General features: G+C 60.7%; 390 protein-coding genes, 3 tRNA genes and 1 other RNA gene (2 of these 394 only partly in view). 215 read left to right on the forward strand and 179 right to left on the reverse strand.

Going from position 1 to position 461,373, the window contains the following annotated elements; translation table 11 throughout:
- The 4 genes from MOP44_RS07920 to MOP44_RS07935 form a co-directional block, all read left to right on the forward strand.
- On the forward strand, nucleotides 1-341 hold the final stretch of the coding sequence (locus MOP44_RS07920; RefSeq protein WP_260795465.1) for a hypothetical protein. Its footprint begins 2,521 nt before the window's first position; 341 of the gene's 2,862 nt are visible here — the last part of the coding sequence; the start codon falls outside the window, past its left edge; its stop codon occupies nucleotides 339-341.
- 41 nt (nucleotides 342-382) lie between these two features.
- The gene (locus MOP44_RS07925; protein ID WP_260795466.1) at nucleotides 383-1,978 is read left to right on the forward strand and encodes a GH39 family glycosyl hydrolase; all 1,596 of its coding nucleotides are present in this window, start codon (nucleotides 383-385) and stop codon (nucleotides 1,976-1,978) included.
- Between the two features lie 121 nt (nucleotides 1,979-2,099).
- Nucleotides 2,100-4,133, forward strand: coding sequence for a beta-galactosidase (locus MOP44_RS07930; protein WP_260795467.1), 2,034 nt, complete (start codon nucleotides 2,100-2,102; stop codon nucleotides 4,131-4,133).
- 57 nt (nucleotides 4,134-4,190) lie between these two features.
- On the forward strand, nucleotides 4,191-5,768 hold the full coding sequence (locus tag MOP44_RS07935; RefSeq protein WP_260795469.1) for an alpha-L-fucosidase: 1,578 nt from the start codon (nucleotides 4,191-4,193) through the stop codon (nucleotides 5,766-5,768).
- Between the two features lie 58 nt (nucleotides 5,769-5,826).
- Here the strand turns inward: MOP44_RS07935 and MOP44_RS07940 are convergent, their stop codons facing one another.
- The 8 genes from MOP44_RS07940 to MOP44_RS07975 all read right to left on the reverse strand — a co-directional run bounded on the left by MOP44_RS07940 (nucleotide 5,827) and on the right by MOP44_RS07975 (nucleotide 12,634).
- A complete protein-coding gene (locus tag MOP44_RS07940; RefSeq protein ID WP_260795471.1) occupies nucleotides 5,827-7,245 on the reverse strand; it encodes a flavin monoamine oxidase family protein in 1,419 nt (472 codons plus the stop codon).
- Between the two features lie 116 nt (nucleotides 7,246-7,361).
- Nucleotides 7,362-8,858: a polyamine aminopropyltransferase gene (locus MOP44_RS07945; RefSeq protein WP_260795472.1), complete on the reverse strand. Its 1,497-nt coding sequence runs from the start codon at nucleotides 8,856-8,858 to the stop codon at nucleotides 7,362-7,364.
- Between the two features lies 1 nt (nucleotide 8,859).
- On the reverse strand, nucleotides 8,860-9,069 hold the full coding sequence (locus MOP44_RS07950) for a DUF350 domain-containing protein (RefSeq protein WP_260795474.1): 210 nt from the start codon (nucleotides 9,067-9,069) through the stop codon (nucleotides 8,860-8,862).
- The gene (locus tag MOP44_RS07955) at nucleotides 9,069-9,254 is read right to left on the reverse strand and encodes a hypothetical protein (protein WP_260795475.1); all 186 of its coding nucleotides are present in this window, start codon (nucleotides 9,252-9,254) and stop codon (nucleotides 9,069-9,071) included. Before MOP44_RS07955 ends, MOP44_RS07950 begins: the two co-directional genes overlap by 1 nt.
- Nucleotides 9,251-10,615, reverse strand: a complete 1,365-nt coding sequence (locus tag MOP44_RS07960; RefSeq protein WP_260795476.1) for a DUF4178 domain-containing protein — start codon at nucleotides 10,613-10,615, stop codon at nucleotides 9,251-9,253. Before MOP44_RS07960 ends, MOP44_RS07955 begins: the two co-directional genes overlap by 4 nt.
- Complete coding sequence (locus MOP44_RS07965; RefSeq protein ID WP_260795477.1) at nucleotides 10,612-11,241, reverse strand: DUF4178 domain-containing protein; 630 nt, start codon at nucleotides 11,239-11,241, stop codon at nucleotides 10,612-10,614. Before MOP44_RS07965 ends, MOP44_RS07960 begins: the two co-directional genes overlap by 4 nt.
- A complete protein-coding gene (locus MOP44_RS07970; protein WP_313901055.1) occupies nucleotides 11,238-11,663 on the reverse strand; it encodes an S-adenosylmethionine decarboxylase family protein in 426 nt (141 codons plus the stop codon). The genes MOP44_RS07965 and MOP44_RS07970 overlap by 4 nt, the downstream gene beginning before the upstream one ends.
- Nucleotides 11,642-12,634 carry an SPFH domain-containing protein gene (locus tag MOP44_RS07975; protein ID WP_260795479.1) on the reverse strand — a complete coding sequence of 331 codons (993 nt, stop codon included), beginning with the start codon at nucleotides 12,632-12,634 and terminating at the stop codon, nucleotides 11,642-11,644. The genes MOP44_RS07970 and MOP44_RS07975 overlap by 22 nt, the downstream gene beginning before the upstream one ends.
- A gap of 313 nt (nucleotides 12,635-12,947) precedes the next feature.
- Here MOP44_RS07975 and MOP44_RS07980 point away from each other — a divergent pair, with 313 nt between their 5' ends.
- The 7 genes from MOP44_RS07980 (at nucleotide 12,948) to MOP44_RS08010 (ending at nucleotide 21,946) form a co-directional block, all read left to right on the forward strand.
- Complete coding sequence (locus MOP44_RS07980) at nucleotides 12,948-15,131, forward strand: beta-galactosidase (protein WP_260795481.1); 2,184 nt, start codon at nucleotides 12,948-12,950, stop codon at nucleotides 15,129-15,131.
- Nucleotides 15,132-15,289: 158 nt separating this feature from the next.
- Nucleotides 15,290-16,750, forward strand: coding sequence for a circularly permuted type 2 ATP-grasp protein (locus tag MOP44_RS07985; RefSeq protein WP_260795482.1), 1,461 nt, complete (start codon nucleotides 15,290-15,292; stop codon nucleotides 16,748-16,750).
- A gap of 19 nt (nucleotides 16,751-16,769) precedes the next feature.
- Nucleotides 16,770-17,732, forward strand: coding sequence for an alpha-E domain-containing protein (locus MOP44_RS07990; protein ID WP_260795484.1), 963 nt, complete (start codon nucleotides 16,770-16,772; stop codon nucleotides 17,730-17,732).
- The gene (locus MOP44_RS07995) at nucleotides 17,729-18,742 is read left to right on the forward strand and encodes a transglutaminase family protein (protein WP_260795485.1); all 1,014 of its coding nucleotides are present in this window, start codon (nucleotides 17,729-17,731) and stop codon (nucleotides 18,740-18,742) included. Before MOP44_RS07990 ends, MOP44_RS07995 begins: the two co-directional genes overlap by 4 nt.
- A 194-nt stretch (nucleotides 18,743-18,936) precedes the next feature.
- Entirely contained in the window at nucleotides 18,937-19,188 is a 252-nt protein-coding gene (locus MOP44_RS08000; protein ID WP_260795486.1) for a hypothetical protein, read from the forward strand.
- Between the two features lie 181 nt (nucleotides 19,189-19,369).
- Nucleotides 19,370-20,632, forward strand: coding sequence for an ATP-dependent 6-phosphofructokinase (locus tag MOP44_RS08005; protein WP_260795487.1), 1,263 nt, complete (start codon nucleotides 19,370-19,372; stop codon nucleotides 20,630-20,632).
- A 183-nt stretch (nucleotides 20,633-20,815) separates the two neighbouring features.
- Entirely contained in the window at nucleotides 20,816-21,946 is a 1,131-nt protein-coding gene (locus MOP44_RS08010; protein WP_260795488.1) for a glycosyltransferase, read from the forward strand.
- 5 nt (nucleotides 21,947-21,951) lie between these two features.
- Here the strand turns inward: MOP44_RS08010 and MOP44_RS08015 are convergent, their stop codons facing one another.
- Entirely contained in the window at nucleotides 21,952-23,490 is a 1,539-nt protein-coding gene (locus tag MOP44_RS08015) for a hypothetical protein (protein ID WP_260795489.1), read from the reverse strand.
- A 125-nt stretch (nucleotides 23,491-23,615) separates the two neighbouring features.
- Here MOP44_RS08015 and MOP44_RS08020 point away from each other — a divergent pair, with 125 nt between their 5' ends.
- On the forward strand, nucleotides 23,616-24,608 hold the full coding sequence (locus MOP44_RS08020; RefSeq protein ID WP_260795490.1) for a cytochrome D1 domain-containing protein: 993 nt from the start codon (nucleotides 23,616-23,618) through the stop codon (nucleotides 24,606-24,608).
- A gap of 19 nt (nucleotides 24,609-24,627) precedes the next feature.
- Here MOP44_RS08020 and sucB read toward each other — a convergent pair whose 3' ends face one another.
- Nucleotides 24,628-26,262, reverse strand: a complete 1,635-nt coding sequence (gene sucB / locus MOP44_RS08025; protein WP_260795491.1) for a 2-oxoglutarate dehydrogenase, E2 component, dihydrolipoamide succinyltransferase — start codon at nucleotides 26,260-26,262, stop codon at nucleotides 24,628-24,630.
- Nucleotides 26,263-26,377: 115 nt separating this feature from the next.
- Nucleotides 26,378-27,193 carry a lipoyl(octanoyl) transferase LipB gene (gene lipB, locus MOP44_RS08030; RefSeq protein WP_260795493.1) on the reverse strand — a complete coding sequence of 272 codons (816 nt, stop codon included), beginning with the start codon at nucleotides 27,191-27,193 and terminating at the stop codon, nucleotides 26,378-26,380.
- Between the two features lie 108 nt (nucleotides 27,194-27,301).
- On the opposite strand from lipB, the gene MOP44_RS08035 reads away from it, so the two are divergent.
- Nucleotides 27,302-29,098: a multiheme c-type cytochrome gene (locus tag MOP44_RS08035; RefSeq protein WP_260795495.1), complete on the forward strand. Its 1,797-nt coding sequence runs from the start codon at nucleotides 27,302-27,304 to the stop codon at nucleotides 29,096-29,098.
- A gap of 21 nt (nucleotides 29,099-29,119) precedes the next feature.
- Here MOP44_RS08035 and MOP44_RS08040 read toward each other — a convergent pair whose 3' ends face one another.
- Nucleotides 29,120-29,506 (reverse strand): DoxX family membrane protein, encoded by a 387-nt coding sequence (locus MOP44_RS08040; RefSeq protein WP_260795496.1) that lies wholly within the window; start codon nucleotides 29,504-29,506, stop codon nucleotides 29,120-29,122.
- Between the two features lie 134 nt (nucleotides 29,507-29,640).
- On the opposite strand from MOP44_RS08040, the gene rnpB reads away from it, so the two are divergent.
- Nucleotides 29,641-30,134: RNase P RNA component class A (gene rnpB, locus MOP44_RS08045), an RNA gene on the forward strand.
- A 67-nt stretch (nucleotides 30,135-30,201) separates the two neighbouring features.
- On the opposite strand, the gene MOP44_RS08050 is transcribed toward rnpB, so the two are convergent.
- A complete protein-coding gene (locus MOP44_RS08050) occupies nucleotides 30,202-30,963 on the reverse strand; it encodes a bestrophin-like domain (protein WP_260795497.1) in 762 nt (253 codons plus the stop codon).
- Nucleotides 30,964-31,115: 152 nt separating this feature from the next.
- Here MOP44_RS08050 and MOP44_RS08055 point away from each other — a divergent pair, with 152 nt between their 5' ends.
- The 3 genes from MOP44_RS08055 to MOP44_RS08065 all read left to right on the forward strand — a co-directional run bounded on the left by MOP44_RS08055 (nucleotide 31,116) and on the right by MOP44_RS08065 (nucleotide 33,005).
- Nucleotides 31,116-31,550 (forward strand): dUTP diphosphatase, encoded by a 435-nt coding sequence (locus tag MOP44_RS08055; protein WP_260795498.1) that lies wholly within the window; start codon nucleotides 31,116-31,118, stop codon nucleotides 31,548-31,550.
- 72 nt (nucleotides 31,551-31,622) lie between these two features.
- Complete coding sequence (locus tag MOP44_RS08060; RefSeq protein WP_260795499.1) at nucleotides 31,623-32,051, forward strand: DUF3291 domain-containing protein; 429 nt, start codon at nucleotides 31,623-31,625, stop codon at nucleotides 32,049-32,051.
- A 21-nt stretch (nucleotides 32,052-32,072) separates the two neighbouring features.
- Nucleotides 32,073-33,005 carry an NAD-dependent epimerase/dehydratase family protein gene (locus MOP44_RS08065; protein WP_260795500.1) on the forward strand — a complete coding sequence of 311 codons (933 nt, stop codon included), beginning with the start codon at nucleotides 32,073-32,075 and terminating at the stop codon, nucleotides 33,003-33,005.
- A 2-nt stretch (nucleotides 33,006-33,007) separates the two neighbouring features.
- Here the strand turns inward: MOP44_RS08065 and MOP44_RS08070 are convergent, their stop codons facing one another.
- The 3 genes from MOP44_RS08070 to mnmE form a co-directional block, all read right to left on the reverse strand.
- Nucleotides 33,008-34,330, reverse strand: coding sequence for a type II toxin-antitoxin system HipA family toxin (locus MOP44_RS08070; RefSeq protein WP_260795501.1), 1,323 nt, complete (start codon nucleotides 34,328-34,330; stop codon nucleotides 33,008-33,010).
- Entirely contained in the window at nucleotides 34,330-34,578 is a 249-nt protein-coding gene (locus MOP44_RS08075) for a helix-turn-helix domain-containing protein (protein WP_260795502.1), read from the reverse strand. Before MOP44_RS08075 ends, MOP44_RS08070 begins: the two co-directional genes overlap by 1 nt.
- A gap of 138 nt (nucleotides 34,579-34,716) precedes the next feature.
- Complete coding sequence (gene mnmE, locus MOP44_RS08080) at nucleotides 34,717-36,117, reverse strand: tRNA uridine-5-carboxymethylaminomethyl(34) synthesis GTPase MnmE (RefSeq protein WP_260795504.1); 1,401 nt, start codon at nucleotides 36,115-36,117, stop codon at nucleotides 34,717-34,719.
- A 300-nt stretch (nucleotides 36,118-36,417) separates the two neighbouring features.
- Between mnmE and MOP44_RS08085 the strand changes: the two genes are divergently transcribed.
- The 3 genes from MOP44_RS08085 to MOP44_RS08095 all read left to right on the forward strand — a co-directional run bounded on the left by MOP44_RS08085 (nucleotide 36,418) and on the right by MOP44_RS08095 (nucleotide 42,921).
- Nucleotides 36,418-39,822: a TonB-dependent receptor gene (locus MOP44_RS08085; protein WP_260795505.1), complete on the forward strand. Its 3,405-nt coding sequence runs from the start codon at nucleotides 36,418-36,420 to the stop codon at nucleotides 39,820-39,822.
- 329 nt (nucleotides 39,823-40,151) lie between these two features.
- A complete protein-coding gene (locus MOP44_RS08090) occupies nucleotides 40,152-41,483 on the forward strand; it encodes a serine hydrolase domain-containing protein (protein WP_260795506.1) in 1,332 nt (443 codons plus the stop codon).
- Between the two features lie 247 nt (nucleotides 41,484-41,730).
- Nucleotides 41,731-42,921 (forward strand): esterase, encoded by a 1,191-nt coding sequence (locus tag MOP44_RS08095; RefSeq protein WP_260795507.1) that lies wholly within the window; start codon nucleotides 41,731-41,733, stop codon nucleotides 42,919-42,921.
- A 323-nt stretch (nucleotides 42,922-43,244) separates the two neighbouring features.
- Here the strand turns inward: MOP44_RS08095 and MOP44_RS08100 are convergent, their stop codons facing one another.
- The 3 genes from MOP44_RS08100 to MOP44_RS08110 form a co-directional block, all read right to left on the reverse strand.
- Nucleotides 43,245-43,430 (reverse strand): hypothetical protein, encoded by a 186-nt coding sequence (locus MOP44_RS08100; RefSeq protein WP_260795508.1) that lies wholly within the window; start codon nucleotides 43,428-43,430, stop codon nucleotides 43,245-43,247.
- The gene (locus MOP44_RS08105; protein ID WP_260795509.1) at nucleotides 43,430-44,413 is read right to left on the reverse strand and encodes a hypothetical protein; all 984 of its coding nucleotides are present in this window, start codon (nucleotides 44,411-44,413) and stop codon (nucleotides 43,430-43,432) included. Before MOP44_RS08105 ends, MOP44_RS08100 begins: the two co-directional genes overlap by 1 nt.
- Nucleotides 44,414-44,903: 490 nt before the next feature.
- Nucleotides 44,904-46,241, reverse strand: a complete 1,338-nt coding sequence (locus MOP44_RS08110) for a M20 metallopeptidase family protein (RefSeq protein WP_260795510.1) — start codon at nucleotides 46,239-46,241, stop codon at nucleotides 44,904-44,906.
- Between the two features lie 143 nt (nucleotides 46,242-46,384).
- On the opposite strand from MOP44_RS08110, the gene MOP44_RS08115 reads away from it, so the two are divergent.
- The 3 genes from MOP44_RS08115 to MOP44_RS08125 all read left to right on the forward strand — a co-directional run bounded on the left by MOP44_RS08115 (nucleotide 46,385) and on the right by MOP44_RS08125 (nucleotide 50,218).
- Nucleotides 46,385-46,726, forward strand: coding sequence for a PadR family transcriptional regulator (locus MOP44_RS08115; RefSeq protein WP_260795511.1), 342 nt, complete (start codon nucleotides 46,385-46,387; stop codon nucleotides 46,724-46,726).
- A gap of 11 nt (nucleotides 46,727-46,737) precedes the next feature.
- Nucleotides 46,738-49,395, forward strand: a complete 2,658-nt coding sequence (locus MOP44_RS08120; protein ID WP_260795513.1) for an ABC transporter permease — start codon at nucleotides 46,738-46,740, stop codon at nucleotides 49,393-49,395.
- 88 nt (nucleotides 49,396-49,483) lie between these two features.
- Entirely contained in the window at nucleotides 49,484-50,218 is a 735-nt protein-coding gene (locus tag MOP44_RS08125; RefSeq protein WP_260795515.1) for a methyltransferase family protein, read from the forward strand.
- Here MOP44_RS08125 and MOP44_RS08130 read toward each other — a convergent pair.
- The 3 genes from MOP44_RS08130 to MOP44_RS08140 all read right to left on the reverse strand — a co-directional run bounded on the left by MOP44_RS08130 (nucleotide 50,202) and on the right by MOP44_RS08140 (nucleotide 52,107).
- Nucleotides 50,202-50,630 (reverse strand): DUF4260 domain-containing protein, encoded by a 429-nt coding sequence (locus tag MOP44_RS08130; protein ID WP_260795516.1) that lies wholly within the window; start codon nucleotides 50,628-50,630, stop codon nucleotides 50,202-50,204. The genes MOP44_RS08125 and MOP44_RS08130 overlap by 17 nt on opposite strands.
- Before the next feature lie 103 nt (nucleotides 50,631-50,733).
- Nucleotides 50,734-51,030 (reverse strand): HU family DNA-binding protein, encoded by a 297-nt coding sequence (locus MOP44_RS08135; protein ID WP_260795518.1) that lies wholly within the window; start codon nucleotides 51,028-51,030, stop codon nucleotides 50,734-50,736.
- 306 nt (nucleotides 51,031-51,336) lie between these two features.
- On the reverse strand, nucleotides 51,337-52,107 hold the full coding sequence (locus MOP44_RS08140; protein ID WP_260795520.1) for a DUF2461 domain-containing protein: 771 nt from the start codon (nucleotides 52,105-52,107) through the stop codon (nucleotides 51,337-51,339).
- A gap of 156 nt (nucleotides 52,108-52,263) precedes the next feature.
- Here MOP44_RS08140 and MOP44_RS08145 point away from each other — a divergent pair, with 156 nt between their 5' ends.
- Nucleotides 52,264-53,340 (forward strand): LssY C-terminal domain-containing protein, encoded by a 1,077-nt coding sequence (locus tag MOP44_RS08145; RefSeq protein WP_260795521.1) that lies wholly within the window; start codon nucleotides 52,264-52,266, stop codon nucleotides 53,338-53,340.
- Between the two features lie 23 nt (nucleotides 53,341-53,363).
- Here the strand turns inward: MOP44_RS08145 and MOP44_RS08150 are convergent, their stop codons facing one another.
- Genes MOP44_RS08150 through MOP44_RS08160 form a run of 3 tightly spaced genes read right to left on the reverse strand, consistent with a single transcriptional unit; the run spans nucleotide 53,364 to nucleotide 56,244 of the window.
- A complete protein-coding gene (locus MOP44_RS08150) occupies nucleotides 53,364-54,422 on the reverse strand; it encodes a phytanoyl-CoA dioxygenase family protein (protein ID WP_260795522.1) in 1,059 nt (352 codons plus the stop codon).
- A gap of 13 nt (nucleotides 54,423-54,435) precedes the next feature.
- Nucleotides 54,436-55,026 (reverse strand): Holliday junction branch migration protein RuvA, encoded by a 591-nt coding sequence (gene ruvA, locus MOP44_RS08155; RefSeq protein ID WP_260795523.1) that lies wholly within the window; start codon nucleotides 55,024-55,026, stop codon nucleotides 54,436-54,438.
- Nucleotides 55,027-55,032: 6 nt separating this feature from the next.
- Entirely contained in the window at nucleotides 55,033-56,244 is a 1,212-nt protein-coding gene (locus tag MOP44_RS08160; protein WP_260795524.1) for a glycine C-acetyltransferase, read from the reverse strand.
- Between the two features lie 695 nt (nucleotides 56,245-56,939).
- Here MOP44_RS08160 and MOP44_RS08165 point away from each other — a divergent pair.
- The 8 genes from MOP44_RS08165 to pabB all read left to right on the forward strand — a co-directional run bounded on the left by MOP44_RS08165 (nucleotide 56,940) and on the right by pabB (nucleotide 73,751).
- Nucleotides 56,940-57,266, forward strand: a complete 327-nt coding sequence (locus MOP44_RS08165) for a PadR family transcriptional regulator (RefSeq protein ID WP_260795525.1) — start codon at nucleotides 56,940-56,942, stop codon at nucleotides 57,264-57,266.
- A gap of 61 nt (nucleotides 57,267-57,327) precedes the next feature.
- Entirely contained in the window at nucleotides 57,328-59,967 is a 2,640-nt protein-coding gene (locus MOP44_RS08170) for an ABC transporter permease (RefSeq protein WP_260795526.1), read from the forward strand.
- 11 nt (nucleotides 59,968-59,978) lie between these two features.
- Nucleotides 59,979-62,609, forward strand: coding sequence for an ABC transporter permease (locus MOP44_RS08175; protein ID WP_260795527.1), 2,631 nt, complete (start codon nucleotides 59,979-59,981; stop codon nucleotides 62,607-62,609).
- Between the two features lie 11 nt (nucleotides 62,610-62,620).
- Complete coding sequence (locus MOP44_RS08180) at nucleotides 62,621-65,317, forward strand: ABC transporter permease (protein WP_260795528.1); 2,697 nt, start codon at nucleotides 62,621-62,623, stop codon at nucleotides 65,315-65,317.
- A 55-nt stretch (nucleotides 65,318-65,372) separates the two neighbouring features.
- Nucleotides 65,373-68,000, forward strand: a complete 2,628-nt coding sequence (locus MOP44_RS08185; RefSeq protein ID WP_260795529.1) for an ABC transporter permease — start codon at nucleotides 65,373-65,375, stop codon at nucleotides 67,998-68,000.
- Nucleotides 68,001-68,063: 63 nt separating this feature from the next.
- Complete coding sequence (locus tag MOP44_RS08190) at nucleotides 68,064-70,730, forward strand: ABC transporter permease (protein ID WP_260795531.1); 2,667 nt, start codon at nucleotides 68,064-68,066, stop codon at nucleotides 70,728-70,730.
- A 159-nt stretch (nucleotides 70,731-70,889) separates the two neighbouring features.
- The gene (locus tag MOP44_RS08195) at nucleotides 70,890-71,855 is read left to right on the forward strand and encodes an Ig-like domain-containing protein (protein WP_260795532.1); all 966 of its coding nucleotides are present in this window, start codon (nucleotides 70,890-70,892) and stop codon (nucleotides 71,853-71,855) included.
- A gap of 192 nt (nucleotides 71,856-72,047) precedes the next feature.
- On the forward strand, nucleotides 72,048-73,751 hold the full coding sequence (gene pabB / locus MOP44_RS08200; protein ID WP_260795534.1) for an aminodeoxychorismate synthase component I: 1,704 nt from the start codon (nucleotides 72,048-72,050) through the stop codon (nucleotides 73,749-73,751).
- Nucleotides 73,752-73,769: 18 nt separating this feature from the next.
- Here the strand turns inward: pabB and MOP44_RS08205 are convergent, their stop codons facing one another.
- Nucleotides 73,770-74,861 (reverse strand): hypothetical protein, encoded by a 1,092-nt coding sequence (locus MOP44_RS08205; RefSeq protein ID WP_260795535.1) that lies wholly within the window; start codon nucleotides 74,859-74,861, stop codon nucleotides 73,770-73,772.
- Nucleotides 74,862-75,055: 194 nt separating this feature from the next.
- Between MOP44_RS08205 and MOP44_RS08210 the strand changes: the two genes are divergently transcribed.
- The 3 genes from MOP44_RS08210 (at nucleotide 75,056) to MOP44_RS08220 (ending at nucleotide 77,378) form a co-directional block, all read left to right on the forward strand.
- Entirely contained in the window at nucleotides 75,056-75,583 is a 528-nt protein-coding gene (locus tag MOP44_RS08210) for a TlpA family protein disulfide reductase (protein WP_260795536.1), read from the forward strand.
- Between the two features lie 110 nt (nucleotides 75,584-75,693).
- On the forward strand, nucleotides 75,694-76,809 hold the full coding sequence (locus MOP44_RS08215) for a DegT/DnrJ/EryC1/StrS family aminotransferase (protein WP_260795537.1): 1,116 nt from the start codon (nucleotides 75,694-75,696) through the stop codon (nucleotides 76,807-76,809).
- Between the two features lie 2 nt (nucleotides 76,810-76,811).
- Entirely contained in the window at nucleotides 76,812-77,378 is a 567-nt protein-coding gene (locus MOP44_RS08220; protein WP_260795538.1) for a DUF1697 domain-containing protein, read from the forward strand.
- Nucleotides 77,379-77,523: 145 nt separating this feature from the next.
- Here MOP44_RS08220 and MOP44_RS08225 read toward each other — a convergent pair whose 3' ends face one another.
- On the reverse strand, nucleotides 77,524-78,786 hold the full coding sequence (locus tag MOP44_RS08225) for a sugar MFS transporter (protein WP_260795539.1): 1,263 nt from the start codon (nucleotides 78,784-78,786) through the stop codon (nucleotides 77,524-77,526).
- A 396-nt stretch (nucleotides 78,787-79,182) separates the two neighbouring features.
- On the opposite strand from MOP44_RS08225, the gene MOP44_RS08230 reads away from it, so the two are divergent.
- Nucleotides 79,183-80,394 (forward strand): VIT1/CCC1 transporter family protein, encoded by a 1,212-nt coding sequence (locus MOP44_RS08230; protein ID WP_260795540.1) that lies wholly within the window; start codon nucleotides 79,183-79,185, stop codon nucleotides 80,392-80,394.
- Nucleotides 80,395-80,487: 93 nt separating this feature from the next.
- Nucleotides 80,488-82,608 carry an alpha-galactosidase gene (locus MOP44_RS08235; protein WP_260795541.1) on the forward strand — a complete coding sequence of 707 codons (2,121 nt, stop codon included), beginning with the start codon at nucleotides 80,488-80,490 and terminating at the stop codon, nucleotides 82,606-82,608.
- Nucleotides 82,609-82,643: 35 nt separating this feature from the next.
- Here the strand turns inward: MOP44_RS08235 and MOP44_RS08240 are convergent, their stop codons facing one another.
- The 3 genes from MOP44_RS08240 to MOP44_RS08250 form a co-directional block, all read right to left on the reverse strand.
- Nucleotides 82,644-84,332, reverse strand: coding sequence for a patatin-like phospholipase family protein (locus MOP44_RS08240; protein WP_260795542.1), 1,689 nt, complete (start codon nucleotides 84,330-84,332; stop codon nucleotides 82,644-82,646).
- Between the two features lie 182 nt (nucleotides 84,333-84,514).
- The gene (gene hemG, locus MOP44_RS08245) at nucleotides 84,515-86,074 is read right to left on the reverse strand and encodes a protoporphyrinogen oxidase (RefSeq protein ID WP_260795544.1); all 1,560 of its coding nucleotides are present in this window, start codon (nucleotides 86,072-86,074) and stop codon (nucleotides 84,515-84,517) included.
- A 95-nt stretch (nucleotides 86,075-86,169) separates the two neighbouring features.
- Nucleotides 86,170-87,303 (reverse strand): MFS transporter, encoded by a 1,134-nt coding sequence (locus MOP44_RS08250; RefSeq protein WP_260795546.1) that lies wholly within the window; start codon nucleotides 87,301-87,303, stop codon nucleotides 86,170-86,172.
- Between the two features lie 138 nt (nucleotides 87,304-87,441).
- On the opposite strand from MOP44_RS08250, the gene MOP44_RS08255 reads away from it, so the two are divergent.
- The gene (locus MOP44_RS08255) at nucleotides 87,442-88,518 is read left to right on the forward strand and encodes a fibronectin type III domain-containing protein (RefSeq protein WP_260795547.1); all 1,077 of its coding nucleotides are present in this window, start codon (nucleotides 87,442-87,444) and stop codon (nucleotides 88,516-88,518) included.
- Nucleotide 88,519: 1 nt separating this feature from the next.
- On the opposite strand, the gene MOP44_RS08260 is transcribed toward MOP44_RS08255, so the two are convergent.
- Nucleotides 88,520-88,912, reverse strand: a complete 393-nt coding sequence (locus tag MOP44_RS08260; RefSeq protein ID WP_260795549.1) for a putative quinol monooxygenase — start codon at nucleotides 88,910-88,912, stop codon at nucleotides 88,520-88,522.
- 90 nt (nucleotides 88,913-89,002) lie between these two features.
- Between MOP44_RS08260 and MOP44_RS08265 the strand changes: the two genes are divergently transcribed.
- From MOP44_RS08265 to MOP44_RS08305, 9 genes are all read left to right on the forward strand, one after another.
- The gene (locus MOP44_RS08265) at nucleotides 89,003-89,839 is read left to right on the forward strand and encodes a fumarylacetoacetate hydrolase family protein (RefSeq protein ID WP_260795550.1); all 837 of its coding nucleotides are present in this window, start codon (nucleotides 89,003-89,005) and stop codon (nucleotides 89,837-89,839) included.
- A 110-nt stretch (nucleotides 89,840-89,949) separates the two neighbouring features.
- Complete coding sequence (locus tag MOP44_RS08270; protein ID WP_260795551.1) at nucleotides 89,950-90,951, forward strand: transaldolase; 1,002 nt, start codon at nucleotides 89,950-89,952, stop codon at nucleotides 90,949-90,951.
- Nucleotides 90,952-91,178: 227 nt separating this feature from the next.
- Nucleotides 91,179-91,715, forward strand: a complete 537-nt coding sequence (locus MOP44_RS08275; RefSeq protein WP_260795552.1) for a hypothetical protein — start codon at nucleotides 91,179-91,181, stop codon at nucleotides 91,713-91,715.
- Between the two features lie 241 nt (nucleotides 91,716-91,956).
- Nucleotides 91,957-92,625 carry a hypothetical protein gene (locus MOP44_RS08280; protein ID WP_260795554.1) on the forward strand — a complete coding sequence of 223 codons (669 nt, stop codon included), beginning with the start codon at nucleotides 91,957-91,959 and terminating at the stop codon, nucleotides 92,623-92,625.
- A 154-nt stretch (nucleotides 92,626-92,779) separates the two neighbouring features.
- A complete protein-coding gene (locus MOP44_RS08285) occupies nucleotides 92,780-94,531 on the forward strand; it encodes a thiamine pyrophosphate-dependent enzyme (protein ID WP_260795555.1) in 1,752 nt (583 codons plus the stop codon).
- Nucleotides 94,532-94,812: 281 nt separating this feature from the next.
- On the forward strand, nucleotides 94,813-95,289 hold the full coding sequence (locus tag MOP44_RS08290) for a cytochrome c3 family protein (protein ID WP_260795556.1): 477 nt from the start codon (nucleotides 94,813-94,815) through the stop codon (nucleotides 95,287-95,289).
- Nucleotides 95,286-96,017, forward strand: a complete 732-nt coding sequence (locus tag MOP44_RS08295) for a 4Fe-4S dicluster domain-containing protein (protein WP_260795557.1) — start codon at nucleotides 95,286-95,288, stop codon at nucleotides 96,015-96,017. The genes MOP44_RS08290 and MOP44_RS08295 overlap by 4 nt, the downstream gene beginning before the upstream one ends.
- Nucleotides 96,018-96,103: 86 nt before the next feature.
- Nucleotides 96,104-97,306 (forward strand): NrfD/PsrC family molybdoenzyme membrane anchor subunit, encoded by a 1,203-nt coding sequence (nrfD, locus tag MOP44_RS08300; RefSeq protein WP_260795558.1) that lies wholly within the window; start codon nucleotides 96,104-96,106, stop codon nucleotides 97,304-97,306.
- A 40-nt stretch (nucleotides 97,307-97,346) separates the two neighbouring features.
- Nucleotides 97,347-99,050, forward strand: a complete 1,704-nt coding sequence (locus MOP44_RS08305; protein WP_260795559.1) for a hypothetical protein — start codon at nucleotides 97,347-97,349, stop codon at nucleotides 99,048-99,050.
- A gap of 28 nt (nucleotides 99,051-99,078) precedes the next feature.
- Here MOP44_RS08305 and MOP44_RS08310 read toward each other — a convergent pair whose 3' ends face one another.
- On the reverse strand, nucleotides 99,079-99,441 hold the full coding sequence (locus tag MOP44_RS08310; RefSeq protein WP_260795560.1) for a VOC family protein: 363 nt from the start codon (nucleotides 99,439-99,441) through the stop codon (nucleotides 99,079-99,081).
- 390 nt (nucleotides 99,442-99,831) lie between these two features.
- On the opposite strand from MOP44_RS08310, the gene MOP44_RS08315 reads away from it, so the two are divergent.
- Nucleotides 99,832-101,133 carry a phospholipase D-like domain-containing protein gene (locus MOP44_RS08315; protein ID WP_260795561.1) on the forward strand — a complete coding sequence of 434 codons (1,302 nt, stop codon included), beginning with the start codon at nucleotides 99,832-99,834 and terminating at the stop codon, nucleotides 101,131-101,133.
- The gene (locus tag MOP44_RS08320) at nucleotides 101,130-101,915 is read left to right on the forward strand and encodes an endonuclease/exonuclease/phosphatase family protein (protein ID WP_260795563.1); all 786 of its coding nucleotides are present in this window, start codon (nucleotides 101,130-101,132) and stop codon (nucleotides 101,913-101,915) included. The genes MOP44_RS08315 and MOP44_RS08320 overlap by 4 nt, the downstream gene beginning before the upstream one ends.
- A 31-nt stretch (nucleotides 101,916-101,946) precedes the next feature.
- On the opposite strand, the gene MOP44_RS08325 is transcribed toward MOP44_RS08320, so the two are convergent.
- The 6 genes from MOP44_RS08325 to MOP44_RS08350 form a co-directional block, all read right to left on the reverse strand.
- Complete coding sequence (locus tag MOP44_RS08325; protein ID WP_260795565.1) at nucleotides 101,947-103,800, reverse strand: TonB-dependent receptor plug domain-containing protein; 1,854 nt, start codon at nucleotides 103,798-103,800, stop codon at nucleotides 101,947-101,949.
- Between the two features lie 103 nt (nucleotides 103,801-103,903).
- A complete protein-coding gene (locus MOP44_RS08330; RefSeq protein ID WP_260795566.1) occupies nucleotides 103,904-105,544 on the reverse strand; it encodes a DUF4097 family beta strand repeat-containing protein in 1,641 nt (546 codons plus the stop codon).
- Nucleotides 105,541-105,888 (reverse strand): LiaI-LiaF-like domain-containing protein, encoded by a 348-nt coding sequence (locus MOP44_RS08335; protein ID WP_260795567.1) that lies wholly within the window; start codon nucleotides 105,886-105,888, stop codon nucleotides 105,541-105,543. The genes MOP44_RS08330 and MOP44_RS08335 overlap by 4 nt, the downstream gene beginning before the upstream one ends.
- A complete protein-coding gene (locus tag MOP44_RS08340; protein WP_260795568.1) occupies nucleotides 105,885-106,802 on the reverse strand; it encodes a B-box zinc finger protein in 918 nt (305 codons plus the stop codon). The genes MOP44_RS08335 and MOP44_RS08340 overlap by 4 nt, the downstream gene beginning before the upstream one ends.
- Nucleotides 106,790-107,680, reverse strand: coding sequence for an anti-sigma factor family protein (locus MOP44_RS08345; RefSeq protein ID WP_260795569.1), 891 nt, complete (start codon nucleotides 107,678-107,680; stop codon nucleotides 106,790-106,792). Before MOP44_RS08345 ends, MOP44_RS08340 begins: the two co-directional genes overlap by 13 nt.
- On the reverse strand, nucleotides 107,681-108,271 hold the full coding sequence (locus MOP44_RS08350) for an RNA polymerase sigma factor (protein WP_260795570.1): 591 nt from the start codon (nucleotides 108,269-108,271) through the stop codon (nucleotides 107,681-107,683).
- Nucleotides 108,272-108,775: 504 nt separating this feature from the next.
- Between MOP44_RS08350 and MOP44_RS08355 the strand changes: the two genes are divergently transcribed.
- The gene (locus tag MOP44_RS08355; protein WP_260795571.1) at nucleotides 108,776-109,300 is read left to right on the forward strand and encodes a hypothetical protein; all 525 of its coding nucleotides are present in this window, start codon (nucleotides 108,776-108,778) and stop codon (nucleotides 109,298-109,300) included.
- 28 nt (nucleotides 109,301-109,328) lie between these two features.
- Here MOP44_RS08355 and MOP44_RS08360 read toward each other — a convergent pair whose 3' ends face one another.
- Nucleotides 109,329-109,598, reverse strand: coding sequence for a hypothetical protein (locus MOP44_RS08360; RefSeq protein WP_260795572.1), 270 nt, complete (start codon nucleotides 109,596-109,598; stop codon nucleotides 109,329-109,331).
- A 164-nt stretch (nucleotides 109,599-109,762) separates the two neighbouring features.
- On the opposite strand from MOP44_RS08360, the gene msrA (MOP44_RS08365) reads away from it, so the two are divergent.
- The gene (gene msrA / locus MOP44_RS08365) at nucleotides 109,763-110,449 is read left to right on the forward strand and encodes a peptide-methionine (S)-S-oxide reductase MsrA (protein ID WP_260795573.1); all 687 of its coding nucleotides are present in this window, start codon (nucleotides 109,763-109,765) and stop codon (nucleotides 110,447-110,449) included.
- A 348-nt stretch (nucleotides 110,450-110,797) separates the two neighbouring features.
- Here msrA (MOP44_RS08365) and msrB read toward each other — a convergent pair whose 3' ends face one another.
- From msrB to MOP44_RS08405, 8 genes are all read right to left on the reverse strand, one after another.
- Complete coding sequence (gene msrB, locus MOP44_RS08370) at nucleotides 110,798-111,418, reverse strand: peptide-methionine (R)-S-oxide reductase MsrB (protein WP_260795574.1); 621 nt, start codon at nucleotides 111,416-111,418, stop codon at nucleotides 110,798-110,800.
- A 96-nt stretch (nucleotides 111,419-111,514) separates the two neighbouring features.
- Nucleotides 111,515-112,768 carry a glucose-1-phosphate adenylyltransferase gene (gene glgC / locus MOP44_RS08375; protein ID WP_260795575.1) on the reverse strand — a complete coding sequence of 418 codons (1,254 nt, stop codon included), beginning with the start codon at nucleotides 112,766-112,768 and terminating at the stop codon, nucleotides 111,515-111,517.
- 312 nt (nucleotides 112,769-113,080) lie between these two features.
- A complete protein-coding gene (locus tag MOP44_RS08380) occupies nucleotides 113,081-113,860 on the reverse strand; it encodes a hypothetical protein (RefSeq protein WP_260795577.1) in 780 nt (259 codons plus the stop codon).
- Between the two features lie 88 nt (nucleotides 113,861-113,948).
- The gene (locus tag MOP44_RS08385) at nucleotides 113,949-114,593 is read right to left on the reverse strand and encodes a YdcF family protein (RefSeq protein ID WP_260795578.1); all 645 of its coding nucleotides are present in this window, start codon (nucleotides 114,591-114,593) and stop codon (nucleotides 113,949-113,951) included.
- Between the two features lie 164 nt (nucleotides 114,594-114,757).
- The gene (locus MOP44_RS08390; protein ID WP_260795579.1) at nucleotides 114,758-115,378 is read right to left on the reverse strand and encodes a nitroreductase family protein; all 621 of its coding nucleotides are present in this window, start codon (nucleotides 115,376-115,378) and stop codon (nucleotides 114,758-114,760) included.
- Nucleotides 115,379-115,470: 92 nt separating this feature from the next.
- Entirely contained in the window at nucleotides 115,471-115,983 is a 513-nt protein-coding gene (locus tag MOP44_RS08395; protein WP_260795580.1) for a hypothetical protein, read from the reverse strand.
- A complete protein-coding gene (locus MOP44_RS08400; RefSeq protein ID WP_260795581.1) occupies nucleotides 115,980-116,576 on the reverse strand; it encodes an RNA polymerase sigma factor in 597 nt (198 codons plus the stop codon). The genes MOP44_RS08395 and MOP44_RS08400 overlap by 4 nt, the downstream gene beginning before the upstream one ends.
- 36 nt (nucleotides 116,577-116,612) lie before the next feature.
- Nucleotides 116,613-117,566: a hypothetical protein gene (locus MOP44_RS08405; protein ID WP_260795582.1), complete on the reverse strand. Its 954-nt coding sequence runs from the start codon at nucleotides 117,564-117,566 to the stop codon at nucleotides 116,613-116,615.
- A gap of 183 nt (nucleotides 117,567-117,749) precedes the next feature.
- Here MOP44_RS08405 and MOP44_RS08410 point away from each other — a divergent pair, with 183 nt between their 5' ends.
- The 6 genes from MOP44_RS08410 to MOP44_RS08435 all read left to right on the forward strand — a co-directional run bounded on the left by MOP44_RS08410 (nucleotide 117,750) and on the right by MOP44_RS08435 (nucleotide 123,460).
- Nucleotides 117,750-119,066 carry an adenylosuccinate synthase gene (locus MOP44_RS08410; protein ID WP_260795583.1) on the forward strand — a complete coding sequence of 439 codons (1,317 nt, stop codon included), beginning with the start codon at nucleotides 117,750-117,752 and terminating at the stop codon, nucleotides 119,064-119,066.
- A gap of 53 nt (nucleotides 119,067-119,119) precedes the next feature.
- Nucleotides 119,120-119,407: a putative quinol monooxygenase gene (locus MOP44_RS08415; protein WP_260795584.1), complete on the forward strand. Its 288-nt coding sequence runs from the start codon at nucleotides 119,120-119,122 to the stop codon at nucleotides 119,405-119,407.
- A 175-nt stretch (nucleotides 119,408-119,582) separates the two neighbouring features.
- Nucleotides 119,583-120,044: a nuclear transport factor 2 family protein gene (locus MOP44_RS08420; RefSeq protein ID WP_260795585.1), complete on the forward strand. Its 462-nt coding sequence runs from the start codon at nucleotides 119,583-119,585 to the stop codon at nucleotides 120,042-120,044.
- Between the two features lie 366 nt (nucleotides 120,045-120,410).
- Nucleotides 120,411-120,608 carry a hypothetical protein gene (locus tag MOP44_RS08425; RefSeq protein WP_260795586.1) on the forward strand — a complete coding sequence of 66 codons (198 nt, stop codon included), beginning with the start codon at nucleotides 120,411-120,413 and terminating at the stop codon, nucleotides 120,606-120,608.
- 30 nt (nucleotides 120,609-120,638) lie between these two features.
- Nucleotides 120,639-121,463 (forward strand): bifunctional DNA-formamidopyrimidine glycosylase/DNA-(apurinic or apyrimidinic site) lyase, encoded by an 825-nt coding sequence (gene mutM / locus MOP44_RS08430; protein ID WP_260795587.1) that lies wholly within the window; start codon nucleotides 120,639-120,641, stop codon nucleotides 121,461-121,463.
- Nucleotides 121,464-122,536: 1,073 nt separating this feature from the next.
- Nucleotides 122,537-123,460, forward strand: coding sequence for a response regulator (locus MOP44_RS08435; protein ID WP_260795588.1), 924 nt, complete (start codon nucleotides 122,537-122,539; stop codon nucleotides 123,458-123,460).
- Nucleotides 123,461-123,558: 98 nt separating this feature from the next.
- Here the strand turns inward: MOP44_RS08435 and MOP44_RS08440 are convergent, their stop codons facing one another.
- Nucleotides 123,559-123,897, reverse strand: coding sequence for a histidine triad nucleotide-binding protein (locus MOP44_RS08440; protein WP_260795589.1), 339 nt, complete (start codon nucleotides 123,895-123,897; stop codon nucleotides 123,559-123,561).
- Between the two features lie 24 nt (nucleotides 123,898-123,921).
- On the reverse strand, nucleotides 123,922-125,259 hold the full coding sequence (locus tag MOP44_RS08445) for an AGE family epimerase/isomerase (protein WP_260795590.1): 1,338 nt from the start codon (nucleotides 125,257-125,259) through the stop codon (nucleotides 123,922-123,924).
- 166 nt (nucleotides 125,260-125,425) lie between these two features.
- Between MOP44_RS08445 and MOP44_RS08450 the strand changes: the two genes are divergently transcribed.
- Nucleotides 125,426-127,987, forward strand: coding sequence for a glycoside hydrolase family 9 protein (locus tag MOP44_RS08450; RefSeq protein WP_260795591.1), 2,562 nt, complete (start codon nucleotides 125,426-125,428; stop codon nucleotides 127,985-127,987).
- A 68-nt stretch (nucleotides 127,988-128,055) separates the two neighbouring features.
- Here MOP44_RS08450 and MOP44_RS08455 read toward each other — a convergent pair whose 3' ends face one another.
- Both MOP44_RS08455 and MOP44_RS08460 read right to left on the reverse strand, forming a co-directional pair.
- Nucleotides 128,056-129,201: an FUSC family protein gene (locus MOP44_RS08455; RefSeq protein WP_260795592.1), complete on the reverse strand. Its 1,146-nt coding sequence runs from the start codon at nucleotides 129,199-129,201 to the stop codon at nucleotides 128,056-128,058.
- Nucleotides 129,202-129,264: 63 nt separating this feature from the next.
- Nucleotides 129,265-129,738, reverse strand: coding sequence for a YybH family protein (locus MOP44_RS08460; protein WP_260795593.1), 474 nt, complete (start codon nucleotides 129,736-129,738; stop codon nucleotides 129,265-129,267).
- A gap of 48 nt (nucleotides 129,739-129,786) precedes the next feature.
- Here MOP44_RS08460 and MOP44_RS08465 point away from each other — a divergent pair, with 48 nt between their 5' ends.
- Genes MOP44_RS08465 through MOP44_RS08475 form a run of 3 tightly spaced genes read left to right on the forward strand, consistent with a single transcriptional unit; the run spans nucleotide 129,787 to nucleotide 132,983 of the window.
- On the forward strand, nucleotides 129,787-131,982 hold the full coding sequence (locus MOP44_RS08465) for a molybdopterin-containing oxidoreductase family protein (RefSeq protein ID WP_260795594.1): 2,196 nt from the start codon (nucleotides 129,787-129,789) through the stop codon (nucleotides 131,980-131,982).
- 54 nt (nucleotides 131,983-132,036) lie between these two features.
- Nucleotides 132,037-132,402, forward strand: a complete 366-nt coding sequence (locus tag MOP44_RS08470) for a rhodanese-like domain-containing protein (RefSeq protein WP_260795595.1) — start codon at nucleotides 132,037-132,039, stop codon at nucleotides 132,400-132,402.
- Nucleotides 132,399-132,983 carry a GNAT family N-acetyltransferase gene (locus MOP44_RS08475; RefSeq protein WP_260795596.1) on the forward strand — a complete coding sequence of 195 codons (585 nt, stop codon included), beginning with the start codon at nucleotides 132,399-132,401 and terminating at the stop codon, nucleotides 132,981-132,983. Before MOP44_RS08470 ends, MOP44_RS08475 begins: the two co-directional genes overlap by 4 nt.
- Nucleotides 132,984-132,991: 8 nt before the next feature.
- Here the strand turns inward: MOP44_RS08475 and MOP44_RS08480 are convergent, their stop codons facing one another.
- From MOP44_RS08480 to MOP44_RS08495, 4 genes are all read right to left on the reverse strand, one after another.
- Nucleotides 132,992-134,317, reverse strand: coding sequence for a M24 family metallopeptidase (locus MOP44_RS08480; protein ID WP_260795597.1), 1,326 nt, complete (start codon nucleotides 134,315-134,317; stop codon nucleotides 132,992-132,994).
- 160 nt (nucleotides 134,318-134,477) lie between these two features.
- Nucleotides 134,478-137,000 carry an alpha-glucuronidase family glycosyl hydrolase gene (locus tag MOP44_RS08485; protein WP_260795598.1) on the reverse strand — a complete coding sequence of 841 codons (2,523 nt, stop codon included), beginning with the start codon at nucleotides 136,998-137,000 and terminating at the stop codon, nucleotides 134,478-134,480.
- A gap of 59 nt (nucleotides 137,001-137,059) precedes the next feature.
- On the reverse strand, nucleotides 137,060-138,091 hold the full coding sequence (gene tdh / locus MOP44_RS08490; RefSeq protein ID WP_260795599.1) for an L-threonine 3-dehydrogenase: 1,032 nt from the start codon (nucleotides 138,089-138,091) through the stop codon (nucleotides 137,060-137,062).
- 818 nt (nucleotides 138,092-138,909) lie between these two features.
- A complete protein-coding gene (locus tag MOP44_RS08495) occupies nucleotides 138,910-139,659 on the reverse strand; it encodes a hypothetical protein (protein ID WP_260795600.1) in 750 nt (249 codons plus the stop codon).
- A gap of 611 nt (nucleotides 139,660-140,270) precedes the next feature.
- On the opposite strand from MOP44_RS08495, the gene MOP44_RS08500 reads away from it, so the two are divergent.
- The 3 genes from MOP44_RS08500 (at nucleotide 140,271) to MOP44_RS08510 (ending at nucleotide 143,393) form a co-directional block, all read left to right on the forward strand.
- Complete coding sequence (locus MOP44_RS08500) at nucleotides 140,271-141,254, forward strand: hypothetical protein (RefSeq protein ID WP_260795601.1); 984 nt, start codon at nucleotides 140,271-140,273, stop codon at nucleotides 141,252-141,254.
- 354 nt (nucleotides 141,255-141,608) lie between these two features.
- Nucleotides 141,609-142,772, forward strand: coding sequence for a DUF262 domain-containing protein (locus MOP44_RS08505; protein WP_260795602.1), 1,164 nt, complete (start codon nucleotides 141,609-141,611; stop codon nucleotides 142,770-142,772).
- A gap of 3 nt (nucleotides 142,773-142,775) precedes the next feature.
- Nucleotides 142,776-143,393 (forward strand): hypothetical protein, encoded by a 618-nt coding sequence (locus MOP44_RS08510; RefSeq protein WP_260795603.1) that lies wholly within the window; start codon nucleotides 142,776-142,778, stop codon nucleotides 143,391-143,393.
- A 158-nt stretch (nucleotides 143,394-143,551) separates the two neighbouring features.
- On the opposite strand, the gene asnS is transcribed toward MOP44_RS08510, so the two are convergent.
- Nucleotides 143,552-144,973, reverse strand: a complete 1,422-nt coding sequence (asnS, locus tag MOP44_RS08515) for an asparagine--tRNA ligase (RefSeq protein WP_260795604.1) — start codon at nucleotides 144,971-144,973, stop codon at nucleotides 143,552-143,554.
- 283 nt (nucleotides 144,974-145,256) lie between these two features.
- On the opposite strand from asnS, the gene MOP44_RS08520 reads away from it, so the two are divergent.
- The 7 genes from MOP44_RS08520 to MOP44_RS08550 all read left to right on the forward strand — a co-directional run bounded on the left by MOP44_RS08520 (nucleotide 145,257) and on the right by MOP44_RS08550 (nucleotide 151,908).
- Nucleotides 145,257-146,003, forward strand: coding sequence for an acyltransferase (locus tag MOP44_RS08520; protein ID WP_260795605.1), 747 nt, complete (start codon nucleotides 145,257-145,259; stop codon nucleotides 146,001-146,003).
- Nucleotides 146,004-146,122: 119 nt separating this feature from the next.
- The gene (locus tag MOP44_RS08525) at nucleotides 146,123-146,854 is read left to right on the forward strand and encodes a site-2 protease family protein (protein WP_260795606.1); all 732 of its coding nucleotides are present in this window, start codon (nucleotides 146,123-146,125) and stop codon (nucleotides 146,852-146,854) included.
- A gap of 221 nt (nucleotides 146,855-147,075) precedes the next feature.
- A complete protein-coding gene (gene trpS, locus MOP44_RS08530; protein WP_260795607.1) occupies nucleotides 147,076-148,089 on the forward strand; it encodes a tryptophan--tRNA ligase in 1,014 nt (337 codons plus the stop codon).
- A gap of 74 nt (nucleotides 148,090-148,163) precedes the next feature.
- Nucleotides 148,164-149,327: a segregation and condensation protein A gene (locus tag MOP44_RS08535; protein ID WP_313901056.1), complete on the forward strand. Its 1,164-nt coding sequence runs from the start codon at nucleotides 148,164-148,166 to the stop codon at nucleotides 149,325-149,327.
- Between the two features lie 42 nt (nucleotides 149,328-149,369).
- A complete protein-coding gene (locus MOP44_RS08540; protein ID WP_260795608.1) occupies nucleotides 149,370-149,597 on the forward strand; it encodes an AbrB/MazE/SpoVT family DNA-binding domain-containing protein in 228 nt (75 codons plus the stop codon).
- A 4-nt stretch (nucleotides 149,598-149,601) separates the two neighbouring features.
- On the forward strand, nucleotides 149,602-149,994 hold the full coding sequence (locus MOP44_RS08545; protein ID WP_260795610.1) for a type II toxin-antitoxin system death-on-curing family toxin: 393 nt from the start codon (nucleotides 149,602-149,604) through the stop codon (nucleotides 149,992-149,994).
- A 294-nt stretch (nucleotides 149,995-150,288) separates the two neighbouring features.
- Entirely contained in the window at nucleotides 150,289-151,908 is a 1,620-nt protein-coding gene (locus MOP44_RS08550; protein WP_260795611.1) for an inorganic phosphate transporter, read from the forward strand.
- Nucleotides 151,909-151,970: 62 nt separating this feature from the next.
- Here the strand turns inward: MOP44_RS08550 and MOP44_RS08555 are convergent, their stop codons facing one another.
- On the reverse strand, nucleotides 151,971-152,360 hold the full coding sequence (locus tag MOP44_RS08555) for a hypothetical protein (RefSeq protein ID WP_260795613.1): 390 nt from the start codon (nucleotides 152,358-152,360) through the stop codon (nucleotides 151,971-151,973).
- An 81-nt stretch (nucleotides 152,361-152,441) separates the two neighbouring features.
- Nucleotides 152,442-153,116: a PDDEXK-like family protein gene (locus MOP44_RS08560; protein ID WP_260795614.1), complete on the reverse strand. Its 675-nt coding sequence runs from the start codon at nucleotides 153,114-153,116 to the stop codon at nucleotides 152,442-152,444.
- 411 nt (nucleotides 153,117-153,527) lie between these two features.
- Here MOP44_RS08560 and scpB point away from each other — a divergent pair, with 411 nt between their 5' ends.
- The 4 genes from scpB to msrA (MOP44_RS08580) all read left to right on the forward strand — a co-directional run bounded on the left by scpB (nucleotide 153,528) and on the right by msrA (MOP44_RS08580) (nucleotide 159,098).
- Nucleotides 153,528-154,871, forward strand: a complete 1,344-nt coding sequence (gene scpB / locus MOP44_RS08565) for an SMC-Scp complex subunit ScpB (protein ID WP_260795616.1) — start codon at nucleotides 153,528-153,530, stop codon at nucleotides 154,869-154,871.
- Nucleotides 154,837-157,464, forward strand: a complete 2,628-nt coding sequence (locus tag MOP44_RS08570) for a pseudouridine synthase (protein ID WP_260795618.1) — start codon at nucleotides 154,837-154,839, stop codon at nucleotides 157,462-157,464. The genes scpB and MOP44_RS08570 overlap by 35 nt, the downstream gene beginning before the upstream one ends.
- 211 nt (nucleotides 157,465-157,675) lie before the next feature.
- Nucleotides 157,676-158,545, forward strand: a complete 870-nt coding sequence (locus MOP44_RS08575; RefSeq protein ID WP_260795620.1) for an SDR family oxidoreductase — start codon at nucleotides 157,676-157,678, stop codon at nucleotides 158,543-158,545.
- A 79-nt stretch (nucleotides 158,546-158,624) separates the two neighbouring features.
- Entirely contained in the window at nucleotides 158,625-159,098 is a 474-nt protein-coding gene (gene msrA / locus MOP44_RS08580) for a peptide-methionine (S)-S-oxide reductase MsrA (RefSeq protein ID WP_260795621.1), read from the forward strand.
- Nucleotides 159,099-159,159: 61 nt separating this feature from the next.
- Here msrA (MOP44_RS08580) and MOP44_RS08585 read toward each other — a convergent pair whose 3' ends face one another.
- Nucleotides 159,160-160,371 carry an MSCRAMM family protein gene (locus MOP44_RS08585; protein ID WP_260795623.1) on the reverse strand — a complete coding sequence of 404 codons (1,212 nt, stop codon included), beginning with the start codon at nucleotides 160,369-160,371 and terminating at the stop codon, nucleotides 159,160-159,162.
- A 131-nt stretch (nucleotides 160,372-160,502) separates the two neighbouring features.
- On the opposite strand from MOP44_RS08585, the gene hpnI reads away from it, so the two are divergent.
- Entirely contained in the window at nucleotides 160,503-161,690 is a 1,188-nt protein-coding gene (gene hpnI / locus MOP44_RS08590; RefSeq protein WP_260795624.1) for a bacteriohopanetetrol glucosamine biosynthesis glycosyltransferase HpnI, read from the forward strand.
- A gap of 201 nt (nucleotides 161,691-161,891) precedes the next feature.
- Here the strand turns inward: hpnI and MOP44_RS08595 are convergent, their stop codons facing one another.
- Together MOP44_RS08595 and MOP44_RS08600 are read right to left on the reverse strand one after the other, a co-directional pair.
- Complete coding sequence (locus tag MOP44_RS08595) at nucleotides 161,892-162,665, reverse strand: phosphatase PAP2 family protein (protein WP_260795626.1); 774 nt, start codon at nucleotides 162,663-162,665, stop codon at nucleotides 161,892-161,894.
- Nucleotides 162,666-162,770: 105 nt separating this feature from the next.
- A complete protein-coding gene (locus tag MOP44_RS08600) occupies nucleotides 162,771-163,385 on the reverse strand; it encodes a TetR/AcrR family transcriptional regulator (protein ID WP_260795627.1) in 615 nt (204 codons plus the stop codon).
- A 211-nt stretch (nucleotides 163,386-163,596) separates the two neighbouring features.
- On the opposite strand from MOP44_RS08600, the gene MOP44_RS08605 reads away from it, so the two are divergent.
- Together MOP44_RS08605 and MOP44_RS08610 are read left to right on the forward strand one after the other, a co-directional pair.
- Nucleotides 163,597-163,734, forward strand: a complete 138-nt coding sequence (locus MOP44_RS08605) for a hypothetical protein (protein ID WP_260795628.1) — start codon at nucleotides 163,597-163,599, stop codon at nucleotides 163,732-163,734.
- A gap of 153 nt (nucleotides 163,735-163,887) precedes the next feature.
- Nucleotides 163,888-165,360, forward strand: coding sequence for a hypothetical protein (locus MOP44_RS08610; RefSeq protein ID WP_260795629.1), 1,473 nt, complete (start codon nucleotides 163,888-163,890; stop codon nucleotides 165,358-165,360).
- 18 nt (nucleotides 165,361-165,378) lie between these two features.
- Here the strand turns inward: MOP44_RS08610 and MOP44_RS08615 are convergent, their stop codons facing one another.
- On the reverse strand, nucleotides 165,379-165,936 hold the full coding sequence (locus tag MOP44_RS08615; protein WP_260795630.1) for a gamma carbonic anhydrase family protein: 558 nt from the start codon (nucleotides 165,934-165,936) through the stop codon (nucleotides 165,379-165,381).
- A gap of 304 nt (nucleotides 165,937-166,240) precedes the next feature.
- On the opposite strand from MOP44_RS08615, the gene rpsU reads away from it, so the two are divergent.
- Nucleotides 166,241-166,438: a 30S ribosomal protein S21 gene (gene rpsU / locus MOP44_RS08620; RefSeq protein ID WP_105487551.1), complete on the forward strand. Its 198-nt coding sequence runs from the start codon at nucleotides 166,241-166,243 to the stop codon at nucleotides 166,436-166,438.
- A 139-nt stretch (nucleotides 166,439-166,577) separates the two neighbouring features.
- Here the strand turns inward: rpsU and MOP44_RS08625 are convergent, their stop codons facing one another.
- On the reverse strand, nucleotides 166,578-166,853 hold the full coding sequence (locus MOP44_RS08625; RefSeq protein WP_260796730.1) for a hypothetical protein: 276 nt from the start codon (nucleotides 166,851-166,853) through the stop codon (nucleotides 166,578-166,580).
- On the opposite strand from MOP44_RS08625, the gene MOP44_RS08630 reads away from it, so the two are divergent.
- Nucleotides 166,770-167,081 (forward strand): zinc-ribbon domain containing protein, encoded by a 312-nt coding sequence (locus MOP44_RS08630; RefSeq protein WP_260795631.1) that lies wholly within the window; start codon nucleotides 166,770-166,772, stop codon nucleotides 167,079-167,081. The genes MOP44_RS08625 and MOP44_RS08630 overlap by 84 nt on opposite strands.
- Nucleotides 167,082-167,118: 37 nt before the next feature.
- On the opposite strand, the gene purD is transcribed toward MOP44_RS08630, so the two are convergent.
- Complete coding sequence (purD, locus tag MOP44_RS08635) at nucleotides 167,119-168,396, reverse strand: phosphoribosylamine--glycine ligase (RefSeq protein WP_260795632.1); 1,278 nt, start codon at nucleotides 168,394-168,396, stop codon at nucleotides 167,119-167,121.
- A gap of 153 nt (nucleotides 168,397-168,549) precedes the next feature.
- On the opposite strand from purD, the gene MOP44_RS08640 reads away from it, so the two are divergent.
- The 3 genes from MOP44_RS08640 to lpdA all read left to right on the forward strand — a co-directional run bounded on the left by MOP44_RS08640 (nucleotide 168,550) and on the right by lpdA (nucleotide 171,419).
- Nucleotides 168,550-168,738, forward strand: a complete 189-nt coding sequence (locus MOP44_RS08640; RefSeq protein WP_260795633.1) for a hypothetical protein — start codon at nucleotides 168,550-168,552, stop codon at nucleotides 168,736-168,738.
- Nucleotides 168,739-168,740: 2 nt separating this feature from the next.
- Nucleotides 168,741-169,892 carry a tRNA (adenosine(37)-N6)-dimethylallyltransferase MiaA gene (gene miaA / locus MOP44_RS08645; RefSeq protein WP_260795634.1) on the forward strand — a complete coding sequence of 384 codons (1,152 nt, stop codon included), beginning with the start codon at nucleotides 168,741-168,743 and terminating at the stop codon, nucleotides 169,890-169,892.
- Between the two features lie 96 nt (nucleotides 169,893-169,988).
- Complete coding sequence (lpdA, locus tag MOP44_RS08650) at nucleotides 169,989-171,419, forward strand: dihydrolipoyl dehydrogenase (protein ID WP_260795636.1); 1,431 nt, start codon at nucleotides 169,989-169,991, stop codon at nucleotides 171,417-171,419.
- Nucleotides 171,420-171,452: 33 nt separating this feature from the next.
- Here the strand turns inward: lpdA and MOP44_RS08655 are convergent, their stop codons facing one another.
- Both MOP44_RS08655 and MOP44_RS08660 read right to left on the reverse strand, forming a co-directional pair.
- The gene (locus tag MOP44_RS08655) at nucleotides 171,453-171,647 is read right to left on the reverse strand and encodes a Flp family type IVb pilin (protein WP_260795637.1); all 195 of its coding nucleotides are present in this window, start codon (nucleotides 171,645-171,647) and stop codon (nucleotides 171,453-171,455) included.
- Nucleotides 171,648-171,863: 216 nt separating this feature from the next.
- Complete coding sequence (locus MOP44_RS08660; protein ID WP_260795638.1) at nucleotides 171,864-174,779, reverse strand: DUF3857 domain-containing transglutaminase family protein; 2,916 nt, start codon at nucleotides 174,777-174,779, stop codon at nucleotides 171,864-171,866.
- A gap of 236 nt (nucleotides 174,780-175,015) precedes the next feature.
- On the opposite strand from MOP44_RS08660, the gene MOP44_RS08665 reads away from it, so the two are divergent.
- Nucleotides 175,016-175,843, forward strand: a complete 828-nt coding sequence (locus tag MOP44_RS08665) for a sugar phosphate isomerase/epimerase family protein (RefSeq protein WP_260795639.1) — start codon at nucleotides 175,016-175,018, stop codon at nucleotides 175,841-175,843.
- 38 nt (nucleotides 175,844-175,881) lie between these two features.
- Here the strand turns inward: MOP44_RS08665 and MOP44_RS08670 are convergent, their stop codons facing one another.
- From MOP44_RS08670 to MOP44_RS08685, 4 genes are all read right to left on the reverse strand, one after another.
- Nucleotides 175,882-177,504 carry a sulfatase-like hydrolase/transferase gene (locus tag MOP44_RS08670; RefSeq protein WP_260795640.1) on the reverse strand — a complete coding sequence of 541 codons (1,623 nt, stop codon included), beginning with the start codon at nucleotides 177,502-177,504 and terminating at the stop codon, nucleotides 175,882-175,884.
- A complete protein-coding gene (locus MOP44_RS08675) occupies nucleotides 177,501-178,880 on the reverse strand; it encodes a class I SAM-dependent methyltransferase (RefSeq protein WP_260795641.1) in 1,380 nt (459 codons plus the stop codon). Before MOP44_RS08675 ends, MOP44_RS08670 begins: the two co-directional genes overlap by 4 nt.
- 7 nt (nucleotides 178,881-178,887) lie before the next feature.
- Entirely contained in the window at nucleotides 178,888-179,139 is a 252-nt protein-coding gene (locus MOP44_RS08680) for a hypothetical protein (protein WP_260795642.1), read from the reverse strand.
- 371 nt (nucleotides 179,140-179,510) lie between these two features.
- On the reverse strand, nucleotides 179,511-179,960 hold the full coding sequence (locus tag MOP44_RS08685) for a DUF2059 domain-containing protein (RefSeq protein WP_260795643.1): 450 nt from the start codon (nucleotides 179,958-179,960) through the stop codon (nucleotides 179,511-179,513).
- Nucleotides 179,961-180,249: 289 nt separating this feature from the next.
- Between MOP44_RS08685 and MOP44_RS08690 the strand changes: the two genes are divergently transcribed.
- The 5 genes from MOP44_RS08690 (at nucleotide 180,250) to MOP44_RS08710 (ending at nucleotide 187,014) form a co-directional block, all read left to right on the forward strand.
- A complete protein-coding gene (locus tag MOP44_RS08690; protein ID WP_260795644.1) occupies nucleotides 180,250-181,038 on the forward strand; it encodes a CPBP family intramembrane glutamic endopeptidase in 789 nt (262 codons plus the stop codon).
- A 149-nt stretch (nucleotides 181,039-181,187) separates the two neighbouring features.
- Nucleotides 181,188-181,745, forward strand: a complete 558-nt coding sequence (locus tag MOP44_RS08695; protein WP_260795646.1) for a YceI family protein — start codon at nucleotides 181,188-181,190, stop codon at nucleotides 181,743-181,745.
- A gap of 564 nt (nucleotides 181,746-182,309) precedes the next feature.
- Nucleotides 182,310-183,575 carry a phosphoserine phosphatase SerB gene (serB, locus tag MOP44_RS08700; protein ID WP_260795647.1) on the forward strand — a complete coding sequence of 422 codons (1,266 nt, stop codon included), beginning with the start codon at nucleotides 182,310-182,312 and terminating at the stop codon, nucleotides 183,573-183,575.
- 293 nt (nucleotides 183,576-183,868) lie between these two features.
- Entirely contained in the window at nucleotides 183,869-185,512 is a 1,644-nt protein-coding gene (locus MOP44_RS08705; protein WP_260795648.1) for an HD-GYP domain-containing protein, read from the forward strand.
- Between the two features lie 74 nt (nucleotides 185,513-185,586).
- Nucleotides 185,587-187,014: an APC family permease gene (locus MOP44_RS08710; RefSeq protein WP_260795649.1), complete on the forward strand. Its 1,428-nt coding sequence runs from the start codon at nucleotides 185,587-185,589 to the stop codon at nucleotides 187,012-187,014.
- A 429-nt stretch (nucleotides 187,015-187,443) separates the two neighbouring features.
- On the opposite strand, the gene MOP44_RS08715 is transcribed toward MOP44_RS08710, so the two are convergent.
- The 3 genes from MOP44_RS08715 to MOP44_RS08725 form a co-directional block, all read right to left on the reverse strand.
- Complete coding sequence (locus tag MOP44_RS08715) at nucleotides 187,444-187,716, reverse strand: DUF4242 domain-containing protein (protein ID WP_260795650.1); 273 nt, start codon at nucleotides 187,714-187,716, stop codon at nucleotides 187,444-187,446.
- 154 nt (nucleotides 187,717-187,870) lie between these two features.
- Nucleotides 187,871-188,404, reverse strand: a complete 534-nt coding sequence (locus tag MOP44_RS08720; RefSeq protein ID WP_260795651.1) for a hypothetical protein — start codon at nucleotides 188,402-188,404, stop codon at nucleotides 187,871-187,873.
- 70 nt (nucleotides 188,405-188,474) lie between these two features.
- Nucleotides 188,475-188,843, reverse strand: coding sequence for a hypothetical protein (locus MOP44_RS08725; RefSeq protein ID WP_260795652.1), 369 nt, complete (start codon nucleotides 188,841-188,843; stop codon nucleotides 188,475-188,477).
- 633 nt (nucleotides 188,844-189,476) lie between these two features.
- Here MOP44_RS08725 and MOP44_RS08730 point away from each other — a divergent pair.
- Nucleotides 189,477-189,815: a GIY-YIG nuclease family protein gene (locus MOP44_RS08730; RefSeq protein ID WP_260795653.1), complete on the forward strand. Its 339-nt coding sequence runs from the start codon at nucleotides 189,477-189,479 to the stop codon at nucleotides 189,813-189,815.
- 932 nt (nucleotides 189,816-190,747) lie between these two features.
- Here MOP44_RS08730 and MOP44_RS08735 read toward each other — a convergent pair.
- Nucleotides 190,748-192,739 carry an ATP-binding protein gene (locus MOP44_RS08735; RefSeq protein WP_260795654.1) on the reverse strand — a complete coding sequence of 664 codons (1,992 nt, stop codon included), beginning with the start codon at nucleotides 192,737-192,739 and terminating at the stop codon, nucleotides 190,748-190,750.
- An 82-nt stretch (nucleotides 192,740-192,821) separates the two neighbouring features.
- Here MOP44_RS08735 and MOP44_RS08740 point away from each other — a divergent pair, with 82 nt between their 5' ends.
- Nucleotides 192,822-193,850, forward strand: a complete 1,029-nt coding sequence (locus MOP44_RS08740; RefSeq protein WP_260795655.1) for a radical SAM protein — start codon at nucleotides 192,822-192,824, stop codon at nucleotides 193,848-193,850.
- A gap of 93 nt (nucleotides 193,851-193,943) precedes the next feature.
- On the opposite strand, the gene MOP44_RS08745 is transcribed toward MOP44_RS08740, so the two are convergent.
- From MOP44_RS08745 to typA, 3 genes are all read right to left on the reverse strand, one after another.
- The gene (locus MOP44_RS08745; RefSeq protein ID WP_260795656.1) at nucleotides 193,944-194,942 is read right to left on the reverse strand and encodes a hypothetical protein; all 999 of its coding nucleotides are present in this window, start codon (nucleotides 194,940-194,942) and stop codon (nucleotides 193,944-193,946) included.
- Nucleotides 194,943-195,038: 96 nt separating this feature from the next.
- Nucleotides 195,039-195,683, reverse strand: a complete 645-nt coding sequence (locus MOP44_RS08750; protein ID WP_260795657.1) for a hypothetical protein — start codon at nucleotides 195,681-195,683, stop codon at nucleotides 195,039-195,041.
- Between the two features lie 212 nt (nucleotides 195,684-195,895).
- Entirely contained in the window at nucleotides 195,896-197,713 is a 1,818-nt protein-coding gene (gene typA / locus MOP44_RS08755) for a translational GTPase TypA (RefSeq protein WP_260795658.1), read from the reverse strand.
- A 233-nt stretch (nucleotides 197,714-197,946) separates the two neighbouring features.
- On the opposite strand from typA, the gene MOP44_RS08760 reads away from it, so the two are divergent.
- The 3 genes from MOP44_RS08760 to MOP44_RS08770 all read left to right on the forward strand — a co-directional run bounded on the left by MOP44_RS08760 (nucleotide 197,947) and on the right by MOP44_RS08770 (nucleotide 199,539).
- Nucleotides 197,947-198,741 carry a hypothetical protein gene (locus MOP44_RS08760; RefSeq protein WP_260795659.1) on the forward strand — a complete coding sequence of 265 codons (795 nt, stop codon included), beginning with the start codon at nucleotides 197,947-197,949 and terminating at the stop codon, nucleotides 198,739-198,741.
- Between the two features lie 130 nt (nucleotides 198,742-198,871).
- On the forward strand, nucleotides 198,872-199,123 hold the full coding sequence (locus MOP44_RS08765) for an antitoxin (protein ID WP_260795660.1): 252 nt from the start codon (nucleotides 198,872-198,874) through the stop codon (nucleotides 199,121-199,123).
- Complete coding sequence (locus MOP44_RS08770) at nucleotides 199,123-199,539, forward strand: type II toxin-antitoxin system VapC family toxin (protein WP_260795661.1); 417 nt, start codon at nucleotides 199,123-199,125, stop codon at nucleotides 199,537-199,539. The genes MOP44_RS08765 and MOP44_RS08770 overlap by 1 nt, the downstream gene beginning before the upstream one ends.
- Before the next feature lie 224 nt (nucleotides 199,540-199,763).
- On the opposite strand, the gene MOP44_RS08775 is transcribed toward MOP44_RS08770, so the two are convergent.
- A complete protein-coding gene (locus MOP44_RS08775) occupies nucleotides 199,764-200,807 on the reverse strand; it encodes a YsnF/AvaK domain-containing protein (protein ID WP_260795662.1) in 1,044 nt (347 codons plus the stop codon).
- Between the two features lie 324 nt (nucleotides 200,808-201,131).
- Between MOP44_RS08775 and MOP44_RS08780 the strand changes: the two genes are divergently transcribed.
- The 4 genes from MOP44_RS08780 (at nucleotide 201,132) to MOP44_RS08795 (ending at nucleotide 206,350) form a co-directional block, all read left to right on the forward strand.
- Nucleotides 201,132-203,471 (forward strand): carbohydrate binding family 9 domain-containing protein, encoded by a 2,340-nt coding sequence (locus MOP44_RS08780; protein WP_260795663.1) that lies wholly within the window; start codon nucleotides 201,132-201,134, stop codon nucleotides 203,469-203,471.
- A 197-nt stretch (nucleotides 203,472-203,668) separates the two neighbouring features.
- A complete protein-coding gene (locus tag MOP44_RS08785; protein WP_260795664.1) occupies nucleotides 203,669-204,727 on the forward strand; it encodes a ComEC/Rec2 family competence protein in 1,059 nt (352 codons plus the stop codon).
- A 114-nt stretch (nucleotides 204,728-204,841) separates the two neighbouring features.
- Nucleotides 204,842-205,810, forward strand: a complete 969-nt coding sequence (locus tag MOP44_RS08790; protein WP_260795665.1) for a sugar phosphate isomerase/epimerase family protein — start codon at nucleotides 204,842-204,844, stop codon at nucleotides 205,808-205,810.
- A 312-nt stretch (nucleotides 205,811-206,122) separates the two neighbouring features.
- Nucleotides 206,123-206,350, forward strand: coding sequence for a cupin domain-containing protein (locus MOP44_RS08795; protein ID WP_260796627.1), 228 nt, complete (start codon nucleotides 206,123-206,125; stop codon nucleotides 206,348-206,350).
- 39 nt (nucleotides 206,351-206,389) lie between these two features.
- Here the strand turns inward: MOP44_RS08795 and MOP44_RS08800 are convergent, their stop codons facing one another.
- From MOP44_RS08800 to MOP44_RS08810, 3 genes are all read right to left on the reverse strand, one after another.
- Nucleotides 206,390-207,052, reverse strand: coding sequence for a DUF4142 domain-containing protein (locus MOP44_RS08800; RefSeq protein ID WP_260795666.1), 663 nt, complete (start codon nucleotides 207,050-207,052; stop codon nucleotides 206,390-206,392).
- A 187-nt stretch (nucleotides 207,053-207,239) separates the two neighbouring features.
- Nucleotides 207,240-208,211, reverse strand: coding sequence for a hypothetical protein (locus MOP44_RS08805; protein WP_260795667.1), 972 nt, complete (start codon nucleotides 208,209-208,211; stop codon nucleotides 207,240-207,242).
- 4 nt (nucleotides 208,212-208,215) lie between these two features.
- Nucleotides 208,216-209,493, reverse strand: coding sequence for a glycosyltransferase (locus tag MOP44_RS08810; protein WP_260795668.1), 1,278 nt, complete (start codon nucleotides 209,491-209,493; stop codon nucleotides 208,216-208,218).
- Nucleotides 209,494-209,607: 114 nt separating this feature from the next.
- Here MOP44_RS08810 and MOP44_RS08815 point away from each other — a divergent pair, with 114 nt between their 5' ends.
- Nucleotides 209,608-211,119, forward strand: a complete 1,512-nt coding sequence (locus tag MOP44_RS08815) for a PA14 domain-containing protein (protein WP_260795669.1) — start codon at nucleotides 209,608-209,610, stop codon at nucleotides 211,117-211,119.
- Here the strand turns inward: MOP44_RS08815 and MOP44_RS08820 are convergent.
- The gene (locus tag MOP44_RS08820; RefSeq protein ID WP_260795670.1) at nucleotides 211,103-211,873 is read right to left on the reverse strand and encodes an alpha/beta hydrolase; all 771 of its coding nucleotides are present in this window, start codon (nucleotides 211,871-211,873) and stop codon (nucleotides 211,103-211,105) included. The two genes, MOP44_RS08815 and MOP44_RS08820, sit on opposite strands and share 17 nt — an antisense overlap.
- A 56-nt stretch (nucleotides 211,874-211,929) precedes the next feature.
- Nucleotides 211,930-212,892 carry a hypothetical protein gene (locus MOP44_RS08825; protein ID WP_260795671.1) on the reverse strand — a complete coding sequence of 321 codons (963 nt, stop codon included), beginning with the start codon at nucleotides 212,890-212,892 and terminating at the stop codon, nucleotides 211,930-211,932.
- 141 nt (nucleotides 212,893-213,033) lie between these two features.
- Between MOP44_RS08825 and MOP44_RS08830 the strand changes: the two genes are divergently transcribed.
- The 3 genes from MOP44_RS08830 to MOP44_RS08840 all read left to right on the forward strand — a co-directional run bounded on the left by MOP44_RS08830 (nucleotide 213,034) and on the right by MOP44_RS08840 (nucleotide 215,106).
- Nucleotides 213,034-214,065 carry a YncE family protein gene (locus MOP44_RS08830; RefSeq protein ID WP_260795672.1) on the forward strand — a complete coding sequence of 344 codons (1,032 nt, stop codon included), beginning with the start codon at nucleotides 213,034-213,036 and terminating at the stop codon, nucleotides 214,063-214,065.
- A 121-nt stretch (nucleotides 214,066-214,186) separates the two neighbouring features.
- On the forward strand, nucleotides 214,187-214,315 hold the full coding sequence (locus MOP44_RS08835; RefSeq protein ID WP_260795673.1) for a hypothetical protein: 129 nt from the start codon (nucleotides 214,187-214,189) through the stop codon (nucleotides 214,313-214,315).
- Nucleotides 214,316-214,398: 83 nt separating this feature from the next.
- Nucleotides 214,399-215,106, forward strand: coding sequence for a DsbA family protein (locus MOP44_RS08840; RefSeq protein WP_260795674.1), 708 nt, complete (start codon nucleotides 214,399-214,401; stop codon nucleotides 215,104-215,106).
- 94 nt (nucleotides 215,107-215,200) lie between these two features.
- On the opposite strand, the gene purK is transcribed toward MOP44_RS08840, so the two are convergent.
- From purK to MOP44_RS08925, 17 genes are all read right to left on the reverse strand, one after another.
- Complete coding sequence (purK, locus tag MOP44_RS08845) at nucleotides 215,201-216,367, reverse strand: 5-(carboxyamino)imidazole ribonucleotide synthase (protein WP_260795675.1); 1,167 nt, start codon at nucleotides 216,365-216,367, stop codon at nucleotides 215,201-215,203.
- Complete coding sequence (gene purE, locus MOP44_RS08850) at nucleotides 216,364-216,855, reverse strand: 5-(carboxyamino)imidazole ribonucleotide mutase (RefSeq protein ID WP_260795676.1); 492 nt, start codon at nucleotides 216,853-216,855, stop codon at nucleotides 216,364-216,366. The genes purK and purE overlap by 4 nt, the downstream gene beginning before the upstream one ends.
- A gap of 24 nt (nucleotides 216,856-216,879) precedes the next feature.
- Nucleotides 216,880-217,107: a hypothetical protein gene (locus tag MOP44_RS08855; protein ID WP_260795677.1), complete on the reverse strand. Its 228-nt coding sequence runs from the start codon at nucleotides 217,105-217,107 to the stop codon at nucleotides 216,880-216,882.
- Between the two features lie 97 nt (nucleotides 217,108-217,204).
- Nucleotides 217,205-219,517 carry a hypothetical protein gene (locus MOP44_RS08860; protein ID WP_260795678.1) on the reverse strand — a complete coding sequence of 771 codons (2,313 nt, stop codon included), beginning with the start codon at nucleotides 219,515-219,517 and terminating at the stop codon, nucleotides 217,205-217,207.
- A 72-nt stretch (nucleotides 219,518-219,589) separates the two neighbouring features.
- On the reverse strand, nucleotides 219,590-220,576 hold the full coding sequence (locus MOP44_RS08865) for a hypothetical protein (protein WP_260795679.1): 987 nt from the start codon (nucleotides 220,574-220,576) through the stop codon (nucleotides 219,590-219,592).
- Between the two features lies 1 nt (nucleotide 220,577).
- Nucleotides 220,578-221,063 (reverse strand): hypothetical protein, encoded by a 486-nt coding sequence (locus MOP44_RS08870; RefSeq protein WP_260795680.1) that lies wholly within the window; start codon nucleotides 221,061-221,063, stop codon nucleotides 220,578-220,580.
- A 108-nt stretch (nucleotides 221,064-221,171) separates the two neighbouring features.
- Nucleotides 221,172-221,606: a hypothetical protein gene (locus MOP44_RS08875; RefSeq protein ID WP_260795681.1), complete on the reverse strand. Its 435-nt coding sequence runs from the start codon at nucleotides 221,604-221,606 to the stop codon at nucleotides 221,172-221,174.
- A 4-nt stretch (nucleotides 221,607-221,610) separates the two neighbouring features.
- Nucleotides 221,611-222,234, reverse strand: coding sequence for a hypothetical protein (locus MOP44_RS08880; protein WP_260795682.1), 624 nt, complete (start codon nucleotides 222,232-222,234; stop codon nucleotides 221,611-221,613).
- A 143-nt stretch (nucleotides 222,235-222,377) separates the two neighbouring features.
- Complete coding sequence (locus MOP44_RS08885; protein WP_260795683.1) at nucleotides 222,378-223,352, reverse strand: hypothetical protein; 975 nt, start codon at nucleotides 223,350-223,352, stop codon at nucleotides 222,378-222,380.
- A 202-nt stretch (nucleotides 223,353-223,554) separates the two neighbouring features.
- Nucleotides 223,555-223,971, reverse strand: coding sequence for a hypothetical protein (locus tag MOP44_RS08890; protein ID WP_260795684.1), 417 nt, complete (start codon nucleotides 223,969-223,971; stop codon nucleotides 223,555-223,557).
- 115 nt (nucleotides 223,972-224,086) lie between these two features.
- A complete protein-coding gene (locus MOP44_RS08895) occupies nucleotides 224,087-224,608 on the reverse strand; it encodes a hypothetical protein (protein ID WP_260795685.1) in 522 nt (173 codons plus the stop codon).
- A 126-nt stretch (nucleotides 224,609-224,734) separates the two neighbouring features.
- Nucleotides 224,735-225,949: a phage portal protein gene (locus tag MOP44_RS08900; protein ID WP_260795686.1), complete on the reverse strand. Its 1,215-nt coding sequence runs from the start codon at nucleotides 225,947-225,949 to the stop codon at nucleotides 224,735-224,737.
- Between the two features lie 152 nt (nucleotides 225,950-226,101).
- A complete protein-coding gene (locus tag MOP44_RS08905; RefSeq protein ID WP_260795687.1) occupies nucleotides 226,102-226,953 on the reverse strand; it encodes a DUF3037 domain-containing protein in 852 nt (283 codons plus the stop codon).
- A gap of 74 nt (nucleotides 226,954-227,027) precedes the next feature.
- Nucleotides 227,028-227,900: a HipA family kinase gene (locus MOP44_RS08910; protein WP_260795688.1), complete on the reverse strand. Its 873-nt coding sequence runs from the start codon at nucleotides 227,898-227,900 to the stop codon at nucleotides 227,028-227,030.
- 28 nt (nucleotides 227,901-227,928) lie between these two features.
- Nucleotides 227,929-229,494 carry a terminase gene (locus MOP44_RS08915; protein WP_260795689.1) on the reverse strand — a complete coding sequence of 522 codons (1,566 nt, stop codon included), beginning with the start codon at nucleotides 229,492-229,494 and terminating at the stop codon, nucleotides 227,929-227,931.
- Between the two features lie 54 nt (nucleotides 229,495-229,548).
- Nucleotides 229,549-236,736 carry a hypothetical protein gene (locus MOP44_RS08920; RefSeq protein WP_260795690.1) on the reverse strand — a complete coding sequence of 2,396 codons (7,188 nt, stop codon included), beginning with the start codon at nucleotides 236,734-236,736 and terminating at the stop codon, nucleotides 229,549-229,551.
- A gap of 659 nt (nucleotides 236,737-237,395) precedes the next feature.
- Nucleotides 237,396-238,088: a hypothetical protein gene (locus MOP44_RS08925; RefSeq protein ID WP_260795691.1), complete on the reverse strand. Its 693-nt coding sequence runs from the start codon at nucleotides 238,086-238,088 to the stop codon at nucleotides 237,396-237,398.
- Between the two features lie 269 nt (nucleotides 238,089-238,357).
- Between MOP44_RS08925 and MOP44_RS08930 the strand changes: the two genes are divergently transcribed.
- Both MOP44_RS08930 and MOP44_RS08935 read left to right on the forward strand, forming a co-directional pair.
- On the forward strand, nucleotides 238,358-239,329 hold the full coding sequence (locus MOP44_RS08930) for an isoaspartyl peptidase/L-asparaginase (RefSeq protein WP_260795692.1): 972 nt from the start codon (nucleotides 238,358-238,360) through the stop codon (nucleotides 239,327-239,329).
- A gap of 280 nt (nucleotides 239,330-239,609) precedes the next feature.
- Nucleotides 239,610-240,116, forward strand: coding sequence for a cupin domain-containing protein (locus MOP44_RS08935; RefSeq protein ID WP_260795693.1), 507 nt, complete (start codon nucleotides 239,610-239,612; stop codon nucleotides 240,114-240,116).
- Nucleotides 240,117-240,136: 20 nt separating this feature from the next.
- Here the strand turns inward: MOP44_RS08935 and MOP44_RS08940 are convergent, their stop codons facing one another.
- Entirely contained in the window at nucleotides 240,137-241,594 is a 1,458-nt protein-coding gene (locus MOP44_RS08940) for a lipase maturation factor family protein (RefSeq protein WP_260795694.1), read from the reverse strand.
- Between the two features lie 150 nt (nucleotides 241,595-241,744).
- Between MOP44_RS08940 and MOP44_RS08945 the strand changes: the two genes are divergently transcribed.
- From MOP44_RS08945 to MOP44_RS08960, 4 genes are all read left to right on the forward strand, one after another.
- Nucleotides 241,745-241,996: a 4Fe-4S dicluster domain-containing protein gene (locus MOP44_RS08945; protein ID WP_260795695.1), complete on the forward strand. Its 252-nt coding sequence runs from the start codon at nucleotides 241,745-241,747 to the stop codon at nucleotides 241,994-241,996.
- 137 nt (nucleotides 241,997-242,133) lie between these two features.
- Entirely contained in the window at nucleotides 242,134-242,997 is an 864-nt protein-coding gene (locus MOP44_RS08950) for a prephenate dehydrogenase (protein ID WP_260795696.1), read from the forward strand.
- A 33-nt stretch (nucleotides 242,998-243,030) separates the two neighbouring features.
- A complete protein-coding gene (locus tag MOP44_RS08955; RefSeq protein WP_260795697.1) occupies nucleotides 243,031-243,264 on the forward strand; it encodes a type II toxin-antitoxin system RelE/ParE family toxin in 234 nt (77 codons plus the stop codon).
- A gap of 94 nt (nucleotides 243,265-243,358) precedes the next feature.
- On the forward strand, nucleotides 243,359-243,658 hold the full coding sequence (locus MOP44_RS08960) for a helix-turn-helix domain-containing transcriptional regulator (RefSeq protein ID WP_260795698.1): 300 nt from the start codon (nucleotides 243,359-243,361) through the stop codon (nucleotides 243,656-243,658).
- A 32-nt stretch (nucleotides 243,659-243,690) separates the two neighbouring features.
- Here the strand turns inward: MOP44_RS08960 and MOP44_RS08965 are convergent, their stop codons facing one another.
- Both MOP44_RS08965 and MOP44_RS08970 read right to left on the reverse strand, forming a co-directional pair.
- Entirely contained in the window at nucleotides 243,691-244,170 is a 480-nt protein-coding gene (locus MOP44_RS08965; protein ID WP_260795699.1) for a type II toxin-antitoxin system VapC family toxin, read from the reverse strand.
- A complete protein-coding gene (locus tag MOP44_RS08970; protein WP_260795700.1) occupies nucleotides 244,167-244,889 on the reverse strand; it encodes a hypothetical protein in 723 nt (240 codons plus the stop codon). The genes MOP44_RS08965 and MOP44_RS08970 overlap by 4 nt, the downstream gene beginning before the upstream one ends.
- Before the next feature lie 406 nt (nucleotides 244,890-245,295).
- Here MOP44_RS08970 and MOP44_RS08975 point away from each other — a divergent pair, with 406 nt between their 5' ends.
- Nucleotides 245,296-247,872, forward strand: a complete 2,577-nt coding sequence (locus MOP44_RS08975; RefSeq protein ID WP_260795701.1) for a hypothetical protein — start codon at nucleotides 245,296-245,298, stop codon at nucleotides 247,870-247,872.
- A gap of 522 nt (nucleotides 247,873-248,394) precedes the next feature.
- Here MOP44_RS08975 and MOP44_RS08980 read toward each other — a convergent pair.
- The 11 genes from MOP44_RS08980 to MOP44_RS09030 form a co-directional block, all read right to left on the reverse strand.
- The gene (locus MOP44_RS08980; protein ID WP_260795702.1) at nucleotides 248,395-250,563 is read right to left on the reverse strand and encodes a sensor histidine kinase; all 2,169 of its coding nucleotides are present in this window, start codon (nucleotides 250,561-250,563) and stop codon (nucleotides 248,395-248,397) included.
- A 290-nt stretch (nucleotides 250,564-250,853) separates the two neighbouring features.
- Nucleotides 250,854-251,870 carry a 3-deoxy-7-phosphoheptulonate synthase gene (gene aroF / locus MOP44_RS08985; protein WP_260795703.1) on the reverse strand — a complete coding sequence of 339 codons (1,017 nt, stop codon included), beginning with the start codon at nucleotides 251,868-251,870 and terminating at the stop codon, nucleotides 250,854-250,856.
- A complete protein-coding gene (locus MOP44_RS08990; protein ID WP_260795704.1) occupies nucleotides 251,867-252,211 on the reverse strand; it encodes a chorismate mutase in 345 nt (114 codons plus the stop codon). Before MOP44_RS08990 ends, aroF begins: the two co-directional genes overlap by 4 nt.
- Before the next feature lie 142 nt (nucleotides 252,212-252,353).
- Nucleotides 252,354-253,136, reverse strand: coding sequence for a tryptophan synthase subunit alpha (gene trpA, locus MOP44_RS08995; protein ID WP_260795705.1), 783 nt, complete (start codon nucleotides 253,134-253,136; stop codon nucleotides 252,354-252,356).
- A gap of 105 nt (nucleotides 253,137-253,241) precedes the next feature.
- Nucleotides 253,242-254,474 (reverse strand): tryptophan synthase subunit beta, encoded by a 1,233-nt coding sequence (gene trpB, locus MOP44_RS09000; RefSeq protein ID WP_260795706.1) that lies wholly within the window; start codon nucleotides 254,472-254,474, stop codon nucleotides 253,242-253,244.
- Between the two features lie 54 nt (nucleotides 254,475-254,528).
- Nucleotides 254,529-255,092 (reverse strand): ATP/GTP-binding protein, encoded by a 564-nt coding sequence (locus MOP44_RS09005; protein WP_260795707.1) that lies wholly within the window; start codon nucleotides 255,090-255,092, stop codon nucleotides 254,529-254,531.
- Nucleotides 255,079-255,642, reverse strand: a complete 564-nt coding sequence (locus tag MOP44_RS09010) for a carboxymuconolactone decarboxylase family protein (protein WP_260795708.1) — start codon at nucleotides 255,640-255,642, stop codon at nucleotides 255,079-255,081. The genes MOP44_RS09005 and MOP44_RS09010 overlap by 14 nt, the downstream gene beginning before the upstream one ends.
- 492 nt (nucleotides 255,643-256,134) lie before the next feature.
- Nucleotides 256,135-256,791, reverse strand: coding sequence for a phosphoribosylanthranilate isomerase (locus tag MOP44_RS09015; RefSeq protein WP_260795709.1), 657 nt, complete (start codon nucleotides 256,789-256,791; stop codon nucleotides 256,135-256,137).
- The gene (trpC, locus tag MOP44_RS09020) at nucleotides 256,788-257,600 is read right to left on the reverse strand and encodes an indole-3-glycerol phosphate synthase TrpC (protein ID WP_260795710.1); all 813 of its coding nucleotides are present in this window, start codon (nucleotides 257,598-257,600) and stop codon (nucleotides 256,788-256,790) included. The genes MOP44_RS09015 and trpC overlap by 4 nt, the downstream gene beginning before the upstream one ends.
- Before the next feature lie 124 nt (nucleotides 257,601-257,724).
- Nucleotides 257,725-257,800, reverse strand: a tRNA-Ile gene (locus tag MOP44_RS09025).
- A gap of 117 nt (nucleotides 257,801-257,917) precedes the next feature.
- Nucleotides 257,918-258,871 carry a transporter gene (locus tag MOP44_RS09030; RefSeq protein ID WP_260795711.1) on the reverse strand — a complete coding sequence of 318 codons (954 nt, stop codon included), beginning with the start codon at nucleotides 258,869-258,871 and terminating at the stop codon, nucleotides 257,918-257,920.
- Between the two features lie 373 nt (nucleotides 258,872-259,244).
- Between MOP44_RS09030 and MOP44_RS09035 the strand changes: the two genes are divergently transcribed.
- On the forward strand, nucleotides 259,245-260,759 hold the full coding sequence (locus tag MOP44_RS09035; protein WP_260795712.1) for an alpha-amylase family glycosyl hydrolase: 1,515 nt from the start codon (nucleotides 259,245-259,247) through the stop codon (nucleotides 260,757-260,759).
- 60 nt (nucleotides 260,760-260,819) lie between these two features.
- Nucleotides 260,820-263,648 carry an MGH1-like glycoside hydrolase domain-containing protein gene (locus tag MOP44_RS09040; RefSeq protein ID WP_260795713.1) on the forward strand — a complete coding sequence of 943 codons (2,829 nt, stop codon included), beginning with the start codon at nucleotides 260,820-260,822 and terminating at the stop codon, nucleotides 263,646-263,648.
- A 61-nt stretch (nucleotides 263,649-263,709) separates the two neighbouring features.
- Here the strand turns inward: MOP44_RS09040 and MOP44_RS09045 are convergent, their stop codons facing one another.
- Both MOP44_RS09045 and MOP44_RS09050 read right to left on the reverse strand, forming a co-directional pair.
- On the reverse strand, nucleotides 263,710-264,915 hold the full coding sequence (locus MOP44_RS09045) for an acetate/propionate family kinase (protein WP_260795714.1): 1,206 nt from the start codon (nucleotides 264,913-264,915) through the stop codon (nucleotides 263,710-263,712).
- Nucleotides 264,908-266,311, reverse strand: coding sequence for a bifunctional enoyl-CoA hydratase/phosphate acetyltransferase (locus MOP44_RS09050; RefSeq protein ID WP_260795715.1), 1,404 nt, complete (start codon nucleotides 266,309-266,311; stop codon nucleotides 264,908-264,910). The genes MOP44_RS09045 and MOP44_RS09050 overlap by 8 nt, the downstream gene beginning before the upstream one ends.
- A 302-nt stretch (nucleotides 266,312-266,613) precedes the next feature.
- Between MOP44_RS09050 and MOP44_RS09055 the strand changes: the two genes are divergently transcribed.
- Nucleotides 266,614-267,609, forward strand: a complete 996-nt coding sequence (locus MOP44_RS09055; RefSeq protein WP_260795716.1) for an ATP-binding response regulator — start codon at nucleotides 266,614-266,616, stop codon at nucleotides 267,607-267,609.
- 28 nt (nucleotides 267,610-267,637) lie between these two features.
- Here MOP44_RS09055 and MOP44_RS09060 read toward each other — a convergent pair whose 3' ends face one another.
- Entirely contained in the window at nucleotides 267,638-268,279 is a 642-nt protein-coding gene (locus tag MOP44_RS09060; protein ID WP_260795717.1) for a response regulator, read from the reverse strand.
- Between the two features lie 306 nt (nucleotides 268,280-268,585).
- Between MOP44_RS09060 and MOP44_RS09065 the strand changes: the two genes are divergently transcribed.
- Nucleotides 268,586-270,190, forward strand: a complete 1,605-nt coding sequence (locus MOP44_RS09065) for a mechanosensitive ion channel family protein (RefSeq protein ID WP_260795718.1) — start codon at nucleotides 268,586-268,588, stop codon at nucleotides 270,188-270,190.
- A gap of 33 nt (nucleotides 270,191-270,223) precedes the next feature.
- Here MOP44_RS09065 and MOP44_RS09070 read toward each other — a convergent pair whose 3' ends face one another.
- Complete coding sequence (locus MOP44_RS09070) at nucleotides 270,224-272,584, reverse strand: patatin-like phospholipase family protein (protein WP_260795719.1); 2,361 nt, start codon at nucleotides 272,582-272,584, stop codon at nucleotides 270,224-270,226.
- A gap of 97 nt (nucleotides 272,585-272,681) precedes the next feature.
- Between MOP44_RS09070 and MOP44_RS09075 the strand changes: the two genes are divergently transcribed.
- The 9 genes from MOP44_RS09075 (at nucleotide 272,682) to MOP44_RS09115 (ending at nucleotide 284,100) form a co-directional block, all read left to right on the forward strand.
- Nucleotides 272,682-273,908, forward strand: coding sequence for an efflux RND transporter periplasmic adaptor subunit (locus MOP44_RS09075; protein WP_260795720.1), 1,227 nt, complete (start codon nucleotides 272,682-272,684; stop codon nucleotides 273,906-273,908).
- A 3-nt stretch (nucleotides 273,909-273,911) separates the two neighbouring features.
- On the forward strand, nucleotides 273,912-277,076 hold the full coding sequence (locus tag MOP44_RS09080; protein ID WP_260795721.1) for an efflux RND transporter permease subunit: 3,165 nt from the start codon (nucleotides 273,912-273,914) through the stop codon (nucleotides 277,074-277,076).
- 1 nt (nucleotide 277,077) lies between these two features.
- The gene (locus tag MOP44_RS09085) at nucleotides 277,078-278,472 is read left to right on the forward strand and encodes an efflux transporter outer membrane subunit (RefSeq protein WP_260795722.1); all 1,395 of its coding nucleotides are present in this window, start codon (nucleotides 277,078-277,080) and stop codon (nucleotides 278,470-278,472) included.
- Between the two features lie 302 nt (nucleotides 278,473-278,774).
- A complete protein-coding gene (locus MOP44_RS09090) occupies nucleotides 278,775-279,344 on the forward strand; it encodes a DUF4136 domain-containing protein (RefSeq protein ID WP_260795723.1) in 570 nt (189 codons plus the stop codon).
- Nucleotides 279,345-279,553: 209 nt separating this feature from the next.
- Nucleotides 279,554-280,561 carry a PAS domain-containing sensor histidine kinase gene (locus tag MOP44_RS09095; RefSeq protein WP_260795724.1) on the forward strand — a complete coding sequence of 336 codons (1,008 nt, stop codon included), beginning with the start codon at nucleotides 279,554-279,556 and terminating at the stop codon, nucleotides 280,559-280,561.
- Between the two features lie 172 nt (nucleotides 280,562-280,733).
- Nucleotides 280,734-281,150, forward strand: coding sequence for a response regulator (locus tag MOP44_RS09100; RefSeq protein WP_260795725.1), 417 nt, complete (start codon nucleotides 280,734-280,736; stop codon nucleotides 281,148-281,150).
- Between the two features lie 253 nt (nucleotides 281,151-281,403).
- On the forward strand, nucleotides 281,404-281,967 hold the full coding sequence (locus MOP44_RS09105) for a class D sortase (RefSeq protein WP_260795726.1): 564 nt from the start codon (nucleotides 281,404-281,406) through the stop codon (nucleotides 281,965-281,967).
- Nucleotides 281,968-282,070: 103 nt separating this feature from the next.
- On the forward strand, nucleotides 282,071-282,832 hold the full coding sequence (locus MOP44_RS09110) for an LPXTG cell wall anchor domain-containing protein (RefSeq protein WP_260795727.1): 762 nt from the start codon (nucleotides 282,071-282,073) through the stop codon (nucleotides 282,830-282,832).
- Between the two features lie 347 nt (nucleotides 282,833-283,179).
- Nucleotides 283,180-284,100 (forward strand): BON domain-containing protein, encoded by a 921-nt coding sequence (locus tag MOP44_RS09115; protein ID WP_260795728.1) that lies wholly within the window; start codon nucleotides 283,180-283,182, stop codon nucleotides 284,098-284,100.
- 159 nt (nucleotides 284,101-284,259) lie between these two features.
- Here MOP44_RS09115 and MOP44_RS09120 read toward each other — a convergent pair whose 3' ends face one another.
- Nucleotides 284,260-284,901 (reverse strand): response regulator, encoded by a 642-nt coding sequence (locus MOP44_RS09120; protein ID WP_260795729.1) that lies wholly within the window; start codon nucleotides 284,899-284,901, stop codon nucleotides 284,260-284,262.
- A gap of 483 nt (nucleotides 284,902-285,384) precedes the next feature.
- Between MOP44_RS09120 and MOP44_RS09125 the strand changes: the two genes are divergently transcribed.
- On the forward strand, nucleotides 285,385-286,482 hold the full coding sequence (locus MOP44_RS09125; protein ID WP_260795730.1) for a lactonase family protein: 1,098 nt from the start codon (nucleotides 285,385-285,387) through the stop codon (nucleotides 286,480-286,482).
- An 87-nt stretch (nucleotides 286,483-286,569) separates the two neighbouring features.
- Here the strand turns inward: MOP44_RS09125 and MOP44_RS09130 are convergent, their stop codons facing one another.
- Nucleotides 286,570-287,991, reverse strand: a complete 1,422-nt coding sequence (locus tag MOP44_RS09130) for a UDP-glucose dehydrogenase family protein (protein WP_260795731.1) — start codon at nucleotides 287,989-287,991, stop codon at nucleotides 286,570-286,572.
- Nucleotides 287,992-288,662: 671 nt separating this feature from the next.
- On the opposite strand from MOP44_RS09130, the gene metH reads away from it, so the two are divergent.
- Nucleotides 288,663-292,493 carry a methionine synthase gene (metH, locus tag MOP44_RS09135; RefSeq protein ID WP_260795732.1) on the forward strand — a complete coding sequence of 1,277 codons (3,831 nt, stop codon included), beginning with the start codon at nucleotides 288,663-288,665 and terminating at the stop codon, nucleotides 292,491-292,493.
- Nucleotides 292,494-292,565: 72 nt separating this feature from the next.
- On the forward strand, nucleotides 292,566-293,483 hold the full coding sequence (locus tag MOP44_RS09140; RefSeq protein ID WP_260795733.1) for a PfkB family carbohydrate kinase: 918 nt from the start codon (nucleotides 292,566-292,568) through the stop codon (nucleotides 293,481-293,483).
- Nucleotides 293,484-293,578: 95 nt separating this feature from the next.
- On the opposite strand, the gene MOP44_RS09145 is transcribed toward MOP44_RS09140, so the two are convergent.
- Nucleotides 293,579-294,295: an energy transducer TonB gene (locus tag MOP44_RS09145; RefSeq protein ID WP_260795734.1), complete on the reverse strand. Its 717-nt coding sequence runs from the start codon at nucleotides 294,293-294,295 to the stop codon at nucleotides 293,579-293,581.
- Between the two features lie 271 nt (nucleotides 294,296-294,566).
- Here MOP44_RS09145 and MOP44_RS09150 point away from each other — a divergent pair, with 271 nt between their 5' ends.
- The 5 genes from MOP44_RS09150 to MOP44_RS09170 all read left to right on the forward strand — a co-directional run bounded on the left by MOP44_RS09150 (nucleotide 294,567) and on the right by MOP44_RS09170 (nucleotide 303,847).
- Nucleotides 294,567-296,243, forward strand: a complete 1,677-nt coding sequence (locus MOP44_RS09150; RefSeq protein WP_260795735.1) for an alpha,alpha-trehalase — start codon at nucleotides 294,567-294,569, stop codon at nucleotides 296,241-296,243.
- A 53-nt stretch (nucleotides 296,244-296,296) separates the two neighbouring features.
- Entirely contained in the window at nucleotides 296,297-298,531 is a 2,235-nt protein-coding gene (locus MOP44_RS09155) for a GH92 family glycosyl hydrolase (RefSeq protein ID WP_390905477.1), read from the forward strand.
- Between the two features lie 107 nt (nucleotides 298,532-298,638).
- Complete coding sequence (locus MOP44_RS09160) at nucleotides 298,639-299,538, forward strand: hypothetical protein (protein ID WP_260795737.1); 900 nt, start codon at nucleotides 298,639-298,641, stop codon at nucleotides 299,536-299,538.
- Nucleotides 299,539-300,128: 590 nt separating this feature from the next.
- Nucleotides 300,129-302,597, forward strand: coding sequence for an ABC transporter permease (locus MOP44_RS09165; RefSeq protein WP_260795738.1), 2,469 nt, complete (start codon nucleotides 300,129-300,131; stop codon nucleotides 302,595-302,597).
- Nucleotides 302,598-302,887: 290 nt separating this feature from the next.
- Nucleotides 302,888-303,847 (forward strand): IS110 family RNA-guided transposase, encoded by a 960-nt coding sequence (locus tag MOP44_RS09170; protein ID WP_260794022.1) that lies wholly within the window; start codon nucleotides 302,888-302,890, stop codon nucleotides 303,845-303,847.
- Between the two features lie 397 nt (nucleotides 303,848-304,244).
- Here MOP44_RS09170 and MOP44_RS09175 read toward each other — a convergent pair whose 3' ends face one another.
- The 4 genes from MOP44_RS09175 to MOP44_RS09190 all read right to left on the reverse strand — a co-directional run bounded on the left by MOP44_RS09175 (nucleotide 304,245) and on the right by MOP44_RS09190 (nucleotide 309,322).
- The gene (locus tag MOP44_RS09175; protein ID WP_260795739.1) at nucleotides 304,245-304,664 is read right to left on the reverse strand and encodes an ester cyclase; all 420 of its coding nucleotides are present in this window, start codon (nucleotides 304,662-304,664) and stop codon (nucleotides 304,245-304,247) included.
- A gap of 76 nt (nucleotides 304,665-304,740) precedes the next feature.
- Nucleotides 304,741-306,105 (reverse strand): S41 family peptidase, encoded by a 1,365-nt coding sequence (locus MOP44_RS09180; RefSeq protein ID WP_260795740.1) that lies wholly within the window; start codon nucleotides 306,103-306,105, stop codon nucleotides 304,741-304,743.
- 204 nt (nucleotides 306,106-306,309) lie between these two features.
- Nucleotides 306,310-308,949 (reverse strand): glycoside hydrolase family 3 C-terminal domain-containing protein, encoded by a 2,640-nt coding sequence (locus tag MOP44_RS09185; RefSeq protein ID WP_260795741.1) that lies wholly within the window; start codon nucleotides 308,947-308,949, stop codon nucleotides 306,310-306,312.
- 160 nt (nucleotides 308,950-309,109) lie between these two features.
- Complete coding sequence (locus MOP44_RS09190; protein ID WP_260795742.1) at nucleotides 309,110-309,322, reverse strand: superinfection immunity protein; 213 nt, start codon at nucleotides 309,320-309,322, stop codon at nucleotides 309,110-309,112.
- A 105-nt stretch (nucleotides 309,323-309,427) separates the two neighbouring features.
- Between MOP44_RS09190 and MOP44_RS09195 the strand changes: the two genes are divergently transcribed.
- Genes MOP44_RS09195 through MOP44_RS09205 form a run of 3 tightly spaced genes read left to right on the forward strand, consistent with a single transcriptional unit; the run spans nucleotide 309,428 to nucleotide 310,799 of the window.
- Nucleotides 309,428-310,018, forward strand: a complete 591-nt coding sequence (locus tag MOP44_RS09195; RefSeq protein ID WP_260795743.1) for an RNA polymerase sigma factor — start codon at nucleotides 309,428-309,430, stop codon at nucleotides 310,016-310,018.
- Nucleotides 310,015-310,299 carry a hypothetical protein gene (locus tag MOP44_RS09200; RefSeq protein ID WP_260795744.1) on the forward strand — a complete coding sequence of 95 codons (285 nt, stop codon included), beginning with the start codon at nucleotides 310,015-310,017 and terminating at the stop codon, nucleotides 310,297-310,299. Before MOP44_RS09195 ends, MOP44_RS09200 begins: the two co-directional genes overlap by 4 nt.
- Before the next feature lie 53 nt (nucleotides 310,300-310,352).
- Complete coding sequence (locus tag MOP44_RS09205) at nucleotides 310,353-310,799, forward strand: hypothetical protein (protein WP_260795745.1); 447 nt, start codon at nucleotides 310,353-310,355, stop codon at nucleotides 310,797-310,799.
- 11 nt (nucleotides 310,800-310,810) lie between these two features.
- Here MOP44_RS09205 and MOP44_RS09210 read toward each other — a convergent pair whose 3' ends face one another.
- Together MOP44_RS09210 and MOP44_RS09215 are read right to left on the reverse strand one after the other, a co-directional pair.
- The gene (locus tag MOP44_RS09210) at nucleotides 310,811-311,995 is read right to left on the reverse strand and encodes a Gfo/Idh/MocA family protein (RefSeq protein WP_260795746.1); all 1,185 of its coding nucleotides are present in this window, start codon (nucleotides 311,993-311,995) and stop codon (nucleotides 310,811-310,813) included.
- A gap of 14 nt (nucleotides 311,996-312,009) precedes the next feature.
- On the reverse strand, nucleotides 312,010-312,234 hold the full coding sequence (locus tag MOP44_RS09215; protein WP_260795747.1) for a hypothetical protein: 225 nt from the start codon (nucleotides 312,232-312,234) through the stop codon (nucleotides 312,010-312,012).
- Between the two features lie 98 nt (nucleotides 312,235-312,332).
- Here MOP44_RS09215 and folK point away from each other — a divergent pair, with 98 nt between their 5' ends.
- From folK to tgt, 4 genes are all read left to right on the forward strand, one after another.
- The gene (gene folK / locus MOP44_RS09220; RefSeq protein WP_260795748.1) at nucleotides 312,333-312,908 is read left to right on the forward strand and encodes a 2-amino-4-hydroxy-6-hydroxymethyldihydropteridine diphosphokinase; all 576 of its coding nucleotides are present in this window, start codon (nucleotides 312,333-312,335) and stop codon (nucleotides 312,906-312,908) included.
- Nucleotides 312,817-315,102, forward strand: coding sequence for a TonB-dependent receptor (locus tag MOP44_RS09225; protein ID WP_260795749.1), 2,286 nt, complete (start codon nucleotides 312,817-312,819; stop codon nucleotides 315,100-315,102). Before folK ends, MOP44_RS09225 begins: the two co-directional genes overlap by 92 nt.
- 108 nt (nucleotides 315,103-315,210) lie before the next feature.
- Entirely contained in the window at nucleotides 315,211-315,531 is a 321-nt protein-coding gene (locus MOP44_RS09230) for a hypothetical protein (protein ID WP_260795750.1), read from the forward strand.
- A 62-nt stretch (nucleotides 315,532-315,593) separates the two neighbouring features.
- The gene (gene tgt / locus MOP44_RS09235; RefSeq protein ID WP_260795751.1) at nucleotides 315,594-316,703 is read left to right on the forward strand and encodes a tRNA guanosine(34) transglycosylase Tgt; all 1,110 of its coding nucleotides are present in this window, start codon (nucleotides 315,594-315,596) and stop codon (nucleotides 316,701-316,703) included.
- A gap of 74 nt (nucleotides 316,704-316,777) precedes the next feature.
- On the opposite strand, the gene MOP44_RS09240 is transcribed toward tgt, so the two are convergent.
- Nucleotides 316,778-317,650, reverse strand: a complete 873-nt coding sequence (locus MOP44_RS09240) for a hypothetical protein (protein ID WP_260795752.1) — start codon at nucleotides 317,648-317,650, stop codon at nucleotides 316,778-316,780.
- A 331-nt stretch (nucleotides 317,651-317,981) separates the two neighbouring features.
- On the opposite strand from MOP44_RS09240, the gene MOP44_RS09245 reads away from it, so the two are divergent.
- Nucleotides 317,982-320,045, forward strand: coding sequence for a M13 family metallopeptidase (locus tag MOP44_RS09245; RefSeq protein ID WP_260795753.1), 2,064 nt, complete (start codon nucleotides 317,982-317,984; stop codon nucleotides 320,043-320,045).
- A 102-nt stretch (nucleotides 320,046-320,147) separates the two neighbouring features.
- Here the strand turns inward: MOP44_RS09245 and MOP44_RS09250 are convergent, their stop codons facing one another.
- Nucleotides 320,148-321,230, reverse strand: a complete 1,083-nt coding sequence (locus MOP44_RS09250) for an alpha/beta hydrolase (RefSeq protein ID WP_260795754.1) — start codon at nucleotides 321,228-321,230, stop codon at nucleotides 320,148-320,150.
- 179 nt (nucleotides 321,231-321,409) lie between these two features.
- Between MOP44_RS09250 and namA the strand changes: the two genes are divergently transcribed.
- Entirely contained in the window at nucleotides 321,410-322,528 is a 1,119-nt protein-coding gene (namA, locus tag MOP44_RS09255) for an NADPH dehydrogenase NamA (protein WP_260795755.1), read from the forward strand.
- Between the two features lie 140 nt (nucleotides 322,529-322,668).
- The gene (locus tag MOP44_RS09260; protein WP_260795756.1) at nucleotides 322,669-323,166 is read left to right on the forward strand and encodes a MerR family transcriptional regulator; all 498 of its coding nucleotides are present in this window, start codon (nucleotides 322,669-322,671) and stop codon (nucleotides 323,164-323,166) included.
- A 14-nt stretch (nucleotides 323,167-323,180) separates the two neighbouring features.
- Here MOP44_RS09260 and MOP44_RS09265 read toward each other — a convergent pair whose 3' ends face one another.
- The 5 genes from MOP44_RS09265 to MOP44_RS09285 all read right to left on the reverse strand — a co-directional run bounded on the left by MOP44_RS09265 (nucleotide 323,181) and on the right by MOP44_RS09285 (nucleotide 326,486).
- Entirely contained in the window at nucleotides 323,181-324,302 is a 1,122-nt protein-coding gene (locus tag MOP44_RS09265; RefSeq protein ID WP_260795757.1) for an aromatic ring-hydroxylating oxygenase subunit alpha, read from the reverse strand.
- Nucleotides 324,303-324,371: 69 nt separating this feature from the next.
- Nucleotides 324,372-324,854: a GNAT family N-acetyltransferase gene (locus tag MOP44_RS09270; protein ID WP_260795758.1), complete on the reverse strand. Its 483-nt coding sequence runs from the start codon at nucleotides 324,852-324,854 to the stop codon at nucleotides 324,372-324,374.
- Between the two features lie 52 nt (nucleotides 324,855-324,906).
- Complete coding sequence (locus MOP44_RS09275) at nucleotides 324,907-325,446, reverse strand: phage tail protein (protein WP_260795759.1); 540 nt, start codon at nucleotides 325,444-325,446, stop codon at nucleotides 324,907-324,909.
- Between the two features lie 18 nt (nucleotides 325,447-325,464).
- Nucleotides 325,465-325,965 carry a phage tail protein gene (locus MOP44_RS09280; RefSeq protein ID WP_260795760.1) on the reverse strand — a complete coding sequence of 167 codons (501 nt, stop codon included), beginning with the start codon at nucleotides 325,963-325,965 and terminating at the stop codon, nucleotides 325,465-325,467.
- Nucleotides 325,966-325,988: 23 nt separating this feature from the next.
- Nucleotides 325,989-326,486 (reverse strand): phage tail protein, encoded by a 498-nt coding sequence (locus tag MOP44_RS09285; RefSeq protein ID WP_260795761.1) that lies wholly within the window; start codon nucleotides 326,484-326,486, stop codon nucleotides 325,989-325,991.
- A 390-nt stretch (nucleotides 326,487-326,876) separates the two neighbouring features.
- Between MOP44_RS09285 and MOP44_RS09290 the strand changes: the two genes are divergently transcribed.
- The 26 genes from MOP44_RS09290 to MOP44_RS09415 all read left to right on the forward strand — a co-directional run bounded on the left by MOP44_RS09290 (nucleotide 326,877) and on the right by MOP44_RS09415 (nucleotide 364,525).
- Nucleotides 326,877-336,917: a beta strand repeat-containing protein gene (locus MOP44_RS09290; RefSeq protein WP_260795762.1), complete on the forward strand. Its 10,041-nt coding sequence runs from the start codon at nucleotides 326,877-326,879 to the stop codon at nucleotides 336,915-336,917.
- Between the two features lie 697 nt (nucleotides 336,918-337,614).
- Nucleotides 337,615-338,142, forward strand: coding sequence for a UpxY family transcription antiterminator (locus MOP44_RS09295; protein WP_260795763.1), 528 nt, complete (start codon nucleotides 337,615-337,617; stop codon nucleotides 338,140-338,142).
- Nucleotides 338,143-338,294: 152 nt separating this feature from the next.
- Nucleotides 338,295-340,541, forward strand: a complete 2,247-nt coding sequence (locus MOP44_RS09300; protein ID WP_260795764.1) for a GumC family protein — start codon at nucleotides 338,295-338,297, stop codon at nucleotides 340,539-340,541.
- Between the two features lie 19 nt (nucleotides 340,542-340,560).
- Nucleotides 340,561-341,421: a polysaccharide biosynthesis/export family protein gene (locus MOP44_RS09305; protein WP_260795765.1), complete on the forward strand. Its 861-nt coding sequence runs from the start codon at nucleotides 340,561-340,563 to the stop codon at nucleotides 341,419-341,421.
- 224 nt (nucleotides 341,422-341,645) lie between these two features.
- Entirely contained in the window at nucleotides 341,646-342,614 is a 969-nt protein-coding gene (locus MOP44_RS09310; RefSeq protein WP_260795766.1) for an NAD-dependent epimerase/dehydratase family protein, read from the forward strand.
- Nucleotides 342,615-342,726: 112 nt separating this feature from the next.
- Nucleotides 342,727-343,536: a WecB/TagA/CpsF family glycosyltransferase gene (locus MOP44_RS09315; protein WP_260795767.1), complete on the forward strand. Its 810-nt coding sequence runs from the start codon at nucleotides 342,727-342,729 to the stop codon at nucleotides 343,534-343,536.
- Between the two features lie 114 nt (nucleotides 343,537-343,650).
- Complete coding sequence (locus MOP44_RS09320; RefSeq protein WP_260795768.1) at nucleotides 343,651-344,697, forward strand: Gfo/Idh/MocA family protein; 1,047 nt, start codon at nucleotides 343,651-343,653, stop codon at nucleotides 344,695-344,697.
- A 74-nt stretch (nucleotides 344,698-344,771) separates the two neighbouring features.
- Nucleotides 344,772-345,668 (forward strand): hypothetical protein, encoded by an 897-nt coding sequence (locus MOP44_RS09325; RefSeq protein ID WP_260795769.1) that lies wholly within the window; start codon nucleotides 344,772-344,774, stop codon nucleotides 345,666-345,668.
- A gap of 146 nt (nucleotides 345,669-345,814) precedes the next feature.
- Nucleotides 345,815-346,576 (forward strand): 6-hydroxymethylpterin diphosphokinase MptE-like protein, encoded by a 762-nt coding sequence (locus tag MOP44_RS09330; protein ID WP_260795770.1) that lies wholly within the window; start codon nucleotides 345,815-345,817, stop codon nucleotides 346,574-346,576.
- A gap of 80 nt (nucleotides 346,577-346,656) precedes the next feature.
- Nucleotides 346,657-347,700: a Gfo/Idh/MocA family protein gene (locus MOP44_RS09335; protein ID WP_260795771.1), complete on the forward strand. Its 1,044-nt coding sequence runs from the start codon at nucleotides 346,657-346,659 to the stop codon at nucleotides 347,698-347,700.
- Between the two features lie 123 nt (nucleotides 347,701-347,823).
- Nucleotides 347,824-348,411 carry a D-sedoheptulose-7-phosphate isomerase gene (locus MOP44_RS09340; RefSeq protein WP_260795772.1) on the forward strand — a complete coding sequence of 196 codons (588 nt, stop codon included), beginning with the start codon at nucleotides 347,824-347,826 and terminating at the stop codon, nucleotides 348,409-348,411.
- A gap of 9 nt (nucleotides 348,412-348,420) precedes the next feature.
- The gene (locus MOP44_RS09345; RefSeq protein ID WP_260795773.1) at nucleotides 348,421-349,206 is read left to right on the forward strand and encodes a hypothetical protein; all 786 of its coding nucleotides are present in this window, start codon (nucleotides 348,421-348,423) and stop codon (nucleotides 349,204-349,206) included.
- Entirely contained in the window at nucleotides 349,203-349,982 is a 780-nt protein-coding gene (locus MOP44_RS09350; RefSeq protein ID WP_260795774.1) for an inositol monophosphatase family protein, read from the forward strand. The genes MOP44_RS09345 and MOP44_RS09350 overlap by 4 nt, the downstream gene beginning before the upstream one ends.
- A 6-nt stretch (nucleotides 349,983-349,988) precedes the next feature.
- The gene (locus MOP44_RS09355; protein ID WP_260795775.1) at nucleotides 349,989-350,678 is read left to right on the forward strand and encodes an acylneuraminate cytidylyltransferase family protein; all 690 of its coding nucleotides are present in this window, start codon (nucleotides 349,989-349,991) and stop codon (nucleotides 350,676-350,678) included.
- Entirely contained in the window at nucleotides 350,675-351,622 is a 948-nt protein-coding gene (locus tag MOP44_RS09360; protein ID WP_260795776.1) for a phosphoglycerate dehydrogenase, read from the forward strand. Before MOP44_RS09355 ends, MOP44_RS09360 begins: the two co-directional genes overlap by 4 nt.
- A 76-nt stretch (nucleotides 351,623-351,698) precedes the next feature.
- Complete coding sequence (locus tag MOP44_RS09365; protein ID WP_260795777.1) at nucleotides 351,699-352,832, forward strand: glycosyltransferase; 1,134 nt, start codon at nucleotides 351,699-351,701, stop codon at nucleotides 352,830-352,832.
- 69 nt (nucleotides 352,833-352,901) lie between these two features.
- A complete protein-coding gene (locus MOP44_RS09370; RefSeq protein ID WP_260795778.1) occupies nucleotides 352,902-353,927 on the forward strand; it encodes a glycosyltransferase family 2 protein in 1,026 nt (341 codons plus the stop codon).
- Nucleotides 353,924-354,700 (forward strand): glucose-1-phosphate cytidylyltransferase, encoded by a 777-nt coding sequence (gene rfbF, locus MOP44_RS09375; protein WP_260795779.1) that lies wholly within the window; start codon nucleotides 353,924-353,926, stop codon nucleotides 354,698-354,700. Before MOP44_RS09370 ends, rfbF begins: the two co-directional genes overlap by 4 nt.
- Nucleotides 354,682-355,767, forward strand: a complete 1,086-nt coding sequence (gene rfbG / locus MOP44_RS09380; protein ID WP_260795780.1) for a CDP-glucose 4,6-dehydratase — start codon at nucleotides 354,682-354,684, stop codon at nucleotides 355,765-355,767. Before rfbF ends, rfbG begins: the two co-directional genes overlap by 19 nt.
- Entirely contained in the window at nucleotides 355,764-356,330 is a 567-nt protein-coding gene (gene rfbC / locus MOP44_RS09385) for a dTDP-4-dehydrorhamnose 3,5-epimerase (RefSeq protein ID WP_260795781.1), read from the forward strand. The genes rfbG and rfbC overlap by 4 nt, the downstream gene beginning before the upstream one ends.
- A complete protein-coding gene (locus MOP44_RS09390; RefSeq protein WP_260795782.1) occupies nucleotides 356,331-357,239 on the forward strand; it encodes an NAD-dependent epimerase/dehydratase family protein in 909 nt (302 codons plus the stop codon).
- Between the two features lie 154 nt (nucleotides 357,240-357,393).
- The gene (locus MOP44_RS09395) at nucleotides 357,394-358,926 is read left to right on the forward strand and encodes an oligosaccharide flippase family protein (RefSeq protein WP_260795783.1); all 1,533 of its coding nucleotides are present in this window, start codon (nucleotides 357,394-357,396) and stop codon (nucleotides 358,924-358,926) included.
- 204 nt (nucleotides 358,927-359,130) lie between these two features.
- Nucleotides 359,131-359,733 carry an acyltransferase gene (locus tag MOP44_RS09400; protein WP_260795784.1) on the forward strand — a complete coding sequence of 201 codons (603 nt, stop codon included), beginning with the start codon at nucleotides 359,131-359,133 and terminating at the stop codon, nucleotides 359,731-359,733.
- A gap of 31 nt (nucleotides 359,734-359,764) precedes the next feature.
- Entirely contained in the window at nucleotides 359,765-360,874 is a 1,110-nt protein-coding gene (locus MOP44_RS09405) for an acyltransferase family protein (protein WP_260795785.1), read from the forward strand.
- Between the two features lie 167 nt (nucleotides 360,875-361,041).
- Nucleotides 361,042-362,328 (forward strand): O-antigen ligase family protein, encoded by a 1,287-nt coding sequence (locus MOP44_RS09410; RefSeq protein ID WP_260795786.1) that lies wholly within the window; start codon nucleotides 361,042-361,044, stop codon nucleotides 362,326-362,328.
- Between the two features lie 217 nt (nucleotides 362,329-362,545).
- Nucleotides 362,546-364,525 carry an acyltransferase family protein gene (locus MOP44_RS09415; protein ID WP_260795787.1) on the forward strand — a complete coding sequence of 660 codons (1,980 nt, stop codon included), beginning with the start codon at nucleotides 362,546-362,548 and terminating at the stop codon, nucleotides 364,523-364,525.
- 302 nt (nucleotides 364,526-364,827) lie between these two features.
- On the opposite strand, the gene MOP44_RS09420 is transcribed toward MOP44_RS09415, so the two are convergent.
- The 3 genes from MOP44_RS09420 to MOP44_RS09430 all read right to left on the reverse strand — a co-directional run bounded on the left by MOP44_RS09420 (nucleotide 364,828) and on the right by MOP44_RS09430 (nucleotide 367,352).
- Nucleotides 364,828-366,768: a hypothetical protein gene (locus MOP44_RS09420; protein WP_260795788.1), complete on the reverse strand. Its 1,941-nt coding sequence runs from the start codon at nucleotides 366,766-366,768 to the stop codon at nucleotides 364,828-364,830.
- Between the two features lie 87 nt (nucleotides 366,769-366,855).
- Nucleotides 366,856-366,932: transfer RNA gene (locus MOP44_RS09425), tRNA-Pro, on the reverse strand.
- A gap of 147 nt (nucleotides 366,933-367,079) precedes the next feature.
- Complete coding sequence (locus MOP44_RS09430; RefSeq protein WP_260795789.1) at nucleotides 367,080-367,352, reverse strand: oxidative damage protection protein; 273 nt, start codon at nucleotides 367,350-367,352, stop codon at nucleotides 367,080-367,082.
- A gap of 120 nt (nucleotides 367,353-367,472) precedes the next feature.
- On the opposite strand from MOP44_RS09430, the gene MOP44_RS09435 reads away from it, so the two are divergent.
- The gene (locus MOP44_RS09435; protein WP_260795790.1) at nucleotides 367,473-370,052 is read left to right on the forward strand and encodes a ribonuclease R family protein; all 2,580 of its coding nucleotides are present in this window, start codon (nucleotides 367,473-367,475) and stop codon (nucleotides 370,050-370,052) included.
- 27 nt (nucleotides 370,053-370,079) lie between these two features.
- Here MOP44_RS09435 and MOP44_RS09440 read toward each other — a convergent pair whose 3' ends face one another.
- A complete protein-coding gene (locus MOP44_RS09440) occupies nucleotides 370,080-370,463 on the reverse strand; it encodes a DUF4870 domain-containing protein (protein ID WP_260795791.1) in 384 nt (127 codons plus the stop codon).
- Nucleotides 370,464-370,707: 244 nt separating this feature from the next.
- Between MOP44_RS09440 and MOP44_RS09445 the strand changes: the two genes are divergently transcribed.
- Nucleotides 370,708-371,004, forward strand: coding sequence for a nuclear transport factor 2 family protein (locus tag MOP44_RS09445; RefSeq protein ID WP_260795792.1), 297 nt, complete (start codon nucleotides 370,708-370,710; stop codon nucleotides 371,002-371,004).
- A complete protein-coding gene (locus MOP44_RS09450) occupies nucleotides 370,974-371,222 on the forward strand; it encodes a YybH family protein (protein ID WP_260795793.1) in 249 nt (82 codons plus the stop codon). The genes MOP44_RS09445 and MOP44_RS09450 overlap by 31 nt, the downstream gene beginning before the upstream one ends.
- On the opposite strand, the gene thiL is transcribed toward MOP44_RS09450, so the two are convergent.
- The gene (gene thiL / locus MOP44_RS09455) at nucleotides 371,219-372,223 is read right to left on the reverse strand and encodes a thiamine-phosphate kinase (RefSeq protein WP_260795794.1); all 1,005 of its coding nucleotides are present in this window, start codon (nucleotides 372,221-372,223) and stop codon (nucleotides 371,219-371,221) included. The two genes, MOP44_RS09450 and thiL, sit on opposite strands and share 4 nt — an antisense overlap.
- A gap of 337 nt (nucleotides 372,224-372,560) precedes the next feature.
- On the opposite strand from thiL, the gene MOP44_RS09460 reads away from it, so the two are divergent.
- From MOP44_RS09460 to MOP44_RS09470, 3 genes are all read left to right on the forward strand, one after another.
- Entirely contained in the window at nucleotides 372,561-373,541 is a 981-nt protein-coding gene (locus MOP44_RS09460) for a M23 family metallopeptidase (protein ID WP_260795795.1), read from the forward strand.
- A 139-nt stretch (nucleotides 373,542-373,680) separates the two neighbouring features.
- Nucleotides 373,681-374,817 (forward strand): glycoside hydrolase family 5 protein, encoded by a 1,137-nt coding sequence (locus MOP44_RS09465; RefSeq protein ID WP_260795796.1) that lies wholly within the window; start codon nucleotides 373,681-373,683, stop codon nucleotides 374,815-374,817.
- Between the two features lie 8 nt (nucleotides 374,818-374,825).
- Nucleotides 374,826-375,083: a DUF2007 domain-containing protein gene (locus tag MOP44_RS09470; RefSeq protein ID WP_260795797.1), complete on the forward strand. Its 258-nt coding sequence runs from the start codon at nucleotides 374,826-374,828 to the stop codon at nucleotides 375,081-375,083.
- Here MOP44_RS09470 and MOP44_RS09475 read toward each other — a convergent pair.
- From MOP44_RS09475 to MOP44_RS09495, 5 genes are all read right to left on the reverse strand, one after another.
- Nucleotides 375,066-376,418, reverse strand: coding sequence for a D-arabinono-1,4-lactone oxidase (locus tag MOP44_RS09475; RefSeq protein WP_260795798.1), 1,353 nt, complete (start codon nucleotides 376,416-376,418; stop codon nucleotides 375,066-375,068). The genes MOP44_RS09470 and MOP44_RS09475 overlap by 18 nt on opposite strands.
- 121 nt (nucleotides 376,419-376,539) lie before the next feature.
- Nucleotides 376,540-377,838 (reverse strand): dihydroorotase, encoded by a 1,299-nt coding sequence (locus MOP44_RS09480; RefSeq protein WP_260795799.1) that lies wholly within the window; start codon nucleotides 377,836-377,838, stop codon nucleotides 376,540-376,542.
- A complete protein-coding gene (locus MOP44_RS09485) occupies nucleotides 377,835-378,860 on the reverse strand; it encodes an aspartate carbamoyltransferase catalytic subunit (RefSeq protein ID WP_260795800.1) in 1,026 nt (341 codons plus the stop codon). The genes MOP44_RS09480 and MOP44_RS09485 overlap by 4 nt, the downstream gene beginning before the upstream one ends.
- A 145-nt stretch (nucleotides 378,861-379,005) precedes the next feature.
- Nucleotides 379,006-379,575: a bifunctional pyr operon transcriptional regulator/uracil phosphoribosyltransferase PyrR gene (gene pyrR, locus MOP44_RS09490; protein WP_313901057.1), complete on the reverse strand. Its 570-nt coding sequence runs from the start codon at nucleotides 379,573-379,575 to the stop codon at nucleotides 379,006-379,008.
- Between the two features lie 71 nt (nucleotides 379,576-379,646).
- Nucleotides 379,647-380,069, reverse strand: coding sequence for a polysaccharide biosynthesis C-terminal domain-containing protein (locus tag MOP44_RS09495; protein WP_260795801.1), 423 nt, complete (start codon nucleotides 380,067-380,069; stop codon nucleotides 379,647-379,649).
- 16 nt (nucleotides 380,070-380,085) lie between these two features.
- On the opposite strand from MOP44_RS09495, the gene MOP44_RS09500 reads away from it, so the two are divergent.
- On the forward strand, nucleotides 380,086-380,376 hold the full coding sequence (locus MOP44_RS09500) for a hypothetical protein (RefSeq protein WP_260795802.1): 291 nt from the start codon (nucleotides 380,086-380,088) through the stop codon (nucleotides 380,374-380,376).
- Between the two features lie 127 nt (nucleotides 380,377-380,503).
- On the opposite strand, the gene MOP44_RS09505 is transcribed toward MOP44_RS09500, so the two are convergent.
- From MOP44_RS09505 to mutL, 4 genes are all read right to left on the reverse strand, one after another.
- A complete protein-coding gene (locus tag MOP44_RS09505) occupies nucleotides 380,504-381,175 on the reverse strand; it encodes a zinc ribbon domain-containing protein (RefSeq protein WP_260795803.1) in 672 nt (223 codons plus the stop codon).
- Nucleotides 381,176-381,715: 540 nt separating this feature from the next.
- Complete coding sequence (gene cmk / locus MOP44_RS09510) at nucleotides 381,716-382,441, reverse strand: (d)CMP kinase (protein WP_260795804.1); 726 nt, start codon at nucleotides 382,439-382,441, stop codon at nucleotides 381,716-381,718.
- A complete protein-coding gene (locus tag MOP44_RS09515; protein WP_260795805.1) occupies nucleotides 382,438-383,844 on the reverse strand; it encodes a hypothetical protein in 1,407 nt (468 codons plus the stop codon). Before MOP44_RS09515 ends, cmk begins: the two co-directional genes overlap by 4 nt.
- A 290-nt stretch (nucleotides 383,845-384,134) precedes the next feature.
- Nucleotides 384,135-386,195: a DNA mismatch repair endonuclease MutL gene (gene mutL, locus MOP44_RS09520; protein WP_260795806.1), complete on the reverse strand. Its 2,061-nt coding sequence runs from the start codon at nucleotides 386,193-386,195 to the stop codon at nucleotides 384,135-384,137.
- Between the two features lie 114 nt (nucleotides 386,196-386,309).
- Here mutL and tsaA point away from each other — a divergent pair, with 114 nt between their 5' ends.
- Nucleotides 386,310-386,759 carry a tRNA (N6-threonylcarbamoyladenosine(37)-N6)-methyltransferase TrmO gene (tsaA, locus tag MOP44_RS09525; RefSeq protein ID WP_260795807.1) on the forward strand — a complete coding sequence of 150 codons (450 nt, stop codon included), beginning with the start codon at nucleotides 386,310-386,312 and terminating at the stop codon, nucleotides 386,757-386,759.
- Nucleotides 386,760-386,812: 53 nt separating this feature from the next.
- On the opposite strand, the gene MOP44_RS09530 is transcribed toward tsaA, so the two are convergent.
- The 3 genes from MOP44_RS09530 to MOP44_RS09540 all read right to left on the reverse strand — a co-directional run bounded on the left by MOP44_RS09530 (nucleotide 386,813) and on the right by MOP44_RS09540 (nucleotide 388,702).
- Nucleotides 386,813-387,034, reverse strand: coding sequence for a hypothetical protein (locus MOP44_RS09530; RefSeq protein ID WP_260795808.1), 222 nt, complete (start codon nucleotides 387,032-387,034; stop codon nucleotides 386,813-386,815).
- 81 nt (nucleotides 387,035-387,115) lie between these two features.
- Complete coding sequence (gene add, locus MOP44_RS09535; protein ID WP_260795809.1) at nucleotides 387,116-388,132, reverse strand: adenosine deaminase; 1,017 nt, start codon at nucleotides 388,130-388,132, stop codon at nucleotides 387,116-387,118.
- 9 nt (nucleotides 388,133-388,141) lie between these two features.
- Complete coding sequence (locus MOP44_RS09540; RefSeq protein WP_260795810.1) at nucleotides 388,142-388,702, reverse strand: TetR/AcrR family transcriptional regulator; 561 nt, start codon at nucleotides 388,700-388,702, stop codon at nucleotides 388,142-388,144.
- 155 nt (nucleotides 388,703-388,857) lie between these two features.
- On the opposite strand from MOP44_RS09540, the gene MOP44_RS09545 reads away from it, so the two are divergent.
- Nucleotides 388,858-389,775: an oxidoreductase gene (locus MOP44_RS09545; protein WP_260795811.1), complete on the forward strand. Its 918-nt coding sequence runs from the start codon at nucleotides 388,858-388,860 to the stop codon at nucleotides 389,773-389,775.
- A gap of 12 nt (nucleotides 389,776-389,787) precedes the next feature.
- Here the strand turns inward: MOP44_RS09545 and MOP44_RS09550 are convergent, their stop codons facing one another.
- The gene (locus MOP44_RS09550; RefSeq protein WP_260795812.1) at nucleotides 389,788-392,361 is read right to left on the reverse strand and encodes a penicillin-binding protein 1A; all 2,574 of its coding nucleotides are present in this window, start codon (nucleotides 392,359-392,361) and stop codon (nucleotides 389,788-389,790) included.
- Between the two features lie 200 nt (nucleotides 392,362-392,561).
- On the reverse strand, nucleotides 392,562-393,749 hold the full coding sequence (locus tag MOP44_RS09555) for a S41 family peptidase (RefSeq protein WP_260795813.1): 1,188 nt from the start codon (nucleotides 393,747-393,749) through the stop codon (nucleotides 392,562-392,564).
- Nucleotides 393,750-393,961: 212 nt separating this feature from the next.
- On the opposite strand from MOP44_RS09555, the gene MOP44_RS09560 reads away from it, so the two are divergent.
- On the forward strand, nucleotides 393,962-395,914 hold the full coding sequence (locus MOP44_RS09560) for an EAL domain-containing protein (RefSeq protein WP_260795814.1): 1,953 nt from the start codon (nucleotides 393,962-393,964) through the stop codon (nucleotides 395,912-395,914).
- 313 nt (nucleotides 395,915-396,227) lie between these two features.
- On the opposite strand, the gene MOP44_RS09565 is transcribed toward MOP44_RS09560, so the two are convergent.
- Nucleotides 396,228-396,304: transfer RNA gene (locus tag MOP44_RS09565), tRNA-Met, on the reverse strand.
- A gap of 197 nt (nucleotides 396,305-396,501) precedes the next feature.
- On the opposite strand from MOP44_RS09565, the gene MOP44_RS09570 reads away from it, so the two are divergent.
- Complete coding sequence (locus tag MOP44_RS09570; protein ID WP_260795815.1) at nucleotides 396,502-397,116, forward strand: hypothetical protein; 615 nt, start codon at nucleotides 396,502-396,504, stop codon at nucleotides 397,114-397,116.
- Between the two features lie 158 nt (nucleotides 397,117-397,274).
- Here MOP44_RS09570 and kdsB read toward each other — a convergent pair whose 3' ends face one another.
- Nucleotides 397,275-398,135: a 3-deoxy-manno-octulosonate cytidylyltransferase gene (kdsB, locus tag MOP44_RS09575; RefSeq protein ID WP_313901058.1), complete on the reverse strand. Its 861-nt coding sequence runs from the start codon at nucleotides 398,133-398,135 to the stop codon at nucleotides 397,275-397,277.
- Between the two features lie 463 nt (nucleotides 398,136-398,598).
- Here kdsB and MOP44_RS27845 point away from each other — a divergent pair, with 463 nt between their 5' ends.
- The 3 genes from MOP44_RS27845 (at nucleotide 398,599) to MOP44_RS09595 (ending at nucleotide 400,150) form a co-directional block, all read left to right on the forward strand.
- Entirely contained in the window at nucleotides 398,599-399,669 is a 1,071-nt protein-coding gene (locus MOP44_RS27845; protein WP_313901059.1) for a bifunctional transcriptional activator/DNA repair enzyme AdaA, read from the forward strand.
- Between the two features lie 96 nt (nucleotides 399,670-399,765).
- Complete coding sequence (locus MOP44_RS09590) at nucleotides 399,766-399,906, forward strand: hypothetical protein (RefSeq protein ID WP_260795816.1); 141 nt, start codon at nucleotides 399,766-399,768, stop codon at nucleotides 399,904-399,906.
- A 37-nt stretch (nucleotides 399,907-399,943) separates the two neighbouring features.
- Nucleotides 399,944-400,150, forward strand: coding sequence for a hypothetical protein (locus MOP44_RS09595; RefSeq protein WP_260795817.1), 207 nt, complete (start codon nucleotides 399,944-399,946; stop codon nucleotides 400,148-400,150).
- 66 nt (nucleotides 400,151-400,216) lie between these two features.
- Here MOP44_RS09595 and MOP44_RS09600 read toward each other — a convergent pair whose 3' ends face one another.
- The 5 genes from MOP44_RS09600 to MOP44_RS09620 all read right to left on the reverse strand — a co-directional run bounded on the left by MOP44_RS09600 (nucleotide 400,217) and on the right by MOP44_RS09620 (nucleotide 403,803).
- Nucleotides 400,217-400,966 (reverse strand): SDR family NAD(P)-dependent oxidoreductase, encoded by a 750-nt coding sequence (locus tag MOP44_RS09600; protein ID WP_260795818.1) that lies wholly within the window; start codon nucleotides 400,964-400,966, stop codon nucleotides 400,217-400,219.
- Nucleotides 400,967-401,123: 157 nt separating this feature from the next.
- Entirely contained in the window at nucleotides 401,124-401,477 is a 354-nt protein-coding gene (locus MOP44_RS09605) for an ArsR/SmtB family transcription factor (protein WP_260795819.1), read from the reverse strand.
- A gap of 59 nt (nucleotides 401,478-401,536) precedes the next feature.
- Nucleotides 401,537-401,920 (reverse strand): multicopper oxidase domain-containing protein, encoded by a 384-nt coding sequence (locus MOP44_RS09610; RefSeq protein WP_260795820.1) that lies wholly within the window; start codon nucleotides 401,918-401,920, stop codon nucleotides 401,537-401,539.
- Nucleotides 401,917-402,684: a multicopper oxidase domain-containing protein gene (locus tag MOP44_RS09615; protein WP_260795821.1), complete on the reverse strand. Its 768-nt coding sequence runs from the start codon at nucleotides 402,682-402,684 to the stop codon at nucleotides 401,917-401,919. The genes MOP44_RS09610 and MOP44_RS09615 overlap by 4 nt, the downstream gene beginning before the upstream one ends.
- A 189-nt stretch (nucleotides 402,685-402,873) precedes the next feature.
- Nucleotides 402,874-403,803 carry an ArsR/SmtB family transcription factor gene (locus MOP44_RS09620; RefSeq protein WP_260795822.1) on the reverse strand — a complete coding sequence of 310 codons (930 nt, stop codon included), beginning with the start codon at nucleotides 403,801-403,803 and terminating at the stop codon, nucleotides 402,874-402,876.
- Nucleotides 403,804-403,917: 114 nt separating this feature from the next.
- Between MOP44_RS09620 and ahcY the strand changes: the two genes are divergently transcribed.
- From ahcY to metF, 3 genes are all read left to right on the forward strand, one after another.
- On the forward strand, nucleotides 403,918-405,345 hold the full coding sequence (gene ahcY, locus MOP44_RS09625) for an adenosylhomocysteinase (protein WP_260795823.1): 1,428 nt from the start codon (nucleotides 403,918-403,920) through the stop codon (nucleotides 405,343-405,345).
- An 86-nt stretch (nucleotides 405,346-405,431) separates the two neighbouring features.
- Nucleotides 405,432-405,854: a DUF7832 domain-containing protein gene (locus MOP44_RS09630; RefSeq protein WP_260795824.1), complete on the forward strand. Its 423-nt coding sequence runs from the start codon at nucleotides 405,432-405,434 to the stop codon at nucleotides 405,852-405,854.
- Nucleotides 405,851-406,708 (forward strand): methylenetetrahydrofolate reductase [NAD(P)H], encoded by an 858-nt coding sequence (gene metF, locus MOP44_RS09635; RefSeq protein ID WP_260795825.1) that lies wholly within the window; start codon nucleotides 405,851-405,853, stop codon nucleotides 406,706-406,708. Before MOP44_RS09630 ends, metF begins: the two co-directional genes overlap by 4 nt.
- On the opposite strand, the gene MOP44_RS09640 is transcribed toward metF, so the two are convergent.
- The 9 genes from MOP44_RS09640 to MOP44_RS09680 form a co-directional block, all read right to left on the reverse strand.
- Nucleotides 406,705-407,316, reverse strand: a complete 612-nt coding sequence (locus tag MOP44_RS09640; RefSeq protein ID WP_260795826.1) for a hypothetical protein — start codon at nucleotides 407,314-407,316, stop codon at nucleotides 406,705-406,707. The genes metF and MOP44_RS09640 overlap by 4 nt on opposite strands.
- A 144-nt stretch (nucleotides 407,317-407,460) precedes the next feature.
- Nucleotides 407,461-408,237 (reverse strand): glutaminyl-peptide cyclotransferase, encoded by a 777-nt coding sequence (locus MOP44_RS09645; RefSeq protein ID WP_260795827.1) that lies wholly within the window; start codon nucleotides 408,235-408,237, stop codon nucleotides 407,461-407,463.
- Nucleotides 408,238-408,297: 60 nt separating this feature from the next.
- Nucleotides 408,298-409,035 (reverse strand): DUF4397 domain-containing protein, encoded by a 738-nt coding sequence (locus MOP44_RS09650; protein ID WP_260795828.1) that lies wholly within the window; start codon nucleotides 409,033-409,035, stop codon nucleotides 408,298-408,300.
- Between the two features lie 147 nt (nucleotides 409,036-409,182).
- A complete protein-coding gene (locus MOP44_RS09655; protein ID WP_260795829.1) occupies nucleotides 409,183-410,490 on the reverse strand; it encodes an NCS2 family permease in 1,308 nt (435 codons plus the stop codon).
- A 65-nt stretch (nucleotides 410,491-410,555) separates the two neighbouring features.
- Nucleotides 410,556-411,794 (reverse strand): cation:proton antiporter, encoded by a 1,239-nt coding sequence (locus MOP44_RS09660; protein WP_260795830.1) that lies wholly within the window; start codon nucleotides 411,792-411,794, stop codon nucleotides 410,556-410,558.
- 127 nt (nucleotides 411,795-411,921) lie between these two features.
- On the reverse strand, nucleotides 411,922-413,616 hold the full coding sequence (locus tag MOP44_RS09665) for a GH39 family glycosyl hydrolase (RefSeq protein ID WP_260795831.1): 1,695 nt from the start codon (nucleotides 413,614-413,616) through the stop codon (nucleotides 411,922-411,924).
- A 48-nt stretch (nucleotides 413,617-413,664) separates the two neighbouring features.
- Nucleotides 413,665-414,651: a porphobilinogen synthase gene (hemB, locus tag MOP44_RS09670; RefSeq protein ID WP_260795832.1), complete on the reverse strand. Its 987-nt coding sequence runs from the start codon at nucleotides 414,649-414,651 to the stop codon at nucleotides 413,665-413,667.
- A gap of 134 nt (nucleotides 414,652-414,785) precedes the next feature.
- Nucleotides 414,786-415,265, reverse strand: a complete 480-nt coding sequence (locus MOP44_RS09675; RefSeq protein WP_260795833.1) for a hypothetical protein — start codon at nucleotides 415,263-415,265, stop codon at nucleotides 414,786-414,788.
- A gap of 56 nt (nucleotides 415,266-415,321) precedes the next feature.
- Nucleotides 415,322-416,491 (reverse strand): carboxylesterase family protein, encoded by a 1,170-nt coding sequence (locus tag MOP44_RS09680; protein WP_260795834.1) that lies wholly within the window; start codon nucleotides 416,489-416,491, stop codon nucleotides 415,322-415,324.
- Nucleotides 416,492-416,611: 120 nt separating this feature from the next.
- Between MOP44_RS09680 and MOP44_RS09685 the strand changes: the two genes are divergently transcribed.
- Nucleotides 416,612-417,580 carry a serine/threonine protein kinase gene (locus MOP44_RS09685; RefSeq protein ID WP_260795835.1) on the forward strand — a complete coding sequence of 323 codons (969 nt, stop codon included), beginning with the start codon at nucleotides 416,612-416,614 and terminating at the stop codon, nucleotides 417,578-417,580.
- Nucleotides 417,581-417,645: 65 nt separating this feature from the next.
- Here MOP44_RS09685 and MOP44_RS09690 read toward each other — a convergent pair whose 3' ends face one another.
- Together MOP44_RS09690 and MOP44_RS09695 are read right to left on the reverse strand one after the other, a co-directional pair.
- Complete coding sequence (locus MOP44_RS09690; protein WP_260795836.1) at nucleotides 417,646-418,383, reverse strand: tetratricopeptide repeat protein; 738 nt, start codon at nucleotides 418,381-418,383, stop codon at nucleotides 417,646-417,648.
- A 57-nt stretch (nucleotides 418,384-418,440) separates the two neighbouring features.
- The gene (locus tag MOP44_RS09695; RefSeq protein WP_260795837.1) at nucleotides 418,441-419,655 is read right to left on the reverse strand and encodes an MSCRAMM family protein; all 1,215 of its coding nucleotides are present in this window, start codon (nucleotides 419,653-419,655) and stop codon (nucleotides 418,441-418,443) included.
- A gap of 215 nt (nucleotides 419,656-419,870) precedes the next feature.
- On the opposite strand from MOP44_RS09695, the gene MOP44_RS09700 reads away from it, so the two are divergent.
- Complete coding sequence (locus MOP44_RS09700) at nucleotides 419,871-420,410, forward strand: hypothetical protein (RefSeq protein ID WP_260795838.1); 540 nt, start codon at nucleotides 419,871-419,873, stop codon at nucleotides 420,408-420,410.
- Between the two features lie 86 nt (nucleotides 420,411-420,496).
- On the opposite strand, the gene MOP44_RS09705 is transcribed toward MOP44_RS09700, so the two are convergent.
- Nucleotides 420,497-421,774, reverse strand: a complete 1,278-nt coding sequence (locus MOP44_RS09705; RefSeq protein WP_260795839.1) for an ammonium transporter — start codon at nucleotides 421,772-421,774, stop codon at nucleotides 420,497-420,499.
- The gene (locus tag MOP44_RS09710) at nucleotides 421,771-421,983 is read right to left on the reverse strand and encodes a hypothetical protein (RefSeq protein WP_260795840.1); all 213 of its coding nucleotides are present in this window, start codon (nucleotides 421,981-421,983) and stop codon (nucleotides 421,771-421,773) included. The genes MOP44_RS09705 and MOP44_RS09710 overlap by 4 nt, the downstream gene beginning before the upstream one ends.
- A 194-nt stretch (nucleotides 421,984-422,177) precedes the next feature.
- On the opposite strand from MOP44_RS09710, the gene MOP44_RS09715 reads away from it, so the two are divergent.
- On the forward strand, nucleotides 422,178-422,546 hold the full coding sequence (locus tag MOP44_RS09715) for a hypothetical protein (RefSeq protein ID WP_260795841.1): 369 nt from the start codon (nucleotides 422,178-422,180) through the stop codon (nucleotides 422,544-422,546).
- 164 nt (nucleotides 422,547-422,710) lie between these two features.
- Here the strand turns inward: MOP44_RS09715 and MOP44_RS09720 are convergent, their stop codons facing one another.
- On the reverse strand, nucleotides 422,711-423,388 hold the full coding sequence (locus MOP44_RS09720) for a hypothetical protein (protein WP_260795842.1): 678 nt from the start codon (nucleotides 423,386-423,388) through the stop codon (nucleotides 422,711-422,713).
- A gap of 164 nt (nucleotides 423,389-423,552) precedes the next feature.
- Here MOP44_RS09720 and MOP44_RS09725 point away from each other — a divergent pair, with 164 nt between their 5' ends.
- The 13 genes from MOP44_RS09725 to MOP44_RS09785 all read left to right on the forward strand — a co-directional run bounded on the left by MOP44_RS09725 (nucleotide 423,553) and on the right by MOP44_RS09785 (nucleotide 438,855).
- Entirely contained in the window at nucleotides 423,553-423,951 is a 399-nt protein-coding gene (locus tag MOP44_RS09725) for a hypothetical protein (protein ID WP_260795843.1), read from the forward strand.
- Between the two features lie 848 nt (nucleotides 423,952-424,799).
- Nucleotides 424,800-425,672, forward strand: a complete 873-nt coding sequence (locus MOP44_RS09730; RefSeq protein ID WP_260795844.1) for a cytochrome c3 family protein — start codon at nucleotides 424,800-424,802, stop codon at nucleotides 425,670-425,672.
- Between the two features lie 44 nt (nucleotides 425,673-425,716).
- The gene (locus MOP44_RS09735) at nucleotides 425,717-428,983 is read left to right on the forward strand and encodes a TAT-variant-translocated molybdopterin oxidoreductase (RefSeq protein WP_260795845.1); all 3,267 of its coding nucleotides are present in this window, start codon (nucleotides 425,717-425,719) and stop codon (nucleotides 428,981-428,983) included.
- A gap of 152 nt (nucleotides 428,984-429,135) precedes the next feature.
- Entirely contained in the window at nucleotides 429,136-430,566 is a 1,431-nt protein-coding gene (gene nrfD, locus MOP44_RS09740) for an NrfD/PsrC family molybdoenzyme membrane anchor subunit (RefSeq protein ID WP_260795846.1), read from the forward strand.
- 2 nt (nucleotides 430,567-430,568) lie between these two features.
- Nucleotides 430,569-431,111, forward strand: a complete 543-nt coding sequence (locus MOP44_RS09745; RefSeq protein WP_260795847.1) for a DUF3341 domain-containing protein — start codon at nucleotides 430,569-430,571, stop codon at nucleotides 431,109-431,111.
- Complete coding sequence (locus MOP44_RS09750; protein WP_260795848.1) at nucleotides 431,111-431,968, forward strand: c-type cytochrome; 858 nt, start codon at nucleotides 431,111-431,113, stop codon at nucleotides 431,966-431,968. Before MOP44_RS09745 ends, MOP44_RS09750 begins: the two co-directional genes overlap by 1 nt.
- Before the next feature lie 24 nt (nucleotides 431,969-431,992).
- Entirely contained in the window at nucleotides 431,993-433,294 is a 1,302-nt protein-coding gene (locus MOP44_RS09755) for a hypothetical protein (protein ID WP_260795849.1), read from the forward strand.
- Nucleotides 433,281-433,937, forward strand: a complete 657-nt coding sequence (locus tag MOP44_RS09760; RefSeq protein WP_260795850.1) for a hypothetical protein — start codon at nucleotides 433,281-433,283, stop codon at nucleotides 433,935-433,937. The genes MOP44_RS09755 and MOP44_RS09760 overlap by 14 nt, the downstream gene beginning before the upstream one ends.
- Before the next feature lie 32 nt (nucleotides 433,938-433,969).
- Nucleotides 433,970-434,908 (forward strand): SCO family protein, encoded by a 939-nt coding sequence (locus tag MOP44_RS09765; RefSeq protein WP_260795851.1) that lies wholly within the window; start codon nucleotides 433,970-433,972, stop codon nucleotides 434,906-434,908.
- A gap of 4 nt (nucleotides 434,909-434,912) precedes the next feature.
- On the forward strand, nucleotides 434,913-436,028 hold the full coding sequence (coxB, locus tag MOP44_RS09770; RefSeq protein ID WP_260795852.1) for a cytochrome c oxidase subunit II: 1,116 nt from the start codon (nucleotides 434,913-434,915) through the stop codon (nucleotides 436,026-436,028).
- The gene (locus MOP44_RS09775; RefSeq protein ID WP_260795853.1) at nucleotides 436,025-437,689 is read left to right on the forward strand and encodes a cytochrome c oxidase subunit I; all 1,665 of its coding nucleotides are present in this window, start codon (nucleotides 436,025-436,027) and stop codon (nucleotides 437,687-437,689) included. Before coxB ends, MOP44_RS09775 begins: the two co-directional genes overlap by 4 nt.
- Nucleotides 437,679-438,431 carry a cytochrome c oxidase subunit 3 family protein gene (locus MOP44_RS09780; RefSeq protein ID WP_260795854.1) on the forward strand — a complete coding sequence of 251 codons (753 nt, stop codon included), beginning with the start codon at nucleotides 437,679-437,681 and terminating at the stop codon, nucleotides 438,429-438,431. Before MOP44_RS09775 ends, MOP44_RS09780 begins: the two co-directional genes overlap by 11 nt.
- Nucleotides 438,432-438,483: 52 nt before the next feature.
- Nucleotides 438,484-438,855: a cytochrome C oxidase subunit IV family protein gene (locus tag MOP44_RS09785; RefSeq protein WP_260795855.1), complete on the forward strand. Its 372-nt coding sequence runs from the start codon at nucleotides 438,484-438,486 to the stop codon at nucleotides 438,853-438,855.
- Between the two features lie 96 nt (nucleotides 438,856-438,951).
- Here the strand turns inward: MOP44_RS09785 and MOP44_RS09790 are convergent, their stop codons facing one another.
- On the reverse strand, nucleotides 438,952-439,188 hold the full coding sequence (locus tag MOP44_RS09790) for a hypothetical protein (protein WP_260795856.1): 237 nt from the start codon (nucleotides 439,186-439,188) through the stop codon (nucleotides 438,952-438,954).
- A gap of 253 nt (nucleotides 439,189-439,441) precedes the next feature.
- Between MOP44_RS09790 and MOP44_RS09795 the strand changes: the two genes are divergently transcribed.
- The gene (locus MOP44_RS09795) at nucleotides 439,442-439,939 is read left to right on the forward strand and encodes a hypothetical protein (protein WP_260795857.1); all 498 of its coding nucleotides are present in this window, start codon (nucleotides 439,442-439,444) and stop codon (nucleotides 439,937-439,939) included.
- A gap of 79 nt (nucleotides 439,940-440,018) precedes the next feature.
- Here MOP44_RS09795 and MOP44_RS09800 read toward each other — a convergent pair whose 3' ends face one another.
- Together MOP44_RS09800 and MOP44_RS09805 are read right to left on the reverse strand one after the other, a co-directional pair.
- The gene (locus MOP44_RS09800; protein WP_260795858.1) at nucleotides 440,019-440,510 is read right to left on the reverse strand and encodes a hypothetical protein; all 492 of its coding nucleotides are present in this window, start codon (nucleotides 440,508-440,510) and stop codon (nucleotides 440,019-440,021) included.
- 472 nt (nucleotides 440,511-440,982) lie between these two features.
- Nucleotides 440,983-441,378 (reverse strand): DUF302 domain-containing protein, encoded by a 396-nt coding sequence (locus tag MOP44_RS09805; RefSeq protein ID WP_260795859.1) that lies wholly within the window; start codon nucleotides 441,376-441,378, stop codon nucleotides 440,983-440,985.
- 66 nt (nucleotides 441,379-441,444) lie between these two features.
- Here MOP44_RS09805 and MOP44_RS09810 point away from each other — a divergent pair, with 66 nt between their 5' ends.
- On the forward strand, nucleotides 441,445-442,848 hold the full coding sequence (locus tag MOP44_RS09810) for a deoxyribodipyrimidine photo-lyase (protein WP_260795860.1): 1,404 nt from the start codon (nucleotides 441,445-441,447) through the stop codon (nucleotides 442,846-442,848).
- A gap of 15 nt (nucleotides 442,849-442,863) precedes the next feature.
- Here the strand turns inward: MOP44_RS09810 and MOP44_RS09815 are convergent, their stop codons facing one another.
- Nucleotides 442,864-443,199 (reverse strand): hypothetical protein, encoded by a 336-nt coding sequence (locus MOP44_RS09815; RefSeq protein WP_260795861.1) that lies wholly within the window; start codon nucleotides 443,197-443,199, stop codon nucleotides 442,864-442,866.
- A gap of 499 nt (nucleotides 443,200-443,698) precedes the next feature.
- Between MOP44_RS09815 and MOP44_RS09820 the strand changes: the two genes are divergently transcribed.
- The 14 genes from MOP44_RS09820 (at nucleotide 443,699) to MOP44_RS09885 (ending at nucleotide 460,592) form a co-directional block, all read left to right on the forward strand.
- The gene (locus MOP44_RS09820; RefSeq protein ID WP_260795862.1) at nucleotides 443,699-448,858 is read left to right on the forward strand and encodes a choice-of-anchor D domain-containing protein; all 5,160 of its coding nucleotides are present in this window, start codon (nucleotides 443,699-443,701) and stop codon (nucleotides 448,856-448,858) included.
- Nucleotides 448,859-448,983: 125 nt separating this feature from the next.
- A complete protein-coding gene (gatC, locus tag MOP44_RS09825; protein ID WP_260795863.1) occupies nucleotides 448,984-449,295 on the forward strand; it encodes an Asp-tRNA(Asn)/Glu-tRNA(Gln) amidotransferase subunit GatC in 312 nt (103 codons plus the stop codon).
- Nucleotides 449,296-449,335: 40 nt separating this feature from the next.
- Nucleotides 449,336-450,790 (forward strand): Asp-tRNA(Asn)/Glu-tRNA(Gln) amidotransferase subunit GatA, encoded by a 1,455-nt coding sequence (gatA, locus tag MOP44_RS09830; RefSeq protein WP_260795864.1) that lies wholly within the window; start codon nucleotides 449,336-449,338, stop codon nucleotides 450,788-450,790.
- A gap of 103 nt (nucleotides 450,791-450,893) precedes the next feature.
- Nucleotides 450,894-451,610, forward strand: coding sequence for a hypothetical protein (locus MOP44_RS09835; protein WP_260795865.1), 717 nt, complete (start codon nucleotides 450,894-450,896; stop codon nucleotides 451,608-451,610).
- Nucleotides 451,611-452,438: 828 nt separating this feature from the next.
- Nucleotides 452,439-452,771, forward strand: coding sequence for a preprotein translocase subunit YajC (gene yajC / locus MOP44_RS09840; RefSeq protein WP_260795866.1), 333 nt, complete (start codon nucleotides 452,439-452,441; stop codon nucleotides 452,769-452,771).
- A 74-nt stretch (nucleotides 452,772-452,845) separates the two neighbouring features.
- A complete protein-coding gene (gene secD / locus MOP44_RS09845) occupies nucleotides 452,846-454,456 on the forward strand; it encodes a protein translocase subunit SecD (RefSeq protein ID WP_260795867.1) in 1,611 nt (536 codons plus the stop codon).
- Between the two features lie 57 nt (nucleotides 454,457-454,513).
- The gene (gene secF, locus MOP44_RS09850) at nucleotides 454,514-455,488 is read left to right on the forward strand and encodes a protein translocase subunit SecF (RefSeq protein WP_260795868.1); all 975 of its coding nucleotides are present in this window, start codon (nucleotides 454,514-454,516) and stop codon (nucleotides 455,486-455,488) included.
- A 166-nt stretch (nucleotides 455,489-455,654) separates the two neighbouring features.
- Nucleotides 455,655-456,380: an energy transducer TonB gene (locus MOP44_RS09855; protein ID WP_260795869.1), complete on the forward strand. Its 726-nt coding sequence runs from the start codon at nucleotides 455,655-455,657 to the stop codon at nucleotides 456,378-456,380.
- Nucleotides 456,381-456,625: 245 nt separating this feature from the next.
- A complete protein-coding gene (locus MOP44_RS09860) occupies nucleotides 456,626-457,372 on the forward strand; it encodes a MotA/TolQ/ExbB proton channel family protein (RefSeq protein ID WP_260795870.1) in 747 nt (248 codons plus the stop codon).
- A gap of 148 nt (nucleotides 457,373-457,520) precedes the next feature.
- Nucleotides 457,521-457,964 carry an ExbD/TolR family protein gene (locus MOP44_RS09865; protein ID WP_260795871.1) on the forward strand — a complete coding sequence of 148 codons (444 nt, stop codon included), beginning with the start codon at nucleotides 457,521-457,523 and terminating at the stop codon, nucleotides 457,962-457,964.
- Nucleotides 457,965-458,013: 49 nt separating this feature from the next.
- On the forward strand, nucleotides 458,014-458,451 hold the full coding sequence (locus MOP44_RS09870; protein WP_260795872.1) for an ExbD/TolR family protein: 438 nt from the start codon (nucleotides 458,014-458,016) through the stop codon (nucleotides 458,449-458,451).
- A gap of 54 nt (nucleotides 458,452-458,505) precedes the next feature.
- The gene (locus MOP44_RS09875) at nucleotides 458,506-458,934 is read left to right on the forward strand and encodes an ExbD/TolR family protein (RefSeq protein WP_260795873.1); all 429 of its coding nucleotides are present in this window, start codon (nucleotides 458,506-458,508) and stop codon (nucleotides 458,932-458,934) included.
- A 211-nt stretch (nucleotides 458,935-459,145) separates the two neighbouring features.
- Nucleotides 459,146-459,985 (forward strand): tetratricopeptide repeat protein, encoded by an 840-nt coding sequence (locus MOP44_RS09880; RefSeq protein ID WP_260795874.1) that lies wholly within the window; start codon nucleotides 459,146-459,148, stop codon nucleotides 459,983-459,985.
- A 103-nt stretch (nucleotides 459,986-460,088) separates the two neighbouring features.
- Nucleotides 460,089-460,592 carry an HPP family protein gene (locus tag MOP44_RS09885; RefSeq protein WP_260795875.1) on the forward strand — a complete coding sequence of 168 codons (504 nt, stop codon included), beginning with the start codon at nucleotides 460,089-460,091 and terminating at the stop codon, nucleotides 460,590-460,592.
- 21 nt (nucleotides 460,593-460,613) lie between these two features.
- Here the strand turns inward: MOP44_RS09885 and MOP44_RS09890 are convergent, their stop codons facing one another.
- Nucleotides 460,614-461,373 carry the 3' portion of a SurA N-terminal domain-containing protein gene (locus MOP44_RS09890; RefSeq protein ID WP_260795876.1) on the reverse strand. The gene runs 314 nt beyond the window's last position, so only the last 760 of its 1,074 coding nucleotides appear in the window; its start codon lies off the right edge, out of view; its stop codon occupies nucleotides 460,614-460,616.

Raw genomic sequence — 461,373 nt, forward strand, 5'->3', positions numbered from 1 at the left:
GGCTCACGGCTGGCGGAAACGGCAGTGGACTTTACGCCAACACCGGCTCCGCTACATCGCCCCAGATGACCATCGTATCCGGCGTTCAGAAATCGACCTCTCTGGGCTACGGAAAGGCCGCACCCGGCTCGTCGAAACTGACTCTTTTCCTCGCCGGCACCATCAGCGGACAGTGGGGGCTCTACCGCTCCACCGATGGCGGCGCTTCGTGGATCAGGATCAATGACGATGCTCATCAGTACGGCGGCATCGGCACGGTCACCGGAGACATGCGAACCTTTGGGACCGTCTACTTCAGCGGAAGCGGCAGAGGCATTCTCTGGGGAACCAGTAAGAATTAGAGTGGAGCGTTACAAATCCTTGAAGGAATTCTCGAGACTCAATGGCTAGTTCAATGTTGCGGCAAATCTCAATCCTGGTTCTAAGCTCAGTTACAGTTTGTTGCGCGGCGCGGTCCGCGGATAAGCAGCAACCCACCCCCTCGCGCGTCATTAACGTAGATGTGACGCAGGAGACTGGACCAATCGATCGCTTCTTCGACCTTTCCGTGGGTTCCGATTTTCCTGGCACGTTGATTCGCGATGACAGCCAGGCGCAGCTCAAAACAGTCACCGACGAACTCGGCTTCCGCTACATTCGTTTTCACGCGATCTTCCACGACGTGCTGGGAACTGTGAAGATCGAAGATGGCAAGACTGTCTACAACTGGACGAAGATCGACCAGCTCTATGACGACTTGCTCTCGCGGCATATCAAGCCGTTCGTCGAGCTCGGCTTTACTCCGCAGGCACTGGCTACATCGAAGAACAGCATCTTCTATTGGCAGGGCAACACGTCGCATCCGAAGCCAGAGGGATGGCGCGATCTCATCGATGCATTCACCCGTCACATCGAAGCGCGCTACGGGAAAGACGAGGTGCGCTCGTGGTTCTTCGAGGTGTGGAATGAGCCCAACCTCTCCGGCTTCTTCGAAGGCGCCGATCAGAAAGCCTATTTCGAGCTCTACGATCTCTCCGCAAAGACAATCAAGGCTGTTGATGCAGACCTGAAGGTTGGAGGCCCAAGCACAGCCGGTGCTGCATGGGTTCCCGAGTTCCTGGCACACGTGAAACAGAGTGGCGCGCCTGTCGATTTCGTCACCACCCACACCTATGGCGTATTGGGCGGGTTCCTGGACGAATACGGACAGGGCGACACCAAGCTCGATCCATCTCCCGACGCGATCCTGGCAGATGTGCGGCATGTGCGCGAGCAAATTTCGGCTTCATCTTTTCCAGCGATCCCGCTGTACTTCACCGAGTGGAGCACCAGTTACACGCCACGCGACTCCGTGCATGACTCCTACATCAGCGCGCCTTACATCCTCACCAAGCTCAAGGGCGCACAGGGCATGGTGCAGGGCATGAGTTACTGGACATACACCGATCTCTTTGAAGAGCCTGGCCCGCCGACGGCTCCATTCCAGGGCGGCTTCGGCCTGATCAACCCACAGGGCATTCGCAAGCCGGCGTACTTCGCCTACAAATATCTCCACGCATTGCAGGGGCAAAGCCTGAAGACGAGCGATACCCAGGCAATGTTCTCGACGAAAGACGGAAGCTTCACCGGAGTGATCTGGGACTTCGAGCAGCCGGATCAGAAGGTGAGCAACCGGCCCTTCTACACCAAGCCTGTCCTCGCGCATCCGGCCGCACCTGTGAAACTGCAGGTGAACCGGCTTGTACCCAACGCCGCCTATCAGCTCAAGGTGTACCGAACCGGCTACCACGCGAACGATGCATACACGGCTTATCTTGAGATGGGCTCACCCAAACAGCTGACGCCTGAACAGGTGACCAGGTTGAACGATCTGACGCGCGATCTGCCGGAGACGGACAAGGCTGTGAAGAGCGACCCGCAAGGAACAGTCGAAGTCGCTCTCCCGATGAATTCCAACGATGTCGTGCTGATCAAGCTCGTGCATTCGAGCCGGAATTAGTCCGCCAACTAGTGTTTCAGCCCTGCAACGCCGGCACAGTTTGTCAGGAATGAAAACGTCTCGCTCCCCCGTGAGCTAAACTGAGCGGCACTGTTGGAATCAGGAAAGGTTGGCTTTACTCTTGAAGCTTCTCGTTGTCATATTCCTCGGCCTGTCACTTTCGCTTGCCGCCGCACAGGACGCGGCGAACCATCCCAAATGGCCAGGACCAGGCCAGCTCTTTGTAGGCGCCTGCTATCAGCCAATCGACCGTTCGCCCGAGGAGATTGATCGGGACATCGCAATCATGAAGCGTGCGGGCTTCAACGTGGTCCGCATGGGCGATCTGTCGTGGGATTCATTCGAGCCGGCACAGGGGCGATTCGAATTCGACTGGTTCGACAAAATCCTGGACAAGATGCAGGCCGCCGGCATCCGAGTGGTTCTCGATATTCCAGGAGCGCCCGCCCCAATCTGGCTGCATCGCGCATATCCCGGAGTCGACATCACAGCGCAGAACGGCACGCGCCTCCCTCCCGCTGAGCGCTACATGGACAACATCAGCGATCCGAATTATGTGCGTGAGCTCGGAATCCTGGGCGAGACGATGATGAAGCGTTATGCGCACAATCCGGCCATCATCGCTGTCGGCTACAACAACGAGATCGGCAACGGCTTCATGTCGTATTCAGAAGCCGACCGGCAGCGGTTCATCGCATGGCTCAAGCAGAAGTACGGGACCATCGACGAACTCAACAAGATCTGGGCAACGCAGCGCTGGTCGCGCCGCTTGAACAGCTTCGAAGACGTGGACCTGCCGCTCGCCGATGGTCCCGGTCCGTCGGAGCGATACCTGGACCTGCATCGCTACTGGTCTGACGTGACGATCGCGCGGCTGCAGCAGCTCGATGCGATCCGACAACGATACATGCCCGATCTGCCTTCGATCTCTAATCTCTGGGACAACGCGCCGCGCCGCGGCTTCGACTATCTCAGCACATATCGGTCGTACGTCTCATTTGGCGCAGAGGGCTTCTACCCGGGCGACCCGATCAGCGGCGCGTTCGGCGCGCTCATGATCAAAGGCGCATTACCAACGCCGATCTGGTTCAATGAGTTCACCGCAGGCGGCGGCGGCTTCTACGGAACGCCGGGCCGCAGCCGCATGTACGCCTACCTCGGCCTCGCTCTCGGCGCCCAGGGAATTCTCGCGTGGACTTTCAACAGCCATCGCGGCGGAGAAGAACAGGCGCTGTTCGGATTGGTAGATCACGACGGCACTCCTTCATGGAAGGTGGATGAATTTGCGCGCATCGCGTCAGAGTTCAAGCTGCTTCAAAAGTACGGTTTTCCGCGATACACGCACCCCCAGGTAGCGATCGCCTATTCGTTTGACTCGGCGATCGCATCCCACCCGAACGGCCCATCCAACACCACGCTGCAGTACTTCAAGACGGGATACTCGGAACAGGTGCAGAACGCCTTTGAGCCGCTGTTTCGCGCCAACATAGACACGGCCATTATCAACGTAGGCCACGAGGACCTCTCTACTTACAAACTGGTGGTGGTTCCAGCCGACTACGTCATGGATGAAGCGAGTGCGAAGAATCTTCGCACCTATGTGAGCAATGGCGGCACAGTGCTGATGACCGCCTACTCAGCCAAGGAAGATGAGCATGCGCTGTGGTTCGACTCTCCGCTCCCTGGGCGGTTGAGCGACGTCTTCGGACTGAAGACCAACGCGTTCTATGACGTGGGTGCACTCAACTTCGAACTGAACGGCAAGGCAATCGAGACCACCGCACGTCGCTACGAAGTGCTCGAGCCTTCTACGGCAACAGTGTTGGCGCGATTTACGAACGTCCCTGACCACGTTCCCGCCCTGACTCTCAATAAATTTGGAAAGGGCAACGCCGCTTATCTCGCGACAGAGTCGATCCCATCCGCCATGAGTCCCGTGCTGGAGTACCTTTGCAATCAAGCGGGCGTTCAGCGCGGACCGCAGACGCCTGAGGGCGTCTATGCACGCGCGGTCGACGGCCGCACGCTTTATGTCAACACAACTGGCGAGGAGAAGACGATTCCGATCGCTGCGACTAAGAAGGGCATCATCTCAGGTCGTGTCTATGACAATGCCATTATCTTGCGCGGCATGGATGCAGACCTGGTCCAGTAGAGAACCCCAGAAATTCGCTCCCCTTCGGCTGAAGCTACCAAAAGAAAGGCATCACGGATGAAGATCGATCGTCGAAGAGCCCTCTCACTAATCGGAGGTGCGCCGGCACTTCTCTTATCTAAGAAAACAGTCGCGCAGGCGATCGCAGGTGCGGTTCAGAATCCCAACCTCGAAATCGTCCCCGGCCCTTTCAAAGGAACGCGCGAATCGCTCCGCGAGTGGCAGATTCCCGATTGGTATCGCGACGCCAAGTTCGGCATTTGGGCGCACTGGGGACCGCAGTCCGCAATTGAATATGGCGACTGGTATGCCCGGAACATGTATGTCCAGGGCAGCAAGCAGTACGAGTATCACGCCAAAACATATGGCCACCCAACCAAGGTTGGATACAAGGACGTGATCCCCACCTGGAAGGCGGACAAGTTTGACCCCGACCACCTGCTTGGCCTCTATAAGAAAGCGGGTGCGAAATACTTCTGCAGCATGGGCGTTCATCACGACGGCTTCGATCTTTGGGACTCGAAATATCAGCCGCGCTGGAACGCCGTTAACATGGGACCGAAACGCGACATTGTAGGAGCATTTCGAAAGGCCGCTGACAAGCATGGCCTGCGGTTTGCCCTCAGCGAGCACCTCGCTCCCAGCTATCATTGGTTCGCTACTTCGCATATGAGCGATAAGACGGGGCCCCTTGCCGGTGTGCCTTACGATGGCGCGGACCCGGCCAATGCCGATCTTTATCACGAGCTGCCGAAGTACTACCCCTACAGCTACAACTACTGGCTCGTCAATGATCGACAAGCGCCCGAAGCCTGGAAGCAGCATTACTTCAATCGCATCAAGGATCTGATCGACAAATACCAGCCGGATTTGCTGTATTGCGATGGCGACATCTTCTTTGAGGAGTACGGCCTCGCGCTGGTAGCAAACCTCTACAACGTGAGCGCGAATCGGCATGGCGGACGCTGCGAGGCGGTATACACCAGCAAGCTGCCCAGCGACTGCGAGACAGGCACCTGCATACTTGATTGGGAACGGGGTGTCGCAGCCGGCATCCCCGCCAATCCCTGGCAAACCGACACCTGCATCGGCGAGTGGCACTATAACCGCGAGGCGCAGTACAAATCGCCCAAGTACGTCATCGACCTGCTGGTTGACATCGTCAGCCGCAACGGAAACCTGATGCTGAACTTTCCCCTGCCGAACAGCGGAGAGCTCGATTATGAAGAGCTCGTCGTTCTCGATGAAATCACAAAGTGGATGGCCATCAACAGCGAGGGAATCTACGGTACTCGCCCCTGGAAGATCTTCGGCGACGGCCCGGTAGCAAATGCGCCAGCCACAAGCGGTGGAACGCGCTTCAATGAATCGGGGCGCAAAGATCTCACCGCAGAGGAAGCACGCTTCACAACAAAGGGAGACACTCTCTACGCATTCGTCATGGGTTGGCCCGACAAGTTGGTTTTGATCAAGCCCCTCGCGACCTCAAGCCACCTTTCGCCTCCGAAGGTGAGGAACGTGGAACTTCTGGGCTACAACGGCAAGGTGACTTGGATCCAGGACGAACAGGGCCTCACGGTTGTGATGCCGGAACACAAGCCCTGCGAACATGCAATCGCATTGAAGATTTCGTAGACGGCAACCGCCAGCGCTTAGCGTGCCAGATTTTCGACTGGCAGTTACGCGCTGGCGGTCATTGCTTTCTTCGCGGCTGGGCAGTCCCGCCAATCGTCTTCAGAACCGTCTCGGCTGCAAAGACGCCGCGGTATTGCGCCTCTTCGAAGATCGAGAAGCCGCTAAGATCGGAATTAACGAACAGGATACGTCCCTGCGGCTTCGTTAAAGCGCGCCGCTCCTGCGAAAAGATCGCGCCAACCTTCGGCCGAGCCATCGCGTGCCCATTGCGCATAATGTCGATGCGGGACACGCACTGACGGATATCGGGATGCACGCGCTCAAGGTCATGGAGGATAGCTTCCTTCCAGTGCATCCAGTCGGAGCTTAGAAGCTGCATCCTGTTTTGTGAAGGCGGCCCATCGGCCAGTGCCCAATAAAAGGTCCACACGGTTCGGTCCACATGCGTGCGCAGCGTCTGATGCATTGCATCCACATAGCCCAGAGTCGGCGAATCCATTACGACGTTGTCCCAGGTTAGATCGCTTCCATACGTGCCGGGGAGACGATCAAGCGTCAAATTCGCCGTCAGCCAGGGCGAGTATTCGAAATCGTGCAGAGGCTTCATGCCTTCGATCAGATATGGCCCCAAAAACGAGGGCGCCCCGAAGATAACGAACTCCGCCTGATATTCGACGTCACCCGCAAAAACGCTCAGCCGCGATTTCGACGGCACAATCCGATGCACCATGGCGCCGGTGCGCACGAATTTGCCCACGCGCTCCAGAAGACGCCGCACAATCCAGCCGTTTCCTTCCGGCCACGTGAGCGGACCCTTTTCGTCCGGCTCGCGAGACGCGAAGTATTGAATGCCCGCCCACGCGGAAGTCTGATCCGTGGTCGCTCCATAGTCATCGCGGCAGCAGTAGTTCATATACCAGTTCAGGATTCGAGAATCCATGCGCTGGTCACGCAGCCAATCGGCGAAGGATATCCTGTCGAGATAGGACGTCGACTCGGAAAACCCGACCTCCAAGGGCACGGTGAAGCTGCCGGTGGAGCGAAACCTCACGATCTGTTCTTCAAGCCGCTTGAATTGTTCGCGCTCCTTTTCGCTCAGACCGATTGCCGGCTCAATTCCCTCCTGCCACCTTCCGTAGAGGAAGAGCCGCTCCTGCGGCGAAAAGCAAAGGTAGCGCTCCTCCCATCGCCCATCCTTCAGCACGCCCAGTTCCTCGAACAATTCGCGAACATAGACAGCCTTCGGGCCGGGCACCGGCACATAGTGTGCCGCCCAGGGATAAGCAGTGATCTCGTTCTCGCCCCAGCGGGAATTTCCACCGGCCTGGTCGTTCATCTCAAGCAGCACGAAATCATGGAAGCCGCGCTTCTGAAGACGCCATGCGGCGCTCAGCCCGGCGATGCCTCCGCCAACAATGACGACCGGGACCCTCTCAGTGCGCTTGGGCGTTGGGAACGCCGCCCGGTCTCGCAACATGTGTCCCTGCTGGAATGATTCATTGACGAACGAACCTTCCACCTTGCGTTCACTCTTCGTAGAAAGCCCAATGAGTGAAAAGCTGGCCGATTGCAGAAAGGTACGGCGTGAGACGGTCAATGGCTGATGTCCTTCCAATCTTGGTCATACAACCGGATCAGCACCTGATCGTTCAAGCGGTTCGGCGGCATCGACATCGGAGCCATGTCGGGCGGGAACTGGAATAGTGTCGACAGACCATTGACTGAGACGAATCGCAGGCCCGGCGGCACGGCGGTGGGATAGTGGTACTCATGCGTTCCCGCGAGCACGAATCCCCACTCACCAAACGAAGGCACGTAGACATGATAGGGATACGTCTGCAGCCCGGCCTGCTTGATCGTTTCGGCGATGCACCAGTAAGAGTCGCGCGCAAACATCGGCGAGGTGCTCTGAACCACCATCAGTCCTTGCGCGCTAAGATGTCGCGCGACCGCCCTGTAGAATGCAGTGGTGTAGAGCTTGCCGAGTGAGTAACTCGTGGGGTCGGGAAAATCAATCACAATGAAATCGAAGCTGTCGGTGTTCGAGTCGATCCACGGGAATGCGTCCGCATTGATGACTTTCAACCTCGGAGAAAGAAACGACTTCTGATTCAACGCCGTAAGCATCGGATTCGTAGTGAAGATGCGGGTCATCTCCGGATCGAGATCGACAAGCGTAACACTCTCCACTTGCGGATACCTCAAAATCTCGCGCACTGCGAGCCCATCGCCCCCGCCAAGTACCAGGACATGACGAGGCGCCGGGACCGCAGACAGTCCCGGATGAATCAGCGTTTCGTGATAGCGGTATTCATCGCGTGAACTGAACTGCAGGTGACTGTTCAGGAAGAGTCGGATGTCATCTTTGAACCGCGTCAGCACAATGTGCTGATACTTCGTATCGCGAGCGAAGATAATCTCGTCCGCATAAATGTTGTCTTCCGCCGCAGTGGTAATGTGCCGCGCCTCAGCCATGCCCACTGCGAGTGCGCCAAGAATGACAACCCCAAAGATGCGCAGCGAACGGACTCTCTGTATCTGGTTGGCAAACAGGAATGTGCTCCAAAGCGCCACGCCCGCATTGAGCAGTCCAAACAGCATGGCGGAGCGGACCAGGCCCAACCTGGGCACCAGAAGAATAGGGAACAGTAGCGATGCGCCCAGCGCACCCAGATAGTCAAACGTCAAGACGTGCGCTACGACGTCGCGAAAATGATAGCGGTCGCGGATGATTCGCATCAGCAGCGGAATCTCCAGCCCCACCAGCACGCCGATGACGATCACCAGTGCATACATCAGCAACTGAAATCCCTGCGTATAGGCAAAAGCGAGGAAAAGCAGCGCCGACGAAGACCCGCCAATGACTCCGAGCAACAGCTCGATCCATACAAATCGATATGCCAGCCCGCGATGAATGAAGCGCGACAGTGCGCTTCCGATTCCCATAGCGAACAGGTAGCAGCCAATGATAGTCGAGAACTGAAGTACGCTGTCGCCCAGCAGGTAGCTGGCCAACGTGCCCGCAATGAGCTCATAAATGAGCCCACACGCACTAATCAGCAGAACAGTGATGAAGAGAAGAATACCCACGCTAGTGAACGGCCGCCGCAATGATCACGCAAATCCCCAAAGACATCGCTCCCAGTAGGATGGCGAGCGCAACGTTGTGTTCCTGCACGATCTCTTTCCAGAGGTTGTAAGGAGTAGCCTTGTCGAGCACCAGGAACGACAAGGCAAAGATCACGATTCCGATGGCCGCGTACACAATCGCGTTAACCACGTTGCTTACCTGGAACCCCATCACTTGCCTCCTGTGTAGTGGTGGTAATAGCCGTAGACGGAACGATACGAGCCAGGATTATCGCGAACCGATTTAGGTACATTAGGGATCTGGTCGACGCGGTTAAGACTCCATCCGCGATACTCGGCAAATCCCAGCACCGCCAGGACCGCGATCCCGTAAACGAAGAACAATTGTCGAATCATTCGCCGCCTCCAGAGTTCTTCAGCGAGTCAGCCATACTTCCAATTGCGCTCACCATCGAGCCGTCGTCCGGAGGCTTGCCATAGTCGCTCTCAGACCACCGCAGATGCTCGAAGCTCATCGCCCGCCACGTGAGAAATGCCGCCGGAAGAAGCAACGCAGCCAGCGCAATTCCAAAGAGGCTGATTTGCGGCACATCGCGCCGAATCGTAACGGTGTACCGGATGCTTCCGTGATAAGGGTCGCTCTCAGGTTCAATGCGCAGGTAGTAAAGACCGGCGGGAACACTGGGCACAATGACGCGATTCTTTGTGCTTCCTTCCGTCCATGATCCGTCGGAATCGTGACCGTGGTAATAGCTGACCTCTCGCCCAAAGTCATAAGCATGGCCGGTGTCATCGTTGATCAGCGCGTAGTTCACATAGATCCAGTTATTATCGACGTCGGCGCTCGTGGTCAGCTCTACGTCAGAGGTGCGCCCGTCCAGCTTGAATGTGTTTGAGACGAATGAGGCCTCGCCGCCGGCGCTCGTGTCGAACACATAACTCTGTTGGAATACCTCCCTGTCCTCCGCTGTTGTGAAGAAATAGATAAACAACGCCAGCATCAGCCCGACGAACACACCGACCATCTTCCATATACCTTTGACGTTCGCGCTTGGTGGCGACGGCTGGTTTTCATAGACGCCAATCGGCGCCGGCGGCTCTCCCTCGAGGTTGAATGCCTTCCAGAGATCGCGCCCTGCCATGTACTCGCCCATCGACCAGGTGATTTCGTTCCCAGTACCTTCGCTCGATATCACACGGGGCGGCGAAACATAATCCGACACTCTGACCGATTCGCCAACGCGGACCTGCCAGGGAAACTCACCCAAAACGAATGTTGTGTTTGCCTGCGCCGTCTGGAAGTGATTGTAAGTTTCACCCAGGTAAGTCAACGAGCTTTTGCCCGGCGCAGTGGCAGGCAGCGCGCGAAGTGGGGCGAGGTCGTTCCAGTGCCCCTCATACTCCGTCAGATAGCGGAACCCCTTCATCGGGTTGAAGAGCACATACTCGTGCCAGCTATACGAGATGCCTTCTACCTTGATGGTGCGCCGCTGAAACCCGATCACTTCATAGAGCACGCCGCGAATCTTCCCGCGTGTTCCAAGCGGAATCAGCGGCGGATCCTCATTCGTCTTGGTACGGAACTGCTGCAGAATTCTCAGCTTCGGATCCCGTGCATCGAGAATGGAGTGGCAGCTGTCGCACACAATGGTCACGGCATTGCCGAGCGAGCGCACCGTCAGGCCCGCGCCGCAACCAGGACAGTTGAGCGACGCGACCTGCGGCTTGCCGCCAGGCGTCGGCCCTGTCGCGCTCACGACCATCCCTCAAACGTGCGCAGATTTGTTAGCTTCAGGCCTTCGAAGTCGACCAGCTCACCGAGAAATAGGAGCGGCGGTTGCTCGCTGTAATCGACAGTGCCAAACCTATTCGAGTGCGACCTAAGATCTGCGAACAACACATCGGACTTATCCCAATACTTGAACGGCAGCTCTCCTTCAATTCCGGAGTAATGTGCCTTGGTCACGCTGCTGACCGTGTAATCCTGTCCGTTCCAGCGGTATTGCTGGCCCACCTTGCAGCTCTCGGGTAGTGCCTGTCCGGTCGCGGCAAAGCTGACGGCATATTCTAGTTGCGCATCGGACAGCCAGCCGCTCGTGCTGTCATTCATCACCACGTGCCATTCGTTCCAGTTGCCCTGGTCGTACTCGTACATGATTCGCCCGATCACCACGAACGTGTGCTTTCCATAAACGCCCTCCGTTCCAATCTGGATCGGAGAATTGTTTGAAGGAAACGCTGCAATCTGCCCGATCTTTTCGAGATCGAGATCGGTCCGAACCAGAACAGACTTGCAGTACTCGCACACAGTCTGCACGCTTCCTGACCAGCGGAAGGTGATCGCGGCGCCGCAATTTGGGCAATTCGCGGGTGGCTGCGTCATCGAACCTCTCGGAGTGTGCCAGTCGCCATCAACTGCTCTACCGCAGAATATTCGCGGCTGAGTTCGCGAACCTGAACTGATTGCGCCGAGAAGCGTCGCGCGAGTTCCGCCTCAAAGTCCCACCGAGCGCGCGGCACGCAACAAAAGAGATTTAGGCAGATCGATCCGAATTCCGGAAACGTATGACAGGCCAGGTGCGACTCAGATAGTAGGCATAATCCGGTGATACCACCGGTCCCGGGAAACAGATGCCAGCGCGTCTCACCCAGTGGCCGCAGATCGAGATCCGCGACAATCCGAGCAAACAGCGCCTTCAGCTCATCGAGATTTCGAAGCGAGTGCGCACTACAACCCTGCGCATCGACAATCCATTCGGTCCCATTCATAGACTGTCCACGTGCTACTGCTGTGCGTGCCCGCATTCCGGGCAAAACTTGCTGACTTTCGGAATCGATTTGCCGCAGTTCAGGCAGAACTTGGTTTCGGCGGCGGCTGAAGCGGAGGGCGCTGCAGAGGCGCCACCGCTAGTCCCAGCGCCCTTCAGGGCATCCATCATGGCTTGGCCCATAGCCACGCCCGCTCCAAGCCCCGCGCCTATGCTCGCCGTCCCCGCGCCTTCATTAGCGGCTGCAATGGGGATAGACTGCGCCACCTCGAACTGCGTGTACCGGCCCATGTCCCCAACCATGTTCATGCTGATCCGCTGGTCCAGCACCTTCTGTAATTCATCCGGCAGCGAGAGGTTCTCAACCACAAAGCCGTCCAGCGCGACCCCCAGGTCGGCAAATCCCTGCTTGAGCTGTCCCGCGATCTTATCCGCCAGTGCAACCTGATTCGCGGCCATATCCAGGAATGGCACCTGACTGTTCGCGAACGTGTCGGTCATCCGCCCGATGATCGTGTTGCGCAGTTGTCCCTCGAGGTCGGGCACCGTGTAAACGTCCCGCGTGCCGCTCACCTTCGTATAGAAGACCTTCGGATCGGCGATATGCCACGTGTAAATGCCGAATGCCCTCACGCGCACCGCGCCGAATTCCTTATCGCGAATTGTGATCGGGTTCGGCGTCCCCCACCGCTGGTTCGTCTGCAACCGCGTGGAGAAAAAATACACGTCAGACTTGAACGGCGACTGGAACGCCTTATCCCAGTTCATCAGGTAAGTGAGGATCGGCAGGGTCCGCGTGTTAAGCGTGTAGAGCCCGGGCCCGAACACATCGGCCACCCGCCCCTCGTTAACGAAGACGGCCATCTGCGAATCGCGAACCGTCAGCTTGCCGCCGTTCTGGATCTCGCGATCCTGCATGGGATAGCGGTAGGCGAGGATCCCATCTTCCGGCTCCACCCACTCGATGACATCAATGAACTGTTTCGATAAGAAATCGCGAAGGCTCATGTCACACCTGTGGCGCAGGGAAGCACTTGCTGATGAAGGTTGCGCGCTTGATCGGCATCCTACGGGCTGAAAACTCTTCTGTCAAACATTCTTTGAAAGCCTGTAACTGACGGATAATATTGCAGATTGCGAAGTTCCGCTACGGTGTGACGCCCTAGCGCTGGACCGGCTTGAAAGCATGGCATTAGGATGCTGTGAGACCTCAAATTCACGCCGGTTTGCGTTCTGAGGGAGCAGCGTCTCCGTCGCCCCTTGTCTGGCTTGAATGAAGCGGCCTGTCAATCCATGCCAAAAACTCCAGGAGGAAGAACCGATGTATCGAGAGCAGAAAACGCAGCTGAGAAAACGATTTCTTGGAGTGAGTGCTGGCCTCGCCTTGCTCACATTCTCTCTAACGGCGCAGACATCCGGCACCGCCCCCGCTCGTCAGCCCGACATCGACTTCCCCACCGTTCTCTACGGTGCCGCCTATTACAACGAGTACATGCCCGGAGACCAGAACGAGCGCCTCGAAAAAGATATCGCCCTGATGAAGGCCGCCGGCCTCAACGTCGTTCGCATGGGCGAGTCCACCTGGAGCCTCTGGGAGCCCGAGGACGGAAAATTCGAATACGCGTGGATGGACCACATCGTCGATGCCATGGGAAAGGCCGGCATCAAGGTGATCCTGGGTACGCCGACTTACTCCGTGCCCGCATGGATGGCGCATCAGCATCCCGAGATTCTCGCCGACCGCATCCCGCCGGGGCAGTTTGGTGGCAAGGCCGTTCCCGCCACCTACGGAATGCGTCAGAACATGGACACCGATTCTCCCGCCTACCGCTTCTACGCAGAACGGATGATCCGCCACATCGTTGCGCACTACAAAGACAATCCGACCGTGATCGGCTGGCAAATCGACAACGAGACAGCAAGCTACGACGCTGCGAATCCTGACGTCTTCATCGGATTCCAGCATCATCTCGAAAAGAAATTCGGCACGCCTGAAAACCTGAGCAAGGCGTGGTTCTTGAATTATTGGGGCGAGAACATCCACACATGGGAAGATCTGCCCACGCGTGAAGGCGCTCAGAGCACCGGGTACAAACTCGAGTGGTCGCGCTGGAGCCAGATGCGCGTCACGGACTTTCTGCACTGGCAGGCGGCCTTGGTCCGCGAGTGCGCAGGATCGCGGCAATTCATCACAACCGACTACGGCGGCATGATGAAGCGCGACGTGAACGAGAATGCCGTTGCCGACGGACTCGATATCGTCGCTGACAACATCTACCACTTCGTCCCACAGGATCGGTTCGACGGCGCAACGCAGTCCATTCAAGGCGACTTCTCTCGCTCGCTGAAGCATGCCAATTACCTGGTGACCGAAACCAATGCACAATCCACAGACTGGACCTCTTCGTATCAATATCCTCCCTACGATGGCCAGTTGCGACAGAACGTCTATACGCACCTTTCGAACGGCGCCAGCATGGTCGAATACTGGCACTGGGCTTCCATCCACGGCAACCAGGAGACCTACTGGAAAGGCATTCTCTCGCACGACCTCGAACCCAATCGCGTCTACGCCGAGATGAGCAAGACGGCGCACGAACTCCAGAAGATTGGGTCGGAAATTGTTGGCCTGAAGATCAAGAATGACGTGGCAATCTTGTGGAGCCGCGACTCCGATAACGCCATCAGCTTCATGCCCTTCACATCTTCCGGGCCGCAGTGGAGCTTCGCCGGACCGACCGCAGATTATCGCTCGCTGGTCGAGCAGATTCACCGCTCGCTCTACGACATGAACGTCGGCTCTGATTTTGTGTTCCCTGACACGCACGACTTCTCGCAGTACAAGGTGCTCATTATCCCGGCCCTTTACATTGCCGATGACGCGCTGCTGCAGAAGATCTCGGACTACGTCAAGAATGGCGGCCACGTGGTGATGACCTTCAAGAGCGGATTCGCGAACGAGAACTCCGCCGTCCGTTGGGTCCGCGCCCCGGGGCCACTGCGGGAAGCCGCCGGCTTCAGCTATCAGGAATTTTCTAATCTAGCCCAGCCTCTGGCCCTGAAGGATGATCCGTATCACGCGGGTACCGAGAACAAAGTGAGCTATTGGGCGGAGTTCCTGATGCCGGAACATGCGAAGGCTCTGGCGACATACGACCATCCGTTCTTCGGCAAATGGCCCGCCATTACTGAGAACGAGTTCGGCAAGGGCACTCTGCTCTACGAGGGGACGTATCTTTCAGATACGCTGCAGTCGGCAGTGCTGAAAGACGCGCTCGCGAAAGCCGGAGTCAAGGGTGACTATGCTCCTGCGAAGATCCACGTGCAGCATGGCGTAAACCGCTCGGGAAAGAAGATCCATTACTACTTCAACTACTCCGCCGCCGAGCAGACAGCGAATTACCCGTATGGCGCCGGAACAAATCTGCTCGACGGCAAAACCGTAGACCACGGCACCGCGTTGAAGCTGGGTCCCTGGGACGTAGCCATCGTGGAGGAGCAGTAGCCGACCGCCCCACAAGGGCATTCTTATGGTGTCTTTATGGCGCGTCTGTTACAACCAGGAGTACTGACCATGCTTTGTCCTTTTCGACCGAACGGCTGACCGTCGCTCCTCCTGAGCTCGTTGTCAGCAGTTCCGCTACCCGGAATTCTGAGCGAGCGATGTGCGCCACAACCCCATCGGGAATTGACAATCTCCTCGGAGACTACACGCTCGACCACGCGTTCGATGAAATGCGCGAACCCGACGGCAGCGTGCGGTCCCACTATCGCGCGCTCGCTGAAGTGCTCGCGCAACTCCCCATCGAAGAATTGCGGCGGCGCAAACAATCCGCAGATTTGTCATTCCTGACTCAGGGCATAACCTTCACCGTCTATGGCCGCGACGAAGGGACCGAACGAATCTTCCCCTACGATCTGCTCCCGAGGCTCATTACCGGCCAGGAATGGCAACACATCGAGCGCGGACTCATACAGCGCATCACAGCGCTCAACGAGTTCCTGCGCGATATCTACTCCGACGCGAAAATCCTCGCGGATAAAACGATCCCAGGCGAACTGGTCTACAGTTGCAGGCAATACCGCCGCCAGATGCGTGGCCTCCAGGTCCCGCGGAATGTCTACATCGCCGTCGTCGGGTCCGACCTGCTGCGCCTTAGCAACGGCGAGTTCGTCGTACTGGAAGACAACCTGCGCGTCCCATCGGGCGTGAGTTACATGCTCACCAACCGCAGAGTAATGAAGCGGACGTTCCCGTGGCTGTTTCATCGTTACGGCGTCCGGCCCATTGAGCATTACCCGCAACTTCTTCTCGCCACGCTGCGCTCGCTCGCTCCGGAAGGGTGCGTAGACCCGAACATCGTCCTTCTCACGCCCGGCGTTTTCAATTCTGCCTACTTCGAACATACGTTTCTCGCGCGTCAGATGGGAATCGAGCTGGTCGAAGGCCGCGATCTTGTTACGCACGACAACGTCGTGTACATGCGCACCACCGATGGCCTGAAGCGCGTCGACGTCATCTACCGCCGCGTCGACGACGACTTCACCGACCCCCTCGTCTTTCGCTCCGACTCCATTCTCGGATGCGCCGGCCTGCTCAATGCGTACCGTGCAGGCAATGTCACCATCACCAACGCGTTCGGTACCGGGCTCGCCGACGACAAAGCGCTCTACGCGTATGTGCCCAAGATCATTCGCTACTACCTCGGCGAAGATCCCATCCTGAATAACGTAGAGACCTTCCTGATGACCGACGACACAGAGCGCCAACACGTTCTCGCCAATCTCGACAAACTCGTCGTAAAGGCAGTGGGCGAGAGTGGCGGCTACGGCATGCTCATCGGTCCGCATTCCACGGCAGAGCAGAGAAGCGAGTTCGCCCGCAGAATTGAAGCCAATCCGCGCAACTACATCGCCCAGCCCACGCTTTCGTTCTCGCGCGCTCCATGCATGATCGGTGATCGGCTGGAGCCGCGCCACGTCGATCTCCGCCCCTACATCCTCTTCGGAGAAAAGATCAATGTGGTGCCCGGTGGCCTGACTCGCGTCGCCTTGGAAAAAGGCTCTCTCGTCGTCAACTCATCACAAGGCGGCGGAAGCAAAGACACTTGGGTTCTGCAGTGAGTGCACAGAAAGGGTCGCGATGCTGAGCCGCGTAGCCGACAGCCTTTACTGGATGAGCCGTTATCTCGAACGCGCAGAGAACACGCTGCGCCAGCTCGACGTAACAATGAACCTCATGCTCGATCCTGGCGAAGCGAGTGCGGAGACGCGGTGGTCGCGTCTCGTAGCGGCACTCGGGAACCCCGCTGGCCTCGAGTGGAACGGCAACCTTGAGAACATGGCCCGCGAGGTCGTGTTCAATCGAGCCAATCCCGCATCCGTGATCTCCTGCGTGAGCGCCGCCCGCGAAAACGCGCGCCAGGTTCGCGACGAAATCTCGACCGAACAATGGCAGAGGCTGAACCGGCTGTTTCATCACATTCAATCACCCGAAGCCGCGGAGCAGTTCGAGCGAGACACAAGCGAGTTACTCAGTCTCTTCGTCGACGGCATCCATCTCTTCAAGGGCGTGACCGACACCACGATGATCCATGGCCAAGGGTGGCAGTTCATCCGCCTCGGCCGCTATCTCGAACGGGTCTACGCCACAGCCACGCTGCTCGAAGTCTTTCAGGCTCATCTCGGCACAGCTCCGGAAGGCGAAAGCACCGGCTACTTCTATCTTGAGCAGGTCGGCCTCCTGCGCTGCTGCACCGCCTTCGAAGCCTACTGCCAGGTGCATACAGCCGACATCGCCACGGAGAAGATCCTCTCGTTCCTCTTGCTGAACCGGCACTTCCCCCACGCCATCCGCTACTCGGTCGAGAGCCTCTCCCAATCCATTCAGGCAATCGGGGCCAGCGGCAGCCGCCGTTCGCCTGACGAACTTCTTGTCTCAGTCGGCAGGCTCAGCGCGATGCTTAACTACACGACCATCTCTGAAGTCCTGCGCGGCGGCGCGGCATCTTTCCTGCGCTCCATCCGGCAGCAAAGCATGCAGATTCACGATCTCATCTACCATCACTACGTGCACTATTCGATCCAATCCGCACTTTTAGCATGACGAACTTCCCCGGCAGCGGAGCAGGCATGAACTTCTTTTCCATACGGCACCTCACGCGCTATCGCTACTCCGATCCCATCAGCGAGAGCATCATGGAGACGCGCTTGCACCCGCGCTCCGATGCGCATCAGCACTGCCTCTCATTCACGCTGTCAGTCAGCCCCCGCTGTCGCGTATTCACCTATCGCGACCATCTCGGAAACAACGTGCACCACTTCGACATCCCGGGCGATCATTCGCAGCTCGTAATCATCGCCGAGTCGGTGGTGGAACACCAGGAATCTCCCGATGTTCCGGACTCTTTAGCGCCCGACGCATGGGAGGCCCTCGACGAAATCGTGCGCTCCGGAGACTACTCTGAGATGCTGCTGCCCAGCACGTTCGCCGTCGAAACGCCCGCTCTCATCGGGCTCGCAGCTACGCTCGATGTCCGCCGCAGAGACGACCCCCTGACGCTGGTGCATGAGGTCAACCAGAGACTCTTTGAGCACTTCGAGTACGTGCCGCGGCATACGCGGGTGGATTCTCCCATCGACGAGGCAATCATCAGCCGCAAGGGCGTATGCCAGGATTTCGCGCACACCATGATCGCGTTGTTGCGTCATGTCGGCATCCCCGCCAGATACGTGTCCGGCTACCTTTACCGCGGTCGCGAAGATCACGACCGCTCTACGCCGGATGCCTCTCATGCGTGGGTCGATGCATTTCTTCCCAACCTGGGCTGGGTTGGATTTGACCCAACCAACAACCTCGTGGCCTCGCGCCGGCACATCCGTACTGCACTCGGTCGCGATTATGCCGACGTGCCGCCCACCCACGGCGTCTTTCGCGGCGCCACCCAGAGCGAACTTTACGTCGCCGTGCACGTCTCAGCCTCAGATTCACCCCCGGAGCTGGATCGCAACCTGCCTGTGCCGGAAGATTGGTCGGTCCTGGTGGAGAAGGCCCAAATGCCGCCAGCACGCCCCGCCAACCTCATCGCCCTCGAACAAATGCAGCAGCAACAGTAGGGCCTCCTCCGATCTCAAGAATCGCCACCTCCCCTATCCGGCATTTCCTCGGCGTACCAGGCTGCCGCTGGCATAATCGCCAGTTGATTCCCGTTTCGGTAGTGCTAAAAATGGGCTAATTCGAGCAGTTCCCGCGGCGGCTGGCGCTTTTCGGCGCCGGTGAAAACGTTCCCAGATCAACACCGGGGAGAGCAATGTACACAGGCTTTTATCGGAGTGGTCAACACATTCACGGAAGCGAGGGATACACCCGCTACTTCCTCGAAGGTGACTTCATCTTCGGGCCGAAGGGGAACACGAATTTCTACGTCAGCAACGGCCACGTCTTCGGTCCAAAAGGCTATACCCACTATTTCTTCTCCGATGACCACCTCTGTGGTCCATCAAAGAACTTGCCCTGGATTTCCCGCGCTCCAAACGGCCGGCCAGGGGTGCGCACCCTCTAGTTCGTGCTCCGATTTTGCATGACTGATAAAAGTGCTAGTGGCACTCGGTGAACCGTTCCCCCAGCCTAGAAAAGCAGCTCTTAACAGAACATTGCAGCGGTTGAGACACAGATCTCCATGTTCCTGCGCCTTCACGGCCACCGGACTTTCTGGATCAGTCGCCTGCGGTCGCGAAGCCAACATGAACATCACCAGTCTCGGTACAGCTCAATACCCTTCGCGCCTCAAGCGTTGCGTCGACGACCGCCAGTCCGTCCCAGCTGGCATCCTCCGGGGCGCTAAAGCGCAGCCCGGCGATGACATCCTGTTCGAACTGGCCGGCGCGCGCGAGCAGTTGTTCTTCGACCCCTCGGCGGCGCGTGCCGGCATTGTCACCTGCGGCGGTTTGTGCCCCGGACTGAACGACGTCATCCGCTCCGTCTTTTTCGAATTGCGTTACGCCTATGGCGTGCAGGAAGTCCTGGGCTTTCGCTGGGGATATCAAGGCCTCGACCCCGAACGTGGCTCCGCTCCCGTCGTCCTGACGCACGAAGCAGTCGACCGGATCCACCTGCAGGGTGGCACCATCCTTGGAACCTCGCGAGGGCCCGTCGACAAGGCGCGCGCTGTCGACAATCTCATCCGCCTCGGCGTCAACATCCTCTTCACCATCGGCGGCGATGGCACGCAACGCGGTGCCCGCGACCTGTTCCTAGAGGCGCAACGCCGCGCCTATCCGCTCGCCGTGGTGGGCATCCCAAAAACCATCGACAGCGACATTCCCTTCGTCTCGCGCTCGTTCGGATTTCTGACCGCCGTGCAGGAGGCGGCCAGGGTCCTCGATCGTGCGCACACTGAAGTTCGCAGCGTCCAGAACGGCATCGCCGTGGTCAAGCTGATGGGGCGGCACGCGGGATTCCTCACCGCTGCCGCCACAGTAGCCAGCCAGGATGTCAATTTCGCCCTCATCCCGGAAGTGCCGTTCAACCTCGAAGGAGATCGCGGATTCATGTCTGAACTGGAGCGGCGCATCGTCGCCCGCGGCCACGCCGTCATTGCCATTGCCGAAGGCGCCGGTCAGGAACTGCTTGGAGAGCCAGGAGAAGCTCGCGACGCTTCAGGAAACGTGAAGCTCAAGGACATCGGCCAGTTTCTCGTCGGCAAGATCGATCAACATTTCCGCGGGCGCAACGTTCCTTTCGTCATGCGCTATTTCGATCCCAGCTACATCGTGCGCAGCAGCCCGGCGAACACCGAAGACTCAATCCTCTGCGACCAGTTCGCGCGCCACGCGGTCCATGCTGCCATGGCCGGCAAAACCGGGTTGGTCATTGGATATCTTCACGACTGCTACATCCACGTGCCTATCGAGCTTCTCGCCACCCAGCAAAAACGGCTCGATCCCAGCAGCCCGATCTGGAGCGCAGTCCTCTCCGCCACAGGCCAGCCCCACCGGTTCGAATAGCCGCCAGAGGAGTTTCGGAGAGGTGAAATTTCACAACTTGCTGGAAAATCATCCTGTAGGCCATGTGAAAGGGCACGACTTGAGTCGTGCCGATAAACTACCAAAAATCAGCGGGGCTTTAGCCCCTGAGGGAAGCGATTCAGAAGGATCGCGGCACCTATCATCTACGATCAAGTTTCAGCAATGATCACGATCCTCTCCGCCCTCTCTCTCGCCGCCTGGCTCTACCTGCTCCTGTTCCGTGGATACTTCTGGCGATCGGGCCCCGAACTCCAGCCTGCAAAGCCCTCCGGAAGATCGAAGGTCGCAGTCGTCGTCCCCGCGCGCGATGAAGCCGCGAGCATTTGCGAGAGTCTCACTTCCCTCCTTACCCAGGAATATCCAGGAAATCTCTCCATCATCCTGGTAGACGACAACAGCACCGATGGAACCGGCCGCATCGCAGCTTCGTTAGGCAACGATAATCGCCTCACCATCGTCAACGGAGCACCGCTCGCACCCGGATGGAGCGGCAAACTCTGGGCCGTGCAGCAGGGCCTCGACCAGCCGCAGGCGCAGGCCGCGAATTATGTACTACTGACCGACGCCGACATCGTTCATCCTCGCGATCACATCTCAACCCTTGTAGCCAAAGCAGAAACGGACCGGCTCGACTTGGTTTCTGAAATGGTTCATCTCCGATGCGAAACCGTTGCGGAGCGCGCCTTTATTCCCGCATTCGTCTTCTTCTTCCAGATGCTCTACCCGTTCTCCTGGGTAGCCAATCCACGCCGCCGCACCGCCGGCGCTGCGGGAGGCACCATGCTCGTGAGCCGCGCCGCCCTTGCTCGCATCGGCGGCGCCTCCCAAATCCGCAATCGGCTCATCGACGATTGCGCTCTCGCGAAACAAGTTAAGTCGACCGGCGGCACCATCTGGCTCGGACACACCTCGCGCACTCGCTCGCTTCGGGTCTACTCCAACTTTGCAGATATCTGGAACATGATTGCCCGAACAGCATACGAGCAACTCAATTATTCGCCGCTCGTGCTCGCAGGCTGCGTGCTGGCCATGGCCCTGGTCTATTCCGCGCCGCCGCTGCTGCTGTTTGCCCGCGGTCTTCCTGGCGGACTCGGCCTGATCACCTGGCTCCTGATGGCGATCTCATTCCAGCCCACGCTCCGCCGCTATCGCCGCTCGCCCCTCTGGGGACTCGCCTTGCCCGCCATCGGCGCTTTCTATCTCTGCGCAACGGTCGCTTCCGCGGTCCGTCATCACACCGGCCGAGGCGGCGGCTGGAAGAACCGCGTCTACCCACCCGCCTCCGCCGAATGAGCGAATCAGCCGATCGTCACGCGCACTCCCGACGCATGCGGAACGGCAATCGTGTACTTCCCATCATTCAGACGCCCTGCTTGGTTCCCGCGCACAATGTGCGCTTCGCGACTATCGATCGCAGCGGCCTGCAGCGTCTCGGTCTTGACGGCGCCATTACGCGCACCGGCAACATCCAAGGTGACGCTGACGTCCTTCTCCAGATCCTTGTTGAGGATGATCGCCGACACAGCTCCACCCGCCCTCTTCACCGCATAGGCCGTCGCATTCACGCCCGCCGCCTGCAGCTTCGCAGTCAGATCGCTCCGCACAAACGTCCCACCCGCAAACGCCCCCGCGAACTTCAACCCATGCGCCACAGGTTCCAGCGCGTACTTGTCACCGAAAGTGCCAATGGGCGTATAGAACGGATGCGGATGCGTCGCGATCTCCTCCGCCGTCTTGCCCTGATCCTTCAGCATCACGTCCCCCGGTAAAAATCCGCCCACAGAGTTTGCGACTGACTTCCCCGTTCCTCCATGCAGGTTCACGCCGGAGTAGCCGTTCCACGCCAGCAGCAACGCATAATCCGCCGCCCACAACGCCGCCGCAAATACGTCGGATACCCCCGGCTTGCCTCCCCGATAGCACGTGTTCCCTTCGGTCATCCGAACGCCCACGCCCATCTTCTTCGCGGCGCCGGCGGCCATATCGGCGTCCTTCTGCACCCGCGCCATCGTCGCGGGCTTCAGCAGATTCGGAATATTCACATTCGGATTCGTCGCAGGCCCGCCGAAGTAGTAGTGATGCGTCAACCGCGTCACCCGCGGCGGGTTCTGAATCGACGGCCACGCCTCCGCAATCTGCGGCAGCCAGTCCACTGAAGCCGCAACATCCGGCATTCCGAACTTCGCATTCGGCACCTTCGCCGCCACTGCGCGCGCAAGCGCCAGCCACTCCTCCAGGTACGCCTTCACTCCCCACGTGTTCGGATCGCGGAGATGATTCCGGAACAGGTCGGCTTCATTACCAATCTGGAAATACTGCAGGCCAGCGCCCAGCGTCTTCGCCACAAACTCCGCTTCGGCAGCCGCGCGCTCCGGCGTGTTCGTTCCCATTCCAATGCCGTACAGGCACGACCACCCCGTCGCCTTCAGAAACTCCGCCAGGTTGCGAATCGCCTCCGGAGTCACCGCATAGTACTGCGCCTTCGGCTCGCCCTCCACCTCCCGCGTGTGCGGATGCTCCGGCTCCTGCGATTCCGGAGTAGCCTTGAACCAGCCAAACTCGCTGGTGTTGCCACCAAGCCGCAGCACCCCATGCGTTGCCAGTGCCTTGCATTGCTCAATCAGCCCCGTGTTCGCCGGTGAAAAGAACGCCACATCCGTGAGCTGCTGCACTTCATAGGACAGGCCCACAAAGTCCTCAGGCATGTGCGCCCCATTCGCTTCGGCGGGAATGTCCAGCGTGGCCTGTGCAGCGTTGTTGGTCTGTGCTCGAAGTGTGCCGGCTGCAACAGCCAGCGCTGCATTCGCAACGAATCGGCGTCGGGTTATCGTAGTCATCGCAACCAATGTACACCGCGCGCACCAGTAGCTCTTGTGATCCCGCGTAGGCCTTAATTTGATGGCCAACCCGCTGCCGCGCTGGTTATTCTTGGTTGGCGTTCGCAACTTCCCCGGAGATCAACATGAACAAATCCTGCGGTGTCGCATTACTCCTCGCCACATTTGCCCCCGCCGCCTTCTCACAGCAGGCGCGCCTCCTCGTCGCGCAAAAAGGCGAGTCCAGCCTCGGCATCATCGATCCCTCCGCGGGAAAACTGATCGCATCCGTTCCTGAAGGCGGCGTCACCGGCCACGAGGTCATCGCCTCACCCGACGGCCGCTTCGCCTACGTGCCCATCTACGGCAACTCCGGAGTGGGCAAGCCCGGCACCGACGGAACAAAGCTCGTCGTCATCGACATTGCCTCGCAAAAAATCGCCGGCACCGTCGACTTCGGACATGGCATCCGCCCCCACATGCCGATCTTCGGCCCCAAGGACGGCCTGCTCTACGTCACCACCGAACTCGACCAGACCGTAACGCAAATCGATCCAAAGACGCTGAAGATCGTCGGCACCATCCCCACCGGCCAGCCCGAGAGCCACATGCTCGCGCTCTCCCACAATGGCCGCCGCGGCTACACCGCCAACGTCGGCCCCGGCACCGTCTCGGTCCTCGACATCGCCGCGCGCAAGACCCTCACCGTCATTCCCATCTCGAAGACCACGCAGCGCATCTCCATCACGCCCGACGACAAGTGGGTCATCACCGCCGACCAGATCAAGCCGCAACTCGCCGTCATCGACACCGCCATCAACAAGATCGCCCACTGGGTTCCGATTGACGGAATCGCCTACGGCACCGCGCCCACGCTCGACGGCCGCTATCTCATCGCGACGATCCCGTTGAAGAATGAAGTTGCCATCGTCGACCTGAAAACCATGCAGGTCGCGCGCAACGTGCCCACGCCACCCGATCCGCAGGAAGTTCTCATGCGCCCCGATCACAAAGTTGCTTATGTAAGCTGTGTAGGTTCGCACCAGGTCGCCGAAATCGACCTCGCAACCTGGAAGGTCACCCGCACCATCCAGGATGGCAACAACTCCGACGGCATCGCCTGGGCTGCGGTCAAATAGGAGGGTCTGCAGGGCGAGATCAGCCGATCTCGCCCGACCACTTCTCCAGCGCATCGCGGAACGCCATCATAAACCGCCCCGCATCCGCCCCATCAATAAGCCGGTGATCGAAGCCCAGGCAGAATTGCTGCATCGAGCGGATCGCAATCGTATCGTTGCCCTCCGCATCGCTCAGCACCACCGGCTCCTTCCGCAGCGCGCCAATCGCCAGAATCGCCGACTCGCCAGGATTGATAATCGGCGTCCCGAAGTCCCCGCCGAAGACGCCGAAGTTCGTCAGCGTAAACGTCGACCCCGAAGCCTCCTCCGGCTTCAGCTTCTTGGTCCGCGCACGCTCCGCCAGGTCGGCCATTGTCGCTGCCATCTCTGGAAACCCTCTGCGCTCGGCCTCGCGCACCACCGGCACAATCAGCCCCCATTCCAGAGCCACCGCAATGCCAAGCTGCACATGATCGTGATAGCGAATCGAACTGCCCTCGATCTTCGCATTCACAATGGGATACTTCCGGATCGCCTCAGTCACCGCCGCAGCGATGAACGGCATGTACGTAAGCTTCACGCCGTGCCGTTTTTCAAATTCCGCGCGCTCGCGTTCCCGCACCCGCGCGACGCGCGTCATGTCGATCTTGTACATCATGTACGCGTGCGGAATGGTCTGCGCGCTCTCCACCATGCGCTGCGCAATGATCGACCGCATCCGGCTCATCGGCTCGAGCCTGCCCTCAAGCGGCTCCTGCGGTGCGGCCACTCTCTCACTGCCTGGCGCAACCACAGCAGCCGGCGTAACGGTCGCGGGCGCAGCGGGAATCTTCGCCGCCGTCGGCGCAGTCCCAGCGCCGTCCTTCAAATACGCGAGTACATCTTCTTTCGTGATGCGTCCGTTCGTTCCCGTACCGCGAATGCGCCGCAAATCCAAATTGTGTTCGCGCGCCATCCGCCGCACCAGCGGAGACGACCGCACAGATTCACTCAGCAACTCGGGCTCCGGCGTTGCATCCGCGGCCGGGCCACGCATGGCCGCCGGAGAAGGCGCTGCCTCAGCCCGCGCTTCCAACTGCGCATTCGCGGCCCGCGCAGGCGCCCCATCCGGCTGCGCTACAGCAGCAGTTCCGCCGATCACCGCGACCACCGTGTTCACCACAACCGTCTCGCCCTCAGCCACGCGAATCTCGCGCAGCACCCCGGAGACGGGCGCGGCAATCTCAGCATCCACCTTGTCGGTTGAGATCTCGAACAGCGGTTCGTCCTTCTGCACCATTTCGCCGGCCTTCTTCCGCCACTTCGTAATGGTGCCCTCAAAAATGGACTCGCCCATCTGCGGCATCACAACATCTGTTCCGCCCCCCGATAACTCTGCCGCCTCGTGCTGCACAGCAGCCTCGGGCGACGCAGGCGCAGTTGGCCGCACCGCAGGTGCATCGCCGCCAATCACCGCCACCACTTTGTTGACCTCGACAGTCTCGCCTTCTTGAGCTCTGATCTCGCTCAGCACCCCGCTTACCGGCGCAGGAATCTCCGCATCCACCTTATCCGTCGAAATCTCGAAAAGCGGCTCGTCTTTCTGCACCGCGTCGCCCGGCTTCTTCAGCCACTTCGTAATGGTGCCCTCAAAGATCGATTCCCCCATCTGGGGCATGACGACGTCGGTTGGCATCTATCGTTTTCTCCGCAATTTGAGCGCCGGTTTCGTGTTTCTGGGGAAGTGCCGACTCCAGCCGGATTATAAATCTCCGCATGTTGAGCATGCGGAGAGCAGCCACATGGTTCTGCTACGCGCGCACCGGACGTTCAGCATCGCCCCGCAATCGCTCGACCTCAACCGGAACCTGCAGAGGCGTGTCTTCGGCAGGAAACTCCTGCTTCGAACGCGATTCAGCATTCCGCCGCAACGCCTCGATACTCCGCACCTCCACCATCTCCTGCCGGAACACGATCCCGAACTGCCGCGCAGCCTCCTGCGCAACAACGTCCAGCCCGGGCAATTCTGCAGTCGCCTCCCGCTCCAGGCTCGTCACCGGCTTATCCGTAATCCCGCACGGGTTGATCAACTGAAAATCGCGCAGATCGGTTGTCACATTGAATGCGAACCCATGCGACGTGATGCCGCGTGAGACGTGAATCCCGATCGCACCAATCTTTCGCGCATGCTTCTCATCAGCGCCGATCCACACACCCGTCAGCCCCGCGACCCGCCCCGCCCGCACTCCGTACGTGCCGCATACTCCAATCAGCGCTTCTTCCATCAGCCTCACAAAATCGACAGGCCCCATGCGTCCGCCGCTCTCGCGCTCCAGGCTGCGCAAATCAAAGATCGGATAGCCCACAAGCTGCCCCGGCCCGTGATACGTCACGTCACCGCCGCGGCTGATCTGGTGCAGAGTCACTCCGCGCGCCGCAAGCAACTCATCCGATGCGAGCACATTCGCGCGATTGGCATGCCGTCCCAGCGTGAGCACCGGCGGATGCTCCAGCAGCAGGAGCACATTGCCAACGCGATCTGCGCGCCGCATTTCCACTAGCTCTTCCTGCAGCCGCAGTGCTTCGTCATAACCAGTGCGTCCGAGATACAGATATTGAATTGCCATCACACTCCAATTCTAGGCTTCCTGACTCGCGTCAAGAATTTGTCAATTCTATTGTGAATCCGAAATGCGCCAGTAACTTTGCATCCGTGTGTTCCGTCTATTGGTCGAATGAACGTTCCGCGAACATGCAGGCGGGCGTCGATCGCTTCCTCTTCCCTTCTTTGCGTACTCATAGTCATTCTGGCCACAGTGAGTTACATGCGCTCGTGGTCTGTTCATGCGGAGACGAAGCCCAATCGATCCACTCCAGCGGCGGCACCCGACACGGTGCCGGCTGCCGCGGAGAGCTATGTAGGCGCAGCCGCATGCGCGCCGTGCCACCAACAGATCTACTCGACCTTCGAGCGCACCCGCATGGGCCGCTCCATGACACTTGTCACGCCCGCGTTGCTCAAAACTCTTTCGCTTCCCGGGTCCTTCTATAGCCAAACTCTCGATCGGCACTTCGAAGTCTTCGCGCGCAACGGCAAACTTTACCAGAGCGAATACGCCGTCGGCCCTGACGCCAAAGAAATATTCCGCAACACAAAACAAATCGACTGGATCATCGGCGCCGGCGCCAATGGCATCGGCGGCCTCACCATAGAAGGCAATGCACTCTTTGAGGCGCCTCTGTCCTTCTACCCGCGCACTAATCAGTGGGAGCTCTCGCCGGGCTACGAGATGAACGATCTCGGCTTCCATCGTCCTGTGCTGCCCGGCTGCATCGCCTGCCACACCGGCCGATCGAACCTCGTCGACCAGACCACCAGCCGTTTCACGGTCAAACCATTCGACCAGCCGTCCATCGGCTGCGAGAACTGTCACGGCCCCGGCGAGGCGCATGTGCGCGCCGAGACCACGCATCAAGGCCTCGATGCCGGTTCGCACATCGTGAACCCCGGCCGCCTCAGTGCCGATCTCGAAAACAACATCTGCATGTCGTGTCACGAAGCAGGCGACAGCCGCGTTCCCCGCCCCGGCAAGAACTACCAGGATTTTCGGCCCGGCGAGCCGCTCGACAAGGCCGTCTCCGTATTCATGGTGCCCCTCAAGAAGAGCGATCCCGATACCCACGATCACGTGCAGCACTTCTTTGAGATGTCGATGAGCAAGTGCTACCGCGCCACTGCTGGACAGCTTCGCTGCGCCACGTGCCACAATCCGCATTTCGAGCCTGCACCTGAAAAAGCATCCGCGTACTTCAACCAGAAGTGCATGGCGTGCCACGCCGATCGCCAGTGCACTCTCCCGCAAGCTGATCGCGCCAAAACTTCTCCTGCCGACAACTGCATCGGCTGCCACATGCCGCACCGCGATGCACCAGAGACCGCTCACACCAGTCTCACCAATCACCGCATCCTGAAACGGCCGGGCGAGCCTTGGCCCAACGAAGCATTCAAGCAAACCACCCCCGCGCTCCCCGATCTCGTGCACATCGATGCGGTGCCGCGGCAGTCAGACCAAATTCCTGCAGCCACTCTCGTCGAAGCCTACCGCGAAATCGCCAGCCGCAGGCCTGAATACCAGGAGAAGTACGAGCAAACGCTCGCTCAGGCTCAGACAGCCCTTCCCGGCGACGCTGCCGTGCAACTCGATCTCGGACGCATCAGCCTCGCCCGCGATCAGCCAGCCGAGGCGGTCACCTATCTGCAGCGCGCCGCCACGCTGAGCCCTAACGATCCAGCAGCCTTCGGCTACCTCTCTCAGGCGCTCTCGCGCGTGGGCCGCGTTCATGAAGCCATCGCCGCCAGCCGCAAAGCCGTCGAGCTCGACCCCTTCGAGCCCCTCTGGCGCAAAGGCCTCATCGATCAGTACATCACCGCGCAGCAATACAGCGACGCTACGCTAGCCATGAAGCAATACCTCGATCAGTTCCCTGAAGACGGCTCCATGCGCAAGATATATGAGTTCGCAACCCACTGAGGCGTCAGCCCACCCGCATTCTTATGGAAGCACGGGCCGTGCTTTGAAGATTCCTGCAAACGATGCGCGATAGCGCCAGAAGATCACCAGCCACAAGATGGTCACAATGAATCCGGCCGGCAGGCCCATGGGAGCGATCAAGAACCCCGCCAGCAGAATATTAAAGATGACCGGACCCAGAATCGCGAGCGCCAGTGGCACAAACAAATTGACCAACAGCAGAATCCCCGGAATCACCTCGCACAAACCAACCACAAACATCCAATGCGAAGCGGTCATAGCGTGCGTGAATTCCTGGGCAATTCCCGTCTGTGTGGGATTCGGCATCCATGTCACTAAGTGATTGGAGCCGAACACCACCAGGACCAACCCCAGCAAATAACGGCATACAGTCGCTGCTTGCTTCAAAAAAGCCTCCTGAACATTCCCATAGTCCCGACCGATCCGGAACCGCGACTGCACGCGGAGCGGCGATTCGTAAAGGATGTTTTCCCATCCTAGCCCGATTCACCAATGTCAATCCGGGATAAAATCAATCATGGCAGGAGGACCGGGCGGTCGCTGCCGGATGCTCGAGCGCAAGCGAGAGCGGCCGGGGGAGGAAAGTCCGAACTCCGCAGGGCAGTGTGCCGGATAACGTCCGGGACGCGGGCGTTAAGGCCCGTGGACGGCCAGTGCCACAGAGAACATACCGCCTCGGCTACCCCGTCTTTTGGCGGGACTCCCCGGGCCGGTCCGCCTCAATTGAGTTGGCGGCCGGCCCGGTGCCGGGGTAAGGGTGAAAAGGTGCGGTAAGAGCGCACCGCTGCGACGGTAACGGCGCAGGCATGGTAAACCCCACACGGAGCAAGACCAAATAGGGAGGGAAGCCGCGGGCAAGGAGCGATGCCCGTGCTCGGTGCCGGCCCGGCGCCGAAAGCCCGCTCCATGCAATGGCGAAACCTCCGGGTAGGTCGCTGATGAGCGCGAGCGGTAACGCTCCGCCTAGAGGAATGACCGCACACGACAGAATTCGGCTTACAGGTCCTTTTGCCGAATCATCACCAAACATGCCGAAACCCGCTGACCAAGCGGGTTTCGACACCAGAACTGACCACTGTCTTCTACTTCGGCTTCAGCGAGTCAGCCAGCGTCATCATGTTCTGCGGCGCAATCCGTATCAGCCCGCCCTGCGGGCTGTCCACGTCAGCGATCAGCAGGAACGACGCCGCAATCGCCAGCGGCACCACCAGCAGCGTGAACGCCTGGGCCCTCTTCTCCCCGTAGCCAATCAGGAAATTGCTGAACAACGCAATCACAATCATGAGCGCCCACGCCGGCAGAGGGATGCGCTTCCACCGCGCCGCCTGCGTGTATCCCTGCCGATTGATCACATCGTTCATCCCAGTAACCACGACCGCCGAAATCGGATCCCGCTGCGCAACGGCGGCTTTGCTTACCGTACTCCACATCTCGTTTTGAAGCTGCGCAGTCTTGTTCGCGAGATCCGTAACGTCCACGGAGGCATGCGCCTGGTAGCGCTGGATTCGCAAATCGAGATACCGCACAAGCTGCGCTTGCACCACCGCCTTCGCCGCGTCCGGCATCAGGTCGGCCCGCTGATACTCGGTCCCGATCGCATTTGCCTCTTCTTCTTCGTAGTCCTTCCGCTGATCGTAGCGGCTGATTGCCATCGAAAAGCTGAACCCAATCAGCAGTCCAAGCAGCGTGAGCGTCGCACCCAGAACCACGGTGTACTCGTCCTTCTCCAGGTCCTCGTCGCCCTTGCGTCTCCTGCGAACCGCCGATCCAAGCCACGCAAAACCGGACAGCAACACCAAAGTCAAAACAGACAGAATCACGGGATAGTTCATAATCTGGCTCATCCGAGCACTCTCTTTCGTGCCACAGCCGCCACTACACAGTCACTGCGCGGATGTTATGAAGAGAGGCTATCGGGCACCATACTCTCATTTAACTGGTAGAAGTGCCAGCGCATAGCGAGCGTCTGCATTGCCGACTCCGATACCATTGGCCTATGCTCCGCGTGAAACTGCTGGACCCCAGCGCACTGCCGCCTATCGTGGCTCACCCGGGTGAAGACCTCGGCTACGACGTCTTCGGACTCGACTCTGTAATGCTGGCATCGCGCCAGACCGTTCGCCTACGCACCGGCATCGCCGTCGAGGCACGCCATCCCCAAACCGGCGCCCCGCTCGGCCTCCTGGTTCGCGATCGCTCGTCCATGGCCGCCCGCGGCCTGGCCTGCACCGGCGGCGTTATCGACGCCGGATACCGCGGTGAGATCCTCATCGTCATGACCAACCTCGGCGACGCCCCCATCGAACTCAAAGCCGGCGAGAAAATCGCCCAGATGGTTCCCGTCCCCGTCCTCACTGGCGCCGTCGAGCAGGTCGAAAACCTCGAAGACTCCGCCCGCGCCGAAAAAGGTTTCGGAAGTTCGGGCAGATAGCGCGCCTTCCGCACCAGAAAAACAAATCGCAACACGCAACCGGGTTACCTTTAGAGAACGGAGAGGGAGCTTATGCCTTTGATCTCGGTCACCCGCCTGCGCGTACGTTCCTGGCGATATCTTCCGGCCTTCCTGTTTGACGCAGTGAGAACCGCTCGTCAGGCCGCTCGCAGCGAAGGCAATCTCGCCGTCAAGGTGCTGCGCGATGCGAAGAACACCTGGTGGACCAGTACCTGCTGGGACTCCGAAGCCTCCATGCGCAAATTCATGCTGATGAAACCGCACGGCCCCGCCATGCGTAAATTGCTGGAGTGGTGCGATGAAGCCGCACTCGTCCATTGGTCGCAGCCCGAATCCGCGCTGCCGTCTTGGACAGAAGCGCACCGCCGCATGCAGTCGGAAGGCCGGATCTCCAAAGTGCTGCATCCCTCTCCGGATCACGTGGCTTTCCGGATTGCACCACCCACCGCGAGTGGTCGCGGCGAAGTGCGAATCAAGTAATCCAGCGAGGTAAGACACGCGATGATCACGATTCTCGGCGCAGGCGGCCCCATCAGCAACGAACTGGCCGCGCGGCTCGCGGCCGCAAATCTTCCCTTTCGCCTCGTCGGCCGAAAACCATCCCCGCGCCCCGGCGCAACCGAAGTGGTTGCCGCCGATCTCACGCAGATCGATCAGACCCTCAACGCGGTTACCGGCTCAGACATCGTCTTCCTGCTCGTCGGCCTCAAATACGACCGCAAGATATGGGCGGAACAGTGGCCCCGCATCATGGCCAACACCGTCGAAGCCTGCAAGCGCGCCGGCGCGCGTCTCGTCTTCTTCGACAATGTCTACATGTACGGCCGTGTCAGCGGCCCCATGACCGAGCAAACACCCTACCACCCCACCAGCCGCAAAGGCGAGATTCGCTCCCGCATCGCCGACTCCCTCATCGACGAATGGAAATCCGGCAAGCTCACCGCCATGATTGCCCGGGCAGCCGACTTCTACGGCCCCGGAGCCGAGCACGGCATCCCCAACACGCTCGTCTTCGATCCCCTCAGCAAGGGCAGCTCTGCCATGTGCCTGGCCGCCGACAACCTCCCGCACTCCTACACCTACACGCCCGACGCAGCCGATGCACTAATGAAGCTTGCCCAAAGCAACTCCGCCTGGAACCAGACCTGGCATCTGCCCACCACGCCCAACCCACCCACCGGCCGCGAATTCATTGAAGCCGCCGCCCAGGCGCTCGGAGTCCAGCCCAAATACCGCATGCTCGGCTCAGCCATGCTCGGCATCGCAGGCTTCTTCAAGCCTGAGATTCGCGAAGTCCGCGAGATGCTCTACCAGAACAACGCGCCGTATCTCTTCGACTCCTCGAAATACGCCCGCGCCTTCGGTTTCCCAGGCACACTCTACGCAGACGCCATCCGCGCCACAGCGGCCTCCTACAAGCAACCTGAGGCCTGATCTCACGAGGATTTCTTCTCCACGCCCTCTTCCAGGATCCGCAATCGCCGCCTGATTCCGTTCGAAATTGAATCGGCAACTGCGACGGGAAAGTTCTGGGGAAGATCTGCGTTCACGCGATCGATTTCTCTCTCCGCCTCGGCGCGCAGTTCCTCAATGATCGACGGCACAACTTCCTTTCCCATGCCGGCCTCGTCCGCCGTCTGGAAGAAATGGCGCGGGGCTATTTGTCTCATTTTGTAATGAGGTTTGGTTCCGAACGACATCGCCAGACTGAAGTTCTTCCAGAGAAGCTGTTTGGAATCGACGCTCGGTTGAGCCGAAATCACATCGTATAGCGGCGTTAACCGGAAGCGACCACCTGGTCGGAGAAACACACTGAAGTTTTTCGCGTGTCCGTCCGTCGCTCCCATGAGCCAGAAGATGATGTTTGCCTTCAAAAATGCGCGCTGATCGGCTGGCGCATCATCGCTGCCGCGAAGCAGCTGAAGGATCTGCACAATACCCGGCCCACCATGTGCCTGGTATTTGCGGGTAGGAGAAATGGAAAGCGCTTGGCAGCAATCCTCCTGGGGCAATCTCAGGAGTCTTTCATCTGCGGTCCATCTTCGGTCGAATCGCTCCACGACCAGTACCGTTCTCTTCCCGAAAGTCATAATCTGCGGCTGTGCTGCTTCAATCCCAAGCGCCGCAACCACCTTCAGGCAGAAATACTCATTTTCAACACTGCTTGTAAGGTCCATTCCGTTTGGGAGCATGCCGATGGACGGCTTGAAGATGTGAGTCGTTGCCGTCGTGCCCCGTGGCTTGTACCACTTCCGATCGCGATACAGAAACGCAGTCTTCTCTTGAGCACCGGCAATCGAAATTCTGAAACTTTCATCTTCTGAGATGCCAAGCGGTGCTGCGGCCAGGTTTTCGATGATCAGAGCGATTTCGTCGTTACTGACGGGATCTCCTTGAACGGAGCCTGCCGGCAGCGGTTCTATGTTCTGCGGCAGAAACTGGAGGGCACCGACGCAATCGTGTCCGATCGCTCCTAAAAGGCTGTAGGCATCGGTGCCTTCGGCGTGCGTGCGCGCGGCAATCTGACGCCGGAGATCGTCATTATCGGGCAGCAGGTTATCAAAGACCGCGATTACAGGGGCGCCGCTGTATGTCTGTGCGCGCAGAGGAAGGGAGAGCGAGACCGGCATGACGAATTCCCACTCCAGCCACGACTGGTCGTACTTGAACGAGATGGCCCCGGAAACGTCACGGCGCAATTGGCCAACCAAACGGCTGTTGAGAAATACATTAAGCGGCTCGTAACGCGTCCGCGGCATCAGAAGATCGCCTCGATGTCATCGGCCGAGCTTTTGGTTCGCGGACGGATCACGAGTTCGAGGTCGAGCGCGCCAAGCGCTCTCAGCAATGTATCGAGCCTTCCGGCACCAGCGTTTTCGATATCGGAAACGGTTTTTTGGCGCACGCCCACTTTGGCGGCAAGTTGTTCCTGGGTCCAACGCAGCTTTCGCCGGCTTTCACGAATGGCGTTTCCGAGTTGAAGGGGAGTGCGGGCAATCGTGTCCATGTCTTCCGCCTCGCTGGTCAATCTAGGCGCTTTTCAGCCTAAACCGATTTTAAGCGCTTTTCCGCCTATTGTCCATTGAGGCGCTTTTTCGCCTAAAGTCCGGGGCACGCTCACTGACCGAACGAAGTCCAAGGCAAATCACTTCCCGATGCAGAACGTAGAGAAAATCAGCTGCAGAATGTCATCCGCCGTAGTCTGCCCCGTCAATGAGTCCAGCGCCCACAACCCCCTGTAGAGATCAAGCAGAATCATCTCGTGCGGAATCGAGCTCTCGTTCGCCCTCTTCGCGTCCGCCAGCGCTTCCAGCGCGGTCGTAACCGCCTGGTGCTGCCGCAAATTCGTCAGCATGCCGCTTTCGCTTGCCGCACCGCCCGATGCGAGCGCCACAATACGGCTTCGCAGCTCGGCTACTCCCTCGCCGGTCAACGCAGACGTCGCAATCACCGGAACGCCGTCCAGAGCCGCGGATTCCTCGCTACGCGCTTCGGCTAGATCCCGCTTGTTCATCGCCACCAGCGCGGGACGTCCTTGGACCGCACGCAGCAAATCACGCTCTTCCTCGTTCAGTGGCTGCGTCGCGTCCAGCACAATTAGCACCAGAGCCGCATCGGCAAGCGCCTCCCGGCTTCGCGCGATGCCAAGCTGCTCGGCAACGTCATGCGCCTCACGCAACCCGGCCGTGTCCACCAACTCCAGCGGGATCCCATCAAGCGAAATGCGCTCACTCACCGTATCGCGCGTCGTTCCCGGACTCGGCGTAACAATTGCGCGTTCACGCTCCACCAGCCGATTAAAAAGCGAGCTCTTGCCCGCATTCGGCCGACCCACAATCGCCAGCGTCAACCCATCGTGCACAATGCGCCCGCGCGAGAACGACGCTTCCAGCGCGGACAGTGGAACAGCCAGTTCGTCGATGCGCCGCGCAATCTCCTGCTGCGGAGTCACGTCGACATCATCCTCCGCAAAGTCAATCCCCGCTTCCAGCAGCGCGATGAGTTCAACAAGGTCCTGCTTCACCGGCGCAGCCCGCCGGCTGAGCGCGCCTCCCATCTGGCTCGCCGCCTGCCTCGCCTGCGTCAGCGTCTGCGCGTCAATGAGATCGCGCACAGCCTCAGCCTGCGTCAGATCGATGCGGCCCGCCAGAAATGCCCGCTGCGTAAACTCCCCCGGTTCCGCCAGCCGCGCTCCCAGCCCAATCGCGCGCCGCAGCAGCAGATCCAGCACCACCGGCGATCCGTGCGCAGCAATCTCCACCAGGTCATCCGCAGTATAGGAATTGGGCGCAGCGAAATACGTCACCACAGCTTCATCGATTCGCTCCGCCGTCTCTCCCTCGGCATCCAGCACATCGGCCAGCCGCGCGCGCCCGTGTTCAAGCGGCCGCTGCAGCCTCACCAGTTGTGCAGCCATCGACGCGGCCTCAGGTCCGCTCAAGCGAACAATGCCGATGCCTCCGCGTCCCGGCGGAGTAGAAATTGCCGCAATCGTCTCCAACACTGGAGCCATTTTCGGGTCGGAGTTTTGGGGTGTATCGGCCATCTGCTCGTTCCATTGTAAGAAACAGCTCCACCCCTCAAGCGAATCGATTTTCCAGGGGCCCGGAGTTCCCTCTCATACCGTCCGGCTTCATCCACAGCGGAACCGGTTCGCAATCCAAGTCCAGCAAATCCCTCTACATAAACGTTTTAGCAAATCAGGACGTATTATAATGTGGAACGAGAATCACTCCGGTTTCGTAGTCGTTTCTATCACTCCCTCTCAAGGTTGATCTGTATGCTCACGGTATCCGCAAAGCGTCTGTCCAGCAGTCTCACGATCCGGGCTCCAAAGCTGTTTCTAATGCGTTTTGGTCTGCTCCTCTTGATAGTTCTCTTCTCCTGCGGCTATGTTCTCGCCCAGGGAGCCGCCCCGCAGTTCGCGTGGAGCGGCCGCGTGCACAACGCAGCCGGAGCGCCCATCCCCGGCGCCAAAATTCAGCTTACCGCTTCCGCATCCTCCGCCAGCACTGTCAGCGGAGATGACGGCGCATTCCGCGTTGAAAGCCTGACGCTAGGTCACTACAAGCTCACCATCGAGACGAACGGAAAATCGAGCGAATACGCCCAGGGCGTCGATGTCGGGCCCGGCTCCCCCGCCGCGATCATCGAGATCTCCGACCGCGGAGACATCTCCATCTCTGCAGCCAAGGAGCGCGCCGCAGGCACCGGCGGAGAAGACCTCTCCGGCCAGGCCGTCAGCTCACTCCCGCTGAACAAGCGCGACTTCAGCCAGCTTCTCCTCCTCGCCGCCGGCACCATGACCGACTCCAACGGCGCCACCAACTTCACGCAGCAGTTCGCCATCAACGGACAGCGCGGCGTAGAAGCCACCTTCGCCATGGACGGCGCCGACATCAGCGACCCCGAAATGGGCGGTTCCACGTTCTCCAACTACAACGTCGATGCCGTCGAAGGCATCAATTCCAGCTCCGGTTGGATGCCCGCCGAAATCGGCCGCGGCGCTGCCGGCTTCACCAACATCGTCACGCGTTCCGGCGCCAGCGGATTCCACGGCTCCTTCTTCGAATTCATCCGCAACTCCGCTCTCGACGCGCGCAACTACTTCGATCACCCCACGCCCGCTTATCCCGGCCGCATCCCGCCCTTCCGCCGCAACGAGTTCGGCTTCACCAACGGCGGCCCCGTCTACATTCCTCACCTCTACGACGGCCGCGGCCGCACGTTCTACTTCGGGCAATATCAGGGCTTCCGCCAGGTGCTAGGCACCACGCAGGTCATGCCGGTACCGAACGACGCTGACCGCGCCGGCATCGACGTCGTGAAATACCCTGACGGCTCCACCGACACCCTGAATGTCCCCATCGATCCCGCTATCGCGGCCATCATGGCGCGCTATCCTCACCCCAACGATCCCACCGGTCCCTATCAGACCCGCACCTACGCGACGCCGTCCAAGGTCGATACCAACGCCAACCAGTTCTCCATCCGCATCGATCACAAGTTCTCTGATAAGGATCAGTTCTTCGCCCGCTTCAACTACAACAACCTGACCGGCCCCACCACCAATCCCGACCAGACCGCCATTGACCCCTCCTTCGGCGTGCAGTACGTCGATCGCCAGCGCAACGTCGTCGGCACGTGGACGCGCACCGCCTCGCCGCGTCTCACGTTTGAGTCTTCCATCAGCATCACGCGCTCCACTCCCGGATTCCCCACTACCAACTACGCCGATCCGGCAGTCAAATTCGCCGACGGCCTCTTTGAAGCATTCAACTCCGCAGCGGGCTCCGTCATGCAGGCCTACGGCAATCTCTTCCAGGGCCGCGAGAACGTGACTTACACGCGCGGCACCCACGCTCTCAAGATGGGCGTTGAAGCCCGCATCAATCGCGACACCACCTACTTCGGCACCAGCCCCAACGGCGAATACAACTTCGGCGGCGGCACCTCTTATGCCATTGAGGCCATCCCCTCTGAGAGCGGCACGCACAACATCAAGCCCGGCGACCCGCTGCCCGACACGCTCTCTTCATTCCTCTCGGGAAGCTCCTTCATCTACACCGTCGCACTCGCCGCGCCCTTCTCCTCGGGTGGCGAGCACATGGGTCCTGCCGCCATTAATCGCGAGAACTACGGCGCCTACTTCCAGGACACCTGGAAGGTCACCCCGCGCTTCACCCTCGATTACGGTCTCCGCTGGGAGGTCTATACCCCCATCAGCGAGCGCGCCCACCGCACCGGCAGCTTCCGCGAAATCAACGGCACCCAGCAGTACGTCATCAATCCCCAGCCTGGATACCGCACCAATTGGAAAGGCTTCATGCCCCGCATCCAGGGCACCGTCCAGATCGACAAGAACACCACTGCGCATGCCGGCGGCTCCATCATGACCATCCCGCCCAACATCTGGCAGGACAACTTCCTCACCGGCTCCACCCCGTTCGCTGTCTACCCGCGCGTTGTCGCCACCTCCAAAGCTCCCGTTCCCTACGGCTTCCAGATCACCTCCGACCAGCTCCCCACCGTCTACACCATCGATGGCAAGCCGATGTTCACAACCGATAACCCCAAGGACCTGCCCTCCAACCAGATCATGGATGTCGAGCGCTACCAGCACGATCTCGCCGCCATCACCCCCGGCGGCGTCTTCAGCGCTCTCAACCTCTCCGGCATCGACGCCAAGTTCAGCGATGCCTGGCTCTACACCTGGACCCTCGGCGTCGAACACAAATTCGGTAACCTGGTCGGCGACCTCGCTTATGTTGGCACTTCGGCCTCGCACCTGCCGCGCTACAGCTTCCCCAATGCTTATCCCGGAGCCTCGCCCGGCTTCGCGCCGCACACCAAGTTCGACGCTGACGGCAATGTCATCGGCGGGTTCGGAGTCGAAAACGTCATCACCAACGACGCGCACTCCAGCTACAACGCCATGCAGAGCTCGTTGTCCGGAACCGTGCCGCACGGCGGCCCCGGCATCTCCGCCAGCTACACCTGGGGCAAATCGCTCGATGACACCAGCCTCGTCCTCGGCGGCACCGGATCCACCGGCGCCGTTACTTCGGGCTTCTCGCAAGACCCCTACAACACCCATCCTGAAAAAGGCCCGTCGAACTTCGACGCCTCGCACTCCTTCAACCTGAGCGTGGCCCAGGACCTGCATCTCGAAAAGGCTGCATGGTTCAGCGCGGTCAGCCGCAAAGTCACCTACGGCTGGGAACTGCTCTCCATCTCCAGCATCAGCTCCGGCGCGCCGTTCACCGTCTACTCTGGCATCCAGCAAACCGGCTACGGCTCCAACGGCGTCGATCGTCCCGACCAGATCGCCAAGCCCCATCTGTCCACCGCGCGCAAAGAGCGCCAGGACTACTTCGGCCACGGCGGCAGCAACGGCCCTGACTTCTTCTCCATTCCGATTCACCTTCCCGATGGCAGCGGCCCCAACTCCGGCCGCTTTGGCACTCTCGGCCGTAACACCTTCCGCGGCCCCGCCTATTACGACTACGACTTCGCCATGATCAAGGACACGCCCTTCGGCCGACGCGCCAGCGGAGCCGAGCGCATGGACCTCCAGTTCCGCGCCGAGTTCTTCAACCTCTTCAACATCGTCAACATGGGCCTGCCCTCCAACGTCCTCCAGGTCAACAGCCACACCGGCCAGATCCTCGAAGACACGGGCTTCGGCCAGATCAGCAAGACCGCCGGCAACTCCCGCCAGATCCAGTTCTCGCTGAAACTCATCTACTGATCGTCAGGGTGCCCCATCCAAGCTCTGCTTGGGTGGGAGACCACGAACCCGCCCGCTGGGTACCCGCGAAGCCTCCCTACCCCGAACCTCCCGTGCCCCATCCTTTCGCGATTTTTGCGAAAGGGTGGGAAACCACAGAATCCACCCGAGCCACTCGCAGTTCCGCCTACATCCCTCGCGACTTCTCTCTGTCGCGAGGACCGGAACCACAGCCCCACCCCAGCCGAGAATGGCGCCGCAGGCGCAGTTGGCCGCACCGCAGGTGCCGCAGTGGCCGCACCGCAGGTGCCTGGTGCTATAAAGGTCCCGACCCACGGAGACCGCCCCCAATGCCCTCTCGCTTCATCCGAGCCGCAGCGCTCGCACCCGTCCTCTTTGCAGCCTCTTTCACCTCCGCACAAAAACCGGCCGGCGCTCCCCGCCACAACCTCGACATGACCCTCGCGAAGCCCGAGTCCGTCGGCTTCGATTCACAGCGTCTCGAGCGCCTCCACGCCGTCATGCAGAAAGCCGTCGACGACAAGAAGCTCGCCGGCGTCGTCACCATCCTCGCCCGCCACGGCAAAGTCGCCGACTACCGCACCTACGGCACCCGCGACATGGCCAGCAACACGCCCATGACCAAAGACACCATCTTCCGCGACTACTCCATGACGAAGCCGGTCACCGCCGTCGCCATGATGGTCCTCTTTGAAGAAGGCAAGTGGCTGCCCAACGACCCCATCGCCAAATACATTCCCGAGTTCGCGCACCTCAAGGTCTACGCCGGCAAAAACGACGACGGCACCCCCAAACTCGTCGACCCCGACCACCAGCCGACCATGGCTGAGCTCATGTCGCACACCGCCGGCTTCACCTACGGCCTCTTCGGCAACACCCCCGTCGACAAGATGGTCCGCGATGCCAAGCTCTTCGAATCGAAAAACCTCCAGGAGTTCATCGACAAAACGGCCACACTCCCCCTCCTCTATCAGCCCGGCAAAGGCTGGACCTACTCCATCTCCATGGATATCGAGGGCTACATCGTCGAAAAGCTCTCCGGCCAGTCACTGCCCGACTTCTACCGCGACCACATCTACCAGCCCCTCGGGATGAAAGACGCCGGCTTCTACGTCCCCAAGGAGAAATGGCAGCGCTTCGCCACCGTCTACTACCACGATCCCAAAACGGGCGGCCTCACCACCGAATCCAACGGCGGCGTCAACTTCCGCCCCTTCAACGAGCAGCCCCCCATGCCCTCCGGTGGTGGCGGCATGGTCTCGACGGCTGAAGACTACTACCGCTTCGCCCAGATGCTCGGCGACCAGGGCGAACTCAATGGCCACCGCATCCTCGCCCCCGCCACCGTCAAGCTCATGACCACCAACCACGTACCCGAGCCGCTCATGACCATGGGCTTCGGCATCGGCTCCCAGCAGATCCGCCCCGGATTCGGCTACGGCTACAACGGCGCAGTCGAATACGACCCGCACCTCGCAAACCTGCCCGACGGCAAAGGCACCTACCTCTGGGACGGCGCCGCCGGCACCTGGTTCTGGGTCGACCCCACCAACGACATCGTCTTCGTCGGCATGATCCAGCGCATCGGTGGCGGCGAGCCCAACGTCCAGTACCTAAGCCGCTCCCTCGTCTACCAGGCCCTCACCGACCCCTCCAAATGAGCTGGCTCAAAAACAAGCCGAGGCCAAAATGCTTTGTCATTCTGAGCCGAAGGCGAAGAACCTGCTTTTCAAGAACCGTCGCGAAAGCACAGAGCCGGGTGCCCCATCCAAGCTCCGCTTGGGTGGGAGACCACGAATCTCAACGGCACCGCCCTCAGGGCTGACTTGCTGACTTGCTCGCTGCGAAGCAGCGCTGACTTACTGCTTCTCTAGAAACAACGGCCACCCGTTCTAGGAGAAAGGCACCATGCTGCTCTTATCCAAACTCGTCTCGCTCTCCATCCTCCTCACCGCTACCGCCCTCTCCGCCCAGCAACCCACACCCCCTCCCATCCAGAGGCCCGCCCCCACCCCCAACGACACCCTCAAATCCGTCGAAGTCCAGCCCGACCGCCACGTCCGCTTCCGCATCTGGGCGCCCAATGCCACTGAAGTGAAGCTCCAGGCCGAAGGCCCCGAAGCCACGCCCGACATCACCCCCGCCGAGGCCTACAAGAACATGGGCGGCGTCCCCCTAACCAAAGGCGACCAGGGCATCTGGGACGTGACCATCGGCCCCATCACGCCCGGTATCTACCGCTACAACTTCGTCGTCGACGGCGTCGCCACCACCGACCCCCGTAACCCCCTCACGTCGCAGTCCCTCACCAGCTCCCGCAGCATGTATGAAGTCCCCGGCGCCGATTTCATGGAGTACAAAGCGGGAGTCCCCCATGGCGCCATCGCCACCGTTTACTACGACTCGACGGCCACCAACAACCAGCGCCGTATGCACATCTACACCCCGCCCGGCTATGAAGCCGGAACCACCCGCCTCCCTGTCCTCTATCTCCTTCACGGCGGCGGCGACTCCGACGACTCCTGGTCCACCGTCGGCCGCGCCGGAGCCATCCTCGACAACCTCATCGGCCAAGGCAAAGCCCTGCCCATGATCATCGTCATGCCCGCCGGCCACACCTCCACCGAGTTCCGCCTCACTCCCGGCGTCCGCATGGGCCACGACGCCTTCAACGACGACCTCGTCAAAGTCGTCCTCCCCTACGTCGACACCCACTACCGCTCCGTCGCCGATCGCGACCACCGTGCCCTCGCCGGCCTCTCCATGGGTGGCGCCCAGGCCCTCAACATCGCTCTCGACGACTCCGCCGACTTCGCCTGGATCGGCATCTTCAGCTCCGGCTGGTTCCCCAACACCCTCAAGGAAGAGGAAGATACCGACATCGCCAAATTCCGCTCCTCCGGCAAGCCCTTCAAGCTCTTCTGGGTCAACGCCGGCAAATACGACATCGCCCTTCAGAACAGCCATGCCACCGTCGCCCTGCTCAAAAAAGCGGGCATCCAGGTCGACGAGCACCAGAGCGAAGGCTTCCACGCCTGGAACAACTGGCGCGACTACCTCCGCGACTTCACCCCTCTCCTCTTCCGAACAGCCAAGTAGCATTCACCCGCATCGGGTCAAACGAGAGCCGTGTCATCCTGAGAGCACGGGGCCCCAAACGCCTTCTTCAGTATGGGGGTGGTAAGCGAAGGATCTGCAGGTTGCCGGTCGCCACACTGAGGGCTCCTTGACTCCAGCACGACAGAGAGTGCCCCATCCTTTCGCGTCTCTTGCGAAAGGGTGGGAGACCACCGAACCCCACCCAGTCGTTCGCGCGTTCCACCCAATTCCCTCGCGAGTTCCTTCTGTCGCGAGGATCGGGGCCACAACCACACTCCAGCCGAGAATGGGCGCCGAAGGCGCAGTGGCCGCACCGCAGGTGCTTATTGCCACGGCAACGGCAGCGGCTGCACCGCCAATCCCAGCGGCTTGTTCACTGTATACGTCGCCACCCAACTCCAGCTTGTCGGTGTCACGGTAAACACCGCCAGCTTGTTCGAGCTGTTTCCAATCGCATACAGGTGGTTGTTGTTATCCCACCGCAAGTCGTCCATCTCGCTGGTCGACATCAGCCCGTATACGCCGTCACTGGATACGCGCCATTGAAATGGAACACCTGCAGCCCCGCCGTTCCTGCCACAGCCAGCAGCTTGCCTGAAGGAGACATGCTGACCGCCCTCACGCCCCCCACAGCCACCTTCGGCATGTTCGCGTAAGTGTTGCTGGTGCTCAGCGCCCCGGTGCTCGTGTTCACTGTGTACGAAGCCAGTTGATACGGCCCCACCGGGTCGCCGTAGCCCGCATAAGGCTGCATAGGAATCGCCAGGTGATTCGTGGGATCGGCCGCCGCCAGGTACGGGCACCACCCCTGTCCTGAAGCAGCCTTCGGCATCACCTGCGCCAGGCTCAATTGCGTAAGAGACCCGTTACTGTTGCGCTTGAATCCCGAAATCATCGGCTGGAAGTGGTAGCAGCTCGAGGTGTACGCAAAAACATTGTTGCCGATGAAGCTTGGCAATCCCGCGATCTCCTGGCTGGTTCCCGCAGTGCCGTCGTACGTCAGGGCGCCGCTCGACTTGGTGATGTTCCACGCCTGGTACGCATTGTTCGAGCAGGTCATGTCGCCCCATTCGTACAGGTCGTACAGGGTCGCTCCGGTGTGGTCCAGAGTCACAAAGAACGGCGCGCTGTTGGAGCACTTATTCGGCCCGGCAGCGTTCACGGTCGCCGCATAGGTCAAAGAGCCATTGGACTGAATGCGATAGGTATCGATCATCGTGCCAGTGGCAGGGGCGCCAAACAGGTAAACCCCGTTGACCGCCATGCCGTCCAGATCGGCAGGAAAGGGAGAGCCGGAGATTGGTGTGAGCTTGCCGCTGGAGCCCGCGACGAAACCGTAAACATCCGTCTTCTGCGTCGTTCCAATCAAGCTTGATACGTATACCCAGGCCGAAGGCCCGGAGCTGGTTTGGGAGTCAAGGCGAGCCGGGGTCAGGGCCGCAACCGTGCATAGCGCCGCACCCAGGCAAACGGGGAATAGTTTGCGCAACATGGGTACTCCTAGAGGGGGCGGGGCTTTGTCCGCGCTATTGATCAATACTTGATTTATCCGGCGTTCTTTGAATGGGCGGAGAGCCCTGCCTTCTGCCGAGGTAAGATGCCGGATCGCCGCCTCGCCGCAGCTCTGCGGGAAAGAATGTGACGAAGCGCGGCTGTACCGTGATGACCATCACAGACCGGCCCCCTACCACGCGCTATCTTGCTTCCAGACGGCGATGGTGTCTCTCAGCCTCTCTCAATAAACAGGAATCAACGGGTGTTTACTAGAAAATTAGCTACCCCTCCCCCTGTTTTTACTTCTCCTTGTATTCGCTTTTTCGGCGACGTTTTTCGATAAACTCTTGAATAATTTCAACTTAACAAGATACGAAAAACAGTAGCTCTCATGGTGACTTTGTATCGCAAAGCCATCAAGGAGTTACTAGAATGTAAACAGCGAGATCGGCGAGCCACGTTTCAGCGCTGCGCCCTAAAGCTGGGTTCTACTTGAGCAGATCCAGAGCCATCGCCGTCATCGCCGTCACGCCCGTCTCGATCGTCGGCGCATAATCCGGCGCAAACAGCGGCGAGTGCATCGCCGGCAGCGGCACGCCGACCTCCTTCGCGTGCGCCAGCTTCCCCGGCTCTGCAGCTCCCAGCCAGAACATCATCCCCGGAATCTTCCCATCCAGCGTGAACAGCCCCACGTCCTCTGACCCCATCACAGGCGCTGGCGTCTCCACATGCTCCGCTCCCAGCGCAGTCTCGGCCGCCTTGCGCATCCGCTCCGCCAGCGCTGTGTCATTGATCGTCGCCGGCGCAATCTCCGTCTTGCTCACCGTCACAGTCGGCATGCGATCCTGCGGCACTCCGTAGCCAGTCGCGACGCCATCCGCGGTCCTCTTCACCGCCTCTATGATCTGGTCCCGCACCTTGTCGGAATAAGTGCGCAGCGTCAGCCCCATCGTCACGTCTTCGCCGATGATGTTGCGCTTCGTGCCGCCATGAATCGTGCCCACCGTCAACACCGCCGGCTGCTGCGGATCCACCTGCCGCGCCACGATGCCCTGCGCCAGCACCACGAACTCCGCCGCCATCAGCACCGGATCCTTACTGTTCTGCGGCTGCGACCCATGCGCGCCCACGCCCCGCATCGTCACGTCGATACTCGTAGAACTCGCCAGCAGCGGCCCGCCTTTGATGGCGATGCTGCCCGCCGCAAACCCCGAGTTATCGTGCTCCGCCAGAACGAAATCCGGCTTCCCGAACCGGTCGTACATCCCATCAGCCAGCATGGCGCGCGCGCCGTCAATCGTCTCCTCTGAAGGCTGCCCGATCAGCATCAGCGTTCCGTGCCACTGCGCCTTGCGCGCCGCCATCTCCTTTGCCGTCCCCAGCAGCACAGTCACATGTATGTCGTGCCCGCATGCGTGCATCACGCCCACATCCTGGCCCGCATCGTTCTTCGTCCGCACCGTCGAGGCGTAGTCCAGCCCCGTCTTCTCTTCCACCGGCAGCGCGTCCATGTCGGCCCGGATCAGCAGCCGCGGTCCCGCGCCGTTCTTGAGCACGGCGACAACGCCGTAGGCCTGCTTCCCGTCCTCGTATTTGCCCACGTGCTCGGTGACCTCGTAACCCATCTTGCGCAACTCGCCCGCCAGCAGCGCCGATGTCTTCTCCTCATGGTGCGAGAGCTCAGGATTGCGGTGCAGGTGCGTGTAGGTCTCGGTCAGCGCGGGAAGCTGCGCTTTGACGGAGCCCTTGAGATCAGCGGAACTCTGCGCCGCAAGCGGCAGGGCCAAACCAGCGACGGACAACACAACGGGAAGACGTAAGTTCATTGAGAGAATCCCTCGCGCAGGCAGGATGAACGTTGCGCCAAGCCTAACAGAGCCTGCCCGCAACGCGGAAAACCGATTCCTATTGCCAAACCATAGGAATGCGGGTACATTCGCACTATTGGAAACCCATAGGAGGCCGACAGATGGGCGGGAAGACTGATGTATGGCAGGGCACGCTGGCGCTGATGGTGTTGCGCACGCTTGAAACCATGGGCCCGCAGCACGGCTATGGCCTCGCACGACGCATCGAGCAAACCAGCGGCGATGCGCTCGAGCTGAATTACGGCACGCTCTACCCCGCGCTTCTCAAACTCGAGCAGGAAGGCTACATCCGCTCGCGCTGGGGTACCTCAGAGAACAAGCGCAAAGCCAAGTTCTACGAACTCACCAAGGCCGGCCTCCGCCAGCTCCGCAAAGCTGCTGCCGAATGGGAACTGACCACCGAGATACTGGAGCGCTTTTTGAAAGCCGCCCCGCAGAGCTGAAGGAGCCCTCCATGCGCCAACTGCGAGCATTTCTCATTCGTTGTGCTGCCGCGCTGACCGGCCGTCGCCGCCGCGACGATGCTGAAGCCGAACTCGCCTCCCATCTCGAGTTCCACATCGAAGACGGCATACGGTCGGGGCTCAACTATGAAGAGGCGCGCCGCCGTGCCCTCATCCGCCTCGGCGGGTTCGAACAGACTCGCCAAGCCGTCCGCGAGCGCCAGGGCCTGCCCTGGATAGAGAACCTCGTCCGCGATTTTCGTTATAGCCTTCGCACTCTGATGCGCCACAAGGCCGTGACCACCATCGCCATCGTCTCCATCGGACTTGGAATCGGCGCAAACGCCACAATCTTTTCCCTTGTCAGTCGATTCGTGCTGCGGCCCGCGCCGGTCGGCGATCCCGCAACACTCCTCAACATTCTGGGCACTCACATCGGCGACCGCTGCTGCAACAACCTGCCCTGGCCGGTCTACAACGATCTGCGCTCCGATGCGAAATCATTTTCCGACTTCGCCGCATATTACTTCCCAGTTCCAGCCTCCGTTGGCGGCCAGGGCGAGCCCGAACGCGCGTGGGGCGAGGCTGTCAGCTCGAACTTCTTCGATGTAACGCAGATTCGGATGGTCGCGGGCCGCGGCTTCACCCCCAGCGAAGATACGCAACCCATGATCATCCTCGGCGAGCGGCTCTGGCGGCGCCGCTTCAATGGCGATCCCTCTCTCATCGGCAAATCAGTCGATCTCTCCGGTCGCCGGTTCACGGTAGTCGGCATCGCACCGGCAGCCTTCCATAGCATCGACCAGATTCTCGACACGCAGTTCTGGGTGCCGCTTGGTACCGCCGCCGATCTCGTTCCGAATCTCCCCAGGAGATCTGCGCGCGACTACCACTGGTTGATGGTCGTCGGCAGGCTAAAGCCCGGCGTCTCCCGCGCCCAAGCCGATGCGGAGCTGGCGAACCTGGCTGCGCGCTATGCCGCAAGCTATCCCGCCACCGACAAGGACAATGGCTTCCGAACCGAAATGGCGGGAAGCCTGCCTGACTTCTTCAAGGGAACAGTAGTCATCTTTCTTGCGGCCTTGTTCATCATTGTCCTGCTGGTGCTGGCCATCGCCTGCGCCAACGTCGCCAACCTGCTGTTTGCGCAGGCGGTCGCGCGGCAACGCGAAATGGCGGTCCGTGTCGCCCTTGGTGCTACGCGCGCCCGGCTCCGGCGGCAGGTGCTCATGGAGAGTGTTCTGCTTTCGCTCGGCGGCGGAGCGTTCGGGGTTCTCTTCTCCCTGCGCGCCACGCAGTTGCTCTCGTCGGTGCGCCTGCCATCTCCCGTGCCGCTCGACCTCACGGTCGATATGGACGGGCGCGTTCTGTTCTTCACGTTCCTCCTGAGTCTTGTCAGCGGACTGCTCCTCGGGATCGCGCCGGCGTGGGCCGCGTCGCGTCCCATGCTTACCAACGCCCTCAAGGGAGAAGACGCGCTCGCCCGTCCGGGCCGGCGATGGTCGCTTAGAAACGTGCTGATTGTCGGCCAGATCGCTATGTCGGTGGTGCTGCTCTCCGCTACCATTCTGTTCCTGCGCAACCTTGAGAGCGCGGCCAGGATCGATGTCGGATTCCAATCGCGCGGCATGCTCCTACTCTCCATCGATCCGCGCGTTCACGGCTACTCCACCGAACGCACCAACACTCTTCTTGAGCACCTTCGTCTCCGCGCCTCCGGGCTTCCCGGCGTCATCTCTGCCACCTGCACCGATCAGCCTCCACTCAGCGGAGGCCACCGGAGCGACGGATTCACGATTGCCGGCCGCGAGGACTACAAGGCGGTACCCTCGGCCGAACTCTACATGGCCTCATCGGGCTACTTTGAGACGATGGGTATCCCACTCCTCGCTGGGCGTGGCTTTCGCAACGAAAGAGCTGATGGTCCCCGGGTCGCGATCGTGAACAAGGCATTCGCAGAACGCTTGTTCGGCAACGCCAACCCCATAGGACAACACGTCCACGGCGGTAGTTGGGACTACGAGATCATTGGCGTCGCCGGCAATACTAAGTCCCGTTCGCTCGGCGAGGATACGCGCCCGGTTCTCTACCGCTCGCTGGCACAGAGCATTGGCGAAGACGCGTCCCTGATGGGCTACACGCTGGTGGTTCGCACCGTTGGCGATCCGGCAGCGCTGAGTGAGGCCGTGCGTCGTCAGGTGTACGCGCTCGATTCGGCCATGGCCATCTACAACGAGGAGACGATGGATGAGCACCTGCGCACCGCGTATTTTCTGCCGCGGCTGGCGGCGGAATTATTCGGAGTTTTCGGTGGCATTGGCCTTGTCCTCGCCGCCATCGGCCTCTACGGCGTGATGAGTTACGCAGTCTCGCGGCGCACGCGCGAAATCGGCATCCGCATGGCAATGGGCGCGCGGCGTGGAGAGGTGCAACGATTCGTTCTACGTCAGGGGCTGCTGCTCACCGCGATTGCCCTGGCGATCGGCTGGCCCGCGGCCTGGATGCTCACTCGCCTTGCGGCCAGCTTCCTGTATGGAATCGCGCCGCACGATGCCTGGACATTCATCACTGCCCCCGTCTTTCTCTGCCTCATTGCACTGATTGCATGTTGGGTGCCGGCCCGCCGCGCCGCTTCCGTCCACCCCATGGAAGCGCTACGCACGGAGTAGCTGTGGCCCCTGCGTCCGTTTCCGCAATAAGGAACCGCCCGCTCCCACTGCCGGTAATCTGTAGAAAGGTATCCAGGGAGAACAGGAGATGGGGGCAACAGCACTTGAGTTTCGTCTGCGCATGGTGGTCAATGTGGCGATCATCGTGCTTGGCGTGTGGGCGCCCTGGGTCCCCGTGGAGAGGCGCCAATACATCCTTGAGTGGCTTCCGCGCGAAGTAACGCGAGCTGGCCTGATGCCGTTTTCTACTGCAGTCACAACCACGCTCATCATTGCAGGCCTGCTCGCTGCACTGGGAGCAATCCTCCGAGTATGGGGAACAGCATCGCTAGGTCCGGCCACCGTCACGTCCCTCGATATGAAATCCGGTCCAGTAGTTGCGAGTGGCCCCTATCGCTACGTGCGCAATCCGCTCTATTTAGGTCTGTGGTTCATGGTGGCCGCTATCGCGCTGCTCATGCAGCCTTCTGGAGCCGCGTTAGCGATGCCGCTGCTGACTCTCTTCGTGCTGCGGCTCACCTTGGGCGAAGAGGCATTTCTCTCGGGCCGCCTTGGCGAGCCCTATCGCGCCTACCTGCGTGCCGTTCCAAGATTCCTCCCGCGGCTCCGCAACAATCTCCCTCCGAGCGAATCTACGTCGCAATGGGGAACAGCGTTTCTCTCCGAACTGACGCCGATAGGGGTTCTTGTTGGCATCGTAGTGTTCGCGTCGACCTACAATTCAGGCGTGATGGCTCGCATCATCCTCATCGGATGGGGCGCCTCATTGATCGCTCGCGCCTTCCTGCCCCGCCCTCAGTCCGAATCTACGTCGTCGGCTTAGTCTCGCGGCCGACCGCGCCGAGATGGGTCCATCCGAACTTCGATGGGTACTTGAGTCCGTATCCCAGAACCCGATCGACCGCGATGTGATTCGCCCAGATCAGCGCAAACGGAATCAGAGTGTCATTCCGCACAAGCAGCGCGCAGAGCGCTAGCGTCGCCGGCAGCGTATATGCGTGGACCGCGTTGTAGATGCGCGAACCCCAGTAGGGCCCCGCGAAGTAGCCCAGCATCGAGAGATCGGGCACAAGCCACAGCACCACGAAGATCCACCAGCTTGCCCCAGTTCGCGAGTAGAGAATCGCCGTAAGCGCGGCGGTAGCCAGCCCCTCGCTGCGGAGAATGTAGAGAACCGATGCAGGCAGTCTGGTGTAGGCGCGCGGTGCAGCATCCTGGCAAGGAGATTGGCTCATAAGCAATCGATGGGCGAATCAGACGAAAGAGTCACAAAATCCATTTCAAATGAGAAAAGGGGAGAAGCCCTTTGGGCCCTCCCCTCTTCACCAGTCCGGAATGCTACTTCTTTGCGGGAGCGATGACGTCCTTCGCAGCCTTGGCCACGCGGAACTTCACAACGGTTTTGGCCTTGATCTTGATGGCCTGACCGGTCTGTGGGTTGCGGCCGATGCGGGCCTTGCGCTCAGCCTTCACGAGGCGGCCGATGCCCGGGATGATGAAGACACCGTTCTTCTTCGTTTCCTTGATGGCGGTCTCAGCTAGAAGGTCGAGGAATGCCCCAGCCTGCTTATTGGTCAGTTCCAGCTTCTCGGCCAGCTGCCGCGTAAGGGCGGTCTTGGTAAGTCCAGTTGCCATGCTTTTTGCTCTCCTTGTGGGCATGCCTTGAGGGCAGCCGATTGTTGCCTCGGTTTCCACCGGAATTCTTCACTGCGAAGAGCACTTTGAGGTGCCGCATGGCGGGCGCTGCTTTGAGGCAACCGTGTGCGAATCGCCTGTATCCATGCGGGTCCGGAGAACCCTGTCGTTGAAAACAATGCGGCTTGGGGCCGGTCCAAGTCAAGGTGAAAAGGCCGATTTCCACAGGTTTTCTTAGGTTTTTGTCGGAAATAAGCCGAAAATGCCCGTTTTTGACGATTTTTTCGGGCAAACGAGCTCGCGAAGTTACCTGGTTGGCTGCTCGCCCCTCCATGAATGCAGCCCGAATAAGACCTTCTTCTTTGGCTTCAGCGCTGCAGCGATCGGCGTGTTGAGCGCATCCACAATGGGCGCTACGAGCTGAAAATGCTTGACCACCGTCGCAGCGAGCCTCGGATCGAGCGCCGATTCCGAAGGCAAGGTCGCGCTCAGTCCCCATTGGCGGTTGCGGACCAGGTCCATTGCGGGGTGCTCTGCAGGAAATCCCTTGGGTGGTCTCGTTAACGCGTTTCCTTCAAATTCCGTGAAGGCCTTGCGCAGGGCGGGCCGCGCCAGCAGCTTGCGGAACGCAGCGTGATTGTCGAGCAGCCAGTAACGAATGGCAGCGAGCTGTTCCTTTTCGGGCATGTAGGCGCCTGCGGCAATCACGAGTTCCTTGGGGCTCACGTGGAAGTAGTAGCCGGCGCCGGAGGTCTTCTCCAGGCCTTGGTGCGACCACCACGCTGCGACGTGTGTCTTGTACGGGCGCTTGTCGTTTGAAAAGCGCGTGTCGCGATAGATGCGAAACAGAGATTTCTCTGCCGGTCGAACGTGGTCCGGAGCGAAGTCGAGCATCGCATCGGTGATCTTCCGGACCACGGCCAGCATGGGCTGTCGCAACAACTCCTCGAATTCAGACTTGCGGGGGGTGAACCACTCCCGATCGTTGTGGCGTGCCAGGTTGCGGAGGAACTTCAGAGCTTCAGGACGGAAGTAGGGATCAGCCGCTGCTAATGCAGGTTTTTTCTGGATAGCCATCGCAGAGTAGAGTTTACCGCGAGGATCTTCGAACCCTCACGCGCGCTGGAATGCGTGTCGGCTTCAAGTTTTGACAGACACTACGCAGGCCTAACGCGGGCGCAAACTGATTAGAGGCGGAGTATGGCGGGGCAACCACAGGAGCATCCGAAAAGGATGAGAACGATCTCGACAATTCTCGTAATGATTACGATGGCGCTGCTGACGCTGCTGATTGGCGCTCAGACCCACGAACTCGATCTCAAACCGGCGGACGGGTGGGTCGATACGAAAATCGACCTCGTCGCTGGAGATTCACTGCACATCACGGCGTCCGGCCATCTGCAGTACTCGACAGCTAAGCAGCCCAACGGGCCGGAAGGACTGCCACGCGGATACTGGGACCTGATCCGCCTGATGCCGTTCAATGACGGCGGTCGAGGAGCGCTGATCGGACGCATCGGGGATAGCGATGCGGCACGGCCATTTCTGATCGGGCCGGAGTTGACCATGCGGTCTCCTGTTGCCGGCCGTCTCTTTGTCGGTATCAATCAGCCGGCAAACGATTCCGTGACGGGCTCCTACGGCCTGAAGATTTCGTGCACGGCAGCTGCGAAAGCCGAAGCTCGCGCGGAGGTTACTGTAGCCGCGTTCACGCAGGAACTGATCGACTCGATTCCGCGCCGAGTGAGTGACGCGAGCGGCAACCTGGGCGACAGAGTGAACTTCGTGCTGATCGGATCGTCGGAACAGGTAAAGGCCGCGCTCAAGGCTGCGGGCTGGGTGGTGGTGGACCGCACCAGGAATGACGCGGTGCTGAGCGCTATCGTAGCTTCCGTCTCGAAACAGGGCTATGTCACGCTACCCATGAGCGAGTTGCTTCTTTTCGACCGCGTTCAGGACTATGGCTACGCCCAAGCTGATCCATTCCAGGTGGTTGCGTCGCGCCATCACTTCCGCATCTGGAAGGCGCCATTCCAGCTGAGTGGGCAGGAAGTGTGGGCAGGAGCCGGAATGCACGATGTCGGCTTCGACCGCGACCAGCGGACCAACGGCGTTACGCACAAAATCGATCCCGATAGCGACAAGGAGCGCGACTACATTCGCGACAGCCTGCTGCAAAGCGGCATGGTGATCAAGACCGACTACATCACGCCCACGGATCCGGTACTGAATGCAACGACCGCAACCGGAAGTGCCTACACGTCCGATGGGCGCACGCTGCTGGTGTATCTTGGCGAAGCCCAGCAGTAGTGCTTCCCCGATTCATCGCGTCTCTACGCCCACTCCGCTGTGTACTCCCAACGCGTAGACCGCAACGCAATGTATTGCGCCACCCGCGGTAGACTGCCCCGGTTGGGGGAGCTCCCATGCGGCAGCAGATGGTGCCAGATGATCAGGTCGCCGGCTTTGCCCGCGATAGGCACAAAGCCGGGCTCGCGCCTGATGGCGACGCGCGGGTCGGTACCCGCGGGCAGCATGCCCAGCCACTCATCCAGCCGCCGATGAAAACCGGGAATGCAACTGAAGGCGCCCTGTTCCGCAGGCGTGTCTGTGAGATACAGAATGCCTTGCACGCCAAACCGATGCGGGGGCGCAATTGTCGCGTCCCAATGCACATGCGGGCCGGGAAACTTCCAGTCGCCACGCTCAGGCGGATTAAGGCCACCCTGGTCGACGATTGCCCATAGGTCTTCGCGCCCCCAGAGCTGCGAAAACGCCTTGATGAGCCGTGGGGAGCGGCGATTTGCCAGAAATGCCGAATGCCGAAGCAGAGGCACCCAAATGGACACGCCGAACTTGCGTCCGTACCAGCTATTAGGGTTGGTAGGCGAGGCGTGGAGAAAGTCATAGATAGCCGCAGCGGCCTCATCGCGGTGGGCAGGTTCGACGGCGTCGTGCACAACTACGTAGCCTTTGTCGTCCCAGAAGGCCAGTTCCTCTGACGTCAGGCCTTCCACGCCATCGAGGCTGCCGATCGCAGAGCCGACGGTGTTGCCGGCGAGCGCGGCGCGCAACCGTGCGAGTTCGGCATCGTCCATTGCACCGCCATTGGTGGCGATGATCCAATCTTCGAACGCTTCGAAGCTTGGCCGCTTGATGGGATTGAAGAAGCGTGCGGTCTCCAGGACGTTCAGGTTCAGTCCCGCGAGCAATGTGCAGTCAAGATCGCGGTCGCCGCTAACTTCGCTCGGTCCTGTGCCCGCCGCATTTTTGCGCTGCCAGTAGCGGAAAAGATAGGGAATGCCGAGACGCCCAATCTTTTCCTCCGGCAGTGCGGCTGGGGAAGCAGAGGTCGATGCAGTGTCACTTTCGCTTGTGCTTGGGGATGTCACGGCATTCGAGTTCTCAGCGGATGACTTTGAGTGCAGCACGGAACAGCCCGTCAAAGTCGCCGGCCAGCGCCTTGTCTTTGCCGACGGCTTGTTCAATTGCCTTCTCCGATGCGGGACGCTGGTAGCCTAGATTGACGAGTGCTGAGAGAACATCGTCTACCGCAGCCCCCTGCACGGCCGAAGGCGATGGCGCAACGGCGAAGTCGTCCAGCTTGTCTTTGAGCTCGACTACGAGCCGCTCGGCAAGCTTCTTGCCCACACCGGGAATGCGCACGAGTTGAGCGTGATCCTGCGCGCGAATGGCCTGCACGGTGCGCTCGCTCGAGAGTCCGCTGAGGATTTTGATGGCGAGCTTCGGCCCCACGCCGCTCACCGTGATCAGCCGCTCAAACAGGCGCTTTTCTTCACGGTCGATGAAGCCGAAGAGCGCAATGGCGTCGTCGCTGACCTGTGTATGGATGTGCAGCGAGGCCTCTGCTGCTGCAGACGGAAGTGCCGTAAATGTGGGCACCGAGATGGTCACGTCATAGCCGACGCCGGCGCATTCGACGATGGCCTGGCCCGGCTCCTTATGAATGAGCTTCCCGCGGAGATGAGCGATCATTGGATGCTATTGTAGGATGCCCATGCGCTTTGCGACCCGCTCCAGTGTATCGAGAGCCTGATCGAGGTTCGCCCTTGTGTGCTCGCTGGTGACAATGAGTCGGATGCGGGCCTTGCCTTCCGGGACTGTGGGGAACGCGATGCCTGTGCCCATGACTCCTTCGTCGAACAGTGCGCGTGAGAAGTCCATGGTAAGGCGGCCTTCCCCGAGGATGACGGGCGTGATGGGCGTTTCGGTTGCCGGAGTGTTCACACCGCCGACGTTGAAACCGGCGCGGCGCAATTCACGCTGGAAGTAACGGGTGTTCTCCCACAGGCGGTCGATGCGCTCAGGTTCCTGTTCGAGGATGTCGAACGCGGCGATGCAGGTGGCGGCCACCGACGGCGGATGCGATGTGGAGAACAGGAAGGGACGCGCGCGGTGGTAGAGATAGTCGATGAGATCGCGGGAGCCGCAGACGTAACCTCCTAAAGCGCCGATAGCTTTCGAGAGGGTTCCCACTTGTACATCGACGCGGCCGTGCATGCCGAAGTGATCGATGCTGCCGCGTCCGTTGCGGCCCAGCACGCCGGAGGCGTGGGCATCGTCGACCATCATAATGGCGCCGTACTTCTCGGCGAGCGCGCCGAGCTTATCGACGGGGCCGATGTCTCCATCCATGGAGAAGACTCCGTCGGTGATTACGAGCTTGCGGCCGGGCTCGTTGGCGACCTCTTGGAGGAGTTCCTCGCAGTGGGCTACGTCTTTGTGGCGGAAGACCTTGATCTTGGCGCGGGAGAGACGGGCACCGTCGATGATGCTGGCGTGGTTCAGCTCGTCCGAGAGGATGAAGTCTTCTTTGCCAAGGATGGCGCTCACGGTGCCGGCGTTAGCGGCGAATCCGCTTTGGAAAACCACGCAGGCTTCGACGTTCTTGAAGCGCGCGATCTTCTCCTCCAGGTCCATATGAATCTTCATGGTGCCGGCGATGGTCCGGACGGCGCCGGAGCCCACGCCGAGCTCGCGTGTGGCTTTGAGGGCGGCTTCAATGAGCTCGGGATGGTTGGCCAGGCCGAGGTAGTTGTTGCTGGCCAGGTTGATGACCTGCTTGCCGTCGTAATGGCAGACGGGGGCCTGCTGGTCCTCGAGGACGCGGAGACGGAAGTGAGTTCCCTTCTGCTTGAGTTCGTTGAGGGCGTCTGTCAGGTAGGCGAGCTGGGGGCGGTCGGCGGAAGACATGGTGGCAACCTCACGATACAGGGTACAGGCACGGGGGGCGGGGGGCTCATGCGGACACGGCGCGGGTTAACTACTTGACTAACAGAGACGCAAACGTGGCCCGGGGTATCCGCTGATTTTATCGAATTTGGACTTGCAAAGTCCGACTGTTATTTGTCAATGCTTTAGCCGTCGAGAGGGGGGAGGGGGTGGCGGTGGGTCTTGGCGTCGGGCAGAGGGTGGGGAGGGGTGGGGTATTAACGATAGGGTAAACGCGAGTGTCGTAGTCCGGAGGAGCGGCACAGCGACGAAGCGGCAGAGCTGTGGACGGCCAACGCGAGTCGGAGGGGGAGGGGGGGTGGGGGGGTGGCATGGATCCTCGCGGAGCGAGGGATCGCGACGACGGACCGGGGACGGGATGGGCGGTTTTCGGGCACAAAACTCCCTTCCGCTGTGGTGGAGCGGCAGACACAAAGTATGCGCGGTTTCGGACGAGCGGGCTGTGATCGTGGTCACGATCAAAAGCTCTCGGTGTTCTTTGGTCGCGCACCGCTCCTGAGAGGCGGCGGTCTATACAAACGCTGCGCTTCGCGCAGGTAGGGGTGGGGGGGTGGGTAGGAGCGGAACCGAAGTTGGGCGCTCGGCGTATCTGCATTGTTGACATGCCTAGCGATCTAGGGGTAGAGTGCGTATACCTAGATATCGAGAGGTAACGAATGGCAACGAAGGACCTTCAAGGAACGCTGGAACTGCTTGTGCTCAGGACGCTGGCGGCGACCGGGGCAATGCATGGGTATGGGATTGTGCAGCATATCCAGCGGGCGTCCGAGGACCTGCTCCGGGTGGAAGAGGGGTCGCTGTACCCGGCTCTGCACCGGATGGAGCAGAACGGCTGGATCGAGTCGGAGTGGGCGCTGACGGACAGCAAGCGCCGGGCGAAGTATTACACGCTGACGGCGCAGGGACAGCGGCAGCTCAAGCAGGCCGAGGAGAGCTTCGATGAGCTGGTGAAGGGGGTAAGGGCCGTTCTGCGCTACGCGTAAGACGGCAGGGACCAGGCACCAGGCACCAGGCACCAGAGAGCAAGGCTCCGAGGGGGGTGAGATGGCTTCATTGCGGCGAGTTGCGAATCTGTTTCGGCGGTCGCGGCTGGATCGAGATATCTCAGAGGAACTGCGGGCGCATATTGAAATGCGCATCGAGGACAACGTCGCGCGTGGCCTGTCGCCGGAGGAGGCGAGGCGCGAAGCGTTGGTGCGGTTCGGGAATCACGCGGCGACGAAGGAGCGCGTGGTGGCGTCCGACGCGAGCCTTGGCCTGGCGGAGTGGGGCCGCGATATACGGTATGCCGCGCGGCATTTGCGGCGGTCTCCGGGGTTTGCGCTGACCGCGATTGCGACGCTGATGGTGGGGATTGGCGCGTGCGTGGTGGTGTTCGGAGTGCTGAATGCGCTGGTGCTGCGGCCGCTGAACTTGGCTGGGGCGGATCGGCTGGTGCAGGTGGTGAACAAGCAGCCGGGAGACGATTCGCAATCCTATCCGGACTATCTTGATTTGCGCGCGCGGAACAGCACGTTTGCCGATATGGTGGCCTACCGGGTTGACCAGGCAGGGATGAGCGTCGGCAGTTCAGCACAGAAGTCATGGGTTTACGAGGTATCCGGGAACTACTTCGAGATGCTTGGAGTGACGCCGCAGGTGGGGCGGATGATCGCGCCGAGCGATGAGCACGGGCCGAATTCAGCGCCCTATATGGTGCTGAGCGATGGGTTCTGGCGCTCGCGCTTCGAGGGCGATCCGCGCGTGGTAGGCATGACGGTGCAGTTGAACAAGCATCCGTTCACGATTATCGGAGTGGCGCCGAAGACGTTTCACGGAACGGAGCTCTTCCTGTGGCCTGACTTCTGGATTCCGATGGTGAACGAAGAACAGGTTCAGGGGTACAGCTTCCTGGAGAAGCGATACAACCACGGGATCTACGTGCTGGGATCTGTGAAGCCGGGTGTGACCGTGGTGCAGGCGACGGATAATCTGCGGGCCGTGGGGAAGGGTCTGGCGAAGGAGCACCCGGTTGAGGATGGCGGGATGGAACCCAGACTGGTGCGGCCGGGACTGTTCGCGGATACGGTGGGCGACCCCATGCGTGCCTTCACGGTGGCGATCATGGGGCTGGCGGTGCTGGTTCTGTTGGCGGCGTGTGCGAACCTGGCGGGCATCTTCACGGCGCGTTTTGCGGATCGGACGCGGGAACTGGCGATTCGCATCTCGATCGGCTCGGGAAGATGGCGGATTCTGCGGCAACTGCTGACGGAGGCGCTGCTGGTGTGCGCGGCGGGAGGAGCGGCGGGAACGGCGGCGGCCGCAGCGATGTTGAATGTGCTGAGCCGGTGGCAGCCGATTCCGGAGTTCCCGATCCATGTGACGGCAGTCCCGGATCTCAAAGTGTATGCGGTGGCGATCGGGCTGTCGCTGGCTAGCGGAATATTGCCGGGGCTGGTTCCCGCGCGACAGATCTGGCGGATGGACGCGATGCAGGCGATCAAGAGCGGCGCCGTTACGGCGGGGCTGCTGCGCAGGCTGACGCTGCGCGATGTGCTGCTGGGCGTGCAGATTGCGCTATGCGCGCTGCTGATCACGTCGTCGCTGGTGGCTGTGCGCGGCATGCAGCGGGCACTGAAGGCACCGATCGGATTTAAGCCAGAGGGCGTGGCGCTGGCTTCGATGGACATGCACATGAGCGGCTACGCCGACAAGACGGCGCTGCCGGTCCAACGACGGATGATCGATGCAGCATCGCACATACCTGGCGTGACCGCGGCGGGGACCATTGATAGCATGCCACTCGGCACCGGAGGCAGCAACGAGCCGGTGTTCCGTGATGGCACGACGGATTTCCGTCCGAAGAACACGGTTACGGTGGCCAAGTACTACGCGATCTCTCCGGGGTATCTGCATGCGGCGAAGACCCGGCTGCTTGCGGGGCGCGACTTCACCTGGTCCGACGATGACAAGACACGGCGGGTGGCGGTGGTGAACGAGACGTTTGCGCGCCGGATGTTCGGCAGCACATCGGCGGTGGGCCAGCATTACGTGGAGCCGGGCAACACGCGGATCGAGATTGTGGGCGTGGTGGAAGACGGCAAGTACGACACGATCACCGAGGATGCGACGGCTGCGGCGTTTTATCCGCTCGGCCAATACACCGCTTCGAGCACAGTGCTGGTGGTGCGGTCAGAGAGGCCGGTAGCGGAGACGATGTCTGCGTTGCGCGGGGCGCTTGCCGCAATCGACTCGAGCCTACCCTTCACGCTGCAGACATGGCCGGATGCGCTCACGCTGGCGATGTTTCCGGCGCGCATTGCGACGGCGGTTTTGATGGTGCTGGGCGTGCTGGCCGCGATGCTGGCGGTGACAGGCATCTTCGGGATGGCGGCGTATTCGGTGTCGAAGAGGCTGCGGGAGCTCGGTATCCGGGTGGCGGTGGGGGCGCGGCGCACGCAGGTGTTGCGGGCAGCGCTGTCGAGACCCACGAAAGTGCTGGTGGTTGGGTCGGCCGCGGGTCTGGTGCTGGGCGTGCTGGCGAGCAGGCTGCTGGCGGTGGTGGTGTACCAGGCGAGTCCGAAGGATCCGCTGGTGCTGAGCGGCGCGCTGGTGTTGATGGTGCTGGTGGGACTGGCGGCTTCGTGGATTCCGGCACAGAGAGCAATGCGGGTGAATCCGGCACAGTTGCTGCGCGAAGACTGAGGGGGGATGGCATGGCATTGTTCCGGCGAATTGCGAATTTGTTTCGGCGGGCGCGCCTGGATGGGGAGATTTCCGAGGAGCTGCGGGCGCATATCGAAATGCGCATTGAGGACAACATCGCGCGGGGCATGACTCCCCAGCAAGCGAGGCGCGAAGCGCTGGTGCGCTTCGGCAACACCAGTTCGATGAAAGAGCGTGTAGCGGCGGCGGATATGCCGCTGCTGCTGAACAGCGTGTACTCGGACATCCGGTACGCGTTTCGCCAATTGGTGAGGAACCCGGGATTCGCAGGCACGGCCATTGTGGTGCTGGCGCTGGGAATTGGAGCGAGTACAGCAATCTTTGCATTCGTAGATGCAGTGCTGATTAAGCCGCTCACCTATAGGGATCCCGCGCAACTGGTCGGGCTGTTCGAGAGCAATCCGCTGGGATCACGGTTTCATCTCTCGTATCCCGATTATCTCGATTGGAAGAGCTTGAATCATGGTTTTAGTTCGATGGAGGCGTTCGACAACGTTCACTTCGCGCTGAAGACGCCGGAGGGCGTGGAGAGCGTGGATGGCGCTGCAGTGGGCGCGGGATTCTTCAGGATGCTTGGAGTCACACCCGTGCTGGGACGCGACTTCAGACAGGGAGAAGATACTCTGGGCGCGCCGCATACGGTGATGTTGAGTTATCCCGCATGGCAGAAGCGGTTCGGTGGGCGAGAAGACGTGCTGGGCACGGCGATAACGCTGGACGGAACGGCGTACACCATCGCAGGTGTCCTTCCGCGGAGTTTCAACTTCGGCCCGGCCGGCGCGGCGGAGTTCTGGACGGCGATGCAGGCCAGCGCTACGCCGGAGGATCGCGGCGAGCACGGCATCCTGGCGTTCGCCCGACTCCATGATGGCGTCTCTCTCGAGGCCGCCGCAGCGGAGATGAGCGGGATTGCGAGCCGGCTGGCGAAAGAGTATCCGGATGCAGATGAAGGCCGCGGGGCTACGGTGGTGCGGCTGACCGAGCTGGTAGTGGGCAATCTGCGGCCTACGCTATTGCTGCTGCTGAGCGGAGCAGCGTTGCTGCTTCTGATGGCTTGCACGAACGTTTCGGGACTTTTGCTGGTACGCGCGCAGAGCCGGCAGCGCGAAGTTGCCGTGCGCGGCGCACTGGGTGCGACACGGCCACGCCTGGTACGGCAATTCGCAACTGAAGCAGTGGTGCTGACCGCAGCGGGCGGTGCGCTGAGCATGGCCGTTGCTTACACGGCGGTCCGGCTGCTGAGGAAGCTGGTTCCGTCTGCCAGTCTGGATGCAATGCCCTATCTGAGGGACCTCGGGCTGAATGCTCACGTAATCCTGTTCATCGCGGCCATAGCGGGGGGTTGTGCTGTGCTGCTCTCTTTGATTGCGATTGCACGCGCACCGTTTGCGAACCCCGGGCAAGGGCTGGCAGGGACCGGTCGCGGTTTTGCCGGAACTACGTGGCGGCAGATGGGAGCCAAGATGGTGGTCCTGCAGTTATGCACGGCCACAATTCTGCTGGTGGGCGCAGGCCTGTTCTCAAAGAGCTTCTACCGGTTGCTGCATACCGAAACCGGATTGCATCCGGATCATCTGGCCACCATGCGGCTATGGGCTCCGCCGTCGAGCTATCCAAAGAATGACAAGGTGGTGGCGCTGGCGCAGCGGGTGATCGCGGAGACAGAGCAATTGCCTGGCGTGCAATCGGCGGCTGTAACGCACCAGGTACCGATCTCCAACATCGCCGGCGGCAGCGCCACGTTTGAGGTGATCGGCAGGCCGAGCAAGCAGCGAACCAACGAGGCGAATGCGCGCGAGGTGAGCGCCGGATACTTCACGACGCTCGGGGCGCGGTTGCTGAGAGGCCGATGGTTCGATGAATCGGATGACGCCTCCAAGCCCCGGGTAGCAATCGTCAACGCATCATTCGCGCGCAAGTTTCTTGCAGGCGAAGATGCGCTGCGGCAGCACATTCGTTCCGATGCATCGGCTCCGCTGCTCCAGATTGTCGGGATAGTTGACGATATCCACGAAGGGCCGCTCGATGCGGACGTGCAGCCGGCCATCTATACATCTTTCGAGCAGGCGCCGAGTTCGATCTTTTACATCGTTGTAAGGACCGAGCAGGAACCGCGCGCCCTGCTGACACCGCTTAGAGCAGCTGTGAAACGGATCGATCCCAACGTTCTGACCATGACGGCCGAGACGATGGAGGATCGGATCGAGAATCTGCAATCTACGGCGCTGCACCGTGCTTCGGCATGGCTGGTGGGCGGGTTTGCGGCGATGGCCCTGCTGCTGGGTACGGTGGGGCTGTATGGCGTGATCGCGTATTCGGTGAGCCAGCGGACGCGCGAGATCGGCGTGCGTATGGCGCTGGGGGCACAGCGCGAGTCTGTGTACCGCATGATTCTGCGCGAGGCTGGATGGCTGACTGTACTGGGAGTTGGTGTGGGGTTGGTGTGCGCGGTGCTGGCAGCGATGCTCATTCGCAAGCTGCTTTTTGGCACGCAGGCATGGGACGCGCAGACGCTGGTGGCTGTGAGCGTGGTGATGACATTTGCGGCGCTGCTGGCGAGTTATTTACCGGCGCGCCGGGCCGCGGCGGTGAATCCCGCGGAAGCATTGCGCGCAGAGTGAAAGGAGACGCTATGGCGATGGTATCGCGGCTGATGAACCTGTTCCGGCGGTCGCGGCTGGATCGCGAGATTGCCGAAGAGCTCGGTGCGCATATCGAGATGCGGATCGAGGACAACATCGCGCACGGAATGTCGCCAGAGCAGGCGCGGCGCGAGGCGCAGATGCGCTTTGGCAATGCGACGGTGATGCGCGAGAAGGTGGCTGCGGTGGATGCGAGCCTGGCGCTCGAGAACATGGCGCGCGATGCGCGGTTTGCGCTGCGGCGGCTGCGGAAATCGCCGGGGTTTGCGGTGACAGTGCTGCTGACACTGGCGATCGGGATTGGCGCGAATGCGGCGGTGTTCAGCGTGTTGAACAGCGTGCTGCTGCGGCCGCTGCCTTATCCGCATTCGGACAGGTTAATTGCGTTGTGGCTGGATGCGCCGGGGGCGGGAGGGCTGTCGAACTTCCAAAACGGGCTGCAGCTTTCGCCGTCAATGTATCTGACATTTTCGCGACGCAACCAGAGCTTTCATGCAATGGGCGTGTGGTATTCCCGCAATGCAAGCGTGACGGGGCTGGCGCAGCCGGAAGAAGTGCATTCGACGCTGGTGAGCGGAGGAGTGCTTGAGGCGCTGAGCGTGCCTGCTATTGCGGGACGGTGGTTCAACTCGGCGGACCAGGACCCGAATGGAGCCAAGACAGCGATGCTGGGGTACGGCTACTGGCAGCGGCGATTTGGAGGTGACCGCAGCGCGGTGGGACGCAGCATCCAGGTGGACGGGATCACGCGCGAGATTGTGGGCGTGATGCCGCGTGGGTTCCGCGTGATGGATGAGGATTTCGATGTAATGCTGCCGCTGGCGTTCGATCCGCAGCACCAGAAGCTGGCGCCGTTCGGCTACAGCGGCCTGGCGCGGCTGAAAGATGGAGTTTCGATCGAACGGGCGGATGCGGACATTTCGCGGCTGATCGGCGTGTGGATGGATTCATGGTCGAACGGGCCGGGAACGAATCCGCACTACTACCAGCGGTGGCACATCACGCCGAAATTCAAGAGGCTGAAGGACCAGGTGATTGGCAATGTTAGCGGCGTGCTCTGGATCGTGATGGCAACGGTGGGCCTGGTGATGCTGATTGCGTGCACGAATGTCGCGAATCTGCTGCTGGTGCGTGCAGAGAGCCGGCAACAGGAGCTGACGGTGCGTGCGGCGCTTGGTGCGAGCCGGGCGCGGATTGCGCGCGAACTGCTGGTGGAGAGTGTGCTGCTGGGCATGCTGGGCGGCCTGGTGGGCGTAGGCGTGGCTTATGCGGGGTTGCGGCTGCTGGTGTCGATCGGGCCGTCGAATCTGCCGCGGTTATCTGAGATTTCATTCGATGCGCGGTCTTTGCTGTTCACGCTGGCTTTGTCGGTGTTAGCGGGCCTGTTGTTCGGGTCGATTCCGGCATGGCGGTATGCGCGGGCGAAGGCGGCATTGAGTTCCGGATCGCGCACGGCGAGCGTGAGCCGTACACGGCAGCGGACGCGCAATGCGCTGGTGGTGGCGCAAGTGGCCATGGCGCTGGTGCTGCTGGTGAGCGCGCTGCTGATGATTCGCACCTTCGCGGCCCTGCGCAATGTAGAGCCGGGATTCACAGGCGCGGCGCATCTGGAGACGATGCGGATTGCGATTCCTGAGACGATGATCAGCGACGAGAAGACGGTGCTTGAGACCGAGCAGCAGATCGCGGACAAGATCGCCGCGGTGCCGGGCGTGAAGCAAGTGAGCTTCGCCGTGACCGCACCAATGGAGGATTTCGATGCCAACTGGGACACACTGAGCGTCGAAGGCAAGAACTACGAGGGCGGCGAGCCTCCGCTGCGGATGTTCAACTACGTCGCCCCGGGCTTCTTCTCGACGATGGGTACGCGGATTGTGGCGGGGCGTGACTTTACGTGGCCCGATCTTTACGGAATGCGGCCGATGGTCTTGGTGTCAGAAAACTTCGCGCGCGAGAACTGGGGCTCCGCGACGAATGCGATCGGCAAGCGGGTGCGGCAGTTTACGAAGATGCCGTGGCAGGAAGTCATCGGAGTGGTGGAAGACGTTCGCGTGCACGGCGTGGATGAGAAGGCGCCTGCGCTCATCTACTGGGGCACGCTGATTGAAGACCCTTACAAGCCGCAGCCGCAGCCAAGTGCGGCGCGCGCGGTGCGGTATATGATTCGCAGCGATCGCGCGGGCACAGAAGCGCTGTTGAGCCAGGTTCAGCAGGCGGTGTGGAGCGTGAACGCGAATCTTCCGGTAGCTTCGCCGGGGACGATGCAGGAGATCTACAGCCAGTCGATGGCGCGCACATCGTTCACGCTGGTGATGCTGGCGATTGCGGGATCGATGGCGCTGTTGCTGGGCGTGATTGGGATCTACGGCGTGATTTCGTATGCAGTGTCGCAGCGGACGCGCGAGATCGGAATACGGCTGGCGCTGGGGGCGCAGAAGAGTGAACTGCGCTGGATGTTCGTGCGGTTTGCGCTGACGGTGACGGGGCTTGGTGTGGCCCTTGGTCTTGTGGCCGCTGCGGGCTTGACAAAGCTGATGAGTTCGCTGCTGTTCGGCGTGAGTCCGCGAGATCCGGTGACATTCATAACAGTTCCGCTGCTGCTGCTTGCGGCGGCGGCAGTTGCGAGTTATTTGCCGGCGTGGCACGCTTCCGCCGTGAATCCAGTGGAAGCGCTGAGAGCGGAGTAAGAAAGACAGGGAATAGGGAGTAGGGAACAGAAGGCAAGGGGGGAGCATGGGCGTGTTGCGGCGTATTACAAATCTGTTTCGGCGTGAGCGGCTGGATGGGGAGATTGCCGAGGAGCTGCGAGCGCACATCGACCTGCGCATTGAGGACAACCTTGCGCGAGGAATGACGCCGGAAGACGCACGGCGCGAGGCGCTGGTGCGCTTTGGCAACACCGCGTCGACGCGCGAGCGGGTGATGGGCGAAGACGCTGCGCTGAGTGTCGACTCATGGTGGGCCGACATGCGCTATGCGCTGCGCAAGCTGGCGAATTCGCCGGGGTTCACGATTACCGCGATCTTCACGCTTGCCGTGGGCATCGGCGTGAACACGGCGATTTTCAGCAGCATGGATGCGGTGGTTCTGCGGCCTCTGGCTGTGCCCGCGATGGATCGCGTGGTGACCGCCGTGGAGCAGGACAATAGCGGCAATCAACGGGTGGCGCTCGCCGATTATGAAGACTGGGCGCGGGACAGCCGGGCCTTTGAAGAGCTTTCAGTACGCACGGAGAAATCGGTGAACCTGACGGGCGCGGGCGATGCGGCGCAGATTGAAGCATCGCTGGCGACGGCAAACTTCTTCAGCGCGCTGCGGGTGGAACCGGTGCTGGGGAGGCTGTATGTGGAGAGCGAGGCGCAGCCTGGGCGCGACGCGGTGGCGGTGCTGAATTACGGCTTCTGGACGCGGCGGTTTGCGAGCGATCCGGCGGTGCTGGGGCGGCGGATCGAGCTGGATGGACGCGGTTACACGGTGATTGGGGTTCTGCCGAAGTCGGTGCAATATCCGTCGACGGCGGATGTGTTTCTGCCGCTGGCGCCGACGCCGCAGCAGCTCCAGGACCGCAAGAACCACAACTATTTCGTGATGGGGCGGCTGCGCGATGGCGTGACGGTGCGGCAGGCGCAGGCGGAGATGCGGACGATCGCGGATCGCATTGCGCGGGCTTATCCGGCCACCAACAACGGCATGACGGCGCATGTGGAGCCGCTGCTGGATGGGATCAACGACGAGTACACGCCGATGTACTACCGGCTGATTATGGGCGCGACACTGTTTGTGCTTCTGGTGGTGTGCGCCAACATTGCGAATTTACAGATTGCGCGGGGTATCGACCGCCGGCCGGAGATTGCGATGCGCCGGGCACTGGGAGCGAGCCGCTGGAGGATCATCCAGCAACTGCTGATTGAGAATCTGCTGCTGGGCCTGGCGGGAGCCGCGGGCGGGGTGGTGATCGGCCAAATCGATTTGAAGGTGATGAACGCGTTCATGCCGGAGAGGGTGGCGCGTTACATGGCGGGTTGGACCAATATCCATTTCAGCGCGCGCACATTCTTCTTCTCGGTGGGACTGGCGGTGCTGGCAGGAGTGATGTCGGGAATGGCTCCGGCACTGGAAGCGATTCGGGTGAATCCCGCCCAGGAGATTCGGGCGGGTTCGCGATCGGCGATCGGATCGAAGCGCAATCGCCGGTTGCGTAGCGTGTTTGCCGTGGCGCAGATTTCGCTGGCGGTGGCGCTGGTGATTGGGGCAGCGCTGATCTCGAAGGGCATGCGGTCGATGCTGCACTCGGCGGACGAGTATGAGCCGAACCGTGTACTGACATTTGATGTGGCGCTTCCGGCAGCACGTTATGGCACCCCGCGGCTCAGGGCTGCCTATTATGCGCAGGCTCTGGAGAGACTGCGCGGATTGCCGGGCGTGAAGTGGGCGGAGGTGACGAACACGCTGCCCTACTCGGACTACGGGTGGGTGAGGGATGTGGAGATCGAGAACCGCCCAACGATGCCGGGCAAGTTCCAGACCGGTTTGTATCTGCCGGTGAGCGAGGGGTATTTCGCGGCCCTGCGGATCGGAGTTCTGCAGGGCCGTGGATTTACGCCCCACGATACGCTGGATACGGTTCCGGTGGCAGTGGTGAGCCAGCGATTTGTTGCGCAGTATTTTCCGAACCAAAGTCCGCTAGGCCATCGAATCCGTCTGGACGGGCAAAACAGCACCGAACCTTGGCTAACCATTGTGGGGGTCGTGCAGGAGACGAGTTACTCGCTGTGGGATTCAACTCCGCACGCAGTTGTGTATCTGAACACATCGCAGGCGGCTCCGGCAGGCACCGAGTTCGCAATTTTTGCCGAGGGGCATGATGCGCTGCCCCTGGCGCCGGCCGTGCGGCAGACGCTGTCTTCCGTTGATCCGGCATTGCCGCTGAACGGGGTGCAGAGTTACTGGCAATACATGCATGAGAGGCTGACCGGGCTGATGTATGCGTCGGCTATGTTGGGCATCGACGGGCTGATTGCGCTTTTGCTGGCGGCCATTGGGATATTTGGAGCGATGGCGAACCTGGTGGGGGAGCGAACTCGGGAAATCGGCGTGCGGCTGGCTCTGGGCGCGAGCCGGGAGGACGTCCTGCGGATGATCCTGCGGCGTGCTTCCTGGCTGGCGGGAAGCGGGCTTGGGCTGGGCTTGGTGTTGGCCTTTTGGCTGGCAAAGGTGCTGGCCAACCTGCTGCGCGGAGTGAGCCCGCACGATGCCGTGGTTTTCACGTCGATCACGGTTGTGATTGCCGCGGTGGCGCTGGTGGCAAGTTGGCTACCGGCACGGCGCGCGGCGAAGGTCGATCCGATGGAAGCACTGCGCTCAGAGTAAGAAAGACAGGGACCAGGGACCAGGGAAAAGGTAGCAAAAGCAGGCAGAGAGGGATCGAGGACTATGAGTGCGTTGCGGCGAATTACGAATCTGTTCCGGCGGTCGCGGCTGGATGGCGAAATTGCCGAGGAACTGAGGGTTCACGTCGAGATGCGCATTGAGGACGATCTTGTGCGTGGGATGACGCCTGAGGAGGCACGGCGCGAGGCGCTGGTGCGGTTCGGGAATCCTGCGGTGATGCGCGAGCGTGTGGCGGCAGAGGATGCGAACCTCGGACTCGAATCGATGGCGCGCGATGTGCGCTACGCGGCGCGGCAGCTACGGCGGTCGCCAGGGTTTGCGCTTAGCGCGATGCTGGTCCTGGCGTTGGGAATAGGTGCGGTGACGGCGATCTTCAGCGCGGTGAATCCGATACTGTTCGAGCCGCTGCCGTATCCGCATGGATCGCGGATCGTGACGGTGTGGGACACGTACAAAGGGGATCGTGTCGAGGCGACCTATGGAACGTATCGTGAATTGGCGGCGCGCAGCAGGGCGTTCGATCAACTCGCGGCATTCGAGCCATGGCAGCCGGTGATGACCGGTGAGCAAACTCCGGAGCGGCTGGAGGGGCAGAGTGTAAGCGCGGGGTTTTTTGAGGTGCTCGGAATCCGGCCGGCGTTGGGTCGAGATTTTCAGTTGAGCGACGACACGTTCCGTGCACCGCGCGTGGTAATCGTTACGGACCGGTTCTGGCGGCAAAGGCTAAGCGGTGATGCGGGAGTGATCGGCCGTACAGTGCGGCTGGATGACGATGTCTACAGCGTGATCGGCGTGATGCCGCGAGACTTTGAGGATGTGCTGGCCGCGGGTGCCGATGTGTTCACGCCTCTAGCGTACGATCCGGCGAAGCTGGCGGACGTGACCAGCAATGCGTGGGGACATCATATGCGCATTGCGGGGCGACTGCGCGAAGGCGTGGGCCTGGATGAGGTGCGGCGTGATCTCGGGCAAATTGCAGCGAATCCGCAAGCGGAATATCCGCGGCCGCGGTGGGCCTCACTGCAGGCGGGGTTGATTGTGGATTCGCTGCAGGCAGATGTGGTCCGCAACGTGAAGCCTGCACTGCTGGCGGTGCTGGGGGCAGTGGCGCTGCTGCTGGCGATTGCGTGCGTGAACGTGACGAGCCTGCTGCTGGCGCGCGGAGCAATGCGGCAGGGTGAGTTTGCGATGCGTACTGCGCTGGGCGCGTCGCGAGGCAGGCTGATTCGACAGTCGATCACGGAAACACTGTTGCTGGCCATTGCAGGCGGAGCGCTCGGGGTGGCGATCGCGGCCGCCGGTATAAGAATGCTGGTTGCACTCAGCCCGCCGGGGCTGCCGCGGGTGGATGCCATTGCGCTGAACGGTCCCGCGCTGTTGTTCGCGTTTCTATTGACGGCTGCCGTGGGGTTGGCCGCGGGAGTGATGCCGGCGTTGCAGGCACCTCGGGCGAAGGTGAAAACGGCGCTTCACCACGAAGGCCGGACGAGCACGCGGAATCGCCAAACCGCCAGACGTGTGCTCGTGGTGAGCGAGGTCGCGCTGGCTCTGATGCTGCTGGTGGGTGCGGGGCTGTTGTTGCGCAGCATGCAGCGGCTGCTGGCGGTAGAGCCAGGGTTCAATGCGGATCATCTGCTCACGCTGCAGGTACAGACTGCGGGGCACAAGTTCGACGAGGCAGCGGCTGCTCCAGGCCAAGGGGATGCGGCGCGGCGCAGATTTTTCGAGCAGGCTCTGGAGCAGGTTCGCAAAGTGCCGGGCGTGACGCAGGCAGGTTTCACGAGCGTGCTGCCGCTGAGTGGGGATCCATATTGGATGACGGTGTACGGATCGGTTTTCGAGAACGAAGACGCGAGGAGCGGGCACAACGTGTACCGCTACGCGGTAAGCCCCGGCTACGCGGAGACGATGCGCATGCCGCTGCTGAGAGGGCGGCTGCTGGACGAGCGCGATACGGCGAAGGCGCCGTTTGCCGCGCTCATTTCGGAGTCGCTGGCGAAGAAGGAGTTTCCGCATGGAGACGCCTTGGGGACGCGACTGCACGTGGGACCAACGAACTATCCGTGGTTCACGGTGGTGGGCGTGGTGGGGGATGTGCGGCAGGCCTCGCTGGCGCTGACAGATACCGACGCGGTGTACGTGCCCGAGACGCAGACCTGGTTCGCCGACGACACCCTGTCGTTCGTGATTCGGACGCGCGGCGATGCGGCCGCACTTGCTCCTTTAGTGCGGAACGCGATCTGGAGCGTGGACAAGGATCAGCCGGTGCTGAGGGTGGCCACGATGAATACGCTGCTGGAGCGGTCCGTGGCCGAGCGCCGATTTGTACTCATCCTGTTTGAGGCCTTCAGCCTGGTGGCGCTTGTGCTGGCGGCAACGGGAATCTACGGCATTCTGGCCAACAGCGTAGCAGAGCGGACGCGGGAGATCGGCGTGCGGGCCGCGCTGGGTGCCTCGCGCGGCAATCTGCTGGCGCTGGTGATGCGGCAGGGGTTGGTCCTGGTGCTGGCAGGCGTAGCGCTCGGACTGGCTGGGTCGCTGGCCGCGACAAGGGCGCTTACGTCGCTGCTGTTTGGCGTGTCGCATCTGGATCCGCTGACGTATGCAGGGGTGCTGGTGGTGCTGCTGTGTGTGGCGGCAGCGGCCTGCCTGGTTCCTGCTCGGCGGGCGGCGATGCTGGATCCGATGCAGGCGCTGCGGAGCGAATAGCGGCCAAGGGCGTCCGATCTATCCAAAGCCCAGCGGGCGCGTCCAATGGGAGTCGGCAGAACTGCGGTTTTTCGGGTCGTGCCCGCGCCGGATACAATAGGTCCAAGCTGCCATATTTCCCGGCGTACGGCCATTTCTGTGTTTTTGGAGCAGGTGCACGTGAGAAGTATTCTTTGCCGCCTGGCGCGGCTCTCGAGGTTTGCTGCGGTGGGCGCCGCTGCGGGCGCAATGATGCTGCCCGCCTTCGCCCAGGCGCAGCAGGCCACCCAAACCAGCCTTTCCGCGGAGACGCGCGATGTGAACGGCCGGACTCAGGCCACGCTTTCCGTTGCGGTTGTGGGCGATGACGGCCAGCCGGCTTCGGGCGCCGTTGTTATACAGGATGGCAGAAAGCAGCTTGCAGGCGCCGCGCTTGACGCAGAAGGCAAGGCTCAGATTGCGGTTGGGCTGCTGCCGGGCGGCCATGATCTGCGAGCGGTGTTCGCGGGTGACAGCCAGCATCAGGCTTCGAGTTCCGAAATTTCTGCCGTCAGCGCCGCTGCCAGCGCGACGCCGAACTTCACCATTTCAGTGAATCCGGCCTCGCTTTCGCTGACACCGGGTCAGTCCGGGACGGTGACGGCGTCGTTGAAGCCCGTCAACGCGAGTTCGCTGAGCGCGCCGATGTTTGTAACGCTCTCCTGCTCGGGATTACCGGATCAATCTTCCTGCTCCTTTACACCAGAGAACGTGGAGATCCTGCCCAACGCAACAGCGGCGATCAACAGCAGCATGCTGATCACCACGGCGCAGGGAACCGGTAGCCTGGCGAAGCCGGCAATCAAGCCGGACAGCAATCCTGTGAGCTGGGCGGTTCTGCTGCCGGGGGCGCTGGGATTCGCGGGGCTCACTTTCGCTGTGCGGCGCCGGCGTTGGATGAGCCGGATGTCAGTGATTGCATTCATCGGGCTGGTGACGACGCTGGGAATGACCGCCTGCGCACCGCGCTACAACTACTACAACCACGGCCCGCCCCATAATCGGCCCACGCCCAGCGGTTCTTACACGCTGAAGGTGACGGCGCAGTCGAGCAACGGCGTCGCTGCGACAACGAACTACGCTACTCTGGCGCTGACCGTTAAGTAAGCACGATCCATGCTGCGCTGGCATGATGTTCCCGCGGGGGTCTACTCGATAGTTGAGCAGACCCCCGCAGCCGTTTTGCTGGAAACTGCACCTAGCAGGAGCAGTTCTTCAGGGTCTTCGCGGTTTTCGCGTCTGTTTCTGCACCCATCAGATATCCTGGCTCCGCGGAGTGCGGCGGAGGTACGTGCGTGCTTGCAGCAGATTGAGCTAGCTGTGTCGCGGGGACAATTCGTCGCTGGATTCATGACCTACGAATGCGGCGGATGTTTCGAGCCCAACGCGGCCGTTCGCAGCCCAGGAGAAGATCGGCCGCTCGTCTGGTTCGGCATCTACGACAAATGCCATACCTGGGATCATGAGGCGGGTGCGTTCGTAGATCAGGCGCCGCCCGGGCTGATGCCTGCTGCGGGCGAAGCGACGGCCTGCGACATCGGAGGGCTGGAGTTTGCCATGGCCGAGGCGGAATACGCCGAGCGCATCGAGGCCATCCACGAACTCATTCGCGCTGGGGACGTCTACCAGCTCAATTTCACATTTCCGCTGCGGTTCGACGCGCCGGAACGGATTGATGCGCTGTACGCAGCGCTGCGGCAGCGCCAGCCCGTGGAGTATGGCGCTTTCGTTCATTGGGCTCGCGGGCGATATGTCCTGAGCTATTCGCCCGAGCTGTTCTTCCGCATCGATCGGGATGGTGCGCGCCGGCGGATTGTCACACGGCCGATGAAGGGCACGGTTCGGCGTGGCCGGACGACAGCGGAGGATCGCGAAGCTGCGGAGTGGTTGCGCAACGATGCAAAGAATCGCAGCGAAAACGTGATGATTGTCGATCTGCTGCGCAACGACCTGGGGCGGCTGTGCGAGTTCGGAAGCGTGAAGGCCAGCGATCTGTTCGCGGCGGAGCGGCATCCGACGCTGTGGCAGATGACGTCGACGGTATCGGGCTTGCTGCGCGAGGATGTTTCGTTCGAGGAGATACTCCGGTCGCTGTTTCCTTCGGGATCGGTGACGGGAGCGCCGAAGATTCGCGCGATGCAGCTGCTGTCGGAACTGGAAGGCGAGGCGCGCGGAGTTTACACGGGCATGATCGGGTTCTTCTCGCAGGATGAGTCCGTAGCGAGCGTAGCGATCCGCACGCTGGAGGTGAACGGGCGCCATGCCACGATGGGCGTTGGAAGCGGCATCGTGATTGATTCGGTTGCGGCGGAGGAGTATCGCGAGTGCCAGCTCAAATCGCGATTCCTCACCGAGCCCATGCCGAATTTTGAACTGATTGAGACCATGTTGTGGCAGGGCGGGTATCCGCTGCTGGAACTGCATCTCGATCGGATCGAAGACTCAGCGGATTATTTCGATTTCCGATTCGACCGGGCTACGATTTTGGAGCGGCTGCTTGCGGTGGGCGCGACCATTCCCGATGCGGCACCACATAAGGTGCGGTTGCTGCTGTCAAAGGATGGGAGTGTGACGATCTCATCGGAGCCGCTGGAAGGGGCAGTTGCTGCGCCTCTGCGCGTCTGCATTGCGCCGGAGAGGACCGATGCAGCCGACCGGTTCTACTTCCATAAGACGACGAATCGGGCGCTGTACATGCGGACGCTGATTGCCGCCCATCAGGCTGGGTTCGATGATGCACTGTTCCTGAATCGCGATGGGCAGGTGACGGAGAGTGCGGTGGGGAACGTCTTTGTGGAGAAGGACAGGATGCTGTTTACACCACCGGTGTCATGCGGCCTGCTTGCGGGGGTCTACCGGCGGCACCTGTTGAAGACGCGGAGAGATGTGAAAGAGCGAGTTCTCTATCCGGAAGACTTGAAGGCCGCGGATCGCGTCTATCTTTCAAACGCGGTTCGCGGCCTTCGATTGGTTGAGATTGACTGGGATTTCCGGCTGCTTTAGCAGCGGCGCCGGTATGCCCTAGAACGAGTACGACAGGCTGGTGATGACGGTGTAGTCGGCGAAAGCTGCATCGCCGTGGATGCCGTTGGCGATATCGGTCACGCTCTTCTTGCGGTTGCGCTCCATCGCCCACGGGCCGCTGGCGTTGAACATGTAGCGGCCGCGCGAGTATATGAGGCCAGGCTCGAAGGAGATGACATAGCCGGGCCGGCGGAAGCCGTTGCTGGAACCGAACGCATCGCGCACAGGCACGCCTTCCATGCGGCCGCCCGCGCTCAGAGCCAAGCCGCGCAGGAGCTTTACGCCGGTGACCGGCCGCGAGAAGCCGCCGCGCCACAGGTACTGGTCGGTAGCCGAGATCACCTGCTCGCCGGGCTGCTTGCGATATGTCAGCACCCCGGTGGTGTCCTGCGGACTGAAGAGCCAGGAGCCGGTGAAGTAACCCGTGAACCGCCAGTAGAGCGGGTGATAGGCCTCGGTGCCAAGCGCGAAGCCCCAGGTGCCGTCGCCGGGCTGGATGGACTCGTCGAACGGACGGATCTGAGTGCCGCCGCCGGCGATATGCGTGGTGCCTTTGGCGTCGTTGATACCGGTGGGGAGCTTTAGCTGTGCGGAGAGCGAGACGTTGCCGCCATTCTCTGTCGGGGGACGGAAGATCCACGTGTGAACGCCAGCTGTGATGTCGCCGATGCCGCCGGAGTGGTAATAGTTGGTGTCGGTGGCCTGTCCGTGGCGCGAGGCCGTCATGCCAGGAATGCTGGCGATGACGCTGAGGCGCGGCGTGATCTGGTAATTGAGATCGAGCTCAAACAGGTTCACGTGGTTTACGACTGCGTTGTGCAGAGCCTGTCGCTGCTCCTGGTAGTCGGTTCCGACGTAGTGGCGGTAGGAGTTGTAGAAGCGGTAGCCCGTTGTGATGGTGAGCCCATGGAAGAGACCAGTGCCACCGGAGTGGCGGGCGTTGGCCTGGATGCCGGGATCCAGTCCGGAGATGATGGGCTGCGGGGAGTGTGCAGCAACGCATCCCTGGGCGTGGGCCGTAGAGCGGGCGCCGAGCAGAGACACGAGTAGCGCGGCGGAGACAGCCGCCGGCTGGAGGATTCTTTTCATTTGAACTGTTCTCCTGGAGGGAAGTCAGGTGGCCTCGTGCAATCCGCGTCTGGCCGGTCGAACAGTCAGCGGCGGACAATGCTGACGAAGTTAACAGTTCGGTGATCGAGCAGTCGTGGGCAGAGCGATGGAGTTCGGTATCCATCTTTCGGTTGGCGAAATAAAGGCGGCTGGTCCGCTATAGTCGGGAAACGATGCAACGGCTTCCCCGTTTCATAGCTGTGCTAAGCGTGTGCGTTTGCCTGGGCCTGCCCGCATTCGCCAAGCGCGCTCCCGATCCGGGATTCAAGACGCTGGATGGGCAGTCGCGGAAGTTGTCGGCGCTGCGTGGTCAGATTGTGGTGGTGAACTTCTGGGCGACATGGTGCGGTCCCTGCCAGGAGGAACTGCCGCGGCTTGCGCAGATCGCATCGAGTTATGAAGGCAAGCCGGTGAAGTTCGTGACCATCTCAATTGATGCCCAAAAGGACAGGGCAAAAATCCCCGGCGTGCTGGAGCGGCTGAAGGTGCCGGCCGACAGCTGGGTGGGCGGCGATACCGACATGCTGGCCGATTTCGGACTGGACAACATCGTGCCGGGGACAGCCGTACTGGATGAGCATGGCGAGGTGATTGCCCGCATCATGGGTGAGGCGCGCGAGGCTGATGTGCGCACGGCGGTGGACTGGCTGCTGGGCGGCAGGACCGGGCCGGTGCCGGCTTCGTTAACAAAGCGCTATTGAGCTGCTCTCGACTGGCCGCGTGGATTCTCCGCTGACCTTCCGCTCCATCAAAGTGCCATCGGGCGTCCACGTGCCCACCGTAAAATCGAGGTGGAAGGAATTCGGCATTCATGAAGATACCTCTGCTCGATTTGAAGGCTCAGTACGCCACGATCCGCGATGAAGTGATGCAGGCAGTTAGCGAAGTTCTGGAATCGCAGGTGTGCATCCTCGGCCCCAAAGTCGAAGAGCTCGAAAAGAAGGTGGCCGCGCTCAGCGCCTGCAAGTACGCGGTCGGCATGTCGAGCGGCACCGATGCGTTGCTGGCTGCATTGATGGCGCTCAATATTGGTACCGGCGACGAGGTGATCACGACTCCGTTCACCTTCTTTGCCACAGCGGGCTGCGTGGCGCGCGTAGGCGCGACACCGGTCTTCGTAGACATCGATCCCGGGACTTTCAATATCAATCCGGCGCTGATTGAGGCGGCGATTACGCCGCAGACCAAGGCGATTATCCCGGTGCACCTGTTCGGGCAGATGTGCGACATGGATCCGATCATGGAGATCGCCAACCGACACAACATTCCGGTGATCGAAGACGCCGCGCAGGCGATTTCCGCGACGTACAAAGGGCGCAGGGCCGGCAGCATCGGCGCGATCGGTTGCTTCAGCTTCTTCCCCTCGAAGAACCTGGGCGGCGCGGGCGATGGTGGCATGTGCGTGACCAACGACGCGGTGCTGCACGAGCAACTGCTGCTGATGCGTTCGCATGGATCGAAGCCGAAGTACTATCACAAGGTCGTGGGCGGCAACTTCCGGCTCGATCCGCTGCAGGCCGCGGTACTGCTGGTGAAGCTGCCGCACCTGGATGAGTGGTCGGCTGCGCGCCGCCGCAATGCTGCGCTGTATGACGAGGCGTTTGCGGGATCGCCGGTGGTGACGCCGCACATAAGCCCGGACTGCGTGAGCATCTTCAACCAGTATTCGATTCGCGTGCAAAACCGCGATGCTGTGCGCAAGGCGCTGACCGATGCGAATGTGGGCACCGAGATTTACTATCCGGTTCCGATGCATCTGCAGGAGTGTTTTGCAGGCAAACATCGTGCGGTGGGATCGCTGGCGCAGTCGGAGAAGGCGGCGAACGAAGTGCTGGCGCTTCCCATCTATCCCGAGCTGACTGCGGAGCAGATCGCCTTTGCGGCACAGACGGTCAAAGATGCTGTGCGGCAGGCACAGCCGGTATAGCTATGGCGACGTTCATTGCGTTGTTGCGGGCAGTTAATGTGGGCGGCTATGGAAAGCTGTCGATGGCGGAACTGCGCAAGCTGCTTGCGGGGCTCGGCTATGAGCACGTCGAAACCTACATCCAGAGCGGCAACGCGGTCTTCGATGCGAAGGGATCGGCAGCGAAGGTGGCGCGCGATTTGGCTGCGGCTCTTGAGGAACACACTGGCGCTCCCGTCGGCGTGCTGATTCGCACGCCGGAGGAACTCGACGCGATCATCGCGGGGAATCCGTTTGCCGCGGAGGCTGCGGCCGACGGAGCGAAGGTGCATGTGGGATTCCTCAGCCAGGCCGCTCCGGCAAGCGCGGCGGCTGGGTTGCAGCGCATCGTGGATCAGTATCCGAATAGGCGCGATCAATTTCATATCGATGGGAAGACACTGTACCTGCATCTGCCGGATGGCGCGGCGGAGACGAAGTTCACGGGGAAGGCGTTGGAGAAGGCACTCGGTGGCGCGGGCACGGCGAGGAATTGGAACACGGTTCTGAAGCTGCGGGAGATCGCGGCGAAGTCAGGGCTGAAGCCCTGACCTAACCTGGATGCATTTCCATGGTGAACGTGCGAAGGCCCTCCGGATGTCCGGAGGGCCTTCAGTTTGTACTGCTGATCCATCCCGTGCCTATGGAGTCTTGCGCGGACTTGGATCTTCACTGCCTGAGGCAATGAACTTGTTGTTACGCGGTTACGGTGCGCTTGGGGTGTGATCCCACGAAACCATAAAACGCGATGTAGAAGTAGCAGATGGCCGGGATGATCAGGGCCTCGTGGATGCTTCCGGTCTTGTCGGCCATGTAGCCGATGAGCGGAGGAACGATGGCGCCGCCGACAACCGCGGTCATGATCAGGCCCGAGCCCTTGCTGGTCATGGGGCCGAGGCCCGCGATGCCGAGCGCGAAGATGTTCGGGAACATGATGGAGTTGAAGAATCCGCAGATCACGACGGCGTAGATAGCGGTCTGACCCTGGGTGGCCATGGAGACGAAGACGAATACGGTGGCCAGAACGCCGAAGATGCCGAGCAGCTTGCCGGCCTTGACCTTAGTAAGCATCCAGGAGCCGAGCAGACGGCCGATCAGCGCGCCACCCCAGTAGAGGGAGACGAGGAAGGATGCCTTGCTCAGGCTGTCAACGCCCAGGTTCTTGAAGTAGTTGGGACTGATGGAGGCGAGTCCGACTTCGACGCCAACATAAAGGAAGATGCCGAGCGCGGCGAGCACGGTGTGCCGGTAGCTCCAGATGCTGCGGTTGAGGACGGCATCATTTTCTTTACCGGGGCGGAACTCCTGCGTCTGCGTGATCTGCGGCAGGTGCATGAACATGACGGCGAGGCCGAGAATGAGCAGTCCGCCGGCGATGGCGATATAGGGCCCGCGCACCGTGTTGGCCACTTCCGCCTGAGTCTGCATGTGGGCTGGGTCGGTGAGGATGTAGGCGCCGGCGACGAGCGGAGCGATGGTGCCGCCGACCGAGTTGAGTGCCTGGGCCAGGGTGAGGCGGGCAGGCGCGGAGTGCTCAGGGCCGAGGATAGCAACGTATGGATTGGCGGCGGTCTGCAGGGCAGTTACACCCGCACCAACGACGAACACGGCGGTGAGAAACAGCGGGAAACTGACCATTTTGGCCGCGGGAACGAACAGCAGGCAACCCACCACCTGGATGAACAGCGACACCACCATCGTCTTCTTGTAGCCGATGGACTGGATGAGCATGGAGGTTGGCGTTGCGAAGACAAAGTAGGCAAGGAAGAAGGCCGACTCCGCCAGCATGGCCCAGGCATACGGCAACGTGAAGACATTCCGCAGATGCGGGACCAGCGCCATGTTCAGGTTGGTGATGAACCCGAAGATCAGGAACAGGATGGCGACCGTAATGAACGGGCCTACGTAATTGGGCGCGGAGGGTGCTGTCGCGGTGGGTGGTGTGGATCGTGTTGCCATGGGAGGTTTTTCCCTCGATTCTCCTGAAAGTCCGCCCCGGTAAGAGCGTGGTGCAGTTTGGACCGCGCGGCACACACGACTGGTTGCAAGGCGCACTCCGATTCGCCTGTGCCGGGGCCCTGAATTTTCGCTGCAACAACACTATACGGGAAAGCGGGGATTCGTACAGGGACAGGGAACACAGACCGTGGGGCAGGGACAGAGGGACAGAGGGACAGAGGGACAAAGGGACAGAGGGACATGGGGGACATAGGGACATGGGGGACAAAGGGCAGAGGGGGACAAAGGCTCCGAGCTTGGGCGAAGTGACGGCCCGTCCATGGTCTGATGGCGGCTTGGTGCCTTGCTCGCTGCTTTTCAGCTATCCTCAACGGTGACAAGGAGAACAATTCAACGATGCCCACAGCCAAGGAATCCCTGAGCGGAGCCCGCCTCCAAAAAGTCCTGGACGCGTTGGAGGAAAATTGGCAGGCGGAGATGGTGGGCTGCTACACCTACCGGGCCCTGGCTGACCGCGATACCGATGCGGTGCGCGCCCACGTGCTGCGCCACCTGGCCAGCGCCGAAGAGGAGCATGCGGCGTTGTGGGCCAGCCGTATCAAGGAGTTAGGCGGGCCGGAGCCGGTGTACACGGGCAATCCGCATGGCGAGGCCGACACCCTGCAGAATCGCGCCGGCGGCGTACGCATGGCGCTAAGACGGCTGGAAATCGAAGAGAGCCGGCACATCGCGAACTATGGAAAGCAGCTCAAGGATCTGGGCGACGAAGCGTCAATCGAGATCCTGAACCACGTGATTGAGGACGAGCGCGACCACCATCGCGAGCTCGGGTCGCTGTTGCGTGGACACTATGCGCCGTCGCCGAGCGCGCCGAAGGTCAATCCCAAGGAAGTGCTGGACGAGTTGCTGGCCAAACGGAACGAGGGCCGCAAGCAGGCTGGGAGCTGGATTGGGGACGCGATTTACGGCGTGAATGACGGGCTGGGGGCGATCTTCGGAATCGTGTCAGGTGTATCGGGCGCGACGGCAGGCGACAGCAAATATGTGCTGCTGGCGGGACTCTCGGGCATGATCGCCTCGGCGCTGTCGATGGGGTCGGGCGCGTATCTTGCCGCCAAGAGCGAAAGGGAGATCTTCGACGCGGAGATTGCGCGGGAGCGGGATGCGATCAAGATGAATCCCGCAGAGGCGCGGGAGCTGCTGTCGCTCTACTACCAGGTGAAGGGGCTGCCGGAGGATGACGCGTTCCACGTAGTGGATCACATCGCGCGCGATCCGGAACAGATGCTGCGTGCGCTATCGAGCGAGCGCCTGGGTGCGACGGAAGAGGCGCTGTCGAACCCGATGGTGTCGGCGAGTTCGGGCGCGCTGTCGACCGCGGTGGGTGCGGCCATTCCGATCATTCCGTTCTTCTTCATGAGCGGGATCTCGGCGGTGATTGCGGCCGCGATCGTGTCGCTGCTGGCTCACTTTGCGGTGGGCGCAGCGAAGAGCCTCATTACGGTAAGGTCGTGGTGGTCATCGGGCATGGAGATGACCATTGTGGGCGCCATTGAGGGCGCGGTCACGTACGGCATCGGTATTCTGCTGGGCAGCAGCGGGTTGTAGTTCTCACGCCGGCGAGTCAGCGTGCGAGTACTTGCTTCCACACCGGTGCCGCACATATGGTGTTCAGCGTTAGGAACGATCGACGGAGAACACATGAAAGCGCGGCAAGGAGTCACCAGGAGAGAACTGCTGCAGGCCGGGGCGGTTCTGGCGGCGGGAGTTGTGTGCGGGCCTTCGCGGCTCGCAGACGCCGATCAGCACGAGACGTGGAGCATTGGCAATGCGCTGATCCGGCGCGACGTGGCCTACGCGCCCGGAGTGGGTCTCTACACGACCCAGATCGCGGATCTTGCGGCGGGGACGAATCTGCTCGGGGCAGTTTCCGATGCGCGCGCGCTGGCCGCCGAGTTCTCGCTAATTTGTGATGGGCAGGAGTGCCGCAGCAACGGTGGCGTGTTCCAACTGGTGGACACCCGCGAAGACTCTGGCGAGGGTAAACGAACGAGGGCGGTGAGGCTGCGTCACATCAAGCTGCCGCTTGAGGTGCGTGCGGTCTACAGCGTGTATGACGGCCATGCCGCGATCCGCAAGCACCTGGTGCTGAAGAATACCGGGACCGCTCCTTTGAAGATCACACACCTGCAGATCGATAATCTGGCGTTTGCGCTTGGGCCCGAGAACGAGATGACCCTGCTGGCGCAGTACGGAGCTGTGCCGCGCGAAATCTTCTATACGGGTCGCTCAGAGGATGCGGGGCTGATGCTGGCGAATGGCCGCACCGGAGCCGGAGTGACCGTTCTGAACGAGGCGCCAGGATACATGAAGCGCACCGAGGTCGCTGGCTGGGATGCGCCGGATAGCGTACGCGTGAGCGCCATGTATGACACGGACCTGATGCCGTTTGAGCGGAGGCTGGCGCCCGGTGAGGAACTGACGACTGCGAGTGCGTCGCTGATTCCGTTCCGGAGAGGCGACGCGTTCAACGATCCGCGATGGCGCGTGCCGGGTTACACGGCCGCGGTGCTGGAACGGCGCGTGGACCAGGGCGGGCCTCCGTGGATTTACAACACATGGGAGCCGTTCGAGCGCGGCATCAATCAGCAGATCTCGATGGACCTGATAGAAGCCGCCGGGGCGATGGGCATGGATGTGTTTACCATTGACGATGGATGGCAGCAGGAGTACGGAGATAACGCGGTGAACCTGGCCGCATTTCCGGGCGGGCTTGATCCCATTCTGAAGGCGGTTGAGTCGCGCGGCATGAGGCTGGGGTTGTGGATACCACCGGCCGCGATCGGGATGACGACGGAAGTGTACAAGGCGCATCCGGAGTGGGCCTCCCGCGACATCGACGGGAATGTAAAGACCACCGGGACAATGGCAGGGCAGAAGGTGGTGATGTGCATGGCGTCGCGCTTCTGCATGTCGGCGGCAGAGCGCATCAACGACGCCATCGAGCGGTTCAGGCTCGCGTATGCGAAGCTCGACCTGACTACGATCTTCAATGCGTATGGGGAAGCGCCGGGCTGCTGGGCCAAGGGGCACGACCACGCGGACTGGGCGGAGTCGCTGCACCGGATTTATGAAGGCATTCGGGAGATGACGTCGGCTGTGTATGCCAAGCACCCGGATGTGCTGCTGGATCTGACATTCGAGCTGTGGGGGCAGAAGCACATTATCGATGCGGGCTTGCTGGCGGCCGGCGATCTGGACTGGATGAGCAATGTGGATGACCGGCATCCTGACGCGGCGGGGCCGCTTCAGGCGCGGCAACTGCTCTATGCACGGGCTGCGTCGATGCCCGTTGAGGCGATGCTGATCGGAAACATGCATGCCGAGTTGCCGACCATCCAGGAGAGCTTCGCCACAGCCATCGGTTCGGCGCCGCTGCTGCTGGGCGATCTGCGCAAGCTGAGCGCGGCGGATCGGGCGTGGTACGGGGAGAAGATTCGCTGGTTCAAGGAGCTACGCAAATCCGTAAAGCTGAGCGACAGCTTCTTTCCGCTGGGAAGCTGGCGGCAGACTTCTCCGGCAGCGTGGGATGGTTTTGCGCGTCTGGCGCGCAGCGGCGAGGGGGTCGTGGCGGTGTTCCGGAATAAGTCGGGCGTGGCAGGTGCGCGAGTGGAACTGCCGTTGATTCCGGAAGGGCGGTATCGTGTGCGAGTCGTGATCAGCGGGAAGGTGCTGGGCACGTTTGATCGCTCGGCGTGGGCACGCGGGGTTGACGTGCCCTTCGCGGGGCCAGCAGAGGTGCTGGAGATGAAGCGGGCGTGAGCACGCCTCCTTCGATTTCGTGGCGCTGATGTGGGCTAATGCGCCAGGTGGATCAGACCCCAGACCACCAGCGCTAGAAGAATCAGCGGCCAGGCTCGCAGGAGCACGAAGACGATTCCCGGGAAGATGGCCGCTGTGGCGATCGAGAAAAATCCCGGCTTGCCAACGCCGGACGGGTTCGCGAGTTGGGGCGTCCAGTTGGACTCCTCGGGCCAGTTGACTACGCCAAGTATGTTTTTGACCGCAGGACTCTGCAGGTACTCGCGCGTTTTCACGCGGCCCATCCAGTAGTCGTGCTGGCGATACTTCTTGCGGAAGAAGCCAACGAAGGCGGCGAGGCCGGCGCCGGCGAGTTCCTTCTCGGATGCAATCACGGCGGCGATCTTCATCTTGTCGCGGTTTTCAAGATGGGCGGCTGCTTCCAGGGTGGCGAGCGCGGCGATGTACGCCTCGGCAGCCTGCTGGCCACGTTTGTCTGAAACGCCCTGATATTGCGCGCTGTATTGCTGCCGAAGGCGGGAGAGGCGCTGCGGCATAGCATTGGCCATCAGGAGCTTGTTCAGACCGAATGCAGCCGTCGAGAGTGCCGAGACATCCACGTCCGGATCTCCCCCAATAATCAGGTCGGCCAGCTGGAAGGCACGCTGATCGAGCAGCGTGATTTTGCGGTTCATCTCTTCGGCGGTGATCCAGTCATGGAAAGCCGCCTGGCGCAAATACACGTTCACCAGATGTCTGATCTCCGCCAGGATAGATAGCTTCTTGAGGTGGATGTCTTCCGCAGTGGACTTGACCGAGTGCGGCGAGACGAAGACGTAAAGCCGATCGTCGCTGTCACAATGCGCCGCGGGATCCCTCTTCGCGCGTTCCGCGACCGCTGCATCGACCAGATTCTTGGCTATGCCCAGAGGCTGATTCTGGAGAACGCCGCCGTCGCAGTGGACGAACGAGGAGGGGTCCTCTCGCTTGCCCCAGTCGAGATAACAGACGCCCGGCTCCGGCTCGAGAGGCATCTTCGGAGCGATCGGTGTGTCGTATTCTGCGGGGGAGTGCGGAATGGGCTGGGCCCTGAATGCAGCGGGAAAGGCTCCAGAGGCTACGGCGGCGTGGCAAAAGGCCTGCCAGCTTTTCTCGTCCGTGGTTTTGTCGCCGGTAATAGTGAAGAGCTTCTGGTCGCCTGAGGTGGTGTAGTTGAAGCTGTCCTTGGTGCTGCCCGTGAACGGGATCATGTAGTCGATGCCGTTCATGTTGGTGAGGGCGAAGCCGACGCGCAGAGGCAGGGGCTCGCCATTTACCGTTTCGACCGCGGGGTGCCGGCCGCTCTTGGGATTCTTCATGGAATCGACCAGCATGGTCTTGCCGATGGACTGGATGAGATTGGAGGAGAAGAGCGAGTGCCACTTGGGCTCCGCAGGCATCCATACGAGGCCCTTCAGGCTGATCTTGTTGACCCACGCTTCGTACATGGAGTTGGTGGGGGCGTTCTGGCCCGGTGTGTCTTCAAGGGCATCGGCGTCGTACATCAGGCGCTGCGCCACCATGGCGGCAGTCATGGCGCCGGCGGAGGCTCCGGTGAGGACGTCGATGTAGATCTTGCGGCTCTCGTCGATCCCTGGTTGTTCGTTGTGAGTTCGAATGGCGCGGAGAAGTTCATAGAGGACGCCGCCCTCGTAACTGCCCAGTGATACTGCGCCTGCGATCGTGATAGCAACATGCTTGGCCATGGTCTTACCTCCGGCCGGAATTGGTGAAGACACCGGGAATCTCAGACATTGCGGATCAAGGGAACGAAAAACTGCATTGGCGACGGACTTCGTCCGGCGCTCTGTTTTGCTCGATGAGGATGCGAGGGGATTCTAGCTTGGGAGAGGGGCAATGCGCCGGGAAAATTCTCCGGCGGTGCGGTTTATTTCTTGGCTGACGAGGCGATGGCCTGTGCAGCTTTGCGGCCGAGACGGATGCAGTCCGGGATGCCGATGCCGTCGTAGGCGTTTCCGACCAGGTGGAGCCCCGGAATGGCGGCCACGCGCCCGTTGATGCGGGTCATGCGGTCCTTGTGTCCCACGGCGTACTGCGCCATGGCGCGGCGCCAGCGATTGACCTGCGCAAACTCTGGTTCGATGTGAAGGCCGATGACACGGGAGCCCAGGATCTCGCTCAGCTCGCGGCGTACCGTGGCGATCAGGACATTGTCGGGCTCGGCCATAAGCGCCTCGTTGCGCATGCCGCCGAGGAACGCGCGGAGCACGGCTCTTCCGGGGGCGGTGCGGCCGAGGAACTTGCGGTGCGCAAAGGTGCAGGCCAGCATGGCGCGGCCCGAACTGGCCGGGACCAGGAAGCCGAATCCTTCCGGTAGCGTGCCGATCTTCGCCTCGTCGTAGACGAGATTGAGCGTGATGGACGACGAGTAGGGAATGCCGGCGAGTTCGTTGGCCAGTTCCGCATCGACTGTTGAGAGCATCGCGGACGCAGCCCAGGCCGGAGAGGCGACAATCACGGCGTCGTAGACGCTGGTTTCGCCTGCAGCCGTGATCTGCCAGCCGGCAGCCGTGCGCTCGATGGAATCGACTGCGGTACTGAGGCGGATGGCGAGAGGGTCGAGCTTGGCCACGATGGCTTCGACAAGCTGCTGCAAGCCGCCGCGAAGGCCGGTGAAGATGGAGCGCGGGCCAGTGGGCTGAGCGCCAACGGATTTGAGCCGGTCAGGGGCGGGTGGTGCCCCGGGTGCAGGCGCGCCGGCGGATTTCGCTCTCGCGGCCATGGCGGCCCTCATCTTTTTGTGTGCGGCCAGCATGCCGCGACTCAGGGAGCCATACTCGGCTTCCATTTCAACCAGGCGCGGCAGGACGGTGCGGGCGCTTAGCTGGGTGGCGTCGCCGCCATAGATACCTGAAAGCAGTGGGTCGGCGAGACGGTCTACCGCCTCTTTGCCGAAATGGCGCTCGACCAATGCGGCTACGGATTCGTCTTCGGTGCTGGGGCGTGGCGGATGAAGCAGCTCAAGGCCCATGCGGATTTTGGTGGCAATTGAGAACAGAGGCGAGAGGGCCGTGGGCACAAGCTTGGTGGGCACCAGGAACATGAGGCCGTCGGGTAGGCCGACGAGCCGGTTTTTCACCACGATCCAGGTCTTGCGATCGGCGTCGTTAGAGGGGATCAGGTCGCCACCGATGCCCAGCTCGCGACATAGCTCCGCGGCTGCGGGCTTCTCGGTCAGAAATGAGTCGGGTCCGCGCTCGAGGACTGAGCCTTCGTAGAGATCGGTTGCCAGCGATCCACCGAGGCGCTCGCGCGACTCGAACAGCGTGTACTCAATGTTGGGATTTACGGCGCGCGCTTTCTCAAGCTCGTAAGCAGCCGCAAGGCCTGCAATGCCGCCGCCGATGATCGCCGTTCGCATACGTTTCTCTAGATAGCTTAATCCGGTGGTTTCAGTCGCTTTGCCGGAGGTTACCGCGCTGCCCATGGTGTGCTCCTGGCTTGAGCCTACGCGGTGAGGGGCCGGCAGGGGTGTGATTTAAGTCACCTGCGGCCCCGATCCAAGCTGAACTTTCTGCGTGCCTACCGCAGCGACATCCAAATGATCACGTTGAGGCCGATCATCAGGACGGAGAACGCGGGGAGCACCAGCAGCGCCTTACGGATGCGCAGCGGGTCCGGCCCGGCGATGGCGCCGATGATGCGCGAGCTGACTGCGAGACCGGCCCAGCCGCAAGTGATGACGAAGCCTAGAGCCGTTCCGGTCATCTGCGGGAAGGCGGTGCCGGTGATGGCTAGAGTGGTGGGAAATACCGGGGCCATGGCGACTCCGGCGACGAAGACCAGAGCGGCGGCTGCGCCGGGCTTGGTGGTCTGCAGCATCAGGAAAGTCGTGATCGCCATGGCGACGGAGGCGATGAGGAGCACCACGACCGGGGACACGCTCTTGAATACGGGCGAGACGGCAACGCGGCCGACCAGCAAGCCGAGGGCGAATCCAAGCGAGAGAATGTTCAGCGCCTTCGACTCGGGGATGCCCTGCGCGATTAGATGGCGGGCCAGCCAGTTCCACACGCCTACTTCACAAGAGATGTAGAGGAACAGGAACAGGCCCAGGAGGTAGAGCATGGGGCGGCCGAGCAGCGGTCCTGCCTGGGTGAAGAGCGATCCTGTGCCGCCGGCGGGAGCGGGCATGGGGACGGCGATCTGGTAGACCGCGACCACGACCGTGAGCACCGCGATGGTGTAGCAGAGGCGGACCCAGTTGCGGTTGAACAGGTTGGCGGAGATGAACGGCGTGAGCAGGCCGCCAAGTCCGAAGAAGAGATTGACGAGATTGAGCGCGGTGGCGCGGTGGTCGGCACTGACGGCCGAGGCGAGGGCGTTGGCGCCGGTGACTACGATGCCGCCGCCGATGCCGAGCAGAAACATGAGGAACACGATCGAGCCGTATCCGCCCGAACGCGGCAGGCCGAAGAGCGCGATGGCAATGAACGCGAGACCGAGCAGGAGGCCGATCTTGTCCCCCTGCGTGTCGAGCAGCGGGCCTACGGCGAGCGAGGCGATCATGAGCCCGATGGCCTGGGCCGTGGCGATGGTACCGTTCTGCGCGGGCGAGAGCCTGAAGCGGTCAGACAGGTCGGGCAGGATGGTCCCCAGCATGGCGGCAATCATGCCGTAGACAAAGATGGCGAGGATGGAGGCGAAGATCAACACTGCGGCGGTGTCCTTTCGAGCGAGCGGGCATGCACGCGAAGTGGCCCGTCGGGGTGTTCTCTGGATCGCAAGCATTGTAACGTTTGGCGCGGAGGGCTGGCCCGGAACAGCGCAGGCACTCCAGTAGACTGAGGAGGAATGTCCATCGCTAGACAAGGTGCGGCGGCCGCGCTGCTTGCGGCTGTCATCTGCGTGACTGGGTGCGGAACCCCCGGCGCGCCGCAGCCGCCTTCGCTTAATCTGCCGGAGCGTGTTACCGATCTCTCCGCTACTCGCACCGGGAACCAGATCACGCTGACCTGGACCATGCCCAAGCGCACCACCGACCGCGTGCTGTTGAAGGGCGATATCGCCGCCGACGTTTGCTGGAACGAGGGCGCTTCGCATTGCGTGCCTGCCGGGGAAGTCAGCTTTGTGCCCAGTGCTGAGGCGTCGTTCACTGGACCGCTGCCGGGTACCTTGGCAACGGGAGCTCCCCGGCCGGTGAGCTACTTTGTGGAGCTCAAGAATCGCAAGGGCAAGTCGGCGGGGTTGTCGAATGCGGGGGTGATTCTGGCGGGGCAGGCTCCTGCGCCGGTCACCGGACTGGCCGCCGAAGTGCGCAAGCAGGGGGTTGTGCTGCGCTGGAGCGCCGCCGATTCAAAGGAGTCGATCCGGCTGAAGCGGACCTTGCTGAATCCTCCGGAAGCAAAGCCGAAGGAGGGGCCGCTCACGCCCGCCGCGGAGCCGGTGACGCTCGACCTGCTGGTTGAGCCGGACGGCGGCGGGGCGATGGATAAGGAAATCCGCTTCGGGCGCAGCTACGAATACCGGGCGCAGCGGATCGCGCGGATCACGGCGGAAGGCAAGCAGATCGAACTGGACGGCGAGCTGTCGGCGCCGGTCCGGATCGCAGCGGAGGATATTTTCCCGCCAGTGGTTCCCGCGGGGCTTGCTGCCGTTGCAACCGGGGCAACGGGCGGTTCGCCGGCATCGATCGACCTGAGCTGGCAGCCGGATGCCGAAGCTGATGTTGCAGGCTACAGGGTCTATCGGCGCGAAGGGCAATCGGAGTGGAAGCGTATCTCTGGCGATCAGCTCGTGGTGGGTCCGGCTTTCCATGACGCCGAGGTGCAGGCGGGGCACACGTACAGTTATGCCGTCACAGCGGTGGATGCGCGCGGAAACGAGAGCGGACGGTCGGATGAGGCCTCGGATGCCGTGCCGCAGCAGTGAGCTATTTTGATCCCAGCAGGATGGGGTCAGTCTCAACTAACGTCAGCGACCTGACCATACTCTGCGTTTCGGCTTTGTACTTTTTGAAGTGCGGAGACTGGATGTGAGAGTCATAGGCAGCCCGGTTTAGATACATCTCGAAGAGCCTGACCTTTTCAGGATGATCTTTAACAGACACGGCGTACAGGGTTATAACCCCCGGTTCCAAGCGTATGGAAGAGGAAATCTCTTCCCGAAGCGCCACCTTGTATTGCTCTACCTTTGCAGGGTTAATCTCCAGCTCTGCCAGTCGAATTATGCGCGCGTCTGGTTTTTGGGCATGTGTGAACGTTGCTGGAGTGAAGAATGCAACGAGCGCGAGCATACTCATGATCATTGCCTGCCTGGATGTCATGCCGGAATCCTACTACGCAGTGGCGTTTGCTATAAGAGCTACGCCCACTCGCCGCCCGCTTTGGGTTTAGCATCGTAACGAGTAAACGCCATGAAATATTGTCGATTTCTATTCGAAGGACAGGTTCACTACGGACGCATCGAAGATCGCGGCGGCGAGCCGTGGATCGTTGACCTGATGGATGCGCCTGAGGAAGATTTCGCGTTCCATTTGGAGCGGGCACTAGCGGCCGCAAAGCGGAAGTTGGCTGTCGATCCGGCGGGGCTCGACTTCGATCCGCTGCCGCTCAGCGCGGCGCAACTGCTGGCTCCGGTTACGCCGTCAAAGATCATCTGCGTGGGGCGCAATTATCGCGACCACGCGAAGGAGCTAGGCAACGAGGTTCCCACGGAGCCGCTGTTGTTCTTCAAGCCGACGTCGTCCTTGCTGGCTCCGGGTGGCGTTGTGCGCATGCCGGCGGCCTCGCAGCGCGTGGACTTCGAGGGCGAGCTGGCATTCGTGATCGGCAAACGTACCAGCCGGTTCAACGCAGACGGCGACTGGCGTTCGACGATTCGCGGCTACACGCTGGCCAACGATGTGACGGCGCGCGACCTGCAGAAGAAGGAAGGCCAGTGGACGCGCGGCAAGGGCTGGGACACTTTCTGCCCGGTGGGTCCCTTCGTGAGCGACGAGATCGATCCAGCGGCGGGTGTCGTGCTCGAGACGCGGGTGAACGGCGAGGTGCGCCAGCATGGCTCGACGGCGGACTTCATCTTCTCAGTCCCGCAACTGCTCGAGTACATCACCCAGGCCATCACGCTGGAGCCGGGCGACCTGGTGCTGACGGGGACCCCAGCCGGCGTGGGGCCGCTCGTGGCGGGTGATCGCGTGGATGTTTCGGTGGCGGGGCTGGGCGTCCTTTCAAATACGTTTCAACCGGAATAGCTCTGCCCGCCCTGAAACCTGTTCACACGGCAGGCATCGAAAGGGGCGTAGACTGATAGTGTCCGCTGTCTGCGGCGCCCCTTCGCCGCACGGCACGCGCAGGAGGAATCATGCCGCAGAATCTGCTCGAGCAATTGCGCAGCTATACCACCGTTGTTTCCGACACCGGCGACTTCGAGGCGATCAAGGAATTCAAGCCTACCGACGCCACAACCAATCCTTCGCTGATCGCCGCCGCCGCGCAAATGCCGCAGTATCAGGAGCTGGTAGACAGCGTATTGAAGCAGGCTCGCGACGAAAAAGGCGAGAGCGCCAGCGACACTGACGTGGCCAAGCTGGCCTTTGAGCGGCTGGCAGTCGCATTCGGCAAGCGGATCCTGGAGATTGTTCCGGGCCGCGTCTCGACGGAAGTCGACGCGCGCCTGTCCTACGACACCCAGAAGACCATCGACCAGGCCCGCGCCATCATCAAGCAGTACGATGAGGCAGGTATCGGCCGCGAGCATGTGCTGATCAAGATTGCTTCGACCTGGAAGGGCATCAAGGCCGCCGAACAGCTTGAAAAAGAAGGCATTCACTGCAACCTCACGCTGCTGTTCGGGATGCACCAGGCAATCGCCTGTGCCGAAGCGGGCGTCACGCTGATTTCGCCATTCGTGGGCCGCATTCTGGACTGGTACAAGAAGGACACAGGCAAGGACTACCAGGGCGCGGACGACCCTGGCGTGCAGTCGGTGACCCGCATCTACAACTACTACAAGCATTTCGGCTACAAAACGCAGGTGATGGGCGCTAGCTTCCGTAACATCGGCGAGATCACCGAATTGGCCGGATCGGACCTGCTGACCATCTCGCCGCAGCTCTTGGCAGAGCTTGAAAAGACGCAGGGCGACCTGCCCCGCAAGCTGGATCCCGAGAAGGCCAAATCGATGCAGATCGAGCGGATTCCCATGGACGAGGCGACCTTCGAGCGGATGCATGCCGAGGACCGCATGGCGCACGACAAGCTGACGGAGGGAATCGAGGGCTTCTCGAAGGCGCTGGTCAGCCTGGAAGGCCTGCTCTCGAAGCGGCTGGCCGAACTCGAATCGCGTACACCAGCAAGCGTTTAACTCGTCATTGCTTCACAAGAGGGCGGCCCACGCGGCTGCCCTTTTTTGTTGCTGCTGGTACTCCCACAAAAGTGGTGATTTAAATCACTTGAATTCCTCTCAGGTTGCGCTACATTCAATTCAACAGCAAGCAAACAGCAAGGCTGGGCAATTCGCCCCGCGCTGCGCAAGGTGCATCCGGGACCCATTGGCCTAGATTCCCCTGTGCATGTGCCGAGGAGACGTGTATGCATTCGCCAGCTCATCCGCTTGAGCCATTTTTTCTTCATGAAGTCACCAGCATCTTCGAAGGAAAGCTGGGGCTGAACGATCCTGAAATCAGCGGTTATCTCTCGCGCGTTCTTTGCCATTTTTCTGAAGACGAGAATCTCTTCCTGAAGCGCGGTATGACCGGCCACAGCATCGAGGATCTGGTGGGCATCATGCGCGCCTCCGATCCGGTGCACGGCACGGCGCCGTCGTTCGATGCCGAGCGCTCCATCCGCAAGTACGTGGGTGACTATTGCCTGTTCGTAGCGGGCATGGTACCGGAGGCGATTGATGGCGATTACGACAATCGCGGCCGCCGTCCCACCCTCGGTGAGCTCATTCGCGCCGGCAAGGAAAGCTATTACGTCGTAAGCCAGTTCAACGTTTTCGAGTATCGCCGTGAAGCGCCGCTGTTCCAGCGCCTGTGCGACCAGTTTGAGCGCTACGTTCTCGGCCTGGCGTTGGTCCGCGAAGAACTGGGCAAGCGGCTTGCGCTCGCCGCACCCGCCGCCTGAGTTTCTGCTCCTGTATTGCTGCTCGCTGTCACAACTAAAGGGCCGGGACAATGCATCCCGGCCCTGAACATTTGTGGAAGAAAAGTGGCCGAGTGTTTGCAATCCGAGCACCACACTGCCAGAAAAGTGTTGCGTCCCCCTCTTGACGGGCACAACATTTGCGGTAAAGTCGGGGTCAAACCCAACTAAGTGAGGCGTTCCCGCGGAGACCAACAGTCTTCGTGCATGAGCCTCAAAGGCAGTGGCTGGAGTCCTCCGGCTGCGCGCATCGGCGAACCCGCCACGGCCTGCAAGATGGTCGGACCTGCGCGCAATCGAGCGCAAACCGGATGAAGTCCGAGGCGCTCAGGAGGTCACCATGCAGCCGCAGAATCAGCCGCAGTCCCATCCCCTCGAGCAATTCTTCCACCAGGCCGTGCGCAATAACTATGAGGTCAAGCTCGGCCTGAACGATCCCGATGTGACAAGCTATGTGGCGCATCTGCTGTGCGAGTTTTCGCGTTCTGACAAGCTCTACAAGGTGCGCGACGGCCAGGGGCGGCCCATTGATGAGCTGGAGCAGATGCTGCTGGCGGCTGACCCGGTGAACGGTACAGCTCCCTCGTTCGACGCCGAGCGGCTGATCCGCAAACACATCGGCGATTATTCACTGTTTGTTGCAGGGATGTATCCCGAGGCCGTGGAGCCTTGGCGCCGCCACCGGCGTGGCAATCCATCATTGGAAGAACTGGTGCGAGCGGGCAAAGAGAGCTACTACATTGTGAGCCAGTTCAACCTGTTCGAGTACGAGAAGGAAGCGCCTTTGTTTGGGCGGCTCAGCGACTGGTTCGAGCGGTGCATTCTGGGGCTCACGCTGGTGCGGGAGGATTTGAGCAGGCGAAAGGCGCTGCCCGCTCCGCCGATTCAATAGCGGGATTATGATTCGCAGATCGGGCCGGCCGCGTGTCGGCCCTTTGCTTTTGGTGACCGTCGCGCATCGGATCGAAAGTGCGCCCATGACAACGGCCACTCCCCTGTTGGCATCGTACTGATCGGCCGCGGTTTCCCCGCGAGCGAGAGATCAAATGGCAAAAACAACTTCGGACCTCATAGTGGAACGCCTCATCGACTGGGGCGTCGATACAATCTTCGGTCTGCCCGGCGACGGCGTAGACGGCTTCTTCGAGGCACTTCGGACACATCAGGACAAGCTGCGCTTTGTGCAGGTGCGACATGAGGAGGCGGCGGCGTTTGCCGCGGTGGGCTATGCGAAGTACACGGGGCGCATCGGCGTCTGCGTTGCAACATCCGGTCCGGGAGGCATTCATCTACTCAACGGGCTCTATGACGCGAAGTGCGATCTGCAGCCGGTGCTCGCCATCACGGGACACACGTTTCACGACCTGATCGGGATGAGTTATCAGCAGGACGTGGACCTCGACAAAGTCTTCATGGATGTGGCGGTCTTCAATGAGCGCCTGATGGGCCCGGCGCATGCGGAGAACCTTGTCGACATGGCCATTCGTGCGGCATACGGACGCCGCGGCGTCGCGCATATCACTATTCCCAAGGACATGCAGGAGTGGAAGGTCTCTGACGAGCAGCGCTCGAAGGCCAACGTTCCCATGCACAGCGCCGACCTGGCCGCGCCGCTTGCGTTTCGTCCGGCGACGGCGTTGCTGGAGCAGGCAGCCGAAATCATCAACAAGGGCTCCAAGGTCACGGTGTTCGTCGGACGCGGCGCTCTGCATGCACGCGAAGAAGTGGAACAGCTTGCCGAGTTGGTGGGCGGCCCGGTGGTGAAAGCGCTGCTGGGCAAAGGCGTGCTGCCGGATCAGAGTCCCTACACCACGGGCGGCATTGGGCTCCTAGGTACAGCGCCCTCGGTCGACGCCATGAATGAGTGCGACACGCTGATCATGATCGGCACCAGCTTTCCGTACATGGAGTTTCTTCCCAAGCCGGGGCAGGCCAAGTGCGTGCAGATCGAACTAGACCCCACGCGCGTGGGACTGCGCCATCCTGTCGATGTGGCGCTTACTGGAGACTCAAAGACGATCCTGCAGGCGCTGCTCCCGATGCTGAAGAAGAAGGACGGCAAGTTCCTCAAGAAGGCGCAGGAGCGGATGAAGGATTGGAACGAGCTGCTCACCGACCGCGGCACGCGCACGGACATGCCGATGAAGCCGCAGGTCGTGACGCATACGCTAAGCCGCCTGCTGAATGACGATGCAATTGTCAGCGCCGATAGCGGCACCATCGCCACGTGGACCGCGCGTTACGTGCAGATGCGCGGCAATATGCAGTTCTCGCTCTCGGGCATGCTGGCCACCATGGCCAACGGGCTGCCCTACAGTATCGGCGCTGCGGCGGCCTATCCCGGCCGGCAGGTCGTGTGCGTGGTGGGCGATGGCGGGCTGTCGATGCTGATGGCCGAGATCGCCACGCTGGTGAAATACAACCTCAATGTGACGGTGATTGTTGTGAAGAATAACGTGCTCGGCCAAATCAAGTGGGAGCAAATTGTTTTGGAGGGCAATCCCGAGTTCGGCGTGGAATTGCACCCGATAGATTTCGCCAAGGTGGCGGAGGCATGCGGCGCGCGCGGCTTCACTCTTGAGCGCGCGGAAGACGCCGAAGCTGTGCTGCGCGAAGCGCTGGCGCATCCCGGGCCGAGTGTGGTGCAGGCGGTGGTCGATCCTAACGAGCCGCCGATGCCCGGCAAGGTGACAACCGATCAGGCGCTGCACTTCGCGAAGGCGCTGCTGCGCGGGCAGAAGGATGCCAGCAAAATCATCAAGACGCTTGCGGAAGATCAGATCCGCGAGGTGGTCTAGGGCCGCGAGAAACTAACCAGGCGCCGGATGGAAGTGCCATCCGGCGCCTGTCATTTTGTGACATGGAATCAAGTCCTTATCTCTTTCCGCGCCGTAATCCAAATCACATCCACGCACGGATCGCGGAGCGGCAGTATGCGTTCCGTCACATGAGCATGTGATTCTCCTCACATACAAGTCATCGTTAAATCAAGCTAATCTTGCTGCGTTCGATGATCTGGATCACATTGCGGTAGACGCGAGATGCAGGCGTCAGCGGCTGCCGCTGGAATCAGGACGGGATGAAAGACGCAGCACATCTGTTTCGATTTGCAGGACTTTTTGTAGTCGCATTCCTGGTGTTCTGGGTGGTCCGCGGCTACGTTGTTCCCAAAAGCTTTGGGCAATATGGGCACTACCGAGCCGCGTCGATCGGTGAGATCGGAGCGCGGCAGGTTCATTTCGCCGGGCACGAGACTTGTGAGACATGTCACAGTGACGTGCTCGACGTAAAGAAGGCCGGCAAGCACGCAGGCGTGAACTGCGAGGCGTGCCATGGGCCGCAGGCGCAGCACGCGAATGATCCAAGTTCGGTCACGCCTCCGAAGCCGGACACGGCCGTTTTGTGCGGGCACTGTCACGCCGCATCCACCGCCCGTCCCAAATCGTTCCCGCAGGTGAAGATTGACGAGCACTCCAGCGGGATGCCCTGCCAGACATGCCACCAGCCGCACAGCCCCGTTATTGGAGCGGCGCCGGCCGCAGGAGGCGCCAAGTGAATCTGTCCCGCCGACAAATACTCGTTCTGCTTCCCACTGCCGCCATCGCTTGGAAGTTCGTGAAGGCCGGCACGCCTGAAGAGGCGCCCAACTACAAGATGTCCGACCACTGGTGGGGCATGCTCATCGATATCCCGAAGTGCATTGGGTGCGGCAACTGCGTGCGCGCCTGCCAGGCGGAGAACGATGTGCCCGATGGCTTCTTCCGTACCTGGGTGGAGCGCTACCACGTCACCGATACGGACATGACGAACCCCGAGGTGATTTCGCCGGACGGCGGCAAGGAAGGCTTCCCTGCTGCGACCGACGATGCGGGCAAATACTTCTTTGTACCGAAGCTTTGTAACCACTGCGCTGACTCGCCATGCACGCAGGTGTGCCCGGTGGGCGCAACGTTCGTGAGCCCGGATGGCGTGGTGCTGGTCGATCCCAAGTACTGCCTGGGATGCGCGTATTGCGTGCAGGCTTGCCCGTATGGATGCCGGTATATCCATCCGGAGAAGAAGACGGCAGACAAGTGCACGCTCTGCTATCACCGCATCACGAAGGGGCTGACCACCGCGTGCTGCGAGAGCTGCCCGACGGGCGCACGCCAGCTGGTTGACCTGAAGAACCCGAACGATCCCATCCACGCATTCCTGAAGACGCACAGCGTTCACGTGCTCAAGCCGCAGATGGCGACAGGCGCGAAGGTCTACTACAACGAGCTGGACGGATCGGTGAGATAAGGCAGTGTTCAGTGACCAGTGGTCAGTGTTCAGAAATAAGAAAAAACTGACAACTGATCACTGACGACTGACAACTGGAGTTATTTATGCACGGTGTTGAAGGCTTCATGTATCCGAACGAGATCGAGCTCCAGTGGAGCGTGCTCATCGTTCTCTATCCATTTATTACGGGGCTGGTGGCGGGCGCATTCATTCTCGCCTCGCTGGAGCGGATCTTCCGCGTGGAGGCGGTGAAGCCGACATATCGCCTGGCGCTGCTGACCGCGTTGTCGTTTCTGATCGTCGCGCCGCTGCCGCTGCAACTGCACCTTGGGCATCCTGAGCGCTCGCCGGAGATGTACTTCACCCCGCACAGCACCTCGGCGATGGCCATGTTCGGCTATGTGTATCTGTGGTACCTGATGGCCGTGCTGGTGTTCGAGATCTGGCTCGATTACCGCCGCGAGATCGTGCTTCATGCGCAATCGTCAAAGGGCCTGCTGAAGCTCGTCTATAAGGTGATGACGCTAGGCTCCCGCAACATCAGCCCGCGCTCGCTGCATATCGATGAGCGCGTGGGCTGGGTAGTGACTCTGATCGGTATTCCTTCGGCGTTCATGCTGCACGGCTATGTGGGATTCATTTTTGGATCGATCAAGGCGAATCCGTGGTGGTCGTCGCCACTGATGCCGGTGGTGTTCATCTTCTCGGCGATGGTGTCGGGCATTGCGTGCGTGATGCTGCTCTACATGGCGACAACGAAGCTGCGCGGCAAGCAGATTGACATGCGCTGCGTCGACACGATCGCGATGTATCTCTTCTACACCTTTATCATCGACTTCAGCCTGGAGATGCTCGATCTGATTCATCGCATTTATGAGGCCGACGAATCGTTCCGCAGTCTCAACTTCCTGGTGCACACCCGGCTGTATTTCTCGCATATTGTTGTCCAGATCATGCTGGGCACGCTGGTGCCGTTGATCCTGCTGGGCATCACGCAGGTCACGCACCTGCATGAGGTCGCGCGCAAGCGCATGTACGTGACAGCCGGTGTGCTCACGCTGATCGGAATCTTCGCGATGCGCTGGAACGTGGTTATCGGCGGACAGCTCTTCTCGAAGAGCTTCCTGGGCTATACGACCTACAAGATGGGCATGGTCACGCGCGAAGGTCTGCTGCCTGCCGTGGCGTTTGCCATTCTGCCGCTGGGAATCCTGTGGGTGTTGATCAAGCTGCTGCCGCCGTGGCCAGAAGAGCATCTCTCTCTTCCGACCGAGCAGAAGCCAACCGTCGCGGTCGCCGGAGACTGACTTCGAACCGGAGGGCACGGACATGGGGGCGAATTCGACGATGACACCTCCCGAAGTGCTGGAACAGCTCTCCGGCCGCGTTGAGGACCTGGAGCGGCGAGTGGCGCAATTGGAGCAGCGCTCGCTCGCGGCACCCGATACGATCGCAACTGAGACAAAGCTGCAGCACCTGCCTGCCCCTGCGACATCAGAATCCTGGCAGATGGGCCCGGCGCTCACCGCAGTCGGTATCTCGTTGCTCGGCATCGCGGGCGCATACGTGCTTCGTGCATTGGCCGGGGGCGCGGTCCTGCCGAGATTGATTCTCGGATTGACGGGCGCGGCGTACGGCATCGGCTGGGCCGTGGCCGCTACTCGAGTGTCCAGGAAATTTTCAGGCGGGCTGTATGCGGCGACGTCCGTGCTCATCCTTGCGCCGATGCTCTGGGAGATGTGCCTGCGCTTCCAGGCAATGAGCCCGCTGCTGGCAGCGGGCGTCCTAGCCATATATCTCGCGACGGTGCTGATTGCCGGACGCAATTCTTACAAGGGGCCGGCATTCTCGCCGCTCTTCGCCGGATCGGCGGCAACAGCGCTCGCGCTCTGCATCGGTACGCGGAGCATGCTGCCATTCATCGCGATTCTGCTGGCGATGACGTTGTTCGTGGAAGTGCAGCGGATCCGATCCGGCGCGCTTGCTGTTGCGCCGTTCGTTCTGTTGGCCATGGATGCCGCAATCTTCGCGCTCCTCGTCATCTACCGTATGCCTGCGGCAGGAAGGCTGGAGTACCCGGTGCTCAGCCCTGCGGCCGTTCTGGCTGCGCCATTGCTGCTCCTGCTGATGGAAGCAACGGCGACGGCAGTGCACACCTGCTATCAGCGCCAGCGAATGGGCATATTCGACGCGTTTCAATTGATGGCCGTGTTTGGGATGTTCGCCGCGGGAGTCTTCTGGATGGTCGCGGAGCTGGCCCCGTCGGCTATTGGCAGTCTCTGCCTTGTGCTCTGCGGCGCCTGCTACTGGGCCGCCTTCGACCCGTTCCATTGCACAGCCGAACCCAGAAACTTCCGCCTGTTCGCGACGTGGGCGGTTGTACTCCTGGCCTGCGGACTCTACCTGCTGGAACCGCCGTCGTGGGTGGCCGCTACGTGTGCCGTCGCTGCGCTCGGCACAATCCTCGCTGCTCCGCGCCTGCATTCCACCACGCTTGAAGCTCACTCGATTGTCTATCTTGCGCTCGCCGCCTTTGCCTGCGGGCTTCCGGCGTATGCGTGGCACGTCATAATCGCCGATATCCCCGTGCATCTGGGGTGGCCGATCGCGCTGTTCGCTGCAGTGGCGCTCGCGGGCTACGCGCTCTGCCACGAACAGCAGTCCGAAGACTCCGCGCACCGAGCCATTCATCTCGTTCTGGCGCTGTTAGCCACGTTTGCTGCGTGCGCACTACTCACGCACGGATTGCTGGCCGTAACCGGCCTGGCGGTTCACCCCGAACCGTTCCACATCGCGCTGCTGCGGACCGTCGCGGTCTGCGCAGTTGCGCTGACCCTCGCCCTCGGCGGAGTTCGCCTGCAGCGCATAACCATGAGCCGGGTGGCCTATGTGCTGCTTGCATTCGTGGTGCTGAAGCTCGTGTTTGAAGATTTGCGGCATGGGCACCTTGCGTTCCTCGCCGCGTCGATCGGGATTGTCGCCGTAACGTTGATTGCGGTGCCGCGGATTGCGAACAGGCAATCAAGTGGTCAAGTGATCAGGCGGGCTTAAGCGCCTGGTCACCTGATCACGTATCGTGTTACTCCGACCACACCGCCAGCACATTTCCCAGGCCATCGGAGAAGTGGAAGCGTCGTCCTCCGGGGAATTCGAACGTGGGCACTGTGATGGAGCCGCCGGCCGCGACAATCGCTGTTTCTGTTTCTTTGAGATCGCTCGAATAGAGAACGATCAGGGGCGCGCCGCCTTCCCGATCGCCTTCGTTCGCCTGCCGGAAGCCGCCGTCGATGCCGGCGCTGTCCTTGTCGAAGCTAACGTATTCCGGCCCATAATCGGTGAACTTCCAGCCGAAGACGCCGCCGTAAAACTCCTTGGCTTTCGCCACATCGGTCGCGGAAAACTCAATGTAATTGATGGTGTGATGCTGCACAGGATGCCCCATGGCTGTTCTCCTTCGTGGTTAGTGCGTGGAATCGTTGAAAGGCGGGCTGCCTAACGGCGCGGCGCAGGCACACCTTTCCCGGTGCGCTCTCGATACGCCTCCATCCACGAAGCCTCAAGAGCGGGGCATCGCAGATAGACCACCTGCGGTCGGCCAACTGCCCTGCGGATCACTGCCCGTGAGGACCGGTCGCGCCAAGCCGGTGGTGCCGAGGTACGGGTTCAACGTAGCACCGGCGATGGGGCAGCGCAATTGCAATGTTGTCAATGCAATGTGAAAGCCTCCGCTGCGAATTGAGCATGCATCTAATCGCCTCGTAGTCCGGAGTGAGAGATTGACGATGAACCAGGTGATCTGCCCGCAATCGAATGCGGCACCGGGAGGACAGCGATGCTGATGCTGCTGGCAATTTCGCTGCCGACTCCTTGGGTGGTGCTGGGCGGCATTGCATTCGTACTGATGGCTTTGTATCTGCTGGGCGGCATTCTCGGTCCGCTGCCCGACTATCGGATCACAGGGGCCGAAGAACTGCCCGCCAATGACTCCGAGGAGTTTCTTAATCTTCTGGAATCGCTGGTCGATGCAAAGGTGAACCGTACGGGCAAGCTCGAGGTGCTGACGAACGGCGACCACTTTTACCCCGCCGTACTCCAGTCGATTCGTAAAGCGGGTCGCAGCGTGAACATTGAGGCCTACATCTTCCACAGAGGGGAGATCGGTCGCCAATATGTCGAGGCGCTTGCGGAACGCGCCCGCGCCGGGGTGAAGGTCAACCTCACCATCGACGCGTTTGGCAGCACCGGAAGCCGGGGAGCGTTTTTGCGGCCGCTGCTCGAGGCCGGCGGCCGAGTGGCCCGCTATAACGGCGTCAAGTGGTACAGGTTGCTCGGTCTCGACAACCGGACCCATCGCGAACTCGTTGTGGTGGATGGGAAGGTCGGCTTCATCGGTGGCGCCGGCGTGGCAGACCAGTGGTACAAGCAGACCAAGAAGGATCCGCGGTGGCGCGACACCCTGGTTCGCGTAGAAGGCGAGGCGGTCGCGAACCTGCAGGCCACATTCGCGGAAAACTGGCTTGACTCCAGGGGCGAGGTTCTGGTGGGTGAGGATTACTTCCCGCGGATCGAATGTCCAGAGCAAACCACAGCGCTGGTGATTAATAGCACTCGCACAGCAGGCGGATCGACCCGTGCGCGCGTACTGTTCCAGCTTCTGCTGGCGTCGGCGCGCGAGAGCATCTCGATCACCACGCCTTATTTCCTGCCGGACAAGAGCCTGATGCGCGAGCTTTGCAGTGCCGTGGAGCGGGGCGTCCATGTCCGTGTGCTCGTTCCGGGTCGCAAGAGCGATCACCTGCTTACTCGCTCGACCAGCCGCGGCGGATACGGGAAGCTGCTCGAAGCCGGCGCGGAAGTTTATGAGTACCGGCCATCGATGATTCATGCTAAAGTGCTGTGCGTCGACGGACGCTGGGCGGTGGTGGGATCAACCAACTTCGACAATCGCTCGTTCGGTATCAACGACGAGGTGAACCTTGCGGTCCGCGACGAGGCGTTTACCAAGCGTCTGCTGGCCGACACAGAGGCGGACCTTCGGCAGGCACAGCGTGTCTCATTGCAGGACTGGCGGCACAGGCCAGTTACCGAAAGGGCCACGGAACTGATAGGCTGGGTTTTCGAGCGGCAGCAATGATTACGACATCCCCTAACTTCCGCATCGCGACATACAACCTCCACAAGTGCCGTGGGTTCGATCTACGCATCGTACCCGAGCGCATTCTCACCGTGCTGAAGGAACTGGATGCAGACATCCTGTGCCTGCAGGAAGTGGTGAACGCGCCCACCGGCCCATCGCAGTGGAACCAGGCCCACGCCATCGCCGAGACATTTCCGGATTTCCATGTGGCGTTCGGCGCCAACCGGCCATTTCACGACGGCACCTATGGCAATATGACGCTCAGCCGGTTTCCGATCGTCTCGTGGAGGAACCACGACCTTTCGCGCGAGCGCCGCGAACCTCGTGGCGTTTTGCAAACTGAGATAGAAGTGGCGCGCGGCGCCGTGATGCACGTGTTTAACGTGCACCTGGGCACCGGGCACATGGAACGCCGCTACCAGGCGCGCAAGCTACTCAATCCTGAAGTGCTGGAGCAATCGGACTTGAAGGGCCCGCGGCTGGTGCTGGGCGACTTCAACGAGTGGACGCGCGGGTTGACCACACGCCTGCTGCAATCGAGCTTCAAGACCTTCCGTCCGCGTCATGCGGGGAAGTTCCCTCGCACGTTCCCGGGCATGCTGCCGCTGGTAAGCCTGGACCACTGCTACTACGATGAGCCGCTGCAACTGCAGGGGTCGCGGCTGTGGCGGTCGCGCATGGCGTTGTGGGCATCGGATCACCTGCCGCTGATAGCCGATTTCAAGTTGTCGAATGTGGCGGTAATGCCGAAGAGCGGCCGCGAACACTCAGCGGCCTAACCCTGGTGGCGCGACGGCCTTGCCGCCGCGCTTAGCGGCTTAGCGAGTAAACGATGCCCGCCACCACAGAGCGTCCAGGCATGACGACGCCGCTGATCTCCTCGTAGCCTGTGTTCGCGATATTGCTCAAGCGCATGTAGGGACGCCATGCGCCTGAGGGCCGCGACACGCCTGCGTTCCAAACAGCGTAGGCGGTCTGCTGATAACGCTGCGCAATCTGCACCGTGTTGTTGAGTGCAGCCCAGCGTTTTACAGCACAATCCCAGATCGCGCGGACGTTGTTCACCGGGTAGTTGAATACGTACCTCGACTCTTCGCCGTGTAGCGCGTCCTGCGCGCCGAACAGAGTCGTCCACGATAAATGGATTGATTGTCCGCTAACAGGCTGCCATGCGAAGGAGGACTCGATCCCGCTGAAACGCAGGCCTGGCAAATTCTCTGCCTGCCATTGCGTCGTGGGTGAGCTGCGCAGGTAGTCGATGGCATTGTGCTGGTGAGCGTAGAACCCCGTTGCTGAGAGGGTGAAATGCGTGCGCGCCCAATCAATCCCGCCTTCGCCGGACCAGGCGGACTCCGGCTTGAGGTTCGGATTGCCGATCGTCGTGGGATCGGAGTAGTAGAGGTCCGTATAGGTGGGAATGCGGAAGCCGTAGCCGCCGGTTGCGCGCACCTTCAAGGAGTCCGTAACGCGCCAGCTTGCGGCCGCATGCGGAGCCAGCGCCGCCTGCCCGCCGCCTGAGAAGACCTCTTCGCGCAGCCCTGCCGATGCTGTCCAGCGGTGCCTGGCAGGATGGCAGTCCCAGTCGACGTAGCCTGCGCCGCGGTTGCGGGCGTGCGTGCCGAGGTTGTTGCTGCGGATGGAGTCGCCGTCGGCTTCGAGGCCAAAGAGCAGCAGCCCGCCGGGCCAGGCCTTCGCCTGTCCTGTGTTTTCGGTACGGCGCAGCGAGGCCTGCCAGGATGTGTCGATGTGGTTGTTTTCGTAGATTGCAGGATTGCTGCGGATCAGCACGAAGTCGTCGGTGTGGCGGCGATAGCCGAACGCAGCAACCGTCTTGGTGCCGAGTTCCTGGCGGGCCGAAGCGAACCAGCCTTTGGTCCTCTCCCAGGAAGGGTACGGTCCGTAGAACTGGTCTGCGCCGAACGCGCGGTCGCTGCCGGCGGCAAGTAGATCGGTCACGCCAAGCCGCGTGCCCATCCAAGTCTCCACGGACCCATCCATGTTGCGATAATCGCGATCGGCGATGAATCCGTTGGAGAAGTTGCGGTCGCCGGTGATGCGGCCGGACCAGCGTCCTCGCGCTACGCCCGCCATCACGGCCTGTTCGTTCTCCCCAAAGTTGCCTCCCCCGGCCCGGATCAGCAGCAACGGTGCATGCGGTGCGGCAGTCAGGAAGTCTATCGCGCCGGCCAGCGCATCCGTGCCATGCAGCGTGGAACCGGCCCCATGGAGCACCTGTATCTGTTCCATGGCTTCGAGCGGAATGGGCAAGTCGAGGTTGTGGTGCGCGGTCTGGCTGTCGTTGATGCGGAAACCGTTCACCAGCACCAGGGCCTGCGCAAAGCTGCCGCCGCGCAACACCAGGTCAGATTGAGCTCCTCCCGCCCCGCGCTGCTCAACGAAGATGGACGAATCGTCCCGCAACAGGTCGAGCGGAGTCTCAACCCGCAGTAACTCCGGCTCAACAGGCATCACCTGCACGGCGGATGACGATTCCGCCAGCGGCACGGGCGTTGCCGAGCCGAGCACGACCATGGTCTCGGTCGCCTTGGGAACCGCGGAAGCTGGAGCGGGTGCGCCGCCCGAGGAAGGCGATTGAGCAAAGGCCGAAACGAGAGAAGCGGCAAGAAGAAGGACATTCCCAATGGATCGAGCGGGGAAGAGCATACAGATTATGCTAACGGCCCAAGCGGTTTCAGAAGGCGCGCGAATTCGTCTGATGCAAAAGCGCGGAGCCGTAGCTCCGCGCTTTTGATCGTTAGCCCCCGGACTACTGCGTAACCGGAGCGGGTGGCGGTGTCTTGGGCGCCTTGAGGTGCGGCGCGTTGGGTGGAACCGGGGGGGCGCCATCGTCCGAGGTTACCGCCGGCGGAGGCGGAGTTGCCGGGAATCCCGAGCCCTTCTTGATCCGCAGGTCGCCCACATCGGCGCTCAGCACGATCTTGGCGTTGCCGCCACCGATCTTGCCGGTCACCGACTTGCTTTCCTCGCCGCTGATCGACAGCGGATAGTCGGAGAGAACATCGCCGTTACGCGTGTTGCCGGTTACCGTGGCCGAGGCGTTCGGAGGCAGCGTGATCTCCATGTCGCCATGGCCGCTGCTGATCTTCGCCTCAATTGAGAAGGGACCCGCAGGCGCGATGCTGACATTGCCGTCGCGATCCGAGACGTAGGTGTCGCCGTAGATCTGCGTGAGGTCGATGTTCTTCGAGTGCGTCTCGACGCGCACCGGCCCCTTGACTTCCGTGATGCGGAGGTCATCGTCGTTCAGTGTGAGGTCGCCCGGCAAATCACCGAACTGCAGATCCGTCACCGAGGTGTGCAGATGCGAAGCCCCGGTGAGGTTCTCCATGTGCGCCTCGCCGAAGATGTCGCCGTTGACCATAACCTTGCCTTTTATCTCCGACAGGGTCAGGTCGTTGCAGCGGCCATCCGCAGTGAGGTCGCCTTTGATCTGATGAGCCGAGATGCTGCCCTTGTCATTGGAGAAGTGGACCTGTACGGAGCCCTGGATATCGCTGAGCCGCACATCCCCATGCCCGGCGTTGATGCTCACGCCGCTGCCCAGTCCCGCCGCCGTCACATCGCCGCGGTTCACGTTCAGAGCCAGTTGCCCCGACTTCGGCACGATGACTGTGAGGTTCACCCGGCCGTTGTTATGCCCAGCCGACTTCACCAGCACCGTCTTGCCGCTCACGGTTACGTGCGCCGCTTCGGCCTGGAAAATCTTCTGCGCCTCGCTGTCGGAGTTGGCATAGGCGATCTCATGCGCGTTGATCTGCACGGTCGAGGTGTCGCCGGCCGTGACGCTGACGTCGCCACGAGGATTCTCGATGGAGATCACAGACCCCGCCGGAACCTCCGTGTTCAGCACTTCCTGGTCAAGGTCGTGCTGCGGACGGCCCAGGGTATTGAAGAAGTCGTCGTTGTCGCCGAAACCGGTGTGCACCCAGTTCCAGTTGGCGTGCGTCCACGAGGCGCACACGCCGACGATGGCAAGCAGGATGAGCAGGCCGACGTAATTGCCGCCACGCCGTACCGGCGCCTTGCCGCGCAGGTCGAGCGCCCACTCGCCCAGCATGGCGAGTCCGGCGAAGATCAGCATCAGCGGCCACCAGCGGCCATACCACTCCCAGAACTGGGCGGCGTCAATCCTTCCCGAGTAGACCAGCAGCGCAATGATGCCGATGGCCACGAGGATCAACGGCCCGACAATGGAGGGCACCCGAGGCGCATAGGGGCCACCGACACCCGCTTTCCATGCGTACTTCTGCGCTTTCCATGAATCGCGCTGGGCGCGCCAGGCAGCCTTCTGCTGCTCGCGATAGACACGCCACTGCGTGTGCGGATCATAGGGCGGTACACCACCAGGAGGCGCGCCGGGAGGAACATTGGGAGGAACGCTGCTCATAGTCCACCTCCATTGCGATCGATGTCGTTCCGGCTCGCCGGGACGATGGAGGTTTCACTGGCGGCCGGCGGCTGCGCCGGTGCGCCCGGATAGGCACCCTGATACGAACCCGGATATCCGCCCGGCTGCTGCGGATAGCCCGTATAGGGGGCGTCGGAATACGGCTCGCTGGCGAGCGCCGCGCGCTCGGCTAGCTTCAGCACGCCGATAAGGATCAGCAGCAGCGGCCAGAACAAGTGCCACCAGCGCTCGACAATCCCCATCTGGTGCAGCAGCGCCAGGGTTCCAATCAGAAGCAGAACGGCCGGTCCCGTCAAACGGCGAATCAGGATATAGCGGTTCATTGTGCACCTCCGGAGCCGTTCTGGTTATTCACATCATTCGGAGGCTGGCCAGGAACTTGTCCATGACCCATGCGGCGGATCATCAGCCACACACCCAATGCAATCAGCATCAGCGGCCAGGTGAACTCCCACAGCCGGCCGTTGAAGATGTCGAGCTGGCCGAGGAGGAACAGCAAGCCGAGGCCGATCAGCACAATGGCTCCAATAGGTTCCTTGCGCTTCCAGTAGACCGGCGGCACCGGGGGCATGGGCGGAATCGGCGGCGCATAAGGTTCGTAGGGCGCCTGCGCTCCGGTAAACGGAGGCTGCCATCCTGCCTGGCTGGGGGGTGTGTACGGCGTTTGCCCGTACGGAGGCTGATAGGTGCTGCCCGGGCCGCCCGGTGTTCCCGGCGCTCCAGCGGGCCCGGCCGCGCCCGGCATCGGGTTCACGGGCGGAACGCCGCCAGCCGGTGGATACTGTTTTCCGCCAAGATTGAGCCAGTTGCCGACTTCGTTCAAACCCAGTGGATCAGGCAGCGGCTCGCCGTCGCGACGCGCTCTGGCGGTGTGATACGCCTCGAACGACTGGTATAGAACCCAGGCGGCGATGAACAGCCCGAAGATCGGGTAATGATCGGTGATGCTGATCAGCACCGCGAAGATCACCACGTGAATGAATCCCTTGAAGAACTGGCCGTTGTACATGGCGCCGACGCCGGGGATCAAACCCAGTACGGCCGCCGCAGCCGGATTCGGAGCACCCATGGAAGGCGGTGCAGCAAATGGATTCGGCACTGACTGCCACGCCATGTTGCAGGGCTCGCAGAGGACCTGACCCCCGCTGCCGTGGCGCACGCAATTGGAGCAAAGAGCCTTGCCGCAGTTCTGGCAGAAGGCTGAGGCGGTAACACCGCTATGATTTACGCAGTCCATACACTGCTCCTTCTTCTTTCCTTCCCGGAGCCGCCGTTGGGATTCCCAAGGGATTGTCTATGTCCCCGGGTTGTACCGGAATGCGCGGACTGATCGTGAAGTGATAGCGATGTCTCCAGCAAATCCACACTATCGAGCGCCGGTGTAACCGACTGCTGGGGCGGATCAACGCGCGATCCGCCATCCTTGTGATTGGGGTTCTGCTTTGATTCTCCCGAGGGCTGCGGCGATTTCTGCTGCTGGCTCTCGGCGTCGTTGTTGCGCCGCATTTCGCGGACGCGGGATTGAACTTCATACACCAGGCGAAGGTGATCGTAGTAGCGGACGATCGGGGTGTAAGCCACCGTGATCTGCCGCTGCATATACATACGGATTGAGGTGGGCTTCAGATCTGCAAACCGCAGCTTGGTGATGCGCACGCCCGTCATGTTCAGGGTCAGCGCGATCGAGAAGAACGCCATGGCTGCCGTCATCATCAGGCGGGGCTCGGCAAAGCGCCGGACGTACCCCATGAAGCCGGGCTTCTGCCAGGCCGGGACCCGAACGCTCTTGGCGCGCTTCTGCAGCGGAACTCCGGCGGTGATTACTGCCGCTTCGCCGGTTGCCACACTGAGTTCTGCGGTTTGCCCGGGGCCCGTCTGTGCCAGGATCCTGTCCAGCAGCCCAGCCGGTACCTCGGGCTCAACGGATAAAAAATCGAGCCATTCGCGGCCCCGCCGCGATTCCTCAAACAGAGCCGTACACGCAGAGCAGGAGGCCATGTGATTCGAGAAAGTGGCCTCGTCCTCCGGCCTGAGCATGCCGTCGAGCGCGTCCGCCAGGAGGGTCTCCCATTGGCCGCAGGCGGGGGAAGTCGGAATGTTTGTACGCTCGGGCATTTACATCACCTCCCGTTTAGTACGTTCCAGCAGGCGCGCTAGTTCCGCGCGGCCTCTGCTGATGCGGGACTTTACCGTCCCTTCGGGTATCTGGAGCACCTGGGCGATTTCTTTATAATCCATGTCCTGTAAGTCTCTTAATATCACGGCTTCGCGCAGTTCCACCGAAACGTGAGACAGCGCTTCCTGAACCATCTTGCCGAGCTCCTTGCGGGCGGCCATCTCGTGGGGGGATGGATCGCGTCCCACAAGGCGGTCAATGGGCCGCAATTCTTCGGTCTGATCCCATCCGTCGTCAAGAGAACCGGTGATTCGCTGGTTCTTGGTTCTACGGAAGTTATCCACCAGCAGGTTACGGGTCATGGTCGTGATCCATACCTGCAGGCTGCCCCGATTGGTATCAAAGCTGCCTAGATTCGAATAAATCTTCAGAAATACATCCTGGGTAAGGTCTTCTGCGTCCGTGGGCGAACCGGTGAAGCGGTAACAAAGTCCATATACACGTTTATGATGCGCACGGACAAGCTCGGCCCAGGCGGCGGAGTCGCCGTCCATGCAGCGCCGGACGGTCTGCGACCAGTCGATTTCCAACGGTCTCGCCTCCCCGTCCATCCTGCGGGCTCCTTCTCCCCGTGACTGCGGAACTGCGTAACGACCCGGCTCAATGCGCTGCTTCTCGCCGTCGCCACGGACCGCGGCAGCCGCTTGGGCCTGCCGGTCCGAGCCCTTTTTCGCGGGATGCAAGCCAGGCTTTGCGGCCTCAGCTCCGCGCCGTACTGGCTGGTTCCAGGCGCCCAGTCCCACATCGCTCCAGCGTAATGTGCCAACGCACTGCATAAGTGGGCTATACGCAGCGTTCTGCACACCGGTTCCCGGAGGCGTTCACAGGGTTCGCAAAGCATTCTAAATCGCCGGCGCGGTCTGGCCGGTGGAGAACATTCGAGTGTGATCACAGGAGGTGCAGAATACGGCAATTGGACCGACGGTATCCCGCCTTCGGCCCGTTGGCCTACACGTGAGACGGCCATCACAATCGCTGGATCGAAGTAGCGGTATGCTCTCGCCCGTCGTGTTGAAACGAACGAGGGGGATGCTATGCGAAGAGATCTCTTTCTGGCGATTGCGGGTTTCGTGATCCTGATGGGGTGCGGCGGCACGGGCAATCCGCCAACAAACGACACTGCAACGCCCAAATGGAAAGCTCCCTACCGTCTGGCACTTACTGACCAGACACGCGAGACGAGCAAGACGGGTGTCACTCTACCCGCTATCGGCTATACGGTCGCTACAAAGGACTGGGAGAGACGCGCCGCTCTGGTGGTCAGATTCGACGCGTCCGGGGCAATGAAACCTCAGCCCGGCGGAGACCGGCTCATTATGGCACCGGTCGATATTCCCGGTTCGGGCGGAAATTTCCCTTCCGAATACATGACTTCGGCCGATAAGCAGTTGGCGAAAATGTTCGCCGATCGCTGCATGAACGGAACGGTGAAAATCAACCTGGCAATTGTCAGATCGTCGATCCGACCCAACGCTGAGGATGCCGAGATCAACTCAAAGCTTTTGTCTGACTGGCTGCCGGCCGAGGTTGTGTTCAAGAACCCGCACCCGAAGTGCTAGCGGGGCGGAACGAAGTCATCGACTTAATCTAGTCATTCGGATACCAGTCCGAGTGTTCCGACCATGCGTGGCATGACAGGCACATCGTCATGGTCCACTGCTTCAGGCAGCCGGGGCAGACCCCGCCGGTGTCGAACGTGTTCCACGTCTGACGGCAGGAGCACATCCAGCGGTCTTCGGCGCGCGGCTCCCAAAAGCACAGCGGGCAGCGAATCCGTCCTTCGGCGCCGGAATCCCGTCCGGTGGGGTCGGTGGCGGGCCTGCCTGGGGCGATGGTCGTGGGGATGCCCGAATCCATAAGGACCTCCGGGACGTTCTGATAGTGCGATAGTACCGCAGCCCGGGTCGAAGCGCAGCGCCACGGGCTCCCATCCGGCGGGTACCGCCGCCGCGCCTGTGACTTTATCCTGGGAGACCCATCCAACGGATGCCCGGCTTCCCCTGCGCAACTGGAGGTTCACCATGTTGTATCGAGTTTTGACCGCAGCCACGATTCTCATTGTCGTCCTGCTGATTGGCCGTGCTTATGTGCAGGCGCGTCCGGCGGCCACGTCGCCGCTCCCCACTGCCACCACCGACGAGCCGCGCGCCCAGGCATCCACGCGCGAGACCGCTGTCTTTGCGGGAGGCTGCTTCTGGGGCGTGCAGGGGGTGTTCGAGCGAGTCAAGGGAGTTGTCGACACGACGGCTGGCTACGCTGGCGGCACGCAGGAAACCGCGACTTACGACCAGGTGAGCTCCGAGACCACGGGCCACGCCGAGAGCGTGAAGGTGGTCTATGACCCATCGCAGATCACCTACGGCGAATTGCTGCGTGTCTTCTTCAGCGTGGCGCACGACCCGACGCAGCTCAACCGGCAGGGGCCGGATGTGGGGACGTCCTATCGCTCGGCGATCTTCTATACAAACGACGAACAGAAGCGCATCAGCGAGGCGTATATCGCGCAGCTCAATCAGGCGAAGGTCTTCAAGAGCAAGATCGTCACGGTCGTCACGCCGCTCAAGGGCTTCTACGACGGCGAGGATTACCACCAGGACTACGCGCTTAACCATCCCGAGAACCCGTACATCCTGGTCTGCGACAAGCCCAAAATTGGCGCGCTGAAGGAGCAGTTTCCGGAGCTCTATAGGGAGTACAGGGGGAAGTAAGTCTCCTGGTGGGGGGCAGGTGTGATCGCCATCACCGCCCCGCATCGCATCAATATCGCAAACTCACTCGGCTACCTCCCGTGTGTGGCAGCGGCGCCAATATTCTTTGCGCTTTCGAAGTCAATTCAGAGTCGCCATCTGTGTGGGGTAACGAGAAAAATAACAGCTAAAAAAAAATTTACTTCGCCAAATATTCGCCATCTGCAGTAACTGATTTACATAGAGCAGTTTATAACACTTGGCACAGTACCCAGTTTTCGCCCGTTACCCAAATAAATTGCGAATATCAGGCGAAACTTCCCGCTCGGTCTTACGCAAGAAAGTTAATCAAACAGTAACGATTCGCCCTCACGAGGGCAGGAACCGGAGGGCGACCGAGTTCATGCAGAACCGCAGCCCTGTCGGTTTCGGGCCATCGTCGAACACATGGCCCAGATGCCCGTCGCACAACCGGCACGATACTGCCGTCCGGACCACCATCTCGCTGCCGTCCGGTGTCTCCACAATGTTCTCTGGGGCAATCGCCTCCCAGAAACTCGGCCAGCCGGTGCCCGAGTCGAACTTGGCTCGCGACGAGAACAGAGGCAGGTCGCATCCCGCACACCGGAAGATTCCCCGCCGCTCCTCGTGGAGCAACGCGCCTGTGAACGGCCGCTCCGTGTCGGCATGGCGCATCACCCAGTAGGCGTCGCGCGAGAGCAGACGCCGCCATTCGGTATCTGTGCGGATGAGGCGCGGGAGCGTCTGGGTTCCCTTTTTCGATCCGTCCGCTCCGATCAGGGCGATCGTCACCTCGCGCGGCCCTTCATCGGCTCGTAGGGGCTCAGCCGGCGCCACAGTTCCCCGCCGCAGACTAAAGAAAGCGAGCCCGCTCGCCGCCGCCGCTCCGCCGAAGATGAACAGGCGACGACTGAGAGAACCTGATTCTGCCGATATAGGAGCGTCAGCAGTGATGCCGAGATGCTGCATGTCTCATTGGATGGAGCAACGGGACGAAAGTTACCGATTCATGAGAAGGGCTCTCCAGCATGTGCCGGAGAGCCCTGGTTTCCCTGATCGCCGCGTCTAATACCGCTTCAGGAACTCCGGATCCACCGGGTTCTCGAACAAGCTGGCGTCCCTGGTCACAATCGTGAGGCCGGACGGGGTGACGAAGTAGCGTCGCTTGTCTTCGAGCGGATCGTACCCGATCACCGTTCCTTCCGGAATGTGCACGTCGCGGTCGATGATGGCGCGGCGGATCCGGCAATGGCGGCCGATGTTGACGTGCGAGAAGATCACGCTCGAGTCGACTTCGGTGTAGGAGTTCACCCTGACGTCCTGCGACAGCACCGAGTTCGACACCGACGCACCGGAGATGATGACGCCGGCGGTGATGATCGAATCGATGGCCATGCCGGTACGGCCGGGCTCGCGGAAGACAAACTTCGCCGGCGGATACTGGCGGACGCGCGTGCGGATAGGCCAGCTGCGATCGTAGAGGTTGAACGTCGGCGACACCGAGCAAAGGTCGAGGTTGGCCTCGTAGTAGGAGTCCAGCGTCCCCACGTCGCGCCAGTAGCGCGCGGTCTGCTTGTTCTCGTCCACGAAGCTGTAGGCCATCATCTTTTTCTTGCCCAGCATGTTGGGCAAAATGTTGTGGCCAAAGTCGTGTTTGGAGTCGGGGTCCTCAGCGTCGGAGATGAGCGCCTTGAGCAGCACCTCGGTGTTGAAGATGTAGATGCCCATCGAGGCGTCCACCGAGTCGGGAGCGAAGGGTGAGCGGACGGTCGTCGTGGCCGGCTTTTCCTGGAATCCGATGATCTCGCCGGTCTGTGCTACCTCCACCACGCCGAAACGCGACACCTCTTCAGGGGCGATGGGCAGGGTGGCGAGCGTGACGTCGGCCTTGCTCTCCTGGTGGTACTCGAGCATGCGGGCGTAGTTCATCTTGTAGATCTGGTCGCCCGACAGGATGATCATGTACTTCGGCTGCTCGGAGCCGATGGAGTAGAGATTCTGATAGACGGCATCGGCAGTGCCCATGTACCAGTTGGCGCCAGTGCGCTGCATGGGCGGCAGCAGCTCGAAGAATTCCCCGAGCTCCTGGGCGACGACCCCGGTCCAGCCTTCGCGGACATGCCGGTTCAACGAGAGCGCTTTGTACTGGGTGAGGATGAAGACCCTGCGCAGGCCCGAGTTGATGCAGTTGGAAAGCGTGATGTCGATGATGCGATAGTGCCCGCCGAAAGGGACGGCCGGTTTGGCGCGGTCGCGCGTGAGCGGGAACAACCGCTCGCCGGCGCCGCCCGCGAGCAACACTCCAAGCGTGTCTCTCATTTCCACGGTTCTGCCCTGCCTTCGTTCAGTCAGATGCTGGTTGGTTGGACTGCACCACTGCCCTGCGTTGCGCAATCCGGGACGTTGTTCCTCACTCGCGGATTTCGCACTGTGGAACCCCGGATGGCGAAGAATACCACACCCACATAAACACTGAAGTCTATCCACGGAATAGGTTTGTTGTCATCTGCTCAGAAACCCAGGCGGTCAAGGACGCGCACCGGCAGACTTGTCGGGAAGCCTGTCGCTGATTGCCCACAAAAGACAAGGGCCGAAGCGCATGCGCTCCGGCCCTTGCCAACTCAGCAGCAGCTACTTCTTGTGCTTCGGCAGGAACTTGTACTCCACGCCAACGGAGAACGCGGCATTCACATCCCACTGCTTGTCGTGTTTGCCGTAATTCACGCCATAGTGCGTCCAGACCGCATCGGGCGACATGCTGAGAGCCCAGCGAGCGGAACGGTTGAGCACGAAGTGGCCGCCCGCGATGGACGCAAATGCGAACTGGTTGTTGTAGAAGCCGACTGTCTGCGCGTTCGCGGGAGTTCCATCGGGATTGCGATAGGCGCCAAGGTCATGCTCGAAGTCGCTGTAGGCTCCGCCAACCAGAACGTGCGCAGTGATGGCGCCGTGCTTGTTGTGCGGCCCCAGCCACTCCGGGCCCGCCGCAAACATGTACTCCGCGATGAACGGTCCCTTGATGGTGTCCGGTTGGCCCTGGGAGTTGAAGACACTGTTCGGCGCTGCGCCGCTGGTGCCGAGTGACGGGCGGAAGGTGCCTTCAAGACGCCACCGGTTGGCCAAGTGGTAAGAACCGTTCACAGTCAGGCCGCCGAGGTTCGCGCCCTGAAGCAGATTGGGACCGGCCTTGATGTGGCGATATGCCAGCTCGACCGACATCTCCCACCTGTTGTCGTAGCGAACACCGGCCAACGGATCGATGGTGATATAGGCCGGCGCCGGAGCAGGCGTTGGGCTGGTGGGCGGCACCTGCGTCTGGCTCGAGGATTCCTGTGCAGACGCCGAGACACCCGCGCACACCATGAGCGCGGCAACCGCCAAAGAAGAAGCAAAACTTGCTGGGAAACGCATCGTTTTCAAGATTACAGGACCGCGCTAAGGCCGGACAACGCGCCGGGCCGGGATTTCGAGTGCTTGGGATTGGGACGGTTCGCCCGGCTCAGGGTGAGCAGCGATCAGCCCATCGACTGTAAAGCAGGTAGTAGCCGGTATGAAGCACTTCAGACGCCGAGGCGATCCAGGATGGGCCTTCGGCCGGTGAATCGAGTGAGGGGGCGACGTGGCCGCGCCACTCAAGAGGGGTGTGGGAGAAGACGATCCCCGCGCGGGGCAGATGGCTGGGGCTGGTGACCACCTCGGCCGACTTCCAGCCGTGCTGCTTCATGATTCGCGCGGAGTAGCATGCGTTCTGGATTGTGTTCTCGGCTTGCGGCTCCTTGACGATGGCAGAGTCCGGCACTCCCTGGGCCCGCGCAAGCCGTGCCATTACGTCTGCCTCCGTATACGCCGAGGTCTTTCCGCCCGTGACGATGATCCGCGGAGCGACACCGCGCTCGTATTCGCGCACGCCTTCGGTAACTCGGGAAAGCAGAGCGGGGCTTGGGGTGCCGTCGCTATCGATCTTCGCGCCGAGAACGATGATGGCGTCGACGCGGCCGGCGTTCGTATTCCCAGCCGGGGCAAAGACACGCGCCAGGATGGCCCAGAGCAGCAGCACGGAGCCAACACCGGCACCCGCCAGGATCAGCCGCGTGCGTGCGCTAAGGCGCGTCTTCGTGCGCGAGGCTGCGCTGTGCCGGGGCAATGGACGTTTGCGCGGACGCCGTGCCGGTGCCTGCCGCCGAAGTTGTTTAGGGGTGGATTGCAACAGCGCCTCTCGCCTTCACTCTATCGCGGAGCGGGAGAGGGCCGGGATAGCAGACGGTGTACCCCGCGACCTGGCCGCCAGGCGCAGCGACCAGCCGGAGTTCAGGCGAACTCCAGAGGCTTCTCCCACTCTGAAAACGCAATCTCACCCAGATCCTTGCGCGTGCGTGGCACCGTCTCCAGGTTGCGCTGATATTCAACTTTGATTGCGTCGGGCTCTCCGAGGTAGCCGATGGCGTTTACTGATCCCAGGTGGTAGTCGTCCGGGATATCGAAGAGCTTGCGTGCCACATCGTGATCGAATCCCGCCATCTGGTGCGAGTGCAAGCCGAGCGCGGTGGCCTGGTAGCAGAGAGTTGCGTCGGCAGCGCCCAGGTCGTGCATCGCATATTCATTCACGGCGCCGTTCTTCGCGAAGGTCTTCTTCGCTGTGCCCAGCACGAGCACCGGGGCAGCTCCGGCCCAGGCCTGGTTCCACTCGCCCAGCGACTGGAATATCTTGTCGTACGTCTCGGTTCCGCGGCGGCCCACGATGTAGCGCCAGGGCTGCTCGTTGCTCGATGAGGCCGCCCAGCGCGCCGCTTCGAACAGCGTGCGCAAGTCCTCGGGGCTCACGTCTCGGTCGGCAAAGGAGCGCGGGCTCCAACGGTGCAGGATCACGGGAAGCACGCGCGGCACGTCGGCGCGCTTGATCTGCTCAACTTCTTCGGCGGTCTTGGACATTGCGGGGAACTCCGGAAGGAAAGTAGCTGCACCCGATTGGATTGCGCCGGGTGCAGAAGGGATTCCGGATTCAACGGATTACGCCTGCAGCCTTAGTGCTTGTCTGAGGAGGCGTACGCCGCAAACCCGCCGATCAGAGCAACCGCGGCAAGCAGCCCGGCGAACATCAGCGCCGCTCCGGTGGCGTTTTGCATCGAGGCGGGCAAGAGAGCCTCCATGTGCAGTGCGCGAGGCGCATCGGCGATCCAGGCGAACAGCCCCACGCTCTGCTTTGCTTCCGACACCAGAAACGCCACCGCCGCGATAAGCGCCACCGCGACCGCGAACACCTGTGCGCCCAGGATCGGCCGGCTGATGCGCTCGATGGCCGCGTTGCGGCGGCGGAGCTGAGCGCGCCACCAGATCGCCCCGGGCGACTCGAGCCGCGGCTCAGCCGATGCGGCCGCACGCTCCCGGCGAAACGCTGCGGAAAGCACAACCCGCTGTGAGCACGATTTGCATTCAGCTACGTGCGTACGCAGATCGTCAGTGCAGGCTTCGGGCCAGAATCCCGCAAGGAGAGCCTCTGCCAGTTCGCGCTCGCGATTGCAGATTCCGAAGCTCATTCCGCACCCCCTGCTACTACCTCAACGCCTGGCTGAATCAGATGCGCCGCCTTCCTCCGTGCACGGAAAAGGAGCAGCCGTACGCTAGCGGAAGCCAGGCCCATGATCGCCGCGATCTCGCGGTGCGAGTAGCCCTCTGCGTACGCCAGCCACAGCAACTGGCGCTCGCGCGGCTTCAGTTGCAGCAGCGCCGGTCCCAACAGGGCGCGGCTGTCCGCCGCATCTGAAGTATCCGGCGCCACGAAGTGGTCTTCGGAAACGTCCTCAATCGCAGTGGACTTGGGCCGCCGCCAATGGTCGCGCAGGAGATTGGTCGCGATTCGGAACAGGTACCGCCGCGCGGCCACTTCGCCGTCCACATCGATGCGCGGGGCGTCGGCCGCTAGAAACCGGATGTAGCTCTCCTGCAGCAGATCGTCGGCCAGCGCCGGATCTCCGGAGACGCGGGCCAGATAAGCCCACAGCGGCCGCGCCGAGCGCTCGTAAAACCCGGCAAACGCGTCGCTATCCATGTCCGCGTACGAGATCGACCCAGGTCTCGCGGCGGAGACCTGGTTTGCGATCGGCTGCGGGATGGTGTTTTCCAGCGGCATAGGCCTTTGCTTCCTCACTGTACGCTCTCCGGAGCACTAACGTTCCAGATGCGTGTCGAATGAATGGCCTTGTGAAGCGGGCGGCGGCATCAGGCCGAGCCGCGATGCCAGCACCCACGTAATGCCCGCCGAGACGATAAAGCCGATTCCGGGCATCAGTGTCAGCACGCCCAGCACCCGCATGGGTGTCTCGTAGTCCGGGCCGGCTCCGCGCAGCATGAAGAACCCGGCACCCAGAAGCATGAGCACCACTCCGATCTGGATCGGCGTCAGCACCCGCGCCACTGCGTTCGGCACGCGCTGGCTCGTCTCCGCATGCAGAGGAATGGGCGCCGCCTCAAGGAACCGCCTGCCCGCCTCGGTCTGCATATAGGCGGCGATTTCCTGGCTCGATGAGAACTTGTCAATCAGCCGCCCGTGCACTTCGGACTGCAGCTTGAAGGTGCGGCCCCAGCGGCGGTTCTCGACGAAGACGCGCACGCCCCAGATGGCCGCGACCAGGAAGCACGCGAAGGCCAGCAGCGGAGCCATATTGCTCAGCAGCTCATCAAAGCCGTTGCGGCGCGAGTAGTTGTAGACCTCCGGCCACACCTCACGATTGAGCGCCTCGTCCGGCGAGCCATCCTGCGGATTCATGTGATTGAAGAGATAAGCCTCGGGGCTCCGCGCCACCTCGGGATGCGCCGCGAGGAAGTCGGCAAGCTGCGGATTCTTGCCCCGGACGTACGCCTCGTCGGCCAGCAGCGACGGGTCATGCGAGACAACTGTCGTGAGCGTCGGGCTGGTGCGCAGTAGCTCGATCAGCTGGCGCTGCGTGGCGGCGACTTCTTTTTCGCTCTGCGGGAGCGAGGGGGACACGGCCGGCGCCGGTGCGGCAGCATGTGCCGGTGCTGCCGCATGCGCGGGCTGAGCAGGCGGAGCCTGAGCGCCAGCTAGCGTCAGCGGAACGGCCAGAAAACATGCAAGCCAGGGAAAACTGCGTTTGTCCATCGGACACCTCATTCAGTGCTTCTGCTTACTCAACGAACAAGGGGTACGAATGGTTAACAGCAGCTGGTGGGATAACGCGAAACCGGGAGGGTTTATCATCAATGAGGGTCGTGGCGTTACGGTGCCGCGCCTTTTTTGTGTGTCCAACCGGAATCTAGAAACACCTTGGCAGGAAGTTGAGTGATGCGAGCAAAGACGGCGGTAGTGCTGGGCGCCCAGTGGGGCGACGAGGGCAAGGGAAAGATCGTTGACGTGCTGAGCGAGCGCTTCAGCGCCGTGGCACGGTACGCCGGCGGCCATAACGCCGGCCACACCGTCATCATCGGCGGGCAGAAGTTCGTGCTCCAACTCATCCCCTGCGGCGTGCTGCGCAAGGGCTGCCAGGGCGTTATCGGCAACGGAGTGGTGCTCGACCCCATCGCCTTCCTCAAAGAAGTTGCCCGCGTCAAGGAACTCGGCGTCGAGGTTGATGGCGCGCTGAAGGTCTCCAACCGCGCCCAGGTCATCCTGCCCTACCACCGCATGATTGAGCTGGCGGCGGAATCGGCCCCAGGCCGCCAGAAGATCGGCACCACCAGCCGCGGCATCGGCCCCGCCTATGAGGACAAAATGGCGCGCGGCGGCCTGCGCGTCGTCGATCTGCTCCGGCCCGATCTGCTCAAGACCCACATCGAGGCCGCCTGCGCGGAGAAGAACAACATCGCCCACGCGCTGTTCGGCACCGACCCTCTCGATCCAGCCAAAATCTACGACGAGTATTCCGCCGCGGCCGAACAGGTGCGCCCATTCGTCACGGACACGGCGCGGCTGCTGAACGGCATCCTGCGCGAGGGCGGCAGCGTGATGTTCGAAGGCGCGCAGGGCACCATGCTCGACATCGACCACGGCACCTATCCGTTCGTTACATCATCAAGCGCGACGGCTGGCGGCGCCTGCATTGGAACCGGCGTCGGACCGACGGCCATCGGCACCGTCATTGCCGTTACCAAGGCTTACGTCACGCGCGTGGGCGAGGGGCCGTTCCCAACTGAGATCCACGAGCCCATCGGCGAACACCTCCGCGCCCGCGGCAACGAGTACGGCGCGGTGACGGGCCGTCCGCGGCGCGTGGGCTGGCTCGATATCCCGCTGCTGCGCTACTCAAACCAGGTCAACGGCGCGGAGTGGCTGGTCATCACCAAGATGGACGTGCTCGACGAGTTGGCCGAGATCCCCATCTGCGTGGGCTACCAGATCGATGGCAAGGTCACGGACGAAGTCCCGGCCGATGTCCAGGGGCTGGAGCGCATCAAGCCCGTCTATACGAAGCTGAAGGGCTGGCAGTCGTCCACCGAAGGGATCACGAATTTCGACAAGCTACCCGCGGCGGCGCGCGAGTATTTGCGGTTCCAGGAGCGGGAGAGCGGCGCGAAGATCGGCATGGTCTCCACCGGCCCGGATCGCGACCAGACCATGCTCCTGCCGGAGTTCGCGGCGGCGCTCGACGAGATTCACAGGTAAGCTCGATTAACGGATAGAAGGCCAGGAGCCTCCGAAGGGGGAAGAGACTGCACATGGTGACCTTTACGGTTCGCATGACGTTCCATGCCGAAGATCGGCAGGAGATCGCCGACGCGGTGCGCAAGCTCGCCGAGGCATCGCGCCAGGAGCCTGGCTGCGTTACCTACATTCCGCACTCTGTGCAGGGTGATTCCGACACAGTCCTGATCTATGAGCAGTATCGCGACGACGCGGCGGCCGAGGCCCACCGCCAGTCCGATCATTTCAAGAAGTACGCGGTGGGCTGTCTCTACCAGCGCATGCGCGAGCGGGCCCGCGAAGACCTCATCGCTCTCATCTGACGGTTGCCGTCGTCGAACAAGCGGGAGCCGGAGCTGAAAGCCCACTGCGATGAAATTGCATTCAGGCACGCTGAGGATTCCATTGACCAGCGCGTCTGTTCGGGCTACTATCCGGTACGCGCATATGCCCTATAAAGATGTCCCTCTGTTTCTCCGTGCACGGAAGTGTCTGTCGGTGTCCCTCGTCCTGTTGAGCCTCGGATCCGCGGCAGCGCAGGCACGATCAGGCATGCCACGCGCTGAGCGCCACGAGAGCCGACATGAGATCGATCAGCTTGAGGAAAGCTGGAAAGACGCCATTCTGAAACACAACGTCCAAGCCATGGATCAGCTTCTGGCCGAAGACTACATAGCGATTACATCCAACGGAACGCTCCAATCGAAGGAGCAGACTTTGGCGAACCTCAAGGCGGGCACCCTCCACTTCAGCACCATTGACTTCTCCGACCGCAAGGTGCGGTTCTACGGGCAGACGGCGCTGGTGACCTCAATGGCCGAGGTCAACGGCAATACGGGCGAAGGCGATCTCTCCGGCAGTTACCGGTTCACTCGGGTGTACGTGCGTGACCCCAAGGGCGAATGGAAGATCGTGAGTTTTGAGGCCAGCCGGATCCGCGAACCGGGAGAACGCAAGTAGCGCAGAGTTACTCCTGGGACCTTACGGGGACGGCAAAGGTGCTACAGCGTTGGGTACGATTGGGCGGACAAAGCCTTGCGGCAAATCCAAGATCTCACCCTATAATCAGTTACGGCCATTCCCCATGGTTCGGAAACGGTTTGTCAGGCCTATTCCCCTTCCGTTCCCCTCCCTCCGGAACCGGAATCAGGACCCATCGTTCTGGTCTGAGGAGAGGTGTTTATGGATCGCAGGCAATTAGGGACTCTCAGGTTTGTTTCGCTTCTGTTGATCTTGCCAGGACTGGCTGGACTCGTGTTCTCGGCAATGATTTCGACGGAATACCTGCAGACACTGCCCCAAGTACCTCAGCCTGCGGAGATGCGGATGATTCCGAGAAATATCCATGGAACCGTGGTCTATGAGACGAAGGAAGAAGACCGCCGCCTCACCCTTCTCGAGGATTCGTCGGTCATAGTCTTCCTGGCCGGACTCGGTTTTGGCTTGGTCTACCTGAGAAAATGGGGTATCGCGCAGGCCCTTGCCGGTGATGACGAAGATCAGCTCGCGGAGCAGCCCCGCTAGAGTCTCGCGCCTCTCTTCTACAATCGATCCATGCCCGAACTTCCCGAGGTGGAAACTGTCGCCCGGGGCGTGGATGCGCGCGTGCGTGGCGACAAAATCGCCGAAGCGTGGTTCAGTTCCTATCCCCAGACATTCAAAACATCACCACAGACACAGGCCAAAGGTCTGGAGGGCCGCACGATTCTAGAGGTTCATCGTACCGGCAAACACATCGTTTGTGAGCTTGCCTCTGATGCGGCGACAATAGACGCGCAATGGATTGTGCACCTTGGAATGACCGGCAGGCTGCTGGTTACCACTCCCGACGCCCCCTTGGCACCGCACACGCATGCCCGATTGCGCCTCGAGAGTGGGCGCGAGATCAGGTTCGTCGATCCCCGCCGGTTCGGGCGGCTGGAATTTCGCAAGCTCAAGAAGGCGAACGGCTTCGAAGCAAAGGGAGCGGAGCCGCTCAGCATCGACAGCGCCCCGTTCGCACAGCTCTTTCGCGGGCGCAAGCTTGCCATAAAGGCGGCTCTGCTGAACCAGACTCTGCTATCCGGCGTGGGCAATATCTATGCCGATGAGAGTCTGTTCCGAGCTGGCATCCGGCCACGAAGGGCAGCCGGCCGGCTGTCTCGTGCCGAGCTGGAGAAGCTCCGCCTGGCGCTTCAGGCGGTCCTTCTGGACGCGATCCGGCTGGGAGGATCGTCGGTTTCAGATTATGTGGATGCCGAAGGCGTGCGTGGCTTCTTCCAACTCGAGCACCGCGTCTACCAGCGTGCAGGGGAGCCGTGCCTGGTATGCAGTACGCCTATCCGGCGAATCGTCGTAGGCGGGCGCAGCACTCATTACTGCCCGCAGTGCCAGAAGTAGATCACACCCTTCATGTCACATAGATCTCGGTCCTATCGTTCGTCTTCGATCTCGTTCTATGGATTTCAGTATTCGATTTACCAGGAACTCCGTAAAAGCGGTATTAAGATCTGCTCTGGATTGCCAAATTGCTGAAAATAAATGAGTGTGCAAACGGCACGGCAATTGCTGTATAGAGGGTGCCAGTGATGTACAGGCTGACAGGAAAATCCAGTCAGTCCATGATAGAGGCACCCGGATAAGAGCCCCCGCCCAAGAGCGGAGGTAACAGTGGCCAGCCGGGGACTCAAGAGACAACGGCAGGCTTAAGCCGCCGTGCAATCATAACGGGGGAGGCCAGTGACCCCGATCGTTTGGCGAAAACGCCGCTCTTGAGAGCGGCGTTTCTCGTTTGCGCTATCTATCTCGTGAGTGGGCTTCGCAGGGGTTCCCGATTTGGTACCTGCAGGGGGTGAAGCCCAAGAAGCCCCCGAAAGTGCTACTTGCCACCGTAGCCCGGGCGCTGTAGTATCAAGTTTGCCGAGAAAGTGGCTGAAGCGAGCCCCCGTAACCGGGTAGAAGCGCGCTTGCCGCTGGACAAGGAAATTCGCCCTGGAGTCCGATTTCACAGCTCAGAAGCGGCGAAATCTCCCCGTTGGTAAGGCATCACGAGAGGAAGAAAGTGGCGGCGCTGGGAAAAACGCTGTGCGCTTAACGCAGCTTTGAAGTCCCGGGGGCAGGGTCCGATTGAGCACATACATTTCCGCGGTTATCCGCAGAACGCGGCTCTGAGACTGAAACTCCGGCACGCCGAAACGGCGAATAACGTCAGCCCATAAGCAAGCCGCGGATTTGTTAGAGGAAGGCCCGCATAGTTCATCACAACAGCGCAAAGCACGAGACGGAAGCGGATCATGGCCAGTGCCTGATCAACGCCTTGTACTGCCTGACCATGAGCTGGGCCGATTCAAAAGTGAGTGGTGCGCCGGGTTCTGCTTGCCAAAGCAGAACATTCAGCGCAGGGTAGCGCTGCTTTCCCACCGGAAGCAGTAATGACCAAGGCATCCAACCATAAAGTGCCAGGAAGTGCACGCATGACGACTGAATCAACGCAGCCCCAGCCTGACGCGGGGCAGAGCCAGGCCAACGGCCAGGGCCAATCCCAGGGGCACAGGCGCCGTCGCCGCCGCCGCAAGAATAAATCGAGCCACTCCGGTGCTCCTCAGATGCAGCAGGGCCAGCAGCCACAGCAGCAGCCCGCGCAGCAGCCCCAGGCGAGCGCGCCCAAGCCTCCGCAGCAGCAGATGCAGCAGCGGCCGCAGGGCCAGCAGGGCCGGAAGAAAAAGAAGTTCTTCCAGAAGGGCAGCGGAGGCGGAGGCAGCCAGCCGCAGGCTTCGCCAGGCAACAGCATCCACGCGCCCCAGGGCAAGCGCAAGAATAAGCAGCGCGGCCCGCGCGAGTTCGTCGGTCCCATGGACCACAGCTATCGCGCAGTGAACGGGAACGTAGCGGACATGGCGGGATCAACCATCCCGACCCCGGGTAACGGGAATTTCTATTCCGATATCCATGTGTCCCAGGGGCCTGCTGCTCCGGTTCGTCATGACGCGCCGACGCGCATCTTCTGCTTCATCGAAGACCTCTTCTTCCTCGCGAAGATCAACGAGACAGCGCGCAAACTCGGCGTGAAGGTGGAGTTCGTAAAGGGTGCAGACAAAGACACCGTTGCGCGCATCCTCGAAGCTCCTGAAACTGAGCGCGCTCGCCTCATCGTCTTCGACCTGAACAACGCAAATGCCAAGCCAATGACGTTGATTCCCAAGTTCAAGACGAAATTCAAGCGTGCGACGTCGGTCGTCGGCTTCCTCTCTCACCTTCAGGGCGACCTGAAGGCCAAGGCGGTCGAAGTCGGATGCGACACCGTAATGCCCCGCTCGGCCTTTTCTCAAAGCCTGCCGAATCTTCTGCGCCGCTACGGCATGGAAGAGGAAGAAGAATACGTCCCCCAGCCCGCATAAACCAGGAGCTAGGGCTTAGGTTATAGGGCTTAGCAAAACGAAGAGCGCACCCGCTAGGTGCGCTCTTCGTTTTGCCCTAATTCCTGTTCCCTGCTTTCCTATCCCGGCGGCCAGGTGCAGTGGCGTCCGCCCAGGATGTGCACGTGGAGATGATCCACGGTTTGACCACCATCCGGACCGGTGTTGATCACGACACGGTATCCCTTGGCCAGCCCCTTCTCGCGCGCGATCTTCGCTCCAGTAAGCAGCAGGTAACCCAGCAGTTCGGCGTGATCCTCGGCGGCCTCAGCCGTGGACTTGATATGTTCGCGCGGCACAACGAGAAAATGCACCGGCGCTTGCGGGTTGATATCAGAGAACGCGTAGGCGCGGTCGTCGCTGTACACAGCCTTGGACGGAATTGTTCCTTCGATGATTTTGCAGAAGAGGCAGTCCATCGCGATCAGTTTACCGCAGCACCGCTACTGTGACGCGGCCAGCTTCCGCAGCCGCTCACTCACGTTCCAGAAGGCGCGGCTATCGTGATAAGCCGCCTTCCAGATCGATCCTTTGTCTTCGCTCAGCGGCTTGCCTTCGGCGGTGGTCAGGTTGAAGTCGCCGCGATCCTGCGCGTCCAGCGTGTGGTTGCGAATGAATTGCCACTGCTCCAGGAACCGGTCGAAGTACACCGGATTCTGCTTGCCGTATCTCTCGTGCATCAGCAGGAGCGCATTCAAGCCTTCGCACTCAACCCACCATTCCTTGCTTGTGTTCTCCGGCTCCCCCAGCGTCGTGCCCTCGTGGAAGAAGCCGCCATTCTTTGTGTCCCATCCATACGCCAGCGCGTGATCTACGAGCATCTTCGCCATGCTCTCCGTTGCCTCGCTCGCCTTGCCGTGCAGAACTTCGTCTGTCTCGAGCATCAGGTAAGCGGTCTCCACATCGTGCCCGTAGGAATCGTGATCCGGGATCGCCTGCCACGCATTCGTGAAGTAGAGATTCATCACGCCCGGCGCCACACTGACTTTGTCCCGCACAATCGCCAGCAGCTCCTCCAGCCGCGCACGCAACGTGGCATCGGGCCACACCTCGTAGAGCTGCGTGAACGCTTCCATCAGGTGAATGTGCGTATTCATCGACTTGAAGCCGACCGGCCCAACACCATTACTCTCCACGCGGCCATTCACAATTCGCATCGGCACGGGCGTCCCGTCACGGGTTAGCCACTCGTAGTAGCCGCCATGCTCAGCATCGTGCGCGTGCTGATCCATCCATGCGAAGCCCTTTTTCGCGAGGTCCAGAGCCTGCTCATCGTGCGTCGCCTGGTAGGCAGCGGCGGCGCCGTAGATGCAGAAGCCCATCCCGTAGAGCTCTTTGTGGTCGCCGAACTGCGGCGTGATCTTGCCGTCATCGTCGAGGCCCCAGAAGAAGCCGCCGTCCTGCGTGTCCCACATCACGTCTTTCAGATACTCGACGCCATGCCGCACGATGGGCGCGAATTCCTGCCGGCGGGCAGGCTCGTGCAGCACCACCTGCGCCGCCACCCAGGTCATGCGTCCCTGGAAGACAGAGAATTTGCCATCGCTGGGCAGCTTCTTCCAGTCGCGGGCAAAGTGCGAGTGAAAGCCGCCGTGCTCATTGTCCACGGCGCGCGGGAACCACACGGCCAGCACATCGTGGTGCAGGGCGTCGTCCACTTCGGCTGCGAGCTTCAAATACGCGTCGCGGCTGGGTTGATGAGGTACGCCGGTCGGACCTGCCTGTGCCGCACACACTCCGGCGACCAGGAGACACGAGAGAGCAAGACGTGTGGTCTGCACGAATAATGCCTTTCACCAAACAACGAGTCGCGAAGAATGCTAGCACAGCGCATCACGCGCGAAGGAGCTTGCTGCATTCCACTCGCAGCTTGAGCATCTTTTGCCCGGCAAGGTCAGGTTTGTTACGATTGCGCTTTCCTTTATATGGGACCGGGAAAGGACGGGCATGAAGCGCTCTGTTTTGCTGCACTTGATTTCATATGGTTGCGTGGTTGTTGTCATGGTTCTGTTGTCCGTTGAGTGCTTTGCGCAGACCCCCGATCTGCGCCTGAATCAGAAAGAATACTTTGAAGCGCCGGGGCTGAACGTGATGGCCTTTCAGGACATCTATCCAGACGGGCACCAAGGCGGCGTCTCCGTGATTCAGAACGGCGTGCGAGTCGCGACGAACGGCGATATCCGCCTCGATCCTGTGCCGGGTCAGTGGCAGCCGATGCCAAAGCAGGACCAGCGTGTTGTGGATTCGGCTGCGAATACCATCACCACGACTCTCTCCTACCCCGACCCGACGAAGAACCGCACGGGCTTCAACCCTATCGACTATCCCGATCTGAACTTCTCCTACAAGGTAGTCGTGCACGGCGAGGGCCAGTCGGTGCGAGTCACCGTGGATCTCGACAAGCCCATCCCAGAAAAATTCGTCGGGAAAGTCGGCTTCAACTTCGAACTCTTCCCGAACGATCTGTTTGGCAAGACATGGTTCCTGGGCGACACATCGGGTATCTTTCCACGTCAGCCAAACGGGCCGGAATCGCAGGACGAGAACGGCGAAATACAGCCGGTGCCTCTCGCGACGGGCGCGCGTCTCTCCATCGCTCCGGAAACAGATGCCCAGCGCATGATCATCGAGTCGAAGACAGGCAACCTGCAACTGCTCGACGCGCGCTCCAAGCGCAATAACGGCTGGTTCGTCGTCCGCTCGCTCATTCCAGCTGGCGCCACCAAACACGCCATCGAATGGATCATTACTCCCACCGCCGTTCCCGGCTGGAAGTATCAGCCGGTGGTCCATGTGAGCCAGGTCGGCTACCATCCTGCGCAGAAAAAGCTGGCGGTCATCGAACTCGCTCGCGACGATACCGGAACTGAACCGGCGCGCCTGCTGCGCGTAAATCCCGACGGCCCGACTCAGGTGGTTCTGAGCGAAACCCCGAAGGCGTGGGGTAATTTTCTGCGCTACAAATACGTCACGCTCGACTTCACAAAGACCACCGCTCCCGGCATGTATGAAGTCGCTTACCGCGAAACAACTTCGCAGCCGTTTCGCATTGCCGCTGACGTGTACCAGCGCGGCGTGTGGCAGCCGGTGCTCGAGTACTTCCTACCGGTGCAGATGTGCCACATGCGTGTCGAGCAGCAGTACCGCACCTGGCACGGCGCCTGCCACCTGGACGATGCGCGTATGTCCCAGGTCAACCACAATCACTTCGATGGCTACGAACAGGGGCCCTCAACCCTCACGCGTTATCAGCCCGGCGAAACGGTTCCTGGCCTGAATCGTGGCGGATGGCACGATGCAGGCGATGTCGACCTGCGTATCGAGTCACAGGCCGACGAAGTCTCCATCCTGGCCAGCGCCTATGAGACGTTCGATCTCGATTACGACGACACTACTGTCGACGAGAACTCTTTGCGGACGCAAATTCACATACCCGATGGAAAGGCCGACGTGCTTCAGCAAATCGAGCACGGCGTCCTCACCATACTCGGCGGATATCGCGCGACGGGGCGTGTCTATCGCGGCATACAGGAAGCAACGCTGCAGCAATATGTGCTGCTAGGCGACCCGGTAAATGCGACCGACGGCCTCTTCTACAACGCGAAGATGAAACCCGTCGAGCGCGCCGGAACCGAGTCCGGAACTCCCGACGACCGTTGGCTCTTTACGGAGCAGAATCCGGAACACGAGTACAAGGCGATAGCCTCGCTGGCTGCGGCCGGCCGAGTTCTGCGGGCGTCGAACCCAGCGCTAGCAACCGAGTGTCTCGCGGCCGCGGAAGCTCTATGGAACGCCGAGAGTGATGCCGCCAAGGATTTCGACGAGCGCATGATCGCCGCGGCGCAGTTGTTCAGGAGCACCGGTAACGACAGATATCGCCAGGCGATCCTGTCGAACGCTCAGCATATCGTTGCCGACTCTGGCCGGATTGCGTGGGCCATCGCGCCCATCACACCGCAACTCGCAAATGATGCGTTCACTCGCGATCTGCGTGAAGCGGTGCGCAAGGACTTCGCAGGCGTCGCGCGGAAGCAGTCTACCGATTCACCCTTCGGCGTACCCTACACCCCATACATCTGGGGCGCCGGATGGGACATCGAGCGCTTCGGCGTCGAGCAATTCTATCTTCACCAGGCGTTCCCTGACATCGTGTCCGCTGACTATCTGCTCAACGCGCTGAACTTCATGCTCGGCGTGCACCCTGGATCCAACACGGCCTCATTCGCCTCGGGCGTAGGAGCCCGTTCCGCCACCATCGCTTATGGCTTCAATCGCGCTGACTCCTCATATATTCCCGGTGGCGTGGTGAGCGGCACGGCTCTCATTCGGCCCGATTTCCCTGAGTTGAAGGACTTCGGCTTTCTTTGGCAGCAGATGGAGTACGTGCTCGGTGGCGGCTCCTCGAACTTCATGTTCCTGACTCTCGCTGCCGACGACGTGCTCAACGGCCATCCGCAGGCGTTTCCACCGCTCGCCCCGCCTGTACGCATTCCCGATCGCGAGCCGTAGAATTGCGCCGGAGCATGGTCAGTCGGAAGCTCATGAGTGTCCGCAGCAGGCGTCCTGGCATACCTCGTTCAACTCGCCCTCTCGGCGCTCGGCACCATACGGCCGTTTGCACGCAGGCGCAGGAGCGCATCCACATGGATGAGCACCGCTATGCCCGCGCCGATGGCGGTGCACCATCCGCGGCGATGCGCTATCACCATTCCCGGAATCTCGTTCAACGAGAGAAGGAATACGATATACCCCGTGAGCGCGGTCGTGAACAATGCATAGTTCACCGAGTTCGTCGCATAGGCAAGCAGTGCGAAGATCGCCGTGATTGCCGCGAGGTAAACCGGTCTCGGCGCAATGTGAGCGATAAACAAGCTGCCCAGCCACGCGCCTGCCAGTGTGCCCAGAACGCGTGCCGCTGCGCGCGTCAGGCTCTCTGACCACGCAGGTTTCTGCACCAGCAGCGCGGTCATTGGAATCCAGTAGCCCGATTGGATTCCGAGCCGACGATAGACCTCGGTCGCGATCAGAATGGTTATCAGCAGCCGCGTCGAATACACCGCCGCCTGGCTTGCGGAGAAGCACGGGAAGCTCTGTGGAATCTCGCGCAGCAGTTGTAGCACGCTGCGATCCTCCTGGCGCACCGCGTTCAACATCGACGTGGCCACGTAGAGCACGTCCTTTTGCAGATCGGGAATGAGCCGCAGGCCCGCGGACGTGACGATCAACTGAACGATCCCGCCTGCTGCAAGGAGCCCGGCACGCTCCAGCGCCGGTTTCGGCCCCGTGGGGAAAGCCGAGGCAACGAGGAGTGCCACTCCGGCCTGCTGGCCCACCCACGCCAGCCCGGTATGCCGTGTAGTCAGCACGCCGTAGATCACCGCGCAAACGCCGGCGGCTACCAGCAGCCAGTAATCATTGTGTCCAGCTACGGTGCCGGCAAGGGCTGCGGCGGATGTTGCCAGGACAGCTGCAATCATCGGAATCAGCCGCGAGTCGGCTATGCGCTGGTTGGGTCCGAAGCCCACCGTGAAGGCGCCGCCACCGGCGATCAAGCCTCCACCCGGATGACCCACTGCGATGCCCGTAAACAGGCACAACGCGACCGCGCTGGCGCTCATCAGCGGCAGCTCGAACCTGAACGCCTTCCAGTCAAAGCAATAGATGTCCGCGAGGAAGTGCGGACCGGTCGGGGCGCTGCCGTGGGGAATTTCGCTGGCTGCCATCGTCTCCTTACGATGCGGATGGACGGGAAGTGGCTTGCCTTCCGAAGCCGCTAACGCCGCTGCCTAACTGGTGTGATCAAGGATGATCTTCCAGCCGTCCTTGCCCTTACGCCACACCAGCGAAAAGATGCCGTTGTCCTTCGTGTCATTGTTTTGCGTTGTTCGCTCCAGGTGGAACTTACCCGTCACCAGCGCAATCTCGGTCCTGCCGCATCCGTTTGGCAGCAGGCGAACGTCGATATCGCTGAACGTGAGCGTGCCCATCTGCTCGCGAGTCGCATAGCCCTGCTTGTAGCGCTCGAGGATCGGCTTGTATCCCTTGTTCACTGTCTTGCCGATGAACGTGGTTTCCGTGGAGTCCTCATAGGACTTCATAAAGCCTTCCACGTCTCCGCGGTTCCATGCTTCAGTCTGTGCCTTGATGGCCGCGCGGATCTTAGCATCGTCGTTCGATGCCTCCTGGGCCGCGGTCGGCTGAACAGGAACAAAACACGCAAGCAGAGTAAGAGCGGCAAGCACGAACAGCTTTCTGGTCATGAGGCTTCCTCGGGGGAAATGCATTCAGCCCCAGCGTACAATGAAACCATGGGCCCCGCAGCAACTTCCTCACCATTCCGCGTTGTCCACACGGTCTGCTCGCACGATTGCCCTGACTCCTGCGGCGTGCTGGTTACGGTGAATGAGGGAGGTCGCGCCGTGAAGGTCGAAGGCGATCCGGCGCATCCCGTCACCAATGGATTCCTCTGCGGTAAAGTAGCCAAATATCTTGATCGCGTCTACTCGCCTGATCGAGTTCTTTATCCTCTGCGCCGCAAGGTCGGAGTGGCCAAAGGCCCGCTCGCCAAGGGCCGCGAGCACGAGAGCTTCGAACGCATTCCGTGGGACGAGGCGCTCGAAGCAATCGCGGAGCGGCTGAAACAGGTCGCCGATCAATACGGGCCCGAATCGATCCTGCCTTATAGCTACGCCGGCAACATGGGCCTGCTCGGCTACGGCTCCATGGACCGCCGCTTCTTCCACCGCATGGGAGCGAGCCAGCTCGATCGCACGATCTGCGCCGAGGCCGGCGGGCAGGCGTGGAACCACGTTTACGGCAAAAAGCTCGGGACACCTACGGAGGATGTGAAGCTTGCGAAGCTGATCATCGCATGGGGGGCCAACATTCATGGCAACAACATCCACTTGTGGCCCATGGTGGAGCAGGCTCGGCGCAACGGCGCGCGGCTCATCGTGATTGATCCCTACCGCACGCGTACCGCTGCGCTAGCCGATTGGCACATTGCCATACGTCCCGGCACCGACGTGGCGCTCGCTCTCGGCCTGATGCACGTCATCCTGCGCGATGGGATCGACGACCGCAGCTACATCGACGCAATGACAGTGGGATTCGATCGCCTCGCAGAGCGCGTTCGTGAATATACGCCTGAGCGCGTGGCTCACTGGACCGGTATGACCGCCGCCGAAGTTGAGCAACTCGCTCGAGAATACGCGACAACGCTTCCATCTTTCATCCGTACGAACTATGGCGTGCAGCGCGGCGAGAACGGCGGGGCAGCCACCCGCGCCATCTGCATGCTGCCTGCGATCACCGGTGCATGGAAACATCGCGGAGGGGGAGCGCAGCTCTCCACCTCCGGCGCGTTCAAGTGGGACAAGCAAACGATCGAGCGCCCCGATCTCGCGTTGAAGTCGCCGCTGAAGCGTCTCGCCCGAGTGGTCAACATGTCTACGCTTGGCCAGGCACTCACCGAACTTGGCCAGAACGGCGATGCGACAAACAGCCCCGCCGTTCACGCGCTGTTCGTCTACAACTCGAACCCTGGGGCCGTCGCTCCCAATCACAACGCCGTAGTCCGCGGCCTGGCACGGCCCGATCTGTTCACAGTGGTTCACGAGCAGTTCCTCACGGACACCACCGACTACGCCGACTACATTCTGCCCGCTACGACGTTCCTCGAGCATATCGATGCGCAGGGCGCCTACGGCCACTACTTCGCTCAGTACTCGCACCAGGCCATCGAGCCCCTCGGAGAAGCCCGGTCCAACGTGTGGCTCTTCAGCCAGCTCGCTCAGCGCATGGGTTTTGAGGACGCCTGCTTTCGCGACACCGCGGAAGAGATGATTGCCCAGGCGCTGGCGCCAGACGAATCTGGCCACTCCACCAACCCCGGCATGGAGAACATCACCCTCGCCGAGCTGCAGCAGAAGGGCCACGTCCCGCTCGCCTTCCATCGCGATCCCGAGAATCACCCCTTCAAGCCCTTCACCGAAGGCGCGGTACTCACGCCCTCCGGAAAGATCGAGTTCTACTCGGAGGCGCTCGGCTCCATGGGCCTCGATCCCCTTCCCGGCTTTATCCCGCCTACGGAATCCCGCTGGTCGGAGGCCGCGAAGCAGTATCCGCTCGAACTTCTCGGCCGCAAGAACGACAATTATATGAACTCCACGTTCGCCAATCTGCCCGGCCACCGCAAAATGGAATCCCGCACCAGCCAGCGCCTAGAAATCCACCCCGTCGATGCCGAGCCTCGTGGGATCGCGGACGGCGACCGTGTCCGCGTCTCTAATGGCCGCGGCTCGCTCCTCCTCTCCGCTCTGATTAACGAGAAACTGCCTGCCGGAGTCGTTGCCGCGCGTCTCGACTGGGCCAAGCTCCACCCTGACGCGGTCAACGTCAATGCCCTTACCAGCGAGCGCCTCACCGACATCGGTGCCGCCCCCACCTTCTACTCCACCCTGGTCGAAGTTGTCAGGGATACACAACCCGCCCCGAAGGGGTAGAATTCCCACCACAGCTTGCGCTCCACACGCGGGCTCCGGGAAAAATCAAAGAAAATGGGCTGGACAATTCTTCTCATCTCGGTTGCCGTTATCGTTGCGATTCTGCTGCTCAGGAACCTCGGCCAGATCTCTCCGCGCGCCGCGCACACTCATCTGCAACAGGGCGCTCTCGTTGTTGACGTGCGCACCAACGCCGAGTTTCAGGCTCGTCACTTGCCCAACGCGCTCCACATCCCGCTCGATGAAATCGAATCGCTTGCGGGTCGCCGGATCAAAGACAAGGACCAGATCCTGCTGCTGCATTGCGAGACCGGCCGCCGCAGCGCAGTTGCGAGCCGCAAGTTCGGCCAGCTGGGCTACACACGCGTCTTCAATCTCGGCTCGTACACGCGCGCGGCCCGCATCGTCGGCAATAGATGAACGCCGGCCAAGGCAGTCCTCAGCCGAATCACGCCCGCTTTCGCCTGCGCCTCGCAACCGAAGACGACCTCCCCTCCCTTCACACGCTCATTGAAGCTTCGGTGCGCGTACTGCAGGCAGGCGACTACACGTCCGCGCAAATGGAAAGCGCGCTCGGCACCGTTCTCGGCGTCGACACGCAGCTCATTCGCGACCGCACCTACTTCATCGCCGAAACAAGCGACGCCCCATCACGCTTCGCGGGCTGCGGCGGATGGTCCTACCGCAAGACTCTCTTCGGCGCTGACCGCGGCCCCTACCGCGAACCTGATCTGCTCGATCCGCGCACTGATGCTGCCAAAGTACGCGCTATCTTTGTGCATCCAGACTTCGCCCGACAGGGGCTCGGCTCGCTGATTCTCGCAACTGTAGAAGACGCCGCACGCAAGGACGGCTTCACGCGCTTCGAAATGGGTTCCACGCTCACGGGCGTGCCGCTCTATCGGCTGAAGGGCTATATTGAGGTCGAGCGGATTGCCGTCCCTCTAGGCAACGGCGAAGCGCTGCCCGTTGTGAAGATGATTAAAAGCAGTCCCGTGTAGAGCGGACATCACGCGCCGATATCCCCGAAGGGATCCTCCAGCGATGGGCTCTGCGGTGTCAGGAGCTCGGCTCCGTTCTCCGTCACCAGCAGTTCGTCTTCGATCCGCACGCCGAACTCGCCTTTAATGTAAACGCCAGGCTCATCGCTAAGGGTCATGCCGCTTTTGAGTTGCGGCGCCAGGGCCCAGCCATACATATCGTTTTTCACAAAGTAGGGCCACTCGTGCCCCTCGAGGCCAATGCCGTGGCCCACGCGATGCGTGAAGTAGGCGAAGCCGGGACCATAGCCACCGTCCTCAATCACCTTGCGCGCCGCCGCATCCACATCCGCTGCAAGCACTCCCGGCCGGGCTGCATGTAAGGCCGCCGTCTGCGCCTTCTTCACCAGATCGAAGACAGCAGCCTGCTTCGCCGTCGGCTTGCCCAGCACGAACGTGCGCGTGATGTCGGAGTTGTAACCCTCGACTGTGCAGCCGTCATCAAGCATCAGGATCGAGCCTTCCTTCAGTGTTTGCGGCTGCCTTGATCCATGCGGCAAAGCCGTGAACTCGTCGATGTTCAGGCTGGCATCGCCGCGAAACCCTACGCGGCTGTAGGCGAGATCGACCAACCGCTCCACGTCGCCGTTCGTCATTCCAGGGTGCACCGACTGCGCCACGGCGCGATAGACGAGCAGAGTGGCGCGGCAGGCCAGCCGCATGCATTCAATTTCGTGCGGCTCTTTGATCATGCGGCAGCCGGCGGTCACGGGCGTCGCGCTCACCATATGCGCATGCGGCATGGCCGCGCGAATGCCATCCGCGAAGACGAACTTCATGTTTTCGTCGAGGCCGATCGTTCCTGACCCGAGGCGGCGCTGAGTGAGCACGCGGGCAATTCCTTCGTAGGGACTCTGGTCTTCCTGCCACGTCAGCACGTCCGCATTGGGCGTGAGCGGGCCGCCGTTCAGCATTTCCCGCGCGCGCCCCTCTTCAAACGCGGGACACACCACAAATGCGTCCGACTTCGCAGGAATCACCAGCGCCCACAGCCGCTCGCCGCCGCCGAGCCGCATATTCGCGAAGTACACCGAAGACATGGTTGAGTTCGCCAGCACGATCGCATCGATCTTGTTTTCGAGCATCAGCCCACGCGCCCGCTCGATCCGCGCCTGCCGCTCGGCATTGGTGAACGGCCGCGCCTGGCCGGAGAGATTCGGGAGTGCCGAGATCGCCTGCGGTATCAGCCGCGCCTGCATGGCCTCGGATTGCGCAAACGAAACAGAGACACCCGCAGTTGCTGCAGCGCTGGCGGCTAGAAATCCGCGTCGAGATAGCAAACCACTCTTGGACATGATCTACAGCATACTGGTTGCATGGTCGAGTCTCGTCACCGTTCAAACACGCCTTTGAACACCGGGTTGTTAGACTCGAGTTTCAACGAGGCGTTGCGATCGCAAAGTGAATGCCGAGTTCCGTAGGGACGATCGAACGCTACCCTATAGAGGCGCATGCCTACTTGACACTCGAAACGGGCGTCACCTCGATGTAGTCGAATGCCGCGGGATCCTTAGCGTCCGCGACTCCCTCGAGCTCGATCCGATCGCCCGGCTTCAGCTCCAAGCCGCGCATCACGTAGCGAGTGGTGTTATCCCCATGGAGCGTGCGTGAGGGCAGCTTCGCATCCGCCACCCACTTCGCTTCTTCCTTCCCGTTAACGCTGAAGGCAAACTTCGCATCGCCGCCCTGCAGGTCAAAGTACTGCACCACTACATCGAAGCGGCCGGCCTTTTCCTCGTACCTCCATTCAGCGGAGCAGTTAGTTTCGGCGCAACTCACCGCCTTTCCACCTGACGCATCCTCCCACGGCTGCACACCAACTACCTTGTACCCCGTCAGCTTCGCGTTTTCGGCTTCGTAACGGCCCGGGTAATGCCCGGCTCTTCCCTTCTCATCCGGAATCCCGCTCAGTTTGAGGAAGTACTGCACGATTGCGTCGCGCCACACAAACGCGTGTCCCGCCTGGTACTCCAGACGCTTGTGCATCTCGTTGTAAATCTGCGGATCGATCTTGCCCTCAAGCGTCTTCCACTCCTGCCCCAGCCGCGCGGCTTCCTCCGCGCCCTGGTAGTGGCTGTCGTAGATGTACTGGATCACGGTCTTTCCGTCGAGCAGCTTCCACGTATACGGCACGTGATGAAAGAACGTCAGTAGCTCATCGGGTGTGGTCTTCGCATCCTCGTACTTCCTGGCCAGTTCCGGGGGATACTGCCCGGCATAGCCCGTTCCAGTCGCGACGCTGCGATCCATACCCACAGCCTCGTGATCTGCTCGATGCCACTGGCCCCAGCCGTTGTTCTCGCTTGCCTCGATATTCGGGCCGTAGTGCGACCCCGTGATGTCGGTCAGCGTCTGCATGCCGAGCGGTCCCGTGTAGTGCAGATACGCCGGCCAGCTTTGCATCAGCATCGCCGTCACCGTCCTCACTACTTCGGGATCGTTGCCCAGCGTCTGCCGTGTCCACTCCTCGGCGATCTGCTCCACCGTCAGATTCGGCTCCCACGCCAACCGTCCGAAGGCGTACAGATTCGCGAGCGCCAGCGGCGATCCCAACCATCCGTTCTGCCCCACACTTGCAACACCGACCATTCCGCCGAGCGGCCTGTCGAACGTCTTGCCCGCGATGATTTCCTTGACTGGCGTGGTGCGATTCTGGGCGCGCAGATCGAAGTCCAAAACCCACTTCCACATGGGCGCGATGTAAACGAGATGGCGCTGTTGACCGAGGTACTCCTGGGTGATCTGCAACTCCATTGCCTGGTTCGTCTTCTCCAGTCCCGCAAACAGGGGACTCACCGGCTCCTGCGTCTGGAAGTCGATTGGTCCCTCTTTGACCTGCACAATCACATTCGGCGCAAACTTGCCGTCCAGCGGATGGAAGATGTCATAGGCCGCTCGTGCTCGATCCGCCTTCGCGTCGTTCCAATCGAGATGGTGGTTGTAGACAAACGCACGATACAGCACCACCCCGCCATGCGGAGCCAGAGCATTGGCCAGCACATTCGCCGCATCCGCGGGAGTGCGCCCGTAACTCGCCGGCCCCGGCTGCCCCTCGCTATCGGCCTTGACCGTGAACCCGGCGAGATCGGGAATCGCCGCATACACCTCATCGACCTTTCTCTTCCACCACCCGATCACTTCGGGATCAACGGGGTCATAGGTCTTCAATCCGCCAATCTTCTGCGGGCTGGCAATGTCCACGCTCAGCCCCACGCGCACGCCCCACGGTCGCATTGCATCCGCGATCCGCGCCACCTCCTTCAGCATCTGGGGCTCGAGAAACACCGCGGCATTGTTCACATTGTTGATGTTGCATCCATTGATGCCGACCGAAGCCAGCAGCCGCGCGTATTCCGATACTGGCTTCAGGTCCGCGCGCACATGGCCGCCATCGAAGAAGATCGACCGGCCGGCGTAGCCGCGCTCCACTGAGCCATCCGCGTTGTCCCATTCGTCTACCCAGCGGATGGGCATGGCGGGGGATTCGGCCAGACTCATCGAACGAAGATCCCGGTGCATGGCGGCAGATCGAAGCAGGTCGAAAGCGCCGTAAAGCGCGCCCCGGGAATCAGAACCTGCTATTGCAATAAGCCGGTTGCCTTGCTGGATAGATGAGCCGAGCCAGAACCCATCGGCAACTAGATGATCGGGGAGCCGAAGTGCAGGATAGGCATTGCGAAGTTCTTCGAGCGTGCCTACTACTATCTGCGCTTTCTTCTGCGAATCGGCTCCAGAAGCTAATGCGATGCCAGATGCACCACGTTCTAACTCATCCGCAGCCCTCTGCTCGAGAGGGTCTGGACCGAGAGCGCGGACACGCGCATCGACCGGGTCATGTGCACCTCGCCCCCTGATCCAGGCTTGATCCGCGGTCTGCGCCCACGCCACCTCGGTGCTCATCGCCATAGCTAGGAGAGCCCCAACAAAACCGATTTTCTTACCGACCCCGCGATGCCCCGACACCCGTCCATTGCGCATGGCTACGTTGTATCACGCGGCGCTTACGGGCTCGCCGACCGGGTGGGAGGCCGCGCCGGCTAGGCAGTCGTCCAGTCAAGGATGACTTTTCCGGTTTGGCCGGACATCATCGCTTCGAATCCCTTCTCGAATTCGGTGTGGTCGAAGCGGTGGGTGATGACGGGGGCGATGTCTACGCCGGACTCCAGCATTACGGACATCTTGTACCAGGTCTCGTACATTTCGCGGCCATAGATGCCCTTGATGGTGATCATGTTGAAGATCACCTGGCGCCAGTCCATCTCGGACGGCTTGGCCGGGATCCCGAGCAGGGCGATCTTCCCGCCGTGGCACATGTTGGCGATCATGTCGCGCAGCGCGATGGAGCTGCCGGACATCTCGAGGCCCACGTCGAAGCCCTCGGCCATGTGCAACTGTTTCTGGACTTCGGCGAGGGGGGTCTCCTGCGGATTGACGGCGAGGGTTGCGCCCATCTTCCGAGCCAAGTCCAATCGATACTGGTTCATGTCGGTGATGACGACGTGGCGAGCGCCGGCGTGCTTGACGACAGGAATGGACATGATGCCGATGGGGCCAGCGCCGGTGATGAGGACGTCTTCGCCCGTTACGTCGAAGGAGAGGGCGGTGTGCACCGAATTTCCGAAGGGGTCGAAGATGGCCGCCACATCCCGGTCGATGCCGGGGTGATGCCGCCAGATGTTGGCCACCGGAAGCGACACGTACTCGGCGAAGGCGCCGGGCCGGTCGACTCCCAATCCTTGGATCTGCTTGCAGAGATGACGCCGGCCGGCCATGCAGTTGCGACAGTGGCCGCAAGTGACGTGTCCTTCGCCGCTGACGATGTCGCCGGGGTGGAAGTCGTTGACGTTGGAGCCGACCCTGACGATCTCGCCGACGAACTCGTGGCCGATGGCCATGGGGACGGGAATGGTCTTCTGGGCCCATTCATCCCATTGATAAATATGCACATCGGTGCCGCAGATGCCGGTCTTCTGAACCTTGATGAGGACGTCGTTGATCCCGATGGTGGGCTCGGGGATTTCTTCCAGCCAGAGGCCGCGTTCGCTCCTGCTTTTTACCAGTGCTTTCATCGATTTACCTCATAAGGGCAGGGATCAGGGACCAGGCATCAGGGACCAGATCTCTTACGGCCACTCCGGCAATGATTCTCCATGACCCCTTGGAGGTGCAAGGAGCTGTTGGCTCATGGGAGGGAGGGGGGTGGGGGTGGCTCGGGTGAGGGCTGCGGGCCGGTCGCACCAATTCTGGTGCGGTCACGGGCCGGGGGTCCGTCGTCCTACGGGACTTGAGGGGGTTCTGGAATGGGGACCCCCACGTTGAAACGCGGGGCTAACGACCAGTGCGCCTCCGGCGCGGCATTTGTGGTGCGGCTGGAGTGGCGGGCGCGTGCGGGTGGGGGGTTCGACGCGGCGCTGCGGGACGCGCGACGGGGCTGGCGCTGGAACCCCGGACGGGGCTGGACCTGATACCCCTGACGGGTCCATTGCACCGCTCGGACCCGGCCGGGGCTATTCTCGTGCCGCGCCTACGGGGCGTCCAATTTGTGACTTCAAGTTGGGTGGGGGGTGGGGCCGTTTGCGCCGTGCGTCCGCTTTCCGTCGCGCTGCCGGGTTTCTCCCGGGGGCGGGTTCACGGTAACGGGAGTCCAGGGTGGCAGCTTGGGATTGCGCTCACGGGTGTTCGGGAAACTGCGGGAGACCGTGCGGGTGCGAGCATCGCCGCCATGTCTCCAAAACCGGGAGACATGGGGCACCCCTCGTTAAGTTGATGGAGGACGTGGGCCACCCGGCCGCCCGCTCATCGCGATGATGCCGCGATGAACGGGGCACAGCTCCGGCCTTCCTCACGATCAGGGCTGAACCAACGACCGGGCCACCTGCCCGGCAGGTCAGGAGCAGCTGTTGCGCAGGTAGGGCGCTCCGTCGACCACGGTATCGATGCAGGGGATGGCGCTCAGGTACTCGTAGACAGCGCGCAGATCGTGCTCGGTCATGTTCTGCTGGACGGGCCAGGGCATGACCTGGAGGAGGTCTGCATTGAAGGGAGCCGGCAGGCAGGTCCCGTCGGGCGCTCCCGTGCAGGCGGGATGGACGTGGTCGTAGTCCTTGCCGGTGCGCATGATGGTGAGGAACTCCCGGAAGGTGTGGCCTCCTTCGGGAAGGCCGGTGTTATCGGGGGTCAGGTTGCGGGAATAGAGGTGGTTGAGCGTGAATACGGGGCCGAAATCGCGGCCTCCACCCAGATAGGTTTGGGGGTTGATCTGCTGGGTGCCCTGGTAAGGACCCTTGGGGGGCGAGAGGAGGTAGGGGTTTCCGGTGGGGAGGTACTCGGTTTGCGGGCCGCGGCTGTGGCAGCCGTTGCAGTCGGCCTGGGCGTTGACGATGTAGCTTCCAAGACCTACCAGTTCCCTGTTTTTGTGTTCCAGGTTGAGCGGTACGGGCGCGATGGCGAAGCCGATTTTGATCTTGGACTGTTCCCGTTCATGTTCGGATTCCTGCTCAGCCTGTACGCGCGGTGCTCTGAGTGAGGATGCGCAGAAGAGGATGACCAGGACGGCGGCGGCGATGGCGAGCGCCCTTAAGAACAGCCGGGCGCCGAGGGGTTTGGAGGGGCCGGAAAGCAGACGGGGAATATGCATGGAGTCTCCTTGGCGATTGAATTGAAGCCGGGAAGAAAGGGCCTAGGGGACGGTCATGGAGTCAAGGCAAGGTGATTGATGCAGTGCAGCAAAGAGGAACAGATGGCCCGGATGGTAGGAGGCGGACGCCCTGGATGTCAACGGAAGTTTTTGGCACCTGCGGTGCGGCCAACTGGCGCTGCGCGCCGAGGCAGGTTGGAGAACGCTGAGGACCGTGCGGGTGCTTCAAGTTGGGTGGGGGTGGGGCCGTTTGCGCCGTGCGTCCGCTTTCCGTCGCGGTGACGGGTTTCTCCGGGAGCGGGTTCGCGGTAACGGGAGTCCAGGGTGGCAGTTTGGGATTGCGGTCACGGGTGTCAAGGGAAACTGCGGGAGACCGTGTGGCGCGATCATCGCTCCCATGTCTCCAGAACCGGGAGACAGGGGGCACCCCTGTTTGCTATTTCGCGGGATTGAGACCTGGCACCCGCCCCGCATGACTCCGAGTTAACTCGAGGGAGTAACTCAGTTATAGATAAGGTTCATCGCTCAAGCTGACGCTACAACAACTGTGACAGGATTCAAGAGAGATGTGATACGCATTACTTACCCTACAACATCCATGGAGAACACACATGAAGCTCGGGTCGGCGATCAGTTGCTCTTTGCTGTTGTGTGCACTTACCTCTGCGGGCGCACAAAACACGCCCACGACATCCACAAATGCTAAGACGGCGGAGACTACAATCTCAGTGCCGGGCGGAGCAGGCGCTACGGTTACATCTTCGGGAACCGCTGGTGCCGGTCCGATTATTGGTTTCCAAGTCTCACAATTGGACAACTACTTCATCTCATCGTTTTTCACTATCTCCCCACCACAGAGCGTCTCTGGACAATTGCCCACAGGAACTCAGACAGTTTCGGCTGATCAAGGAAACTTCGGTGCATTTCTTCTTACTCCGCCGGGTCAAGGAACATCATATTCCTTTGCTGGCAACAGGATGTTTGGCTTTCAATCAATGAAAGCTAAAGGATGCATCTCCGCCCAAACAAAATCGACCACGGCCAAAGCGGCAGCAGTAGCAGCTGGAAATACTACCGGGGATCTCGTAGAGAGCGGCTGTGCAATCTATGTTGGGTTCGGCGGCCGCGGTGGTGTCACGAATACGACCTGGGTTGGTCAGGTCACAGGCGGCAATAATCAGTCCAAGTCGGGAACGGTCGCATTTATTACGTTCCCAGAGCTCGTTGTTACGTCGAAAACATATGTATCTCCAATCAGTAGTTCGGCCGCCGGAGCAGCAAATCAGAATAATCAATACCAATTCGGCGTAAGCTTCGGCCCCTCATGGCGCTTTATCGGCGGAGATCTCGCTCAAGGACAATCGACCTCCACGACCCCCACCTTCCGAAGTCAAATGTTGGGAACCGATAAGACGAGTTTCTTCAGTCCTGAAGTGACCTTTTTCGTGAAGATGAACGAGTTCAAGCCCTATTTCAGATTTTCACACTTCTCTCAACCAAAAGCCGACCAACCCATCCCGGGCTTCACAGGTTCCCAATTTGTTTTTGGTGTTGACGTTACGTCAGCCATCTTTCAGACGAAGCCCGGCTCATAGGGTGGGGAGCGAGACTGCTGACTCGAAGCACAGCGCAGGCGGACTGGCTAAGACCACCTTGCTGACTGTGTGAGAGGTATTTTTGCCTCACATGGATTTTCTTGATTTGTGGTGACCGGCGCTGGATTTTGCGGACGCGACCATCCTTCGCCGGCACCGAAATTTGAGTGCCTTCGACTACGCTCAGGGCGGACACCACCCACGACGCGGTTCCTCATGGAGAACGGGCCAACGGCGCATCGCGCCGAGATGTGCACTTCCAGCTCGATGAGCTTGGCTTTGCTCGACGCTGGAGTCTCCATCAGATATAAAGAGTCAAGTTGAATCGAGATTTCTGAAGGGCGGAGACAAAGAATGGCTTACGACGAGGAATACGACTTGATTGAAGCCGAAGATGAAAGCGAGTCCGACCTCCGGGCGGTAGACTTGGCGCGCCTGAATGAGACGAGCGTTAGTTCGGCGGACTGGACCGTTGAAACCATCCTTTCGCAGCTCTCCAAGGGGAATATCGATCTCGGTCCCGTATTTCAGAGGCGAGACGCTTGGGATGCGAAGCGAAAGAGTCGTTTCGTCGAGTCTCTAATCATGCAGCTTCCTATTCCACAACTTGTTCTCGCGGAACACCCGAGCAAACGCGGGGCATTCATCGTCATCGATGGCAAACAACGGCTTGTGAGTCTCCAGAGGTTTTCTGAAGATCCGGAGTTCGCTCTTGAAAAGCTAGAGTTCAAAACAGAACTAAACAGACTTCATTACGCTGATCTCGAGACAGACCCCAGATTTTCAGAGGATCTGAGACTTTTCCAGAATGCCACGATCCGTACAACCGTAATTCGCGGATGGAAAAATGAAGCAGTTCTTTACCTCATTTTTTTGAGGCTGAACACTGGAAGTCTACCGCTTTCGCCTCAAGAGCTACGGACCGCCCTCCACCCAGGTCCATTCGTATCATTTATCAACACGACCTCGGTCGAGTTGCGGCCCCTTCAGCGAGCTCTTTCGCTCGACGGCCCAGATTTCCGCATGAGAGATGCTGAATTGCTGGTCAGATATTACGCGTTCACGCATTTCCTGCAGTTCTACAGGGGTAATCTGAAAGATTTCTTAGACTACACCTGTCTCCGAATGAATGAAGGATGGCGCGAAATGGAGACCACCGTGAGATACGGGGTGGAATGGCTCAGCGACGCCATTGACACGACCTTCGCGGTCTTCGGATCAGAGCATGCGTTCCGCAAGTGGGATGGTCGGCACTTCGAAACAAGGTTCAATCGCGCGATTTTTGACATCATGGTCTTTTATTTTAGGGACGCGCGGGTAAGGGCCGCTGCTATTGAAGCCGCTCCCGACGTTGTTGATGGATTCAAGGATCTATGCACAAACGTCGAATTTCTTAGGAGCGTTGAATCAACCACAAAAAGTTTGGCTGCGACCCAGTTACGCCTGAACCGGTGGGGAGACCGTTTATCGACGATACTTCACATCCCCGTTGAGACTCCCAATGTAGGCGGGAGATAGAAGATGTCATCCCGGCGGTTTAAGCAGCTCGAAAAGCGTCTTGGAGAACTCCGTACGCATTTCTTACCCTCCGCCTTTGACCCGCTCGGTATCTACTCACCAAGCGTGCACGATCTCACGCGTGGCTACCAAGTTTTGGCGCACGCAGAAATAGAAGCGTTCATCGAAGACCGTACCTCGGAAGTAGTGGCACGAGCTCAAGCCGCTTTCCGAAATCGTGGACGTTGTGGTGAAGTGCTGACAGCCATTTTGGCGTTTCACTACGTTGAGCAGCCGCCGGTTGGAGAGAAGACAGCGGAAAAGATATTCAACAACAATCAGGATCACCCGCGTGCTGCAGTCGAGCTCTCATGTAGACGCTATTTGAACGAAGTGAAGGGAAATAACGGTATCAAGCAGAAGGACGTTTTGAACCTATTTCTCCCCATAGGATTGAAGCCGACAAGGATCAATGCCGCCTGGCTCCGCTTGGTCGATGCATTTGGCGCGGCCCGAGGTCTGATTGCTCATGCCGCCTTGGCCGTGCAGAGGCAACCCGACCCCAAGACTGTGTTCGAGGAGGTGGAGAGGATCAAAGCTGACCTGCGCACGCTTGACGAGGATATGGCAAAGTTGCGCTGAGGATGGGGAAGTTGAAGGAAAGTCCGATGAGTTCCACTACCCTCGAATGTTCCGATGATGCGCCGCCGCTGCAATCTAAGTCTCGTCACCGTTCGGCAGGGCCGCGACTCTCGGTTCGTTCGAGGACAGAGATGTCATTACTTCAGTTGGTGACAGGGTTATGGGTAGATGCGGTGGAGGGTGCGGGCGAAGGGGATGGTTTCGCGCACGTGATCTAAGCCGCAGATCCACGCTACTACTCTTTCTATGCCCATGCCGAAGCCGCTGTGGGGGACGCTGCCGTAGCGCCTTAAGTCCAGATACCACTGGAAGGACTCCAGCGGGAGGTCGTGGGACTCGATGCGGCTTTTGAGTAACTCGTAGCTGGCTACGCGCTGGGAGCCTCCGATTACCTCTCCATAACCCTCGGGGGCGAGGACGTCTACGCAGAGGGCGTAGGTGGGGTCCTGGGGGTCGGGCTCCATGTAGAAGGCTTTGACGGCGGCGGGGTAGCGGTGGACCATGACCGGCTTCTCGAACTGCTGGGTGAGCCAGGTCTCGTCGGGGGAGCCGAAGTCGTTGCCGTATTCGAAGGGGTTCTCGAGGTGTCCGTCGGCGTGGGCCTGCTGGAGCATTTTGGCGGCTTCGTCGTAGCGGAGGCGGGGGAACGGGGGGGTGATGGCTTCGAGCCTGGCGATGTCGCGGCCGATGACCTCTAACTCGCTGCGGCGGTTTTTGAGGACGGACTGGACGATGTGGGAGATGTAGTTTTCGGCGAGGGTCATGAGGCCGTCGAGGTCCATGAAAGCGACTTCGGGCTCGACCATCCAGAACTCGGTGAGGTGGCGGCGTGTTTTGGATTTTTCGGCGCGGAAGGTGGGGCCGAAGGAGTAGACCTTGCCGAGGGCGAGGGCGGTGGACTCGATGTAGAGCTGGCCGGACTGGGTGAGGAAGGCGGGGTCGCCGAAGTAGTCGACGGGGAAGAGGGTGGAGGTGCCTTCGCAGGCGGCGGGGGTGAGGATGGGCGGGTCGGTGCGGACGAAGCCGTTGGAGTCGAAGTACTCGGCGGCGGCGCGCATGATTTCGGCGCGGATGCGGAGGATGGCGGACTGGCGGGGGGAGCGGATCCAGAGGTGGCGGCGCTCCATGAGGAAGTCGACGCCGTGCTCCTTGGGGGTGATGGGGTAGGGGTCGGACTCGGGGACGCGCTGGATGACCTGGACGTTTTCGATGTCGAGCTCGTAGCCGCCGGGGGCGCGCTTGTCGGCACGGACCTTGCCGGTGACGATGACGGAGCTTTCCTGGGTGAGGTTCTTGAGGGTGTCGAAGACTTCAGGGGAGACGGATTTGACGTGGGCTACGCCCTGCACGGTGCCGGTGCCGTCGCGGAAGATGGGGAAGATGAGCTTGCCGGATTCGCGGGAGTTGTAGAGCCAGCCGTGGAGGGTGACGGATTGTCCGTCGTATTGGCCTAGAGTGCTGATTGTTGCGGCGGCGGGCACCTGCGGTGCGGCCAACTGCTCGCTATTCGCTCGCTCTGGCGTTTGCGGTGAGGCTGATGATTCGGGAGTTTGCGGCGCGGCGGGTGTTTGTTCGGACATGTTGGTGGTCTTCCCCTGTGACTAATCAGGATAACGCTTGTGTCCGCCGCCCCTAACGGGGCTTGTGGGTGTTGTTGGCGGGCTTTCCCCACGCTGAAGCGCGGGGCTAACGAACGCTGCGCCTCCGGCGCGATTTTGCGAGTGGTTGGAGTTCGTGGTCTCCCACATCTCCGGACGATGGAGCTGTCCGGAGATATGGGGCACCCCGGCTGCGCTCAGAATGACAAAGCAATGGTTGGGGAGGTGGCTGCATCCTGCGGTGGTGGTTTATCGTCCTATGCGTATGGCCAACGAGACTTGCGTCACTGCTCCGATTCCTGCGAATGTTCCCCGTCCTGCGCCGGAGGCCGAGGATATTTATCGCCGGTGGATTACGTTTCTGGACGAGGAGTTCACGAAGCACTGCGCGCCGGAGCGGCGGTCGGAGATTGTACGCGACCAGCTGACGCAGTTGTATCTGGGGCGTCCGCATGGGGGGAAGCTGAACCTGACGCTGACGAGCGAGCTTCCGGGGAATGTGCTGTCGATGAGCTTGGATCCGGCGAATGTGACGATGGAGGCCGAGCATTTTGCGGATGTCGACAAGGATCGGTTTGCAAGGCGGAAGCCGCTGATCTGGTTCTGGCAGATGTTTGACCGGTCGCCGATTGGGCTGAACCACTGGCTGGGGATCCGGTTCCGGTGCATGCTGAGCCGGCACATCTTTCAGAAGGTGGGCAATGGGGTGAAGATTTTCCACGGCGTGGAGTTTGCGTATGGGTACAACATCACGGTGGAGGATGGGGCGGTGATTCGGCAGGGTGCGATGCTGGCGGATCGCGGCGGGATTACGGTGGGGAAGAACGCGGTGATCGGGTCGTATGCGCGGATTTTGTCGTATAGCCGGTCGGCGGACAGCTTTGAGCAGGTGACGATTCAGCCGACGGTGATTGGCGATGGGGCGATGATCGGCTCGCATGCGATTGTGAAAGGCGGATCGAAGATCGGAGCGCACGAGGTTGTGGGTGAGTATCCGGTGCTGAGGAACTGATAGAGGCAGGGAGTAGGGAATAGGGAGTAGGGAGTAGAGGGCCCGCTGGGATGCCGGTGGGCCTTGGTGTTTGGTGGGTGCGTGCTACTCTGAGCTTTCATCGACACTGGAGTGGCCGCTTGCAATCCGCCGCGTTTACCTTCGCCATTTTCGAATTTGTACTGCTGATTTTTTCGCTGAGCTTCCATGAGTGTGCGCATGCGTGGATGGCTTCGCGTCTGGGGGATCAGACGGCCAGGCTGCAGGGGCGGCTGACGCTGAATCCCATGAGCCATATCGATCCCATTGGCACGCTGGTGTTTCCGGGGCTCGCGATTTTTGGGCCGTTTCTTGGGTTGGGGATGTTCAGCGGCATGCTGATCGGATGGGCCAAGCCTACGCCGGTGATCACGCGCAACTTTGCCAAGATCAAGCGCGACGAAAACCTGGTGACGCTGGCAGGGCCGGTGTCGAATCTGATCCTGGCTCTGGCGGCGACGCTGGTGCTGCTGGTGCTGGTGCATGCGGTTCCGGGGAGCGAGACGAGCCCGAGCGGGCGCTACGTCGTGATGGCCACGTTTCAGGGCCATCTTCTTGAGGGCGTGAACTCGAGTGTGCAGGCGCTGGCGCTGCTGGGAGTGGCGGCGATCGAGATCAACCTGTCGCTGTTCATCTTCAACCTGCTGCCGGTTCCGCCGCTGGATGGCAGCCACCTGATGCGCAACGTGCTGCCGTATGGGGCGGTGCAGGCGTATGACCGGATTCCGTTCTGGGTGAGCTGGGTGTTGATGATCTTGGTGGGCGGCACAATTATCAGGTTCTTCGTGGGGCCGGCGCTGGGCGTGATCTTTGTGATTCTGTCGCGGATGTAGGCACCTGCGGTGCGGCTGACTGCGCCTTCGGCGCCATCCGTGGCTGGTCATTGACGGAGGAGCGAAGACAAGCGCGATGTGGCAACTAGCCTCCCTCCCCGGTCCCCAAGTGCGACGGACCGGGGGCACCCGCACCGGTACAATAAGCGGAGCCGATCCCCGCGATATTTAGCGTTTGACGGCTGTAATCTTCTGCTTCATTTCGAGAAACGACAGGCACAATGGCAGACTCCGCAGCACAGAATTCTCGTCCGCGCGTTTTGAGCGGAATGCGTCCTACAGGCAAGCTCCACCTGGGCAACTATATGGGGGCGCTGCATAACTGGGTGAACCTGCAGAACGACTATGAATGCTATTTCTTCGTGGCCGACCTGCACGCATTGACGACGGACTACGCCGATCCTTCGAACATCCTGCCGAATACGCGCGAAGTGATGCTGGACTACCTGGCCGCGGGGCTCGATCCGGCCAAGTCGGTGCTGTTTGTGCAGAGCCAGGTGAAGCAGCATTTCGAGCTGCCGCTGTATCTGGGAATGATTACGCCGGTGGGCTGGCTGGAGCGCGTGCCCAGCTACAAGGACATGCAGGAGAATCTGGCGGAGAAGGACCTGTCGATGTACGGGTTTCTCGGGTATCCGGTGCTGATGGCGTCGGACATTCTGCTGTATCAGCCCAAGTACGTTCCGGTGGGCCAGGATCAGCAGGCGCACGTGGAACTGACGCGCGAGGTGGCGCGGCGGTTCAACAACTTCTACAAGCTAAATGGCGAAGAGGTTCTGCCGGAGCCGGATGTGCTGCTGACGCCGTCGCCGAAGCTGCCGGGGACCGATGGGCGGAAGATGTCGAAGAGCTACGGCAATACGATCCTGCTGAGCGATCCCGAGCCCGAGGTGCGCAAGAAGCTGAAGACCATGGTTACGGACCCGGCGCGGGTGCGGCGGACGGATCCGGGCGATCCGGACAAGTGCCCGGTGGGCGATCTGCACAAGGTGTTTTCGTCGCACGACACGCTGGAAAAGGTGTATGCAGGGTGCCGCACGGCGGGCATCGGGTGCATCGAATGCAAGGGCTGGGCGGCGGATGCGCTGGTGCAGATTCTGAATCCGATCCAGGAGCGGCGGGCAAAGTACAGCGACGCCGATGTGGACGATGTTCTGAAGGACGGTGCAGCGCGCGCGGAGGCGCGGGCTGAGCAGACGATGGCGGAAGTGCGCGCGGCGATGAAGCTGGCTTAGAGACAGGGAGTAGGCAGTAGGGAATAGGGAATAGAAGAACAGGGACAGGGATAAAGGAGTAGTTTGAAGCAGTGATGGATCAGTCGCCGAACCAAGTTGTTGATGCCGAGGGGAACGAGGGCAGTCCTGAAATGTCGGTGCGTCGTCCTGAAGGTGCCCCTTCGCCAGTGGGCGATCCGCCGGTGAAGGAACCGCCCGCGCCGCTACCTGATCCCGACCCCGCACCCACGCCGGATACGCCTGATCCCGAGCCGGATCGCGATCCCCGTCCGGGGCCGCCGGCGGGGCCTGATCCTGATCCCGCGGAACCGCCGAAGATTGAGCCTCCGAGTAGTCCCGACGTGGCGCCAATCAAAGCTGAGGCAAACGCCGCGCCGGAGCTGGTGTTGACGCATCCGCCGACGCCGGCACCGAAGAAGGTTGCTGAGAAGCCTGCGCCGAAGACAAAGAAGGCGGATGACGAGCATTTTTCGCCCTTCGACGTGATGGTCGGGAAGGTGTACGACGGACCGCTGGACCTGCTGCTGGACCTGATTCGCAAGCAGGACATCGACATCTACGACATCCCGATCGCGAAGATTACGGCGCAGTTCCTGGCGTATGTGAATCAGCTCAAGGCGTCGGATGTGGATGTGGCGGGCGAGTTTATCTATACGGCGTCGCTGCTGATCCACATCAAGAGCAAGATGCTGCTGCCGCGGGAGAAGACAGGGCCCGAGGATGTGGCGGAGGATCCGCGGCGGGAGCTGGTGGAGCGGCTGCTGGAGCACGAGCGGTTCAAGAACGCGGCACAGATGCTGCAGCAGAAGCAGATGCTGGAGTCGGCGACGTGGACCAATCCGGGAATCCGGGAGTTCAAGCACGATGCCGCGGCTGAGCCTGAGATAGCGGCCGATACGACGGACCTGGTGCGGATCTTCCGCGATATTTTGGAGCGTGCGCGCAAGCGTCCTGTTTTCAATGTGCAGGATGACTCCGTGACAGTGGGGCAGATGATCCAGTTCCTGGGACGGCGGCTGACGATGGAAGACAAGCCGGTGTCGCTGCGGAAGCTGCTGGCTCATTCCAAATCAGAGCGGGCGCTGGTGGCTATGTTCCTGGCACTGCTGGAGTTGGTGCGCCTGCAGGCGATTCTGCTGCGGCAGGACCGGGCGTTCAGCGAGATCTTCATCAAGAAGAACACGGAGTTCGACGCGGTGGTGACCGAGGGGTTGTCGGTGCGGGACGACTGGAAGTGAGGTTATAACCTACGTTATAATCACCTCCCAGGAGGTTACTCCATGCCCACCACGACGAAGGTGATCACCGTTGGGAATTCCGCCGGAATCATCGTTCCCAAAGAGATGCTGTCGCGGCTTCGGATCGAGAAAGGCGACACCGTGTATCTCAGCGAAACTCCTGGGGGACTGCAGATTTCTCCCTACGACGAAGAGTTCGCAACCAAAATGGCGGCAGCCGATCGTGTGATCCGCCGGTATCGCGACACGTTGAAGAAGCTGGCGGAGTAAGTGGGTGAAAGAGCCCCTGTGGATCCGCGAAATTGAAGCCTTGGCAATGCACGACCAACAGCTATCACTGTTCGGAGGACCCGAAGGGGTTCGCGATTATGGCCTGCTCGAATCGGCGCTCGCCCGGCCTAAAAACGTTTGGGCGTATGCAGAGAACCGGCCAAGCCTGAGCCGCTTAGCGGCCGCTTATGCCTTCGGAATCTCCTCGAATCACCCATTTGTGGATGGGAACAAGAGGACGGCGCTGGTTGTCTCATTCGCATTCCTTGACGTGAACGGGCGCGAGGTAATTGCCACCCAGGAGGAGGCGTTTCTGACCCTTCTGGGCCTTGCCGCAGGCGAGATAACCGAGGAGCAGCTTACGGATTGGTTTGAGCGCAATACTGCGCCGCGGTAAGAGGCGAAGGGCTGTCGAAGGCACTCTGCTCGAACTACGGTAACACCCGTCCGGTTTGCGGCGAGGCTTCCCGGACCGACCCTATCCCATGTAAAATGAGTTATGCGGATTCCGAATGAGCGGAATCCTTGAGCAGACAACCGCGCATCGTATCGGTTGTTGGAACTTTATGGACGCCTCATTATCTGGCCCTCGCCTATCTCCCAGCTGTTCTTCTGATCTTCATTTCCATTTCAATTTCATTCAGTTTTCGCACGCTGACTGCGCGCGTCCTCGTACGTTCGGAGCGCTCTAATGGCCGACTTCGTAACGATCGCTCCACCTCTGCGTTCACAGTCTGCTCTGCTTGAAGAGAAGCTCAAGCGCGGACCGAGCCGCGTTGGAATTGCGGCGTTTGGTGTAGCGCTTCTCGCGGGGCTGATCTATATTGCGGTGCACGTTTCACGCGATCTGGATGCGGTGAAGACGGTCAGTTCATGGCCTTACATGCTGCTTGGCCTGGCGTTGCTGATCGCGCTGGGATTCGAGTTTGTGAATGGATTCCACGACACGGCGAACGCTGTGGCGACGGTGATTTACACGAACTCGCTCGAGCCGAGCGTGGCGGTTGTGTGGTCGGGTTTGTGTAACCTGGCGGGCGTGCTGTTTTCGAGCGGTGCAGTGGCGTTTGCGATCATCACGCTGCTGCCGGTGGATCTGATTCTGCAGGTCAGCTCGGGCGCGGGTTTCGCCATGGTTTTTGCGCTGCTGGTGGCGGCGATGCTGTGGAACCTGGGCACGTGGTGGATGGGACTGCCGGCGTCGAGTTCGCACACCATGGTGGGTTCGATTATTGGCGTGGGCCTGGCGAACCAGTTGCTGAATCCTGCCAGTGGGACATCGGGTGTTGACTGGGAGCAGGCGAAGAAGGTCTTGGAGTCGCTCCTTATCTCACCGGTGGTTGGGTTCACGCTTGCTGCGCTGTTGCTGCTCGTCTCGAAGTGGCTGCTGAAGGATCCGGCGCTCTATGAAGCGCCAAAGAACAATGAGCCGCCGCCGTTCCCGGTGCGTGCGCTGCTGGTGCTCACCTGCACAGGGGTCAGCTTTTCGCATGGGCAGAACGACGGGCAAAAGGGCATGGGGCTGATCATGCTGATCCTGATCGGAACGGTGCCGACGGCCTACGCGTTGAATCATGCTGTCAGCACCGCGGAGATTCAGGACTTCATTGCTGCATCGGAGCGGGCGACGCACATTCTGGACCAGCATATCGATCCGGCAGCGCCGGTGGTCGTGAATCCGCGCGGAGTTGTTACGGATTACATTCGCAGCAAGCAGCTTCAGCCGGCGACGCTGCCCGCGCTGCGGTCGCTGGTGGATGACCTGAATCGCGAAGTGGGCCATTATCGCGAATACACGGCCGTCCCGGCGCAGGATCAGGCGAATGTCCGCAACGACATGTATGTGACCAGCGAGGCGCTGCGTCTGATACAGAAGTCGAAGGGAACGACGTTCAGCAACGATGAATGGGCAGGTCTGAACAACTACAAGAGCAAGGTCGACAAGGCCACCAAGTACATTCCGGATTGGGTGAAGGTGGCTGTGGCCCTCGCGCTCGGGTTGGGAACCATGGTGGGCTGGAAGCGCATCGTGGTCACGGTGGGCGAGAGGATCGGCAAGGAGCATTTGAGCTACGCGCAGGGGGCCAGCGCTGAGCTGGTGGCGGCGGGCACAATCATTGCCGCGACCAGCTTCGGGCTACCGGTGAGTACCACGCATATTCTTGCAAGCGGCGTTGCAGGTACGATGGCGGCGAATGGGAGCGGACTGCGGTTCAAGACGATTCGCAACATCGCGGCCGGGTGGGTTTTCACGCTGCCGGCGGCCGCGCTGTTATCGGGGCTACTGTATTGGGGTTTCCGGCACCTGACGTAACGGCTGGGGAACGTATTCGCAAGGGCTGGCTTCATGCCAGCCCTTGTTGTTTTTGGAGCGGGTCAGGGGCGGAGGTCGCCCTGGGTGCGGTGAGCGTCGATGGTGGGGGCGGGGATGGTGGGTTCTGTGGCGGCGTCCTTTTTGGAGCGGCGCCAGACGTTGCCTACGGCGAGGGTCCAGAGGGGGACCATGTCGACGCCGGGGATAAGCTTGGCGGCGGCAGAGGGCAGGAATTCCCAGTGCCAGCCGAGGAGAAACGTGAGGATACCGGCCATGGCAAGGTCGACGAGGTCGTCGGCGGGCGAGGCGGCGCCTTCTATGAAGAGGGGGAAGCCGATCATCTGCAGGACGTCGGCCAGAATGGCGAGGCCGAGGGCGATGCGGATGCGCGGGCCTTCGGCAAGGGCCAGTTTCTTTTGGTTGACTTCGTTTAGCTCGACGGGAAGTTTCATGGGTATGCCCTGCCTCTTCCTGATGAGATGGTAGATCAGGCGGCCCGGATGGAACAGACATCGGGTATTAGGGATTAGGGCTTAGACGGACAGGGCTAGTTCGGCTGCGGGGTCGATCACCAGGCGCGGGCCGGGGGCCGATGCGGTCGCGGGGGCGGGCATGGCGATGACCGGCTTGGGGCGTGCAGAGGGGACAGCAGAGCTGTTTCCCTGGCCGAGCAGCATTTCCTGCACGCGGTCCTGCGAGAAGTGCCATTTTTCGGGCAGCATTTCGACGACGCGCTGGCCGTTGGCGGCAGTCCACTCGTACATTTCGAGGAGGGTGCAGCGGCCGGTGCGGGCAACGACCTCGCGCATATTTGCGGCGATTTCTTCGGGCGAGGCAAGGTAGACGCGGGGGAGCTCGTGAATGGCGGCGCCTTCAAACTGGACCAAACAGACTACGGTGCGGGAGCCGTAGCCGGCGCGCCACATGTCGATGGCGCTGAGGCAGTCGATGCGCATGCCGTTGGTTTCAGCCACGCGGCGGACGAATCCGTTGGTGAGGGCCCATTCGCCGTTGTCGCTGGCCTTTACGGAAACTTTGAGGAGATTGCCGGCCTTGGTGACGACGAGGTCGTACCAGGGCTTGTCGCGGCCGGCCTGAACCAGGACGTCAAAGCCGCAGCGGGCGAACTGGGCGGCGGCGATGCCTTCGGCGCCTACGGACATGGGCCAGGAGGCGGGCTTGCTTATGGGGGAGGAGAAGACGGCCATTACAAGGCTCCTTCGGGTGCGGCGAAAGCCTGTCGCCGCGAAATCGTATGCCCGCCCAAGGATGGAACTTCCCCGCGCTACTCGGATGAGGAATAGCCCACGGGCCCGGAACTGCGGACGCCCCTGAATAGTCGCTGGTTGTGTGCGATGAAGAGCTACCGCAGGTCCCCGCGCCGGAGTGTTCAGGTGGATCAGTTATCGGCTGATTTCCACAGCTTGTAAGTGATATGCGTCACGGGGCTCGTGAATTGCTCGCTATGTGTTTTGTTTCGGGAAGGAAGAGGTGGATTCCCGAGTCGGAAAAGGATCAGGGGCAGTCGGGGTGGGGGAGAGAACGGGCCGTCTTTTCCACGCCCGGCCCGGCGGGCCAATCCTGAGTCACTTCCGTTAACATACGAAAGGACCCGCAGAATGAGCCTGAAAGCCAAGCTGGAAGCCGTCATCTACGCTGCCGAAGAGCCTGTAACTCTCGCGCAGCTCGCCCAGATTTTTGCTGCCGATGCCCTGGAGTGGCAGGCTGCGCAAGCCGCCGCCGCCGCCGAGGCGAACGCCGAGGTAGTGGGCGAGGCTGCGGAGGAGGCTCCTCCGCTGCTTGGCGAAGGGCTGGAGATGCTTCCGGTGGCCGATACGGCTGCGATGGCCGCGCAGGCCAGCGTGGAGGCGGCGAATGCCGCGTTGACGAATACCGCAGCGGATGAGGACGGAGCGGAGTCTGCGGCAACGGTTGCTGAGGGGGTTGAGGGCGCGACGGAGCAGGGGCCTACGGAAGCTTCGCCCGCGGAAGGGGCAGCTACAGAAGGGGCAACGCTGGATGCGGCGGGTCAGGTTGATGAGCCGGCTAACCTCGAGCCCGTGGATGCGGAGGCCGAGGCGCGCCGGCTGGCGCGGCAGCGCGATCGCGAGATCAAGGCGATTCTCAAGCAGATTCTGGACGAGATCATTGCGACATCGGAGAGCGATGAGCGCGGCATCGAGATTCGTGAGATTGCCGGCGGGTATCGCATGGCGACGAAGCCCGAGTGCCATGACGCGGTGCGGCTGTTCGTGAAGAGCCTGAAGCCGCCGTTGAAGTTGTCGTTGCCGGCGCTGGAGACGCTGGCTGTAGTTGCTTACAAGCAGCCGGTGACGGCGCCCGAAGTGAGCGAGATCCGTGGCGTGGAGTCGGGCGGCGTGCTGGGTTCGCTGCTGGCGAGGAAGCTGATCGCGACTGCGGGACGCAAGCAGGTGATTGGCCGGCCGATTTTGTATAAGACGACGAAGGAATTTCTGCTGCGCTTCGGGTTGAAGGATCTGGCCGAGCTGCCGTCGATGGAAGAGTTCGAGAAGATGGCGGCGGCCGAAATCGAGGAGATGGAGCCCGAAGCGGTGGCTGCGGATGCTGCGCAGGCGGCGCTCGAAGAAGCCGAAGCCGCGGAACCGGGTGCTGAGCCGACGCCGGAAGCGGGCGAGGAACTGGGTACTCAACGAGTTGAAGCTCCCGCTGGGCTCGAAGAGAATTCGCCCAGCGGTATTGAATTGGCCGGATCCACGGAAGCCGCAGAGGCTGCCGAGGATCAGGATGTAAGGGCCTCTGAAGAATCTTTGGAGAGCTTGACCGACGCGACGTCAGCCGAGCCTTCCACACCATCCAACGAGCCAGATGCCGAAGTAGTGGAAGCGTCTGGAGCTCCGCCCGCCGCGCCGGAGACTGATGCTCCGGCAGAAAATGAGGCCCATCCCCATGCCGAGGAAGTCGAAGAAGAACACGGAGTCTGAACTTTTTGAGACGCAGGCGAACGAGACAGAGCCTGCGCAATCGGCGCAAGAAGGCGCTGTTCCTGAAGCAGAATCTGATCTGCCTGTAAAAAAGACCGCGCGCAAGAAGCGTGCCGCTAAAGCTGCGCCTGCAGAGGCGGTCACTGTGATCCAGGAGGCCGATGCCGTGGCTCCCGAGGTGGAAGCGAAGGCACAGGCCGAGGATACCTTCGACGCAGCGTTCGAGGCTAACGACGCGACGGAGCGGAGCACGCCGGAAGCCGTTGCGCAGCCCGCTGCAAAAGCGGAAAAGCCGAAGAAGGCAAAGCGGGCGAAGAAGGCAAAGGCGGAAGAAGCCGAGGTTGAAGCCGTCGAGGCGCAAGCGTCAATTGAGACGCCGGAGCCCGAGCCGCAGGCCGATGGAACTCCGGATGAGCTCGATGCAGATGAAGAGGACGAGCTTGAGGGCGACTGGGAATCTGGTGCCGACGATGAAGACGAAGACGAGGACGAGGATGAGCAGGAGAAGCTGCCTTTGCCTCCGGCTCGGCTGGAGCGGTTGCAGAAGATTCTTGCTGCCGCCGGAGTCGCAAGTAGACGCCACGCCGAGGAGTTGATCAGCGAGGGACGCGTTCAGGTGAACGGCAAGGTGGTAACCGAGCTGGGCACCAAGGCCGATGCGGCTCGGGACCACATTCGGGTGGACGGCAAGCTGCTGCACGGGGCGGAGCGGCTGCGGTATTTCGTGCTGAACAAGCCGCGCGGCTACGTGACTACGGTGAGCGACCCCGAGGGGCGCCCGACGGTGATGGAGTTCTTCGCCAAGACAGGCGAGCGCGTGTACCCGGTGGGACGACTCGACTACCTGAGCGAAGGTCTGCTGCTGATGACCAACGACGGCGACCTGGCGAACAAGTTAACGAAGGCAGCGTCGGGCGTGGAGAAGACGTATCTGGTGAAGGTGAGCGGCGAGCCGGATGAAGAGATGATCGACAGCCTCCGCGAGGGGGTAAGCATCGATCGTGGAAAGCCAGGCGAGGGACGGGTGCGGACTGCGCCGGCGCGGATCCAGAAGGTGCGGCAGGGCGACAACCCATGGTTTGAGGTGACGCTGATTGAAGGCCGCAACCGCGAACTGAGGAAGATGTTCGAAGAGATTGGGCACCACGTGGAGAAGATCCGGCGCGTGGGCTACGGGCCGCTGGTGCTTGATGTAGAGCCGGGGCAGTCACGAGAGCTCGATGACCAGGAGTTGCACCTGCTGCAGCTGGCAGCGGCGGGCAAATGGAAGCCGAGGCGCGTGAAGGGTGCGGCCATGCTGCCGAAGGAGGCAGGCCGCAGCGTGGATCACGAGGCCGGGAAGCGCGGGGGAAGACCTTTCCGGGATAAGCGCAGGCCTGACTCGCGACCGGGTACGCGTTCGGATTCGCGGCCGGGCCGTGGATTCCAGGAACGCGGTGGCCGTTCCAGCGAAAGGCCTGCCTACGGGCGCGGCCCGGAGAGAGGCCAGGGAACAGGGTTCGGTGGTCAGGACCGCGGCGGGGCGCGGCGGGAATTTGACCGGCCAAGGCCACCGCGGACGGGTGATTCGCGACCGGGTGGTTTTGGCGGCGGATTTGAAGGCGGCCAAGACAGGGGGCAGGGTTCAGAGACCACGGGTCAGGAGCGGCGGCAAGGCGGCGGCTTCCAAGGCCGAGAGAATAGGCAGGGCTTTGGCGGCCAAGGGCGCGGCCAGAGCCGAGGGGCGGGCTCAGCTCGAACCTCAGAAGGCCGCGGATTTGGGCGCGGACCTTCCCGCGGACCTGGGCGCGATCAGGAACGAGGCGAGCGGCCAGCGCGTCCGCAGGGGCAGCGGTTCGGCGGAGATCGTCCATTCCGGGCCAAGCCGGAGTTTCAGGGTGAACGACCGCGGCGCGGACCAAGTTCGGGAGGTGGCTTTCAGGCGAGGCCACCCCGTGCGGGCTCCCAGGAGAGGCCAGCGCGTTCAGGGTTCCAGGAGCGGCCTCCGCGTCCGGGATTCCAAGATCGGCCAGCGCGGCCCGGAAAGCTGCATATCGAGGAAGAAGGTGCCGGCCGCGGCGAGGGACGGACTCAGGGCCGAATTGATCGGGGGACTGATCGCGGAACGGATCGCGCTTCGAGGGGTGAATTCCGGCCGGAGCGTCCTGAAACTGGGACGAGAGGTCGTGAGGGGCGTGGTGGGTTTGGGAACCGTCCGCCGCGGCCTGCTGGTGGCGGCTTCCGGCAGGACCGGGGAGGCGACCAGCGCCGCGGGGAGTTTCGAGGGCTTGGCCAGCAGCGGGAAGATCGGCGGCCACCCAGGGCCGAGGGTGGCGGAGGCAGGCCGGAGGGCAGACCTGGGGCCAGACCAGGCTCTAGACCGGCATCGGGACCGAAAGCTGGAGGGCGGCCTGGGGGCCGCCCTGAAGGGCGTGGCGGCTTCGATCGGGGCAAGGGTGACCAGGCCGGGGGCCGTCCCCGGTTCGGCGGTGGTGGGCGCGGGGGCTCGGGATCCGGGCCACGTCAAGGAAATCGCCCGGGCGGCCGCGGTGGCGCGGGAAGCGGGGGCGCCAGAGGCGGCGGTTCTGGACGCCCTCCGAGGCGTCCTCGGTAGGCCAGCAGGACCTGCTCGCGATCTCATTGGGGCCGGGCAGGTCCTCACGTTTTTAGGGCAATTTGACCCTGTAACCGGCGTTCTGGAACCCCTGTGATTACGCGCGTGAAAGCGTTTTCAAATTTTGGGACAGTTTTTTGAACGTCAGGCATCCACCCATCTGTAGCATGCCTCGTACCAGCCAAGAAGTGCTATATTCGGGGGCTGTTGAGTGCGGGTGCTGATGATTGGCGCGACGGGCCGTTTTGCAGGCCTGCTTGTGCCGGAACTGATCAAACGCGGCGTTTGGATTCGCGCGCTAGTGCGGAGCCGGGAGGCGGAGCGGGCGGCGCGAGATCGCGGCGTCGATGAGACCGTTCTCGGCGATCTGGAAGACGCGCGCGGGCTGATCTCCGCTGCGGTGGGCGCCGACGGAGTGTTTCACATCGGCCCAGCGTTTCATCCCCGCGAGTCGGCCATGGGCGTGACCATGGTGAACGCTGCAAAGGCTGCCGGCGTACGTAAGTTCGTCTACTCCGGTGTGATTCATCCGTCACTCTCCAAGCTGACAAACCATGCGGCCAAGCGCCCGGTGGAGGAGGCCCTGTACGAGTCGGGCATGACATTCACGATCCTGCAGCCGGCGAGCTTTATGCAAAATATCGAGATTGAGTGGCCGCGCATAGTCGAGACGGGCCTCTATGCCCTGCCCTACTCGCAGCGCGCGAAGGTCGCCTATGTCGACTATCGCGATGTGGCGGAGGCGGCAGCGCTGGCATTCGTTACGGAGCGACTGGACAATGGCGCATTCGAGCTGAGCGCGCCGGGAATGTATAGCCGGATCCAGGTGGCGGGCATGATCAGCGAGGCGCTGGGACGGCGGATCGAGGCTGCGCGGATCGACTTTGACGAGTGGGCGGATGGAGCAGGCCTGCCGGAGGGACCACAGCGGCGCGGGATGCAACGGCTCTATGCCAATTACGATCAGTACGGCTTCCACGGTGGGAATGGAATCGCTTTGCGGTCGGCGCTGGGGCGCGAGCCGCGGGGCTTGCGGCAGTATTTTCGCGAGCTGGCTTCAAGCGCGCTGAAAGCAGCGTAGAAGCGGGGACAAGAGGGACAAGGGACAGGAGGGACGAAGGGCTTGCTACTCTTGGCCATGTGTGCGCATCCTTAACAGCATGAGTATTGAGAAGGCGACGTTTGGGGCGGGGTGTTTCTGGGGTGTGGAGGCGAAGTTCGCGGCCATGCCGGGAGTGACGGCGACCGCCGTGGGCTATGAGGGCGGCAAGCTCGACAATCCCAGCTACAAGGATGTGTGCACCGATCAGACGGGGCACGCGGAGGTTGTGGAACTGGACTTCGACAACGAGAAGATCAGCTTTGAGCAGCTTCTGGATGCTTTCTTCGAGCTGCACGATCCAACCACGATGAATCGGCAGGGGCCTGACTGGGGAACGCAGTACCGGTCGGCGGTGTTCTTCCACTCGCCGGAGCAGGAACAGCAGGCCAAGGCGAAGATTGAGCAGCTTGCCGACGAGTACAAGCCGAAGCGGATTGTGACGCAGGTGGTGCCGGCGGAGACGTTCTGGAGAGCCGAGGAGTATCACCAGCGGTATCTGGAAAAGCGCGGGTTGGCTAGCTGCCATATTTAAGGCGTTCACAGTTCGCAGTTCATAGTTTCTAGTCGTCAGTGGCTGAGCGGCCGATGCCGCGCTATCGAAGGGCTGGTCGCGCGGTCGGCGCCGGGGGGTCAGGGGCGGAGACGGTGACGCCGGTGAGTTCGCCTGCTACGTGGATAGGCTGCTCGGCGGTGCCGTAGCTGCGCAGGAGCTTGGGTTCGGTGTGGGTGGGCGGCCACGCGTCGGGCCCTTCCGCAACCTCGACGTAGTTGTTGTCGACGCCGTCAGCGCGGAGGATGTAATCGCCCTCCGGGACAAAAGCGAAAGTAAAGGTGTTGTCGTCCTTGGAGACGGTGGTGTGTCCGGCCTCGGAGCGGTCGTCTGCGTAGAGGATAGAGAGCTTGCCTCCGTTGAGGATGTGGCCATCGTGAGCGGCGACGAGGCTGCCGCGAATGGTGTGCAGCCTGGTGAGCGGAATCTGAATGTCCTGCCCGCCGACTTCTTCGCCCGGGCCGACCTTTATGGGGGTGCCGTCTTTGCGGCGCGAGCTGCCATTGCCGTAGAAGGACAGCGAGTAGATGGGCCAGGTGCCGACGCTGGTGCCGTTATGCTCGTCGACCTTGTAGTGCATGCCTTGGAGGCTGAGCGAGGCCTCGAGCAGATATTCGCCGGCGGGCAATCCACTGATGCGGTAGCGGCCCTGGTCGTCTGTTCCTGAGGCGTAGGACTGGCTGGCGACGGGGCTGCTGGGGAGTGCCGTCCAGCTATCTTTTGCGTGGACGAGAATGGAAACGTGAACGCCGACGGCGGGGCTGCCATCGTCGTAGAGGATAGCGCCGCTGACGGCAGCGCCGCGCTCAATGCTGACATTGACCGAGACCGGGAGATTGGACTGGACGACGATACGCGGAGCCGTCATGACGGGCTTCTTTGGCTTCGCCGGGTCCGACGTGGGTTGGCCGGCGGGCGGGACATAGACGGAGGTCAGCGGGGAGACGTAGCCCTGCTGCGTGGCGATGACGTAGTAGGTGCCGGGTTCGACATGGGCGATAGTGAAGCTGCCATCGAGCAGGGTCTGGGCCATCTCGCCGCGGGAGGAAATGTGCTGGTCTTCGCCGGGGCGGATGGCGTCGATCTGGTCGGCGGGTTGCAGAATGACGCTGGCCTTGCGCGCCGGGGAGTTGGTGTCCGCGCAGTAGACGTGGCCTGAGACCGTAGTGGTGGCGGGGCGCGCTGCCCGTTTCTGCTGGCAAAACGAGGCGGGGACCAGAATGCAGAGGACGAGCAGGATAGGCGCGGATTTCATGGATGACAGGGTGCTTCCGGCTGAAATGGATTTCCGTGATGGCCGATACAGGGCAGTTCGCAGTTCTCAGTTCTCAGTAAGGCCAGATAACCCAGAACTTTGAACTGTGAAACTGTAAACTGGAACCTGGTATGCCGCACGCTTTGGCACAGGCCGTGGAGCTGGTAACCACGGTGCTGACCGTGGCGGGGATGGGCTATTTCTTCGCAGCCTTGCTGGCTGCGTTCGTTTTTTTGGGGAAGAGACGGGCGGCGGAGGGCTTCGCGCCGGGAGTGACGATTCTGAAGTCGTTGAAGGGGCTGGATCCGGCGATGCTGGACGCGTTCCGCAGCCACTGCCGGCAGGATTATGCGGGCGAGTACGAGCTGTTATTCGGGGTTTCGTCGGCGGAGGATCCGGCGGCTGCGGCGGTCGCGGAGCTGCAGAAGGAGTTTCCGGAGCGGGCGATCCGGCTGGTTGTCTGCCCGGAGCGGCTGGGCACCAACGGCAAGGTCAGCACGCTGGCGCAGCTGATTCCACATGCGCGGTTTGAGTATCTGCTCATCAATGACTCGGACATTACGGTGTCGGCTCGGTATTTGTCGCGCGTGATGGGGAAGTTCCAGGGACAAGGGACAAGCGACAAGGGACAGAAGCCGGTGGGGCTGGTGACCGCTTTGTATCGCGGGCGGCCGCATGGGTCGCTGTGGTCAAAGCTGGAGGCGCTGGGGATTGCTACGGACTTCCAGCCGAGCGTGCTGCTGGCAAGGTGGATCGAAGGCGGGCTGCGCTATGGGCTGGGTTCGACGCTGGCGGTGAGCCGCGAGGCGCTGGCGGCGATTGGCGGCATTGAGACGCTGGTGGATCACCTCGCCGATGACTACGAGCTGGGAGCGCGGATTTACAAGGCCGGCTACGCGATTGCCTTGAGCCGCGAAGTGGTGGAGACGAGTGTTCCGGACTACAACCGGCGCGGGTTTTTCGATCACCAGATGCGGTGGTATCGCACGGTGCGGGACGCGCGGCCGGGCGGCTACGTGGGGCTGGTGTTCACGCTGGGGCTGGGATGGGCACTGCTGAATGTGGTGGCCAGTGGGGCGAGCCTGCTGAGCGTTTGGCTGCTGGCGATGAGCTTCTTTCTGCGGCTGGCGCTTGCCATGGCGGTGGCGGCGAATGTGCTGGGTGACCACTATGTTTTGCCGAACCTGTGGCTGCTGCCGCTGCGCGACGTGATCGCGATGGGCACGTGGGTGGCGGGCTTTGCAGGCAATACGATTGTGTGGCGTGGCGAGCGGTTTGAAGTGAAGGACGGCAAGCTGAGCGCTGCGGATCGGTCTTGACGAGCGCTCCAGAAGAAGAGCAAGATAAGCCGCCCGCTGCGCTACCTGAAGCGTCTTCAACGTCGTCTGGAAGAGGCCTGAAGACCATCCCTCGGGGCTGAAGAGGCCGACTCACCACAAACCCGACTTTGTCATCAATTTGAAGGGCGGATTTCCGGTGTCCGGAAACGCGCCCTTTCTCGTTCCGCCGCAACCGCCAGCTCACCGATACACTGAGGCCCGGTGGTGCTTGTGGTGCACATACCGGCCGATCATCCATCCCACGGCCGAACCCACCACCACATCCGACGGGAAGTGGTTGCGGCTGGCTACCCGCGTCAGGCTCACGCCGGTGGCCAGGGAGTAAGCCGCCAACTGTGTGGCCCACCCGTTGTACTCCGACGCAATCACCGTGGCCGCTGACCAGGCAATGGTGGAGTGGTTCGACGCAAACGAGGAGTCGAAGTTCACGTTGGGCTGGAAGAATTCGCCCTTGGCATCATTGATCGTGGGGCGTTCGCGCCGCGAGATGATCTTGATCACTTCGTTCACGGCGACGCTGTCGAGCATCGCCTCGGCGCTCAGCACGCCTGTCTCCTTGGCGTGCTCGTCAGCCTTCAAAGCCCCGATTCCGTAGTAGGCTATCGGCGCTGCGAGAAACATACCGGTCAACCCGGTGGACGCCTGATCGGCGGTATGGTTCATCGAGGCGTCGTGCAGATGCTCCGACATCACCTGGTGGTCGGTCGTGATCAGCAGGGTAGTCGCTCCCACCAGGACGACCGCCCCCAGCGCGCGCTTCTCGTTCAGGTGAATCGGGCTCGTCCAGATGGCGCCCTGGTCGCGCAGGAAGTTCATCGGCAGATTGCGCAGCGTCCCAGCCTCATCGTCAGTCACTGCCGTGGGAGCGTTCGGCAGCGTCGCCGTCGCTTGGGACCATCCGGCGGTCAGGGCAGAGAACACCAGAACAACAAATATAGATATCTTGCGAGTCATGAAGTCATTGTCCGTTACCCGGATGGCGACGGACAAGGATGAACGAAACTTCATGGGGCCATAGCAACCGCTGCTGCCATGGTCCAGCAAATCAGCGGACGCCATTTACCGCGTCGTAAACAGCGCATCGAAGAGCCGCCCGAGCAGCCGCCGGATGCCTTTCTGCGAAAGCATTTGCGGCTCAAAGTGGCTCTCCAGAATCAGTCCTGACATGATCGGCCCCAGCGCGGTCAGCGCCAGTTCATTGTCGGCTCTCTCCTCGCGGCTGAGCTTGCCGAACATCTGCTCGTAGTTCCACTCTTCCTGGGGCGGCTTTGACATCTCGAACGCCCGGCGCAGCCGCTCCTTCGATTCTGGATGCCGCAGCGCGTACAGCTTGAACTCGAGCGTAAGAATTGGCCATGTCTTGTCGTGATCGAGGTCCACATAGAACTGGCGAAACGCTCCGAGACGCTCCTTCTGCGTAGTGCAACTGTGGAGGCTGGTCATCAGCCGGTCCACATAGAAGCGCGTCCGATGCTCGAATAGAGCCAGAAAAAGATCTTCCTTGCTCTTGAAGTGCGTATAGACCGCGCCCTTGCTGCGGCCGGCGCGCGCCGCGATCTCGTCAAGCTGAGCGGCCTCGTAGCCATCGCGCACAAAAATCTCGTCCGCCGCGTCCAGAAGCCGCTTCTGCGTCTCCTGAGTCCGAAGCTGTTGTTTGCTCAGCGCTTGCATCATGACTTGTCCCCATTAAACCATCCAGCGCCAAACTTGCACTTGACAACTAACTGACTGGTCGGTATGTCTTCAGGATGCCACAATCCCCAACAAAAAAACTCGAAGTCATCTCCACCCCAAAAAAGGAAGAAAACAGCGCGCATCCCTGGACCGGATAGAGCGTCACTGATGCCGGCCCATGGTGCGATGGCCGAGTTCCAGCAGATCGTGGATGCTAAGGCCAACGTGCTGGCCCTACATCCGCGCATTCTTCGTCCTCGGTGTTATCGTTGCGCTGCTGGTTCCGCTGCCGTTTTCGATGAAGCGGCCTTCCCGCGAAGACCCGGTGGCTTCCCACGGTATGCATTGATTCGTAAAGCAGCACGCCAATTCCCCACAGGAGCGATTAATGACGTTCAGATCTCGCAGCGCTCGCGCGACCCTCCCCGCGGCCCTCGCCTGTTTCTTCGTAAGCTCTAGCCTGGCTCAACAGAAACCGTCAGTCCCCCTCGATCCTGCAAAGATGCGGAAGATTGCCACCGTCGATCCGCGCTTCCTCTCCTACAACGTCGAGATGGTCGAGGTCACCGGCGGCCGCTTCTGGAAGCCCTACAAGTCTGCCGCTGAGAGCTCATCGAGCCCCACTGCGACAGGCCAGGCGAACCAGCCGCCCGGCATGAGCGCCGATCTCTACCAGTACCGACCCCCCATCGATCTCGCCAATCCACGTCTTCGCAAGCTGGCCATGGGCCTCAGCCCCGCGTATGTGCGCGTGAGCGGCACCTGGCAGAACAGCACGTATTTCCAGAACGACGACAATCCGCCTCTGAAGGAAGCGCCCAAGGGTTTCAAGGGAGTGCTCACGCGCGCCGAATGGAAGGGTGTAGTCGATTTCGCGCAGGCCGTCGACGACAAAATCGTCACATCATTTCCCATGAGCGCCGGCACCCGCGATGCAGATGGCGTATGGACACCCGCGCAGGCAAAGACCTTTCTCGACTACACGAAGGCCATCGGAGGCAGCATCGCCGCCACCGAATTCATGAATGAGCCCACCTTCCCCGGCCCCGGCGGCGCGCCCGCCAACTACGACGCCGCTGCCTATGCGCGCGACGCGAAAGTCTTTGCGGGGTTCCTTCGCAGCCAGTCGCCAAAGACGGTCTTTCTCGGTCCCGGCGGCGTAGGCGAAGGCGTCTCCATGATGCCGGGCAGCGCCATCAAAATGAAGCTGCTCGCCTCTGAAGATCTGCTGAAGGCCAGCGGCCCTATCTACGACGCATTCTCGTATCACTTCTACGGCGGAGTCTCAAAGCGCTGCACCGGCAATGTGACGGTCGCGCAGGCGCTTACTCCTGAATGGCTCGACCGCACCGAACAGGCTTACGCGTTTTACGCCGGTCTCCGCGACAAGTACACGCCTGGCAAGCCAATGTGGCTCACCGAAACCGCCGAAGCCGCATGCGGCGGCGATCAGTTTGCCGGCGAGTTCGCCGATACGTTCCGCTTCCTAAATCAACTGGGAACGTTGGCGCAGAAGGGCGTGCAAGTCGTCATGCACAACACGCTCGCAGCCAGCGACTATGGCCTGCTCGACGAGAGTACCCTGGCTCCGCGCCCCGACTACTGGGCTGCCTTCCTCTGGAAGCGACTGATGGGCGATGTCGTCCTCGATCCCGCAATCAAGGACAACGAGAATCTTCGCGTGTACGCCCACTGCACTCCTCATAAGAGCGGCGTGACGCTTCTGATTTTGAATACCGATCGCGAGCACGAGCAGAACCTCACGCTGGACCAGGCCGGAGAGCGCCTGACCCTGACCGCTCCGGACCTCACGAGCACGAAGACCATGCTCAATGGAACAGAGCTCGCTGTTCAGCCCGACGGATCACTGCCGAACCTTCACGGCGAGAAGCTCCCCGCCGGTCCCATCGCTCTACCACCCGCCAGCGCGACGTTCGTAACGATCAACGGAGCGCGCAACGAGAGCTGCCGATAGGATGGCCAACCAGACTTATTACGAACTCACGCCCAGATCCGGCGCAGCCTCCAGCGGCTTGCCGGCTTCTTCGGCCAGATAGATGGCTGTGTAATCGAGGTAGTTCTGCGCGTACATCAGGATCAGCTTGCGATCCTCCTCGCCCAGGTCGCGGCGCATTTTGCCCGGCACCCCCGCCCACAGCGTACGCGGCGGCACAACCGTGTGCTCAGGCAAAACGGCGCCTGCCGCGATGATCGAGCCTTCCCCAATCCGACAGTTGTTCAGGATCGTCACGCCCATTCCGATCAGGCAAGCATCTTCAACGACGCACCCGTGGACCGTCGCGTTATGGCCAACGGTTACCCAGTCGCCGACGGTGACTGGATACAAGTAGCGCTGGCCGTGAAGAACAGAGCAATCTTGTACGTTCGAGTTCGCGCCAATACGGATCGAGTTCACGTCCCCGCGCAGCACCGCATTCATCCATACCGAAGAGTTTTCGCCCAACGTGACGTCACCCAGCACCTGGGCCGACAGATCGATGTAGCAGCCGGCCGCAATGCGGGGCGAAATGCCCCGATAGCTGCGAATCATGGCGGGACCTCCAACTTCAGAGTGTAGAGCAAAGCGTGACGCGCATGAATCTCGTCCGTTATGACTCTTTTACGTGCGATCGCCTAGGACTTTCCCCAGTATCCAATCGGTAGCGACTTCGACTATGCTCCAAGCACAACATCTTTGCCACCATCGGTTTGGCGGTTCCAGGTTGGCGGCTGAAAATCCGGTACGGAGCAGGGGACCCTCCGACCTGCCGGTCTCGGATGCCGCAGGAATGACTAATCGCCGTATTTCCAGTATCCTAGGTAGAGCCCTTTGGCAGGTTTGGAGGTGGGAAACTTTGGCAGAGGTTCGCGTACAGGAAGGCGAGCCGCTCGAAAATGCGCTGCGCCGGTTTAAGCGCAAGGTCCAGCAGGAGGACATCATCAAGGAAGTTAAGCGTCACTCCTACTACCTCAAGCCCGGCGAAAAGCGCCGCGTCAAGGCTGCCTTGGCGCGCAAGCGGAATCGTAAGAAGGCTCGTAAAGAGCAGGATTAATTAAGGTTCCGGGCGAAAAATGGCAACTGCTGGTTTTCGCCCGGAATATTCCACCCACGTTCTACAAAATCGGCATATCATCATCCCCTCGCGCAACCGCGGATAGAATCTCAAGCGCGAAAGGGTCAACTTAAAAGATCTACTCCTCGCCGGCATGGGTCGGCGTAATTAACTTGGAACGGTCTCCCGGGCGGAGACACCCAAATTCGCCGCCATATGCTTTTGCGGCCCGGGCCCTGGTTATGGAAAGACGAACGAGAACAGGGAAACGGGGAGCCGGCGTGCAGAGTCTCAGGCCGATTTCTATCTTTCCCTCTCGGGGAAGCCGGCCATGGAATTTCAGGATCGTATCCTCAAGTGCGTAGACTGCGGTGAAGAGTTCGTCTTCACTGCCGGTGAGCAGCTTTTCTTCCACGATAAACAGTTTAAAAACGACCCTAAGCGCTGCAAGCAATGCAAGGCTAAGCGTGCAAATGGGGGTCCGCGCGTTCGTACTGAGACGCGTACCCACTGCTCGGCCTGTGGCGAGGAGACAACTGTCCCCTTCCGCCCCACGCAGGGCAGGCCAGTTCTGTGCCGTTCCTGTTTTCAAAAGGCACAGACAGGGCAGTTGCCGCACGCAGCTCCCTCTGCGCAGCACTAAGGCACGCAGAATCAATTGAGTAGTTGAAAGGCGCTCCTCAGCGGGAACGTCGAAGGGCGCGGTGTGCAATGTCACGCCGATAGTACATTCCCTCGAACCGGATCTCGCCTAGAGCCTGGTACGCACTCGCCAGCGCCTGCTCCAGTCCCTCGCCGACAGCTGTCACGCCCAGTACGCGTCCGCCGCTGGTGACCACCTGCCCGTCCTTCACGGCCGTGCCCGAGTGGAACACCTGCACGCCCGGAATACGCGCAGCCGCCTCCAGGCCTGTGATCGTGAAGCCGGTTTTGTACGCCCCAGGGTATCCTCCGGAACTGGCGATAACGCACGCCGAGGCGCCCGCCGACCAGCGTAGCTCCGTATCCGAGAGCCGGCCCTCAACGCAGGCCTCCAGCGCCTCCACCAGGTCGCTTTCCAACCGCATCAGGATCGCCTGCGTCTCCGGATCGCCAAAGCGCGCATTGAACTCCAGCACCTGCGGCCCCTTCGCTGTCATCATCAGCCCCACGTAAAGAACGCCGACAAACGGCGTGTCCTCGGCGGCCATTCCCTGAATGGTCGGCTGCGCGATGTGGTGCAGAATCCACTCCTGCATCGCCGGCTCAAGCAGTTTGTCGGTGGAGAAGACCCCCATCCCTCCGGTATTCGGCCCCGTATCGCCCTCGCCAATGCGCTTGTGATCCTGCGCCGGAACCAGCGGCGCAACGTGCTGGCCGTCGCTCAGACACAGGAAACTGACCTCATCTCCCTGCAGGAACTCCTCGATTACAACCTGCTGCTCGTGCGTGCCCAGCAGGGCGCCGGAAAAGAGATTGTTGGCCGCTTCCAGCGCCGCCGCGCGCGTCTCGCAGATAAGCACGCCCTTCCCCGCGGCCAGTCCATCGGCCTTCACCACTACCGGCGGGTGGAACATCTCGATAGCCTTCTCCAACTCAGCCGGGCTGGTGCACACGGCATAATGCGCCGTCGGAATCTGGTGCCGCTGCAGAAATCGCTTGGCGAATCCCTTGCTGGTCTCCAGCATGGCGGCCTCGCGGCTCGGCCCGAACACCCGGAACCCGCGCGCCTGAAGTGTATCGACAATTCCGAGCGAGAGCGGCAGCTCCGGACCCACAACGGTGAGGCCCGGCTGCTCCGCTTCAACCACCGCGACCATCGACTCCACGCTGTTCAAATCGGCGGGAATGCAGCGCGCGATCTGCGCCATGCCGCCGTTGCCGGGAGCGCAAACCACTTCTGTAACACGCTGACTGCGCGACACCGCCCACGCCAGAGCGTGCTCGCGACCGCCGGAACCAAGGATCAGGACTTTCATGGGTGCTTACCTTCTCTCAAACTCATCCTCAAATCAACCGAGGCCCGAAAAGTAATGGTCGCGCGTCAGGGGAGGGGGAAGTCAAACGGCAAGCAGCGAACGGGGAATCGTAGCTCGCGAACTTATACTGATCCGGAGCTTCCGGATTGAGCCATGGTTCAGACCCGCATCAAGCCGCATGATCAGCAGGTCGCCGAGCGGGAGCGGCGCGCCGAGCAGACGCGCGTCTTCCGCCGCAATCAGATGTTCGGACTCCTGATCATCGCGGCCGCAATCTTCACGTACTGGCTCATTCGCACCAAGCCCGGCTGGATCCTGCCCGCCGGATGGTGGCGGTTCTAAGCATGCGCAATCAGGACCATAGCGCGAGCGGTGAAATCGCTCCGAAGAACACCGGCCGTGTGAAAGGGCACGACTTTAGTCGTGCCGATGCGCTGCTTAAAATGAATGGGGCTTTAGCCCCTGAGGGAAGTTCCTCAACCTCGACAGCTCACGATCATCCTGCAGCCCATTCAGGACTCTCAAAAATTCCGAAGCCCGTCCATGCCCGCCCCTCGCCTCTCGTCCTCATCCTTCTCGGCCCCACCGGCAGCGGCAAAACCGCCCTGTCTCTCGAACTGGCCGATCGCTTCGCCGGCGAAATCGTCAGTTGCGATTCCGTCGCCGTCTATCGCGGCATGGACCTTGGGTCCGCCAAGCCCTCGCCCGAAGAACGCTCCCGCGCGCCGCATCACCTCATCGACGTCGCCGATCCCGATGAGCCGATGACCGCCGGCGCCTACAGCCGCGCCGCCCGCGCCGCCCTCGCTGACATCACCGCGCGCGCCCATCTCCCCATCGTCACCGGTGGCACCGGCCTCTATCTTCGCGCGCTCACCGAAGGCCTCTTCGCTGGCCCGCAGCGCGACGAGGATCTCCGCAAACGCCTGCGCGCCAGCGCGACAAAACACGGCAGTTCCTGGCTCCATCGCATCCTCACGCGCCTCGACCCTTCCACCGCAGATCGCATTCACGCCAACGACACACCCAAGCTGATTCGCGCCGTCGAAGTCTGCCTGGCAGGCCGCCGGCCCATGTCGGCAGTGTTCGCGTCTCAAGACGAAGCCCGCGATCCCCTCACCGGCTACCGCCTCCTCCGCATCGGCCTCAATCCCCCACGGCAGGCCCTCTATGAACACCTCAACCGGCGCTGCGCCGAGATGTTCGCCGCTGGCTTGGTGGAAGAAGCCCGCCGTCTCCTCGCCTGCTATGGCCGCGTCAAGGCCCTCGACTCTCTCGGCTACCGGCAAGCGCTCAGCGTCATCGACGGCGAAGCTGATCTCCCCGCCGCCGTCGCCGCAGCCCAGCAGGGCCATCGAAACTACGCAAAGCGCCAGCTCACTTGGTTCCGCCGTGAGCCCGACGTGCACTGGATCGAAGCCTTCGGCGACGATCCAGCCACGCTTGCTACCGTCAAGCAGATAGTAGAAGCATCGCAGTGCGGCCCAACACCGTGATCCCTGCATCGGCAGCCTGGCCAGGCCCATCTTTTAAACTGAACCGTGGCAAAGGCGCATGCTGCCTCAACCAGCGCGCGCGGAACGGAGCAAGTCTTGGCTGAAGATACCGGCATCATTTACGACGTGGCAATCATCGGCAGCGGTCCGGCAGGATACACGGCAGCCATCCGCGGTGGGCAATACGGGCTGAAGGTCGCGCTCATCGAAGCGGACCCGAGTCTGGGCGGAACCTGCCTGCACGTGGGCTGCATTCCCACCAAGGCCCTGCTCTTCAACGCCGAAATCTGGGACTACCTCAAAGAGGCCGCCGAGTACGGCATCACCGGCATCGGCACCCCGCAGCTTGACTGGGCCGCGGTGCAGACGCGCAAGAGCAGCATCGTCACCAAGCACACCAAGGGCCTCGACTTCCTGATGAAGAAGAACAAGGTCACGGTGGTGCGCGGATACGGCCGGCTCACCGGCCCCGCCGTTGATGGCGTCCACACCGTCGATCTCGAAGCGTCCGATGGCGCAAAACAGCAGCTCAAAGCAAAGAACATCCTGCTCGCGACCGGCTCCGAAGCGCGTATGCTGTTCGGCCTCAAGCCCGACGACCGCATCCTCACCAACATCGAAATGCTCTCCGTCGCACAGCCGCCCAAGTCGCTCATCGTCATTGGTGCGGGCGCCGTAGGCGTCGAGTTCAGCTCCATCTTCCGCAGCTTCGGCACCGAGGTCACCATCGTCGAATTCCTGCCGCGCCTCGTTCCTGTCGAAGACGAGGACATCTCCAAAGAGCTCACCCGCCAGTTCAAGAAGCGCAACATCGACGTCAACACCGCCAGCACCGTGCAGTCGATTGAGAAGACCGACGCCGGCGTGAAGGTTACCTGGACAACCGCCAACGGCCAGACCCGCGACAAGGAAGCCGAAAAGGTCCTCGTCGCCGTAGGCCGCGCCCCGCGCACCGCCAATGTCGGTATTGAGAAGACCAAAATCGAGCTCGACCGCGGCTTCGTCAAAGTCGACGAGACTCAGCAGACCGCCGAGCCCGGCATCTACGCCATCGGCGACATCGTCGCCGGCCTCCCGCAGCTCGCCCACGTGGGCGCCATGAGCGGGATTGTGGCAATGGCCAAAATCGCCGGCCGCAAATTCCGCCCCGTCCGCCGCGACCGCATCCCGGGATGCACCTACACTGATCCGCAGATCGGTTCAGCAGGCCTTACGGAAGCACAGGCGAAGGAAAAGGGCTACGAGGTCAAGATCGGCAAGTTCCCGTTTGCCGGCAACTCCAAAGCCACCATCGTCGACAGCCACGATGGATTCGTCAAGATCGTCGCGGATGCGAAGTATGGCGAACTGCTGGGCGTGCACATCATCGGCCCGCAGGCCACGGAACTCATTGCGGAAGCTATCGCTGTAATGGAGCTGGAAGGGACGGTGGATGAGCTGATGTTCACCATCCACGCACACCCCACGCTCAGCGAGGCGATGCTCGATGCCTACGCGGCCGTGGAGGGGATGGCCATCAACGCGTAGCGCTGGAGACCTGGCGGGCTCCGGCCACTAGCCCTACAGATCAGTGCTGAACGTGTTCGCCAGATTCAGGTACGCGCCGGAAATGCTGACGGCGACATTCCGCTCCGCAGCAACGACGGCGGTCGAAAGCAGAGCGACGATCAACGCGTATTCGACCAGGTCCTGGCCGCTTTGGTCCAGAAACCGGTCTTTCAGGTGCGCAAGCAACAGTCGGAGTGAGGAAACCATCGGCAAATATCTCCGTTCGAGCAGTTGAACCCCCCCATTCCGCTGTGTTTGCGACAACTCCGCCAGGAAAGACACCGCAGCCTGAAACAGGGGTAAAGGCGTATTCTTGCCCGTTATCGAAGCAGAGTCTACGGTACTTTAGGGCTATTGGCATCCCCGATTAAGCCCATTACCCACCCTCCCAAACCGGGATGGGGGCTGTTCTAACACCCCCCTTCAATTCTGCGAGGGAACGCGGAGCGTCCTCGCGCCGTTGGGAGCATTCGCAGGTGGCGGCACCTGGATCGCCTTCACCTTCATCGTCATCGGCAGAGTGACCGACGTCGGCAGCAGCATGTACGCGTCACACCCACCCCAGGGCGAGCAGATCAGGTGCACCTCGCGGACCAGCCGTGCCTTCGACCCCGCCGGCATCGGCACCGGGAAACGTCGTCCCTGCAGCATCGGCGCCAGCGTGGCCATCCCTGGGTCCCCGCTGATAAGGCTCGCTCGGATCGTCCCGTCCGCTAAATAAGTGACCGCGTAGTAGCCCTGCCCGTTCAGCTTGGTTTCGCGCACGAACGCACGAATTTCCGTGTCCCTGTCGAGCTCGGCCCGCAGGCTTCCGTTGTATTGCCCGCGATTCAGCGGCGTGGCAGTCAAGTCCTTGCCGGTGAGCTTCTTGTAGCTGGCCGCGATCTTGTCAGTGGTGTCTGAGCCCGGTGCAATGCTCGCCATCATTCCCCCAGGACTGCTGATGTAGGCCAGCTCCCACGTATGCGCGGCAGCGGCCTTCTCGCCCTTGGCCTCCAGCAGGCGGCCAAGCTGGTATCCGGCCACCGGATTCTGACTGAGCTTCCAGGCCGCGCGCAGGTAGCTCTCCGCCACTTCGTGATTGTGGTTCTCGAGTTCGGCCCAGCCCTGGCATGTCCATGCGGCTCCTAGCATCTGCGCCCACGCAAGCGTCCGCATATCCGACGGCTCGTTGTCGTGCGATTGCGTCTCGAAATCCGCAACCGTGCTCCGGCATTTCTCAGTTGCGGTGGCCAGGTCGCCCGCGCTCGGTGGGTCCGCTCCCAGCAGCGCAAAGGCGTCCCGCAGCGGCTCCAGTTCCTCCATCAGCTTCTGCATCTCCTCGGTGGAGGGCATGCTCACCCTGCCGGTGAAGCGGGTGGTCGGGAGAGGCGGCTCCACTCCGGGCGCGCCAATTGCCGACATGCGTGCCGTGTCACCGTAAATGGCCTCGCGGAAGCGCAGATATTTGTCCCAGTCGGCCAGAGGAATCTTCTCTTTCTTCACCACCAGCCGGCGCTCCGCCGTATAAGAGCCGTTGGCGAAGTTGTATTTGGAGTGGTACTCGGCCCAGTCCTCGGTCAGATCGATTCCCGCAGGCGGAAACATGTGCCACCCGGCCGGCATCTGCACCGTCGACTTGTAGACCTGTTCGCCCGGCGAGCCCAGGTCGATGTCATCCGCTGGCTTGGTCTGCTTGATGCCCGGCACCAGCTCCCATCCGATCGGCGGCAGCGGCGGCCCGATTCGACGGTCCTCCCACTCGCTGTACTTCTCCCGCTTGTAGTCGTAGGCAAAACGCAGCGGTTCGTCCGTCTTCTCCACCGCCGACACCTCGGGGGAGCTGATCTCCCCGCCGAAGCCGGTGCGGGATGAAACTCGCTGCAAAAATTCTTTCCACTCCGCTTCCGGCACGGCACGAAACAACGAGCGCATCACGAGCTCTGCATCGCCGTGATAGGTCTGCGACATCCGCCCGGTGAATTCACCGTTTTCATCCAGCTTGCCCGTAGCCTCGAACCGCGCCGATTGCGTGAACGGCAGGTCTGCAGGCGTACGCTCCAGGTAAGCTGGCTTGCTGTTGGGCACTGCGAGCGCCTGCTTGTCGCGCAGCGTGCCTATCAGCACCCCCACCGGCGCAACCTCCGCAGTCGAGTCCATCCACACCAGCTTGCCGTCGCGCGGCACAACCGTGATCACATGATCGAACTGCGCAGGCGAAGGCATCGCCGGATCGAGCTCGTGGCCGCTGTTGATCAGCACCGGCCAGGCCTCAATGCCCTCCGCCTTCAGCAGAGTTGCCAGCAGAGTGTGCTTGTCCTTGCAGTCGCCGTATTCATTCGAGAGAACATCGTCGGCAGCGTGCGGCTGGTAGCGACCAATTCCAAACTCCAGCCCGATATAGTGCGTGTGCAATGCCACGGCGTTGAAGATCGCGCGGATCTTGTCGTCATCCGCGGTCAGATTCTTGGTCAGCGCATCGGCCTTCGCCTTGATCGCCGGAGTCACCACCAGTTGATCCTTCTGCAGCGACTGGTACCACGCCCCCACCTGCGCCCAGTCCGTAAATGTGGTTACCTGCACCGAAGGCTTCCAGTTCTTCACCGACTTGGGCGGCGCGTCCGGGTCCGGCCGCGACAGATTCTCGCTCCTCCAGTGGTAGAGCTTCCGCCCATTCGCGCTCGTCACCGTCGGCTGCACGTCGGCGCTGGCCACCCTCACGCTCTTGTCGGCGGGAACATCCAGGTCGAGCTCCTCGTCCAGAATCACCCCATCCTTCTCAAACGAATACTCCAGCCAGAACTGCCCCGGAACCTCTGGCTTCAGCGTGCGCAGCGTAGTCTTGTATTCCAGCATGTCGCCCGCCCCCAGGCCTTTCACCGCCACGTGTTTCTGGTGAATGTCGGAGTACATCGGCGCTTCGCGAGTCACGTCCGCAGGCAGGTCCTGGATGTTGTAGTCGGGCGTAGTCACCACCGTGCCATCGTGCTTGATCACCCGCACATAGCTGATATCCATCTGCTGGTTCATCGCCGTATAGGTGAACGCAAGCACCGCCAGCTGCTTCACGCCGGCATCCGTAACCACGTGCACCCGTGCCAAGGTCTCGCGCGTCCCGGTGCCGTCTGCCTCCTCGCGAATGTGCGTGATCAGCTTCTCAACCACCGCCGCTTCCTTCGACGGATCCGACGCCTTCGCCGGCCCGACAGCCTGAGCCGCAGGCGCAGCAGCCGGTCCCGCAGGCAAGCCCGGCGCGGTCTGCGCGAAAGCGCCCGTTGCCAACCCCAGGGTCAAAACCGCTGAAACCCGCGCGCACGCCGGCAAAATGCCCGCGGAATACCGGAAAGCCACAGTGCCCATGGCGGAAATCCAATCGTGGAAGAGATGCACACATCATCCATAAACAAACCGTCGAAAGCAAGGTGAAGACAAAACTGCTTGCCGCTCGGCCGCCTTCGCGCCAACCCCTGTTATCCGACCGGGAACCCCATGCCCGGCCATGCCGCTTCACCTTACGAACACCCGTTGCATCAATGAGAAAATAACGATAGGGCTGGCGCCGATTCCTCATGCGCCTGGCCGGGGGTTCCACTTTCATGCTTCGAGTACTCTCCACCCATCTGTTTCTCAATCAGCGCCTGCATCCGGGTCTGCTCGAGCTGGCCGCACGCTCCGGCGCGCAGGCGGTGGAGATCTTCGCCGCGCGGCAGCACTTCGACTACACCCAGCGCGAAGATGTGCGTGAGCTCTGCGAGTGGTTCCGCTCCAACGAATTGCAGGCCTTCTCCATGCACGCCCCCATGTTTCCTGACCGCGAAATGGGCCGCGCCGGCGCCCCCTCCGTCAACGTGATCCACCCCGAGAAGTCCCGCCGCATCGACTCCATGGACGAGATCAAGCGCGCCCTCGAGGCCGCCGAGCAGATCCCTTTCAAGAACCTCATCGTGCACCTGGGCGAGCGCGAAGACTCCTGGTCGCAGCGCACCATCGACTACGCGATGACCGCCCTCGAGCACCTCGGCGCTTTCGCCAGCGCGCTCGGCGTGCGCGTCCTCGTCGAGAACCTCACCAACGATGTCACCACCCCCGAGCATCTGATGCTCATCCTCGAACTCGGTCACCTCGATAACATCGGCGTCTGCCTCGACCTCGGCCACGCCAACATGACCGTCGGCATTCCCGAGGCCATCACCACCCTCAGCAAGCGCATCGTCTCCCTTCACGTGCATGACAACCACGGCCTTAAAGACGAACACCTCTGGCCCGGAGACGGCACCATCAACTGGAAGGCAACCACGGAACGGCTGAACACGCTCGCAGCGCCGCCCGCCGCCGTGCTCGAGATCGGCTACACCCTCGGCGACCAGCCCGCGGCCATTCCCGATCGCATCCGCGCCGCCTACAACCGCCTCGAACTCATCTAGAGCGGCTCCTCCAATCACCCGCTGAGGCCTCGACCGCTTTACGGCTTCGGCACCCCTGCCTCAGAACCTGCCTGCACACCCGTGCTACGCAGGAAGGCCACAAGTTCCGCTGGCGACTCCAGCTTGTTCTGAAGCATCGACGCGATTATGTCGTGCTCAACCAGCTCGGGCTCGGGTTCCGCGATATCAATCGCCGATGTCTGGCCGGGGAAGTGAACGAGAAACGCCGGACGGGCATCGAAAACGCCTCCTGAGACTCGCTGTTCTTCCGCGGTCCAGGACTTCCACTGGCTCCATATAGGAACGCGCCATGAGTGGTCGGAGGAAACGATCAGCGTGGTCTGGTCCGCCCGGGCCGAGTGCTTGATTTCCTCTTCGAGGCGACCCAGAGAGTCGTCCGCCAGCTGCAGGTTATCGATGTAATTCCCGCAGACGCAAAACTCATGGGTCTTGCGGCTGTAGAACCCGGTCGGATGCGGCACCGACAAGTGAATAAATACAAAATCAGACTCCGGGTCTCGGATCTGGCTCGTTGCCCCCGTCATGAGCTTCTCAAAAGCGGCGATGCGCGTCGCCGCCTCGTGTTCTCCCGATGGAAGGCGCCCCGCCAGAAACGCCCCCGCAAGGATCTGAGCGTTGGCGAAGGAGGATTTCTCTTCCGAAGCCCCTATCGATTCCAGCTTGAGACTCAAAAAGCCTGGCTCCCAGAGACACGAATCGAGAACAGAAGGGAAAAGGCGGCAATAGGGATTGAACCAGCCAACCACTGCGGAATTCCAGCCGGCAGCATGAGCCAATCCAAACAGCGTCTGATTCTCGTCGTATCGAACCCAGTGATGTTCCGGGTTCAGGTAGAGAAGGCCACGGCCCGCCTCGCTGCGAATCTCGTCGATCTTCTTCCCCGAAATAATCGAGGGGATAATGCGGTCGGTGTAGAAGCCGGCAGACTGGACATTCGCCAGGGAAACACTCTCCGAACGTAGCTTTCTGAAATTCGCAAGATCGACGCCCGGCGGAGGTTGCTCGAACGCGAATTTGTAGGACAATTCGTCGAAAAGTATCCAGATGATCTGCTTGGAGCGCGCCGGATTCACTGACGCCCTGACCCGCGACGTTGGCTTTAGGCCATGGCCGAAGTAAAGGATCTGTGGGACGATCCACAATAGGCAGAATGCAAAACCGGCGAGACCGAAACGCGTCACGCGAACAAAGGGCTGCGTGACGGACGGCTTCCAACATGCAAGGGCTGTGACTGCAACTAGGAGGCCTATCCGCAAGGGCCATATGCCCCAGAGATGGGAAGCGGTGGCCAAAGCGAGTGGGGCAGGCGCGGCTTCAGTGAGATCGCGATTCAGGCCTGCACGCCACTGCTCGCCGATGGAAATAATGCTGTTGATACACCGGAAAACGAGCAGAGTTGCGAAGGCGGCGGCGGCCACTGCCCGGGGCCGAAAAGAAATGAAGTGGTGGAAAAATGCGATCAGGCCCAGAGCGATCAGAAGGATCTCCACCATTGCCAGCAACAGGCCGTCGAGAACATGCGCAAGAGCGCGATGGTGATGGTAGATCGCAAGATGGCCGGGAAAGAGTATTTCCGCCAGATACGGAAGCGAGATAAGGAGCGAGATTCCGCTCGCTTCCAGAACCCAGCGGCCCTTCATGAGACCTTCTCCACCAGCAACAGGGTTCGTCCGTTAGGCAATCGCTCGCGAGAACGCGTTGCGAACCTTTCACCGAGAACCTGGGTGAAATAGCTCTCCGTGAGATGCGCGTAGAGTTCCTCGCGCCCCCGCACCAGGCCGCTAAACTGCGAGTCTTCCTGAGGGACCCACTCAAGCACAGCCCAGCGCGTGGTGATCTCCGCGAGCTGCTCGATGATCTCCGCGAGCGGAATCTGCTCCGCCACCAGCAAATGATGAAGCACGCCGAGCATGAGCACGCAATCAAAGCGGCCCTTTGCGCGGGCGAGCAGGCTCGCATATTCAGCGTTCCGCCAGCCGATCGCCGGACTAGGCCGCGCAAAGTCAGCCACCAGAGGCAGCACGGGTAACTCATCGCGGCTCGCGGCCTGGTAATGAAGCTCGGTCGCGCTCACGTCCGGATCCCAGGCTACGACGGCGGCTCCGCACTCCGCAGCAATGCGCGAGTAGACACCGGTGTTTGCGCCGACATCCAGGACATGCAAAGCGCCTGTGCTCTTAATGCTCGTGCGAACGAAATTCTGTTTTGCGGCGTGGTCGCCCGAGTCGTAATGGCTGGCAGTCTCGGTGTACCCGCTCCACCGCGAGGCGTGAACTGGCGGCGTGAGAGCGCGCAGGTTCTTGCGCATCTTCCGGATCGTGCGCCGCAGGATCAGCTCGGCGAGATCCTCAGATACTTTGCGAATGGAATTGTGAGACTTCGCCGCCTTCTCAGAAAAACTTCTCTCAAACAGAAGCGGGAGCGCCACCAGCGAGCGGAGAGGACTGCTCCACTTCTGCGCGAATCCCAGCCGGTGTGCCAGGTCAGCGGGTTCATACCCGTCGCGGCGCTGCTGTGACGCTGACAGCGGCCACCCAAGATAGCGGTAAGCGGCCAGTGGCAGCAGGAATGTACGGACGAACTGAGCCTGGGCGATCCACAGCGGGTTATTCGGGTCGCGCTTCTCGAAAGAGAGCACGTCGATGAAGACGGGTTTTGCGCTGGAGAAGAGAACATTGAACGGCGTGGCGTCTTTCAGGATGTAGCCGCTCCCCAGCGCCTCTTCACACAGATCAAGAGTCAGCAGGCCGGCGGCGATCCACTGCCCCGCCGCCCACTCCCACGGATAAGAAGGAAACTCGATCCGCTCATGCTCGAGAAGCGTGACGGGCTCCGAGGCCACGATCTCGGTCGGCACCATCCGTCCCTCCCGCATCCAGCGGCTCGCGGGCTCCGAACCGAGCCAGGCGAGTACCTGTGCAGAATACCGCGGGTAAATCTCGCGAAAAATGCGGTCCCCATCCTGATACAAGGTGCCCTGAGGGTCGCGGAATGTGCCTGTGGGTCTGGAGGACACGAGGGGATCAGCCGGCGTCAACGTCTGACTGCGTCGCATTCTTGCCTTTGCCGAACACCCCGAATAACTGCGCGATGCGCTTCCGCGCCAGATAGCCGAAGCCGACGAAAGTCGACCCGATGACCTGAAGGAAAAACAGCCCCGACCCGGGATCTACGTATGCGTACGCAGGCCTCTCGATCACACAAAGGATCGCAAAAATCCAAGTCGCGACGGCGCCACAATAGGCAACTCGTTTGAAAAGAGAAGACAGCTTCATATCTCTCCTTACGAAAGAAGGAAGATGATCTATGGGGAAACGAAAGAAGAATACCATCGACAAGCCGCTTGAACATTGATTTCGGCTGATACTAAAGCGGTACATGCCTCCCACTTCAGATCAAATGGAACTTCATGATTGAGAAATCCCGCAGAGCTTGTGTACTGCTTCCGCGGGCTAAACCGTGCGTCGGCGGGGGTTTGTCTTTGACCAATAGCGGGTGCGTTGCCGAATAGGCTCCCGATCCGGGGGCTGAGTCGTACGGGATTTGTTAGCTCCGTCGATTTGGAATTTGATAGGACGCATCTCCCCGCTCCGCTCTTGCTCGTGAGAGCGAGGGATTCGGGAGCGGCACCCCCGCCCCCACTCGGCTAGCGCCCTTCGAGCCAGGCTCGCTCGAAGCTGGTCACGCAGGTGATGCCGGCCTTCTTTTTGGAGTCGCCGGTTTCAGTAGAGTAGAACGGCGTATCCGACCCCTTGAGGTAGGCGCGCATATGGACCTGCGACGAAAAAGTCACGCTGCCTGAATAGGTCGTCGTGCCTTTGTCGTCGGTCGACTGTTTGTTACTTCTTTCGCGGTCTGTCTTCTTGTCGAAGCGCAGAACGATATCGGCGCTGTCCGCGTCGTCCACCACGGTGAAGTGGCCCCAGCGCTGCAACTGCTCCTGCGCGCCTGCGGAAACTTCTCCCGATTTTGTGTCGTTGAGGATAGCGATGGTTTTGGCGGCGCGGGCTTCCGCAGGCATGGGCTTTTGCGCCAGCACGGGCATCGCGGCAAGCAGGACAGCAAGGAACATGAGCGAGCGAAACAACGGCTTCATGGGTCTCTCCCGGCGGATGATCGACATTAGCTTAGCAACTTCCTTTGAGCGGTGACCTCGCCCGCCGGTTAGTGAGCGATCTGGCGATTTGCCTCTCTTCGAGATTGACGTAGTGACGAGGCTATGACTGAAGAGAAGCCCGTCCTCGTTATTTATGGCCACCGAAACGATCGCGTCCTTGCCTGGAACCTTGTAAATCGGGGATGCGTACCAAACGAGTATGGAGTTCCCCATGAGGTGGAAGAAGGGCGTCTTGCGCTCTTTTTTGTTTCTGATGGCATGTCCGCTTGTGCTGATCTTCACGACTTCTTTCGTTAAGACAACTTCATTGATGAACACAATCAAAGTAGGCGCAATCACCTGCCTCTTGACGTATGGACTGACTCTTCTATTCCTCCGCTCGGACCGATGGAGTCTGCGCGACGCCGGATTGGAGCTAGTAGCGAAGAGCGTGCCCCGCATGTTGTTTGGGTTCGGGATCGGGTTCGCACTCGTAGCGCTCCAAGAATCTTTGCTCTATGCTGGCGGCCACATCCACTGGACGTATGCGAGGCCTTCATCGCCGATGAGTTGGCTGCTGCTCGGGATTAGCGCGTACTTCTTGCTCGCCCTACGGGAAGAGATTGCCTTCCGTGCCTATCCACTCCGCCGACTTGAGGTTGATTTTGGCATGTGGCCATCCGTGTTGATCGTGGGGCTAATCTTCGCGTTTGAGCACCTGGCAGGCGGCCTGTCCTGGTCTCTCTCTCTGTTAGGTCCTTTTGCCGGGGCGATTCTGTTCGGTATGGCTGCATTGGCTACTCGTGGCATTGCCGTTCCCTTAGGAATCCACTTTGCGTTCAACCTCGGCCAGTGGGTGATGGGCCAGAAGGAAGTCACCGGATTCTGGCAAGCTTCCATTGATCCGACCTTCCAGAAACAGGCTGAAGTCCTAGGCTACACGGCATACTTTCTTGGGACATCGCTTGCGGCTTATTGTTTCTGGGTGCAGTATCGGAGACGTTCCAAATCGTTCGTTGCTCACGATGAGGCGGTTGGTGTCCAGCAATCTGCAAGCAATTCCGAGTTGAATTCTTGACTCCAGGCCAAACCGCTTATCGGGCGTAGGCGGTCGACTATCCTCCCTTCGAAAGACTTTCGCCCCCGGAGAAATTCGAATTTCATAAATACTTGTTGCAACGAATATCTACCTCCCGCATCCAACAAGCGAAAAGGAGACACCACCCCATGGCAACAACCCCTTCGACCTCTGCTTCCACCGTCACCTGGAAAATCGACCCTGCCCACTCCAGCGCCGAATTCAAGGTGAAGCACATGATGATCTCGCACGTGAAAGGCAGCTTCAGCGGCCTCTCCGGCACCCTGATCGAAGACACCGTCGACCCCACCCAGAGCAGCGTTGACGCTTCCGTGGACATCAGCACCATCTCCACCGGCGATGCCCAGCGTGACGCCCACCTCAAGTCGGCCGACTTCTTCCATCACGAGCAGCACCCCACCATGACCTTTAAATCCACCAAAGTGGAGAAGCAGGGCGAAGGCGAGTACAAGGTCACCGGCGACCTGACCCTCCACGGCGTAACCAAGCCCGTCACCTTCGCGGTTGAGGGACCCAGCGCTCCCGGCAAGGACCCCTGGGGCAACACCCGCATTGGTCTCTCGGCCACCACAAAGATCAATCGCAAAGACTTCGGCCTGAGCTGGAACGCTGCCCTCGAGACCGGCGGCATCCTGGTCGGCGAAGACGTCCAGATCGCCCTCGAAGTCCAGTTCATCAAGGGCTAATGCCGCAGCTCTTCCTCGCCTTGCCGTCTCCCGGTAGGGGAGAACACGAGATAGCCTAGGGAGTCGTCCGCGTTTGCGGACGACTCCCTGGAGCTTGGGCCTACCAAATCTCCCGGCCCGGAGGGTCGGTCCAGACAGTGCGTGACCACGTTCAATGTTTCGATCGCGCCAGCCGAGGATGTGTGATCCCTGGCACAGCGCTCTGAGTCCCCCTGGCCTCACAATCAACGCTGTGGTAGTGTGCAAGGTCGGCCCCGGAGCCGTGGGCGCTCACCAGGCCCACGAAGAATGTTAACCAGAAAAATAACAGATAAATTTGATTTACCGGACTGAACGAGTCCGATTATAGAATCAAAGTCTTCTTTATCAATAAGATACAAAGATGCAAATTCCGAAGTTTTCGCCCCTATCACGAATAAATGGCGTATATAAGGCGAAACTAATCCTTGTTATCTGAAGCGCTATAGATACTTTTTGGTAAACATTCGACTTAGCCCGGATCGAATGGGAAGCATGGCCGTCGCGCAATGGAATCGATCCGCGTTCCGTAGACTGGAACTACGCATGACCTCCCCAAACCGCGCTGAAACCATCCTGATCCACTTCTCCGGCCACGACGCCCCCGGCCAGACCGCCGCGCTTACTGGCATCCTCGCCGAGCACGACATCCGGATCCTCGACATCGGCCAGGCCGTAGTCCACGAGTCGCTCACCCTCGGCATCCTGGTCGAAGCCCACGGCGAGCCCTTCGCCTCCGTAAAGACTGCGCTCACCGCCCGCGCCCACGAGCTCGGGCTGCAGGCAAGGTTTCGCGTCATTCCCGCCACGGCCATGGAGCACTGGAAGCAGGGTCTCGAGCGCCATCACTTCATCATCACCATCCTCGGCCGCTCCATCACCGCGCGCGAGCTGGCCCGCGTCAGCGGCATCATCGCCCGCCACGGAATGACCATCGTCCGCATCGACCGCCTCAGCGGCAAGCTGGCCCCAACCGATCTGGCCGGCGACGCCTGCGTGGAGTTTGCCGTCAGCGGCGATTCAGCCAACGAAGTCGCCATGCGGTCTGAGTTTCTCCAGGCCGCGCAGGAGCTCTCCATCGACCTCGCCTTCCAGCGCGAGAGCATCTTCCGCCGCAATCGCCGTCTCTTCGCCTTCGACATGGATTCAACCCTCATCCAGGGTGAAGTCATCGACGAACTCGCGCGCCTCGCCGGCGTAGGTGAGCAGGTCTCCAAAATCACCGAAGCCGCCATGCGCGGCGAGCTCAACTTCGACGAGAGCTTCACCCGCCGCGTCGGCCTGCTGAAAGGCCTCCCGGCGCAACAGGCGCATTCCCTCCTCAACACGATTCCCATGGCCGAAGGCGCCGAGCGCCTCATCCGTACTCTCAAGCTGCTCGGCTACAAAACCGCCATCCTCTCCGGCGGATTCACCTTCTTCGCCCGCGACCTGCAGCGGCGGCTCGGCATCGACTACGTCCACGCCAACGAGCTCGAAATCGAGAACAACTTCGTCACCGGCCGCGTGCTGCCGCCCATCATGAACGGCGCCCGCAAAGCCGAGAAGCTCGCCGAGATCGCTCGTGCCGAAGGCTTCTCTCTCGAGCAGTGCGTTGCCGTCGGCGACGGCGCCAACGACATCCCCATGCTCAACCTCGCCGGCATGGGCATCGCCTATCGCGCCAAGCCGCTGGTGCGCGAAAAGGCCGGCCAGGCCATCTCCGCCCTCGGCCTCGACGGCCTGCTCTACCTCATCGGCGTACGCGACTGGGACCTCGAACACCACGAGCCCGTGGTTGCAGGCATGCTGCCACAGGGTATGCATGTGTAAGTCGTCGGGCAGTATCCCCGCTTCGTGTTATTCCCCGCGGGCATTGATCGACGCTACATTGGCCGCAGAATCCAGACCCATCACTACCCGGCTCCGAACGTCGAGCCCAACTGGTCGCTGGAGCGGAATGACATTGAGTTGACATCTCCGCGACACCGAGCGCGACCAGAGTGCGCTAGTTTGGGTTCCTCGGCCGGAGCGTCAACATTGATTCGAAAGCATCCTCGCCAATGGGCAGTGGCAGAAGGCGCCTGCATCGCATTGCAGATACCCGTGCACAAAGCGGGGTGCCGATGAAGACGCATCTCGGCACACGCGCGTTCCTGCTCTGCTTCCTGCCGTTCGCATTGCTGCTCATGGGCAGCTTCTGGATTGTCCAGCGGTTCGTAGCTTCCACCGTGCGAGCGAGCGTGCGCGCCGAACTGCGCTCGCAACAGGAAGCCATCGCCGCAGCCCACACCAAGGCCGCGCTCGAGAACAGCCGCTTCCTCAAAATTGCGGGTGAGAATACCGCGCTCAAGGCCGGCATGATCCTGCTGCGGACCTATCCGAACAACGGGAGCGCGCAGCGCACCGTGGAAGATCAGCTTCGCGAAATGGGCGAGCGCATGGGATTCGACTTCATGCTTGTCTCCGGTCCTGACGGAGCCGCGATGGCTGGCGTACTGCGGCAGGCCGGACACCTCGCGCCGCTGCGCTTGCCTGACCTGCAGGTCAATGACTCCGGACTTCTATCGGTGGAGGGACGTCTCCTCCGGATCGGCTCGGTGTCGATCGATGAGAACGACGAGAATATCGGGCGGCTCACCGTCGGAGAAGCATTCCAGCTCAATGACCTGACCGCGCCCGCGGTGCTCGTGCGACGCGGTAAGGTCCTTGCCTCCAATATTCCGCAGCCGGCTCGGGCCGATATGGAAGCCGCGCTTGCACCCTGCTCGATGCGATCGGAATGCGAGGTTCGCATTGCAGGCGACAATTGGATATCGTTGCCGATGGAGAGCTACGGCGACGGCTTCACGCTGATGAGCCTGGCGAATGCGGATGCTGCGAGTGAACCCATCGAAGCACGGCTGCGCCGGGTCTTTTCCCTGTTCGCGGTCGCCTGTCTCCTCGTGGGCCTGCTGTGCAGTGTTGGCTCGTCGCGATCAATCGTGAAACCGATCGGAGCGGTTGTGGGTCACCTTCATAGAGCCGCCAGCACAGGCGCCCTGACGGAAGTGAAGAGCCAGCCATCCTCTGTTATTGAGATCGATGAACTCACGGAAATCTATAACCGCGCCGCCATCTCTGTCCGCGATTCCGGGCAGAAACTGGAGTCAGCCTACCTGGAGTTTGTGGGGTCGCTCGCCAGTGCGCTCGATGCACGCGATCCCTATACGGCCGGGCACAGCCGGCGGGTCAGCAACCTCTCATGCGCAGCCGCAGCAAAACTCGGCCTTTCAGAGGAAATTATCGAGCGCATTCGCATCGGCGCGTTGCTGCATGACATTGGAAAAATCGGCATCGCCGACACCGTGCTGCAAAAGCCGGGCCGTCTGACAGCCGAGGAGTTCGCCCTGGTCAAGCAGCATCCGGTGATCGGACGCAGGATTCTGGAGGGAGTGCAGGGCTTTGCTCCCTTTCTGGCGGCGGTGGAGTTCCATCACGAGAATTGGGATGGCAGCGGCTATCCCCTGGGCCTGCGCGGCGAAGAAACACCGCTCGACGCACGCATTATCCACGTTGCGGACGCCTATGACGCGATGACCACGGATCGCTCTTACCGCAGCGGCATGAGCCACGAGAGTGCGATTGCGGAATTGGTGAAGAACGCCGGTGTGCAATTCGACCCAGCGATAGTGGCGGTCTTTGTCCTGCAGCACTGGGACTTGAATCGGCCGGCGAGCGCGCTTCCTTCCGCTCCTTCGGCCGGGCAGGAATTGGAGGCCGTCATCTAATGAGGTGCGCGGCCTGAGTCGTACTCGCGGCCTGCAGGTCACCTGTTACCGTCACCGCAGGCCACCCGTGTGTAATGCTGGCATTACGGTTCAAGAAAGTTAGGCCGGCTTACTTCACTGCGGGAGCACTGCGGTTGCTGGAGTTCTTTTCAAGAAAGCGCGGAGGCGGCATACGCAAGCTGCGCATGATTCCGCTGCTCGCGGCCACCTACTTCATGGTGTCGGGCGGCCCCTACGGGCTTGAAGACGTGGTCGGCTTCGGCGGGTACAAGTTCGCGCTGCTCGTGCTCTTCTTCCTCCCCTTTTTCTGGAGCTTCCCAACCGCGCTCATGCTGGGCGAACTCGCCGCTGCAATCCCCGACGAAGGCGGATTCTATGCCTGGGTGCGCCGCGCCCTCGGCCCCTTCTGGGGATTCCAGGAGGCATGGCTGTCCCTTGCTGCCTCAGTCTTCGACATGGCCGTGTATCCCACCACGTTCGTCCTCTACCTGCAGCACATTGCGCCCGCCCTGACTGAAGGACACCGCGCGCTTGTGGTGCAACTCGTCGTCGTGGCAGCCGCGCTCGGGTGGAATCTGCGTGGCGCCAGCGCCGTCGGCGAGGGCTCCGTCAGGATGTGGTTTGTGGCGCTGTCGCCTTACTTTGTGCTGATCGGGTGGGCGGTCTGGCTGGGCATGAAAGGCGCAAACGGCCCATACGGCGGCCACGCTTCCATGGGCCCGCCGGCAACGCGCGATTTCGCCACAGCGTTCCTGGTCGCTATGTGGAACTACATGGGCTGGGACAACGCCACCACCGTTGCGCATGAAGTCGACAATCCGCAGCGCGATTATCCGCGCGTCATGCTCACCGCTGCCGTGATGGTGATGCTCACTTACATCATTCCCATCTCCGCCGTGGCGTGGGCAGGACTTCCTGCCGGCATCTTCCGCACTGGCGCATGGGTGGACGCCGGGCGCATCGTCGGCGGAGCGGTGCTGGCCGGAGCCATTGTAGTGGCCGGAAGCATCGATAACTTCGGCACCTTCAGCAATCTCACGCTTTCCTATACACGGCTGCCGCATGCTCTCGCTGTCGACGGATTTCTGCCGGCCGTATTCACCAAACGGCTGAAGAACGGCGCGCCCTGGGTGGCGATCCTGGCTTGCGGAACGCTCTGGGCGTTGGCCTTGGGGCTGACCTTTGAGCGCCTCATCACCATTGACCTGCTGCTGTGGGGTATGTCGATTGTGCTGGAATTCCTGGCTTTGGTGGTGCTCCGCCGGAAGGAGCCGGCGCTTGTCCGGCCATTCCGAATTCCCGGGCCGGACTGGGTGCCCGCGCTGCTGGGGCTATTCCCCACTGTGCTGATCCTGGTGGCGCTCTACTTGGCCCGGAACGAGCAGGCTGCGGGCATGTCGGCGCTGGCATTCGCCGTGCTGATTGCAGCAGGCGGCGTGCCGGTGTACGGGCTTGCATTGCTGGTCAGGAGTCGGCGGGCGAAGACGGAAGTGGCAGCCTAAGGCTGCAATACAATCCAACTTCGCTCAGTCGAGGCCGCGAGGTGTCCGTATCGTAAGCCCGGCAAGGTAGCCGAGGATTATCCGCATCCGCCGCAGCAAGCGTCGCGCCAGCCCAGGCTGCCGCATCTGGCGCTGGAACTCAGCGAGGCAGTACTCATGGACGTCCGTGCCCGGACCGGTCCATTCATCGCAAAGCGGACAACGTGGCATAGTGAACCCTTCGCCGTACGCTTGGGGAGCGCCGACTGAAACGATCAGGATAAGGGCCCGTTCTCAATAGAACAATGGATCAAAGGGCAAAGGATCAGAGGGTGTTAGGGCAAACGTTATCAGATTCTCTTCATTTATGACAACGAAGTTATCCTGCCTAGGCCTTCTCTTCGCCTGCTACTTTTCAGGGATTGTCCGTTGGATTGCATCTGCCCGCAGTCACTCGCCGGTGGTCGGATCGATCACGGTGCGGACCTGGGCGATGGAGTTGGCAGGGAATCCGCCCTGGCGCGCGTGCTCGCGGATCATCTCTTCATTAGGCGCGATATAGACGCAGTAGATCTTGTTGTCGGTGACATAGGAGTGCTGCCACTGGATTTGCGGCCCCAAATTGCGGAGCACTCCGCAGGAGGTTTGGGAGACAGCTTTAAGCTGCTCGGGGGTGAGTGCGCCGGCGTTGGGGATTTCGCGCTCGATAATGAACTTTGGCATGCGGCCTCCTGGGGACACGCTATGGATAGCGCCTGGGAGTGGTGGTGCGCAAGGCTTTTGTGACAGGCGGCCGGCCCGCAGCAAGGGACTGGAAGCGGTTAGGTTTTGTGGTGCCGCGGGTCTCCAAACTGGAGACCGCGCGGCACCACGTGGATCAGTTTCCCAGCGCATGCGCGACCCGCCAGCGCGGGCGGGGCATTTCGGTGGTGAGGCGTGTCAGTTCCGAAAGCACCGACAACAGGGTGTTGCGGTCCACCGGCGGTTTCAGACGCCGGTCATAGAACGGGTCCGTCAACGTGATCTCACCGGAGCGGATGAGCAGGATCCCGGCTGATGGCCAGCGGCGTCGAACCAGCCGCGCAGCCTCCTCCAACTCGAAGCAGCTGAGGCTGTTCTGGAAGATGACGGCGTCGTAGGTGTGTCCCCGCGAGAGTCCCCACAGCTCAAGGTAGTCATTGGCGTGGGAGAAGCAGAAACCGGCCGACTCGTCGAGCGGCAGCCGGATCAGAACGTCCTCGTCCATGCGGCCGACCGAGAGCACGCGGGCGGGGCTGGCGATGGCTGTCGCACGTGGGAATGCAGTAGGAACAAAGGGATCGCCTTGGGTAGCGGGATCGAGAACCGGATCGGCAACCGAGGCTCCGAATCCACGGGAATGCGGTCTCTTGAAAGGGATGATGGCACGCATGAGATTTTTCCTCCGTTTAGGTGGCTGACGCAGTAACCGCTTCGCTCCCCGGGAAGGGAGCGCGATTGGGCTAAGCCAGCGCTACAGGAGGAGCGCGGAGACGAATCTGCGCGAGGTGCGGAGAAAGGGTGACGGGCCGGCGTTCTTCGGCGGGGCGGAAGCTCGCCGTGGCCAGCCGGAGTTCGGTGGGTTGGACTGCGATGCGCGTCGGGGTGTTCGGCTGGCGGCGTGACGGCACGGGCACGATCGCCGCGACGGCCCGCATTGCGTCCTGGTGCTTATCCCAGAGCTTGGTGATGGTGCTGCGAGCGTGCGCGCCGGGATGAGGATTGACGGCGTGGAGCCTCGCGCCGAACGTCCACAGGAGGACGGCAACAGCCAGCGCCGAACAAGCCGCTGTCCACTGGTCCCGCGCGACGGAATGTCCGTGACGCTTCATGGATAAAACCATCCGTGATGGTTGGACGGCGGACGGGCGGGAAGGTCATGAGGGCGAGTGTGCCGCATTGCAGGTGCGCTTCACTGTTTACCGGATAGTTATATTGTGAATGCGGCTTCGTGAGAATTGAGCTTTTTGCATATGGAATTTTGTAACAGGTTAACTGATTTGTTTCTATAAACTTACCGTAAAAATTGGCCGAAAAAGCGAAGATATGGAGAAGTAAAAACAGGGGGAGGGGTAGCTAATTTTCTAGTTAACACCCGCTGATTGTTGTTCATGGAAAGAGGCCGGAAGACACTATCGCCGTCTGGAAATACAGTAGCGCGTTGAAGGAAGCGGGTCTGTGATGGTGATCACGGGTGGGGATCTTAATTGTGGATGCGTCAGGAACAACCGCAGATCCTTCGCTCCGCTCTGGATGACACCTTTTTGGTGGGGGGAAGATCAGAGGCGAGGCGGAGTGCGGTGGCGCGGGTGCGGGAACTGCGAGCGGTGGTGGTTCCCATCCTTGAGTCAAAAAGCCGATCTTGCCGACGCGGTGTCATCCCGAGGCGGAGCCGAGGGATCTGCGGTTGCGTCTTGCGATGCCGGTCACAGAAGGGACAGTTGCGGCGTTGGTAGCCTGCTCGCATGCATGAGGGCAGCTACTTCACCTACATCATGGCGAGCCGGAGTCATACGCTCTACGTTGGCGTGACGGGAAACCTGCTGAAGAGGGTCTTCCAGCACAAGTGGAGAGAGTGTGGCGGCTTTACTGAGCGGTATAGCTGCGATCGGCTGGTGTGGTTCGAGGGCCAGCAGGACGTGCGGCGGGCGATTGCTCGGGAGAAGGAACTGAAAGGCTGGAGCCGGGCGAAGAAGATCGCGTTGATTGAGAAGACGAATCCGGCGTGGGTGGATTTGGCGCGGAACTGGTATGACCTGGAACCGGCTGACGAGCGCAGGTACATGGACCGGCTGGATGTGTAAGTCCCTTTAGGAACAACCGCGATCCTTCCCCTTCGCTTCGCTCTGGGTCTGGATGACAGGCCTTTTGGTAGGGGAAGGTTGGAGGCGGGCTGGCCTTTCCGACGAGTGGAGGGCGCTGGTTCGTGGGGATGTGTGAGTCCCTTTAGGAACAACCGCAGATCCTTCCCCTTCGCTTCGCTCTGGGTCTGGATGACAACTCTTTGGCGGGGGATGGCTGGAGGCTGGGCGCGGTGGGGCGGCGCGAGGGCGGGAGCTGTGAGCGGTGGTGGTCTCCCACCCCTTGAATCGAAAAGGCGATTTTACCGACGAGGTGTCATCCCGAGGCACAGCCGAGGGATCTGCGGTTGCCTCTTGCGATGCCGGTCACAGAATGGCTCGTGGTGGTACGGCTGAGTGCGTCAGGAACAACCGCAGATCCTTCCCCTTCGCTTCGCTCTGGGTCTGGATGACAGGCTTTTTGGTGGGGGAAGTTGGGAGGCGGGGCGGTGTAGGGTGGCTGGCCTTTGCGTGAGTGGGTCAGGACGGGCCCTGGGCGGTGGCATCGCGTGAGTCGCTTCAGGAACAACCGCAGATCCTTCCCCTTCGCTTCGCTCTGGGTCTGGATGACAACTCTTTGGTTGGGGGAAGTTTGGAGGCGGAGCGGAGTGGGGTGGCGCGAGGGCGGGATTTCGGTCGTCCCTGCGGGACTTGGCGGGGTTGTGGGCGGTGGACCCGGGGCTGACGCCCCGGGCTTTTTTCGCGCCTCCCTCCGGGAGGGGGCGGGATGACACACGCTCTTTTGTGGTGACGGTGGGGTTGGTGGCCGGGGTGACGCGGGGGCGGGAACTGCGGGCGGTGGTGGTCTCCTTGAATCAAAGCAGATTCAAGAATGGGGGCACAGCGGATTTGGGGCTCGGCGAAGTTTTGAAGAAGGAGGTAATAAACTCGCCGCATTAGATCGAGGCGATTCGCTCGCTAAGCCATTGGAGGCTCCTGCGTTGCAGGGCGAAATCAGCAGCATCCATCTCTTTCGCATGTGTATCTGGCCGGTCGTTCACCACGTCAAATACCTCCTCGAATTTTCGCCTGTCGCCGAATACCGCAGCAAACAAGGACCATTCCCTCACTACTAGGTTTTTGAGCTCAAGCCAATAGAGCTTCTCCATGAGATCGTCAGCAGGAAGGTTCTTGAGACTCTCTCTCCTTTCGGTGGGCAGAGCGGCCAGAACGCGATCTTTGGCGTTTTGCTTCGGCTTCTTCTGCAGTCCATCCGCCCGCAAGAATCCTAGTACCATCTGTCGAATCCTCTTTTCCAGCAAGTTCCGAGACTTATTTACGACGGCTAATTCCTCAGCCCAATCCGTTAAGCTCGATGGATTCGTCTTTTCGGTCGATTCTCCTGCGGAGGCTATTCTCAGATTTTCCGCACTAATTCCTTCCTTGATGCCCCGCAATGCCTCCGTCACCATTTGCCCTGATGGCTGGATTGGGTCACGATTCGAAAGTATGCCGTACTTCCGCAGAATTGTGACATTGCTTGGAGAAGGTGGTTGGCTTCCTTGAGTCAGAACATTCAGTGAGGGCTCCAAGAGTTCTGGGTAAACTCTGAATAGGTGTCCAAGAGCCACCTGTGCGAGGGTGTTGCCTTCCTCTGCGATGAATTCAGTAACTAGTACGGATGCGGTAGTTTGGTCAATGGTGACAGGCCTGCTTGAGATCTCTGTCTTGCGGTGGATGTAGGAGCACGCCTTTCTAATCCAGAACGGCATGTCACTACACGCTGCGGAGACTACATCGGCGGCATCGTCACGAAATATCAACCCGGCGGATCGAGCGATCTTACGAATCATCGCGATCGATGCGCCGCGAGGAAGTGGGCTTAGGTATTCCTCGGGAATGAATGCTAGGGCAGCGTTCTCGATGTGATCGATCGCCCCCACAGCGAACCACTTCGCTGAGACACCGCCAACCATAACGGATACTGTTCGTTCAGCGCGAAGCGCTTCCTGGTAAACCGAGCGGAAGTTTCGCCAGAAGCGATTGAAACCTTGTTTCCAATATTCGGTTGTGGTGCTACCTGGCGTGATGTAGTCAACCTCATCGATGAATATAAGTATCGGTTTGGATGCCGATTTGATCATGGAAAGCAGACCGTTCGTGGCATCCGAAAGCGATAGCGATGCGATCGGAGACCCAACAGTAGCATATTGATCAATGCTCTTAGTCGCAGCCCTTATGGCTTCACCGACCGAGGTCATAAGTTGTTCAGTTGTTTGAGACCAAATCTCATCTTTTGAACAGTCTACGACGACACAATAGCAATCATGGTGCAACCGAGATTCTTGAATGACGCGGTTGATAACCGAGGTTTTTCCGATCTTGCGGATTCCAAGACACGATCGTATCTGACCAGTTTGGAGCTTTCTCGCAAGGTCGAGCGCCTCATTACGCCTGCCGAAAAAGTTCTCGTCGTCGCTCACGGGTCCGGTAACGTCGAATGGATCGTGACTGAATAATTCGTAGCAGAGGTGCCGCTCGAGTTCCTCAGACGAGGTGGGCATCCGTCCCGAGAAAACTGGTAGGATCGCCAACCCCGAACTCCTTCCCCATTTGGGGAGCTTGAAATTGCCGTCGGGGTCCCTATGCACCACGATCGCCACCGTTGGCTCCAGCCGACCATTGCTCTCGGATATCAGCTCTCGGACAACTTTTACGGTTCTCTGCTGCTGCTCCTCGAACGTGGAGAAAAGAACCAATATCTCGCGGTCAACTGAAAGAGCAGACGCCAATCTGCGAATTGGCTTGGCGATCAGATAGGCATACATGCCCCTATCGCGGGTCGTGAATTGAGGCTCTTGCGAGGCAAATGTGACGATTGCCTCGAAAGGGCGCCTCATCTTTTCCACCAACTCTTTTAGTTGATCTGCTGGCTCAAGTTTCGGCATGCCAGCATATTACCCGCTTTCGGTTGCCACACGAACAGCAGGGCATCCTCTAGAGAAAGTCTTGTGTTTCAATAGAAGGAGAATGGCGAAGTTTCGGCGGGATACGGCGAGGGGACGTTTTGTAGCGGCTAAGCGGAAGGCGCGCGAGTATGCGATGGTGGCGCGGGCGCTGGCTTCTACGTCGCATCCGGTGCTGGCGCAGATTGTGCCCGCGCGGTTCTGCAACCTGAGCTGTGCGTATTGCAATGAGTACGACAAGGTCTCTAAGCCTGTGGATCTCAATGAGATGTACAGGCGGATTGATGCGCTGGGGCGGCTGGGGACGGCGATGATCGGGATCTCGGGTGGCGAGCCCTTGACGCATCCCGACCTGGACGACATTATCCGGCGGATGCGGGAGACGGGCGCGATTGCCGGGATGATCACGAATGGGTATCTGCTGAACCAGGAACGCATTGAGCGGCTGAACCGGGCGGGCCTCGATCACATGCAGATCTCGATTGATAACGTGATTCCGGACGAGGTGTCGAAGAAGAGCCTGAAGGTTCTGGACAAGAAGCTGGAGATGCTGGCGGAGTTTGCCGAGTTCCACGTGAATATCAATAGCGTGGTGGGCGGCGGGTTCAAGAATCCGGACGACGCGCTGACGATTGGGAAGCGGGCGCTGGAGCTGGGTTTCGAGTCGACGATTGGGATTATTCACGACGGGGACGGGCAGCTGAAGCCGCTGACCGAGGACGAGTCGCGGGTGTATTTTGCGATGCGCGACCGCAAGAAGACGAATTACGCGCAGTTTGACGCGTTCCAGAACGCGATTGCGAAGGGCGAGCCGAATGAGTGGCGGTGCCGGGCGGGGTCGCGGTATTTGTATATCTGCGAGGACGGGCTGGTGCACTATTGCAGCCAGCAGCGCGGGTTCCCGGGGGTTCCGATTGCGGAGTATACGACCGCGGATGTGAAGCGGGAGTTTTTGACGGCGAAGAGCTGCGCTCCGCATTGCACGATTGGGTGCGTGCATAGGATCAGCTATATCGACCATTGGAGGGCGCCGCAGACGAGCGAGATTTCGCCGGGGGCTGGGGCTGGGCTGGTGCAGATTTCGGGCAGCTAGCTGCCCGAGGGAGTAGGGAATAGGGAGTAGGGAGTAGAAAGACCTGGCGGCGCATTCCTTAGCGGAATGCGCCGATTGCTTTTGGAGGCGGAGTTAGGCGGCGGGGTTCGGGGTGGGGTCGCTCGGGCGGTGGACGCTGATTGTGACGGCGCGAAGCGGGTCGATCCTGGACCAGCGGAGGACGCGTTGGGCGCGGAGGGTGATCCAGCGACTGGGTTCGCCGATGGGGTCGGGCCAAGGGAAGGAGAGGGATTCGTCGTAACAGGCTTCGAGGAGCCAGCGTCCGTCGGGTTGGCGTTTCGATTCAATGAGTTGGATGGCTTCGCGGGTGCGGGGGTCGGGCGGGAGGCCTGTGGAACGGAAGTAGTCGAGGGCGCGGAGGATGTCGTAGTGGTAGCGGGTGGGCCAGGCGAGCTGGAGGAACTCGGGGGAGGCAGGCTGGCCGGTGGAGAGGCGGCGGAAGAGGCGGCGGTCGAGGAGGTACTCGTGGGCGCGGAGGCGGGCTTCGGCTGAGGCGGTTGTGAGCGGGGAGTCGGGGCCGGCGGCGAGTTCGAATTCGAGGAGGCCTTCGAGGACGCAGATGGTGGAGTGGTAGGAGGAGCGCTGGGATTGGGGGGCGTCGCAGTTCCAGCCGCCGTCGGGTAGCTGCTCGGCGAGGAGGCGCGCGGCGAGGGTGTGGCTGGGGCGGCCGAAGTACGAGCTGGCCGCGAGGGCTCCACCGTTGATGCAGGGCTCGGTTTCGCCTTCGGAGAAGGGCTTGCTGCCGAGGTCGTCGGCCCAGCGGAAGCCGGCTTCGAGGTGGTCGACGGCGGACTGGATGGTGGGGTCGGCGGGGTCGGCGGCGGTGGCGCGGAGAAGCTGAAACATGAAGAGGGTGGGGAGCCAGTCGGGGGTGTCGTCGTCGCGATGCCAGGCGCCGTTTTCGCCCTGGGCGGCGAGGATTTGGGCGGCGAGGCCTTCGTGGGGGATGCGGGCGCGGATTTGGGCTAGCTCAGCGGGTGGGGTGTCGGTGAGGTTGCGGAGGGTTTGGTAGCGGAGGGCGGGGTCTTCAGATTCGAGGAGCCAAGTGACGATCGGGTCGGGAGTGTCCACGGAGGTGATAGTACAGGGAGTAGGGAGTAGGGAGTAGTTATAAAGAGCTAGCTATAAAAAGCTGTAGATACGCGGCGCCACCCACGACAAGCTGTATCAATCGGGTTTGGGGGCGCTGCCTTCATGTTCCGCATTGCCAAGGAGGCTGACCTGGCCGGTGGTCACGTGGGCCTGGAGGCGGTAGTCGCCGGTGGGGCTCTGCTTTTTGAAGCTACGGAAGAAGCCGCCTTTGTCGACGCCGTAGGCCTGCGCCTGGACCTGGCCTATGCCGACGGAGGCGTCGACGGAGCGGTAGTCGCCGTCGCGGATGGAGGAGATGGTGATCTGTCCGGCGCCGATGTCGATGTCCTTGTCGCCCTTGACGCCATCGACGGTGACCTGGCCGGCAAACATGTGAACAGCCAGGTTGGTTCTGCGGGGGACTTCGATTTTGATCTGGACGCCGTTGTTGCCGGGATGCTCGTGTCCCTTGATGGAGAGCTTGCCGCCATTGGAGGTGGGCGAGAACTGGAGCGAGACCTCGCCGGCGTTTTCGCTGTTGTCCGCCGAACAGGAGACGTGGAGTTCGTTGCCGTCGGTGGCGACGATCTGAAGGCCTGCGGGCCTGGAATCGATGATCAGGTCGGCGCGGGATTGCAGCGGGACGTTGAGGGTTTGGCTGCAGGGGGTTTTGGTGTCGGCGAATGCGGCGACGCTGCCGGCGAGGAGGATGACGGCCGCGGTGTAATAGTGCGCTTTCATGGGTTGAGGTACGCGAGGCGGGGGTGATTGGTTCCCGAAGGTGCTAAGTCTAAAAGCAACTGCGGGTCCCTCCGTCCGCTGAAGAAAGCACGCGGACTCTCGGGATGACACGGCTTAGGGTGCCAGACAAGCGAACGGCGCATTCCTTGCGGAATGCGCCGTTTTGTTTCTCTAGGATTGCGTGGATGTCGGGCCTGAAGGCCCGACCTACCTTATGCTTCGACTTTCTCGTAGCGCTTGGGGCGGCGGTTGGCCTGGAGGATCTTCTTGCGCAGGCGGAGGGACTTGGGGGTGACTTCGACCAGCTCGTCATCGGCGATGAACTCGATGGTCTGCTCGAGGTTGAGGGCCTTGACGGGGACGAGGCGGATGGCTTCATCGGCCGAGGAGGCGCGCATGTTGGTGAGCTTCTTTTCGCGGACTACGTTGACATCGAGGTCGTTGTCGCGGGAGTGCTCGCCGACGATCATGCCCTCGTAGACGTCGACTCCGGCGCCGACGAAGAGGATGCCGCGCTCCTGGAGGCTGTTGAGGGAGTAGGTGGTGGTGAGGCCCTGGCGGTCGGCGATGAGGGCGCCGGTCGGGCGCTGCGGGATCTCGCCCTGATAAGGGATGTAGCCGTCGAACAGCGCATTCATGACGATGGTGCCGCGCGTCTCGGTGAGCATTTCGCTGCGCAGGCCGATGAGGCCGCGAGAGGGGACGCGGAACTCCATGCGGACGCGGCCGGAGCCGTGGTTGTGCATCTTGGTCATTTCGCCCTTGCGGGGCCCGAGCTTCTCGATGACGACGCCGGTGTGCACTTCAGGAACGTCGATGGTGAGGTGCTCGACGGGCTCCATGCGGACGCCGTCGACCATCTTGGTAACGATTTCGGGGCGGCCGACCATGAGCTCGAAGCCTTCGCGGCGCATCATTTCAATCAAAATCGCGAGCTGCAATTCGCCGCGGCCCAGGACCTTGAAGGTGTCAGGCGAGTCCAGCTCTTCCACGCGGATGGAGACGTTGGTGAGCAGTTCCTTTTCGAGGCGCTCACGCAGGTTGCGGCTGGTGACGTACTGGCCTTCGCGTCCGGCGAAGGGCGAGTTGTTGACGCTGAACTGGATGGCGATGGTGGGCTCGTCGATGACGATGAGCGGCAGGGGCGAGGGCGTTTCGACGCTGGTGAGCGTCTCGCCGATGGTGATGCCTTCGACGCCGGCGACGGCAATGATGTCGCCCATGGTGGTTTCAGTGGTCTCAATGCGCTTGAGGCCGCTGAAGGTGAAAAGCTTGGTGATTTTGGTCTTCTGCAGCGAGGTGTCGCGCTTGGAGATGAGGATTTCGTCACCGGTGCGGAGGGTGCCCTGGAAGACGCGGCAGATGGCGATGCGGCCGAAGTACTCGGAGTAGTCGAGGTTGGTGACCTGGATCTGGAGCGGGGCTTCAGAGTCGCCGGTGGCTTCGGGGATGGTCTTGACGATGGCTTCAAAAAGGGGCTCGAGGCTCTCGCCTGCCTTGGCGGGGTCGAGCGTCGCGGTGCCCTGCTTGGCGACAGCGTAGAGCACGGGGAACTCAAGCTGGTGCTCGTCGGCGTCGAGATCGATGAAGAGGTCGTAGATCTCGTTCAGCACTTCCTGCGGGCGCGCGTCGGGGCGATCGATCTTGTTGATGACGACGATGGGGGGCAGCTTGGCTTCGAGGGCCTTGGCGAGCACGTAACGAGTCTGGGGCAGGGGGCCCTCGGCTGCGTCGACGAGGAGCATGACGCCGTCGACCATCTTGAGGGCGCGCTCGACTTCACCGCCGAAATCGGCGTGGCCGGGGGTGTCGACGATATTGATTTTGCCGCCGCCGTAGTTGATGGCCGTGTTCTTGGCGAGGATGGTGATGCCGCGCTCGCGCTCCAGTTCGTTCGAGTCCATCACGCGCTCGGCCACCTGCTCGTTGGCGCGGAAGGTGCCAGCCTGGCGAAGCATGGCGTCGACGAGGGTGGTTTTGCCGTGGTCTACGTGCGCGATGATGGCGATATTGCGTATCGTCTGGTTCACAGGAGCGGTGTTTCCTTTATGGGTTTTCGGCCTGGGCCGATGCGGCCTTTGGGGGCCAATGAGGTTGATGCGTCAAGGCGGCGCGGGCGGGTGATGCTGCGGGCCGCGAGCCGCTCGGGGAGGATTTGTCCTCGAATTGCCGCATAATGCGGCAGTTTCTATTGTAGCAGGAGGGGCGGCTTTCGGCCTTCAGCGTCGGCCGTCAGCGAAGGCCCAATCTTACAATCGCGTGTGTGAAGACACTGCCCGACTCGGATGCTTTCGACTGGATTCTGCTCGGCCGCGCCGCAATGACGTCGGAGGTGAATGAATACAACGGAGTGCAAGTGACGGGCCTGTTGCCCGCGGTATTCGAAAGGTACGCAAAGATCTTCCACAAGCTCGATGTTCGAGCGGAGGATCCTCAGGCCGGTCTGACAGCCGAGGAGATCGCGATCCTTAAAATACCTGAGTGCGCAGAGGTGCGTGACTTCTGGGTGAAGAGGCGGACCATGGCGGCTGATTCAAGGATCAGGTGGAAGGATGCCGCGGATGCGTTTGGCGTTCCGTACGCACCAGAGCTGACCCACTCATGGTTTTCGCAGCGGCTTAAGCCGAATCCGCAATGCTGGCCACGGTTCATCTGGGGTCCGGCGGACGGGACTCTGGATGCTCAGGAATGCAATCAGCTCGTTTCAGTGCTGGCGGGGGTGACGTCCACCCAAGGCTGCTACTTCAGATTTGCGGAAATTCCTTTTATAGCCACCGATCAGGAACTGCTTTTCGCTGGCAGGCTGGATGAGGTGGGAGATTGCTTTCTCAATGGAGCCATTAAGTCTGTCTACGAGCGGCCCTTCCAATACACGCCTGAGTACTGGTGGCCGGAAGATCACTCGTGGTGTGTTTGCAGCGACTATGATCTGACGTTCACAGTTGTCGGCGGATCGTCTTCGCTCATCGAACGATTCCTGGACCATCCCATTCTTGAGTGCCTTGAGGTGAGACCTGAAACTCGCGTCGACAATCTGTCACCGATGCCGATGGGTTAGCCCTCTGCGAATTGGCGAAAGCAACCGCAGATCCTTCGCTCACTGCGCTCGCTCTGGATGACACGTGCTGCGAAGAGGGATGTCTTGCAGTGGCATATGCTCTGGCATATGCTGTATGTAGAGGTGGCAGATGAGCGCGGGCAGCGCAGTACGGCAGGTGCGGCTTTTCAAGAATGGCCGGAGCCAGGCAGTGCGGATTCCGCGGGAGTTCGAACTGCCGGGGAATGAGGCGACTCTGCGCCGGGATGAGCGCGGAAGGCTGATTCTGGAGGCGATACCCAGGCCCAGGCTGCTTGACCTGCTGGCGACGTGGACGCCGCTCGATAAAAAGGACCAGTTGCCCGAGATTGAGGATTTGCCTGCTGAGCCGGTGAAGCTCTGATGGCGCAGCGGTATGTTCTGGATACGAATATTCTTTCGGATTTGCTGAAGAGCCCAGCCGGCAAAGTCGCGCAGAAAATCGCAGGGCTGGCGATTGCGGAACGTGAATCTCTGGCAACAAGCATCGTGGTTGCTGCCGAACTCCGCTACGGCGCGGCTAAGAGCGGATCTCAGATCCTGGCGGAGCGGATTGAGCAGTTGCTGGGCGCCATCGAGGTGCTTCCGCTTGAGCCGGACGCAGACGGGCACTACGGCATAATCCGGTCGCAACTTGAAAAGACTGGAACAGTCATTGGCGCAAACGACCTGCTAATTGCGGCTCATGTGCTGGCGATTGACGGCATTCTCGTCACCGATAATTTGCGGGAGTTCAAGCGGGTGAAGGGGCTACGCGTGGAGAACTGGCTGCGCGCTTGAGTTCAGGTATCCGTCGAAGAGCAACTGCAGGTCCCTCGGGCCGCTGAAGAAAGCGCGCGGCCTCTCGGGATGACACAGTGTTTTGGTGAATTGACGTTCCCGTGGCTGGTTCAGGTTCTTGGTGTCCCAGGTCTCCAAATGCGAGAGACCTGGGCCACCCTCTTTTCGTGCTGAGTCGGCGTCTTTAGTGCGGCTTTCGTGCTCCTCGGTCGCCGACCGTGTGATTAGCTCGCTTTGCGGAGGCGGTCTTTGTCTTCGTCGACGCGGAGCTCTTCGCGGCGGACCGTTTCCTGACGGTTTTCGGTGTTGGTGATTTCGCGTTTGCCGATTTCTACCTGTTCGCGGACGACGGGTTCCTTCTCCACACGGGCGACTTCTTCGGTGAGCGGCACGCGGATCTCTTCGCTGTCGCTGCCGAAGGTGGCGCCGGTGGCCGGTTGGGAGCCGGAGACGGGCACGCGCTCGACGACGAGCTCTTCACGCGTGACCGGAACCTCGACGTTCTGGGTTTCTGTGACGGTCTCCTTGCGGATGCGGGCCTCGCCGCGCTGCACGCGATCGCGGTGGACGCGGAGCACTTCCCCGTAAAGCTGGATGCGGCGCGGGGTGCGGGTGTCGAGGTCGGAGCCGGTGCTGCCGGTGTAGGCGGCGTCTTCAGTTTCGGCGTAGGGGCTGGTGGTGCCGGTTCCGGTTCCGCTGTAGCTGGAATTGCTGCTGGCGTAGTCGGGGGTGAGGGCGGTGGAGCTTTCTGCGGATGAGCCGAGGTCGGCGCCGTTCGATTCGAGGATGGTCTCGGCTTCGGCCCGACGCTCGGCGGCTCTTACGCTGACGATGTAGCCCTGGCCGGTGCTGCCGTATTGCTGGCCGAAGTAGCGGGAGCGATCGGTGGTGGTGCCCCAGGACTCGTGCAAGTCGTCGTCGTAGTCGTAGACGTTGTTGCTGCCGGTGATTTCGTGCGTGGCCATGTCGCCGCTGGTGCGTTCGTCGGCGTAGGGCTCGGCTGTATCGCCTTCAAAAAAGTTCTTGATGCGATCCCAGAAGCCGCCGACTGCCTCGCCGGCTTTGTGGCCTTCTTCGCGCATCTTGCTTCCGGTGGTGGATTCCCCGGTGGTGGTTCCGCTGCTGTAGGCGCCAGTGCCGGGCTGTCCGGCAACGCTGATCTGGTTGCGCGTGAATCCGGCGGCCTTGAGCTCGCGCACAGCGGCTTCGGCCTGGGTTTCAGAGGAAAAGTATCCAAACACGGTGGTGTCGGTTTCGTAGCCTGCCATATCTATGCCTTTCGGGTATGAGGTTGGGGGTCGCTGGGACGGCGCGGGCGCAGTACGGCGCTGCCCTGTTTTCTTGGGCGCTTGCAGAGTCGACGTTCGGGGCCGTTCTGCACGGCGGTGTTTTTAGTTCACGCCTTATCCGAAGCAAGAAGCGGTGCAGAGGATGGATGGGGATTCAGGATGATTGCGGCGGCGCTGCAGGAGCTGCTTACGAAGGTGAGGTTGGCTGCGTCGTGTTAGCTAATGATGGAGACGCGGGTAAGAGATAATGAGTGGAGAGAACTGACAGTTGGCGCGCTGATTCGATGTGCGCATGGTAGATGCATGGGGCGTTCGTCGTTATGCCTGGGGATCATTCTTTCGTTCATTCTTTTCCCGGGAATTCTGAAAGCTAGTCAGAAGCCGCAGGCGGGGCAGTCAGAGCCGCCGAAGCAGCAGGCTGTCACCGATGTGAAGGTGCCGCTGCTGAAGGCGGGATTGCGCCTGGCGGATTTTGAGGGCATGACGCCGCGGCCGGAGCTGCGCAACCAGCTTGCAATGGTGACGGACTTCATCCAGCAGGTGCCCCGCGATGGTCAGCCGGCGACAGAGCGAACCGAGGTGTGGATGGGGCGCACGTCGACGATGCTCTACTTCGTATTCATTTGCTTCGATCATTCGCCGGCGTTAATTCGCGGGCACCTGGCGCGGCGCGAGAACGTGCAGAACGACGACTACGTAGCCGTGCTGCTGGATGCGTTTCAGGATCGGCGCAAGGGCGTGCTGTTCGAGGTAAATCCGGCAGGCGTGCAGAGCGATGCCGCGTGGACGGAAAACGCGAACCCGGACTATAGCTACGACCAGGTTTGGGACTCCGAAGGTCGCGTGACGGACAAAGGCTGGATGGCGCTGATTTCGATTCCGTTCCGCAGTCTGCGGTTCAGGCATTCGGGGCCGGATTGGGGCGCGGTGTTCGCGCGCAGCATTCCGCGCAATAGCGAGCTCGATTATTGGCCGAGGGTGGCGGCGAACATCAGCGGCACGTTGAGCCAGGAAGGCACGCTGCACGGGATGTCGGGTCTGACGGAGTCGCACAATATCCAGATCAATCCGTATGCGCTGGCGCAGAATGAGCGCAATTTGATCAGCCTCGATCCGCTCAATCCATACTTCAGCTCGCGGCACCTAGAGGGCACGGCGGGCGCGGACGGCAAGGTGATTCTGAAGGACAGCATCGTGATTGATGGGACGATCAATCCCGACTTCAGCACGGTGGAGAGCGACCAGCCGCAGTTCACGGTGAACCAGCGGTTTGCGGTGTATTTTCCGGAGTTGCGGCCGTTCTTTCTGGAGAACGCGAACTACTTTGCGACGCCAATCCGGCTGGTGTACACGCGAAATATCGTGCATCCGGAGTTTGGCGCGCGCGTGACGGGCAAGGTGCACAACACGAATCTTGGCCTGTTCACGATTGACGATCGAGCGCCCGGCGAGACCGTTGCGCAGAGCGATCCGCAGTATGGCAAGCATGCGCTATTTGCGGTGGGGCGCGTGTCGCAGGATTTTGGCAAGGGCTCGAGTTTGGGGTTGATTTATACCGACGAGGAGTTCGACGGGGGATGGAACCGCATTGGCGGCGTGGATACGACGCTGCGGTTGTCGAATAGCTGGACCGCGGATGCGCAGTGGGTGGAGAGTTCGACGCGCGAGGCAGATGTGAATGGCGGCGCGTACTCGGCGGGGCCCGGGACCTACGTTGATGTGTCGCGGCAGGGGCACGCGTTTAACTTGTTTTCGAACTTTGTGGATTTCGGCACAGGGTTCGTGACGGACGTGGGGTTTATCCAGACGAACAACGTGCGCAAGAATCACACGCACACGAGCTATCAGTGGTTTCCAAAGAGCAAGACCATTCAAGGCTGGGGACTGGAGGTCGACGAGGCGTTTGCGTTCGATCACTTCGGCAACCGGGTGTATCGGTACGTGAACGGGGACCCGTACCTCTTGTTGCCGCGGAACACGGTGCTGGCGCCGCTGATAGGGCAGAACTCCGACACATTGGGGCCGCAGGACGGGTACGACATGCCGCACAGCGAGAACTTCACGGAGAACTACGGCGGCATGGTGGTGAAGAGCGCGCCGTGGACGCAGTTGAACTTCGACGCAGTGGCGATTCGGGGTGGCAACGTGAACTACAACCCGGCGGCGGGGCAGAAGCCGTCGCTGATGGACCAGCAGACGGTGAACTTTTTGTTCTCGCTGCAGCCGCTGCGGCAGTTGACGGCGGATAACACGTATCTGCTCGATCGCGATCATGCGGCGTCGGATGGTGCGTTTGTCTACGAAGCGCAGACGTTCCGCACGAAGGTGAACTATCAATTCACACGGGCAATTTCAGCGCGCGTGATTGTGGAGTACGACACGACGCTCGCGAATCCACAGCGGACGACGATTCCGCGGACCAGGCAGTGGGGTACGCAGGCGCTGCTGACTTGGCTGCCGCATCCGGGGACGGCGGTGTATATCGGATACAACAACAATTTGCAGAACCTGGACCGCTCGCTCTGCAACCGGCTGCCGAACGGGACCTGCGATCCGAATAATACGGACCCGCCGCGGTCGGCGACGTTGCTGAATGATGGGCGGCAGGTATTCATCAAGGCTTCTTATCTGTTCCGGTTCTAGCACCTGCGGTGCGGCCAACTGCGGCTTCGCCGGCACCTGCGGTGCGGCCAACTGCGGCTTCGCCGGCACCTGCGGTGCGGCCAACTGCGGCTTCGCCGCCAACGCAGCGCTGTTGACATTTGCGGTCTTCACGACAGAGGTGCGAGTGTAGTCGAAGTTTCGCGGTGCGCGTCCGGCGTTTTAGACTTGCTGGCACGATGAGAATCGCTTCCCGCTTCCTCTTCAAAGTTGCTGTTGGATCTGCGATGGTGGCTGTTCCGCTGGCGCCGCGCGCTATCGCCCAGGACAAGATGTCCCATGCGAAGGGCCAACTGCTGATCTACGCCATTGATGTGGAAGGCGGGCAGGCTACGCTGCTGGTTACGCCCGAGAAGGCATCGCTGCTGGTGGATACAGGATGGCCAGGCAGCAATGGACGCGACGTCGGCCGCATTCAGGCGGCGATGAAGGATGCGGGCATCGACAAGCTCGATCATGTGCTGATTACGCATTTTCACGTGGATCATGTGGGGGGCGTGCCGAATCTCGTGCAAAAGGTGCAGGTGGGCGAGTTCATCGATCACGGCGAGAATCGCGAGGACTCTGACATCACGCGCCACGATTATGCCGCGTATGTGAAGGCGATTGAGGGGCACAAGCGGCGGATCGTGAAGCCGGGCGACGCGATTGACATTCCAGGGTTGACGACGATTGTGATCGCGGCTGACGGCGAGCACATCAAGAGCGTGCCGGGCGTGACGCCCAAGGCGAATCCTTATTGCGCGAGCGAGCCGAAGTGGGACATGGACACGACGGAAAATCCACGGTCGACGGGCGTGCTGGTGCGGTTTGGCAAGTTTCGTTTTCTTGACCTGGGCGATTTGACCAAGGCGAAGGAGATTCCGCTGGTTTGCCCGGAGAATCTGATCGGCCATGTGGACCTGTATCTGGTGAATCATCACGGAATGAACCTGTCGAACTCGAAGGCATTTGTGGATGCGATTGCGCCGCGCGTGGCGATCATGGATAACGGCGCGCACAAGGCGGGCAGTCCCGAGGCGTGGCAGACGGTGCATGAGAGCCCCGGGCTCGAGGACCTGTGGATGCTGCATACCGCGGAGGGATCGGATGCCGCGCATAACAGCGCCGATCCGCTGATCGCGAATTTGAAGGGCGGCGCCGATGGCGCGTACTTCAAGGTGGTTGCGCATGAGGATGGAAGCTTCAGCGTGATGAATTCGCGGACGGGGCAGACGAAGCAGTATGCGCGGAAGTGAATAGCGGTAATGATCCTTGGCCAGCAGCTTGTAGCCGGTAGCCTTTAGCTGCAAGCTGCCGGCTTCTCGCTACTAGCTCAGAGTTGCTGTTCAGAGTTGTTGGGGTGGGTGTCCATGAGTATCTCTCGACGTGAGTTTTTGAGCGGCGCCGTTGCGGGCGCTGCGTTCTGTGCTGCGCCGGAGATGGTGCGGGCGATGGCTTCGAGTTGTCCCTTTCGCGTCGCAGTGATCAATGACGAGATTTCGCAGGATTTCGATCATGCGTGCTCGGTTGCGGCGAAGGACTTTGGGCTGGGGTGGATTGAGCTGCGCGGGATGTGGAACAAGAACATCACCGCACTGGATGACGCGCAGATCGCCGATGCCAAGCGCATTCTTGCGAAGTACAACCTGAAAGTGACGGACATTGCGAGCCCGCTGTTCAAGGTGGACTGGCCGGGCGCGCCGTTGTCGAAGCAGAGCGAGCGGCGGGATACATTTCACGCCGATGAGAACTTTAAGGCGCAGGACGCGCTGCTGGAGAAATGCATTGAGCTGGCGAAGGCGTTCGGGACGGACCGGATACGGTGTTTCGATTTCTGGCGGCTGGAGGATGTAAAGCCGTACCGCGCGGCAATTAACGACAAGCTGCGGCAGGCGGCGCAGCGCGCGGCGAAGGACAAGCTGGTGCTGGTTCTGGAGAACGAGATGTCGTGCAATACGGCGACGGGCGAAGAGGCTGCGGCTACCCTGGCAGCGGTGACGGAATCGAATTTCATGCTCAACTGGGATCCGGGGAATGCGGCGACGTTTCCGAATTCAATGCCGTATCCCAATGGATATGATCTGCTGCCGAAGAATCGCATTGGCCACTGCCACGCGAAGAGCGTAGTGCGCAAGCCTGATGGCAAGTGGGAGTGGGCGCCGGTGGGCAAGGGCGTTGTGGACTGGGCGGGGCAGTTGAAAGCGATGGCCAAGGATGGCTATCGCTATGCTGTGAGCCTGGAGACGCACTGGCGCGGCGCGGGTACGCCGGAAGCTTCAACACGCGTGAGCATGGCAGGGTTGAAGGATGCGTTGAAGCAGGCGGGCACGGGCTGCTAAGCACCTGCGGTGCGGCCACTGCGCCTTCGGCGCCAAGGTTGGGCGGGGTGCGTGACTTCCCACCCTTGCGACAGAAAGAAGCCGCAAGGATGGGGCACGGATGGGCTAGTGGCGAGAGCCATCCGCTTGAAACTTCTTTGCCGCCAGGGATTAGAGGCAAGAGTGCAAGAGCAAAAACGCAAGGCCCGCGAGGTGGGTGATGCCCCCTATCGAAATCGCGAAGCTTCCTGTGATTGAGCGCCTCCCGGGGTGGCGGGGACGGTTCTTTCATTCTGAGCACATGACCGTGGCGCACTACGATTTTGATCGTGGATCAAGTATTCTGAGCATTTCCATCCGCAGGAGGAGATTTATCACGTGCTGGATGGAGAACTGGAACTGACGATCGAAGGCGAGTTGCACGTTGCGCATGCGGGGCTCGCGGTGGTGGTGCCGGCGAATGCGCGCCCATTCCGTTCGCGCGCTTACGGACGGGCGAGTTCTGATTGTCGACTCGCCGCGCCGGCTCTGAAGCTGCCCGGATCCCCACCCTTGCGATAACAAAAGTCGCAAGGGTGGGGGTCACGGGGTTACGCGTTGTTACCTGCTAGAGACTTCCTTGCCGCCTTCGACGGGGATGTTGTGAGCCTTCGCTATCTGCTGGGCCAGCTGCAGGTGCTGCGAGATGACGGTTGAGCCCTGCGTGGCGATCTGTTTCAGGTTCGGATCCTGCGTGCCATCCGCCTCCTGCTTGAACTTCTTCAGATCGTCCTGGTGATCCTTCAGCATCGCGGTGAGGTATTCCTTATCGAACTCATCGCCGTTAAGGCCCTGCAATTTCTCGATCAGCTTCTTGTCTTTCTTCGAAGGACCTTTGGGTTCGTTGACGTTCATCTGCTTGGCGACCGGGCCGAACCACTTCTGGTTCATCTGGCTGTGATCGTTGGCCAGCTTGGCCGCGTACTGCTTGACATCCTGGCTCTGCGATTTCTGCTGAGCGAGTTGCGCGAGCTGCACTTCTGCCATGTTGCCCTGCATGGCCTCGGATACGAACGAAGTGTCAGCCATGTTCTGCGCGGAGGTGGAGGGACCCGCATCGGGTGCCTGCGAAGGCATGCTGGTCTGATTGGGTTGCTGCGACGGCTGCTGTTGCTGCGGCATGCCGGTTGCTCCGCCAGGGGACTGCGCGAACAGAGTTGCTCCGGCGAGCAGGGTAGTTGCGGACGCCAGGCCCAGCTTGCGTGTGAATCGGTTTGCGATCATCGCGTTTCTCCTCTTAAGGGGCGCGCCGGGGGGTTGCGGGCCGGCAAATGCCCTCTCGGATGCGTTGGGATGCGAGGTGTACGCGAGGGTTTGTTTTGAGGTTTGTATCGGTGGCCGATGGATTTGAGGGGATTGAAGTAATGCGCTGAATCCGCGCGGGTTTCAGCCTCGGCAGGTCGGCGCGTGATTATTCCGGCAGATCGAGCTCGAGGCAGCCAAGCGTGAACGCGAAGGGGAAAGGACCTCCCGCGCCGGTGTTGTAGAGGCCGTCGAAGAAGATGAGGGCGCGTTGCGATTTTTGTTCGTCGAAGACAAGCGAAGGCTTCCATGGACCCGTGTGCCAGCCGCGGTCTTCAGCAGTCATAATCTGCACGGGCTCGGACCATTGCTTCAGATCGCCATGGGGCGCATCGGCGCGACAGTGCCAGAGGCCAGTTTCGGGCGGAATTGAGTCGCCCAGCGCGACGCGGGCGAAGATGGCATCGAAGGAATCTCCGCGGGGACGCACGCAGAAATCAAAGAGGAACATGTCGGCGGGGGCGAAGAGCGTGTGCGCGCCCCAGGTGCGGCCGTCTTCGCTTTCGCTGTAGCCATGGGCGAGGTACTTCTCGTGATTAGAACCGGCGACGTACCACATCTTCCATTTGCCATCGTGATAAATGAGGTTGGGCTCGTACACGCTGCCGTGCTCCCAGTCTTCGGTCGCGTGGAATGCGGGCTCGGATTGCGGCTGCCATGCGGTGCCGTCCCACTCGAGGTAGCCGATGGTGTACGGGCCCCATATGAACTCGGCGCCGCCGGCGTAGTAGATGCGCTCGATCCAGCGGTTGGTTTGTGGATCGAAGCCGCGCACGTAAGAAGGACAGTGGCGGCCGCCGTTGGCATCCCATGTGCCTTGCGCGCTCGGCGCGGCGAGCGGGATCAGCTCACCGGATGTGTCGCGGGTGAGTTGCCAGCCCGCTGCGGAGAGTGGTGCTCCTGTGGGTAGTGTCGCGCTGTAGAGTCGCGGAGCGCCGAAACCGTGTGCCTGGCCTGCGAGGAACATGTGCCACTGATCGCCGCGTTTCACCACGCTGGAGTCGAGGAGTTCCGCGCCGTTGGAGCCGGTGGCCGCGTCGTTGGGATCGAAGATCTTGGCTTCCTTGGGAATCATGGTCACCTGTTCAGCGTTGTGTCTTTCGAGCTAACTCTTCCAACGCATCGCATGCGGACTTTGTTCCGTCTTCGTGGCTGAGGCGGCGGGCTACCGCTTCAGCGCGGCGTGCGTACTTGGGCTCCTCAAGAAGAATGCTCAGTTTGCGCGCGACGCGGAGGGGGGTGTAGTCGCTGCGCTTGATGACGCGCGCCACTTTGAGGCGGCGCATACGGCGGGCGTTGTCTGGCTGGTCATGGGAGTAAGGCATGATGAGCATGGGCCGGCCGGCTTGCAGGCAGTTGGCCGTGGTGCCCACTCCGCCTTGGTGGACGATGACCGAGGCGCGCGGAAAGAGCTTGGAGTAGGGTGCGTATTCGGCCACGCAGATGGTGTCAGGCAGCGCTTGATGCGGGCGGTTGCGCTGGTCGCTGCCGATCAGCAGGACTGCACGCACGCCGAGTTTGATGGCCGCGCGCGCGGAGTGCTCGAAGAAGCGGCCGGCAGCGAGCACGGCTGCGGAACCCAGAGTGAAGACCACTGGCGGCGGCCCGGCGTCGAGGAACTTTTCAAGGTGCGGCGGCAGTTTCGCGTTGCCGCTTTCGGCGTCGTAAAAACAAAAGCCTGTGATGCGTGTGTGATCGGGCCAGTCCTTCTGCTCGCAGCCGAGCATGCGGCTGAAGAGCGCGAGGACGAGATAGGGCGAGTGCTTGGCGTCGAAGAGGGGATTGGGGCCGCGCGGGAGGCCCAGTTCGCGGCGCAGATCGTAGATGGGATCAGGCCAGCGGCGGCTGACGAGGCGCGCGAGGCGGCGAATGGCGCGGCCCATGCCGGGGGTGCGGTCGGCGCGCGCAAGGCGCGGATACGGCGGCAGCACCGGCGGATCGAAGGCGGAGAAGAACGACAGCGGCGCGAGCACGTAGCTGGCCCACGGGATGCCGGTGACTTCAGCCACGATGGGGCCGGCATAGTTGAGCTCGCCCAGCAGCAGAAGATCCGCGCGCGCGGGTTGCGTGGCGGCGTGCAGCAGGTCCTCGTAGGTCTGGCGCAGCACGGGAAAGAGGAAGTCGCGCAAGCCGCGTTCGGTGCCGTGCTTCACGTCGTAAATCATGGCGACGAGCGCAGTGTTGGTGGGATCGATGTCGGGGCGGACGGCGTGAAACTCAAGGCCGAGCGGGCGAATCTTTGGCTCGTAGACCGCGGGCAGAGCCATGACCGGTGTGTGGCCGCGCCGCTTGAGCTCAAGCGCGATGGCGATGAGGGGGTGAATGTCGCCGTAGGTGCCGATGTTGGACAGGACTATGCGCATGAGCGGGTCTCGTGTCTCGCGCAGGCCGAGGAGACCCGCAGTATGAGGGTAATGCATCGACGTGAAATTGGCGGCGCTTCTCTGCGAGCCGGCCTATGCGATACATTTGCCGCAATGTACTCTCATCACTGGCAGCCGCGAGTCATCTTACCCGTCGTGTGTCTTGCGCCACTGTTGCTCCATCAGTTGCGAGCCCAGGCCCCGCCGCCGGCGGATGCGCAGGACACTCCGTTTGTGCTGCACATCAATGCGCGCGAGGCGGTGATCGAGGTGGTTGCGACCGATCAGCACAACAATCCTGTGAATGATTTGAAGCAAGATGAGTTCCAGGTTTTCGACGCGGGCAAGCACGCGGATAAGACTCCGCGGCAGATGCTCTCGATGCGCATGATCGATCCGCACTCCCCGAACGGTGCGGACGCCAGCGATAACGGATTCCGCATCAGCTCTGGCGCGGTGTGCGCACTGAATGCCACCACGCACTATCAGCTTGCGATCCAGGCGGCTCCGGAGCCGGGCTATCACGATGTGCTGGTGAAGACGACGCGGCCCAAGGTGCGGCTGTCGTATCGGAAGCGGTATTACATCGGCCCCACGCCCGACCAGGTACATGCGCGCGATCGAAGAGCAGCCACAGAGGACGTTGCGCTGGGAGAGGCTGCGTGCTGGCATGCTTCCACGCCGGCCACGCTGGCGGTGACAGCGCGGCCCTTGCTTGCGCAGGGCGGCGGCGGAACGCGCTACATGGTGACAGTCAAGTCAGACTCGTTCCCCGATATCGGTTTCAGCGAATCGAACCTGCATGTGGGGCTTGACTTTGGCATGTGCACCTTCGATGCTACGGGCGCATTTGTGCAGTACCTGCACTCGACGGTGGACCGACCGGTGGATGCGGCCTTCTTCGCCAAGGCGAAGCAAAAGGGGCTTTCGAACGTGCTGGAGCTTCCGGGAGTGCATCCGCCGGACCTTGCGCGGCTCGTGGTGCGCGATCGAGTCACAGGAAACCTGGGCGTGGTGGATGTGTCGCGCCCCGTGTCGCTGGCTGCGCAGGGCGACCAGGCAAAAGCGATCAAGCGGCCCATCGGCTCAGTGCGTTCGTTTGGAGTGATCACTCCGCGCGAAAACGACTTCTGCGGCGATGTGTACGAGCTTTCCTCCGGGGCCGCGCAACTGCCGGATTTCTGGAACCTGGACCCGGTTGGATCGATCTATACCGACAAGCTGGAGGTATGGGACCAGGACATCAACCAGGCCGACGGCATTCCGGGCGTGACGCATACGAATCTGTGGTTCGGCGTCGACTATTATGGCGAGTTCTACATCAGCAAGCCCGGTGAGTATGCTTTCGAATTGCAGGCGGATGACGGCGCCAGACTTGAGATTGACCACCAATCCTTGGTCGATCTGGATGGGCTTCATCCGGTGCTGGTGAAGACGGCGAAGGTGACACTGACGGAGGGACTGCATACGATTCACGTGCCGTATTTCCAAGGCACGCCGACACGGCTGGCAATGGTGCTGCAGGTGAAGCCGCCTGGCGAGGGAATGCGGGTGTTCAATATTACGGAGTTTGCGCCGCCGAAGAGTGAGTCTGCGAGCGGGACAAAGGCTAAGGCTTCGCGATAATGCGCAGGTAATCCGGGCTGTCGGAGATTGAGTTGTGTCCTACGCCGGGAATCACTGTGTAGGTTGCGAGGCCGGATTTGAAGCGTGTGCGCAAACGCTCTGTGCTCCAGCGCGGGATGATTTCGTCGTTGCCGGCCGTAAGGATGCGCGTAGGAGCGGTGACGTGCGGCGCGTATTTCCACGAATCATATTTGTCGTGCATGAGAAGACGCACGGGCAACCAGGGGTAGGCTTGTGCAGCCGCATCGGTGAGGCTGTCGAACGGGGTGATGAGGACGAGCCGCTGTATGGGCCGCTCGCTGGCCACCTTGACCGCGATGCCGGATCCGAGGCTGCGGCCTATCAGGATTACATTTGGATGCTGCGCGAGGACTTGATCGAAGAGCATCAGTGCGTCTGCGAAGAGCGCTTGCTCTGACGGCTTGCCGGCACTTCCGCCATATCCGCGATAGTGAAGCAGGTAGATTGCGTCATCAGGAAATGCAGAAGAGAAGTCGGACAGGTCGAGTGAAACGTCTTCGGCGTTTCCACCGAAGTAAATCACTGCGCCGGGGCCGGGAGCGGGGCGCGTGGAGACCAGCACCGGTCCGGCATCGGTGTGCAGAATCATCACGGGAACGCCGGCGCGATTTGCGCGCGACTGCGGGTAGTAGATCAGGGAACGCTGCGTGAAAAACATAAGTGCACAGATGCCGACGTATGCGAGGACGGCAATGCCGAGGAATCTGAGGAGCCGCCGGCGTAGACGTCGCATTCGGAGTTGTGATCCTTGCAGAGAACGATAGCAGGTGATGGCCGGGTCAAAGCCCCTTACTTCTTCGGCGGAGTCGCCCGCGCGTTGAGGCACTTTGCAGGAGCATCCTTAAGTGTGCGCGCAAGATCAGGCCAGTACAGGCTCTCTTTCAAAGTTATGCAGAAGCTCTCGAGATCGAAGTCTCTCTTGCCTCGTTGCGCTTCCGGACCGGCCTCATCGAGGAACTTCCAAGCCAGATCGGGATGTCCGGTGTAGATAAGGTCCATGACCTCTTGCCACATGTCTAGCGGCAGGCTGCTCACGTATCCGGTTTTCTCGGTTGCCAGATCGCTGCGGATTTTGTCGATCGCTTCTCGCCACTCAGTTGGAGACGGTGCGGGCTGCTGCATCTTGTCGAGAGCGAGATGATAGCCGCCGCCACGGTCGTCATCGATCCATCGGAGGATGACCTCATGGTTTGGTGAACCTCCGAACGATCCAAGCCAGTAGGCGAACGCCCAGTCCTCGGCGATGTAATAGTAACGGCCGTCGCGGTCCAGATCAGCAAAGTAGGCAGGCCAGGTATCTCGGGCTTCCAGTTTCGCCAGCAACCGGAACTTAGGCTCGAGTTCGAAGACATAATGCGAAAGGCAACAATGGGCACCGCCGCTCCACTCGCTCACGATCATGTTTGGGTGGCCACGACCTGTAAGGTCCGCGCCGTTGCGGATCGCGGGAACCTGATCACTCGTGCTCCCAGGTTGTCCGATCATGTAGGCAGTGTTACTCCATACCGTGCGTCGGAAGACGATCTTCCCCCTCTTGAGGACCTGAAAACAGGCACCGTCATTTTCCGTAAGGTACGAGCGGAAATCATAGTCCTCGACCAAAGCCGAGCTTTTCAGGTTGGCTCCTGAACATACCTCGTCAGGGTTGTCGACGTGGTCCTGCCCCTTGGCAACATTAGTAACGGAGATGATCAGTGATGCTGCGAGCGCAAGTAGGCGAAGTGATGGAAAAAAAGCAAAACCTGATCTCATAGAAAGGAACCGGATTCAAGATACCACCCATTTCGATTGGATTTGGGTGGGCTTTCGCAGTGAGGATACAGGCGCGGGCAGCCTCTTCATCCTGCCTTAAGGTGGCGGTGCTAGGGTCAAAGCGTCGTAACAGGAGACACGATGAGGAACAGGTTTGGCGGTTTTGCGCTTTGTTTGCTGGCCGCGGCGTCGATGGGCGCGCCGGTTGCTTTGACGGCCCAGGCGAACTACCAGGTCATCGACCAGTGGAAGATTGGCGGCGACGGCGGCTGGGACTATCTGCTGGCTGACGGCCCAGCAAACAGGCTCTACATCACGCACGGGCAGAAGGTGGATGCGGTCGACACCACGTCGGGCAAGGTGGTGGGCTCGATAACCGGCCTGCACGGCACGCATGGTGTGGCGCTGAATCCTGACGGCAAACTGGGGTACATCTCTGACGGCGGCGGCAACGCGGTGGTGGTGTTCGATCGCTCGAATCTGTCGACGGTGGCGACAATCGCGGTTGGCACGAATCCCGACGCCATCATTTACGAGCCTGTAACGAAGGCCGTGTGGGCCTTCAACGGACGCAGTAAGGATGCGTCGGTGATTGATGCCGCGACGAACAAGGTTGTGGCGACGATTGCGCTGCCCGGCAAACCGGAGTTTGCGCAGGTGGACGGGCAGGGCAATCTGTACGACAACATCGAGGACAAGAACGTTGTTGTGAAGCTCGATGCGAAGGCGAAGTCGCTGGTGGCGACGTGGCCCATCACCTGTGACTCGCCGTCGGGCCTGGCGATCGACACCGATGCGCATCGGCTCTTCAGCGTGTGCGACGGAAAGAAGATGGCGGTGACGGACTACACCAGCGGAAAGCAGATTGCCACCGCGACCATTGGCGACGGCCCGGATGCGGCCGGTTATAACGCAAAGGCCAAACTGGCGTTTGCCTCCTGTGGCGAAGGCGTGCTGAGCGTGGTGAACGCGGCCGACTCGAGCTATCCCACGGTGCAGACGGTACCCACGCAGAAGCGCGCGCGGACTATGACGTATGATGCGACGTCCGATCGCATCTATACGGTGACGGCGCAGTTTGGACAGGCGCCGCCGGCGACGGCGGATAATCCGCGGCCGCGGCCGCCGGTGGTGCCGGGGACGTTCACGGTGATCGTGCTCGGCCGCAAGTAATCTGAAAAACGAATTCGGTGCGCCCGCCTTTGCTCGTATCCCAGCTTGGAGCGAGGGCGGGCCTCTTTTTTGTTTCGGCCAGCGGCTCAGGCGGCGGGCTTCCATTCTGTACACTGCGGATGTGAAGCTGATTCTGATCGTCGTCGCAGTGGTGGTCATCGGTGGCAGCATCTTTGCCGACTACAAGTGGCGGCGTTGGGTGGCGTCGCGACGCGCCGAGGGCGGCCAGGATCGCGATCGGAGAGCCTGATCGACCTGCGGGGCGTGAATCCCGACCGCAACTTCTCACCTCACCATTCGTTACAATCAAGAGCAGGGAGCCGTTCAATCGATATGCTGATGGTCTTTCGCGCCTCGGGCGCACGTCTTCTGGTTGCTTTTTCCGCGCTCGCCGTGGCCGCCGCGGTCCCCACGGTGCACGCGCAGTTTGCGCCGCCCGCGCCGGGTACGCAAGTGCACGATCCGTCCGCACTGAAGCCGCCTGCGGGTGCGCACGTGGCCATTGTTGAATTTGAGGACATGGAGTGTCCTGACTGTGCGCGCGCCAATCCGCTGCTGAAGGAAGCGAGCGAGAAGTACCACATTCCGTGGGTGCGCCATGATTTTCCGCTGGCGCAGCATGCGTGGAGCTTTCAGGCCGCGGTGAACGCGCGCTGGTTCGACGAGAAGGCAGGCAAGAAGGTTGGCGATGAATATCGGGACGCGATTTTCGCGAACCAGCCGTCGTTTGGTGACAATGCGTCGTCGATGGATGATTTTACGCAGAAGTTTGCCGCCGAGCACAAAATCGCGTTTCCGTTCAACGTGGATCCGCAGGGCAAGCTGACTGCGGCGGTCAAGGCTGACTACGCTCTGGGGCAGCGCATCGGCATCGAGCACACGCCGACGATCTGGGTGGTGACATCGCAGTCCAAGGGCGCGCCGTTCGTGGAAGTGGTGGATCGCACCAAGCTGTATCAGATGATCGATCAGGCCATCGCGGATACGAAGGGCGCGGCGCCGGCGGGGAAGCCTGCTGCGAAGCATCCGCAAGGGAAGTAGAGAATGCGAGTGGTCGCGTGATCAGGTGATCAAGTTGTCAGGAACGAAGGGCGCGGCCGTGGCTGCGCCCTTTCTGTCTTCATTCAATTGCCGATCAGGAATGCAAGCGCCGCTTTGCTTCGAGCACACGGTCCAGCGCTTCTTCGGCTGTCGAGCCCACAGACGATAGGTGTCCCATCTTGCGACCCGGCCGCGCGGAGAGCTTCTCGTAGAGATGCACGCCTACGCTGGGAACCTCCATGGCTGCGGCGAAGTCCGGCTCACCGTCGAGCCACACGTCTCCGAGCAAATTGACAATGGCGCAGGGTGAGATGAGCGATGTGTCGCCGAGCGGCAGATTCAGCGCTGCTCGGACGGCCTGCTCAAACTGGCTGGTGGCGCATCCGCGCTCGCTCTGGTGATAGCTGTTGTGGGGCCGCGGCGCAAGCTCGTTTACAAACAGCTCGCCCTGCTTCGTCACGAACATCTCCACGCAGAGCATGCCTTCAACACCAAGGCCGGTGCTGATTTCGCGCGCAAGGCGTTCGGCGCGTTCTTCAAGCTCAGGCGAGATGCCGGCGGGCAGCACGCTCCAGGCGAGGATCTGATTTTCATGATGATTGCGCGCTGCAGGGAAGCTTCGCACTTCGCCGGCGGGATTGCGTGCGGCCATGACGCTGATTTCAATATCGAGATCGAGTGCCTGTTCGGCGACGCAGGCATTGCCGCCCAGGGCATTCCATGCCTGTTCAATTTCTGAAGGGGTTACCGGCTGATCGAGGCCGATGCGCACCTGACCCCGGCCGTCGTACCCGCCTCGGCCGATCTTCAGGAACACGCGATTCTCGAGCGCGGGCACTGCGGCCTGGAGTTCCTCTTCGCTGCGCACCACGTGGAATGGGCCTACGGGGAAACCATGTTCCGCAAGCCAGGGCTTCTGCAGCGTCTTGTCCTGGATGATGCGGATGGGTTCGACGCCCGGACGAAGTGGTGCGATGTCGGCGACACGTTGCAATGCATCAATGCCGATCTGTTCGATCTCGAGCGTAACGGCATCGGCGCCGTCGGCCAGCCGATGTGCGGCTTCGGCATCGTCCCACTTGCCCACAATCGTTTGATCGACGACAAAGCTTGCGGGGCAACGCTGCTCGGGATCCATGACACGCACGTGGTATCCCATGGTGCGCGCAGCCATCGCCATCATGCGGCCAAGCTGTCCTCCGCCGAGAATGGCGAGCGTACCGCCGGGCTGCACCTGCTTCGCGTCAGTCTCGGGGGTCAAGCAGGCAGCTCCTGGCCGAGCACTTCCTGGGTGCGCGCGGCGCGCCATTGCGAGAGCCGATGGTAGAGCGCTTCATCCGTGGTGGCGAGCATTTCAGCCGCGAGAATAGCGGCGTTGGCCGCGCCGGGCTTGCCGATGGCGAGTGTGCCGACCGGGATACCTTTGGGCATCTGCACGATGGAGAGCAGCGAGTCGAGGCCATTCAGCGCGGTGGCAGGCACGGGCACTCCGAGCACCGGAACAAGTGTCTTGGCCGCGAGCATGCCGGGCAGATGCGCAGCGCCGCCGGCTCCCGCAATGATGACTCTGAGGCCGCGTTCGCGAGCGGTCTCTGCGTAGTGAAAGAGCAGGTCGGGCGTGCGATGCGCGCTGACCACTTTGGCTTCATGCGGAATTTCAAGCGCGCGCAGAATTTCCACTGCAGCGGAGAGCACCTCATAATCACTCTTGCTGCCCATGACCACGCCGACCAACGGACCATCGTTCATGGGGTGATTATATTCGGCCACTGCTCAGTGCCGGTGCCAGGCCTGCACGGCAACTTCAACGACCGTGATGAGAACACTGAACGCGGCCACGAATCCTTTGGCACGCTGCCAGTTCTGCTCGTGCCGTTCCATGCGGCGCTCCAAGTCGGCAATGCGGCCGCCGTTGCCGTCGCCCGTCAGGCCGTTCATCTGGGTTTTCAGCACCGAGAGGTCGCTGAGGACTTGTGCTTCGAATTCATTCATCATGCGCATGGGGTTTACTCCGGTGGAGGGAAGCGAAGGCCAGATGCAAGCACAGGTCCTTCGCTTCGTTCACGGTGAGGGTGTTTTATGCGGAAGTGCTCTGATGCTATGAGCTGAGCGGCGTGTGAAAGATCACGGCTGCGGAGAACTCGCTGTAGTTCGGCGGGTCCGCCTCATCAAAGATCCGAACGTAATATCGATCGGCGGCCGCCTGCCTCGTGAATGTCAGATTTGCCTGCGACCCGCGCATCACCAAGCTTGGATCTTCGTCCATCATGAACGCGTAATCACGGCTGCGAATCTCGAATCCTCCGCCCACCGGCGCAGTGGCGCCAGTGTTGATGGTGACGTTGTTGCCACTGATCGCAGTGACTGTGAGCGCATTCAGATTGGATGCGTAGTTTGCCGCCGCGGGAGCGGGCAGCCATGCGTCGGCATGTACAGACTCGCTCGTGCGAATGGCGAGATCTTCGGCCCAGTCGTTGGCGAAAGCGACTTCATAAGCAAACACATCCGGAACAGAGGACCGGTACGTCACCTTCACGCTGCGCACCACGAGTTCCGCGTTGAGACTGCACGACGGCGCATTGAGCGCCAGCGCGTCGCCAGGCCATATGTCGGTAGCAAGATCGTGATTCGTGCCGCGCCAAACCCCGGACCACAACGCGGAAGAACTGCCTGCAGATTGCATGAGCGCCGCCGCGGCGTTTCGGCAATCGATCGATGTGCGGCAGGCAGGATTCGTAACGGAGCCGATCCAGCTTGCCGTCCCCGGCGATCCCAAAGGCTTGAGCGCCTCCAGGCTCGTCTCATTTACGGCTCGCCCGACAGAACGCGCACTGGTGCGATACGTGACTGTGATCTGCTCTCCCGCGGCTGGCGCGAACCCCGGATAGAACGTCAGTCGACCGCTGCGGCTCACGTCGCACTCCGCCGATTCAGTGGAACTGCCCAGACGGCGCGTCATGAGTGCGCCACTCTGCGGTGCAGATACAACCCACGCGGAGCCGAGGCTTGTCAGGCTGAACGCGCGCATTGATCCGCGCAGATTGAGGCTGCTAGCCGCGACAACGATGCACGAGCTGGAGAGATTGCTGATCGCACCGTCGTAGAGCGTAACCGGCATGCACGCGACTCCGTTGATGAACTCCTGGATCTCGAACAGCAGCTTCGCTGGCGAGAGAACAATCCGGCCGCCTGTGGAAACAGGCCCGCTGTCGCCGAAGGAACGAAACGTCGCGCCAGTGCGCTGCTGTTCAGGCGAGTGAACGCGAATCCGAAGTGTGTACTGGTTCGCAGGGTTAATGGTGAAACCGGCGCCCGCTGCGCAGCCTGCCACAATGGGCTGAAGCGAGACGGTGCCTGTGCTCTGCTGCGCGGTGGCTTGGAACCCCAGCACGCAGGAGGAAACAGTACCATCACCATCGAAGAAAGCGGCAAGCAGGCCGGTGCTGTCGTTTGCGAGTGATACGCCTCGGGCCTCCAGCAGAAGAGTGCCGGCCATCTCAACCGGATCGATCCAGATAAGTTGCGTCTGACCGTCAACACCGCTGCCGCCACACATCGCGAGCCCGGCTGAGCCAAGGCCGAAGTAAGCAGTGCTTGCGTTGCTCCACACCCGCGGATCGATCACCGGACCATCGAAGCCCTCAGAGATCAATGTGCATTTCGATGCGGGCGGAAACCAGGGCGCCCCTGACAGGTCGAAGTTCAGGTTTGCTCCGTCACCCTCGAACACTTCTGTGACGTACGTAGCAGGTTCGTGATCACCGCAAACGGTGATGTCATTGGCGAAGTTTCTCCTCGGGCTGCGCGTGAAGCTTAGATTGGCAAGCGCGAGACTGCCGTCTTGTTCGCTGAGGGGATGCACTGCCGCGGGAATGGTGTTGAGCGTGAGTCTGCCCGCTTGCGCGCGGTAAACGGCGCGCGCCTGGTCCGCAACCTGGCCGGCCGACTTACTGAAAGGTGCGCCCGCTTCAGATGTGAAGTGGCCGACGGGAGCGTTCAATTCGAGGCTACTGTTATCGAGCGCAGGGTTGCCCGTGCGAGTCGCGAGGATGCCCAGAAGCCGTCCGGCAGTCGTCCCGCTTGCGCCTTGACTGCTAGACGCGAGCGCGAGATCGAGCAGCATCTCGTCGCTGACAGCATGAACAGCGAGGCGGTAGCGCGCACCCTGCATCGCGAAGCCCGCGTACTCGGGCACGGGCGCGGCAGCGATGTATCCGGTAAAGTACACGGTCCCGTCATCGCCGCTTACAGCTAGTGATTGCAGACGCGACGGCGCGGCCAGGGAGCCGTCCTGTGGAAGCGCGAGCGACAGCCGACAGGTAGAAGGCGCATTGAGAGCGCGCTCGATGGTGACTGCGTTCGAAGTGTCGAGTGCGGCAGTGTAATCCTGATTATCAATCGTGAGATGCATGGCGTACCTTCTACCGGGTTAGCTGCGCTGTGCGCGATGAGAACAGAACCAGCAACGTACAAAGGCCTAGGGCTACACCAGCGCCCTCGGGGCCGGAACGAAACTGCGGTAACAGACGACTCGCTCGTTATCGAGCGGATCAGTAATTGGGAGCGCGGTGAACTCCGCGCTCAGCGCTATGCGCTCCAGCCGGCCCTGCCCTTTGCCGGAGAGAGGCTGCGCAGATTCTTCTGCGCTGGCCACAGGCTGCAGACGCGGGTAATGGAAGAAGATGCGCTCGCCCTGGGTGCCCTCCATGACGAACAGCGCAGACCATTCGTGATAGAAGCTCCCACCCTCGCGGTCCACGAAACCGGTAACTGCCTGAACCTTTGCGCCGGATGCGGGTGCACCGCACGGCAAGGGTTGCGCCAGAGTTATCGATGAGGAGCTAACACCTGCGACCAGCGCGACATTAAATGTAATCCGGCGAAGATAGTCCGGATCGGACAGAGGCTGTCGAAGATACGCTCCAGTTATAGGCGATCCCAGGTAACCGGTCTGTCCAGCATAGTCGCAATCAACAGCAACAATCTGCCCGACGGTGAATTGCGTGGCGTCCTCTGCTGAAAGCGCAATGTGGGCAGCAGTGGATCCGCTCTGTACACTGACAGCCGCGAACGGTTCGGCCCCCGCGGGCTCGGGAACGGACCCGGTCGTGGAAGCGAGCACGTTCATGTGCTGCGAGCCGGTGGCCAACGCCATGGTGAGCTTCGTCCAACTCAGAAACTGAAAGCCAACCCGCGCACCCAGCGACTCGCGGATCTGTTCCTGTGCGACTGCAGGGATGCCCGACATGATCGCTCCGGACTTGCTCGCGGCTTTGCGCAAGAAGTTCTGAATGAAGCCGAGGCTGATCCAGGGGGCCGGCGGATTATCGAGGTCAAAGCCGCCCTGCTGCGACGGATCAAAAAGCACGGGCTGTTGGGCGGCCCGGTTCACCGGCGCGAAGTAGGCGCGCACGCGGCGTGCTACCGGTGCAGCAGCGTTGAACCAGGTGGGAGACGAGGCTTTGGGCATTTCATTCACCTGCTTCCTGGTAGCTGTAAACCATGATCTTTGCGGAGCGGCTGAGCCGGTCGCGCTGCGTAACGGCAGGCGAGAAGACAGGCTCATCCCAGAACACCTGCGTCAGGAAGGCGGCCGGTGGCTGCTCGCTATAACTCAACTTCGGAGTGGAAAACGGCTGAAGGATGGCGAGTAACTCTCCGTCCATTTCACTCAGGGCGCGTCCCCGATCGAGGCCCCCAAAGCTCTGGCAACCGCAAGTGTTGTAAGTGATCTCGCATTCTTCGGCAACGAGCGTGGATGCCAGGTCGATATCGGCGCCATGTCCTAGCCAGCGAATGATGAAAACGTCATTGGGCAATTGGTTGAAAGGGGCCTCAGCATCTTCCACCAGAATGCCGGGCCGAACAGCGCCGCGCAGCATAACGGTACGCTCAGGATTGAGCGCGGCCAGCCGATTGCGCAGCGCCATATAAAAGGAGTCTTTCGCGTTCTGCATAACTTCTCCGAAAGTGTTCAGTTGCCAGAGTTCCGTTGTGGGAGCAGTAGCTGGTTCAAATCGACAGCGCCTTTGACTAGAAACTGACGACTGAGTGCCGGCAAATCATCAAACGGCTTGTTGTCTCGCCTCACGTAGCAGTAGACGGTAAACGTAGACTTGCCCGAAGGCTTCGCTTGTGCCGATGGATTCGATGAGGTAGTCCTGCCCAGCCACGGTGACGGTGAGTGTTATGCCAAACAGCGCCTGCGCAGATTCAAGTTCGAATGCGCTGACCTGTTCCTGCACGCTGGAAGCGGAGACCATCAGTTCCCATTTGGGTTGGTCGCACTCCTGCCATGCCGGGCGCAGCTTGCGCATGATCACCGGACTGAGCACAACATCCGAGAACGTGGTCGCGACCAGGCCCACCTCGCATTGGGCGTCGTCCGTGTCGGTAGCGGCAACGCGTAGCTGTGCGGTTGTTCCTCCAACGGATCGCAGAAGTGCGTTCGCCAGAAACTGCGGTGCGCCCGTCGGATTGCGGGAAGAAGTGTCACTCATGGCCTCACCCCACGCGAGTCGCAACGTAGGGACGAAGCCACTGCTTCACCGTGTCGTCCAGGAGCGAACTCGAGAAGTACTGCATCTGCATCGTGTCAATCTTGCTGGTGCGGACGTTGAGGGCCGGCGTGGACTGCGCGTTGCGGACAATCTGCGCACAAGCCGATTTGATATCGTCGCCGATCTGAGTTAGCCCGGCCGTATAGGTCACGCACACTTCATTGAAGGGCAGCCCAAAGAGATTCTGAGGCAGCGTCAGTTCGCCGCTGACAGGGTCGAGGTCAATGGTGGCTGCGTCGATCGCCGTCCATTGGCCGGGCAGCGAAAACGCCCACGCGGCATCGAACAGCGGGTTATCGGCCAGTTCGCCTCGGCGTGGCCTGGCATAGCGCCCCTGAAGGCTGATAATCGGCGTCGTCGCATCCCCGAGTGCTGCTATCGGCAGATAGCTCAGCCGAACGCTCTGTGCGTCACGCATAATGCGCAGGCGCTCCGTGTATTCCGTGACGCTGAGATCCGGTCGCCGGCAATAGCTGTTAATAAGTGCCGTGGCGGCAGTAATCCAGTCTGCCGACGTAGAGGCCGGCAGTCCGAAGTTGGGATAGTCCGCTGGCTGAAGGTATGCCATGGAGGTCCTTCTTTCAGAAGTTCTTGGGTGGAACTGCAAAGTTCTTAGTTCACAGTTCGTAGTTCTCAGTTGCAGAACACCGCGCCGATACGGATGCATCGGTAACTGTGAACTGCGAACTGAGAACCGTGAACCGCCCTCGGCTAGCGATCTACCAGTACCTGGTAGTGCGCGTAGTTGGCGCCCTTGACCACGACGCCGCCGAATTTGACCGCGACATACTGGTGCGCAAGCGAATTAGGCGTACCGAGTTGGAAGATCCGCGGAGCCGCGTCGCCCAGCCAGTGATACTCGATCAGGTCTTCCGTGACGATGTAAGCCGGCAGAACTGCGGAGCCAGAGCCAGGAGTTCCGGTGTAGCTGAGGCTCCAGTCCGGAATCAAAGGCAGATCGCCAGCCTGCGTAGACAGCATTTTCACGCGGAACCCGCCAGTGATTTGATCGGAGTTGAGGACCACGTTGTATTCGGTCTTCATCTCGCGGTCGATCAGGTCGAGCAGCACCGGGTTGGCATAGATCGCCGTCGGACGCACATGGTAGCCGTTATTCGCCACCATCTGTGCCACGGTCGACTTGAGCCCGTCCACGATCGATGCGGAAGTGCCGATCGTTGTAGTGTTGCCGCCCGCCTGGATCTGCGCGATTGCGCCCATGTACTGTGTGGTTGTCGGTGCGGACAGGCTTGTGTCATTGCCGTTCCACAACGCAACATCGTGCGTCACCATCACGCCGGAGACCGTGTCCACCAGGTCCTTCGCCTGCAAATATGCAAACTGCTGCTGTTGCTGGCCGAGTTCGATGTCGAACAGGTTGTAGTTGATCTGCGCAACGATTGCCTTCAGAGGCACGCTGCGCTCCACGCGAGTGGGGCTGACTGTCGGCGCCACGATAGAGCGAGGGTTGACGAAACCGGCAGTGCCAGGGTTCGGAAGAGCGGTCTCTTCAAAGAAGCGCGACGGATGACCGGTGGCCGGCACCTGCTTGATACGCTGTCCGAACGGGCTGGAGCGGCGGCAGATGTCGAAGATCTCGGTCTGGTAAAGCGGCACTTCAACGGCTCCGGGTCCGATGTAGTCGGCCGCGGCATGGATGTCGGCGAAGGAAACTGAGTTGTTCATGGTGTGCTTTCTGCCGTAGTAGGCGAGTTATGGCTGGAAGACAGCTGCTAGCCTCTAGCTTCTAGCTGATAGCTATCCCGGCTTGTTGATTTGCGTGCGGTACTGGCCGCGTGATGGCTTCATGGACTAGCGACGATATGGTGCGGCCGGGTCTCTGGTCGCACCGTTCCTGGAAGCTAGTGGCTAGAAGCTAAAAGCTGAATTACGAGACTGCTCCGGCGCGGAGCAACTGGCTCTTGACCGCAATGCGCTGCTCGAGGCTGAGGCCGGAGAGGGCTGCATCGAGTGCCCGAACATCTACCGGGCCATCGCCGATGCCGCGCTTGGCGAGCATGTCAGCAGTCGAGGCGGGCACGGTCTTTCGAATGGAACTCAGTGCTGCCGGCCCTGATGGCAGATTGGCCGCCGCTGCTTTTAGTTCGGCGATCTCGTGCTCGGCAGCAGCCAGTTTGGCAGCGAGTTCCTCTTCGCGAGCCGATACTGCTGGGTCCACAGTGGCGGATATCTTTTCGACTTCGCCGCTCAGAGCAGACTTGCGCTCTTCGAGCCAGGTCAGGGTCCGCTCGAGCAGGCTTGCCGCCTGTTCGAGACGTTCGGCGAGTTGCTGTTCGTGTTCCATATAGGTTCCTTTCGTGAAATGCAGCTGGTAACCTCTCGCTGCTGTTTGGTGCAAAAGAAAAGCTCCGCAAAGCTGCGGAGCTAAGGGTCGAATGCTGCGCCCGATGGGGCCCGGCTCAAGCTGAAAACCGAGTAGTGAGAGCCGAAGGTCGGCTTTCCGTCATGCGAAAGCGCGTGCTGCCATAAGCGGCTTTCGCCCGGAGCAGGATAGCGGCCCCCGTGAAAGTGACCTTCGTAAGTCGCCAGATCGGGGCTCGCATATCCTGCACCTTGGCATCGGCTATCTCATAACTCATCCCCAATACATTCTGAGCGTGAACCTCGATCGCTTTCGCAACGTCAGGAAAGTCACGCGCATAAAGATAGCCGCGAACCAGGAGATTGTTGCCGCTGAGGGTAGCCTCGGTGAGAATGCCGATCTTGCAGCGATTGTCGTGGCCGTCCCAGGCCGGGCGGTAATCGACCGCCATTCCCAGCAGAGACGGCAGAGCCTGCTCGGCGGCTTCACGCGTGAGCACAACGCGGTGCCCGCGTGCGCCGGAGGGGGCCCTGTCACTGGGCGTATCGACTGTGGTTAGAATTCCTTCGAACGGAATCCGGTTCGGATGTCCGTCGACGGGCGGAATGTGTACTGCCATCGCTTGAAGATGCATGGGTGTGTCCAAGGTGGGTGTGAGATTGTGATGAACGGATCGTTAGTAGCGGGTGGGTAGTGGTTAGTGATTAGTGACAGCAAGGTAAGTACAGATAACTAACACTAGCCACTATTCACTGCCCTTCGACATCGGCGGATATCCGCGCAGCGCGCGGACTTCGTTGACCGTCAGTACGCCGGCTTGAAGCAACTGGACCTGAACGGCTAATTCTGTTTCCTCGTCGCGGGCACTGATGTCGTTGAACACAAACTCGAAGTCCCGCCAGCCAATGCACTTGCTGAACAGGTCGCGCGTGATGTGGCCGGCAATCAGTTGCGCTAACGGCGAAATCGCGCCGCGAAAAGCCTCATCGGCCAGTTCGCCCGCCGTAGAGCGATTCACATCGCCCTCCAGCCCCAGCAACAGCGGAGGCAATCCGAAGGCGTTCGCCACCATCCGGATCAAAAACCGCTGCCATTCCAGCCGCAGGTCGGCATCGGTCCCTTGCGCAAACCGCAAAACCTCCGGCTTCTGTTCCGTGGAAATAAGCGGAACGCGTCCGGTGCCTTCGATCTCGTCCTGCCACCAGCGGATCAGCCGGTCATGCTGCGTGGGAGTCGTCTCGTTGAGCCACAGTGCATACTGTGCTACGGAATTGGCGGCGAGTTTGCCGGCAAACCGATGCGCAGCGAGAAACTGATTGATGGTCTCGAACGCCACTTCCAGCGGACCGAGCCCAAAGGGCGTGAAGCTGCGCGGGTTCATGCGGATGTACATCAACTGGTCGTCGCGCAGATCGACTCCGCCGTCAACCTGGCCCGTCATGCATTGCGCATAGCGCGGTGTTTCGGCCGAGCCATCCCACTTGCCATTGATACGGATGGAAGCGCCGTCGACCGGCCACAGCAGCGCGGGCCGCGCGTCGTCGCCGGTCGGTTCCATCTCAATGGCTCCAAAACCTCCGGTGAGCGCGTCTTCAATCACCTGTTCGATCAGGGTGCGGAAGCTGTCGCTCGGGTTCGGCTCTTCGAGGATGAGGCGAAGAGCCTGCAGGCGCGTGGGAGCTTCAGTCAGATCGATCGCCGACCCTCTGCGCGGGCGAATCTGCCAGTCCATTGCGGCAACGCGGTCCTTGATAACGTTGATAGCCCGGCGGACGACAGGGGTTTCAGCAAAGCGGCGCAAGTTCGCCGGCGTGGGCTTCGGCAGGAGCTTTCCGGGATACTGAACCGGAGTCAGGATGGCAGGCAGCGCGAGTGTCTTGCGGTCGCCCGCCGCAGCTTCAATCTCCGCCGCCTTCTTTTCATTGCGCCACAAAGCGCGGATGTGCGTGGTGAGTTTCACGAATGACTCCTTTGCTAAGGGCGGGGAATAGGCAATAGGGAATAGAAATGCGAATGCCACCGCTCAACTTCAGCGATGGCATTTGCTCCAAAACAAAACGACCGCCCGAGGGCGATCGCCGTCTCCTATTCCCTACTCCCTATTCCCTGCAGTTAATCCAGTCGCAGTTCGCGTCTAGCGGTCGCTGCTACATTGGGTAAGTCGGTTGTGGTGAGCACCCGGATCTGGTGCTCTTCCATCGTCTCAATGCCGAAGCGGTAAAGCTCCAGGCGTTCTGCACTTTCCTCTGACTCGCCGGCCTTGATGCCCAGCTGCGCGGCGGGCTCGACAATCGCCGTAAGTTCCAGCTTAGCTTTCTCAATGCGTTCCACGCCCGTGCGAAGGCTCGCCGAGGAGAACGCCAGAACCTTGGCCATCTCCACGCCGGGCTCGAGTGACACGGCGTGAAACATCCTGATCATTCCGTTCGGCCGGTAACCGGCATCGATGCGCAGCGGATCGCCTGGCCTCGTGTACTCGGCCGCACGGATCTGCTTGCGCATCAAGCTCCAAACCTGTGCCCGTTCGAACTCATCCCTCATCGCGGATTGAATAGCCGCGCGCCCCGAGAGGCGCGACACCCGTTCACGCTTCGGCGGGTCGACGTACATCTTCATCAGCTCTTCCATCCCGGCCGGCAGGCTCTCGGCCAGATACGCCTTGGGCTCGGTGATCTGCACGCCCAGCGAGAGCGACTCGTCGAGAATGCGTGTGAACTTGCGCTGAGCCTCGGGCCGGGCCAGATCTTCCTGCAGCCGCCGGCGAAGCTCTGTTTCCATGCCTTCCAGCATGGCGGTATCCGCGTCCGGATCGAGGCACCGCACGCGCCGCCAGTCGCGCGTAAATCTGAGATTGAGCTGCCCGCCTTCTTCGCGCAGCAGCACGCCAATATGCACGAACTCGTTACGCACCGGATCGGGCACGTAGCGTACAAGCTGAAACGCGCATGGAAGGCGGCTGGGCATGGTAATTAGTGATTAGTGATGGTTGCCGGTTCATGGTCTTTCTGACCACTCCCCACGAATCACTACTCACCGTCTTAATTCACTCCCCTCGGAATGCTAGCTCCATATTGCTGGTTCGGCCACATCTCCGGCCGCAATTCATTCTCAACCTTGCCCCAATTGGGAAACGGCTCCCGATCGGAGCGCCGAAAATCGTCGATGAGCTCCCGCACCCGGCTTCGCCGATAGATAAGCTTCTCGACCACCGCCTCCAATGCGGTCATGTCTCCGCCATACCAGTCCGGCGGAATATCGTTGGCTGCGGCCCAGATCGCGTCCGGGTTCAGCTTTTCAATGCGTGTAAGCCACGGCTCGAACGAGTCGAACCCGGTCACACTGCGGTAGACGCTGTTGCGGTAATACACGCCGCGCAGCGGAACATCGTCGAACTTCCAGTCTCCAGCGTGAAAGCAGTAGCCAAAGTCCATGAAGAAAGCCCGGTAGCGCCGCTCGCGTGCCCGCTTCACAAACACTGCCTGCCGACCGTTCGCATTCCCAGTCCACTTATCGAGAACCAGGATGCCTGCGAACTCCTCGAGATTGCGGACCTGCCCCAGCTCCTCCTCCGGCAGATAATCCACCACCTGCCCGGGCATCAGCCCACCTACGAATCTCGAGCCGTAGTTAAGTCCGGCGGTGCAGGGCTCCTGGCGCCTGCCGAAATCAATCTGCATCTCCGCCGTGTTCTCGATGAGCCACTGCGACACGTCCACAATCTCAGGCTCCGGGCAGGTAAGCCCCGCCGCTAAAGCCAGCCGCGAAGCCAGCAGTTCATTCGCCAGCACGCGGATATGCTGCGGATTATTCCGGAATTTCACCACGTAGAGGTGGCCGTCCGCCGCCAGCATAAGCTGCCCTTGTGCGCCGCCGCGCATGCGGCGAATGTGTTGAGTAGCGGCGGTCGGCATTCAGCTCCCTGGGCGATGAAGCACCATTTTACTTTGTCCCTTGGTCCCTTTGTCCCTGCCTTTCAGCCACCTCCGCCCTCGCCGCCAGCGCAATTGCCATCGCCATCACGCGGTCGTCATGCGTCCCGCTGGCCGCCCCCGTCGAGCCATCCGGCTGCCGAACGAAACTGCGCAATTCACCCAGCAGCTTCCGGCTCATGAATAGGTCCGGATTCTCAACCAGCGCGGCATTCAGCCGCCCCAGCATGGCCGGACGACTGATCGATGTCGTCAGCCACCCGGCTTGACCGTTCTGCCTGAAGATCCGCCTGTAGCCGCACACGTTCTCGCACAGCGACACAATGCCAGTTCCGTGGTTATTGCGTTCCATTACCAGAACCGCCCCGTTGTACTCGCGAGCCAGCCCGGTGATGAACTTCGCCAACTCCAGCCCGCCGGTATGCGATGCAAACTCCGCGCACTGCATGCCGGTCGCAACGTCCACAACCTGCGCCGCCGAGTAGTCACCCTCCGAACCGCCCCCCGCCGGATCCACGGCAACCAGGTACTGTCGCCCCTTCACCGGCGGAAGCCAGATTTCCAGCTCGCCATTTCTTCGGCTCTCCGCCGCGACGGGCGCAGAGGCCAGGCGCGCGTCGACAGCGGAAAGCTCGAAGACCGATTCGCCGCTCGCCAGGAAGCAGCTCTCGGCATCCTCGGCATACTCCTGCCGCGCCATCCCACGCAGGTTCGCGCGGATTGAACGCCGGTAGGCAATCTGCTCGAAATCCAGATGCGCCCGCGCCCTCAGCTCCGCTTCCTCCTCGGTTAAGGAGAGAGGCGCAACCACGGGCTTACAGTAGTGCCGTTCCATCCACCACGGAAAGAAATGGCGCACCGTCCCGGTCTCGTTCGCGTGCTGCCACTCGTCGTAAAAACAGCCGCCCACGCCCTGCGGAGTCGATTCCAGAATCTCCTCGGCTCCGGGGGCAAGGGCGGCACGCAGCCCGGCGAGTATATCTGCGGGATCGCCGGGCCAGCGGGCGAGCTCGGAACAGTGCAGGTTTTGAACCGTGAGGCCACGCCCGGCGTTGCGGTCACCGGCTGTCACCACGCGGTATTGCGAATCGAGCTCGGGAAGTGCAATCTGCCGCGCGTTGGCCCGCGACGTCCGCAGCGGCCCCTCCCGCAGCTCTTCAGGAAGCCAGTCATAGAAGCGATGCACGATGCGGAAAATCTCCTCGGCTGCTTCCTGCGTATGCGCCACCTGCAGCGTCAGCGTGCCCGGCCGCGTAATCGTCTTCAAAAAAAACCGCGCCGCCGTCCACGTCGTAAGCCCCATCTGCCGCGCCTTCAGCACAATGTTCTTTGCGCCCCGCTTCCGCTCGAACATCCGTTGTACTAAGTTGGCGCGCAGCGGCGATATTTCCCCGTCGCGCGTCCGCACGCACAGCAGCCGCTCCGCCATCTCCATCAACACTGACTTGCCGCCGAGCGACGCTGGCCGATAGTCGAGGACTGGCCCCAGGCGGACAAGTTCGTCTCGGTCGAGTTCTTCCGGTTCGAACTCGCCGGACTCAAAAGGACTCCCGGGCATTTCTGCATTCACTTGCATCGATCGGTACTCCACAGTTGGGTTGTTCGCACCATCTCCGCCAAATGCGATGGGTTATGGGCGATAGATCACTTCGTCCAGATTCTGCACAACAGCGCAATAGTCCGTGGCCGTGTCCAACTGGCACGAGGCAATTGCGGACTGGTTCACCGACATATCCAGCGTGCCCAGCGCCGCCCCGGTTCCGGTTGACCCGAAGCTGCTCACGTTGGGATAAACCGTCTGGTGGGTCTGGTCCCCGGCGTTATGAATCTCCAGCTGGTAGCGCGCGTTCAGCGCCCCGGTCGTCTGCTGAACCGTGTCCTGCAGTCCCCCGTTCAAACCCACGCGCAGGATCTTGGTGTCGGAGTTGCTGGGAAAGATCATGTACACCGTCTTTCTCAGGATTCCGTTGGGCCCCATCGTTCCGCCCGCCAAAACCGTGTTCACCAGCGGGATCGCGCTTCCGATGGTCTGCGTGTAAGGACTGTTGCTCCCCGTCGCTGCTACCAGCGTCCCCGGAATATAAGGCACAAATGACGTCGTGGATGGATTGACGAACTCCGTATAGACCTGGCACGTGGTTGTGCTCGAGCAAGTGGCGTAATAAACTCCCGCCAGACCACCCGCCACCGCTCCCGCCGGAAGCCGCAGCCACGCATAGGCGTACTTGAGAGGCAGAGCGGTTCCGAACGTCACCACTCCGTTCGTAGCCACCGTGCCGCTCGGCACCAGAATCACTGGAATCCCTGAAGCCGCTACTGTGATGGGTATGTTCGGCAGTACCGGCCCCGTGCTGCAGATGGGATTCGAGTTCGCGTCCGTTCCCACCAGTTCGCAGTTGGGGATCGCCCCGAAGTTAGCAGGAAAAGCCCACCCCAGCGCGCCCGTGCCGGATGCCTTTGACCACTGTTGCGCGGCCCCGTCGAGCTGGTGGTATACAGATCCCACCCCTGCCGTTACCGAGCCCTGCGGCGACCCGCTCCCCCAACACTCCTCGACGCTGTTCGTGAAGTCTTTGTAGTCGCACCATCTGGTCGTGGTCAGGTCGTCCATATTGCTGGTCGCCGTGATCGTCTTGGTACCCGTCATGCTGCTGCCGCACCCCGGGCACGAGTAGACGGCCCCGTACAAGCCGGTGACGCCGCTGGTATGCGCCCCGCTCAGGCTGATGTTGCCCATCGTGGTCGGCGTGGGCGCGGTCGGCATGGTCCCACTCGTGCCGCTCGCCGCTATCTGCTGGAACCAGTTCCTTGAGGCCGTAAAGTAAGTGTTCTCGCCGCCGCTCGCCGAACTCACCCACAGTTGGTAGCCCGTGGCGCACGCAACCGGAGCCCATACCCAGTTGATAACTGCCTTGCTGTCCGTGCCCGCCGCCGAAACTGCGCTTCCTTCCATGCTGATCGTCGTCGCCGCCGGACAGACTGCCGCAACCCTGGCATAGTAAACCGTGTTATTGGCAAGATTCCCGCCTGTAGCCAGCGTGCCGGCGCCGAAAGGCTGGCCTCCCGGCCCGAAGTTATCCGCCCTGATCAGCACGGCTGGACTTACTGCGCCTGTTCCCGAATATAGGTTCTTCACCGTGATATTGGATACGCTGACATTCTGCGTGTTATATAACTGCACGCCGTAGTTACTCGCGGTCCCGATGCGCCCGTTGCACTGAACGTCCGTTACCCTGATCCCGGAACTCCAACCGAAGTTGACGCACGCGTTTGCGCCGAAATTGGTGGTAGACGCGGATTCCAGTTTCACTCCACTAATCGTCACATTGGTTGCAGCCGTGAGGTTGATGCCTGCTCCCCAATTCTGATTGCCATCCCATCCCGTTCCGGTCATGTTCTGCCCCACCAGTCCGTTGATCACTACGTCTCTCGACCCTGTGCCCTCCACCAGCCACAGCCCGCCGCCCAGCACGCGGCCGAGCCCGTCCGAGCAGGAGTTTCCCGACCATACCGTCCCAATGTTGCCCACTTCCTCGAAACAGGTCTCGCTGATCCCAGAGCCGGTATTCCCGCTCAGCGTTGTGCCCACCAACGCATTTGTCGATATGGCGAATCGCCCGTTCTTGGTCGTATTGTTCGACACCGTGCTGTTGCGCAGGTAGGACAGCTCCATACGGTCGCCAAGGTCTTGCGTCACGCCCGCCGACGCCACGCCCGTCGGACAGGTAACTGTATTCCCCGCGAACGGCTTCAGGATTGACGTGTTCCCGCTGATCACAGCGCCGTCATAGTAGTAATGCGACTGGGTAACCGAGTCGAAATACTCCGACACCTGATACGAGTCTTTGTTCGGGCAGGGATTAGTCGTAGTGTCCGCGACGTTGTTAGTTATCCGCAGACCCGGCAGCGAGTCGGTCCCGTCCGTCGGCGCGTGAGTCATATGGATGCGCATGTTATGGAAACCCGCGCCCGTGCTGAAAGTATGATCGATTGTCAGGTACGGAGTATCGTTGGCGCGGATGTTATACGCCCAGGCGTTCTGGATACTGACGTCTCTGATGGTGGTATAACTTGCCCCCGAAACCCGTATGCTTGCGCAGTCGAAGCTGGCCTTGCAGTTGGTCTCTTGCGGGCTCATTACCCAGCTGCCGTCGGGCCGCCGCGTGCCCGGCGACACCTTGCCGTCCACCGTTCCCTGTCCGAAAACAGTAACTCGGTCCGCGGTGATGTAAATTACATAGGCATGGTCGCCGGACCTCGCGGGCAGCGTCGGGGGCATCTTCAACATGCCGCCTTTGACGATCTCGATGGACTGACCCGGCACGTTCGCTGTGATCGAGGCGACGCAGGTCTGCGCGGGAATGAGCACCGTGCCCGTTCCTGCTGCTGCGATCGTTGCCTGGATCGCGTTCGAGTCATCCGTGCTTCCGTCGCATTTCGCGCCGAAGTTGCGGACATCGTAAACCTGCCCGCCCTTGTCGTAGATCGCGCCCACCGCGGTCGCTGCCGCCAGCGTTCCCGGGAACGAAACCACGTTGTTGATGCCTGCACCCGAGGAGCTCGCAGACGTCGTATTGAGAGCGGCTTGGGCCGCCGCCTGCGCCGCGGAAGCAATGTCCTGAACGCTGTTTGCCGCGGTCAGCGCGGTCTGGGCGTCGGTTACGGCCTGCGATGCGCTGCTTTGGGCCGCGGACGCGGCGGTTTGCGCCTCAGAAGCAAGGCTCTGAACGCTGTTGGCTGCCGCAAGCGCCGTTGCTGCATTCGCAATGCCGGTCTGGGCATCGGCCTCCGCCTGTGTCGCAGCAGATTGCGCACTCGCAGCGGCAGTCCGCGCCGTCGCATCATTGCCTTGCCCATTCAGCGCTGTATCCGCCGCTGCCTGCGCTGCCGCAGCGTTGGTTATTCCTGTCTGCGCGTCCGTCTCGGCTTGTGCACCCGCAGCCTGCGCCGCCCCAGCCGCACTCTGCGCTGCCGCTGCATTAGTGATCCCGGTCTGTGCATCGGTTTCCGCCTGCGTCGCTGCCGCTTGAGCATTTGCAGCCGCACCCCGCGCCGTCGCATCGTTACCTTGCCCATTCAGCGCCGAGTTGGCCGCAGCCTGCGCCGTTGCCGCATTCGCGATCCCCGTCTGCGCATCCCTCTCAGCCTGGGCAGCAGCCGTCTGCGCCGCATCCGCATTTGTAATCCCTGCTTGCGCATCCGTCTCAGCCTTTGTCGTCGCACTCTGCGCCGCTGCTGCATTCGCAATCGCTGCCTGCGCATCGGTCTCCGCCTGCGTCGCCGCAGTCTGCGCATTCGCAGCGGCACCCCGCGCCGTCGCATCGTTGCCTTGCCCATTCAGCGCTGTATCCGCCGCGGCCTGTGCTGTCGCAGCATTTGTAATCCCTGCTTGCGCATCCGTCTCAGCCTTTGTCGCCGCACTTTGCGCCGCTGCTGCATTCGCAATTGCTGTCTGCGCATCCGTCTCAGCCTGCGCTGCTGCCATCTGCGCAGTTGCTGCCGCAGTCCGCGCCGTCGAGTCGTTCGCCGATCCCGTCAGCGCACCTTGCTGCGACGTGGTCTGAACCGAGTTATCCGCAAACGTAACGCCGGTCGTCAGCGTCACGTTTCCTGTTACGTTTCCGGTCAGATCTCCAGTCACATTTCCCGTCACGGTTCCAACAACCGGTCCATTGAACTGCGTCGCCGTCACCGGCCCCGTCAGCGTTCCGCCCGCCAGCGGCAGCGCGCCCAGGTTCGCCAGCGCACCAGCCGCCGTCGCCGCGCCCGTGCCGCCCGCCGTGAGCGGAACCGTCGTAGTTCCCGACAGCGCCGTGCCGTTTGCCGTGTAGTACGCAATCTGCCCCGTCGTGCCGCTTCCCACCATTCCGGATCCGGTACCGCACGGCGTTGTCGTATTCGTGATGTAACCCGAGTTGTCGATCTGCAAACAGTTCTTGCCGCTCGACGAAGCCAGTCCCGGAAGCTTGATCGCCGTCGGCCCCAGAAACGCCGCAGCCAGCGCCGTGCTCGACCCCGAATAGATGTCCGTCTCCGCGCCCGCGCCCGTCTCATAGTTCAGCCGAATATGCCCCGTCGCATTCGACGCATTGATATACGTATCGCCCGAGTTCGTCGACTGGTACGCCTTGAACGAGTCCAGCCCGCCCACCGCCGAATTCAATGCCCAGTTGTTGTACTGGTCCTTCAACAGATACCACTGGCTCGCGCCGTTGTAGTCCTTGTACGTAAACGACCCCTTCTGGCTAGCCGTCGCGCCCGGCCACAGGTAGTAGTCCACCTCCGCGTCAGCGTTGTTGCGCACGCTTAGCGTCCCCGTCGACTGCGCCGTCTGATCGATCAGCATCGTCCCCGTGAAGTGCGCATTGCCGGCCTTGTCAATCGTCGCCACCGTGTTCGATGTCGCACCGCCCGACCCAAACACCACGCCGCCGGTTCCCGCGTTGCTTGACCCGTTAAGGATCACCGCACCCGTTCCCGCCGCGTTGATCACCGTCTGATTGTTCGTGCTCGACTGCCCGTTGTTGTACTGCCCAATTGACAGCCGATTCACGTTGTTCAGCTCATCCAGTACCTGGTAGTACTGAACCCCGCTCGCCGCATCGCTGAGCCCCGTCGTCCACCGGTAGCCGTAGTCGGTTTGGTAGCGATTCAAGTGTCCGCGCTCGGTTCCCGTACCAATGCCCAGCCGGAAATGATTCGTTACCGTCGCGTCCTGCTGCGATCCCCACCAGTCCCCGTTCAGCACATTGAACGACCGGTGGAACGTATCCAGGAACGAGTTCCGCGTACCCTGGTCCACAAGCTTCCCCGTGAACATCGTGCCGCCCGTGATCCAGTTGTTGTAGCTCGATCCCGGATCGGCCTGGATCTGAGTCGTCGAGTTCTCGTTCCGCAGTCCCAGAATCGTGTTGTTCACCGCGCTCGGACCCAGGTGCAGCGCCGTCGCGCACCCCTCCACATCGCCACCCGTAATCGTGTTCCCATCGCCCGCGTTCAGATTGATGCCCACCGTCCCCGCAACCGGATTCCCGTTCTGCGTCGGGCAATCGATATGCATCCGGATAAGCGTCGTCGCATTCATCCAGTCCGTCGTCGCCGGATTATTCACCGTGTGCCCAATCCCGCTGATGCCCGTCTGGAAGCCCGTGATCTGCAGGTCTTCCAGCGTTCCGCCCGCGTAGTTGCCCGTGCCATCAATCGTGATAGCCGTCTGGTTTGCATTGCCCAGCAGGTAGAGCGAAGCCAGCGATACCTCCTGCGCGCGATAAATCGCAATCGCCTTCGCCGCGCTCGATTGCGCAACCGTTGTGTTCAGGGCGGCATTGTCCATCCGGAAGCCCTTCGTATCGGCGCCGAACGTCGGATCGCCAACCTGCAACAGTGCCGTGCTTCCCGAGTAAAGAAAGACAGTGCCGCCCTGTGCGCCACTCGCGGCCGAGGTCCCCCGCGACGCGCATCCGTGGAGTGTGACGTTGCGCGTTCCTGCGGGAACCACGATCGAAGCCGCTGTGGCGATCGTCGAGCACGGCAAATTGATCGTCACATTTGCCGTGCTCAATGTCAGATTCGAAGACATGTTGAGCGACACCCCGAAGTTCCGCGCGTCGCACGTTCCGCCATAATTCGGCTCCAGCGCATTCACGCATGCCTGCAGCCGCGCCCCAAAATCCGATCCCGGAAACTGGTCGACCTGATACACCGCGCCGATCTTCGTGCCCGTTACCGGACCGCTCAATACGCCTCCCGTCAGCGGCAGCGCGCCCAAATTCGCCAGAGCTGCCGCTGCAGTCGAGGCACCGGTTCCGCCGTTTGCCAGCCCAACGGTTCCGGTCACGTTGGCCGCGGTACCGCTCACGTTGCCCGACACATCGCCGGTCACGCTGCCAACTACATTCCCAGTCAGATTTCCCTGTACGTTGCCCGTCACGTTCCCCGTCACGTTCCCAGTCAGTGGACCCGTGAACCGCGTCGCACTCAATGGCCCCGTTAGCGTGCCGCCGGCCAGTGGCAACGCGCCCAGATTCGCCAGCGCTGTCGCCGCGTCCACAGCGCCCGTGCCGCCATTTGCCAAGGCCACCGTTCCTGTCACATTCGCAGCCGTCCCGCTTACGTTTCCGGTCACGTTGCCGGTTACGTTCCCAGACACATTCCCGGACAGATTCCCCGTCACGTTCCCATTCAGAGGCCCTGTAAACTGCGTCGCCGTCACAGAGCCCGAGAGCGTCCCGCCCGCGAGCGGCAGCGCCCCCGCCACCGCTGTGTCGATGTAGTGCTTGTTCGCCGCCTGGTTCGGTGCCGTCGGATCACCCGCCAAATACAGCGGCCCCGTCAGCGTTCCCCCTGTCGGCGTAATCTGGCTCGACACCGCCTGCGCGATCGACTGGTCCACATACGCCTTCGACACCGCCTGCACCGCCTGCGCCGCCGGCATCACCTTCGATCGAATTTGCCCGATCGTCGTCTGCCCGGAATTCGGCACGACCCAGTACTCCGTTGAGGTCGTGCCGTCCGCAAGGTGGTACACCGCCGTGTAGTACAACCCCGCCGGCGTCGCCCCGATGTTCGGCGTCAATGGCACCTGCACCTGCCCATTCGCGGGAATATTCACGTTGATGTGTCCCGCGGCAATCGCCTGTCCTGCCGCGGTCGTAAAGGCCGGCCAGCTCACTTGGAGTGTCCCCGAGACAGGCGAGCCATTGGCCGCGTACACGGTGCCGGTGACCGTCGTGGTCTGCACAGACTGCGCGCGCCCCAACGGCGCGGCTAGAACAAAGGCCAGTGCGGCCATGATCGTAAAAGAGCGAAGGGCTTGCATAATCGGGACTCCTGCGTCGAAAACGAGATCGAAAAACTTGGGTCAAAAGTCGTTGCAAAAAAAAGGGGCTGCCGATCGCAATCGACAGCCCCGTGGGCATTCGGATTTCAAAGGGCCTCGGCGCTTACCGAACCATCGGTGCCTCACCCCACGCCCATGCCTAAAGCGTGAGGGTGAAGCGCCGCCGCTGCCTCCCCCTGCGGCGAACCAACCGAAAGCCGCTCAGGGAGAGGCTCCCCAAAACTCAATGTGTCTGCTTGTGCGCTGCGCTTGACGCTGCCTCCGAAGTGCGCGCAGCGGCGCCATCGGAGTTCAAACGGTGCGGGGCTTGCCCGAACCCCGGTGCCCCACCCCCACGGAAAGGAGGTCGAAACGTGAGGATGAGGCACCACCGCCGCCTCTCCCCGCGGCCGCCGCCAAGCGCCGCGAAAGGGAGAGGCTCTCCGCTAACTCAATGTGTTCACATAGGCTTCGTATCAGGGGCTGCCTTCAGGCAGCCGGCAACACTCAGGTATGTACGGAGCCTGGGCTTCAGCCCCCGAAGGATGCCTCACAGACCGCGAACATTCTCTGCCCGAATCGCAGTTTGACGGGGCCCGGCTTGAGGCGCAGAGTAAGCGCGGCTTTGCAGGTTGCGATAAGCAGCGGACAACATCCGCTCACGGCTTCGCCTCCGCCCCGGACCCTGCCGGCGGGCCCACCATCTCATACTCGGCCTCTTTGATCTCATCCGACTCCGCTTTCGGCTGCTCTGAGCCATCCGTCAGCGCTCCTCGAACCGGCGGACCCATCAACTGCGGCGCCCTGTCGAGCTCCTCAAAGGGCGGTTCCTTGCTCCATTTCTCCGCCATGCTGATGCGCGCCATGGGTGCGGCATTTTCGTTGTAGTTCGCCCGCTCGGCCAGGCTCAAAAGCAGGTCGGCAGCCTCAACGCTGCCGTTCTTGATCATCTCTTCAGAGAGCTTTGCGGCCATCTCCCCGGCTTTTTCCTGGAGTTCGTTGTCTGCGGCCTTGCATAGCAGCTCAGGCCCCTTGTTGCGGCGATGTTGCTCAATTTGGCGATTGTGTTTCCTGTTCGTCCGGCTCATATGCGCGTAAATCTCCCTTTCCGGACTGCTCCCGCAGCGGATGATTGCAGACAATAAAAAACCGGCCATCAAGGCCGGCTCATGTGCTCGGATTATCTGCGGCTCAAAGCCGCGAAGAAGACCTGCGGAAGCGTGTCCGAATGAATGGTCGACGGGGATCGTCCCCATCTGGCCCGGGCGCATTTCCCTATCTATTTTTAAGACTAGCAGATTGAAACAGTAATCGGCAATTATTTTTCCACATTTTTCACTGATTGTTTCCATCAGCTTAGGCCGTTTTTCCACAGGAGGGGGGCTTGACAAGATTTCCACAGGTGCCCCAAAGACGGTGCAATCTTCTCGGGCACGCTGGGCACCGTCTCGCCCAAAAACGCCGTACCTGCCCCCGTCCTGGTGGCTGACTTGCTGACTTGCTCGTCGCATAGCGACGCTGACTTGCTGGTCTGAAAACACCGCAACTCCTTCGATCTGCTTGCTGCCTGATCTCAAACCCCTACCCCCTACCCACTGTCTTTCCGTTATCCTTAACCGTTATGCCGAACGAAAAGCGATCCCCAGTGCTGCTCGTCCACGGCGGCGCCTGGGCCATTCCGGACGCCGATGCGGCCGCCCACCAGGCCGGCGTCCGCCGCGCCCTTGAAGAGGGATGGAAGGTTCTCCAGGGCGGCGGCCCCGCCATGGAAGCCGTCGTCGCCGCCGTCACCGTCCTTGAAGACGACCCCACCTTCGACGCCGGCCGGGGCAGCTTTCTCACCTCCGACGGCGGCGTGCAGCTCGACGCTCTCCTCATGGATGGCGGCCGCATGAAAGCCGGCGGAGTCGCCTGCGTCGAGCGCCTCCGCAACCCCATCCAGGCCGCCCGCCTAGTCCTTGAAGAGAGCCCTCACGTCTACTTCGTCGGCTCCGGCGCCGAAGCATTCGCCCAGCAGCACGGCATGGAACTCATTGACAACGCGGAGCTTGTCCTCGACCGTGAACGCGAGCGCCTCCGCGGGGCCCAGCAGCGCGCCGCTGCGGGCCTGGCCGACGAAACCTTCTCCGGCCACGCCGACGACAAGAGCCCGGAGACCGCCGTGGTACCCCCTCTCGACAGTCATGACACGGTCGGCGCCGTCGCCCTCGATGTAACCGGAAACCTCGCCGCCGGCACCTCCACCGGCGGAACCCTCAACAAAGCGCCAGGCCGCGTAGGCGACTCCTCCCTCATCGGCTGCGGCTGCTATGCCGACAATATGTCGGCCGCCGTCTCCCTCACCGGCTGGGGCGAACCCATCATGAAGTTGGTCCTTGGCAAGTGGGCCACCGACCGCGTCGCCGCCGGCGAAGCCCCCGAACTCGCCGCCCGTGAAGCAATCTCCTACCTCTTTCGCAGGCTTGGCGGCCATGGCGGCATCATCCTCCTCGGACCCGACGGCCGCTTCGGCTTCGCCCACAACACCCCCGCCATGGCCTGGGGCCTCGCCACCCCCGCCGGCATCGAAACCGGCCTCCAATGCACCTCGTAGCGCCGGTCTCCCGGCTTGCGGGAAAGGTTTTTGGGGAACGGGTTTGTATCAGGGCATGACTTCAGTCATGCCGCAAGGCTCTGGTTGGTCTTGGGCTTTAGCCCCCGCCAATGAGGGCTGGCCGAGATGGCCGGGTGCCCCATCCTTCGTGCGGTAGTATCGCGCGAAGGGTGGGAGACCACAAAAGCCCGCCCCTCTCCACAGAGTTGTCTCCCGAGCGCCGAGATTCACTGACTATCGAGACTGACGACTCAAACCGGCGCAGATATACGATAGCCACATGGAAAAGATGCAGCCCGAACAGCTCCTCGCGCGGCTCATCCACGGCAGCCCTGATCCGGCCCCGCCGCGCCGCTCAGAATCGGAGCTCGCAAAGGTTCAGCATTGGACCGCCCCCATCCTCCTCGAACGCTGCGCGTATCTCCGCAAGATGGCCCGCGCCGGCGAAGGCTGGGCCTCCGACACCATCCGCGACTATCCCGGCCACCAGGCGACGCTAGTCGTCCGCCTTCGCAACAGCTCCGCTGAGATGCTCGACGGCGTCGCGCAAATGATCCACGTCCTCGAAGGCCGCGCCACCATCGTCACCGGCGGCCTCATCGAAAGGCCCCGCAAAACCGCTCCCGGCCAAACCACCGGCACCGCCATCCTGGGCGGATCCACCCAGGAACTCCGTCCCGGCGACGTCATCCACATAGCCGGCGGCATCCCCGTCCAGTTCCACGTTCCCAACGAGAAACCCTTCAGCTGCCTTATCTTACAAATCAAGGAAGAGCCGACCACCTGATTACCTGACGACCTCACCACCTAAACTTCTCTCAGCGTCTCCAAACCCACCGCCGCCAGATACGACCCCAGCAACCGCCGCGACCACCATGCCCCATTCACCTTCCTCTCCGCGGCCGTCGTATACGAGTACTGATAGAACTGTGCCCGCACATACGCCGGCGGCGCATCCGGAAATGGATTCCTACGTAACAGCCTGAGAATCGTCGCATCGTTCGTCAGCAGCCGCTTGATGAACCGGAAGAACCACAGTTTGTGCCCGTAAACGTGTATGCCATGCGACGTAACCGCCACGCCAAACGGCAGGAACCAAACCATCCAGTCCAATCGCAGATGATACGGCGCAACCTGCGGCGGCGTGCGCCGCACATCGCCCGGCTTGCCCTTGAACTCGTACTCCTTCCACTCCGTCGCCGCCGTCAGCACCGCATCGGCCGTGCCTTCAATCACCACCTCATAGCGCTCTTTCGACACATTGCCGAACGCCCCATATGCGCCCACCAGGTGGAACCGGTTGTAGCTGTAGTTCATCATCTGGTCTTTCGAGATCAGGTTGAGCGTCGGCTGAATCGACATCGCCGTCGTCGCCAGTGCCAACGCCCACAGCACCACGTCCCATGCCAACGGTCTCGCCCCGAAGCCAGAGCCCGCATAGCGCAGCAGATGCCCATCAAACGCCGAGAAGCCCAGCACCACCGTGAGCCAGTTCAGCCATGAATAGTTACCACTGATGATCAGGATCAGCTGCTGCGAAACCAAAATCACTCCGGCGATAAACGCTACCGGCTGCGGCGCAAAAAGGAAGAACGGCGCAACCACCTGCACGAAGTGGCTGTAGCCCGCCGAGAAGCGATGAACCGGCTTTGGAATCCAGTGGAAATACCAACTCAACGCGTTGGGCAGCGGCTGCGTCTCATAGTGGTAGTACATGCAGGTCAGGTCGCGCCAGCACTGGTCATGCCGCAGCTTGATCAGCCCGGCCCCCATCTCCGTGCGGAACAGCATCCACCGCAGAATCAGGATCGGAATCACCGAAGGCCGCACATGCGCCGGCCCAAGAAAAGCAGTGAAGAAGCCCGCCTCCAGCAGCATCGACTCCCACCCAAACCCAAAGAACGTCTGCCCGACGTTCACAATCGATAAGTACAGCGCATAGAGCACCAGCCACGCGCTCACTGAAACCCAGATCGGCCCCGCGTCGGTAATCCCCGCCAGCGCCAGCACGGAGAGGACAACCCCGCTCCACGCCACCGCATCCGCCAGCCCATCCGAGTAGCGCCAGTGAAACAAGCTCGGAGCCTCGCGGAACGAAACACGCCGCAGGAATTCCGGCACCGGCAGCAGCCCGCGCTCCCCCAGCAGCGGCTTGAACTGGTTCAGCACCGTGAGGAACGCGACCAGGTAAATTGCCGCCATACCGCGCTGCACAAGCAGCCGCGCGAGCGTTAGATCGCCGAAGTAATTCGTGAGCAAGTGCATATGCCCCCTCGGCCGCTTTCCAGTCGCTTGCTTGGATGATGGTTCGGGGACTGGCGTCCCGTTTCGGGCAGCCGTAAAGCGCCTGTGATTGGAGTCACGGCCCCCACCGCGCACGGCTCCTTAGTCTGGTAGCGAGGAGATTCCGGCTTTATGGCTTACGTCATTACAGATGTGTGCAAGAAAGACTTTGTCTGCGTGGAGCAGTGTGCCACCGCGGCGATCGCCCCCATGCAGGGCGACCCAAAGGCGGGAACCGTGTCGCAGGTCTACATCAATCCCGACGAGTGCATCGACTGCGGCAACTGCGCCGCCGTCTGCGAACCGGGCGCCATCTTCGCCGAGTCCGAGCTGCCCGCCGACAAGGCTCACTTCGCCGAAAAGAACCGCGCCTACTTCAACTAATCGCAAAACCGTTACTGGCTTCTCAGCAAGGCTCTCGCGTCAGCGGGAGCCTTTGCCATTCATCCACAGCCAACCCCGCTGCCACCGCTACCTGCGCTCCAGCAGCTATCTGCGCTCGAGCAGCATAGACTTGAACCATGATCCAGCGCATCGCCATCCTGGGCACCGGCCTGCTCGGCACGTCTGTCGGCCTCGCCCTCCGCGCCTCCGGCTTCTCCGGCTCCATCAGCGGCTGGAACCGCAGCAAAGCCGGCGCCGAGCAAGCCCTCGCGATGCGCGCCATCGATTCCATCGCCCTTGACGCCATCGAAGCCGCGCGCCAGGCCGACATCACGCTGCTGGCAGTCCCCATTTACGCCACCCTCGATCTCATGGAGCAGCTCTCCACCATCCTCACCCCCAGCCAGCTCCTTACCGACGTAGGCAGCACCAAGGGCCAGATCACCGCCGCCGCCGCACGCCTCTACAACAAGCCGGACCGCGCCGCTTTCCTTCCCGGTCACCCCATGGCCGGAAAAGAGCGCGGTGGCGCTGAACTCGGCGACGCTAACCTGTTCCGCAACGCCGTCTGGCTCTTCACCGACGATCCTTCCGCACAGCGCTCCGCAACCGGCGCGGCCCTCGTCCAGGCCTGGCGCGAACTCATCGTGCAGATGGGCTCGCGCACCATCGACATCGATCCCGCCCGCCACGACGAAATGGTCGCCTGGGTCAGCCATCTTCCGCAGTTCACCGCAACCGCCCTCAGCGCCCTGCTTGAAGAGGAAGTCGGTGACGCCCCCGAGCTTAAAGACGTAGGCGGCCGCGCCCTCCGCGAGATGACCCGCCTCGGCGCCAGCCCGTTCTCCATGTGGCGTGACATCGCCGCGACCAACACCGCCGCAATAGAAAAAGCGCTGCTCGCCCTTGAGCAGCGCCTCACCTACCTTCGCGAGAACCTCCGCGAACCCGCCCTCCGCCAGGAGTTCGAACAAGCCAACAAGTTCCGCAGCGGCTCCTGATTCGCCTTGAAGTTTTTTCGTTTTTAGACGACCATGACAAAGTACGAGCTCCGAAACTACATCACGGCGGACGGCAAGGACATCGTATCGCGCTGGCTGTCAGGACTCCGTGACAGGGCTGCCCGAGTAGCCATCGACCGTCGTCTGAACCGCATCGAGAACGGTAATTTCGGCGATCACAAGTTCTGCCAGGATGGAGTTTGGGAGCTGCGCGTCGACCTCGGGCCTGGATACAGGGTCTACTATGCGCTCATGGGCAGCAGATAGTGCTTCTCCTTTGTGGCGGCGACAAAGGCAGCCAGAGCGTTGATATCGCACGCGCTTGCGCATACTGGCAGGATTGGCAACGGAGGTCCGCATCATGAGAGATATAGCCCACGACGACGCCATGGCCGAAACATTCCGCGATGACCCTCAGTACGCCGTCGATTTTCTGAACGCCATCCTTGCGGACGGCGACCAGGCCGAGCTCCTCATTGCGCTTCGTCAGTTAGCCAAGGCCTTCGGAGGCGTCCAAACAATCGCCGAGAAAGCCGACCTAAACCCCACACAGCTTTATCGCACCCTCTCGAGCGAAGGCAATCCAGAGCTAAAGAGCCTCTCGGCAATCCTCAGGGCGATGGGTTTCAGGTTGGCTGTGGAACGTGTCAAAGCCGCCTAGCGGCTACTCGGCATCATCATCGCTAATCGCCTCTAAACCGTCTCAGCTTCCTTGGCCGGCTCAGGCTCCAGCGTACGGTTCACAACCTGCAGCCCCTCAGCCTTGGCCGCTTCCAGCAGCGTCTTCGATGCCGACACAAAAATGACATCCGTCCCCTGGAACATGTCCCGCGCCACCAGGGCAGCGCTCAACTGCAGCGCATCGGGCCAGCGCAGCACGCGCCTATCCAGCAGTTGCCGCGCGCACTCCAGCACCGCCGGATTCAGCGGCTCCTGCACCGTTCGCGCAGCCTCAAGCCTAAGAATCTCCAGCGCCGCCGAGGCGTCCTCGTGGCTGATTCCGCCGGCGCGCTCCCGCTTCCGGATCGCCGCGTACACCTCCAGCGGCGTCGAAGCGGCAATCAGCTTGCGATTGTCCTCCACGCTCTCCATCAGCCGGATGAGCGCGTCCGTGCCCGGCTCCCGCACAAAGAGCTTGGCGAAAGCCGTGGCTTCCAGGAAATAGCAGCTCACAGAACCCCCCGCTCCTCTTCAAGAACGGCGGTGAGTGTCTCCCCGTGAACCGCCACGGGATGGAAGCGCTGCGCCTCTTCGGGAATGCCCGCTTCGGCGCGGTTCAACCGAATCGTCGTCGTGGGATACGCCGGCGTCTTGGGATTGGCAATCTTGCTGGTCAGCACGACGCCCCGCTGAATCGCCTCTGCCAGGATCGCCTGCCGCGACTCCGGATTCTGGTTCCAGCGGTACGATTTGCGCGGCAAAAACGAGTCGCGGAACCACTTCAGAGCGATGAAGGCGTGTCCGCCGCGCTCGGCCTCAGCCAGGGCATTGCATAGTTCCCGAACGCGTGCATCCAGATCTGCGGGCACCATTGGCTCTGCAACCTCATCCTCATCGGCATCATGCTCGGCCGCCGCTGGCCGGGCCGCTGTACGCACCGTGCGCGGAGCCGCCTCTTCTCCGCCAATCCGCTCAAAATAGATGCGGACCTCATCCTCTTCCGGCGACCACGTCTCCGCGGTGGCGTTGCGGCGCTTGCTCCGCCCATTCTCGCTACATAACTCCACGATCGCCTGGTATCCCGGAGGCGCCAGAAAGCGAAGCGCGCGCACAAGGCCCGGATCCTGCGAGTAAGACAGCTCGTTCAAGGCCTCTTCAATAATTTCTTCTGCATCAGGAATACTAAGACTGCTTACATCTACGCCGGCTTGCGCCACTCTCGCTGATTTCATACTTTCCTTCTCCGTATACCGCAACTCCGACTACCTGAATCTACGGCCGCGCCTCCAAGCCGGGCGGCCTGGACTCTTGGCGCAAAATAGGCAACGCTCGGGGGGTCGAGTCGTGCACGTATTGAATGCGCGTTCACCGCACTCCCAGTGTCGCTATCTAGGGAAATGCCCGGAACTCCTTCCCGAGCCCAAATATCCAAATGTGTGATGGTTTTGAAAAAAACAACTGACCAACAGAATTGGTTCTACTTAATCGACTGGATACTAACCTCACGGTAGTGTATATGATAATTTCGGCCTCGGTCATCCAGAAAATTATCGATATTTTGCAATTTACACCCTATTCCGCGCACGGAACCGCCTCGCGCGGTTTGGCTCAGCTTGCCGGTCCCCGTAAAATAAGGTCATGCGTCGTACTTTGCCGCTGCTTCTCGCGGCCCTGGTGTCCTTCTCTGCCCTGCTTCATGCCGATGGCCCTGCGTTCGACCTTGCCGGACCTAAAGTGGATGTCCACGTAAAGCGTGGCGACATCACACTGCCCGTTGGCCAGACCGCCAACCTTATGCCCGGCGACCGCCTCTGGATACACCCCGACCTGCCGGAGAGCCAGTCCGCTCATTTTGTTCTGGTTGTGGCCTTCCTTCGGGGGGCCACGAACCCGCCGCCGAACGACTGGTTCACGCGCGTGGAGACATGGACCCGCGCTGCCCGTGAAGAAGGCGTCTTCGTCACCGTGCCCAAAGAGGCCCAGCAGGCCCTCGTCTTTCTGGCGCCCGAAACCGGTGGTGACTTCGCCACCTTGCGCCGCGCCGTCCACGACCGCCCCGGCGCTTTTGTCCGCGCCGCCCAGGATCTTCAGGCCGCAAGCTGGGAGCGCATGCGCCTCGACGACTACATCAACGAGGTCAAGACCGGAAACCAGGCCGACCCCAAGGCTTACAAGGAGCGCGCCGAACTCTCCGCACGCTCCCTCGGCATTCGCATCCAGCAGCAGTGCTTCGACCGGCCGGTGGAGCAGCAGGCTTCCTGCCTGTCGCAGCATACCGAGGGCATGGTGCTCGACGACGCCAACGCCCAGAACCTTGTCGGGCAGATCGCCAACGGTTCCACCGCTGACCTGATGAACCAGATCAGCTACTCGCATCTTGGCGGGGGTGGCATGTACAGCCCCTACATCGGCGCAATCGTCGATATGGCCAAGATCCTCTCGTCGCTGCACACCGCGCGCTTCCAGTACATCCCCGCGCTGGCGTTGCCGACAAAGGACACGCTTAACCTCCGTCTCAACGAGCCCCCCTCGTTCCGCGATCCCAAGTCGGTTGTCGTGGTCGCGCTTCCGCCCGTCGGCCCCTCCAAGGCGCCGCCACTGCACCCGCTGAATCCCAACGAGACTCTCTGTGCGCAAAAGCCCGAGCTCGTGTTCTCAGCCGATAACGCCCCGCTGATCTTTGGCACCGCAATCGCCCGTGAGCTCAAGCTCCGCATTGAGGGCCCCAGCAACTTCTCCATCGACATTCCAGCCATGGCTGATCCTGCGCGTGGCGGCGTGGTTCCCTCGTCCGATCTGCCCAAGCTGCCTGGCGGCGAGCTCACGGCTACGGTACTGGGCAAGTGGGGGTTCGACGACTTCGAAGGCCCTCGCTACAAAATGCTCTCCGCCGCGCCAGGCAAGTGGACCGTCGCTTCGGATGATCAGTCCGCCCTCATCGTGGGCCGCGACGACACGTTGCACATCCATGGCGACAGCAATCTCTGCGTCTCCAAGATCGAGCTGGCGGGTGATAAACCCCTTCCGCTGACCTGGAAGTCGCCCAAGCCCGAGACCATGCAGGTCGACGTCCCGATGAAGGACGCCACCCCCGGCCCCATCTCCATCCGCATCCATCAGTACGGGGTAGAGAAGCCGGACGTCATCAGCCTCAATGCCTACGCCGAAGCCGCGTCGCTCGACAGCATCAGCCTCAACGTGGGTGATCAGACCGCGACGCTCAAAGGCACGCGGCTCGATGAAGTGGCAAAGGCTTCCTTCGGCAAGATCGACTGGTCGCCCGACAAGCTCTCGCGCGTGCAGGACTTCGACCAGCTTACGCTCAAGACCGCCGCGTCCACATCAGAACTCGACCCCGGCACCCGGCTCAGTGCCAAGGTTTCGCTGCGCGATGGCCGCGAGCTAAAAGTGCCTGTGCACGTCGATTTGCCGCGGCCGCAGGTCTCGTTGATGAGCAAAGGCGCGCAGGACGCCGACAGCACCACCCCCTCACCTGTCCACATGGGCAGCCCCGACGATCTGCCCCTAAGCGGCAAGGTTGTCTTCTTCCTAAAATCGGAGGTTCCGCAGAAATTCCCTCGCAATCAGAAGGTCGAAGTCGCGGCCGACGATGGCAGCTTCTCGACCACGCTCTCACTGGCCGACGGATCCCTGATGCTGGAAGACGCCCGCACTGCGATCGGCACCGTGGAACCGATGGCCAAATTCGGCGCATCGGCCTTTGGGCCCATCAGCGCCCGGGCAGTCTCTGCTGACGGCGTTCCCGGCGGCTGGATGCACCTCGGCACCATCGTCCGCGTTCCCACGTTCAGAGACCTGCGCTGCCCGCATTCCACCGCGAAGCCCTGCACTCTGAGCGGATCAAACCTGTTCCTGGTCGACTCCATCGCCGCCACCCAGGACTTCAGCAATGCCACCGAGGTTCCCACCGGCTTCACCGGCGCTCAGTTGACCGTGCCCCATCCGGTGAACGGGACGCTCTATCTCAAGCTCCGCGACGATCCGGAGATTGTGCAGACGCTCAGCCTGCCGGTAACCCCGATCGGCCCCCTCCCCGTGCCGGCGGCCGCCGTTGTCGAGCCGAAATCAGCCGAGCCGAAATCAGCCGATCCAAAGGCTGAAGCGAAGCCGGCCGATACTCCAGCGAAGTCCGACGCCAAACCCGACGCCAAGCCGGACAAGCCCGATACGAAGGTCCAGCGCGAGGAGCAGTAAACCGCCTCAATCAGCAGAGAGTACGAGCGACGCCGCCATGGCGCCCCGGTAGGGGCGACACGAGAATAGCCCCGGCCAGGTCCGAGTGGTGCGAGGACCTGTCCGGGGTTCCAGCGCCACACCACTCGCGCGCACCTCATATCCCGGCGGAACCCCGCGAACCGGCCCCCCTCTGCACGTACTCACAACCGAAAACTGGCAACTGCAACCGTGACCGCGATCACAGACCCGCATATCGGAACGATCTACTCTGCTTGCAGACGGTTGGAGTGTCTTCCGGCGCCGTTTCTTGAACAAAAATCAGCGCCTGTTTACTAGAAAATTAGCTACCCCTCCCCCTGTTTTTACTTCTCCATATATTCGCTTTTTAGATCAACGTCTCTATCTAACTTTCATTTCAACAATGAGTTATGCTGATACAAAAATTCATATGCCGTTGAGCCATTTTTTCGGATCTGCAATCGACAATGTTACCTCGTAGTAAACAGCCGGAGCCCTTTTCCCATCAGGATAGCCATCAGACTAGCCGGCCGCAGTCGCAACGGGATTATCTTCTGTGCCGGTTTCGGGGAACCGATTCGTAGTAAGCGGAACGATGGCCAGGACTCTCGTCCCGGCTCCTGGCTGCGACTCGACCGACAGGCTGCCGCGCACCAGGTGCGCTCGTTCCTGCATGCTCAGAAGTCCCAGCCCGCCGCTTCGCATCACCGCCTCGAGATCGAATCCAACGCCCCAGTCCTGAACCTCGAGAAGGATTTCCCCCGCCGTCCCGCTCAGCGCGACCGCGAAGTTCGCGCTCTGGCTGTATTTGACGGCATTGCGCAAAGCTTCCTGGGTGATCCGGAAGAGGGTGATTGACACGTCCTGCGGCAAAGTTCTGGGCACGCCCTCTTCTTTGAAATCGATGTGGACACTGTACTGCTTCGAGAACTCGCCGCAAAATCCTTTGAGAGCGGCTGCGAGGCCCAGGTGGTCGAGCTTCGACGAGTGAAGCTGGTGCGAGAGGCCCTGCACATCGGCAGCAATCTCCACGCAGTATTCCCGAATGTCGTGCAGACTGTCTTTCGATCCGTTACGGTTCACTTGCTCGAGGCGGACCGACAGAACTGCGAGTCGCTGGCAGATGTCGTCATGAAGCTCGCGGGCGATACGGCGGCGCTCGTCTTCCTGCGCTCCAATGAGACGCCCGCTGAGATCGCGCAGGGCTTGCTGCGCGAGCTTCTGATCCGTAATATCCACGACCGAGCCGATGAACCCGGCAAACGATCCCTCACCATCGAAGCGCGGCGTGGCGAGATTGAACACCCAGCGGTAGACTCCATCGCTGCGGCGCAGGCGGTACTCGCAGGAGTAGGGCGCGTGATCTCTCAGCGAATTGGTGTAGTCAAGCTGCACCCGTGCCCGGTCGTCAGGATGGACGTATTCCATCCACGTATCGCCGAAGCCTGCGGTGGTGTCGCCACCGGTGTACTCGAGACGCCGGCTGTTCAGATAAGTGGTAGTGCCATCGGGGCCGCACATCCAGATGAGCGCCGGAGTAGTCTCCGCCAGCATACGGAAAAGTTCTTCGCTCTCGCGCAAAATGGCTTCAGCCCGGCGCTTGCGCCGGCGCTGCCAAAGCAGCCCAGCGATGAGAAAGGCCTGAATAACGATCACGGCCAATGCCGCGAGAATGTACTTCCGATAGACCGCCCACAGCGGCGGCGGCCGATAGAGAACCAGACTTCCAGGCGGCAGAGCCGACCCCGAGATGTGCCAGCGCTGTAGCTGACGCCAATCGACCATGACTTGACGGCCGGAGTCCTCGATGACCGGGGCAGCGGTCTCGGATTGCTTTCCGGAAAGGATGCGCGCCGCGGCTTCGCCTGCCCATGCCATGTTCGCGTTCCAGTCAGCATAGACTCCGCCCACGCAGCCGCGATCGAGACAAAGCGTGTGGAACGCCGAATACGTGGGGAACCGCTTGGTGGCTTCCGCAAGGACGTCGTTCGCGTCCACAGGTCTTTCGACCCCACCTTCAGGGGCCATCTGGAAGAGAACCACGGTGTGAGGAGGCAGGGAGTCGATGCTCCGGAGCATCTCCGCGCTGGGAGTCCCGACCAGGTCGATCTCTTTCACCTGGTCCTGGTGACGAAGAATCTCGGCATGCGCGAGCGCCCACCAGAGTTTCGTTGTCGTATCGATGACAGCGATGGTGCGCGTGTCGGGATGGAGGCGAAGGGCCAGATCGACGGTGGACTGAATGTCCGCTGATTCCGTTCTGCCCACCATTCCCGGCAGCAGATGGATCTCTGCCAGCTCGTCTTTGCTGAGACCGTAGAAAACCACGGGCAGGCCGGGAAAGATCTTGTCGCGGTATCGGGTGGCGAAATCGAGAGCATCAGGAGACGCCACGATGATGAGGTCGAGCTTGACCTTGCTGTAGCCGCGGCGAAGCGTCTCCGCAAGGCTATCCAGGTAAGATGCCCCCGCCCATGCCTGTTCGAAATTGCCGTAGATATAGGAGACGTAGACGTTTACCTGGCCCGCATAGTGCGCCTGCATGGCGTGTTCAATCTGGCCGAGGTCACTGGTTTGATTTGCCGAGCTGAAGATGACAAGTATGTTCTTCGCGGTCTTCTGCGCAAAACCCGGTGCGCCGCTGAGCAAGCTGATGAGGATGGCAAGAATCGCAAGGCACGCATAGCGCACCCCGGCTCCGCTCCGACCTGAGGTATCAGACAGCTCCGCAACCGGCGGCGTGGTCATAGGCTCTACCCGCTGTAATCGTGTGGGGGACTGTTTGTAGTTGTCGCCGACCTCGTCCGGCTGGTCGTACGCGCGCCGATCTAGTTTTTTGGTGGGCCCGGACCAACTTGGATTACTGAGTATACGCGCAGTCCAAGCGGAAAGTCTCAGAGTGGAAATAGCGGGCTGGCGGCCTGGAACGGCTCCCACCCTTCGTGTTGAGCGAAGGGCGGGTTCCTGGTGAAGTAGCTTGCTTAGAAGCTGCGCCCGACGGCGGTCGCGATAAGCCGCAACTCGCCCATGAGCGTGTCGAACTGGTCGCAGTAAAGCGTCTGCGCGGCGTCGCTGGCGGCCTTATCAGCGTTGGGGTGCACTTCGACGATGATCCCATCGGCGCCTGCCGCCACTGCTGCGCGGGCCAGCGGAGCAACGAGATCGCGGCGGCCGGTTCCGTGCGAAGGGTCGCCAATGATAGGCAGGTGCGAGAGCTTCTTCACAATGGGAATCGCGGAGATGTCCATCGTGTTGCGCGTGGCAGTTTCGTAGGTGCGAATACCGCGCTCGCAGAGGATTACTTCGTAGTTGCCGCCCGACAGGATGTATTCGCTCGAGAGCAGTAGCTCCTCAATCGTGGCGGCAATGCCGCGCTTCAGCAGGATGGGTTTGCGGATCTGCCCGAGATCGCGCAGCAGATTGAAGTTCTGCATGTTGCGTGCGCCTACCTGAAAGAGGTCGACGTAAGGCAGCATGGGCTCGATCTGCGCGATCTCCATCACTTCGCTAACGACGAGGAGGCCGTGCGCCTCGGCGGCTTCGCGCATCAGCTCCAGGCCCGGAATGCCCATGCCCTGAAAGGCGTATGGCGAGGAGCGGGGCTTGAAGGCTCCGCCACGCAGGAACGTACCGCCTGCGCCCTTGACCCGGCGCGCCGTCTCGAAGATCTGGTCGCGGTTCTCAATCGAACAAGGCCCGGCCATGGCGACGACACGCCGGTTGCCCACCTTGACGCCGTTGCGGAACTCGATGACGGTGCCCTCAGGGCGGAAGCTGCGGCCGGCTAGCTTGTAGGGCGAGCTGATGCGGTGAACGTGACTGACTCCAGGCATAATTTCGAACTTGGCTAGCTCAAGCGACGAGGTGCGGCCCACAGCGGCGAGAATGGTCTGCATCTCGCCGGTGGTGCGGTGAACTTCAACTCCGGATTCGACGAGCGCGGCGATTACGGCGTCGATCTGCTCTTCGGTGGCTTTCTCCTGCATGGCGACGATCATTGCTTTTCTGTCTCCGGTGCTTGTGCACCTGTTTGCCCTGCGGCGAGTTTCGCCATTTCCTGGGCGTGTCGTTCTGAAGCCAGTTCGTTCCGCTGCAAGGCCCGCATGACGTCGATGATGCGCTCGTAGATGTGGGTCAACTCGATATCAGGGAGTGGTCCCCGGTTGGCCGCGCGAACATTGGCGTAGACCAACTTTTCGCGATTCGGCTCGTAGACCGGCAGCGAGGTGGCGGCCTTGAGATGGCCTACCATCTGCGCCGCGCTGGCGCGCTCATTGAGTAAATCGACCAACTGGCGGTCAAGAATATCGATGCGTTCCCGTAGTTCTTCCAGCGTCATCTTCGGAATCCTCTGCGTGAGCCTTGAGCGTGGGACGAGCCTCGACCTTGTAGCCGGCAGCCTGTAGCTGATGCTCCGCGGAGCGAACAGGCGCGGGGTCGCTACAGGCTGCGAGCTACAGGCTACTGGCCTGTGGCTTCTCTCACCGGGCCAGCGCCGTGCTGCTTTGGCGCAGGCCCTTGATAAATCGGGCCACTGCGCCGGGCGCTGTTTCCGGCGTGGATCGCTCAATGAGCTCCACGATCGCGCTGCCGATCACCGCTGCCTCAGCAAACTCCGCGACCTGTGCGACGTGGTCCGCGTTGGAGATGCCGAAGCCGACAGCCACCGGCAGCTTGCTCCATCGATGGATACGGTCGACCAGCGCGGAGGCATCGGCGGTCATGGACTGCTGCTTGCCAGTGATGCCGGTGCGTGAGATCGCATAAACGAAGCCGCGCGAGTGCCCGGCGATGGCTTCGAGGCGCTCGTCGGAACTGGTTGGCGCGGCGAGAAAAACGGGCGCGAGGCCGGTGCGATCCATTTCCCGCAGGTACTCGGCAGATTCTTCGACGACCATATCGATCACCAGTACGCCGTCCGCGCCCGCGGCTTTCGCGTCATCGGCAAAGCGGGCGAGTCCATAACGCAGGATCGGATTCAGATACGTGAAGAGGATGAGACCGGCTTGAGGGCGTGCGGCGCGGATCGCTCGGGCGACTTCGAGGACGTCTGCGAGCTTGACGCCGCGCGAGAGGGCGCGCTCGCTGGCGCGCTGGATAATGGGGCCGTCGCCTAGAGGATCGGAGAAAGGGATGCCGAGTTCGATCACGTCCGCGCCGGCGTCGATCGCTTCAATGGCGATGGCGCGTGAGGCGTCGAGACTGGGGTCGCCGGCCGTGATGTACACGACGAGACCCGGCTTCTGATCGAAACGAATAGGCATCTTTCCCTGTCTAAAAGGGGCACAACTGTTCGCCGTGCCGCTGTCCTGTTTTGAAAGGGCACGGCTTTAGCCGCGCCGTTGTCCAAGCGAAAAACTGTCGGGGCTTTAGCCCCTGAGGGATGTCGCTCCCTCCAGCTTCAGCTCCTGGGCGATGATGCCCATGTCCTTGTCGCCGCGACCGGAGAGGTTCACTACCAGTATGTCATGGGGATTCATTGTGGGAGCTAGCCGAAGCGCCTCAGCCACCGCGTGCGCGGACTCGAGCGCAGGAAGAATCCCCTCTGTCCGGGCGAGCTTGACGACGGCTTCGAGCGCCCGCGCGTCGTCGCATGAGGTGTACTCGGCGCGGCCCGTGTCGTGGAGCATGGCGTGCTCAGGTCCGACCGAGGCGTAGTCAAGACCTGCCGATACGGAGTGGGTCAGCGCGATCTGGCCATTGTCGTCTTGGAGAACATAGCTGAAGGTCCCCTGCAGGACGCCGGGTACTCCGCCCGAGAAGCGCGCGGCGTGCTCGCCCAGCGCGGTGCCGCGGCCGCCGGCCTCGACTCCGATCAGGCGAACATCGCGATCCGGGATGAATTCGTAGAACGCTCCGATAGCGTTCGATCCGCCGCCCACGCAGGCTACGACGGCGTCCGGCAGGCGGCCTTCACGCTCCAGGATCTGCTCCTTCATTTCGAGGCTGATACAGCGCTGGAAGTCGCGGACGATGGTTGGATAGGGGTGCGCGCCGAGGGCGCTGCCGAGGATATAGTACGTAGTCCGGACGTTCGTGACCCAGTCCCTCATGGCCTCGCTGATGGCGTCCTTGAGGGTCTTCGATCCTGACGAAACGCCCCTAACTTCCGCGCCGAGCAGGCGCATCCGGAGCACGTTGAGCTCCTGGCGGGCCATGTCGACTTCGCCCATGTAGATGACGCATTCCAAACCAAGAAGCGCGCAGACCGTGGCCGTGGCGACACCGTGCTGGCCCGCGCCGGTTTCCGCGATGATGCGCTTCTTGCCCATACGTTTCGCGAGCAGCCCCTGCCCGAGGGCGTTGTTGATCTTGTGCGCGCCGGTGTGGAGGAGGTCCTCGCGCTTGAGGTAGATTTTGGCGCCGCCAAGGTCTTCCGTCAGGCGCTTGGCAAAGTAGAGCGGCGTTGGGCGGCCGGCGAAGTCGCGGAGCAGGTCGGCGAGTTCCTGCTGGAAATCGGCGTCGGCCTTTGCGATTTCGTACTCGCGCTCCAGCTCCTGCAGGGCTGCCATCAGGGTCTCAGGCACGTAGCGGCCACCATAGATGCCGAAGCGGCCGGGGCGCGACTCCGAGGGTGCTGAGGGAAGAATGACGGATGACATGATGAGGCCTCCTGCGCGAATGACCGAAGGGGTCAATCTCCAGTCTACAGGGGCTTAATTCAGAGCACGAATCTGCGCGCGGATGGCTGCGATGCGATCTGGGATTGGGGCGGCATCAATAAAGTGCAGCTCGAATCCGAAGCTGCGGTACGTCTCCTCGTGGATCCGCTCGAAACGGAGGGACTCTTCGAAGCTGATGCGGCGGGCCGCCGTGGGCGCAATGAAGCCGAGATTGCGGAGGAAGAAGACGCTGCGTTCGAACACCGCCTCGCTGACAATCCGGTCGAGTTCGGCGGCGAGCACCGGCGGAATGGGGTAACCGAGGTAGGTCGCGAGAGCCGCCGTACAGACCACCGATCGATCGTGAAATTGAACTTCACCGGGCAGAAGCGAGGCATCGAGCTGGCGCGTTCGCTGCAGTTCGGTGATGGTTTCGATGAACTGCGGGTTCCGCCACGGTTCCTCTATGCTATTGGCGTGGGACGCCGCGATCACGTCCGTCGCGGCTTCTTCGACAACGCTGAAACCGTGGACCTCTAGTTGCCGAATGAGCGCGGTTTTGCCGCAGCCGGGAGTTCCGGTCAGGATGTAGCGGCACCCGGGCTTAGGCGGTTGCATTCTTCTTCTTTGTGATGTCGCAGAGCATGTCGGAGTGGATGTTGAGTCCGATATTGGTGATGTTGTAGACGTGCTCGCTGGCGACGAGCCACACGATCTCGCAGATCTGGCGCTCGGTAAAGTGCTGGGCGAGGCGGGCAAAGGTCGCAGGATTCACCTGCTTGTCGCGGGTTAGCTCCGTCACGTAGTCGAGGGCGGCACGGTCGGCGGCGGTGAAGAGCGGACTGGTGCGGTAATCGGCTAGCGCATCGAACTTGGCCTCATTCATGGATGCCTTGATAGCGAAGGCGCGGCCGATGTCGATGCAGAACTCGCAGACGTTCATGTGGGCGACCTGCTCGCGGACGAGCATCTGGGTTTCGGCCGGTAAAGTAAGCTTCTTGTCGAGCTTGCTGATCTTCCCGTAGAAGGCGCCGAAGGCGATCGGCAGACGCGCGGCGAAGACCTTGAGCGGAGTCAGGACCTTACCGAACTGACGGCGCGTGCCGGCGTAGACCAGCTTCATCGTCAAGCCTTTTGGTTGTTCGATGGGGGGAAGGAAGGTTGCCATATTCGGGACCTCGGGAAGGGAAGTCGCGTCCGGGAGCGGAAGATTCCCCTTCAGAGATTCATACGTGTGGAATTGGATTCGAGTTACATCGGACCCACTCCCGGGTGCAAGGACGCCGCCAAGACCCGCGCCACTGGCTGAAATAAACACCAGCTCGAGCGTGACTCCCATCACCGACTTTGCTTCCTTGGCCGTCTACTCTTACTTCTGCGGCAGTGTTTCTCAGATGATCTGCGGTCGGGAGAATCCGAACACGGATCAGATCCGAAATAAAGCACTTGGGAGTTTACCTTCGAAGTAATCCCCCCTCCCCGATCATCCTCAGGAGCTTCAACTACCCCCACCCCCCACCCTGCAACCCGCTAAATGATTGATAAATCGATATCGGATTTCTTCAGTCCGAATTCAGAAAATCCGGGCTTCCGTAAAGATGAGCCTCACGCCACCGGGTGCGCTAGATCTACGTGTTGGTTAACCCTGCTTCTCGGCGGGTCAACCGGCACTTCGCGCATTGGCAATGAAGGCGCGGACCTTGCCCGCATCTTTCCGCCCAGGCGCAGCTTCCACGCCGGAGACAACATCCACACCCCACGGGCGAAGAGTGGCGATGGCTTCGGCGACGTTGTCGGGGCTGAGGCCTCCGGCAGCGACCAGGACCTTCCCGCCGTTTGGGTTCTGAAACAGCGTCTCGGCGGCGTGAGCCCAGTCGAACGCGATGCCCGTGCCTCCAACAGCGGTGGCGGTCCGTGAGTCGACCAGCAGACCATCGACGTTCGGATCGGCCAGGTATGCCTCCGCGTACTGCATCGCGCCGGGCCCGAAGTGCACCACGCGCAGAATGCGCAGCCCGGGGCCGAACTCGGCACGCAACCGGGCGGGCCCGTCTGTAGCGAGAGCGGAATGAATCTGCACGCCGGTGAGGCCGCAGGTGCGGACGATGGAAACGATCTCATCGAACGGGGTATCGACGAAGACGCCAATCTTTTCAACAGATGCGGGGAGCTGCGCAGTGATGGCTGCGACCTGCTCAGCGTTGACGCGGCGCGGACTGGCGGCGAAGACGAAGCCGAGGGCATCCGCGCCGGAGTCGACCGCGAGTTGCGCGTCTTCAAGCGAGGTGTTGCCGCAGATTTTGACCCAGAGGCTCATCGGGCGACCGGGCTCACGGCGAGGAGATCTTTGAGGGCGACCCCTGGGTCGTGTTGGCGCATCAGGCTTTCGCCAATGAGGAAGGCGTCGAATCCAGCGGCCCGAAGACGGCCGATATCATCCGCGGAGGTGATGCCACTTTCGGCCACCCGCACAACGGTGGACGGGATTCGGTCGGCGAGTTCGAGCGACCGCTCCAAGCTGACGTCGAAGGTCTTGAGGTCGCGGTTGTTCACGCCGATGGCCTCCGCGCCGGTTTCGCCGAGAGCGTCCAGGACGCGGTCCAGTTCGTCGCCTGTGTGTACTTCGACGAGGACGTCGAGCGAAATCGCATGTGCGCGAGCAGCGAAACGCTTCATCTCCTCGTTGGTGAGGGCGGCGGCAATGAGCAGGATGGCGTCGGCGCGGTGCGCGCGGGCTTCGACGATCTGGTAGTCGTCGATCATGAAGTCTTTGCGAAGGCAGGGGAGCGAGACAGCCGCGGAGGCGAGTTCCAGGTTGCGCAGGCTGCCCTGAAAGAAGGGCTCGTCGGTGAGGACGGAAAGGCATGTCGCGCCCCCCGCCTTGTAGCGGCGGGCGATCCATTCGGGATCGAAGTCCGCGCGAATGAGGCCCTTGGAGGGCGACGCCTTCTTGATTTCTGCGATGACAGCAGGGCCATGTGCTGACTGGCTGCGAAGAGCCGCGGCCCATCCACGGGGGCGATGAGCCTCAGCGCGTCTTTCGAGATCTGTGACGGGCACAAGCTCGCGTGCAGCCGCAACGGTGCGGCGGGTGGCGGCGAGGATTGTGTCGAGTCGCGTGCTCATCAGGCTAATCGTATTGTGGCACAGGGGCGAGAAGCGGAAGTCCGTGGCAACGCGGACCTCAGTGCGAGCGACAGTGAGCGGCGGCCGCACCGCAGGTGCCGAGCGGTTGCCGCACCGCAGGTGCTGGTGGGCCCGGAGGGATTTGAACCCCCAACCAAGGGATTATGAGTCCCCTGCTCTAACCGTTGAGCTACAGGCCCTTCAATGACGGGGGGCGATTGCGGATCCAGCTGATTGCCGCGATCTGTAAGGCTGCTCTCCCCGAGTCTACTTAGCATTGTATGGGGCAGATAGCGCTGTTCGGAATCTGGCGGCGTTTATCGTTTGGTTATCCAGGAGTACTGCCAGCCTGCAGAGACGTTTTTGTAGTTGCCGCCGTAGCGGATGTAGGCACCGTCGCTGTAGCTGAACTTGATGGACTGACGCTTCGTGACCGGAAATGAAACGGTGCCCCCGACGCGGGAGTTGCGGTTGGTGGTCAGGGAGTTCGTCTTGCCGTCAATGGCGCTGGCGCCGCCGAACCAGAAGTTTCCGTCAAGCGAGGCCCAGAGACGCGGCCGCACATCATAGCTGAAATGGCCTTCGAAGGAGCCCATGGGGCTCTGGGTCTGGCGGTGGACCCCGCTGGTGATGGCGTTGTGCGAGAAGAACTCTGGGTTTTCGGTGTAGAACCAGACCCCGCCGTAGGTGTCTAGGAGCCAGTGATTCCAGCGGCGGGAGAGGCCGACCTCGGGTTTGAGTGCCCAGCGGTTGATTCCCAGGTTGATGAGCTTTTCAGGGTCGTACTGGCCGGTTGGTGGCAGCACCTTGATGCTGGCGCCGATGAGGAGCTTTTGCTGCCACTTGACGAACTGGCGGACGTCCATCGAGGGGCCGCCCATCAGATTGACGGAGAAGCGGAAGGTGGCCGGAAGCAGACCGGAGCGATGTGTGGCAGTCTGGCTACCCAGGACGTTGCCGCTGAAGTCGCCGACGCCGTAGGGCAGGGCACCGAGCACGTTTGCCGAGCGTCCAAAAAAACTCAACGAGCGGACATAGCTGACGACCGGTGTGTGTAAGCTCACCGTGGCATCGGTCACGGGGACGGAACCGTCAAGGTTCATGTTGCCGTTCGAAAAGCCGTAGGTCAGGGTGATGGCGTTGCTTCTGATCGGGGTGATGAGATAAGCGCGGGGAGCCAGATCCTGTCCCCGTGCCGGTCGGGAGAGCGAGATGGGCAACACCAACCAGGACAGCAATCGCATGAGCGAGAGATTGGCGAGGTGTCTCATTTGGTCCGCACTCTCCGGGTGCGTCGAGTCATAGGCTGGGGCCCTGTAATTCCTCGGTTTGGCAAGGAGGAGAAGGATAAGCCCTTCACCCGTCGCAAGATGTCGCTGTAACCATCTGCGCGAGTAAAACATGAGGATAGGGCTGGGACATCTGACAGAATGTGCAGTCAGCCTGACGAAGAAGAAGCGCGACCTCGTTCAATACACGCCGAGCCGGGACTGTAAGACTTTCCAGTGTCGGCCTCTACGAGTGCTTCGTAAACTCCGAACGCGCGGAGAGATTTTCGGCCAAAAACCTCAGAACCGCACCTGGGGACTTGCGAAGCGGGGCAGTGAGAACGCCGCTGTCTGAATGGTGCAAGGAGAGCTCGATATGGCTGTCGCGTCTCTAGAGCGGGCCGGAGAGGTGTCTGCAACGACCGCCTGGTCTACCTATCCGACCCTCTATGAAATCGATACATGGATCTGGCTGGCAGACTTGGCGCGTAAGTACGGGCGCGCGGTGGACCTCGGGTCTGTGCCTGCCGCGGAGTGGGATGCTGTTGCGGCATACGCGTTCGACGCGGTGTGGCTGATGGGTGTGTGGGAGCGCAGCCCGGCGGGCATCGCAATCGCGAATCAGAATGAGGGACTTCTCAAGGATTTCCGGCGGGCGCTGCCGGATTTCGAAACTAGCGATAACGTCGGGTCGCCTTATTGCATACGGAACTATGAGGTGGATTCGCATCTGGGAGGCAGAGACGGGCTTGCCGCGGCGCGGGCAGAACTTGCAGCGCGGGGCATGAAGCTGATTCTCGATTTCGTGCCGAATCACGTGGCCCCGGACCATCCGTGGGTGGAGTCGCATCTCGAGCACTTCGTTCGTGGAACTACGCAGGATGCACTTGATGACCCTCAGTCGTTTCTGGTCGCGAATGGGAAGGTATTTGCGCGAGGACGAGATCCGAATTTTCCGGCGTGGCCCGATGTGCTGCAGTTGAATGCTTTCCATGAAGGCCTGCGCGCGGCGGTGATTGAGACGCTGCATTCGATATCCGATCAGGCGGATGGAGTTCGCTGCGACATGGCGATGCTGCCCATGACGCGGATCTTCCAGAAGACGTGGGGCGGGCGCGCGGGCTTCCTGCCGTCGACCGAATATTGGTGTGAGGTGATTTCCGCGGTGAAGGCACGCTCGCCCGGATTCCTGTTCATTGGCGAAGCGTACTGGGATCTGGAGTGGGACCTGCAGCAGCAGGGATTCGACTTCTGCTACGACAAGAAGCTTTACGACCGCCTGGAACACAGCAACGCGGAGAGCGTGCGGCTACACCTGTGCGCCGATCTGGGGTACCAGGAGAAGCTGCTGAGGTTCATCGAAAATCACGATGAGCCGCGCGCGGCGGCGGCATTCCCCGGCGCGAAGCAGCGTGCCGCCGCGATCACGGTGGGGACGCTGCCTGGGATCAGGATGTTCCACGAAGGGGAGTTCGAGGGGCGGAGGGTGCGTCCGCCAGTGTTTCTGGGAAGGCGCCCGGATGAGGCCGCCGATGAAGATCTGCGCGCCTTTTACGTGCGGCTGTTGCCCGCAATCAATCGGGAGCTGTTCCGCAGCGGCAAGTGGGAACTGTGCGAGCGGAGCGGTTGGCCGGACAACAGCACTTATCAGAATGTGGTCGCGTGGACGTGGACACTCGGCGACCAGCGCGCGCTGATTGTCGTGAACCTTAGCGGGGAGTTATCGCAGGCCCATGTGCGGGTGCCGGAGATCAAAGGCGGCACATGGAGCTTGAAGGACCGAATCAACGGGGTAGAGTACACGCGAGCGGGGAGCGAAATGGGCTCGAAAGGGCTGTATGTGGAACTCGCCGCCTGGGGATTTCATTTCTTTGAGTGCCGCAGCAAGTAGATGCGAAGGATCGGCAACGCCGATCCGCAAAGTCGGGGAGCAACTGAGAAGGAGAGAGTGATGACTGCGAAAGCCAGAGAGACTTCCACTCCGTTCAGCTATACCGAGACGGCAGAGCAGACCAGGTTGAACGATACGCGTGAGGCCGGAATCCCGTGGAAGAAGTGGGGGCCGTATCTGAGCGAGCGGCAATGGGGCACAGTTCGCGAAGACTATAGCGAGGATGGCAATGCGTGGAATTACTTCACTCACGACCAGTCGCGCTCACGTGCCTATCTGTGGGGTGAGGACGGTCTAGCGGGCGTCTCGGACGACAAGCAATACCTTTGCTTTGCGCTGGCGCTGTGGAACGGCCGCGACTCGATTTTGAAGGAACGCTTGTTCGGGTTGACGAACAGCGAAGGCAATCACGGAGAGGACGTAAAGGAATACTACTTCTACGTCGACAGCACTCCCACGCACTCGTACATGAAATACCTCTACAAATACCCGCACGCGGAATTTCCGTATTACCAGCTGGTGGAGGAGAACCGGCAGCGATCGCGCGACGAACTCGAGTACGAGCTGATCGATACGGGAGTGTTCGATCAGGATCGCTACTTTGATGTGTTTGTAGAATACGCGAAGGCCGCGCCGGAGGACCTGCTCGTCAAGATCACGGTACATAACCGTGGGCCAGAGGCGGCGCCGATCCACGTTTTGCCTACGGTGTGGTTCCGCAACACCTGGATGTGGCAGTCGAATCCCGGGAGACCGCTGCTTCGGCAGATTGGAAACGCGAACATACTGGCTCAGCACGAGAAACTTGGAGAGCGTGTGCTGGCGTGCGATGGCAATGCGGAACTTCTATTCACGGAAAATGACTCGAACACCCAGAAATTGTGGGGACAACCGAATGAGCAGCCATATGTGAAGGACGCCTTTCACGAGTGCGTGGTGCATGGCAACACGGCTGCCGTAAATCCGGCAAGGGAAGGAACGAAGGCATGCGCGCACTACTCGGCTGAAGTGCCCGCTGGTGGAAACGTCACAATCAGGCTTCGGCTTGGGGATAAGCTGCCAAATGACGCGTTCAAGGACTTCGATGACATTTTCGCGGCACGCGTGGTGGATGCTGACGAGTTCTACGACCGCATCACGCCCGCGAACCTGAGTGAGGATGAAAAGCGCGTTCATCGCCAGGCGCTGGCGGGCATGTTGTGGAGCAAGCAGTACTACTACTTCGACCTTGATCGCTGGCTCATTGAGCATCGCGCGCACCCGCTGATTGGCGGGAGTGTCCGCAAGACGCGCAATGCCGAGTGGTTTCACATGCTCAATAGCGACATCATCTCGATGCCGGACAAGTGGGAATATCCCTGGTACGCAGCGTGGGATCTGGCGTTCCACACGATCGCGGTGTCGCTGGTGGACTTCGACTTCGCGAAGGAGCAACTGCTGCTGATGCTGCGCACGATGTATGCGCACCCCAACGGTCAGATTCCGGCGTACGAGTGGAACTTCAGTGACGTGAATCCGCCGGTGCATGCATGGGCAACGCTGTTCCTCTACAACATCGAGAAGGAACTGGGCCGAGCCGACGTCAAGTTCCTGGAGCGGTCATTCCAAGGTCTAATGCTGAATTTCAACTGGTGGGTGAACCGGAAGGACCCCGAGGGCAGGAACGTATTCGCAGGCGGATTCCTGGGGCTCGATAACATCGGGGTGTTCGACCGCAGCGCGCCGCTGCCGACGGGCGGAACACTGGACCAAGCGGACGGCACGGCGTGGATGGCGTTCTATTGCCAGAACATGCTGGAGATTGCGCTGGTTCTTTGTGACTATGACTCGGTGTATGAGGACGTGGCGTTCCGGTTCCTAGAGCAATTCGTGTGGATCACGTATGCGATGGATCGGATCGGCGAGCATCACGACGAGATGTGGGACACGCAGGACGGGTTCTTCTACGACCTGCTGCGATTGCCGGATGGGCGCTGCGAGCGGTTGCGCGTGCGTTCAATGGTGGGACTCCTCCCGCTGTGCGCCGCCACTGTTCTTGAGGCGAACGGGGTGCTGATGAGGCACCCGAAGCTGCAGGAACTGATTGAAGTGTTCAAGGCGCGTCATCCGGAGCCGTTGAAGCACATTGCTCCAGCGGATGGTGATTTCCTAGGGGTTGCCGATCGAAGGCTGCTGTCAGTCTGCAACAAGGAGAAGATCGAACGGATACTGCCCTACCTGCTGGATGAGAACGAGTTCCTGAGCGACTACGGAATCAGATCGCTATCGCGCTTTCACCTGGAGAATCCTTTCTCGTTCTGGCTGAGCGGGCTGGAGTACAAGGTGCAATATCTCCCGGCGGAATCGAACAATGGGATGTTCGGCGGGAACTCGAACTGGCGAGGACCGATCTGGATGCCCGTGAATGTCCTGATTCTGCGGAGCCTGATGAACCTGTATCTCTTCTTTGGCGACGACTTCAAGGTCGAGTGCCCGACCGGTTCCGGAAACCAGATGAACTTGTTTGAGGTGGCGAAAGAGATTTCGCGCAGGCTATCGAACATCTTCCTGCGGGACGAGAACGGGAAACGCCCGGTGTATGGCGGAGCGAAGAAATTCCAGGACGATCCGTATTGGAAGGATTACATCCTCTACTACGAGTACTTTCACGGCGACAACGGCGCGGGCCTGGGGGCTAGCCACCAAACCGGTTGGACGGGGCTGATTGCACGCCTGCTGGATATCTTTGCCCGTATCGACCCGAAGGTGGCACTGCACTTCGACAAGAGCGAAACCCTTGCACGCATCACGCGCGAACAAATAGCTGGAGGGACTCTCGCGCCAGAGCACATGGATACCAGCGTCTCAACAGAGGTGACTGAGAGAGCGGAGTCAGAGAAGGTTGGCTGAAGGGGTTACACAAATTGAGCCTAGGCCATTCGGATGGCTTGGGCTCCTCTATTGCGATAAGTCAGGCGGTGGTGCTGATTGCCGTTTCGCGCTTTAGGAGCACCTGCTGCGTTTGACGCGCTATAGTCAATTCTTCATTAGTGGGAATGACCCAGGCAGAGACGCGGCTGTTTGCGGTGCTGATCCGTTTCTCACGTGCATCGTTCGCGGATTCGTCTAACTCGACGCCGAGCCACGCGGCGTCGCGGCAAATGCGGTCGCGGATGACAGCCGCGTTTTCGCCGATGCCGCCTGTGAAGACAATCGCATCGAGACCCCCAAGAGCTGCAGCAAGCGAGCCGAGCTCGCGTCCGATGCGGTAAACGAATACATCGACGGCGAGTTTTGCGCCCGAGTCGCGGCTCTGAAGCAGGGTGCGCATATCGCTGGAGATTCCGGAGAGGCCGAGAAGGCCTGCCTCCTTGTACAGCAGGCGTTCGAGGTGCTGGACCTGCATCTTCTCCTGTTCCAACAGGTAGAGAATCACGCCGGGATCGAGACTGCCGCAGCGCGTGCCCATCGGAATTCCGTCAAGCGCAGAGAAGCCCATGGTGGTAGCGACACTGCGGCACGCATTGAGGGCGCACATGCTGGCGCCATTGCCAAGATGCAGCACCACGGTCTTGCCAGCGGCCGCTGCGGGGTCCACGGACGGAAGTTGCGATGCGATGTAGGAATAGGACAGGCCATGAAATCCGTAGCGCCGGACGCCTGCATTTCGCAAGCGGCGAGGAAGCGCCACAACCTGCGCGACTTCAGGACACGTGGAGTGAAACTCAGTGTCGAAGCAGCCGACTTCGGGCAGTTCGGGGCGGCGCTCGAGGCCGAGGCGGATTGGCTCGAGATTGAACGGCTGGTGCAGCGGGGCGAGAGGAATGAGCTTTTCAAGTTCATTTAGTGTGCGGCTGTTGAGAAGAGCGGGCGCCGTGAATCGTGAACCACCGTGCGCGATGCGATGGCCGATTGCGAGGAGGCGGCTGTCTTTGAGCAAAGTGCGAAGAAAGACGAGCAGATACTCCGTGGCTTCACGATGGCTGAGCGTCACTCCATCGGACCAGGTTTTGTCGGCAAGAACTTCGCCATTCTGCCGGGCGATGAAATGCGGCTGCGTGAACAATGCTTCGATTTGCCCGGCGACGTAGGGCAGAAGGTCGCTGCCGTCGACGCGGAAGATGGAGAATTTAATGCTCGACGAGCCGGAGTTGAGGACGCCGATATCGTCAGACATGGGCCACCTCGAACTGCTTTGCACCGGCCGGGGCGCGGAGTGCATTGGCGACCAGCTTCATGATGGCAGCTGAGGTGAGACGGTTGCGCGCGGAGTCAGCGCGGCTGGTAAGGACGATGGGTACGCGCGCGCCAAGGACGATGCCCGCGCCGTTTGCGCCGGCGAGGTATTCGAGCTGCTTGGCGAGGATGTTGCCTGCTTCGAGGTCGGGGACGAGCAGGATGTCGGCCTTGCCGGCCACAGGCGAAGTGATCTTCTTGATGCGCGCAGCTTCTTCGCTGACGGCGTTGTCGAAGGCGAGGGGGCCGTCTAGGATTCCGCCGGTAATCTGACCGCGATCCGCCATCTTGCAGAGAACCGCAGCATCCACGGTTGCGGGCATAAGGGGGTTCACGGTTTCAACTGCGGCGAGGATCGCGACGCGGGGTTCGCTGATGCCGAGAATGTGCGCAAGATCGATCGCGTTCTGAACGATGTCTACCTTCTCTTTCGCTGTGGGGGCAATGTTGATGGCGGCGTCCGTGACCAGCAGAATGTGTGGATAGGCGGGTACATCCATGATGAAGACGTGGCTGATACGGCGGGCAGTGCGGAGTCCCGTGGCGGAGGGTACGACGGCGGCCATGAGTTCATCGGTGTGCAGGCTGCCCTTCATTAGGGAGTCGATCTCCCCGGTCCGCACCATTGCGACGGCTGCCTGCGCAGCGGCGACGCTGTGCTCAGTGGAGACGATTCGATAAGGAGAGAGGTCCACGCCTTCCTCCTCGGCGACAGCGCGGATTTTCTTCTCAGGGCCGACGAGCGTGGGGGTGATGAGTCCTGCCTTGGCGGCGTCAATGGCACCGAGGAGCGAGTTGCGGTCGCAGGGATGAACCACGGCGCAGGTAACGGGCGGTGTGTCGGCACACATTTTAAAGATGGGCGCGAAGCCGTCATTGCGGCGCAGGATCACCTGAGGCGTGGCGAAGCGCGAGTAGGTGAGATGCTCAGTCGGCGCAGCAACGGTGACCAGGCCGGAAACGACCGTTTCGTCGCCACGGACGACGGCGCAGTCGAGGATGATAACGTCGGGATCCCGCTTGTCGCGGACGGTTACGGTGGCTTTAACTTCATCACCAACCGACAACTCCCCCGAGAACGCCAGATCCTGAGAGAGGATGGTGGTGCCAGGTCCGGGGAAGCGACGCTTGAGCATGGCGGAGAGGATGGCTTCGGCGGCTACGGCAGCAGCAGAAACCTCCTTGCGCGATACGCCGTCCTCGCTCACATGGAAGGGGTCGATCTCACCGGAGACAATGGCCAGTGCGTCGATGTCCATCCGGGTGAGGCGATGGGGATGACTGGCCGTGGTGCCTACCTCGATTTCAGCGAAGGTAGAGTTGCTGAAGTGTTCCATGCCTGATACCTGAACCTTTCGATTGAGAGGCCGCCGGCGGAAGGGCGGGTCCGGATCTAAATAGAAGGAGAAGCCGGCGTGCGCCCCCGGGCATCAGGTGTGCCGGCAACGGATAGCGTGCACTCTCCCCGCTTCTGCCGCGCCTGGAGGCGCGCATAGCAGGACTCCAGAGCTATTGCACAAATTTCTGCGGGGATTTTGCGCGCCCTGCAGTGGCTTTTGTACTGCCAAATCTGCCAGTGAAATTGGCTCGTGTCAGGGAGTGACTGAGAGGCTGTTTCTAGTGACAGTTGAGGTGCTCCGTGAAAGGCTGCTATGTCTGGGCAGTGATTTCCCGCCAAAACGAATCCGCGGTGCCCGAGTCTCTACGCAAGCGGAACGACGAGACATTCAGTGCGGCGCTGGGCAACAGTGCGGCCATTCAGCGCGCGCATCGGTCGGTACTGGTGGTTGCCGACCTCGAGATGAACTGGATGTTGTTTGACTACCTGGTGGCGCAAGACTGGAGCGTCGATTACGTGGCGCACAACGACCTGGCTCTGGCAGCGGCCCAGAAGCGGCACTACGACCTGATTGTGACAGCGGAGATAACCTCGCCCCGCGACGACCTGGAACTGCTGCGCAAGATTCGGGCGGTGCGGCCGCACACCCGCATGATCGTTCTCACGGGCCGCCGCACCACCGAGGATGTGATTGAGGCGCTTCGCGAGCGAGCATTCAGCCTGTTTGCCAAACCTTACTCGATCGAGACGCTGAAGGCACTCATCGAGATGGCGCTCGACGAAAAGTGCTGGGACGACGGCATCGAAGTGATCTCGGCCACGCCATCATGGATTCGCCTGATGGTGCGCTGCGATCTGGGAACAATCGAGCGGATGTCACAGTTCTTCCAGGAGATGGCGGACCTGCCGGAACCGGAACGTTCGCAGGTGGCAACAGCCTTTCGCGAACTGCTGCTGAATGCTGCAGGGCACGGCGGGGGGTTCAATCCCGACGAATATGTGGAGATTTCCTATATCCGTTCAAAGCAGGCAGTGGCCTGTCGCGTGACAGATCCAGGGGCGGGATTTAGTTTCACGGAACGCTCGAAGACGTGGCTAGCGAACCCCCTGGAGCAGTTGCCGGAGCGCAGCAGCCTAAGCGACAGCAAAGAGGCGATCTACAGCAAGAGCTTTGGCATTCTGCTGGCGAAGCACCTGGTGGATGAGCTGATCTACAACGAGCAAGGAAACGAAGTGGTCCTAATCAAGTACCTGGAAGACATGGCGCTACCGCCCCTGGGTTCGGTGGCTCATTGAGAGCGTAGATGGTGGCCCGGGATTCGAGTTAGGCTCCTGTGATGTGGTTGCGGACGGCGTACTTGATCAGGTCGGCATTGCTCTTGGCACCGAGGACTTCCATGATGCGGTACTTGTGAAAGGCGACGGTTCGGGCTGAGAGGTTAAGCCGCTGGCCAATCTCTTTCATCCTGCGTCCCTGAACCAGGAGCTCAAGAACTTCGATCTGGCGGGGGGTGAGGCGCTGCTGCTCGTCGACGAACTTCTTGTTCTGCCAGCGCAGGACAGCGACGTCATCGCGGGAGACTCCCGAGGACAGGTAGGTGCGGCCACGCAGAACGTCCTTGATGGCATTAATGAGCTCCGAGGAGTCACAGGTCTTGACGACATATCCGGACATCCCGCGGTGAAAGGCCTCTGCGGCAACTTCGGGGTCGGGATTCATCGTGACGATAATGATTTTGGTGGCTGGAGAGACTTCCTTGACCTGGTGGCCGGCGTCGAGACCATTCAATACAGGCATGGCGATGTCAGCCAAAACCACGTCGGGCTTCAGATGGGCGGCGGCAGTAACCAGATCTTGCCCATCTGCAACCATGGCAACTACGTCGAATTCCGGCGACAAGACCTCACGGAAGAGTTCGGCCACCATCTTGTGGTCGTCAGCAATGATGATGCGAGGATGTTGCACTACTGCCTCCCCAACCCTGGCCCGCGTAGGACGAATTCTAGCCTGAAGAGGATCGCTGCTTATACGACCCAAATCACACGGGCGCGTGATTTCGACCTAGATTGAAGAATTGGACGGCACCTAATCGACTGGCAAAAGTGCGAGTCCCGTGCAAAAGATCAACCCAGTAAGCCAACGAAGGAGTCGCACGGCGGCTCGGTAAGAGAAGCAGAAAAATTGATTCCTATGAAGAAATCTATCAATTCTGGCGTGAGTTGTCGGGCCGCGAGAGCCATCCTCTCAGTGATCGCGTTGGTTATCGGATCTATGGCGGCCCGGCCCCAGCTTGCAGCCCCGAAGGGCACTTCGGCGGCTCCCACAACGCCAGCCCAAGCCGAACCCGAGAAGGATCCGCTAGGCCGGACTACGCCTAAGGGCACGATTCTGGGCTTCCTGGCGGCCTCGCACAAGAAGAACTTCGACCTCGCCGAAGAGTATCTGGACCCTCGCTTCCGCGGAAAGGGATCCGAGGATCTTATCCAGCAATTTGCGGTCGTTCTGGACAAGCGGCTGCCGGCGAAGCTCAATCTGATCAGCGATAAGCCGGAAGGGTCCTTGGCTGATCCGCTCAATCCGAACCGCGAGGTCGTGGGGAGGATCGGGACCAGCCAGGGCACGCTTGCAATTGCGCTGGAGAGGATTAACGACAAGAAAGCCGGGCAGATTTGGCTTTTCGATGCGGGGACGCTCTCGGCGGTTCCGAAGGTATTCGAGGAGATCAACACCGCAGGGATCAGCGAGATCATGCCGCAAGCCCTGGTGATTCACGGGTTTCTGGGAATTCCAGCATTCGAATGGATGGTTGTGCTGCTGGGGGTTCCGCTGCTTTGGCTTGTGGCATTTCTGCTGGATCACGGGCTGCGATGGATTGCCATGCTGATCTGGCGTCGGCGCTCAAGGAACCAGGATGTCGACCGACCAAAGGTCCTCTCCCAGCCGGGCAGATTGCTGTTTGTCGCGATAGCGATGGGCGCGTTGCGACACTACCTGGGCCTGTCATTGCTGGCGCGGCAGATCTGGTCGGATGCGGCTGGTGTGGTCTTTCTTATTGCGCTGACTTGGTTTTTGATCCGGCTGGCCAGGTGGGCCGAAGGGTTCATCAGCCTGCGGCTCAGAAGGCGCAGTCTGGAAGGCACCGCTTCGATTTTGCGCTTAGGACGCCGACTAGCGGATATCCTCGTCATCTTCTGCGGAGTAATTGGGATTCTTTACCTGTTCGGTGTGAACGTGAGCCCTGCGCTGGCCGGACTCGGGGTAGGCGGAATTGCGGTTGCGCTCGCGGCACAAAAGACGCTGGAGAACGTTATCGGGGGCGCGTCGATCATCCTGGACCAGGCGGTGAATGTCGGAGACACGCTCAAGTTCGGAACTACACAAGGCACGGTGGAGGAGGTGGGCTTGCGGTCGACGCAGGTGAGGACGAGCGAAAGGACTCTCGTCAGCGTTCCGAACGGGCAGCTTGCGACCGTGCCGATTGAGACGATTTCAGCGCGCGACAAGTTCTGGTTCCATCCGACGTTCGGGTTGGAGTACGGGACATCCTCCGAGCAGGTGCGGACGATTCTGCAGAATATGAAGGCGGTGCTTGGTTCTCACTCCGCGATCGACCCAAATACGTACCGGGCAACGCTGATCGGCTTGGGCACGTACTCGCTAACGGTTGAGGTCTCGGCGTACGTATTCGCGCCTGCGTGGGAGGCTTTCCTTCCAATTCAAGAGGAACTGCTATTGCGCCTTATGCGGATCATCGAGGAGGCGGGATCGCGCGTGGCGTTGCCTTCGCAGGTGGTGATTCAGGGACGCACAGGGTTGATGCCTGAGAGCATCACCGTCGAGAACAAGGGAAGCAACTCGGGATTCGCTAACGGCTAACAATGCTCCCCGCGAGGATGCGCTGGCCAAGGCTCAGAAGATTCTGCCGATCTGGTAGAAGAACTTGTGGTGGCCGCCGGCGCCATAGGAGCCGCCAACAGCGATTGGGCCGATCATAGTTTTGATGACCATTGCGCCGGCCGCATCGACTGGATGAGCGTTGTCCGCCGTCCGGCGATCTACTGTTCCACCTTCGGCCAGAGCCAAGAAATATGCCCGGTCGCCCACAAATGGCGGCAGTCGGAATAGGTTGCGCAGGTAGCCGGCCTTGAAGATCAGGTATTGATCGGTTGGGAACTCATTGCTGCCATAGGCCAGCAAATCCGGTATTCCGCCGAGGAAGAAGGGAGGCACGCCGCCCTGATCGTGAGAGAAGTTCGTTCCGCCGTCTCCGGCCAGCACCAGCGAGGAGAAGCTGTTGATCGGCTGGAACCTCGTGGAGCGGAGTTCGCCGGTCGGAAAGCCTTCGGTTGAGCCGGGGTTAGCGTCGAACCAGTTAAATGCCGATTGCACCAGGGTGCCGCGGTGGGGCATCACGGGGTCGTCTGTGCCGATGAGCTGATATTTGAGGGATGTGGCTCCGACGCGGCCAGTCGGTTCGCCGAAGGGGTCTGTGGCTGTAGTTGCTACGAAGTTTTGCCTGGCGGCTTGATAACCAATACGCAGTTGTCCACTTCGCCCGAAAGTGTATCCGAAGTCGAAGTTGCCGCCGAACTCGCGGTTTCGATACTCCGCGTAAAGTTCCTGATGGTTGTAAAAGCTCTCCGTTATGTTCTTTGCGAATGCGGTGGGCTCAATGAACCAGCGATATGCCCTGCCGAAAGGCAGGTAATAGGACGACTGGAATAACGTGTTGGAACCTATCGTGGCGTCGTTCCGCCACTCCGATCCAAAAGCGCCGAGATCAAAGAAGGTAATCCGACCGCCCACCGTAAATTGCACATGGCGGTACTCGGAGCCATCGAGGATGATGATGGGCCGAATGGTGGGAGGCGCGTAGGACTTCTCATCCGCATTGATAATGAGGCCGTTCTGGCCATCACGCTGGGTTCCGCGATAGCCCACACGCGCGTACCGGCCCATGCCCATGATGTTGGTGAGGTCGTCCTCCAGCTTATCGGCATCAATGGGCTTACCGACGACATGCGCGAGGCTCTTCTCGATGTCTTTGGAGATGCGCGGGTTTGTGCCTTCGACCTCAAGGAAGGCCGGGACCGGGGCGGTCCTCTTCTTCGCGCTGCGCGCGGCCTGGTACTGCTGCCATGTTGCGTCATCTACGGCGAAGCGGGTGAGGACCGCAGACTTGGCCGCTGCTGCGTCGTAGCCGGCCTGGATGATCTCTGTGTTTTTCTTGTAGTCAGTGGAGTCGTATTTGGCGAGCGGTACCGATACGAGGACGTCGGCGTTCTCCATGCTGCGAAGTTCGTTCGCAGCGATTACGACAGAGATGGATTTGCCAAGGACTCCGAATGTACCCAACGGGTCGCCCGCCTGTGTTTTTTGGGTTTCGAGGTGAATGGCGATGATGACTTCTGCGCCCATGTCCTTGGCCACATCGACCGGGAGATTATCGAGTAGGCCGCCATCGACGAATATGTGTTCTTTATCTCGCACGGGCGAGAACACGGCTGGAAGCGACATTGTGGAACGCAGGGCCATGGCCAGGGAGCCGCTGCGGAAGACATGCTGTTTGCCCGAGACCAACTCGGTGGCGACGCATGCGAACGGCGTTGGGAGTTCGTTGAAGTCGGTGACCTGCGAGTAAGGCAGCGCGATGCGATCCAATACGAGCCCGACGGAGTTGCCGGCATTCAAGCCTTCCGGGAAGGCGACGCCCTTCTTGAGACCGAACTCGAGATAATTCGGGTAATCCTCCGCGTCTTCCTTACGTCGGTAGGCGAGTTCTCGGTAGGGGATGTCGTCTCGCATGATCTGATCCCAATCCATGTTGGTGATCAGAGCTTTCATCTCGGCAGGTGAGGAGCCAGTCGCATAGAGGCCGCCGACCAGGCCGCCCATGCTGGTACCCGCGACGTAGTGCGCGGGGATGTGGTGTTCCTCAAGCCAGGTGATCACGCCGATGTGCGCCAAACCAAGAGCGGCGCCGCCTTCAAGCACAAGGCCGATGCGAGGCTGCTTGCCAGAAGAGGGCTGTGCGTCTGCGGAAGTCTGCGCGCCCGCGGACTGAGGTGTTTGTGGGAATGCCAACGTGCTCGACAGCGCAACCGCAGCGAACACCCGCCAGGACCAGGACGCGGTGCACATGATCACACTCTCACGTCCGGTGTTCAGCGGTGCAACTGGAACTACTGACAGAGCTTCAACGACGAACGAGTGGTTAAGAGGAGGCTTGCCCCAGTCGAAGTGCCGAGTGTCAGTCGTTCCGACTGTCACTTCTCCTAGTTTCGATTCAGTCGATTCTCCCTAACATGAATCGGGTACGCGTGTTGCCTTTCGGAGAGTAGTAATCGCACGACATCAGGAGTAACCCATGCAAAGCGCGCCTGAGCTATTGAAGCTCGAACGAGCCATCCGGAGCACGGACCGGGTGAAGCGTCTTGCTCGATCTGCGAGTGATTGCAGAATCGCACTTCTAATTCCGACTCTCGCTGTCCTCATTGCGGCAACCGGCTGCAGAGAAAAGGAGGCGGTTGCGCCACCTCCCGTGCCGGATGTAGAGGTGACGCAGGTCGTCTCAAAGGACGTGCCTATTTATCACGAGTGGGTTGCGACCCTCGATGGGTACGTCAACGCGCAGGTACAGCCCGAGGTCACAGGGTACCTGCTCGCGCAGAAGTACCAGGAAGGTACCTTCGTCAAGAAGGGACAGCTCCTCTTTGAGCTGGACCGGCGGCCGTTTGAAGCGATCGTCAAGCAGACGGAGGGGCAGCTCGCGCAGACTCAAGCGCAATTGTCGAAGACAGAATTGGACGTGGCGCGCGACACGCCACTGGCGAAGCTGAGCGCGATTCCGCAGGCGCAACTTGATAACGACATCCAGGCCAACGCCGCGGCGAAGGCAGGAGTGGTGGCCGCAGAGGCGCAAGTGGAGCAGGCAAAACTGAACCTGAACTTTACGAATGTGTATTCGCTGGTGGATGGCATCGCCGGCATGGCGAAGGCGCAGATCGGCGACCTCGTCGGCCCCACGACGGTTTTGACCACCGTGTCACAGGTGAATCCCATAAAGGCGTACGTATCTCTGAGTGAGCCGGAATACCTGCGCGCGGCGGGTCGTATTAGCAATGCTGTGCAAGGCAAGATCGATAAGAGAACGGGCGAGCGAAACCTGGACCTGATCCTGGCGGATGGCTCAACCTTTGCGACCAAGGGCTGGCTGGTCTTCGCCGATCGGCAGGTAGACGAAAAGACCGGAACGATCCGCGTGGCTGGTGCTTTCGACAATCCACAGCTCGTTTTGCGCCCTGGGCAGTTCGGACGGATACGCGCGAACACAACTGTCGCTAAAGACGCAATGCTGGTGCCACAACGCGCGGTGGTTGAGACGCAGGGCCTGTATAGCGTCATGGTCGTGGGCGATGACAACAAGGTCAGCGTTAGGCCGGTGAAAACAGGAGAACGCATCGGCCAGATGTGGATCATCACCGACGGAGTCAAGCCCGGAGAGAGAGTGATCGTCGAGGGGATACAGAAGGCTCGCGAAGGCTCCGTAGTGAATCCGAAGGCGGCGGCGGCTGGCAGCAGCGAAGGAGAATAGGCCATGGCGAAGTTCTTTATCCGGCGTCCCATTGTCGCCATGGTCATCGCAATTCTGATGACCGTTATTGGTCTGATTTCGATGCTGCGTCTTCCCACCGCGCAGTTTCCCAATATTGCTCCACCTGAAATCCAGGTAAAAGCGACATATCCCGGTGCAGATGCTCTCACTGTAGAGCAGTCGGTTGCGACTCCGATCGAGCAGCAGATGAGCGGCGTCGACAACATGAATTACATGTATTCGAATAATGCCAACAATGGTCAGATGACCCTCACGGTCAACTTCGACATTGCCACGGATCCGAATACAGACCAGATTCTGTCGCAGATGCGCACGAACCAGGCCAACTCCCAGTTGCCGAGCGATGTAATCAACTATGGCGTCACCGTCCAAAAATCTACGGCGGCTCCGCTGATGTTGATTAATCTCTACTCGCCGAAGGGCACCTACGACAACGTATTCCTGGCCAACTATTCCTATATCAATTTGAATGATCAGCTAACGCGAGTGCCAGGTATTGCCAGCGTCAGCGTATTCGGCGCTGGGCAATATGCCATGCGCTGCTGGGTACGTCCGGACCAGTTGGCCAAACTCGGGGTCACGATTCCCCAGATGGTGAGTGCGCTGCAAAGCCAGAACACGGTGAACCCGGCTGGTCAGATCGGCAGCGAACCAGTTCCCAAGGGGCAGAGTTTTACCTATTCGGTGCGTTCACAGGGACGCCTGCCCACGGCAGAAGAGTTCGGTCAAGTTGTTATCAGAGCGAATTCTGACGGGTCCATCCTGCGACTGAAGGACGTTGCCAGGATTGAGCTTGGTGCCCAGACCTATAACATGGTCGGCCGGTACAACGGTCGGCCTGCAGCGGTCGTCGCGGTCTATCAGCTTCCCGGGACTAATGCTGTGAAGGCAGCGCAGGGTGTTCGGGCGCTCATGCAGGAGGCAAAAACCCGCTTTCCGCAGGATCTCGATTACGACATCGCTCTCGATACGACGCTGGCGGTTACCGAGGGCCTGAAGGAAATTCAGAAGACGCTTTTCGAAGCGATCGTTCTGGTGATCATCGTTGTTTATATATTCCTGCAGGGCTGGCGAACCACTCTGATCCCCTTGCTCGCAGTGCCCGTATCCCTAGTCGCCACCTTCATGGTGTTCCCGATTCTCGGATTTTCTGTAAACACCTTGTCGCTGTTCGGAATGGTGTTGGCAATCGGAATCGTGGTGGATGATGCAATCGTTGTAGTGGAGGCTGTCGAGCACCACATAGAGCATGGCAAGACCCCAACAGAGGCGGCCTACCAGGCTATGGAGGAAGTGTCGGGGCCAGTCGTAGCTATCGCGCTGATTTTGACAGCCGTGTTCGTTCCGACCGCATTCATTCCGGGAATCACCGGACGGCTCTATCAGCAATTCGCGATCACGATCGCGATTTCCGTAATCTTCTCCGCTTTCAACGCGCTCTCGTTGAGTCCCGCGCTTGCAGCGCTGTTGCTTCGGCCGAAGAAGGAATCACGGGGACCTCTGGCCGCCTTCTTCCGCTGGTTCAATAAGGTGTTTGGGCGTGCGACCGACGGATATGTGAGCCTGTGCGGAGCCTTGATTCGCAAAGCTGCCTTGAGCATGCTGTTGCTCGCAGGAACGGCAGTGGGCGCCTGGTGGTTTGGCTCGCACTTGCCAAGCAGCTTCCTTCCGGACGAAGACCAGGGCTACGTATTCGCGGGTCTGCAATTGCCCGACGCCGCATCCCTTCAGCGCAGCGACGATGCCTCGAAAAAGATCGAAGAGATGATCATGAAGACGCCGGGAGTACGCTCGGTAACGGCTGTGCTGGGGTTCAGCATGCTCAGCGGCGTCCAGAACACGTACAGCTCTTTCTACTGGATCACGCTCAAGGAATGGTCGGAGAGAAAGGCTCCGGAGGAGCAATATGAGGCAATCAAGAAACACCTCGGCGCGCAACTCTCCAAGGTGACAGAGGGCGTGGCGTTTGCCTTCCCGCCGCCTGCTATTCCGGGCGTGGGAACCGCAGGTGGATTCACATTCATGCTCGAGGACCGCGCAGGAAAGGATCCTGCCTTCCTCGCGGCTAACCTCCAGAAGTTCATGGCAGCCGCGCGGCAAAGATCAGAATTAACTGGCCTCTTCACTACCGCGTTACCATCCGTGCCGCAGGTCTATGTTGATGTGGACCGACCTCGGGTTATTGCCCAGGGGGTCCAGCTCTCCGATGTTTACAAGACAATGCAGACATTCATGGGCGGATTGTTCGTCAACTACTTCAACCGCTTCGGACGACAGTGGCAGGTCTACATACAAGCGGATGGAGACTTCAGGACGAACGCGGAGAACATTGGACAGTTTTACGTTACCAATAACGAGGGGCAGCCAGTTCCGATGAGCGCAGTAACGAGCGTTCGGCCAACGGCGGGACCGGAGTTCACTCTTCGATACAACCTATATAGATGTGTGCAAATAAACGGCAGCGCCGCCCCCGGATACAGCTCGTCGCAGGCTCTGACTGCTCTTGAGGAAACGTTCGCCAAAACGATGCCCGGCGAGATGGGGTTCGACTACACGGGCATGTCGTACCAGGAAAAGAAGGCCGCCCAGGGCGTGTCTCCTGCGGTTATTTTCGGCATGTCACTCTTCTTCGTGTTCCTGATTCTGGCGGCACAATACGAGAGCTGGTCCCTGCCGTTCAGCGTTTTGCTGGGAACGCCCATCGCAGTATCGGGAGCTTTCGGATTCCTGTATTTCCGTAATTTTGAAAACAACGTGTACGCGCAGATCGGGCTTGTCATGCTGATCGGCCTGGCTGCGAAGAACGCGATCCTCATCGTGGAATTTGCCAAGATGGAGTACGACAAAGGCAAGTCCGCCGAAGAGGCCGCACTGTCGGGTGCCAAGTTGCGACTCAGGCCGATTCTGATGACGGCATTCGCCTTCATTCTCGGATGCGTGCCTCTCTGGGCCGCATCGGGCGCCGGGGCAGTCTCCAGACGGGTGCTGGGCACAGCGGTGATCGGCGGCATGCTGGCAGCCTCAATTCTGGCGATCTTCCTCATCCCGGTCAGCTTCGACGTCGTCGAGCGCCTCTCGCACATGGGTTCCAAAAAGCACAAAACCACAACAGCCGAGCCGGTAGCCGTTCATCACGAGGGGGACTAACATGCGCCGCAAGTGGTGGCTTACGTTGTTCGTGCTAGCAGCGGCTGTCGGGTGCAAAATGGGGCCGGATTATAGCCGCCCGACGATCTCGACTCCCGATAGTTATCGTGAGCTCGCCCCAGACCAGCAGGCGCAGAACGCGCAGTCGCTTGGGGACGAAAAATGGTGGGACGTATTCAAGGACGAGGATCTGCAGGGACTAGTCCGCGAAGCCCTCAAGCAAAATTACGACATCCGCATCGCGGCTGAGCGGGTGCTGCAGGCGCAGGCGGTGGTCGGAATCACACGCGCCGATCAATATCCGTTCATTGGAGCGGGTGCCTCCGCGCTGAACAACCGGATACCAGCGACGAAGATCAACGGCCCGGTACAGACTGGCCCCATGCAGGTAAATCTTTCGCTCGCCTGGCAGCTGGATTTCTGGGGACAATACCGCAGAGCCACCGAAGCTGCGCGTGCGGAACTCTTGGCGACCGAATGGGCGAGGAAAGCTGTCATTAGTTCGGTCGTAAGCAATGTTGCGACGGCGTATTTCCAACTACTCGAGCTCGATCTCGAGATGGAGATCTCATCGCGGACCCTCCAATCGAGAAAAGAGTCGGTCCGGCTGGTGCAAATCAGGCAGACAGGCGGAACTGGATCGCTTCTCGATGTGCGGCAATCAGAAGAGCTGATGTATACGGCGGCTGCGGCCATACCCTCTCTGGAGCGCCGCATTGCGCAGGAAGAAAACGTCATCAGCATTCTGCTCGGGCGCAACCCAGGAGCGATTGCGAGATCGCGGAAGCTGGCGGATACACAGATCACGCCGAGCGTTCCTGCAGGATTGCCATCATCGATTTTGGAACGGCGTCCCGACATTCAATCAACAGAGCAACGCCTGGTGGCTGCAAATGCGCGGATAGGTGTGGCGAAGGCCGCTTTCTTCCCGCAGATTCAACTCACCGCAGCAGCCGGTTATCAAAGTACCGCTCTGACCAGCCTGTTCACCGGGCCGGCGGGATTCTGGACCTTTGGCGCACAACTCGCGCAGCCTATCTTCACCGGCGGGAAACTGCGCTCAAATCTCCATTTGACTGAGGCGCAGAAAGCGGAGATGGTCCTCAACTACGAACAGGCCATCCAGCAGGCGTTCCGGGAAGTGTCGGATTCGTTGATCGCCTACAAAAAGAATCAAGAGTTCACCGAGCAGCAGGGATTGCTGACGGCGGCCGCGGTGGATGCAGTCCGTTTGGCGAACGCGCGGTATACGGGCGGAGTCGCCAGTTACCTCGAGGTGCTGGACACCGATACGCTCGCTTACGATGCGGAGATCGCTCTGGCGCAGGCGCAGTTGCAGGAGCGCCTCGCCCTGGTGCAGCTCTACAACGCCCTGGGGGGTGGCTGGCAGGCATAGCAATTGTGCATAGGGCTTCGCGTTTATCAGCTAGAGAATCATGCTGAAGAGGGACCAACGAGTTCAGGTCGTTCTGAACGCGCTATCCGGTCTGCGCTCCTACACTTGCAGCCTGACTACCGACACAACCGGTTGATCATGTAATGCGAAGCAGCATTCTCGCTGTAAACACTGACAGTTTCAGCAAGGAAGTGAAATGCATACTCTTACCTTCGCTGAGGAAGGTTAGTTTCTCTCAAAAACGCGCCGTCAATGATTGACGGCGCTCATGACGCCAAATGTTACAGAGGAGGCAGAAAGCAATGAAGCGTTTACTGCGGGGATCGGTTTTGATGCTGCTGTTCGGAGCCACAATCGCGCTTGCTCAAGATGTTCGCTACAACTTCGATAAGAGCACTGATTTCACGAAGTACAAGACCTACAAGTTTGTACCGATGAAAGATGCGACGCCAGTCAACGATCTGGTGGACAAGCAGATCAAGGCGGGCATCGAGGCGCAGTTGAGCCAGAAGGGCTTGACGAAGGTCGACGGAGACAACGCCGATCTGCTCATCGGCTATCAGACAGCAATCGGCCAGGAGAAGCAGTTTACTTCCTACGACAGCGGCTGGGGATATGGTCCAGGGTGGGGCCGCGGAGGCTGGTACGGCGGCGGCATGAGCACCGGAATGACGACCGGACAAACCTCAACGATTTATACCGGACAGCTCGCGGTCGATATGTATGACTCCGCGCAGAAGGACCTGGTGTGGAGAGGGGTCGTCAGCAAAACGATCGACACCAACGCCAAGCCGGATAAACAAGAGAAGAACTTGACCAAGGCTCTGACTAAGTTGTTCAAGAAGTATCCTCCCGAGGTCAAGGCGTCGTAAGTGACTTCACGGCTGGTGCCTGGCTCGTGCGTGCTTCAGCCGACGAGCCGGGTTCCAAAGCCGAGGCAGGGCGTATTCAGGATGTGCGCTGGTTAGCTCCCGGTATCGTGGGCTCTTTGAGGGGGCGTGCCCAAGAGGTTAGTTCCGGAATGCTAAGCGAAGGACAAAGCCGCGCAGTTGAGCGCAACGGGAGCAATTGGTCACGAGAGATGGCCGGAAGCTCTCCAGCGTTGCTGTGGGTCGCTCACGCGGACAGCGAATTTGCAGACATCAACGACGAGTGGGAGCACTTCACGGGCGTGTCCAGGGGCGAGAATCTTGGCCCTGGATGGATGCGGCGCATTCATCCGAAGGATCTAGCGGGTTGGCTTAAGAGCTTCGCTGAAGCATTTCGTCTTTCGAAAGAACTTTCAACGCGGTTGCGGTTGGAGCGGCATGATGGCCAGTACCGCTGGATGCTGGTTCGGGCTAATCCGCTGCCGACGGAAGGTGGGCAGCCTGGCGGATTTGCCGGATGCTGCATCGACATTACCGATGAACGCGAGATTGCGGACGCTGTTTCGGACTTCAGCGGCCGCTTAATTCAGGCGCAAGAGGGCGAACGCTCTCGCATCGCAAGGGAACTGCACGACGATATAACGCAGCGGATGGCGCTTCTTGCCAACGGGATTCAAGAGCTTGACTTACCGAGATTGCGCCTGAGCACTCCTCAAAAGAAGCAGCGTATTCAGGCGCTCAAAAAGCTGGCGATCGAGATATCGTCTGATGTTCAGTTTCTTTCTCGACAGCTGCATCCGTCGAAACTCCAATACCTAGGCCTTCCGGCCGCTATCAGGAGTCTCTGCCGAGAGGTGTCGTTGCGGCACAAGGTGGACGTTACATGTATCGTGCGGGATGTTCCGGACAAACTGCCCGAGTCTATCTCTCTGAATTTGTTCAGGACCGCACAGGAGTCTCTCCAAAACGTTGTGAAACACAGCCGGGCCCAACATGCGTTGGTTGAATTGGTCGGAGAAACGGCGGGCATACATCTGCGGATCTCCGACGATGGCGTAGGGTTTGAACTGAATCAAGAGAATTCGTCACGAGGGTTGGGGCTCACGAGCATGAGAGAACGGCTGAACTCCGTGGGAGGCACATTCTCTGTATGCTCTGGCAGGATGACCGGCACGCATGTTGAAGGTGCGGTGCCGATGGCGCAGCTAGCGCACGGGTGAGAGGTACCTCAAAGCTCGAATGCAATCAAGAGCCCTTTTGAACGGTCAAGTCAGTAATTTGTACCAGTTCACAAGAGCAAGCAGGTTCCTAGAATTGGAAAAGACGTGGCAGAGGGCCTCGGTGCTGCGGTGAAGTTACGGCCTGCAGCCGCCATCGAAGCGAGAGGACGTCGTGAAAAAGAAACCGAGCATTCTCCTCGCCGATGACAATGCCGCAATTCTTGACGTGGTGAGTCGCCTGCTCAGGAATCATCAGTGCAACGTCGTGGCGAGAATAAACGATGGCGCCGATGTCGTCAGGGAGTCTCTGCGGCTGCGGCCGGACATCGTCGTGCTGGATATCTCAATGGATGCATTGAATGGCATTGATCTTGCACGAGAGCTGTCACTTTGCGGCAGTTCGTCTAAGGTCATCTTCCTGAGTGTGCACGAGGACTCAGATTTTGTGAACGCGGCCATGGGTGCGGGAGGCTCGGCATACGTGGTGAAATCTCGCGTAGCTACGGATCTTTGCTCCGCCGTAGATGCGGTTCTGAACGACAAGAGGTTCCTCTCGCCGACGATGCTCTACCAGGCCAAGCGTTTGTAGGGCTGGTGATTTTCCCTGTCAGTACTGACAGTTTCACCAGCATTGCTGCACAGCTAACGTGTTCAGCGAACGTGGAACTCTTACGCGCCTTTGAGGCTTGTGTTCACAGAGAGCCTCGCGACTTCTTTGAGGATGTGCATTGGAAAAAGTGTCAGTCAAGTCGCGGTATATCCGATGGGCGCAGCGGGCGCTTCTGATCGCGGGAGCCTCTCTTGTCGGAGTGTATTTAATCGCGATCGCGCACAGGGGTATCATGTCGCACCTTGCGATCGAGGAAGTTCGAGCTAGCCAGGCGGCAAGCAGTGAAGCGGCAAGCACCACGGGAAAGATCACCGAGATTCCCACGCCGGATTTCAGCTTGTGGTCGCCGGCCCGGGTAACGCAATTCAAATCGGCGCTCGCTCAACACGGAGCTTTGGCTGTCGGCATACTCCGGGTTCCGAAGGAGCACATTGAAGCTCCGATCTTTGAGGGAACGGACGATCTGACGCTCAACAAGGGAGTAGGACACATCGCCGGAACAGACGCGATTGGTGGGGGGGGGAACACGGGAATCGCCGGGCATCGGGACGGATTCTTCAGAGGGCTGAAGGACATAAAGGTCGGCGACAAAGTTGAGATTGAAACCAGTAGCAAACCGCTGGTGTATGTGGTTGAGCGCGTGGTGATCGTCGATCCGCAGGATGTATCGGTTCTGCAGGAGCGGGGGCGGCCTGAGCTCACACTGGTGACCTGCTATCCGTTTTATGTTCTGGGCAGCGCACCGAAGCGCTTCATCGTTAAAGCAAAGTTCGTTCAGGGAGATCCTGGAGCCTAGGGATCTGCCCGAAACGAAGTTCAAACAAGCGTGGCAATAAGCGGAACCTGGCGACAGGGCCACAAAGGCGTTCAAAGAACGCTCATCACGAGGAGAAGAGGATATGAACACAAAACCAAACACTCTACTGTCAGTACTGGCGGTATCGATGGCGTTCGCTGCATTTGAAGCCACGGCGATGTCGCAGGTGCAGACCACAAAGTCGACGGAAACTCATGCGCCAACGGTTACGACGACCGTGGCACGCGGCGAGGTAGTCTATGTCTCCGGCAATCAGCTGGTAGTCAAGATGGAAGACGGCACCATGCGGGACTTCCCCAACGTTCCTGAGTCGGCGAGGGTCACAGTGAATGGGCAGCAAATGGGCATTCACGACCTGAAGCCGGGCATGAAGCTGGAAAAGACCATTACCACGACTACGACTCCCAAGACGATCACAACCGTGCAGACAGTGACCGGCAAGGTGTGGCATGTCAATGCTCCCTCGTCCGTAATTCTGACCCTGGAAGACGGCACGAACCAGCAGTTCAAGGTGCCGAAGGGCCAAACGTTCATGGTGAACGGCAACAAGACCGACGTTTTCGGGCTGCGGAAGGGGATGAAAGTCACGGCAACCAAGGTTGTGGAAGAATCGGCAACCGAAGTTGCTCAGCACACCGCCATCAGCGGACAACTTCCGCCTCCGCCTCCGCCGGATGCTCCGATCCTGATTGCTGTTGCGGTACCGACTCCTGCTCCCGCGGCTGCCGCTGCTCCGGAGAAGGAACTGCCCAAGACGGGCAGCCCGCTGCCTCTGATCGGCCTGCTTGGGCTTCTGTGCCTCGCCGGCTCGTTCACGCTGAAGGTGTCCCGCAACCGGGCCTAACCTGAAACTGGAACCGCGGACCGTCTCATCCAGTCAATGCACGACCATGCAACTGGAGGATCAGACGTTTGCGGAGAAGCTACTCACAAGCTAAGCAAGACAACATGCCTGCGAAAAGCAGGCATGTTGTCTTAAGCGTTCAGGAAGATCGGGCGCCAGAGATCGAAGCAGAACCGCCATTGTGAAGGCACTGGTATTTCTAGCAGTACCGACACCGAGTAGGGCTGCTTACGATGTTGATGTCCTACCGATAAGAACCCGAAGACGAGGTCAGTCTCGCTTGAGCCATGTGCGAGGAAGCGGTAAAGCTCTGCAAAGCAAGGAAGCAAAAGAGAGAGGGAGGATCTATGGCGAATCGCAGGTTGCGCCATCTTATGCTCATCGGCGTGATCGCCGTGGCGACGGCGGGGTGCCACAAACAGGTGAATGACGCGGAGATTGCGAAAGACATCAATGACAAGGTTGCTGCTGATCCCCAGGCCAATCAATCACAGGTTGTCGTGGCTTCCAATGAAGGCAATGTGTCGCTGCAGGGCAAAGCCCGCACACAGGATGCGAAGGCCCGTGCTGAGCAAATTGCCAACCAGGAACCGGGAGTCAAGTCTGTCGATGACCAGATAGCCGTCGACCCGAATTTTGACGGATCAGCGAATTCAACGCCGAGCGCGGGAATGGCGAGTTCGGCTCCTGCCCACGCCGCTGCTCCCGCCCCACAAGCAGCCGCTTCCGCACCTCCGCCGCCTCCGCCGGCGCCGATCATCGTTCCCAGCGGAACAATGTTGACAATCAGGCTGGGTCAAACGATCGAGTCGAAGACTGCGACCGCCGGATCGGTTTTCAGCGGAAGCATGGCGAATCCTGTGACTGTGCATGGGGTGGTGGCAATTCCTGACGGGTCTCCCGTGTCCGGTGTTGTCTCCGATGCGAAGAAAGCCGGGAAGTTCAAGGGCGCAGCCACGTTGAGCCTGACGCTCACCTCAGTCACAATTAAGGGGCATCCCTACAACATCGAAGCCGAAAGCGTTTCACAGACGACGACGGGCAAAGGGAAGCGGACTGCTGGAGTGATTGCTGGCGGCACGGGCGTTGGAGCGGCAATCGGAGGCTTGGCAGGCGGAGGTAAGGGCGCTGCGATTGGCGCTCTGGTAGGAGCCGGTGCTGGGACCGTCGGTGCGGCGACCACCGGGAACAATCGGGATATTACCTACGCGGTAGAATCGGCTCTGTCGTTCAGACTTGCTCAACCATTGACTCTTAAACCTGAGTAGCGTTCTGGGATTCTTCAGAGGTTTCTCCCTCTTTCGGCCATTAAGGATGCTTGGGGCCTGATTGCCGGTTTCAGCAATCAGGCCCCAGTTTTTTGCCCAGATGCGAAAATGCGGAGCCGGTAGGCTCCGCCCTTCGACCGTTCACGCCTGCAAGACGGCTTACGCGCTCAAGATGTGGTTCTTCAGCGCATACCGAACAATGCCCGCATCCCGACCTAGATTCAGCGCCTCCATGATGCGGTACTTGTGGAAAGCGACAGTGCGGGTAGTCAGATTCAAAATATCTGCAACCTGCTTCATGGGCCTGCCTTCCGCCAGAAGTTGCAAAACCTCTCGCTGCCTCTCCGTAAGCAGTTCAGTACCAGGCGTTGTTTGGCTCTCAGTGGAGATGGAGGCAATCGCCTCCTTCATGATGATCGGCGAGATGAAGATGCCGCCTTCCAGCACCGATTTCAATGCTGTAAGTACTTCCAGGGCCGCGCAGCTCTTCAGCAGATATCCGGCTGCACCCCGCTTGAATGCCTCCGCTGCCAGCTCAGGATCGGGATTCATGGTCACGTAAAGCAGCTTCACTTCAGGCAGCAGTTTGCAGATCTGCTGTCCGGCATCGAGGCCGTTCAACAGCGGCATATGGATATCGACCACGATGGCGTCCGGCTTCGTTTCAACAGCCTTGCGGACGAGTGTGCGGCCATCTCCCACTATGGCGATAACATCAAACTCCCGCTCCAGGAGCTTTTTGCACGCTTGCGCGACCAAAGTGTGATCGTCGGCAATGATTACGGTCGGGCGGGTATTCATGATGTTCCTCTCGATTGTGCATTCAGTAGGCTTGCAGGTTGTGACTGCAAATGAGGACAGCGCTAGGAGTACAAGGGAATTCTGCCTTCAAAATGTGGGTTTGTCACTGTCAAAACGGACAGTCTGCCCGGCCAGCGGGCCGAATTTCTTGCGGGAGAAAGGGGAATTTCCACGTGTCAAACCCTCTCACTAGTGAAAACGCCATTTGGTTGAGCGGCCAAAGTCCATTCCGCGCACTCCCATTCTTATGGAAGAAGGGATCGTGGCTGCCGGAAACAGCGAGCGAATTTTCTGGCCGTTGAAAATTTGCTGACGATATTACACCCGCCCAAGCAGCCTGCAAAGGGCCAAAGAGCAATGAAGGCTTAAGGTAAGCATGGTCGGAATCGCCGGCACTGCGGGTGCCGCCCTTTCGGGGCCCGACCTCTATCGGCGACAATTGCTACTGTTATGAGAGACTTCAGCCGCCGTGATGTTCTTCGAATGATCCCAGCCGCCGCTATCGCGGCTGCAGCCCAGGGAGGTTTTGCTGTGCCGCGTCGTCAGCGCGTCTTCATTGGCTCTAACACGCCGAAGGGTATTTTGGCCTTCGACTGGAACCCTGCAACCGCAGAGTTGAAACAGGTGGAAGTTGCCGCAGTGCTTGCCAATGTCGATTGGATTGTCTACTCGCAGGATCGCAAACACATCTTTGCTGCGTCTGAGGTCGACAGCTTCAATGGCAAGCCAACCGGCGAGGTTGCCAGCTATCGCGTGGAGGACGGGAAGCTTGCCCAAATCTCTGCACAGAACTCCGCCGCCAAGGGAACATGCTACGTTGGGCTAGACCACTCAGGGCGCGTCCTGATTTCTGCCGACTACGGTGGAGGAGCGGCTGCGAGCTTCAAAGTGACCGCCGGAAAACTCAGTGCAGCCGTCTGGTCAGAGCACTACACCGGGCAGGGTCCCGTCTCGGATCGCCAAGAGGCGGCGCACGCGCATTTCACTTCGTTCTCGCCAGACGATCGCTTCGCTTACGTCAATGATCTGGGCAGCGATTGTATTCACTTTTACAAGCTCAATAGTGAGACAGCTGAGTTGACCCCCGCGGGCAAGTGGGATGCGAAGCCCGGATCGGGTCCGCGTACCCTGCATTTCCATCCGAACGGAACCATTGCCTATTGCATGAACGAGCTCGCCTCGGCCGTTGACATCTTGCGGTGGAACAAAGCCGACGGTAGTCTCGAAACCTTGAGCCGCTTCGAACTCAATCCTGACCGCTCTAAACCGCTTTCAACGGGGTGCGACACTGTGATCACTCGCGACGGTCGCTTTGTCTACTTCGCGAACCGTGGGGATGATTTCATCTATGCCTGCAGCGCCGATCCGAAGACAGGTGCCCTTAAGGGTATCGGTAAGACTCCGAGCGGCGGCAAGACTCCGCGCAATTTTGTCCTTGATCCGACGGAGCGCTGGATGCTGGTCGCCAATCAGAATTCAAGCAACATAGCGGTGTTTGCTCGGAATCCGACGGACGGCTCTTTGGCCGCGGACGGAAAGACGTACGATTGCCCGTCGCCCATGTGCATCCTGTTTCCTTAGGATAGGGGCGGGCTAGAGACACCTGGCCGTCCAGGCACAAAGCGGACCCGCTTCTGTTGCGTCGACGGCCAGATTTGTCCAGAAGTCCTATTCTGCAATCAAAACCGCTCTTGGTTTTCCCTGTGCGGCATAGTAGCTGCCTGCACGCCCGACGCTCACGTATGTAAACCCGTTCTCAGCCATGACTTCGGGCCGGTACAGGTTTCGCCCGTCGATAACGATGGGGAATTTCAAGGCGCGGTTCAACTTCGCTAAATCGATATCCGCAAACTCTTTCCACTCGGTAAGAATCAGGACTGCATCGGCGTGTTCCGCAGCGTCATAGACATCTTTGGCATAGCTCAGCCGATCTGAGGTGGGAAGCGCCTGCTGGGCTTTCTCCATAGCGGCAGGGTCATATGCCGATACGTGAGCACCTGCTTCAATCAGCCTGCTAATTATCTTCAAGGCGGGTGACTCGCGGATGTCGTCCGTATCGGCCTTGAATGCGAGCCCGAGCGCGGCGATCCGCTTTCCCCGGAGCGTCCAGAGTGTGGAGCGAATCTTGTTAAAGAAGACTTCTTGTTGCGTGTCGTTGATCCTGCGGACCTCCTCAAGCAACTGGAACCTCAATCCCTGCTGCTGAGCGACCCACTGGAACGCTGCTACGTCTTTTGGGAAACAGGATCCACCGTACCCCAGGCCGGCTTTCAGGAATTTCGGGCCGATTCGCGTATCCATTCCGATGCCGGCTGCAATTTCCTCAATGTCTGCATCGACATTCTCAGCCAGGTTGGCGACGGCGTTGATGAACGAGATCTTCAAAGCAAGGAAAGCGTTCGATGCGTGCTTGATGATTTCGGCGCTCTGGGCGGACGTAAGCAGAAACTTCGCCGGATTCTCCGCGCTGCAGGGCCCCGGCAGGGAACCGGGCTGTTCGTAGTAAAAACCTTCGGTGAGAGGTGCATAGATACGAGACAGAAGTTCGGCTGCGGGCTTTGTGCCTGCACCCACCACGATTCGGTCCGGGTGCAGGAAATCACCGACGGCTGTTCCCTCGCGAAGGAATTCCGGGTTCGAAACCACGTCGAAGTGATCTGGTCGGACGCCGCGCCGATGCAGAACGCGCCGGATCCAGTCGTTCGTATAAACAGGCACCGTGCTCTTCTCCACGATGACTTTGTAATCCCGAATCGCATTGGCAATTTCGGATACGACAGCCTCGACATAAGACAAGTCGGCGGCGCCAGTGCTGCCCTGAGGAGTGCCTACGGCAATAAATATGGCTTCGGAGCCTTGCACCGATTCGGCAAGATTCGTGGTGAACTGTACCGCCTTCCCGCCATGCTTGCCGAGCAGCTCGGGCAGGTGCTGTTCGTAGATCGGAACTCCACCCTGCTGCAGGAGCTTGATCTTCAGCTCATCGTTATCTACGCAGACAACTTTATGCCCCATTTCTGCGAAGCACACGGCTGCTACGAGACCAACGTACCCTGAACCGATGACACAAATGGAGACTGGCTTTGGCATGTCTATGCTCCCCTTGCCGGACTAGAGGGCGAAATTGAGGTCTATTTAATTGTTGGCGCCAACCGTTTGATCAGAACTCGAGTTCAAGTGCCGACTGCTTAAGGACCTCTCGATTCAATCTTGTATACACACATCCTCAGCTCTCCAGCTGGCGACGCTTCCCTGTTCGCAATCAACCTGGGACTCGAATTTCACGGCCGCGAGAGCGAACAGTCGCCACAGTGCCCGTAACGGGATTAATTCATATGATTCAGAGACGATTCTATTCTAATGAAGGGGACCGTGCTGGAGCAGCCGCTTCTGCCCGGCGCGGTGTTCGAGGGGCCCCTGAGGCCCACAAGAAGGCTCGTTCGGCCCTGTGATCTATCCAGCGAATCAAATGCCGAAAACCCGCTCTGTTGTCGGCCTCTTCTCGTAAAGGCCCGCTCGCCCACTTGCGGACGGCATTTGGTCCCAAGAATGCGGCTCCAGAGTTCCGGAGCGCCGCCCGCCAGATTCGCAGCGCGGATTACATCAATCCCCGGACGTGTGAAATCATCTAATTAGAGCGCCATCGTTCTCTGTCGCCACCCTGTGTTGTTTTAGCGGAGCGACAATCCAGCCAAGCATTGACGGAAGGGATGCAGACCCGCCATTGCTCTCATTAGACCTAACCCGGGACTTCATGTCAGATGAAAACAACGCCGCGGCACACTCTTCACACAGTTCTCGAAAAACGCATCGCCATCCTCGATGGTGCCATGGGCACCACAATTCGCACCTATGGCATGACCGAGGCCCATATCCGCGGCGATCGTTTCAAGGACGCGAAGAAAGGCCTGCTCAACAACGGCGACCTCTTCTCGCTTACCCAGCCGGACATGATCGGCGATATCCATCGGCGCTTTCTTGAGGCAGGCGCCGACATCATTGAGACCAACACCTTCGGCGCGACCAGTATTGCGCAGAGCGAGTTTTTCGTAGACGATCCGCGCGAACATGGCGGCCGCAAGGACCCCGCGTTCTACGAAGAAATCATCGCGAATCCGTACCTTAACGATCTCGCCTGGGAGATAAACGAGCAGTCCGCACGCCAATGCCGCGAGTGGGCCGACCGGGTCGCGAACAAAACGTCACGTCCCCGCTTTGTCGCTGGCGCCATCGGCCCTCTCACAGTTTCGTTATCCAACTCGCCTGACGCGGACGATCCCGGCTTCCGAGTCGTCACCTTTGACCAGGTCAAGTCCGCCTACGCGCATCAGATACGGGCGCTTATGGCAGGTGGTGTGGACCTGCTGCTGGTCGAGACCATCTTCGACTCGCTCAACGCCAAGGCGGCGCTGGTGGCTGTTCGGGAAGTGTTCGATCGGGACGGGAAGGAACTGCCGGTCATGATCTCGGCCGCGGTTGGCCGCGGCGGCGAAACCATGATCTCGGCGCAGACGGTCGAGGCGTTCTGGAATGCCGTCGAGCACGTGAACCCGCTCTCGGTGGGTCTGAATTGCTCGCTCGGTCCCGACTTGATGTACCCGTTCCTCGAAGAGCTTTCCAGCAAGGCGAATTCAGCAATCTCGTGCTATCCAAATGCCGGTCTGCCGAATCCGCTCTCGCCCACGGGATTCGACCTTGGCCCGGAGGATATGGGACGCCATCTCGCGAACTTTGCGAGCGGGGGGCTCATCAACATCGCGGGTGGCTGCTGCGGAAACACGCCTGAGCACATTGCAGCCATTGCGAAGGCTCTCGAAGGCAAGCATCCGCGCGAGCTGCGCGAAGCTTCTTCCGAAGCTCCTACTATCGTCGATATGAAGCCCGCCGCTGCAGCGGGCTTCCATCCGTTGCGCCTCTCCGGCTCGCAACCCTTCACCCAGCAGCAGGGCGTGTTCATGATGATCGGCGAGCGAACCAACGTGGCGGGCTCGCCGAAGTTCGCCAAGCTCATCAAGGAAGGCAAATTTGAAGAAGCCACTTCGGTGGCCCGCCAGCAGGTAGAGAACGGCGCGAATGTTCTCGACATCTGCATGGACGAGGGCATGATCGATGGCGTCGCTGCGATGAGCCGCTTTCTGCATCTGTTAGCCAGCGAGCCTGAAGTGGCTAATGTTCCATTCATGGTGGATTCCTCAAACTGGGCCGTGATCGAGGCGGGTCTCAAGTGCCTCCAGGGCAAGGGCATTGTCAACTCGATTTCGCTCAAGGAAGGCGAAGACAAGTTCCGGGAACATGCGGCCACCGTACTCAAGTACGGCGCGGCTGCTGTTGTCATGGCGTTTGACGAGCAAGGTCAGGCAGCCACATTCGAAGACAAGACCCGCATCTGCGAACGCGCCTACCGAATACTTGTCGATGAGGTCGGCTTTCCGCCCGAGGACATCATCTTCGACCCGAATATCCTGACTGTTGCGACGGGCATGGAGGAGCACAACAACTACGCCGTCGATTTCATCAACGCGACACGCTGGATCAAGCAGAATCTGCCTCACGCTAAGGTGTCGGGTGGCGTCTCCAACATCTCCTTCAGCTTCCGCGGCAACAACAAGGTTCGTGAAGCGATGCATTCGGCGTTCCTCTATCACGCCATTGCCGCGGGCCTCGACATGGGCATCGTCAACGCTGGCATGCTCGAGGTTTATGAAGACATCGAGCCCGAGCTGAAAGAACTCGTCGAAGACGTTTTGCTCAATCGACGCCCCGACGCCACGGAGCGCCTGCTGCAGTACGGGGAAACTCTGAAGGCCGCGAAGACCGGCCCAGCCGAAGAGCAGAAGACCGAGGAGTGGCGAAACGCGCCCGTCGAAGGCCGACTTTCTCATGCACTCGTGCGTGGCATCGATAGCTACATCGAGACGGACACTGAGGAAGCGCGAGTCAAGCTCGGTCGCCCCCTCGCAGTGATTGAAGGCCCACTGATGGACGGCATGGGAGTTGTCGGCGACCTGTTTGGCGCCGGCAAGATGTTTCTTCCGCAGGTCGTCAAGTCAGCGCGCGTAATGAAGAAGGCCGTCGCTTATCTCACGCCTTTCATGGAAGCCGAGAAGGCAGAGCTGGCCGCTGCTGGTCACGAAGTGCGCACGCAAGGCAAGATTGTTCTCGCCACTGTGAAAGGCGATGTGCATGACATCGGCAAGAACATCGTGGGCGTGGTCCTGGCCTGCAACAACTACGAAGTCATCGATATGGGTGTGATGGTGCCGACCGAGCGCATTCTTGAGCGCGCAAAGCAGGAGAACGCCGACATCATCGGACTCAGCGGCCTTATTACGCCCTCGCTTGACGAGATGGTCCATGTGGCCCGCGAAATGGAGCGCCAGGAGTTTAAGCTGCCATTGCTCATCGGCGGTGCGACGACAAGCCGCGCGCATACCGCGATCAAGATCGCGCCACACTATAGTCAGCCAGTCATTCACGTGATCGATGCCAGCCGCGCGGTGCCCGTAGCCACAAGTTTGCTCAGCGATGAGAACCGGCCCGACTTCATCGCCAAGCATACGGCAGAATACGAGGCGGTACGGAAGCAGTATGCCGCACCGCGCCAGAAGACCATTGCGATTGGTGCTGCGCGGGCTCGCCGCGCGCCCATCGAGTGGCGCGCAGAGGATATCCCCGCGCCGGCATTCACCGGGATCCGCGTGCTCGACAAGTATCCACTCGCCACGTTGCGCGACTACATCGACTGGACGCCGTTCTTCCATACGTGGGAGCTGAAAGGTGTCTATCCACGCATTCTCGATGATCCGAAACAGGGTGAGCAGGCGCGCCAGCTCTTCATGGAGGCCAACGTGCTCCTCGATCGGATCATTGCGGAGAATCTGCTGACTGCGCGCGCTGTCTACGGATTTTTCCCGGCAAATGCCACGGGCGATGACGTGGAACTCTATAGTGACTCCTCCCGCAAGTCAGTTCTTACGAGTCTTCACTTCCTGCGCCAGCAATCTGATCGTGAGGGCAACGAGCCCTGCCGTTCACTCGCAGATTTTATTGCGCCCAAGGAGACGGGGTTTGCCGATCATATCGGTGCGTTCGCGGTCACCAGCGGGATCGGTCTCGAGGAGCTGCGCTCCAGCTTTCGTGTGAAGCACGATGACTACAACGCCATCATGTCCGAGGCGCTTGCTGACCGTCTTGCGGAAGCTTTTGCCGAGTGCCTGCACAAGCGCGTTCGCGAGGAGTGGGGCTACGGCAGCAACGAGAACCTGGCGCCCGAAGAGCTGATCCACGAGAAGTACCGCGGCATTCGTCCTGCGCCCGGCTACCCCGCCTGCCCCGATCACACCGAGAAGGGAACTCTCTGGCAGTTGCTCGACGTGAAGGCAAACACCGGCATCGAGATCACCGAATCGTTCGCCATGTGGCCAGGCTCGAGCGTAAGCGGCCTCTACTTCGCGCACCCGGAGTCGCGCTATTTCACGCTCGGCAAGATCGATCGCGATCAGGTTGAGGATTACCACGTGCGCAAGGGCATGAGCGTAGCAGAAGTTGAGCGCTGGTTGGGCCCTTACCTCAACTACGATCCCGCAAAGTAGCTGGCAACAGCGGGCTGATCATCGATCTCGCAAGATAAAATTCGTGTTTGGACTCTGAATAACAGGAGACGTATGGCCATCACCGTTGTCGGCAGTGTTGCGTTCGATTCCATTGAGACTCCGGCAGGTCGCCGCGAGCGATGCCTGGGCGGCGCCGCAACCTATTTCTCGCTATCTGCGAGCTTCTTCACGGATGTCCGCGTCATTGCCGTTGTCGGTGAGGATTTCGGACAGGAGCAGCAGGCCGCGTTCAATGCTCGCGGCATCGACACCCGCGGTATTGAGCATGCCTCCGGCAAGAGCTTCTTCTGGGAGGGCTCTTATCTGGAGAACCTCAATGAGGCCAAGACCCACAACACCGAACTCAACGTCTTTGGCTCGTTCCAACCGAAGATTCCGGATGCCTACCGCGATTCCGAGTTCCTGTTCCTGGCCAACATTGATCCCGTCTTGCAGCGGCGCGTGCGCGAGGCAATGCCTGACGTGAAGCTCGTCGCCGGCGACACCATGAATTATTGGATCAAGGACCACAAACCGGCCCTGCTCGAAGTCCTGCGCGGCCTCGACATCCTGCTCATCAATGACACTGAGACCAAGATGCTGGCTGGTAATTCGAACCTGGTTCAGGCCGCGCGTGCCGTACTGAATCTGGGCCCGCGCATGCTGGTGGTCAAGCACGGCGAATACGGCGCCACCGCCTTCTTCGGCCATGACGGAGTTGCCGCGAAGACCTTTCGCGCTCCGGCGCTTCCGCTGGAGGAAGTGGTTGATCCCACCGGTGCAGGCGACAGCTTCGCCGGCGGATTCTTCGGTTATCTTGCTTCGCAGAAAGAGCTCACACCCGGGGCGTTCCGCCGCGCCATGTTCTACGGCAGTGTCATGGGTTCGTTTGCGGTGGAGGAGTTCGGCACATCGCGTCTCGAGAAGCTCACGCGCGAAGAGATCGATGTCCGCTTTAATCAGTTCCGCGAATTGACGCATCTGGATTGATGAATCTTGCTGAAGCTTCGCCGATCCGCGGGATAGAGCGCGGATCGGCGAAGGCGGCGCTCGTGGTCTCGCTCTGCCGCAAGCGCCGACGCCGATTACTGGTTGAGGGTGAAGACGACGTTGATGGTGGTCTCTACGTCAACGGGCTGGCCATTGAGCAGATATGGACGATAGCGCCAGTGACTTACTGCGTCTAGCGCGGCCTGTTGGAGCATGGGCGACCCGCTCACGATTTGAAGCTGATCAATCGTTCCATTCTTTGTGATGACTGCCTGCAGGATGACCGTGCCCTGTGTCCTTGTGGCGACCGCGATAGGCGGATAGCGAGGAATGATGCGCTGGAGCACCATGCCTTCGGCGACGCCTTTCGAGATCACGATAGGGCCTTTTGGTTCTTCGTGGACAACGGTGGGCGGCTTGTAGGTGCCGCACGGGAACGGATCGCATCCAGGGATTCCGACAGAGGGTCCTAGCGAAATGGGACCGCCAGCGGGTTCTCTTTCGGGACCGTCGAAATTCCTGATGCTCGTGGGAATCCTTTGAGGAATGGTGAGATTAATCCCATTGAACTCTGGACGTCCGTGAAATTCAGCTCTTGCTTGCTGTGGGACGGGCCTAGTCTGAGCGGGCGGTGGCGGGGGAGCGGTGATCAGCGTGCTCATCCAGTGAGCTGGCAGTGCCTCGGGGTAGATGAGTGGGATGGCGATGAGCGCCGCGAGAATCGCGGAGTTGAAGACGAACGCGGCCAGACCCCAGCCGCGGCTGCGCGTGCGAATCCTGTGTGCCGATTCGAATGTGGAGTCTTCAAACATGGACTTCCTCCTCACGAACGACTCAGCCGCGCCGCGGGAGGCAGTTTGCGCGCGAGGGGCCGTGCCGCTCGCTGCGCGATGAAGCGCGGCAAGCGGGTTCAACTGCCTCGTCGGCGAACTCCGCACATCCCGTTCGGTACCACTGTGCTTGTGTAGACACCGTGGGCAGCAGGAATGTTCCCGCATATGAGCATGAAAGAAATGTTGAGCATACGTGGGTCCGTGTACGGTACACTCCGTTGCAACGACCGGAGACCCGGCGGAGTAACACATGAGATTGTTTCGTTTGTTTGTTTTTGCTTTAGCCGCAATCCACATCTCAAGCGCGCAGGAAGCAGGACAGGGGCCGAATGCCGAGGCTACTCTGCACTACATCCATGGCGCGTGGGATACGCTGACACGCTCGATGACCGACTGCCACTCGTTGGTCGATATCAAAGTCACAACCAATCCCATTCTTTACCTGCCTGCCGGAATGAAGACGCCAGCGGCGGTGAAGGAACTCACCGACAAGTGCCACGTGCGGATTGTCTCGCTGCCTAAGGCGATCGAGAGGCTGGGAGATCTTGACCCCAAGGTGCTGCCGGACGAGGGCCTGCTTTACCTGCCGCAGCCCTACGTTGTGCCTGGCGGGCGCTTCAACGAGATGTACGGCTGGGACAGTTTTTTCATTCTGCTGGGGCTCGAAGCCGATCGTCGCGAGGCGTTGGCTAAAGGCATGGTCGATAACTTCTTGTTCGAGATTGAGAACTACGGCGGGGTTCTGAACGCGAACCGCACCTACTATCTGACGCGCTCGCAACCGCCGTTTCTCACATCGATGATCCGCGCGGTGTATGAGAATCCGGCAAGCTTCGCGCAAACGGCGGCAGGCAGGACAGAGGCGCGAGTATGGCTGGAGCGTGCGTACGTACTGGCGGCTAAAGACTATTCGACGTGGACGCGGCCCGAGCACCTGGCGGGAACAACGGGGCTGGCTCGCTACTTCGATTACGGCAAAGGCCCGGTACCGGAGATGGCCGACGACAGTGCGTATTACCCGGATGTGATCCGATGGATTGTCGCGCATCCGCATCAAGGCGGCGATGGATACCTGATCAAGGGCAGCGAGCATCCCGATGCGGCCGAGACCGAACGCCTGAAGCAGACAAGCTGCGACGTGACAGTGAGCGTAGTCTGCATGCGGGCTTGGGCCGGCGGCTATAGGCTTACGAAGGATTTTTATGTGGGCGATCGGGCGATGCGGGAGTCGGGATTCGACCCGAGCAACCGCTTCGGTCCGTTCAGCGGAGAGACGCACCACTTTGCGCCGGTGTGCTTGAACAGCCTGCTGTATCGCTATGAGCGCGATATGGAGCACCTGGCGCACGTGCTGGGCAAGGCGACGGATGCGCAGAAGTGGAGCCGTCTCGCACAGAAGCGCAACGCGGCGATCCATCGCTACCTGTGGTGGTCGCGGGAAGGCGTGTTTGCCGATTGGGACTTCACGCATTCGCGACCCGATGAGTACGCGTACATCACTTCGCTTTATCCGTTGTGGGCAGGAGTGGCGACGCGTGAAGAGGGGCGGCAGGTGGTGGCGAAGCTGGGACTCTTCGAACGGGAGGGCGGCTTGTCAATGAGCAACACCAACACCGGCCTTCAGTGGGACGAGCCGTTCGGGTGGGCTCCAACAAACTGGATCGGCGTGGCAGGGCTCGAATCGAGCGGATTCCACGGCGACGCCGCGCGGCTGGCGCAGAAATGGGATCAGACTGTGGATCGCGGCTTCGCGCAGGAGGGAACCATACGCGAAAAGTACAACGTTGTGCAGGCGAACGCCGATGTGCAGGTTGCCACTGGCTACAAGCAGAACCAGATCGGCTTTGGCTGGACGAATGCGGTTTACCTGAAGATGAAGGCAATCTCTGAGAAAGATGCGCCGGCTGCTGCTTCGGCGCGACGGTAACAAGCTGTAGGTCGAGGTGGGTATCATTCGGTCAAGAACTTTGCATAGGACCGGTGCCCACCTTGGAGTCTCTAGATAGCGCAGCAAAGACCACATCCCTTTCCGCGATTGCCGCAGCGATCTTCTTCTTTCTCGGTCTGCTTGTTGTGCGGCACGCCGCGGCGCAGGTTGAGTATGTAGATCCCACGATAGGCAACGTGGGCATCCTGCTGGTGCCGACGCGGCCGTCTGTGTATCTGCCCAACAGCATGGTGCGGGTCTATCCCATCCGGGCCGATGCGATGGATGATCGCATCGAATCGTTTCCTCTAACGATCAGCAGCCATCGGCAGCCGGAGCTGTTCAGCATCATGCCGGGAGACGGAAAGCCGGCCGCCTACGACCAGGAACAGACGACGCCGTACTACTACTCGACGCGCTTTGATGACTCGCAGATTCGCGCCGTGTTCACGCCTACAGAGCGCTGTGGGTATTGGCGCTTCAGCTTCCCGAAAGGCAGTGGTTCAGTTGTGCTTGCTAATCGCCAACCCGGGAGTCTGCATGCGGAGCAACGCGGCGCGGTGAGCGGCGAAGAGAGCGTGGATGGGTTGCACGCGTACTTCTATGGCGAGTTCAGTGCGCCTGTCAGCATGAAGGCTGAGAGCGCTGATGGCAAAAGCCGGATGATTGTGACGGCCCAGGGGCAAACGCTGGAGTTCCGGTACGGCATCTCGTTCATCAACGCTGAACAGGCGCAGAAGAACCTGCGCCGCGAAATTCCTGAGTGGGGCTTCGAGCGCGTGAAGGACGCCGCGAAGACACGCTGGAATCAAACGCTGGGGCGCATCACTGTCGAAGGTGGCACCGAGGCGCAGAAGAAGGTGTTCTACACGGCGCTCTATCGGTCGTTCGAGCGCATGATCAACATCAGCGAGGACAGCCAGTACTACAGCGCCTTCGACCATAAAGTGCATCAGGATCCGCGGCCGTTCTACGTGGACAACTGGCTTTGGGACACGTTTCGGGCACTGGAACCGTTGCAGACGCTGCTCAATCCCGATGTGCAGGCAGACAAGATTCAGTCGTATGTGCGGATGTATCAGCAGTCGGGCATTATGCCCACGTTCGCTCTGGCACAGGGGAACAACGCGTGCATGAACGGCAACCACGCCGCGCCGTGGTTTGCGGATGCGTGGTTCAAGGGCGTGCGCAACTTCGATCTTGCAACGGCGTACGAGGGCGTTCGCAAGCGGTCTCTGGAAGATACGCTGCAGCCATGGCGGCTGGGTCCGAAGGGCCCGCTGGACGACTTCTACAACGCGCACGGATACATGCCGGCGCTGCGGCCGGGTGAGAAGGAGACCGATCCGCATGTGCATCCGTTTGAAAAGCGGCAGCCCGTTCCGGTGACGCTGGAGAACAGCCTGGACGATTGGGAGATCGCGCAGCTTGCGCGCGAGTTGAAGAAGCCGGACGATGAGAAGCTCTTTCTCGGGCGCGCGGCCAATTACAGGAACTTGTTCCGCGTGGACAAAGGGATGATGTGGCCGAAGGATGCCGGCGGCCAATGGATCGAGCCGCTTGATCCGAAGTTCAGCGGCGGCATGGGCGGTCGTGATTACTACGACGAGAACAATGGCTACACGTACACGTGGGATGTGGCGCAGGATTTCAGCGGACTGATCGATCTGATGGGCGGCACAGCAAAGGCGGAGGCCAATCTGGATCAGCTCTTCCGGGAGCCGCTGGGGCGGTCGAAGTACGAGTTCCAGGCGAAGTTTCCGGACTCAACGTCGATGGTGGGGCAGTTCTCGATGGGGAACGAGCCGAGCCTGGCAATCCCGTATATCTACAACCGGCTGGGCGCGCCATGGAAGACGCAGAAGCGCGTGCGTATGCTGCTGGAGTCGTTCTTCACCGATACGCTGCAGGGCATTCCGGGAGACGAAGACGGCGGCGGGATGAGCGCTTTCGTGGTGTTCTCGATGCTGGGGTTCTATCCCGTGACGCCGGGGATTCCGACGTATGACGTGGGGAGTCCGGTGTTCCAGAAGGCGACCATCCACCTCAAGAACGGCAAGGACTTCGTGATTGTGGCTCGGAACGCCTCGCGCGACAACAAGTACGTCCAGGAAATCCGGCTGAACGGGCGCGAGCTGAATCAGGTCTGGTTCCGGCATGCTGATATTGCTGATGGCGGGACGCTGGAGGTGACGATGGGCAATACGCCCAACTTGAAGCTGGGGTCGGATCCGAAGACGTTCCCGCCCGATTCGATCACCGCGAAGCCGGAGGATTTTGTGCAGTAATCAGCAACGAAATCGACCTGTAGTTCTCATCCGAATCTGATACTTTCGCCAGTTTCAATTCTGGCCGGACAAGTCCACACTATGCGTAGCGTGGAGGAGGCGCCGTTGTGTGCCGTCCTGCGTTTGTCTTGTTTGCTTTGGTTTCGGTCAGCTGCGTGATGTATGCACAGAGTCGATCACCGGATAGTAGTGGCGGTGATCAGTCGAATGCGCTCCAGTCGAAGGAAGAGCTTACCCAGCAGCTGAGCAATCCGGTTGCCGACCTCTGGCTGATCGCGAACGAAATCAATATATCCGACGTCAAGAACCTGCCCGGCAACATCCATGTCTATAACTGGAACCTTCAACCGGTCATGTCAGTTCACCTGGGCAAGACCTGGAACCTGATCAACCGGCCCTACATGCCGTTCTTTTTCCAGTCTCCAACGCTCAGCGACAAGCCCGTTTCCATTCCACTCGACCTTATCGACGACTCTGGCCTCGGCGATGTGGGGATCGTGTCCCTGCTCAGCCCCAACAAGCCGCCGTCAGTTGGGAAAGGGCAGCTTCTTTGGGGGCTCGGCCCGACATTCTCATTCCCGACTGCGAGCCAAAAGACGTTTGGGTTCGGAAAATGGCTGGCGGGGCCCTCGGGGGTCGCAGCATATCTTGACAGCAAATGGGTAGGTGGAGTCTTCCTGCAGCAGTGGTGGTCTTATGCCGGAGACGCGGCCCGTACAGACAAGAACTTTGCCTGGATTCAGTATTTCGCTGCATACCAGTTCGCGCCGGGGTGGCAGGTTTCTACCGGTGCGCCGATCATCGGAGTGGATTGGAACACCAACAACGTGACGTTCCCGGTGGGCGTCGGGATTGGCCACACCGCGTTTCTGGGCAAACTGCCGGTCCAGATGGGATTTGAGTTCCAGAAGACTGTCGTACATCCCGACAAGGCGCCCTATCAGGACAACCTGTTTCGAATCACCATCGAGCCTGTCATTCCAAACCTGTTTGAACGCAAGAAGTAACCAGGGGTCAGACGGGCAGCTGACGGTGAGGGCGGGAGAATTCTATGCGGCAGCAGGGTGTTTACTGATCAGTACAAGCGCGCATTATTTGTTGGAACGAGTAATTTTACGGCTATGAAAATACATAGACGTCTATTTGATTTCGATTGTGACGGTTAGGTCGATTTTTGGCGAATATATGGAGAAGCAAAAACAGGGGGACGGGTAGCTAATTTTCTAGTAAACCCAGTGCCTTATCAGTTACTCCCATTCCGGGCCTTCGTCGGCGGGCGCGGGCCGGGGTTTGCGGAGGGTTTCCTGGTTGCTATGCCCATGTTCTTTCCGAGTCCGGGAGCCTGAAGACACAAATCCCGTCGCTCTCACGATAGGGAATTGAGGCGCCCGTGTATGTGATGGCGATCACGGGTGGTGAGAGGGTGCGCGGAGTTTTCAGGGTCGGACTTCCGTGTCAGGCGACTCGATCGGACCCATGCATGAGTGCGTTGGCGATTTGCTGTGAACCATGGGGGGAACTGCCGATCCATCAGCAACCCGCCTTCTGATAGCCTTCGATGGAAGGCAAGGTCAGCTCCTGTGGTTGGAGGCTTTGCATGTCCATCCTCTTTCAGGATCTTCGCTACACGCTCCGCCAACTCGCCAAGTCTCCCGGATTCGCTCTTACGGCTGTGCTCACACTCGCTCTGGGCATTGGCGCCAACACCGCAGTCTTCAGCGTGCTCAATGCGCTGCTGCTCAAAATGCTCCCCGTCCGGGATGCGCAGCAGCTCTACACGATGCGCGTCCTTCGTGGCGGCACGCAGCCGCCTAACACTGCTGGTACCGGCAATGGGCCCACGTCTTTCTCGCTTCCGGTGTTTCAGGCACTGCGGGGCCAGTCGCGCGTCTTCACCGATCTCATCGCCCACATCCCGCTCTCTCTTGGCCAAGTCCCCATCCGCTACGGCAACACGCCCGCCACTGCGCCCGGCGAAGAGGTCAGCGGCAATTTCTTCGCCGGCCTCGGCGTCCCCATGGCCGCAGGAGTCGGTCTCACCAACGCAGACGAACAGGACCATACCGCCAAGGCCGTCATCAGTTATGGCTTCTGGACCAAGGCCTACTCGCGCGATCCCGCCGCCATCGGCCAGACCCTTTACGTTCGCGGTGTTCCACTCACCATCGTTGGCGTCACCGCGCCCGACTTCGTCGGCGTCGATCCTGGCGCCCCTGATGATTTCTGGATCCCGCTCCAGAACCGTGCCGAGCTTAATGCTTGGGGATATGCCGCCGATGAGGGCATGCTCTATAGCTTCCCCAAATGGTGGGCCGTGCCACTGGTCGCCCGGCTCGCACCCGGCGTCTCGCCAGAACAAGCCTCGCAGGCCGTGCAAGGTATTTTCTGGCATGCGGCAACCGCGCCTCAGGGCAGGCTCGACTTCAAACAATGGCCGGCATCGCTCGGCTTTACCCCCATCCGCGGTCTCGCCGACTACGCCCGTTCCTACCGTGAGCCCGTCGAGCTCATGATGGCGCTGGTCGGCCTAGTGCTCCTCATCGCATGCACCAACGTGGCCCTGCTCATCCTCGCGCGTTCAGCAGCGCGCCAGCGCGAGTTCGCCATCCGCATGGCCACAGGCGCTAGTGCAATGCGCATCCTGCGGCAACTCGTGCTCGACAGCCTCGCCATCGTCCTCGCCGGCACCTGCCTAGGCTGGCTGCTCGCCATCGCAGCGACGCGCATGCTCGCTCACTGGGCACGGATCGAAGCAGACCTCTCTCCGGATCACCACGTCCTCTGGTTTACCCTTGCCATCGGCTCGCTCGTCACCATCGCATTCTCATTCACGCCGTTCTCGCAAATCCTCCACGTCGGTCCCGACCAAGCCCTCAGAAGCAGCAGCCAAATGGCGGGCACCAGCCGCAGCCACCGCAGGATGGGCAATCTTGTCATCGCCCTTCAGATCGCGATGTGCTTTACCCTGCTCGTCGCCGCCGGGCTCACGGTCAGAACGCTCTTGAACTACGAGCACCTCGATCTCGGTATGCAGGCCGACCAGCTTCTTGTTTTTGACCTGGAACCGCAAGGCCTCATCGGTCGCGCCCAGAGCTGGTCGTATTACAACAGCCTCATCGCTCGCCTGCGCACTCTACCCGGAATTGAATCCATCTCGCCGGTGGTGTGGCGTCCCGGCTCAGGATGGCTGAAAAGCGGCGGCGTCAATCTGGACGGAACGACTGCACTGGACAAGGCCGGCAGGCACGCGGAAATCTCATCCAACTTCATCGGCGTGGATTTCTTCCGCACGCTCGGAGTTCCTGTCCTCCAGGGCCGCGAATTCAACTCGACCGACACGCCCTCCAGCAAGCAGACGGCCATTGTCAACCAGACCTTTGCCGCGCGATATCTGCCTAACGGCGCCTTAGGCCACATCGTCGACAATGCGGAGATCGTAGGCGTGGTGCGCGACAGTAAATACAAGTTCGCCGCTGAGTCCGATCGCCCAACGGTCTATCACTCCGTTGCCAAGTCCGGCATGGAAGGCCAGATCACGCTTGAGGTCCGCACATCCTTGCCGCCGCTCTCGCTGCTGCCCGGCATTCGTAGCGTACTCCACGAGATCGATCCCAACCTGGCCCCCGAAAGACCCATGACTCAGGCCGCGCAATTCGAGCAGTCCTATACCACCCCGATGCTCTTCGCCCGCCTCGCCATGGCCTTCGGCGTGCTCGCTGTCGTGCTCGTCGCTACCGGCCTCTACGGCACGCTCACTTATAGGCTCCAGCGTCGGCGGAACGAGATTGGGGTACGCATGGCATTGGGGGCGATGCGACAGGACGTGCTTCAAATGATTTTCGGAGAAAGTATGCGGATCGCAGTTGTCGGTTTGGGGATCGGACTGCCGCTTTCGCTGGTCGTTGCGCACCTGTTGCGATCACAACTCTACCAACTGAATGCATTCGACGCCACGAGTTTTGCAGCCTCATTCACGATCACTCTTCTTCTTTCTATGGGAGCGGCACTTTTGCCTGCCTACCGTGCAGCTCGAATCAACCCGATGGCGACGATTCGAAACGAGTAGCAAGGTTCCAATTCGAAATCGCAGAATTCGATCCGGCGACTCTCTCGATCATTGCGGCAGCTCCAGCCCAAGTGGGCTGGGTTCGCGCCGCCCCTTGTATCTCTGAATGAGCGGCAGTTTCGGTGAGACTGTTGCAGTGGGGGAGCCGAGGCATCGGCTCCCCCGCGGGCGGGCGGCTCCCGTACGTCCCCAGGTGATCGCTCACCGTCCCGGAGCATAGGGACCGCTGCCCAAGTCACGTACGACCGAACAGTCGCACGATCTCATTCGAACATACAAGGCAGGTTATCGTGACACAGATGGTTTGTGGCGTAGATGTTGCTTCCGAGTCCCTGGAAGTTCGCATTGGCCAGCAGGGTGCGGCAGGGTCTTTCCCCAACACCCCCGAAGGGATTATGGCGCTGGGCGCCTTTTGCCAGGCACATCAGGTTGAAATGGTGGCCATGGAAGCCACCGGCGGGTACGAACAACTGGCGTTTGCGCAGCTATCGGAACAAGGCCTTGCGGTGGCCATCGTGAACCCGCGCGCGGTGCGCCAGTTCGCTCAGAGCATGGGCTCACTGGAGAAGACCGATCGCATCGACGCCGCCATGATCGCCTGGTACGCCGAAGTGAAGAAGCCGCAGCCAGCCTGCCTGACGCCGCCCGGCCAGCAGCAGTTGCGGGCGCTGGTCACGCGTCTTCGCCAGCTGACCGATGTGCGTACGGCGCAACGCAACCAGCAGCGGTTGGTTACCGATCGCGCCGTGCAGGTTTCCTTCGCCAAGTTGCTGGCCTTCGTTGCCCGCCAGATCCGCGATCTGGAGCAGCGCATCGCCAGGCTGATCGAGCAGGACCCGCTGTGGCGGGAACTCAACCAGGCATTTCGCACCATCAAAGGCGTGGCCGACCGCACCGTGGCGCGGTTGATGGCGGAGATGCCGGAGATCGGCCTGCTGTCCAACAAGACCGTCTCCAAACTGGCCGGGCTGGCTCCTTTGGCCAACGACTCGGGAAAGCAGCAGGGCAAACGCGCGGTGCGGGGAGGACGCGCCGCGGTGCGCGACATCCTCTACCTCGTGGCTGGTGTGGCGGGCCGCTTCGAGCCGGACTTCACCGCCTTTCAGCAGCGCCTCCGCGCGGCCGGCAAGCCGCCCAAGGTCGTCCGCATTGCGCTCGCCCACAAGCTGCTGGTGCGGCTCAACGCCAAGGCCCGCGAGGTGCGCTGTCGGCTGGCGCTTCAGACCACTTCCTCCCGGGCTTGCGCCTGAACATGCTAATCTCCCACTCGCCGTAGCCGCTCGGTTGTGGGAAAGCGGGAAACGCGCTCTCTGCGTTTTCCGAGGCGCAGCGCGCCGTCTTTTCCAGCAACCCCTCCATGAACCCTTGACAAATCAGACAGTCGCTCCGGGACTGTGCCCGGCGCTCGACGCGGGATTGCCATGCCGCAGATCCAAGTTCATTCCCGACGCGACTTGCCACACGCGAGTGCGATGGTCCGGATGACAGGGTATGGGGGTAGCGGTCTGCGGCGGACTCCGGGGCCGGACTGTCTGCTGATTGGTGCTACCGAGCTACGAACGTGCGTATCCTGCGCATGATGCGAATTGCAGAATCAGGACTGCCGATTTCTTTACGGAATAAGGACCAGGGTGCTGCAGAGTCGCGTCAGGCACTCAGTGTGGAGGGTTTCAGTCTTTCGGTTGCTTTCGTTTGTTCCCAGGTGTTCCATTCTTCCACCAGTTTGCCGTCCACAATGCGAGCGATGTTGATACCCAGCAGCGTGACGGGTTCGCCGGTCTCTCGTATCTGGACATGGGCGGTCATACGGGTGACAACCTTCTCGCCGTCGACCAGCTGATCCTCAATGTGAAAGGAGTCCTGGGTATAGATAAAGAGGTTGTGGAAGTAGAGGATGCTTTGACGGAGCCCCTCCAGATCGCGGTCACCCGCTGACGGGTGCCCGACATAATTGGGCGCAACGACTTGATCCAGCGCCGAAACGTCTCCGGCGGCATACATATCCACTAGTTTTCGGAAGACCGCTTTTTTGGATTCCGGAGAATCTTGCGTTGTTACGTTGTGCATGGCGAGTTCCTCTCACGTCGCCCGCAGCATTCGACCGACCGGGGCGGGGCGCGGACGTGGTCACAGCTCGAGAGCGTTATTTGCTCTTGGTGGGATTTGCCAGTTTCTCGGCAGCCATTTTCTCCGCAGTGGTCAGGGCTTCGGCCGCGCTTACTTTCACGTCGGGCTCAATTCCAGTCCCTTCCCAATCGCCCTTCGTAACAGGGTTAATAGGCCGTGCGAAAGGAACGCCAATGGTGAAGTGGTCTCCAGCAGGCAGGCCTTTCACCGGATGAGCGCCTCCTCCGGTAGCTTCTCCGATGATGGTGGCCCGCTTCTGCGTTTTCAGGTCGAAGGTAAACTCCTCGCCTCCAGAGAAAGTTCCGTGCGAGGTGAGGACATAGACCGGCTTGTCGAGAAAGCGCTGGCCGGGAACCCAGGGAAGCGTCCAGTACTGGTGCGTCTCATTGGTGTCGCGGGCGGCGAGATCGTTGATGTGGGTAGGTTCGCCGAAAAGAAACGACACCATGAATTCAACCATGCTGGGATCGCCTCCATGATTCTCGCGCAGGTCGAAGATCAGTGCATCTGCGTTCGCAACAAAGCCCATGGCGGCGACGACAGTGGGTCCGCAGAATTCCGGTGGTGGAAAGGCGTCGAACTTGATGTAGCCGACGTTGTGGTTCAGGATTTCGACCTTGGAAAATGTGCAGTTCTGATGCTCGAGCATGGTGCGGAAACGCGCTTTCTCCGCAGGGTCTGGTTCGTGTGAAGCTGCCGCCGGGCCGCTCTGCTCGGGCATCCGGAAGGGATCGTATCCAACAAACAGATGCTTATCGTTGCTGACCGCTTTCAGGTCGCGGCTGAGCGCGTCGGCGAAGTCATTGCCGTTGGTGATGGACTTGTAATCACCATGCTGCTGATGGTCGTGAATGGCCTGAACCATCTTCGCGGCAACGTCAGCGTATACGTAATGATCGGTAAGCTGTTTGCTGATGGCGTCGATCGTCTTTTGCCGGAGCGCTTCGTCGAGCTGGATGTCGTCGATGGTCGCGCCGGGCGGGATGGCGCGGATGCTTAACACCTTAACCTGCGGCGGCGTGACACTCGCGAGTTGCAGAGCTCCGTAGGCATCGATGTTGTCTCCGCGCCCGTGTACGCGGAAAGTAAGGCGGCCGGGCGTGCTTTCGACGACCGAGATGAAATTGAAGCCTCCAGTCTGGCTGCTGAATGAAGTCAGTCCGTCGGCATTGTTCTTAGGATCGTATTGCTTAACGTAGGCGGCGATGCGATCGTGCTCGCCTGTGTTGAATGCGTCAAGAAACGCCTGCAGGGTGTGACCGGCGGGCGTGTCGGGAATAGCCGGAGTTTCTGCGTGTGCTATCGCAAAACTCGCGCATAACGAAACAATTGTGAGAATGAGGGGAATGCGTGTGCCTGTTGACTGAGACAGTCGGAGCATGGGGCCCTCCCGGGGATGGTTCAAATGCGAACATCCAGCATGGATTTGCGGTTGTCAACCGAAACCTGCTCGCGTGTGGATCAACTGCTAAGGTGACGAGGACGAGAGAACGCGGACTCGGTTTCTCGAAGCTTGGACTCCGCTCTGTGCGAAAAGGAAAGGCGCCCCCGGGCGGGAGCGCCTTCACTGTTGGTGTGGGGTGGATTACTCCGGCAGGCTGAGGCTGCCGTTGATTTTGAGCTTGGCTGTGGCGTTGGGGGCGTCGGTGCCGGGCTGGCCGCCGCCGATGGTTACGGTGTACTCGCCGGCGCTGACCAGGGGGTCGCCGGCTTCGGATACCATGCCGAGGTCGCGAGGCTTCAGATCGAAGTGCACCTTCTGCGATTCGCCGGCTTCGAGGTGGACGCGCTTGAAGGCGCGCAGGGCGCGGATGGGTGCTCCGGGCACGCTCGGGAAGGTGAGGTAGAGCTGGGCCACTTCATCGCCGGCCAGTTTGCCGGTGTTGGTGACGGTGACGTCAGCCGAAAGCGGCTCGCCGGCCTTGAGATCGGCGGGGATGGTGAGGTCCTTGTAGGCGAAGGTGGTGTAGCTCAGGCCGTAGCCGAACGGATAAAGCGGCTTGCCGTGGAAGTAGCGGTAGGTGCGGTTGGACATCGAATAGTCTTCGAAGTGCGGCAACTGGTCCACGCCGGTGTAGAAGGTGACGGGCAGGCGTCCGGCCGGGTTGTTCTTACCGCTCAGCGTGGCAGCGATAGCCGAGCCGCCCTCTTCCCCGGAGTACCATGCTTCGAGGATGGCGTTGGCGTGCTCCTTCTCCCAATTGACGGCGAGGGCGCTGCCGTTCATGAGGACAACGACGAGCGGCTTGCCGGCTTTGGCGACGGCCTGGACGAGGTCTTCTTCGGGCTGAGGCATGTCGATGCTCGTGCGGTCGCCGCCGAGGAAGCCGGGCTCGCTGACGGGCATCTCTTCGCCTTCGAGATCGCTTGTGATGCCGACGGCGGCGATTACCACGTCAGCCTTGCGGGCAGCCTCGACTGCGGCGGGGGAGGGGGTGGGGTCGTACTTGTTCCAGATGAGGCGGGCGAGGAACTTGCCCTCTTTCTGGTGGCCATAGGTGACGCTCAGGGCCGCCTTCTCACCCTTGATGAGGTGAATGCGCCCGGTGTGGAGGCCGGCGCCCCAGCCCTGCGCGACCGGCTTGTCATTGACGCGCACGGCCGCGAAGCCGTCGGCGTTGATGCCGATGACGTAGTCGCCGGTTTCCGTAGCCGTGATGAAACCGGTCCACTGCACGGAGAATGAATCCTTGCTCTTGGCCTCGGCCGGGATGCTGCTCTCCGTGAGGTTGACGTTTGATTCCACACGGTCGGTGATGGGCTTGGGCTTGGTCTCGAAGCCCATGCCCTCGCCGTACTCGGCTTTGAGGCCGGGCTTGCCGTCGGGCGTGGTGAGCAGATTTGCGGGCATCAGCGTGTCTTCAGGGCGAAGGAACTGCGTGCCGGGAGCGTAGGTGATTTTGGCGTTGGGGAATTCGGCCTTGAGGCCATCAAGCAGGCTCACGATGTGGCTGGGCGTGCCGTTGTAGTTGCCGAGCAGGACCTTGGTCTGGTCGGCGAGTGGGCCGACTACGGCGATGTTCTTCACCTCGGGCTTGAGCGGAAGCACTCCGTCGTTCTTGAGCAGCACCATGGATTCTTCCGCGACCTTGCGGGCGTAGTTGCGGTGTTCGGTGCTTTCGAGCAGCTTCTCGTCGATCTTGGTGTAGGGCACCGTCTCCGGCGGATCGAACATGCCGAGCTTCATGCGGGCGGTGAAGAGGCGGATGAGAGCCGTATCGACGTCCGACTCAGGCAGGTAGCCCTGCTGCACGGCATCGATGTAGGGCTTGTAATCGTGGTTGTCGCTGACCTTGCCGAAGTCGGCGCATTCGTTGTCCATGCCGCGGATGAGGGAGATAGCGGAGGCCTGCGCCTGGGTGGGGCGGTAGTGGTGGCCGTTGAAGATGTCGATGACGGCGCCGCAGTCGGAGACGACGTAGCCCTGGAATCCCCACTTGTTGCGGAGCTGGTCGACGAGCTGGAACTGGCTGGCGCAGCCCGGCTGGCCGTTGATGGAGTTGTAAGAGCACATGATGGAGCCGGCCTTGCCCTCGGTGATGGCGGCGCGGAAGGCGGGCAGGTAAGTGTCCATCTGGTCGTGCTTGCTGACGTCGACGTCAGCAAAGTGGCGGGTGGGCTCAGGGCCGGAGTGCACGGCGTAGTGCTTGGGGGTGGCGATGACGCGATAGTACTTCGGATCGTCGCCTTGCATACCGGTGACGAAGGCTACGCCCATGCGGCCGGTGAGGAAGGGGTCTTCGCCGTAGGTTTCCTGGCCGCGGCCCCAGCGGGGATCGCGGAAGATGTTGATGTTGGGCGCCCAGAAGTCGAGGCCCTCGAAGATGTTGCTGGAACCGCCGTTCTTCTTAAGGGCCTGCACGTGCTTGATGCGGGCTTCAGTGCTGATGATCTCGCCCATGTGGTGGATGGCGTCAGTGTCGAAGGTGGAGGCCAGGCCGACGGGCTCGGGGAACTCGGTGACGTCTTTGACGGCGACGCCGTGGAGGGACTCGCTCCACCAGTCGTAGGCGGGGACTTTCAGGCGCGGAATGGCGCGGGCCTGATTGACGAGCTGCGTGGCTTTCTCTTCGAGGGTCATGCGCTTGACCAGGTCGGCGGCGCGCTGCTCGGGCGTGAGGGTGGTGTCGAGATATCCGGGCTTATCGGCGTCCTGCGCGGCGAGACTGGAAACGCCGGTGAGCAGCAGGGCCGCCGCGACGGCAAGGCTTGCAATCTTTCTCATAGTTCCCCCGGAGCGGGCGGTATTAAGTCTTAAGCATGTTGGCGACGGAGAAATCCGCTACCGCTCTCCGGGTGCAAAACTAAAAGCGCGCGATGGCTTCTGTCAAGGAGCGAAAAGCTGGCAGCGCCTCTAAAAAATCGTTTTATCGTAGATCTGCACTCTACCAGCGGCGGGGTGGATACGGGGGGTACACATAGTAGGCATACGGCGAGGGCGCTGTGAGGGCCCAGATGAGCGCGATGATCCAGCCGATGCCGGTCCAGCCGAGGAAGAGATTGAGGAAGAAGATCCCGGAGCGTTCGGGCAGGTGACGGCCGTTGGCGACGAGAGTGGGAAGGAAGTAGAGGGCGATGAGAACCAGCAGGTGGAGCATGGAAGTGCAGCCTCCGCGGCGGGCGGACGCTCGGGTCTGAGTCCCGCCGGTTCTAGATACGGTGTAACCTTGCGGGCAGTTCCACGTAAGACAAGACGAGGGCGGTTGGAAGAGGCGCAGGATCCGATGATGGCGGCAGCGGAGATCGTCAGGGGCGCGGGTGAAGAGGCCCTGCTGCTCGATTTCCGCTCCGGAAGCGAAGAGGCCTTCGAGGCGCTATTCCGCGGTTATCAGCGGGAAGTGTACGGGTGGATACTGCGGATCGTTCGCGATGTTGGCGTAGCCGAAGACCTGACCATCGAGACATTCTTCCGGATTCATCGGGCCCATGCGCGATTTGAGCCGGAACGGGGGTTCGGGCCCTGGGCAAGGCGGATCGCAACGCATGCAGCGTTGGACTGGTTGAGAAGGCAGCGGCCGGAGCACGCAATGCCGGATGAGTTCTTTGCCGGAGTGCCCGGGCCCGGCGAGGCCGATCCGCTGGTGACGGGGGAGATCCGGCGCGAGGTGGAACTGGCACTGCGGAGATTGCCGCCGAAGTTACGGATGGCGGCCGTGCTCTCTGTGATTGAAGAGCGGCCGCACAAGGAGATTGCCGATGCGCTGGGGGTAACGGTGGCGGCAGTGAAGCTGCGCGTGTTCAGGGCCATGCGGAAGCTGAGAAGCGAGTTGGAGCAGAAGGGGATCAAGCCATGAAAAGGCAGGGAACAGGGAACGAAAGGCAGGGAACAGGGAACAGGGAACCGGGAACAGAAGACGTGGTCGCGCTGCTGCGGGCGGCGGTACTTCCGGTTGGCGAAGATGCTGGACCCGAGCACGATTTGTGGCGACAGATGCAGGCCCGGTTGCAGCAGGAGGCGGGCGGCTCTGTGCGGCTCAAGTCCGTTCCGTGGTTCGATTGGGCGCTGGCGGGCGGGGTGGCGCTGGTGGTCGTGGCATTCCCTGCTGCTGTTCCGGTTCTGCTGTATTACCTGTGAAGCGGCGGGCGCTGACCTGTGAAGAGGCGCGTTCCGCAGAAAGGAAGATTGTCATGAACACCCATCCTTACCTTCGTGCATTTCTCGCCGGCGTATTTGTGCCCACTCTCATATTGCCCGTGCTGTTGTGCGTGTTCATCGTGGTGAGGCTGGTGCTGCAGGAGCCTTTCCCGATTGAGCGCGGGTTGATTTTTCCAATGGCGGTGGTACCCGCTCTGTGGGGTGTGTGGAACATGCTCCACCTGGGCTCGAATGTGCGCACGCATCTTTCTCTCGGCGTGCATGGCGCGCTGCTGCCGCTCCTGTTGATGCCGGCGGGCGCGGTGCTGGCAACGTCGCTGGGCATCCTGGAACTGGGCGGCAGCGGAGTGAACTGGTTTAATGCGTGCTTCGTGCCGTATGCACTGATCGTGCCGGTGTTCCTAGCCGCGGTGGCTGGGTATTACCTGGCGTGGAAGTACATCGTCGGCTTTGTGAATCGGACGCTGGGGATCGCGTGAGTTTGCGAGGGCTATGCGGGGAAGTAGAAGTCGGCGAGTCCGGCGCGATGGGCGTGCGCGGCCATGGTGTTCTGGATCTCGAGGGCGAGAGCAAGGGCGGAGCGGCCTTGTCGGGCGGTGACGCGGGGTTCACGGCGGGTGCGGACGGAGTCGAGGAATGACTCAATCTCGAGCCGCAGCGGTTCGCCGGGCGTGACTTCCGGCTTCGCGAATGACAAGCCCGGAGCGGGGCCAGATGCAGCGGGCGGCTCAGCGAGAGACTTGGCGAAGGCACGAATCTTCTCCGGATCGCCCTTCGCCTCACCGAATTGCGCAAGCAGCGGAGCGGGAATCTGGCCGGAGAAGAAGAGCTGCTGGAGCATCGCGGTATCGAAACGGCCGGTGGCGAGATACTCAACGGCCGCGGCGGCAAGCTGGGGTGGAACCTCGGCGGAGGGCTGGTCGTCGATACGGATGACGAGCAGTTCGCGGCGAGCGTAGTCGATGGAGACGTATTGGCGCGGCTCGAAGAAGCGCAGCTTGCGCACCCGCTCGGTGGATACGCGCGAAGCCGTGAAGTTCGCCACGCATCCTGATTCGAATTCGACGCGCACGTTCGCGATGTCGACCTTGGGTGAGAGGATAGGCAGGCCGACGGCGCGGACCTCACGCACCGGAGAATTGGCGAAGGTGAGGACGATATCGAGGTCGTGGATCATCAGGTCAAGCACCACGTCGACATCCAGGGAGCGGGGAGTGAAGACACTGAGCCGGTGCGCCTCGAAAAACATGGGGCGCTTCAGTCGAGGCTGAACGGCCATAACGGCTGGATTGAAGCGCTCGAGATGGCCGACTTGCAGGATGCGTGAAGCCTTTTCGGCGCGTGCGACGAGATCGTCGGCCTCGGAGAGGGTAGCGCAGATGGGTTTTTCAACCAGCACATCGAGACCCGCATCGAGCAACTGCGCGGCTACGGCGTGGTGATGAATGGTGGGCACGGCGACCGACGCGGCATCGATCCGCGGACCGCTCTTGAGGAGCTCTTCGACGGTGGCGAAGACTGGGATGCTGTACTGCGCTTCGACCCCAGCGGCGCGGCCTGGGTCGGGCTCGACGGCTGCGGCCAACTCAACGCCTGCATCGGCCTGCTGCAGCTCGCGGTAGACACGAAGATGGTTGCGCCCGAAGGCCCCGGTGCCCGCGACCGCGACACGCAACTGAGAGCGTGAGTCTATTTCTCCGCCCCTTTGCCTTCGACTGCTTTGAGGCAGCGGCCGTAGAGGGCGAGCAATTCGGTGACGTGCTCTTCAGGCTTGGGCGCTGCACTTGCAGTGAAGCCGGTGGAGGGAGCGGTGGGACGGCCGGTGTTGGTTACGCTGGCAACGAACTTCAACAGGTCGAGGGCGATATCTTCATTGCGCCGGGCGCCGAGGCCGGCGTTTGCGAGGGAATCCATAGGTAAGGTCTCCGAAGTCCGATGCTAGCAGAATTGGGTACAACGCATCTCAACAGGCAGGAGCGGGCTCGAAGGTGGGCAGGCTAGGCTGTAGGTGTATGCAGATCGCTTACATCGGCATGGGCGGGAATATTCCCAGCACGGCGGGGCCAGCGGAGGCGACGCTGGTCGCGGCCGTGCAGCGGCTTGGGTCGCTGGGCCGGATCGTCGCCGCTTCGTCGTTGTATTCGACGGAGCCGGTGGGGTATGCCGATCAGCCGCGCTTTGTGAATGCGGTGGTGGCGATTGAGACGGGATTGAGCGCGCGGCAGGTGCTTGAGTCGCTGCTGTGCATTGAGCGCGCATTCGGACGCGACCGGTCGGCCGGAATCAAGGACGGGCCGCGCACGCTCGACCTGGATCTGCTGCTGCTTGGCGACGAGGTGGTGCATGAGAGTGGACTCGAGCTTCCACACCCTCGTATTGCCGAACGCGCATTTGTGCTGGCGCCGCTCGCGGAGATTGCGCCGGACCTGGTGATCGTCACGCAGGGCAAAAGCGTGAAAGAATTACTGCAGCGTTTGACAAGTGATAAGACGCGCAATGCGGTCCTTCCTCTCCATAGTGATCAGTGGCGTGCTGGCGGTAGCGGCGACATCGGCGCGCGCGCAGATGCGCGTCACGCTGACGATTGAAGATCGTTTCGGCGCGGCGGTTGCGGGCGCGCAAGTTGAGGATGGTTCCGGCCGCAGGCTGGGCACCAGCGATGCGCAAGGGGGCGCGGTTTTTGATTGCAAGACGCCCTGCAGATTCATCGTCAAGGCTTCCGGGTTTAGCGCTGCCTCCGAAGTAATCGCAGAGGACATGCCGGCGAACGCAGCGCACACGATGACGGTGCAGCTTGATCCTGCCGGTGCTACGGAGCAGGTCACGGTGACGGCCTACCGTGCTCCGATGGGAGAACTGGAGAGCCCGGCCATTACGCGGCAGCTTGCGCAAGCGGAGTTGCAGAGCACGGCAACCGTGACGATGGACGACAAGCTGCGCCAGTTGCCGGGCGTCGAGCTGTTCCGGCGGTCGAGCTCGCTGGTGGCGAATCCGTCGTCGCAGGGCATCAGCCTGCGCGGTCTGGGATCTACGTCTGCCAGCCGCACGCTGGTGACTGAAGACGACGTTCCGCTCAATGATCCTGTGGGCGGATGGATCCATTGGGAGGAGCAGCCGGAGCTTGCGCTCAGCCAGGTGGAACTGCTGCGTGGCGGCGCCAGCGACTTGTATGGATCGAGTGCGATCGGCGGCGTGGTGAGCTTCCATGTCGCAGAGCCCAAGACGAATGCGCTCGAGGTGCGGTCGAGCTATGGCGGACAGAATACTTACGCGCAGAGCATGCTTGCGCAGGGGCGGCGCGGCCCCTGGGGCGCGGAGTTTGCCGGTACGCTGGTGGGCACCGATGGCTACATCCAGGAGGCTCCGTGGCAGCGTGGGCCCGTTGATGTGAACTCGAATGTGCACGCGCGGACGGGGCTGGCCCTGGTGGAGCACGCGAAAGGGCCTCTGCGGTTGTTCGCGCGCGCGGGCGGCTTCGATGAAGATCGTCACAACGGCACTCCCTACCAGATCAACCACACGCGCCTGTGGCGTTACGCTCTGGGCGGCGACTGGAACGGGCCGCGCCAGGGCACGCTTGTGGTGCGCGGCTACGGCTCTACGGAGCGCTACTACCAGACGTTCTCATCCATCTCCAATGAGCCGACTGCGGAGAATCCCGACTGCTCGTATCGCTGCGGTGAGAAGCCGACGAAGATCTCGAATATTCCCGACAACGAGATTGGCGCATCGGCGCACTGGACGCAGCCGCTGGGCGCGGGATTGCTGCTGCTCGCGGGCAGCGATGTGCACGACGTGCGTGTGTGGGATGAGGAGCAGACTCTGGCCACGGGTTCAGTGGTAAAGGTGGATGTGCACCAGCGGGACCCCGCTCTCTACGGGGAACTGATGTGGGTGCGCAACGGATGGACGGTAGTGGGCTCGGCGCGGGTGGATTGGTTCCAGAACTACGATGTGGAGCAACTGGTGCAGACCGGCAGCGGCTGGACGCCGGCTCCGAAGCAGCCGCCGAGCTTCAGCGAGACGGTGTTCGACCCAAGGCTGGGCGTGACGCGCAAAATTGGCGAACACTGGGCAGTATCGGCATCGGGTTTCCGCGCATTCCGCGCGCCTACCCCGAGTGAGCTGTATCGCTCAACGCAGGTCGGCAATCAGCTTACGAAGGCGAATCCATCGCTGCAAAGCGAGCGTGCAACGGGCTGGGAAGTTGGCGTTGCCACGCAGCGCGAATGGGGTACGGTGCGGACAAGCTGGTTCGACACCCAGATCAACCGGCCCATCTCGGCAGTGACGGTGAATCCGAACTCCTCGCCGATTCTGCTGCAGCGAGAGAATCTCGGCCAGATTGAAAGCCGCGGCGTGTCGATCGATGCGGAGTTGGCTCCGCTGCGCTGGCTCGCGGTAGATGGTGGCTATCAGTACGCGCACGCCACGGTGACGAAGGGGCCGCAGGATGTGGGCAACTGGATTCCCAATGTGCCTCACAATATGGCCACGGTGAACCTGCGGGCGTCTCAGCCGCGGCTCGGAACATTGAGCCTGCAGAGCCGCTTGAGCGGACGGCAGTATGACAACGACGCGAACACGTTCATGCTGCACGGATACTTCCGCATGGATGCGTACGGCTCGCACGAGTTCGGCAGGTGGCTGGAGGTTTTCGCCGCGGGCGAGAACCTGTTCGATCGGAACATCGAAGTGGCGAAGACTCCGACGACGACGCTGGCGCGATCGCGTGTGGCGCGGGCGGGCGTGAACATTCGGCTGGGGCACGAGCGGAAGTAGCGTGCCTCGTTCTGCGCAACTTCTGCTCTCCGCAACTATTTCCGCGCGCCGTGTCTGATCCGAACAGAGTGGCTGCATAGCACAGGCCGCCACCCGAGGAGAGACACGATGAAACTGACGACTATCGCGATGGCGGCGGCCCTGCTTGTAACACCGGCGCTGATGAATGCCCAATCCAGCCGTGAGATCAACCAGAGAAAAGTGAATCAGCAGGATCGCATCGCCCAGGGCGTTCGCTCTGGTCAACTGACGCCTCGCGAAACGGCTCACGTGGAACGGCAGGAACGCGGCATCAATCGCGAAGAGCATGCCATGCGCCGCGCGGACGGCGGACATTTGACGCAGCACGACCGGACCGTCCTGAACCGGCAGCAGAATCATGTATCGCGCAATATCTATCGCGACAAGCACAACAATCGCGTGCGCTAAAGCGGCACTGAGTTACGATTCTCAACCGGGATGTCATCGGCTCATCCCGGTAGAATCGTAAAGTGGCACTTGCTCTCGATCTTCTTCACACCATTGACGCCGGCGGACGCCGCGCACAACTACATCTTCCCCACCAGACAGTCGAAACGCCGGTGTTCATGCCGGTCGGCACAGCGGGCACGGTAAAGGCTGTTCCGCAGGACACGCTCGAATCGCTGGGCGCGCAAATCATCCTGGGGAACACCTATCACCTTTATCTGCGCCCGGGGCATGAGGCAATCCGCCGCATGGGCGGCCTGCACAAGTTCATCAGTTGGCCGCGCGCCATGCTGACGGACTCAGGCGGATTTCAGGTTTTTTCTCTCAGCGAATTGCGCAAGGTGACGGACGAGGGCGTGAAGTTCCGCTCGCATCTCGACGGAAGTTCGCATTTCTTTACTCCTGAGCACTCGATGGACGTGCAGATTGCGCTGGGCGCAGATATTGCCATGGCCTTCGATGAGTGCACGGAGTATCCCGCCGATCGAGCGCGCGCCGAAGAGAGCCTGCGGCTGACGATGGCGTGGGCGCGCCGTTCACTTGATCACTTTCGCGCGCATCAGCACGAGGTTCCGTGGGCCGCTGATTTCGCGGGCCGCAGCCAGTCGCTCTTTGGCATTGTGCAGGGTGGCATGTATCGCGACCTGCGCAAACAAAGCGCCGAGCAGTTGATGGAGATGGACTTCGACGGATACGCGATCGGCGGCCTTAGCGTAGGCGAACCGCGCGATCTCACGCTTGAGATGATCGCGGAAGTGCTGCCCATGCTGCCTAAGGACAAGCCGCGATACGTGATGGGCGTGGGCTACCCCGACGAGATCGAGCAGTACGCGCGCATGGGCGTGGACATGATGGATTGCGTGCTGCCCACCCGTGCCGCGCGGCACGGGTTGCTGTTCACCAGCGAAGGCCGGCTGACAATCAAGAACAAGAAATTCGCAGAAGACCAGGGACCGCCAGATCCCAACTGCGACTGCATGGTGTGCCGCCGCTACACGCGCGCATATCTGCGCCACCTGATGCAGGCGGGCGAAGCGTTGTCAGCTACGCTGAATACGATTCACAATCTTGCCTATTATCTGGGGATCATGCAGAAGGTAAGGGCTTCGCTGGAGAAACCGCAGCAAGCCTGAAGAGCAGAAAAATGCCCAGGGATGCATGGCCAAATCGGCCGGCTTCCCTGGGCATTGTGCTTTATGTCGCAGTGCTACATTCCGCCCCAAAGCCGCGCGGCTGCCATCTCATAGCCACGACGGAAGCCCTCGCGATATTCGCCTGCCAACTCGGGAGGCATATGCGGGTGGCGATATTCATCGCGATTGTTGGGGTCGGGTGGACGACCGTTGCCGCGGTCCTTCTGTGCGCCTTCCATACCGTCATGGAATCCACGGCGCTGGACGTCAGAGAAGCGGCCGGGGGCCCGCCAGCTGTTTGGATCGCCTTGGAATTGCCATGTCTGTTCGCCTGAAAGCTGCGACATGGCAACCTCGTATCCGCGCATAAATCCGCTTCGGAACTCGTCTACCAACTCAGGCGGGACGGGCGGATTGCGGTACTCGGAATTGTCATCAGGGTCTGGCCGGCGATGGTACTGGAAGTCGTCGCGCGCACGTTCGGTGCCTTCGTGGAAACCGCGGCGGGCTGCATCGTTCTGGAGCCCCCGCATGCCCCAGTCCCAGTTCTGCTGCGGTGCATAGGCTCCCGGAGGCGGGTAGCCCTGCGGTGCCTGCGCGCCCCACAGATGCGAAGCGGCGACAGCGTAACCGCGGCGGAACGCATGCCGGTAGGCTTCGCGCATCTCGGGGGGGATGTCCCGCGGCATGTCGTCAGGGTCGCGATACTCTTCGCGGTTATTCACGTTCGGACGGCGGCCGTTGCCGTAGTCTTTGTGCGCGCCTTCTATACCATCGTGAAATCCGCGGCGCTGCACGTCGTTGAACTCCTGTGGGGGAACATCCCAGCCATACTGCTGGCCTGAGAACGCGGGCTCTGGGGCCGCGGCCGCAGATGGTGTGGGACTCAGAACGGCGATGCCGAGAACAACTGCGGCCGCCGGTACGACAAACCAGGTGGGAGTCATGGCTTGCTCTCTCCTTTCAAGCTTGAAACGTAATCTGGGTTCGGAAGTTGCGGTGGAGGGGCCCGATACGTCGGATGGGGAACGCAGCTGCAATCGGGTGCACAAGCGGAATTTCGATGGCTTGCATTGGGCGCATCTATAGACAGGTTGCGAACTCTCAACAGATGGTTGCCGCACGGAAGGCGCGACAGGAAGGCAGGGATATACACTGACGGTGGCCTCGCGCCGGCAGGCGAGGGAACCGGTTCAGGTCCGCGTGCGTTTAACTGATAGGAATAAGGCACTCTTACGTCAACTCATCGCACCTTCCCGCGAAATCGGAGCAGAAAACATGAAGAAAAGATTCAGTCTCACAGCGGCACTCGCAATCTGTGCCGTGTGTACCGCCTTGGGCCATGCGCAGACGTCGAGCACAAGCCAGGAGAAGCCGGAGCGGCTCGCCGGTCTTGAGCCTTCGTTCATCGACAAGAATGCTGACCCGTGCACCAACTTCTTCCAGTACGCTTGCGGAAATTTCAGCAAGCAGCATCCCATTCCGGCGGATCGCTCCGGGTTCGGCACGATGAGCATGCTTTATGACGAGAACCAGAGCATTCTGCATTCGATCCTGGAGAAGGCGTCGACAGGCGGAGCAAGCCGCACGCCCAACGAGCAGAAGACTGGCGACTACTATGCCTCATGCATGGATGTGGCGGCTATCAATCAGAACGGACTCAAGGGCCTGCAGCCGGAACTCGATCGCATTGCCGCGCTCAAGAGCAAGGATCAACTCGCGCCGCTGCTCGCGCACCTGCAGCTCATCAATGTGAATGCGTTCATCGGGTTCGGCGAGCAGCAGGACTTCGGCGATGCCACGCGGCAGATTGCGTCCATCGACCAGGCCGGGCTCGGTCTTCCGGAGAAGGACTACTACCTGCGCACAGGCGAGGCCGATCAGAAACTCCGCCAGCAGTACGTGGAGCACGTAACCAATACCTTCAGGCTGCTTGGCGAGCCGGATGCGAAGGCCGCTGAAGATGCGAAGAAGGTGATGGATATCGAGACGGAACTGGCGAAGAATTCGCTCGATGTCACCTCACAGCGCGATCCCAACAACATCTATCACATGACCTCCGTCGCCGATTTCGAGAAGATGACTCCGGCCATTGACTGGAACAAGTTCCTGTCGGATGTGGGCGCGCCTCCCGTCGAGAAGCTGAACGTGACGTATCCGCCGTTCTTCAAGGCGTTGAACTCGCTGATCGAGTCAACCGATCTGGAGACGATCAAGACCTATCTGCGCTGGCAGCTCATCACCAATACGCCGAGCACGGCGTTGCCGGAGAAGTTCGATCAGGAGCACTTCAACTTCTATGGCAAGACCCTGAGCGGGCAGCAGCAACAGCAGCCACGCTGGAAGCGGTGCGTAGCCGCGACTGACGGCGCGCTGGGCGAAGCCCTGGGCGAGGTCTATGTGAAGCAGGCGTTCCCGGCGAGCAGCAAGGCTGCCACGCAGCAGATGGTGCGCGACATCGAATCTGCGATGGACAAGGATCTCGACACGCTGGACTGGATGAGCGCCGACACCAAGGCCAAAGCCAAGCAGAAGCTGAACGCCATCGCCAACAAGATCGGGTATCCCGACAAGTGGCGCGACTACTCAAGCCTGAAGATTGAGCGGGGTGATGCGCTGGGCAATGCGATTCGCGCGATCGAGTTCGAGAATCACCGCCAGCTCAACAAGATTGGCAAGCCGGTTGATCGCGGCGAGTTCGGCATGAGTCCGCCGACGGTGAACGCCTACTACAGCCCGACGATGAACGACATCAACTTCCCTGCAGGCATCCTGCAGCCGCCGTTCTGGGACTCCAATGCGACGGACGCTGAGAACTACGGGCACATCGGCGCGGTGGTGGGCCACGAGCTTACCCACGGTTTCGACGATGAAGGCCGCCAGTTCGACGCAGCCGGCAATCTGAAGGACTGGTGGACTGCCGAGGACGCGAAGAAGTTCGAGGCCAAGGCGGATTGCGAAGTCAAGGAGTACAACGCGTTCACCGTTCCCGGCGATGTGCATGTCAACGGTAAGCTGACGCTGGGCGAAAACACCGCTGACAACGGTGGCCTCCGCCTTGCCTACATGGCGCTGCTCGAAGATGCCAAGCGCAAGAGCCTCAACATGGACGAGAAGAAGGACGGCTACACTCCGCAGCAGCAGTTCTTCATCGCGTTCGGCCAGAACTGGTGCGGCGAGCTTCGTCCACAGCGCGCGCGCATGCAGGTGCAGACCGATCCGCACTCGCCGCAGGAGTTCCGGGTGAACGGCGTGGTTCGCAACATGCCGGAGTTCGGCCAGGCATTCAACTGCAAGCAGGGCCAGCCGATGATGCCCGACAACATGTGCCGGGTGTGGTGAAAAGGCAGGGAGTAGGGAATAGGGAGTAGGGAATAGTAAACAAGAGCCGGCCATTCGCGATGAGTGGTCGGCTCTTGTGTTTGCGGTGAGGCCTTTCTAAGGCTAATCCTTGCTTTTAAGCTGTTTCACAAAGAAATCGGCCATCATGTGGTTCGCCTCCAGCGCCTCCGGCATCTTGGGGTCGTACCAGAAGGCGTGGGGCAGTGCGTCGAACACGATCAGCTGCGCATCCACGCCGGCGTGCAGAAACGCGCGGTGCAGGTTTGCCGTGCCACTGAGCAGCAGGTCGCGGCCGCTGGTGACGAAGAGCGTTGGGGGAAGGCCATGCAGGTCCGCGTAGATCGGCGACAGCACCGGATCCTTCACATCCGTTGACGCCACATAGAACGGATCATGCGCGCCGGGCTGCGGCGGATCGAGATGCCCAGACAGGCCGCGCAGCGCATACATTGAAATCGAATCGCCTGCGCGCCCAAAATCTCCCATGCCGCTGAAGATGCCCAGCGCCGCTGGCATCGGCATACCGAGCTGCTTTATCTTCACCGCGACTTCGCCGGTCAGGATGGCGCCTGCCGAAGTTCCGTAGATCACGATGTTCTTTGCCTTGTAGCTCTTCAGCAGTTCCTTGTAGACGGCGATGGAATCGTCCACCGCAGCGGGAAACGGATACTCCGGCGCGAGGCGGTAGAGCACAGCCACCACCTTCATCTTTGCGAAGCTGGCAATGGGAATCGATTCGGTATAGGAGCCCGAGTCGGAGTTGAAGCCGCCGCCATGCAGGTTTAGCAGCACCTTGTCTTTGTTCTCATCCGGCATTCCGTCCGGTACAACCACATGCACCGGCACGCCCGCGATCGAGCGGTCGGTCAGCGTGTTTGGGCAGATCTTCGTCCACTCCACCTTGGCGCCCGCGGTGTAGGCATCCGTCATCTTGCGCCGTTCGGCGAGCGACTGCGGCGGTCCCTGGTCGGGCTCGCGGCGGCTCAGTGAGGCTTTCGCCTGCGGGCTCAGATCCTCGGGAACCGGCACAACCCGCGTCACGTGGGCAGTGCCGTTTTCGTCGATGTAGCTGGTGTCACGAGTCGGGGCCTCGGCCGCGGTGGTCGGTTTGGGCGGAGTAGGTTTTTCCTGTGCGGCGAGAGCAGAGACGGCGGCAAGGAGGAGTGCAGTGGTAAGGCATTTCATGTGGGAGCCTCGGCGTGTTCGGGTTCGAGCGTGCTTCATTCGGATTGCGTGGCGACGGGTCCACAATAACAGAGACGCTGAAGGCGGCCCGCGGCATACTGCCGGAATGCATGCATCGGAGCGGCATGCTTTTTCATCTAGGGAAAGACCGCTGATTTGCGGTGGAGGCTTTCGACTCGATGCATCCGCTCTTTTCGTCCTTCGACCTGCGCTCCGTCACGTTCCCCAACCGCATTGGTGTGTCGCCCATGTGCCAGTACTCGTCGGTCGACGGGTTCGCGACTGACTGGCATCTCGTCCACCTGGGCAGCCGCGCGGTCGGCGGGGCGGGACTGGTGATACTGGAGGCTTCAGCCGTTGTGCCGGAAGGCCGCATCACCCCATCCGACCTCGGCATCTGGAAGGACGAGCACATTGCCAAGCTGGAGTGCATTGCCGCGTTTCTGCACTCGCAGGGCGCGCGTGCCGGCATTCAGCTTGCGCATGCCGGCCGCAAAGCCAGCATGTCGGCACCGTGGCATGGCGAGCATCTGGTGCCTCTAGCCGAAGGCGGGTGGACCCCCGTCGCGCCGAGCGCTATCGCCTTCAGCGACAAATACGCGGTTCCGCAGGAACTCGATCAGGCGGGCATCGAGGCTATTGTCGCCGCGTTCCGCGGCGCGGCCAAACGTGCCCACCGCGCTGGTTTTGATGTGGTGGAGATTCACGCTGCCCACGGCTACCTGCTGCACGAATTCCTTTCGCCGCTATCGAACCATCGCACTGACCAGTACGGCGGCAGCCTTGAAAACCGCGCAAGGCTCCTTCTCGAAGTCACCGATGCCGTTCGCGAGGCATGGCCGCTCGAACTGCCCCTGTTCGTGCGCATCTCAGCCAGCGACTGGGTCGAAGGCGGCTGGACGATCGATGAATCCGTCGAAGTCGCTCGCATGCTCAAGGAGCGCGGCGTGGACCTGGTTGACTGCTCGTCGGGCGGCAATCTACCCAGCGCGAAGATCCCAGTGGCGCCGGGATACCAGGTCCCGTTTGCCGCGCGCATCAAGCGTGAGGCGGGCGTCGCCACAGCCGCAGTGGGCCTGATTACAGAGCCGGTGCAGGCCAACGACATCATCGCCAATGGCGAAGCCGACCTGGTACTGCTAGCGCGCGAGATGCTGCGCGATCCTTACTTCGCCGTGCACGCGGCCGCGGCTATGACGGAACCCGCAAGCTGGCCGGAGCAGTACCTCCGCTCCGCGCCTCACCACTCGCCTGCGCGCGTCGGTATTGAAGGTCGCGTGGAGGGAATTGGAAAGTAGGGCAAATGGGGTTGGGCAGGCAGACCTGATCCCCGGCCACCTAATCAATTGATCACCATCTGCCGCTTTTTGCTTCACAATTGGTGCAACTGGTGGCCTATACTGCGAGAGGGCAGTTCGGCTCGTGCCCTGGAGGATCCTTGGCCCAGGCTTCGAGAAAACACGCGTCGGATACGCCGGTCATTCCCGACCGGCTCTATTTCAAAATCGGCGATGTGGCGCGCATCTGCGGGATCGAAACCTACGTGCTTCGATTCTGGGAGACGCAGTTTCCTCAACTCAAGCCCAATAAGAGCGGAACCGGCCAGCGCCTCTATCGCCGCCGCGACGTGGAACTGGCGCTCGAGATCCAGCGGTTGGTGCACAAGGAGGGCTATACCATCTCCGGCGCCCGCCATGCACTGGAAGGCGGCGTCAAGCGCGTGACGGCGCCTGCGCAAGCGGTCGCCGAGCCCGCAACCGAGCCACCGCCTATGATGCTGCAGCGCAACGACACTATGAAGGCTGCACTGGTTCAGGCCCGGAATGAACTTCGGGAGATTTCGCAGCTGCTCGACAACCCGCAGCCCACAGCACGCCGCGAGCGCGCCAAGGTCATCAAGGTCCGGCCGGAGCTCGAGAGCCTCTTCCCGATGTAGGCTCGGCACTCGGTTTATTCCGTAGTTACCCCAGTTCCCCTGCGCAGATCGCCAGCCAGCAGCCGATGAAACAGGTGCTCGCCGGCTTCGCGCCGCACGGACAACCTTCCCGCCCCATACGCCCGCGACCCCAGCCCGCGCTGCACTGACTCGCAGATTCCCACATCCTCGTCCTGAATGCGATCACTCACGGCGACGCTCTCCGCGTTGTGTTCGCGCGCGGCCTCACTCACATCTGCGAAGTAGAAATCGAACTGCACCAAGCAGCGGTCTGGGGCGAGCGGCAGTACCAGGTTGGTGTCCATCACGCCTTGGTAGATGTTGACCATGAAGTTGGGATAGAGCCAGTAGTAGTAGGCACGGTCTCCAGTCCTCGTAGCTGAAACATCGACGTGTTCCCCGCTCGCCACCATCGGGCTCGACTGCAGGCAGTAATGCGCGCTGTTCTCGATCGTGTATTCCTTGTAATCGAGGACGCTGTTCAGTCCCTTGTGCAAATGCGGAACGTGATAACCGCCATCGAGGTAGTTATCCACGTAGACCTTCCAATTGCAGGCCAGCGTATAACTCCTTCTTTCGAAGAAGTGGATGTTACTCAGCCCCAGCGGGGCCACGCGCGCGGGCAGATCGCCGAGGAAAGTTTCCAGCGGCGGCGCGTCTTCGCTCAGTGTCACGAAGACAAACTGCTCCCACGCAGCCACACGCACTGGTATGAGCCCATTCTCCGATCGTTCGAAGTTACTGACTCCGGCAAACTCGGGTGCGCCTTTCAACGACCCATCGAGGCCGTAGGTCCAACCATGGTAAGGGCAGCGCAGGTGCTCAGCTTTGCCGCAGGGCGCAGTCATCACCGCTGCGGCATGATGCCGGCATACGTTGTAGAAGGCGCACAGCTGCCCATCGCTCCCCCGAACCACCACGAGCGGCTCACCGGCGATCTCCACCGTGAAGTACTGCCCTGGCGCGGCGACTTGGTCCATACGGCCAACCGCGATCCAGTTACGAGCGAACACCCGATCGCGCTCGAGCACTGAGAACCGCGCATCGAGGTACCAGGGGGCAGGAATTGTCCAGGCCTGCTCCAGCGGAGCGGAGTGGTCGTATAGATCCAGCAATTCGGCCAAGGGCTCAATCACGAGGAATCCTCTGCGCTAGATGGTATTTCTTCTGGAAGTCATTCGCGCCAGTAAACCGGCTAGAGGTGATCAGAAGATCGGCAGCGGCTTCCACTCCATGTAGCAATACATCTCGTCCTCGCGAACGATGTTGAAGCCGAGGCGCTTGTGAAAGCGCAGCGAGCCGGGGTTAAACCGGAAGACAGTGGAAGTGATCCCGTGGCCCCGTTGCTTCGCTTCCTCCTGCACCCTTTGCACCAGAACCGTTCCAATGCCCTTGCTCTGCACGCTGGGATGAACCGCGATGTCAACCAGGTGAAACGCGCGCTCTCCCGGCGATACCCAGAGGCGCCCCACCGGCTTACTGTCGAGAAGAACGATGTGGTAGCAGGAGTTGGGATACATCTGTGTATAGGCGGACATTTGCCCGTGAAACTGCATGCGAATCAGATGTTCCTTCTGCGTGGCCGAAATTTGAGCCACGTCGAACTCGGGGCCGCGCAAGGCGGAATACAGCTCGTAGAGGAAGATCTCGTCCTGAGGAAGAGCGGGGCGGACGGCTAGCATTGACATATGCGATTAATATACGGGGGCCGGGCCAGGCCCTGCCCCCATCACAGTGTAGCTAGCCGCGAGCAGGGAAGATGCCCTGCAGCGCGATGCAGAAGTTAAGCGTGAGAAACGGCATCATGTTGTTGTGCGGCTGACTGCCGCCTGCGAGCCCCACCACATTCGCATTGAGCTGTCCTGGGGTACTGGGGGGTGGAATGTACGGGGTAGGCGGGGTAGTGCCGCCAGCCTTGGCAAGCATGGAGTTAGTTGGATTCGTGGTTTCGCCGCTGACTCGGGTGCCGTCAACACAGCCAAGGGTGTGCGTGTGCATCGGCATCTCCGACTGGATGAGGGTGACGGTTTGAGTGCCGCTTGATTCGCCCAAATCGTAAAGCGAGAGACCGGGTCCCTGGCCTGGTTGCAGGGGAACGCAGCCCTGAAGATTGGGAAGCGCAAACGTGTTAATTCCGTTTCCGCCATAGGTAGTCCCCAGCAGCGAAAACAGCGCCGTATTCTGCGAGAGGGCCATAAGCTGGCCGTCGCACATCGCCCAGCCTTTGGGCGCGAAGTTCAACGGCAATATTCTGATCTCCGCCAAAAATGGATCTGACATGTGTCGGTCTCCTTACGGCTAGGTCTGGCTGGGGAAGATTCCCTGCAGAGCGATGATGAAGTTGAGCACCAGATAGGGCTGCATGTTTTCATGCGGCTGACTGCCCCCGGCGTTTGCGATTTGGCCGGGATACATTGGAGTCAGAGGGGGATTGGCATCGCCGTTGTAAATCGGCGCGGCGCCGAGCAGGTTCCCGGAGGGAGACGCCGTATTCCCCGCGGCGGTCGTGATGTTCCAGAGATGATTATGTGTCGGCATCTCGGTGATGCTGAGCGTGTGGGTCTGCTCGCCGCCCATTTGGCCAAGAGTCAGTCCGTTGCCCATGTGCGTGGGAACGCGCCCCTGAAGATTGGGCAGACCAAAGGTCTGCATGCCATTGCCGCCATAGGTCGTGCCGAGACACGCAAACAAAGCCTGGTTCTGATTGATCGGCAGCAGTTGCCCGTTGCAGAATGTCCACCCCTTGGGCGCGTAATTCCAGCTAATGATCTTGATCTCGGATAGGAAAGGTTCACTCATGTGCCGTTCTCCTTATTTCCTGGCTAACTCTGGCTGGGGAAGATGCCGTAGAGCGAGATGATGAAATTCACGCACAAGAACGGCTGGATATTGCTGTGGGGCTGGCTTCCTCCTGCGGTGGTAAGAGATGGAGACATCGCAGCATTTCCGGCTGTGTTGGTCTCGTAGATATCAGCACCTTGGGCCAGATAGTTTCCGCCAGGCTGGCCGGCAGTATTCCCGCCAGTCGTTGCAGTCGCCGTGTGACCGTGAACCGGCATTTGCTGCGAAGTCAGAGTCACATTTTCGCTGCCCGCTGCCTGGCCCAGCACGAAGCCGGAACCCTGATGCATCGGCACCCGGCTTTGAAGGTTGGGAAGGGCAAAAGTTTCCTGCCCGTCTCCGCCGTATGTAGTCCCTATCAACTGGAACAACACGTCGTTTTCGGAAATTGGAACGAGTTGGCCTGCGCAGAATGCCCAGCCAACGGGGGCGAAATTGCCAGCGAACATGCGGATTTCGCCGACATATGGGGTACTCATACGTGAACTCTCCTGGGAGCTTTTGGGGTAGGAACGGGGAGCGATTGTGAAGCTTATCACCTTGCGCCAGCGGTTGTAAGTAAATATTTAGTTTCGAGCAATTCGGTGGAAGGTCCAGTGTCCTACTGCGACTTTAGTAACCCCATGAAATTAACTCCCTCTGACCAGATATCCATTGACAATGCTTTTGCTCGAAGGTACTAGTTAAGACTGTTCCCCTAAATGCTCGCGGTTTCTGCTGTATTCAAAGTCGCCTTTCCGACTGAGCATAGGAAATAGACTTGGCCCTCAGATAGAGAGCGGCGCGAAACTGGGGTTTCTGCGCCGAACACATAGACCTACGATCTCCATGCGAGCGTGCCAAATTCCCCGGAAGTCGAGGTCCCTGGCATGTCATCTCTCGTTCGTTGTGTGTTGCCTGCGCGGTTCGTCCGCCTGTCTCTTGGCCTGCTTGCTCTCACGGTTGGCGCTCTCTTACTTCCATCACAAGGCCATGCCAGTTGCTCCACTGTTGGTAATGTAACGACTTGCACGGGCGGCTCTATCTCACTGAGTTCCACGCTCAACGCATCGGCGGGTTCTTCGGCGACAGTGTCCGGCCTGGGGACGGTCTCGGCTATATCAATCACCCTCAACAACGTCAGCGTCTCCGGCACCTCCCCGGGCGGATTGAACAGCGTGGCAATGGTACTGGTGTCTCCGGGTGGCACAGCGCTGGATTTCCTGTCGGGCGTGTGCAATTCGTCAACTGCCACATTCTCGGTGGCAGACACCGGGATCAACGGCACGAACAATGTCAATCTGATGATGCCGTACATCGGTTCCGGATCGACGTGCCCCTCCGCGCTTGGAGGCACCTATTACGCCAGCGATTGGTTCCCGGGGCTGGACACTTTCAGCTCGCCTGGGCCCGGTACCTCCTATCTCTCAGGTGGAAACGCCGGCAAAGGGGGCGCCGGCACCGCCAACCTGGCCAGCGCATTCGGTCTTCCGGGTTCCTCCAATATGAATGGCACCTGGACGCTGTATGTCGCCAACCAGGCCACTCCGGTCGGCACTGGAAGCATCGGATCGTGGTCCATTTCCTTCACGACTATCGCGGCAACGGCGACGACGACCAGCCTCAGCACCAGCCCCAACGGTGCCTCTTCGATCGTGTACACCAACAAGAACGTGCACGGCGACTCCACGACCGGAACCAATGTGACGCTCACGGCAACGGTCAGCCCAGACCCGGGGGGTGGCACCGTCAACTTTTACGACAGTACAGGCACCAACCCAGGCCAGGGAACGCTGCTTGCCTCGAGTGTTGCAGTCAGCGGTGGCGTGGCACAGACGACGGTGACGTTGAGCACCGAAGGCAATCGTTCCATTTCGGCGGTATACAGCGGGAATTCCTCGTATGCCACCAGCACGTCGACGAAGGCCAACGTTCTCACGACCAATCATCCATACAGTCCGTCATCCAACGTCTTCTGCAACGGACCGATCACGATCAACAATGATCCTGGTAATGATCCGAACAGCGGCGCCGCTACTCCGTATGCCTCTCTGATGGTGCTGGACAAGAACCAGTCCAATATCGGTACCATCGCGGGAACAATCCAGAGCGTCTCGGTCAGCCTGAACGGCATCAACCTGACGAATGGGACCGTTCTGCAAGACCTGGGCTTCCTCCTGCAGGCGCCGGGCAGCAACACCAGCCTGATTGGCAGTTCGGGCAATGCGTTCGAGTTTCTCGGCTGGGGAGGTAATCCCTACACCAGCGGCTCGCTCACGATCTCCGACAGCGGTTCGGCCCAGGTTCCTTTCGATGCGGCGCCCTCCTGCAGCACCTGCCTTCCCACGGACAATTATGTCGATAATGGTCCAACCAACATCGACAGCTTCCCGCCTCCGGCGCCTACGCCGACCGGTAAGGCCGCTCCAACCGGCTCCGACACGTTCCTGACGCAATTCGGCGGCCAGGGAGCGAATAACACATGGAGCCTGTTTACCGCTGACCGGCTCGCGGAAGTCACGCCTTTGGGATCGATCGCGTCATGGTGCCTGAATTTCAGCATGCAGGCGAACGCGCACCCCACAACGACAACGATGACCTCCTCGGCGAACCCCGCCCAGTTCACGGCCGTCAACAATACGGGCAAAGCGACCATCACCCTGACAGCCACAGTCACATCCGATCAGACGGTGAATGCCGGCTCGGTGACGTTTGTCGACGGCAGCACCAGCCTGGGGTCCGCGACCGTCGTGAACGGGGTTGCAACGCTCAGCAATGCCCAGTTGAACGAGGGCACGCACGAAATCACCGCCACCTATGGCGGCACGAATACCGGCACGGAGTTTGGCGTCAGCACCTACAAGTATGTAGAGCGCGTGAACGCGAACACGGTGCCCACCTCCGGTTCCGGAGCTGGCCCCTATGTGTATTGCAACCCGGGCGCGATCACCGCGCCGGGGCTGAACGCCGATGCGGGCGCGGCATATCCGTATCCGTCGAACATCTTCGTGACCAATCTGCCGGGTACGGTGGCCGGCACGAGCGTCACGTACAGCGCATTCAACACCAAAGACCAGGCTGCCCTGATGTCCCTGGTGGTTGGTCCGAGCACCAACAGCAACAAATGGAATAACCACTTCGACTTCTTCTCGCTGACGGGCAGCGCCTGGAACGGCATTGGTGGCCTTCCGACATTCACTCCGACCTTCATTGACGGAGGCACCGCCATCGGCAGCACGACTCTTTCGACCACGGGCAACTACGCGCCGGAGAGCTTCGAGAATCTGACCTTCCCGCAGTGCCCGCCGAACGCAGCGGATTGCGGAACGCAGAATGTTGGACCGCCGCTGGGAACCAGCTCCACGTTCACGCCCACTAACAAGGCGAATGGCTCGACCTTCTTCGGCAATGCCGGCCAGCCGGGCATTTTCGGTGGCACGAGCTCCAGCACGTACAACGCAAACGGCACCTGGAGTCTCTACCTAGACGACGGCGGCCCGCTGGGTGGCGGCGAGCCTACCAACCTCACCCAGGGATGGTGCGTAAACTTCACCATCAATCAGCCGGTCGTCGCTCCCAGCACTTCGCACTCGGGGAACGGCATCGGCGGCGACTTCATCCAGGGCGAGCAAGGCGGCCAGATCACGGTGGATGTAGCCAACGACGGCCCGGGCTCCACCGGCGACCCGACGGGCAACAGCCCCATGACGGTCACCGACACGTTTTCCAATTCGGATCTGACCTTCAACGGCTCGGTTGGCAACGGAACCGACTGGACTTGCACGGCGACGGGCACGCCGCAGACCGTGACCTGCAAGAACCACGACTCGATTGCGGCGGGCAGCAACTACCCGACCCTTACCATAGGCGTGAATGTCGCGAATAATGCGGCGTCGTCGTACACAAATAAGGTCAGCGCGGCTGGCGCGGGCGCATCCTCCGTAACCAGCGGCAATGACGTCATCACCATCGATCAGGCGCCGGTTTTGGCAGTCGCCGTGTCGCACCCGAGCAACTTCACTCAGGGCACCAGTGGCGAGTGGGATGTCACGGTTAGCAATACCGCGACGACCGGCAGAACGCTAGGTACCACCACGACCGTCATCACTCTGCCGGCCAATTACACACTTGCCGGCTCCTCGGCAACGGGCGCAACGTGGGGCTGCGGCGGCGTGAGCAACATGATCACCTGCACCACCACGTCGAACATCAACGGCGGCGCCAATTCGAAGATCGCTCTCAACGTGAATGTCCCCGACACCTCACCGACCTCGGTGAGCACCACGGCCATCGCCTATGGCGGCGGAGACCTGAACCATACGACTGCCGGAAGTGCAGCGACCTCGAACGTTGATACCGCGACGGTGATCCAGGTGCCGGCAGCGGTGACCATCAACAGCGGCGACTCGCAGTCCACTACGATCCTGACTGCTTTCGCAAGCCCGCTCGTTGCCACCGTGAAAGATGCGGCTGGCGTCACAATTCCGAATTACAGCCCGGTTAGCTTTGCAGCCGCTACGGGCACCAACGGCCAGGGCGGTACCTTCTCAAACAGTTCGTCCATTATCTCGACCACGACCGGAACCGGTGGAGCAGCCGGCCAGGTAAGCGAGACGATCACCGCTAACAACAAGGTTGGCGTTTTCACCGTAACGGTCACCGCGGGAACGGCACAGGCCACGTTTAACAGCCTGACCAACCTGCATGGCGCGCCAGCCGGTATCACTGCCGTGAGCGGCACGCCGCAAACCACGGCAGACACGACTTCATTTGCCGCCCCGCTGGTTGCCAACGTTGTCGACATCGGCGGCAATGCCGTCCCGGGAGCCACCGTTACCTTCACCGCTCCGTCAACAGGAGCAAGCGCCATCTTTGCCGGCGGTGTCACTACGGCGATCACCGATGCAACCGGCAACGCTACGTCCGCAGCGCTGACGGCGAACGGCACATTGGGCACTTATTCCGTCACAGCTAGCACGTCGGGGCTCGCCCCGGTGTCGTTCTCGCTCACCAACGCACTTGGTGCGTATGCGCAACTGGCAGTGACCATGCCGCCGCCCGTCTACGCCACGGTACCAACACAGTTCACGGTGGTTGCTGAAGATGCCGGCGGAAACCTGGTGTCGACGGCGACTCCCACACTGCACTTCACCAGCACCGATAGCGCGGCGAACATGCCGCCAGACGCGACTCTGTCGGGTGGAATCGGAACCTTCACCGCAACTCTGAACACCCTGGGAACCTGGGATGTTTCGGCGACCGATGCCACGAACTCGTTTACAGGCACAGCCAGCAACATCAACGTGCTCGCCATCCCCATCCTTGTGGTGACAACTGCGGCGGATGACTCGGCTTCGCCGTTGGCTTCCAATTGCACTCAGCAAGCCGCAGCGGGCACAGGCACAGATAGTTCCTGCAGCCTGCGCGACGCGCTGCTGGAAGCTGCTGCTCTGGATGCGGCAAACATCTCGTTCGATACGGCCAAGCTGGGCTCCTCGATTTCGATTAATGCGGGAAGTACGCTGACAGTTCCGGCAAACACGAATATTCAGGGACCGGCAACAGGCGTGACGGTGAATGGCGGCGGCGACTCGAGCGATTACTCGGTATTCACCGTCGGCACTGGAGTAAAAGCGAGCATGACTAACTTTGTCATCTCGCACGGCAACACTTCAGGCAACGGCGGTGGTATCCAGAATATGGGCGCGCTGACCGTAACCGGCACCACGGTCTCCGGCAACTCGGCCCATGCCGGTGGCGGCATCGCTACCCTGAATCCGGGCACCCTCACACTGACGAACTCGACCGTTTCTGGCAACACAGCCAGCGCCAACGGCGGCGGCATCTATAGCGAAGGCGCGCTGAGTGTCACGAACTCGACCATCGCCCAGAACACGGCTGTGACTCACGGCGGTGGTGTCGATAGCAGCGCTGCGGCGCAGGTCTACGACAGCACGATCTCCGGCAACACTGGAAACACCGGCGGCGGAATCGCAGCTGCCAGCGGCACGTTCACGCTCGCCAACACCATCGTGGCAGGAAACTCGGCTCCGAATAGCGCGGACGGGAACGGCACTTTCACCAGCGGCGGCCACAATGTGATCGGAGATGGAACCGGAGCAACTGGCCTCAGCAATGGCGTCAACGGTGACCAGATTGGCACAACGGGGGTGCCCGTAAATGCGGCGCTCACAGCCCTCGGCAACTATGGCGGAACAACCCAGACGATGCTTCCGCAGCCCGGCAGCGCGGCGATCTGCGCTGGCGCCGTTGCGAGCATGCCGACTGGCCTGGCTACCGATCAGCGCGGGAATCCAAACATTAACACCACCTACTTAAATGGCAGTAACTGCGTCGACGCTGGATCCGTGCAGACGTATTACGCCATGTCGTTCACGACCAATCCTCCGGTTAGCTTTAACTCAGGTGACATCATGTCGCCTTCGCCGGTCGTCACGCTGACTGAGAACGGCTCGACCAGCTCAGTCACTGGAACCGTGACTGTGGCCGACAGCGCCGCCAAACTGACAGGCACCACCAGCGTGAATCTCGCCGGGGGCACCGCGACGTTCGGAGATCTGAGCACCAGCGGACCGGTATCTTCCGACAAGCTAACCGCGACCCTCGCCCTTACAAGCTCCATTAGCCTCACGGCAGATAGCGGTCTGTTTACGACGCTTGGGGAGCCAACCCTCGGACTTGTCGTCTCGCACCCAGGCGCATTCATTCAGGGACAGGCTGCGGAGTGGGATGTCACCGTAAGCGATGGCGCCGCCAGCCGGCCCACCTTCGGCGTCACCCAACTCGTTGACACCTTGCCCACGGGCTACACCCTCGCAGGCTACAGCTCTGTCGACGGCTGGACCTGCACTCCCTCCGGCGGCACAATCACGTGCTCATTGAGCGCGTCGATTGCAAGCGGCGCATCGTCGACCATCGTTCTTACCGTCAACGTGCCGGCTGATTCGCCGATCTCGGTCACCAACACCGCCCAGGTCTTTGGCGGCGGTGATCCTCTGCATACCAGCCTGGCAACGGCCCTCACAGCGTCGGACACCAATGTGCCCGTGCAGCAGGTGGCCGCTTCCATCACTCCAACCGGGACCTCACTTTCGGCTGGGGTTACCACTGCTTACAGCTCACTGGCAGTAACCGTCACTGACGCCGGTGGCGTGCCGGTTCCGGGAGTCAACGTGATCTTCACCGCTCCCGCAAGCGGTGCCAGCGGAACCTTCTCCAACAGTACGAACACCATAACCATCACCACGGATTCCAGCGGCGCTGCCGATCCCGGCACATTCACCGCGAACACTGTCGCTGGTCCCTACACGCTCGTCGCACAGTCGGGCGCTGCCTCGTCCAATTTCTTCCTCGACAACACGGCCGGCGCGCTCTCGCAGATTCTTCTCACGGCTCCCCCCAACGCGTTTACGACCTGGCCGATCTGGGTGACTGTGGTCCCTGAGGATCAATACGGAAATCTCATCTCGGGCTTCTCTGACAGCCTGCACATCACCAGCACCGATCCCGCGGCGGATCTGCCGCCGGACGGCCCGCTCTGCAGCTGTGATCAGTTCCAGGTGACGTTCAACACAACAGGCTCCCAGACCATTACGGTGGTTGACACTACGAATCCGGGTTCATTCACCGTAACCTCAGATCCGATCATCGTGGCAACGCCTCCCAACTTTGTAGTGACCTCGCCTGGTGATGGTCCAGCGGATGACGCGCAATGCACCCCGCAGCCTGTACCCGGCGTGGGAAGCGGCACAACCTGCACCCTTCGCGATGCGTTGAACGCCGCATCCAGCTTTGGCGCAGGCAATATCAGCTTCGACAACACCGTCTTCAGCGGGCCAACCACCATCACATTGACCAACGGCGTTCTGGAAATTCCGAACGATACCCGCATCACCGGCTCTCACACCGGCACCGGCAACTCGCTCAGCGATCTGATTACCGTGAGCGGCAACAATGCGAGCGGTGTCTTCCAGATCACAAATCCAAGCTCCCAGGGAGCGATCGATGGAATCGGTATCACCGGGGGCGCCGTCACTGACTCCCCTTCCTTCACGTTCGCGGCCGGACCGGCGATCTACAACAACGGAACGCTCTCAGTCGACAGCAGCGTCATATCGTCAAACAAAGCCACATCCACAGGCAGCACATCGGTCTCGGCCGGCGGCGCAATTTACACCGACAACGACCTGGAGATCTCAAACAGCAACATCGTCAACAACCAGGCCATTTCGGCTTACGAGGCACTTGGCGCTGGCATCTACAACGTAAGCTACGTCAACGCCAGCAACCTGATCGTCAGCAACAACGCGGCTTCAGTCACGGCATCCAACGCTCTCGCAGCCGGTGGTGGCATCCTGACAGGACTTCCCGCCGTGGGTGCGAGCGCCCCCGCCGCAGTTGGGGCCGCCCGCACCGCGGTCGGCAGCAGCAAGACAGCAGTAACCCGCCTCATGGGTGAAGCGGGTGGCTCCCGCGGTGCTGCCAAGGGTAACGCTTCGGCTGGTACATCAACTCCGAGCGCAACAGCTACGAGCAACGCCACCCCGGGCGGAGCTCCGGCTTCGGGCACAATCGACCTGGACTACAGCACGATCTCGAACAATAGCGCGGCCGGTTCGGCAGATCATTCCGGCGATGCGGCCGGCGGCGGCATCGCTACCATCAATGGCCAAATGTGGATGGCCTACACCACCGTCGCTAATAACTCGACCACCGGCGGGAACACCTACGGCGGCGGCGGCCTTTACTGCCTGTGCGCTCAGGAAATCGAAGACAGCACGATTTCCGCAAACACCGCGGACTCCTACGGCGGCGGTATCCTGCTGGATTCGGGCGCGGCCATGCTCCTGGGGAACAGCATCCTCTCCGGAAATACGGGTGCGACTGACTCTGACCTTTCTAACTTCGGCTCAGACCTTGATCTCGGCGGTAACCAGGTTGGTGTGAGTGGCATCAATTTGGCAACGCTCTCCGACTACGGCGGCGGGGTTCCGACCATGATTCCGTTGCCTGGCAGTCCGGCGATCTGCGGGGCGCAGTTGCCCAACATTCCCAGCGGAGAAACGCTGGACGAGCGCGGATTCCCGAACGTCAACGTTACCTATCCCGGCTACACCGCCGGCAACCAGTGCGTCGACGCAGGAGCCGTACAGACCAATTACACGATGACGTTCTCGTCACAGCCGTCGCCGATATCTCCTGCGACGACGCTTGACGCGAACACCAACTTCCAGGCGGCAGTCACTCTGAATGAAAGCGGAATTGGAACCAACGGTATTACGATTCCGCTGACGTTACTCGGTCCTGGCCCACTTAGCGGAGGCTCTGCAGTGACGGTGGGCGGAGTCGCTACCTATTCCGCTCTGAAGACAGGGCATGGCGCCCCGACCAATATTCTCAAAGCCACATTGGCTCTAAACAGCGCTCTCAAACTCACGAGCCAGAGTTCGCCGTTCGAAGTGCATGGTCCTCCTTTCGGCGCGATCAGCGCGGTCAAGGATGCGCGGTCGCAAGCGGCGACGATCGCCCAGTCGGATAATGTCCTGGCTGAGGGGTGGGCGGTAGATCCCCAAAGCGGCGCGCCAGTGAGCAGAGTGCAGATCCTGATTGACGGCAAAGACGCGGGCAACGCAACGCTGGGGCTGGCACGGCCTGATGTTGCTGCGAACACCAGCAACATCAGCTTTTTCAGTTCCGGCTGGTCGTTCACGTATTCGGCCGCGGGGTTGTCGCTGGGAACCCACACGATTTCCGCGGTGGCCTACAATTCGCTCGGTGTTTCGGTGAGACTCGGGGTCGTCACCTTTACGGTGGCCAGTACGAGCACGGGTCCGCCCTTCGGCGCCATCAGTGTGGTTAAGGACGCAAAGACGGGCTCGGCGGCAGTCTCCCAGTCGGATAACCTGCTGGTCGGGGGGTGGGCGGTAGATCCTCAGGACGGCGTGCCGGTGATCAGGGTGCAGATCCTGATCGATGGAAGCGACGCCGGCAACGCCACTCTGGGTTTGGCACGTCCTGATGTGGCTGCCGCCTTCAACAATCCCGCATACCTGAACTCCGGCTGGTCGTTCACTCATTCGGCTGCGGGATTGTCGCTGGGAACGCACACGATTTCCGCGGTAGCCTACGATAGGCTCGGCCTGTCGGCGACCCTTGTTGGCTCCGTCACCTTTACCGTGACCGCCTTGAGAGTGACGCCCCCCTTCGGCGCCATCAGCCTGGTTCGGGATGCGAGGACGCACGCAGCAACAGTCGCCCAGTCGGACAGTGTAATGGCCGCGGGGTGGGCGGCAGACCCGCAGGACGGCGCGCCGGTGAGCAGGGTGCAGATCCTGATCGATGGAAGCGACGCCGGCAATGCCACGCTGGGCCTGGCACGTCCCGATGTGGCTGCCGCCTACAACAATCCCGCATACCTGAACTCGGGATGGACGTTCACCTATCCTGCCGCAGGGTTGTCGCTGGGTATGCACAGCATTAGTGCAGTGGCCTACGACTCGCTCGGTCTGTCGACGACCCTCGGGACAGTGACCTTCACTGTGGCCACCACGAGCATAGGCGCGCCCTTCGGTGCTATCAGCTTTGTTCAGGATGCTCAGACGCACGCGTCGGCAATCTCCCAGTCGGATAACCTGCTGGCCTATGGTTGGGCGGTAGATCCTCAGGACGGAGCGCCGGTAAGCAGGGTGCAGATCCTGATCGATGGAAGCGACGCCGGCAATGCGACTCTCGGGCTGGCACGTCCCGATGTGGCTACCGCCTACAACAATCCCGCATACCTGAACTCCGGATGGACGTTCACCTATCCTGCCGCAGGGTTGTCGTTGGGAACCCACACGGTTTCAGCGGTAGGCTACGACTCGCTTGGACTGTCGGCGACCCTTGCTAAAGTCACTTTTACGGTGCAATAGATCGAATCCCCGGACGGAGGAATTGCCTCGCGCTAGCGAGGCAATTCCCCAGGCGTCAACTTCGCGAGCGGTCTGGGTGTTTCCGCGTCTTTGGGTCTATGGAGGATCCGACTGATGTCCAATGAGCCCCGAACTCGGCTATAAAGGTCTGCAAATCCCTTGCAAAAGCGGAATTCCCGATTAAACTCCGATCAATCATCCAAGCAAGTTATTGATTCGATTATAAGTCGATAGGAGAGGGACGACGAGGCCGTATATGTATGGCCTGTGCGGAACGAACGGCAACAGCGGCGGTAGTTCTGTACCACAGGTGAGGGGTGCTTGGCCAATGTCCTCTCGGGTAGCCTCTGGTACAGTCAGTGGTTTGTTGGTCTGCCACTTGCAAAATTGTGCGCCGTGAGGCATCCTGAACACAGTCCACATCTGAATTCTCAGCTCTATTATTTGTCTATTATCATGTCTGGTTCAGGCCCGGTCGATAGTTAACTAACGCGAGGAAGGTGTGCTCCTGCTAGCGAAGGCGGTGATGCCTTGCTAAGGCACCGGGGCGAAGCCCTGCTTGACCGCGGAACAGGGTGCTTGGGTATTGCGGGGCAACTGTAAGAAACCAAATAATTTCAGGCTTTGACCTTGAAAGGGGCCGACTCTGACAATGATGGGGGAATCACAGTTATCCGCAGCGCCCGCTGGAGCGCCGATGCGATGCGAGCACGGAGGTGACGCGATCGACGAACGAGCCTGGTACGCGGTGTTTACGATGCCGCGGAGTGAGTGCTCAGTGGCGAGGCACCTAGATGCTTGCCAGGTGGAAACCTTCGTTCCGGTTTTCGAAGAGCTCCATGTGTGGAAGAATCGACAGAAGAAGAAAATCGCCAAGCCTCTTTTTCCTTCGTATGTGTTTGTTCGTGTGACCAAGGCGGAACGATCCCTTGTGTACCGTGCGCCGGGGATGCTGAGGCTGGTGGGGAATTCCAAAGGGCCTATTTCGGTTTCGACGTCGGAAATGGCCTTTCTCCAGTCCGCGACCTCGATGAACAGGTTGGCGCCCTACAAGGATCTGGTGCTCGGCGAACGAGTTCGAATCAACTCGGGTCCGATGAGCGGCATGGAGGGTATTCTTGTACGAAAGAAGAATGACTTGCGGTTTGTGCTCTCGGTCAGTCTTATTCACCAATATGTCGCCCTTGAGGTCAACGCAGAGGAGATTGAGCGGGTTGGTCGATAAGCAGGATGTAATTAGAGTGAAGTTAAATCGTGATTGCGCGCGCCTTCAGGACGGTCCCGCAATGCATACTTGAGGCATTCTTCTCACTTCGAAGAGATTAGCTTTAGTGTGGCGTCCAAACAGCGGCAACCCGAGGAAATGAGGAATTCTCAGTGGATATACAGATAGAGAAGGACCCTACCCTACGAGACTTGGTGCGCATCTATCAGCGGCGACGGTCCGTGGTGTACGGAATCATGACCACCATTGGTGTCCTGACTATCATTTATTGCTTGGTGTGTACGCGTCGCTATGAGGCCACGGGGCTGATCCAAGTGCAAAAGCAGGGCATGGACGGCATGGGACTGGAAGATCTCATGGGGGGCGCTTCCGGGGGCGATTCGAGTCCGCTGTCGGCGAACATCGAGATCCAGACGCAGGCCAACATCCTCCAGTCAGACACTCTGGCGCTGAGGACCATCGAGCAGTTGGGCCTGGAGCAGAATCAGGATTTCCGTCCACACTGGAATCCACTTGGTTGGGCGTTCGAACTGGTATCGCCCAAGGGAGTGGGGGACCCGTCCGGAGTCAAGCTGGAAGATGCTCCAGTGCGGCGATCAAAAGCGCTGAAGGTTTTCTCCAAGAACTTGAAGGTCAAGCCGGTCACCGGTACCCGAATAATTGAGATTGACTATCTAAACCCCGATCCAAAAGTTGCGGCGGCGGTAATTAATACATTGACCCGCAACCTTTCGGACTATGCATATGAGACCCGCTTTCAGGCGACCAACAAGGCTTCGCAGTGGCTGGGTGATCAACTCGGTGATCTGCGCAAAGATAGCGAAGACCTTCAAGCGAAAGTCGTCAACCTTCAAAGGGAGTCAGGCGTTTATAGCCTGGGTACGACAGATTCCACCGGGCGCGAGCAGGCTTATTCCGGGGTGCTGGACCGGTTGCAGCAGGCCACCACGGCGCTGACTACCGCGACCCAGAATCGGATTTTGAAGGGGGCGATTTCGAAGGCGGCGGAGACTGGAGACGCCGAAATGCTCTCCGGTCTTGCAGGTAACGCTCTACCCGGCGCCTCCGCCGGAGCGGCCACCGCCCTGAGCCTGGTACAGAGTCTGCGCCAACAGCAGGCAGCGGAGCAGGCGACGCTGAAAGAAGCCGAGGTAAAATACGGCCCGGCATATCCGAAATTGTCAGAAATGCGTGGCAATCTTGCTGGAATTCAGCATTCGATTGACCAAGAAATAGGGCGTATCAGGGGCCGCGCTGCAAGCGATTTCCAGATAGCTACGGCGACCGAAGCGAGCGCGCGCAAGGCCTACGAAAATGCCAAGCGCGAGGCCGATATCCTCAATAACAAGGCCATCGAGTATGTCATCGTCCGCCAAGAGGCGGAGCAGAGCCGTGGTCTCTACGAGGATTTGCTGAAGCGACTGAAAGAGGCCGGTGTTTTGGAGGGGCTGAAGTCATCGAATATCACCTTGATCGATCCGGGTCGCGCGCCGGCGAAGCCTAAAACACCGAACGTGCCGCTCTATATGATGACTGCCCTGGTGGGCGGCTGGGTCTTGGGATGCTGCGGAGCCTTTCTGGTCGATAACCTGGACAACAAGGTCATTTCAGTAGACGACCTGGAGGACTTGTTCAAGCTGTCGCCGCTCGGCGTTCTGCCGAAGATGGAACTGCCGGTCAGCCAGACGGATCCCAGTAAGAGAATCTTGGCGCTGGCTGATCCGGGTTCCAACTACGTCGAGGCGCTGCGGTCTATCAAGACGGCGCTGCTCTTATCGCAAACCGAAGCTCCACCGAAGACCATTCTGGTAACAAGCAGCATCGCCGGCGAGGGCAAGTCATTCTGCTCACTGAACCTGGCCATTATTCTAGCCCAGGGCGGACGGCGGACGCTGATCATCGATACAGACCTTCGCCGGGGAACCTTGCGGCAAAGGCTGGGGATTTCTCACAGGCCTGGCCTCAGCGATTTGCTTGCTGGACAACAAGCGACTCCACCTATCTTGGCCGTTCCGGGAATCGATAATCTTCATGTTCTGTTAGCGGGTGCCACACCGCCTAACCCAACCGACCTTCTAGAGTCGGAATCCATGAAGAACTGGCTGCACAAGTTTCGCCATGAATATGACTTCGTAGTCCTCGACAGTGCCCCGGTGTTGCCTGTCACTGATTCGGTGGCGCTGAACACTTTGACAGATTCGACTTTGTTGATTGTGCGTTCCCGAGTTTCGGAGCGTCCGCAGGCGCAGCGGAGTTATCAGCTGCTGCGCAGAGACGGCCAGCATTACGTGGGACTCATTCTAAATGGCATGGACGTGAGCGACAGTTCTTACTATGGCTATCATGGTTATCGCAGGCATGGATACCGCTATTCTGAGGAGGATAACCGTGTTGACTAGATTTAGATGTATTTGCTCCGTGTTAGCTACTTTGCTCGTAATGGGGGGGGCAGCATCCGCTCAGAAGGAAAGCCTGCTTATTGGTCCGGGCGACATGTTGCATGTGGTGGTTTTCGATACACCTGAACTGGAGCAGCACGCACGGGTAACAGATGCGGGTGATTTTAACCTGGTAATGGGTGGTCCCGTTCATGTGGCGGATCTCACTCCGGCGGAGGCGGCGCGCAAGGTGGAGGAGACTCTGAAGGGCGCGCAGCTCCTGAATCATCCGCGGGTAGCAATCATCGTAGAAGAATATGCCACAGCGAAGGTGTCGGTTCTTGGGGAAGTGAAAGCGCCCGGCGCGTACGCGATAAACACTCCGCGGACGGTGCTGGACGTCCTGACGCTGGCGGGAGGACTGGTTCCGACAGCCGACCGCAAGGTGATGATCGAGCGCAGAGGCACCAAGGAGAGGGTTCCATATTACGTTTCCAACAATGCTGACGCCGCTCTCGATACGGCTGTAATGGTCAATCCAGGGGATTCAATCATAGTTCCCAAAGCAGGAATTGTTTACGTCTTGGGAGACGTGGCCCATCCAGGCGCCTACGTGATGATGAATAACGAATCTCAGTTGACCGTCTTGCAACTCATCGCTCGTGCTGGCGGCACCAATATTTCCGCGGTCCCTTCTCACGCCAAGTTGATCCATAAAAAAGATAATTCGTATGTAGAAGAAGCTCTCCCATTGAGCGCGATGCAGAAGGGTAATCGGGCTGATATGGCTCTGCAAACCGACGATATCATTTGGGTTCCGTTTAGCTACTTACGCCATTTTGCCACGAATGCAAATCAAGTTGCCGCTAGCATTGGCGCCGCGGCAATCTATCAGTTCTGAGCAGTGGAGGATCTCGCATAGGTCCGCGCTTCTCACTGAGCGATGTTTCTTGGTGCGAATTTGTCAGTGGGTCAGCAAATGCGCCGGTTCGCACTGCCCTTTGCGGACCGCGTATAAATAAGTGGCAAAACTCGCCACTTCCGCGATTTAGTTCAATTACAACTTAACCTTGCAGGGTGTCGACGTTCGATCAGCAAGGTCGAAATCCAAGAGGAGGGAATAGCTTGAAACAAGCATTGGTTTGCGGCGCTGGCGGCTTTATTGCCAGCCATATGGTGAAACGGTTGAAGCAGGAGGGTTTTTGGGTGCGCGGGGTTGATCTAAAGTACCCTGAGTTTTCTGAGACCCCAGCAGATGATTTTGTGATCGGAGATTTGCGGGACCAGAGTCTCTGTCGCGAGATCGTGGATCGCAAGTACGACGAGGTTTACCAGTTTGCTGCTGACATGGGGGGCGCGGGATATATCTTCACGGGCGAACACGACGCGGACGTGATGAGCAACTCAGCGACCATCAACCTGAATATGGTCGAGGCGTGCCGTAAACGCAACGTGAAGCGGGTGTTCTATTCGTCGTCGGCCTGCATGTACCCGGCGTACAACCAGGAAGACCCCAACAATCCGAACTGCGCGGAGAGCTCGGCTTATCCCGCGGCGCCCGATAGCGAATACGGGTGGGAGAAGCTCTTCAGCGAGCGGCTCTACCTGGCCTATCACCGGAACTACAAGATGGAGAGCCGGGTGGGCCGGTTCCACAACATCTTTGGGCCGGAGGGCACGTGGACAGGCGGCAAGGAAAAGGCTCCGGCCGCGATGTGCCGCAAAGTGGCGCAGGCCAAGGACGGCGACACGATCCAGATCTGGGGTGACGGCAAGCAGACGCGCTCCTTCCTGATCGTGGACGAGTGCATCGAAGGCGTGCTGCGGCTCACCCGATCCGACAAGACCGGACCGTACAATATCGGATCGGAAGAGATGGTTTCCATCAACCAGCTAGTGGAGATGGTGATGGAGATCGCCGGGAAGAAGATACACGTGGAACACATCCCCGGCCCCACGGGCGTGCGTGGCCGCAATTCCGACAACACGCTGATCGCGAAGGAACTGGGCTGGGCGCCGTCGCAGTCATTGCGACAGGGGCTGGAGACCACATATGCGTGGGTCGAGGAGCAGGTTCGCAAGGGCCAGAAGTAGTGTCTGCGCCGCGTGGCGAACACGTTCGACCATGCCAGCCCCCAAGTCCGCTCGACGATCTGTTATGTGAAGTAGGGCAAACTGTCTAACTATTCTTATTTTCGAGGTCACGATGGGAAACGCAACGATTGAAGTCGCAATTGAAAAGCCAGTTCATCCCAAAGCCGAGCTTTTCGGGCTGCCGATCAGCCTGGCGAAGATCGACTATGTTCTCGCGGAGATGGACCGTGCCATCATGGCTGGTGAGACCGGGCACTTTATCTCCGAGACGAATACCGAGTCGATGTATCACGGCAAGCGCATCGAGAGCCACGGCAAGTTCCTTCGCGAGTGTGATTTCTCGCTCTGCGACGGGGTGGGGGTAGTGACCGCGGGACTGATGTGGGGATATCGCGTCCCCAGGGTCAATGGTCCGATCCTGGTGCTGGAGGCCTGTGACAAGGGGCGCCGCAACAACTGGCGCCACTTCTTTTACGGCGGCGGAGAAGGCATAGCGGATGAGATGGCACGCCGCTTGAAGCTCAAGTATCCCGGTCTCAACGTAGTTGGGACATACTGCCCACCGTTCCGTCCTCTGACGCCGGAGGAGGACGAGGAGATCGTGAAGATGATCAACGATGCCAAGCCGGACATCGTCTGGGTGGGACTCGGCCTGCTGAAGCAGGAAAGGTGGATCGCTGCTCATCTGGGCCGTATCAAGACAAGCTGGATGGCGGGTGAAGGCGGTGTATTCGACTATCACTCCGGAAACATCCCGTGGGCGCCGGCGCCATTGCGGGCCCTCGGCCTGGAGTGGCTTTTCCGGCTGATTGTGCAACCGAAGCTGCGCTACAAGCGGTACTGGTGGTCGCTGGTATGGGCAGTTCAGGCGATCCTCGCCGGCCTGTTTACGCTGCAATTCCTTCGTTCCAAGAACAAATAAGGCCGGCTCTGCGGGTCGAATATATCCGGCAGCTAACGAACGAACGTTGGTTCCGGGCAATTCAGAATAGGCGGGGGAGGCCTTGCCTTTGTCAGGAAGTACTGAGGGAGACAAGTGATTCGCACCGTATTGATCGGCTTAGGCAAAATGGGCATTTCCCACCAGGCAATCATCAATGCGCATCCGGACATCGACTTGGTGGCGGTCTGCGACACGTCGGACTATGTGCTGGACATGCTTTCGAAGTACGCGAAGGTGAAAACCTACACGGACTACAAGAAGATGCTGGTGCAGGAGAAGCCGGAGGCCGTGTTCATCGCCACGCCGTCGAAGTTCCACGCGGACATGGTTCGTGATGCGCTGAACGCCGGATGCCACGTGTTCTGCGAGAAGCCATTCTGCCTCGATACGGAGGACGGCTTGCAGTTGGCGGCGCTGGCGGAGCAGAAGCAGCTTGTGAATCAGGTCGGCTATCACTACCGCTTCGTCGCGACATTTCAGGAGGCGAAGCGCCTGCTGGACCTGAAGGTTTTGGGTAAGGTTCACCACATCCGCGCTGAAGCCTATGGGCCAGTGGTACTTAGGCCGAAGGGCGGCACATGGCGGGCACAGAAATCTGAGGGCGGCGGATGCCTGTACGATTACGCCAGCCACGCCATCGATCTCGTCGGGTACCTGTTCGGGAATCCCCAGTCGGTGGGCGGCACGGTCCTGAACCAGCTCTTCTCGCGGGACGTGGAAGATGAAGTCTACAGCACCTTCTACTTCGACAACGGGGCGACGGGACAGCTTTCCGTAAACTGGAGCGACGAGAGCTTCCGAAAGATGTACACCAAGATCACGGCGTGGGGCGAAAACGGCCGCATAGACGTGAACCGGCAGGAGATCCAGATCTACGTTCGTGATGCGACAAAGGCGGGGGATGGGCTAGTGGAAGGGTGGAACATGCGCTACACCACGGACCTGACACAGCCGGTGTGGTATTACCTGCGGGGCGAGGAGTATTCGGGACAGATCGATCATTTTGTGCAGGCGGTGAAGTCGGGCAACCGGCGCACAACCAGCACGTTCCGCAGCGCAGTGGATGTGGATCTTACGATCGACGCAATGGTACGCAACGCGGCGGACAAGAAGAATCTGACCTCGATTGGTGCCCGCTAAGCTTGCCCAGGCGCGATGGGATGCGAGCCGCGGCGATCAGCGGCGCGTTGAATCCGGAAAAGGTGAATTAAAAGATGGCATTAGAACGAGTTCTATTTGGCGACAACCAATTCTTTGGCGTGAATCACATGTCGGAGGAGAAGGCGCGAGCGCAATCGATCCGGTTCAAGGACACGGAGTCGGTCATCGACGTGCTCGAGATTGCGTACGACGAGGGCATCCGCGTGTTTATGTGCACGACGCACGACCGCATCGCTGAGGTATGCGACTACTTCCGCGCAAACCAGGCCCGCTATGCCGACTTCAAGTTTTACCCCTGCATGCCGTATGCGCACAAATACGCAAACGCGGTAACCGAGCTGGGCATGATCGGGGCTCTGAAGAGCTTTCTTCCGGAAGAGGGCAAGATCTCGGCCCTGTTCAAGGGCGGGATGTCGGTGGCGAGGAAAGACCTGGAAGGCATGATGACCTTGTTCATCGACGCCGAAATGAAGATGTTTCAGGGACTGGAGACGCCGGTCATCTTTCTGCAGAACGTGTTTGTCGATCTGATCCTCGGGCTGGGCATGCACGATGTGTTCCGGATGTTTGCCGATCACGTGCGCAGCAAATACAAGGCCGAGCCGGGCTACATCACAATGAACGCCCCGATGCTGCTTGACGTGCTGGAAGGGCTGGGGTTGGAGAACCCCATCATCTGTGCGGACATCAACAAGCTCGGGTTTCGCATGTGCGGCGGCATGAAAAAGTACGAAGAGATGATTGCCACGCGAAAGTTTCAACCGATTGCGATGTCGGTGCTGGCATCGGGTGCCATTCCGGCGCGCGAAGCCATCGAATATGTCTGCTCGCAGCCAAATATCAAGTCGATTGTGTTCGGAGCTTCGAGCCGTGGCAATATTCACCAGACCAAGACGCTGATCGACGAGCTTACGAGATCAGAAACCGAGGAAGCTGTAGGGGCGCGCTAGCCGGTGGCCAAGCTTGGCGGGGCGGTGGCGTCGTTGGCCAATGAGGTCGTGGAGGGAAGAATATTATGAGCAACCGCTTGTTATTTCTGGGGAGATATTATTTTAAGAACGCCCTCCTGATGAGAGGCTACGGGAGAGCGTCCGTAGTGTTTCTGGAACGCACCAGAAAGCGCTGGGAAGAGCTCTACTCGAGCATCAAGGGGCACGACACCTGGCTGGTGGTGGGCAACGGACCATCGCTTCGGCTTGAAGACGTGGAAGCATTCGACGCACTGGGGATTCCATCAATCGCTTCGAACAAGATCAATATGGTATTCAACCGGACCAAGTGGCGTCCGAAGCTTTTCACGCTGGCGGACCCGCTGCTGCTCCACAAGTTGCCGGCCGAGCACTACGACAACATCGAACGGGTCCTACTCCCGCATACGCACGTTCTGATGGCCAAGACGCCTCGAAAGCTGCAGTGGCGGCACCTCCTCAATCCTGAAGGCGAGGAGAAATACCTTGTGCGGCAGGAGAAGCTGGATCCTCTGAACGGATTCTTCGTTGGCGGAACCATTACAGTTCCCAACCTGCAGCTGGCGATGTGGGCGGGCGCCAAGACGATCTACGTGATCGGATGCGATCACTTCTATGCCAACGAGAACAGCAAGACCGGGGCCAAGAAGTCGCCCCACCAGGGCGTTTCGAATCACTTCGATCCCAATTACCGCAAGCCTGGCGAGATTGTGAACGAGGCACCGGTGGACGTGATGAATCGCGGCTACGCGGTAATGCGGCAGATCGCAGACCAGCGCGGCGTGAGGGTGGTCAACATCTCCCGCAAGTCGGCGCTCGACGCTTTCGAGCGCGACACCGTGGAGAATGCGCTCGAGTCGATCAAGCAAGCGCAAGAGCAGACAGTCTAGGCCGAATCGTCAACCATTGGTTCCCAGGTGTTGAATCCTGGCATGGAACCGTTAGATTCGCTGTGAACAGCAGGTGATATATGCGGAAGATTGGAATAGTGGGCTACGGAAAAATGGGCAAGCTGCGTCACGATCGCATCGAGCGATCCGGGCGCGGCAAGGTTGTCGCAGTCTGCGATCCTTACGTGAAACCGGAGGGTTTGCCCGACGACGTGGTGGTCTATGATGACTGGCGCCAGCTGACAAACGATCCGCAGATCGACGCGGTGTTTATTGCCACGGCCAACGTCCATAACAAGCCGGTCGCCATCGCCTGCATGCAGGCTGGTAAGGACGTGTTCTGTGAAAAGCCGCCGGCGCTCACGGGCGACGACATGGCCGACATCATCAAGGTTGAGCAGGCCACCCTCCGCAAGCTGATGTACGGCTTCAATCACCGGTTGCACGGCGCCGTCAAGCACATGCGCGAACTCATCGACAACAATCGATTCGGGCGCGTCCTGTGGATGCGAGGGCGCTACGGCAAGTCGGTGGATGCGAACTTCCTGAATACCTGGAGAGCCAACAAGGAACTGTCCGGCGGTGGCATCATGATCGACCAGGGCATCCACATGCTGGACTTGTTCCTCTATCTCGGCGGATCGTTCGACGAGGTCCAGGCGATGGTTTCCAGCCTTTTTTGGCACCAGCCCGGCATTGAAGACAACGTGTTCGCCAACTTCCGCAATTCCAAGACAGGCCTGGTCGCGTCGCTGCATTCCACCATGACCCAGTGGCGACATCTTTTCTCACTCGAAGTGTTCATGGAGCGCGGCTACATGGTGCTGAATGGATTGAAGACGTCGAGCAACAGCTACGGATCCGAACAGCTATCAATCGCAATGAACCGCTCCAAAGCGCCGGCTGCAACGTGGGAAGACGAAGAACGGCTCACCTACGAAACCGACACTTCGTGGGACAGCGAAATCCGCATGTTCTTTGATGCGGTGGAGAAAGGCGCGCCCATCACCTCGGGGAACTCCGCACAGGCTCTCGCGGTGATGCGCCTGATCGACCGCATCTACGAGAACGAACGCCACGAGTCGGAAGTTCTCTACACCGACCTGAATGTGGTGCGCGTATAGTGCAATGCAGCAGGACGAGGACTGTCAGCACTTGCGTGGAAACATCGGGGGAGCAGGTGCTGCTAAACGAGCCCAGACCGGCCGCATACGGCCTCAAGCACAGAGATTTCTGAGGATTAGATTGTGAGCAACCTTACAGCAAGTGAATTTCTTCCAGCCTACTTCGAGGAATACCGAAGGCTCGCATTTGATTCTGAGATTCATGCCATCATCGAACGCTTTGCCGAACTCGCCGCGGCCGTCCGCGATCGTGGCGGAAAACTGATGTTTGCCGGCAACGGGGCGAGTGCGTCGACATCCGAACATGGCGCGGTGGACTTCACCAAGCAGGGCAAGATCCGTGCGATCACCTTTCACGACCCAAATTTGATTACGTGTTTCGCCAATGACTATGGTTACGACAATTGGATGGCCAAGGCGATTGAGCACCATGCGGGTCCCGAAGACGCTGTAGTACTAATCAGCGTGTCGGGCAACTCCCCATCGGTTGTGAATGCAGCAAAATACGCCAAGTCGATAGGCTTGCCCGTAGTGAGTTTTACGGGGCGCAAGGTGGATAATCCACTCAAGCAGCTGGCCGATATTGATTTCTTCGTGCCCTCAGACGCATACAACGTGGTGGAATGCATCCATTGCATCTGGCTCACTGCCACGATCGACCTGGTGATCGGTAAAGCCGTGTATGAGACGCGGGCGGTAGCTCTGGCGTAGATAGACCACATGCACGAGACGATCCGTCCGAAAGACCTTATTGCATTGCGCCATCACGGCCAAAGCCGGCCAGTGGAAACGTTAGAACTGCCTGCAACCGTGGCCGCAGCATACGATATGGCCGCTGCCACATTGGGATACCTGGGAACGCGAGCCGCCGGATGGAAACTCGGAGCAACGACCACGGCTACGCGGCGTATGTTTGCAACTGAAGAGATCTATTTCGGCGCGCTGGTTGCGGGCGAAATCTGGAATTCAGCTCAGCCCGGTCTGCCGCCCGCGCCGCCATTCTTGCGAGGCGAAGCTGAAATCGCATTTCGCTTGAAGGTTGACATTCGATGCGAGGAAAGTGAAGTAGCATTGCAAGCCTCCGACTCGGGCCTGTTCGACGCCTGGGTTCCAGCCATCGAAGCACCTTATTCCTGTGTGGCAAATCTCGCCGAAGCGGGTCTGCGTGCTCTGCTAATGGATCGCTGTGCGGCGGGCGCTCTGTACCTTGGGCAGCCCCGGCCACGAATCGACGATCCAGCTATCGAAGAGATGCTGGAGATAGAAGCAGATGGGGTGAGCGTTGCGCAAGGCGCGGCGAATACCTCGCTAATCATGTCACCTGTCGAGGCGGCACGCGGCTTTCTCAAGGTGGCGGCGGCGCAAGGCGTCAATGTGCAGCGGGGCCAATGGATTTCGACTGGGGGGATTACGCCGTGTGTAACCCTGCCGTTCGGCAAGCCTCTTCAACTGAATCTAGGCGGGAAACAGGCACTCAAGTTCGTGGTACAGGCGCCAACCTCATGAGCACAGCACTCTCGCAGCTAGCACTCATCGCCGAACGCGCAGCGTCCGTCGCACGCAATGCAACTCCCGCTTCGGTGGAGGAAAAGAACATGCAGGACTTCGTCACCGATATGGACCGGGGGCTGCAGATGGAGATAGCCACCGCTCTTCAGCAGAGTTTCCCGAATGTTGAAGCGCTGGGTGAAGAGGGGATCGACGTGGATGCGCGTTTACCGGAGAAAGCATTTTTGATTGACCCCCTGGACGGCACCGGTAACTGGATTGCGGGTTTACCATTCTCGGCAGTTTCGATCGCATACCTGGAACAAGGCCGTACGGTGATGGCAGTGGTTGCGGCAATTGCGGACACAGATCTTTATACCGCTGAATTTGGCAAGGGCGCTTGGCGCAATGGCAACCGCCTTCAGATGGCAGGACCGCCGCCGGCGCTCATTGCGCTCTCCAGTGGTGTTGTCGATGCGTGCGGGGGCACCGATACGTATCGCGCGCTGCGGCGCTTCGGCAAGCTTCGAAACCTTGGCTCGCAAGCTCTTCAGCTGTGCGCGGTGGCTCAACGCAGTCTGGCGCTCAACGCTTCAGTGGAAGCGCGGTTATGGGACGATGCCGCGGGCCGCTTGATCGCCACTGAAGCCGGCGCGCGATATCGCGCCACCCTGGCAGCGACGGAGACAGGCCGTCCCACCGCCCGCCAACAGAGCCTCTGCGCGCATCCAGACGTTTTTGACGCAGCTTCAACCATTCTCGAACCGGTCTTTGGTTCGATAGAAACTGAATAGGAAGCTATGGGAAAAATCATCGCAATGATTCCGGCACGTATGGGCTCGCAACGGTTGGCCCAAAAGAACCTCCGCACTTTGCGCGGTGTGCCCTTGATCGTTCGTGCCATTCGCAAGTGCCAGGAAGCCAATTGCTTCGATGAGATATGGGTGAATTCAGAGGATGCGGCCTTCGCGCCCATTGCCCAGGTAGAGGGCGTGGGGTTCCATCAGCGCCCGGCGGAGCTGGGCAATAATCAGGCTACCTCCGAAGACTTCGTCAAGGAGTTCTTCCGCGCTCACGACTGCGAGCGATTGGCGCAGGTGCATTCCATTGCGCCGCTCCTTACCGCAGCCGAAGTGAAAGCCTTCATGGACGCGTGGCTGAACAGCAGTCACGACGTCATGCTCTCGTGCATTCACGACCAAATTGAAGTTGCGTATCAGAATAAGCCCGTCAACTTCAGCTTTGCCGAAAAGACAAATAGCCAGGACCTGCAGCCAACGCAACGCATCACCTGGTCCATCACCGGTTGGAAGCGAGCGAGTTTTCTCGAAGCTGCTGCAGCGGACAAGAACTCCACGTATTACGGTTCTGTCGGATTCTATCCGGTGAGTTCGATCTCCGGACACGTAATCAAGACGCAGACCGATCTCGATATCGCCGAGGCGCTCTTGAATATCATCGAGCCGGCTGCGGTGACGGTCAGCCAATGAGCAAACAGGTACTCGTCTCCAGCCTAATGATGCTCAAGGAGCGGGCACGCTTTGAGTCTGAAATGGCCGCGAAGGGCTGGACGCCGGTCTTTGCTGACGTCGATCAGTTTCTTTCTGAAGAGCAATGCCTTCAGTATGCCGGTCGGTTTGACGCATGGCTCGCCGGCGACGATCGCATTACTCGAAATGTGCTTTCAGCGTTCCTGCCGCGCCTGAAGGGAATCGCAAAATGGGGTACGGGCGTGGACAGCATCGACCTCGCAGCAGCACGCGAACTGCAGGTTCCGGTACTCAACACAGCGGGTGCCTTTTCTGAAGCGGTGTCAGAGGTGGCGCTAGGCTACATGCTGATGCTGACCCGGCATCTGCTGGAAGTGGACCGCGCAGTCCGCAACGGAGAATGGCCGAAGCCGTGCGGGCTTGGACTTTACGGCCGTGTGTGCGGCCTGATTGGCTTTGGCGCCATCGGGCAGGGAATCGCCAGGCGCGCGAAGGGTTGCGGCATGTCGATCCTCGCCTATGATCCTCCTCTCCGCGCCAAAGGCGGCGTGAAAGACGGACCGCTCGCTGAGACTGAGTTTGTGGATCTCAACCGCCTGGTCGCGGAGAGTGACATAGTCTGCCTGGCATGCAATCTGACTCCCGAGAACCGGCACATGATCGGCGAGAAGCAACTCAAGGCGATGAAGAACGACGCCATCCTGGTGAATGTGGGCCGTGGCCCTCTCGTCGATGAAACAGCGCTCATCGCCGCTCTGACTGCGGGTGAAATTGCCGGAGCCGGCCTCGACGTATTCGAAGTAGAGCCTCTGCCTGCAGGCAGTCCATTGCGCCGCCTGCCTCATGTGGTGCTCGGCAGTCATAACGCCAACAATCTCCATTCAGCGGTCGAGTACGTCCACAGCAACACGATGAACAATCTGGCCAGGATATTGGGGCAGTAACATGTCCGCGCCGCGAGTTCTCATTGTCAGCGAGCACCTCAGCCGCGGTTACTCCGGCGGTCGCTATCATTCGTGGATGATGGCGGAGGCATTGGCTGCGGCGGGAGCGGACGTTACCGTATGGACCGACAACGAGCCATTCCTGATGCGGGATTTCCTAGAGTTTCCCGCCCATGAACAAATACGGCTTCATGTTGATCCAAGCTTTCGCCAGGGCCCTAACGGACGATTCGATGTGGTATTTCTGGTGCCCAGTCTGCGCCTTGATTGGAGTGTGTATGCGGCCGCAGTATCGACGGCGAATTCGCTTTCGGTCCCGCTGGTATTTCTCGATTTCGAGGCGCCTTCATGGTACAACGCCGAGAATGTGAGTAAGCGCTCATGGCCGCGGGTTTTGCCATGGAGAATATCGGCGCACTTTGCCGAAGTAATCCTTTCAACCACAGCTTTCGGATCGCAAAAGGCACGCCAGTACTATCACCCAGGTGGGGGGGGCGAAGCTTTCTCGCAATGCTATTGCGCTATCAACAACTTCGCTGCCGATGAGGCCCCAAGTGATCGCCAGAATCAGATCATTTGTATTACAAGAATGGATCGCACTACTCCTCACAAGGGCGCAACCGACCTCATGGAACTCATGTGCGATGAGCTACGAGGCTATAAAATACTGGTAATTGGATCTATTCCGAATGACGTGAAGCAGCAACTCGAGAATAGAGCTGCTGCTCATGGTATGAGCTTTAGCAGCAGAAAGGGCCTAACGGATCTAGAGAAATTCCGTGAGATCAAATCGTCGCGACTGATGGTGTTTCTATCGCACTTCGAGGGTTTCGGTTATCCTCCCGTTGAAGCCCTTTACAGTGGGATTCCCTGTATTGCTCGCCCGCTCCCTGTTCTGCGCGAAGTCAACGGCGAACACCTCCATTATCTTTCAGAAGGCGTTTCCCTGGGGCCTTTCGCTGCGCGGGTACTTTCAGAAACTGGAGGCCAAGCGTCACCTGAGGCTCGGGCTCGAGCAGCCCAGGTAGCGAGATTTGACAGGTATGTCATGAGCTTGAGCACCTTATTGTCCCATCTGCAATTGACACCCAAACGTCGGCGTAAGAGAGCCAGCATGTTTCTATTTGTCAGCGCTAGCCGATTCACCAGCTTGCTTCACCGCGGGGTTTCCACGCTCCGAGCCTGGCAAGGGATGCCTCGCACGAGTTAATGAATGTGTCCTAAGACTCACTGTTCCAATGGCGACAACTTCAGCAGGCCCTTACTAAGGGGAGAACATATGCCCGACATCTCCGTATGTATTCCGGTATACAACCGAAGAGACTTCATTCTCAATGCTGTGCAGTCCGCGCTCAACCAAGAGGTAGACGGCCTCGAGGTTGTGATCGTTGACAATCGCTCCGACGACGGAACCTGGGAGTTATTGCAGGCCATCTCCGATCCGCGTGTTCGTGTTTATCAAAACGAAACCAACGTCGGAATGATCAATAATTTCACTCGCTCATGCAACCTTGCGGAAGGCGAGTTCCTGCTGATGCTATGTTCAGATGATCGTCTGTGCCCAGGATTCTTGAAGCACGGGATTAACTTGATGCGCACAACTCCAAGCGCAGCACTGCTAAGCAGCGTCGGTCGATTCGTTGATCCCAACGGGAATTGTACTGGGCTCAACGTGAGTACGATTCCGCCCGGTCTCTACGATGGTATCAGCGCTAAACGCGCGTTCTTCGAGTTCACGGGCCGCTACAAATCGAGCATCTTTAACTATCCAGCCGGAATCATGATGAGGCGATCTGTATACAAGAAGATGTCACCTTTTAGCCTCGAAGTTGGCGATCCGACAGATGCCGACATGTGGATACGATGCTTAAGAGACGGAGATTTTCTGGTAACTGATTATGTCGGTTGTGAAATCACTCGCCACTTCAACCAAAGAGGCGCGGAGAGTTTCAGAGCGGGCCGCTATTTTGAGGAACTTTTGAAGATGACAGTAAAGCATCTTCGAGAAAGAGAAGATGCAGATGTTCGCAAGCGTTTTTTGCATCTGCTCGGGGGGACTGCATTCCCTTGGGCCTTCAACGGATATCTCAAGGGCGATAAATCTGTGTGGAGCAGAACTCGCGAATTTGGCTGGAATATTCCAGAGATGGCGATCGCGTATGCTGAGCGATGGATGTATCGCGTCCGAGCTAAGTTGGGATTCGTCACGGTCCCAGGCCTTAAGCGTATCGACCGCCCTAGCCCCCTGACTGGCGGGCTGAGCCATGATTTTGACGGAATACGACTAGGAGGAGAACGACCGTGAAAGTAGTGTTGCTGGCAGGAGGATTGGGCACCCGCTTGGCCGAAGAGACCCAACTGAAGCCGAAACCTATGGTGGAGATAGGTGGATACCCCATACTTTGGCATATCATGAACATCTATTCTCATCACGGGCTAAACGACTTCATTATTTGCCTCGGGTATAAGGGCTACATAATCAAGGAATACTTCGCTAACTTCGTTCAGCATCGGTCGGATATGAGTATCGACCTTTCCACTGGTAAAATGGAGTACCTTGGATCGCGGGATCTTCCTTCGTGGAAAGTCACTCTGATAGATACCGGACAAGATACGATGACGGGCGGCCGTTTGCGCCGCGTTGGGCATCTGCTGCCGCCTGGTGAACCGTTCTGCCTCACGTATGGCGACGGAGTCGCAGACGTGGATATCACGGAACTCCTTGCGTTTCACAAGAAGCATGGTTTGCTGGCCACGCTGACCGCAGTTCAGCCTCCTAGCCGCTATGGCGTAACTATGGTTGAAGGTGATCGAGTTAAGCGCTTTGTCGAGAAACCTCCGGGTGAGGGCGGTCGGATCAACGGGGGATTTTTTGTGCTCGATCCGCGCGTTATTGAGCGTATCGAAGGGGACGCCACCGTGTGGGAAGCGCAGCCGATGGTGAGCCTGGCAGAAGATGGCCAACTTGGAGCCTACAGGCACAACGGCTTCTGGCATCCGATGGACACCCTGCGCGACAAGCAGCATTTAGAGGCTTTGTGGATGGAAAGGAAGGCGCCATGGAAAGTCTGGCAATAGGCCGCCTGCCTGATACGTCATTCTGGCGCCGGCAGCGCGTTTTTCTAACCGGTCACACGGGATTCAAAGGAACGTGGCTAGCTCTCTGGCTCGAGATGATGGGCGCGGAGGTGTGTGGATATTCGCATCCTCCCGAAACTACACCAAATCTCTTTGATAACGTCCAGCCCGTTGCCGGCATGCGTTCTGAGATTGGCGACATTCGCGATCTCGAAGATCTGCGCCGTGTCGTCCGCAACTTCGGCCCGACGATTGCTCTCCACATGGCGGCGCAGCCTCTGGTGCGACGTTCCTATAGGAATCCAGTGGAGACCATGGCTGAGAATGTTATGGGGACGGCCAATGTTCTGGAAGCTCTACGTTCAGCTGCCGAATTGCAGGCCATTGTTGTGATTACAACGGATAAGGTGTACCGCAATCTTGAGACGGGCCGCGCATTTGTCGAAGACGATCCTCTAGGCGGACATGACCCCTACTCCGCGTCGAAAGCCGCCGCTGAGATAGTCACGTCGAGTTGGTCGCAGAGCTTCTTTCAGGAAAAGGGAGTTGCGGTTGCCACGGCGAGAGCTGGCAATGTTGTTGGAGGAGGCGACTGGTCGGAGGACCGGCTGATTCCTGACATCTGGCGAGCCAATCAGAAAGGCGAAGCGTTGGTCCTGCGGTATCCCAGGTCGACTCGACCCTGGGAGCATGTGTTGGAGCCGTTGTGTGGGTACCTGCTTTTTGCAGAAGCGCTTACCGAGCGGCGTCCCGCTCTTCCTGATGCCCTCAACTTTGGTCCGCCGCCCGAAGACGAGCTGCCGGTTGCAGAGGTGGCCGACCTCGTTGCATCCGCCCTGGGAGCGGAAGTGGGCTGGGTGCCGGCGGAAAACGTCGAGTTTGTGGAGATGCGCTCGTTGGCGCTCGACGCGAGCCTGGCGACACGGACCTTGGGCTGGAGACCACGACTGAATACAAGACAGGCGCTCGAATGGACTGCGGCCTGGTATAAGGCCTTCGATGAGGGTGGCAGCCCGCGCGAACTTATTGAGCGGCAGATTACTCGATACATTTCGGAGACAGAATGAGATTCGAGTCAACCTTGATCACGGGGGTGTTCCTTATTAGTCCCGAAGAGAGGCGCGACGACCGAGGATTCTTCGCGCGCATGTTCTGTACTGAAGAGTTTGCTGCTCGAGGACTTGAGACGCGAGTGGCGCAGGCAAACATATCTTCAAATGTTCGGAGGGGAACCTTGCGTGGCATGCATTATCAGTTAGGGGCCGCTGCCGAAGTGAAGATTGTGCGCTGCACGAAGGGCGCAATCTGGGATGTAGCTTTGGACATTCGCCCGGATTCGCCCACCTTTGGTCGATCGTTCGGCACGGAACTGACTGCTGAAAATCATCGCATGTTGTATATCCCTCGCGGCTGCGCCCACGGTTTCATCACCTTAACGGAAGACACGGAAGTCTTTTATCTTGTCAGCTCGCCCTATACGGCAGCAGAGGAGCGCAGCATCCGTTGGAATGATCCGCGGTTTGGAATCGCATGGCCTGCCACAGTCGAACAGATCTCGCCTAAGGATGCGGCCACTCCCGACTTCAATGAGGAGAGCAACGGAATCGAGCGGCTCCGAGGGTTGATCTAGATGCCCGAGACAATCATTGTCACCGGAGCGCACGGGCTCATTGGCTCCGCTGTGTGTAGACTGTTTGCGAAAACCTACACAGTAAGCACAATAGGGCGCAGGGCGCCGGCGAACATGATCGCGGACATCGCTGATCCAGCCACTATCGAGCGACTTGATCTGACCGGCGCCAAGTGTCTGATTCATTGTGCAGGGATCGTAGATGAGGACTTTTCCAATCCCGCTCGTGCCTTCCGCCAGGCTATCGAGGGTATGGCTGCGCTGGTCCGTCGGGCAAAACAGGATGGGGTGCGGCGTTTTGTCTACATCTCTTCTGCGCACGTCTACGGACCGTTTGCAGGCGAGATCGATGAGAACTCTCGTCCCAACCCATTGCATGACTATGCAATAGCGCACTTTGCTAGCGAGCAGATCCTGCGCCGCGCGACGACGGACGAGTTTATCGGTTGCGCTATCAGGCCCTGCGCAGTCTTCGGTATTCCCGCCGATCTGGATCGCTTTCGCAGGTGGGCGCTGATCCCCTTCGGCTTCCCGCGGGCCGCAGTGCACGACGGAGTGATCGGCCTCGCTTCGCGCGGACTGCAGCGCCGCAACTTTATCGGCTCAGATGATATAGCGAGAGCGATCTCTCTTTGGCTGGAGCAGGAGCAGGTGGCTCGCTTCACTGGCATCAACGCGGTGGGACAGACCAGTATGACAGTTCTGGATTTTGCCAACATGTGCGCCGCTTCTGCTGAACGCATCACCGGCCGTGCCACCCGTGTGACGCGCCCCGACGGGGTGGATCCAGCGCCGGACAACTTCGATTACAGGACAATCGATCCGCGGTTTGTAGGCCATTCCTCGCTACCTGACTTTGTCGATCGGATGTGTGCGTTGATGCATACTCCTGATAGGCAATTCCAGTAGCCTGCGCCGGATGGTCACTCCGTGCGCGAATCCATAGGACGTGATGCATGCCGGGAAATTACTATGGATCTTAGCCGGGGGAACCCATCCGGGCTCTCGGTCTGATTCGAGCCGCTCCGTCAAGACCCTCACCAGCTCCAGAACTTTGAGATCCATGCACCCATCGAAGCGCAAATACCTTAAGAACGCCGCCTCTAATCTGCTGTCCGTAGGCTCATCTGCATTGATGGCCGTGGCGCTGCCGCACTATTTCTCGCGCGACTTCAGTCCTACCGAGTTTTCCCTGTGGGTACTGGTTCTGCAACTCGGCGCCTATGTCAACTTCCTCAACTTTGGTGTCCAGACCGCGGTCGGCCGTTACGTTGCCCACGCCCTCAGCAAGGACGACCGACGGCAGGCTGAGGAGATCGCTAGCGCCGGATTCCAGATTCTCTCGCTGCTGGGGTTGTTGGGCGTAGCGTTGCTCATGGTTGTCGGCATCATGTTGCCGCACATCTTCCATAAAATCGACCCCTCCATGATCAGCACGGCACGTTTCATGCTGGTCTGGATCGGCGGCGCGCTCATCCTGAATCTTCCAACGACGACATTCCTAGGTGTATTCGTCGGACATCAGCGCAACGACATCCCTGCCTTTTTAGCCCTGATCACGAAAGGCACACTGGCAATCATTCTGGTTCTCGTAGCGGGTGCTACGCATGACCTGCGGCTCTGCGCGGAAGCCTACTTCGTTGTTTCTGGTGTCGGCAGCGTCCTGCAGTACATCACTTTCAAGCGGTTCTGTGTCGGTTGGAACTTAAAGCTCTTCGCGATCAGCCCTGCGGCACGCCGTGAACTTATTTCTTATTGCGCGAGTCTCAGCGTATGGTCGTTCGCGATGCTCCTTGTTAACGGATTGGACACGACCATCGTCGGCATCTTCGATTTCAACAAGGTGGCGGCATATGGAATCAGTATCAGTATTATCAATTTCTTTCTCACAACATTTGCCTCCGTCACCAATCCCCTCCTGCAGGTCTTCGCTAAGATCCACGCTCGAGACAGAATAGACCAACTAATCCACCTATTCATGCTCGTCTCAAAGTTTACGACCGTGTTGCTGATTGGTATCGGATGCTGGATCGTGCTTCCGGTCGCTCCCGTCTTTAAGCTATGGGTCGGCCAGAGGCTAGCCCTGCAGGCCGCCCCTGTTGTGGTTGTTCTGGTCTTGGCGAATGTCTTGCGCAACTCCGCTATAACTTATTCGTACTTCCTTCTGAGCTCCGGGATGCAGCGCAAAGTTCTGCTTGGGCCGCTTGCGGAAGGGATTTCGAACCTCGTGGTAAGTGTAATCGCCACCTCCAAGTTCGGGGCAATCGGCGCCGCTTGGGGAACGGTCGCTGGCGCCATTGTTGGACTTTCCGTTAACTACTTCTATAATTTCCAGAGAACCCTTCCAAGGGATTTCTCTATTTGGAAATATTTCATTGAGAACCTTGGCATCCCTGCGTTGGCAACAGCTCCGGCAATTGCCGTGATCTTTCTCCAAAGGGCGATGGAATTATCTATGTTGGTCGCGATACCCTTTTTAGCAGTTGCGTCCATACCTGCCTTTTTTATTCTGTTCAAGACATACCAGAGCATCAGCGAGGGAGCAGTTGCGGAGAAGCGAGGTACTCTTCATGGAGATGTCGCGAGGGTTCTGTGAGCAGCATGAGCAAGTTGAATATGCACTCCGTTCCGAATATTTACTGCTCACCATCGCTCCGCGGATTTTCAACTGTAAAAATCGTCGGAGTTGCTTTTTACCTATAGAGCAGGCCTGTGGTCCAGACTGGCGTGCGGAACGTGCAGCTGCCGAAATCTGTCGAGCGGACATGTTCGACCGCGTCCAAATCGGAAAGGGACGATAATGAAATCCTTCCTGAAGTCGGTTGCCAGAGGTCTCCTTTATCACCCACGTGGTGTGCGCATCGGGCGCACGTCAAAGGTTCGCCGCCCCTGGTGGATTCTAAATCCCTCACGTATCACGATCGGAGAATCCACCCGCATTGGCAGTTATGCAACCTTATATGCGCTTGATACATATGCCGGCGTTCCCTGGGATGGGAAAATAAGAATCGGTGACGATGTGTATATAGGTAGATGGGCTCAAATGCATTCGGTCGGCTTGATAGAGATAGGGGACGGGTCGGTCTTAAGCGAGTATGTCTTCCTGACGGACGACTCGCACGGCTTCGATCCCGCCGGGCCACCAATCATGAAACAGCCACTGAGTTCGAAGGGGCCCGTCAAGCTTGGTAAAAGATGCTTCCTTGGTGTCGGCGCAACTGTTATGCCGGGAGTCACCTTAGGCGATCACTGTATAGTTGGTGCGAGATCGGTGGTGACTAGGAGTTTCCCTGCGTACTCGGTGATTGCGGGCAATCCCGCCAGGCTGATCAAGACCTACGATCCGGCTATAGGGACCTGGATCTCTGCCGAAAAGAACGAATTGCAACAACTCAAAGGTTGACTCCCGCATTCGGGAGAAGATAGAGGGGCCGATGGAGCATAGTCGGGGTAACCAGCTTTATTCGTTGCAATACCTTAGGGCAATTGCAGCAATCGGCGTGGTCCTTGTCCACGCGTCCACAACACTGCAGGGGCGGGAAGGTGGTCTACCGCTGTTCCGCGCGGGATCCTATGGCGTTGATTTGTTCTTTGTTATCAGTGGCTTCGTGATGTTCTATACCACGGCCGAGAAGCCAATCACTCCAGGTCGCTTTCTCGTTCGACGCTGTATTCGTGTTGTTCCAATCTACTTCCTTTTGACAACATTTGGTTTTGCCCTTGCGCTCTTGGCACCACGACTTACTAATTTATTCTCCGCGTCTCCGCGCGATTATCTGCGATCGATCTTCTTTATACCTTATTTCAATCCCGCGTTTAACGATATCCGCCCCGAAGTGCAGCAGGGTTGGACATTGAACTACGAGATGTTCTTCTATGCGGTGTTTGCGAGCTGCTTGTGGCTCAAGGAACGGCACCGGCTCATCGTCTGCACGAGCGTCCTTATTGTCCTTGCGGCTATCGGCATCGTTGCTTCCCCAAGCGGTGTTTTCGCGAAGACATACACAGACCCCATTTTGCTCGAATTCACATTTGGGATGGTCATTAGCTGGATCCTGTTGCGACGTCGCCTAGACTTCCCGCATTTCGTTATTGCACTCGTGGCTGCGGCCGTGGCGGCAATAAGCTGCGTGCTATGGCTTGGTGTATCGCATCGAACTCTGTTTGCCGGAGTGCCAGCAGCCGCAATCGTAGGCACCGTGATCCTCCTCGAGCAGCGAGGACTCCTGCCCTGTTGGCCGCTCTTGCTTCTGATTGGCGATAGCTCCTATAGTCTCTATCTTGTCCACACGTTTATTTTGGCGACTCTGAAACGGATCTTTGTTCACGTGCCGATCGCGGCGCTGCAAAGTTCGCCCATGATCTTCATGATCTTCGGATTGGTCGGTGCCGTACTTTTCGCGATGCTGTTCTATCGAGCTGTCGAGGCCCCGCTGAATCGACGGTTACAGCTTCTGATCGCGCGGAAAGGAATGACTTCGGTCTCCCCTCCTGCCGCGGCCATGGAGCGGGAAACCAGGCTGAGGGCGGTATCCACCGACTAGTAAAGGGCCAGCGAACTACTTCTGTGCAAGTTCAAGCCGCCTCGACGCCTCACAAAGACCGCGAGAAAACAAAACTCCCACATGATAAACTTTAGATTCCACGATATAGGTAGCAGATGGTGACCTCCTCATTACCGACGAGATATCTTTCGGCCCCATCCTCAACGATGGAGGCGTCGAATGCGGCGTACGCGAACGTCGGTTTCGTGATGCTTCTTTTCTTCGGGATCCACACGGGCGTTTCGCTGCCGTTCTTGCCTCACGAGTTTCTGGCATTCCTGGCGGCATGTGGACTTTATCTGGCGAACAGGAATCGGGTCACTGTTCGCGTTCTTATCTGGTTTGTCGCGACGTTCGTGGCGATGTCTGCCGTTGGATTATTAGCCGGTCAATCGGCAGGTGTCTCCTTTGGAACGGAATTGCGAGCCATCGCCAATTTCATCTACGACATATTCACCGGACTCAGCGTGTATTATGGTCTTCTTAGGCTAGGGCGAGACAGGGTACGTAAGCTATTCTGGGCCGTACTCCTGGTATTGGTTATCGGATCTGTCTTAGAAGTAGTTGGAATTGTGAAGCCTCTAAGCGATGGGTTTAGGCAGGCTGTACTAACACAAGGCATCTACGACCTAAACGACCGAGACGTCGCCATGTACGGGGCTCTTCGACCCAAGTTCTTTGCGTCTGAGCCGGCTAATCTCGGTGTCTCAATCAGCGTTTCGTTCTACCTGTGGTTCGCGGCAATGCATCGCCCCAGGCGCAAGCACTATCTGGCTGCGTTTATTTTACTGGCTGTCGCGTTATACTTCGTGCGTTCTCCGGTTGTCGTTTTCGGCGCGATCGCCTACGCATTGACTGTGTGCATCACTCGTCCGTGGAAGGGCAGATGGAAACGCTATCTGAGTTCCTTCATCCCCAGGGTGTACGCTGTCGTCGCTTTCTTGATTCCCGGCGTGTTGCTGGGGTTGACCAACGTGTCAGGCGCGCCCGCATATCTTACATCGCACAGCATGTTTTCACGTGAGATCGCGCCCTATTATATGGCGGTGCAGTCAGTCCAGTCTCACCCGTTCTTTGGCATCGGGCTCCAAAATGATGACCAACTCACAAATATCGCCCTCGGCGTATACACAATGCCCGGTCAGGAAGATAAATTTTCATACGAAAACCTGGAAGGCTTCGGGCAAAATTCGTGCAATGCGTTTTGGTTCACGTTCATCTCGTTCGGCATAGTTGGAAGTATCATTCTGGGTATCATGGTGGCTCGATTGCTGAAGCTGCTCAGGGTAAGAGTTTCCTTCATTTCGTTGTGTTGCGTGGCGTGTCTCACTTATTGGATGACATTCGGACGAGTCAATTCCCCCGTAGCGTGGTTCACCTTTTTTGTCGTTGCAGCAGCGTGTCAACTTCGGATGTCGAACGATATGCTCAACTCCGGCCTCCGTGCAGGTTGAGGCCGATTTTCACTTCATGCGTGTAGTAAATTGATCGATGCGCGGCGTCATACCCGGCCCCAGATCCCCAGATCCGGCTTGAATACTGAGGGGTAGTCGCGGACGTGTCTCCTGGCGTGTCGAAATATGTATTCTCGTCCCCGATGTTGCTCATCGAGATGCCGTAACTGTATCGAAACTAAACGTCTAGACCCGACCTCAGGAGGGATGGTATCCGATGTTTGAATCTCGAGGTAGTGCGGACAGCCACCGCACCCAGTACCGCCCGCATATCGATGGACTACGCGCCGTAGCTGTTTTATCGGTAATCTTCTTCCATTTTTCTGACACGTGGTTTCCCGGCGGATATTTGGGGGTCGATATCTTCTTCGTCATTTCCGGATACCTGATTACGAAGGTGATTTGGCGCGAAGCGAACGACAACGAATTTACACTTGCTCGGTTTTATGAGCGCCGAGTTCGCCGGATTATGCCGGCTTTGCTTTTCTTGTTGCTCTTTGTTTCGGTCGTTTCTTTCTTACTGCTTTTGCCTCTCGATCTGAAAGGTTACGCCAAGAGCCTCTTTGCCAGCGTGTCATTTGCTGCGAATCTTTATTTCTGGAGAACCACGGGCTATTTTGGTGGATTGGCGAGCGAAAAGCCGCTACTTCACCTCTGGTCACTTGGAGTCGAGGAACAGTTCTACATCCTGTTCCCAATGCTTGTGGTTCTATGCACGAGATGGCGTCGCTCGATACTGGTCCCGGTCACAGCGGGGCTGGTGGTCCTCTCGTTCGCTGCCAACACTCTCGCCTTACGCATTGACGCCGATAAACCCGCGTTTTACCTCCTGCCCACACGAGCATGGGAGATCGGCGCGGGGTGTCTTCTCGCGTTGATGCCGGTTATGAAGCTTCAGTCCAAATGGATAAGAGAGTTCCTGGCGATTGTGGCCGTCGGCTTTCTTGTTTGGGGACTCTTCTTCAACGGAGGGCATCTCTGGACCGACAGGATTCCAGTTGCGATCTGGGTGGTTCTGGGAGCCACATTGGCCATTTACCTCGGTGAGAGCGGTGGCTGCTGGTCGAGCCGATTGCTTTCCCTTCCGTTGATGACCTTCATTGGCCTTATCTCTTACTCCCTCTACCTCTGGCACTGGCCGCTCTTGGTGTTTACGCGGTATTACTTAATTGAATCCACTGTTCCATTCAGGCAAGTGGCGATCCTTTTGGTCGTTATGTTTGGGCTTGCGACCTTGTCATGGCGGTATATCGAACGGCCTTTCCGGAGCCGCTCAATGCCAGTTCGAAGAGTCGTGGCCTGGGTCGCAAGCGGCTCTATCGTCGTAATCGCGGCAGCTGGCGTTGTACTTAAGTCCGACGGGTTTCCGTCGCGATATAACCAATCGATTGCAAAGATCAGCGCGGAGATTGGGACAGAATACCGCTGCGAATTTGGTCAGTATTTTCTTTTTGGAGGAGGGCGCGCTTGCCTCCTCGGTGCTTCAGGTAAGGATCCAGATACCGCCAGCGTGGCGCTGATGGGAAACTCACATGTGGAAATGTATGCCCCACTTGTCACCGAGATTTTGCGTAAGGAGCATAAGGTCGGCATCATGGTTCCTCTTACTCCCTGCCTCCCGATGCCCGACTTCAATCTGTCCCAAGCCTGTAGCACCGCGGCGGCGAAAAATCTCAGAGCAGTCGAGTCGCTGTCGCGGGTCCAAACCGTGATCATTGGAATGACCTGGGACCGGAGCGCAGAGCCTCCCTTCCTGGAAGTGGCGGATCCAGATCTCCAAGCCAGGCATTTCCGCGAAAGTTTAGATCGGGTGATTGACGGACTCGAAAAAAGCGGGAAATCGGTAATATTGGTGGGGCCTATAGCAACCCCGCGTTATCAGGTGGCCTCCGTCGTGGCGCGACAACTCGCTTTCGCTCATAAGTTGACAGCGCCTTTGTACTGGCCTGCCGATGATTTCATCAATAGGTATCAGAAGGTATTTACTCATTACTCATCTAAAAAGGACATCGTCTTCATCCGCCCTGATGAAATTCAATGCCAAAACGGGAAATGCGACTTCTTCCGGGATGGGATGCCGCTGTTTGCGGACGATAATCACGTTACGCAGGATGCTCTCCCGCTATTTCGTCCCGCCTTCGAACCTGTATTGACCCAGATCTTTGAGGAGAGCCGCAGTCAAGCCGTTGGGCAATGAATGTGGCGTGAAAAAAACCTAGGTGGCGTTTAGCTATACTCCCCAATAACCGAGAACGTGCACTCCAACCATACGATCGGGTGAGTATGCGAACTATACGGCGGGCGCAATAGCGACGCTGGCGATCGCCGCGAATATAGATCCATAGCGGGCTGATCTTGATTCCTGATTCTGCGCGCCCATGTGAGGGCATTGGAACCGGTGTGTCATCTGCATGGATAGCCTCTCGTGCTCGTGGCGAGCTTGCAACTTACAACTCGCTTCAAGCAGGCGGGTCCGTTCAGTTAGGTCAGCTTGGATGATTACTGTCTGGGTGCCGACCTGGTGTAGTCGGGAACGTCAGCAATTCGGCTTCCGGTCTGCTCATTGACCGTGTTCCGAACCGCAATTCCTGATCCTCCGACGGCCCCTCTGGCGTAGTCACTGGATACCATCGACTTCACGCCGTTGACGCGATTTGTGGACAGGTTTACATTGCCTATTGCCGTACTAGTGGGGCTGGATGTGGGCATTGCGCCGGGTTTCCCCGACTCAACCGTCTGCATGAACGTGTGGTTTGTCGCTGTAAAGTATGAGTTCTCACCACCCGGAGTCCTGCCAACCCAAAGCTGATACGAAGTGGCGCATGCAACCGGCGCCCACGCCCAATCAATCGAATTCGTGTTACCTGCTTTGGACGTAGTGCCGTGGCCTTCCGCCCCCACGGTGCTGCCGGATGGACACAATGCCACCACCCTCGCGTAATAAGTCGTGTTTGCCGGCAGCGATCCATTGATACTGGGAATCATGGCAGCATGGGGCATTCCACCTGGTCCCCGATCGTCAGCCTTGATGCTAACCGCACTCAATAATGAGCTGAAGTGCGACTCGGTGATGCTTGCATTCAGGGAGTTGTAGAGGGAGACACCGCGGGAAACGCTTGCTGCAACCCCATTGCATGTCAGGTTCGAGATCTTAGCTCCCGTTGTCCACGCCAGGAAAACGCAAGCTTGCTTTCCAGGCGAAGCATTGGCCGGCGCTTCGAGATTCAGACCTGAAAAGGTTGGATTGGTTGCGTAGTATAGTCCAACACCGCCACCGGACATGTTGGTTCCAGTCAAGCCGCCGACCATCACATTTTTTGATCCAGCGCCAGTGGGCAGCCAAAGCCCCCCGCCGAATGCCTTGCCCGTCCCGTCGGAACAGGAGTTGTCGGTCCATACAGCATCTGTATTACCAACTTCCTCGAAGCACGTCTCGCTAATTCCGGTGGCAGTGTTTCCCGACATGGATACACCGACCGAGCCGTTCACGGACAAGCCGAGCCTGCCATTTTTTGTCTTGTTGTTCGAGATGGTGCTGTTGCGGAGATATCCAAACTCTACGCGGTCACCGAGGTCGCCTCGATTAGCAACGTTGTCTACCGCAGGCCTCCCTGACCCCGACGGGCAGGACACGGTGGGGCTGGCTGGCTTCAGAACCGAAGTATTGTTGCTGAATACCAGACCGTCATAGTAGTAAGTGATCTGATGCGCAGCGTCATAGTAGCCGATCACTTGGAAGGAGTCCTTATTGGGGCAGGGGTTACCGGTGGTATCGACCAGGTTGTTTGTGATCTTCACGCCCTTGATACTGTCACTACCGTCGGATGGCGGGTGCGTAATCTGCAGCCGAAAGCTATGGAAACCTGCGTTGTATCCATGACTCTTCTGTATCGCAAGATATGGCGTGTCCGCCGCGAATATGTTGTAAGCTAGCGAGTTTTGGACGGTGAGGCCGATAATGCTAACGTAGGCGGCATTTCTAATCAGTATCGCGCCGCACGAAAAGCGACAATTCGACGAATCGGCATTCTGGCTATTGCCGTCGATGGTTCCGGTCCCATTCATTGTCACATGGTCGGCGGTAATCGTGACAGTATATGCAACCACGCGGTCGGGTTGCTTCACTACCGCGGGAGCGTTGATCTCCCACCACTGGCCAGGTGTGTTTATGGTGAACTTAGCGATGCAGGTTCCACTCCGGACATAGACCTTGCCGTTTGCTCCAGCCGCCGCCTCTGCCCGGGCAAACGCATCTGAATCGTCAGTTCTCCCGTCGCATCTCGCGCCATACGAAGACACATCGACGGCTCGCGCAGCAGCGACTTGATACGATGTGCTCCCGCGGTGAGCCACAGCGGCAAGGTCGTTAAGGGATTGCGCAGAGGAATCGCAGATCACGAAGAGAAACAGAGCAGGCAAGAGCAGCAGGCGAGTCTTCATCGCGTTATCAACCCCGAGGTGACGTCGTCACCCTATCGTAGGGTACTTCCCACGGAATAAATATTTCATATTTTTGATTCTTAAAGATGGTCGGGACGGGCAGATTTGAACTGCCGACCCCTCGCACCCCAAGCGAGTGCTCTACCAGGCTGAGCCACGTCCCGACACGATTGAGCCGGCCCGGGAGAGCCGGCTTTTGGGGTCTTCAACTAGTTTACACCAGCAGGCCGAAATCCGCCTTTTACGCCAACGCCGCGTCTCACTTCACCCTTACCTGAGCGAAGCCGGAGAACAATGAGCCTGTAACTTCCCTACTGCGACGGCGGCATGTACTCGCTGGGCAGCGCCGACCCGGAGCCGAAGAAGAACTCCTCCATCTGCTCCACCAGGAACTGCTGCGCCTGAGGGGTCCACGGCTGCAGGCGATACTCGTTCAGCAGCATCTTCTGTCGTTCCACCCACTCGCCCCACGCCGCCTTGGAGACGTTCTTGTAAATCTTCTGACCGAATTCAGAGTCGAAGGGAGGCTCGTCCAGCCCCTCCATCTCCTTCTTGTTGCGTACGCAAAAAACCATGTGCGCCATTGCTCGCAGTACCTTTCGTCTGACTGAATCCATTGTATCGAAGCAATCTGCGCAGCCCGCAGCATCACACTTCGTCAATGTGCTTGTGGCTTCCCGCCCGCATCCGAGTACTCTTGAGGCATGAACGATCGGGAACTCATCGCGCACATCGCCCGCTCCGCCGGAGCGAAGGCCGGCTACAAGCAACTCGTACGCGAGTTGGGCCTGGCCGGTGGACGCGACCGCCGCTTACTGCGCGAACAACTCGCCCGCATCACTGCTCGCGGCGAACTCACCCAGCTCGTCCGCGACATGTGGAGCATCCCGAAGTCCCCCTCCTCCTCCTCCTCCTCCGGCACACGCGACAACCTCATTGCCGGCCGCCTCGATCTGCACCGCGACGGCTACGGCTTCGTGCGCCCCAACGCCCGCCAATCCGTCGGCCAGCAAGATGACGTCTTCATCCCGCCCGACGAAATCAACGGCGCCATGCAGGGTGATCAGGTCCTCGTGGAACTTGCTCCGCCGCGTGCCGATGGCCGCCGCCTCGGCCGCATCGCTCGCGTCCTCGAGCGCCGCAACGCCACCATCGTCGGCACCTTCCACTACGCGAAAGGCCGGACCCAGGGCAACTATGTAGTTCCGTTCGACGAGCGCATGTCGCAGTCGATCCTCATTCCCCTTGGCGCGGAGATCCCGCCCCAATCCGACGCCACGCCGCACCGCATCATCGGCGACGACGCCCGCAAAGCTGCGCACGAGCACGACAATCTCGAAGACCTCATCGTCGACGTCGAGATCACCGCCTGGCCCACGCCTACCAAGCCTCCCATCGGCCGTGTCCTTGAAGTCCTCGGCCACCCCGACGACTTCGGCGTCGACGTGGAGATGATGATCCGCAAGCACCAGCTTCCGCGCGTGTTTCCCGCCAATGTACTTGCTGAGGCCAAGCGGGTCGCGCATCTCGACCGTGCCGAAGTTGATCGCCGCCGCGATTTCCGCGGTCTGCCCATCGTCACCATCGACGGCGAAACCGCGCGCGACTTCGATGATGCCGTTCTCGTCGAAGAGCGCCCCAACGGCGGCTATCAATTACAAGTCCACATCGCCGACGTCGCCGAGTACGTGCGTCCTGGCACCGATCTCGATCTCGAAGCGCGCCTGCGCGGCACCAGCGTCTACTTTCCTGATCGCGCCATTCCGATGTTGCCGCAAGAACTCTCCAGCGATATCTGCTCGCTCCGCCCCGAGGAAACACGCCTCGTCCTCTCCTGCCTCACGCAACTCGACGCGCAGGGCAACATCGAGAGCTACGAGATTTGCGAAGGAGTCATCGCCTCCGCCGCGCGCATGACTTACACCAAGGTGCACATGATCCTCGAAGGCGACGAGGAGACGCGCGCGCAATATCCCGAGCTCACCTCCGACTTCGAGCTGATGCAGAAGCTCGCCGTGCTCATGAATCAACGCCGTGAAGAGCGCGGCTCCATTGATTTCGATCTGCCCGAGCCCGTCATTCAATTCGACGAGAACGGCCAGATGCGCGGCGTCACGCGCGCCGAGCGCACCTGGGCCAACCGCCTCATAGAGGAATTCATGCTCGCCGCCAACGAGTGTGTCGCCACCTGGCTTGAAGACCTTGGCGTCCCATCGCTCTATCGCATCCACGAGAAGCCCGACCCGCGCCGCGTCGTGCAGTTCGAAGAGCTCGCCACCGCCTTCGGATACACGCTCGGCCTCGGCACGCTGCCGGTCAAGCGCATCACCACGCGCGGTGACCGGCGCGACTCCCAGCGCAGTGGCCGCAAAGCGCAAACGCATGAAGTGCCTGAAGACATCGCCGTCACGCCCAAGATGTATCAGCGCCTCGCCAAGCGCATCGAAGGCAAGCCCGAGGAGCGCATCCTCAGCTATCTCATGCTGCGCTCGCTCCAGCAGGCGCGCTACTCAGAGAACAACGAGGGCCACTTCGCCCTCGCCGCGCCAACTTACACACACTTCACCTCGCCCATCCGCCGCTATCCCGATCTCATCGTGCACCGCATCTCGAAAGCCCTGCTCCGCGCCGGCATCAAAGGTCGCGGCGAAATCGCCAAAGGCCGGCTCGATTCCCCGTGGATCCATCCGCATGAAGGCTTCGCCGGAATCAAGCTGGACAGGCGCGTGCCGCAGGTCTCCGCTCCGAGATCCGGAAGCGGAAGCGCGCACCCCATCGAAGCTCCGATACCCGAAGCCGAGCTAGCCCAGATCGCCGAAGAAACCAGCCAGACCGAACGCCGCGCCGCCGAAGCGGAACGCGAGCTCGTCGAATGGAAGAAGGTCCGCTTCATGCAGGATCGCGTCGGCGAAGAGTTCGAAGCCCTCGTCCTCAATCCCACGAAGTACGGCATGTTCGTCGAGCTAACCGATCTGTTCGTCGAGGGCCTGGTCCCCATCGACACGCTGCGCGACGACCGCTACACCTTCCGTGAGAACACGCATGAAATCGTGGGGGATCGCTTCGGCCGCAAGTTCCGCGCCGGCGATCGCGTGCACGTGATCCTTGATCGTATCCTCGCGCAGGAGCGCCGACTTCAATTCTCCATCGCGGAAGAGGGCATTCCGCTCACAGGCAAGCGCAAGCCCAAGCCGCCGAAGAAAGCAAAGAAGCAGCGCCGCGACGAGCCACGCTCGAACCCTTCAAAGGTGCGCAACCGCTTCGGCCGCGGCAAGCGCCGCTGAGCTCAGCGCCGCCGCAGCCGTGCGCGATTAGATCGTCGTGCCGGCTTGTTTTTCCGCAAACGCAGCAATCACCGGAATCTTGAACGCCTTGCCGTTGACCGCGTTAATCACAACCAGTAGCCAGACCGCAAACAGGCCCAAGCTTACCACCAGGGATAGCATGCTCGTTATGGCCCAGCCGAAGATCGGATACAGAAAGCCTACGGCCACGCGCACCACGATCGCTGCAATGAACAGGCAGATCGATTGCCACGAGTGAAACTTTATCTTGGGGTTCTGGTTGTAGGGCGCAGTGGCGAGAAAGATAATCGCCGGGATGAACGTCACGTAAGCAAGCGCGCAGGCTGCGTTTTCGCTCAGTCCTGCTTGTTGGGCTTGCGGTGCCTGTGGGGTCTGAATAGGGTCGGGCATAGCAACTCCTTTTGGATTTAGGTAGGTGTTCTCGCTTGTTTGTGACGTGTCCGCAACTAGCGGCGGCAGATCCCTCGGAGCGAGGGCAGCGGAACTCCCTCGAGCCGAGGGGAGACTTAATTTCCCAACCAGAAAAGCGCTAAGCTTCTCGATTGTCAAGGAAAATCCTTAGCTAGCGAATGTCCGCTAGTAACTTGGAATCATCGGCTACTCTGGCTGCATCGGTGTTCTGGAGGAGTTCGCGATGAAGGTTTTGCGAGAAGTCTGCGTCCTGGGCTCATTGTTGTTCGTGGCCTTGTCAATTGCCACGGCGCAGAGCGCCCCTGCCACCGACCAGCAGTCCGCTACACAGATCCGCCAACTCATCGATACCTACACGCAGGCCGTCGATGCAGCCGATCCCAATCTCGCAGCGAAAGTCTTTCTCACCACGCCCGACGTATCCTTCATCAATCCCGTGGGCCACGAGCGCGGCTGGAATCAGATTGCCGATGAATGTGTGTGCGCCTCATGGGCCAGACCTTCTCGAAGCGCTCGCTGAAAGCCTCCGCCGAACCGGTGATCCATGTTTATGGCGATGCCGCGGTTGCCGAGTTCGACTGGGACTTCCACGCCACCCTGCGCAAGGACGGCTCGCCCGTACACACCACCGGCCGCGAGAGTCAGTTCTATGTCAAGTTCCCTGACAAGGGCTGGCGCCTGGTCCACGTGCACTACTCCGGCCCCGCCGTGCCCCCACCCTCGAACGGCCAGTTCTAGATGAAATGCTGCCAGCCGCGCTCTTCCAGCGGCTGCGTCGCAACATCGCCAATCAACGCAACCTGCGGCCGATTCCGCTGCCGCCGCACCACCCGCCCGATCCGCGTAATCGCAACCCCCGCAACCCTCGCCGGGACGCGCTTGCCCGCGCGCGCCGTGAACAACAGCTCATAGTCCTCGCCGCCATGCAGCGCCTGATCGAGCGTTGCGCCCAAGCCCAGCGGAATCGCAGCCGCATCCACTTCAGCAGCCACCCCGGACTCCTCGCAAATGTGCGCCAGATCCGTCGACAGCCCATCGCTGAGGTCAATCGCAGCCGCCGCAATCCCGCGCCGCCGCAGCCACTCGCCCTGCGCCAACCGCGGCTGCGGATAGAGATGCGGCTGCAACATTGCCGCCCATCGTGCCGGAACCCGCCGCGCCGCGCCGCCCAACTCAGCCAGCTTCGCCAGCCCCGCGGCCGAGCCGCCCAGCGCGCCTGTTACATAAATTCCGTCTCCTGGCCTGGCTCCCGACCGCAACAAGGCCCGCCCACGCGGCACCGCACCTACCAGCACGATATCGGCCAGCGCCACTGGTGACTCCGCCATGTCGCCGCCGGCCACTGGAGTCTTATGTGCCTCCGCAAGCGCAAGCAGCCCATCGTAGAAACGCGATACCCAGGACTTGCCCGTGCGTGCCGATTTCACCAGATCCTTCGGCAGCCCCAGAGACACAAATGCAGCCAGCGGCCGCGCGCCCATCGCCGCCAGATCGCTCAATCCACGCGCCAGCGTCCGGTGCCCGACAGCTTCCGGCGAATACCAGCCCACACGGAAGTGCCGGCCGTCGATGCTCAGGTCTGTGGTCACGGCTATCTCCTGGCCCGCCCGCGGCCGCAGCAGCGCGCAGTCGTCGCCGATCCCCAGCGCCACCCCTGCTCCGCCGCTCACGCGCGACCGGATCTGCCGCAGCAGGTCGAGCTCCGCCCCCCGCATCTGCGTCCTTTGCCCGTGAGCCATCCGTCTCAGCATAAAAGGTCGCGGGCGTAATCCTGCTCAAGGAAACCGCCGTCGAATCCGATGAATGCATCAAAACCAGAGCAGCAGAGCCGCAGCAAACGGTCTGGATTCCCCGTTTGTTCGCCTGGGTCGAACTAATTCGATTAACTTGTCATTGACCCACTTTGCACCGGTTGATAACCTAAGCAGGATCCACTACAAGGCGCGTTCCCCGCGCATTGTGTTTTTTTGAACGGTCCAACGGGCCCCAAACTTGCTTTTTGTCGAAATGGGTAACGGCGAATTGCGACGTCAGCGCAGCGGTGAATTCCTGCCGCAGCGATTGAGGGAGTAAAGAATGCTACGCAAACGCTATTACATTCTGTTCGTAGCCAGGGATGAAGAAGGACGGGTGGGCAAAATCCCGTTGCCCCTGCATTACGCCTACGGATTCGTCGCAGCAGCCCTGATCGGCGCCTTCACTATCGTGGGGCTTGCCGGTTCTTACACCCGCATGCTGCTCAAGACTGAGAGCTTCAACCAGGTCCGGCAGGAACGCGAAGAGCTGCGCAAGAACTATCAGCAGATGGCGAAGACCGTGCACGATCGCGACGTGCAGGTTGCGAGCCTTGGTGCCTTGGCCAGCGAAGTGACTGCTCTCTACGGAATGCGCCAGAATCGCCTGGTTGCTACGCATTCAGTGACGGGCAAGTCCGCAGTCGCAAGCACATCCCCTGTAAATGCCGCGCTGAATGACGACATGAGCTCACAGAACGTCAAGGCCACCATCGACACCTTCGTTGCCCTGCGCAACCAGGCCATGTCTGGCCGCGTCTCGCGCGCCCTGGAGAGCGGCCTCTCCTCTTCGTTTGCAGGCGACTGGAACCAGCTCGCTGACGCCCCCTCCCTCTGGCCAATTGAAGGCTTTGTAGCTTCGAGCTTCGGCTCCCGCCAGGATCCCATCAACGGAGAAGGCGCCTTCCATCCCGGCATCGATATCGATGCTCCTAAGGGCACGCCCGTCCGCGCTGCCGGTGACGGTGAAGTGACCGGAGCCAGCATGGGCGCGGGCTACGGCAAGGAAGTGACCATCAATCACGGCCACGATGTCGTGACCCTCTACGGCCATCTCTCTGCGATCTCAGTTGTTCCGGGCGAGCGCGTCACCCGCGGACAGGTTATCGGCTACGTCGGCCAGACCGGCCGCGCCACCGGCCCGCACCTTCACTACGAAGTGCGCGTGCACGCGGTGCCCGTCAATCCTCACAAATACCTGCGCACCAGCTTCCAGCAGATTGCCGGCGAACTCGGCAAAGCCACGACCACGCCCGGCAGCTAACCTGCCGCGCTCGGCAGCAAGCGCATCGATCTCCGGTTGAACTTCTGTGCGGCTCCCCCTTGTCGGGAGCCGCTTTTGTCTCTGCGTCGTAGTATCGTGAACGGTTGTCATCTTTCACCGTTCGCGAGGGCTCCTGCACATGCGCTTCATCCGCCTTGCTTCTCTTCTGCTCCTTGTTGCCTGTCCCATCTTTGCGCAGGATCGCGCCGCCGGCCTGCAGACGGCCTTTGCCCGCGCGCAGCATCTGCGCCACGGCATCAATGCCTCGGAGTGGTTCGCGCAGCACGCCTACGACTACTCCGCCACATTCACCAATCGCTACACCGATGACGGCGACATTGCCCTGATGGCGAAGCTCGGCTTCGACAACGTGCGCCTCAGCATCGATCCTGTTCCGCTCGAGCGCGAGCCGCACGACGCTGAAGGCTTCAATGCCGACTTCGCCGGCCGCCTCGATCACGCGGTGGACACCATGCTCGCCAACGGTCTCGCCGTGCAGATCGACATCCATCCCGAGTCCGACTACAAGCGGCAGGTGCGCGAGAGCGGTGAAGGCGTCGATCGCTTCGTGATGCTGTGGCGCCGCCTGGCCGCGCACTACGCCAGTCGCAATCCCGACCTCGTCTTCTTCGAGATCATGAACGAGCCTGAAGTCAGCGACCCCTATCGCTGGGCCGGCATCCAGGCGCGCGCCGCCGCTGCTATCCGCGAAGTTGCTCCGAAGAACACCATCATCGCCACAGGCCCGAACTGGTCCGGCATCGACGATCTGCTCACGCAGCATCCGCTCCCCGATGGCAACGTGATCTACACATTTCACTTCTACCAGCCCGAGGACTTCACCCATCAGGGCGCCAGCTGGGGCACCGACTGGCACATCTATACCCACGACATCACCTATCCCTCAACCGAATCCGAAATGGCCGAGGGGCTCAAGCAGGTGCCCGACCTGCACCAACGTTACAACTTCGAGCACTACTGGCTCGACCACTGGGATGCGCATCGCATCAAGCTCCTGATGGATTCCGCCGCGGCCTGGGGCAAGGTCAACGGCGTGCCCATCACCTGCAATGAGTTCGGCGTCTATCGCCGCGTCACGCCCGAGGCATCGCGCATGCGCTGGATCAACGACGTTCGCACAGCGCTCGAAACCGGCGGCATCGGCTGGACCATGTGGGACTATCGTGGCGGTTTCGGCGTAGTGTGGAAAGAAGACGGCCAACCCGCTCGTGTCGACCAGAAGGTCGTCGAAGCCCTCGGCCTGAAAGGGAAGTAGGGAACCCAATGGAAGAGCCGGATCCGAAGCTGGAAATCGTCACAATCTTCGAGAGCGATGACCTCGTCGCCTTCAGCCTTGCCAAGTCGCTGCTCGACGATGCCGGCGTCGAATACTTCGCAAGCGAAGACGCCCCCGCCGGCTTCGGATTCAGCCCCATCCTGAACCCCATCCGCAGAATTCAGATCCCCGCGTATCGCAAGGAGCAGGCGCTCCAATTGATGGAGGAGTTATCCGACGCGGAGGACTCACCCGGCAGTAGTTGAGTACAGATTCGCGTCGATGAACTCGTTCCGGAACTTTCCCTTAGGATCAAGCTGCGCCAGCAGCGCCTTGAAATCCTTCAGCTTGGGATATCGCGTCTGAAGCTTCGCGGGCTCAACGGCGAAAACTTTGCCCCAGTGCGGCCGAGCCCCAAACGGCTCCAGCTTCGCCTCGATCTGCGGCAGAAGCTTGTTCACGGCCTCCGTCTCCGGCTTCAGCGTGAAATGAATCGCGAGCGAGTCGCGCTGGTACGCCATGCTCATCCACAGGTCATCAGCCGCGATCGTTCGCAGCTCAGTCACGAAGAGATGCGGCGTGATCTTGTCGCGTAACTGCTCCACGGCCATGATCGCCTCATATCCGCGATTGCGCGGCACAAAGTATTCCGCCTGCAACTCGCGTCCGCTGGAAGGCGTAAAGTTCATGCGGAAGTGCGGCAGCCGCTCGTACCATGGCCCCGGCACGCCACCCTGCTCCGTGCAACTCTCCGCCGGATGCCCATCGATCGGGTGCAGCTTCTCCTTCGCCAGCTTGGCCCCATAGAACTCCGGATCCCATTTGTTCGCGTCGCCCGCGCCAACCTTGCGCTTGATCCACACCTGCGAAGCGCGATGGTTTTGCCAGTCCGTGAACAAGCTCACGCTGTATCCCGCGCCGAAGATATCGGCGAAGTGATCCTTCAGGTGATCGAACGAGAGATTCTGATAGACCGACTGCGCCACCTGAAATGTCGGCAGCAGATTGAGCGTGACGCGCGTGACGATACCGGGCGCGCCGAGCCCCACCACCGCCGCCGCAAAATGCTCATCCTTGTCGCGCGACAACGTATGCACCTGCCCATCGGCCATCACCAGCTCTAGTGCGGACACCGCCGTTGCCAGGTTGCCGTTGTGCAGACCCGATCCGTGCGTGGCAGTGGCAATTGCACCCGCCACCGAAATGTGGGGCAGGGAAGCGAGGTTATGCAGCGCGTAGCCCTTCGCCTCGATCGCCGGCGCAAGCTTGCCGTATGCGATACCAGCGCCGACCGTAACCGTCTTCGCTTTCTCGTCAATGTCGATCGAGTCCAGCTTCTTCAGCGAAATCTGGTTCGCGGTGCTGTCGGCAATCGTCGAGAAGGAGTGCCGCGTCCCCAGCGCGCGCAGCTTGGCGCACTTCGTCACCACCTGCTGCACCTCTTCGACAGACGCCGGCACATGCAACTGGTCCGTGCTGTAGTTCAGGTTGCCGGCCCAGTTCTCGCGTGGCGTCTCCGGCTCCTGCCCCGGGGCAAGATGCGAAAACACGCTGCCTGCCACAATCGCTCCTGTTGTCTTCAGAAACTCCCGCTTGTCCATCACCGGCCTCGCTTGCGTCCGGTCGGAAACAAACCTGGGGAACTCCCGCCGCCGCAAGCCCGAGAATAAGTCACACGCCAGCTTCGAGCAAGCGCGGACTGAATTCGGAGCGGGCGTCAGACTACTTCAGCGCGTACGCCACCCGTCCTTCGCACACTGTCCAGTGCACCCGGCCCTGCATTGTCCAGCCGTCAAACGGCGTGTTGCGCGACTTCGACTTAGTGTCCGCCGCGCGATAGGTCCACTCCGCCTTCGAGTCGAAGATCACGGCGTCCGCGGCGCTTCCCACAGCCAGCGTTCCGCGACCCTTCAGCCCCAGGACCGCCGCAGGCTGCGCGCTCAGCAGGCTCAGCACGCGTCCCAGCGGCATCTTCCATTCCCGGTGCAGATAGCGCAGGCAGAGCCCCAGCGCCGTCTCTAGGCCAGTAATACCATTCGGCGCGCGTTCAAACTCCACTTCCTTCTCGTGCGTCGCGTGCGGCGCATGATCGGTGGCAATCGCATCCACTACGCCGTCCAGAATCGCCTCGATCATGGCATCGCGATCAGCAGCCGAGCGCAGCGGCGGATTCATCTTGAAGTTCGTGTTGTATTGCCCCACGTGCTCATCGATCAGCAGAAAGTGATGCGGAGCCACCTCGCAGGTCACCCGCAGCCCATTGCGCCGCGCCTGCCGCACCGCCGCAATCGCTCCTGCCGTCGATGTGTGGGCCACGTGCAGATGCGGCCGCGCATCGCGCAGCTCCGTCACCAGCCGGATATCACGCTCCACCAGCCCTGACTCAGCCTCCGCTGGCATGCCGCGCAACCCCAGTTTGAACGCCACCGGGCCCGCATTCATGCTCGCGCCCTGCGTCAGCCGCGTATCTTCGGCGTGCTGAATCACGCTCAGTCCCACGCGCGCGGCGGCGGCCAGTGTATCGCGCATCGCGCTGTCCTTCAGAATCGGGTGGCCGTCATCGGTCACCGCCACCGCGCCGGCGGACTTGAGCGCTGCAAAATCGTTAATCGTCTCGCCCTTGGAACCGCGCGTCGCCGCCGCAATCGGGAACACGCGCACGCTCGCGCCGCGATCCGGCGACTGCATCCAACGCGTAATGTCCACCGAATCATTTACCGGCATGGTGTTCGGCATTGCCGCCACTGCCGTGAATCCACCCGCCGCTGCCGCAGCTGTCCCGGTGGCAATCGTCTCCTTGTGCCCCTGTCCCGGCTCGCGCAGATGCACGTGAATATCGATCAACCCCGGCGCCACCACCAGCCCGGTGGCATCCAGCGTCTCGGCTCCGTTCACGCCCTTCAGCTTGCCGGGCCCGGCGATATCGGCGACTTTGCCGTCCTTGAGCAGAATGTCCTTCGGCGCATCCACTCCCGCCGCCGGATCGATCAGATGCCCATTGCGAATCACCAGCGCGCTCATGCCCGGCCTCCCTTGCTCGTAGCCGACAATGCGCGCTCCACCACCGCCATCCGGATCGCGACACCGTTGCTCACCTGCTCCAAAATCTTCGACTGCGGCCCATCCGCAACCCCGGCCGTAATCTCCAGACCGCGAATAATCGGCCCGGGATGCAGCACAATCGCCTCCGGCGCGAACGCATGCAGCCTGTCGCCCGTCAACTGATACGCGCGCTTGTACTCCTCCAGGTCGAGCTGCAGCCCCGCCAACCTTTCCGCCTGGATGCGCAGCATCATCACCACGTGCGACTGCTTCAGCGCCGGTTCAAAGTCGCGCTCAATGCGCACGCCAGGCCCCGCCGTCACGGCCACCTCCGGCAGCAACTCCTTCGGCCCGCACAGCACAACCTCGGCGCCCAGCCGCGGCAGCAGCAGCATGTTCGATCGCGCCACGCGGCTGTGCAGAATGTCTCCGGTGATCGATACCGTAACTCCCTTCAGCGTCTCCGGCCCGACCTCCGTCGCTCCGCCGCGCAGATGCGCGAGCATGGTGCGCAAATCGAGCAGCGCCTGCGTCGGATGCTCGTGCATGCCATCGCCCGCGTTAAGCACCGGCAGGTGCGTGTACTGCTCCAGCAGCCACGGTGCGCCGCTCGCGTTGTGCCGCAGAATGATCGTCTCGGCACCCAGCGCGCGTATCGTCAGCCCCGTGTCCTTGAGGCTCTCGCCCTTCTCGATGCTCGAGGAGAGATTCGAAACCAGCGTCGTATCGCAGCCCAGCGCCTTCGCCGCCAGCTCAAAGCTGGTACGCGTCCGCGTAGACGACTCGTAGAACAAGAGCGCCACCCGCCGCTTCGCGAACAACCTCATTCGCTCAAGCGGATCCTGCGCGGTAAGCTCCGTGGCCCGCCGCAGAACGTGGTTGAGCCCCTCGAGGCTCAAGTCGTTCACCGACATCAGCGAACCTGGATTGTGCGGAAACGGGATCGCCTGAACAGGCGGAGTCTGAAACGTGCGTCGTGCAGCAGCAGTAGCTGGGCTCATGGAACTCACTATCGTGCAGGCTGTCGGCCCTCAGCCGCAGTCTCAGCTCTTTAATCTGGTGCAGCCCATCACTTCGCGCGAATAACTGCCTGCCTCCCCGCCTCAACTGAGGGCTGACGGCTGAGGGCTGATGGCTGCATTTCGTTCAGTCGACCCGCTCCACCAGCAGCACCTGCTCGTCCTGGTCGACTTCCTGAAACTTCACTTCGATAATCTCGCGGCTGCTGGTCGGCACTTGCCTTCCCACATACGTCGCCTGGATCGGCAGCTCGCGATGCCCGCGGTCAATCAGTACGGCAAGCTGCACCCGCCGCGGCCTTCCGTGGTCGAACAGTGCATCCAGCGCCGCCCGAATCGTCCGCCCGGTATAGAGCACATCGTCGCAGAGCACTACATCCTTGCCGGTGATGTCGCAGCCAATCGCCCCCGGAGTAACCACGGGGCGCACATCGGCCGTCGAAAGATCATCCCGATAGAACTGAATGTCGAGAACGCCGGTCTCGACGGGGCACTTTTCAATGCCGGAAATCAGAGAAGCCAGCCGCTGCGCCAGCGGCACGCCGCGCCGCTTGATGCCCACCAGCACCATGCCTTCGCAGCCGTTGCTCTTCTCAACCACCTCGTGCGCCAGCCGCACCAGGGTTCGCTCAATCTCGGAGGCGGACATCAACCTGCCCTTCACGCGCAGGGAATGCTTCACTTCAGCTTCGCTCATGGGTGCGCTCTCGTCGCTTGTCTCTCGACGGATGATACGAGGTGGGGCCGCGTGCGGGCAAATGAGAGATTTCAGCCCTCACTTTGAATCGCGAGGACGCAGGGAAAACTATCCATTCGCTCCGGATTCCAGGCAAGATTGGCGAACGAAAAGGTCCACAAGGGCTCGTTGCCGCAATTCAAAATGGCGTGCGAAGCACCCGGCTGAATCTCCAGGATCACCGCTCCTCCGCGGGCGAACGCTCTCGTCTCGGCGTCGGTTCCGGGCCCCTGGTTGAAGGTCAACGTCCAACTGCCTTTCGAAAGGACCACGATCACCTCCCGCTTTTCCGCGTGGTAATGATTGCCGCGAATCCTTCCCGGGAGAATTGTAGCAACGTGGCCATCTTCCACACTGCCGAGGAATTTGATCCAGGAGGTTCCGGTTTGGAAACTCAGACCGCGTTCGTCTCCGGAATCAACTAGTTCTGTAAACTTCACGCTCGATTCAGACATTGCTCACCCCTCGCACATGATTACGATTGGGAAACCTGCTCAATTTCAGCATAGCTTTACCGGTGCCATGAGTCCGGAAAGCAGCGTTGCGATGAGTGCCGCCGTAAGTGGATTGCAAACTAAAGTATTCAATCGCGGAAGCCGAAAGAACAACTTCGTCATTTTTTCGCCACCGAGGACAGAGGGTGATGGCGACAGAATCCTTAAGATGTTCGCAAAAAATGGAACAGCACCCGGCGAGGCAGAGAATTCTTTATCCCAAAGGTATCTCGGCTGGATGACTACTGGTGGAGCGCATGGCGGCTGAGACCCTTGACACCGCTGCGGTGTTCGCGCGGGATGTTTTCATTGGCTCTGTGATAGCCGGGAGCCGAGCTCAGGCCCTAACTGACAGCATCAGATGGTTGAAGCTGGTGAGAAATCATCCCTCCCTCTTACGCTTCCGGGCCCCGAGACCGCGCCATCATCCGCGCTCCCAATGCCCCACCCGCCGCCGCAAACACCAACAGCCCAACTTCAAGCAGAAGCAGCCAGATCAGGACCATCCCTGCCCTGCCCTCCGGCGAGAGGAACAGGCTGCGCACGATCGTCACTGCCTGCGGATCCGCACTCTGGAACTGCCGGCTGAAGCTCTCGTTCACCTTCGAGGTCCAAGCCTCGTCGAAGGTTCCTCCCTGATGCATGAAGAAGCGCATGGAGTAGAACGCGATCCCCGTTGCGCAGAAGGCCAGCCAGCCCGCCATAAGTCCGGTGACCAGGCCGATCCGCGCGCCCGCTCCCATCGTGATCCACGGAGACCTCTGCCTGCGGACATAAATGGAAACTGCCCACGCCGCCGCGGCAGCAATCCAGAACAGTCCAAGCAGTCCCAGGGGCGTAAACCCGCACGACAGAATCCCCGCTGGGACAGCAACAATGAGCGCCGCGCGCAGTGCCGGCTTCCATTCCACCTGGCTCGCATCCCGCACCGCATCGGTCCACCGATCCGCCTGGGCCGGCTTCTCCCCTTCTTCACTCGAGTACACCAGCTGCGGCAGCCCGCACGTCGGGCAGAAGGTACTCCGGTCGGGAATCGGCTGGTGGCAGCGATTGCAGGTGATTTCCATCTACCTAGAGCGTATAGCATGCGGCCCGGCCTAGCGCCCGTCAAAATTGCGCGACCCTGCGCGCGACCAATCCGCGGGAACGCTTCACGCCCAGCGCAAAAACAAAAATCCAATCAGGCAAACTCCAATACCGGAGCGCCGATTCAGGCTTTTTGAGTCTTCACGGTACCGGCTTCCACTGTTGGCTGCCGAAGCAGAAGGGCCACGGGCAGAAACACGAAACTCCGCCGCACGCATTCCCGGCAGCGGACCGGATACATCAGGAAAACCAGGCGAATCAAATCTCCACCGCGGATTTTCGAAAGCCGAAGATCCGTGGAAGAGCAAAAACGGGGCACTGCTTTGCCATCTGTGACCTCCCAAAGGGATCGTACGTCGTGAACATTTAGCGGGGGTCCCAATAGCGACAGGTCGGGGCTGAAAGTGTCCAGCTACCCGGGGGAGGAAATAGGGCCCATGAATCGTTACTCGCTCATGCCACCAGATGCTGTGAATTTGGAAATCAAAGCGAAGAAATAACTTGCGGAGAGTCGACGGCGGTTAGCGTGCCGCCGGTTCTCCCATGGCCGCCAGCTTCTCCTCCACAATCGCCTCGGCCGCCTTCACAACCTCATCCAGAGTCATGTGGGTGGAGTCCAGCAGCACGGCGTCCTCCGCCGGGCGCAGAGGTGAGTCTGCCCGGCTTCTATCGCGCTGGTCGCGTGAACGAAGGTCTCGAATCACCTCTTCTGGCTGTTGGGCCGGCTCGGGGCCGAGCTGGTCAAAACGGCGCATGCCCCTGACCTCGGGCGCGGCGTCCAGAAATATTTTGGCTTCAGCGTGCGGAAACACCACGGTCCCGATGTCGCGGCCTTCCATCACCACGCCGCCCTCGGCGCCGAGCTGCTGCTGCAGCTTCACCATCCAGGCGCGCACAGGTGGAAACACACTGACCCGCGATGCGGCATCCGTCACCGTCGGATTGCGGAGCTGCCCCGTCACGTCTTCGTCGTCGAGCAAGACCCGGTTTTCGGCCTCACCTACTTCCAGGCGGATAGACGTTTCCTTGGATAGCTCAGTGAGTGCCGCGAGGTCGTCCAGTGGTACGTGGGCTCGCAGAGCCTTCAGGCCGAAGGCGCGGTACATCGCGCCCGTTTCAAGGTTCAGCAGGCCGAAATGCCGCGCCAGATGGCGGGCAATGGTGCTTTTACCCGCCCCTGCCGGTCCATCAATGGCGACAATAATCCGCTTGCCGGTCGTCAGAATGTCTGTCCCCGTGCAGCTCATCCGTGCTTCTTCGTCCCTTTACCGGCAAGACCGAAGCTCTTGCGGCCTGATCCAGCAGTAATCGGCTTGCGACCATTGCGATTGGCGGGACGCGCTTCCTTGCGTGCCGAAGCGGTCCGGCTCAGGCTGGAACTGCGGCCGGCACCCGGCTTCGCAGGAGCAGCAGCGTGGCTGCCATTGCGCGACTTCCACGCCGGCGCAGTCTTTTTGCCATTGCGGCTCGAAGCCGCGGAGCGCTCGCCCGAATTGGGCTTCGACGTCTTCGCCGCGCCGTGCCCATTGTTGCTGTGCCCGTTGCTGCCATGACCGTTGCTCGTGTGGGAACCGGTCTTGGCTGTGCCATTCCAACGCGAGCTTGCGCCGTTGCGGCTGTTGGCAGCCGGGCGCGCCGAGCGGCCCTCAGACGGACGCCGTGCAGGTGCTGGCTTCCGATCCCGGGTGTGGTTCGCGCTGCGGCCGAAGTGCGGGCGGCTCGAAACGTTCTTCGAACCGGAGGAGTGGCTGTGACTGGCCGGCTCCGCCTCTTCGACTTCGTGCTTCTTCTCCGGCGCCCGCACCGGTGCAACCGGTTCCGAATAGCTGTCTTCCTCACGCAGTTGCGTAAGGTAGGCAGACCCGAGGGTGCTCGCATAAATAGTTGGGCTCGGAGCGAACTCCGGCAGCGTCCCAGCAACGTAGAAGTGCGGAGCGTGGCCCAATGAAAGCGTATGAACCTGCCGCGTGGCGACCAGCCCGCGCAGGACTTCGCGAATCTTGCTGCGCGCCGTCAGCGGCGACAGGAAGATCTCCACTTCTTCCATGCTGGCGGCGATCACGGCCTGCAGGAAGATGGAGGCTAGCACTGAAATAGCGGTGACTTGCGACGTCGAAGCTCCCTCCGCAATGGCCTTCTGGAAGCGGACTCGGAGGAGCTGCCACTTGGCGGCCTTTCCGGGCGCGGCAACCATCGGAATGATGCGCAACTGCTGCCAGAGCTCTGTGATGGCGCGCAGAACGCCCATCTCGGTGAGCCCCTGGCCCAGAGCCTGCTTCAGATCGGCGACAGTTGCCTCGCCATGGCTCTCAAGGCGCTTGTAAAGCTGGATGGCGAGAGGCGAAACCGCACGCGAGCCGGTAAGCTGCGGCGTCCTGCGCCAGTCACGATCACCTCGCAGGGCATAAACATAGGGGAGAACCCAGGCCGCGACCACATAATCGGGCTGCTCGCCGGGAGTTCCAAGAAGATTCAGCCGAACCGCGACGCCCTTTTCTTCGAGCCTAACCAGCAACTCTTCGGCGTGCGCAATCTGTTTTTGGTCGGGAGTGCTGTTATGCTGCCCGGCCACCGCTTCCACAAAGCTGGGAGCTAGAGTCGTGGAGAATTGGCGCTTGGGGAGGAACAGGCACAAACCTGTTTCTTCCAACCATGTACACGCATCCTCCAGTGTCAGGGCTCCATGTCCGTTCTGGCGCATCCGTTCTGCGCGCGCTGCTTCCAATTGCTCCGATGTCAAAGAAGAACCTCTTTTCCAGGTCCGCGTAACGGCACCATGTTTGTGATGCTTCGTTTCGACTGGCCTGTTCAAGGTCGCGCACCTGTCTTCACAAGCACAACGACTAAGTTGGAACTCTCCGGGATTCTCTGTCCCTGGGTCGGCTACCGCCGGGCCTCCCGCCCCCCTGGGGGGTAGGGCTGCCACCTTTCCGCTACGTATTAGATACGGTGAAAGGCCCGCTGGATCTCTTTCCAAGAATACAGCAAAGCGATTGGACGTCCATGCGGGCAGCTTGTTGGATGCTGCGTCTTTGCAAGTTCCAACAATAGCCAGTCCATACGTGCCGGGTCAAGAGGTGTATTCACCTTGATCGCGGAGTGGCATGCGATGGACGCCGCGATACGCGTCTTCAACGATCTAAGATCCTCATTCCGCTGGTCTTGCTCCGCGCGCGGCGACGACTGTTCGATCACCTCGGTGAGCATCCTTTCGAGCCTGGTTCCGTCCAGTCCCACCGGGGCCGCCTTCACTGCCAGAGTTTGTGGCCCGAAGGGCTCAACCTCAAAGCCATTGCGTTCCAGCTCATCCGCGATCTCGGCGAATACCACCATCTGCCACGGCTTGAGCTCTACCAGCAGCGGCATCAGCAGCCGTTGGCGCTGCACATTTTCTACGTTGCGCTCGCGCAGGATCTTCTCAAACAGAACGCGTTCATGGGCGACGTGCTGGTCGATAATCCACAGTCCGTCCTCCCCCGTGGCCAGGATGAACGACTCACGAAGCTGCCCGAGAGCCTTCAGCGAGCCGAGGTGGTTCAGGTTCTGCGCGGCCTGTTCGGCTTCGATCTGGGCGGTGGCGAGTGCTGCGGAAGCGCTTGAATCTGCGAGCGTTGCATCAGGTTCCATCGCGACCTGAAAACCCTCACCATCCAGCAGGGCCGCGGCGGTAGCCGCCAGTCCGCCCGCAACGGCAAAGCCGCCTGGCCGGGTCCCTCCCGGCTCGAACGGCAGCCGAACCGGAGTTGCCGAAGCAGTCCTGGGCGTCAGGGAAAAGGGCTCAGTGTCGGCCTCTCCGGCCACGATCGGCTCCGAGTCAGGTTCGGGCGGTGGCGCATCCGCTCCAGGCTCCCCCGGAATCGGCGAAGTCGACGGCGGCATCAGCGTCGGGCTGGCCAGCGGCGCAGAATCAAGCGCAGCTAAAAATCCAGCAGCGGGGCGCGCCTTGATGAGCGCCGTCCGCAGGCTGTCGCGCACGAAATCGTGGATCAGGTTCTGCTGGCGGAAGCGCACTTCGGTCTTGGCCGGATGCACGTTGACGTCAACCTCTTCCGGCGGCATCTCCAGAAACAGCAGCACCACCGGATAGCTCGTCGGCGGAATCACGTTCCGGTAGGCCTCGGTGATGGCGTGCAGCAGCAGCCGGTCGCGGATAAGCCGCTTGTTGACAAAGATATAGATGGAATTGCGGTTCAGCTTCTGCAGCTCGGGCTTCGAGTAGAAGCCAGACAGCCGGAGCTGTCCAGGATCGCGGGCCGGCTCATCAGGGTCACGTTTCCACGGAGGCGGCTCGGGCAGTCCGGCACGATCGAGCTTGGTCTCGGCAGCCACCGGCAGAAGCTGGGCCAGCGTCTCCTTCCCGAAAATCTGATAAATCCGCTCAGCCGTGCGGGTCACCGGCGGTGCCGACACCAGCGTGTGGCTCGAGGAAACCAGCTCGAAGTGCTTCTCGGGGTGGACCAGCGCGTAATGCGTCACGAGCGCTGTCACGTGAGCCAGTTCAGTCGATTCCGCCCGCAGAAACTTGCGTCTCGCCGGCGTATTGAAGAACAAATCGGCGATGGAGAGAGTCGTGCCGCGCGGAACAGCCGCATCGTCAACATGAAGGATGTTGCCGCCGGCAATCTCGAGCCGCGTGCCCGTCTCCTCCGGCTCTCCGGTCGACGTCTCCAGGGTGACCCGCGAAACCGACGCAATCGAGGGCAGCGCCTCGCCGCGGAATCCGAGCGTGGCGATCGACAGCAAGTCGTTGGCGGTGCGTAGCTTTGAGGTGGCATGGCGCTCGAAAGCCAGCAGCGCATCGTCCCGGCTCATGCCGCAGCCATCGTCGGCGATACGAATAAGCTTGCGCCCGCCCGCCTCGACTTCCACGCGGATACGGTTCGCCCCCGCATCCAGCGAGTTCTCAAGCAGCTCCTTGACCACCGACGCGGGCCGGTCCACCACCTCGCCCGCGGCGATCTGGTTGGCCACCTGGTCAGAAAGTACTCGAATGCGCCCCATGAAGGATCAGGTTAACGCACGTCCCGGTGGGAAACGGCGGCAAAACCCTGGAAACCAGGAGCAGGGAATCGGAATCGGGAGCAGGCGATAGGATGGACTTCGGGAGACCCCACCATGTTCACGCCAAAGCCGATCGGATTTGTTCGCAGCCCCTACAGCCAGACCACCGCCGTTCCCAGAGGACTAGGCGCAAAGCACGATGCCGAGGGCGAACTCGAAATCCTGCCGGAATTCGAGGCAGGCCTCCAGGACATCGAGGGCTTCTCGCACCTCTTCGTGATCTGGGTGTTCGACCGTTCCGAGACGGCGGCTTTGGTGGGGCCCACCCCGATCGATGGCATTCCCCACGGAGTGTTCGCGACCCGCTCCCCGTTCCGTCCAAATCCCCTCGGGCTGACCGTAGTCGAGCTGCTGGGCCGCGAAGGAAACAGGCTGCGTGTAAGAGGCGTAGACATGCTCGAAGGCACGGCGATCCTCGACATCAAGCCGTATCTCTCTGGAATCGCAGCCGATAAGCTGCGCCGCGGCTGGCTCGACGCCGCCGAATCGAAGGCTAAGGCCTGAAACAGAAATGCCGCCCGCAGGCGGCATTTTCTATGAACTGAAAACTACGAGCTCTAAATTCCAACCCCGTACTCAGCCGCCGCACTGTTATCCGAATGCGGATAGAAGTCGTAAGGCGTACGCTTCTTGAACTTGTACCAGCTGCGCAATTCGAAGCCCAGGAAGATCCCAAGACTGGCCGCTGCCATGCCCACAGAGAACCATCCGATGGCGCGTAACGCCTTGTGTTCGCTGATCCTTTCGATGGTCGCTTCCATTTCGGGCTCGTTCGCCATGGGCACCTTCCTTGTCAAGAATGATACCGCACATGTTTGCATGGCGGCCTTGGGCCTTAGACCCGCAATGTGAAGATTTGTTTACCCGATTGATTCGATACGGGCCGTCCAGGAAGCCTTTTCCACTTCGGGAAGAAAGCTCGCCTCTATCGAGTTCGATGCAAGCCGGCGCAGTTCGTCGCGGGTGAATCCCTGTTCGGTGTGCGCCAGCATATACTCGCCTTCCAGGTCCGATCCGAAGAAGGCTGGATCGTCGGAGTTGAGCGTGACCAGCAGCCCCAGATCGAAGTAGCGGCGCAGCGGATGCTCCGCCCAGGAGGCGCAGACCCCGGTCCGGACATTAGAGGTTGGATTCAGCTCCAGCGGAGTACTCCGTACCTTCAACTCCTCGAGAAGTTCGGAGTCCTGCACAGCCGACAGCGCATGCCCGATGCGCTCGGAACCGATAGCCAGCGCTTCTCGAATCGCCTCAGGCGGGGTGGTCTCTCCGGCATGGTTGGTCAGCCGCAGACCAGCGGCCCTGGCCTCGGCATACAGCTCGCGGAACGGCTCCGACCCGCAGCGGCGCTCGTCGCCGCCGAGACCAATGCCAATGATCGACGTGTACTCGCAGCGCATCTCGATCGCCTTGCGGAAGACGCGAGCAGCCTCTTCGAGCGTGAAGTGCCGCACGGCGTCGAAGATCCAGTAGAGGGAGATTCCAAGCTCCCGCTGTGCCCGGACACGGGCCTGCTCCAGCCCTGCAAAGATCGGCTCGAAGCACTCCGGATCGTGGTTGCGCCAGACGTAGATGACGCCGACTGAGATGTAAACCTCGGCGTGCACAATCCCCTGCTGGGCGAGCCGCTGGGCCATGCGCCAGGCTGCGAGTTCGTAGTCTGCCGGCCCGACCAAGCGGTTGGTGACCGCCTTGAATGCGTCGAGGAACCCCGAGAAGTCCTGGAAGCGGTAAAGCGCTTCGGCCTCAGCCTGCGTCAGCGGCTCGCGGTCATGCCGCTGGCTCAGCTCGACGAGAGTGGCCGGAGCGATTGTGCCTTCGAGGTGGAGGTGAAGCTCAGCTTTGGGAAGGCGGCGGATGAAATCCGCAACGTCGTTCATGAGACAAGTTTATCGGGCTGACGCGGCCAGATAAGCTGCGGCCAGGCGGATCAGCTCAGCGCGATACGATTCCTGCAGCTTGTGCGGCGCGGGCGACTCGATCAGCCGCCGTGCGGTGCCCGTGAAAACGCCGTAGAGCATCTCGGCCAGGCGTAGCGGTTCGGTGCAGAACTGGACGGGCGCGGTGGCGAGCATCCCCGCGACCGCGTCGCAGGCGCGGCTAGCCATCTCGCGGCCTATCCGTGCGCCGTCCACGTCATTGGCGATCGCGTAAAGGGCGGTGCTGGTGCGGACATTCTTCAGCTTGGCGTCGAGGAATCCGTTGACCAGCCCGGACGCCATCTCCTCCAGCGGCCGGCCGTGGTGTTCCAGGCAGGCACGCTGGACCGCGGAAACCACCTCGCCCAGGTGCCGCTCCAGGACCGCCCTTAGCAGCGCCTGCTTGTTAGGAAAGTACTGGTACAGCGTTCCCACCGATACCCCGGCACGGGCGGCGACCCGCGTGGTGGTCAGGTTCTCCTGCCCGACGGCGAGCAAAACCTGAACAGTTGCGGACAGGATGGCATCCACCGTCGCAGTGGAGCGAGCCTGCACAGGCGTTTTTCGCGGGTCCAGAAGTGGTGCTGCGGCGCGGGGCAAATGCGAACTCCAAACCTGAAGGTTCCTTCATCAAAACACCGGAAGCAAGCGGCAGGCAAATAAGCCGGCTTCCGAGAGGATTTGCAATGACGAAGACGAATGAGCTGGGTGGCGTGTTCACGTTTCCGGGAACCGACATGACGGTGAACCGCATGGGCTATGGCGCAATGCAACTGGCGGGGCCGCAGGTGTTCGGCCCGCCGAGGGACCGCGCCGAAGCGATCGCGGTGGTCCGTGAGGCGGTCGAGTCGGGTGTGAACCACATCGACACATCGGACTTCTACGGTCCGCACGTGGTGAACGAGATTCTGCGCGAGGCGCTGCACCCCTATCCGGCCGGGCTGACGCTGGTCACCAAGGTGGGCGCAAAGCGCGGGCCGAATGCCGAGTGGATCCAGAGTCTCGATCGCGAGCTCCTGGTCCAGTCGGTTGAGGACAACCTGCGCAACTTGGGCGTGGACGCGCTCGACGTAGTGAACCTGCGCGGCAGCGGCTTGATGACTCCGGATGGCTCGTCGATGGTCGGCGGTATGGAGGTGCTGGCCGAGCTGCAGCAGCAGGGTAAGATCCGCCACATCGGCCTCAGTAACGTGTCGCGCGAGCAGTTTGTGGAGGCGCGCAAGGTGGCGCCGGTCGTGACCGTGCAGAACTTCTACAACGTCGCGAACCGTGCGGATGATGCCTTCATCGACGAACTGGCCGCGGAGGGAATCGCGTATGTGCCGTTCTTCCCGTTGGGCGGATTCTCGCCCCTGCAATCAGGGACGCTGAACGAGGTTGCCGCCGAAGTTGGCGCGACGCCCATGCAGGTGGCGCTCGCGCGGCTTCTCCAGCGCTCGCCAAACATCCTGCTGATTCCGGGCACTTCGACGCGCGTCCATTTGCGCGAGAACCTGGCGGCGGCGGCACTTCGTCTGTCTGACGATCTGCTCGTGAAGCTGGACGACGTAGCGAAGGATGCCGTGCGCGCGGAATTCCACTTGGCGACCGCCAGCGCGCACTGACGGACGCCTGTGCTACCGCCCCGGATGCAGCGCGGGCTTAACCGCCGGCTTCGCCTTCGCAGGCACACTGGCGGCGGGTAATGCCTGCCGCACCGCGGGCCCACCCGCCGGCGGCCTCGGCGCTGGAACAACACCCGGCTTCGTCGAAGGTGCTGCATTCACCGTCTTCGGCGCACCCTGCGCCGGCACAGCTGTCACCGTCTTCGCACCCGATCCAGCCACGGGCGGTCTTGGCGCCGCAGCGGCTCCAGCCATGGCCGCCGGCTTGCTCATACTAGGCCGCGCTCCAGTCTTCACCGGCGCGGCCGCACCTGCGGCCGAAGCCTGCAGCAGCGGAGCCTTCTGCTCTCCCTGGTCGCCCAGGAACTTCTCGTTGTCCTTGCCCACGATGGCCTGCTTCATCACCGCCATCCAGATGGGTAGCGCAGCCTTGGCCCCCGTCTCCTTCTCTCCAAGCGACTCCCGGCTGTCAAATCCCACCCAGACGCCGCATGTGACAGACGGCGAAAAACCGAGGAACCACGCGTCGGTGTAATCGCTGGTCGTTCCCGTCTTGCCGCCTAGCGGGTGATTCAACTGCGAGGCCGCTGCGCCCGTACCGTGCGCCGTCACTGCCCGCAACAGCGTCATCATGGTTCGCGCCGTCTGCTGACTGATCACTTCCTTCACCTGCGGCGGATCCTCCCACAGGGTGATCCCGTCCGCATTCGATACCTTGCGGATCAGCCTTGGCTGCACGCGGATCCCGTCATTGGGAAACACCGAGTACGACGCCACCTGCTCTTCCAGCGTGATTTCCGCAGCACCCAGCGCCACAGGCAGATACGCCGGAATGTTGGACGTGACGCCGAACCGGTGCGCCATGTCGATCACCTTGTGAATGCCCACGCGCGCCGCCAGCTTCAGGGCCGGAATGTTCCGCGACTCCGCGAACGCGTTCGTAATCGTCATCGCGCCCTTGTAGTCGTTCTCGTAGTTGTGCGGCGTGTAGCTGCCAAAGCTCACTGGCCCATCGACGATCACGTCATCCGGCTTCACGCCGTCTTCCACCGCCGTGGTATACACATACGGCTTGAAGCTCGATCCCGTCTGCCGCTCCGCCTGCGTTGCCCGGTTGAACACGCTGACCGAGTAATCGCGCCCGCCCACCATGGCCAGAACATCGCCCGTGGTGTTGTCCATCATCATCAGCGCGCCCTGCGCGCCGGAATCCTGCTCGAGCGTCGCCTTGCGCCCCCCGCCCTCAAACCCATCCTGCAGATGCACGTAGATCACGTCGCCCGGCTTCAACAGCGCATCCGCATAGCGCTGCCCGGTCCACTGCCAGTCGGCCGGCTGCATAAACACTTCTTCCGACCCGATCCGCGCCCGCACCATCGTCGGCAGCACAGAAGTCACAACGGCATGCACATAGTCCCCGGGGCTATACTTCAGCGCCCAGTCGGGATGTTTGTAGCTCTCCATGTCGTTGCCATCGGCGATGACGTTGTCGAGCTTGCCGTTCCACCCGTGCCGCCGCTCGTACGTTGCCACCCCATCCAGCACGGCTTGGTTCGCCGTCTTCTGCAGATCGAGATCGAGCGTGGTATCCACTCGCAGACCGGACTCGTGCACCTGCTCGCTCCCGAACTGCTTCTCCAACTCGCGCCGCACCTCTTCCTGGAACCACGGAGCCACCGACCCTTCGGGCTGCGTCAGCTTCAGTCCCAGACCGGTTCCGCGCGCGGCTCCGGCTTCGGCATGCGTGATCAGTCCATCCGATTCCATCTCGCTGATCACCAGGTTGCGCCTCTTCAGCGCCTTCTCCGGGTTCAGAATCGGCGAGTAGGCATACGGCCCCTTGGGCAGCCCGGCTAGCAGCGCGGCCTGGGTCAGCGTCAAATCCTTCGCATGCGCCCCAAAGTAGAACTGGCTGGCCGCTTCGAATCCATACATTCCGCTGCCCAGGTAAATCTGGTTTCCATACAGGGTGAAGATCTGTTCCTTGGTGAATGTCCGCTCAATCTGGATGGCCAGGAATGCTTCCTGGATCTTCCGCATCCCGCTCACGGAGCGGGCCAGGTCCGCAGAGAAGAACAGGTTGCGTGCCAGTTGCATGGTCAGCGTCGATGCCCCTTGCGCCCGCCCCTTGCTGCGGATGTCATGCCAGGCCGCGCCCCAGATGCGCCAGAAGTTGATCCCCCCGTGCGACTCGAAGTCCTTGTCCTCGATGGAAACCACAGCCTTACGCAGAATGGGAGCAAAGTCGTTGTAGTTCACCACGATGCGCCGCTGCAGTGCGAACGCGCCGATCACCCGGCCCTTCTGGTCGTAAAGATCGGTTGTAGTGGAAGGCCGGTACCGCTCCAGGTCCTCGATCTGCGGCAAATCCGACGAGTACACCAGCGTCAACCCGGCCAGCGAGCCCGTCACCACTGAGAGCACTATCAGGATCGCCAGCGCCGCCTTGCCCGCCAGCTTGCGGCGCGGTTTTTGCGCCCGCGGCTTCTTGGGCGCTTTAACCGGCTTGTCTTCAGGATCAGGCTCGCGCCGATGGCTTCGGCCCAGCGTCTGCGGTTCTTCTACATATTGAATGGGGGTAGCCAAGCGCGTCTCGCCTCAAGGCAATCTCTCTGCGAGCGAGTGGAGAATGCTGAATACCTCAGAGCGTACCACGCATTCGGCGCCCCAACCGTGACAAACCGCACCCCGGTACCTCCGAGTGCAATTGCGGGAAGACGGTTCCCTCAGACACACGAAAGCCCCGCGCTCATGCGAACGCGGGGCTTTTGATTTTCTTGCAGGTGCTAGCTGTTCTTGCTCTTCAGAATCGACAGCGCCTTATCCAGCGACTTGTCGTCCTTGTCGGGCGTCTCGTCCTGAATGTCCCCATCGGGATTCGTCCCCGCCTGCACATTCGGATTCACCGCCTCGTCCTGGATCTTCTTCCCATCCGGACCCTGGTACTTGGCCACGGTCAGCAGCAGCGCCGCGCCATCCGGCAGGTCGATCGTCTTCTGCACCGATCCCTCGCCGAACGTCCGCTCGCCCACCACGTCACCGCGTTTCGCCGACTCAATCGCCGAGGCCGCAAGCTCTGCAGGTCCATAGGATCCGCGGTTCACCAGCACCACCAGCGGCGCATTCGTCAGGAACTTCGACGCATCGGCAGCGAACGTCACCTTGGGATACTTTTGCCCCTCCAGCGACGCCAGCGTGCCCTTCTCGACGAAGAAGTTCGCCAGGCGCAGGCCCGCTTCCTCGTCGCCGCCCGTGTCGCGCAGATCCAGCACAATCTTCTTGCCTTTGTTGGCCTTGATCTTGGCCGCAAGCTGGTCCATCCGGTCGTTGTTGATCACCACGGGCTTCAGATAGAGAACGCTCGAATCCAAATACTGCTGCTCGCCCATCGCCGGCTCAGGAACAATTGCCCGGGTCAGCGTCAGCTTGTCAGGATCGGGCTTGCGCGGCTTCACCAGCGTGATCGTCACGTTCGTGCCCGGCTTGCCTTCAAGCATCAGCCGGATCACCGCCAGCGACAGCTCCCGCGTCGACGTATCGCCAATTGCCTCAATCACATCGCCATCGGCAACATGCTCGTGGTCGGCAGGCGACCCCGGCAGCACATTCACCACCGTCGCGTACCCGTAGCGCTTTGAGACCGTAATGCCAACCTGCGCCACGCCCGTCGTCGGCCGTTCCTTCCAGATCTTGTACTCGGTCGCCGTCAAGTAGCTCGAGTCGGAATCCAGGCTCTCGAGCAAGCCATGCAGCGCGCCCGTCGTCACGGTCGTCATATTCGGATCCGTTACGTAGTCGCTCTGGATCCGCCGCAAAACCTGCTGGTATACGTGGATCTGGTTATACGCGCCGTCCTGTTCGCCGCCGGCATGCACGCCGAACCATCCCAGCTCGCCCAGGGCGAAGCCCAGGCCCAGTGCCGCAAACACCGCCGCGCCCAGCACAAAGATCAGTCGTTGAAAGAGTCGAGACACAAACACCTCAGCGGCCAGGGAAGCCACTTCCTATATAGACGCAATCATACTCCAACCGTCGTTTTTTCCCTTGCCCAACCGCAACCAACCACATCTTTGTCATCCTGAGCCGCAGGCGAAAGACTCGCTGTCTCCAGCTACCCCACCGGCAGACAACTGATAAAACCAAACACTCCATGACATTCACGACGTAACCGGGGTAAAGTGTCTGCGTGACCCCCGACGCGCCCGAAATACTGCGCGCCCTCGAAGCTGGCGAGTTCTTTCCTGTTTTTCAGCCGCTCGTCGAGCTCCGCACCGGCCAACTCGCCGGTTTCGAGGTGCTTGCGCGCTGGCAATCGCCGCACTCCGGCCTCGTCATGCCCGACGATTTCATTCCCGCGTTCGAGCACTCCGGTTTCATCGACACCCTCACCCACCAACTCCTCGGTAAGACCTTTGACGCTCTCTCCCTCACGGGGCGCCCCCTCATGATCTCCGTCAACCTCTCCCCCACCCAGTTGCTCGACGCGGGCCTCCCCGCGAGACTTGAAACCCTTGCCCGTGCCTGGAAGTTCCCTCTCGATCGCCTCACGTTGGAAATCACTGAAAGCGCGCTGGTCGACGACCTGCCCCGCGCCACCTCGGTAGCCCAGGACCTCAAATCCCTCCAGTGCCGTCTGGCCCTCGACGACTTTGGCACCGGCTACTCCAGCCTTCGCCACCTGCAGGCCCTGCCGTTCGACGAGCTCAAGGTCGATCGCAGCTTCGTGCGATTCATGGACACCGACCGCGAATGCCGCAAGATTGTGGCGTCGGTCGTCGGCCTTGGCCAGAGCCTCGGACTCATGACGATTGCCGAAGGGGTCGAGGACTCAGCGCAGGCGGAAATGCTGCGCTGGCTCTCCTGCGATCTCGCCCAGGGGTGGCTTTTCGGACATCCCGTACCCGCCGGCGAACTGCCTGCTATCCTCGCCCGCCCCCACTGGGACAGCCTCCCGGCCTCTTTTGACGGTACTCAGAGCACGTCCCGCTTTCAGGGTGACGCCGTCCCCGCCCATCGCCTTGCGCAGCTCCAGGCCATCTATGACGGCGCCCCGGTCGGTCTTTGCTTCCTCGATCGCAATCTCCGCTACGTCAATCTCAATCGGCAACTCGCCGAGATGAACGGCGTCCCCGCTGCTGCCCACGTCGGCCGCTCCGTCGAGGAGGTCATTCCGCACATCTTTCCGTCCGTCGAGCCATTCATTCGCCGCGCCCTTCAAGGTGAGGCCACAAACGGGGTCGAAGTCACCAAGCCGCCCGGCACTCCCGGGTCTCAGCCCCAGACCGTCATGCTCTCTTATCACCCCGTGCGCGACGAGGCCGGAGACGTCCTCGGTGTCTCGGTCGCCATCATGGACATCAGCGATCAGAAGAACACCGAGGAGGCCCTGCGCCGCAGCGAGGACCACTACCGCCACTGGATCAGCCTATCTCCGAACGTCCCCTGGGTGCTCGACGGAGACGGCAAAGTGGTGGATGCTAGCTCCCGCTGGACCGAGTTCACTGGCCAGCCTATCGACCAAGCCATGGGCGATGGCTGGCTCCGCATGCTGCACCCGGACGATGTGGAACCCACCCGCGATGCCATTCGGAACGGCCTGCACACTCATCTTCCCGTGGACGTCAAATACCGCGTCCGCCGCCCCGGCGAGGACTGGAGCTGGATGCGTTCGCGCGGCTCACCGCGTCTCGATGCCGAGGGCCGCATCCTCTCGATCTATGGAGTGGTGGAGCCCATCGTGCCCCGGAAAGAGATCAGCTCCGAGTGCGCATTCTTCGAGTCAGAGCTGAACATCGCCCTCGACGCTATGCCTGTCGGCATGATTCTGGCCGATGGCAATGACGGAGTGATCTTCAAGGTCAACGCCTGCGCACATCAGTTCTTCGGCAACTGCGCCTTCCCCGGCCAGAGGCTCGACGAGTATGTCTGCATGGGCCTGCTCGATGAGCACGGCCGGGCCTTCACTATGGAAGAACACCCCCTTGCGCGCTCCATTCTGCGCGGGGACCGGCTTGAGTCACTCCCGGTCCTCCATCGACAGCCCGACGGATCCCTCGCCCACCTCTATGTCTCCAGCCGCCCCATCTTCTCTGACCAGCAAAAGATCGTCGGCGGCATGATGATGGTCCGCGGCGCCTGAGCCCGGTGCGATCTGCCGGATAGCGTTAGCGCCGCCGCATCAGCAGAAATCCCACCGCAACAACAATGACCAAAAGAACGATACCTCCGATAGCAATCATGCTGTACCACCTCCCACGCAAGCGCTTTCTTGGATGACGCCTATCCACGAATGGCTTGTTCCTCACGGAAGCTCGTGGAGGCAATCGGCGATCACGCAGGGAATATCCAACGCCGGCAAAGCGCCCATGAGCCGACAAATCGGTCTGAGCCTTCTTCATGAAAGATGAGGACCTTCTGTGAGCGGGAAGCGAGCATCTGCTGCATGCAATGCTTGGTGGCGGAGGACAGGATCGAACTGTCGACCTACGGGTTATGAATCCGTCGCTCTAACCATCTGAGCTACTCCGCCCGAGGAGAAACGCACCAACCCGCCAGGGCGGCGGGCCTACATCTATGCGTCAAGTCTTGATGATACGGTTCGGCGCATGCGAGGTCAAACCTCGCCACACCCTGCGCCCCCTCTCTTCACCGTATCTAAAGCTTTTTCGGCCAAATCAATCGGAAACAGCCTTATGATGGTGAGCAATTTCAACTCTGAGGGGGAATATGGCCATCTACAAGCGGTGTTCCAAGGGCGTGTGCGATGAGACTAAACCGAATCCGAGCCTGATCCCCGGCAAGCCGGGCAAACCGGCCAACATGGTCTACCAGTGCGTCTCGAACGCTACGGCTCCATGTCCGCCCACCGGCGCTTCCTGCCAGTGTTTCATCGTGGTTAGCCACCACAACTCCGGAATCACCGATGATGAGGTCAAGGACGAGGAATACTTCCCCGCAGCGCCTGATCCAACCGCGAAAAGCCCTTACAAGGGGATGCTCACGCAAGCCGATGTCAATAAGAACTACAAACAAATCGGCCGCAATCCCAACGGTGGGGAGAAGCAGGAGTACTGGGTGATCGGCTGCCGATGCCTCCAGACCGACTCCAGTGGAGATCCACTGACAGCTCTGCGGGTTCAGATCACCGTCCCCGGCGAGGCCTACGCTTCAGTCCTGCGGAAGCTCGAGAAGAAATACGGCGCCGCCAACGTGTCCCTCATTCCACCACCGCCCGACCCGCCAGCGAAGAGCGGAAGAGCCTCTCGAAAGCCTCAAAGAGCGACGGCGACTAAAAAGTCGCCGGGCCGCGCCGGAAAGCGCGCCAAGAAAACCCGTCGCTAGCGCCTGTCGGACCGATTTCCTCACACGCCAATTTTTTGCAGAGGGGAGCAACCATCCTGACAGGCGCAGGCATCCCAATAAGTGCAAGCCCTCTCCCTCGGGCCCCTGTTCAAGTCCCGCTCTCCCCCTGAGCGGGACTTTCGCTTTTAGAGCCAGATTCATACCGCGCGGCGGCTGAGCAGGACGGCTTCGGCGCGGGCGAGGTCTTCTTCGGTATCGACGCCGATGGTATCGTGGGGCGCGGCGGCGACGTAGATGTCGATGCCGTGTTCAAGCAGCCGAAGCTGCTCCAGGCGCTCGATTTGTTCCAGAGGCGAGGGCGGCAGGGCGGCGAAGCGCTCGAGGGCCGCAGCGCGGTAGGCGTAGATGCCGAGGTGCTTGCGGTAGCCGATAAACCCTGCTGCATCACGGTCGTAAGGGATAGTCGAGCGCGAGAAATAAAGCGCACGACCGTCGGCGGCGGTGACGACTTTGACGACGTTGGGATTGGCGATATCTTCGGGGGCGCAGCGGACGGCAAGCGTCGCGACATGGACTTCAGGGCGATCGAAGAGCGCCAGCAGCGGGGGAAAGAAGTCAGGCGTGAGCGTGGGCTCGTCGCCCTGGATGTTGACGTAAATGTCGGCTGGGAGGTGGGCGGCGACCTCGCGCACGCGGTCGGAGCCGGAGGCGCAGTCGGGCGAGGTCATCTCGACAGGAATTTTGCGGTCGCGGCAAGCGGCGGCAACTTCTTCAGAGTCAGTAGCGATGAGGACCGGGTTCATAACGCCCGACTCGGCGGCGGCGCGGTAGACCCATTCGACCATGGGCCGGCCGGCGATGGTGCGAAGGACCTTGCGGCTGAGGCGCGTGGAGCCAAGGCGCGCGGGAATGATGCCGGCGACGGTGGTCATGGGATTGATTGTAGAAGGGCGGGCGCAGGTCTTCGGGCGGCTTGCGCAAGTCGGCTGGCCAAGAACACTGAAGGAGAGAGGAGGCGAGAGCTGCGATGGCTTCTTCTGTTTACTACTACCTAACATCGGTGATTTGCTGTCCAGATTTTGCCTATGATATTTTGTAGATTGCTAAGTTCATCATATTGAATTGCTTGTCCAAAATTTGGACCTAAAAAGCGAATATAAGGAGAAGTAAAAACAGGGGGGAGGGGTAGCTAATTTTCTAGTAAACTTTCGCTCTTTTCGTGAGCGGGTGAGAGGTCCAGACGAAATACCACCTGTGGGATGAGATTAGCTTGTTTCGGAACTGGTGTCCGTGACGGCTGTCACGTGTGAGAGGCAGTTTTCAGTTGCCAGTCTTCAGTTAGCCGGGGCCAGGGGACCTCGCGGGAGCTGAATCGTATGGGGGATAACAGCTGTTCGTTCATTCTCAGGTGCGGCGAAGTGATCATGACCACCTGACCACTCGATCACCGGAACACCTACAATCGGAATTACCCGCAAGAATCGGAGTGTACGCGTCCGCGATTGGCGCGAACATCAGCACATGAACACGACACTCCAGCCCGCCGCCAAGCCGACCATTGATACCGAATCTGCCTGGGCGCAGGTCCTCGCCCGCGACCCGCAGGCCACCATCTTTTACGCCGTGCTCACGACGGGGGTTTTCTGCCGCCCCGCCTGCACCAGCCGCCGCCCGTTGCGCGAGAATGTCCGCTTCTTCGCCTCGCCCGGGGACGCGCAGGCTGCAGGCTTTCGGGCCTGCCTCCGCTGCAAACCCAGCGCTGCGCGCGGCAACTCTCTGGATCAGGTTCGCAAGCATCTGGAGGCCAACCTCGATCGCCGCGTGGGCCTCGACGAACTCGGACGCGTCGCGGGACAGAGCCCCTTCACGGTCCAGCGCACGTTCAAGCAGGCCATGGGCGTGAGCCCCAGCCAGTATCAGCGCGCTCTGCGCGCCGGCTCGCTGCGTTCGGAGCTCAAGAACGGAGCCTCCGTCACCGAAGCCATCTACAACGCCGGCTTCAACTCATCGAGCCGCGCCTACGAGGCCGATCCACTCGGCATGACGCCTGCCAAATTCGCCTCCGGCGGCCGCGGCGAGCGCATTGGTTACGCCACGGCGTCCTCTCCCTTCGGTTGGATGATCGTGGGTGGCACGGAACGCGGCCTCTGCTGGCTGGCCCTGGCCGACACCGAAGCCGCCGCTGAGCAAACCCTTCGCGACGAGTTCCCCGCGGCGGAAATCCACCGCGATCCGTCGCTCGCCGAGTTGGTGATCGCCGCGCTAGATTCTGTGCGCGAGGGCCGCGACCTAAGCGAAACCCTCAGCTCGAAGAGCGCTCTCGACCTACGCGGTACCGTGTTCCAGCTACGCGTGTGGCAGGCGCTGCGCCAGATTCCGCGTGGCCAGACCCGCAGCTACTCGCAGCTTGCCGCCGATCTGGGCGATGCCAACGCCACCCGTGCCGTGGCCCGGGCCTGCGCCACCAACCGCGTCGCCATTCTTGTCCCGTGCCACCGCGTGGTTGGCGCGTCCGGCTCGCTTACCGGCTACCGGTGGGGCGTGGAGCGCAAGCGGAGCCTGCTTGAGGCCGAAGGAATTCACAGCTCGTAATTCAGAGTTCCCACTGTTTGTAAATTTGCGCGGCGTCGCCGATTCGGGACTAGAATGAGTGCGCCGCGCATACGGCGACAGAGAGGAGAGTCTGCCATGAACGGCTACTCCATCTTGTTTACGGCTGTGCTTATCGTTATATTGGCCGGCACCGCGGGAGCCCTGAGCTGGGGAATGATCCGCGGAGTGTCCGCCTTGGCGCATCATCCGCTCCGCCGCCGCACGCACCGCAGCTGATCCAGCTTCGGCGCAACCCGCCTGACGGAGAGAACCGATGACCGGCCTTGTGGTGATCTTTGTGGTTGTCTTCGTGCTTGTGCTTGCCGGCATGTGTGCGCTGCTGGTGATGCGCATGCTTGGTCCGCTTCAGCTGCGTGACAGCCCGCCTTTTCCGCACCGCACGCGTCATCACCATGCGAGGCCTACGTCGCCAGCCGCTGACCAACGTGTAGAACCCGAACATCTGGCAGAAAAGCCCTGAAAGGTGAGCGGCGCGGACAAATCAGGCGCGGGGGGGCCGCGCCTTACCTGCTTCCTTGCTTCCTGATTACAGCCGGAAACCGCCCGACGCGTGAATCGCCTGCCCGTTGATCCAGGCAGAGTCTTCAGATGCAAGGAATGCCGCCGCGGTGGCGATGTCCTGCGGCTGGCCGATGCGGCCGAGAGGCGTGCGCGAGACCGTATCCTTCTGGAAGTCGCTGCCGATGAAGCCGGCGGCGTGCGTGCCTTCAGTTTCGATCATGCCCGGGTTCAGCGAATTGACGCGGATCTTCTTCGCGCCCAGTTCCTTTGCCAGCGAGGCTGTGATCGCATCCACCGCGCCCTTGGTGGCGCTGTAAACCGCCGCCCCCGGCACGCCGTCGACCACCACCGAGCTGATGTTGACGATGCTGCCGCCCTGCGGGTTGAAGTGCTTAAGCGCTGCCTGCGTCGTGAGCAGCAGACCTAGCACGTTCACGTCGAACTGCTTCCGGAAATGCTCCGGCGTGACGGCCTCGATGGGACCGAACTCGTAGATGCCGGCGTTGTTGATCAGTACGTCGATCGGGCCGAGCTTCGCGGCGGTTTCGTCGACGAGCGGCCCGATGGCTGCAGGATCGGCCACGCTGCCCTTGACCGCGATTGCCTTGCCGCCGGCTTCTTCAATCTGCTTGACTACCTTCTCCGCTTCAGCCTTGCTGCTGGAGTAGTTGACCGCGACCGCTGCGCCGCGCGCCGCCAGTTCCTTCGCAATTCCCGCGCCAATACCCTTCGAAGCGCCCGTCACCAATGCCACTTTGCCCTTCAAGCTGCCCATCGTTCTCTCCTTCGATCGACTGCCGAATCTCTTCGACATTTCGATAACTGTCGAATTGATTGCGGACGGTGGCGAAAGGATTCAGGACGATTGTGAATTTTTAGCGGGGCTGGCGGAGTTAGCGGTGTTAGCGAAGCCAGTCAGGCCCGCCGGCTTGTCAGGATCGGCCGCAATTCGGCCGGGCCAGCGAGGCGAGTCCTTCGGCTATGGCCTCCAGCACATGAGGCTTTATCGACAGGAACGCGAACTTGCCTTCGCGCCGTACGTCGATGAGGCCGCTGGTGTGAAGCTCTTTTATGTGATGGGAGAGCGTGGCCGGGGCAATCGCCAGCGCCTCCATCGCTTCACTGCAGCCGAGGGGGCACTGCGAACGTGCAATGCGCTCCAGCAGCTCGAAGCGCTTGGGGTCGGCGAGTGCTTTCAGGATGGAGGTGCGCTGCGCGCGTGTGAGGCGCGGCGTTTTCCCGGCTTGCGGAGTTTCACTTGCAGCGGATTTGGCCCTTGGCGTCATGTGCTCTTGGTATTGGATTCAGATTATCGCAGCGCGGACGCCAAGCCCCGGCTTGTCCGCTAGCGAGCCTTGACCTCGTACCGCGCCACCATGCCGGCCAGCATATGGTCGCTGATATGGCAGTGATAGAGCCAGATGCCCGCCGCATCGGGATTCATGTCCGCGGTGATCATTTGTGCGGACGTAACCGCTAGAACGTCGGTCCGCTGGCCGTCGACGAGGACGGTATTGCCGTGCCAGTGGGGCGTGTGTGCGTTGTTGAAGTCGCCCAGAGTGGTTACATACCAGCGCACGTGGTCGCCCTTGCGCATTGTCATCATGGGCATGTTGCCGAAGATGTAGCCATTGATGGACCACTTGGTGTTCGTGGAGATGAACCCGGTGTTGGCGACGGGCGTATTGAAACCTGTCGCGGTTAGCAGGCCGGGTTCGTCCTTCTTCACACCCTTGGGATCATGCAGTGAGCCTGGATGTTTTCGTCCAGATACCAGCTCTGATTTTCATTGACTGCAATAAACATCGTGACAAATTCGTGCTCGATTCCCTTCGGGCGTCCGTCCGGCAGCGCTTCTCCTAGCCGCGTGACGACGAAGCCGCCGAACAGGCCTGAGGCGACGTCGCGAATCTCGTCGCAATGGGAGTGGTAGAGCCAGAAGATGGAGCTGGGGTCTCTCGGCCCTGGACCGGCGCGCTCGGGGATTTGCCAGGTATAGGTATGGGTTGCGCCGGGAGCGACACAGCCATCCTCTTTGTCTTTCCCCGCGGTCGAATCATTGTAGTCAGCGCCTTCCGAGTCCTTTTCATAGAGCACGCCGTGGGGATGCATGCTGTACGGATGCGTGGCATGGTTCCGGAAGATGATTTTGAATGTGTCTCCCACCTCGCCATGGAAGATGGGGCCCATCATGCCGAGGTACTGATCTTCAGCACTGCGAGGCTTGAGAGTCGTGAAAGTGGCGTCGGTGTACTCGCGATACACGGCCTTCTTGTTAACGCGGCCGATCTGGTGCGGACCAGACTCTGTGAAGCCCTTGGCCACTGGATCGAAATCCATGCCCATGGCCTCGTCACGGCCTGAGGGCGCGTAGTCCCAATTCACTTCGTCGGCAGCGACGTAGTAGGTGCGTGTCTTTCCGGTTTCCGGCGGAGCCTGTGCCTTGAGCGTGAGCGATGATGCAGCCAGGTAGATGAGGGCCAGGGAAGACACAGATTTCAGTGCAAGATTTTTGCAGCGCATGAGCGAGCCCCTCGGGAGAATCAACGTGCGGTTCTGTTACAGGGGAACGGATGGGGATGGACGCAAGTCTGCTCGGCAGACAATCTTCTTCACCTGGGGATCGTGAGCCGGATTCGAAATGATGTTCCGCGGGCGTGTCAAGGAGAAATGCGGCTAGGTTTACTGAGGCTTCACCGCGATCCCCAGCAGCGTCTGGAACTGTGGGGCGTCTGGGTCGCGGTCGACGACAGCGACTTCGGGCTTGCTGAAGCCAGCTTCCGTCAGCATCTGCTCCAGCTCCGCTTCGCCGAAGCCTAACCATTCGTCGGCGTAGAGCTCGCGGGCTTCCTCGAAGCGGTGCTTCGCCAGATCGAGGACCACCACGCGGCCTCCGGCCTTGAGGATCCGGAACGCCTCTGCGAGGGCGCGCTTGGGATGCAGCGCGTGATGCAGCGATTGCGAGAAGAACGCGAGCTCCACGCTGCCCGACTCGATCGGCAGCTCTTCCACGTCGCCCTGACGGAAATCGACATTCCGCACGCCCTGCCGGGCGGCCTGCTCGCGCGCCACTTCCAGCATCTTCGCGGAACTGTCGACGGCGATCACGTGCTGTGCGGTCTGCGAGAACAGGAGCGCCAGGCTCCCGTCGCCGGCGCCCAGATCGGCCACCGTCGTCGGCGGCAGCAGGCGGAGCAGCGCCACCACCAGGCTCTTCCACGATTTGCCAGGGACGTAGTCCTTGCCCAGCCGTCCCGCCATCTCGTCGAAGAAGCTGCGCATCCGTTCCTGGCGCTTCTTCACGACGCGACGCATCTCCGCCTGGTCCGCCGCGGCCTCCGGGACCTCTTTGTCGGCCAGAGCCAGCATCGCTGTCAGCAGGCCATCGCCGCCGCCAGGCAAAATCCGGTAAAGGCTGCTCTTGCCGGCCTTGCGGTCTTCGACGAGGCCTGCCTGCTTCAACTGCGCCAGATGGGACGAAATCGTGCTCTGCCCCAGAGTCAGGATCTCCTGGAGCTCGGCCACCGACAGCTCTTCCTCCTCTAGAACCAGCAGGATACGCAGCCGGGTGGGATCGGCTGCCGCGCGCAATGTTTTCAGGATTGACGTCATGGCTTGCTTCTGGTACATATCAACATATCACGATTGGTCGATGGAAAGCTCTAAAGCAAGGAAGCTGGATCCGGCCAGACAGCAGATTTTGAGAGCAGAAGAGAGGGTTTTGAGATGGCAACAACGCTGGAAATCACGGCAGCCGATTACAAAGTGGCAGACATGTCCCTGGCCGACTGGGGCCGGAAGGAGATCGCGATCGCCGAGCACGAGATGCCCGGCCTGATGGCCATCCGCAACAAGTACGCCGCCGAGAAGCCCCTGGCAGGCGTCCGCGTCACTGGCTCGCTGCACATGACGATTCAGACCGCCGTGCTAATCGAGACGTTGACCAGCCTGGGCGCGGAAGTTCGCTGGGCGAGCTGCAATATCTTCTCCACCCAGGACCATGCGGCCGCGGCAATTGCCGCCGCCGGCGTGCCGGTGTTCGCCTGGAAGGGCGAGACGCTGGAAGAGTACTGGGACTGCACCTTTGCGGCGCTGAGCCACAAGGGCGGCAAGGGCCCGCAGCTCGTAGTCGACGATGGCGGAGACGTCACCCTGCTCATCCACAAAGGCTACGAGCTCGAAAACGGCGACGGCTGGGTCAACACTCCCAGCGGCAACCACGAAGAGCAGGTGATCAAGGACCTGCTGAAACGTGTTTACGCGGGAGATCCGCAGCACTGGCACAAGGTTGTGAAGGAGTGGCGCGGCGTGTCTGAGGAGACGACCACGGGTGTGCACCGCCTCTACCAGATGGTGGAGAAGGGCAAGCTGCTGGTGCCCGCCATCAACGTCAACGACTCGGTGACCAAGTCCAAGTTCGACAACCTCTACGGCTGCCGCGAGTCGCTGGCCGACGGCATCAAACGCGCCACCGACGTGATGGTCGCCGGCAAGGTTGCTGTCATCTGCGGCTACGGCGACGTGGGTAAGGGCTGCGCGCACTCGCTGCGGGGCATGGGCGCACGCGTGATCGTGACGGAGATCGATCCGATCAATGCGCTGCAGGCCGCCATGGAAGGATTTGAGGTCACGACGCTTGAGGACACGCTGGGCCGCGGCGACATCTACGTTACCTGCACTGGCAACGTGGACATCATCACCCTCGAGCATATGCACAAGATGAAGGACCAGGCCATTGTGTGCAACATCGGCCACTTCGACAACGAAATCCAGATGGACCGGCTGAACGGCGACAAGACCGCCACGAAGATCAACATCAAGCCGCAGGTGGATAAGTACCACTTCGAAGACGGACACGAGATCTTCATCCTGGCCGAGGGCCGCCTGGTGAACCTGGGCTGCGCGACGGGGCATCCGAGCTTCGTGATGTCGAACAGCTTCGCCAACCAGACGCTGGCCCAGATCGATCTGTGGAAGAACAAGGACACCTACAAGATCGCGGTCTACACGCTGCCCAAGAAGCTGGACGAGGAAGTGGCTCGGCTGCACCTTGAGAAGATCGGCGTGAAGCTCACGCAGCTCTCCGAGCGCCAGGCCGACTACATCGGGGTGCCGGTGGAAGGGCCGTTCAAGCCGGAGTTCTATCGCTATTAGTTTTCATTTGTCAGCGATGACACTTGCTACATGCCCCAACCGTGCGATTACGGTTGGGGCTACTATCAATCGGGAGCTGTTGGGCCATGAAATACGATGATGCAAGTTGGCACTACGGCGGCAATTTCCCTAGTGGCCTGCCGGACAAAGCCGGAGCCACTCATGCGGGTATGTTTGTCGCTTGGGCGCTTCTGAGCGGCTTGGCCGGCGAGCTCATCGTTGATGAATTTCCGCAGTTTATCGAAAAGCTTCGTGATCGCTCTCTTACTCCTGGCCAACTCTTCTTCAATCTATGCGACGGTAAGTTCATAGACGAAGACTTGAACGACGTCGGCAATGCGTTTGCGCAAGACTATTTCAATTTTCAAAAAGGCAAGTACCTAAAGGATTACGAGGCGACGCTCGGAGAAGGGGCTGCCACCCTGTACCACGTAGCAGACAGTTGGGAGAATTTCGATCGCCTCAAGCCTGTGCTTGATCGCCGATTTACGGAATGGAAAGCCAAATGAAGTCCACATCGCGATTCTCGTTCGAGCTGTTCCCGCCGCGCACGCCTGAGGGTGTGGCCAAACTGCCGGGCGTGGTGGCGCAACTGGCTGAGTTGCGGCCGGAGTATTTCTCCGTCACGCATGGTGCCGGCGGTTCCGACCAGGATGGCACCTACGAGACGCTGCTTACCGTTGTGCGCGAGACCGGCATCGAAGCCGCGCCCCACCTCACCTGCATTGGATCGACGCGCGCCAACATTGCTGCTCTTCTCGACAAATATCGCGCCGCCGGTGTAAAGCGCATCGTGGCCTTGCGCGGCGATTTGCCTGCCACAGCGCTGAGCCCAGCCGCTCCCGGCGAATTCCACTACGCCAGCGAACTCGTATGCTTCATCCGCGAGACGCACGGCGATCACTTCCGCATTGAAGTTGCGGCGTATCCCGAGATGCATCCTCAGGCGTCCAATCCCGCCGCGGACTTCGACAACTTCGTGCACAAGGTGGAGTGCGGCGCGGACTCGGCCCTCACGCAGCTCTTTTACAACGCCGATGCTTACTTCGATTTCGTCGAGCGCTGCGAGAAAGCTGGCCTGCGGATTCCCATCGTTCCCGGCATCATGCCCATCACCAGCTTCGACAAGACGCTGCGCTTCTGCAATGGCTGCGGGGCCGATCTGCCGCGCTGGGTAAGGCTGCGCCTGGAGGAACTGCAGAACGACCGTGATGCGCTGCTCGACTTCGGCCTGGGTGTGGTTACACGCCTTTGTGAGACGCTCCTGCGCAGCGGTGCGCCGGGATTGCACTTCTATACGATCAACCAAGCCGGGCCGACGCTTCGGCTTTGGGAGAGCCTCAAGTTGTCAGTGATGGCTTAAGTGCGCGGGCGCTTGCCGTTACGGCCCAATAGGCGGTGCCATACGCGGGTGACGGGGCTGTGCATCAGGCGCATCTGCTCGGCTTTGAGGGCGGCGTAGGAGTTGCGCACATACTCATCGAATTCCGGCGGCCACCCAATCGTCGACCGCCGCTCGGTGAAGTCGCCGTCGGCCCACTTGCGTAGTACTGCTTTGTAGCCCACCACGTGGGTGACGAAATCGAGCAGGCACTGCGGCATCTTCTCTTCTACGATCAGGTGCGCCTTGTCGATGATGATCTTCTCGCGGATCTCGTTTAGCGGGATGAAGATGGTTCGCATCCACAGGACCCACTCCTTCAGGTCCTCGTCGCGGATAGGCTCGCTCTGCAGCTTGCCCTGCTTGTTGAGCAGCGACCGGTAAGCGATGTTGCCAGCTTCTGAGGCGACGTAAAGCGGCCCGTAAAGCTCATTCAGTCGTTTATTCACCAACTTGAGCTTGTCGCGCCGGCGTGCCAGCATGTGTGCGCTCATGAACGTGATCATGTAGCCAGTGAGAGCCACGAAGATGGTCAGGATCGCCGCGTCATGCAGAATGCTCGGGATGTTCGACAGAACAGAGAATTCCATAGCTGTATGTTGGCCATGAGTATAGCCGCGAGATTGGACTCGCGGTGTGACGCAGGACAGGGAAGAGTAGCAGGGAGCAGGGAATAGGGAATAGATAAGAACGAGACTCGACGGCCCGGTGATCGGGCGCTTCGGGACGGTTCCCTACTTCTTTGGCTTTTGAATCGGAACGACCTTGATCTCGAACAGCTTCGGCCAGAGCTTGCCGGTTACAAAGAGGCGGTCTTTGCTTGCGTCATACGCAATGCCGTTCAGCACGGCTTCAGGCGAGCTCTTCTGATCGGCAGGAAGCAACCCGGCCAGATCGATCCAGCCCAGCACCTTGCCTGTGGCCGGCGAGATGCGCGCAATGCGGTCGGAGTGCCAGACATTCGCCCAGATCTGTCCCTTGATGTACTCGAGCTCATTCAGTTCGGTTACTGGCTTTCCGCGGTCCTTCACTTCGACGTGCCGCCGCTCCTTCATCGTCTCCGGATCGAGGAAGTGCAGCGTCGCAGTTCCATCGCTGAGGATGAGCGAGTGCCCGTCGCTGGTCAGCCCCCAACCCTCCCAGGGATAGCTCATGGTGCGCAACTGCCGGAAGCTGAACCGGTCATAGACGAACGCGGTGTGCGACTGCCACGTGAGCTGAACCAGGGTGCTGCCCCAGGTGCTGAGGCCCTCGGCGAAGTACTGGGCGGCGACTGGGACCTGCTGCTCAGCCCGGCCAGTCTCCAGGTTCACCATGCGCAGCGTCGATTGGCCATTCTCGCCCGTGCTCTCGTAGAGATGGCCATTGGCGAACAGAAGTCCCTGGGTGAAGGCCTGTGGATCATGCGGATAGGTCCGCACCACACGATAGGTCTCCACGGGAGCGGACCAGGCGACGGTCATTGGCATGAAGAGGCTAAGAAGCGCGAAGGCGCGCAAACGGAGTCGCATCAGCTCCGAGTCTAGCGCTTACATGAGCTGACGGTTCAGGGCCGAGGGCGGGCGGCTGCCTCAATTCACGTCGTTCGCGATCACCACATTCACAGGCGGATTGCTGGTGAGCTGGCTGTCGATCATCACCACGGTGCGAACTTCTCCGCCGCTGAGGGCCAGTGGAGTCGACGTGTACTTCACCTTCGTGGTGCCCGTCGGCGTGATCACCATGGTCACCGTCTGTGACTTGAAGCTGATGTAGCCGCAGGTCTGGCCTACCGGGATCTTGGTGCAGATGGGTATCGTGTTCGCGAGAGTCGTGTCCGCAGGAACCATGTAGACGTCGAGCGCACCGGTTCGTGGAGCCTGGTTGAGAAAGCGGAAATCGGAGTGCCCGCTGGCTGCGGCAATGCTCTGATCTTCCAGCACTGTCAGGCTATAGAGCGTGGGCGTGGAGCCGTTGTCTGTCAAAAAGACCGAGTGATGTGCTCCGGGCTTGAGCGTGACGGCCGCCGAGACCAGCACAGCTCCGCCAGTGGCCGCTGTGGCCGTCACGGTCGCGGCGGTGGAAGGCGCCGCGGTGCCGTAGTTGCCGACGAACCCTTCGCCCACGTTGCTGGCGAAGATGGTCTTTTCCACGTATATGTTCACAGCGGGAGCGATATAGGAAGCGTTGATGACCCGAACCAGACTGGGCTGTGAGAACCCGGCAACGACCTGACAGGCGGAGATTCCCAGTGCAATGGCCAGCGACGCGCCCGCAACCGCTACCAGCCGCGCCGCGGTCAAAGCGTCCTTCAACTTCCCGATCCTCATCTCCCGCTCTCCCGCGAAGCGCTCCAAAACACGCACGTAACTGTTCCACTCATCGTACAGGTCAATGTTGACCAGATTTTACGACTTTTGAGCTACTTCTACACATTGGCAACAGTCGACGGCGGAGCACAGGACGTGCACAAGTGGTTACCCGACTCCCAGGTAGATGAACCGGGCCAGAAAGAGCGCGGCAAGAATGTAGAGCAGCCAGTCCTGGCGGCGAAATTTCCCCGTGAAGAGGTGCAGCACCGCCCAGGCGATTACGCCAAAGCCAAGGCCGTTGGCGATGGAGTAGGTGAGGGGAATCAGCACGAGGGTCAGGAACGCCGGCACGGCCACCAACGGATCGTGCCAGCGTATCTCCGTGACCGTGCCGACCATCAGAGCGCCGACGATGATCAGTGCGGGAGCCGTGGCGGCTGCGGGCACCATGCCGACGATCGGGACCGCGGCAATGGCGCAAAGGAACAGAACGCCGGTGACGATCGCCGTGACGCCTGATCGTCCACCCGCTGCTACGCCCGCCGTTGACTCCACGTAGCTGGTCACCGTCGAAGTGCCGGTCAGCGATCCGAAGACCGTAGAGACGGCGTCGGTGAACAGGATCCGGTTCAGGCGCGGTACCGTGTTGTCAGCTTCGATGAGTCCGGCGCGCTTGGTCACAGCGACCAGCGTGCCCAGGTTGTCGAACAGGTCCACAAAGAAGAAGACGAAAATGATCTCGAGCAGCCCCTCGCCGAGCGCGCCGCGGATATCCAAATGCAGCGCCGTGTCGCGCAGTGGACCGAATCCGCCCGCAAGCGGTGTCCAGTGCACCAGGCCGAATGCCCAGGCGAGAGCGGTCACGCTGAGCACGCCGATGAGGATGGCTCCGCGCACCTGCTTCACTTCAAGCACTACCATGATCAGCAACCCAAGCAGCGCGAGGACGGATGAGGGATTGCGGATGTTGCCCATCGTCACCATGGTGTTGGGGTCGGCGGCGATGAGCCCGGCATGCTGGAAGCCGATGAAGGCGATAAAGAGTCCGATTCCTCCGGCGACGGCAGCGTACAACTCGGGCGGAATGGCGCGCAGGATCATCTGCCGTACGCCTGCTGCCGTCAGCAGCAGGAACAGCACGCCGGAGAAGAAAACCGCGCCCAGCGCGATCTGCCAGGGGATGTGCATCTTCAGGCAGACGGTGTAGGTGAAGTAGGCGTTCAGTCCCATGCCCGGCGCGAGCGCAAGCGGGTAACGCGCGAACACGCCCATCAGGATGGAGGCGAATCCAGCTGAAAGGCAGGTTGCTGCGGTTACCGCGGCCAGCGGCATGCCGGTTTCGTGCAGGATATTCGGATTCACGAGCACGATGTAGGCCATCGTGAGGAACGTAGTCAGGCCGGCGACAATTTCGGTTCGCCAGTTGGTTCCGAGCCGCTGGAATTCAAAGTAGCCTTCGAGCTGTTTGAGCATGCGTGGATTTAGAAGAGCATACCGGACGTGCGCTTGAAAGTGATTTGTCTCGGGCTGTCGCCGGACTACACGTGAGCCACGTCTTGGCGGGTCCGACGGGTCATCATCACGTGCATCGATCCGCCCTGCACCAGGATGGAGAACACAACGACCAAGTAGGTCGCGCCGAGGATCCAGGAACCGCCAATGGCTGGCGGGATTGAGAGGGCGAGCGCGATCGAGATGCCTCCGCGCAGTCCGCCCCACGTCATCAGGAAGACTGCGCGACGGCGCTGTTTCTGGCACAGATGAATGATGAGCGCGCAAACCGCGACTACCGCGAAGCGCACCAGGTTCGCGGCGACGATCGCCGATCCGCCGGCCCGGATCGACAGCGGGTTCAGGGTCACGGAGATCACCTCGAGTCCGAGCAGGACGAAGAGCAGTGAGTTCTGCACCTCGTCGGTCATCGTCCAGAACTCGTCGAGGCGGTCGTCAGCGATGCGGCCCTGCGGCTGCTTGCGGTTGAAGTGGCGCAATGCGAGTCCCGCGACCACTGCCTCGAGTGGCGCCGAGAGACGCCAATTGGCGGCGAGAACGTAGCCGCCGAGTGCTAATGACAGGGAGAGCAGGATATCGATCTGATAGGAGAGCACCCGGCACATCAACTGCGATGTGATCCAGGCGGCGGCAATGCCGAGCAGGATGGCTCCGCCGGCCTGGAGCAGCAGCAGCCAGCCGACGGACCAGGCGGTGGGAGCGGCTCCACGCGCGATCGCGATCATGGTGAGGAACAGCACCGCGCCGATACCGTCGTTGAACAGCGACTCGCCGGCGAGCTGCGACTCGATGGATTTGCTGATACCAACGCGGCGCAGCATCTCCAGCACGGCGACGGGATCTGTGGGCGAGATCACAGCGCCGAAAATCAGGCACTCCATCCACGACGCGTGTGCGCCCATCAGCAGCTTCATCAAACCGGCTACAGAAAGAAACGTGATGACAGTGCCAGGGACCGCGAGCAGCGCGACCGGCAGCTTTTCACGCGCGAGCTGGTCGAGATCGAGCAGGAACGCCCCCGCGAAGAGCAGCAGAGGAAGCATGCCGCGGAGGATGACGTCTTCGAAGTCGATCTGGTTCGCGAGCTGCTCGGCCCACGAGTGCACGCCGGGCGCGAGTGGGCCGAGGTTGGCCAGTACCAGCGAGACGATCACCGTGAGCAGCATCGTGCCGATGGTGATTGGGACGCGCAGCACGCGCACACTCAGCCAGCCGAATACAGCGGCCGTAGCCACTAGCAGACTGACTAGCTCGAGCGTCCTCACGCGATCCTCGCAGACATGAAACTACTTTAGCGAAGTTGTGAGCTGCACGTCAGAGCAGGGACAGAGGGACAAAGGGACAAGGGACACAGTGAAGAAGGCCATCGCCCGATTTGGTCAGAAGCAGCCCTTAGTGCCGAGGCCGGAGGCGGATCAGGGCGACGCCTTGGCGTTCCAACTGCAGCGTCAACGAAGTTCGGCCTTTTTCGCCTTTCCCCCAGAGAACCGGCTTGTCCGATGTGACTTCCTGCAGCGCTCCTGCTGATCTGAGTCGCAGTGTCTGCTGTTTGTCGAGGTGTTCGGGGCTGCCCATTTTCAGCCATGCGGAGTAGCTGTTGCTGTGCTCCTTATCGACCAGATACTCGGATTCGAGGAGGTCACCCTTTAAGCCGTCGATCTGGAGCGTGATCGTGGCTGGCGGAGCTTTGACATCTGCGTCGTGATAGTTCCAGAGGAGAATGTCGACTTCGTCGCCGTTGCGGGTTGCGACTGCGTTCACGTCAGGTGCGCCGGTGACTCCGTTGCCTAGGATGTCGTTGAGTGATCGGGCGCCGTCACTGGAGACGGCGAGCCATTGCGCGCCCGGTTTGCCGAGCATCGACATCATTTGGAAGACATTGAACACAGGCTTGTCGACGCCGTTGGTGGCCAGCTCGCGATAGCCGGCGAAGGCGGGCTGATCCTCGAACTCGAAGGCCCAGGTGACCGCGCCTTGCAGGTTGACGCGGTTGCGCCGGGCCAGTTCGTAGAGGCGCATCTCGGCTTCAGCCACGCTGACGCCGTAGAGGGTTCCGTTGCGGTAGGCGTTCTGCGGGCCTTTGCAGGCGGCGCAGCCTTCGGGGTCGAACTCGCCGAGAATGATGGGCGTGTTGCGCCAGCGTGGGTCGGAGGCCAGGATCTTCATGCCGCGCTCGGCGGCGCGAAGCTGCGCGGCGACGCTCATAGTCACATGGCCGTCGGCGAACTTAGGATTGCCCTTGGGGTGGTAGCTGATGAAATCGAGCGGTGCGCCGGTCTCGCCCGTGGCCGCGTTCGCGCCATGCGCGCAGTGATCGAGAAACTGGCGCAGGAACGGCTCGGATTTGTCGCTGATCCCGGTCGCCTCAGGCCCGCCGATCTTAGCCTCGGGCAGCGCCTTGCGTATGGCCGCGGCACTCAGGTCGTAGAGGCGGTTGTATTCGTCCCATGTGGCGTGCCAGTAGGGAATGTCGGGCTCGTTCCACACTTCCCAAAGCCAGTCATGCACCTGCGCGCCGTAACGATCCCGGAGGTGCCCGGCGTAGACCTCGACCAGCTTCGACCACTTCGCTTCATCTTTGGGCGGATAAGTCCAGCCGGTGAAGATATCGCCTTTGGGGAAGGTGTGCCGGTAGGGCTCAGGGTGCGTTGAGAGCACTTCCGGCATGAATCCGATTTCAACGAGAGGGCGGACGTGGGCGGCGATCAGCGTGTCGAAGATACGGTCGGTGATCGTGAAGTCGTAGACCGGCGTGCCGTCAGGCTTCTCGGTGTAGACGTTGGTGGAGCCCCACTTGAGCGAGCTGTCGCCGTTGCCCGTGGTGAAGAGATTGTGTGTGCGGAAATAGACCGGTGCGGAGCCGAGATGTCCGAGTTCGGTGAGGAACTGTTTACCGTTGGGCGCGTAGGTGTAATTGGGCTCATCCGCGCCGAAGTAGTTCCAGATGGGAGCGTAGGAACCGGTGGTCTGCGCGGCGTGAACCTGGATGGTGAACGGCTGCGTGCTTTGAGCAGAAGGGTTCTGCGCGATGGCCGTGAGCGGGAGCAGGAAGCAAGTGGACAGGGCGCGAACCGTGGGCCGGTGCATATGCTCACGATAACGGAGCAGACCGGCCCGCCGCGCTGATGGTGCGCTTTACAGCAGCTTTGCAGCGTCCTTGGCGAAGTAGGTGACGATGAAGTCGGCGCCGGCGCGGCGGATGCCGAGGAGCGACTCGAGCATGGTGCGGTTCTGGTCGAGCCAGCCACGCTGGAAGGCAGCGTGGAGCATAGAGTATTCGCCGGATACCTGGTAAGCGCCCATGGGCACGTCGAAGCGGTCGCGGGCGGCGCGCACGATGTCGAGGTAGGGCATGGCGGGTTTCATCAGGATCATGTCCGCGCCTTCAGCGAGGTCGAGCTCGATCTCGCGCATGGCTTCACGGGCGTTGGCTCCGTCCATTTGGTAGCTGCGACGGTCGCCGAACTGGGGGGCGGAGTCGGCGGCTTCGCGGAACGGGCCGTAGAACGCGGACGCGAACTTCGATGCGTAGCTGAGGATCGGCGTGTTGGAGAAGCCCGCGCCGTCGAGCCCCTTGCGGATAGCGGCGACGCGGCCGTCCATCATGTCGCTCGGGGCGACGACGTCTGCGCCGGCGCGCGCCTGGCTCACGGCAGTTTTTGCCAGCAGAGCGAGCGACGGATCGTTCTCGACGTCCCATTCCTCGCCTGTCTGCTTGATGACGCCGCAGTGGCCGTGGCTGGTGTATTCGCAGAGGCAGGCGTCGGCCATCAGGACAAGCTTCTTGGATGCGCTCGACTGCTTGAGGGCTTGGAGCGCCTGCTGCACGATGCCATCGTCCGACCAGGCGCCGGTGGCCTCTTCATCTTTCGACTCGGGCAGGCCGAAGAGCAACAATCCGCCGATACCAAGGCTGGCGGCTTCTTCCGCTTCGCGAACGGCTTCATCGATGGATAGATTGAAGACGCCGGGCATGGAGCTGACAGGATTGCGGACGCCCTCGCCGGGGCAGATGAAAAGGGGGTAGATCAGGTCGCCGGGCTCGAGGGCGGTTTCACGGACGAGAGCGCGCAGCGATTCATTGCGGCGCAGACGGCGCATACGGACGTCGGGAAAGCTCATGGTTCAAGTTTACGGCGCGAAAGGCACGTGGCGTGTGACGGATGACAGCGATGCCGCGCCGGTAGCCGGTAGCCGACAGCCGGTAGCTCTGGAAGCTCGAGAGGCTACTGGCTAGAAGCTACTCGCCCCGCTGTTCACGCTTGGGTCAGGCGATCGTAGAGGGTGGTGTTGCGGTAGCCCAGAAGCATCACCAGGGTCCAAATGGCGATGGCGGTGCCGAAGGGGAACTTGATCAGGTTGACAACGGCCGCGATGATAGCCACGATTCGGCCCCATGGGGCGCGTTCCATCAGGCCATAGCCCGCCATGATGGCGAGGCCGGCGCGCGCAATCACGTACATCCAGCCGAAGCGAATGATCTGGGGACCAAACCAGAAGGGGAAGCCTCCGTGGGCAAAGGGGCCGTGCATCCAGAAGCCCCGGTTGGCGAGCCATGCATCCGCGAAGGCCATGCCGATGACGCCAAAGACCAGCGCAAGGGCGCCGTAGATAAACCAGACGGTGCTCAAGGCGCGCATCTTGCTGGCATAGGCGGCGAGTTCGAACTGGAATCCCGGATAGGTAGGCGGCGGCACGCTCATCAAGGGCGCTCCGCAGCGGGGGCAGGCTGCCATTCCTGGAGTCAATCCATTACCACATGAGCTGCAAAACATACCGCCTCCTTGCCGCGTTAGGGAGTACGCGCGACGGTCTTGGTTCGTTCCCACTTTTCTTCATGCCGGTCGTCGCGGAAGACCAGGCCGGTGACGCGGCCCTGAGCGTCGCGCTCGACCACGAGGCGGGTCCAGACGCTGCCGTTGGGGTAGAAGAACGACGACTGCGACTCGGCCTCAAGCTCGGTGATCTCGCCGTGGGGATCCTTCTCGAGGAGCTGATCGCCCTGGCGGAAGAGGGTTGCGGCGATATGGCCGGCAGAGTCGCGGTATTCGCCGACGAGCGCGTCGAGTATCGCGGGCGGGAGTTTCTGCGGCGCGGGATGGATGGGGATCAGGAGGCGTTCGGTGGCAGGCTGTGGCTCAGGCTTGGGATTCAGCCGGTGCGCGAGGAGCCATTTGGGCAGTTCGGGTTCGTTGTAGGCGCGGGCCCAAGAGTCGTGGTGCAGGCCCTGGTAGATCCAAAGGCGCACGTTGCCGTTGGCCTTCAGGGCGGTGTACATCAACTCGGCTTCGCGGGGCGGGACAACGTTGTCTTCGCTGCCGTGGAACATCCAGACCGGGGTGCGGCCGACGGCGCGGGCGTACTCGCCGGGCAGGGTAGCGGCCTGCTGCCAGCGCTCCGGCGCGTAGCTCCAGAAGGGGCCGCCGGCGGCGATGGCGATGGCGGCCCATTTGCGCGGATACATTTTGGCGAGCTCCCAGGCACCGTATCCGCCCATGGAAATACCAGTCAGATAGGTACGGAGCGGGTCCGCGTGAAGCTCCGCCGTCTCCTGATCGAGGGCGGCGATGGCCATTGTGAGCATTTCCGGGTCGGTCCAGAAATTCGGATAGCGGCACTGTGGCATGACGATGATGAACGGCCAGCGCTCCGGATGATCGCGCACCTGAAGAGGGAGGCCGATTTGCGTTTGCCACATGCCCTCGCCGCCACGCTCGCCGCGCCCGTGCAGGAAGAGAATGATGGGCCACTGCTTGCGGTCGTCCCGGCGGAAGTCTTCGGGAAGGTAGATCTGGAACTTGTAGGTGACGCCCTTGATCACCACTTTACGGTTCAGGAAGCCGGTCTCCTGCGACGCCGGGGCGGGCTTGCTTTTGGCGCGCGCGATTTGGCCGCCGGCGAGCAGAAGGAGAGCTACCCCGATGCAGAAGAGGCCAGGAGATGTTTTCCGATCAGGGCGCATGTCTTCAAATTTCATCATACGAGGGACAAAGGGATAAAGGGACAGAGTTACGAAGTTACAAGTGGCAGAGTGGCAGCAGGTCTGTCCCGGCCTTCATGCAACAATCGATTTAAGACATCCATGCCTGAGCCTGGCGACATTCTCGATCACTACCGCTTCGATGCAGTCGTGGCGCACAGCGGTATGGGCACCCTGCTTCGGGCTACGGATCTGCGGGATGGCAAGACCGTTGCGGTAAAGATTCCGCACCCCGAGATGGAGAACGATCCAGTGCTGCTGGAACGCTTCCGACGCGAAGAGGAGATCGGGCATCTGCTCGATCATCCCGGAATTGTAAAGACGCTGGACGGCGAGCAGCGCAGTCAGCTCTACATGGTGCTGGAGTGGGTAGGCGGGCGCCTGTTGCGCACCGTGCTGAATGAGGAGCGTCCGCTTGATGTGGACCGCGCGGTGGCGCTTACGTTGCTGCTCTGTGATGCGTTGGACGCCATGCACAAGCGGGGAATTGTGCACCGGGATCTGAAGCCGGAGAACGTGATGGTCACGGCTGGGGATCAAATAAAGATTATTGACTTCGGCATTGCGATGAAAGAGGACGCGCGGCGCATCACGCATGTGGGTGCGACGTCGCTGCTGGGTACGCCCGACTACATTTCGCCGGAGCAGGTGCAGGGCAAGCGGGGCGACCAGCGGTCCGACATTTATGCGATGGGCATCATGTTCTACGAGATGCTTACGGGACGTGTGCCGTTCTCGGGACCGAATCCGCTGGCGGTGATGAATGATCGACTGGTGATCGAGCCTCCGTCGCCGCGGGCGATCAATCCGAAAGTTACGCCGGAGCTTGAAGAGATCATTTATCGCGCGCTGGAGCGGGATCCGCGTCATCGCTACTCGAACGCGCACGAGATGCAGTGGGATCTCGAGAATCAGGAACAGGTGGGCGCGGAGCCGCGCGGGCAGAGTTCGCAGCGGAAGGTGAACGTTCCGCTGGCAAAACGGATCAATAAGAAGACGCTACTGTATGCGTGCCTGCTGCTGGTGCCGGTGGCGCTGTTCGGGCTGATGCTGGTGCTGGCGAAGCACTGAGGTTTCGCACCCTGTCGCCAGAAAGAAAGCGACAGGATGGGGCACGGAAGGCTTCGCCGTTTAGGCTAGCTGGGCAGCCGTTTCAGAAGCGCGGCGGCGCGGCGAAACTGAGGGCGTTCACGGCGGCGCAGGTAGCCGGGCATCGTGGGTTTCTTGTCCAGCACTTTGCGAACCCACTGTCGGGCTTCGCCGCCGCGGCCCTGGGAGGCAAGGAACTCCGCGAAGTTCAGATAGCCCTCAGAGGACGTGGATCGCTCGACGGATCGCTGGAACCAAGCTTCGGCCTTTTCGGTTTGTCCGGTTTTGGCACAGGCCTGGGCGAAGGCTCCGGCGGCACGATCGAAGTCGAAACCCGGTTCCTTGCTTACGACCATTTCGAGATCGGGCAGAGCGGTTGCGGCGTCGCCGAGAGCCAGAGTGCAGGCGCCTCGCCGGTAGAAGCAATCGAGGCTGCTGGAACGAGCGGAGATGGCCTTGTCGTAGGCCTCACGAGCTTCGCGCAGTTTACCGTCTTCCCTGTATAGATCGGCCAGTTCTTCGTAGTTGCCGGCGGAGGGGTTGTCGTGGATCTCCAGTTTCAGGCGGCCGATCCGTTTGCGGCGCGGGAAGGCTTTGAACGAGCCGCCCAGCAGGCTGGCGTCAGGTACAACTTCGACGGCGATGTAGACGAGCGCTCCGACCGGTCCAAGGAAAAGAACGATGTAAAGCCAGTAGGTGTCAGGCCGCCGGCGAATGAAATGGATGATGGCTGCAACCTGCAGCACCAAGCCCCATGGATAGAAGAGTCCCGTGAGATAGCCCATGCGATTTCTATATTGAATCGAGGGCAGTTAGACGCGCAATGACGCGTTTGAGGGATGTTATTGCGCGGGTTGAGCTTTGGCTGTGGGCAGGTCGGGCGCGGAGATCGTTACGGCGCTGAGGTCGCCGGTGATGTGTATGGGCTGCTCGGCCGGTCCGTATTGGTGAAGCACATGCGGTTCCTTGTGGGTCGGTGGCCAGTTATTCGGCCCATTGGAGATCTCGCGGTATTCGACATCGGAGGCGCCGTCGACGCGCAGGATGTAATCGCCTTCCGGAACAAAGCTGAAGTTGAAGATGTCGTCGTCATCCGTGAGAGCTGTGACGGCGACCATGCTCTTGTCGTCCGGGTAGAGTAGCTGAAGCGATCCGCCATTTAGTACGTGGCCGTCGTGGGCGGCGAGGATATTGCCGCGGACGGTGTGGAGCTTGCTGACCGGAATTTCGATGTCGACCCCGCGCCGCTCTTCGCCCAAGGTGAGGTCGAAGGGCTCTGCGTCCTTCTCGCGCATCGTGCTGCCGTTGTAGATCTCTAGCGAATAACCGTTGCCTGATGAGGTGTAGCTGCCGCCATGCTCGTCTACTTTGTAGGTCGTTTTAGAGAGGCGTAAATCCGCTTGGAGAAGATACTTTCCGGCGGGAAGGCCGGTGAGGCGGTAGTGGCCCTGGTCGTCTGTATGCACGAAAAAACCTGAGCCTGAAACGGGGCTGCTGAACATGATCGTGGTCCAGCCGTTTTTTTCGTGGGTAAGCAGGCTTACCTGGATTCCGCTTGCGGGGCTGCCGTCGTCGTAGAGGACGTTGCCGCTTACTCCTGCGCCGCGTTCGATGGTCACGTTGACTGCGACCGGGAGATTGCCTTCAACGGTGATGCGCGGCGCTGATGGAGGGGCTTCCTTCTTCTGGTCTTTCGGCAAAGGGTCGTCCGCACCCATGTAGCGCACGGCGAGCGGAGAGATGTACCCGGCCTGCGACGCGATGACGTAGTAGGTCCCAGGGGCGACGTGCTGGATGGTGAAGCTGCCGTCCATCGAGGTTTGCGCTGTCTCGCCGCTCGACGAGATAGTTTTGGGCTCGCCGGGAGTGATGGCGTCAACGGCGTCGGCGGGCTGGAGGATGACAGTAGCCATGCGGGCAGGCGCGTTGGTGTCGGCGCAGTAGACGTGGCCGGAGACGGTGGCTGTTGGGGCTGCTGGATTGGCGGTCTGCTTCTGCGCCCAGGTAGGTGTGGTGCATGCGACGAGACAGACGAGGCGGGCCCATGGGATTTTCATGTTGCCAAAGATATCGCAGTTGAGATTGAGTTCTGCGTGCGCTGTGTTAAGTCAAGCGCGGGTGAGGACACCCGCGCTACAGCCGGTCAGGAGACCGGCGCTACTCACTTTCGATTCGTGCTCACTGACTTGCGCCGAGTCCGATCTAATGAGCGTATTCTTGTCGGTTGCGGGAGGATACGAGCTATTCACGTTGATTCCTGCGAGGTATCCGTATGAGGCGCTCGACTGTTGCTTTGGTGATGGTGTTGGTACTTATGCCCGTCCTCGCATTTGCGCAGACCAAGAAGAAAAAGAAGTCGGTTCCGGCGGTGTTCAGCAATGCGCACTATGTTTACGTGCAGGCCGAGGATGGAGACGCGTATACGCCGGGCTTGCTGAACGAGGATCGCGCGGCGATCGAGAATGTGCAGGGCGCAATCCGCGAGTGGAACCGGTATGCGCTGACCATGAGCGTGAATGAGGCCGAACTGGTGTTCGTGGTGCGGAAGGGCCGCGTGGCGAGCGGGCGCGTGGGCGGCTCGGTCGGCGTGGGTGCTCCTTATCCAGGGCAGCCTCCGACGACGCGGACTGCGGGAATGGGCGAAGCCGAGGTGGGCCCTCCCGACGACCTGCTGGAAGTGAAGATGCGGAATGCGGACGGTTCGCTGAGCGCGCCGATCTGGATCCGCACGCAATCAGAGGGCCTGGACCGGCCGCGTGTGCCGCTCTTCCAGATGCTCCGGGATGCGGTGGAGAGGGATTATCCGATGTAAAGGCAGAGAATAGGGGACAGGGAATAGGGAGTAGGAAAGGCAACAACCGCGCTTCCCGCTCTACTCCCTATTCCCTACTCCCTGTCTCACCGGTACGAGTCGTCGCGGTGGATGACGAATTCGGGGTAGGCGGCGCCGCCGAGTTCGTGGAGGTCCATGCCTAGGCGCTCGCCGTCGGGGTCGACGTGGAACGGGAGCAGTCGGTTGGCGACCGCGAAGATTCCATAGACAAGCGGAAGGAAGAAGCCGAGCAGGGCGGCGATGCCGACCATCTGGGCGAGGAATTCTCCGTGTTGGGGGGCGAAGAGGCCGGCGGCGAAGAGTCCCCAGAGGCCGCTGGCACCATGGACCGCGATGGCTCCGGTGGGGTCGTCGATGGAGATGGCGAGTTCGAGGACTTCGACGAGCAGCGGCGTGATGATTCCCGCGATGACGCCGGTGAAGAGGGCGGCGAGCGGCGATACGACGGCGGCGCAGGCGCTGGAGGTGACGAGGCCGGCGAGCCAGCCGTTGGCGCAGAGGCTGGCGTCGGGTTTGCCGAAGCGGTAGCGGGTGACGGTCAGCGTGGCGAGGGCGGCTCCCGAGGCGGCCAGAAGCGTGTTGAGGGCGGTGCCGATTAACGAGGGGGAGGCTGCCGGGGATTGCAGCCAGAGGAGCGATCCGGTTTCGTTGAGGGCGAGCCAGCCGACCGTGGCTACGAGACAGCCAAACAGGACATAGATGGTGTTATGAGCGGGCATGGCGGTCGCCAGGCCTTCGCGGGGGAACTTGCCTTTGCGGGGGCCGGTGATCCAGATGACGGCGAGGGCGGAGACGCCGCCGAGGACGTGGATGGCTCCGGCGCCGCCGGGGTCCAGGAAACCTGCGCCGAGGCCGAAGTTGATGCCGAGCTGGGCGAGCCAGCCGGACCAGATCCAGTGGGCGGCGAGGGGGAAGACGGCGACGGCCATGATGCCGCCGATGAGCCCGCCAGCGGAGAGGCGGAGGCGGTCAGAGCCCGCTCCCCAGGGGATGAGGCCGACCATTCCTGCGGCGAGGAGCTGGAAGAGCAGGCGGAGCTGATCGATGGGAGATGCGGAATGGGATCCGCCCAGGAGCCAGGGGCTGAGGCCGAGCCAGTTCCAGGGTTTGCCAGCGGCGGTGAAGACGGCCGAGTGCGTGGAGCCCGCAAAGATGGAGCCGATGGCGGCGAACCAGATGATGGCGGCGGCGAAGATGACGGTGGAACCGAGGAGAGCCTGAGCGGCGGAGCGGGAGCGGCCGAGGCCGGTGTTGACCAAGGCGAGTCCGGCGATGGCGAGGGGGGCCAGGAGGAGCAGGCCGAAGAGGAACGCGGAGGTGGTGTCGGGGAGCGGCTGGTTCATACGCTCTCTTTTCCTGAGTGTGGTCCCGTGTCTGGGCGGGAGTCGCGCTGGAGCATGGTGGCGCGGAGGGCGACGGCCAGGCCGAGGGCTTCGACGACGACTCCGCAGGCGACGAACAGCTCCCGGCGCGTGGGGTCGGGGAAGAGCACCAAGGCGGCGAGGACCAGGAAGAATCCTGCCGGCATGACGAGAACACCTGCTGCTTTCATGGGCCTTTGGTCTCCTGCGCTTTGGCTGGTGAGCCCGGGAGAGGAGTGCTGTGCCGGGCGGCGCCGCATGGGTTCCGCGAGGGTGTTGGTGGTGGCGGGGGCGAAATGAACCGGTGTTGATGGAATTTTAATGCAGAGCCTATTAGGATCGGCTGAGTTTGTGCGGATTTTATTGATTTCAGGAGCTTTCAGTGATGAATGGAGTGCGGGAGGTGCTGGATCGTCTGGTGGCGAATCCGGTGGGGGCCCTGGTGGTGCTTTCGATTGCGGCGCTGCTGGAGGCTTGGGGGGACTCGTGGTTTCAGACCGGGTTCTACCGGTCGTCGGGAGGGGGGAGGGCGGTGGCCCTCGTCGCCGGCACCGTGGTGCTGGCGCTGTATGGGTCGGTGGTGAATGTGCCGCGGTGGGATTTCGGTAAGTTGCTTGGAATGTATGTGGTGCTGTTCTTTCTGGCGGCCCAGGTGCTGGCGCGGGTGCGGTTTGGGCAGTCGCCGACGCTGCCGGTGTGGTGCGGGGGCGGGCTGATTGTGGCGGGCGGGCTGGTGATTGCTGTGTGGAGATAAAAGCAGGGAGTAGGGAGTAGGGAATAGGGAGTAGAAGGCAGCTGATTTTGGGCAGGGATATCCTGTGCGGCCTTTGAGCGTGGGGTGAAGCGGCAGGGGGGTGGGTGGGTCAGGGGGCTCCTTTTTAGAGACGGTGGGAGTTGCAGAGTTGCAAGGTTACAGAGTTACAGAGTGCGCGAGGCAGCTATGGCTGCAGCTTGTCCCGTTGTGGTGAGGGGGGAGGGGGGTGCCTTCTTCCAGGGAGCTAAGGGGGGCTCAGGGATGGTCTTGCCCGATAGGATCTGTTCGAGCATGGCCTGGACGTAGTTTGCGTCGTCCTTTGAAGCCTTTGCAGGCGGCTGCCGGAGGGTCGCGGCTGGGGGGAGGGGGGTAGGTGCAGGGGTTGCGGAGTTACAGGGTGACAGAGTTACAGAGTGGGTTGGCGAGGGAGCCGGTTTGGGTTCGAGGTCTCCCACATCTCCGGACGGTGAGGCTGTCCGGAGATATGGGGCACCCGCGGTCTGTGCGGGAAGAGGGAGGGGGGAGGGGGTGGCGGCTGCCGGTTGGGTTTGGTGGGGTTTGGATTGCTGATGGGCGGAGCGGCGGGAGCCTACGGCGATCTGGGTGGCGTAGAGGAGCTTGGCGGCCTCGGCGGTGGTGAAGATTTCGAGGACCAGGCCGTGGGTGACGCAGGCGAGGAAGGCGTCGATGGTGGCGGGGGTGAGGAAGGGCATGGCGCGGCGGTAGGCGCGGTTGACGTGGGCGAGGGATTCAGGACTGTGATCGTGGCGTGCGTCGTCTTCGGCGCAGGCTTTGTTGTAGGCGTCGAGACAGTGCTGTACGGCTTGTTCTGGAGCGGTCATGATTGTTTCCTTTTGTGTTTTGTCGGTTGAGGTTTCTCACCGGGCGGTGAGGTTGGTGCGGCAGTGGGAATCCCTCCCCGGTCCCCAAAAGCGAGGGACCGGGGGGCACCCGGCTGGGTGGGTTTTGTGGTTTCCCACCCTGTCGCCAGCAAAAAGGCGACAGGATGGGGCACGGTTGGCTGGTGGTGAGTGAAGTTCCCGGTGTCCGGATTGGGTTTCGGGCAAAGAAAAGCCCGCCGGTTTGGCGCCGGCGGGCGTTGTTTTTTCTGGTTAATTTAAGTGTGGCATATTTCGCATATAAATCGGCAATTATTTGCGACTTGTATATGGCTGATTCTTTTACCGCTTACAAACTATTTTTCAAAAAGGGGCTTGACAAGATTTCCACAGGCACCTGCGGTGCGGCCAACTGCGGCACCTGCGGCTTCGCCGCCATTCGCGGCTGGGATGGGGATCAGACATCGGCCTCATGGCCCTCGCCGGTTTCAGTTAGTCTCTCGCGAATTAAGGTGACGACTCTGCGGATCTGTACCATGGCTGCATCATCTGGCGTACGGCCGTAATGATTCCAGCGCCTTTGTTCAAAAAAGAGATGAGCCCGTAACAGAACCAGGCTGCTATCGGCGGGAATGCTCGCTAAGTCTCTAATCTCAAGTTTGAAAGGGTCCTTCTCCGTCCTATCAAATGTCAGAGCGAACCTTCCAATGGTTTGCCACGGAGGCGTCTCATCCCGACCGGACCATGGGGCTGACACATCAGGCACATCAGACAGGGCGAGATCTTTCGTCGAGATAACTGGCGGGAATTTAGACATTTGTCTCCTATTCGGCTATGCCGCCTTCAAATTCGCAAGGACAAAGTTGTGGGGGAGCAAAAGCGGATTCCTCCACTCCGTTCAGCAATGCCAAATTCTTGGGGAGGGGGCAGAAGGCAACTGCGGGTCCCTCGGTCCGCTGAAGAAGACTCGCGGACTCTCGGGATGACACCTCAATGGGGGGGGACGTCACCTCCCAACGGTGGGTGGAACGGGGCAAGTGATTTGAGGGGAACGAGGGTTGACGGGGTTGTGGCGGATCGTGGTACGGTGAGGCTGGATGTACCAGTCTCTGAGACATTTGGGCTCGGGGATGCGATGGTGTTCATCCCCGATTCAGGTTTATCACAACCTGTTTTGTTTTCAAGGGCTTAGCTGGGCCACTTCCCTGAAAAAAATTTGCGCATAGCGACTTTTCGTGCCGCCAAGGCACGGGTGTCGGCTGCTATATTTGTTTTTCGGAGTCAGATGCTCCAAATAGCTCTTCTGACTCTAGATCAAGCTTGCAGTTCAGGTATGTGACGGCGCGCACAGCCGGTTCATGCCTCACTACACAGCCCACCCCAAAAACCAGCGCAGCAGAGTAGGAACGTATTCATGGCGCAGATATTTGACCGCAGCTCCAATGCTTTGGCTCGCATGAGCCTTGTGTTGTCGGGGCTGATCATCATTGCCCTGGGAGTAACGCTTGATCAGTTGCAGCGTTCTCCGTGGGTGACCCGGCAGGGGCAGCGACCGGACCAGCCGGTTCCGTTCAGCCATAAGCACCACGTGCAGGGACTGGGATTGCAGTGCCAGTACTGTCACACGACGGTGGAGAAGTCGAGCTACGCGGGGATTCCGCCGACCAAGACTTGCATTAACTGTCATGCGCAGATCTGGACGAATGCGCAACTGCTGGAGCCGGTGCGGCATAGCTGGGCGACGGGCGAGTCGATCAAGTGGACCAAGGTTCACGATCTGCCGGATTTTGCATACTTCAATCACTCCATTCACGTGAACAAGGGCATTGGGTGCGCGAGCTGCCATGGCCGCGTGGACCAGATGCCGCTGATGTATATGCAGAACACGCTGCAGATGGAGTGGTGCCTGGACTGCCATCGCAATCCCGCGAAGAATCTGCGGCCGACGAGCCAGATCTACAACATGGCCTGGGAAGCTCCGAATGAGGACCGGCCGGTGTGGTGCTCGGTGAATGACAAGGCCGATGTGCCGACGGCGCAGCAGGTGGATTGCGTGACGAAGGATCCGACGGGCGCTGGTCCGCAGATGGCCGCGTTGCAGGCGGGTCCGCCATACAGCTCGCCCGAGGCGAAGGCGCCGACGGGAGATGTGAAGAGCTCGATGGTTCCGGTGCCGGCGAATTATCAGAAGTTCACGAGCCAGGATCAGCTGGGGCATTTCCTGCTGCAGCACTACAAGATCCGCACTCCGCAAGAGCTGACCAGCTGCGAGGTTTGCCACCGATGAGTGAGCGTGATTGGAACCCTGGCACGGATGGGAAAGAGCAGATCGTGAGTCAAAAAGATACCTCAGGGGCTAAAGCCCCCGGTCATTTGGCGGGCGGAAATGCCGGGGATAAATCCCCGGCCTACCTCAAATCGGATGGTGTTGCCGGGTCTGAAGCCCCGGCCTACCAGCCCGCGGCCTATCTCAATGCTGACGCGGGTGTGCAGAGCGGCGCGGCGGAGGAGTCGTGCTGTGGGTCGGGTTGCACTTGCGGTAGCGGGAATGCTGAGCCGACGAGCCAGTTTCTGACGCTGGACGCGGTGCGGGCGAAGCTGAAGGGCGTGAAGGGCAAGCGCTACTGGCGCAGCGTGGATGAGCTGGCGGGGACGCCGGAGTTCCAGGCGGCGGTAGAGCGCGAGTTTCCGGCGGCGGCGCAGGAGTGGGTCGATCCTGTGTCGCGGCGCGGCTTCATGAAGTTGATGGGTGCATCCATGGCGCTGGCCGGACTGGCCGGCTGCACGAAGCAGCCCGATGAGCCGATCATGGGGTACATCAAGCAGCCGGAAGACCTGATTCTGGGCAAGCCGAACTTCTTTGCTTCGGCGAATCCGTTCCCGACGGGCGCGGTTCCGGTGCTGGTGAAGAGCGACGAGTATCGCCCGATTAAGGTGGACGGCAATCCCGAGCACCCGTACAACGTGGGCTCGAGCGATGTGTTTACGCAGGGCTCGCTGCTGGACATGTACGATCCGGATCGCGCGGGGCGGGTGACGTTCCGCGGCGAGAACAGCTCGTGGGGCGAGTTTGCGGGCAAGTTCCGCGACGCAGTGAGCGCGACGAAGGACGGATCGGGCGTTTACTTCCTGAGCTCGACGGTGACTTCGCCGACGCTGGCTCGGCAGTGGCAAGCGGTTCAGAAAGCCTATCCCAAGGCGAAGCTGGTGCAGTATGACCCGGCGATTGCGGGGACGGCGCTGGCGAGCGGCCCGGTGCCGGTGTATTCGCTGGCGGACGCTGATGTGATTGTTTCGCTGGATGCGGATTTCCTGTCGGGCGCGGCGTACCCGGGATTCCACAAGCTGGTGCGCGAGTATGCGGCACGGCGCAAGGATCCGAACAAGCTGAACCGGCTTTACACGATTGAGAGCTCGCCGACGACGACGGGCTTCAAGGCGGAGCACCGGCTGGGTCTGCGGGCGAGCGAGGTTCCGGCATTTGCAGCGGCACTGGCGGCGGCGGTTGGCGCGAGCGGAATCAGCGCGCCGAACTATAGCTGGACGGATGAGCAGCAGAAGTATCTGCAGGCCTTGGCGAAGGATTTGAAGGCGCATGCGGGACGCAGTGCTGTGATTGCCGGTCTCTACCAGGATGCGAGCGTTGCAGCGAGCGCAGCGGCCATCAACCAGGCGCTGGGCAACGTGGGCAAGACAGTGGCGAATCCGAGCCAGCCGCTGAATCCGTTGCCGAGCGATCAGATTGCCGATCTGAAGGGGCTGGTTGCGGATCTGAATGCGGGCAAGGTGCAGTGGCTCGTGATTATGAATGCGAACCCGGTGTACACGGCGCCGGCCGATCTCTACTTCGCGGATGCGATGGAGAGAGCGACGAACGTTGTGCATCTCGGCTCGCACGTGGATGAGACGGGACTGGTTTCTGAGTGGCACATTCCGGCGGCGCATGCGCTGGAGTCGTGGAGCGACGCGCGGAGCTACGACGGCACGGTTTCGATTGTGCAGCCGATGATTGAGCCGCTGTATGGCGGCCGGAGCGCGCACGATGTGCTGCAGGCGCTGCTGGACGAGCCGATGATGAGCGCGTACTCGGCTGTGCAGGAGACCTGGAAGCCGGTCATCAAGGGCGATTTCGACGCAGGCTGGCGCAAGGCTCTGCACGATGGATGGATCGCGGATACGGCGTTTGATACGAAGGGTGGAGCTGCTCCCGCGTTTAAGGGGCAGGTGCCGACACCGGCGGGGAAGGATGCGTTTGAGGTTATCTTCCGGCCGGATCCGAATATCTATGACGGACGGTTGTCGAACGTGGGCTGGCTGCAGGAGCTGCCGAAGCCGGTAGTGAACCTGAGCTGGGATAACGCGGCGATTGTTTCCGGCGCGACGCTGACGAAGCTGGGACTCGAGGAAGACGACATTGTCGAGATCTCGGTTGCGAACGGCAAGGTGAAGGCGCCGGTGATTGTGGCGCCGGGTCATCCTGATAACTCGGTGACGGTGTACCTGGGCTATGGACGCGAGGTCGGGCGCGTGGCGGGCGGTGCCGGATTCAACGCGTACCTGATCCGCACGAGCGACTCGCCGTTTGTGGCGACGGGTTCGATCAAGAAAGCGGACGGCAAGTGGGGCACGGCGATCACGAAGAGCCACTACCAAGATCATCGCGGCGAAGCAGCCGGCGGTGAGCACGGCGGCGAGCACGCGGGGCTGAATCATTCCCTGGAAGGCAACGAGGCGCTGGAGCGCGGCATCATTCGCTACGCGACTCTTGCGGAGTATAAGCAGAATCCGGGATTTGCGAACGAGGGCGAGGGTCACGAGAAGACCGACACGGGGACGACGCTGTTCCCGAACTGGGTCTACAAGGACAACGCCTGGGGTATGTCGATCGACATGAACAGCTGCACGGGCTGCAATGCATGCATCGTGAGCTGCTATGCCGAGAACAATATCGCGGTGGTGGGCAAGGAGCAGGTGCGGATCGGACGCAACATGCAGTGGCTGCGTATCGACACGTACTACGAAGGCGATTTGGCTGCGCCGAAGGCGCACTACCAGCCGATGATGTGCCAGCACTGCGAGAACGCGCCGTGCGAGCAGGTTTGCCCGGTGGGCGCGACGGTGCACACGCCGGAAGGCCTGAACTCGATGGTCTACAACCGCTGTGTGGGTACTCGGTACTGCTCGAACAACTGCCCGTACAAGGTGCGGCGCTTCAACTTCCTGCTGTACTCCGACTTTGAGACGGAGAGCCTGAAGCTGATGCGGAATCCGGATGTATCGGTACGCAGCAGAGGCGTGATGGAGAAGTGCAGCTACTGCGTGCAGCGGATCCAGGAAGCGAAGATCACGTCGGACAAGGAAAACCGCGCGATCAAGGATGGCGAGATCCAGACGGCATGCCAGCAGGCTTGCCCGGCGCAGGCGATCACGTTCGGCAACATCAACGACAAGGACAGCCGGGTGGCGAAGCTGAGGAACGATGAGCGGACCTACCAGGTGCTGGCGGATCTGAATACGCGTCCGCGGACAACGTACGTGGCCCCGGTGGTGAATCCGAACGAAGAGCTGGAGCCGGCGATGGTGGAGCACAAAGGATAGTGGTCAGAGGGACAAAGCTACAGAGTGGCAAAGTTGCAGAGTGACAAAGTGGCAGAGTTCCGAGGGAAAAGGCATTAGGCATTAGGGAGTAGGCATTAGGCCCGGATGCTTGGACAACGAGCACTGATAACTGAAAACAGAGAACCGCACTGATGGCAACGAGTGATCTGAAACCAAACAATCCCGAGTACGCGAAGTGGGTTGATCCTGCTACCGGGGAATTCCGTGTACTTGAGCCGGGGCAGACGTTCAAGTCTGTCACGAACAAGATCACGCGGATTGTTCTTACGCCGCATACGCCGCTGGGCTGGTTTGCGATGTTCGGCATCTTCGGCGCGATCGCGATGTTGCTGCTGACCGCGGTGACGTGGCTGTTCCTGAAGGGCGTGGGAATCTGGGCGATCACGCAGCCGGTGGCGTGGGGCTTCGCGATCATCAACTTCGTGTGGTGGATCGGTATCGGCCACGCAGGGACGCTGATCTCGGCGATTCTGCTGCTGTTCAAGCAGGGGTGGCGCAACTCGATCAACCGCTTCGCGGAAGCGATGACGATTTTCGCGGTGGTCTGCGCGGGCATGTTCCCGCTGATCCACGTGGGCCGTCCGTGGTTGGGTTACTGGCTGTTCCCGTATCCGAGCACGATGACGGTGTGGCCGCAGTTCCGGTCGCCGCTGCTGTGGGACGTGTTCGCGGTATCGACGTACGCGACGATCTCGGTGGTGTTCTGGTACATCGGCATGGTTCCCGATTTTGGAACGATGCGCGACCGGGCGAAGACACGCTTCGCGCAGTACGTATACGGGATTATCTCTCTGGGCTGGCGCGGATCGATTCGGCACTGGGTGCGGTATGAGACGGCATCGCTGCTGCTGGCAGGTCTGGCTACGCCGCTCGTGCTTTCGGTGCACACGGTCATCAGCTTCGACTTCGCGGTGGCGGTTCTGCCGGGCTGGCATACGACGATCTTCCCGCCATACTTTGTGGCCGGCGCTATCTACTCGGGCTTCGCGATGGTGCTGACGCTGGCGATTCCGCTGCGCAAGTTCTATGGGCTCGAGGGCCTGGTGACGGAGCGGCACATCGACAACATGGGCAAGGTCATGCTGGCGACGGGCTTCATTGTGGCCTACGGCTACGGCATGGAAGCGTTCATGGCGTGGTACTCGGCATCGCACTGGGAGTGGTTCATGTTCTGGAACCGCGTCTTCGGTCCGATGGGCTGGTCGTACGCACTGCTGATCCTGTTCAACCTGCTGATTCCGCTGACGACGCTGTGGTCGCGCAAGCTGCGGACGAACATCAGCTTCATGTTCTTCATCTCGATCGTGGTGAACACGGGCATGTGGTTTGAGCGCTTCGTGATTGTTGTGACGAGCTTGTACCGCGACTTCCTGCCGTCTTCGTGGGGCACGTATCGCGCGACGAAGTGGGATTACATGACGTACATCGGAACGCTGGGGCTGTTCACGACGCTGTTCCTGTTGTTCGTGCGGTTCCTGCCCATGATCCCGATGAACGAAATCAAGATGATGCTGCCGGGCGCGAAGATCAAGCCCAAGGTAGCAGCCGAGAGTGGAGATTAAGCATGCCTCCTCGTGAAGGGACGTACGGCCTGCTGGCCGAATTCGACAATCCGAGCGACCTGGTGAGGGCGACGCAAAAGGCGCGGCACGACGGGTGGCGACGGATGGACTGCTATACGCCTTATCCAGTGGAAGAGGCGGCGGACGCAATCGGGTTTCACAGGAACAAGGTTCCGCTCGTGACGCTGATCGGCGGCCTGATGGGCCTTACGGCGATGTTCCTGCTGGAAGTGTGGATCAATACGCTGGCGTATCCGTTGAACATCGCGGGCCGTCCGCTGTACTCGTGGCCGGCGTTTGTTGTGCCGGCGTATGAGTGGACGATTTTGTGGGCGGGCTTGTCTGCTGCGTTTGGAATGCTGGCGCTGAATGGACTGCCGTCGCTCTATCACCCGGTGTTCAATGCGCCGAACTTCCGCAATGGCGCGAGCGACGACAAGTTTTTCCTGTGCCTGGAAGCGCTAGATCCGAAGTTCGACCTGCTGGAAACGAAGAAGTACCTGGAAGGGATGCAGCCGCTTTCGGTTGTGGAGGTGGAGTACTAATGAGCAGGGAACAGGCAACAGGGAACAGGGAACAGGGAGTGATCAGTGGCCCGCGGTCAGTGATCAGGTTCCTTGGCTCCGTTCGCTCCACAGGCTCTCCACTGACGGGCAAGGTAGCGATGCTGCTGGGTGCTTCGGCGCTGTTGTTGATGGCTGGGTGCCGGCAGGATATGCATAACCAGCCGAAGATGATTCCGCAGCGCGGGTCGGAGATGTTTGCCGATGGACGCGGCGCGCGGCCGCAGGTGGTGAACACGGTGGCACGCGGACAACTGGACGAGACCAGCTACTACTACACCGGCGTGGTGCAGGGCGCGAACGGCTATCGCGAAGAGAAGGATCAGTTGCCCTTCCCGGTGACGCTGGACGTTTTGCATCGCGGCGAAGAGCGATTCAACATCTACTGCACGCCTTGCCACTCGCGCGTGGGCAACGGGCTGGGCGAGATTGTGCAGCGTGGCTACAAGCCGGCGGCGAATCTGCACGACCAGGTGCGTACGGCGCAGCCTCTGTCGCACTACTTCTACGTGATGACGCATGGGTATGGCGCGATGCCGGACTACTCGGCGCAGTTGACGCCGGCAGACCGGTGGGCAGTGGCAGCGTATATCCGCGCACTGCAACTGAGCCAGGCGGCGAACCAGAGCGATGTGCCCGCGGGCACGCAGGTGGAGAGCCTGAAGGACGTGGCGGCGCAGGAGAAGCTACCGGACTCGTTCGCGCAGGCGTGGAATCTGCCAGGGACAGCAGTTTATGCGAACCAGGCGCCGGCGCAGAAGGAAGGCACTCCGGCGATGGGCCCGGCCAACACGGCGGATCCGGTGCAGATCAACAAGGGCGCCGCAGGCAAGAAGTAAGGAACGGAATCAGAAGGAACTGGAATGGCTCATACATCTCACGCCAAGACGCTGCCGGCAGATCTGAACGCGCCACCGATGGTGAGCGCATGGCAGACGCGCGCTCTCATTATTGGTGTTGTCTTCTCTATCGTTGCGGTCATCCTGGGATTTCTGGGACAGGCGCAGGATCAACTCGGGTGGGATCACGTGCTGCGTGCATGGGACCTGGGCCTGATGATCACCTTCGGATTCTGCGTGGGCGGGCTGGCGCTGCTGATGGTGCAGTACTGCTCGGGCGGCAAGTGGGGCCTGCTGCTGCGGAGGCCGCTGGAGGCGATGAGCCGCACGCTGCCGTTGGTGTTTGTGTTCTTCGTGCCGATCGCGATATTCCAGGGCCGACTGTTCATGTGGGCGAATCACGGGCTGGTCGACAAGGCATTCAGCCTGGGGCAGATCAACAAGGACCAGGTTGAGGTGATCGACCACGCGATCCAGTGGAAGCACCCGATGCTGAACCCGACGACGATGGTTGTGGTCAGCGTGATCTGCTTCCTGATCTGGGGCTACTACACGTGGCGGCTGAACGGCCTGAGCCTGAAGCGCGACCGCGACACGATTGCGAACACGCCGTACTGGATCAAGAAGCTGGAGAACATCAGCGGACCGGGCATCGTGGTGTACTCGCTGACGATGACGGCGGCGGCAATCTACTGGGTGATGTCGCTGGATGTGACCTGGTACTCGTCGATTTATGGATTGCTCTTCCTGGTGGGACAGGGCTACTCGGTACTGGCGCTGTCGATTATCACGTCGGTCAAGCTCTCGGAGAGCGAGCCGTATGCGACGATTCTGCGGCCGGTGGAGCAGCACGACCTGGGCAAGATGACGTTCGCATTCGTCATGCTGAACATCTACCTCGCATTCGGACAGTTCCTGATTATCTGGTCGGGCAACCTGCCGGAAGAGATCAACTGGTATCTGGATCGTATTCGCGGAGATTGGGGCATCATCATCACGCTGGACTTCATCTTCCACTGGGTGATTCCGTTCAGCATGCTGCTGAGCCGCGACATCAAGCGCAACAAGAAGCGCCTGGTGCGGTTGTGCCAGTTCATGATTTTTGCGCGGTGCTGGGACATGTTCTGGCTGATCGAGCCGAACTTCCGGGATGCGGCGCGGAACCTGCACTTCAGCTGGGGAATTCTCGAGTACATCGCGGTGCCGGCGGCGATGATTTCGTTCTGGATGTGGTACTACTTCGCGAAACTTAAGACGCGGCCGCTGGTGCAAGTTAACGATCCGCACCTGGCGGAGATTCTGGAGCCCGAACATGCCACTGCATGAAGACAACAAACTGCCGTCGCACGGTGATAGCCTGCCGCCGCACGGCTCCGGGAAGATCGACGCATCGCATGGATACGAGCGGTCGGACGTTCGCGTCACGGGCATCGTGGTGTTCCTCACCGCACTGGGCATCTTTGTCGCGGTGACGGGTGCGCTCTGCTGGCTGATCGGCAAGGGCATCAACGTAGCGATGCTGCACGAAGACAAGGCGACGTATCCGAACACGAAGTGGACCAGGGACGAGGACAAGCAAATTCGTGAGCTTGGGAATCTGCCGTCGAGCCCGGCGCTGCAGAACAAGGTGGCGGAGCTGACGAAGGAGTTTCCCACGCCGCGCGTGCAGACGGACGACGGCAACCAGGATGTGAGCGACCTGCATGCGCGCGAGGATCTGTTGCTCGATCACTACACGCGAATCGACGGGCAGGCGGGGAAGGTACGGATTCCGATTGAGCGCGCGATGGAGTTGATTGCGCAGCGCGGATTGCCGGTGGCACCAGCGGAGAACGAGACGCTGATGGCGGGCGATCAGAAGCCAACGGTTCATGCGCCGCTGACTTCGGGATTTGCGCGGACCGCTTATGAGCTGGAGCAGGAGCGCGGCGAGGGTGGGCACGCGGAGCGGCCGCCGAGCGCGAAGTAGTAAAGCAGGGAATAGGGAGTAGGGAGTAGGAAATGCAGAATGTGGGCACAATCCGGAAGAGGTTGCTGACGGGGGCGCTTAGCGCTGCCGCCGCGATTGTGTTGGTCGCTGGTGCGATGGCGCCTGCGATGGCGCAGGTGTCGGGGTATGGCGACAAGCAGGCGGGGCCGGCGAACGAGAAGTCGCGGATTCTGGACAAGGTGGGAATTTCGCAGCATCTCGACCAGCAGTTGCCGTTGAATACGACTTTCACGGATGACGCGGGCAAGCAGGTCGAGCTCGGCGGTTACTTCGGGAAGAAGCCGGCGATTCTGGCGCTGGTGTACTACCAGTGCCCGATGCTGTGCAGCGAAGAGCTGAATGGGCTGGTGAGCGCGCTCCTGATGGTGGACGAGGTTCCGGGAAGGGACTTCAACATCGTAGTGGTGAGCATCGATCCGAGCGAAGGCACCGACCTGGCGGCCGCGAAGAAGCGCAGCTACGTGAAGCGCTACGGCAAGCCGCAGACCGCGGATGGATGGCACTTCCTGACGGGGACGCAGCCGAACATCGATGCGCTGACGAAGGCCGTGGGGTTTGGGTACACGAAGATTCCAGGGCCTGATGGAAAGCTGACGCAGTTTGCGCATGCCAGCGCGATTCAGCTGGTGACGCCCGAGGGCAAGCTGGCGCAGTACTACATGGGCGTGGAGTATTCGCCGAAGGATTTGCGGCTGGGGCTGGTTGAGTCGTCGCACGGGAAGATTGGATCGCCGGTCGACAACATTCTGACCTACTGCTATCACTACGATCCGGGGACGAACAAGCACTCGCTGATTGTGGCCCGCGTGGTGCAGCTGGGCGGCCTGGTAACGATGGTTTCCCTGGGCGGATTCATGTTCCTGATGTTCCGCCGTGATTACCGGCTGGAACACGAAGTCACAGAAAAACAGGATTCAGGCAACGATTCAGGCAGCAAGGTGAACGGATAACGGAATGGATCACATCAGCCACGTACTTTGGCAATTCCTCGTCAAATGGATGACGGACTTCGCGCTGTTTCCGCCGGAGGCGTCGAAGATCGCGCCGCAGATGGACGCGCTGTACTTCTTCATGGTGCTGGTCAGCCTGGTGGGACTCACGATCGTGGTCCTGCTGCTGGTCAGCTTCTCGATCATGTACAGCAAGAAGCGCCACCCGGTAGCGGTGCAGATCGAAGGCTCGACGCTGCTTGAAGCGACGTGGACGATCATTCCGCTCGGCCTGTTCCTGATCATGTTCGTGTGGGGCTCATTGATTTACTTCCGCATTTACACGCCGCCGGCGAACGCGATGAACATCTACGTGGTGGGCAAGCAGTGGATGTGGAAGGCGGAGCATCCGGGCGGCCAGCACGAGATCAATTCGCTGCACATTCCGACGGGCAGGGCAATCCAGCTCACGCTGATTTCGCAGGATGTGTTTCACAGCTTCTCGATTCCGGCGTTTCGCGTGAAGCGCGAGGCGATTCCGGGGCGCTACACCAATGTGTGGTTTGAGGCGACGACGCCGGGAACGTATCACCTGTTTTGCACGCAGTATTGCGGTACGAACCACTCGGCGATGGTGGGCGACATCGTAGTGCTCACGCCGGACGACTACAAGAAGTGGCTGGCGGAGTCGACCAGCGGCGCGAGCCTGGCGCAGAACGGGGAACGGTTGTTCGCGAGCCTGAGCTGCAATGCGTGCCACAACGGTCAGGCGAACTCGAGGGGCCCAAGCCTGGCGGGCGTGTACGGATCGCACCTGACGCTGGCAAACGGCGGAACGCAGCTTGCGGATGAGGCTTATCTGCGCGACGCAATTCTGAATCCTTCAGATCACGTGACGCAGGGATTTGCGCCGATTATGCCGACGTACCAGGGACAGATCAGTGAGGATGGCGTGATCTCGCTGGTGGAATATATCAAGTCGTTGAACACGAATTACCGCGTTGAACAGACGCTGAACACAAGCACCTTGCTGCCGGAAGGCGAAGGCAAGGCAACGCCGGCGGGCCAGCAATCCGGCGGAGCGAAGCAGGGCGCGTCAGCCGGAAAGGGAACTTCCGGCCAGGGGGTTGTTAAACAATGAGCACCGATACAATCGTTCGACTTCCCGACCAGGCGACGGCCAGGATTCCGAAGGTTAACTTTCTCTCCAAAGAGAACGGACTTCTGAGCTGGCTGTTGACGAGCGATCACAAGCGGATTGCAACGCTCTACCTGATCTCGATTACGTTCTTCTTCGCGATCGGGGGCACGCTGGCAGGCCTGATCCGACTGGAACTGCTGACACCGCAGAGCGACCTGATGGCGGCGGACACCTATAACAAGGTGTTCTCGATGCACGGCATCATCATGGTGTTCCTGTTCCTGGTGCCATCAGTACCGGCGACGCTGGGGAACTTCCTGATCCCGATCATGATTGGGGCGAAAGACCTGGCGCTGCCGAAGGTGAACCTGCTGAGCTGGTATCTGTACATGATCGCCGGCGTGATGGTTCTGTACTCGATGATCACGGGCGGCGTGGATACGGGCTGGACGTTCACGGTGCCGTTGTCGACACACTACGTGAACACGAATGTGATCACGACGGGGCTGGCGATCTTCGTGGCGGGATTCAGCTCGGTGTTCACGGGGCTGAACTTCATCGTGACGATCCACAAGATGCGCGCGCCGGGCATGACATGGTTCCGGCTGCCGCTGTTTGTGTGGTCGAACTATGCGGCTTCGATCCTGATGGTGCTGGGCACGCCGGTTCTGGCGATCACGCTGGTGCTGGTGGTTCTGGAGCGCGGATTCGGCATCGGCGTGTTCGATCCGTCAAAGGGCGGCGACCCGATCCTGTTCCAGCACTTGTTCTGGTTCTACTCGCATCCGGCCGTGTACATCATGATTCTGCCGGGCATGGGCGTAATCAGCGAAGTGGTGTCGACGTTCGCACGCAAGCGGGTGTTCGGCTACACGGCGGTGGCGTTCAGCTCGGTGGCGATCGCGGTGTTCGCATTCTTCGTCTGGGAACACCACATGTTCATCATGGGCGTGTCGAACTACTCGACGCTGGTGTTCAGCCTGCTGACGATGCTGGTGGCGGTGCCTTCGGCGATCAAGATCTTCAACTGGTCGTTCACGCTGTATAAGGGCTCGATCACGTTTGAGACGCCGATGCTGTACTCGTTCGGGTTCATGGGGCTGTTCACGATCGGCGGATTGACGGGCGTGTTCCTGGCTTCGACGGGAACCGATATTCATCTGACCGAGACGTACTTCATCGTGGCGCACTTCCACTTTGTGATGGTGGGCGGCATGCTGATGGCGTTCCTTTCGGGCATCCATTTCTGGTGGCCGAAGTGGACGGGCAGGATGTATCCCGAGAAGATTTCTCAGCTGGCTGCGCTGATTACGTTCATCGGGTTCAACTTCACATTCTTCCCGCAGTTCCTTTTGGGAACGCTGGGCATGCCGCGGCGGTATGCGGCATATCCGGCGGAGTTCCAGGTGCTGAACGTGTTCTCGACGGCGGGCGCATCGATTCTTGGAATTGGGTATCTGCTTCCGATCCTGTATCTGACGTGGTCGCTCAAGTATGGCGAGATTGCCGGCGATAATCCGTGGCAGGCAACGGGTCTCGAGTGGCAGATCCAGTCGCCGCCGCTGACGGAGAACTTTACCGAGATTCCGGTTGTGGATCATGACGCGTACGACTACGAGTGGCTCGAGAAAAAAGAGAAAGAGGTAAGCAGTGTCGGATAGCACTGTGACGGTCCAAGGCGCTCACACGGCGCACGAGCACCCGCCGTATCAGCGGCACCATTTCGCCAGCATGGAGCAGCAGGTGGATACCACCAGCTTCGCCATGTGGCTGTTCCTGCTGACGGAAATCATGTTCTTCGGAGGCTTGTTCTGCTCCTACCTGATCTTCCGCAACTGGTACTACCCGGCCTTTGTGGAAGCGTCGCACCAGCTCAATATTTTCTGGGGTACGCTGAACACGGGCGTGCTGATCACGTCGTCGTTCACCATGGCCATGGGCGTGTGGTGCGCGGAAATGCGGAAGAAGAGCGCGCTGGTTCTGTGCCTGGTTCTGACCTTCGTGCTGGGCCTGGTGTTCCTTGGCATCAAGTACATCGAGTACAGCGAGAAGTGGGAGAAGCACCACGTACCTGGGTTCCACTACAGCCTGCAGTCGTTCACCAATCCGGCGTCGGATGCGGAAGTGCACAAGGAGTATCCCGATGACAAGCCGCTGGGTGTGGATATGGCGCGGCACACGGAGCTCTATTTCTCACTCTACTTTGCGATGACGGGTATGCACGCGCTGCACATGATTATCGGTATCTCTCTGCTGGGGTATTTGATCTTCCGGGCGCAGCAGGGGGCATACACGACGGGACATGTGACATTCGTCCACAATTTTGGCCTGTACTGGCACTTTGTCGACATCATCTGGATCTTCCTGTTCCCGCTGCTGTATTTGATCAGCAGACACTCGTGACAAAAGCAGGGAATAGGGAACAGGCAATAGTGATTAGGAACAGAGGACGCGCATGAGCAAAGAACACGATCAGAACCAGCACCATGACCATACCGGCCACGATCACGATCCGGGCGAGCAGGACGTACACGACTCGCTGAACCACATTGTTCCGCCGCGGATCTACATCATCATCGGAGCCTCGCTGCTGGTGTTGACGGGCGTGACGGTGTGGGCATCGTTCGTCGACATGGGCGTGTTTAACCCCGTGGTGGCGCTGGCTATTGCCTGCTTCAAGGCGTCGCTCGTGGTGCTGTTCTTCATGCATGTGAAGTACAGCTCGAAGTTGACCAAGCTGACGGTGTTCTCAGGGCTGTTTACATTCGCCGTCCTGATCGCGCTTACGCTGGCGGACTATGCCACGCGGGCTTGGGGACGGTGGTAAAAGGCAGGGACTAGGGAATAGGGAGTAGGGAATAGACGAAAGGCCGCCGCGTGGCGGCCTTTTGCTTTGGGCGCGAGGTGGGGCCGATGGGCCGGTTCAGGGGTGGCGAGGTTGCTGGGGAGAGCTCTGGCAGATGAGGTTGGACAGGTCGTCGATGAGGAGGTCGCTGGCGGCGAGTTTCCGTCTAGACTGCTCAACACGGTCGCGGGTCTGGGTCAGGGTCGATTCAAGCTCGCGGATGGCGTCGCGGGCCTGCTGGGCCGAGTGGGCGGCGAATAGAACGAAAGCATCGAGTGAGCGGGGAGACCAGGATTGCGTGTAGGCGCGCGCCATGATGCCGCCTTGGATGGCGGGGGCGGGGTTGGGGTGGCCTGGGAGAGGCGGAGAACAGGCAACAGGGAACAGAAAAGCAGGGGACGGGGGGACAAAGGGACAGAGTGACAAAGTTACACAGTTACAAAGTTGCAAAGGGTGGTCTGACGTCAGGGGTGGTCTTTTTTGATGTTTGATAGTCCAATGGTCAGCCAGGGTGATGGGCTCGAGGGAAGCAGGCGAGCGTTGGGGCGTGCGTAATCCGATCATTTCTTTGAAGAAGGATGCCGGGACGATGTTCATGGTTCCTAAATTGCTGCGGAAGGTGAAGGCAGGGGCGGCCCTCGCTGTAATGGCGGGATTGCTCGCGGGTGCGGGCGCTGGACTGGCTCACGCCCAGGCTAGCTACTCGGAAGCTGACTACGTTGGGAGTTGGCACCTGATGTTCCAGGGAAAGGCGTTCGCCACGTTGACGATCCAAAAGCAGGGTACAGAGTTGAGCGGATCGCTTACGGGTGTCTCGATCGAGATGGACGATAACGGCAAGCTCACAAATGCGACGGCGAATAATGGGCCGGCGTCCACGCTGCATGCCGCGATGGAGGACGGCGTCCTGCACGTGTCGGAGAAGGATGGCGACGACGTGATTGAGTGGACGATGACGCTGACTTCGGCGAAGACAGGCGAGCTGCGGTTTGCGCGGGGTGTGCCGGCCAATGCAGAGGCGATTCGGCTGGAAAAGCTTTGGTCGGAACCGCCGGTGCAGAATTAGCCAGAAAAACAGGGCTTAGGGTTTAGGAGGGCCGCCGCGGGCGGCCTTTTGATTTGGTGGGACCGTGCTTGTGAGGGGCTCAGGGCTGCGCGCGAAAGAGGATGGTCCAGTGGCTGGACTGCGGGTCGTGGGAGTTGGCCTGGGTGAGCCATTCGGGGTAGGTGGGCGCGAGGGCTATCCGGTTGGGGAGGGCTTCGACCAGGGCGGGCCAGCCGTGCATCTGCTCGTCGAGGACGACGATGTTGTGGGGGTCGGAGATGGCGACGGAGGCGACCGGGGCGGTGAGGACGTCGCGGCGGAAGGCGACGATTCGATTGACCTTGTCCCAGTGGATGGCGAGGGTGCGGATGGAGCCGTCGGTGAAGTGAGCTGTGCGGCGCACGGCGGAGGCGTCGGCCTGGATCTCGGCGCGGTCGAGGGCGATGCGCAGCTGCACGGGTTGCGAGGGGCCGGCGGGGATCTCCATTGGGGTGAAGGATAGCACCTGCGGTGCGGCCACTGCGCCTTCGGCGGCACCTGCGGTGCGGCTGACTGCGGCTTCGCCGCCATTCGTGCCGCGATGAACGTTCATGGCGGGGCGGGATTTGCTTTGACATTGTCGCAGCGGCGGGGGATTGTTCGGTGGGTGGCACCTGCGGTGCGGCCACTGCGCCTTCAGCGCCGATGTGGGGTCAGCAGGATTTGATTTCATGCCGTGGCAGCCTCGCTGCGGGATTGTGCGACGGGCGAAAACGCAAGGCTGAGGCGGAATCGGTTGGGGCTGTGCGCGGGGGAGAATTAGATCTGGCTGGATCGACGTCCGCTTTCCCAACCTGTCGACAGAAAAAAGTCGACAGGATGGGGCACGGGGATCTCCCGGCGGGGGCGAACGGCGTTAAAAGCAGATTCCCTCGCGGGAATGACAGAAAGAAAAGCAAGTGCAAACTGCAGATCCTTCGCTTCGCTCAGGAGGTTCTTCGCCTTCGGCTCAGAATGACAAATTCGTGGTGGTGTCGAAGTGTGGTGATGACGAAGCTATTGAGATTTCGCAGTGGTGGTGAGGGTCAGGAGGCGGCGGCGGTGGCTAGTTTTTCTACTGCTGCGATGTTGGGGAGGAGGGCGGCATCGAAGGCATGACGGGTTTGGAGCCAAGCGGGGTCGTTCCAGGAGATGGTGACGCGGCCGGACTGGTTTTCGGCTACGAGGATTTTGAGTGGGAGGTCGAGGGCGGTGCTGGGCGCGGAGAGCATGAGCGGCGTGCCAGCGGCGGGGTTGCCGAAGATGAGCAGCTTGGTATCGGGCATGGGCAAGCCGGCTTTGGCGGCTTCTCCGCTGTGGTCGATGACGGCGAAGAGGGTGATGCCTTTGGCTTCGAGGGCGGCGCGGAGGCGGGCTACGGTTTCGGGTGCAGTGTGGGCGCTGGGTATGGAGGAAATTCCATTCGAAGAGGTTTGCGGCATCTGATTCCCCTGATTGAGATACCGATGGGATGCGGCGCATCCTGTGTCGATGCGGAGAGTTTCTGATTGCGTGGGAATGAGGCAGTGCCCGAGGAGATTGCGCGGCTGTCAGAGCAGCCGCGGGTGACGGTGAGGCGCGGCGGTGCGCCGCGGCGGAATGGAGAGTGCGTCGTCTACTGGATGCAGCGGGCGATGCGGATCTGGGACAATCCCGCGCTGGATGCGGCGATTGCGGCGGGGAACCATCTTGGGCTGCCGGTGGTGGTGTACTTCTCGGTGATTCCGAATTATCCGCATGCGAATCTGCGGCACTACCACTTCATGCAGCAGGGGCTGCGGGATGCGGCGGCGGACGCGGCGGAGCGCGGGGTGGGGTTCGTACTGCGGCGGGCGCCGGGGAATCGGCTGGAGAAGCTTCTGGAGGAAGTGCGGGCAGCGATGGTGGTGGGGGATGAGAATCCACTGCGCGAGCCAGAGCGGTGGCGGCAGGCGCTGGCTAAAAAGCTTCGGATTCCTTACTGGACGGTGGATGCGGACGTGGTGGTTCCGTCAAAGGTGTTTGGGCGGACGTATTTTCTGCTGCATCATTTTCGGCCGCACCTGGAGCGCGAGCTGCCGGGGTTCCTGGTGGAGCCGGGGAATCTGAGGCCGGCTTCGGCGTGGAAACAGAAGGTCGATAGCTGGCCGGTGGAGCGAGACATCACCGAAGGGTTCGCGAAGCTGGACCGCTCGGTGGGGCCGGTGGAGAGCTTTACGGGTGGCGCCCATGCAGCGATGAAGCGGCTGCGGCAGTTTGTGGATGGGGAACTTGCGGAGTACGAGAAGACGCGCAACAAGCCGGAGGTGAAGGGGACGAGCCGGCTGTCGCCGTATCTGCATTTTGGAAATATTTCGCCGGTGCGGATCGCGCTCGAGGTGAAGCGGGCGGTGGAGCAGGGTAAGGCGAGGAAGAGCGCGGCGGACAGCTATCTGAACGAGATGATCGGGTGGCGGGAGCTGTCGGTCCTGTTTGTGCGGCACAACGAGCACTATGACAGTTGGGAATGTGCGGAGCCGTGGGCGCGGCGGACGCTGGAGGAGCATGCGGGCGACCTGCGTCCGCGGAGGTATTCGCTGGCGAAGCTGGAGCAGGGGCACACCTATGACGAGTTGTGGAATGCGGCGCAGATGGAGATGGTTCGGCACGGCTGGATGCATAACTACATGCGGATGTACTGGGCGAAGAAGATTCTGGAGTGGACGCCGAACCCGGCGACGGCGTTTGACTGGGCGGTGGTGCTGAACGACAAATACGAACTGGACGGGCGCGATCCAAATGGGTACGCGGGGATTGCGTGGGCGATGGTTGGGAAGCACGACCGGCCGTGGTTCGACCGGCCGATCTTCGGGACGGTGCGGTATATGTCGGGTGCGTCGACGGGGAAGAAGTTTGATTCGGCTGCGTACGTGCGACAGAACGCGGGTGGGTGACTGACGAGCCGGGGATCACTCGCCGGATCCCTCCGTGGCCACTCCCCCGAGCTGTTCTGGACAAGGCGCCTTGTGGGCTGGAGCAAGGGCACCTGCCAAGATGAAGATGAATCCCAGAAAGCTCACATACATTGAGGGTCTTCGCTTCGCTTCAGCAACCCCGGTCCAGCCGACATGGCCGCTCGCAACGTACGAAGGGTATTGCACGCTGCTCAAGATCTCGATTCGGACAACACTGGGCATAAACCGGCCGTCATCCACATAGGTAGCGCGCACCGGTTGCTCAGGCCATGGGCCATCGATGACCGTGGTAAAGAGAATACGGTGGCCGGTTCCAGCTTCAATCAGCATGAAATCTGAATGCGACCGGTAAAACAGGCCTGAGGTTCTATTCGTTGCAAGCCCGGAGACGGTGCGTAAAGGTGCGCGAGCCGGGAGAGTCCTGACGAAATCGCAAGCCAGATCGATACAGACTCCAATCGAGCCGACAAGGCATAACAAGGTCCCGATGCGGCTATATGCTTTGTGGCCGCGCCATATCCAAAAGAGATACGCGGCCGCGAAAACGCACGAGAACAAGAGCCGCCAAATCATACGAAACCAAATCCGGACCTTTGATTAAGGCGAATTGTACAGCCGGATGACAACCTGTTGGGGAGAGGAGGCATGTGAGGTAGCTCACAGGTGTACTGGCCGTCACAGGAGGCGGTGTTTTCTTTGTCCTAAAATGGGCCGATTTTTCACTCCGGGAATCCGCAAACTTAGAAGGCTCTAATTTTTGGGGCTATTCGTCCACCGCGCCGGAATATTGCGCTCTGGGGGCCGGAACCGGATTCCGGATGATTTGGCCATGGGTGCAGGACAACTGAAGGTCTTTGGGGCGATGGGGGGCAGCAGCTCCCGGGCTCGTTTTTCCAATCGCACAACATATTTTTGGGGGCTGGTGCTGGTGCTGGCTGCGGCCGGCGTGTGCGCTTTGCCGGCGCAGCAGCGGGCGGCGGGGCCGGTTCCTCCGCGGGTGTTGCAGGCGCGGCGGTTTATGGCGGCGCGTGGTGGTGCAGGCGGCCGGATCCAGGCGCGTTCTTCTTCGCTGAGCGCGCTGGATGCGCCGGCGGCAGGGATGGGGCAGTGGGAGCCGCTGGGGCCGAAGGCGGTGATCACGCCGTATTTCGGGCTGGTGACGGGGCGGGTGTCGACGTTGGCGCTGGATCCCTCAGACACGACGGGGAACACGCTCTATGCGGGAACGACGGGCGGAGGCGTGTGGCTGAGCACGAACGCGGCGACGGGGGACGCGACGAAGGTTCGGTTCACGGCGCTGACGGACCTGGTGCCGGCGATGACGTCGGGGCGGTTTGCCTCCATCAGCATTGGGGCGTTGACGGTGCAGCCGGGCGGGACGGGTGTGGTGCTGGCGGGTACGGGCGATCCCAATGATGCGCTGGACTCGTATTACGGAGCTGGATTGCTTCGGTCGGCGGATGGCGGGAAGACGTGGGCGCTGATCCCAGGGACGACAGATAAGGCGACGGGGCAGGCGGCGAGCGAACACCTCTTTCTCGGCGAGGGGTTTGCCGGGTTTGCGTGGAGTACGGCGGATGCGCAGGTGGTGGTGGCGGCGGTATCGCAGTCGTATGAGAGCTCGCTGGTGAATGCCGGTGTGGCGGGTTTTAGCTGCGCGGGGCTGTACTACTCGACGGACGCGGGGGCGACCTGGCATTTCGCGGAGATCACGGATGGGGACGGGCAGAATGTGCAGGGGCCGGCCGATGTGTTTCCGGGCACGGAGGGCAACGCGGCGACGGCGGTGGTGTGGAACGCGCAGCGCGGGTTGTTCATCGCAGCGGTGCGATTCCACGGGTACTATTCGTCGCCGGACGGTGTGACGTGGACACGGATGGCGGCGCAGCCGGGGAGCGGGCTTACGACGGCGCTGTGTCCGGCGAATACGGGCCTTGCGGGGTCACCGGCGTGCCCGATTTTTCGCGGAGCGCTGGCGGTGAATCCGCTGACGGGCGACACCTTTGCGTGGACGGTGGACGAGAACAACCAGGACGTGGGGCTTTGGCAGGACTCCTGCAATGCCAGCGGGAAGACGTGCGGCAATGCGGAGATCAAGTTTGCGACGCAGGTGAATATGTCGGCGCTGGAAACCAGTACGCTGCAGGGAGCGCGGACGATCCGGAATGGCGACTATAACCTGGCGCTGGCGGCGGTTCCGGCTGACAAAGACACCGTTCTGCTGACGGGCGCGAACGACTGGTGGAAGTGCAGCCTGGCGGCGGGATGCAAGTGGAGGAACGTGACCAACTCCACCACATGCATGAGCGCGCAGGTGGGCGAGTATCAGCATGCGATCGAGTGGGACGCGGCGAATCCGCTGGAGATGTTCATCGGGAACGACAGCGGACTCTGGCGCTCGGAAGACGGAATGGCTGAGAGCGGCTCGGTGTGCTCAGCGAGCGATGCGGATCATTTTCAGAATTTGAATGGGGCGATTGGATCGCTGGCGGAGGTGGAGAGCGTATCGCAGGTGGGCGACTCGCCCTACACGCTGATGATGGGGCTGGGAGTGAACGGGACTGCCGGCGTGAAGGGCGGCGTGAATGGCACGGCGGGGCCGACGGACCAGTGGCCGCAGATTCTGGGCGGGGAGGGCGGCCCGGTAGCGGTGGATCCGACGGATGCGAACAAGTGGTATGTGAACAACGGGGCGGGTGTCTCGATTCATCTTTGCGACAGCAAGGACCCGTGTACGCCGGAGGCTTTTGGCGACGTGGCGGTGGTGGGAAACGCGGACGTGGGGAACGATGGGCTGACGATGACGACGCCGGCGCCGTTCGTGGTGGATGCGGGGGACGCGGCGCAACTGCTGGTGGCGACTTGCAGGATCTGGCGCGGCCCGGCGAGCGGGGGGTGGACGCAGGCGAACGCGGTGACTCCGATGCTGGGTGGCGGCGCGAGCGGATCGTATTGCGCGGGCAATGCGCTGATTCGCTCGGTTGCTGCGCTGGCGCTGAAGGACGGCGGCGAGATTGTTTACGCCGGGACGTATGGGACCGTGAACGGCGGCGCGAATTTGGGCGGGCATCTGCTGAAGGCCACGATGGGCGCAGACGGCACGTGGTCGGGATGGAGCGACCTTAGCGGGAACCCGGTGTCGAACGACAACTTCCCGTTCAACCATTTTGGGCTGGATATTTCGAGCGTGGTGATCGATGCGCACGATGCGACGGGCAACACGCTGTATGCGACGATTGCAGGAATTCCGAATCGGCCGCAGCCGGTGAAGCTGGTGTACAGGAGTGTGGACGGCGGGGCGCACTGGAAGGACGTGACGTCGAATTTGCTCTTTGCGCCGGTGAACGGACTGATTGTGGATCCGGTGGACGCGAACACGGTGTATGTCGCGACGGATCGCGGTGTGTATGCGACGCGGACGGTGACCACTTGCGGCGATTTGTTTGTTAGCTGCTGGTTCCCGCTGGGAGCTGGGTTGCCGGAGGCGCCGGTGACGGTGCTGAGTGCGTCGCCCACGACGGCCAGCCCCAATGTACTGGTGGCGGGGACGTATGGGCGGGGCGCTTGGCAGATTCCGCTGCTGACGGCCGGGCAGCAGATGACCACGGCGACGGTTTCGCCGACGTCGCTCACGTTCGCCGACCAGGGGCAGGGAACGACGAGCGATGCGCAGACGATTACGTTGACGAATACAAGCGCGATTGCGCTGGTGCCGACGCTGATCAGCACGACGGGAGATTTTGCGGAGACCGATAACTGCGCACAGCAGAGTGTCGATTACGAGGCGTCGTGCACGATCCAGGTGACGTTCTCGCCCACGCGGCTGGGGAGCCGCACGGGCAAGGTCACGGTTCAGGGAAACATCAGCGGCGGCAATATCGCGATCGACCTGACCGGCACGGGCGTGACGCCGCCGCAGGTGAGCCTGCAGCCGACATCGATTGATTTTGGCGACGTGGAGAGTGGAACGACTTCTGAAGCCCGGCAGGTTACGGCGGAGAACGCGGGCGGGGCCTCGGTCTCGATCAAGAGCGTGACGGTGACGGGGCCGTTTGTGCTGGGGAGCAATGGGTGCGGCACGGAGTCGCTGGCGCCGAACACCGATTGCCAGATGACGGTGAAGTTCGCGCCGGCATCGCCGGGGGCGGCCACGGGCGTGCTCACGATGGTGGACGGGGCTGGAACGCAGACGGTGAAGCTTTCAGGAAACGGGACCGCGCCGCCAACGGATACGTTGAGTGCGTCGTCGCTGACGTTTCCGGCGACTGTGATCGGCGTGACGTCGGCCGCGCAGACGGTGACGATTACGAACAGCGGAGGGAATCCGCTGACCAGTATTGCGGTTTCAGTGACTGGGGCGTTCCAGCAGAACAACAACTGTACGACGCAACTGGCGGCGCATGCTTCGTGCGCCATCAACGTGGTGTATCTTCCGACGGCAGCAGGCAAGGAGACCGGCACGCTGAGCGTGGGAGACATACTCAAGACGCAGACTGTGTCGCTTGCGGGAACGGGGCTGCTTCCGCCGGCGATTGCGGTGAGCCCGACTAGCCTGACGTTCAGCAATCAGCTAGTGAACACGACGAGCGCACCGCTGACCCTGACGGTGTCGAACACGGGTGGCGCACCGATGAGCGATGTGGGGTTCCAGATTTCGGGAACGTCGGCGTCGAACTTCGCGACGGGCGCGACGACATGCGGAGCAACGCTGGGCGAAGGCAAGAGCTGCACGGTCCAGCTGACGTTTACGCCGACGGCGACGGGCACGATGAGTGCGACGCTCACGGTGACTTCATCGAGCGCGCAGGTGAATCCCGTGAAGGTTCCGCTCAGTGGCAATGGGCAAGCGGATGGGGGGCTGAAGGCATCGCCGTCGCAGTTGATGTTTGCAGCGACGGCGTTGAGCCAGGCAAGCGCCGCGCAGAGTGTGACGATTACAAACGACGCGCACGATGCGGCCGAGGGGTTGAACCTGGCGACGACGGGGCCGTTCAGTCTTACGCAGAACACATGCGGTACTACGCTGGCCAGCGGCGCGAGCTGCACGACAGGTGTGGTGTTCACGCCGGCGCAGAAGGGCAGCCTGGCGGGCGCGCTGACGATTACATCAACCTCGGTGGTCATTCCTGCAACTGTGGCGCTGAGCGGAATCGGGGGACTGAATGGCGCTGTTCAGATGCAGCCCGCGCAGGTGGCGTTTCCGACGACAGGGGTGGGCACGAGCAGCAGCCCGGTTGCGGTGAGGCTGACCAACATCGGCGCGGGAGCGTTGGACAACTTTGTGCTGACGACATCGGCAGGCTTCACGGTAGCGAGCACGACGTGCAGCCCATCTCTGGCTGCGGGCGCGAATTGCGCGGTGAACGTGGTGTTCTCGCCAGCGGCGCCAGGAGCCGTGACGGGTGAGCTGTCGATCGCCTCAAGCGGGTTGGACGCGCCCGCAACCGTGCAGCTATCGGGGGTGGGATTCGACTTCAGCTCGGCTGCAACGGGTTCGACGAGCCAGACGGTGGCGAGCGGGCAGACTGCGACGTACACGCTGACGCTGACGCCGAACGGAGGCCAGACGAGCACGTTTGCGTTCCAGTGCAGCGGGCTGCCGGATTATGCGGCGTGCGTGTTTAATCCATCGAACCTGTCGGTGATGGCGGGCTCGACTGGTAGCGAGACGGTGCAGATTACAACGTCGCAGAGCTCGGCTGCGTTGGAGCGGCGGGACTGGCGTAGTGCGGCGCTGCCGGTTTCGTTTGGCGTGGGCCTGCTGCTGGTTCCGCTGGGGTGGCGGAGGCGGCGTGGGGCGTGGCTGGCCCTTGTGCTGATGGTGTGCGTGGGGGCGATTGCGGGGTGTGCTGGGTCGGGTGGAGGTGGAGGCGGCACGCCACCGCCGCCGACTACGCATAGCGTTGCGCCGGGAAGCTATGTTGTGTCGGTGGGGATTACGTCGAACGGTGTGCAGCACACGTTGAACCTGACGCTGGTGGTGGATTAGAGGCAGTGAACAGGGAACGGAAAAGCAGGGACACGAGGGACAAGGGGGACACGAGGGACAGGCGGGCTGCGGATATACTTTAGGTTCGGAGATCACTTCAGAATTTCGAGTGGAGCGGACGCAGAATGAGCGCCAGAGTCACGGTGGAAGAGGTGGAGCGGGTTGCGGAATTGGCGCATCTCGAACTCGCGGCGGAGGAGAAGCCGGGCATGGTTCGGGATCTGAACGCGATTCTGGACTACGTGGCTGAACTCAATGAGCTCGACACGGCGGGTGTGGTTCCGCTGGCGCAGGTGACGGAGCTGGAGGGCGCTGGCGGACTGGGTGCGCTGCGAACGGATGAGCTGCGGCCGTCGCTCGATCGCAGCGAGGTGATGAAACAGGCTCCGGAGACCGATGGCGCATTTTTCAAGGTGCCGAAGGTGATTGAGAGATAAGGCAGGCAGTAGGGAATAGGGAGTAGGGAATAGTCGCCTGATGAAGACTGCTGAAACATTTGTGGAGAAGCCGAAGACGCTGGCGGAGTTGCGGGCCGGGATTGAGTCGGGTGCGACAAAGGCCGCCGATATGGCTGCCACTTATTACGACCGTATTGCGGCGGTGAATCCGCAGCTCAACGTGTATCTCAGCCTGTCGAAGGAACGCGCCATGGAGCAGGCGGCGCGCGTGGATGCGATGGCGGCGAAGGGCGATCCGCTGCCGGCGCTGGCGGGCGTGCCGGTGGGCATCAAGGATGTGCTGACGATGCGCGGCGTTCCGGCGACCGCGGGGTCGAAGATTCTTGAGGGATATGAGCCGCCTTACGACTGCACGGCGGTGGCGAGGCTGGAGCAGGCCGGCGCGGTTCTGCTGGGGAAGATTAATTGCGATGAGTTCGCGATGGGCTCGTCGAATGAGAACTCGGCGTATGGGCCGGTGCGGAATCCGGTGGATCCGGAGCGCGTGCCGGGCGGGTCGAGCGGCGGATCGGCGGCGGCGGTGGCGGCGAACATGGCTGTGGCCACGCTGGGGACCGACACGGGCGGTTCGATCCGGCAGCCGGCGAGTTTTTGCGGCGTGGTGGGCGTGCTGCCCACGTGGGGACGGGTGTCGCGCTACGGGCTGATTGCGTTTGCTTCGTCGCTGGACCGCATTGGGCCGTTTGCGGGGAATGTACGTGATGCGGCAACGCTGCTGGGCGTGATTGCAGGGCAGGACGAGATGGATGCGACGAGCTCGCCGCAGCCGGTTCCGGATTATGCGGCGGAGAGCGACAAGGGCACAGAGGGATTGAGGATAGGCGTGCCGGCGGAGTATTTTGCCGAAGGGCTGGACCCGGAGGTTCGGGCGCAGATCGAGAAGGGGATTGATGCGCTGCGCGCGGCCGGATGCACGATCAAGCCGATCTCGCTGCCGCATACCAAGTACGCGATTCCGACTTACTACCTGGTGGCGACGGCGGAGGCGAGCGCGAACCTGGCGCGGTTTGATGGCGTGCGCTATGGGCATCGGTCGAAGACGGCGGAGACGCTGAGCGCGATGTACCGGAGCTCGCGTGATGAGGGATTTGGCGCCGAGGTGAAGCGGCGGATTCTGCTGGGGACCTATGCGCTGTCGGCGGGCTACTACGACGCGTACTACGGCAAGGCGCAACAGGTGCGCAGGTTGCTGGCCGAGGAGTTTCTGAGGGCGTTTGCCGAGGTGGATGCGATTGTGACGCCGACGTCGCCTATGCCGGCGTTCAAGCTGGGCGAGAAGACGGGCGATCCGCTGTCGATGTACCTGGCGGATATCTACACGGTGACGGCAAGTTTGGCGGGGATATGCGGAGTTTCGGTTCCGTGTGGCGCGACTGCGGCGGGACTGCCTGTGGGCATGCAGGTGCTGTCTAGCCATTTGCAGGAAGGAATGGCGTTCCGCGTGGCGCGGGCAGTTGAGGCGGCGGGGTTGTAGGCAGGTGATCATGTGGTCAGGTGATCAAGTGGTCAGGTGAGTCGTGGCTAGTGCTGAGTGGTTCGTTCCCCCAAAGTGAGGTCGAGATAGGATGTGACTCGCGATGCGCAGAGTCCCCATTGTGTGCCTCCTTTTTGGCGCGTTCGGTGCGCTGTTCCTGACAATTCCATTTGCTGCGGCTGCGCCGAAGAAGGTGCACGTGGTTGGCCTGGGCGCGGTGAAGAAGGTGCCGTACTCGAAGGCGGGCGATCCGGCGGGAGCGATGGCCGGCGAGGATTCGCTCAAGGTGCGTCCGCTTGTCGTGGATGGTGACGTAAAGGAGTGGACTACCGGAGAGTCGCACGATGTGACGGCGCGCAGCTTCGTGGTGCGAAGGGTCATCCGGCTGAATGATGAGCTGCCAGGGGAGAAGCCGACGACGCAAAAGGCCTGGGTGTGGCAGCGGGGGCCGTGGCTGCTGGTGGATCGCACGACGGGCCATGTGACCGCGCTGAAGCTGCCGGACTACGATCCGGGGGTGAGCCACGTGAGCTGGTTCCGCGACTACGGCGCGTACTGCGGCGTGACGGCAAGCGGGAAGAGCTTGTATGCCGTGGTGGCGCAACTGGCGGCGCGGAAGCCGGTGCTCAGCAAGAAGCTTGCGGCGTTCGAGGCCGCGAATGGGCCGGTGTGCGCGGAGCCGGAGTGGCAGAGGGATCCACTGCGGGTGACGTTTCATCCGGCGGGGAAGGACGGGGTGAGCTTCGAGATTGTGCCGGGGTCAGCGGTGCTGGTGGAGGATTCGCCGGATGAGGCGGAGGCGGCGGCGAAGCAGAATTAGGGCACTTCCTGAGTTCCTCGGTCCTCTTTGCTACCGTGCCGGATCCCCGCTCCGTGATGGTCGCGGAGACTTGAGAGCATCGGCTTCGGGAAACAGCACCCAGGAAATGCTTTAGCGGCGCGACTCGCGGACGAGGCGCCACAGGAACCAGAGCAGGAAAGCAATGCCGAAGGCGAAGGGGAGAAGAAGGCCGATTGCGGAGAGCGGGACGGACATGGAGAGCTCCAGACTGCGCCGCCTGGCAGGCGCAGATTCAGGAGACGCCGGAAGGCATAAACGGCGCAGAAACGGGGCGTAACTGGGGCGTATCTGGATTCGACGCGGCCCTACGGGACGCGCGGGGTGTGGCGACAGGAACCCAGGACAAGTCTTCGCATTGCTCAGACTTTGCCTGGGCGATTCTCGTGTCGCCCCTGCCGGGGCGTGAGGTGGAGAGTGCCATTAACAATGTCTTGCGGGGACGCCTTCTCTACGCAAAAAGGACGCTGATTTCGCAGGTTGCGCGGGGCTGGGCTTCTTGACATGCCATAGGCGCTGCGTATCTTATCTTCACAGGCATTCTTTTGGGGATTTCGTCCGGCAAAACGTGAGTGAAAGCCGCAATTTTACCGGGTGCGGAGTTTCCTCCAAGGGAAGCTGTGTCGAACAGGAAGCAGTCGGAGCGGGGTTGAGAGCAGGATGCGAAACGGCATCGGCTGGCCCTTGTTTCCGCGTCTCGGTCCCGCAGCGCGGGCGAGAGTTTTTCCCGGAGACAAATTTTTGAGAAGCGCCGGGCGTGAGCCTGAGTGTGCTTCAGCCTGAGCGAGAGCCTGGCGGCAAAGGATGAGTGTGGCAACACAGTTGGCGGCAACAAGTTTGGCGATGTTCGCGGCTGCGCCCGCGGGTGGAGGCGGCCTCATCACGATGCTGCCGATCCTTCTGATTCTCCCCGTGATGTATTTTCTGATGATCCGGCCGCAGCAAAAGAGGCAGAAACAGTGGCAGGAGATGCTGGGGAGCATCAAGTCGGGCGATCGGATCACGACGGCCGGCGGCATTCGCGGCACGATTCTTTCGATTAAGGACGACGTGGTGATCGTGAAGGTGGCTCCGGACGGAATCAAGATGGAGATTGCCAAGAGCGCGATTGCCTCGGTGACCACCCAGGAATCGGGCTCGTAGCTCTGTTGCTGCGGTTTGTATTTCGATCGGGGCGCCCTGGCGCTCAACCTCGTTGAAACAAGAGAAGCGGAACCATGAAGAAGAATTTAAAAGGCAGAATTGGGCTGATCGCGGCGGTACTTCTGATCTGCCTCTACGGAATTTTCGGCATCCCCTCGGGCTTGAGCGGCAAGAGCATTGTTGAGGCGCTCACGAATCGCATTCATCTGGGCCTGGACCTCAAGGGCGGCGCGCACCTGATTTTGCAGGTGCAGGTGAAGGAAGCTGTGAATGCGGAGACCGATAATACGGTGACGCGGCTGCAGCAGGACCTGAAGAAAGCGAACCTCGCGTTCAATTCCGCCCGCAAGCCCGATCCAAACAAGCCGACCGTTGTCACGGTCGACGGCACGGCGCCGACGGCTTCGAGCAGCGTGCGTTCACTGCTTGATACGAAGTACGGCAACGAGTACGACATAAGCAACGCCAACGGCACGTGGACGCTCACGATGAAGCCGAACGTGCAGCAGGATCTCGAGCGGCGCACGGTTTCGCAAGCCATCGAGACGATCCGCGACCGCGTGGACACGCTGGGCGTGAGCGAGCCGGTGATTCAGGAGTACAACCTGGGCGCGAACCAGATCCTGGTCGAGCTGCCGGGTATCTCCGATCTGGACCGCGTGAAGGGGATCATCCAGTCGACGGCTCGGCTTGAGATTCACCCGGTGGCGGGCGGCCCGTTCCCGAGCGAGCAGGCGGCACTGCAGAGCGTAGGTGGAACGCTGCCTCCGGAAGACATGATTTTGCCGTCGTCGGGCACGATCGGCGGACAGAGCGGCGATCAGTATTACGTTTTGCAGCGACTGGCGGTTGTTGCCGGCAGCGAGTTCCGTTCGGCTGATCCGTCAGTGAACCCTGACACGGGCCAGCGCATGGTGCGGTTCACGCTGACCAACGATGCGGGCGAGAAGTTTTACGAGTACACCAAGGCCAACGTAGGCAATCCCATGGCGGTGGTGATGGGCGGCACGGTTCGCGAAGTGGCGAACATCAAGAGCCCGATCCACGACCAGGGCGAGATTGAAGGAAGCTTCAACGAAGACGAAGTGACAGCCCTATCGAAGCTGCTGCGCACGGGCGCACTTCCGGCATCACTGAGCGAGATCGAGACGCGAACGGTGGGTGCATCGCTCGGAGCCGATTCGATCAAAGAAGGCGTTACTGCGGCGATTGTCGGCATGATCTGCGTGATGGCGTTCATGCTGGTGTACTACAAGGGCTCGGGGATCAATGCGGACTTGGCGCTGATCCTGAACCTGCTCATCCTGCTCGGCTTCATGGGCGGAGTGGGAGCGACGCTGACGCTGCCGGGCATTGCGGGCGTGATCCTGACGATTGGTATGGGCGTTGACTCGAACGTGCTGATCTTCGAGCGCATCCGTGAAGAGATTCGGGCGGGCAAGGCGGCTTCAGCGGCTGTGGACCAGGGCTTCGCGCATGCCTGGATCACGATTGTGGATACGCACGTGACGACGATTGTTTCGGCGGCCATCCTGTTCCTGTTCGGAACCGGGCCGGTGAAGGGCTTTGCGACGACGCTGACGTTCGGTCTGCTGGCCAACCTGTTCACGGCTGTGTTCGTGTCACGCACGATTTTCGATGCGCACCTGAACAAGATGAAGGCCGGGGAGATGGTGTCGATCTAACGGCAGGGAACAGGCAACAGGGAACAGAGAGCCGAACCGGCAAGAGGGTAGATTCAAGTGGAATTCTTTCATGGCGTGAACATCGACTGGCTTGGCAAGAAGTGGTATTTCCTTGCCTTCAGCCTCATTTTCAGTGTGGCCGGCATTCTTTCGATGGGCCACCGCTGGGCGACTCAGGGCACTCCCGTTCCGCTGGGCGTGGATTTCCGCGGGGGGACCGAGGTGCAGGTGCAGTTCCAGAACCATCCGGACATCGGGGCGATCCGCCAGGCTGTAGATGCGGCCGGAATCCGCGACGCGAAGATCCAGTACTTTGGCGGCGAGGCGAGCCGCAATGAGGTTCTGATCAGCCTGCCCGAGCAGAAGAACGAGAACTCGCTTGACGCGGGGCGGCAGGCCATTGTGGAAGCGCTGCAGCAGCACTACAACAACCCCTTTGACCCCGCGAAGGGCGTCAAGGTGGACGTGGTGGGACCGACCGTGGGGCATCAGCTCGAGCGGCAGGCCGGCCTGGCGACGCTTTATTCGCTTCTGGGCATGCTGGTGTACCTGTGGTTCCGCTTCCAGCTTATCTACGGCGTGGCGGCGGTTGTGGCGTGTTTTCACGACACTCTGATCACGGTGGGCTTCTTCTCACTGTTTAATTTGGAGATCAGCCTGACGGTGATCGCGGCGATTCTGACGCTGGTCGGTTACTCGATGAACGATACGATCGTGGTTTTCGACCGTATCCGCGAGAATCTGCGGCTGAGCCGGCGCGAGTCGCTGCCGGACGTGGTTAACCGAAGCATTAACCAGACGCTGAGCCGGACGGTTCTGACCTCGGGATTGACCTTCCTTACGGTGCTGTCGCTCTATATTTTTGGCGGGCAGGTCCTTAGGGGTTTCTCATTTGCCCTGGTTGTTGGTATTCTCATCGGAACTTATTCCTCGATCGCAATTGCCGCACCTATGCTGGTGGCCTGGCAGGAGTCGCGAGCGAGCAGCGGCAAAGCAGCAGTTCTACCAGCGGCAAAGCGGGCGCGCAGCTAGCGCCCGAGCCGGTTCCGGGCCACTTTCCCTGAGGTTTTTGCATCAGTCAGCGTGCATCTGGTATAGCTGGATGGCGCATTTTCGAGGCAGTCTGGGCGCCGGGAACATTAGCGGTCTCCTCGGTGTCTAAGTAAGTGGAAACCAACACCCGAATTCGAGGCTGGCCATGTTTGAAGACTCCACATTTGAATCCGGCGGAAAGATCAAGAGCAAAAGCAAGTACTGGATGCTCGTAACCTTCGGTATCAATGGTTCGATCCTCCTGCTGCTGATCCTGATCCCGCTGATCTACCCTGAGGCGCTGCCCAAGGCGATGATGCAGACGCTCCTGGTCGCACCGCCCCCGCCGCCTCCTCCGCCGCCACCACCGCCGCCGTCGGCACCTGTGCATGTGGTGCATGTGCAGTCGGAGATGATGAACAATCAGCTCGTAGCCCCGAGCAAGATTCCGAAAAACATCAAGAACGTGGCTGAAAAGGAAGCCCCGCCCTCCAGCTTCGGCGTGGCCGGAATGGAAGGCCTGGGTGGCGCGTCCGGTGGTGTGATTGGCGGCCTGTTCGCCGGCACCAGCACGCAGCCCAAGGTCAAGGCAGAGGCTCCCAAGAAGGTCAATATCTCGGCCGGTGTGGCTGCCGGTATGATCCTGCAGAAGACGCAGCCGACTTATCCGCCGATCGCCAAGGCCGCCCGCGTGTCGGGAACCGTGGTTCTTCAGGCGACAATCTCCAAGTCCGGCACCATCGAGAACCTGCGTGTAGTCAGCGGTCCGCCGATGCTGCAGCAGGCTGCTATGGACGCCGTGAAGACCTGGCGGTATCGTCCTTACCTGCTCAATAACGAGCCGGTTGAGGTTGAAACGACTGTAAACGTCATCTTCAGCCTAGGTGGATGAGAACTCCGCGGCCCTTTTGCCCATCTAAGGAAAAAGGGCCGTACGTTTTGGACCTGAATGCGGATCTCTGCGAACCGCATTCCCCACAGCAGCATTTCCGGAAAAGTTGAGGGCTCATCGGGATTTCAGGCCCAAACCCTGCATCCCGGGCTGGTTCTCTCGACCTCGACGTACTCTGAATGCGGTTTTACCGGCTGCACTTCAGACGCAGCACACAAGCAAACTCCTTAGGAGGAACGATTCAAGTGATTCTCGCTCAGCTCGCACATTTTGCTTCGCATACGGTCAGCTCCAGCCTGGCGTTTTTCCAGGAAGAAGGCGGCACAGTCAGCTTCAGCCCGATGGGTCTGTGGCAGCACATGGGATGGCTGGCCCGCGCGGTCGCGATCATCCTGTTCATCGAGTCGATCTGGTCGCTGGCCGTGATGATCGACCGCTACCTGTATTTCTCTGCGGCCCGCAAGCAGTCGCGCGAATTCGCTCCCAAGGTTGCCGGCGCCCTGAAGGACAGCAAGCTTGAAGAGGCGATCAAGATCGCCGACCGCAACAAGAAGTCGCATCTGGCCGAAGTTGTGACGGCCGGCCTGCAGGAATTCCGTGTTTCCTCGGGTATGGCCACCGAAGAGACCATCGAGAGCTCGCAGCGCGCCCTTGAGCGTGCCGAAGCCATCGTGCACGCCAAGCTGAAGAGGGGCCTCTCGGTTCTGGCCACCATCGGCTCGACCGCTCCGTTCGTCGGACTGTTCGGCACGGTCGTCGGCATTCTGAACGCCTTCCAGCAGATCGCCACGCAGAAGACTTCCGGTATCGGCGCAGTCGCCGGCGGTATCTCGGAAGCCCTGGTTACGACGGCCTTCGGTCTGCTCGTCGCCATCCCCGCCGTTATGGCCTTCAACTACTTCACTGGCCGCGTTGAAGCCTTCGACGTCGAGATGGATAACTCCTCGAGCGAACTGATCGACTACTTCATCAAGCAGAGCCATAAGCGGTAAACGAGCGGCATTCAGCTTGAGCGGGATCGTTCTTCAGGGCGGGAGAGCCCAAACTCTCTCCCGCCCGCGAGTTTGGTTCCCGGCAAATTGGTGCCAATGGTAAGCCGGAACATCTCCGGAAGAAAATTCTTGAGTACGGAGCCAGATTATGGCAATCGCAGTTAGAAACGAAGGGTCGAAGGTCAACTCCAACATCAACGTCACCCCGATGGTGGACGTGATGCTGGTGCTCCTGATCATCTTCATGGTCATCACCCCGATGCTCCAGAACAAGGTCCAGGTCGACATGGCCAAGGTGGACAATCCCACCGCGATGCCGGATGCCGACAAGGAAGACGCGATCGTTGTCGCAATTACGCGCGACGGCGGCGTATTTCTGGGCCAGGACAAGGTCGCGGTCTCCGAGCTCGGTTCCCGGGTCCGTGACAAGCTGGCAGACAAGCCGGGCAAGACCATCTTTGTCCGCGCCGATGCCCGAGCCCAGTTCCGCGCAGTTGAGGACGCGATTGACGCAGTCCGTACAGCGGGTGTGGAAGAAGTGGGCCTGCTGACGCAGAAGCGCGAGTCCGGAAACGCGGCGGGCGGCGAATAACGCTGCTCGACGTCAACGAGTTTTTTGAGCAATCGAGGAGTTTGAAGCCATGGCAATGACAGCCGGAGGTGGTGGCGGTGGCGCGATGGGCGACATCAACGTCACCCCGATGATTGATATTCTGCTTGTGCTGCTGATCATCTTTATGGTGATCGTGCCGGTTACGCCGAAGGGACTGGATGCGCTTGTGCCTCAGCCCCCCAAGAACCCGCAGCAGACGCAGCCGAACGACCGCACCATCGTTGTCCAGGTGCTCGGCAAGGGCGGGCAGAACCTGACCTACAAAATCAACGAGACCGACGTGAACAAGCGGGATCTTCTCGCCAAGCTCACGGAGATCTACGCGAATCGCGCCGAAAAGGTCATGTTCGTCAAGGGTGACGACGACGTGAACTTCGCTGCCATTGCGGACGTTATTGACGTCGCGCACTCGGCCAGCGTGGATCACATCGGCATCATGACGCCCAAGATCATGGCCGGCCAGTAGCCGGCCACGGCGGTGTGCAGCAGTCCCCTTACCGGGAGAAAGGGAGTGTGCGCCATGACGATGAGCAATTCGGGCAGCAAGTCAATGCAATCGGAAATCAACGTAACGCCGATGATTGATGTTCTGTTGGTTCTGCTGATCATATTCATGGTGATCGTTCCCATCGCGCCGAGAGGGGAAGCGGCATCGGTTCCGCAGCCGGCCACGCAGGCCGTGCCATCGCCGGGGAATCCTGTGGTCCTGGAGATCCTGAAGGGCAGCGAGGATGCGGCCCTATTCAGGATCAACCAGCAGGATGTCTCCTTTCAGGATCTGCGGGCTCGCCTGGCAGACATTTACGCCAACCGGGCACAGCGCGTGCTCTTCATCAAGGCTGACGATCAACTGAGCTTCCGGCAGATAGCGGAGGCGGTGGATATCAGCCATGCAGCAGGCATCGACCGTGTCGGGTTCATTACGCCCAGGCTCGCGCAGGGGCTGTAGAAAGCTCGAAAATCTGCTCCACGTTGTGTTCTGCGCCATGCGCGGACGGGGCACGACAGGAGTACAATTCACTTTCACCCTGGTTTCGGAAAGTTCCGCCACCCGGGGTTCCTGGAGGCAGGTACCCCGCGCTCAGAGCAAGCGGTGGCCAGTGTCATCAAGTTCCAGGCGCGCAAGGTAGAGGCACGACCTGAAGGAGAAGGATAGAGACATGAATCAACCCGCACGACTTATCGCTCTCGCGGTTGCCTTGGGGGGCATGGTGCTTTCCATGAGCGGGTGCGACCGCCTTGCCGCTCGCGACCAGCTGAACAAAGGCGTGGAGTCCTACAAGGCTGCTCGCTATGAAGAGGCAATCGGCCATTTCCAGAAGGCGACGGAACTCGACCCCAGTCTTCCCATGGCGAAGAGCTACCTTGCTACGGCCCTGGCGCAGAACGTGGTCCCCGGGCTCGACACCCCCGACAATTTGAAGACGGCGCAGCAGGCCATCAGCATTTTCCAGGAAGTGCTGGCGAAGGATCCGAACGACGTCAACAGCCTCAAGAACATCGCGTCCATTTACTTCAGCGTCAAGAAGCTCGACGAAGCCAAGGAATGGCAGAAGAAGGTTCTGGCTGTGGATCCCAAGGATCCCGAAGCGGCCTATACCATCGGCGTCATCAATTGGACCAAGGCGCATGAAAACGCTCTCAAGATCCTGGTTCCGGCCGGCATCAATGACGACGGCGAAGGCAATGTGAAGGCTCCCAAGAAGGTTCTGGAGCAAGTCAAGCAGGCGAACGATTCCCTGGTCTCCGAAGGGCTCCAGTATCTCAATCAGGCTGTAGCCAACCGTCCCAACTACGATGATGCGATGGCTTATCTGAACCTTACCTATCGCCGCAAGGCCGATGTCGACTTCGAGAATCCCGATGCAGTGAAGGACGATGTGGCCAAGGCCAAGGAGTGGAGCGCCAAGGCAATGGGCACCCGCAAGGCGAACGAAGAAGCAAAGGAAAAGAAGAACGCCGGCGGAATCGTCATGGATTCCAGCGGCAACATGAAGTAAGCCGGCTTATCGGCTGCAGATCAAACGGCCTCCGCTTCGGCGGAGGCCGTTCTTCGTTTGGGCAGCTCAGCACTGTTCCGGCTTGCGCGCATCTGAAGGAGCCATGGAAGGCAAGGACCTTGTGATCGCTCCTGTCTGCGAGGCGGCCTTATTGGCGCTGGTGGGGTTCGCGGGCTGGCTGACGCACCAACCCATGCTCTTCACCAGCCTGGGCCCAACCGCCTATGAACTGGTAGAGACGCCGCACCGGCCTACGGCGCGTCCTTACAGCATTCTCGTCGGACATCTGATCGCGGTGATTGGCGGGTATATCGCCCTGTGGGTGACGGGCGCGTGGCATGTAGCTCCGGTATCGACAGCTGAGTTGCTCCCGGCGCGTATCGGGGCCGCAGCTATCGCGGCTATGTTGACCGTCTTTGGCACGCTGTTTCTGAAGGCGAGCCAGCCTGCGGCGCTTTCCACAACCCTGCTGATCGCGTTGGGAACCATGCAGCGGCCGCGCGATGCCGCGGTCATCATGGCAGCGGTGGCCCTGATGAACTTGCTTGGAGAGCCGATACGCGCGGTGCGTCTGCGCACGCAGACGGAGAGGCAAGAACCGACGTAGTGAGAGGAGGCGCCCGACGGGCTATTGGGCGCCCTGCTTGAGAATCTGCTCGGCGAGGTAATTCTCCACCTTGGCGTCGTTGTGGAGCTTCTCGTAGTAGGCGGTTTGGAGGAGCTGGGTCTTGCGCCCGCGCAGTTCCTGGCGAATGGACTGCTGCACCCGCGGATCCTTCAGATCCCGCTGGCCAGCGACCTCACGGTTCAGCAATTTGTAGACGGCATATCCGATCAACTTGTGGCCGGGAACGCTGGGGTCGTAGACAGGTAAAGGTTGCGTAACCTGGTTCGGCTTGAGAGCGTCGATCGCGTTGAAAACTTCGAGATCGCCTTTAAGCTTCGACTCGGGAATAAAGCCCATGTCGCCGCCATTGGGAGCCAGGTTCGCGTTTTCGGAGAACTGAGCAGCCAACGTGCCGAAATCTTCCCCGCTATCGACACGGTTGCGGATGGACTGGATCTCCTTTTTTGCTTCCGCCTCATTGGGAGCATGTCGGGCCTGCGGTCCAGCGCCCTGCTGAGGAGGATTCCCGGTGACGACGATCTGCGCGATGTGATACTGGGGCTCTATGAAATTGAACTCGGCCTTATTGCTGTTGTAGTAGTCGGCAATCTCGGCGTCAGTGATATTGATCTTGGACTCAATCTCTTTGTTGATAAGCTTTGTCTGCGTCAGCCCGCGACGGATCTGGCGCTTCGCGTCGTCCAGTGTCAGACCGCGCTGCTTGAGCTGCGCCTCAAACTCTTCCTGCGTGAAACCGGCCTTGATCTCGGTTAGCTTGGAG

The sequence above is a fragment of the Occallatibacter riparius genome (assembly GCF_025264625.1).
Lineage (GTDB): Bacteria > Acidobacteriota > Terriglobia > Terriglobales > Acidobacteriaceae > Telmatobacter > Telmatobacter riparius.

Coding starts and splice junctions, on each gene's coding strand:
- MOP44_RS09450 (WP_260795793.1), top strand. CDS start 370,974: ATGGGCCAGACCTTCTCGAAGCGCTCGCTGAAAGCCTCCGCCGAACCG.
- MOP44_RS09545 (WP_260795811.1), top strand. CDS start 388,858: ATGACGAAGACGAATGAGCTGGGTGGCGTGTTCACGTTTCCGGGAACC.
- asnS (WP_260795604.1), bottom strand. CDS start 144,973: ATGTCCGAACAAACACCCGCCGCGCCGCAAACTCCCGAATCATCAGCC.
- MOP44_RS08725 (WP_260795652.1), bottom strand. CDS start 188,843: ATGAAGCGTCACGGACATTCCGTCGCGCGGGACCAGTGGACAGCGGCT.
- MOP44_RS08380 (WP_260795577.1), bottom strand. CDS start 113,860: ATGCGTTTCCCAGCAAGTTTTGCTTCTTCTTTGGCGGTTGCCGCGCTC.
- MOP44_RS09590 (WP_260795816.1), top strand. CDS start 399,766: ATGAACGGCTACTCCATCTTGTTTACGGCTGTGCTTATCGTTATATTG.
- MOP44_RS08915 (WP_260795689.1), bottom strand. CDS start 229,494: ATGCAAGTGAATGCAGAAATGCCCGGGAGTCCTTTTGAGTCCGGCGAG.
- MOP44_RS08665 (WP_260795639.1), top strand. CDS start 175,016: ATGCTTCGAGTACTCTCCACCCATCTGTTTCTCAATCAGCGCCTGCAT.
- MOP44_RS09105 (WP_260795726.1), top strand. CDS start 281,404: ATGTCGCACCTTGCGATCGAGGAAGTTCGAGCTAGCCAGGCGGCAAGC.
- MOP44_RS09355 (WP_260795775.1), top strand. CDS start 349,989: ATGGGAAAAATCATCGCAATGATTCCGGCACGTATGGGCTCGCAACGG.
- MOP44_RS08825 (WP_260795671.1), bottom strand. CDS start 212,892: ATGAGATCAGGTTTTGCTTTTTTTCCATCACTTCGCCTACTTGCGCTC.
- MOP44_RS09815 (WP_260795861.1), bottom strand. CDS start 443,199: ATGCTGATTGAAGCTGGAACCGGCCACCGTATTCTCTTTACCACGGTC.
- MOP44_RS08440 (WP_260795589.1), bottom strand. CDS start 123,897: ATGGACTGCCTCTTCTGCAAAATCATCGAAGGAACAATTCCGTCCAAG.
- MOP44_RS09725 (WP_260795843.1), top strand. CDS start 423,553: ATGGGGCACGGTTGGCTGGTGGTGAGTGAAGTTCCCGGTGTCCGGATT.
- sucB (WP_260795491.1), bottom strand. CDS start 26,262: ATGCCAACCGACGTCGTCATGCCCCAGATGGGGGAATCGATCTTTGAG.
- MOP44_RS08955 (WP_260795697.1), top strand. CDS start 243,031: ATGACAAAGTACGAGCTCCGAAACTACATCACGGCGGACGGCAAGGAC.
- MOP44_RS09645 (WP_260795827.1), bottom strand. CDS start 408,237: ATGCGACTCCGTTTGCGCGCCTTCGCGCTTCTTAGCCTCTTCATGCCA.
- MOP44_RS09370 (WP_260795778.1), top strand. CDS start 352,902: ATGCCCGACATCTCCGTATGTATTCCGGTATACAACCGAAGAGACTTC.
- MOP44_RS07965 (WP_260795477.1), bottom strand. CDS start 11,241: ATGACGCAGCCACCCGCGAATTGCCCAAATTGCGGCGCCGCGATCACC.
- MOP44_RS07935 (WP_260795469.1), top strand. CDS start 4,191: ATGAAGATCGATCGTCGAAGAGCCCTCTCACTAATCGGAGGTGCGCCG.
- MOP44_RS08400 (WP_260795581.1), bottom strand. CDS start 116,576: ATGCCGCTGGAAAACACCATCCCGCAGCCGATCGCAAACCAGGTCTCC.
- MOP44_RS09605 (WP_260795819.1), bottom strand. CDS start 401,477: ATGACGCCAAGGGCCAAATCCGCTGCAAGTGAAACTCCGCAAGCCGGG.
- MOP44_RS08180 (WP_260795528.1), top strand. CDS start 62,621: ATGGCGATGGTATCGCGGCTGATGAACCTGTTCCGGCGGTCGCGGCTG.
- trpA (WP_260795705.1), bottom strand. CDS start 253,136: ATGCCTATTCGTTTCGATCAGAAGCCGGGTCTCGTCGTGTACATCACG.
- metH (WP_260795732.1), top strand. CDS start 288,663: ATGAAAACAACGCCGCGGCACACTCTTCACACAGTTCTCGAAAAACGC.
- MOP44_RS09500 (WP_260795802.1), top strand. CDS start 380,086: ATGATTACGATTGGGAAACCTGCTCAATTTCAGCATAGCTTTACCGGT.
- MOP44_RS08930 (WP_260795692.1), top strand. CDS start 238,358: ATGCCGAACGAAAAGCGATCCCCAGTGCTGCTCGTCCACGGCGGCGCC.
- MOP44_RS08275 (WP_260795552.1), top strand. CDS start 91,179: ATGCATTCGCCAGCTCATCCGCTTGAGCCATTTTTTCTTCATGAAGTC.
- MOP44_RS09730 (WP_260795844.1), top strand. CDS start 424,800: ATGGCGCAGATATTTGACCGCAGCTCCAATGCTTTGGCTCGCATGAGC.
- MOP44_RS08495 (WP_260795600.1), bottom strand. CDS start 139,659: ATGCATATTCCCCGTCTGCTTTCCGGCCCCTCCAAACCCCTCGGCGCC.
- mnmE (WP_260795504.1), bottom strand. CDS start 36,117: ATGGCCGATACACCCCAAAACTCCGACCCGAAAATGGCTCCAGTGTTG.
- MOP44_RS09010 (WP_260795708.1), bottom strand. CDS start 255,642: ATGGCAACCTTCCTTCCCCCCATCGAACAACCAAAAGGCTTGACGATG.
- MOP44_RS09595 (WP_260795817.1), top strand. CDS start 399,944: ATGACCGGCCTTGTGGTGATCTTTGTGGTTGTCTTCGTGCTTGTGCTT.
- MOP44_RS09145 (WP_260795734.1), bottom strand. CDS start 294,295: ATGTTTGAAGACTCCACATTCGAATCGGCACACAGGATTCGCACGCGC.
- MOP44_RS09485 (WP_260795800.1), bottom strand. CDS start 378,860: ATGAGCCCAGCTACTGCTGCTGCACGACGCACGTTTCAGACTCCGCCT.
- MOP44_RS08940 (WP_260795694.1), bottom strand. CDS start 241,594: ATGCACTTGCTCACGAATTACTTCGGCGATCTAACGCTCGCGCGGCTG.
- MOP44_RS08010 (WP_260795488.1), top strand. CDS start 20,816: ATGATCACGATCCTCTCCGCCCTCTCTCTCGCCGCCTGGCTCTACCTG.
- gatA (WP_260795864.1), top strand. CDS start 449,336: ATGAAGACTGCTGAAACATTTGTGGAGAAGCCGAAGACGCTGGCGGAG.
- MOP44_RS08790 (WP_260795665.1), top strand. CDS start 204,842: ATGAGTATCTCTCGACGTGAGTTTTTGAGCGGCGCCGTTGCGGGCGCT.
- MOP44_RS09095 (WP_260795724.1), top strand. CDS start 279,554: ATGGCCGGAAGCTCTCCAGCGTTGCTGTGGGTCGCTCACGCGGACAGC.
- MOP44_RS09050 (WP_260795715.1), bottom strand. CDS start 266,311: ATGGAACACTTCAGCAACTCTACCTTCGCTGAAATCGAGGTAGGCACC.
- MOP44_RS08875 (WP_260795681.1), bottom strand. CDS start 221,606: ATGAGTGACACTTCTTCCCGCAATCCGACGGGCGCACCGCAGTTTCTG.
- MOP44_RS08560 (WP_260795614.1), bottom strand. CDS start 153,116: ATGGCCGTCTTCTCCTCCCCCATAAGCAAGCCCGCCTCCTGGCCCATG.
- MOP44_RS08750 (WP_260795657.1), bottom strand. CDS start 195,683: ATGAAAGCGCACTATTACACCGCGGCCGTCATCCTCCTCGCCGGCAGC.
- MOP44_RS09765 (WP_260795851.1), top strand. CDS start 433,970: ATGCAGAATGTGGGCACAATCCGGAAGAGGTTGCTGACGGGGGCGCTT.
- MOP44_RS08255 (WP_260795547.1), top strand. CDS start 87,442: ATGTCCATCGCTAGACAAGGTGCGGCGGCCGCGCTGCTTGCGGCTGTC.
- MOP44_RS09440 (WP_260795791.1), bottom strand. CDS start 370,463: ATGCCCGACCCTATTCAGACCCCACAGGCACCGCAAGCCCAACAAGCA.
- MOP44_RS08460 (WP_260795593.1), bottom strand. CDS start 129,738: ATGACCAGAAAGCTGTTCGTGCTTGCCGCTCTTACTCTGCTTGCGTGT.
- MOP44_RS08165 (WP_260795525.1), top strand. CDS start 56,940: ATGGCAACGAAGGACCTTCAAGGAACGCTGGAACTGCTTGTGCTCAGG.
- MOP44_RS08220 (WP_260795538.1), top strand. CDS start 76,812: ATGGCGACGTTCATTGCGTTGTTGCGGGCAGTTAATGTGGGCGGCTAT.
- namA (WP_260795755.1), top strand. CDS start 321,410: ATGCATCCGCTCTTTTCGTCCTTCGACCTGCGCTCCGTCACGTTCCCC.
- rfbG (WP_260795780.1), top strand. CDS start 354,682: ATGGAAAGTCTGGCAATAGGCCGCCTGCCTGATACGTCATTCTGGCGC.
- MOP44_RS08710 (WP_260795649.1), top strand. CDS start 185,587: ATGCTGGCATTACGGTTCAAGAAAGTTAGGCCGGCTTACTTCACTGCG.
- MOP44_RS07990 (WP_260795484.1), top strand. CDS start 16,770: ATGCTGAGCCGCGTAGCCGACAGCCTTTACTGGATGAGCCGTTATCTC.
- trpB (WP_260795706.1), bottom strand. CDS start 254,474: ATGTCATCCGTCATTCTTCCCTCAGCACCCTCGGAGTCGCGCCCCGGC.
- msrA (WP_260795621.1), top strand. CDS start 158,625: ATGAGTATTGAGAAGGCGACGTTTGGGGCGGGGTGTTTCTGGGGTGTG.
- MOP44_RS08395 (WP_260795580.1), bottom strand. CDS start 115,983: ATGAGCTTCGGAATCTGCAATCGCGAGCGCGAACTGGCAGAGGCTCTC.
- MOP44_RS09475 (WP_260795798.1), bottom strand. CDS start 376,418: ATGGACAAGCGGGAGTTTCTGAAGACAACAGGAGCGATTGTGGCAGGC.
- MOP44_RS08810 (WP_260795668.1), bottom strand. CDS start 209,493: ATGCGCATAGTCCTGTCCAACATCGGCACCTACGGCGACATTCACCCC.
- MOP44_RS08240 (WP_260795542.1), bottom strand. CDS start 84,332: ATGGCCAAGCATGTTGCTATCACGATCGCAGGCGCAGTATCACTGGGC.
- MOP44_RS09230 (WP_260795750.1), top strand. CDS start 315,211: ATGAAACTGACGACTATCGCGATGGCGGCGGCCCTGCTTGTAACACCG.
- MOP44_RS09790 (WP_260795856.1), bottom strand. CDS start 439,188: ATGGCGCGCGCCTACACGCAATCCTGGTCTCCCCGCTCACTCGATGCT.
- MOP44_RS07975 (WP_260795479.1), bottom strand. CDS start 12,634: ATGAGCCTTCGCGATTTCTTATCGAAACAGTTCATTGATGTCATCGAG.
- purE (WP_260795676.1), bottom strand. CDS start 216,855: ATGAACGATGGTCCGTTGGTCGGCGTGGTCATGGGCAGCAAGAGTGAT.
- MOP44_RS08585 (WP_260795623.1), bottom strand. CDS start 160,371: ATGAAATCCGCGCCTATCCTGCTCGTCCTCTGCATTCTGGTCCCCGCC.
- MOP44_RS08730 (WP_260795653.1), top strand. CDS start 189,477: ATGCATGAGGGCAGCTACTTCACCTACATCATGGCGAGCCGGAGTCAT.
- MOP44_RS08330 (WP_260795566.1), bottom strand. CDS start 105,544: ATGAGCAGCGTTCCTCCCAATGTTCCTCCCGGCGCGCCTCCTGGTGGT.
- MOP44_RS09395 (WP_260795783.1), top strand. CDS start 357,394: ATGCACCCATCGAAGCGCAAATACCTTAAGAACGCCGCCTCTAATCTG.
- MOP44_RS09275 (WP_260795759.1), bottom strand. CDS start 325,446: ATGTCAGATCCATTTTTGGCGGAGATCAGAATATTGCCGTTGAACTTC.
- MOP44_RS08145 (WP_260795521.1), top strand. CDS start 52,264: ATGAGAACGATCTCGACAATTCTCGTAATGATTACGATGGCGCTGCTG.
- MOP44_RS08540 (WP_260795608.1), top strand. CDS start 149,370: ATGCCCACCACGACGAAGGTGATCACCGTTGGGAATTCCGCCGGAATC.
- MOP44_RS09065 (WP_260795718.1), top strand. CDS start 268,586: ATGGCGGCCCGGCCCCAGCTTGCAGCCCCGAAGGGCACTTCGGCGGCT.
- MOP44_RS09290 (WP_260795762.1), top strand. CDS start 326,877: ATGTCATCTCTCGTTCGTTGTGTGTTGCCTGCGCGGTTCGTCCGCCTG.
- metF (WP_260795825.1), top strand. CDS start 405,851: ATGAAGTCCACATCGCGATTCTCGTTCGAGCTGTTCCCGCCGCGCACG.
- MOP44_RS08095 (WP_260795507.1), top strand. CDS start 41,731: ATGCTGCTCTTATCCAAACTCGTCTCGCTCTCCATCCTCCTCACCGCT.
- MOP44_RS09880 (WP_260795874.1), top strand. CDS start 459,146: ATGAATCAACCCGCACGACTTATCGCTCTCGCGGTTGCCTTGGGGGGC.
- MOP44_RS08310 (WP_260795560.1), bottom strand. CDS start 99,441: ATGGGGCATCCTGTGCAGCATCACACCATCAATTACATTGAGTTTTCC.
- MOP44_RS08190 (WP_260795531.1), top strand. CDS start 68,064: ATGAGTGCGTTGCGGCGAATTACGAATCTGTTCCGGCGGTCGCGGCTG.
- MOP44_RS08175 (WP_260795527.1), top strand. CDS start 59,979: ATGGCATTGTTCCGGCGAATTGCGAATTTGTTTCGGCGGGCGCGCCTG.
- MOP44_RS09700 (WP_260795838.1), top strand. CDS start 419,871: ATGAGGCGCTCGACTGTTGCTTTGGTGATGGTGTTGGTACTTATGCCC.
- MOP44_RS08305 (WP_260795559.1), top strand. CDS start 97,347: ATGACACCTCCCGAAGTGCTGGAACAGCTCTCCGGCCGCGTTGAGGAC.
- MOP44_RS09360 (WP_260795776.1), top strand. CDS start 350,675: ATGAGCAAACAGGTACTCGTCTCCAGCCTAATGATGCTCAAGGAGCGG.
- MOP44_RS09820 (WP_260795862.1), top strand. CDS start 443,699: ATGGGTGCAGGACAACTGAAGGTCTTTGGGGCGATGGGGGGCAGCAGC.
- MOP44_RS08720 (WP_260795651.1), bottom strand. CDS start 188,404: ATGCGTGCCATCATCCCTTTCAAGAGACCGCATTCCCGTGGATTCGGA.
- MOP44_RS09720 (WP_260795842.1), bottom strand. CDS start 423,388: ATGACCGCTCCAGAACAAGCCGTACAGCACTGTCTCGACGCCTACAAC.
- MOP44_RS08260 (WP_260795549.1), bottom strand. CDS start 88,912: ATGACATCCAGGCAGGCAATGATCATGAGTATGCTCGCGCTCGTTGCA.
- secD (WP_260795867.1), top strand. CDS start 452,846: ATGAAGAAGAATTTAAAAGGCAGAATTGGGCTGATCGCGGCGGTACTT.
- MOP44_RS09270 (WP_260795758.1), bottom strand. CDS start 324,854: ATGTCAATGCTAGCCGTCCGCCCCGCTCTTCCTCAGGACGAGATCTTC.
- MOP44_RS08705 (WP_260795648.1), top strand. CDS start 183,869: ATGAAGACGCATCTCGGCACACGCGCGTTCCTGCTCTGCTTCCTGCCG.
- MOP44_RS09125 (WP_260795730.1), top strand. CDS start 285,385: ATGATCCCAGCCGCCGCTATCGCGGCTGCAGCCCAGGGAGGTTTTGCT.
- MOP44_RS09115 (WP_260795728.1), top strand. CDS start 283,180: ATGGCGAATCGCAGGTTGCGCCATCTTATGCTCATCGGCGTGATCGCC.
- MOP44_RS08450 (WP_260795591.1), top strand. CDS start 125,426: ATGAAGCGCTCTGTTTTGCTGCACTTGATTTCATATGGTTGCGTGGTT.
- MOP44_RS09600 (WP_260795818.1), bottom strand. CDS start 400,966: ATGGGCAGCTTGAAGGGCAAAGTGGCATTGGTGACGGGCGCTTCGAAG.
- MOP44_RS08610 (WP_260795629.1), top strand. CDS start 163,888: ATGCGGAAGATTGCCACCGTCGATCCGCGCTTCCTCTCCTACAACGTC.
- MOP44_RS27845 (WP_313901059.1), top strand. CDS start 398,599: ATGAACACGACACTCCAGCCCGCCGCCAAGCCGACCATTGATACCGAA.
- MOP44_RS09280 (WP_260795760.1), bottom strand. CDS start 325,965: ATGAGTGAACCTTTCCTATCCGAGATCAAGATCATTAGCTGGAATTAC.
- MOP44_RS08105 (WP_260795509.1), bottom strand. CDS start 44,413: ATGTTGCGCAAACTATTCCCCGTTTGCCTGGGTGCGGCGCTATGCACG.
- MOP44_RS08765 (WP_260795660.1), top strand. CDS start 198,872: ATGAGCGCGGGCAGCGCAGTACGGCAGGTGCGGCTTTTCAAGAATGGC.
- MOP44_RS08950 (WP_260795696.1), top strand. CDS start 242,134: ATGATCCAGCGCATCGCCATCCTGGGCACCGGCCTGCTCGGCACGTCT.
- MOP44_RS08735 (WP_260795654.1), bottom strand. CDS start 192,739: ATGCCGAAACTTGAGCCAGCAGATCAACTAAAAGAGTTGGTGGAAAAG.
- nrfD (WP_260795846.1), top strand. CDS start 429,136: ATGGCAACGAGTGATCTGAAACCAAACAATCCCGAGTACGCGAAGTGG.
- MOP44_RS09180 (WP_260795740.1), bottom strand. CDS start 306,105: ATGCTCCGACTGTCTCAGTCAACAGGCACACGCATTCCCCTCATTCTC.
- trpC (WP_260795710.1), bottom strand. CDS start 257,600: ATGAGCACGCGACTCGACACAATCCTCGCCGCCACCCGCCGCACCGTT.
- MOP44_RS08360 (WP_260795572.1), bottom strand. CDS start 109,598: ATGGATTCGGGCATCCCCACGACCATCGCCCCAGGCAGGCCCGCCACC.
- MOP44_RS09250 (WP_260795754.1), bottom strand. CDS start 321,230: ATGAAATGCCTTACCACTGCACTCCTCCTTGCCGCCGTCTCTGCTCTC.
- MOP44_RS09870 (WP_260795872.1), top strand. CDS start 458,014: ATGGCAATGACAGCCGGAGGTGGTGGCGGTGGCGCGATGGGCGACATC.
- aroF (WP_260795703.1), bottom strand. CDS start 251,870: ATGATCGTCGCCATGCAGGAGAAAGCCACCGAAGAGCAGATCGACGCC.
- MOP44_RS09015 (WP_260795709.1), bottom strand. CDS start 256,791: ATGAGCCTCTGGGTCAAAATCTGCGGCAACACCTCGCTTGAAGACGCG.
- MOP44_RS09785 (WP_260795855.1), top strand. CDS start 438,484: ATGAGCAAAGAACACGATCAGAACCAGCACCATGACCATACCGGCCAC.
- MOP44_RS09205 (WP_260795745.1), top strand. CDS start 310,353: ATGAACACCCATCCTTACCTTCGTGCATTTCTCGCCGGCGTATTTGTG.
- MOP44_RS09435 (WP_260795790.1), top strand. CDS start 367,473: ATGAACGATCGGGAACTCATCGCGCACATCGCCCGCTCCGCCGGAGCG.
- MOP44_RS08290 (WP_260795556.1), top strand. CDS start 94,813: ATGAAAGACGCAGCACATCTGTTTCGATTTGCAGGACTTTTTGTAGTC.
- coxB (WP_260795852.1), top strand. CDS start 434,913: ATGGATCACATCAGCCACGTACTTTGGCAATTCCTCGTCAAATGGATG.
- MOP44_RS08890 (WP_260795684.1), bottom strand. CDS start 223,971: ATGGAACACGAACAGCAACTCGCCGAACGTCTCGAACAGGCGGCAAGC.
- MOP44_RS08160 (WP_260795524.1), bottom strand. CDS start 56,244: ATGTCTTCCGCCGACCGCCCCCAGCTCGCCTACCTGACAGACGCCCTC.
- MOP44_RS08320 (WP_260795563.1), top strand. CDS start 101,130: ATGATTACGACATCCCCTAACTTCCGCATCGCGACATACAACCTCCAC.
- MOP44_RS09110 (WP_260795727.1), top strand. CDS start 282,071: ATGAACACAAAACCAAACACTCTACTGTCAGTACTGGCGGTATCGATG.
- MOP44_RS08005 (WP_260795487.1), top strand. CDS start 19,370: ATGAACATCACCAGTCTCGGTACAGCTCAATACCCTTCGCGCCTCAAG.
- MOP44_RS09710 (WP_260795840.1), bottom strand. CDS start 421,983: ATGAAAGCAGCAGGTGTTCTCGTCATGCCGGCAGGATTCTTCCTGGTC.
- MOP44_RS09480 (WP_260795799.1), bottom strand. CDS start 377,838: ATGAGCGCGCTGGTGATTCGCAATGGGCATCTGATCGATCCGGCGGCG.
- MOP44_RS09885 (WP_260795875.1), top strand. CDS start 460,089: ATGGAAGGCAAGGACCTTGTGATCGCTCCTGTCTGCGAGGCGGCCTTA.
- MOP44_RS08345 (WP_260795569.1), bottom strand. CDS start 107,680: ATGCCCGAGCGTACAAACATTCCGACTTCCCCCGCCTGCGGCCAATGG.
- thiL (WP_260795794.1), bottom strand. CDS start 372,223: ATGGCTCACGGGCAAAGGACGCAGATGCGGGGGGCGGAGCTCGACCTG.
- MOP44_RS08945 (WP_260795695.1), top strand. CDS start 241,745: ATGGCTTACGTCATTACAGATGTGTGCAAGAAAGACTTTGTCTGCGTG.
- MOP44_RS09415 (WP_260795787.1), top strand. CDS start 362,546: ATGTTTGAATCTCGAGGTAGTGCGGACAGCCACCGCACCCAGTACCGC.
- hemB (WP_260795832.1), bottom strand. CDS start 414,651: ATGAGCTTTCCCGACGTCCGTATGCGCCGTCTGCGCCGCAATGAATCG.
- MOP44_RS08270 (WP_260795551.1), top strand. CDS start 89,950: ATGCCGCAGAATCTGCTCGAGCAATTGCGCAGCTATACCACCGTTGTT.
- MOP44_RS09505 (WP_260795803.1), bottom strand. CDS start 381,175: ATGGAAATCACCTGCAATCGCTGCCACCAGCCGATTCCCGACCGGAGT.
- MOP44_RS09650 (WP_260795828.1), bottom strand. CDS start 409,035: ATGAGGATCGGGAAGTTGAAGGACGCTTTGACCGCGGCGCGGCTGGTA.
- MOP44_RS08455 (WP_260795592.1), bottom strand. CDS start 129,201: ATGGCAGCCAGCGAAATTCCCCACGGCAGCGCCCCGACCGGTCCGCAC.
- MOP44_RS09750 (WP_260795848.1), top strand. CDS start 431,111: ATGAGCAGGGAACAGGCAACAGGGAACAGGGAACAGGGAGTGATCAGT.
- MOP44_RS08595 (WP_260795626.1), bottom strand. CDS start 162,665: ATGACTCGCAAGATATCTATATTTGTTGTTCTGGTGTTCTCTGCCCTG.
- MOP44_RS09445 (WP_260795792.1), top strand. CDS start 370,708: ATGAAGGTTTTGCGAGAAGTCTGCGTCCTGGGCTCATTGTTGTTCGTG.
- MOP44_RS08215 (WP_260795537.1), top strand. CDS start 75,694: ATGAAGATACCTCTGCTCGATTTGAAGGCTCAGTACGCCACGATCCGC.
- MOP44_RS09465 (WP_260795796.1), top strand. CDS start 373,681: ATGCGCTTCATCCGCCTTGCTTCTCTTCTGCTCCTTGTTGCCTGTCCC.
- MOP44_RS08000 (WP_260795486.1), top strand. CDS start 18,937: ATGTACACAGGCTTTTATCGGAGTGGTCAACACATTCACGGAAGCGAG.
- mutL (WP_260795806.1), bottom strand. CDS start 386,195: ATGGGGCGCATTCGAGTACTTTCTGACCAGGTGGCCAACCAGATCGCC.
- MOP44_RS08670 (WP_260795640.1), bottom strand. CDS start 177,504: ATGAAGGGCCGCTGGGTTCTGGAAGCGAGCGGAATCTCGCTCCTTATC.
- MOP44_RS09800 (WP_260795858.1), bottom strand. CDS start 440,510: ATGAACGTTCATCGCGGCACGAATGGCGGCGAAGCCGCAGTCAGCCGC.
- MOP44_RS08655 (WP_260795637.1), bottom strand. CDS start 171,647: ATGGTTTCCTCACTCCGACTGTTGCTTGCGCACCTGAAAGACCGGTTT.
- MOP44_RS09085 (WP_260795722.1), top strand. CDS start 277,078: ATGCGCCGCAAGTGGTGGCTTACGTTGTTCGTGCTAGCAGCGGCTGTC.
- MOP44_RS09705 (WP_260795839.1), bottom strand. CDS start 421,774: ATGAACCAGCCGCTCCCCGACACCACCTCCGCGTTCCTCTTCGGCCTG.
- MOP44_RS09130 (WP_260795731.1), bottom strand. CDS start 287,991: ATGCCAAAGCCAGTCTCCATTTGTGTCATCGGTTCAGGGTACGTTGGT.
- MOP44_RS08775 (WP_260795662.1), bottom strand. CDS start 200,807: ATGGCAGGCTACGAAACCGACACCACCGTGTTTGGATACTTTTCCTCT.
- MOP44_RS07985 (WP_260795482.1), top strand. CDS start 15,290: ATGTGCGCCACAACCCCATCGGGAATTGACAATCTCCTCGGAGACTAC.
- MOP44_RS09655 (WP_260795829.1), bottom strand. CDS start 410,490: ATGCTCAAACAGCTCGAAGGCTACTTTGAATTCCAGCGGCTCGGAACC.
- ruvA (WP_260795523.1), bottom strand. CDS start 55,026: ATGATCGCTCATCTCCGCGGGAAGCTCATTCATAAGGAGCCGGGCCAG.
- MOP44_RS08435 (WP_260795588.1), top strand. CDS start 122,537: ATGACGACTGAATCAACGCAGCCCCAGCCTGACGCGGGGCAGAGCCAG.
- MOP44_RS09200 (WP_260795744.1), top strand. CDS start 310,015: ATGAAAAGGCAGGGAACAGGGAACGAAAGGCAGGGAACAGGGAACAGG.
- MOP44_RS09865 (WP_260795871.1), top strand. CDS start 457,521: ATGGCAATCGCAGTTAGAAACGAAGGGTCGAAGGTCAACTCCAACATC.
- MOP44_RS09405 (WP_260795785.1), top strand. CDS start 359,765: ATGGAGCATAGTCGGGGTAACCAGCTTTATTCGTTGCAATACCTTAGG.
- serB (WP_260795647.1), top strand. CDS start 182,310: ATGACCTCCCCAAACCGCGCTGAAACCATCCTGATCCACTTCTCCGGC.
- msrA (WP_260795573.1), top strand. CDS start 109,763: ATGTTGTATCGAGTTTTGACCGCAGCCACGATTCTCATTGTCGTCCTG.
- MOP44_RS09030 (WP_260795711.1), bottom strand. CDS start 258,871: ATGAGACACCTCGCCAATCTCTCGCTCATGCGATTGCTGTCCTGGTTG.
- MOP44_RS09640 (WP_260795826.1), bottom strand. CDS start 407,316: ATGGAATTCTCTGTTCTGTCGAACATCCCGAGCATTCTGCATGACGCG.
- MOP44_RS08555 (WP_260795613.1), bottom strand. CDS start 152,360: ATGAAACTTCCCGTCGAGCTAAACGAAGTCAACCAAAAGAAACTGGCC.
- MOP44_RS08535 (WP_313901056.1), top strand. CDS start 148,164: ATGGATCAGTCGCCGAACCAAGTTGTTGATGCCGAGGGGAACGAGGGC.
- MOP44_RS09685 (WP_260795835.1), top strand. CDS start 416,612: ATGCCTGAGCCTGGCGACATTCTCGATCACTACCGCTTCGATGCAGTC.
- MOP44_RS07955 (WP_260795475.1), bottom strand. CDS start 9,254: ATGATTCGACAATTGTTCTTCGTTTACGGGATCGCGGTCCTGGCGGTG.
- MOP44_RS09675 (WP_260795833.1), bottom strand. CDS start 415,265: ATGGCAGCCTGCCCCCGCTGCGGAGCGCCCTTGATGAGCGTGCCGCCG.
- MOP44_RS08230 (WP_260795540.1), top strand. CDS start 79,183: ATGCCCACAGCCAAGGAATCCCTGAGCGGAGCCCGCCTCCAAAAAGTC.
- MOP44_RS09225 (WP_260795749.1), top strand. CDS start 312,817: ATGCGGTCCTTCCTCTCCATAGTGATCAGTGGCGTGCTGGCGGTAGCG.
- MOP44_RS08920 (WP_260795690.1), bottom strand. CDS start 236,736: ATGCAAGCCCTTCGCTCTTTTACGATCATGGCCGCACTGGCCTTTGTT.
- MOP44_RS09080 (WP_260795721.1), top strand. CDS start 273,912: ATGGCGAAGTTCTTTATCCGGCGTCCCATTGTCGCCATGGTCATCGCA.
- MOP44_RS08605 (WP_260795628.1), top strand. CDS start 163,597: ATGCTAAGGCCAACGTGCTGGCCCTACATCCGCGCATTCTTCGTCCTC.
- MOP44_RS08205 (WP_260795535.1), bottom strand. CDS start 74,861: ATGAAAAGAATCCTCCAGCCGGCGGCTGTCTCCGCCGCGCTACTCGTG.
- MOP44_RS08125 (WP_260795515.1), top strand. CDS start 49,484: ATGGGGGCAACAGCACTTGAGTTTCGTCTGCGCATGGTGGTCAATGTG.
- MOP44_RS09695 (WP_260795837.1), bottom strand. CDS start 419,655: ATGAAAATCCCATGGGCCCGCCTCGTCTGTCTCGTCGCATGCACCACA.
- MOP44_RS08415 (WP_260795584.1), top strand. CDS start 119,120: ATGGTGACCTTTACGGTTCGCATGACGTTCCATGCCGAAGATCGGCAG.
- MOP44_RS08405 (WP_260795582.1), bottom strand. CDS start 117,566: ATGGACAAACGCAGTTTTCCCTGGCTTGCATGTTTTCTGGCCGTTCCG.
- MOP44_RS08860 (WP_260795678.1), bottom strand. CDS start 219,517: ATGCATCTCACGATTGATAATCAGGATTACACTGCCGCACTCGACACT.
- MOP44_RS09805 (WP_260795859.1), bottom strand. CDS start 441,378: ATGCCGCAAACCTCTTCGAATGGAATTTCCTCCATACCCAGCGCCCAC.
- MOP44_RS08130 (WP_260795516.1), bottom strand. CDS start 50,630: ATGAGCCAATCTCCTTGCCAGGATGCTGCACCGCGCGCCTACACCAGA.
- MOP44_RS08660 (WP_260795638.1), bottom strand. CDS start 174,779: ATGGGCACTGTGGCTTTCCGGTATTCCGCGGGCATTTTGCCGGCGTGC.
- MOP44_RS09190 (WP_260795742.1), bottom strand. CDS start 309,322: ATGCTCCACCTGCTGGTTCTCATCGCCCTCTACTTCCTTCCCACTCTC.
- miaA (WP_260795634.1), top strand. CDS start 168,741: ATGCGCAATCAGGACCATAGCGCGAGCGGTGAAATCGCTCCGAAGAAC.
- MOP44_RS08855 (WP_260795677.1), bottom strand. CDS start 217,107: ATGCGCATGATGAATGAATTCGAAGCACAAGTCCTCAGCGACCTCTCG.
- MOP44_RS07940 (WP_260795471.1), bottom strand. CDS start 7,245: ATGTTGCGAGACCGGGCGGCGTTCCCAACGCCCAAGCGCACTGAGAGG.
- MOP44_RS09835 (WP_260795865.1), top strand. CDS start 450,894: ATGCGCAGAGTCCCCATTGTGTGCCTCCTTTTTGGCGCGTTCGGTGCG.
- trpS (WP_260795607.1), top strand. CDS start 147,076: ATGGCAGACTCCGCAGCACAGAATTCTCGTCCGCGCGTTTTGAGCGGA.
- MOP44_RS08225 (WP_260795539.1), bottom strand. CDS start 78,786: ATGGCAACACGATCCACACCACCCACCGCGACAGCACCCTCCGCGCCC.
- MOP44_RS08485 (WP_260795598.1), bottom strand. CDS start 137,000: ATGCGCAATGGACGGGTGTCGGGGCATCGCGGGGTCGGTAAGAAAATC.
- MOP44_RS09040 (WP_260795713.1), top strand. CDS start 260,820: ATGACTGCGAAAGCCAGAGAGACTTCCACTCCGTTCAGCTATACCGAG.
- MOP44_RS08870 (WP_260795680.1), bottom strand. CDS start 221,063: ATGCAGAACGCGAAAGACTCCTTTTATATGGCGCTGCGCAATCGGCTG.
- MOP44_RS08785 (WP_260795664.1), top strand. CDS start 203,669: ATGAGAATCGCTTCCCGCTTCCTCTTCAAAGTTGCTGTTGGATCTGCG.
- MOP44_RS08355 (WP_260795571.1), top strand. CDS start 108,776: ATGCGAAGAGATCTCTTTCTGGCGATTGCGGGTTTCGTGATCCTGATG.
- nrfD (WP_260795558.1), top strand. CDS start 96,104: ATGCACGGTGTTGAAGGCTTCATGTATCCGAACGAGATCGAGCTCCAG.
- MOP44_RS09150 (WP_260795735.1), top strand. CDS start 294,567: ATGAGATTGTTTCGTTTGTTTGTTTTTGCTTTAGCCGCAATCCACATC.
- MOP44_RS09495 (WP_260795801.1), bottom strand. CDS start 380,069: ATGTCTGAATCGAGCGTGAAGTTTACAGAACTAGTTGATTCCGGAGAC.
- MOP44_RS08425 (WP_260795586.1), top strand. CDS start 120,411: ATGATTCCGAGAAATATCCATGGAACCGTGGTCTATGAGACGAAGGAA.
- MOP44_RS08060 (WP_260795499.1), top strand. CDS start 31,623: ATGCCTTTGATCTCGGTCACCCGCCTGCGCGTACGTTCCTGGCGATAT.
- MOP44_RS09620 (WP_260795822.1), bottom strand. CDS start 403,803: ATGACGTCAATCCTGAAAACATTGCGCGCGGCAGCCGATCCCACCCGG.
- MOP44_RS08500 (WP_260795601.1), top strand. CDS start 140,271: ATGAAGCTCGGGTCGGCGATCAGTTGCTCTTTGCTGTTGTGTGCACTT.
- purD (WP_260795632.1), bottom strand. CDS start 168,396: ATGAAAGTCCTGATCCTTGGTTCCGGCGGTCGCGAGCACGCTCTGGCG.
- MOP44_RS09460 (WP_260795795.1), top strand. CDS start 372,561: ATGCTACGCAAACGCTATTACATTCTGTTCGTAGCCAGGGATGAAGAA.
- MOP44_RS09775 (WP_260795853.1), top strand. CDS start 436,025: ATGAGCACCGATACAATCGTTCGACTTCCCGACCAGGCGACGGCCAGG.
- MOP44_RS08780 (WP_260795663.1), top strand. CDS start 201,132: ATGGGGCGTTCGTCGTTATGCCTGGGGATCATTCTTTCGTTCATTCTT.
- MOP44_RS08410 (WP_260795583.1), top strand. CDS start 117,750: ATGCGAGCAAAGACGGCGGTAGTGCTGGGCGCCCAGTGGGGCGACGAG.
- MOP44_RS08070 (WP_260795501.1), bottom strand. CDS start 34,330: ATGCCGCGGACGCGTTACGAGCCGCTTAATGTATTTCTCAACAGCCGT.
- MOP44_RS09755 (WP_260795849.1), top strand. CDS start 431,993: ATGGCTCATACATCTCACGCCAAGACGCTGCCGGCAGATCTGAACGCG.
- MOP44_RS08895 (WP_260795685.1), bottom strand. CDS start 224,608: ATGGCAGTACACATTCCGCCCGTCGACGGACATCCGAACCGGATTCCG.
- msrB (WP_260795574.1), bottom strand. CDS start 111,418: ATGCAGCATCTCGGCATCACTGCTGACGCTCCTATATCGGCAGAATCA.
- MOP44_RS08065 (WP_260795500.1), top strand. CDS start 32,073: ATGATCACGATTCTCGGCGCAGGCGGCCCCATCAGCAACGAACTGGCC.
- MOP44_RS09245 (WP_260795753.1), top strand. CDS start 317,982: ATGAAGAAAAGATTCAGTCTCACAGCGGCACTCGCAATCTGTGCCGTG.
- MOP44_RS08550 (WP_260795611.1), top strand. CDS start 150,289: ATGGCCGACTTCGTAACGATCGCTCCACCTCTGCGTTCACAGTCTGCT.
- MOP44_RS08055 (WP_260795498.1), top strand. CDS start 31,116: ATGCTCCGCGTGAAACTGCTGGACCCCAGCGCACTGCCGCCTATCGTG.
- MOP44_RS08210 (WP_260795536.1), top strand. CDS start 75,056: ATGCAACGGCTTCCCCGTTTCATAGCTGTGCTAAGCGTGTGCGTTTGC.
- MOP44_RS08840 (WP_260795674.1), top strand. CDS start 214,399: ATGCTGATGGTCTTTCGCGCCTCGGGCGCACGTCTTCTGGTTGCTTTT.
- hemG (WP_260795544.1), bottom strand. CDS start 86,074: ATGGGCAGCGCGGTAACCTCCGGCAAAGCGACTGAAACCACCGGATTA.
- MOP44_RS08865 (WP_260795679.1), bottom strand. CDS start 220,576: ATGCCCAAAGCCTCGTCTCCCACCTGGTTCAACGCTGCTGCACCGGTA.
- MOP44_RS07925 (WP_260795466.1), top strand. CDS start 383: ATGGCTAGTTCAATGTTGCGGCAAATCTCAATCCTGGTTCTAAGCTCA.
- MOP44_RS07980 (WP_260795481.1), top strand. CDS start 12,948: ATGTATCGAGAGCAGAAAACGCAGCTGAGAAAACGATTTCTTGGAGTG.
- MOP44_RS08335 (WP_260795567.1), bottom strand. CDS start 105,888: ATGAACCGCTATATCCTGATTCGCCGTTTGACGGGACCGGCCGTTCTG.
- MOP44_RS09855 (WP_260795869.1), top strand. CDS start 455,655: ATGTTTGAAGACTCCACATTTGAATCCGGCGGAAAGATCAAGAGCAAA.
- MOP44_RS09045 (WP_260795714.1), bottom strand. CDS start 264,915: ATGTCTGACGATATCGGCGTCCTCAACTCCGGCTCGTCGAGCATTAAA.
- MOP44_RS09165 (WP_260795738.1), top strand. CDS start 300,129: ATGTCCATCCTCTTTCAGGATCTTCGCTACACGCTCCGCCAACTCGCC.
- MOP44_RS08715 (WP_260795650.1), bottom strand. CDS start 187,716: ATGCCAAAGTTCATTATCGAGCGCGAAATCCCCAACGCCGGCGCACTC.
- MOP44_RS08510 (WP_260795603.1), top strand. CDS start 142,776: ATGTCATCCCGGCGGTTTAAGCAGCTCGAAAAGCGTCTTGGAGAACTC.
- kdsB (WP_313901058.1), bottom strand. CDS start 398,135: ATGTTAGGTAGTAGTAAACAGAAGAAGCCATCGCAGCTCTCGCCTCCT.
- MOP44_RS08685 (WP_260795643.1), bottom strand. CDS start 179,960: ATGAAGCCGTTGTTTCGCTCGCTCATGTTCCTTGCTGTCCTGCTTGCC.
- MOP44_RS08020 (WP_260795490.1), top strand. CDS start 23,616: ATGAACAAATCCTGCGGTGTCGCATTACTCCTCGCCACATTTGCCCCC.
- MOP44_RS09175 (WP_260795739.1), bottom strand. CDS start 304,664: ATGCACAACGTAACAACGCAAGATTCTCCGGAATCCAAAAAAGCGGTC.
- MOP44_RS08640 (WP_260795633.1), top strand. CDS start 168,550: ATGGTTCAGACCCGCATCAAGCCGCATGATCAGCAGGTCGCCGAGCGG.
- MOP44_RS09680 (WP_260795834.1), bottom strand. CDS start 416,491: ATGCGCCCTGATCGGAAAACATCTCCTGGCCTCTTCTGCATCGGGGTA.
- MOP44_RS08285 (WP_260795555.1), top strand. CDS start 92,780: ATGGCAAAAACAACTTCGGACCTCATAGTGGAACGCCTCATCGACTGG.
- MOP44_RS09760 (WP_260795850.1), top strand. CDS start 433,281: ATGCCACTGCATGAAGACAACAAACTGCCGTCGCACGGTGATAGCCTG.
- MOP44_RS08235 (WP_260795541.1), top strand. CDS start 80,488: ATGAAAGCGCGGCAAGGAGTCACCAGGAGAGAACTGCTGCAGGCCGGG.
- MOP44_RS08600 (WP_260795627.1), bottom strand. CDS start 163,385: ATGATGCAAGCGCTGAGCAAACAACAGCTTCGGACTCAGGAGACGCAG.
- MOP44_RS09120 (WP_260795729.1), bottom strand. CDS start 284,901: ATGAATACCCGCCCGACCGTAATCATTGCCGACGATCACACTTTGGTC.
- MOP44_RS08680 (WP_260795642.1), bottom strand. CDS start 179,139: ATGAAGCTGTCTTCTCTTTTCAAACGAGTTGCCTATTGTGGCGCCGTC.
- MOP44_RS08505 (WP_260795602.1), top strand. CDS start 141,609: ATGGCTTACGACGAGGAATACGACTTGATTGAAGCCGAAGATGAAAGC.
- MOP44_RS08815 (WP_260795669.1), top strand. CDS start 209,608: ATGTACTCTCATCACTGGCAGCCGCGAGTCATCTTACCCGTCGTGTGT.
- MOP44_RS08465 (WP_260795594.1), top strand. CDS start 129,787: ATGGGCCCCGCAGCAACTTCCTCACCATTCCGCGTTGTCCACACGGTC.
- MOP44_RS08090 (WP_260795506.1), top strand. CDS start 40,152: ATGCCCTCTCGCTTCATCCGAGCCGCAGCGCTCGCACCCGTCCTCTTT.
- MOP44_RS09530 (WP_260795808.1), bottom strand. CDS start 387,034: ATGGCGAACGAGCCCGAAATGGAAGCGACCATCGAAAGGATCAGCGAA.
- mutM (WP_260795587.1), top strand. CDS start 120,639: ATGCCCGAACTTCCCGAGGTGGAAACTGTCGCCCGGGGCGTGGATGCG.
- MOP44_RS09325 (WP_260795769.1), top strand. CDS start 344,772: ATGGCATTAGAACGAGTTCTATTTGGCGACAACCAATTCTTTGGCGTG.
- MOP44_RS09420 (WP_260795788.1), bottom strand. CDS start 366,768: ATGAAGACTCGCCTGCTGCTCTTGCCTGCTCTGTTTCTCTTCGTGATC.
- MOP44_RS09240 (WP_260795752.1), bottom strand. CDS start 317,650: ATGACTCCCACCTGGTTTGTCGTACCGGCGGCCGCAGTTGTTCTCGGC.
- MOP44_RS08740 (WP_260795655.1), top strand. CDS start 192,822: ATGGCGAAGTTTCGGCGGGATACGGCGAGGGGACGTTTTGTAGCGGCT.
- MOP44_RS09335 (WP_260795771.1), top strand. CDS start 346,657: ATGCGGAAGATTGGAATAGTGGGCTACGGAAAAATGGGCAAGCTGCGT.
- MOP44_RS09185 (WP_260795741.1), bottom strand. CDS start 308,949: ATGAGAAAGATTGCAAGCCTTGCCGTCGCGGCGGCCCTGCTGCTCACC.
- MOP44_RS09350 (WP_260795774.1), top strand. CDS start 349,203: ATGAGCACAGCACTCTCGCAGCTAGCACTCATCGCCGAACGCGCAGCG.
- MOP44_RS08085 (WP_260795505.1), top strand. CDS start 36,418: ATGCGTTTTGGTCTGCTCCTCTTGATAGTTCTCTTCTCCTGCGGCTAT.
- MOP44_RS09400 (WP_260795784.1), top strand. CDS start 359,131: ATGAAATCCTTCCTGAAGTCGGTTGCCAGAGGTCTCCTTTATCACCCA.
- scpB (WP_260795616.1), top strand. CDS start 153,528: ATGAGCCTGAAAGCCAAGCTGGAAGCCGTCATCTACGCTGCCGAAGAG.
- ahcY (WP_260795823.1), top strand. CDS start 403,918: ATGGCAACAACGCTGGAAATCACGGCAGCCGATTACAAAGTGGCAGAC.
- MOP44_RS09390 (WP_260795782.1), top strand. CDS start 356,331: ATGCCCGAGACAATCATTGTCACCGGAGCGCACGGGCTCATTGGCTCC.
- MOP44_RS08990 (WP_260795704.1), bottom strand. CDS start 252,211: ATGACGCTGGAAGAACTACGGGAACGCATCGATATTCTTGACCGCCAG.
- MOP44_RS08905 (WP_260795687.1), bottom strand. CDS start 226,953: ATGCCCAGCCGCCTTCCATGCGCGTTTCAGCTTGTACGCTACGTGCCC.
- MOP44_RS09005 (WP_260795707.1), bottom strand. CDS start 255,092: ATGCAACCGCCTAAGCCCGGGTGCCGCTACATCCTGACCGGAACTCCC.
- cmk (WP_260795804.1), bottom strand. CDS start 382,441: ATGAGCTGCACGGGGACAGACATTCTGACGACCGGCAAGCGGATTATT.
- MOP44_RS08470 (WP_260795595.1), top strand. CDS start 132,037: ATGGGCTGGACAATTCTTCTCATCTCGGTTGCCGTTATCGTTGCGATT.
- MOP44_RS08960 (WP_260795698.1), top strand. CDS start 243,359: ATGAGAGATATAGCCCACGACGACGCCATGGCCGAAACATTCCGCGAT.
- hpnI (WP_260795624.1), top strand. CDS start 160,503: ATGCCGCACGCTTTGGCACAGGCCGTGGAGCTGGTAACCACGGTGCTG.
- MOP44_RS09410 (WP_260795786.1), top strand. CDS start 361,042: ATGGAGGCGTCGAATGCGGCGTACGCGAACGTCGGTTTCGTGATGCTT.
- MOP44_RS09090 (WP_260795723.1), top strand. CDS start 278,775: ATGAAGCGTTTACTGCGGGGATCGGTTTTGATGCTGCTGTTCGGAGCC.
- MOP44_RS08935 (WP_260795693.1), top strand. CDS start 239,610: ATGGAAAAGATGCAGCCCGAACAGCTCCTCGCGCGGCTCATCCACGGC.
- MOP44_RS09035 (WP_260795712.1), top strand. CDS start 259,245: ATGGCTGTCGCGTCTCTAGAGCGGGCCGGAGAGGTGTCTGCAACGACC.
- MOP44_RS09745 (WP_260795847.1), top strand. CDS start 430,569: ATGCCTCCTCGTGAAGGGACGTACGGCCTGCTGGCCGAATTCGACAAT.
- MOP44_RS08630 (WP_260795631.1), top strand. CDS start 166,770: ATGGAATTTCAGGATCGTATCCTCAAGTGCGTAGACTGCGGTGAAGAG.
- tsaA (WP_260795807.1), top strand. CDS start 386,310: ATGTTCACGCCAAAGCCGATCGGATTTGTTCGCAGCCCCTACAGCCAG.
- MOP44_RS09570 (WP_260795815.1), top strand. CDS start 396,502: ATGGCCATCTACAAGCGGTGTTCCAAGGGCGTGTGCGATGAGACTAAA.
- MOP44_RS08820 (WP_260795670.1), bottom strand. CDS start 211,873: ATGCGACGTCTACGCCGGCGGCTCCTCAGATTCCTCGGCATTGCCGTC.
- MOP44_RS07970 (WP_313901055.1), bottom strand. CDS start 11,663: ATGCGGGCACGCACAGCAGTAGCACGTGGACAGTCTATGAATGGGACC.
- MOP44_RS08475 (WP_260795596.1), top strand. CDS start 132,399: ATGAACGCCGGCCAAGGCAGTCCTCAGCCGAATCACGCCCGCTTTCGC.
- MOP44_RS08140 (WP_260795520.1), bottom strand. CDS start 52,107: ATGGCTATCCAGAAAAAACCTGCATTAGCAGCGGCTGATCCCTACTTC.
- MOP44_RS08695 (WP_260795646.1), top strand. CDS start 181,188: ATGGCAACAACCCCTTCGACCTCTGCTTCCACCGTCACCTGGAAAATC.
- MOP44_RS07995 (WP_260795485.1), top strand. CDS start 17,729: ATGACGAACTTCCCCGGCAGCGGAGCAGGCATGAACTTCTTTTCCATA.
- MOP44_RS09690 (WP_260795836.1), bottom strand. CDS start 418,383: ATGGGCTATCTCACGGGACTCTTCTATCCATGGGGCTTGGTGCTGCAG.
- MOP44_RS09875 (WP_260795873.1), top strand. CDS start 458,506: ATGACGATGAGCAATTCGGGCAGCAAGTCAATGCAATCGGAAATCAAC.
- MOP44_RS08390 (WP_260795579.1), bottom strand. CDS start 115,378: ATGTCCAAGACCGCCGAAGAAGTTGAGCAGATCAAGCGCGCCGACGTG.
- MOP44_RS08880 (WP_260795682.1), bottom strand. CDS start 222,234: ATGGCATACCTTCAGCCAGCGGACTATCCCAACTTCGGACTGCCGGCC.
- MOP44_RS08100 (WP_260795508.1), bottom strand. CDS start 43,430: ATGTCGACCAGCGAGATGGACGACTTGCGGTGGGATAACAACAACCAC.
- pyrR (WP_313901057.1), bottom strand. CDS start 379,575: ATGAGCGAAGCTGAAGTGAAGCATTCCCTGCGCGTGAAGGGCAGGTTG.
- MOP44_RS08135 (WP_260795518.1), bottom strand. CDS start 51,030: ATGGCAACTGGACTTACCAAGACCGCCCTTACGCGGCAGCTGGCCGAG.
- MOP44_RS08570 (WP_260795618.1), top strand. CDS start 154,837: ATGCCGAGGAAGTCGAAGAAGAACACGGAGTCTGAACTTTTTGAGACG.
- MOP44_RS08830 (WP_260795672.1), top strand. CDS start 213,034: ATGAGGAACAGGTTTGGCGGTTTTGCGCTTTGTTTGCTGGCCGCGGCG.
- MOP44_RS09140 (WP_260795733.1), top strand. CDS start 292,566: ATGGCCATCACCGTTGTCGGCAGTGTTGCGTTCGATTCCATTGAGACT.
- MOP44_RS09285 (WP_260795761.1), bottom strand. CDS start 326,486: ATGAGTACCCCATATGTCGGCGAAATCCGCATGTTCGCTGGCAATTTC.
- MOP44_RS08770 (WP_260795661.1), top strand. CDS start 199,123: ATGGCGCAGCGGTATGTTCTGGATACGAATATTCTTTCGGATTTGCTG.
- MOP44_RS09630 (WP_260795824.1), top strand. CDS start 405,432: ATGAAATACGATGATGCAAGTTGGCACTACGGCGGCAATTTCCCTAGT.
- MOP44_RS08925 (WP_260795691.1), bottom strand. CDS start 238,088: ATGGAAACAATCAGTGAAAAATGTGGAAAAATAATTGCCGATTACTGT.
- rfbC (WP_260795781.1), top strand. CDS start 355,764: ATGAGATTCGAGTCAACCTTGATCACGGGGGTGTTCCTTATTAGTCCC.
- MOP44_RS09295 (WP_260795763.1), top strand. CDS start 337,615: ATGCGATGCGAGCACGGAGGTGACGCGATCGACGAACGAGCCTGGTAC.
- MOP44_RS08340 (WP_260795568.1), bottom strand. CDS start 106,802: ATGGACTGCGTAAATCATAGCGGTGTTACCGCCTCAGCCTTCTGCCAG.
- MOP44_RS08480 (WP_260795597.1), bottom strand. CDS start 134,317: ATGTCCAAGAGTGGTTTGCTATCTCGACGCGGATTTCTAGCCGCCAGC.
- MOP44_RS08015 (WP_260795489.1), bottom strand. CDS start 23,490: ATGACTACGATAACCCGACGCCGATTCGTTGCGAATGCAGCGCTGGCT.
- MOP44_RS08325 (WP_260795565.1), bottom strand. CDS start 103,800: ATGCTCTTCCCCGCTCGATCCATTGGGAATGTCCTTCTTCTTGCCGCT.
- MOP44_RS08885 (WP_260795683.1), bottom strand. CDS start 223,352: ATGAACAACTCAGTTTCCTTCGCCGACATCCATGCCGCGGCCGACTAC.
- MOP44_RS09345 (WP_260795773.1), top strand. CDS start 348,421: ATGCACGAGACGATCCGTCCGAAAGACCTTATTGCATTGCGCCATCAC.
- MOP44_RS08265 (WP_260795550.1), top strand. CDS start 89,003: ATGAAATATTGTCGATTTCTATTCGAAGGACAGGTTCACTACGGACGC.
- MOP44_RS08035 (WP_260795495.1), top strand. CDS start 27,302: ATGAACGTTCCGCGAACATGCAGGCGGGCGTCGATCGCTTCCTCTTCC.
- MOP44_RS09075 (WP_260795720.1), top strand. CDS start 272,682: ATGCAAAGCGCGCCTGAGCTATTGAAGCTCGAACGAGCCATCCGGAGC.
- MOP44_RS08110 (WP_260795510.1), bottom strand. CDS start 46,241: ATGAACTTACGTCTTCCCGTTGTGTTGTCCGTCGCTGGTTTGGCCCTG.
- MOP44_RS09430 (WP_260795789.1), bottom strand. CDS start 367,352: ATGGCGCACATGGTTTTTTGCGTACGCAACAAGAAGGAGATGGAGGGG.
- MOP44_RS08910 (WP_260795688.1), bottom strand. CDS start 227,900: ATGCCGACCGCCGCTACTCAACACATTCGCCGCATGCGCGGCGGCGCA.
- MOP44_RS08170 (WP_260795526.1), top strand. CDS start 57,328: ATGGCTTCATTGCGGCGAGTTGCGAATCTGTTTCGGCGGTCGCGGCTG.
- MOP44_RS08975 (WP_260795701.1), top strand. CDS start 245,296: ATGCGTCGTACTTTGCCGCTGCTTCTCGCGGCCCTGGTGTCCTTCTCT.
- MOP44_RS08615 (WP_260795630.1), bottom strand. CDS start 165,936: ATGATTCGCAGCTATCGGGGCATTTCGCCCCGCATTGCGGCCGGCTGC.
- add (WP_260795809.1), bottom strand. CDS start 388,132: ATGAACGACGTTGCGGATTTCATCCGCCGCCTTCCCAAAGCTGAGCTT.
- MOP44_RS08970 (WP_260795700.1), bottom strand. CDS start 244,889: ATGAAATCAGCGAGAGTGGCGCAAGCCGGCGTAGATGTAAGCAGTCTT.
- MOP44_RS08315 (WP_260795561.1), top strand. CDS start 99,832: ATGCTGATGCTGCTGGCAATTTCGCTGCCGACTCCTTGGGTGGTGCTG.
- gatC (WP_260795863.1), top strand. CDS start 448,984: ATGAGCGCCAGAGTCACGGTGGAAGAGGTGGAGCGGGTTGCGGAATTG.
- MOP44_RS08120 (WP_260795513.1), top strand. CDS start 46,738: ATGCGCCAACTGCGAGCATTTCTCATTCGTTGTGCTGCCGCGCTGACC.
- MOP44_RS09470 (WP_260795797.1), top strand. CDS start 374,826: ATGGAAGAGCCGGATCCGAAGCTGGAAATCGTCACAATCTTCGAGAGC.
- MOP44_RS07950 (WP_260795474.1), bottom strand. CDS start 9,069: ATGGGGTTCCAGGTAAGCAACGTGGTTAACGCGATTGTGTACGCGGCC.
- MOP44_RS08800 (WP_260795666.1), bottom strand. CDS start 207,052: ATGATCGCAAACCGATTCACACGCAAGCTGGGCCTGGCGTCCGCAACT.
- MOP44_RS08050 (WP_260795497.1), bottom strand. CDS start 30,963: ATGAGCCAGATTATGAACTATCCCGTGATTCTGTCTGTTTTGACTTTG.
- folK (WP_260795748.1), top strand. CDS start 312,333: ATGCAGATCGCTTACATCGGCATGGGCGGGAATATTCCCAGCACGGCG.
- MOP44_RS08520 (WP_260795605.1), top strand. CDS start 145,257: ATGGCCAACGAGACTTGCGTCACTGCTCCGATTCCTGCGAATGTTCCC.
- glgC (WP_260795575.1), bottom strand. CDS start 112,768: ATGAGAGACACGCTTGGAGTGTTGCTCGCGGGCGGCGCCGGCGAGCGG.
- tdh (WP_260795599.1), bottom strand. CDS start 138,091: ATGAAAGCACTGGTAAAAAGCAGGAGCGAACGCGGCCTCTGGCTGGAA.
- MOP44_RS09215 (WP_260795747.1), bottom strand. CDS start 312,234: ATGGATTCCCTCGCAAACGCCGGCCTCGGCGCCCGGCGCAATGAAGAT.
- MOP44_RS08075 (WP_260795502.1), bottom strand. CDS start 34,578: ATGGACACGATTGCCCGCACTCCCCTTCAACTCGGAAACGCCATTCGT.
- MOP44_RS09665 (WP_260795831.1), bottom strand. CDS start 413,616: ATGCACCGGCCCACGGTTCGCGCCCTGTCCACTTGCTTCCTGCTCCCG.
- MOP44_RS09365 (WP_260795777.1), top strand. CDS start 351,699: ATGATGGCGGAGGCATTGGCTGCGGCGGGAGCGGACGTTACCGTATGG.
- MOP44_RS09315 (WP_260795767.1), top strand. CDS start 342,727: ATGGGAAACGCAACGATTGAAGTCGCAATTGAAAAGCCAGTTCATCCC.
- MOP44_RS08115 (WP_260795511.1), top strand. CDS start 46,385: ATGGGCGGGAAGACTGATGTATGGCAGGGCACGCTGGCGCTGATGGTG.
- MOP44_RS09715 (WP_260795841.1), top strand. CDS start 422,178: ATGAATGGAGTGCGGGAGGTGCTGGATCGTCTGGTGGCGAATCCGGTG.
- lipB (WP_260795493.1), bottom strand. CDS start 27,193: ATGGCAATTCAATATCTGTATCTCGGACGCACTGGTTATGACGAAGCA.